The 420,253-nt window shown below is 71.7% G+C and carries 363 protein-coding genes, 2 tRNA genes and 2 pseudogenes (1 of these 367 cut by a window edge); 178 read left to right on the top strand and 189 right to left on the bottom strand.

Features of this window, described 5'->3' with window-relative positions:
- A partial coding sequence (locus ABGB14_RS09165; protein WP_347643095.1) for a cytochrome P450 occupies nucleotides 1–391 on the top strand: 391 nt, incomplete at its 5' end.
- Between the two features lie 357 nt (nucleotides 392–748).
- A complete protein-coding gene (locus ABGB14_RS09160; protein ID WP_347643094.1) occupies nucleotides 749–1,261 on the top strand; it encodes a hypothetical protein in 513 nt (170 codons plus the stop codon).
- Between the two features lie 119 nt (nucleotides 1,262–1,380).
- Here ABGB14_RS09160 and ABGB14_RS09155 read toward each other — a convergent pair whose 3' ends face one another.
- On the bottom strand, nucleotides 1,381–2,109 hold the full coding sequence (locus tag ABGB14_RS09155) for an SDR family NAD(P)-dependent oxidoreductase (protein ID WP_347643093.1): 729 nt from the start codon (nucleotides 2,107–2,109) through the stop codon (nucleotides 1,381–1,383).
- A gap of 181 nt (nucleotides 2,110–2,290) precedes the next feature.
- Nucleotides 2,291–3,232 (bottom strand): RNA polymerase sigma-70 factor, encoded by a 942-nt coding sequence (locus ABGB14_RS09150; RefSeq protein ID WP_347643092.1) that lies wholly within the window; start codon nucleotides 3,230–3,232, stop codon nucleotides 2,291–2,293.
- 523 nt (nucleotides 3,233–3,755) lie between these two features.
- On the opposite strand from ABGB14_RS09150, the gene ABGB14_RS09145 reads away from it, so the two are divergent.
- From ABGB14_RS09145 to ABGB14_RS09120, 6 genes are read left to right on the top strand one after another with little or no spacing between them, the layout of a single operon-like run.
- The gene (locus ABGB14_RS09145) at nucleotides 3,756–5,096 is read left to right on the top strand and encodes an extracellular solute-binding protein (protein WP_347643091.1); all 1,341 of its coding nucleotides are present in this window, start codon (nucleotides 3,756–3,758) and stop codon (nucleotides 5,094–5,096) included.
- Nucleotides 5,097–5,153: 57 nt separating this feature from the next.
- A complete protein-coding gene (locus ABGB14_RS09140) occupies nucleotides 5,154–6,110 on the top strand; it encodes a sugar ABC transporter permease (protein ID WP_347643090.1) in 957 nt (318 codons plus the stop codon).
- Complete coding sequence (locus ABGB14_RS09135) at nucleotides 6,107–6,937, top strand: carbohydrate ABC transporter permease (protein WP_347643089.1); 831 nt, start codon at nucleotides 6,107–6,109, stop codon at nucleotides 6,935–6,937. Before ABGB14_RS09140 ends, ABGB14_RS09135 begins: the two co-directional genes overlap by 4 nt.
- Nucleotides 6,934–8,343, top strand: a complete 1,410-nt coding sequence (locus ABGB14_RS09130; RefSeq protein ID WP_347643088.1) for a GH1 family beta-glucosidase — start codon at nucleotides 6,934–6,936, stop codon at nucleotides 8,341–8,343. The genes ABGB14_RS09135 and ABGB14_RS09130 overlap by 4 nt, the downstream gene beginning before the upstream one ends.
- Complete coding sequence (locus ABGB14_RS09125) at nucleotides 8,324–9,322, top strand: LacI family DNA-binding transcriptional regulator (RefSeq protein ID WP_347643087.1); 999 nt, start codon at nucleotides 8,324–8,326, stop codon at nucleotides 9,320–9,322. Before ABGB14_RS09130 ends, ABGB14_RS09125 begins: the two co-directional genes overlap by 20 nt.
- A gap of 15 nt (nucleotides 9,323–9,337) precedes the next feature.
- Nucleotides 9,338–10,315, top strand: coding sequence for an aminoglycoside phosphotransferase family protein (locus ABGB14_RS09120; protein WP_347643086.1), 978 nt, complete (start codon nucleotides 9,338–9,340; stop codon nucleotides 10,313–10,315).
- A gap of 61 nt (nucleotides 10,316–10,376) precedes the next feature.
- Here ABGB14_RS09120 and ABGB14_RS09115 read toward each other — a convergent pair whose 3' ends face one another.
- Nucleotides 10,377–11,171 carry an anti-sigma factor gene (locus ABGB14_RS09115; RefSeq protein WP_347643085.1) on the bottom strand — a complete coding sequence of 265 codons (795 nt, stop codon included), beginning with the start codon at nucleotides 11,169–11,171 and terminating at the stop codon, nucleotides 10,377–10,379.
- Nucleotides 11,172–11,342: 171 nt separating this feature from the next.
- Here ABGB14_RS09115 and ABGB14_RS09110 point away from each other — a divergent pair, with 171 nt between their 5' ends.
- From ABGB14_RS09110 to ABGB14_RS09100, 3 genes are all read left to right on the top strand, one after another.
- On the top strand, nucleotides 11,343–12,548 hold the full coding sequence (locus tag ABGB14_RS09110) for an FAD-dependent oxidoreductase (protein WP_347643084.1): 1,206 nt from the start codon (nucleotides 11,343–11,345) through the stop codon (nucleotides 12,546–12,548).
- Nucleotides 12,549–12,629: 81 nt separating this feature from the next.
- Nucleotides 12,630–13,967, top strand: coding sequence for a 3-deoxy-7-phosphoheptulonate synthase class II (locus ABGB14_RS09105; protein ID WP_347643083.1), 1,338 nt, complete (start codon nucleotides 12,630–12,632; stop codon nucleotides 13,965–13,967).
- A 183-nt stretch (nucleotides 13,968–14,150) separates the two neighbouring features.
- Nucleotides 14,151–14,957, top strand: coding sequence for an SAM-dependent methyltransferase (locus ABGB14_RS09100; protein ID WP_347643082.1), 807 nt, complete (start codon nucleotides 14,151–14,153; stop codon nucleotides 14,955–14,957).
- Between the two features lie 48 nt (nucleotides 14,958–15,005).
- Here the strand turns inward: ABGB14_RS09100 and ABGB14_RS09095 are convergent, their stop codons facing one another.
- Together ABGB14_RS09095 and ABGB14_RS09090 are read right to left on the bottom strand one after the other, a co-directional pair.
- Nucleotides 15,006–15,380 (bottom strand): thioredoxin family protein, encoded by a 375-nt coding sequence (locus ABGB14_RS09095; RefSeq protein WP_347618937.1) that lies wholly within the window; start codon nucleotides 15,378–15,380, stop codon nucleotides 15,006–15,008.
- Between the two features lie 69 nt (nucleotides 15,381–15,449).
- A complete protein-coding gene (locus ABGB14_RS09090) occupies nucleotides 15,450–16,151 on the bottom strand; it encodes an endonuclease/exonuclease/phosphatase family protein (protein ID WP_347643081.1) in 702 nt (233 codons plus the stop codon).
- Between the two features lie 198 nt (nucleotides 16,152–16,349).
- On the opposite strand from ABGB14_RS09090, the gene ABGB14_RS09085 reads away from it, so the two are divergent.
- On the top strand, nucleotides 16,350–17,618 hold the full coding sequence (locus ABGB14_RS09085; RefSeq protein ID WP_347643080.1) for a prenyltransferase/squalene oxidase repeat-containing protein: 1,269 nt from the start codon (nucleotides 16,350–16,352) through the stop codon (nucleotides 17,616–17,618).
- A 124-nt stretch (nucleotides 17,619–17,742) separates the two neighbouring features.
- Nucleotides 17,743–18,099 carry an AraC family ligand binding domain-containing protein gene (locus tag ABGB14_RS09080; RefSeq protein WP_347643079.1) on the top strand — a complete coding sequence of 119 codons (357 nt, stop codon included), beginning with the start codon at nucleotides 17,743–17,745 and terminating at the stop codon, nucleotides 18,097–18,099.
- Between the two features lie 3 nt (nucleotides 18,100–18,102).
- On the opposite strand, the gene ABGB14_RS09075 is transcribed toward ABGB14_RS09080, so the two are convergent.
- Both ABGB14_RS09075 and ABGB14_RS09070 read right to left on the bottom strand, forming a co-directional pair.
- Entirely contained in the window at nucleotides 18,103–18,573 is a 471-nt protein-coding gene (locus tag ABGB14_RS09075; RefSeq protein WP_347643078.1) for a hypothetical protein, read from the bottom strand.
- A gap of 343 nt (nucleotides 18,574–18,916) precedes the next feature.
- On the bottom strand, nucleotides 18,917–20,623 hold the full coding sequence (locus ABGB14_RS09070; protein ID WP_347643077.1) for an ExeM/NucH family extracellular endonuclease: 1,707 nt from the start codon (nucleotides 20,621–20,623) through the stop codon (nucleotides 18,917–18,919).
- 105 nt (nucleotides 20,624–20,728) lie between these two features.
- On the opposite strand from ABGB14_RS09070, the gene ABGB14_RS09065 reads away from it, so the two are divergent.
- Nucleotides 20,729–21,928 carry a pentapeptide repeat-containing protein gene (locus ABGB14_RS09065; protein WP_347643076.1) on the top strand — a complete coding sequence of 400 codons (1,200 nt, stop codon included), beginning with the start codon at nucleotides 20,729–20,731 and terminating at the stop codon, nucleotides 21,926–21,928.
- A gap of 12 nt (nucleotides 21,929–21,940) precedes the next feature.
- Here the strand turns inward: ABGB14_RS09065 and ABGB14_RS09060 are convergent, their stop codons facing one another.
- Nucleotides 21,941–22,390, bottom strand: coding sequence for an SRPBCC domain-containing protein (locus ABGB14_RS09060; protein ID WP_347643075.1), 450 nt, complete (start codon nucleotides 22,388–22,390; stop codon nucleotides 21,941–21,943).
- Nucleotides 22,368–22,709, bottom strand: a complete 342-nt coding sequence (locus tag ABGB14_RS09055; RefSeq protein WP_347643074.1) for a metalloregulator ArsR/SmtB family transcription factor — start codon at nucleotides 22,707–22,709, stop codon at nucleotides 22,368–22,370. The genes ABGB14_RS09060 and ABGB14_RS09055 overlap by 23 nt, the downstream gene beginning before the upstream one ends.
- Before the next feature lie 129 nt (nucleotides 22,710–22,838).
- On the opposite strand from ABGB14_RS09055, the gene ABGB14_RS09050 reads away from it, so the two are divergent.
- Nucleotides 22,839–23,510, top strand: a complete 672-nt coding sequence (locus ABGB14_RS09050; protein WP_347643073.1) for a permease prefix domain 1-containing protein — start codon at nucleotides 22,839–22,841, stop codon at nucleotides 23,508–23,510.
- 13 nt (nucleotides 23,511–23,523) lie between these two features.
- Here the strand turns inward: ABGB14_RS09050 and ABGB14_RS09045 are convergent, their stop codons facing one another.
- Entirely contained in the window at nucleotides 23,524–23,859 is a 336-nt protein-coding gene (locus ABGB14_RS09045) for a helix-turn-helix transcriptional regulator (RefSeq protein WP_347643072.1), read from the bottom strand.
- Nucleotides 23,860–23,959: 100 nt separating this feature from the next.
- Here ABGB14_RS09045 and ABGB14_RS09040 point away from each other — a divergent pair, with 100 nt between their 5' ends.
- From ABGB14_RS09040 to ABGB14_RS09005, 8 genes are all read left to right on the top strand, one after another.
- The gene (locus tag ABGB14_RS09040; protein WP_347643071.1) at nucleotides 23,960–25,129 is read left to right on the top strand and encodes a cytochrome ubiquinol oxidase subunit I; all 1,170 of its coding nucleotides are present in this window, start codon (nucleotides 23,960–23,962) and stop codon (nucleotides 25,127–25,129) included.
- Between the two features lie 14 nt (nucleotides 25,130–25,143).
- A complete protein-coding gene (locus tag ABGB14_RS09035) occupies nucleotides 25,144–25,908 on the top strand; it encodes a cytochrome d ubiquinol oxidase subunit II (protein ID WP_347643070.1) in 765 nt (254 codons plus the stop codon).
- Nucleotides 25,909–25,914: 6 nt separating this feature from the next.
- Nucleotides 25,915–27,801, top strand: coding sequence for a thiol reductant ABC exporter subunit CydD (gene cydD / locus ABGB14_RS09030; RefSeq protein ID WP_347643069.1), 1,887 nt, complete (start codon nucleotides 25,915–25,917; stop codon nucleotides 27,799–27,801).
- Nucleotides 27,798–29,582 carry a thiol reductant ABC exporter subunit CydC gene (gene cydC, locus ABGB14_RS09025; protein WP_347643068.1) on the top strand — a complete coding sequence of 595 codons (1,785 nt, stop codon included), beginning with the start codon at nucleotides 27,798–27,800 and terminating at the stop codon, nucleotides 29,580–29,582. The genes cydD and cydC overlap by 4 nt, the downstream gene beginning before the upstream one ends.
- A gap of 95 nt (nucleotides 29,583–29,677) precedes the next feature.
- The gene (locus ABGB14_RS09020; protein ID WP_347643067.1) at nucleotides 29,678–30,301 is read left to right on the top strand and encodes a hypothetical protein; all 624 of its coding nucleotides are present in this window, start codon (nucleotides 29,678–29,680) and stop codon (nucleotides 30,299–30,301) included.
- Nucleotides 30,298–30,621: a transcriptional regulator gene (locus tag ABGB14_RS09015; protein WP_347643066.1), complete on the top strand. Its 324-nt coding sequence runs from the start codon at nucleotides 30,298–30,300 to the stop codon at nucleotides 30,619–30,621. The genes ABGB14_RS09020 and ABGB14_RS09015 overlap by 4 nt, the downstream gene beginning before the upstream one ends.
- Nucleotides 30,618–31,508, top strand: coding sequence for an ABC transporter ATP-binding protein (locus tag ABGB14_RS09010; RefSeq protein WP_347643065.1), 891 nt, complete (start codon nucleotides 30,618–30,620; stop codon nucleotides 31,506–31,508). Before ABGB14_RS09015 ends, ABGB14_RS09010 begins: the two co-directional genes overlap by 4 nt.
- Nucleotides 31,501–32,241, top strand: coding sequence for an ABC transporter permease (locus ABGB14_RS09005; RefSeq protein ID WP_347643064.1), 741 nt, complete (start codon nucleotides 31,501–31,503; stop codon nucleotides 32,239–32,241). The genes ABGB14_RS09010 and ABGB14_RS09005 overlap by 8 nt, the downstream gene beginning before the upstream one ends.
- Nucleotides 32,242–32,307: 66 nt before the next feature.
- On the opposite strand, the gene ABGB14_RS09000 is transcribed toward ABGB14_RS09005, so the two are convergent.
- The 6 genes from ABGB14_RS09000 to ABGB14_RS08975 all read right to left on the bottom strand — a co-directional run bounded on the left by ABGB14_RS09000 (nucleotide 32,308) and on the right by ABGB14_RS08975 (nucleotide 38,579).
- Nucleotides 32,308–33,525, bottom strand: coding sequence for a trypsin-like peptidase domain-containing protein (locus ABGB14_RS09000; protein ID WP_347643063.1), 1,218 nt, complete (start codon nucleotides 33,523–33,525; stop codon nucleotides 32,308–32,310).
- A 222-nt stretch (nucleotides 33,526–33,747) separates the two neighbouring features.
- On the bottom strand, nucleotides 33,748–35,283 hold the full coding sequence (locus tag ABGB14_RS08995) for an AMP-binding protein (protein ID WP_347643062.1): 1,536 nt from the start codon (nucleotides 35,281–35,283) through the stop codon (nucleotides 33,748–33,750).
- A 114-nt stretch (nucleotides 35,284–35,397) separates the two neighbouring features.
- Nucleotides 35,398–35,982 (bottom strand): hypothetical protein, encoded by a 585-nt coding sequence (locus ABGB14_RS08990; protein ID WP_347643061.1) that lies wholly within the window; start codon nucleotides 35,980–35,982, stop codon nucleotides 35,398–35,400.
- Nucleotides 35,983–36,116: 134 nt separating this feature from the next.
- Nucleotides 36,117–36,938 (bottom strand): MetQ/NlpA family ABC transporter substrate-binding protein, encoded by an 822-nt coding sequence (locus ABGB14_RS08985; protein WP_347643060.1) that lies wholly within the window; start codon nucleotides 36,936–36,938, stop codon nucleotides 36,117–36,119.
- A gap of 10 nt (nucleotides 36,939–36,948) precedes the next feature.
- Complete coding sequence (locus ABGB14_RS08980; protein ID WP_347643059.1) at nucleotides 36,949–37,605, bottom strand: methionine ABC transporter permease; 657 nt, start codon at nucleotides 37,603–37,605, stop codon at nucleotides 36,949–36,951.
- Nucleotides 37,602–38,579 (bottom strand): ATP-binding cassette domain-containing protein, encoded by a 978-nt coding sequence (locus tag ABGB14_RS08975; RefSeq protein WP_347643058.1) that lies wholly within the window; start codon nucleotides 38,577–38,579, stop codon nucleotides 37,602–37,604. Before ABGB14_RS08975 ends, ABGB14_RS08980 begins: the two co-directional genes overlap by 4 nt.
- 377 nt (nucleotides 38,580–38,956) lie before the next feature.
- Here ABGB14_RS08975 and ABGB14_RS08970 point away from each other — a divergent pair, with 377 nt between their 5' ends.
- Entirely contained in the window at nucleotides 38,957–39,394 is a 438-nt protein-coding gene (locus ABGB14_RS08970; protein ID WP_347643057.1) for a helix-turn-helix domain-containing protein, read from the top strand.
- A gap of 101 nt (nucleotides 39,395–39,495) precedes the next feature.
- Here ABGB14_RS08970 and lon read toward each other — a convergent pair whose 3' ends face one another.
- Nucleotides 39,496–41,853: an endopeptidase La gene (gene lon, locus ABGB14_RS08965; protein WP_347643056.1), complete on the bottom strand. Its 2,358-nt coding sequence runs from the start codon at nucleotides 41,851–41,853 to the stop codon at nucleotides 39,496–39,498.
- A 433-nt stretch (nucleotides 41,854–42,286) separates the two neighbouring features.
- Between lon and ABGB14_RS08960 the strand changes: the two genes are divergently transcribed.
- The 3 genes from ABGB14_RS08960 (at nucleotide 42,287) to ABGB14_RS08950 (ending at nucleotide 45,880) form a co-directional block, all read left to right on the top strand.
- A complete protein-coding gene (locus tag ABGB14_RS08960; RefSeq protein WP_347643055.1) occupies nucleotides 42,287–43,783 on the top strand; it encodes a histidine kinase in 1,497 nt (498 codons plus the stop codon).
- Entirely contained in the window at nucleotides 43,780–44,439 is a 660-nt protein-coding gene (locus tag ABGB14_RS08955; RefSeq protein WP_347643054.1) for a response regulator transcription factor, read from the top strand. Before ABGB14_RS08960 ends, ABGB14_RS08955 begins: the two co-directional genes overlap by 4 nt.
- Before the next feature lie 79 nt (nucleotides 44,440–44,518).
- On the top strand, nucleotides 44,519–45,880 hold the full coding sequence (locus ABGB14_RS08950) for a phenylacetate--CoA ligase family protein (RefSeq protein ID WP_347643053.1): 1,362 nt from the start codon (nucleotides 44,519–44,521) through the stop codon (nucleotides 45,878–45,880).
- On the opposite strand, the gene ABGB14_RS08945 is transcribed toward ABGB14_RS08950, so the two are convergent.
- From ABGB14_RS08945 to ABGB14_RS08915, 7 genes are read right to left on the bottom strand one after another with little or no spacing between them, the layout of a single operon-like run.
- Nucleotides 45,877–46,869 (bottom strand): Lrp/AsnC family transcriptional regulator, encoded by a 993-nt coding sequence (locus ABGB14_RS08945; RefSeq protein ID WP_347643052.1) that lies wholly within the window; start codon nucleotides 46,867–46,869, stop codon nucleotides 45,877–45,879. The genes ABGB14_RS08950 and ABGB14_RS08945 overlap by 4 nt on opposite strands.
- Nucleotides 46,870–46,888: 19 nt before the next feature.
- Nucleotides 46,889–47,728, bottom strand: a complete 840-nt coding sequence (locus ABGB14_RS08940; protein WP_347643051.1) for an alpha/beta hydrolase — start codon at nucleotides 47,726–47,728, stop codon at nucleotides 46,889–46,891.
- Nucleotides 47,729–47,738: 10 nt separating this feature from the next.
- The gene (locus ABGB14_RS08935; RefSeq protein WP_347643050.1) at nucleotides 47,739–48,908 is read right to left on the bottom strand and encodes a Xaa-Pro peptidase family protein; all 1,170 of its coding nucleotides are present in this window, start codon (nucleotides 48,906–48,908) and stop codon (nucleotides 47,739–47,741) included.
- Complete coding sequence (locus ABGB14_RS08930; protein WP_347643049.1) at nucleotides 48,905–49,753, bottom strand: ABC transporter permease; 849 nt, start codon at nucleotides 49,751–49,753, stop codon at nucleotides 48,905–48,907. The genes ABGB14_RS08935 and ABGB14_RS08930 overlap by 4 nt, the downstream gene beginning before the upstream one ends.
- Entirely contained in the window at nucleotides 49,750–50,703 is a 954-nt protein-coding gene (locus tag ABGB14_RS08925) for an ABC transporter permease (protein WP_347643048.1), read from the bottom strand. Before ABGB14_RS08925 ends, ABGB14_RS08930 begins: the two co-directional genes overlap by 4 nt.
- A gap of 4 nt (nucleotides 50,704–50,707) precedes the next feature.
- Nucleotides 50,708–52,291, bottom strand: coding sequence for an ABC transporter substrate-binding protein (locus ABGB14_RS08920; protein ID WP_347643047.1), 1,584 nt, complete (start codon nucleotides 52,289–52,291; stop codon nucleotides 50,708–50,710).
- Entirely contained in the window at nucleotides 52,291–53,499 is a 1,209-nt protein-coding gene (locus tag ABGB14_RS08915; RefSeq protein WP_347643046.1) for a membrane dipeptidase, read from the bottom strand. The genes ABGB14_RS08920 and ABGB14_RS08915 overlap by 1 nt, the downstream gene beginning before the upstream one ends.
- A gap of 128 nt (nucleotides 53,500–53,627) precedes the next feature.
- Between ABGB14_RS08915 and ABGB14_RS08910 the strand changes: the two genes are divergently transcribed.
- Together ABGB14_RS08910 and ABGB14_RS08905 are read left to right on the top strand one after the other, a co-directional pair.
- The gene (locus ABGB14_RS08910; RefSeq protein WP_347643045.1) at nucleotides 53,628–54,629 is read left to right on the top strand and encodes an ABC transporter ATP-binding protein; all 1,002 of its coding nucleotides are present in this window, start codon (nucleotides 53,628–53,630) and stop codon (nucleotides 54,627–54,629) included.
- Entirely contained in the window at nucleotides 54,613–55,674 is a 1,062-nt protein-coding gene (locus ABGB14_RS08905) for an oligopeptide/dipeptide ABC transporter ATP-binding protein (protein WP_347643044.1), read from the top strand. Before ABGB14_RS08910 ends, ABGB14_RS08905 begins: the two co-directional genes overlap by 17 nt.
- A 28-nt stretch (nucleotides 55,675–55,702) precedes the next feature.
- On the opposite strand, the gene ABGB14_RS08900 is transcribed toward ABGB14_RS08905, so the two are convergent.
- Genes ABGB14_RS08900 through ABGB14_RS08875 form a run of 6 tightly spaced genes read right to left on the bottom strand, consistent with a single transcriptional unit; the run spans nucleotide 55,703 to nucleotide 61,581 of the window.
- Nucleotides 55,703–57,301: a fused response regulator/phosphatase gene (locus ABGB14_RS08900; RefSeq protein WP_347643043.1), complete on the bottom strand. Its 1,599-nt coding sequence runs from the start codon at nucleotides 57,299–57,301 to the stop codon at nucleotides 55,703–55,705.
- Entirely contained in the window at nucleotides 57,298–58,953 is a 1,656-nt protein-coding gene (locus tag ABGB14_RS08895; RefSeq protein WP_347643042.1) for an ATP-binding protein, read from the bottom strand. The genes ABGB14_RS08900 and ABGB14_RS08895 overlap by 4 nt, the downstream gene beginning before the upstream one ends.
- Entirely contained in the window at nucleotides 58,950–59,954 is a 1,005-nt protein-coding gene (locus tag ABGB14_RS08890; protein WP_347643041.1) for an ATP-binding protein, read from the bottom strand. The genes ABGB14_RS08895 and ABGB14_RS08890 overlap by 4 nt, the downstream gene beginning before the upstream one ends.
- Nucleotides 59,955–60,002: 48 nt before the next feature.
- Nucleotides 60,003–60,404, bottom strand: coding sequence for an ATP-binding protein (locus ABGB14_RS08885; RefSeq protein WP_347643040.1), 402 nt, complete (start codon nucleotides 60,402–60,404; stop codon nucleotides 60,003–60,005).
- Complete coding sequence (locus ABGB14_RS08880) at nucleotides 60,401–60,766, bottom strand: STAS domain-containing protein (RefSeq protein ID WP_347643146.1); 366 nt, start codon at nucleotides 60,764–60,766, stop codon at nucleotides 60,401–60,403. Before ABGB14_RS08880 ends, ABGB14_RS08885 begins: the two co-directional genes overlap by 4 nt.
- The gene (locus ABGB14_RS08875; protein WP_347643039.1) at nucleotides 60,766–61,581 is read right to left on the bottom strand and encodes an STAS domain-containing protein; all 816 of its coding nucleotides are present in this window, start codon (nucleotides 61,579–61,581) and stop codon (nucleotides 60,766–60,768) included. Before ABGB14_RS08875 ends, ABGB14_RS08880 begins: the two co-directional genes overlap by 1 nt.
- A 159-nt stretch (nucleotides 61,582–61,740) precedes the next feature.
- On the opposite strand from ABGB14_RS08875, the gene ABGB14_RS08870 reads away from it, so the two are divergent.
- A complete protein-coding gene (locus tag ABGB14_RS08870) occupies nucleotides 61,741–62,556 on the top strand; it encodes an alpha/beta hydrolase (protein WP_347643038.1) in 816 nt (271 codons plus the stop codon).
- Nucleotides 62,557–62,674: 118 nt separating this feature from the next.
- Nucleotides 62,675–63,319 carry a biliverdin-producing heme oxygenase gene (locus tag ABGB14_RS08865; RefSeq protein WP_347643037.1) on the top strand — a complete coding sequence of 215 codons (645 nt, stop codon included), beginning with the start codon at nucleotides 62,675–62,677 and terminating at the stop codon, nucleotides 63,317–63,319.
- A 9-nt stretch (nucleotides 63,320–63,328) separates the two neighbouring features.
- On the opposite strand, the gene ABGB14_RS08860 is transcribed toward ABGB14_RS08865, so the two are convergent.
- Nucleotides 63,329–64,468, bottom strand: a complete 1,140-nt coding sequence (locus ABGB14_RS08860; RefSeq protein WP_347643036.1) for a Fic family protein — start codon at nucleotides 64,466–64,468, stop codon at nucleotides 63,329–63,331.
- 110 nt (nucleotides 64,469–64,578) lie between these two features.
- Here ABGB14_RS08860 and ABGB14_RS08855 point away from each other — a divergent pair, with 110 nt between their 5' ends.
- Both ABGB14_RS08855 and ABGB14_RS08850 read left to right on the top strand, forming a co-directional pair.
- Nucleotides 64,579–65,187 (top strand): TetR/AcrR family transcriptional regulator, encoded by a 609-nt coding sequence (locus tag ABGB14_RS08855; protein ID WP_347643035.1) that lies wholly within the window; start codon nucleotides 64,579–64,581, stop codon nucleotides 65,185–65,187.
- 13 nt (nucleotides 65,188–65,200) lie between these two features.
- Complete coding sequence (locus ABGB14_RS08850) at nucleotides 65,201–66,613, top strand: MFS transporter (RefSeq protein ID WP_347643034.1); 1,413 nt, start codon at nucleotides 65,201–65,203, stop codon at nucleotides 66,611–66,613.
- A 6-nt stretch (nucleotides 66,614–66,619) separates the two neighbouring features.
- On the opposite strand, the gene ABGB14_RS08845 is transcribed toward ABGB14_RS08850, so the two are convergent.
- On the bottom strand, nucleotides 66,620–67,852 hold the full coding sequence (locus ABGB14_RS08845) for a cytochrome P450 (RefSeq protein WP_347643033.1): 1,233 nt from the start codon (nucleotides 67,850–67,852) through the stop codon (nucleotides 66,620–66,622).
- Between the two features lie 155 nt (nucleotides 67,853–68,007).
- On the opposite strand from ABGB14_RS08845, the pseudogene ABGB14_RS08840 reads away from it, so the two are divergent.
- Nucleotides 68,008–68,166 (top strand): annotated as a pseudogene (locus tag ABGB14_RS08840) (FG-GAP repeat protein); the annotation flags it as partial.
- Between the two features lie 18 nt (nucleotides 68,167–68,184).
- Here the strand turns inward: ABGB14_RS08840 and ABGB14_RS08835 are convergent.
- Both ABGB14_RS08835 and ABGB14_RS08830 read right to left on the bottom strand, forming a co-directional pair.
- Nucleotides 68,185–68,763 (bottom strand): HAD family phosphatase, encoded by a 579-nt coding sequence (locus tag ABGB14_RS08835; protein WP_347643032.1) that lies wholly within the window; start codon nucleotides 68,761–68,763, stop codon nucleotides 68,185–68,187.
- Nucleotides 68,760–69,590 (bottom strand): hypothetical protein, encoded by an 831-nt coding sequence (locus tag ABGB14_RS08830; RefSeq protein ID WP_347643031.1) that lies wholly within the window; start codon nucleotides 69,588–69,590, stop codon nucleotides 68,760–68,762. Before ABGB14_RS08830 ends, ABGB14_RS08835 begins: the two co-directional genes overlap by 4 nt.
- Before the next feature lie 170 nt (nucleotides 69,591–69,760).
- Between ABGB14_RS08830 and arfB the strand changes: the two genes are divergently transcribed.
- Nucleotides 69,761–70,168, top strand: coding sequence for an alternative ribosome rescue aminoacyl-tRNA hydrolase ArfB (arfB, locus tag ABGB14_RS08825; protein ID WP_347643030.1), 408 nt, complete (start codon nucleotides 69,761–69,763; stop codon nucleotides 70,166–70,168).
- 9 nt (nucleotides 70,169–70,177) lie between these two features.
- On the opposite strand, the gene ABGB14_RS08820 is transcribed toward arfB, so the two are convergent.
- The 3 genes from ABGB14_RS08820 to ABGB14_RS08810 all read right to left on the bottom strand — a co-directional run bounded on the left by ABGB14_RS08820 (nucleotide 70,178) and on the right by ABGB14_RS08810 (nucleotide 73,774).
- Nucleotides 70,178–70,717, bottom strand: coding sequence for an NAD(P)H-dependent oxidoreductase (locus tag ABGB14_RS08820; RefSeq protein WP_347643029.1), 540 nt, complete (start codon nucleotides 70,715–70,717; stop codon nucleotides 70,178–70,180).
- Nucleotides 70,718–70,822: 105 nt separating this feature from the next.
- The gene (locus tag ABGB14_RS08815) at nucleotides 70,823–72,787 is read right to left on the bottom strand and encodes an AarF/UbiB family protein (protein WP_347643028.1); all 1,965 of its coding nucleotides are present in this window, start codon (nucleotides 72,785–72,787) and stop codon (nucleotides 70,823–70,825) included.
- Nucleotides 72,788–72,844: 57 nt separating this feature from the next.
- The gene (locus tag ABGB14_RS08810; protein WP_347643027.1) at nucleotides 72,845–73,774 is read right to left on the bottom strand and encodes an acyl-ACP desaturase; all 930 of its coding nucleotides are present in this window, start codon (nucleotides 73,772–73,774) and stop codon (nucleotides 72,845–72,847) included.
- 77 nt (nucleotides 73,775–73,851) lie between these two features.
- Between ABGB14_RS08810 and ABGB14_RS08805 the strand changes: the two genes are divergently transcribed.
- Nucleotides 73,852–74,301: an NUDIX hydrolase gene (locus tag ABGB14_RS08805; RefSeq protein WP_347643026.1), complete on the top strand. Its 450-nt coding sequence runs from the start codon at nucleotides 73,852–73,854 to the stop codon at nucleotides 74,299–74,301.
- A gap of 3 nt (nucleotides 74,302–74,304) precedes the next feature.
- On the opposite strand, the gene ABGB14_RS08800 is transcribed toward ABGB14_RS08805, so the two are convergent.
- The 3 genes from ABGB14_RS08800 to ABGB14_RS08790 all read right to left on the bottom strand — a co-directional run bounded on the left by ABGB14_RS08800 (nucleotide 74,305) and on the right by ABGB14_RS08790 (nucleotide 76,299).
- Complete coding sequence (locus tag ABGB14_RS08800) at nucleotides 74,305–74,727, bottom strand: hypothetical protein (protein WP_347643025.1); 423 nt, start codon at nucleotides 74,725–74,727, stop codon at nucleotides 74,305–74,307.
- Between the two features lie 125 nt (nucleotides 74,728–74,852).
- On the bottom strand, nucleotides 74,853–75,476 hold the full coding sequence (locus ABGB14_RS08795) for a hypothetical protein (protein WP_347643024.1): 624 nt from the start codon (nucleotides 75,474–75,476) through the stop codon (nucleotides 74,853–74,855).
- Between the two features lie 43 nt (nucleotides 75,477–75,519).
- Nucleotides 75,520–76,299, bottom strand: a complete 780-nt coding sequence (locus ABGB14_RS08790) for an HAD-IIA family hydrolase (RefSeq protein ID WP_347643023.1) — start codon at nucleotides 76,297–76,299, stop codon at nucleotides 75,520–75,522.
- 109 nt (nucleotides 76,300–76,408) lie between these two features.
- Here ABGB14_RS08790 and ABGB14_RS08785 point away from each other — a divergent pair, with 109 nt between their 5' ends.
- The 8 genes from ABGB14_RS08785 (at nucleotide 76,409) to ABGB14_RS08750 (ending at nucleotide 85,389) form a co-directional block, all read left to right on the top strand.
- Nucleotides 76,409–77,605 carry a M20 family metallopeptidase gene (locus tag ABGB14_RS08785; RefSeq protein WP_347643022.1) on the top strand — a complete coding sequence of 399 codons (1,197 nt, stop codon included), beginning with the start codon at nucleotides 76,409–76,411 and terminating at the stop codon, nucleotides 77,603–77,605.
- Nucleotide 77,606: 1 nt separating this feature from the next.
- Nucleotides 77,607–78,575, top strand: a complete 969-nt coding sequence (locus ABGB14_RS08780; protein ID WP_347643021.1) for a zinc-dependent alcohol dehydrogenase family protein — start codon at nucleotides 77,607–77,609, stop codon at nucleotides 78,573–78,575.
- A 162-nt stretch (nucleotides 78,576–78,737) separates the two neighbouring features.
- The gene (locus ABGB14_RS08775; protein ID WP_347643020.1) at nucleotides 78,738–80,558 is read left to right on the top strand and encodes an ABC transporter substrate-binding protein; all 1,821 of its coding nucleotides are present in this window, start codon (nucleotides 78,738–78,740) and stop codon (nucleotides 80,556–80,558) included.
- Between the two features lie 11 nt (nucleotides 80,559–80,569).
- The gene (locus tag ABGB14_RS08770) at nucleotides 80,570–81,580 is read left to right on the top strand and encodes an ABC transporter permease (protein ID WP_347643019.1); all 1,011 of its coding nucleotides are present in this window, start codon (nucleotides 80,570–80,572) and stop codon (nucleotides 81,578–81,580) included.
- Nucleotides 81,577–82,476, top strand: a complete 900-nt coding sequence (locus ABGB14_RS08765) for an ABC transporter permease (protein ID WP_347643018.1) — start codon at nucleotides 81,577–81,579, stop codon at nucleotides 82,474–82,476. Before ABGB14_RS08770 ends, ABGB14_RS08765 begins: the two co-directional genes overlap by 4 nt.
- Nucleotides 82,477–82,478: 2 nt before the next feature.
- The gene (locus ABGB14_RS08760; protein WP_347643017.1) at nucleotides 82,479–83,477 is read left to right on the top strand and encodes an ABC transporter ATP-binding protein; all 999 of its coding nucleotides are present in this window, start codon (nucleotides 82,479–82,481) and stop codon (nucleotides 83,475–83,477) included.
- Nucleotides 83,474–84,484, top strand: a complete 1,011-nt coding sequence (locus ABGB14_RS08755; RefSeq protein WP_347643016.1) for an ABC transporter ATP-binding protein — start codon at nucleotides 83,474–83,476, stop codon at nucleotides 84,482–84,484. Before ABGB14_RS08760 ends, ABGB14_RS08755 begins: the two co-directional genes overlap by 4 nt.
- Entirely contained in the window at nucleotides 84,484–85,389 is a 906-nt protein-coding gene (locus tag ABGB14_RS08750; protein WP_347643015.1) for a GNAT family N-acetyltransferase, read from the top strand. Before ABGB14_RS08755 ends, ABGB14_RS08750 begins: the two co-directional genes overlap by 1 nt.
- A 68-nt stretch (nucleotides 85,390–85,457) precedes the next feature.
- Here the strand turns inward: ABGB14_RS08750 and ABGB14_RS08745 are convergent, their stop codons facing one another.
- Entirely contained in the window at nucleotides 85,458–86,585 is a 1,128-nt protein-coding gene (locus ABGB14_RS08745) for a DUF1343 domain-containing protein (RefSeq protein WP_347643014.1), read from the bottom strand.
- Between the two features lie 57 nt (nucleotides 86,586–86,642).
- Here ABGB14_RS08745 and murQ point away from each other — a divergent pair, with 57 nt between their 5' ends.
- The 12 genes from murQ (at nucleotide 86,643) to ABGB14_RS08685 (ending at nucleotide 110,404) form a co-directional block, all read left to right on the top strand.
- Nucleotides 86,643–87,542 carry an N-acetylmuramic acid 6-phosphate etherase gene (gene murQ / locus ABGB14_RS08740; RefSeq protein WP_347643013.1) on the top strand — a complete coding sequence of 300 codons (900 nt, stop codon included), beginning with the start codon at nucleotides 86,643–86,645 and terminating at the stop codon, nucleotides 87,540–87,542.
- A 109-nt stretch (nucleotides 87,543–87,651) separates the two neighbouring features.
- On the top strand, nucleotides 87,652–88,707 hold the full coding sequence (locus ABGB14_RS08735; RefSeq protein ID WP_347643012.1) for a serine hydrolase domain-containing protein: 1,056 nt from the start codon (nucleotides 87,652–87,654) through the stop codon (nucleotides 88,705–88,707).
- A 195-nt stretch (nucleotides 88,708–88,902) separates the two neighbouring features.
- A complete protein-coding gene (locus ABGB14_RS08730) occupies nucleotides 88,903–90,204 on the top strand; it encodes an MFS transporter (RefSeq protein ID WP_347643011.1) in 1,302 nt (433 codons plus the stop codon).
- 2 nt (nucleotides 90,205–90,206) lie between these two features.
- Nucleotides 90,207–90,410, top strand: coding sequence for an MbtH family protein (locus ABGB14_RS08725; protein WP_347643010.1), 204 nt, complete (start codon nucleotides 90,207–90,209; stop codon nucleotides 90,408–90,410).
- Between the two features lie 8 nt (nucleotides 90,411–90,418).
- Nucleotides 90,419–93,892 carry an AMP-binding protein gene (locus tag ABGB14_RS08720; RefSeq protein ID WP_347643009.1) on the top strand — a complete coding sequence of 1,158 codons (3,474 nt, stop codon included), beginning with the start codon at nucleotides 90,419–90,421 and terminating at the stop codon, nucleotides 93,890–93,892.
- A gap of 13 nt (nucleotides 93,893–93,905) precedes the next feature.
- On the top strand, nucleotides 93,906–94,952 hold the full coding sequence (locus ABGB14_RS08715) for a MupA/Atu3671 family FMN-dependent luciferase-like monooxygenase (protein WP_347643008.1): 1,047 nt from the start codon (nucleotides 93,906–93,908) through the stop codon (nucleotides 94,950–94,952).
- Entirely contained in the window at nucleotides 94,949–99,628 is a 4,680-nt protein-coding gene (locus tag ABGB14_RS08710; protein WP_347643007.1) for an amino acid adenylation domain-containing protein, read from the top strand. The genes ABGB14_RS08715 and ABGB14_RS08710 overlap by 4 nt, the downstream gene beginning before the upstream one ends.
- Nucleotides 99,625–103,515 (top strand): amino acid adenylation domain-containing protein, encoded by a 3,891-nt coding sequence (locus tag ABGB14_RS08705; protein ID WP_347643006.1) that lies wholly within the window; start codon nucleotides 99,625–99,627, stop codon nucleotides 103,513–103,515. Before ABGB14_RS08710 ends, ABGB14_RS08705 begins: the two co-directional genes overlap by 4 nt.
- The gene (locus ABGB14_RS08700; RefSeq protein ID WP_347643005.1) at nucleotides 103,515–106,730 is read left to right on the top strand and encodes an amino acid adenylation domain-containing protein; all 3,216 of its coding nucleotides are present in this window, start codon (nucleotides 103,515–103,517) and stop codon (nucleotides 106,728–106,730) included. The genes ABGB14_RS08705 and ABGB14_RS08700 overlap by 1 nt, the downstream gene beginning before the upstream one ends.
- 3 nt (nucleotides 106,731–106,733) lie before the next feature.
- Nucleotides 106,734–108,806, top strand: coding sequence for a beta-ketoacyl synthase N-terminal-like domain-containing protein (locus tag ABGB14_RS08695; RefSeq protein WP_347643004.1), 2,073 nt, complete (start codon nucleotides 106,734–106,736; stop codon nucleotides 108,804–108,806).
- On the top strand, nucleotides 108,803–110,011 hold the full coding sequence (locus tag ABGB14_RS08690) for a cytochrome P450 (protein ID WP_347643003.1): 1,209 nt from the start codon (nucleotides 108,803–108,805) through the stop codon (nucleotides 110,009–110,011). The genes ABGB14_RS08695 and ABGB14_RS08690 overlap by 4 nt, the downstream gene beginning before the upstream one ends.
- Before the next feature lie 9 nt (nucleotides 110,012–110,020).
- Nucleotides 110,021–110,404: a VOC family protein gene (locus ABGB14_RS08685; protein ID WP_347643002.1), complete on the top strand. Its 384-nt coding sequence runs from the start codon at nucleotides 110,021–110,023 to the stop codon at nucleotides 110,402–110,404.
- Here the strand turns inward: ABGB14_RS08685 and ABGB14_RS08680 are convergent.
- Nucleotides 110,401–111,288 (bottom strand): TIGR03619 family F420-dependent LLM class oxidoreductase, encoded by an 888-nt coding sequence (locus ABGB14_RS08680; protein WP_347643001.1) that lies wholly within the window; start codon nucleotides 111,286–111,288, stop codon nucleotides 110,401–110,403. The genes ABGB14_RS08685 and ABGB14_RS08680 overlap by 4 nt on opposite strands.
- Nucleotides 111,289–111,306: 18 nt before the next feature.
- Here ABGB14_RS08680 and ABGB14_RS08675 point away from each other — a divergent pair, with 18 nt between their 5' ends.
- Complete coding sequence (locus tag ABGB14_RS08675; RefSeq protein WP_347643000.1) at nucleotides 111,307–112,164, top strand: aminoglycoside phosphotransferase family protein; 858 nt, start codon at nucleotides 111,307–111,309, stop codon at nucleotides 112,162–112,164.
- 59 nt (nucleotides 112,165–112,223) lie between these two features.
- Entirely contained in the window at nucleotides 112,224–112,490 is a 267-nt protein-coding gene (locus ABGB14_RS08670; RefSeq protein WP_347621338.1) for a zf-TFIIB domain-containing protein, read from the top strand.
- 66 nt (nucleotides 112,491–112,556) lie between these two features.
- Here ABGB14_RS08670 and ABGB14_RS08665 read toward each other — a convergent pair whose 3' ends face one another.
- The 3 genes from ABGB14_RS08665 to ABGB14_RS08655 all read right to left on the bottom strand — a co-directional run bounded on the left by ABGB14_RS08665 (nucleotide 112,557) and on the right by ABGB14_RS08655 (nucleotide 116,056).
- A complete protein-coding gene (locus ABGB14_RS08665) occupies nucleotides 112,557–113,426 on the bottom strand; it encodes a hypothetical protein (protein WP_347642999.1) in 870 nt (289 codons plus the stop codon).
- A gap of 148 nt (nucleotides 113,427–113,574) precedes the next feature.
- Entirely contained in the window at nucleotides 113,575–115,293 is a 1,719-nt protein-coding gene (locus tag ABGB14_RS08660; RefSeq protein WP_347642998.1) for an ABC-F family ATP-binding cassette domain-containing protein, read from the bottom strand.
- 241 nt (nucleotides 115,294–115,534) lie between these two features.
- On the bottom strand, nucleotides 115,535–116,056 hold the full coding sequence (locus ABGB14_RS08655; RefSeq protein ID WP_347642997.1) for a CGNR zinc finger domain-containing protein: 522 nt from the start codon (nucleotides 116,054–116,056) through the stop codon (nucleotides 115,535–115,537).
- A gap of 25 nt (nucleotides 116,057–116,081) precedes the next feature.
- On the opposite strand from ABGB14_RS08655, the gene ABGB14_RS08650 reads away from it, so the two are divergent.
- The 3 genes from ABGB14_RS08650 to ABGB14_RS08640 are packed head-to-tail and all read left to right on the top strand — an operon-like array spanning nucleotide 116,082 to nucleotide 118,502.
- Nucleotides 116,082–116,255, top strand: coding sequence for a hypothetical protein (locus ABGB14_RS08650; protein ID WP_347642996.1), 174 nt, complete (start codon nucleotides 116,082–116,084; stop codon nucleotides 116,253–116,255).
- Between the two features lie 52 nt (nucleotides 116,256–116,307).
- Nucleotides 116,308–118,077 (top strand): long-chain fatty acid--CoA ligase, encoded by a 1,770-nt coding sequence (locus ABGB14_RS08645; protein ID WP_347642995.1) that lies wholly within the window; start codon nucleotides 116,308–116,310, stop codon nucleotides 118,075–118,077.
- On the top strand, nucleotides 118,074–118,502 hold the full coding sequence (locus ABGB14_RS08640) for a thioesterase family protein (protein WP_347642994.1): 429 nt from the start codon (nucleotides 118,074–118,076) through the stop codon (nucleotides 118,500–118,502). Before ABGB14_RS08645 ends, ABGB14_RS08640 begins: the two co-directional genes overlap by 4 nt.
- Here ABGB14_RS08640 and ABGB14_RS08635 read toward each other — a convergent pair.
- Nucleotides 118,429–119,517, bottom strand: coding sequence for an acyltransferase family protein (locus tag ABGB14_RS08635; RefSeq protein WP_347642993.1), 1,089 nt, complete (start codon nucleotides 119,515–119,517; stop codon nucleotides 118,429–118,431). The genes ABGB14_RS08640 and ABGB14_RS08635 overlap by 74 nt on opposite strands.
- Nucleotides 119,514–120,134, bottom strand: a complete 621-nt coding sequence (locus ABGB14_RS08630) for a TetR/AcrR family transcriptional regulator (RefSeq protein WP_347642992.1) — start codon at nucleotides 120,132–120,134, stop codon at nucleotides 119,514–119,516. Before ABGB14_RS08630 ends, ABGB14_RS08635 begins: the two co-directional genes overlap by 4 nt.
- Before the next feature lie 114 nt (nucleotides 120,135–120,248).
- Here ABGB14_RS08630 and ABGB14_RS08625 point away from each other — a divergent pair, with 114 nt between their 5' ends.
- Nucleotides 120,249–120,689 carry a YbaB/EbfC family nucleoid-associated protein gene (locus ABGB14_RS08625; RefSeq protein WP_347642991.1) on the top strand — a complete coding sequence of 147 codons (441 nt, stop codon included), beginning with the start codon at nucleotides 120,249–120,251 and terminating at the stop codon, nucleotides 120,687–120,689.
- Nucleotides 120,690–120,734: 45 nt separating this feature from the next.
- On the opposite strand, the gene ABGB14_RS08620 is transcribed toward ABGB14_RS08625, so the two are convergent.
- The 4 genes from ABGB14_RS08620 to meaB form a co-directional block, all read right to left on the bottom strand.
- Nucleotides 120,735–121,436, bottom strand: coding sequence for a hypothetical protein (locus ABGB14_RS08620; RefSeq protein WP_347642990.1), 702 nt, complete (start codon nucleotides 121,434–121,436; stop codon nucleotides 120,735–120,737).
- Nucleotides 121,420–121,629 (bottom strand): hypothetical protein, encoded by a 210-nt coding sequence (locus ABGB14_RS08615; RefSeq protein WP_347642989.1) that lies wholly within the window; start codon nucleotides 121,627–121,629, stop codon nucleotides 121,420–121,422. Before ABGB14_RS08615 ends, ABGB14_RS08620 begins: the two co-directional genes overlap by 17 nt.
- A gap of 279 nt (nucleotides 121,630–121,908) precedes the next feature.
- Nucleotides 121,909–122,850, bottom strand: coding sequence for an acyltransferase domain-containing protein (locus ABGB14_RS08610; protein WP_347642988.1), 942 nt, complete (start codon nucleotides 122,848–122,850; stop codon nucleotides 121,909–121,911).
- Between the two features lie 27 nt (nucleotides 122,851–122,877).
- Complete coding sequence (gene meaB / locus ABGB14_RS08605) at nucleotides 122,878–123,837, bottom strand: methylmalonyl Co-A mutase-associated GTPase MeaB (protein WP_347642987.1); 960 nt, start codon at nucleotides 123,835–123,837, stop codon at nucleotides 122,878–122,880.
- A gap of 111 nt (nucleotides 123,838–123,948) precedes the next feature.
- Here meaB and ABGB14_RS08600 point away from each other — a divergent pair, with 111 nt between their 5' ends.
- Nucleotides 123,949–126,567 carry a protein kinase gene (locus ABGB14_RS08600; protein WP_347642986.1) on the top strand — a complete coding sequence of 873 codons (2,619 nt, stop codon included), beginning with the start codon at nucleotides 123,949–123,951 and terminating at the stop codon, nucleotides 126,565–126,567.
- A gap of 2 nt (nucleotides 126,568–126,569) precedes the next feature.
- Here the strand turns inward: ABGB14_RS08600 and scpA are convergent, their stop codons facing one another.
- The 5 genes from scpA to ABGB14_RS08575 all read right to left on the bottom strand — a co-directional run bounded on the left by scpA (nucleotide 126,570) and on the right by ABGB14_RS08575 (nucleotide 135,381).
- Nucleotides 126,570–128,723, bottom strand: a complete 2,154-nt coding sequence (scpA, locus tag ABGB14_RS08595) for a methylmalonyl-CoA mutase (RefSeq protein WP_347642985.1) — start codon at nucleotides 128,721–128,723, stop codon at nucleotides 126,570–126,572.
- The gene (locus tag ABGB14_RS08590; RefSeq protein WP_347642984.1) at nucleotides 128,720–130,558 is read right to left on the bottom strand and encodes a methylmalonyl-CoA mutase family protein; all 1,839 of its coding nucleotides are present in this window, start codon (nucleotides 130,556–130,558) and stop codon (nucleotides 128,720–128,722) included. The genes scpA and ABGB14_RS08590 overlap by 4 nt, the downstream gene beginning before the upstream one ends.
- 60 nt (nucleotides 130,559–130,618) lie before the next feature.
- Entirely contained in the window at nucleotides 130,619–132,463 is a 1,845-nt protein-coding gene (locus tag ABGB14_RS08585) for a peptidoglycan-binding protein (protein WP_347642983.1), read from the bottom strand.
- 82 nt (nucleotides 132,464–132,545) lie between these two features.
- A complete protein-coding gene (gene mtnA, locus ABGB14_RS08580) occupies nucleotides 132,546–133,484 on the bottom strand; it encodes an S-methyl-5-thioribose-1-phosphate isomerase (RefSeq protein WP_347642982.1) in 939 nt (312 codons plus the stop codon).
- A gap of 31 nt (nucleotides 133,485–133,515) precedes the next feature.
- A complete protein-coding gene (locus tag ABGB14_RS08575) occupies nucleotides 133,516–135,381 on the bottom strand; it encodes a TrkA C-terminal domain-containing protein (protein WP_347642981.1) in 1,866 nt (621 codons plus the stop codon).
- A gap of 121 nt (nucleotides 135,382–135,502) precedes the next feature.
- Here ABGB14_RS08575 and ABGB14_RS08570 point away from each other — a divergent pair, with 121 nt between their 5' ends.
- The 6 genes from ABGB14_RS08570 to ABGB14_RS08545 all read left to right on the top strand — a co-directional run bounded on the left by ABGB14_RS08570 (nucleotide 135,503) and on the right by ABGB14_RS08545 (nucleotide 142,976).
- Entirely contained in the window at nucleotides 135,503–137,008 is a 1,506-nt protein-coding gene (locus ABGB14_RS08570; RefSeq protein WP_347642980.1) for a protein kinase, read from the top strand.
- A gap of 59 nt (nucleotides 137,009–137,067) precedes the next feature.
- On the top strand, nucleotides 137,068–138,177 hold the full coding sequence (locus ABGB14_RS08565) for a DUF5925 domain-containing protein (RefSeq protein WP_347642979.1): 1,110 nt from the start codon (nucleotides 137,068–137,070) through the stop codon (nucleotides 138,175–138,177).
- Between the two features lie 140 nt (nucleotides 138,178–138,317).
- Nucleotides 138,318–139,472: a C39 family peptidase gene (locus ABGB14_RS08560; RefSeq protein ID WP_347642978.1), complete on the top strand. Its 1,155-nt coding sequence runs from the start codon at nucleotides 138,318–138,320 to the stop codon at nucleotides 139,470–139,472.
- Between the two features lie 4 nt (nucleotides 139,473–139,476).
- Entirely contained in the window at nucleotides 139,477–141,333 is a 1,857-nt protein-coding gene (locus ABGB14_RS08555; protein ID WP_347642977.1) for a prolyl oligopeptidase family serine peptidase, read from the top strand.
- Nucleotides 141,330–142,592: a M20/M25/M40 family metallo-hydrolase gene (locus ABGB14_RS08550; protein WP_347642976.1), complete on the top strand. Its 1,263-nt coding sequence runs from the start codon at nucleotides 141,330–141,332 to the stop codon at nucleotides 142,590–142,592. The genes ABGB14_RS08555 and ABGB14_RS08550 overlap by 4 nt, the downstream gene beginning before the upstream one ends.
- Nucleotides 142,593–142,691: 99 nt before the next feature.
- Nucleotides 142,692–142,976: a maleylpyruvate isomerase N-terminal domain-containing protein gene (locus ABGB14_RS08545; RefSeq protein ID WP_347642975.1), complete on the top strand. Its 285-nt coding sequence runs from the start codon at nucleotides 142,692–142,694 to the stop codon at nucleotides 142,974–142,976.
- Nucleotides 142,977–142,978: 2 nt separating this feature from the next.
- On the opposite strand, the gene ABGB14_RS08540 is transcribed toward ABGB14_RS08545, so the two are convergent.
- The 6 genes from ABGB14_RS08540 to ABGB14_RS08515 form a co-directional block, all read right to left on the bottom strand.
- Complete coding sequence (locus ABGB14_RS08540; RefSeq protein ID WP_347642974.1) at nucleotides 142,979–143,944, bottom strand: hypothetical protein; 966 nt, start codon at nucleotides 143,942–143,944, stop codon at nucleotides 142,979–142,981.
- A complete protein-coding gene (locus tag ABGB14_RS08535) occupies nucleotides 143,941–144,807 on the bottom strand; it encodes an ABC transporter ATP-binding protein (protein WP_347642973.1) in 867 nt (288 codons plus the stop codon). The genes ABGB14_RS08540 and ABGB14_RS08535 overlap by 4 nt, the downstream gene beginning before the upstream one ends.
- Nucleotides 144,804–145,196 carry a GntR family transcriptional regulator gene (locus ABGB14_RS08530; protein WP_347642972.1) on the bottom strand — a complete coding sequence of 131 codons (393 nt, stop codon included), beginning with the start codon at nucleotides 145,194–145,196 and terminating at the stop codon, nucleotides 144,804–144,806. Before ABGB14_RS08530 ends, ABGB14_RS08535 begins: the two co-directional genes overlap by 4 nt.
- A 62-nt stretch (nucleotides 145,197–145,258) precedes the next feature.
- The gene (locus ABGB14_RS08525) at nucleotides 145,259–146,002 is read right to left on the bottom strand and encodes a DUF427 domain-containing protein (RefSeq protein WP_347642971.1); all 744 of its coding nucleotides are present in this window, start codon (nucleotides 146,000–146,002) and stop codon (nucleotides 145,259–145,261) included.
- Nucleotides 146,003–146,054: 52 nt separating this feature from the next.
- Nucleotides 146,055–146,642, bottom strand: coding sequence for a hypothetical protein (locus ABGB14_RS08520; protein ID WP_347642970.1), 588 nt, complete (start codon nucleotides 146,640–146,642; stop codon nucleotides 146,055–146,057).
- Between the two features lie 115 nt (nucleotides 146,643–146,757).
- Nucleotides 146,758–147,225 carry an adenylyltransferase/cytidyltransferase family protein gene (locus ABGB14_RS08515; RefSeq protein WP_347642969.1) on the bottom strand — a complete coding sequence of 156 codons (468 nt, stop codon included), beginning with the start codon at nucleotides 147,223–147,225 and terminating at the stop codon, nucleotides 146,758–146,760.
- A 180-nt stretch (nucleotides 147,226–147,405) separates the two neighbouring features.
- Between ABGB14_RS08515 and ABGB14_RS08510 the strand changes: the two genes are divergently transcribed.
- The gene (locus tag ABGB14_RS08510) at nucleotides 147,406–147,867 is read left to right on the top strand and encodes an ATP-binding protein (protein WP_347642968.1); all 462 of its coding nucleotides are present in this window, start codon (nucleotides 147,406–147,408) and stop codon (nucleotides 147,865–147,867) included.
- 17 nt (nucleotides 147,868–147,884) lie between these two features.
- Here ABGB14_RS08510 and ABGB14_RS08505 read toward each other — a convergent pair whose 3' ends face one another.
- Together ABGB14_RS08505 and ABGB14_RS08500 are read right to left on the bottom strand one after the other, a co-directional pair.
- The gene (locus tag ABGB14_RS08505; protein WP_347642967.1) at nucleotides 147,885–148,691 is read right to left on the bottom strand and encodes a class I SAM-dependent methyltransferase; all 807 of its coding nucleotides are present in this window, start codon (nucleotides 148,689–148,691) and stop codon (nucleotides 147,885–147,887) included.
- Between the two features lie 54 nt (nucleotides 148,692–148,745).
- Entirely contained in the window at nucleotides 148,746–149,735 is a 990-nt protein-coding gene (locus ABGB14_RS08500) for a LuxR C-terminal-related transcriptional regulator (RefSeq protein WP_347642966.1), read from the bottom strand.
- A gap of 77 nt (nucleotides 149,736–149,812) precedes the next feature.
- Between ABGB14_RS08500 and thrS the strand changes: the two genes are divergently transcribed.
- The 4 genes from thrS to ABGB14_RS08480 all read left to right on the top strand — a co-directional run bounded on the left by thrS (nucleotide 149,813) and on the right by ABGB14_RS08480 (nucleotide 154,635).
- On the top strand, nucleotides 149,813–151,123 hold the full coding sequence (gene thrS / locus ABGB14_RS08495; protein ID WP_347642965.1) for a threonine--tRNA ligase: 1,311 nt from the start codon (nucleotides 149,813–149,815) through the stop codon (nucleotides 151,121–151,123).
- Between the two features lie 85 nt (nucleotides 151,124–151,208).
- A complete protein-coding gene (locus ABGB14_RS08490; protein WP_347642964.1) occupies nucleotides 151,209–153,194 on the top strand; it encodes a TRAP transporter fused permease subunit in 1,986 nt (661 codons plus the stop codon).
- Entirely contained in the window at nucleotides 153,191–154,135 is a 945-nt protein-coding gene (locus tag ABGB14_RS08485; RefSeq protein ID WP_347642963.1) for a TAXI family TRAP transporter solute-binding subunit, read from the top strand. The genes ABGB14_RS08490 and ABGB14_RS08485 overlap by 4 nt, the downstream gene beginning before the upstream one ends.
- A 68-nt stretch (nucleotides 154,136–154,203) precedes the next feature.
- On the top strand, nucleotides 154,204–154,635 hold the full coding sequence (locus ABGB14_RS08480; protein WP_347642962.1) for a hypothetical protein: 432 nt from the start codon (nucleotides 154,204–154,206) through the stop codon (nucleotides 154,633–154,635).
- On the opposite strand, the gene ABGB14_RS08475 is transcribed toward ABGB14_RS08480, so the two are convergent.
- The gene (locus ABGB14_RS08475) at nucleotides 154,613–155,581 is read right to left on the bottom strand and encodes a magnesium transporter CorA family protein (protein WP_347642961.1); all 969 of its coding nucleotides are present in this window, start codon (nucleotides 155,579–155,581) and stop codon (nucleotides 154,613–154,615) included. The genes ABGB14_RS08480 and ABGB14_RS08475 overlap by 23 nt on opposite strands.
- Nucleotides 155,581–156,288: a DUF72 domain-containing protein gene (locus tag ABGB14_RS08470; RefSeq protein WP_347642960.1), complete on the bottom strand. Its 708-nt coding sequence runs from the start codon at nucleotides 156,286–156,288 to the stop codon at nucleotides 155,581–155,583. Before ABGB14_RS08470 ends, ABGB14_RS08475 begins: the two co-directional genes overlap by 1 nt.
- Before the next feature lie 87 nt (nucleotides 156,289–156,375).
- Between ABGB14_RS08470 and ABGB14_RS08465 the strand changes: the two genes are divergently transcribed.
- Entirely contained in the window at nucleotides 156,376–157,755 is a 1,380-nt protein-coding gene (locus tag ABGB14_RS08465; protein WP_347642959.1) for a YibE/F family protein, read from the top strand.
- A gap of 324 nt (nucleotides 157,756–158,079) precedes the next feature.
- Here ABGB14_RS08465 and ABGB14_RS08460 read toward each other — a convergent pair whose 3' ends face one another.
- The 4 genes from ABGB14_RS08460 to ABGB14_RS08445 all read right to left on the bottom strand — a co-directional run bounded on the left by ABGB14_RS08460 (nucleotide 158,080) and on the right by ABGB14_RS08445 (nucleotide 162,262).
- Nucleotides 158,080–158,937 (bottom strand): NAD(+)/NADH kinase, encoded by an 858-nt coding sequence (locus ABGB14_RS08460; RefSeq protein WP_347642958.1) that lies wholly within the window; start codon nucleotides 158,935–158,937, stop codon nucleotides 158,080–158,082.
- Between the two features lie 14 nt (nucleotides 158,938–158,951).
- Nucleotides 158,952–160,274: an enolase C-terminal domain-like protein gene (locus tag ABGB14_RS08455; RefSeq protein WP_347642957.1), complete on the bottom strand. Its 1,323-nt coding sequence runs from the start codon at nucleotides 160,272–160,274 to the stop codon at nucleotides 158,952–158,954.
- Between the two features lie 14 nt (nucleotides 160,275–160,288).
- Complete coding sequence (gene kdgD, locus ABGB14_RS08450; RefSeq protein WP_347642956.1) at nucleotides 160,289–161,203, bottom strand: 5-dehydro-4-deoxyglucarate dehydratase; 915 nt, start codon at nucleotides 161,201–161,203, stop codon at nucleotides 160,289–160,291.
- 123 nt (nucleotides 161,204–161,326) lie between these two features.
- Complete coding sequence (locus tag ABGB14_RS08445; RefSeq protein ID WP_347642955.1) at nucleotides 161,327–162,262, bottom strand: LysR family transcriptional regulator; 936 nt, start codon at nucleotides 162,260–162,262, stop codon at nucleotides 161,327–161,329.
- Nucleotides 162,263–162,453: 191 nt separating this feature from the next.
- Between ABGB14_RS08445 and ABGB14_RS08440 the strand changes: the two genes are divergently transcribed.
- The 4 genes from ABGB14_RS08440 to ABGB14_RS08425 all read left to right on the top strand — a co-directional run bounded on the left by ABGB14_RS08440 (nucleotide 162,454) and on the right by ABGB14_RS08425 (nucleotide 166,951).
- Nucleotides 162,454–163,461, top strand: coding sequence for a tripartite tricarboxylate transporter substrate binding protein (locus tag ABGB14_RS08440; RefSeq protein ID WP_347642954.1), 1,008 nt, complete (start codon nucleotides 162,454–162,456; stop codon nucleotides 163,459–163,461).
- A gap of 65 nt (nucleotides 163,462–163,526) precedes the next feature.
- The gene (locus ABGB14_RS08435) at nucleotides 163,527–164,063 is read left to right on the top strand and encodes a tripartite tricarboxylate transporter TctB family protein (protein ID WP_347642953.1); all 537 of its coding nucleotides are present in this window, start codon (nucleotides 163,527–163,529) and stop codon (nucleotides 164,061–164,063) included.
- A 9-nt stretch (nucleotides 164,064–164,072) separates the two neighbouring features.
- The gene (locus ABGB14_RS08430; protein WP_347642952.1) at nucleotides 164,073–165,644 is read left to right on the top strand and encodes a tripartite tricarboxylate transporter permease; all 1,572 of its coding nucleotides are present in this window, start codon (nucleotides 164,073–164,075) and stop codon (nucleotides 165,642–165,644) included.
- Nucleotides 165,641–166,951 carry an enolase C-terminal domain-like protein gene (locus ABGB14_RS08425; RefSeq protein WP_347642951.1) on the top strand — a complete coding sequence of 437 codons (1,311 nt, stop codon included), beginning with the start codon at nucleotides 165,641–165,643 and terminating at the stop codon, nucleotides 166,949–166,951. Before ABGB14_RS08430 ends, ABGB14_RS08425 begins: the two co-directional genes overlap by 4 nt.
- Here the strand turns inward: ABGB14_RS08425 and ABGB14_RS08420 are convergent, their stop codons facing one another.
- Genes ABGB14_RS08420 through ABGB14_RS08410 form a run of 3 tightly spaced genes read right to left on the bottom strand, consistent with a single transcriptional unit; the run spans nucleotide 166,952 to nucleotide 169,948 of the window.
- On the bottom strand, nucleotides 166,952–167,668 hold the full coding sequence (locus ABGB14_RS08420) for a FadR/GntR family transcriptional regulator (protein WP_132597708.1): 717 nt from the start codon (nucleotides 167,666–167,668) through the stop codon (nucleotides 166,952–166,954).
- A gap of 10 nt (nucleotides 167,669–167,678) precedes the next feature.
- Nucleotides 167,679–168,815 (bottom strand): mandelate racemase/muconate lactonizing enzyme family protein, encoded by a 1,137-nt coding sequence (locus ABGB14_RS08415; RefSeq protein WP_347643145.1) that lies wholly within the window; start codon nucleotides 168,813–168,815, stop codon nucleotides 167,679–167,681.
- 5 nt (nucleotides 168,816–168,820) lie between these two features.
- Nucleotides 168,821–169,948, bottom strand: coding sequence for a mandelate racemase/muconate lactonizing enzyme family protein (locus ABGB14_RS08410; RefSeq protein WP_347642950.1), 1,128 nt, complete (start codon nucleotides 169,946–169,948; stop codon nucleotides 168,821–168,823).
- A gap of 108 nt (nucleotides 169,949–170,056) precedes the next feature.
- Here ABGB14_RS08410 and ABGB14_RS08405 point away from each other — a divergent pair, with 108 nt between their 5' ends.
- On the top strand, nucleotides 170,057–170,908 hold the full coding sequence (locus ABGB14_RS08405; protein ID WP_347642949.1) for a DUF72 domain-containing protein: 852 nt from the start codon (nucleotides 170,057–170,059) through the stop codon (nucleotides 170,906–170,908).
- A gap of 90 nt (nucleotides 170,909–170,998) precedes the next feature.
- Here the strand turns inward: ABGB14_RS08405 and ABGB14_RS08400 are convergent, their stop codons facing one another.
- From ABGB14_RS08400 to ABGB14_RS08375, 6 genes are all read right to left on the bottom strand, one after another.
- Entirely contained in the window at nucleotides 170,999–171,706 is a 708-nt protein-coding gene (locus ABGB14_RS08400) for an alpha/beta fold hydrolase (protein WP_347642948.1), read from the bottom strand.
- A gap of 37 nt (nucleotides 171,707–171,743) precedes the next feature.
- Nucleotides 171,744–172,586: a class III extradiol dioxygenase family protein gene (locus ABGB14_RS08395; protein WP_347642947.1), complete on the bottom strand. Its 843-nt coding sequence runs from the start codon at nucleotides 172,584–172,586 to the stop codon at nucleotides 171,744–171,746.
- A 3-nt stretch (nucleotides 172,587–172,589) separates the two neighbouring features.
- Nucleotides 172,590–172,937, bottom strand: coding sequence for a hypothetical protein (locus ABGB14_RS08390; RefSeq protein WP_347642946.1), 348 nt, complete (start codon nucleotides 172,935–172,937; stop codon nucleotides 172,590–172,592).
- 49 nt (nucleotides 172,938–172,986) lie between these two features.
- The gene (locus ABGB14_RS08385) at nucleotides 172,987–174,387 is read right to left on the bottom strand and encodes a hypothetical protein (protein ID WP_347642945.1); all 1,401 of its coding nucleotides are present in this window, start codon (nucleotides 174,385–174,387) and stop codon (nucleotides 172,987–172,989) included.
- Between the two features lie 254 nt (nucleotides 174,388–174,641).
- Nucleotides 174,642–175,319, bottom strand: a complete 678-nt coding sequence (locus ABGB14_RS08380; protein WP_347642944.1) for a response regulator transcription factor — start codon at nucleotides 175,317–175,319, stop codon at nucleotides 174,642–174,644.
- Nucleotides 175,316–176,956: an ATP-binding protein gene (locus ABGB14_RS08375; RefSeq protein ID WP_347642943.1), complete on the bottom strand. Its 1,641-nt coding sequence runs from the start codon at nucleotides 176,954–176,956 to the stop codon at nucleotides 175,316–175,318. Before ABGB14_RS08375 ends, ABGB14_RS08380 begins: the two co-directional genes overlap by 4 nt.
- 411 nt (nucleotides 176,957–177,367) lie before the next feature.
- Between ABGB14_RS08375 and ABGB14_RS08370 the strand changes: the two genes are divergently transcribed.
- Nucleotides 177,368–178,267 (top strand): methylenetetrahydrofolate reductase, encoded by a 900-nt coding sequence (locus tag ABGB14_RS08370; protein WP_347642942.1) that lies wholly within the window; start codon nucleotides 177,368–177,370, stop codon nucleotides 178,265–178,267.
- Nucleotides 178,264–179,043, top strand: a pseudogene (gene purU / locus ABGB14_RS08365) (formyltetrahydrofolate deformylase); the annotation flags it as partial. The gene ABGB14_RS08370 and the pseudogene purU, both read left to right, overlap by 4 nt.
- Before the next feature lie 49 nt (nucleotides 179,044–179,092).
- Here the strand turns inward: purU and ABGB14_RS08360 are convergent.
- A complete protein-coding gene (locus ABGB14_RS08360; RefSeq protein ID WP_347642941.1) occupies nucleotides 179,093–180,037 on the bottom strand; it encodes an acyl-CoA desaturase in 945 nt (314 codons plus the stop codon).
- A 207-nt stretch (nucleotides 180,038–180,244) separates the two neighbouring features.
- On the opposite strand from ABGB14_RS08360, the gene ABGB14_RS08355 reads away from it, so the two are divergent.
- From ABGB14_RS08355 to ABGB14_RS08340, 4 genes are read left to right on the top strand one after another with little or no spacing between them, the layout of a single operon-like run.
- On the top strand, nucleotides 180,245–181,549 hold the full coding sequence (locus ABGB14_RS08355) for a cytochrome P450 (RefSeq protein WP_347642940.1): 1,305 nt from the start codon (nucleotides 180,245–180,247) through the stop codon (nucleotides 181,547–181,549).
- 2 nt (nucleotides 181,550–181,551) lie between these two features.
- The gene (locus tag ABGB14_RS08350; protein WP_347642939.1) at nucleotides 181,552–183,132 is read left to right on the top strand and encodes a peroxidase family protein; all 1,581 of its coding nucleotides are present in this window, start codon (nucleotides 181,552–181,554) and stop codon (nucleotides 183,130–183,132) included.
- Nucleotides 183,129–185,378, top strand: a complete 2,250-nt coding sequence (locus ABGB14_RS08345; RefSeq protein WP_347642938.1) for a hypothetical protein — start codon at nucleotides 183,129–183,131, stop codon at nucleotides 185,376–185,378. Before ABGB14_RS08350 ends, ABGB14_RS08345 begins: the two co-directional genes overlap by 4 nt.
- Before the next feature lie 15 nt (nucleotides 185,379–185,393).
- Nucleotides 185,394–185,636, top strand: a complete 243-nt coding sequence (locus ABGB14_RS08340; RefSeq protein WP_347642937.1) for a hypothetical protein — start codon at nucleotides 185,394–185,396, stop codon at nucleotides 185,634–185,636.
- Between the two features lie 40 nt (nucleotides 185,637–185,676).
- Here the strand turns inward: ABGB14_RS08340 and ABGB14_RS08335 are convergent, their stop codons facing one another.
- On the bottom strand, nucleotides 185,677–187,155 hold the full coding sequence (locus tag ABGB14_RS08335) for a flavin monoamine oxidase family protein (protein ID WP_347642936.1): 1,479 nt from the start codon (nucleotides 187,153–187,155) through the stop codon (nucleotides 185,677–185,679).
- Between the two features lie 169 nt (nucleotides 187,156–187,324).
- On the opposite strand from ABGB14_RS08335, the gene ABGB14_RS08330 reads away from it, so the two are divergent.
- Nucleotides 187,325–188,482: a hypothetical protein gene (locus ABGB14_RS08330; RefSeq protein WP_347642935.1), complete on the top strand. Its 1,158-nt coding sequence runs from the start codon at nucleotides 187,325–187,327 to the stop codon at nucleotides 188,480–188,482.
- A gap of 136 nt (nucleotides 188,483–188,618) precedes the next feature.
- Here ABGB14_RS08330 and ABGB14_RS08325 read toward each other — a convergent pair whose 3' ends face one another.
- Genes ABGB14_RS08325 through ABGB14_RS08300 form a run of 6 tightly spaced genes read right to left on the bottom strand, consistent with a single transcriptional unit; the run spans nucleotide 188,619 to nucleotide 199,160 of the window.
- Nucleotides 188,619–188,753, bottom strand: coding sequence for a hypothetical protein (locus ABGB14_RS08325; protein ID WP_347642934.1), 135 nt, complete (start codon nucleotides 188,751–188,753; stop codon nucleotides 188,619–188,621).
- A gap of 25 nt (nucleotides 188,754–188,778) precedes the next feature.
- Complete coding sequence (locus ABGB14_RS08320) at nucleotides 188,779–191,124, bottom strand: SDR family NAD(P)-dependent oxidoreductase (protein ID WP_347642933.1); 2,346 nt, start codon at nucleotides 191,122–191,124, stop codon at nucleotides 188,779–188,781.
- Entirely contained in the window at nucleotides 191,121–192,455 is a 1,335-nt protein-coding gene (locus tag ABGB14_RS08315; RefSeq protein ID WP_347642932.1) for a cytochrome P450, read from the bottom strand. Before ABGB14_RS08315 ends, ABGB14_RS08320 begins: the two co-directional genes overlap by 4 nt.
- Nucleotides 192,452–194,986: an SDR family NAD(P)-dependent oxidoreductase gene (locus ABGB14_RS08310; RefSeq protein WP_347642931.1), complete on the bottom strand. Its 2,535-nt coding sequence runs from the start codon at nucleotides 194,984–194,986 to the stop codon at nucleotides 192,452–192,454. Before ABGB14_RS08310 ends, ABGB14_RS08315 begins: the two co-directional genes overlap by 4 nt.
- Nucleotides 194,983–197,937, bottom strand: coding sequence for an SDR family oxidoreductase (locus ABGB14_RS08305; protein ID WP_347642930.1), 2,955 nt, complete (start codon nucleotides 197,935–197,937; stop codon nucleotides 194,983–194,985). Before ABGB14_RS08305 ends, ABGB14_RS08310 begins: the two co-directional genes overlap by 4 nt.
- The gene (locus ABGB14_RS08300) at nucleotides 197,934–199,160 is read right to left on the bottom strand and encodes an acyltransferase domain-containing protein (protein WP_347642929.1); all 1,227 of its coding nucleotides are present in this window, start codon (nucleotides 199,158–199,160) and stop codon (nucleotides 197,934–197,936) included. Before ABGB14_RS08300 ends, ABGB14_RS08305 begins: the two co-directional genes overlap by 4 nt.
- A 549-nt stretch (nucleotides 199,161–199,709) precedes the next feature.
- Here ABGB14_RS08300 and ABGB14_RS08295 point away from each other — a divergent pair.
- The gene (locus ABGB14_RS08295; RefSeq protein ID WP_347642928.1) at nucleotides 199,710–200,999 is read left to right on the top strand and encodes an erythromycin esterase family protein; all 1,290 of its coding nucleotides are present in this window, start codon (nucleotides 199,710–199,712) and stop codon (nucleotides 200,997–200,999) included.
- A 210-nt stretch (nucleotides 201,000–201,209) separates the two neighbouring features.
- Here ABGB14_RS08295 and ABGB14_RS08290 read toward each other — a convergent pair whose 3' ends face one another.
- Entirely contained in the window at nucleotides 201,210–201,968 is a 759-nt protein-coding gene (locus tag ABGB14_RS08290; RefSeq protein ID WP_347642927.1) for an SDR family oxidoreductase, read from the bottom strand.
- Between the two features lie 226 nt (nucleotides 201,969–202,194).
- On the opposite strand from ABGB14_RS08290, the gene ABGB14_RS08285 reads away from it, so the two are divergent.
- Nucleotides 202,195–203,100: an AraC family transcriptional regulator gene (locus tag ABGB14_RS08285; protein ID WP_347642926.1), complete on the top strand. Its 906-nt coding sequence runs from the start codon at nucleotides 202,195–202,197 to the stop codon at nucleotides 203,098–203,100.
- A gap of 58 nt (nucleotides 203,101–203,158) precedes the next feature.
- On the opposite strand, the gene ABGB14_RS08280 is transcribed toward ABGB14_RS08285, so the two are convergent.
- Nucleotides 203,159–204,277 carry a hypothetical protein gene (locus tag ABGB14_RS08280; protein ID WP_347642925.1) on the bottom strand — a complete coding sequence of 373 codons (1,119 nt, stop codon included), beginning with the start codon at nucleotides 204,275–204,277 and terminating at the stop codon, nucleotides 203,159–203,161.
- A complete protein-coding gene (locus ABGB14_RS08275; protein ID WP_347642924.1) occupies nucleotides 204,274–204,663 on the bottom strand; it encodes a GntR family transcriptional regulator in 390 nt (129 codons plus the stop codon). The genes ABGB14_RS08280 and ABGB14_RS08275 overlap by 4 nt, the downstream gene beginning before the upstream one ends.
- Before the next feature lie 188 nt (nucleotides 204,664–204,851).
- Between ABGB14_RS08275 and ABGB14_RS08270 the strand changes: the two genes are divergently transcribed.
- Nucleotides 204,852–206,000, top strand: coding sequence for an acyltransferase (locus ABGB14_RS08270; RefSeq protein WP_347642923.1), 1,149 nt, complete (start codon nucleotides 204,852–204,854; stop codon nucleotides 205,998–206,000).
- A gap of 63 nt (nucleotides 206,001–206,063) precedes the next feature.
- Here the strand turns inward: ABGB14_RS08270 and ABGB14_RS08265 are convergent, their stop codons facing one another.
- The gene (locus tag ABGB14_RS08265) at nucleotides 206,064–206,726 is read right to left on the bottom strand and encodes a hypothetical protein (RefSeq protein ID WP_347642922.1); all 663 of its coding nucleotides are present in this window, start codon (nucleotides 206,724–206,726) and stop codon (nucleotides 206,064–206,066) included.
- Between the two features lie 615 nt (nucleotides 206,727–207,341).
- On the opposite strand from ABGB14_RS08265, the gene ABGB14_RS08260 reads away from it, so the two are divergent.
- Together ABGB14_RS08260 and ABGB14_RS08255 are read left to right on the top strand one after the other, a co-directional pair.
- Complete coding sequence (locus ABGB14_RS08260; protein ID WP_347642921.1) at nucleotides 207,342–208,736, top strand: cytochrome b N-terminal domain-containing protein; 1,395 nt, start codon at nucleotides 207,342–207,344, stop codon at nucleotides 208,734–208,736.
- A gap of 199 nt (nucleotides 208,737–208,935) precedes the next feature.
- A complete protein-coding gene (locus ABGB14_RS08255) occupies nucleotides 208,936–210,225 on the top strand; it encodes an alpha/beta fold hydrolase (protein WP_347642920.1) in 1,290 nt (429 codons plus the stop codon).
- A 466-nt stretch (nucleotides 210,226–210,691) separates the two neighbouring features.
- Here ABGB14_RS08255 and ABGB14_RS08250 read toward each other — a convergent pair whose 3' ends face one another.
- Entirely contained in the window at nucleotides 210,692–211,441 is a 750-nt protein-coding gene (locus tag ABGB14_RS08250) for a hypothetical protein (RefSeq protein ID WP_347642919.1), read from the bottom strand.
- A gap of 139 nt (nucleotides 211,442–211,580) precedes the next feature.
- Here ABGB14_RS08250 and ABGB14_RS08245 point away from each other — a divergent pair, with 139 nt between their 5' ends.
- Together ABGB14_RS08245 and ABGB14_RS08240 are read left to right on the top strand one after the other, a co-directional pair.
- Nucleotides 211,581–211,796: a hypothetical protein gene (locus ABGB14_RS08245; protein WP_347642918.1), complete on the top strand. Its 216-nt coding sequence runs from the start codon at nucleotides 211,581–211,583 to the stop codon at nucleotides 211,794–211,796.
- A complete protein-coding gene (locus ABGB14_RS08240; protein ID WP_347642917.1) occupies nucleotides 211,793–212,284 on the top strand; it encodes a hypothetical protein in 492 nt (163 codons plus the stop codon). Before ABGB14_RS08245 ends, ABGB14_RS08240 begins: the two co-directional genes overlap by 4 nt.
- Before the next feature lie 320 nt (nucleotides 212,285–212,604).
- Here the strand turns inward: ABGB14_RS08240 and ABGB14_RS08235 are convergent.
- Nucleotides 212,605–212,681, bottom strand: a tRNA-Pro gene (locus tag ABGB14_RS08235).
- A gap of 95 nt (nucleotides 212,682–212,776) precedes the next feature.
- Between ABGB14_RS08235 and ABGB14_RS08230 the strand changes: the two genes are divergently transcribed.
- The 4 genes from ABGB14_RS08230 (at nucleotide 212,777) to ABGB14_RS08215 (ending at nucleotide 214,750) form a co-directional block, all read left to right on the top strand.
- Nucleotides 212,777–213,202, top strand: a complete 426-nt coding sequence (locus ABGB14_RS08230) for a hypothetical protein (RefSeq protein ID WP_347642916.1) — start codon at nucleotides 212,777–212,779, stop codon at nucleotides 213,200–213,202.
- A 70-nt stretch (nucleotides 213,203–213,272) separates the two neighbouring features.
- Nucleotides 213,273–213,818: a hypothetical protein gene (locus ABGB14_RS08225; protein WP_347642915.1), complete on the top strand. Its 546-nt coding sequence runs from the start codon at nucleotides 213,273–213,275 to the stop codon at nucleotides 213,816–213,818.
- 5 nt (nucleotides 213,819–213,823) lie between these two features.
- A complete protein-coding gene (locus ABGB14_RS08220) occupies nucleotides 213,824–214,549 on the top strand; it encodes a hypothetical protein (RefSeq protein ID WP_347642914.1) in 726 nt (241 codons plus the stop codon).
- 6 nt (nucleotides 214,550–214,555) lie between these two features.
- Complete coding sequence (locus tag ABGB14_RS08215) at nucleotides 214,556–214,750, top strand: hypothetical protein (protein WP_347642913.1); 195 nt, start codon at nucleotides 214,556–214,558, stop codon at nucleotides 214,748–214,750.
- Between the two features lie 150 nt (nucleotides 214,751–214,900).
- Here ABGB14_RS08215 and ABGB14_RS08210 read toward each other — a convergent pair whose 3' ends face one another.
- On the bottom strand, nucleotides 214,901–215,257 hold the full coding sequence (locus ABGB14_RS08210) for an ATP-binding protein (protein WP_347642912.1): 357 nt from the start codon (nucleotides 215,255–215,257) through the stop codon (nucleotides 214,901–214,903).
- Between the two features lie 74 nt (nucleotides 215,258–215,331).
- Nucleotides 215,332–216,102, bottom strand: coding sequence for a SigB/SigF/SigG family RNA polymerase sigma factor (locus tag ABGB14_RS08205; RefSeq protein ID WP_347642911.1), 771 nt, complete (start codon nucleotides 216,100–216,102; stop codon nucleotides 215,332–215,334).
- A 176-nt stretch (nucleotides 216,103–216,278) separates the two neighbouring features.
- Here ABGB14_RS08205 and ABGB14_RS08200 point away from each other — a divergent pair, with 176 nt between their 5' ends.
- Complete coding sequence (locus ABGB14_RS08200; RefSeq protein ID WP_347643144.1) at nucleotides 216,279–216,635, top strand: STAS domain-containing protein; 357 nt, start codon at nucleotides 216,279–216,281, stop codon at nucleotides 216,633–216,635.
- A 3-nt stretch (nucleotides 216,636–216,638) separates the two neighbouring features.
- On the opposite strand, the gene ABGB14_RS08195 is transcribed toward ABGB14_RS08200, so the two are convergent.
- On the bottom strand, nucleotides 216,639–217,355 hold the full coding sequence (locus ABGB14_RS08195; protein WP_347642910.1) for a GAF and ANTAR domain-containing protein: 717 nt from the start codon (nucleotides 217,353–217,355) through the stop codon (nucleotides 216,639–216,641).
- A gap of 58 nt (nucleotides 217,356–217,413) precedes the next feature.
- Between ABGB14_RS08195 and ABGB14_RS08190 the strand changes: the two genes are divergently transcribed.
- From ABGB14_RS08190 to ABGB14_RS08180, 3 genes are all read left to right on the top strand, one after another.
- Nucleotides 217,414–219,249: a SpoIIE family protein phosphatase gene (locus ABGB14_RS08190; protein WP_347642909.1), complete on the top strand. Its 1,836-nt coding sequence runs from the start codon at nucleotides 217,414–217,416 to the stop codon at nucleotides 219,247–219,249.
- Nucleotides 219,250–219,353: 104 nt separating this feature from the next.
- Nucleotides 219,354–220,457, top strand: a complete 1,104-nt coding sequence (locus tag ABGB14_RS08185) for a glycosyltransferase (protein ID WP_347642908.1) — start codon at nucleotides 219,354–219,356, stop codon at nucleotides 220,455–220,457.
- A 148-nt stretch (nucleotides 220,458–220,605) separates the two neighbouring features.
- Entirely contained in the window at nucleotides 220,606–221,325 is a 720-nt protein-coding gene (locus ABGB14_RS08180; RefSeq protein WP_347642907.1) for a glycoside hydrolase family 16 protein, read from the top strand.
- Here ABGB14_RS08180 and ABGB14_RS08175 read toward each other — a convergent pair.
- The gene (locus ABGB14_RS08175) at nucleotides 221,310–222,377 is read right to left on the bottom strand and encodes a helix-turn-helix domain-containing protein (RefSeq protein WP_347642906.1); all 1,068 of its coding nucleotides are present in this window, start codon (nucleotides 222,375–222,377) and stop codon (nucleotides 221,310–221,312) included. The two genes, ABGB14_RS08180 and ABGB14_RS08175, sit on opposite strands and share 16 nt — an antisense overlap.
- A 75-nt stretch (nucleotides 222,378–222,452) precedes the next feature.
- On the opposite strand from ABGB14_RS08175, the gene ABGB14_RS08170 reads away from it, so the two are divergent.
- The 5 genes from ABGB14_RS08170 to ABGB14_RS08150 all read left to right on the top strand — a co-directional run bounded on the left by ABGB14_RS08170 (nucleotide 222,453) and on the right by ABGB14_RS08150 (nucleotide 226,708).
- Nucleotides 222,453–223,370, top strand: coding sequence for a proline dehydrogenase family protein (locus ABGB14_RS08170; protein ID WP_347642905.1), 918 nt, complete (start codon nucleotides 222,453–222,455; stop codon nucleotides 223,368–223,370).
- Entirely contained in the window at nucleotides 223,370–224,995 is a 1,626-nt protein-coding gene (pruA, locus tag ABGB14_RS08165) for an L-glutamate gamma-semialdehyde dehydrogenase (RefSeq protein ID WP_347642904.1), read from the top strand. Before ABGB14_RS08170 ends, pruA begins: the two co-directional genes overlap by 1 nt.
- 128 nt (nucleotides 224,996–225,123) lie before the next feature.
- Entirely contained in the window at nucleotides 225,124–225,744 is a 621-nt protein-coding gene (locus ABGB14_RS08160; RefSeq protein WP_347642903.1) for an AraC family transcriptional regulator, read from the top strand.
- Nucleotides 225,741–226,082, top strand: coding sequence for a helix-turn-helix domain-containing protein (locus ABGB14_RS08155; protein WP_347642902.1), 342 nt, complete (start codon nucleotides 225,741–225,743; stop codon nucleotides 226,080–226,082). Before ABGB14_RS08160 ends, ABGB14_RS08155 begins: the two co-directional genes overlap by 4 nt.
- Nucleotides 226,083–226,084: 2 nt before the next feature.
- Nucleotides 226,085–226,708 carry a DJ-1/PfpI family protein gene (locus tag ABGB14_RS08150; protein WP_347642901.1) on the top strand — a complete coding sequence of 208 codons (624 nt, stop codon included), beginning with the start codon at nucleotides 226,085–226,087 and terminating at the stop codon, nucleotides 226,706–226,708.
- A gap of 46 nt (nucleotides 226,709–226,754) precedes the next feature.
- On the opposite strand, the gene ABGB14_RS08145 is transcribed toward ABGB14_RS08150, so the two are convergent.
- Nucleotides 226,755–227,366, bottom strand: a complete 612-nt coding sequence (locus tag ABGB14_RS08145) for a helix-turn-helix domain-containing protein (protein ID WP_347642900.1) — start codon at nucleotides 227,364–227,366, stop codon at nucleotides 226,755–226,757.
- Nucleotides 227,367–227,431: 65 nt separating this feature from the next.
- Here ABGB14_RS08145 and ABGB14_RS08140 point away from each other — a divergent pair, with 65 nt between their 5' ends.
- Complete coding sequence (locus ABGB14_RS08140) at nucleotides 227,432–228,679, top strand: MFS transporter (protein ID WP_347642899.1); 1,248 nt, start codon at nucleotides 227,432–227,434, stop codon at nucleotides 228,677–228,679.
- 56 nt (nucleotides 228,680–228,735) lie between these two features.
- A complete protein-coding gene (locus ABGB14_RS08135) occupies nucleotides 228,736–229,542 on the top strand; it encodes a serine/threonine-protein kinase (RefSeq protein WP_347642898.1) in 807 nt (268 codons plus the stop codon).
- A gap of 44 nt (nucleotides 229,543–229,586) precedes the next feature.
- On the opposite strand, the gene ABGB14_RS08130 is transcribed toward ABGB14_RS08135, so the two are convergent.
- Nucleotides 229,587–230,333 carry a lysophospholipid acyltransferase family protein gene (locus ABGB14_RS08130; RefSeq protein ID WP_347642897.1) on the bottom strand — a complete coding sequence of 249 codons (747 nt, stop codon included), beginning with the start codon at nucleotides 230,331–230,333 and terminating at the stop codon, nucleotides 229,587–229,589.
- Between the two features lie 159 nt (nucleotides 230,334–230,492).
- Here ABGB14_RS08130 and dhaK point away from each other — a divergent pair, with 159 nt between their 5' ends.
- From dhaK to ABGB14_RS08115, 3 genes are all read left to right on the top strand, one after another.
- On the top strand, nucleotides 230,493–231,467 hold the full coding sequence (gene dhaK / locus ABGB14_RS08125; RefSeq protein WP_347642896.1) for a dihydroxyacetone kinase subunit DhaK: 975 nt from the start codon (nucleotides 230,493–230,495) through the stop codon (nucleotides 231,465–231,467).
- A gap of 121 nt (nucleotides 231,468–231,588) precedes the next feature.
- Nucleotides 231,589–232,206, top strand: coding sequence for a dihydroxyacetone kinase subunit DhaL (gene dhaL / locus ABGB14_RS08120; RefSeq protein ID WP_347642895.1), 618 nt, complete (start codon nucleotides 231,589–231,591; stop codon nucleotides 232,204–232,206).
- Nucleotides 232,207–232,273: 67 nt separating this feature from the next.
- Nucleotides 232,274–232,702, top strand: coding sequence for a phosphoenolpyruvate--protein phosphotransferase (locus tag ABGB14_RS08115; protein ID WP_347642894.1), 429 nt, complete (start codon nucleotides 232,274–232,276; stop codon nucleotides 232,700–232,702).
- 55 nt (nucleotides 232,703–232,757) lie between these two features.
- Here the strand turns inward: ABGB14_RS08115 and ABGB14_RS08110 are convergent, their stop codons facing one another.
- The 10 genes from ABGB14_RS08110 to ABGB14_RS08065 form a co-directional block, all read right to left on the bottom strand.
- Nucleotides 232,758–234,401, bottom strand: a complete 1,644-nt coding sequence (locus ABGB14_RS08110; protein ID WP_347642893.1) for a thiamine pyrophosphate-binding protein — start codon at nucleotides 234,399–234,401, stop codon at nucleotides 232,758–232,760.
- Nucleotides 234,398–235,159, bottom strand: coding sequence for a cyclase family protein (locus tag ABGB14_RS08105; protein WP_347642892.1), 762 nt, complete (start codon nucleotides 235,157–235,159; stop codon nucleotides 234,398–234,400). The genes ABGB14_RS08110 and ABGB14_RS08105 overlap by 4 nt, the downstream gene beginning before the upstream one ends.
- Before the next feature lie 66 nt (nucleotides 235,160–235,225).
- The gene (locus ABGB14_RS08100) at nucleotides 235,226–236,038 is read right to left on the bottom strand and encodes a carbohydrate ABC transporter permease (RefSeq protein ID WP_347642891.1); all 813 of its coding nucleotides are present in this window, start codon (nucleotides 236,036–236,038) and stop codon (nucleotides 235,226–235,228) included.
- Entirely contained in the window at nucleotides 236,035–236,934 is a 900-nt protein-coding gene (locus tag ABGB14_RS08095; protein ID WP_347642890.1) for a sugar ABC transporter permease, read from the bottom strand. The genes ABGB14_RS08100 and ABGB14_RS08095 overlap by 4 nt, the downstream gene beginning before the upstream one ends.
- On the bottom strand, nucleotides 236,931–238,205 hold the full coding sequence (locus ABGB14_RS08090; protein ID WP_347642889.1) for an ABC transporter substrate-binding protein: 1,275 nt from the start codon (nucleotides 238,203–238,205) through the stop codon (nucleotides 236,931–236,933). The genes ABGB14_RS08095 and ABGB14_RS08090 overlap by 4 nt, the downstream gene beginning before the upstream one ends.
- Entirely contained in the window at nucleotides 238,202–239,491 is a 1,290-nt protein-coding gene (locus ABGB14_RS08085) for an alpha-glucosidase/alpha-galactosidase (RefSeq protein WP_347642888.1), read from the bottom strand. Before ABGB14_RS08085 ends, ABGB14_RS08090 begins: the two co-directional genes overlap by 4 nt.
- On the bottom strand, nucleotides 239,488–240,444 hold the full coding sequence (locus ABGB14_RS08080) for a carbohydrate kinase family protein (RefSeq protein WP_347642887.1): 957 nt from the start codon (nucleotides 240,442–240,444) through the stop codon (nucleotides 239,488–239,490). The genes ABGB14_RS08085 and ABGB14_RS08080 overlap by 4 nt, the downstream gene beginning before the upstream one ends.
- Entirely contained in the window at nucleotides 240,434–241,324 is an 891-nt protein-coding gene (locus tag ABGB14_RS08075; RefSeq protein WP_347642886.1) for an endo alpha-1,4 polygalactosaminidase, read from the bottom strand. Before ABGB14_RS08075 ends, ABGB14_RS08080 begins: the two co-directional genes overlap by 11 nt.
- A 209-nt stretch (nucleotides 241,325–241,533) precedes the next feature.
- Nucleotides 241,534–242,055: a hypothetical protein gene (locus ABGB14_RS08070; RefSeq protein WP_347642885.1), complete on the bottom strand. Its 522-nt coding sequence runs from the start codon at nucleotides 242,053–242,055 to the stop codon at nucleotides 241,534–241,536.
- A gap of 90 nt (nucleotides 242,056–242,145) precedes the next feature.
- On the bottom strand, nucleotides 242,146–242,574 hold the full coding sequence (locus ABGB14_RS08065; protein WP_347643143.1) for a CBS domain-containing protein: 429 nt from the start codon (nucleotides 242,572–242,574) through the stop codon (nucleotides 242,146–242,148).
- Between the two features lie 126 nt (nucleotides 242,575–242,700).
- Between ABGB14_RS08065 and ABGB14_RS08060 the strand changes: the two genes are divergently transcribed.
- From ABGB14_RS08060 to ABGB14_RS08005, 12 genes are all read left to right on the top strand, one after another.
- Nucleotides 242,701–244,131 (top strand): aminopeptidase P family protein, encoded by a 1,431-nt coding sequence (locus tag ABGB14_RS08060; protein WP_347642884.1) that lies wholly within the window; start codon nucleotides 242,701–242,703, stop codon nucleotides 244,129–244,131.
- Nucleotides 244,132–244,272: 141 nt separating this feature from the next.
- Nucleotides 244,273–245,064, top strand: a complete 792-nt coding sequence (locus tag ABGB14_RS08055) for an ABC transporter permease (protein ID WP_347642883.1) — start codon at nucleotides 244,273–244,275, stop codon at nucleotides 245,062–245,064.
- Nucleotides 245,064–245,921 (top strand): ABC transporter permease, encoded by an 858-nt coding sequence (locus ABGB14_RS08050; protein WP_347642882.1) that lies wholly within the window; start codon nucleotides 245,064–245,066, stop codon nucleotides 245,919–245,921. The genes ABGB14_RS08055 and ABGB14_RS08050 overlap by 1 nt, the downstream gene beginning before the upstream one ends.
- 4 nt (nucleotides 245,922–245,925) lie before the next feature.
- Complete coding sequence (locus ABGB14_RS08045; RefSeq protein WP_347642881.1) at nucleotides 245,926–246,945, top strand: MlaD family protein; 1,020 nt, start codon at nucleotides 245,926–245,928, stop codon at nucleotides 246,943–246,945.
- Nucleotides 246,945–247,988, top strand: a complete 1,044-nt coding sequence (locus ABGB14_RS08040; RefSeq protein ID WP_347642880.1) for an MlaD family protein — start codon at nucleotides 246,945–246,947, stop codon at nucleotides 247,986–247,988. Before ABGB14_RS08045 ends, ABGB14_RS08040 begins: the two co-directional genes overlap by 1 nt.
- Nucleotides 247,988–249,013 carry an MlaD family protein gene (locus ABGB14_RS08035; RefSeq protein WP_347642879.1) on the top strand — a complete coding sequence of 342 codons (1,026 nt, stop codon included), beginning with the start codon at nucleotides 247,988–247,990 and terminating at the stop codon, nucleotides 249,011–249,013. The genes ABGB14_RS08040 and ABGB14_RS08035 overlap by 1 nt, the downstream gene beginning before the upstream one ends.
- On the top strand, nucleotides 249,010–250,029 hold the full coding sequence (locus ABGB14_RS08030) for an MCE family protein (protein ID WP_347642878.1): 1,020 nt from the start codon (nucleotides 249,010–249,012) through the stop codon (nucleotides 250,027–250,029). Before ABGB14_RS08035 ends, ABGB14_RS08030 begins: the two co-directional genes overlap by 4 nt.
- Entirely contained in the window at nucleotides 250,026–251,039 is a 1,014-nt protein-coding gene (locus tag ABGB14_RS08025) for an MCE family protein (protein WP_347642877.1), read from the top strand. The genes ABGB14_RS08030 and ABGB14_RS08025 overlap by 4 nt, the downstream gene beginning before the upstream one ends.
- The gene (locus tag ABGB14_RS08020; protein WP_347642876.1) at nucleotides 251,036–252,481 is read left to right on the top strand and encodes an MCE family protein; all 1,446 of its coding nucleotides are present in this window, start codon (nucleotides 251,036–251,038) and stop codon (nucleotides 252,479–252,481) included. Before ABGB14_RS08025 ends, ABGB14_RS08020 begins: the two co-directional genes overlap by 4 nt.
- Nucleotides 252,478–253,251 carry a hypothetical protein gene (locus ABGB14_RS08015; RefSeq protein ID WP_347642875.1) on the top strand — a complete coding sequence of 258 codons (774 nt, stop codon included), beginning with the start codon at nucleotides 252,478–252,480 and terminating at the stop codon, nucleotides 253,249–253,251. Before ABGB14_RS08020 ends, ABGB14_RS08015 begins: the two co-directional genes overlap by 4 nt.
- 17 nt (nucleotides 253,252–253,268) lie before the next feature.
- Nucleotides 253,269–253,856 (top strand): 4'-phosphopantetheinyl transferase superfamily protein, encoded by a 588-nt coding sequence (locus ABGB14_RS08010; RefSeq protein ID WP_347643142.1) that lies wholly within the window; start codon nucleotides 253,269–253,271, stop codon nucleotides 253,854–253,856.
- Between the two features lie 9 nt (nucleotides 253,857–253,865).
- Nucleotides 253,866–254,042 carry a hypothetical protein gene (locus ABGB14_RS08005; RefSeq protein ID WP_347642874.1) on the top strand — a complete coding sequence of 59 codons (177 nt, stop codon included), beginning with the start codon at nucleotides 253,866–253,868 and terminating at the stop codon, nucleotides 254,040–254,042.
- A gap of 14 nt (nucleotides 254,043–254,056) precedes the next feature.
- Here the strand turns inward: ABGB14_RS08005 and ABGB14_RS08000 are convergent, their stop codons facing one another.
- A complete protein-coding gene (locus ABGB14_RS08000; protein WP_347642873.1) occupies nucleotides 254,057–254,971 on the bottom strand; it encodes a cation diffusion facilitator family transporter in 915 nt (304 codons plus the stop codon).
- A gap of 34 nt (nucleotides 254,972–255,005) precedes the next feature.
- Between ABGB14_RS08000 and ABGB14_RS07995 the strand changes: the two genes are divergently transcribed.
- From ABGB14_RS07995 to ABGB14_RS07985, 3 genes are read left to right on the top strand one after another with little or no spacing between them, the layout of a single operon-like run.
- The gene (locus ABGB14_RS07995) at nucleotides 255,006–255,464 is read left to right on the top strand and encodes a MarR family transcriptional regulator (RefSeq protein WP_347621430.1); all 459 of its coding nucleotides are present in this window, start codon (nucleotides 255,006–255,008) and stop codon (nucleotides 255,462–255,464) included.
- A 59-nt stretch (nucleotides 255,465–255,523) separates the two neighbouring features.
- Nucleotides 255,524–256,174 carry an LppX_LprAFG lipoprotein gene (locus tag ABGB14_RS07990; RefSeq protein ID WP_347642872.1) on the top strand — a complete coding sequence of 217 codons (651 nt, stop codon included), beginning with the start codon at nucleotides 255,524–255,526 and terminating at the stop codon, nucleotides 256,172–256,174.
- Entirely contained in the window at nucleotides 256,171–257,865 is a 1,695-nt protein-coding gene (locus tag ABGB14_RS07985; RefSeq protein WP_347642871.1) for an MFS transporter, read from the top strand. Before ABGB14_RS07990 ends, ABGB14_RS07985 begins: the two co-directional genes overlap by 4 nt.
- A gap of 27 nt (nucleotides 257,866–257,892) precedes the next feature.
- Here the strand turns inward: ABGB14_RS07985 and aspS are convergent, their stop codons facing one another.
- From aspS to ABGB14_RS07965, 4 genes are all read right to left on the bottom strand, one after another.
- Nucleotides 257,893–259,155, bottom strand: coding sequence for an aspartate--tRNA(Asn) ligase (gene aspS, locus ABGB14_RS07980; protein ID WP_347642870.1), 1,263 nt, complete (start codon nucleotides 259,153–259,155; stop codon nucleotides 257,893–257,895).
- A gap of 308 nt (nucleotides 259,156–259,463) precedes the next feature.
- Nucleotides 259,464–260,855, bottom strand: coding sequence for a ribosome biogenesis GTPase Der (der, locus tag ABGB14_RS07975; RefSeq protein WP_347642869.1), 1,392 nt, complete (start codon nucleotides 260,853–260,855; stop codon nucleotides 259,464–259,466).
- Nucleotides 260,856–260,890: 35 nt separating this feature from the next.
- On the bottom strand, nucleotides 260,891–261,589 hold the full coding sequence (gene cmk, locus ABGB14_RS07970; protein ID WP_347642868.1) for a (d)CMP kinase: 699 nt from the start codon (nucleotides 261,587–261,589) through the stop codon (nucleotides 260,891–260,893).
- A gap of 187 nt (nucleotides 261,590–261,776) precedes the next feature.
- On the bottom strand, nucleotides 261,777–262,424 hold the full coding sequence (locus ABGB14_RS07965; protein ID WP_347642867.1) for a dihydrofolate reductase family protein: 648 nt from the start codon (nucleotides 262,422–262,424) through the stop codon (nucleotides 261,777–261,779).
- 190 nt (nucleotides 262,425–262,614) lie between these two features.
- Here ABGB14_RS07965 and ABGB14_RS07960 point away from each other — a divergent pair, with 190 nt between their 5' ends.
- From ABGB14_RS07960 to ABGB14_RS07950, 3 genes are all read left to right on the top strand, one after another.
- Nucleotides 262,615–263,469: a glycosyltransferase gene (locus tag ABGB14_RS07960; protein WP_347642866.1), complete on the top strand. Its 855-nt coding sequence runs from the start codon at nucleotides 262,615–262,617 to the stop codon at nucleotides 263,467–263,469.
- 47 nt (nucleotides 263,470–263,516) lie between these two features.
- On the top strand, nucleotides 263,517–263,711 hold the full coding sequence (locus ABGB14_RS07955) for a DUF2795 domain-containing protein (protein WP_347621437.1): 195 nt from the start codon (nucleotides 263,517–263,519) through the stop codon (nucleotides 263,709–263,711).
- Between the two features lie 63 nt (nucleotides 263,712–263,774).
- The gene (locus ABGB14_RS07950; RefSeq protein WP_347642865.1) at nucleotides 263,775–264,617 is read left to right on the top strand and encodes a PhzF family phenazine biosynthesis isomerase; all 843 of its coding nucleotides are present in this window, start codon (nucleotides 263,775–263,777) and stop codon (nucleotides 264,615–264,617) included.
- A gap of 298 nt (nucleotides 264,618–264,915) precedes the next feature.
- On the opposite strand, the gene ABGB14_RS07945 is transcribed toward ABGB14_RS07950, so the two are convergent.
- From ABGB14_RS07945 to ABGB14_RS07905, 9 genes are all read right to left on the bottom strand, one after another.
- Nucleotides 264,916–266,061, bottom strand: coding sequence for a prephenate dehydrogenase (locus ABGB14_RS07945; protein WP_347642864.1), 1,146 nt, complete (start codon nucleotides 266,059–266,061; stop codon nucleotides 264,916–264,918).
- A gap of 63 nt (nucleotides 266,062–266,124) precedes the next feature.
- Nucleotides 266,125–266,484, bottom strand: a complete 360-nt coding sequence (aroH, locus tag ABGB14_RS07940) for a chorismate mutase (protein ID WP_132606764.1) — start codon at nucleotides 266,482–266,484, stop codon at nucleotides 266,125–266,127.
- A 69-nt stretch (nucleotides 266,485–266,553) separates the two neighbouring features.
- Nucleotides 266,554–268,443, bottom strand: coding sequence for a pseudouridine synthase (locus ABGB14_RS07935; protein WP_347642863.1), 1,890 nt, complete (start codon nucleotides 268,441–268,443; stop codon nucleotides 266,554–266,556).
- The gene (gene scpB, locus ABGB14_RS07930; RefSeq protein WP_347643141.1) at nucleotides 268,440–269,003 is read right to left on the bottom strand and encodes an SMC-Scp complex subunit ScpB; all 564 of its coding nucleotides are present in this window, start codon (nucleotides 269,001–269,003) and stop codon (nucleotides 268,440–268,442) included. The genes ABGB14_RS07935 and scpB overlap by 4 nt, the downstream gene beginning before the upstream one ends.
- A 661-nt stretch (nucleotides 269,004–269,664) precedes the next feature.
- A complete protein-coding gene (locus ABGB14_RS07925; protein WP_347642862.1) occupies nucleotides 269,665–270,483 on the bottom strand; it encodes a segregation/condensation protein A in 819 nt (272 codons plus the stop codon).
- Nucleotides 270,480–271,421, bottom strand: coding sequence for a ParA family protein (locus ABGB14_RS07920; RefSeq protein WP_212746156.1), 942 nt, complete (start codon nucleotides 271,419–271,421; stop codon nucleotides 270,480–270,482). Before ABGB14_RS07920 ends, ABGB14_RS07925 begins: the two co-directional genes overlap by 4 nt.
- A gap of 116 nt (nucleotides 271,422–271,537) precedes the next feature.
- Complete coding sequence (locus tag ABGB14_RS07915; RefSeq protein WP_347642861.1) at nucleotides 271,538–272,461, bottom strand: site-specific tyrosine recombinase XerD; 924 nt, start codon at nucleotides 272,459–272,461, stop codon at nucleotides 271,538–271,540.
- On the bottom strand, nucleotides 272,458–273,111 hold the full coding sequence (locus tag ABGB14_RS07910; RefSeq protein WP_347642860.1) for an NUDIX hydrolase: 654 nt from the start codon (nucleotides 273,109–273,111) through the stop codon (nucleotides 272,458–272,460). The genes ABGB14_RS07915 and ABGB14_RS07910 overlap by 4 nt, the downstream gene beginning before the upstream one ends.
- On the bottom strand, nucleotides 273,108–274,775 hold the full coding sequence (locus tag ABGB14_RS07905) for a CTP synthase (RefSeq protein ID WP_347642859.1): 1,668 nt from the start codon (nucleotides 274,773–274,775) through the stop codon (nucleotides 273,108–273,110). The genes ABGB14_RS07910 and ABGB14_RS07905 overlap by 4 nt, the downstream gene beginning before the upstream one ends.
- Before the next feature lie 110 nt (nucleotides 274,776–274,885).
- On the opposite strand from ABGB14_RS07905, the gene ABGB14_RS07900 reads away from it, so the two are divergent.
- From ABGB14_RS07900 to ABGB14_RS07885, 4 genes are all read left to right on the top strand, one after another.
- Entirely contained in the window at nucleotides 274,886–275,536 is a 651-nt protein-coding gene (locus ABGB14_RS07900; protein ID WP_347642858.1) for an acyltransferase, read from the top strand.
- Nucleotides 275,537–275,574: 38 nt separating this feature from the next.
- Nucleotides 275,575–276,699: a nitronate monooxygenase family protein gene (locus ABGB14_RS07895; RefSeq protein ID WP_347642857.1), complete on the top strand. Its 1,125-nt coding sequence runs from the start codon at nucleotides 275,575–275,577 to the stop codon at nucleotides 276,697–276,699.
- Between the two features lie 84 nt (nucleotides 276,700–276,783).
- A complete protein-coding gene (locus ABGB14_RS07890) occupies nucleotides 276,784–277,389 on the top strand; it encodes a pyridoxamine 5'-phosphate oxidase family protein (RefSeq protein ID WP_347642856.1) in 606 nt (201 codons plus the stop codon).
- Nucleotides 277,390–277,407: 18 nt separating this feature from the next.
- On the top strand, nucleotides 277,408–278,178 hold the full coding sequence (locus ABGB14_RS07885; RefSeq protein ID WP_347642855.1) for a GntR family transcriptional regulator: 771 nt from the start codon (nucleotides 277,408–277,410) through the stop codon (nucleotides 278,176–278,178).
- Here ABGB14_RS07885 and ABGB14_RS07880 read toward each other — a convergent pair.
- The gene (locus tag ABGB14_RS07880) at nucleotides 278,156–280,519 is read right to left on the bottom strand and encodes an FAD-dependent oxidoreductase (RefSeq protein WP_347642854.1); all 2,364 of its coding nucleotides are present in this window, start codon (nucleotides 280,517–280,519) and stop codon (nucleotides 278,156–278,158) included. The two genes, ABGB14_RS07885 and ABGB14_RS07880, sit on opposite strands and share 23 nt — an antisense overlap.
- Before the next feature lie 68 nt (nucleotides 280,520–280,587).
- Here ABGB14_RS07880 and ABGB14_RS07875 point away from each other — a divergent pair, with 68 nt between their 5' ends.
- Complete coding sequence (locus tag ABGB14_RS07875) at nucleotides 280,588–281,493, top strand: phosphotransferase (RefSeq protein WP_347642853.1); 906 nt, start codon at nucleotides 280,588–280,590, stop codon at nucleotides 281,491–281,493.
- A gap of 4 nt (nucleotides 281,494–281,497) precedes the next feature.
- Nucleotides 281,498–282,121, top strand: coding sequence for a DUF4126 domain-containing protein (locus ABGB14_RS07870; RefSeq protein ID WP_347642852.1), 624 nt, complete (start codon nucleotides 281,498–281,500; stop codon nucleotides 282,119–282,121).
- Nucleotides 282,122–282,214: 93 nt separating this feature from the next.
- On the opposite strand, the gene ABGB14_RS07865 is transcribed toward ABGB14_RS07870, so the two are convergent.
- A complete protein-coding gene (locus ABGB14_RS07865; protein ID WP_347642851.1) occupies nucleotides 282,215–283,015 on the bottom strand; it encodes an alpha/beta hydrolase in 801 nt (266 codons plus the stop codon).
- Between the two features lie 4 nt (nucleotides 283,016–283,019).
- Entirely contained in the window at nucleotides 283,020–283,856 is an 837-nt protein-coding gene (locus ABGB14_RS07860; RefSeq protein WP_347642850.1) for a glucose 1-dehydrogenase, read from the bottom strand.
- Between the two features lie 187 nt (nucleotides 283,857–284,043).
- On the opposite strand from ABGB14_RS07860, the gene ABGB14_RS07855 reads away from it, so the two are divergent.
- Entirely contained in the window at nucleotides 284,044–284,649 is a 606-nt protein-coding gene (locus tag ABGB14_RS07855) for a hypothetical protein (protein WP_347642849.1), read from the top strand.
- Between the two features lie 49 nt (nucleotides 284,650–284,698).
- Nucleotides 284,699–285,274 (top strand): Uma2 family endonuclease, encoded by a 576-nt coding sequence (locus tag ABGB14_RS07850; RefSeq protein ID WP_347642848.1) that lies wholly within the window; start codon nucleotides 284,699–284,701, stop codon nucleotides 285,272–285,274.
- On the opposite strand, the gene ABGB14_RS07845 is transcribed toward ABGB14_RS07850, so the two are convergent.
- Nucleotides 285,271–285,834 (bottom strand): hypothetical protein, encoded by a 564-nt coding sequence (locus ABGB14_RS07845; RefSeq protein WP_347642847.1) that lies wholly within the window; start codon nucleotides 285,832–285,834, stop codon nucleotides 285,271–285,273. The genes ABGB14_RS07850 and ABGB14_RS07845 overlap by 4 nt on opposite strands.
- A gap of 286 nt (nucleotides 285,835–286,120) precedes the next feature.
- Here ABGB14_RS07845 and ABGB14_RS07840 point away from each other — a divergent pair, with 286 nt between their 5' ends.
- On the top strand, nucleotides 286,121–287,017 hold the full coding sequence (locus tag ABGB14_RS07840; protein ID WP_347642846.1) for an RIO1 family regulatory kinase/ATPase: 897 nt from the start codon (nucleotides 286,121–286,123) through the stop codon (nucleotides 287,015–287,017).
- Between the two features lie 132 nt (nucleotides 287,018–287,149).
- On the opposite strand, the gene uvrB is transcribed toward ABGB14_RS07840, so the two are convergent.
- Nucleotides 287,150–289,258, bottom strand: coding sequence for an excinuclease ABC subunit UvrB (uvrB, locus tag ABGB14_RS07835; protein ID WP_347642845.1), 2,109 nt, complete (start codon nucleotides 289,256–289,258; stop codon nucleotides 287,150–287,152).
- A gap of 36 nt (nucleotides 289,259–289,294) precedes the next feature.
- A complete protein-coding gene (locus ABGB14_RS07830) occupies nucleotides 289,295–289,528 on the bottom strand; it encodes a helix-turn-helix transcriptional regulator (protein ID WP_347642844.1) in 234 nt (77 codons plus the stop codon).
- A 154-nt stretch (nucleotides 289,529–289,682) separates the two neighbouring features.
- Here ABGB14_RS07830 and ABGB14_RS07825 point away from each other — a divergent pair, with 154 nt between their 5' ends.
- The 3 genes from ABGB14_RS07825 to ABGB14_RS07815 all read left to right on the top strand — a co-directional run bounded on the left by ABGB14_RS07825 (nucleotide 289,683) and on the right by ABGB14_RS07815 (nucleotide 293,466).
- A complete protein-coding gene (locus ABGB14_RS07825; RefSeq protein ID WP_347642843.1) occupies nucleotides 289,683–291,308 on the top strand; it encodes an SPFH domain-containing protein in 1,626 nt (541 codons plus the stop codon).
- Between the two features lie 135 nt (nucleotides 291,309–291,443).
- Nucleotides 291,444–292,682, top strand: a complete 1,239-nt coding sequence (locus ABGB14_RS07820) for an SPFH domain-containing protein (RefSeq protein ID WP_347642842.1) — start codon at nucleotides 291,444–291,446, stop codon at nucleotides 292,680–292,682.
- 10 nt (nucleotides 292,683–292,692) lie between these two features.
- Nucleotides 292,693–293,466, top strand: a complete 774-nt coding sequence (locus ABGB14_RS07815) for a sporulation protein (RefSeq protein ID WP_347642841.1) — start codon at nucleotides 292,693–292,695, stop codon at nucleotides 293,464–293,466.
- Here ABGB14_RS07815 and ABGB14_RS07810 read toward each other — a convergent pair.
- Nucleotides 293,463–294,248 carry a methyltransferase domain-containing protein gene (locus ABGB14_RS07810; RefSeq protein WP_347642840.1) on the bottom strand — a complete coding sequence of 262 codons (786 nt, stop codon included), beginning with the start codon at nucleotides 294,246–294,248 and terminating at the stop codon, nucleotides 293,463–293,465. The two genes, ABGB14_RS07815 and ABGB14_RS07810, sit on opposite strands and share 4 nt — an antisense overlap.
- Before the next feature lie 183 nt (nucleotides 294,249–294,431).
- On the opposite strand from ABGB14_RS07810, the gene ABGB14_RS07805 reads away from it, so the two are divergent.
- Nucleotides 294,432–294,674: a hypothetical protein gene (locus tag ABGB14_RS07805; protein ID WP_347642839.1), complete on the top strand. Its 243-nt coding sequence runs from the start codon at nucleotides 294,432–294,434 to the stop codon at nucleotides 294,672–294,674.
- A 42-nt stretch (nucleotides 294,675–294,716) separates the two neighbouring features.
- Here the strand turns inward: ABGB14_RS07805 and ABGB14_RS07800 are convergent, their stop codons facing one another.
- Nucleotides 294,717–295,289 carry a TetR family transcriptional regulator gene (locus tag ABGB14_RS07800; RefSeq protein WP_347642838.1) on the bottom strand — a complete coding sequence of 191 codons (573 nt, stop codon included), beginning with the start codon at nucleotides 295,287–295,289 and terminating at the stop codon, nucleotides 294,717–294,719.
- Nucleotides 295,290–295,386: 97 nt separating this feature from the next.
- On the opposite strand from ABGB14_RS07800, the gene ABGB14_RS07795 reads away from it, so the two are divergent.
- Complete coding sequence (locus ABGB14_RS07795; protein WP_347642837.1) at nucleotides 295,387–296,211, top strand: SDR family NAD(P)-dependent oxidoreductase; 825 nt, start codon at nucleotides 295,387–295,389, stop codon at nucleotides 296,209–296,211.
- A gap of 3 nt (nucleotides 296,212–296,214) precedes the next feature.
- Here the strand turns inward: ABGB14_RS07795 and ABGB14_RS07790 are convergent, their stop codons facing one another.
- The 8 genes from ABGB14_RS07790 to polA form a co-directional block, all read right to left on the bottom strand.
- Complete coding sequence (locus ABGB14_RS07790; protein ID WP_347642836.1) at nucleotides 296,215–297,561, bottom strand: glycoside hydrolase family 43 protein; 1,347 nt, start codon at nucleotides 297,559–297,561, stop codon at nucleotides 296,215–296,217.
- 152 nt (nucleotides 297,562–297,713) lie between these two features.
- Entirely contained in the window at nucleotides 297,714–298,316 is a 603-nt protein-coding gene (gene coaE / locus ABGB14_RS07785) for a dephospho-CoA kinase (protein ID WP_347642835.1), read from the bottom strand.
- Between the two features lie 42 nt (nucleotides 298,317–298,358).
- Complete coding sequence (locus ABGB14_RS07780) at nucleotides 298,359–298,835, bottom strand: GNAT family N-acetyltransferase (RefSeq protein WP_347643140.1); 477 nt, start codon at nucleotides 298,833–298,835, stop codon at nucleotides 298,359–298,361.
- 13 nt (nucleotides 298,836–298,848) lie between these two features.
- Nucleotides 298,849–300,654, bottom strand: coding sequence for an alpha/beta fold hydrolase (locus tag ABGB14_RS07775; RefSeq protein ID WP_347643139.1), 1,806 nt, complete (start codon nucleotides 300,652–300,654; stop codon nucleotides 298,849–298,851).
- Between the two features lie 115 nt (nucleotides 300,655–300,769).
- Nucleotides 300,770–301,903: an epoxide hydrolase family protein gene (locus ABGB14_RS07770; RefSeq protein WP_347642834.1), complete on the bottom strand. Its 1,134-nt coding sequence runs from the start codon at nucleotides 301,901–301,903 to the stop codon at nucleotides 300,770–300,772.
- Between the two features lie 255 nt (nucleotides 301,904–302,158).
- Nucleotides 302,159–303,643 (bottom strand): 30S ribosomal protein S1, encoded by a 1,485-nt coding sequence (rpsA, locus tag ABGB14_RS07765; RefSeq protein ID WP_347642833.1) that lies wholly within the window; start codon nucleotides 303,641–303,643, stop codon nucleotides 302,159–302,161.
- A gap of 192 nt (nucleotides 303,644–303,835) precedes the next feature.
- Nucleotides 303,836–304,897, bottom strand: a complete 1,062-nt coding sequence (locus ABGB14_RS07760) for a polysaccharide deacetylase family protein (RefSeq protein WP_347642832.1) — start codon at nucleotides 304,895–304,897, stop codon at nucleotides 303,836–303,838.
- A 155-nt stretch (nucleotides 304,898–305,052) separates the two neighbouring features.
- Complete coding sequence (gene polA, locus ABGB14_RS07755) at nucleotides 305,053–307,743, bottom strand: DNA polymerase I (RefSeq protein ID WP_347642831.1); 2,691 nt, start codon at nucleotides 307,741–307,743, stop codon at nucleotides 305,053–305,055.
- 92 nt (nucleotides 307,744–307,835) lie between these two features.
- On the opposite strand from polA, the gene ABGB14_RS07750 reads away from it, so the two are divergent.
- From ABGB14_RS07750 to ABGB14_RS07725, 6 genes are all read left to right on the top strand, one after another.
- The gene (locus ABGB14_RS07750; protein WP_347643138.1) at nucleotides 307,836–308,219 is read left to right on the top strand and encodes a hotdog fold thioesterase; all 384 of its coding nucleotides are present in this window, start codon (nucleotides 307,836–307,838) and stop codon (nucleotides 308,217–308,219) included.
- 399 nt (nucleotides 308,220–308,618) lie between these two features.
- Nucleotides 308,619–309,908 carry a branched-chain amino acid ABC transporter permease gene (locus ABGB14_RS07745; RefSeq protein ID WP_347642830.1) on the top strand — a complete coding sequence of 430 codons (1,290 nt, stop codon included), beginning with the start codon at nucleotides 308,619–308,621 and terminating at the stop codon, nucleotides 309,906–309,908.
- 16 nt (nucleotides 309,909–309,924) lie between these two features.
- A complete protein-coding gene (locus tag ABGB14_RS07740; protein WP_347642829.1) occupies nucleotides 309,925–310,923 on the top strand; it encodes a branched-chain amino acid ABC transporter permease in 999 nt (332 codons plus the stop codon).
- A gap of 4 nt (nucleotides 310,924–310,927) precedes the next feature.
- Nucleotides 310,928–311,851, top strand: coding sequence for an ABC transporter ATP-binding protein (locus tag ABGB14_RS07735; protein WP_347642828.1), 924 nt, complete (start codon nucleotides 310,928–310,930; stop codon nucleotides 311,849–311,851).
- Nucleotides 311,852–311,898: 47 nt separating this feature from the next.
- Nucleotides 311,899–312,633, top strand: a complete 735-nt coding sequence (locus tag ABGB14_RS07730; RefSeq protein WP_347643137.1) for an ABC transporter ATP-binding protein — start codon at nucleotides 311,899–311,901, stop codon at nucleotides 312,631–312,633.
- A 71-nt stretch (nucleotides 312,634–312,704) separates the two neighbouring features.
- Nucleotides 312,705–313,106, top strand: a complete 402-nt coding sequence (locus ABGB14_RS07725; protein ID WP_347642827.1) for a hypothetical protein — start codon at nucleotides 312,705–312,707, stop codon at nucleotides 313,104–313,106.
- A gap of 56 nt (nucleotides 313,107–313,162) precedes the next feature.
- Here the strand turns inward: ABGB14_RS07725 and ABGB14_RS07720 are convergent, their stop codons facing one another.
- Nucleotides 313,163–314,464 (bottom strand): ABC transporter substrate-binding protein, encoded by a 1,302-nt coding sequence (locus tag ABGB14_RS07720; RefSeq protein WP_347642826.1) that lies wholly within the window; start codon nucleotides 314,462–314,464, stop codon nucleotides 313,163–313,165.
- Nucleotides 314,465–314,683: 219 nt separating this feature from the next.
- Between ABGB14_RS07720 and ABGB14_RS07715 the strand changes: the two genes are divergently transcribed.
- Nucleotides 314,684–315,496, top strand: a complete 813-nt coding sequence (locus ABGB14_RS07715) for a hypothetical protein (protein WP_347642825.1) — start codon at nucleotides 314,684–314,686, stop codon at nucleotides 315,494–315,496.
- Between the two features lie 45 nt (nucleotides 315,497–315,541).
- On the opposite strand, the gene ABGB14_RS07710 is transcribed toward ABGB14_RS07715, so the two are convergent.
- Both ABGB14_RS07710 and ABGB14_RS07705 read right to left on the bottom strand, forming a co-directional pair.
- Nucleotides 315,542–316,843, bottom strand: a complete 1,302-nt coding sequence (locus ABGB14_RS07710; protein WP_347642824.1) for an ABC transporter substrate-binding protein — start codon at nucleotides 316,841–316,843, stop codon at nucleotides 315,542–315,544.
- A 330-nt stretch (nucleotides 316,844–317,173) separates the two neighbouring features.
- Nucleotides 317,174–317,818: a response regulator gene (locus ABGB14_RS07705; protein WP_347643136.1), complete on the bottom strand. Its 645-nt coding sequence runs from the start codon at nucleotides 317,816–317,818 to the stop codon at nucleotides 317,174–317,176.
- 47 nt (nucleotides 317,819–317,865) lie between these two features.
- Between ABGB14_RS07705 and ABGB14_RS07700 the strand changes: the two genes are divergently transcribed.
- Nucleotides 317,866–317,948, top strand: a tRNA-Leu gene (locus tag ABGB14_RS07700).
- 269 nt (nucleotides 317,949–318,217) lie between these two features.
- On the top strand, nucleotides 318,218–318,970 hold the full coding sequence (locus ABGB14_RS07695) for a YbaB/EbfC family nucleoid-associated protein (protein WP_347642823.1): 753 nt from the start codon (nucleotides 318,218–318,220) through the stop codon (nucleotides 318,968–318,970).
- Between the two features lie 52 nt (nucleotides 318,971–319,022).
- On the opposite strand, the gene ABGB14_RS07690 is transcribed toward ABGB14_RS07695, so the two are convergent.
- Nucleotides 319,023–320,933 carry a LysM domain-containing protein gene (locus tag ABGB14_RS07690; protein ID WP_347642822.1) on the bottom strand — a complete coding sequence of 637 codons (1,911 nt, stop codon included), beginning with the start codon at nucleotides 320,931–320,933 and terminating at the stop codon, nucleotides 319,023–319,025.
- Between the two features lie 279 nt (nucleotides 320,934–321,212).
- Here ABGB14_RS07690 and ABGB14_RS07685 point away from each other — a divergent pair, with 279 nt between their 5' ends.
- Nucleotides 321,213–322,154, top strand: a complete 942-nt coding sequence (locus ABGB14_RS07685; protein ID WP_347642821.1) for a methionyl-tRNA formyltransferase — start codon at nucleotides 321,213–321,215, stop codon at nucleotides 322,152–322,154.
- Here the strand turns inward: ABGB14_RS07685 and panD are convergent.
- A complete protein-coding gene (gene panD, locus ABGB14_RS07680; RefSeq protein ID WP_347642820.1) occupies nucleotides 322,141–322,548 on the bottom strand; it encodes an aspartate 1-decarboxylase in 408 nt (135 codons plus the stop codon). The two genes, ABGB14_RS07685 and panD, sit on opposite strands and share 14 nt — an antisense overlap.
- Before the next feature lie 117 nt (nucleotides 322,549–322,665).
- On the opposite strand from panD, the gene ABGB14_RS07675 reads away from it, so the two are divergent.
- Nucleotides 322,666–323,634: an ABC transporter substrate-binding protein gene (locus tag ABGB14_RS07675; protein WP_347642819.1), complete on the top strand. Its 969-nt coding sequence runs from the start codon at nucleotides 322,666–322,668 to the stop codon at nucleotides 323,632–323,634.
- Here ABGB14_RS07675 and ABGB14_RS07670 read toward each other — a convergent pair.
- Genes ABGB14_RS07670 through ABGB14_RS07635 form a run of 8 tightly spaced genes read right to left on the bottom strand, consistent with a single transcriptional unit; the run spans nucleotide 323,627 to nucleotide 354,186 of the window.
- Nucleotides 323,627–346,258: a non-ribosomal peptide synthase/polyketide synthase gene (locus ABGB14_RS07670; RefSeq protein WP_347642818.1), complete on the bottom strand. Its 22,632-nt coding sequence runs from the start codon at nucleotides 346,256–346,258 to the stop codon at nucleotides 323,627–323,629. The two genes, ABGB14_RS07675 and ABGB14_RS07670, sit on opposite strands and share 8 nt — an antisense overlap.
- A 6-nt stretch (nucleotides 346,259–346,264) precedes the next feature.
- Entirely contained in the window at nucleotides 346,265–348,043 is a 1,779-nt protein-coding gene (locus ABGB14_RS07665) for an ABC transporter ATP-binding protein (RefSeq protein WP_347642817.1), read from the bottom strand.
- Nucleotides 348,040–349,722 (bottom strand): ABC transporter ATP-binding protein, encoded by a 1,683-nt coding sequence (locus ABGB14_RS07660; RefSeq protein ID WP_347642816.1) that lies wholly within the window; start codon nucleotides 349,720–349,722, stop codon nucleotides 348,040–348,042. Before ABGB14_RS07660 ends, ABGB14_RS07665 begins: the two co-directional genes overlap by 4 nt.
- Before the next feature lie 8 nt (nucleotides 349,723–349,730).
- Nucleotides 349,731–349,958, bottom strand: a complete 228-nt coding sequence (locus tag ABGB14_RS07655) for an MbtH family protein (protein ID WP_347642815.1) — start codon at nucleotides 349,956–349,958, stop codon at nucleotides 349,731–349,733.
- Complete coding sequence (locus ABGB14_RS07650) at nucleotides 349,933–350,751, bottom strand: ABC transporter ATP-binding protein (protein WP_347642814.1); 819 nt, start codon at nucleotides 350,749–350,751, stop codon at nucleotides 349,933–349,935. The genes ABGB14_RS07655 and ABGB14_RS07650 overlap by 26 nt, the downstream gene beginning before the upstream one ends.
- Nucleotides 350,748–351,800, bottom strand: a complete 1,053-nt coding sequence (locus ABGB14_RS07645) for an iron chelate uptake ABC transporter family permease subunit (protein WP_347642813.1) — start codon at nucleotides 351,798–351,800, stop codon at nucleotides 350,748–350,750. Before ABGB14_RS07645 ends, ABGB14_RS07650 begins: the two co-directional genes overlap by 4 nt.
- Nucleotides 351,797–352,852, bottom strand: coding sequence for an iron chelate uptake ABC transporter family permease subunit (locus ABGB14_RS07640; RefSeq protein ID WP_347642812.1), 1,056 nt, complete (start codon nucleotides 352,850–352,852; stop codon nucleotides 351,797–351,799). The genes ABGB14_RS07645 and ABGB14_RS07640 overlap by 4 nt, the downstream gene beginning before the upstream one ends.
- Nucleotides 352,852–354,186, bottom strand: a complete 1,335-nt coding sequence (locus tag ABGB14_RS07635; RefSeq protein WP_347642811.1) for a SidA/IucD/PvdA family monooxygenase — start codon at nucleotides 354,184–354,186, stop codon at nucleotides 352,852–352,854. The genes ABGB14_RS07640 and ABGB14_RS07635 overlap by 1 nt, the downstream gene beginning before the upstream one ends.
- A 213-nt stretch (nucleotides 354,187–354,399) precedes the next feature.
- On the opposite strand from ABGB14_RS07635, the gene ABGB14_RS07630 reads away from it, so the two are divergent.
- Both ABGB14_RS07630 and dapD read left to right on the top strand, forming a co-directional pair.
- Nucleotides 354,400–354,822, top strand: a complete 423-nt coding sequence (locus tag ABGB14_RS07630) for a pyridoxamine 5'-phosphate oxidase family protein (protein ID WP_347642810.1) — start codon at nucleotides 354,400–354,402, stop codon at nucleotides 354,820–354,822.
- 22 nt (nucleotides 354,823–354,844) lie between these two features.
- Nucleotides 354,845–355,807, top strand: a complete 963-nt coding sequence (gene dapD / locus ABGB14_RS07625) for a 2,3,4,5-tetrahydropyridine-2,6-dicarboxylate N-succinyltransferase (protein WP_347642809.1) — start codon at nucleotides 354,845–354,847, stop codon at nucleotides 355,805–355,807.
- 186 nt (nucleotides 355,808–355,993) lie between these two features.
- On the opposite strand, the gene pyk is transcribed toward dapD, so the two are convergent.
- The 4 genes from pyk to gltB form a co-directional block, all read right to left on the bottom strand.
- The gene (gene pyk / locus ABGB14_RS07620; RefSeq protein WP_132508412.1) at nucleotides 355,994–357,424 is read right to left on the bottom strand and encodes a pyruvate kinase; all 1,431 of its coding nucleotides are present in this window, start codon (nucleotides 357,422–357,424) and stop codon (nucleotides 355,994–355,996) included.
- Nucleotides 357,425–357,549: 125 nt separating this feature from the next.
- Nucleotides 357,550–359,193 (bottom strand): S8 family serine peptidase, encoded by a 1,644-nt coding sequence (locus tag ABGB14_RS07615; RefSeq protein ID WP_347642808.1) that lies wholly within the window; start codon nucleotides 359,191–359,193, stop codon nucleotides 357,550–357,552.
- Nucleotides 359,194–359,436: 243 nt separating this feature from the next.
- Nucleotides 359,437–360,915: a glutamate synthase subunit beta gene (locus ABGB14_RS07610; RefSeq protein ID WP_347642807.1), complete on the bottom strand. Its 1,479-nt coding sequence runs from the start codon at nucleotides 360,913–360,915 to the stop codon at nucleotides 359,437–359,439.
- Nucleotides 360,916–360,992: 77 nt separating this feature from the next.
- The gene (gene gltB / locus ABGB14_RS07605) at nucleotides 360,993–365,498 is read right to left on the bottom strand and encodes a glutamate synthase large subunit (RefSeq protein ID WP_347642806.1); all 4,506 of its coding nucleotides are present in this window, start codon (nucleotides 365,496–365,498) and stop codon (nucleotides 360,993–360,995) included.
- Between the two features lie 319 nt (nucleotides 365,499–365,817).
- Between gltB and ABGB14_RS07600 the strand changes: the two genes are divergently transcribed.
- Complete coding sequence (locus tag ABGB14_RS07600; protein ID WP_347642805.1) at nucleotides 365,818–367,392, top strand: bis-aminopropyl spermidine synthase family protein; 1,575 nt, start codon at nucleotides 365,818–365,820, stop codon at nucleotides 367,390–367,392.
- Nucleotides 367,393–367,892: 500 nt separating this feature from the next.
- Here the strand turns inward: ABGB14_RS07600 and ABGB14_RS07595 are convergent, their stop codons facing one another.
- The 6 genes from ABGB14_RS07595 to ABGB14_RS07570 all read right to left on the bottom strand — a co-directional run bounded on the left by ABGB14_RS07595 (nucleotide 367,893) and on the right by ABGB14_RS07570 (nucleotide 373,548).
- On the bottom strand, nucleotides 367,893–368,480 hold the full coding sequence (locus ABGB14_RS07595) for a hypothetical protein (RefSeq protein WP_347642804.1): 588 nt from the start codon (nucleotides 368,478–368,480) through the stop codon (nucleotides 367,893–367,895).
- On the bottom strand, nucleotides 368,480–369,301 hold the full coding sequence (locus ABGB14_RS07590) for a hypothetical protein (RefSeq protein WP_347642803.1): 822 nt from the start codon (nucleotides 369,299–369,301) through the stop codon (nucleotides 368,480–368,482). Before ABGB14_RS07590 ends, ABGB14_RS07595 begins: the two co-directional genes overlap by 1 nt.
- Before the next feature lie 1,094 nt (nucleotides 369,302–370,395).
- Entirely contained in the window at nucleotides 370,396–371,100 is a 705-nt protein-coding gene (locus ABGB14_RS07585; RefSeq protein ID WP_347642802.1) for a VIT1/CCC1 transporter family protein, read from the bottom strand.
- Nucleotides 371,097–372,287, bottom strand: a complete 1,191-nt coding sequence (gene lgt / locus ABGB14_RS07580; RefSeq protein WP_347642801.1) for a prolipoprotein diacylglyceryl transferase — start codon at nucleotides 372,285–372,287, stop codon at nucleotides 371,097–371,099. The genes ABGB14_RS07585 and lgt overlap by 4 nt, the downstream gene beginning before the upstream one ends.
- Nucleotides 372,288–372,313: 26 nt before the next feature.
- The gene (locus ABGB14_RS07575; protein ID WP_347642800.1) at nucleotides 372,314–373,078 is read right to left on the bottom strand and encodes a thioredoxin domain-containing protein; all 765 of its coding nucleotides are present in this window, start codon (nucleotides 373,076–373,078) and stop codon (nucleotides 372,314–372,316) included.
- A complete protein-coding gene (locus tag ABGB14_RS07570; RefSeq protein ID WP_132600894.1) occupies nucleotides 373,075–373,548 on the bottom strand; it encodes a MauE/DoxX family redox-associated membrane protein in 474 nt (157 codons plus the stop codon). The genes ABGB14_RS07575 and ABGB14_RS07570 overlap by 4 nt, the downstream gene beginning before the upstream one ends.
- Before the next feature lie 216 nt (nucleotides 373,549–373,764).
- Between ABGB14_RS07570 and ABGB14_RS07565 the strand changes: the two genes are divergently transcribed.
- Complete coding sequence (locus ABGB14_RS07565) at nucleotides 373,765–374,346, top strand: TetR/AcrR family transcriptional regulator (protein WP_347642799.1); 582 nt, start codon at nucleotides 373,765–373,767, stop codon at nucleotides 374,344–374,346.
- Between the two features lie 53 nt (nucleotides 374,347–374,399).
- Here ABGB14_RS07565 and trpA read toward each other — a convergent pair whose 3' ends face one another.
- The 9 genes from trpA to ABGB14_RS07520 form a co-directional block, all read right to left on the bottom strand.
- Nucleotides 374,400–375,194, bottom strand: coding sequence for a tryptophan synthase subunit alpha (gene trpA / locus ABGB14_RS07560; protein WP_347642798.1), 795 nt, complete (start codon nucleotides 375,192–375,194; stop codon nucleotides 374,400–374,402).
- Nucleotides 375,195–375,401: 207 nt separating this feature from the next.
- Nucleotides 375,402–376,607: a tryptophan synthase subunit beta gene (trpB, locus tag ABGB14_RS07555; protein ID WP_347643135.1), complete on the bottom strand. Its 1,206-nt coding sequence runs from the start codon at nucleotides 376,605–376,607 to the stop codon at nucleotides 375,402–375,404.
- A gap of 38 nt (nucleotides 376,608–376,645) precedes the next feature.
- Entirely contained in the window at nucleotides 376,646–377,485 is an 840-nt protein-coding gene (gene trpC / locus ABGB14_RS07550) for an indole-3-glycerol phosphate synthase TrpC (protein ID WP_347642797.1), read from the bottom strand.
- 118 nt (nucleotides 377,486–377,603) lie between these two features.
- Complete coding sequence (locus ABGB14_RS07545; RefSeq protein ID WP_347621498.1) at nucleotides 377,604–378,035, bottom strand: DUF2752 domain-containing protein; 432 nt, start codon at nucleotides 378,033–378,035, stop codon at nucleotides 377,604–377,606.
- A 46-nt stretch (nucleotides 378,036–378,081) separates the two neighbouring features.
- Entirely contained in the window at nucleotides 378,082–378,678 is a 597-nt protein-coding gene (locus ABGB14_RS07540; RefSeq protein ID WP_347642796.1) for a CD225/dispanin family protein, read from the bottom strand.
- A gap of 154 nt (nucleotides 378,679–378,832) precedes the next feature.
- Entirely contained in the window at nucleotides 378,833–379,429 is a 597-nt protein-coding gene (locus tag ABGB14_RS07535) for a DUF4190 domain-containing protein (protein ID WP_347642795.1), read from the bottom strand.
- Nucleotides 379,430–379,539: 110 nt separating this feature from the next.
- Nucleotides 379,540–380,109, bottom strand: a complete 570-nt coding sequence (locus ABGB14_RS07530) for a Trp biosynthesis-associated membrane protein (RefSeq protein WP_347642794.1) — start codon at nucleotides 380,107–380,109, stop codon at nucleotides 379,540–379,542.
- Between the two features lie 8 nt (nucleotides 380,110–380,117).
- The gene (gene hisI / locus ABGB14_RS07525) at nucleotides 380,118–380,465 is read right to left on the bottom strand and encodes a phosphoribosyl-AMP cyclohydrolase (protein ID WP_347642793.1); all 348 of its coding nucleotides are present in this window, start codon (nucleotides 380,463–380,465) and stop codon (nucleotides 380,118–380,120) included.
- A 50-nt stretch (nucleotides 380,466–380,515) separates the two neighbouring features.
- Nucleotides 380,516–380,836: an STAS domain-containing protein gene (locus tag ABGB14_RS07520; RefSeq protein WP_347642792.1), complete on the bottom strand. Its 321-nt coding sequence runs from the start codon at nucleotides 380,834–380,836 to the stop codon at nucleotides 380,516–380,518.
- A gap of 274 nt (nucleotides 380,837–381,110) precedes the next feature.
- Between ABGB14_RS07520 and ABGB14_RS07515 the strand changes: the two genes are divergently transcribed.
- Nucleotides 381,111–381,488 (top strand): ATP-binding protein, encoded by a 378-nt coding sequence (locus tag ABGB14_RS07515; protein WP_347642791.1) that lies wholly within the window; start codon nucleotides 381,111–381,113, stop codon nucleotides 381,486–381,488.
- Nucleotides 381,489–381,607: 119 nt separating this feature from the next.
- On the opposite strand, the gene ABGB14_RS07510 is transcribed toward ABGB14_RS07515, so the two are convergent.
- Nucleotides 381,608–383,389, bottom strand: a complete 1,782-nt coding sequence (locus ABGB14_RS07510) for an ABC transporter ATP-binding protein (RefSeq protein ID WP_347642790.1) — start codon at nucleotides 383,387–383,389, stop codon at nucleotides 381,608–381,610.
- Entirely contained in the window at nucleotides 383,386–385,173 is a 1,788-nt protein-coding gene (locus ABGB14_RS07505; RefSeq protein WP_347643134.1) for an ABC transporter ATP-binding protein, read from the bottom strand. Before ABGB14_RS07505 ends, ABGB14_RS07510 begins: the two co-directional genes overlap by 4 nt.
- Before the next feature lie 113 nt (nucleotides 385,174–385,286).
- Here ABGB14_RS07505 and ABGB14_RS07500 point away from each other — a divergent pair, with 113 nt between their 5' ends.
- The 3 genes from ABGB14_RS07500 (at nucleotide 385,287) to ABGB14_RS07490 (ending at nucleotide 387,680) form a co-directional block, all read left to right on the top strand.
- Nucleotides 385,287–385,916 (top strand): TIGR03085 family metal-binding protein, encoded by a 630-nt coding sequence (locus tag ABGB14_RS07500; RefSeq protein WP_347642789.1) that lies wholly within the window; start codon nucleotides 385,287–385,289, stop codon nucleotides 385,914–385,916.
- 176 nt (nucleotides 385,917–386,092) lie between these two features.
- A complete protein-coding gene (locus ABGB14_RS07495) occupies nucleotides 386,093–386,257 on the top strand; it encodes a hypothetical protein (RefSeq protein ID WP_165959967.1) in 165 nt (54 codons plus the stop codon).
- Between the two features lie 61 nt (nucleotides 386,258–386,318).
- Nucleotides 386,319–387,680, top strand: coding sequence for a glutamine synthetase family protein (locus ABGB14_RS07490; RefSeq protein ID WP_347642788.1), 1,362 nt, complete (start codon nucleotides 386,319–386,321; stop codon nucleotides 387,678–387,680).
- Nucleotides 387,681–387,684: 4 nt separating this feature from the next.
- Here the strand turns inward: ABGB14_RS07490 and hisF are convergent, their stop codons facing one another.
- Genes hisF through hisD form a run of 9 tightly spaced genes read right to left on the bottom strand, consistent with a single transcriptional unit; the run spans nucleotide 387,685 to nucleotide 393,705 of the window.
- Nucleotides 387,685–388,446 (bottom strand): imidazole glycerol phosphate synthase subunit HisF, encoded by a 762-nt coding sequence (gene hisF / locus ABGB14_RS07485; RefSeq protein ID WP_132600939.1) that lies wholly within the window; start codon nucleotides 388,444–388,446, stop codon nucleotides 387,685–387,687.
- A complete protein-coding gene (locus ABGB14_RS07480) occupies nucleotides 388,443–388,853 on the bottom strand; it encodes a Rid family hydrolase (protein WP_347642787.1) in 411 nt (136 codons plus the stop codon). The genes hisF and ABGB14_RS07480 overlap by 4 nt, the downstream gene beginning before the upstream one ends.
- A 20-nt stretch (nucleotides 388,854–388,873) precedes the next feature.
- Nucleotides 388,874–389,596, bottom strand: coding sequence for a bifunctional 1-(5-phosphoribosyl)-5-((5-phosphoribosylamino)methylideneamino)imidazole-4-carboxamide isomerase/phosphoribosylanthranilate isomerase PriA (priA, locus tag ABGB14_RS07475; RefSeq protein WP_347621512.1), 723 nt, complete (start codon nucleotides 389,594–389,596; stop codon nucleotides 388,874–388,876).
- Nucleotides 389,596–389,925, bottom strand: a complete 330-nt coding sequence (locus tag ABGB14_RS07470; protein WP_347642786.1) for a hypothetical protein — start codon at nucleotides 389,923–389,925, stop codon at nucleotides 389,596–389,598. Before ABGB14_RS07470 ends, priA begins: the two co-directional genes overlap by 1 nt.
- Before the next feature lie 25 nt (nucleotides 389,926–389,950).
- Entirely contained in the window at nucleotides 389,951–390,583 is a 633-nt protein-coding gene (gene hisH / locus ABGB14_RS07465) for an imidazole glycerol phosphate synthase subunit HisH (RefSeq protein ID WP_347642785.1), read from the bottom strand.
- Nucleotides 390,580–390,735 carry a hypothetical protein gene (locus tag ABGB14_RS07460; RefSeq protein ID WP_347621515.1) on the bottom strand — a complete coding sequence of 52 codons (156 nt, stop codon included), beginning with the start codon at nucleotides 390,733–390,735 and terminating at the stop codon, nucleotides 390,580–390,582. Before ABGB14_RS07460 ends, hisH begins: the two co-directional genes overlap by 4 nt.
- The gene (hisB, locus tag ABGB14_RS07455) at nucleotides 390,732–391,325 is read right to left on the bottom strand and encodes an imidazoleglycerol-phosphate dehydratase HisB (RefSeq protein ID WP_347621516.1); all 594 of its coding nucleotides are present in this window, start codon (nucleotides 391,323–391,325) and stop codon (nucleotides 390,732–390,734) included. The genes ABGB14_RS07460 and hisB overlap by 4 nt, the downstream gene beginning before the upstream one ends.
- The gene (locus ABGB14_RS07450) at nucleotides 391,322–392,392 is read right to left on the bottom strand and encodes a histidinol-phosphate transaminase (RefSeq protein WP_347642784.1); all 1,071 of its coding nucleotides are present in this window, start codon (nucleotides 392,390–392,392) and stop codon (nucleotides 391,322–391,324) included. Before ABGB14_RS07450 ends, hisB begins: the two co-directional genes overlap by 4 nt.
- Nucleotides 392,389–393,705, bottom strand: a complete 1,317-nt coding sequence (hisD, locus tag ABGB14_RS07445; RefSeq protein ID WP_347621518.1) for a histidinol dehydrogenase — start codon at nucleotides 393,703–393,705, stop codon at nucleotides 392,389–392,391. Before hisD ends, ABGB14_RS07450 begins: the two co-directional genes overlap by 4 nt.
- 420 nt (nucleotides 393,706–394,125) lie before the next feature.
- Between hisD and ABGB14_RS07440 the strand changes: the two genes are divergently transcribed.
- The 3 genes from ABGB14_RS07440 (at nucleotide 394,126) to ABGB14_RS07430 (ending at nucleotide 396,951) form a co-directional block, all read left to right on the top strand.
- A complete protein-coding gene (locus ABGB14_RS07440) occupies nucleotides 394,126–394,320 on the top strand; it encodes a hypothetical protein (RefSeq protein WP_347621519.1) in 195 nt (64 codons plus the stop codon).
- A 48-nt stretch (nucleotides 394,321–394,368) separates the two neighbouring features.
- Nucleotides 394,369–395,373, top strand: a complete 1,005-nt coding sequence (gene ligD, locus ABGB14_RS07435) for a non-homologous end-joining DNA ligase (RefSeq protein ID WP_347642783.1) — start codon at nucleotides 394,369–394,371, stop codon at nucleotides 395,371–395,373.
- A gap of 90 nt (nucleotides 395,374–395,463) precedes the next feature.
- On the top strand, nucleotides 395,464–396,951 hold the full coding sequence (locus ABGB14_RS07430) for a trypsin-like peptidase domain-containing protein (protein ID WP_347642782.1): 1,488 nt from the start codon (nucleotides 395,464–395,466) through the stop codon (nucleotides 396,949–396,951).
- Nucleotides 396,952–397,013: 62 nt separating this feature from the next.
- On the opposite strand, the gene ABGB14_RS07425 is transcribed toward ABGB14_RS07430, so the two are convergent.
- Entirely contained in the window at nucleotides 397,014–398,138 is a 1,125-nt protein-coding gene (locus ABGB14_RS07425; protein WP_347642781.1) for an MFS transporter, read from the bottom strand.
- 53 nt (nucleotides 398,139–398,191) lie between these two features.
- Here ABGB14_RS07425 and ABGB14_RS07420 point away from each other — a divergent pair, with 53 nt between their 5' ends.
- Together ABGB14_RS07420 and ybaK are read left to right on the top strand one after the other, a co-directional pair.
- The gene (locus ABGB14_RS07420; protein WP_347642780.1) at nucleotides 398,192–398,929 is read left to right on the top strand and encodes a helix-turn-helix transcriptional regulator; all 738 of its coding nucleotides are present in this window, start codon (nucleotides 398,192–398,194) and stop codon (nucleotides 398,927–398,929) included.
- A gap of 20 nt (nucleotides 398,930–398,949) precedes the next feature.
- A complete protein-coding gene (gene ybaK, locus ABGB14_RS07415; protein WP_347642779.1) occupies nucleotides 398,950–399,444 on the top strand; it encodes a Cys-tRNA(Pro) deacylase in 495 nt (164 codons plus the stop codon).
- A 2-nt stretch (nucleotides 399,445–399,446) separates the two neighbouring features.
- Here the strand turns inward: ybaK and ABGB14_RS07410 are convergent, their stop codons facing one another.
- Both ABGB14_RS07410 and murA read right to left on the bottom strand, forming a co-directional pair.
- Nucleotides 399,447–401,699, bottom strand: a complete 2,253-nt coding sequence (locus ABGB14_RS07410) for a transglycosylase domain-containing protein (protein WP_347642778.1) — start codon at nucleotides 401,697–401,699, stop codon at nucleotides 399,447–399,449.
- Nucleotides 401,700–401,750: 51 nt separating this feature from the next.
- Entirely contained in the window at nucleotides 401,751–403,061 is a 1,311-nt protein-coding gene (murA, locus tag ABGB14_RS07405) for a UDP-N-acetylglucosamine 1-carboxyvinyltransferase (RefSeq protein WP_347642777.1), read from the bottom strand.
- A gap of 192 nt (nucleotides 403,062–403,253) precedes the next feature.
- Between murA and ABGB14_RS07400 the strand changes: the two genes are divergently transcribed.
- Entirely contained in the window at nucleotides 403,254–403,640 is a 387-nt protein-coding gene (locus tag ABGB14_RS07400) for a hypothetical protein (RefSeq protein WP_347642776.1), read from the top strand.
- A gap of 95 nt (nucleotides 403,641–403,735) precedes the next feature.
- Here the strand turns inward: ABGB14_RS07400 and ABGB14_RS07395 are convergent, their stop codons facing one another.
- Both ABGB14_RS07395 and ABGB14_RS07390 read right to left on the bottom strand, forming a co-directional pair.
- On the bottom strand, nucleotides 403,736–405,106 hold the full coding sequence (locus ABGB14_RS07395; protein ID WP_347642775.1) for an amidase: 1,371 nt from the start codon (nucleotides 405,104–405,106) through the stop codon (nucleotides 403,736–403,738).
- A gap of 14 nt (nucleotides 405,107–405,120) precedes the next feature.
- Nucleotides 405,121–405,936 carry a type II CAAX endopeptidase family protein gene (locus ABGB14_RS07390; protein WP_347642774.1) on the bottom strand — a complete coding sequence of 272 codons (816 nt, stop codon included), beginning with the start codon at nucleotides 405,934–405,936 and terminating at the stop codon, nucleotides 405,121–405,123.
- A gap of 123 nt (nucleotides 405,937–406,059) precedes the next feature.
- Between ABGB14_RS07390 and ABGB14_RS07385 the strand changes: the two genes are divergently transcribed.
- Both ABGB14_RS07385 and ABGB14_RS07380 read left to right on the top strand, forming a co-directional pair.
- On the top strand, nucleotides 406,060–407,460 hold the full coding sequence (locus ABGB14_RS07385; protein WP_347642773.1) for a sensor histidine kinase: 1,401 nt from the start codon (nucleotides 406,060–406,062) through the stop codon (nucleotides 407,458–407,460).
- Nucleotides 407,457–408,110, top strand: a complete 654-nt coding sequence (locus ABGB14_RS07380) for a response regulator transcription factor (protein WP_347642772.1) — start codon at nucleotides 407,457–407,459, stop codon at nucleotides 408,108–408,110. Before ABGB14_RS07385 ends, ABGB14_RS07380 begins: the two co-directional genes overlap by 4 nt.
- A gap of 253 nt (nucleotides 408,111–408,363) precedes the next feature.
- Here ABGB14_RS07380 and dnaE read toward each other — a convergent pair whose 3' ends face one another.
- Nucleotides 408,364–411,891, bottom strand: coding sequence for a DNA polymerase III subunit alpha (gene dnaE, locus ABGB14_RS07375; RefSeq protein ID WP_347642771.1), 3,528 nt, complete (start codon nucleotides 411,889–411,891; stop codon nucleotides 408,364–408,366).
- A gap of 297 nt (nucleotides 411,892–412,188) precedes the next feature.
- On the opposite strand from dnaE, the gene ABGB14_RS07370 reads away from it, so the two are divergent.
- Complete coding sequence (locus tag ABGB14_RS07370) at nucleotides 412,189–413,118, top strand: SGNH/GDSL hydrolase family protein (protein ID WP_347642770.1); 930 nt, start codon at nucleotides 412,189–412,191, stop codon at nucleotides 413,116–413,118.
- Between the two features lie 25 nt (nucleotides 413,119–413,143).
- Here ABGB14_RS07370 and ABGB14_RS07365 read toward each other — a convergent pair whose 3' ends face one another.
- The gene (locus tag ABGB14_RS07365; protein ID WP_347642769.1) at nucleotides 413,144–414,205 is read right to left on the bottom strand and encodes a chorismate mutase; all 1,062 of its coding nucleotides are present in this window, start codon (nucleotides 414,203–414,205) and stop codon (nucleotides 413,144–413,146) included.
- Between the two features lie 287 nt (nucleotides 414,206–414,492).
- On the opposite strand from ABGB14_RS07365, the gene ABGB14_RS07360 reads away from it, so the two are divergent.
- The 6 genes in view from ABGB14_RS07360 to ABGB14_RS07335 are tightly spaced (at most 24 nt apart) and all read left to right on the top strand, a layout consistent with a single transcriptional unit that may run on beyond the window.
- Nucleotides 414,493–416,316, top strand: coding sequence for a protein kinase (locus tag ABGB14_RS07360; RefSeq protein WP_347642768.1), 1,824 nt, complete (start codon nucleotides 414,493–414,495; stop codon nucleotides 416,314–416,316).
- A gap of 10 nt (nucleotides 416,317–416,326) precedes the next feature.
- Nucleotides 416,327–417,982: a protein kinase gene (locus ABGB14_RS07355; RefSeq protein WP_347642767.1), complete on the top strand. Its 1,656-nt coding sequence runs from the start codon at nucleotides 416,327–416,329 to the stop codon at nucleotides 417,980–417,982.
- 24 nt (nucleotides 417,983–418,006) lie between these two features.
- A complete protein-coding gene (locus ABGB14_RS07350; protein ID WP_347642766.1) occupies nucleotides 418,007–418,843 on the top strand; it encodes an AraC family transcriptional regulator in 837 nt (278 codons plus the stop codon).
- 22 nt (nucleotides 418,844–418,865) lie between these two features.
- Nucleotides 418,866–419,528 (top strand): AzlC family ABC transporter permease, encoded by a 663-nt coding sequence (locus tag ABGB14_RS07345; protein ID WP_347642765.1) that lies wholly within the window; start codon nucleotides 418,866–418,868, stop codon nucleotides 419,526–419,528.
- Nucleotides 419,525–419,836, top strand: coding sequence for an AzlD domain-containing protein (locus ABGB14_RS07340; RefSeq protein WP_347642764.1), 312 nt, complete (start codon nucleotides 419,525–419,527; stop codon nucleotides 419,834–419,836). The genes ABGB14_RS07345 and ABGB14_RS07340 overlap by 4 nt, the downstream gene beginning before the upstream one ends.
- Nucleotides 419,837–419,846: 10 nt before the next feature.
- Nucleotides 419,847–420,253: the 5' end (the start) of a protein kinase gene (locus ABGB14_RS07335; RefSeq protein WP_347642763.1), read on the top strand. Its footprint extends 1,009 nt past the window's final position; the window shows 407 of its 1,416 coding nt (coding positions 1–407); it begins with the start codon at nucleotides 419,847–419,849; its stop codon lies beyond the right edge, outside the window.

The raw sequence follows: 420,253 nt of genomic DNA, 5'->3' as shown, positions 1-420,253 counted from the left end.
ACCCGCAGCCGTGGAGGAACTGCTGCGCTACTTCACCATCACCGACACGGTCACCGCCCGGGTGGCCACCGAAGACGTGGAGACCGGCGGGGTGAGCATCAAGGCCGGCGAAGGCGTCATCGTCTCGGCCCTGTCAGCCAACCGGGACCCGGCGGCATTCACGAACCCGGCCGAACTGGACATCGAGCGCGGAGCCCGCCACCACCTCGCCTTCGGATACGGCCCGCACCAGTGCCTCGGCCAGAACCTCGCCAGGATGGAACTGCAGATCGTCTTCGACACGCTGTTCCGCCGCATCCCTGCCCTCCGGCTCGCCGCACCGACGGAGGACGTTCCGTTCAAGAACGACGCCGTCGTCTACGGCGCCCACGAACTCCCGGTCACCTGGTGAACAGGACATGCGTCGGCTTCGGCGGATGCGTCCTGACCGAGCCAAGCCGTGTCGGGATGTACGTCACGATCACTGGTCCGTGACCGGCATGAACCCTGGACGCCGACAGCTTCAACGGCGACCAGCCAGCCAGAACCCGTCTCGAAGGAAGGTGTGGGCGATGCGACGCGACCCGGTCTGGACCTGATGAGGTGATCCCGCGGTGGAGTGGTGGCGTCTGCAACGAGGCGGGAGAACCATCACCCACCGCGGGGAGCCGGTGCCCGCCCGCGCGGGTTGCCGGAGCATGGCGGGACCTGCCGCAGTGCGGGTTCGTCGAGGGCGGCCAGGACAGTCGAGTCGGACCGGACGGAATCGATGTACGCCAAAGTGCTCGCGATCGGCGAGTTTCGCGGTTTGTGGCTGGGCGGGTTGTTGTCGCGAGCGGGCAGCCAGCTGGCGCGCGTCGCGCTGGCCGTGCTCGCCTACGAGCGCAGCGGCTCGGCCGCCGTCACCACGCTCGTCTACGCGATGACGTTCGTGCCCGCGCTGGTCGGAGGCCCCGCGCTGGGCTGGCTGGCCGACCGCTACCCGCGGCGGGAAGTCACGATCGCCTGCGATGTGGCCAGGACCGTCCTCATCGGACTCGTCGCGCTGCCGGGCCTTCCGCTGCCCGCGTTGTGCGCCCTAATCTTCGCCTCATCCGGCATGGTCGCCGCCCAGGGGCTGGGCATCCTGCTCGGCGGCCTCCTCGTCGAAGCGGCCGGACCGGAGCACGGCCTGGCGATCGCCGGCGCCGCCGGGCTGGTCGCGGGAGTGCCGGTGCTGCTGGCCTGGAACAGAGCCACCCACTCGGGTCCGCGCGACCAGCCCCAGAGTAGCTCTCTGTGATCACACCTCTGAAACACCGCCCCGGTCGGGCCGCGTCCAGGGCGAAGCTGTTTCATGAGTCGGTGCAAACGGATGGCTGTCAGAAACATCTCGGCTCGTGCCGGCGCTCGCCCAGATTTTCACCAGGCGATGGGGCCGAGGCGATCGATGAAGATCCCGGTCGGCCCGTCAGAGGCGAGCGTCGCGAGCTCGATGATCGGATCGCTGCCCTCGGCGACCGTCAGCTCGCCCGTGTGGATGTTCATGTCGGTGGCGGTGAACTTGCCGTTGGCCACCTCGCCGGGGGTCACGGCGTTGAACTTGATGGCCGGCAGCGCCTGGGCGTATCGGACGGTGATCATGTTCAACGCCGCCTTCGACGAGGTGTAGGCAAGTTCGTACATCTTCGAGACGGCTTGCGCGGGGTCGGTTACGACGGCGATAGACCCCCCGGCGCCGGTGACCATCACCACCCGCGGGTTGTCGGCCGCCTGCAACAGCGGCAGGAACCCGTGCGTGACCCGGACCGGCCCGTACACATTGGTGTCGTAGACGGCGTGGATGTCCTTGGCTGTCGCGTCCGCCGGGTTGACACCGCCGCCCGGCGTGCCGGCGTTGTTGATCAGCACGTCGATCCGGTCGGTGTGCTCCCGGACCAGCCGCACAGCCCCGGCCACCGACTCATCCGAGGTCACGTCCAACGGAACCATGATGACGTGTGCGCCGTCGGCGGCCAGCTTCTGCGCGGCGGCCCTTCCCCGACCCTCGTCACGTGAGCCGAGGAAGACCGTCCAGCCCAGCTCTCCGAGCCTACGCGCGGTCTCGTAGCCCAGCCCTTTGTTCGCTCCAGTGATCAATACTGAGGTCATGTTCTCTCCTGACGTCGTTGTACTTATGGCCATGTGACGGTGCCGACCCGATTCCTGTGACACTGCCGATTGACGTGGTCACAAGGCGGGCCGGTACGCACGTGTGCCGATGAACGGATGCCTTCGCTCGGGATGCTCCGCACTGCCGCGATGCCGTGATCAAGGCGCGGCGGCTGACGGACTACCTCAGCGTGAGTGGGGTCTCGGATGCGATGCGGGTCAGCTTGGCCGGGTTGCGGACGTAGTAGAGGCCGGTGATGCGGGCGTCCTCGACCCGGACCGCGATGACGCCGTCGATCTCGCCGTCCACGCGGAGCAGGAGCGCCGGGTTGCCGTTGACCACGGTGGGCTCGCTGGTGAGCGCGATCCGGGCTCTGCCGAGACCGTTGACGATCATGCGGGCCACCTTGCCGGCGCCGGTGATCGGCTGCGGCACGGCCTGCTTGACGCCGCCGCCGTCGCTCACCAGAACGACCTGCGGGGCGAGCACGTCCAGCAGCCCCTGCAGGTCCCTGGTCTCCAGCGCGCGCCGGAACGACTCCAGAGCCGCCCGGGCCTGGCCCGGCGAGACCGCCTCGCGCGGGCGGCGTGCCTCGACGTGCCGGCGGGCGCGGTGCGCGATCTGGCGGACGGCCGCGCAGCTCTTGCCGACGGCGGCCGCGATCTCCTCGTGACTGACACCGAAGACCTCACGCAGCACGAAAACGGCCCGCTCGGTCGGCGACAGCGTCTCCATGACCAGCATCAGCGCCATCGACACACTCTCGGCGAGCTCGACGTCCTCGGCCACGTCCGGCGCGGTGAGCAGCGGCTCGGGCAACCAGGAGCCGACGTAGTCCTCCTTGCGGCGCCGCATGGTGCGCAGCCGGTCCAGCGAGCGCCGGGTGACGATCCGTACCAGGTAGGCGCGCTGGTCGGACACCTGCTCCAGGTCGACCCTGACCCACCGTAGCCAGGCCTCCTGCAACGCGTCCTCGGCGTCGGCCGCCGAGCCGAGCATCTCGTAGGCGACGGTGAACAGCAGATTGCGGTGGGCGAGAAACGCCTCGGTCGCCGGGCCCATGCGGCCGCCACCGGCCACCGGCCCGGCGCTGCCCGTCGTTGCATCCCCGCGCTCGTCCATACCCGGCTCCCGCCTGTCCACCCGTAATCGCTGCTCTATGCACAAGGCGCCGACGCCCGCCACTGTGTGACACCCGAGACCGGTGACACACGTCATATGCCTGCAATGTCACAAAGTCCGGGCGCCGACGCCGCGGTCAGGACGCCGTGCGGACGATGCGCGCGGCACACCGCTGCCCGGTCCCTCTCTGTCAGAACCGTCTCCAGGCATGGCCCAAAGCCCTTAACTGACCGGCATTGCCGCCAGGCGCGGTGACGGCCGCGCTGGAGACATGCCCTTGATGCGACACAAAAGATGTCTCTTGTGGTGGGAGCGCTCCCAATCGGGTCTTTGCGAGGTTTGAGGCCATAAATCCGGTTACACAGTGATAAACCGCACCATTGGTAACGGTTGCGTTTCGCGGGATTGACGCACAGAGCGGGCAAGTGCACCCTTTGTGGGAGCGCTCCCAAACACTCCCACCGCGGCGGAACCCGAGGCCGCGGTGCTCTCCCCAACACATTCACCCGAGAAGGGGTCCACCATGATGATCAGCAAGCGTCGCGGCGGTCTCGCCGCGGCCTCGGCCCTGGCCGCGGTCGCGCTGACCGTGGCGTCGTGCGGTTCCGGCGGCACTTCCGAGTCAAGCGGCGCGCCGGCATCGTCCGCCCCTGCGGGACCGGTCACCATCCGCGTGCAGACGTTCGGCGGCGGCACCAACTTCGGCTACAAGAACGCCGTCGAGAAGTGGAACGCCGAGCACAAGGACATCCAGATCCAGCACGAGAACCTGACCGACCAGTTCGAGCAGCAGTACTGGCCGCAGATGATCCAGTGGCTGCAGGCCGGCAGCGGCGCGGGCGACGTGGTCGGCATCGACGAGGGCGGCATGGGCCTGGCCAAGGCGCGCACCGAGTGGTGGGCCGACCTGAAGGAGCACGGCCTCGAGTCGCGCAAGGCCGACTACCCCGCGTGGAAGTGGGAGAACGGTGTCGCCCCCGACGGCAAGCTGTTCGCCCTGGGCACCGACATCGGCGGCATGAGCCTGTGCTACCGCAAGGACCTGTTCGAGAAGGCCGGGCTGCCGACCGACCGTGACGAGGTCAGCGCGCTGTGGCCCACGTGGGACGAATATCTCGAGGTCGGCAAGCGGTTCCAGTCGAAGGTCAAGGACACCAAGTGGGCCGACGGCACCAACACGCTGTACCAGGTGGTGCTGTACCAGGAGGCGGCCAAGAACGGCAACGTCTCCTACTTCGACAAGGACAACAACCTCATCGTCGACAAGAACCCGGCGGTCAGGACGGCGTTCGACTTCGTGCAGAAGCTGAGCCAGGACGGCCTGACCGCCAAGCTGCGCAACTTCACCGACGAGTGGGCGACGGGCACCCAGAAGGGCGCGTTCGCCACGCTGGGCTGCCCGTCCTGGATGCTCGGCGCGGTCAGCGGCAACGCCGGTGACGACGGCAAGGGCAAGTGGGACGTGGCCGCGGTGCCCGGCGGCGGCGGCAACTGGGGCGGCTCCTGGCTGGCCGTGCCCAAGCAGTCGAAGCACCCGAAGGAAGCGGCCATGGTCGCCGACTACCTGACGCAGGCGCAGACCCAGGCGAGCGTCTTCACCGACTTCGGCAACATGCCGAGCAACACCAAGGCCCAGCAGGACCCGGCGGTGCAGGGCGCGAAGAACGAGTACTTCAACGACGCCCCCATCGGTGACATCTTCGCCAAGTCCGCCGCCAGCCTCCAGCCGGTCTTCCTCGGCGTGAAGCACGCCCAGGTCAAGAACGCCACCGAGGCGGTCATTCAGGGCATGGACGACGGCTCGGTCCCCTACGGCAAGGCCTGGCAGCAACTGGTCGACGACGCGGTCAAGGCCGCGGGCTGATCTCCCCGCCCGGCCCGCCCCGCGGCGGGCCGGGCACGTTGCCGTGAAAGGTCTGTTATGAGCATCGACACCCTTCCCCGGGCGACGCGGAGCGGTAATCGCCGCGCCCGTCCGCCCGGCCGCCGCTGGCGTTCCCGCCTGGACGTCAAGGCGATGCCGTACGCACTGGTGTCCCCGTATTTCCTGCTGTTCGCCGCCTTCGGGCTGTTCCCGCTGGCGTTCACGCTCTACTACTCGCTGTACGACTACGACCTGACCGGCACCACCGAGTGGGCCGGGCTGGGCAACTACACCGCGCTGCTGGGCGACGACGACTTCTGGCGCGCCACGGTGAACACGGTGGCCATGTTCGTCATGGCCACCGTCCCGCAGATGTTGCTGGCGCTGTTCCTGGCCAACGCGCTGAACAAGCGGTTGCGCTTCCGGCTGGCGATCCGCATGAGCGTGCTGCTGCCGCTCGTCACGTCGGTCGTCGCCGTCGCGGTGGTGTTCACCCAGCTGTTCGCCCGCGACTGGGGCCTGGTCAACTGGCTGCTCGGCATGTTCGGCGTCGAGAACACGAACTGGCGGGCCGAACGGGTGCCGTCATGGATCGCCATCGCCACCATGGTCGACTGGCGCTGGACCGGCTACAACGCGATCATCTTCCTGGCCGGCATGCAGACGATCCCGCGCGACCTGTACGAGGCCGCCTCCATCGACGGCGCCTCCCAGCGCAGGCAGTTCTGGCAGATCACGCTGCCGATGTTGCGCCCCACCATGATCTTCGTGGTGCTCAACTCCACGATCGGCGGCCTGACGTTGTTCTCGGAGCCGATGACGTTCTACAACGGCAATCCCGACGGCGGGTCGCAGGGCCAGTTCCAGACGGTGGCCATGTTCGTCTACAAGGAGGCCTTCCGCGAGTTCGACTACGGCTACGCCTCCGCGGCCGCCTGGCTGCTGTTCCTGCTGATCCTCGTCGGAGCGGCGATCAACTTCCTGTTCGTGCGCAGGATCGGGGGCACGCGATGACCATCTGGAAACCGTCCGTCCTCACGAGGGTCCTGCTCGGGCTGGCCATCTTCCTGTCGGCCTTCCCGCTGTACTGGATGCTGGTCATCGCCTCGCGTACGAACTCCGACGCGGTGGCCTCCCCGCCGAAGTTCCTGCCGGGCGGGAACCTGGGCCAGAACATCATCGCGGTGCTCAACCACCCCGAGGCCAAGTTCGTGGCCGGCCTGACCAACTCGTTCATCGTGGCGAGCGTCGTCACCCTCTCCGTCATCATCATCTCGACGCTGGCCGGCTTCGCGTTCGCCAACCTGAACTTCAAGGGACGCAACGCGCTGCTGCTGCTCGTGCTGCTGACGATGGCGGTGCCCCTGCAGCAGATGGGCGTGGTCCCGCTCTACCGGCTCATGGTGAGCCTGGAGTGGACGGGCACGCTCAAGGCGGTCATCCTGCCGTACCTGCTCAACGGGTTCGGTGTCTTCCTGATGACGCAGTACACGCGGCAGTCCGTGCCGATGGAGCTGGTCGAGGCCGCCCGGGTCGACGGCGCCGCCACGCTGCGCATCTGGTGGAACGTCGTGCTGCCCGCGGTCAGGCCCGGCATGGCCGTGCTCGGCATCAACACGTTCATGCTCATGTGGAACGACTACATGTGGCCTCTGATCGTTCTCAACCAGGACAACCCGACCGTGCAGATCGCGATCAACTCGCTCAACGCGAGGTTCTCCACGGAGTACTCGCTGATCTTCGCGGGAACGGCGCTGTCCATCATCCCGCTCATCGCAGTATTCGTCGCATTCGGCCGCCAAATCGTCGGCGGACTCATGGAAGGTGCGGTCAAGGCGTGACGACACAAGAGGAACAGACGCGTACCGGGCTGCGCTTCCCCGCGGGCTTCGCGTGGGGCGCGGCGACCTCGGCCTACCAGATCGAGGGGGCCGTCGAGGAGGACGGGCGAGGGCGGTCCATCTGGGACACCTTCACCAGGAAGCCGGGACGGGTGCTCAACGGGCACAACGCGGACGTGGCCATCGACCACTACCACCGGTACAAGGACGACGTCGCCGTCATGGCGCGGCTGGGCCTGTCGGCCTACCGCTTCTCGGTCTCCTGGCCCCGCATCCAGCCGGCCGGCACCGGCAGGATCAACCAGAAGGGCCTCGACTTCTACAAGCGGCTCACCGACGAGCTGCGCGAGCACGGCATCGACCCCTGGCTGACCCTCTACCACTGGGACCTGCCCCAGGAGCTGGAGGACAGGGGCGGCTGGCCCAACCGCGACGTCGCCTACTGCTTCGCCGACTACGCGGCGACGGTGCACGAGGCGCTGAAGGACCACGTGCACACGTTCAGCACCGTCAACGAGCCGTGGTGCGCCGCGTTCCTCGGTTACGCCTCCGGCGAGCACGCTCCTGGCAGGCGCGAACCGGAGAACGCGATCAGGGGCGCGCACCACCTCAACCTGGCGCACGGCCTGGCCGTGCAGGCGATGGGCGCCCGGCGCGTCGGCGGCAGCGTGAACCTGTACGCGGTCACGCCCGCCACCGACAGCGCGGAGGACCTCGACGCGGCCCGGCGCATCGACGGCCTGCAGAACCGGTTCTTCCTGGACGCCCTGCTGCTGGGCAGCTATCCGGAGGACGTGCTGGCCGACCTGCCCGTCGAGATGGACTTCGTCCAGCCCGGCGACATGAAGATCGTCAACGCGCCCATCGACGTGCTGCTCGTCAACTACTACAGCCGCTTCACGGTCTCGGGAGCACCAGGCGGCGCCCAGTCGGCCGCCGCGGCCCCCACGGACACGGGGTCGCCGTGGGTCGGCAGCGAGCACGTGTCGTTCGTCAACGGCGGCCGTCCGACGACGGCGATGGGCTGGGAGATCGACGAGTCCGGCCTGGTCGAGGTGCTCACCAGGGTGGCCCGCGACTACCCCGCGATCCCGATGGTGATCGCCGAGAACGGGGCCGCCTTCGACGACGTGCTCGACGACGGCCGCGTGCACGACCACGAGCGGCGGGCGTACGTCGAGGCGCACCTCGGCGCCTGCAAGCAGGCCATCGACGCGGGCGTGCCCCTGGAGGGCTATTTCGCCTGGTCGCTCATGGACAACTTCGAGTGGGCCTGGGGTTACGGCAAGCGGTTCGGCCTGGTTCGGGTGGACTACGAGACGCTGGAACGGCTGCCCAAGGACAGCGCGCTCTGGTACTCGGAGATCATCCGGCAGAATAGGCGACATGAACCGACCGACTCTTGAGGCAGTCGCGGCTCGGGCCGGGGTGGGCCGGGGCACGGTGTCGAGAGTCATCAACGGCTCGCCGAACGTCAGCGCCAGGGCCCGCGAGGCCGTTGAGCTGGCCATACGCGAGCTGGGCTACGTGCCCAACCGCGCGGCGCGGGCGCTGGTGACGCGCCGCACGGACACCGTGGCGCTGGTGGTGTCCGAGTCGCAGCTGCGCGTCTTCGACGAGCCGTACTTCGCGGGCACCATCCGCGGCATCGGCTCGGCGCTGGCCGAGACAGGCCTGCAGCTGATCCTGGCCATGGCCAGGTCGCCGGAGGAGCACGAGCGACTCGAGAACTACCTGACGGGGCAGCACGTCGACGGCGTGCTGCTCCTGTCGCTGCACGGCGCCGATCCGCTGCCGGGCCGGCTGGAGGCGATGGGCGTGCCCACCGTGCTCGGTGGCCGGCCCGTCGGCCTCGACCCCTACAGCTACGTGGACATGGACAACAGGGCCGGGGCCCGGCAGGCGGTCAAACACCTGCTGAGCCTCGGCCGCCGCGCGATCGCCGCGATCGCCGGCCCGCAGGACATGGGAGTGGGCGTCGACCGGCTCTCCGGCTACCGGGACGCGCTGCTGCCCTCGGGCCTGCCGGAGCTGGTGTCCTACGGCGACTTCTCCGAGCAGAGCGGGGCCGTCGCGATGGCCGAGCTGCTGCGGACGCATCCCGAGCTCGACGCGGTCTTCGCCGCGTCCGACCCGATGGCGCTGGGCGCGATGCGCGTGCTCAAGGCCGCGGGGCGGTCGATCCCCGGCGACGTGGCCGTGATCGGGTTCGACGACTCCAAGGCCGCGCTCAGCGCCGACCCGCCGCTGACCACCGTCCACCAGCCGACCGAGGCCATGGGCCGCCAGATGGCCCGGCTGCTCGTCGCCCGCATCAACGGCGAGGAGCTGCGCCAGCCCGTCGTCATTCTCGACACGCACCTGGTGCGCAGGGAGTCCGCCTGAGGGGAAGGGGTTCTCGTGGACAGCAGGACGAAGCGCCGGTTATCCGCGGCCGAGCTCGACGCGCTGGCCCGGCGCGCGCTGGGCGCGGGCGTCGCGTCCGCCACCGAGCTGACCGACGGCTTCGCCAACGCGGTCTGGCGGCTCGCGCTCGACGACGGCCGCGAGGTGGTGCTCAAGCTGTCGCCGCCGCCCGAGCTCGACCAGCTCAGCTACGAACGCAACCTGCTGCGCATGGAGGCCGCCGCCTACGAGCACGCCCTCAAGGCGGGCGTCCCGGTGCCGTCACTGCTGCGGGCCGGCTTCGACGACCCGGTGCTCGGCGGCGACTACCTGATGCTGAGCGCCCTCGACGGCGTGTCGTGGAACGACGTCAAGCCCGACGGCGAGGACGCGCTGCGCAGGGAGCTCGGCCGCCACCTGGCCAGGTTCAACACGGTGACGGGCGAGGTGTTCGGCTACCCGCACGCCGGCATCGTGGGCGCCACGTGGCGCGAGGCGTTCCTGTCGATGGTGGCCGCGCTGCTCGGCGACACCGAACGTTATCCCGCCCCGCTGCCGCGCCCGGCGGCCGAGCTCATGGCCGTGTTCGAGGCCGCCTCTCCGGTGCTCGGCGAGGTGACGACACCCCGGCTGGTGCACTTCGACGTGTGGGCGGGCAACGTCTTCCTCGACCTGAGCGGCCCGCCCAGGATCCAGGCCATCATCGACCACGAGCGAGCCTTCTGGGGCGACCCGATCGCCGAGTTCGTCACCCCGACGATCTTCGGTGAGCTGCGCGAGGACGATCCGCTGCTGGCCGGCTACCGCGAGGTGACGCCGCTGGAGCTCACCCCCTCGGCGCTGACCCGGCTCGACCTCTACCGCGCCTACCTCTACCTGATCCTGCTGGTCGAGAACGGGCCCCGGCAGTATCCGGAGGAGGAGTACGCCAGGGTCCGCGACCGCTCGCTGTCCGCGCTGGACGTCGTCCTGCGCCGCCTCTCCCACGGCTGACGGGAAAGCCCGGCCCGGCCGCGCGCGTGGCGCGCCGTCGGGGCGCGCGGGGTCCGCGCGTTCAGGCGGCGGGCAGGCGGGCCACCATGATGGGGCGCGTGGTGGGCCTCTCGGAGCCGCCCGCGGGCTCGACGGTGAGCGCCACCCGCCGCCCGCCCTCCAGCGGGGCCACCACGGGCACGGTCACCCCGCCGGCCGCCCGGTCGAGCAGCCCGGCGGGGCGTGCGCCTTCCGGCCCCGTCAGCCACAGCTCGTAGTCGTGGGAGTCGGGCAGGTCCCGCAGCCCCGACGAGGTGAACACCATCCGTCCCGCGGAGCGCGAGACCGCCACCGTGCCGGTGCCGCCGGTGAAGACCGGCAGGCGCACCGTCCGGACGTCGGGCGCGGCCAGCACGGCGGCGACCTCCCCCGTCCTGGCGGTCAGGTCGCCGAGGTCGCGGCGGGCGTCGACGGCCACCGCCCCGAACGCCGCCGCGGCCGCGGCGCACACCGCCGCCAGCCCTGCCGGCACCTTCGACCGCCGCCACCCGTCCGGCGGACCGGTACGGCGGCGTTCCCGCGCACCGGGACGGCGGCGCTCACGCGACCCGGCGCGGCGATCCTCCGGCGGACCGGCGCGAGGGCCCTCCTGCGGGCTGGTGCGGCGGTGTGCGGCGGCCAGCAGGCGGGCGCGCAGGGTGGCGGGTGGGGGTTCGGCCGCCGCCTCCGCCAGCCAGGCGGCCGTCTCACGCAGGTGCCGCACCTCGGCCGCGCAGCCGGGGCACGCGCGCAGGTGGTCCTCGAACAGAACCTCCTCGGCGTACGGCAGCGCGTGCACGGCGTAGGCGCCGGACAGGGCGTGGAGGTCGTCGTCCATCGGTTCCTCCTTCGCTGGAGATCCCGGTCCGGGGATGTCCCGCCTGCGGGCGTGGGAAGGAAGTCAATGTCCACTCCCCTGTGAGAGAGGCGGCTCACGCATGTACTTCGGTTGCCCGGGCATGTCGGATGCCCACGGCCCCGGCTCTTCTGGTTCACCGGGTGATGGCTCATGGGATGCGTGATAGCGGGCGGCGGGCCGGCGGGCGCGGTCCTCGCGCTGGTGCTGGCCAGGGCGGGCGTCGAGGTGACGTTGCTGGAGAAGCACGGCGACTTCCTGCGCGACTTCAGGGGCGACACCATCCACCCGTCGACCCTGCAGGTGCTCGACGAGCTGGGGCTGGCGCGGGAGTTCCTGCGCCTCCCGCACAGGAAGGCGTACGAGGTCGGCATCGTCACCGACACCGGCGAGATCAGGCTGGCGAACCTGCGCGGTCTGCCGGGCAAGTATGACTACATCGCGTTCGTCCCGCAGTGGGAGTTCCTCAACCTCGTCACGTCGGCGGCCGGCAGATATCCGAACTTCCGGCTGCTGATGAACGCCGAGGCGTACGACCTGGTCCGCGAGGGCGACGCCGTGCGGGGGCTCCGCTACCGGGACGCGTCCGGCGAGCACGAGATCAGGGCAGCCCTGACCGTGGCCGCCGACGGGCGTTCCTCGACGCTGCGCGAGCGGGCCGGGCTCGTGCCCGAGGATCTCAGGGCGCCCATGGACGTGGTGTGGTTCGCGCTGCCCAGGAACGACGGGGATCGTGACGACACGTTCCTGCGGATCTCGAGCGGCAACATGATGGTCGCGATCAACCGGGAGACCTACTGGCAGCTGGCGTACCTGATTCCCAAGGGCGGATACTCCGCGCTCGTGAGCGGTGGCATCGACGCGCTGCGCGAGCCGGTGGCCAGGCTGCTGCCGTGGCTGGCCGACCGGACCGGCGGGATCGGCGGCTACGACGACGTGAGCGTGCTCACGGTCAAGCTCAACCGGCTGCGCCGCTGGCACCGGCCCGGGCTGCTGTGCATCGGGGACGCCGCGCACGCCATGTCGCCGGTGTTCGGGGTGGGCATCAACCTGGCCGTCCAGGACGCGGTCGCCGCCGCCAACCTGCTGGCCGGCTCGCTCAGGTCCGGCGCGCCCGTCCCCGAGCCGACGCTGCGCCTGGTGCAGCGGAGGCGGATGGCGCCGACCAGGGTCACGCAGGCGGCCCAGCGGCTGGTCCAGAACCTGGTGATCCGCCCGGCCCTGTCGCGCCGGTTCGACCCGTCGGGGCTGCCCACGGACCTGACGAAGGTCCCGCTGGTCAACCGGGTGATCCCGCGGTTCGTCGGGCTCGGTGTGCGTCCCGAGCACGTGTACGTCAGGGAAAGCCCGCCGCTGTGAGCCCGTATCCGGACAACTGCCTTCTCACAACGTGGACAATGGGGTCGGTGGGGCCGACGCAGTGGAATACCCTCGTATCTCGTGAGCAGCAATCTCGTGGATCTCGATTCCTGGCGAGCCCTCCCCGCGGCGCAGCAGCCCGACTGGCCCGACCCCGGTGAGCTCGACAAGGTCGTCGCCGAGCTCGGCGGCCTGCCCCCACTCGTCTTCGCGGGCGAGTGCGACCAGCTGAAGGACCAGCTGGCCGCCGTGGCCCGCGGCGAGGCGTTCGTCCTGCAGGGCGGCGACTGCGCCGAGACCTTCGCCGGCGCCACCGCCGACAACGTGCGCAACAAACTCAAGACGCTGCTGCAGATGGCGATCGTGCTGACCTACGCGGGCAAGGTGCCGGTCGTGAAGATCGGCCGGGTCGCCGGGCAGTTCGCCAAGCCGCGCTCCAAGGGCACCGAGATCCGCGACGGCGTGGAGCTGCCCGCCTACCGCGGTGACATGGTCAACGGCGTCGAGTTCACGCCCGAGGCCCGCAGGCCCGACCCGTGGCGGCTGCTCAAGGCCTACCACTCCTCGGCCGTGACGCTCAATCTCGCGCGCGCGTTCACCAAGGGCGGCTACGCCGACCTGCGCCAGGTGCACGCCTGGAACCAGGACTTCGTCGCCGAGTCACCGGCCGGGCGCCGTTACGAGAAGCTGGCCAGGGAGATCGACCAGGCGCTGGCGTTCATGCGGGCCTGCGGGGCCGACCCCGAGGAGTTCCACACGGTGGAGTTCTACTCCTCGCACGAGGCGCTCATCCTCGACTACGACCGGGCGCTCACCCGCATCGACTCCCGCACCGGCCTGCCCTACGACGTGTCGGCGCACATGGTCTGGATCGGCGAGCGCACCCGCCAGCTCGACGGCGCGCACGTCGACTTCTTCTCGCGCATCCGCAACCCGATCGGCGTCAAGCTCGGCCCCACGACCACGCCGGAGGAGGCCGTCTCGCTCGTCGAGAAGCTCAATCCCGGCAACGAGGCGGGACGGCTCACGTTCATCACCCGGATGGGCGCCTCCAAGATCCGCGAGTCCCTTCCCGCGCTGGTCAAGGAGGTCAGCGCGACGGGGGCCCGGGTGGCCTGGATCTGCGACCCGATGCACGGCAACACCTTCGAGGCGCCGAGCGGCCACAAGACGCGGCGGGTCGACGACGTGCTCGACGAGGTGGCCGGCTTCTTCGAGGTGCACAGGTCGCTCGGCACGCATCCGGGCGGCATCCACATCGAGTTCACCGGCGACGACGTGACCGAGTGCGTGGGCGGAGGCCACGAGATCGGCGAGACCGACCTCGCCACGCGCTACGAGACGGCCTGCGACCCGCGGCTCAACCGCAGCCAGTCGCTCGACCTCGCCTTCGAGGTGGCCGAGCTCTACCGCGGCTGACCCCTGACCACGCGTCCGACCCCTTTACGGCACCGGACACGAGCGGCCCGGCCGTCCCGTCGCGGGACGGCCGGGCTTTCGCCTGCGCACCGCGCCGGGCATGCCTGTCACAGAACGTGACATGCGTCTCAATAGCGCTCTCGGTCATCCCGTTTTCCGGAGATTTCGGGCGTTTACCCCGCTATGATCGCCGCAAACAGGGCGAAAATTCGGGAGAAAAACGTGGATGATGCCCCCGAGGGGGTCGACCCCAACGTCCCTAACGTCGCGCGAATGTATGACTACTTTCTCGACGGCAAGGACAATTTCGCGGCCGACCGTGCAGCGGCGGAGCAGATCCTCAAGAACTTCCCCCATACCAAGGAGGCCGCCCGCTCGAACCGGGCGTTCCTGCGCCGCGCCGTACGCCATCTCGTGGACGAGGGCACGCGGCAGATCGTGGACCTCGGAGCCGGCCTGCCGACCCAGGGCAACACGCACGAGATCGCCCCGGAGGCGCGCGTCGTGTACGTCGACTACGACGCCGTGGTGTGCGTGCACGGCAGGGCGCTGCTGGCCCGCCGCGACGACGTGGACTTCCTCCAGGCAGACGTACGACGGCCGGAGACGCTGCTGGACAGGCTGGACGGCCTGGTCGACTTCGACCGGCCGGTGGCGTTCCTGATGCTGACCGTGCTGCACTTCGTCCCCGACGAGCTCGCCCACGAGGTGGTGGCGAAACTGCGGGACGCGAGCGCGCCCGGCAGCCACCTGGTCGTCAGCCACGCCGTGGACCCCACGCCCGACATCACCCCGCAGGCCCTGGAGGTCTACCGCACGGCCACGGCCGCGCTCAACCTGCGCACCCGCGAGGACATCCTGCGCTTCTTCGACGGTTATGAGCTGGCCGAGCCCGGGCTGGTGCACCCGTACGACTGGCGCACGGACGACCCGGGCGACCCGGGCAAGGGCATCACCTTCGGGTACGTCGGAGTCGGCCGCAAGCCCTAGCCCGCCGGCGCGCGAGAGCCCCGCCGGTACCGGCGGGGCTCGCCAGGGTCAGTTCTTCTGGGCGTTCTTCAGCTCTTCGTTGAGCTCCGCCCTGATGGCGTCCATGTCGAGCGCCCGAACCTGCCTGATCAGGTCTTCCAGCGCGGGAGCCGGGATGGCGCCCGCCTGGGCGAAGACCACGATGCCGTCGCGGATGGCCATCAGCGTGGGGATCGAGGTGATGTCGAACCCCTGCGCGAGCCCCTGCTCCGCGTCAGTGTCAATCTTTCCGAACGTGATGTCGTCGTGCTTCTCCGACGCCTGTTCGAAGATCGGTCCGAACTTCTTGCACGGAGGGCACCACTCGGCCCAGAAATCGAGCAGGACGATCCCCTTGTCGGCGATGTCGTTGAAGGTTTTCTCTGTCACTTCGATGGTCGCCACAAAAGGCTCCTCGTTCGTTGGTACGTCTGTGACGGATAGAACTCATTACCCTGCCCGGTGATTCCGGCTCTACGCCAGAGCGAACTCCACCACCTGGGCGGGGTGGTCGGAGAAGGTCTCGACGGTCTTCAGCGTCACCGCACGCGCCCCTTCGCTGTGCAGCACGGCGTCGCGCCCCGTCGAGTGAACCGGCTCGAGAGGCAGGTCGAGCAGGTCCCGCCTGGAGGTGTTGAAGTCGCCGCCCACGAACGTGAGGGGCAGCATGACCCGCTCGATCTCCTTGCCCGCCCGGTCCCAGATGTGGCTGAAGGCCGGGTCCTCGGCCCGGCGCCCGAACCGTCCGAAGGGCACCATGTGCAGGGCGGCGACCGCGATCATGCGGCCGTGCCAGGCCATCCGGGCGGTCATCAGGCCCTTGTCGAAGGAGCGCAGGCCGTTCGCGGCCAGCTCGGGGTTGGGCAGGATGACGCGGTTGACGCCGTCGAGGGGGAGCCTGGCCGCCAGCGCGATGCCGGCGGAGCCCGGCACGTGCATCGCCTGCGACAGCACGTGGCCGGCGACGTGCCGCAGCGGGGTCTGCCCGGCGATCGACTCCAGCATCGGGGAGCGACCGCCGCGGAAGGGCACCTCCTGGAGAGCGATCACGTCCAGGTCCAGCTCCTGGATCAGCCGCACCACGTCGTGCGTGCCCGTGTCGTCTCCGTCGCCCTTCCAGCCCTCCCGGACGTTCCATGTCCCGACGCGCAACCCGCGCGCCGGCGGTTGATTCACGTGCGCCATTGCACGCCGCCTTCTGTATGGGGGTCGTCCACCGGACGACTCCGTCGTCGTCCGGATGCGAGCAAGCCTACGATGCGACACGCCAGGAGGACACTCCAACCGATTGAGCATCCTTGTGACGCCAGCCCTCATTGCCGCGATAAAAGGATATGAGGTCCATCGTGTACCGCTTGGGGGAACATGCCTGGAGTGGTGGGTCAGGAGGAGCCTGACGTCCAGCGCGGCCTGCGCCGGGCGGAGCAGTGGCTGCGATCGTGTTACAAGTCCTCGCCGGCCTCGTCCGGGTGGGGTCACCACGTCGACGAGGATCCGACGGAGTGGGGCGGGACGCTCGACGGCATCCGCGGCATGCTGGCGATGAAGGCGGAGCCCACCTCGGAGATGCTGACCAGCGCGGCCGGCTGGCTACGCGGCCGGCAGAACCCCGACGGCGGCTTTCCCGCCAGGGAGATGAAGTACTCCCCCGCCGAGGCCACCGCGTGGGTCGTCATCGCGCTGCGCGACATGGGCTGGCACTGCGGCAACGACGAGCACGTCCGGCGGGCCGTGGACTACCTGCGCCAGTGCGTGGACGAGCAGGGCGCCGCGGCCACCACGAAGGACGACATCGGCAACCCGCGCACCCTGCCCACGGCGCTCACCCTCTGGGCGCTGTCCCTGCAGGACCGCCTGGACGACATCCGCGGGCAGATCACCACGCGGCTGCGGCACATGCAGGAGCCCGAGAGCAAGGGCTGGGGCATCACGGTCGGCGCCGCCCCCAACGCCGCCACGACGGCGCAGGTCCTGCACGCCGTACGGCTGGCCGGGGTGCCGGAGGACTTCGACTGGGTCAGGGAGGGCGTGACGTACCTCCTTGATCGGCAGAAGGCCGACGGGTCGTGGGAGAACAGCTACGACGAGTGGTTCACGGCCGCCCTGGACCGCACGCCGTGCCGGTGTGTGCACTTCGGCACCGGCTGGGCCCTGCTCGCCCTCACCGACTTTCCCTCCGATCCGCGCTGCCAGGAGGCGGCGGAGCGGGCGGTGCGCTATCTGATGGAGCGCCAGCGCCCCTCCGGCGCCTGGCTCTTCGAGGAGTACGACCCGACGGAGTTCGTCTGGTGTACCACGCAGGTCATGGTCGCGCTGACGAAATGGCTGGAGATCCGCCGCACGCGGCCGGTTGGAACGGTGGAAACCCGGCGGGCCGCCGAGCGGGCGAGCGCGGCACGCCGGCTGGCCGCATGGACACGCGAATCGTTTCTCTACCTGGCTTTCGGCGCTTTGTCCGTGGCCCAAACATGGGAATTCATCCAGCCGGTACTGTCGGCCGTCCTGACCGGATTCAAGATAGACGTCGAGGGCATCTGGACCAACCTCATCAGCTCCGTCCTGTGGGCGGGCCTCTGCCTCGCTCTGGCCTGGCTCGGCAAGCGGATCCACAAAGGAAAGGCCGGCGAACGCGAGGTTCATTGATAACCGCGTTCGAAGATGAAAGAATTTAGGTTTGTACGTTCGGCCACGCGCGGTCAGAGCACGGCCTAGGCTCCCAGTGGAGCACCGGCAGGTTCACAGCCCTCCACGGACCGGGAAGGTGAGGATGAGCACCCACGTGTTCTTCGAGCCGCACGAATGGAGCTTCCAGAAACTCGGGCATCGGGGCAAACTCTTCGAGTCGAGCAGCGCGGTGACGAGCAGCAACCACCTCATCATCGAGATCGACGGCCGCCTTCCCGCGTGGTTGTGCCAACTGGAGTGCGACTTCGTCTACTACGTCCTCGAGGGCCACGGGACGTTCCACATCGAAAACCGGCAGGAAAACTGCAAGCAGGGCAATCTCGTCACCATTCCGAGAGGCACGAAGTTCACCTACGAGGGCGACGCGCTGAAGATGTTGCTGACCTCGACGCCGCCGTGGGGGCCTGCGCAGGAGCGGGTCTTCGACGACGAGGACTGACGCTCACGCTCCGGTGAGCACGTCGAGCAGCGAGCCGAGCTTGTCCATGATCTCGCCCTCCGCGAGGTGCCGCATCGACCGCGACGGCGGCATCCGCGTCCCCGAGGGCACCAGCACGTGCGAGAAGCTCCGCCGCACCGGGCCCCTGACCACCATGGTGGCGGTCATCGGATCCCGCCCGGGCGCGGCCAGCACACGATGATAGGTGTCACGGTGCATCCGGTAGAACGACCCCGCCGTGACCTCCGCGTCGAGTGACACGCCGAGCGAGACGCGGCCGGTCCGCGCGAAACCGTAGTCGCCCAGCACGCCGCCGGGCGGCATCGTGGACTCGTAACAGTCGTAGGTCTCGCCTTCCCGCGCCCGGTGCAGCAACTGGAAGCGCAACGATCCGGACAGCACGAGCGAGCTGAAATCCCATGCGTGATTATGAATGGTCTCGTCCGAAACAACGCCGGCCCACCAGAGATGCACCCGGACTTCCAGCCCTTGGGGCTCGCGGTGCAACGAAATCCGGTCGAAGCCATTCGGATGCGCGTACGAACGCGCCGCCACCGTTTTCCGCTGCTCCGCGTCACCGGCGAGATTTCCGAGAGCCATCCGCAGCACGGCGTGGGCCCTCTCGGGCGACAGAGCCTCCGCGCTCACAGGGTAGGCGCCGGTGACCGGTGAACTCGTGAGGCGATTGAACGCGTGGCCGCCCATCAAACCCTCTTGACGTCAGTAAGATCCCCTTGCGTTGAGATTACGACTCCTCACACAGCTAGAAAAGGGGGACAGTTTGCCAAATATCATCTGCTGTCCCCCTTCTGCTGTTTTACCGTCCGCCGCCGGGCAAGGTCAGCCCGACGACCAGGGGGTCGTGGTCGGAGGAACGGTAGGCGTCCGGCCGGTAGAGATCGGGCGGGTTGAACTCGGTGTTGTAGTCGCGGATGCGGGGCTCGTCGGCGTTGATGTGCCAGATCGTCGCGCCCGTCACCCTCCTGCGCAGCTCCCCGCCGACGAGCACGTGGTCGAGCTCGCCCGCGAGCCCGTCGAACACGTAGCTGTAGCGCTGCCGCGCGGGCACGAACTTCTTGGTCACGCTGGTCAGGCCGCCCTTCTCGAGGGTCCTGATCGGGTCCTCCTCGCCGTAGGCGTTGAGGTCGCCGAGCACGATCGGGCCTGGCAGGTCCGCGACGACGCCGAGCAGCGCCCGGGCCTGGGCGACGCGGGTGGCGTTCCAGCAACCCTGGCCGTCGCCCTGGTCGGCGTCGGGACCGCTGGAGGGGCAGCTGCCCTTCGACTTGAGGTGGTTGACCACCATCGTGAACGGCCGCCCGCCGCTCTTCCCGCGGAACGTCTGGATCAGCGGCGGCCGGCTGAACACCGCGTCCCGCGACGCCCGGGGCTCCCCCACCGGGGCCAGTCTGGCGGGCTTGTAGATCAGGCCCACCTGGATGGCGTCGGTGCCCGGGTGGGGGTGGGCGAGCGCGGCGTACGTGCCCGCTCCGACCTCGGCGTTGACGGCGTCCACGAGCGCCTGGAGCGCGGTCTGGCCGTTGTTCTCGACCTCCATGAGAGCCACCGCGTCGGCGTCCAGGCCCTTGAGCGCGGCGACCAGTTTGGCCAGCTGGCGCCGCTGCTCCTCGACGTCGCCCGCCCCGCGCGAGCCGAGCGTGGTGAACCAGTTGAGGGTGTTGAACGAGGCCACCTTCACGTTCCCGGCCACCGGGGACGGCCTGCGCGGGCGCGGATTGGCGGGCCTGTACGCGATCGGCTTCGTGGGCTGCAGCCGGTACGCGCCGAACCCGTACCCGAGCACGCCCGTGAGCCCGGAGGCCACGTCGCCGGCGCGCACGACGGGCGGCAGCGTGGCCGGGTTCTCCCTGGTGGAGCCGTCGTCGACGAGCAGCGAGCGGCGGGCGTTCCGCGCCGGGTCCACGCCCGGCCGGTCGGTCGGCTGGTAGAGCCTGCCCTGGGCGGAGAGCGTGACCTCGCCGTAGTGGCCCAGGTTGTAGTGCTCGCTGACGGTCAGCGGCTGCGGGAACGTCAGCAGGGTGTTCTCGACGGCCTCCAGCTCACCGGAGGGCAGCCGGTACGGCCGCGCCGCCACGCGTCCCGTGCCGCACACGTCCACGGCGGTGACCGGCGACAGCTCCGTCCACCCGTTGAACTCGGTGGCCCGTCCGGTGACCAGCACCCGGTCGCCGGGCTTGACGTCCCTGACCGGCTCCCCCGCGTACGCGAAGAGCCCTTCGGAGGTCCGCGGGTCGGCGTCCGGCCGGGGATCCTGCAGGAAGAAGCCGCCGAGCTGGTCGGTCCGCTGGAAGTCGCCGGTGACGACGCCCTCGACCCGCACGGTCCGGCCGGCCAGCGGGGTGGCGTCGCCGTCGCCCTGGACCTGGGAGATCCGGTGCGTGGCGGGGGTGTCGCAGGGAGCGGCCGGCGCGGCGAGGGCCGGTGTGGCCGGCGCCGCGAGGAGGGCCGCGGGCATGGCCGCCACGATCAGGGCGGTCAGGGATGCTCGGGATAAAGCGCGCATGTCCGGCACAATAGAGGGTAATTGGCCCGCATTTTTCCACATAAAAGTGGATAGAACGTTAAATCATCGAACCTTGACATGCGCCGTCGCGGGTATGACGACCCCATGGACTGGGTCACCTGCGCGCATTCCGTCAGCTGCACCGGGGTCGCCGTCCCTCCGGCCGGCCACTGCCTCGCCCACCTCTCCCCTGACCGCCTGTCCGAAGCACTGGGCGAGCTGCGCCCCGGCCGCCTGCTCGACCTGCGCGGCACGACCGTCACCGGCGAACTGCTGGCCCAGGTCATGGAGGCCGCCGGCGGCAGGCCGGGCCGGGCGCGCTTCGACCGCGCCCGGTTCACCGGCGACGTCCGGCTGCCGGGCGTGACGTTCGCGGGCGACGTGTCGCTCGACGAGGCCAGGTTCGACCGGCTGGCCTCGTTCTTCGGCGCCCGGTTCGAGGGCAACGTGTCGCTGGCCGGCGCCAGGTTCGCCCGCGAGCTCTCCTTCCACGGCGTCACCGTGCGCGGGCACGTCTCGCTCGACCGGTCGCTGATGTCCCGCGACGCGCTGTTCAGCCAGGCCGTGTTCGGCCACGGGCTGTCGTGCGAGCGGGCCAGGTTCGACGGGTACGCCGCCTTCGACGGCGCCCGGCTCGGGGGAGCCGCCTTCAGGGGGACGCGCTTCGGCCGCACGCTCTCGTTCCGCAAGGTCATGGGGAACGCCGGGTTCGACGCCGCCCACTTCGCGGCGGACGCGTACCTGTCGGCCACCGGCCGGCTCTCGGCGGCGAGGGCCCGCGCGGACGGCCTGCTCGACGTGGTCGTCGCCCGCTGCGGCGTGGACCTGCGCGGAGTGTCGGTGTCGGGCCCGACGACGCTGCGGCTGACCGACTCGCAGGCCGACCTGGAGGGCGCGGTGCTGCGCGGCCCCGCCGTCGTGACGGGCACGGGCAGCTCCACGCTGACCTCGCTGCGCCGGGTGGACGCCGGCGACCTGGCGCTGTCGGGGCTGGACCTGTCGGCGTGCCGGTTCGCCGGGCTGGCCCATCCCTCGGGGGTGCGGGTCAAGGACTGCGTGTTCGCGCTCACCCCGCGCGGCGTACGGGTGAGCCTGCGCCGGCCGATGGTGCGCTGGTTCTCCCGCCGCCGCGCGCTGGCCGACGAGCGCACCATGCGCGCGGACCAGGGAGATCCCGCCGCGACGCCGGCCCACCTGGCCGCCCTCTACGCCGGGCTGTCCGAGGGCGACCACGCCACCTCCGCCGACTTCGCCTCCGCCGCCGTGGAGATGCGCCGCCTGGCCGGCCACCGCTGGTGGTCGTAGGCCGCAGGCCCCTCAGAGCCCGTCCACGACGGCGGTGATGGCCCGGAAGACGGCGTTGCGCCAGCCGCCGCCCATGATCCGGCGCGACAGCTGCTGCAGCTCGTCGTCCGGCTCGAAGCCCTCGTGGTCGAGGAACAGCCGCGTGCCCCTGCCCTCGGGCACGAGCCGCCAGGTGACCGTCCAGTCGGCGAGCTTGCCGTCGCTCCAGCTGATCTTCAGCAGCCGCTCCTGCCGGATCTCCAGCACCTCGCAGTGGACGACGCCGTCGAAGCCCACCTGCTTCTTGGGCTCCGTGGTGAACGTGAACCGGTGCCCGACCTCCGGCTTGAAATCGTTGGGCATCAGCCAGCGGGCGACCAGCTCGGGCTCGGTCAGCGCGCGCCACACCTTCGCGGGCGGGTGCGCGATGAACTGGTCGACCCTGATCGCGCGCAGGTCGTCAGCCGTCGTGTCGTGGGGCATCGTCGTCCTCCATCTCGTCGAGCACGGTCGTGAGGGTGGCGAGCCTCTCCCGCCAGAACCGTTCGTACGGGCTGAGCCAGTCGCGGATCTCCATGAGCGGCGCCGCCTCCAGCCGGTAGTGCCGTTCGCGCCCCTTGCGCGTCTCCGACACCAGCCCCGCGTCCCTGAGCACCCGCAGGTGCTCCGACACGCTGGGCCTGCTCATGTCGAACCGTTCGGCCAGCCGGCCCGCGGGCTGCGCGCCCTCGTCGCGCAGCAGGCGGAGCAGCTCGCGCCTGGCCGGGCTGGCCAGCGCGGTGAACACGTGGTCGGGCGTCATGTCTGTGCGGAAGAGATCAGCATGTCGGACACTATACGTAGGATTTTTCCTACATATCAAGCCCGCCCTGGGAAACATCGGGGAAATCCCGGATGGGCCCCCGGGTTCTCACTCCCTAGACTTGACCTCATGCGTATCGACGACTACGTGGCCGATCTCGACCGCGCCCTGGCCGGCCCGCACGGCCTGAAGCGTGACCTGGTCGTCGAAGCACGCGACAGCCTGACCGACACCGCCGACGCGCTGGAGTCGGAGGGCCTGGACCGGGCCGAGGCGGAGCGGGCCGCGGTGGCCGAGTTCGGGGAGGTCGCCAGGATCGCTCCCGGCTACCAGGCCGAGCTGACCGCATCCGCCGGCCGGCGGCTCGGCGTCCTGCTGTTCGCCGGCCTCCCGATCACGGTGCTCATGTGGTCTCTGCTGTGGCGCCTCTACCCGCCCAGCGACGACACCTGGACCTACCAGCCGGAGTGGTACCACACGCTCTCGCAGCTGCTCGACGGCGTCCAGCTGGCCACCGGCGCGTACGGCGGGATCGCGCTGTTCGCGCTGAGCCGGGGCGCCCGGTGGATCCAGCGGCCCCGGCTCGTGACGAGGTCGCTGGGGTGGATCGTGTGGGCGTCGCTGCCGATCTCCGGTGGCCTGGGGCTGGTGCTCTCCTACGGCACGAAAGACCCCAACAGCCTGGACGCCCTGCCCGCCATGCTCGCCAACCTGGTGACCTGGGCCGTTTGGGGGATGCAGATCTATTGTGCCGCCAGGTGCATGCGCATCACCCGCGCCTCGCGGCCGCCCGCCGCCTGACGCGCACCGCCTCTCACCCTGGCGCGACGGCGTTGGCGCGCAGGACGCCGCCGATCACCTGCGTGAACTCCCGCCAGGCCGAGCGCTCGCCCTCGAGCTGCTTCTTGCCCGCGCCGGTGAGCCGGTAGGTGCGGCGCCTGCGGCCGCCGACGGTCGCCCACTCGCTGGCGAGGTAGCCGATGCGCTCCAGCCTGCGCAGCGCGGGATAGACGGTGCCGGTCGGCACGTTGAGCGCGCCTCCGCTGCGTTCCTGCAGCGCCTCGATGATGGCGTAGCCGTGCAGCGGCTCCCGCTCCAGCACGGAGAGCAGCAGCGCGTCCATGTGTCCGCGTAGCGCGTCCGGGTTCATGGTTCCGATCCTAGACATCCGTCTCCCATATAGACAGCCTACATGTAGGCTGTCTATATGTAGGCTGTCTAGAGTAGACAGGCACAACAACGGAGTCGTGATGGATGTACTCGACCTGGCCCGCACGCAGTTCGCGATGACGGGCAGCCTGCACTTCCTGTTCGTCGTGCTCACGCTGGGACTGGCGCCACTGGTGGCGATCATGCACACGCGATGGGCGATCTCGGGCAGGCCGGTGCACGAGGGAATGACGCGCTTCTGGGGGCAGATCTACGTCGTCAACTACGCGCTGGGCATCGTGACCGGGCTGGTGATGGAGTTCCAGTTCGGGCTCGCGTGGAGCGGGCTGGCCCACTACGCGGGCGACGTGTTCGGCGCGCCGCTGGCCATGGAGACCCTCGTGGCGTTCTTCCTCGAATCCACCTTCCTGGGGCTGTGGATCTTCGGGTGGGGCCGGCTGCCCACGTGGGCGCACGTGGCGTGCATCTGGCTCGTCACGCTGACGGCGTACGCGAGCGCCTTCTTCATCATGGTGGCCAACTCCTTCCTGCAGAACCCGGCGGGCTCCGTGGTGAGCGGCGGCCGGATGGTGCTGACCGACTTCGGCGCCCTGCTCACCAACAAGGCGCTGATCTTCGCCTTCCCGCACGTGCTCGGGGCCGGGCTGTTCACCGGGGGCATGGTGCTGGTGGGCGCGAGCGCGTACCAGCTGCGGCGCCGTACCAAGGAGCTGGAGTTCTTCACCCGGTCGATGCGCATGGGCGTGTACACCGCGGCCATCGGGATCCTCGTGACGCTGGGCTTCGGCTACGCGCAGTTCGGCGGGGTCGCCGAGGGCAAGTTCGACGGCAACGTGGGCGCCGCGCTGCCGCTCGCTCTCATGATGGAGGCCGGGCATCTGCTCGCGCTGGTCGTGCTGCTCGGGATGTTGCCGATGGCCGGCGTGCTGCACAAGTGGCGCTGGACCCACCCGATCCTGATGCTGATGACGCCGCTGCCCTTCATCGTGTCGATCCTGGGCTGGGCGGCCAGGGAGGTCGGGCGTCAACCGTGGATGATCTGGGAACGGCTCACCGTGGCCGACGCCATGTCGCCCGGGCTGACCACGGGCATGGTCACGGCCTCGCTCGTCGCCTTCACCGCCGTGCTGGGGCTGCTGGCCGTCGTCGACTACGTCCTCATCGCCCGGATCGTCAGGCGGGGACCGCGCGAACCCGCCCTGGGCGCCGCCGCGGCGGACGAGCCGCGATCCCCCGCGCTGAGCTACTGAGGAGTGCGTGACCCATGGAAGTGATCTGGTTCGTCTTCTTCACGGTGCTGCTGGCCGGCTATTTCGCCCTCGAAGGCTTCGACCTGGGCGTGGGGCTGCTGCTGCCGGTCCTCGGCAGGACGCGGGAGACCCGCGACCGCATGGTGGCCGCCGTGGCCCCGTACGTGCTGGCCAACGAGGTGTGGCTGGTCGCCGTCGCCGGAACCCTGTTCGGGGTCTACCCGCTCCTGGAAGGCGAGGTGCTGTTCGGGCTGTACCCGCTGGTCGTGGCCATGCTGCTGAGCTGGGTCGTGCGCGACGCCGGGCTGTGGTTCCGGCGCAGGCTCGACGGCTCCGCGTGGCGGGGCTTCTGGGACGCGGCGATCGCGTTCGGGTCCTTGGGGCTCTCGTTCGGCTGGGGAATGGCCCTGTACGCGGCGGCCACCGGGTTCGCGTCACCGCCCATCCACCCCCTCGGGGTGCTGCTGGGCGTGGTGATGACGCTGCTGTTCGCCCTGCACGGATGGACGTTCCTCGCCTGGCGCACGCCGGGCGACTTCGGCGGCACGCGGTCGGGGCGGGCGCTGTTGGGAACGGGACTGGTCGCCGCGATCCCCGCGCTGGGGGTGCTGGCGGGCGCGATGCCGTACCTGCTGGGGCACAGCGCGCCCCCCGCCACGCTGAATGTGCTCAGTCTCATGGTGCTGCCGTTCGCACCCATCATGCTCGGCGCGCAAGTATGGGTATGGCGGACTTTCCGTCCAGGTAAGGACGCCTTCCGGTTCCCGTCGTTCTTCTGAGGGCACGTGCACAAGGATCTCCTGCGGCTCATGCGGGCCGAGCGCTCGGTCCGCCGCCATCTCGCCGTCACCATGGCCGCGGCGGTGCTGGCGGGGCTGCTCGTGCTGGTGCAGGCCGAACTGCTCGCCGGGGTGCTGTCCGGCAGGTTCACGGCCGCCGCGCTGGCCGTCCTCGCGGGAGTGGTGTGCGTACGCGCGCTCCTTGCCTGGTCGCAGGGTGTCTTCGCCGGGCGCACCGCGACCGGCGTGAAGTCGGCGCTGCGCCACCGGCTGCTCGCACGCCTGCGCGAGCTGGGACCGGGCAGGCTCGCCGCGCACCGCTCCGGCGAGCTGGTCACGCTCGCCGGGCGCGGCCTCGACGGGCTCGACGCCTACCTGACCGGCTACCTGCCCGCCGTCGCGGTCGCCGCGGTCGTGCCCGTGGCCGTGCTCGTCCGGTTGTTCGCCGCCGACCTCGCCAGCGCGGTCATCGTGCTGGTCACGCTGCCGCTGATCCCCGTCTTCGGGGCGCTGGTGGGCATGACGACCAAGGCGGTCACCGAGCGCCAGTACCTCGCGTTGTCGCGGCTCGGCGGCCACTTCCTCGACGTGGTGCGCGGGCTGCCCACCCTGCGGGCGTTCGGCCGGGCCCGCTACCAGGCGGGCGTCATCCGGCAGGTCGCCGACGCCCACCGGAGCGCCACCATGCGGACGTTGCGGGTGGCGTTCCTGTCGTCGCTGGTCCTGGAGCTGTGCGCGTCGCTGTCGCTGGCGCTTGTCGCGGTGCCCATCGGGCTGCGGCTGCTGGGCGGGTCGCTGGACCTGACGACGGCCCTGCTGGTCCTGCTGCTGGCGCCGGAGGCGTACCTGCCGCTGCGGGCGATGGGGACGCGGTTCCACGCGTCCATGGAAGGGGTGGCCGCCGCCGACGCGGCCTTCGCCGTGCTCGACCGTTCCGCCTCCGGCGACCCCGTACGCCGCCCGGCAACGTCCCCGGAGACGGGCACGCCCGGGTCCGGGGCTCCGTCGGCGGCCGACGCGCCGGAGATCCGGCTGGAGAACGTGACGGTCCGCTACCCGGGCCGGGACGGCGCCGCGCTCGACGACGTCTCCCTCACCATCGGCCCGTGCGAGCGGGTCGCCCTCGTCGGCGAGAGCGGCGGGGGCAAGAGCACGCTGCTCCACCTCATCCTCGGCTTCGTCCATCCGTCCGAGGGACGGGTGCTCATCGACGGCACGGACCTGCGCGAGCTCGACCTGGCGAGCTGGCGGGCGCGGCTGGCGTTCGTGGCGCAGCGGCCGCACCTGTTCGCCACCACCGTGGCCGGCAACATCCGGCTCGGCGCGCCGTCGGCCTCCCTCGATGAAGTGCGCAGGGCCGCCGCGGCCGCGCACGCCGGCTTCGTGGCCGACCTGCCGAGGGGGTTCGACACCGTGGTCGGCGAGCGCGGGGCCGACTTCTCGGCGGGCCAGCGGCAGCGGATCGCGCTGGCGCGGGCCTTCTGCCGTCCTGACGCCTCCGTGCTGCTGCTCGACGAGCCCACGGCCCGCCTGGACGGGCGGAGCGAGGCCGCCGTGGTGGCGGCCACCGCGGACCTGGCCCGGGACCGTACGGCCGTCATCGTGGCGCACCGCCCCGCGATGATCGACCTCGCCGACCGTGTCGTGCGCGTCCACGAGGGCCGCGTCGTCTCCGACACCACCCGCCCCGCCGCGACGGCGGACGCGGCCCGCATGCCCTCAGGAGGCGGGGCGGCGGACCTGGCCGGCGTCCCCTCAGCGGACGCGACCGGCGTCCCCTCAAGGGGCGGGATCGCGGACGCGACCGGCGTCCCCTCAGGACGCGGGGCGGACGAGGCGGCTCGGGGTGGCCGGCGGGTGGCGGATGTGCGGCGCGAGGAGGGCGGGCGATGAACCGGCGCATGGGGACGCGGCTCGCCTGGGCCGTACTGGCCGGGTCGGCGGCCGACCTGGCGGGGCTCGGGCTGATCGCCGCCGCCGCGTGGCTGATCACCAGGGCGGCCGAACAGCCGCCGCTGGCCGCGTTGAGCGTGGCGATCGTGGCGACCAGGGCGTTCGCCACCGGAAAGGGCGTCTTCCGCTACGCCGAACGGCTCACAGGTCACGACGTCGCGCTCCGCGCCCAGGCAGGCACCCGTGAGCGGCTCTACCGGGCCCTGATCCCGCCGCAGCGCCCCCGGCACGGCGGCGCCGACCTGCTCAGCCGCATGGTCGACGACACCGAGGCCGTGCAGGACCTGCTGGTCCGCTGCCTGCTGCCCGCCGCCGCGGCCGCGATGGCCGGGCTGGCCGCCGTCGTCATCGGGCTGACCATCCTGCCGGTGGCGGCGCTGGTGCTGGTGGCCGGCCTGGTGCTGGCCGGCGTGGTCCTGCCCGCGGGCACGGCCGCCGCCGCGCGCCGCTGGTCGGCCAGGATCGCCCCGGCGAGGGCGGCGCTGGCGGGGCGGGTGGCGGACCTCGTCCACGGCGCCGCCGACCTGGCCGCCTACGGCGCCGACGACGCGGCGCTGGCCAGGGCCCTGGCCGCGGACGAGTCCCTGGCCGCACTCGAACGCCGCCAGGCCCGCGTCCATGCCGCCGCCCTGGCCGGAGGCACCCTGGTGCAGGGGCTGACGGTGGCGGCCGTCGTCCTGCTCGCCCAGGGGGCGGGCGCCGGCTCCGTCGGGACGGCGGTGCTGGCGCTGACGTCCCTGGTGGCCTTCGAGCCGGTGCTGCCCCTGGCGGCCGCGGGCGAGCGCATGGCGGGCATCACGGCCGCGCTGCGGCGGCTGCGCGAGGTCCGCTCCGCCGAACCGGCGGTCGGCGAGCCCGCCGCACCCGCGCCGGTGCCCGGCGGACCCCTGACCGTCGAGATCGACGATCTGGTGGTGCGCCACGCCGCCAGGGAGGCGCCCCCGTCCGGCGTCCCGTCGTCCCCCGGCGCCGCTCCGGCAGCCGGTGAACACACCCCCCGGCCGCCCGGTTCCCGGGGCACGGCGGGCGGCGCCGGCGGCCGGCCGGCGCTGGACGGGGTGTCGTTGCGGCTCACGCCCGGCAAGCGGGTCGCGGTCGTCGGGCCGAGCGGGGCCGGGAAGAGCACGTTGCTGGCCGCCCTGATGCGCCTGGCGGAGCCGGAGTCGGGCACGATCACGGTGAACGGCACCGACCTGCGCGAATTCGCCGGTGACGACGTGCGGACGCTGATGACGGGGCTCACCCAGGACCCCTACATCTTCCGTGCAGGCCTGCGCGACAACCTGCGTCTCGCGGGCCCCGAGGCGGACGACGAGGACCTGCGGCGCGCCGTACGGGATGCCAGGCTCGAGGCGTGGGTCGAGCGCACCGGCTGGGACACGGAGCTGGGCGAGGACGGCACCACCGTGTCCGGCGGGCAGCTGCAGCGGCTGGCCCTGGCCAGGGCGTTGTTGTACGACCCTCCCGTGCTGCTGCTCGACGAGCCCGCTGAGGCGCTCGACGAGGAGACGGCCGACCGGCTCATGGCCGACCTGCTCGACGTGACCAGGGACCGCACCACGCTGCTCGTGACGCATCGGCTCAAGGGCCTGGAGGCGGTCGACGAGGTCGTCGTGCTCGACGAGGGCCGCGTCATCCAGCGAGGCCGCCATGACGAGCTCGTCTCCGTACCCGGCTACTACCGGGATCTGTGGGAGTCCGAGGTCCTGACCAGGCGTTAGGCCGGCACCGCTCCGAACGCCCGCTCCCCGGGGTGGAGTTGGCATGGCAATCTGGTTTAAGCTACAAACCAGTTTGCGACATCGAGGAGTTTGCATTGGTAGACGATGACCGGGCGCCGAGCCCCGAGGAGATGCTCCGCGTCATCGAGGAGCAGCGCACCGCCACCACGAAATGGCTCTCCGGCGACCCGCTGCTGCTCTACATGCCCTGGGGCGTGGCCTGGCTGATCGGCTTCACCGCGTTCTTCCTGCACTACGGGCTCGACGAGCGGGCGTACGCGCCGATCTCCCAGATGCAGGCGCTGGCGGTGCTGATGGCCGCGCAGATGGTGGCGGGCGCGATCGCGGCGTTCGGCATCGTGCGGATGAACAGCCTCGTCCGGGGCGAGAGCTCGGCCCGCGGCGCGATGTTCGGCTACGCGTGGATGGCGGGCATGCTGCTCATGGTCGTCATCTGTTCCAGGCTTGGCCCCCTGCTGCCGCCCGACGAGACCGGCCTGCTCTGGGCGGGCACGTCGCTGCTGGTGGTGGCGGTGCTGCACATGGCCGGCGGCGCGATCTGGCTCAACTGGCCGATGTTCTTCGTCGGGGCCTGGGTCGCCGCCGTCAACGCGCTGGGCGTGCTGCTCGGCGCGGGCTGGCACGCCCTGCTGACGGCCGTGCTGCTCGGGGGCGGATTCATCGTGGCGGGCGTCTGGCTGCGGCGGCGCGAGAGGTGAGCGGAGACAAGGCACTGCCCGATCTCGACCCGGTGATCCACGCGCAGGCCAGGCTGCGGGTGGTCGCCGCGCTCAACGTGCTCGCCGACGGCGACGAGATGGCCTTCGGCTCCATGAAGGAGCTGCTCGGCATGACCGCCGGCAACCTGTCGGTGCACCTGACGAAGCTGGAGGAGGCCGGATACGTGCGGATCACCAAGACGCACAAGGGCCGCACGCCCGTCACGTTCGTGGCGCTGACCAGACGCGGGCGGCTGGCCTTCGAGGAATACACCAAGGCGATTCGCGCCCTGCTCGACAACGCTGGAGGCGTTACATGACCGTCCTCGCCCAGGCGGCCGAGGTCACCCGCCGCTACGGAGACGTGCTCGCGCTCGACCGCGTCTCGCTCGACATCCGCGCGGGCGAGCTGGTCGGGCTGCTCGGCCCCAACGGCGCCGGCAAGTCCACCCTCATCAACCTGTTCGTGGGGCTGCGCCGCCCGTCCTCCGGCACGATCACGCTGTTCGGCGGCTCGCCGCAGGACCCGCCCGTGCGGCGCCGCATCGGCGTGACCCCGCAGGAGACGGGGCTGCCCGAGACGTCACGTGTCGGGGAGATCGTCGACTTCGTCTCGGCGCACTTCCCCGAGCCCTGCGACAAGGACGAGCTGCTGTCCCGCTTCGGCCTGAGCGACCTGGTCAAGCGGCAGGTCGGCGGCCTGTCCGGCGGCCAGAAGCGGCGCCTGGCCGTGGCGCTGGCCTTCACCGGCAACCCCGAGCTGGTCTTCCTCGACGAGCCGACGACCGGGCTCGACGTCGAGGCCAGGCGCTCCCTGTGGGACGGCATCGCCTCCTTCCACGACGAGGGCGGCACCGTGCTCGTCACCAGCCATTACATCGAGGAGATCGAGGCTCTGGCCAGGCGGGTCGTCGTGGTGGGCCACGGGCGCGTGCTGGCCGACGACACGATGGAGTCCGTACGCGACATCGTGGGGGTGCGGCGCGTCTCCTTCACCGCCGACCTGCCCTACGTGGCGCGGCTGCCGGGTGTGCTCGGCGCCGAGCGCGACGGCGACGGCCGGGTCAGCCTGGTGACCACCGACCCCGACCGGCTGGTCGTCGAGCTCGTGACGGGCGGCACGCCGTTCACCGGTCTCGAGATCAAGCCCACCACGCTCGAAGAGGCGTTCCTCGCCATCACCTCGAAGGAGGCCGCGCATGTCTAGCATGGTCGCCGCGCACACCCGCTATCTCATGACCGAGCAGATCAGGGTGCCCATCGGGCTCCTGGCCAGCGCGCTGTTCCCGGCCATCTCCATGGTGGCGTTCGTGGTGCCGATGGCGGGCGACCACGCCCAGGCGGCCACGATGGCATCAGCGTCGATGATGTTCTTCGGCGCGACGTCCGGCGCGCTGATCGGGCTGAGCATCGCCGTCGCCACGGACCGCGAGCAACCGTGGAACGCCTACCTGCGCACGCTTCCCGCGGGCCCGTTCCCGCGCTTCGCCGGGCGGATGGTGTCGACGCTGGCCGTCATGCTCGCCTCGGTGGTGCCCGTGCTGCTGGTGGCGGCGTTCCTGACGGAGGCGACGATCACGCCGCTCAGGCTGCTGGCCGGGCTGGGCGTGCTGGTCGCCTGCGGGATCCCGTTCATGCTGATGGGATTGTTCCTCGGCTACGTGCTGCCGTCGAAGGCCGTGATCGCGGTGTCGCAGCTGCTGTTCTTCCCGCTCGCGATCCTCGGCGGGCTGCTGGTGCCACCGGCCTACCTGCCCGACTTCATCGGGGTCGTCTCGCCGTACACGCCGATGAGGGGCGCGGCCGAGCTGCTGTGGGCGGTGACGGCGGGCTCCAGCCCTGACCTGGTCTCGGTGGTCATGCTGGCCGTGTGGACCGTGGCCGCGGCGGTGGCCGCCGGATGGGCCTACCGCCGCGACGAGGGCCGCCGATTCTCCTGATATGGGGGGTGTGCCGCCGAGTCCGCAGCGATCTCAACGGCACACCCGTCCATGAGGGGGTCCTTGTTATTTTTTCTCTTCGAGGGTGACGGTGACCTCGCCGGCCTTGCCGTCCCTCATATATGTGATCTTGACCTCTTGGCCGGGTTTGAAACCTCTGACCTGTCCCACCACAGTATCTCCGCCGTCAACCGCCTTGCCGGCGATCTTGGTGATGAGGTCGCCCTCCCGCAGACCGGCCTTCTCCGCCGGGCTGCCCGCCGTGACCTGCCGGACCAGGGCGCCCGGCACGTCGCCGGTGGCGTCGGTGACGCTCACGCCGAGGAAGGCGTGGGTGACCTTGCCACTGGTGATGAGCTGCTCGGACACCTGCTTGGCGGTGTTGACCGGGATGGCGAAGCCGACGCCGCCGCCGGCCGCCTCGGAGGCGATCGCGGTGTTGATGCCGACCAGCTCGCCCGCGGCGTTCACCAGCGCGCCGCCGGAGTTGCCCGGGTTGATCGAGGCGTCGGTCTGGATCGCCCCGCCGATCGTGGTGCCGCTGCTCTCCTGCTGCTGGGGCCAGCTCGGCGGGAGTTGCTGGCGCGGCTCGTCGCCGGTGGTCAGCGTACGGTCCAGCGCGCTGACGATGCCCGCCGTGACCGACCCGGCCAGGCCGAGAGGGCTGCCGATGGCGAGCACGGCGTCGCCCACCTTGAGCTTGTCGCTGTCGCCGAGCGTGGCCTTGGGCAGCCCCGAGACCCCTTCCGCGCGGATGACCGCGAGGTCGGTGGCGGGATCGGTGCCGACGGCGGTGGCCTTGGCCGTCTTTCCGTCGCTGAACTTGACGGTCATCTGCCCGCCGCCGGGCTCCACCACGTGGTTGTTGGTGAGGATGAGGCCGTCCTCCGACAGCACGACTCCCGAGCCCTCACGGGTCTGGCCCTTGATCATCACCACGGTCGGCTGCACCTTCGCCGCGACGTCGGCGACGGTCAGCTGGTCGGCGGCGGGCTTGAAGACGGGGCTCGGCGTTCCGGTGCTGGCGACCGGCTCGGGCTGGAACGAGGTGGCCACGGCGGCGCCCACGACGCCGCCGCCGACGGCCACCGCGGCCAGTGCCAGCCCGGCGATCGCCTTCCTGCCGGCGGAGAAACCCGGCTTCTTCGGCGGCGCGGGCGGCGGGGGCGGCGGCTGCTCCATCCTGATCGTGTCGCGCCGGGGAAAGCCCCCGGCGGACGGCGGGGTGGCCCCGAACTGGCTCCACCCGCCGGTGCTCTGCTCGCGAGGCTCGTTCGCGTCCATTCGTCCATCTCCCTCAAGTCCCGATGACTCAAGAGTGCCAAGTCACGCGTAAGAGCCGTTTAAGGTCGTGATCGGCCGCGTCGGGGCGCTTTGACATGTCGTTTATCACCGCTGGTCAAGGGCCGGTCGCAGGGAGCGAGATCGTGGTCAGAAATTTTTCGCGGACGGCGGCCCCGCCCTGCTCGCGGCCGCCGCCGGCGCTTTCCGACCGTGGCCGAACTTTTACGTTCGCGCCGGCCAGTACTCGTCCCGCAGCAGGCGCTTGTAGAGCTTGCCCGTCGGGTGGCGGGGCAGCTCCTCGCGGAAGTCGACCGATTTGGGACACTTGTAGTGCGCGAGGCGCTCGCGGCAGTACGCGATCAGCTCCGCCTCCAGCCCTGGGCCCGCCTCGGCCATGGACGCCGGCTCGACCACCGCCTTGACCTGCTCCCCCATCTCCTCGTCCGGCACGCCGAACACCGCCACGTCGGCGACCTTCGGATGCACCGACAGCACGTTCTCGGCCTCCTGCGGGTAGATGTTCACCCCGCCCGAGATGATCATGTACGAGCGGCGGTCGGTGAGGTACAGGAAGCCGTCGGCGTCCAGGTAGCCGATGTCCCCCAGGGTCGTCCAGCCCCTCCCCCGCGGGTCCTGCGCCGCGCGGGTCTTTCCGGGGTCGCCGTGATACTCGAAGCGGCCGCCGTTCTCGAAGTAGATCGTGCCGTGCTCGCCCGGCGGCAGGTCGTTGCCGTCCTCGTCGCAGATGTGCACGATGCCGAGCAGGGAGCGGCCGACGGTGCCCTTGCGCCGGAGCCAGTTCTCGGAGTCGACGTAGAGGAAGCCGTTGCCCTCGGTGCCCGCGTAGTACTCGTGGATGATCGGGCCCCACCAGTCGATCATCTGTTCCTTGATGGGGATGGGACAGGGGGCGGCGGCGTGGATCGCATACTTGAGCGAGGAAATATCGTATTCTGCGCGGGTTTCTGGCGGGAGCTTGAGCATCTTGATGAACATCGTCGGCACGAGCTGCGAGTGCGTCACCCCGTACTTCTCCACCAGCGCCAGGTACTGCTCGGGGTCGAAGCGCTCCATCACCACCACCGTCGCGCCGAGCCGCTGGAACGTCAGGGAGTAGCGCAGCGGCGCGGCGTGGTAGAGCGGCGCCGGCGAGAGGTAGACGCTGCCGGACGACGGCGCGAAGAGGGCCTCGATGAGCTTGAACAACATCCCGGGCTCGGTGAGCGGGCCGTGCGTGGAGGCCGTCTTGACACCCTTCGGCCGCCCCGTGGTGCCGGAGGAGTAGAGCATGTCCGCCCCGAGGCACTCGTCGGCGATCGGGGTGACCGGCTGCTTCGCGACCGCCTCCTCGTACGACGCGAAGCCGTCGGCCACGCCGTCGAGCATGAGCCGCAGCTCGACGCCCGGCGTGGCGTCGACGATCGAGGTGGCGACGCCGGCCAGGTCGGCGCTCGAGATGAAGACGCGGGCGCCGCAGTTGCCGACGATGTAGGCCAGCTCGTCGGCCTGCAGCCGCGAGCTGACGGGCGTGTAGGACAGGCCCGAGCGGTGTGCGGCCCAGGCGATGGCCAGGAAGAGCGGATGGTTGGCGAGCATGAAGGCGATGTGGTCGCCCGGCCGCAGTCCCGCCGCGCGGAACAGGTGGGCCAGCCGGTTCGACTCCTCGTCCAGCTCGCGGTAGGTGACGACCTTCCCGGAGCCCGCCATGATCACAGCGGGCTTGTCTGGGGTGGCTGCTGCGATGGCTCCCGGATACATGAACAGAACAGTATTCGGTCGCCTGCCCTCCCGCCATAACCCGATTCGCGGGCTTCCTCCGGCATGGTGAAGCCGCGGCCCCGTCGTCGAGGCCGCGGCTCCTACGCCGCCGTGTCAGGCGCCCGCGTGGAAGACGTCCTGCCAGCCGCTGTGGTGGCCGGCCGGGTGGTGACGGCCGCCCCTGCTCACGTCCACGTAGATGTGGTCGACGTCCGTGGCGTGGAAGGAGAAGCGCCTCGGGTGCCTGTCGCAGTTGCGGAACCGCTCGACATACGAGGAACCGTCCTCACGCACAACCTTGAACGTTTCCCACGCGCACTTGTTCTGGCCCCACCATTTGTGGTTGGAGAGGGTGCTGCGCACGGTGTAGGAGTGGTCGTACCGCCACTGCCACACGTGCTTCTTGATTTTCTTCACGACCCACTTGCAGTGCTTGTGGCCCTTACGGTCCTCCCAGCACACCCGCTTCTTCACCGGCACCCACTTCACGTACCAGTGCTTGACGCGCTTCTTGTCGACCGCCACGTGGCCGGATGCCTCGGCCTTGTGGTCGGTGGAGTCATAAGGTCCCCAGCTCACGTAGTAGGAGCGGGTTTCGGATGCCGTGCCGCCTGCCGTCGCGTTCGCGGCGGCAGGAGCGATGAGCGCCACCAGAAGGGCGGCGACGACGCCGAGCATGATTCGCGAGACGAATCGCACTTGGGCCTCCTCGGGAGAGGTTTTGCTGACCCTGTTTTAATACGCCCGGCGGATTGCGCGCCGCTTACAAATGACTTGCCACCGCAATGGCATTGATCACCCGTTATTCCCGGCCGTCACACGCGTTCTCGATATCATTCTGCGGGAATCACCGAGCCGGCGTACTTCTGCTGGATGAAATCCTTGACCCGCTGGTCCCGCAGCAGCTTGCCGAGGGTCACGATGCTCGCGTCCTTCTCGTGGCCCGCCCGCACGACCAGGCCGTTGACGTACGGGTTGCCCTCGCCCTTCTCCAGCACCAGCGCCTGCGACGCGGGCTTGAGCCCGGCCTCGATCGCGTAGTTGCCGTTGATCACCGCGGCGTCGACGTCCTCCAGCGAGCGCGGGAGCTGCGCCGCCTCCAGCGGCTGGAAGCGCAGGTTCTTCGGGTTCTCCGTCACGTCGCGCTCGGTGGCGGCGGTGCCCGCGCCGTCCCTCAGCTTGACCATGCCGTGGTCGGCCAGCAGCTTGAGCGCGCGGCCCAGGTTGGTGGCGTCGTTCGGGACGGCGACCGTGGCGCCCGCCGGCAGCGCCTGCGGCTCGGTGATCTTCTTCGAGTACAGGCCGAGCGGCTCCAGGTGGACCGGCGCGGCGAAGGCCAGCTCGGTGCCCTTGGAGGAGTTGAAGTCGTCGAGGTACGGCTTGTGCTGGAAGTAGTTCGCGGTCAGCAGGCCCTCGTCGAGCTGCGTGTTCGGCTGCACGTAGTCGGTGAACTCCACGACCTCCAGCTTGAGGCCGGCGGCCGGGGCCAGGTTCTCCTTGACGAAGCCGAGGATCTCGGCGTGCGGCACCGGGCTGGCGCCGATCTTGAGCACGCTGTCGGCCGACTCGGCTTCCTTCGTGGCGGACTGCGACGTACCGCATGCGGCGAGCGACAACGCCAGCGCAACCGCACCCACAATGCGACCAAATTTCATGATTCTTTCCTTACTTGTGCGATAGGCGCCTGGCGACCCAGTCGCCCAGGCTCTGCAGGAGTTGCACGATCACGATGAGCACCACGACGGTGACGATCATCACCAGCGTCTCGAACCGCTGGTAGCCGTACCGGATGGCCAGGTCGCCCAGCCCGCCGCCGCCGATCGTGCCGGCCATGGCGGAGTAGCCGATGAGCGCGACCACGGTCACGGTCAGGCCCGCCACGAGTCCGGGCAGCGCCTCGGGCAGCAGCACCTTGCGCACGATCGCCGCGCGGCCGGCGCCCATGGCCTGGGCGGCCTGGACGACGTCCGTACCGACTTCCCTGAGGGCCGTCTCGACCAGCCGCGCGAAGAACGGCACCGCACCGACCGTGAGCGGCACCACCACGGCGGCGGTGCCGATCGTGGTGCCGACGACGAGGCGGGTGAACGGGATGATCGCGATCATCAGCACGATGAACGGCAGCGAGCGCCCGATGTTGACCACGAACCCGAGCGCCTGCTTCAGCGCCGGCATCGGCCGGAGCCCGCCGCGGTCGAACACCACGAGCGCCACGCCGAGCGGCAGCCCGAACAGCACGGTGAACAACGTCGACCAGCCGACCATCTGCGCCGTCTCCACCGTCGCCGGCCACAGCAGGGGCAGCATCTCCTCCCAGGTCATGCGGCCCTGCCTTCCCGGGTCTCCCCCGCGACCTCGACGATCAGCCCGCAGTCACGCAGGTACGCCAGCGCCGCACCGGTCTCGGCTCCGTCGAGCGCGACGCGCAGCCGCCCGGCCGATCCGCTCGCCAGTTCCTCGATCGAGCCGCCCAGGATGCTGACGTCCACGTCGAACTTCCGCACGACCTCCGACACGACCGGCCGGCCCGGGTCACCGGTGAACGTCAGCGTCACCACGCCGGGCCGGGCGGGCTCGGGCAGCGGGAAGATCTCCCTGGTCAGGCGGGAACCCGGCGTCCTGATGAGGTCGGCGACGGCCCCCGACTCCTCGATGCGTCCCTCCGACATGATGGCGACGGAGTCGCAGACCGTCTTGACGACGTCCATCTCGTGAGTGATGAGCAGGATCGTCAGGCCCAGCTCGGTGTTGAGCCGCTTGAGCAGGGCGAGGATCGACTGGGTGGTGGCCGGGTCGAGGGCGGAGGTGGCCTCGTCCGACAGCAGCACCGACGGGTTTCCCGCCAGCGCCCTCGCGATGCCGACCCGCTGCTTCTGCCCCCCGGAGAGCTGGTGGGGGCGGTCCTTGCCGCGCCCGTCCAGCCCCACGAGGGCCAGCAGTTCGGCGACCCTGCGCCGGCGCTCGGCCCGCGGCACGCCCATGACCTCCAGCGGGAAGGCGACGTTGCCGGCGACCGTGCGCGAGGAGAGCAGCGCGAAGTGCTGGTGGATCATGCCGATGCGCTGCCTGGCCCGGTTCAGCTCGCCGTCGCCGAGCGCGGTCAGATCCTGGCCCGCGACCGTGACGGTGCCCGCGGTGGGGCGTTCGAGCAGGTTGACGCAGCGCAGCAGCGTGCTCTTGCCCGCGCCGCTCTGGCCGAGCACGCCGTGGATCTCGCCTTCGCGCACGTGCAGGTCGACACCGTCCAGGGCGACGGTCTCGCCATAGTGTTTGCGCAGGCCTGAAGCCTGGATCACGGATCATCCCCACCACTGAGGGCGGCCGTCGTCGGGGCCGCGGAAACGTACAGGATCGAACAGCAGGTGGCCGGCGTTCAGCGCATGCCCGGGTGGAAGGGCAGGTGGCTCAGCCTGCGCAGCACGAAACCTGGTGTGATCATGAGGACGTTCGAGGAGAACGGGCGGACGGGGTGCTCTAACGGGCCGGCATTCGCCCCATACGCATGCGACAACACGAGGCGCCCCGGCGGGCGCCCTGGTCGTTCGCGTATGCCTCGTTCACGCGGTTGCTAACGACGCGGCGAGATGCCCCCATTCCCCGGTCGGCGCGTGATTCGTGTCACTTCGCGATTTATATCGCTGGAGATGCATCGGTAGCGATGTAATGTCCTGCCATGGTCATGAACACCGCGAGACTGCGCAGGCTGGGGCGGCGGCTGGTGGAGCTGTCGATGTCGACGGGCGACGAGGGAGAGCCGATGTTCACCCCCGGGGAGGAGGCGGTCTTCGAGGACGTCCTGCGCCATCCGGGGAGCACGGTCGGCGAGATCCACGCCCGCACGGGATTCGCCCAGAGCCACGTGTCGGCCTCGGTCGCCCGGATGCGCGAGCGCGACCTGCTGGCCACCGAACCCGACCCGGACGACGGCCGGCGCACCCGGGTGCGCGTCCCCGACACCACCGTGCAGGCGTTGTTCCGCCGGGCCACCACACCCGTGGCGGAGGTGGTACGCCGGGCCGTACCGGACGGGGAGGACGCCGAACGCGCGGTCTCGCTCCTGACGCAGCTGGAGGCCCTGCTGGTGACGGACGGCTCACACGGCCGGGACTGACACTCCCCGGCCAGGGCCGGGTACGACATCCCGCCGCCGAACGGGCGCAGACACGCCGCCCGCCGTACCCGGACATGTTCGGATACGGCGGGCGGTGGGGGTCAGGCCGCCACGGAGGAGGCGACCTGAGCCGGGGTGAGCGCGAGATCCAGGACCTCGCGCACGTCGCTGACCGCGTGGATGGTCAGCTCGTCGCGGACCTCCTCGGGCACGTCGTCCAGGTCCGGCTCGTTACGGGCCGGGATGAGGACGGTGGTGATGCCCGCGCGGTGCGCGGCCAGCAGCTTCTGCTTGACGCCGCCGATCGGCAGCACCCGCCCCGTCAGCGAGATCTCGCCGGTCATGGCCACGTCACCGCGGACGAGCCGCCCCGACAGGAGCGAGGCCAGCGCGGTCGTCAGCGTCACACCGGCCGAGGGGCCGTCCTTGGGGACGGCACCCGCGGGGAAGTGCACGTGGACCGAACGGTCCTTCAGCGCGGTGACCGGCAGCTCCAGCTCCGCGCCGTGCGAGCGCAGGTAGGACAGCGCGATCCGGGCCGACTCCTTCATCACGTCGCCCAGCTGGCCGGTCAGCGTGAGGCCGGTCTCGCCGGTCTCCGGGTCGGCCATCGACGCCTCCACGTAGAGCACGTCGCCGCCGGCGCCGGTGACCGCCAGGCCGGTGGCCACACCCGGCACCGAGGTGCGCTGGCGGGACTCGGGCAGTGACGACTCCGGCACGAACCTCGGCCGCCCGATGTAGCCGACCAGGTCGTCCTCGCCGACCGTGACGGGCAGCTCGTCCTTGGCGGTCACCTTGCGCAGGATCCTCGCGACCGACCGCTCCAGGGAGCGCACGCCGGCCTCGCGGGTGTATTCGGCGGCCAGCCTGCGCAGCGCCGCCTCCTCGACCGTGACCTCCTCGGCGGTCAGCCCGGCCAGCTCCAGCTGCCTGGGCAGCAGGTGGTCGCGGGCGATCGCGACCTTCTCGTCCTCGGTGTAGCCGTCGAGCGTGACGACCTCCATCCGGTCCAGCAGCGGCCCGGGGATGGCCTCCAGGACGTTGGCCGTGGCCAGGAACAGCACGTCGGACAGGTCGAGCTCGACTTCGAGGTAGTGGTCGCGGAACGTGTGGTTCTGGGCCGGGTCGAGCACCTCGAGCAGGGCGGCCGTGGGGTCGCCGCGGTAGTCGGCGCCGACCTTGTCGACCTCGTCGAGCAGGACGACGGGGTTCATCGAGCCGGCCTCGCGGATCGCGCGGACGATGCGGCCGGGCAGCGCGCCGACGTAGGTGCGCCGGTGACCGCGGATCTCCGCCTCGTCACGCACGCCGCCGAGCGCGACGCGGACGAACTTGCGCCCCATCGCCCGGGCCACGGACTCGCCCAGCGAGGTCTTGCCGACTCCGGGAGGACCGGCCAGCGCGAGCACAGCGCCGCTGCGGCGGCCGCCCACCACGCCGAGACCCTTGTCCTGGCGGCGCTTGCGCACGGCCAGGTGCTCGATGATGCGGTCCTTCACGTCGGACAGGCCCGTGTGGTCGGTGTCGAGCACGGCCCGTGCGCCTGCGATGTCGTAGGTGTCCTCGGTGCGGTCGTTCCACGGGATGTCGAGGATCGTGTCGAGCCACGTGCGGATCCAGCCGGTCTCCGGGGACTGGTCGGGCGTCCGCTCCAGCTTGTCGACCTCCTTGACCGCGGCCTCGCGCACCTTCTCCGGCAGGTCGGCCGCCTCGACGCGGGCGCGGTAGTCCTCCTCCTCGGTCTCGGAGTCGCCGTTGAGCTCCTTCAGCTCCTTCCGCACCGCGTCGAGCTGCTGGCGCAGCAAAAACTCGCGCTGCTGCTTCTCCATGCCCTCCTGGACGTCCTTGCGGATCGTCTCGGCGACGTCGAGCTCGGCGAGGTGCTCGCGCGACCACTCGACCAGCTTGGCCAGCCGGTCGGCGGGATCGGCGGCCTCGAGCAGCTCGACCTTCTGCGCCCTGCTCAGCCAGGGGGTGTAGCCGGAGCTGTCGGCCAGCACCGAGGGGTCGTCGATCTGGTTGACCTGGTCGACCACCTGCCAGGCCCCGCGCTTCTGCAGGATCGTCGTGGCCAGCGCTTTGTACTCCCTGGCCAGCTCCTGGGCGCGCTCGCCGGCGGCGACGGCGTCGATCGTGTCGGCCTCGACCCACAACGCGGCGCCGGGGCCTGTCGTGCCGGTGCCCACGCGGACGCGGTCGACGCCGCGCACCACGGCTGCGGGCTCGCCGCCCGGAAGCCTCCCGACCTGCTCGACCACCGCGCGCACGCCGATGGCGCCGTAACGGCCGTCGATGCGGGGAACGAGGAGGACCCGCGGCTTGTTGCCACCGGATGCACGGGCCGCGTCTATGGCAGCGCGCACGTCGGAGTCGGACAGGTCCAGCGGAACCACCATGCCCGGCAGGACGACCTCGTCGTCGAGCGGCAGGACCGGAAGGATCAAGCTCTCACTCATGCGAACTCCAAAGGGTTGAGTACATCCGACTCAATTCATCGGAGCCTCGGATTGTTCCCTTCCTTGCCGATGTTCGCTCACGGCGATCGTAAGCATGTAATCGGATACCTGAGGGCGACAGCGGGATCAACCCCTGGTGTGACGCGGCCGACGACGACCCGACCGTAAGCTTGACCAGGTGATCTCCGTCCGACGCGCCCGCGACCTCGCCCGCCGGCGTCCCGGCCGTTCCCGCGCGGCCTCCGGCGAGGCAGCCGACCGCACGACCGGCGCCGGACCAGCGACGGAACCCGCGACGATGCCCGCGACGATGCCTTCGACGTTCGCGACGGAACCCACGACGGAACCCACGACAGAGCCCACGACAGAGCCCACGACAGAGCCCACGACGGAGCCCGTGGCAGGGCCCGGCGGAGCTCCTGGCGCCCCGTCCGTGACAGGTCCGCGCGCCGCGCCCGGCGACGAGCACGTCAAGGGTGACTCGCCACGGTGGAGCGACGGGCCGGCGAGCGATGTGGCGCTGAGGCTGGTGCGGCCCTTCGCGCGAGCCCTGTGGCAGGGTGACGCCGACCCGCCACCGTCCCCCCGCCGCCTGGTCTTCACCGTGCCGCGCTGGCTGGCGGTGCTCGTGCCGCTGAGGACGGTCAACCTCCTCCAGCTGGCCGAGCTGGCGCTGGCCTTCGCCCTGTTCGGGGTGACCCAGTCCATGGTGAACGACTGGAGTCTCCGGGCCCGGCTGCCGGTCGGCGAGCAGCTCACCTACCTCACCGCTGTGGCGGTCGCGTTGCCCGTGGTGCTGCGCGACCGGTGGCCGCTGGCCGCGTGGCGGGTCGCCTTCGTGTCGATGCCTCTCGTCCTCTGGGTGGCCAAGACGGCCGGGCCGCCAGGAGCCATCCCCTACGCGCCCCCCGTGATCGTGGCCTACCTGCTGGTCCTCTACTCCGTGGCCGTGCGCTGCGACCGGCAGATCACCTGGGTCGTCTGGATCCTCACGGTCCTCACCGCCTGGATCGCCGACCCCAACTCGATGCCGCTCGTATCGGTCGTCACGGCCGTCGCGGTGCTGTTCGGCTACAACGTACGAGTCAGGCGCTCGGCCACGGCCAAGCTCGTGGTCGAGGAGCTCCGCTCCCAGGTCGCCGAGAGCGCCAAGGCCGTGCTGGCCGAGCGCACCCGCATCGCCCGCGAGCTGCACGACGTGGTCGCGCACCACATGTCGGTGATCGCGATCCAGGCGGAGGCGGTGCCGCTCAAGGCGGCCGGCGACCCGGTGCAGCTGGAGGCGGGCCTGGCCGAGATCCGCGGGTTGTCGCTGGAGGCGATCGCGGAGCTGCGCCAGGTCCTCGGCGTGCTGCGCGACCAGGACGGCCGCACCGACACCGCGCCCCAGCCGGGGCTCGACCGGATCGACGAGCTGTTCTCCAACGCCCGCGCCGCCGGGCTGGCCGTGCTCGTCAAGCGGTCGGGCCCGATCGACGGGCTCCCGCCCGCCGTTGAGCTGTCGGCGTACCGGATCGTGCAGGAGTCGCTGAGCAACGTGATGCGGCACGCGCCGGGAGCGCCCGTCGCGGTGGACATCACCCGCGACGGGAACGAGTTGCGGTTGTGCGTGGCCAACGGTCCGGGCAGCGGCCCCGGCGGCGCCGCGGGCACCGGCGGCTCCGGCGCCCCTGCTGATGTCCCTGCTGATGTCCCTGCTGATGTCCCTGCCGACGTCCCGCACGAGGCTTCCCGCAACGGGGCACGTCGGGCGGGCGGCGGGGCCGCTCGCGGGCCAGGCCAGGACGCGGCGCGCGGTGCGGGGCAAGGGCTCGTGGGGATGCGGGAACGGGCGGCGTTGCTCGGGGGCTCGCTCGACGCCGGGCCCGTGTCCGGTGGAGGCTTCGAGGTACGCGCAGTGCTGCCGATCGTGACGAGGGAGAACGCTTGATCCGGGTTCTGATCGCCGACGACCAGGGGATGGTGCGCACGGGGTTCACCGTGTTCCTGAGCGGCCAGCCGGACATCGAGGTCGCCGGCGAGGCGGCCGACGGGCGGGAGGCCGTGGATCGGGCCGCCGAGCTCGATCCCGACGTGGTGCTCATGGACGTGCGCATGCCGGTCATGAACGGTCTCGAGGCCACCAGGGAGATCCTCGCCCGCCAGGAGTCGACGAAGGTGCTCATCCTGACGACGTTCGACCTCGACGACTACGTCTACGAAGCGTTGCGGGCGGGAGCCAGCGGGTTCCTGCTCAAGGACGCCTCGGCCGCGCAGCTCGCGGAGGCGGTGCGGGTGGTGGCGGGTGGGGAGGCGCTCATCGCCCCGTCGATCACCAAGCGGCTCATCCGCGAGTTCGCCCGGCTCGGCGGTCCACGGCCGGTGCCGGGCGGGCGGCGGCTCGACGAGCTGACCGAGCGGGAGACGGAGGTGCTCGCCCTGGTCGCCCAGGCACTGTCCAACCAGGAGATCGCCGCCAAGCTGTTCGTGGCCGAGCAGACGGTCAAGACGCATGTGGGGCGGGTGCTGATGAAGCTCGGGCTGCGCGACCGGGCCCAGGCGATCGTCTTCGCCTACGAGACGGGGCTGGTCCGCCCCGGCGAATGAGACGCTCACGGCGGCCACCACCGGGTAGGCACCGGGTGTGGGCGTTTCGTTGGGGGCGGGTTCGCCGTAGAGTCGGCTGATGGACCCGGTTGCGCTCTTCCAGCAGGTGGCGGCGAGCGTTCCCGCCTATCGCGCCTTTCTGGCGGAGAACTCCATCGATCCCGGGAAGATCCGTACGTCTCAGGACTTCGCGCGGCTGCCGATGACGACCAAGGAGACCTACACGCGTCGCCATCCCCTCCCTGACCTGTGCAGGGACGGCGTGATCGGGGACATCGTGGCGGTGTCGTCCGGTTCCACCGGCGAGCCGTCGTTCTGGCCGAGGTCGGCGGCCGACGAGCAGGTGATCGCCGCCCGCTTCGAGGAGGTCTTCAGAAACTCGTTCGCCGCCCATGAACGCCGCACGCTGGCCGTCGTCTGCTTCGCCCTCGGCACCTGGGTGGGCGGCCTGTTCACGGTCGACTGCTGCCGCCAGCTGGCCGCGCGCGGCTACCCGATCACCGTGGTCGCCCCAGGGACCGACCGGAGGGAGATCCTGCGCGTCCTGCCGGAGCTCGCCCCCCACTTCGACCAGGTCGTGCTGCTCGGCTACCCGCCGTTCCTCAAGAACGTCATCGACACCGAGGACCTTCCGTGGCACCGCTGGAACGTCAGGCTGGTCACGGCGGGCGAGGTGTTCAGCGAGGAGTGGCGCGCGCTGGTCGCCGGTCGGGCGGGGATCGAGGACCCGGTACGCGGCATCGCCTCCCTCTACGGCACCGCCGACGCGGGCGTGCTGGGCAACGAGACCCCGCTGTCGGTCGAGATCCGCCGGTTCCTGTCCGCCCGTCCCGACGCCGCCAGGGAGCTCTTCCGCGAGTCGCGGCTGCCGACCCTCGTCCAGTACGACCCCGAGGTCCGGTTCTTCGAGGAGCACCAGGGCACGCTGCTGTTCTCGGGCGACAACGGGGTCCCGCTGATCCGCTACCACATCGCCGACGAGGGCGGGCTGGTCGCGTACGACGAGATGCTGGCCTTCGTCCGCAGGCACGGCTTCGAGCCGGCCGCGCGCGGCCCCGAGCGCCCGTTCGTGTACGTGTTCGGCCGCAGCCACTTCACCGTCTCCTACTACGGCGCCAACGTCTTCCCTGAGAACATCGCGATCGGCCTGGAGCAGCCCGCGATCAGCGGCCGGGTGACGGGCAAGTTCGTGCTGGAGGCGAGCGAGGACGCCGACCGCGACCGGCATCTCACGGTGACGGTGGAGCTGATGCCGGGCGAGAAGCCATCGGAGGAGATCGCCCGGGCGGCGGGCGAGTCGATCCTGGCGCAGTTGCTCCGGCTGAACAGCGAGTTCGCCCACTACGTGCCCGCCGCGCGGCAGCCGCCGTTCATCCGCCTTCGCGAGTCGGGCGATCCGGAGTATTTCCCGCCGGGCGCCAAGCACCGCTACACCCGCTAGGCGGTCAGGGCGGCGGCGATGCGGTCTTCCGCCCACGGCACCATGAGGAAGCCGCGCTTGACGGTCAGCACCTGCACGCCGGCCGTCCAGGAGTGGATGCCGGGGATCGAGGCCAGCGTGCGGGAGGTGAAGCGGTGGATGTCGGCGGTGGTCGGGACGATCACCTCGCACACGAGCGAGGCCTGCCCCAGCATGGAGGCGATCATCCGCACGCCGCGCTCGCCGGACAGCCGTTCGGCCACGCTGTCCTGCAGGCTGGGCTCGACCGACAGCCAGAAGAGGATCTCGGCCTCGTAGCCGAGCGCGGCGGCCGGAATGAACGTGGTCACCATGGCGCAGCCGCATTCCAGCAGGCTCTCCAGCCGCCGCCTGGCGGTGCTCTCGCTGATGCCCAGGCGCCGCCCGACCGACTGGAAGCTGGCCCGCCCGTCCTCCCGCATCGCGGCCAGCACCTCGCGGTCGACGTCGTCGAGGTGGCAGCGCCCGCACGTCCGGGCGCGCGGCGGCACCGCGAACGACGCCGCCTGCTCCCCCAGCACGGGGACGCTCCAGTCGTAGCTGACCTTGTACGTGTGCAGCACCAGGTCGGCGCTGCTCTGCTGGGCGCCGGGGATGGCGTGCACGAATTCGACCAGCATCGAGTAGAGGTCGCGGTCCTTGGGCGCGACCAGCTCGAAGACGATGTCGTAGCCACCGGTGACGATGGTGACGTAGCGGACGTCGGGGTTGGCCGCGAGCAGCCCGGCGACCCGCAACTGGCTGCCGGGCGCGCAGGTGAGCCGGACGATGAAGGTGTTGACAGGACCGTCGCACTCCAGGTGCGGCAGCACGGCCACGCGGGCCAGCCCAGCCGCGAACAGCTGCTGGGCCCGCCGCGCCACCGTGGTGGTGGAGATGCCGAGCAGCTGGGCGATGTCGGTCCAGCTGGCCCTGCCGTTCACGTGCAGCGCGGCGAGGATCTTGCGGTCGAGGTCGTCGAGATCATCCATCGGGGGCATCATCGCGCGTTCAGGACCGTTCGCGCACCTTGCGGAGGAACCCGCGGACGGTCGCCTCCCACAGTTCGGCCTCCTCGACCTGCGGCGAGTGCCCCGATCGCTCGAAGACGCGCAGCTCGGCGTCGGGGATGAGGGCGGCGATGGTCTCGCTGCACTCGACCGGGGTGATCCAGTCGTGCCTGCCGACGGTGATCAGGGCAGGGGCGGTGATGCCGGGCAGGAGATGCTTGATGTCGTAGGCGGGCTGGTTCACGGCGAACGCGTAGTTGTGCGTCTGATAGTGGTACGGCGTGGCGGCCACCCGCTGCTCCACCTTGGCCGGATCGTAGTCGTGGTCGTAGAGCGGCAGGATCTCCCGCCAGCAGTCGCGCAGGTCGTCGTCGTCGCGCACGGTGCCGGACATGATCCGGTCGAGCTTGGCCTGGTCGATGCTCACCCGGGACGAGGCGGCGGCGTTGCGGGTGGCGAGCTCCTGGTTGGCGTTGTCGGCCGAGGTGTCGCGGAGCACGACGGCGCTCACCCGGTCGGGGTGGCGGGCGGCGTACTCCATGGCGATGAAGCCGCCGTACGAACCGCCGGCGACGATCACCTGCTCGGCGCCGAGCCAGCGGCGCAGGCCTTCGACGTCGGCGACCCACTGCTCGTGGGTGAACGGGCCGGCCTGGCCGCTCGTGCCCGAGCCCCTGGCGTCGAACACGACGACGCGGTACTCGTCGGCGAGCCGCCCGAAGCTGGCCCGGGGCTCGGCGAGCGAGCCGAGGCCCGGGGCGCCGTGGTGGGCGATGATCGTCTGCTCGCCGTCGCCGAGGATCTCGACGTTGAGCGGGTTGTCGTTGATGTCGACGAACACGGGGTCCCTTTCAGATGATGACGTCGGTGAGCTCGCGCGGGTACGCCGTGAGCCGGCGCGGGCCCGTCTCGGTGACCAGGACGGTGTCGGAGATGCGGTAGCCGGCGTGGCCCGGCACGTAGACGCCGGGCTCGCTGGACAGGATCATGCCGGGGGCCAGCTCGGTCGCGTCGCCGTCGGACAACCACGGCGGCTCGTGGAAGCCGAGCCCGATGCCGTGCCCCTGCCGGTGGCGGATGTGCTCGGCCAGCCCGGCCTCCTCGATGACCCGCAGGCAGCGGCGGTTGGCCTCCTCGCAGGAGACGCCCGGGACGAGTGCCTCGGTGCCGGTCTCCTGTGCCTCGCGGACGGTCTCGTAGTAGCGGGCCTGCTGCGTCGTCGGCTCGCCGATCACGAACGTGCGCTCGCTCTCCACGAACCGGCCGCCGACGGCGCAGCCGAGCGAGAGCATGAACGTCTCCCCCTGGCGCAGCCGGTCGCCGCCGGGCAGCCGGTGCGGCTGGGCCGAGTTGGGCCCGCCGTAGACGAGGCCGCCGGTGAGCATGGGCACGACGACGACGTCCGTGTGCCTGGCGTACATGAGGGCGCTGCCGTGGGCGATGACGTGGGAGGCCAGCTCCGTCTCCGCGGGCAGGTCGCCGCCGGCCTCGACGGCCGCCCTGACCAGCTCGACGCCGGCCTCGATCATCGCGTCGGCGATGCGGGCGGCCTCCTCGTGCAGGACGATCTCCTCCGGCAGCTTGCGCAGCCGTACGCGGCCGACCGCGTTCGAGGCCCTCCACCGGGTGGCGGGGAACGCCTCGGCCAGCGCCTGGGCCCTGGCGACGCTGGTGGATGGCGCGTACGCGGCCTGGTCGTGCGCCTTCACGTGCCCGGCCAGCACCGCGAACGGCGGCCTGACGCCGGGGAACTCCGGATAGGCGACGATCTCGGCCCGCGCCCCCTGGTCCTGGGCGTACTCCCGCTCCAGGTCGGGGACGAGCAGCACGGGGTCGCCGTCGAGCGGCAGCCAGCAGGCGACCGGGCGCTCGTTCGGGAAGTGGTGGAAGCCGGTCAGGTAGGCGACGTCGAGCGGGTCGTCGAGCAGCATCGCCCCCAGCCCCTCGGCGGACATCTCGGCTCGGACCCGGCCGAGCGCGCCGGCGTAGAAGGCGTCGGGCAACTTCTGGGAGAAGGTCATGCATCGCTCCTGTGGTTGCGAGCGTCGTTGTAGGCCACGGAGAGCAGGGTCGTGGACAGCACCAGCAGCAGGATCGCCACTGACGGGAACAGGGTGGTCCACCAGGCGGAGGCCAGGGAGCCCGACTGCTGCGCCTTGTGCAGGATCGTGCCCCACGACCAGCTGTTCGGGTCGCCCAGGCCGAGGAAGGAGAGCCCTGCCTCGGCGAGCACGGCGCGGGAGGTGGTCAGCACGACCGACACGCCGACGACCGGGATGACGCCGGGCAGCAGGTGCTTGCGGACGATCCACCACGACGAGCCGCCGACGACCTTGGCCGCCGACACGAACGGCATGGGCACGATCGCCAGCGCCTGCGAGCGCACCACGCGGGCCACCTCAGGCCAGCTGAACAGCGCGATGACCACGACCAGCGTGCGCACGCTCGGCCCGGCCAGCGCCGCCACCAGGATCATCAGCGGCAGCATGGGCAGCGACAGGGACAGGTCCACCAGCACGCCGAGCGGCGTGTCGAGCCGCCTGAAGTAGGCGGCGCTGACGCCGATCAGCAGCCCGATGACGATGGCCAGCACGGACGCGCTGAGGCCGACCGCCATGCTGACCCGGGTTCCCCACACCACCTGGGCGAACACGTCCTGCCCGATGTCGTCGGTGCCGAACCAGTGCGCGGCCGACGGCGGCTGCGAGGTGTCGGCGCCGTACCCCTCGGGGAAGGGCGCGAGCAGCGGCGCGAGGAGCGCGACCAGGGCCAGCAGGATGAGCAGGGCCCCGCTGCCCATGCCGAGCGGGTTGCGGCGGAAGGCGGACCAGGTCCGCTGGCGGGGGGTGAGCTCGACCGTCGTCATGAGGTACGCACCCTGGGGTCGAGGATTCCGTAGGCCACGTCCGTGATCAGGTTGGCCACCACGACGGCGGCGGCGAGCAGCACGAACGCGCCCTGAAGGACGGGGAAGTCGAGCTGGCCGACCGCCTCGTAGACGGCCCGGCCGATGCCCGGGTAGGCGTAGATCGTCTCGGTCAGCACCGCGCCGCCGACCAGGGTGCCGAGCTGGAGTCCGGCGATCGTGGTGGTCGGCAGCAGCGCGTTGCGCAGGGCGTGCTTCCACACGACCTTGCCCGGCCTGACCCCTTTCGCCTTGGCGAGCGACACGTAGTCCTCGCCGAGCGCGTCGATGAGCGTGGTGCGCATCGTCAGGACGTAGCCGCCGAGCTGGATGAGCACCAGCGACAGGCACGGCAGCACCAGGTGGTGCAGCATGCTGAGGGTGGCGGCGAAGCCGGTGGCGTCGAGGTCGACCGCCCCGCCGATGGGGAACCAGCCGAGCCAGACGCCCAGCACGTACATGAGGAGGATGCCCACGCTCGGCACGAACAGCGACTGCGCGGTGACGCCGGTGAGCTGGATCACGCGGTCCATCCAGCCCTTGGCCCGGGTGGCGGCGAGCACGCCGAGCGGGATGCCCAGCGCGATCGTCACCGCCATGGCCGAGATCGTCAGGATCAGCGTCCACGGCAGCCGTTCCATGAGCACGCTGGTCACCGGGACCGACTGGCGGAACGACATGCCCAGGTTGCCCTGGAGGAGCTGCCCCAGATAGTTGAGGTACTGAACGCCGAGCGGCTGGTCGAGGCCGAAGTCGGCGAGCAGCTTCCTGCGCAGTTCCTCGGTCATGTTCGGGTCGGCCACGGCAAGCACCGGGTCGCCGGGCAGCAGGCGCACCAGGAAGAACGTCACCGTGACCGCGAACCAGAGGGTGAGCAGGCCGCGGGCCAGCCGGATGCCGATGAACCGCATGGGATCAGCCCGCCGGCTTCGCCGCGGCGAGGGAGAGCGGGTTCAGGATGGACAGCAGCTCGCTCGGCATCGGCTTGAACCCGGTCCACTTCGTGGAGTGGGCGATGTTGAACGTCTCCACGTACAGGACGTTGTCGTAGACCTGGTCGTGGATGATCCTGGCGGCCTCCTGGATGGGCTGCTTGGCCTCCTCCTGGGTGAGCGCCCGCTGCGCCTGGTCGATGAGGTCGTCCAGCTTGGGGTCGCTGACCTGGGCGTAGTTGATGAACCCGCCCGTCTTGAAGGCCAGGCCCAGGTTGGCGGGCGGGTTGTCCATGACCGCCCACGAGCCGGCGTAGATGTCGAAGTCCCGCTTGGCGGTCTTGTCCAGGTACGTGTTGCGCTCGAGTCCCTGCAGCTTGATCGTGATCCCGGCCTTCTTCGCCGCGTCGCGGACCATGGGGGCCCAGCGGGCGATGTTCGGGTCGGCCTGGTCGTAGATCATGTTCAGGCTCAGGTTACTCAAGCCCGCCTCGGCCAGCAGTTTCTTGGACTGCTCGGGGTCGAAGACGTACTCCTTCGACGCCGGGTCGGCGTAGTCGGGCAGCGAGGGGGTCAGCACGCTGGAGTTGGAGGACTTGGCGAAGCCCTTCAGCGCGATGTTCCTGATCGCCTCGTAGTCGACGGCGTGCGCGAGCGCCCTGCGGACGCGGACGTCGTCCAGCGGCTTGCGCTTGGTGTTGTACTGCAGGTGCGCCCAGCCCAGCGACGGGATCTGCTGGAGCTTGACCTTGGGGTCGTTCTTCAGCTCGGCCGCGGTGGCGGGCGGCAGCACGTTGCCGATGAGGTCGATCTCGCCGTTGCGCAGGGCGAGCACCTCGGTGTTCACGTCGGGGAAGACCCGGAAGACGACCTCCTTGATCGCCGGCTTGCCGGGGCCGAAGTCGTCGACGCGCTCCATGACATAACGCTGGCCGCGCTCGGCCTTCGTCAGCTTGAACGGGCCCGCGCTCACCCAGTCGGAGTCGTTGGCGAACTTCTGCACGCTGGGCGCCTTCCCGAACACGTGCTTGGGCACGATCGGCAGCCAGAAGCCGACGTTGTCCAGGAACGTCCCGTCGGGACGGCTGAGGGCGAACTCGACCTCCGTCGGCGAGACGGCCTTCGCCTTGTCCAGCGCCGTGATGAGCCCGGCGACCACGCCGAACTTCTCCTTCTGCACCGCCGTCACCGAGAACACCACGTCGTCGGCGGTGACCGGCTTGCCGTCCGACCACGTCATGTCGTCGCGCAGCTTGACCGTGGCGGTCCTGCCGTCCTCGGAGTAGGACCACTCGGTCGCCAGGTACGGGACGCGCTTGCCGGCCTCGTCCATCTGGGTCAGGTGCGGGTACATCAGGCTGGTGACCCAGGAGTCCGTACGGCTGTTGCCGACCAGCGGGTTGTAGTTGACCACGTCGGCGGTGGTGCCGATGGTCAGCCGGCCGGCCTCGGCGGGCGCGCCGGACGAGCCGGTGGACTGCGACGAGCCGGGCACGCTCGGGGCGCAGGCGGCGGTCAGCGCGACGGACAGGGCGGCCAGCGCGCCCAGGACGGTGACACGTCTCATCAGATCCAGACCTCTTCCAGCACGCGCATGACGTTGCCCCCGACCACCTTGGTGATCTCCTCGTCGGAGTAACCGTGGGTGACCAGCCAGGCGATGATGTTCCAGAAGCACTCGGCGGGGTTCTCCAGGCCGTCGACGTACGGCACCTTGTCGTAGGCGATGCCGGCGTGCGCCTCGTTGAGCGACAGGTGCTCGGCGAACGTGTCGTGCAGCCCGACGTGGTCGCCGAACAGCGTGTCGGGGCCGAACGCCACGTGGTCGATGCCGACCAGGTCCACACAGTACGTGAAGTGGTCCATGACCGACTCCAGGCTGTGGCGGGGGTGATCGGGCGACAGCGTGGTGTGCGGGGCCGCCTCGAGGCCGATCACGCCGCCGCGCTCGGCCGCGGCCTTGATGACGGAGTCGGGCTTCATGCGGTTGGTCGGCCAGACCGCGCGGGCTCCGGCGTGGGTGATGAGGATCGGCTTGGTGGAGTGGCGGATCGTGTCGAGCGAGGTCTGGTCGCCGGAGTGGGAGACGTCGATGGCGATGCCCAGCTTGTTCATGCGGCGCACGGCCTTCTCGCCGAACAGGGTCAGGCCGCCGTCGCCGCGCTCCTTCAGGCCGCTGCCCAGGGTGTTGGCCTCGCTGTAGGCGATGCCCATCTGCCGTACTCCGAAGCCGTACAGCATGTCGATCCTGTCGACCTCGTTCTCGATCATGGTGGCGGCCTCGAGGGCGAGCACGAGGCCGATGCGGCCGCTCGCGTGCGCCTCGTGCACGTCGGCCAGGCGCTCGACCTTGATGACGTAGTCCTGGTGGGCGAGGTCCGACAGGCGCATGCCGATGTCGGCGACCACGTCGTTCCACTTCCAGCCGGCCTGGCTGGTGATACAGCAGGTGCCGTCCATGAGGTTGTCGAAGACGACGGTCATGCCGGAGCGGGCCAGGCCCGCGTACCCGGTGTGGTGGCGGGCGGTGCGGTTGTAGTCGACCGTCTGGCGGATGTCGTCGGGGAAGACCGAGGGGTGGTCGTGCAGGGAGACGACCAGGTTGTCGGTCAGCAGACGGCGGACGCGTTCCGACTGCTCGGTGGTGAGCTCGGGCCCTTCGTACGCGGGGACCCGGCCGAGTTCGGGCGCCAGGTCGAACACGCGGTAGTCGGTGCCCGCCTCCAGGTATTCGTAGGAACGGTAGCCCTTGTAGCTCTTCGCGGCTTCCAGCACTTGGTATCCCCTCTTGTCCGATTGCCGGAAGTTTGCCAGGATCAGGCGCATAAGACAACATCGATGGTGAATTTCGGCGTCAGAGAAGAGTCATACGCCATCATTCGTCACAGCGAGGAAGGGGTGCGGTGAGCGAGTCACCGGTACTGGAGATCCGCGACCTCCACGTCACGTTCACCGCGCGCGGGCGGGAGATCCACGCGGTGCGCGGAGTGGACCTGACCATCGAGCGCGGCCAGACGCTGGCCCTGCTCGGCGAGTCGGGCTCGGGAAAGTCCGTCACCGCCAAGGCCGTCATGGGGCTGCTCGACCAGCCCGGCGTCGAGGTGCGCTCGGCGGTCGCCCGCCTCGGCGGCCGTGACCTGCTCGCCATGTCCGCCGAGGAGCGCCGCGCCCTGCGCGGCAGCGCGATGACGCTGGTCTTCCAGGACGCCCTGTCGGCGCTCAACCCGGTGCTCAGCGTCGGCGACCAGATCGGGGAGCTCTTCCGCGTCCACCGGGGCCTGTCGCGCAAGGAGGCGAGGGCACGCTCGGTCGAGCTGCTCGACCTGGTGGGCATCCCGGCGGCGGCCACGCGGATCGGCGACTACCCCCACCAGTTCTCCGGGGGCATGCGGCAGCGCATCCTCGTGGCCATGGCCGTGGCGCTCGAACCCGACCTGATCATCGCGGACGAGCCGACCACCGCGCTCGACGTGACCGTACAGGCGCAGATCCTGGAGCTCATCGACCGGCTGCGGCGCGAGCTCGGCACCGCCGTCCTGCTGATCACCCACGACCTGGGGGTGGCGGCGGAGGTGAGCGACCGGGTCGCGGTGATGTACGCGGGCCGGCTCGTGGAGAGCGGCCAGGCCGAGGAGCTGTACGACCTGCCCGCCCACCCGTACACGGCCGCCCTGCTCGCGGCCGTGCCCGACCTGGACAGGCCGGCGTCGGAGCTGCGCGCCATCCCCGGCGCGCCGCCCAGCCCCGCGACCGCATCGCCCGGGTGCTCGTTCGCGCCCCGCTGCGACCGGGCGAGCGAGGTGTGCACGAGCACGCGTCCGGCGCTCGTGCCGCTGGAGACCGGCGCCGGCCGGTACGCCGCCTGCCACCACGCGAAGGAGACGCTCGATGACGCCCCCGCCTGAACCCGCCGCCACGGACGCCACGCAGACCACCGGGCCGACCGCCGCACCGGCCACGCCGGCGACCCGCGCGACCGGCGAGCCGGTGCTGCGCGCCACCGGACTGCACAAGACCTACCGCGGCGGGATCCTCTCGCGGGGCGGGGCCGTACGCGCGGTCGCGGGCGTGGACCTGGAACTGCGGGCCGGGGAGACGCTGGGCATCGTCGGCGAGTCCGGCTGCGGCAAGTCCACCCTGGCCCGCATGCTCGTCGGCCTCGAACGCCCCGACCAGGGCGAGGTGACCTTCCGGGACCGGCCGTTCTTCACCCGCGGCGGCGTGCCCCGCGACATCCGCCGCCGCGTCCAGATGGTCTTCCAGGACCCGCTCACCTCGCTCAACCCCCGCATGACCGTGCTCGACATCGTGGCCGAGCCGCTGCGCGTGCACCGGCTGTGCGCGGACGCCCGCGCCCTGCGGGACCGGGTGGGGGAGCTGCTCTCGCTGGTGGGCCTGCCGCCCGAGCGGATGAACCGCTACCCGCACGAGTTCTCCGGCGGCCAGCGCCAGCGCATCGGCATCGCCCGCGCGCTGGCCACCGAGCCGGACGTGATCGTGTGCGACGAGCCGGTGTCGGCGCTGGACATGTCGGTGCAGGCTCAGGTGGTCAACCTGTTCGCCGAGCTGCAGCGCACGCTCGGGGTGGCGCTGGTGTTCATCGCCCACGACCTGGCCGTGGTGCGGCACGTGTCGCACCGGGTGGCCGTGATGTACCTGGGACGGCTGGCGGAGACCGGACCGGCGGCCGAGGTGTACGGCAGCCCCGCGCATCCGTACACGATGGCGCTGCTGTCGGCGGCCCCCGCGGCCAAACCGCGGCTGCGGGGCCGCTCGCGCATCATGCTGGCCGGCGACCCGCCGAGCCCCGTGGCGCCGCCGCCCGGCTGCCGCTTCCACACCCGCTGCTGGAAGGCCACCGACCGGTGCGCCGAGCAGGAGCCCGCGCTCGAGCCCGTCCCCGGGGACGGCCACGACGCCGCCTGCCACTACGCCGAGCGGCCGTCCTGACTCCACGCCCGGGGTCAGGGCGCAGAAATCAGGGATCACGGCGCAGGACGACCAGCGCGACGTCGTCCTCGCGCACGCCGAACGCCCCCAGCATGCGCTCGGCGAACTGTTCCAGGTCGTCCTCGACGGTCTCCGCCAGCCGCCTGGCCACCTCCAGGCTGTCGTCGAGCGGGGTGTCCCGGTCCTCCACGAGCCCGTCGGTGAACAGCACCATCGTGCCGCCGGGCGGCAGTTTCAGCCGGTCGACCTCATAGCGTTCCGGCAGCACGCCCAGCAGGAGGTTGCCCAGGCCGTGGTAGGCGGCGCCGGGCCCGGCGAGCAGCGGCGGGAGGTGGCCCGCGTTGGCCACCTCGGCCTCGCCCGTCACCGGATCGATGAGCACCATGCAGACGGTGGCGGTCACGCGGGGGTGATAGCGCCGCATCATCCGGTTGAGCAGGTCGAGCGAGGCGCGCAGGTCGACCTGGGCGATGAGCGTGGCGCGCATGGCGTGGCGGATCTCCGCCATCACGGTCGCGGCGTGCAGCGAGTGCCCCTCCACGTCGCCGATCGCCACCAGCACCCGGTGGTCGATCGGCAGCACCTCGTAGAAGTCGCCGCCGACCTCGACGTTGTCGACGGCGGGCTGGTAGCGCACGGCCACCTGCAGACCGGGCACCCGGGGGATGCCGGCAGGCAGCAGGCTGCGCTGCAGGGTGAGCGCGATCGCGTGCTCCTCGGTGTAGGCGCGCAGCGCGTCGACGGCCAGCGCCAGCTGCTGGCCCACCTGGCGCAGCAGGTTGACCTCGTCCGCGTCGAGCGGCGGGCCGCTCGCCACGCCGAGGTAGATGGGCGACCTCGACTTCCTCGTCCGGCAGAGCACGCCGGTGCTGGGGCCCTCCGCGTTCACGCCGGGCAGGAGAGCGTGCCAGCCGGCGGCTTCGACCGTGAACACCTGGGCTTGCGCGGCCCCCTCCGGCGCCATCCGGGAGAGCCGGTCGAGCACGTCGGGACCGGCCGTGTGGGAGGTGGCCTGCTCGCCCGGCCGGGCGCAGAAGCGCCGTGTCCAGCCCTCCGGCAGCAGCGCCAGGGTGTCGCAGAACCGGCCGAGCAGGTCGGCCGTGCCCTCGGCGGCCACCGCGAGCACCTGGTCGAACGTCTCCGCCTCGTTCATCGACAGCGTCACGCCGGCCAGCCGGGCCAGCCGCCCGGCCATGAGCTCCGCCTGCCACCGCGCCCGGTAGTAGCGCAGCATGGCCCGCACGGTGGCGGCGAACTCGGCGGGCTCGATCGGCTCGATCAGGTACGCGTCGGCGCCGCGTTCCAGCCCTTCGGCGCGGTCGGCCACGGTGATGGCGTTGGCCGACACCTGGACGACGGGGATCGACGCGGTGGCCGGATCGGCCTTGATCCGCTCGCACACCTCGAACCCGGACATGTCGGGCAACCGTACGTCGAGGACGACCAGATCGATCTGCCGGCCGGCCAGCTTCCGCAGCGCCTCCTCGCCGCTGCTCGCTTCGACCACGCCGTGCCCGGCCCTGCGCAGCCATCTCGCGAGGATGTAGCGCTTGGTGGGCGTGTCGTCGACCACGAGGACGGTTCCCGGCTGGATGTCCGCCACGGGGACGGTTTCCTGTCGCGTCACGCTTCGCCCCCTCTGGCCTGGCGGATGGCCTGGATCAGCTGATCCCTGCGCAACCCGTGCTTGGACAGAACCGCCCGTCCCTCGGGCGCGTACCGCGGCTCCACGGTCACCACGACCACGGGGATCCGGCTCAGCCGATCGTCCTCGGCCATGCGGAGGAGCAGCGCGTGGCCGTCGACGCGCGGCATGAGCAGGTCGATGAGGATCACGTCGGGCGGCTCGGCGGCCATCGCCTCGAGGGCGGCGGCGCCGTCGGCGGCCTCGTCGACGTGGGTGGCGAAGCCGTGCAACATGCGGCGGGCGGCCGCGCGGAACACCTCGTCGTCGTCGGCGACGAGCACCCGCTCCAGCTCGGGCGGGCCGCCGTGGTGCGGCAGCCTGAGCGTGGCGGTGGTGCCCTCGCCCGACGTGCTGGACAGTTCCAGCGTCCCGCCGAGCGCCTCGGCCAGCCGGCGCGCGTACGGCAGGCCCAGGCCGGTGCCCCTCGCCCCGGCCTGGAAGGAGCCCGGCACCTGGTAGAAGTCCTCGAACACGCGCTTCAGGTGCTCGGTCGCGATGCCGATGCCGGTGTCGGCCACCGTGATGACGACCTCGTCCCTGTCGTCGTCCGCGCGGGCCTCCAGCCGCACCTCGCCGCTCTCGGTGAACTTCAGCGCGTTGGACAGCAGGTTGCGCAGGATCGTGACGAGCATGCCCTCGTCCACGTACAGCGTGGCGGCCTCGGGCGCCACGTGGTGGTGCAGCTCCACGCCGCCCCGCCCGCTCGTCGGGCGCATCGTCACGTGCAGGTGCTCCACCACGTCCGTCAGGCTGATCCTGGCAGGGTGCGGGTCGAGACGGCCCGACTCGGCCTTGGCCATGTCGAGCAGCTCGCTGACGAGCGCCAGCAGAGTCTCGGCCGACCTGCCGATGAGCTCGACCTGGTGGGTCTGCTCCTCGGTCAGCGGATCGCCCCCCGGGCCCGCCAGCAACCGCACCAGGCCGATGACCGAGTTGAGCGGGGTCCGCAGCTCGTGGCTGACGGTGGCCCAGAAACGGTTCCTGGCCTCGGTCGCCTCGCGGAGCTGGCTGGACTTCTCATCCAGCTCCGCGTAGAGGGCGACCACTCCCCTGTTGGTCTCCTCCAGCTCGGCCGAGAGCTGGTTGTACATCGCCAGCACGCCCGTGTTGGTCTCCTGCAGCTCGGCGTTGAGCCGCAGCACGTCATCCAGGGTCGCGGCCAGTTCCCTGTTCTGCTCCCGTAGCTCGTCGAGGACGGAGACGGGCGCCAGCCGGGCCAGCCCGTCGCGGATGTCGGCGACCTGACCGTGCCACGGCCGCTCCCGCAACCGCTTGGCGAGCGTGACGTGCCCGTCGTCCAGCTCGACCTGGTCGACCAGCCGGCCCGCCAGCCTGACCCCCTCGGACCCGGCCAGGCCGGATCGTTGCCCGTGGCTCAGGGTGATCCGCAGCTCGTCGTCGCCGAGCGCGATCACCGCCGCCGCGCCGGGGCCGTACACCTCCCTGCCGACCTCGCTGAGCGCCGTCGCCACCCGGACCTGGTCCTGCGGCTCGAGCCCGGCCAGCTCGGCGGCCGCGCGGCCGAGGCGGCGCAGCACGAACACGTCCTTCCCGGCGTCGAGCCGGACGCGAATGAGCTCGGCCGCCTTCACGGGCCCGGCCTCGCCGCCACCACGCACACGTCGTCGCGCCTGGTGCCGGCCTCGCGCAGCAGGCACGCGGCGATCACCGACGGGGTGCGGGCGAACAGGCCGGGTACGTGCGCCGGGTCCCAGCGTTCCGACAGCCCGTCCGAGTGCATGATCACGGTGGCGTGGCCGGGCAGCTCGTACGTGAGCTGCCGCAGCCGCGCCCCCTGGTGGCCGGCGATGCCCGGCACCGACACCATGCCCTGCCGCCCCTGGGCGTGCGCGACCCATCCGGACACGTTGCCGAGCCCCGCGTAGGTCACCGCGCCGCCGGCGAGGCGCGCGACCGCGACCGCACCTCCCCTCGTGACGCCCATCCTGCGGTGCAGGTGATCCACGATGGCCAGCGGCTCCCGCTCGCACACCTGCGAGAACAGCTCCACGGCCAGCTGGGAGGCCTGCGCCGCGATGTGGCCGTGGCCCAGCCCGTCGCAGACCATGACCGTGGTGGCCGGGCCTGTCGTGGAGATGGCGAAGGAGTCGCCGCACACCTCCTCGTCGCCGATGGGCCGGGTCAGGCCGCTGGCCGCCGCCGGCGGAGCGGGCCGGCGGCCGGCGGTGAAGTGCATGGCGAGCACGGTCCCCCTGCCGGGCAGGGAGTGCACGTCGTAGCCGGTGGCGATGCGGGCGATGGCGCCCATGCCGATGCCGAGCGTCCCGGATGAGGAGTAGCCGTCGCGCAGGGCTCGGGCGACGTCGGCCATGCCCGGCCCCTTGTCGAAGGCGATGAGCTCCACCGTGGCGGGAGCCTCGGGATGGAGGCGGACCATGACGCTGCCCTCGACGGCGTGCTTGACGAGGTTGGACACCGCCTCGCTGACGGCCACCGCCATCTGCCCGGCCAGCGTCGCGTCGAACCCGGCCCGCTCGGCCAGCTGCACGGCCCGACGGCGTACCGCGCCCACCACGCTGGGGTCTTCGGCGCGGACCCAGGCCTCCATCCGCCGGCTGGTCACGTAACTCATCTCCGGGCTCGTCTCCGACCCATTCACCGGGCCCATTCACCGGGCCATTCACCGGGCCCATTTCGTCACCGTCACCGTCGTGCCTCTTCCCGGTTCGGACAGCAGGTCGAACTCGTCGACCAGCCGGCGTGACCCGCCCAGCCCGAGCCCCAGGCCCGTGCCGGTGGTCCAGCCGTCGGTGAGCGCCCGCTCGACGTCCGCGATGCCCGGCCCGTCGTCGCTGACGACCAGCTTGAGCCCGCGTTTCGGCCCGTTCTCGACGACGTGGACGCGCACCTCTCCCCGCCCCGCGTAGACGAGGGCGTTGCGCGCCAGCTCGCTGGCGGCCGTGATGATCTTGGTCTGGTCGATGAGGGACAGCCCCGCCTCGATGGCGGCGCTTCTGACGAGCCGGCGAACCGCCACGACGTCGGCGCTGCCCGCGATGGCCGTCTCCCGCCCGGCACTCACGGCACCGCGCCCCTGACGTGGCTCAGCAGCGCAACCCCTTTCTCCAGGTTGAGCGCCGTACGGACGCCGCCGAGCGAGAGCCCGAGCTCCACGAGCGTGATCGCCACTGCCGGCCGCATGCCGACGACCACGGCGTGCGCGTCGAGCATGCGGCACATCTCGCCGATCGTGGCCAGGATCCGCCCGGTGAACGAGTCGACGATCTCGACGGCGGAGATGTCGATGATCACTCCTCTGGCCCCGCGCGAGACGACCATCTCGGCCAGGTCTTCCTTCAGCGCGAGCACGGTCTGGTCGTCCAGATCCACCTGGATGGAGACGATCAGCAGGTCGCCGAGCTTGAGAATGGGCACCCGCTCCATCACGCCTGCTCCGCCCGTACGCTGACGCGCGTGGCCGGCCCGCCGCTCACCTGCACGCCGCTGCGGCTGAAGGCGTGGGCGAGCGCGTCGGCCAGCGACGTCTTGGTCACGATGTCGCCGAACTCGATGCCGAGCGTGACGATGGTGTGCGCGATCTGCGGGCGGATGCCGGAGATGACGCATTCCGCGCCCATGAGCCGCGCCGCGAACACGGTCTTGAGCAGGTGCTGGGCGACCTGCGTGTCGACGGCGGGGACGCCGGTGATGTCGATGACCGCGTGCTCGGCGCCGGTCTCCACCAGCGTCTCCAGCAGCTTCTCCATGACGACCTGGGTGCGGGCGGAGTCGAGCGTGCCGATCAGCGGCACGGCCACGATGCCCTCCCAGAGCTTGACCACCGGGGTGGACAACTCGAGAAGCTGCTCCGCCTGATCCATGATGATCTTCTCGCGGGCCTGCGCGTACGCCTCGAACGTGAACAGGCCGAGGTCGTCGATGAGGCGGGCGACCCGGATGAATCCGCGCAGCACCTCGTCGTCGGCGTGGTCGACCACGACCTCGTACAGGGCGCCCTTCAGGCCGAAGACGGCCTTGGAGGTCTCGGCGGGCGAGTAGCCGGCGCGGGCTCGCGAGCGCGACAGCTCGGCGAGCAGGCCGCGCAGGTCGGCGAGGTCGCGCCCGCCCTCCTCGATGGCGCCGAGTATGGCGCCGTAGATCTCCGCCAGCTCGTCGCGCTGCGCGTTGGCCGCCTCCGCCCACCGGCGGATGGCCTGCTCCTCATGGGTGCGGAGCAGCTCCCCCAACCGCCGTTCCACGTCTGCATGATCGGACAAGATCTCTCCAGCGGGGACTCTCGATGCGCTCTTCCGGCATCCCGGTACACCTTCCCTGCCCAGAGTCACCCCCGAGTACTACGTGCAGGTTCGAACCGTGCGGGGACGCGGATTACCCCGCGGCCTCCATAACGTCGCGGCATGTTCAGAAACCTCGCCGTGGCCGGGCTTGTCGCGACCGGCGCGTTCCTGCTGTGGCCGGCTCCGCCGGGCGGGCGGCTGGTGAAGATCTACGGAGAGCTGAAGACAGCCGACCGGGTGGCGGTCATCGTGCCGGGCGCGGACACCACGGTGACGACCTTCGACGACGGCCCCGAGCGGCCCGGGGGCGCGGCGCGGGCCCTGCTGGCCGAGGCCGCCCGGCTGGCGCCGAACGAGCGGCTGGCGGTGGTGGCGTGGCTGGGCTACGACGCCCCGCCCACGCTGAGCCTGGGCGCGATCGCCGACGGCGCGGCCGGCGAAGGGGCCGGCGAGCTGCGCCGCACCGTCGCCAGGCTGCGCGGGCGCACGGACGCGCCGGTGACGCTCCTGTGCCACAGCTACGGCTCGGCGGTGTGCGCCAAGGCCATGCCCGGCCTGCCGGTCTCCGACCTGGCCGTCTTCGGCAGCCCCGGCGTCGGCGCGCCGTCGGCCGCGGCCCTGACCGCTCCGCCCCGCACGGGGTCCGTCCTGGCCTCGCACGGTGGGCCCGCGCAGCCGCGCATCGGGGCGTCGCCGGGTGTGCCCGCCCGGCCGCGGGTGTGGGCGGGGCTCGGAGCGAACGACTGGATCAGGTTCGTGCCCAAGACCAAGCTCGGCCCGTTCGGGTTCGGCACCGACCCCATGAGCGCCGCGTTCGGCGCCCGCGTCTTCGACGCCGGCTCTGGCGGGCACAGTGACTATTTCGCGCCCGGCAGCGCGTCGCTGCGCAACCTGACCCTGATCGTGCTGGGGCGATCCGAGCAGGTCACCGGTTGAGCGGGGCTGGGCGGGGGTAGGACGAACTTTGATGACATGGTGTCGTCATCAGCTTGACGCGGGCGAGCGCCGTTTGTGACACTTCGTCATGAAAACACCAGCGGAGTAGAGGTGAGCTGTGACGACGTCGTTCTCCGAGAGCCTGCGAAAGGCCACCTGGGCCGACCACGAGTCGGCCGAGTCCGAGGGCTATCTCACCGAACTCATGGCCGGCCGGTTGAGCGAGCACGAATACGGAGAGATGGTCGCCCAGCACTACTTCGCCTACACCGCGCTCGACGGGGTGTCACGGGAACTGGCCGAGCACCCGGTGGCCGGCCGCTTCGTCTTCCCCGAGCTCTACCGCGAGCCCGCTCTCGAACGCGACCTCGCCACCGTCTACGGGCCGGGCTGGCGCGACCGGATCGCGCCGTCGGCATCCACCGAAGCCCTCGTGGCGCGCATCCGCGAGACGGCCGGCTGGCCGGGCGGCTACATCGCCCACCACTACACCCGCTACCTGGGCGACCTGTCCGGCGGACAGTTCATCCGGATGGAACTGCAGAAGATCTACGGCTACGCCAGGGGCGGGGGCGTCGACTTCTACTTCTTCGACGAGCTGGGCAGCCTGCCCCGGTTCAAGACCGAATACCGGTCCCGGCTCGACGCGCTGGAGCTCGACGACAGCGAGCGGCAGCGCGTCATCAGCGAGGTCAAGCTCGCCTACCGGCTCAACACCGCGGTGCTCGCCGAGCTCTTCCACACCGTCAGGGCCGCCGCCTGACCGCCGGCCCTAGCCGGCGTCCTCGCGATAGGGGTCGCGCAGCGGGGCGGCGCGCCCGGCGAAGTCGGCCTTGATCTCGGCCATCCGAGGGCCGGCCTCGTAATAGCGGCCCTTCGTCTCTCCGTAGGGCCGCAGCCAGCCCTTGGCCGCCAGGTCGCGCAGGTCACGGGCGGCCTGGCCCTGGCTCAGGTCCTCGTCGGCCTGATAGCGGCTGCGGCGCAGGCGCCTGCTCACGAACGCTTCGTACAACGCCGAGACGCACCGCGTGTTGAGCCCGTCGGCGTCGACCCGCTCCTCCAGCAGGGTCCAGATCTCACCCGCCTCGGCGAGCCGGCGCCGGACGCGCTGCGCCTGCATGTGATGCGCCTTCAGGCAGAACCGCACCCAGGGAAGGGTGTCACCGTGCGGGCTCCATCGGCGCCCGCCGACGGCGCCGAGCACGTCGTAGTATTCGACCGTGGTGCGCTGCTCCCCCAGCCATTCCTCGATGGAGGCGAACTCGGTAGTGGTGATCCGGTCTCTGCCCAGCACCAGGGTCTGCAGGGCACGAGACATGCGGCCGTTGCCGTCGCGCCACGGATGAATGTTCACCAGGTTGAGGTGGGCCATCGCGGCCCGCACGTAGCTGGGGGCCGCGAGGTCGCCCTCGTTGAGCCACGTCACGAGCTCGCCGAGGAGCCCCGGCACGACTTCGACGTCCGGTCCCTCGTAGACGACCTCGCCGGATCGCCCATTGCGGATGAAGATGCTTCCCGGCCTGACGACGCCGGGGGTCTTGTGCCGGTGGTGGCCGATCATCATGAAGTTGAGCGCGTTGAGCACTCCCGCGTCGTAGCGGAACGCCGGCGCGCGCGACAGCAGCGTGATGTAGGTCAGCGCCTGCTGGTAGCCGGCGATCTCCTTGGCGACCGAGGCGGAGGTTTCCAGCGGCTCTTCCCCCGCCATGATCGACTGGATGTCCTCCACCCCCGCCCGGTAGCCCTCGATGGAGTTGGAGCCCTGGATCGCCCGTGCCTGGAGCTGCCTGCGGAGCTGGCCGTCCCATCGGTGGGTCTCGGCCAGGCGGAAGCGCAGATCCTGCCGCATGTCCTCGATCTCGGCGAGCACCGCCTTGTCGGCGGGGTCGAGGACCGGTGTGCCGTACAGCATGAGGCCATGGAAGCATAGCCGAATCTTCCAAGCAAATGAATGAATGATTCGATTAAATATGTCCGGTATGTTCCGCAGGCGAGATCGCCCGTACGCCGTACCATGGGCATATGCCCCGCATCTCCGCGGCCACCATCGGCGAGCACCGCGCCCAGACGCGCGACCGCATCCTCCAGGCGGTCTCGCGGCTGTCCAGGGAGCAGGGCATCGACGCCATCTCCATGACCGACGTGGCCGGCGAGGCCGGCATCACGCGCACCGTGCTCTACAACTACTTTCCCGACAAGACCGCGCTCCTGCTGGCGTTCACCGAGCGGGTGACCCGCTACTTCATCGACAGCTACGAGCGGGAGCTGCCCGCCGACGCCTCACCCGCCGACCGGTTGCGCGCGTTCGTCCGCCTCCAGCTGGCCGGGCTGCTCGCGCATCCGCATCCGGGGGCCGCCGACCTCAGCGCGGCCCTCGGCCCCGACGCCTACCAGCGGCTGGCCGAGCACGTCGCGCCCATGCAGCGCGTCCTCGTCGAGATCCTCGACAGCGGCCAGGCGTCCGGGGACTTCCAGGTGATCGACGTGCCCGCCACGGCGCGGATGGTGCTCGCGGTCATCGGCGCGGAACGGGTGCCGCTGATCAGCGGCGACGTGACGGTGGAGGCGGCCGCCGAGCTGGTTTCGGCGTTCGTCCTGCGAGCCCTCGGAAGCGAGACCGGGCGGCGGTGACAGGATTGGGCCCATGACCTCCGGGCCCAACGAGCTGCATGCCGGCGACCATGTCGAGCTCAGGTCGGCGCGCGGCCGCTGGATCCTGTTCGCGACGGTGCTGGGCTCGGGCCTGGCCCTGCTCGACAGCACGGTCGTGAACGTCGCGCTCCCCTACCTCGGCAGGGAGCTCGACGCGGGCATGGCGGGGCTGCAGTGGACGATCAACGCCTACACGCTCACCCTCGCCGGGCTGATCCTGCTCGGCGGCTCGCTCGGTGACCGCTACGGCCGGCGCACGATCTTCGTCATCGGCGTCGTGTGGTTCGCCGTGGCCTCCGCGCTGTGCGGGCTGTCGCCGAGCATCGAGTTCCTGATCGGGGCCAGGGCGCTGCAGGGCATCGGCGGCGCGCTGCTCACGCCCGGCTCGCTGGCGATCATCCAGGCGTCGTTCGTCCGGCACGACCGGCCACGCGCCGTGGGCACGTGGTCGGGGCTCGGCGGGGTGGCCAGCGCCATCGGGCCGCTGCTCGGCGGTTGGCTGGTGCAGACCGCCGGGTGGCGGTGGGCGTTCCTGATCAACCTGCCGTTCGCGGCGCTCATCGTCTTCGTCGCCCTGCGGCACGTGCCCGAGAGCAGGGACGAGCAGGCCGCGGGGCGCTTCGACGTGCTGGGCTCGGTCCTCGCGGCGCTGGCGCTGGCCGGGATCACCTACGGGCTGATCCAGGAGGGCGCGCCGGCGCCGCTGCTCGCCGGCCTGCTGCTGGGGGCCGCGTTCGTGGCGATCGAGGTGCGCAGGTCGCCGGACGCGCTGGTGCCCGTCGACATCTTCCGCGACCGCGTCTTCACGGCCGTCAACGTGGTCACCCTGATCATGTACGCGGCCATGGGCGTGGTGTTCTTCCTGCTCGTGGTGCAACTCCAGGTCGTCTCCGGCTTCTCCCCCATCGCCGCCGGGCTCGCGATGTTGCCCACGACGATCCTGATGATGCTGCTGTCGGGCCGGGCCGGTGAGCTGGCCAAACGCATCGGGCCGCGCTGGCCGATGACGGGCGGGATCCTGCTGGCGGGCGCCGGTTTCCTGTGGATGAGCACCATCGGCTTCGGTGCGTCCTACCCGCTCCAGGTGCTGCCCGCGGTGTTCGTCTTCGGGCTGGGGCTGTCGGGCGCGGTCGCGCCGCTCACCGCGACCGTGCTGGCCACGGTCGAGGACCGCCACGCGGGCACGGCCAGCGGCGTCAACAACGCGGTGGCCCGCACCGGCAGCCTGTTCGCGGTGGCCGCGGTGCCGCCGGTGGTCGGCCTGGTCGGCGACGCGTTCGAGAACCCGCCGGTGTTCGACGCGGGCTTCAGGATGGCGATGCTGATCAGCGCCGGCATGATGGTGGTGGCGGCGCTGATCACGTTCTTCACCATCAGGTCGAACGTCCTCGTGTCCGACGACTAGCGACGGCTAGAGGGCGAACGCCTGGCTGCGCACGCTGTTGTCGAAGTTCGACAGGAGCAGCTCGGGCTCGCCGACCGAGCGGATGCCGGGCAGCCTGGTCAGCAGCTCGCGGAACATCGTCCGCAGCTCCTGCCTGGCCAGGTTGGCGCCGAGGCAGAAGTGCGGCCCTGGCCCGCCGAAGCCGACATGCGGCTTGGTGTCGCGGGTGATGTCGAACGTGTCGGGGTCGGCGAAGACCGACTCGTCGCGGTTGGCCGAGCCGTAGAAGAGCACGACCTTGTCGCCCTTTTTCAGCTCCAGGCCGCGCAGCGTGCAGTCCTCGGTGACCGTGCGCCGGAACTGCATGATCGGCGACACGAAGCGGACCATCTCCTCGACGGCGCCGTTGATGTGCGTGTCGAAGTCGCTCATCAGCAGCTCGCGCTGCGCCGGGTTGTCGGTGAGCAGCTTGATGCCGTGGGCCATCGTGTTGCGGGCCGTCTCGTTGCCCGCGACCAGGAGCAGCGCGAAGAACGAGCCGAGCTCCTTGTCGGTCAGCTTCTCCCCGTCGGGGTTGGCGTTGACCAGGAGGGAGACCAGGTCGCCCTGGGGGTTGGCGACCCGCTCGTGGCCGAGCTTGATGACCATGCGCTGCAGGGCGAGCAGGGCCAGCATGTTCTGGCCGGCCATCTGGACGCTGCGGGCCAGGCTGGGCCGCACGCCGGTGTAGGCGGTGGAGATGTCGACGTGCTGGTGCACCTTGGCCCGCAACTCGTGCGGGATGTCGAGCATGTCGCAGATGACGTGGATGGGCAGCCGGGCGGCGACCTGCGAGACGAAGTCGCGCGGACCGTCCTTGACGACGTCGTCGACGATGCGGGCGCAGGCCGCCTCGATGTCGCTCTGCAGGCCGGCCAGCATCTTCGGGCTGAACGAGCGGGTGACGATCCTGCGCAGGCGGGCGTGGCGCGGATCGTCCATGTTGACCATCGACTCCCCGAACACCTGCTTCACCCAGCCGGGCGGCTCCGGATTGGTGACGGCGGGCTCGCTGGAGAACACCTTGGCGTTACGGCTCGCCTCGACCACGTCCGCGTGGCGTACGAGGGCGTAGAAGCCCTTGCCCGAGCGGAGGAGCGGGACCTTCTTCTCCGGGAAGAACACCGGGAGCTCCAGCTGGCGGAGCCGGGCGAACGCCTCATTGCGCTCTTTGGGCGGCTTGCGCCAGAAATCCAGATCAGCGAGGTCGATGTCGTCCACCCGACTATCCTGGCACGGTCCCGCGCCGGCCCCGACACGGGAAATTCCGCGTCCACAGGGCTCGTCGCGGTCGGCGGGCGATGTGCATCCTGCCCTCCTGACCCGTTCTCGTGGCGTTAAAGCGCGGTTCGACCTGTCTGGTCATTACTTCCGGTATGAACGCTGTGCTCGCCGCCTGCCTGGTTCTTCCTCTCGTCACGGGTACGGCCCACGCCACCGCCCGGTCGTGCGGCGGTCAGCCGCTCGACTTCGACGCCGACGGGCGGCCCGACCTCGCCGTGGCCGCACCCTACGACGCCTCCAGAGCCGGTTCCGTGACCGTGCTGTACGGCTCACCCCAGCGCCGCCCTCAGCGCGGCGGCGCCGGTGAAGTGCACGCCGGTCATGCCGGCCCGCTCGGCGCCCTGGACGTTCTCCGGCCGGTCGTCGATGAAGACGATCTCGGCGGGGTCGGCGCCGAGCTCGCGGGCCATCTCGTCGTAGATCTCCTTGTCGGGTTTGACCAGGCCCATCCTGCCGCTGTAGAAGCGCCGCCCGATCGCGGCGATCCAGGGCAGCTCGTCCAGGCCCTCGCTGACGCAGACGGGCGCGTTGGACAGCAGCGCCACGTCACGGCCCGCCTCGATCAGCTCGCCCAGGACGGCGACCGTGCCCTCGTCGGGATGGGCCCAGCTCGCGATGTCCATGGCGACCAGCCGGGCGGCCTCGGAGTGGGTGACGGGCCTGCCGAGCACCGCCGACCAGTAGGTGAACGGCGTCATGCTCCCCCGGTCGAACGCGAGGCGGTGCTCCCAGTAGCCGCGGCTGAACAGCTCGGGGTCGGCCCCGGCGGCCCGCGCCATGGCGTCCGCGTCGGACTCGGGCTGGGGCAGGGACAGGACACCGCCATAGTCGAACACGATCCACGTCATGCCAGGAATGGTCGCAGATGCGGGTCGAGCGCCGGGCAGCCAAGGTATTTCTCGGCCGTGTGGAAGTCGATCCAGTCGAGGTTGACCAGTTCTTCGGCGTCGACGCCGGTGAAGCTCTCCCGCAACGCGGGCGGGATGGCGGCGATGTCGTCCTTGTCGGCGATGTTCACCCAGCGGCCGACGTTCTCGGGCCGCTCGCCACGGCCGTTGATGGGGGCGGGCAGGAGGCGTTCGAAGACGACATGGCGCATGCCGAGCGGGCTGCCGAGGGTGACGAGCAGATCGATCTCGAGCTCGGGGTACGCCCAGAGCGTCTCGTACGCGACGACGCTGCCGAGCGAGTGCGCGATCACGACCCTGGGCCGGTTGCGCCGGATGACGTCGGCGACGACCTGCCGGCAGCTCTCCCGCCTGGCCTGGTCGGTGAGGTACGTCGCCACCTCGGGCACGAACAGCTTCGCGAACGCCGCCGACCTGCCGTCCAGCCTGTCGAGCAGCCAGCCGGTGACCGATTTGAGCGCTCCTGTGATGTGCTCGCCGAGGCCCATGTTCCTGGCCCAGCCGGCGAGCACCTCCTGGGCCTGGATCTCCATCGCGGCGGCGGATTCCGGTGCGTCGTCGCCCCGGTCATCGGGCCCGCCGTCGTGCAGGTGGTGGGCGAAGTAGGCGATCTCGGCGAAGTAGGCCGCGGACTCCGCGTCCAGCGTCGCGTGCAGGTAGCGGTCCCACTTGCGGCGCATGGCCTCCGCCGCCCCGGCCGCGGACCGCCCGGCGTCCACGTAGTAGTTGTACTTGCCGATTCCGTGCACGCCGACGATGGCCGCCACAGCGCCTCCCCGCCCTTGATCGTTGTTGCGCGATATTGGCATACGCCCCTTGCATCCCGCCGTCAAGCCGGTGCTCCGCGCCGCACGAAAAGGGAAATGCCGTTGCGACCGGCATGGGTCGCCCGGATACGGTGACACTTCACTGTGGACGTCGAACAGGAGTTTCACGCATGCCCGGCCCGCTGGTCGTCAACGACTCGGTCGTCATCCCCGACGCCGAGCTCGTCTGGCGTTTCTCGCGCTCGTCAGGCCCGGGCGGCCAGGGTGTCAACACCACGGACAGCCGCGTGGAGCTGACCTTCGACCTGGCCGCGAGCACCGCGCTGCCGCCGGCGCTCAAGGAGCGGGCCCGCGGCCGGCTGGGCGCCGACACGATCACGATCGCCGCCTCCGAATACCGCTCGCAGCTGCGCAACAGGGAGGCCGCGCGGCACCGCCTGGCCCAGCGCCTGCGCGAGGCCATCGCCCCGCCGCCCAAGCGCCGCCGCCCGACCAAGCCGAGCCGCGGCGCCGTCGAGCGGCGCATCACCGCCAAGAAGCACCGCTCCGACGTCAAACGCCTGCGCCGCGATCCTTAGGGGCGGCCCTCAGGGCGACAACGAGAGCACGGGTTCCAGGATCCCGGCGGGGCAGAGTTGCCGGATCACCGCGCGCACCTGGTCCCGCAGGGCGGCCGGCCTGAGGCGTCCGTACTCGTCGAAATGGGGGCAGGCGGGAGAGATCACCAGCTCGGCGCCCATGACGACCGCCCCGGCGCTCTGGAGCCGCTTGTAGAGCTCCGCCTGGGCCCACATGGCGCCGCAGGCGCGGGCGCTGGCGCTCATGACGGCGACGTGCTTGCCGGACAGGCCGTCGCGGGCCGCCATCCAGTCCAGCGCGTACGCCAGCTCGGGCGGCAGCAGGCTGTGCTCGGGCGCGGTGAGCAGCACGGCGTCACCGGAGGCCACCAGGCGGGCCAGCGCGGCGGCCGGCGCGGGAACCGGACCTCGGGTGTACGGCGGGATCTCGCCCAGCCCGCGCCACTCCTCGAAGGCGATGCCGCGGGGCAGCTCGGCGCCCGCGGCGACGAGCAGCCGGTTGATAAAGGACCCCTTGTTGAGGCTGGCCGCAATCCCGATGATTTTCACCCTCTGCTCCCAAGGGGTTCCGGTGTTACCGGGAAACTGCCCGATGCCTTGGATGTCCAAGACCATCCCTCGGTCAAGAGCCCCACAGGCTTTACCGGCGAGGGCTCACAGGCGCTCGTCCGAGGCGCGGGGACGGCGGAAGATCAGCGCGAGCACGCGCAGGACGAGGATGGCCGAGATCACCAGCAGGTTGTAGCCGATGAGCTGGAACAACGACGTCGTGCCCAGCGCGGCGGGTCCGCCGTCGATGCCGAGGAGGATGACCGCCATGATCCCGGCCGTCGCGCCGAGTACCGTGAGCAGCACCTGGTGCAGCAGGCCGGTGAGGTAGGCGCGGTCGCGGTCGTCGGCGAGCAGGCGCACGTTCAGGCTGAACCTGCCGTGCTCGGCCGCGCTGGCGATGCGCTCCACACGGCGCGGCAGGCGGCGCAACATCGGCACCAGCGCGGCCAGCTCCTGGGCGACGGACTCCTTGATCGTCTCGGGGCTCACCTGCTCGGCGAGGTAGCGGCCGGCGAACGCGCGGGCCTCGCCGATGAGGTTGAAGCCGGGCGAGAGGCGGATGAGCGTGCCCTCCAGGGTGGCCAGGGCGCGGAAGACGGCGGCGACCTCCGGCGGGATCGACAGCCCGTACGCGGAGACGATCCTGAACAGGTCGGTGAACATCTGCGCGCTGTCCATGGCGCCGGCCAGGTGCCTGGCCATGAACTGGCCGAGCGCGCGTTCGAGCGCGGCCTCGTCGATGTCCTCGGGCCTCGGCACGACCTCCAGCAGCGCGTCGGTCACGCCCAGGGGATCCTGCCGGTTCATGGCCAGCAGGAAACGTTGCAGGGCCGAGCGCACGCCGGCGTCGAGCCGGCCGACCGAGCCGAAGTCGAGCAGGCCCAGCGTGCCGTCGTCGAGCAGCATGAGGTTGCCGGGATGCGGGTCGGCGTGGAAGACGCCTTCGACGAGGATCTGCCTGAGCAGGCAGTCGAGCAGGTCGCGGGCGAGCGCGGGGCCCTGCTCGCGGGTGGCCGCGGTGACCGGCCTGCCGGACAGGCGCCGCATGACGAGCACGCGTTCGGTGCACAGGGCGCCGATCGGGGCCGGGTAGGTGACGCTGCCGCCGCCTGAGGCGGTGACGGCGGCCATGTTGGCGGCCTCGACCCGGAAGTCCAGCTCCTCGCGGATGGCGGTGGCGAACCCCTCGCCCAGGTCGCGCAGGCCGAGCGAGCGGCCCCAGCGGGTCCTGGACTCCAGCGTGACGGCCAGTCGCCGGACGATGTCGAGGTCCTTGGCGACGACCGCGCCGATGCCCGGCCGCTGCACCTTGACCACCACGCTCTGACCGTCGTGCAGCCGGGCGACGTGGACCTGCCCGATGGAGGCGGCGGCCAGCGGTGTCCGGTCGAACTCGGCGAACACCTCGTCGACCGGCCCGCCCAGCTCCGCGGCGAGCACCGGCTCGATCCGCTCCCACGGCGCGGGCGCCACCTGGTCCTGCAGCCGCCCCAGCTCCTCGACGAACTCCGCGGGCAGCAGGTCGCGCCGGGTCGACAGGACCTGGCCGAGCTTGACGAACGTGACCCCGCCGTCCTCGAGCGCCTCGCGCAGCGACCTGGCCAGCCGCATCTTGCCCGAGTGGTCCTCCAGGCGCTCGCCCCGGCCCCGCAGGTAGGGGCCGAGGCCGTGCCTGATGGCGATCCTGGTGATCTGCGAGTAGCGCCTGGCCCGGGAGACGCGGCCGCGCACGGAGCGGACGAGCTCCAGCGGGCCGGGCACCGAGCCGGGCGGCACCAGCGCCTCGGCCAGCACCAGGATCACCATCGGGATGAGCACCACGCACATGATGACGAGCAGCAGCAGCCCCAGCGCGCCCGGGCCGGGCACGGTCTCCGGGTCGGTCGGGCCGATGAGCCCGAGGATCGGCTCCATCACCGGCTGCGCCAGCCCGAAGGCGACCAGGGCCGCCAGGAACGTGCGGACCATGCCGAACCTGACGTTCAGCAGCCGTTGCGCCGCCACGGCCAGCGCGATGACCGTCAGGAACGTGAAGAACCAGATGAGCAGCTGGGCGGGGAGATCCATGGGGCGCCATCATGCCACCGACGGGCGGCGCCGCGCGCCGGGGTCAGGTGCGGGAGGTCATGTGCGGGCGGCGGCGCGGGCGCGGCGCTCCTCCCGGCGTTCGACGAACCTGGCGGCGGTGGCGTCGGTCCTGGCCAGGAACGCCGACAGCTCCTCGCGGGCCTGCTCGCCCTCGGCGTCCAGCCCGGTCTTGTCGAACACGGCCCACTGCTTCAGCACCGGCATGAGCACGTCGTCGAGGTGAAGGCGCAGGTCGTAGATGCCCTCGTGGGCGATGATCATGGCCTTGCGGGCGAAGCCGTCCATCCCGGTGCCCGGCATCTGGAACGTCGTGACGACGTCGGTGACCGCGCGCATGGTCTGGTTGGGGTCGAGCTCGAAGGCGGCCTTGAGCAGGTTGCGGTAGAAGAGCATGTGCAGGTTCTCGTCGGCGGCGATCCTGGCGAGCAGCCGCTCGCAGCCCTCGTCGCCGGAGGCCCTGCCGGTGTTGCGGTGCGAGATGCGGGTGGCCAGCTCCTGGAAGGAGACGTACGCGAGCTGCTGGAGCATGGTGCCGTACGCGGTGGCGAAGCCGTGCTCCATGTGGCGCATGCGGGCCCGCTCGAGGGCGACGGGGTCGACGGCGCGGGTCACGGTGAGGTAGTCGCGCAGCGCGGTGCCGTGGCGGTCCTCCTCGGCGGTCCACCGGTGCACCCAGGTGCCCCAGGCGCCGTCGCGGCCGAACGTGGTGGCGATCTCGTGGTGGTAGCTCGGCAGGTTGTCCTCGGTGAGGAGGTTGACGATGAGCGAGACGCGGGCCGCCTCGGGGATCTTGGAGTCGCCTTCCTGCCACGCCTCGCCCCCGTAGACGCCGTCGAAGTCGCGGCCTTCGCTCCACGGGATGTACTCGTGCGGGAACCACTCTTTGGCCATTTTCTCGTGGCGGTCGAGCTCCCCCGCCACCACGGGCTCGAGCTCGTGCAGCAGCTCCGTCTGCGTCATCGCCATAAAAGATCTTCTCCTTGGGGTTACGGTACCGTAGGTTAGGCTACCCGAAGGACATACCGGTCAAATAGGGTGGCCGTATGCGACCGAGTGTCCGGGGCGTCCTTCTCGACGGCGACGAGCGGCTGGTGCTCTTCAGGCGTACGGTGCCGGGCCGCGACGTCTACTGGTCGGTGCCGGGCGGCCACGTCGAGCCGGAGGACGGCTCGCTGGTCGACACGTTGCGCCGCGAACTGCTCGAGGAGCTCGGCGCCACGGTCTTCGGCGTGACGCCGCTGACCACCGTGTCGTACGCGTGGAAGGACGCGGTCAAGACACAGCACGTCTTCGGCTGCCGGCTGGCGTCGATGGACCCCGGGCTGCGGCACGGACCGGAGTTCGAGGATCCGTCGCGCGGAGTGTACGAGGTGGTGCGGGTGCCGCTGGACCGCGAGGAGATCACCACGCGTCACCTGGTGCCCGAGGCGGTGGCGGACTACCTGTCGTCCGCCATCACCCGGCTCCCCCGGCTCATCGGCCAGGACGCGTGACCGTCAGCCGTCCTCACGCCGCTTCAGCAGGCGGTCCAGCTTGATGCCGAGATCGGTCATCTCGGAGCGCAGGGAGTTGAACTCGTGCTCCAGCCCCGACCGGACGGCCGCGAACTCGTCGGCGACCATGCCCTCATCCGCCTCCGGGCCGGGCGGCCAGGAGTTCACCTCCCGCCGGATGGCCGCGATCTCGGTCTCGACGGCGGCGAACTGCTCGGCCATCTCGACCCGGCCGTCCGCGAGCGCGGACTTCACCGCCGCGACGTCGGCCCGCAGGCTCTTGGTCCGGTCGCCGATCTCGCGCAGGAACTCCTCCTGGCGGTCGGGCTCGCCGCGGCGCCCGATCGCCACGTCCCCGTGCCGGACGCCCGTCTCAAGCTCTTCGACACGGAGTTTCAGGTCGAGAATCTCCGCCCGCATGTCCACGCACGCCTACCTCTGCCATGACCGGATGGGACATCGGCCGCCGGCACCGGCGGGCGATTTCCGCCATCATATGGTCACGGCCTGTAGCCGTGTCCGGTGTTCGCCGTAACGGCTGCTCCCCCGCCTCACCGCCGGTCCTCGATCTCCCAGAGGTGGTCGATGACGTGCCAGGCGATGCGGCGCAGCGCGTAGCGAGGGGGCCAGCCCGTCGTCTGGGGCGGCTCCCACGGGCGGGCCAGGACCTCCGCCAGCTCCTCGCGCATCGCGTCGCGGTCACCGCGGGATCGGTAGGGCCGGTGCCGCACGCCGACCTTCCTGGCGAAGGCGCGCTCGGCGTTCTCCACGTGATCGACGATCTTCGTGAGGTCGCGCCCGCCGCCCCGCGGGCCCTTGCGCAGTTCCTCGGGCGAGGCGGCGGCGGTCTCGTCGAACAGGCCCCAGGCCGCCCGCAGCAGGGTGACGCCGCGCTCCGCCTCGGGAGCGGGCAGCGGCTCGAGGTCGAGATCGGGCACCGCGTACGGCACGCCGAAGTCGGTCATTTCGCTGCCCGGCACGCGCCCTGCCACCACCGGGTCGCCCGGCGCGAACTCCAGCCCGGCCCGCGCCGCCACCACGCGGTAGCGGGGCGCGTATTCCACCAGCCGGTCGAGCGCCGCCTCCTCGCCCTTCGCGATCCGGCACCAGCCGGGCCAGTCGAGCGAGCAGGCGAACATCTTCTTCGGGCCGGTCTCCAGGTAAACGCGGGTCATGACGGGTGAGCCTGCCAGGTGTTCCTGTCAGGGAACGTCAGGTTCAGATGAGATCGATGAGGTCGGCCACCGAGTCGACCACCAGGGACGGGCGGTAGGGGAACCGCTCGACCTGGTCGCGCGCGGTGACGCCGGTGAGGACGAGGATCGTGTAGAGCCCCGCTTCCATGCCGCACACGATGTCGGTGTCCATGCGGTCGCCGATCATCGCGGTGGTCTCGCTGTGGCCGCCGATGGCGTTGAGCGCGCTGCGCATCATGCGGGGATTGGGCTTGCCGACGAAGTAGGGGGCGACGCCCGTGGCCTTGGTGATCATGGCCGCCACGGCGCCGCAGGCCGGCAGGGAACCCTCGGTGGAGGGGCCGATCGCGTCGGGGTTGGTGGCGATGAAGCGCGCGCCGCCCTCGATGAGCCGGATGGCGCGGGTGATCTGGGTGAAGCTGTAGGTGCGGGTCTCGCCGAGCACCACGTAGTCGGGGTCGAGGTCGGTGAGCACATAGCCCACCTCGTGCAGCGCCGTCGTCAGGCCCGCCTCGCCGATCACGTACGCCGTGCCGCCCGCCCGCTGGTCGTCGAGGAACTCCGCGGTGGCCACGGCCGAGGTCCAGATGGACGCGGGGGGCACGTCGAGGCCCGCGGCGCTCAGCCGCACCGACAGGTCGCGCGCCGTGTAGATCGAGTTGTTGGTCAGCACCCGGAAGGGTGTGCCTGACTCGCTGAGCCGTTTGATGAATTCGTCCGCACCGGGGATCGGACGCCCCTCGTGGACGAGCACGCCGTCCATGTCGGACAACCAGAAGTCGATCCGCTTACGCTCGGTCACCGCCCCATCCTACCGATGGCGCCGCGCCGGCCTCCGGCCCGCTCGGTGTGCGAACCGCCACCAGCGTGGCATCACTGGACGCGGCGGCACGGACATGAACAATGGCCTCATGTCGTTCACTGAATCCGCGCAGGACATGCGGGATGAAATCGTTCAGCTCAGGCACTCGCTGCACACCACTCCGGAGATCGGTCTCCAGCTCCCCCGCACCCAGGAGAAGGTGCTGGCCGCCCTGGACGGGCTCCCGTTGGAGATCAAGACGGGCACGGCGCTGAGCTCCGTGACCGCGGTCCTGAGGGGCGGGCGGCCGGGCCCCGCCGTGCTGCTGCGCGGCGACATGGACGCGCTGCCGGTGACGGAGAAGAACGACCTGCCGTACGTCTCCCGGCTGGCGGGGCAGATGCACGCGTGCGGGCACGATCTGCACACCGCGATGCTGGTGGGAGCGGCGCGGCTGCTGAGCGCGCGGCGCGACGAGCTGGCCGGGGACGTCGTCTTCATGTTCCAGCCGGGAGAGGAGGGCCACGACGGCGCCAAGCACATGATCGCCGAGGGCGTGCTCGACGCGGCCGGCTCCCGCCCGGTGGCGGCCTACGGCATGCACGTGGTCTCCTCCATGTTGCCGCTGGGGCTGTTCGCCTCGCGGCCTGGGCCGATCATGGCGGCGGCGGACACGTTCTCCGTGACGGTCAGGGGGCGGGGCGGCCACGGCTCCAGCCCGCACCGGTCCCTCGACCCGATCCAGGCGGGCTGCGAGATGGTCGCGGCGCTGCAGTCGATGGTGACCAGGACGTTCGACGTGTTCGACCCCGTGGTCGTGACGGTGGGCAGCTTCCACGGCGGGTCGAAGGACAACATCATCCCCGACGACGCCCGGTTCGACGCGACGGTGCGGACCTTCAGCAAGGAGAACAGGACGCTGGTCAAGCGGCGGCTGGTCGAGGTCGTGGAGGGCGTCGCGGCGGCCCACGGGCTGCGGGCCGAGGCGTCGTTCGGGATGGGCTACCCGGTGACGGTGAACGACGAGAGCGAGGCGGACTTCCTGGGCAGGACGGCCGACGAGCTGTTCGGGCCCGGCCGCTACTTCGTCTCGCCGCAGCCGGTGATGGGCTCGGAGGACTTCTCGTACGTGCTGGACTCCGTGCCCGGGGCGTTCGTCTTCCTGGGGGCGTGCCCGCCCGGCCGTGACCCGGCCACGGCCCCCTACAACCACTCGCCCGAGGCGGTCTTCGACGACTCGGTCCTGCCGGACGGGGCCGCGCTCTACGCCACCCTCGCCCACGAGCGCCTCGCCGGGGTCGGCTGACGTGCGCGCCTGGGTGGTGAACCGGCCGGGGCCGATGGCGTCGGGGCCGCTGGAACTCGTCGAGCGGGAGGTGCCCGAGCCGGGGCCCGGAGAGGTGCTGGTGCGGGTGGAGGCGTGCGGCGTGTGCCGTACGGACCTGCATCTGGCGGAGGGCGACCTGGCGCCGCGGCGGCCCCGCACCACCCCGGGCCACCAGGCGGTCGGCCGGGTCGTCGGCACGGACCAGCGGGTCGGGGTGGCCTGGCTCCGCTCCACCTGCGGGAGGTGCCGTTACTGCGTCAGGGGGATGGAGAACCTCTGCCCCGACTCCGCCTACACCGGGTGGGACGCCGACGGCGGGTTCGCCGACTATCTCGTCGCGCCGTCCGCCTACGTCTATCCCCTGCCGGACGAGCCCCCCGCCGAGTGGCTGGCGCCGCTGCTGTGCGCGGGGATCATCGGCTACCGGGCGCTGGCCCGCGCCGACCTGCCGCAGGGCGGGCGGCTGGGCATCTACGGGTTCGGGGCCTCGGCCCACCTGACCGCGCAGGCCGCCATCGCGCAGGGGGCCACGGTGCACGCCGTCAGCAGGTCTCCCGCCTCCCGCGAGCTGGCGCTCGAGCTGGGAGCGGCCTCGGCGACGGGCGGTCCGCCGCCGGAGCCGCTGGACGCGGCCATCCTCTTCGCTCCGGTGGGCACGCTGGTGCCGCCGGCGCTGGAGGCGCTCGACCGGGGCGGGACGCTGGCGATCGCCGGGATCCACCTGACCGACGTGCCGCCGCTGAACTACGAGCGTCACCTCTTCCAGGAGCGGACCGTGCGCAGCGTGACGGCCAACACCAGGGCCGACGGGCGGGCCTATCTGGAGCTCGCGCTGGCCCACCGGCCGCGGGTGACGACGGCCCCCTACCCCCTGGAGGAGGCCGCCAGGGCGCTGACGGATCTGGCGAACGACCAGGTCAACGGGGCTGCCGTCTTGGTAATGAACTGACGTTTTACTTGACGGCGCTTAGCTCCACTTCGCACACTGATGAAGGAAAGTTACATTAGCCTCACAACATCTGGAGATTATTGACGCCGGTCTGACGCGATCGTAGTGTCCGGTCAACTCCTGCAGATCCCTCAACAGGCTCGACATCCTCCGGAGCGGCAAATGAAGCGACTGGCAGCGGTAGTGGCGTTGCTGGGCCTTGCCACCGCGACTGCGGCATGCAGTGGTGGCACCCCCGACAAGTCAGGCGGCTCGGGCGGTGGTGGCGGCCTGTTCACCACGATCGACGTCAACAGGCCGGGCCTCGACGCGAGCGCGCCCGCCAACCCCTGGCACCCGAAGGGTAACTCCTACCTGGGTTACAACGCGATGAAACTGGGCTGGGTCAAGAACCACGTGACCGACCCCAACCAGTTCTACCCCGGCATCGCGGAGAAGTGGGAGGTCGCGGAGGACAACTCCTCGATCACCCTGCACCTGCAGCCGAACGCCAAGTGGTCCGACGGCAAGCCGGTCACGGCCGAGGACGTCAAGCTCTCCATCGGCATCGCCTACACGCAGGGCAGCACCGCGTTCGCGATCACGCCCGGCGCGGCCGGCGCGGCGGCCGAGGTGGAGGTCGTCGACGACAAGACGATCAAGATCACCCAGGACATGTCCAACCCGAGCTCGAAGTTCGCCCGCGGCGTCCTCGACAGCCTCGTCGTGCCCGCCCACGTGTGGAACAGCGTGCTGCCCGCCGACTTCTGGGACACCCTGAAGACCTCCAGGGGCACCGGCGACGCCGCCGAGAAGGCGCGCGAGGACATCCTCGCCGTCGGCCAGAAGGTGCTCGCCTTCAAGCCGCCGCAGGACGTCTCCGCCGGGCCGTTCACGCTGGAGCGGGTCAACCCCGGCGAGGCGCTGCTGCTGAAGAACAAGAACTTCTTCAACGCCGCCAACGTCGCTCCCGACCAGGTCAAGTTCCTCAACTACAGCGGCAACGAGCAGATCTGGAACTACCTGACCGCCGGCAAGCTCGACCAGTCCGGCTTCGTCGCCGCCCCGACCGACGTGATGAACCGCATCAAGCAGGCGCCCGGCTCCCACCTGATCAAGGGCTTCTCCCCGGTGGCCGTCGGCATGGCGTTCAACCAGTCGAAGAAGCCGTACGACAACGTGCACGTGCGGCGCGGCCTGGCCTACCTGATCGACCGCCAGCAGGTCACCAAGGTCGCCTCGCCCGAGGGCGGCACGGCGGCCGTGACGACGACCGGCATCCACCAGAAGCCGGCCCAGGAGTGGATCGGCGACGAGCTGTCGAAGCTGGAGCCGTACGCGCACGACGTGGCCAAGGCCGAGACGGAGTTCAAGGAAGCCGGCCTGCAGAAGAAGAACGGCAAGTGGACGCTGGCCGACGGGTCGCCGTGGAAGGTGACCATGCACGCGCCCTCCGGCTTCTCCGACTGGATCTCCGCGCAGGAGAACATCAAGAGCCAGCTCATCGAGAACGGCGTGGACGCCGAGGTCGTCACCGTCGCCGACTACCCGATCTACCTCGAGGAGATCGCGGCCGGCAAGTACGACGTCGGCTTCTGGCTGATGGCGCTCGGCCCGGCGCCGTACGACATCTACCAGCGCCTCTACGGCGCCTCCAACGGCTGGACCAACGTCGCGGGCAAGGTCAAGCACAGCGCCCCCGGCAAGGGCGGCAACTGGATGGGCAGCGCCGAGGAGATCGACGTCGAAGGCGTCGGCACGATCAACCCGGGTGAGCTGACCGGCAAGCTCAACGCGGCCTCCGCGGAAGAGGCCAAGCCGATCATGACGCAGCTCGCCAAGGCCGCCAACCAGGACCTTCCCGCGATCCAGCTCTGGGACTACGTGAACACGCAGTTCACCAACACCAGCCGCTTCACCGGCTGGCCCGAGCAGGACAGCGACCTGCTGCGCCTGCCGGCCGGGGTCTGGATCCAGCTCGGCCTGGTCAAGAAGAAGCAGTAGAGAAAGAGCCTATGACGGTCATCGCACGCCGACTCGCGGGCCATCTGGCCCGCGGGATCGTCATGATCCTGGTCGTCGCCACGATCAGTTTCTTCATCGTCAGGAGCATTCCCGGTGACCCGGTCGCCGCGAACGTGCAGAAGCTGATCGAGCAGGGCATGGCGCCCGAGGCGGCCGAGCAGGCGACCCGCGTGTTGTACGGATTCCAGCCCACGGGCTCGCTCTGGGAGCAGTACACCGACTACATGGCGGGCCTGCTCACCTTCGACCTGGGCCAGTCCGTGACCCACGCGGGCGCCCCGGTCACCCAGGTGCTCGGCGAGGCGGCCAAGTGGACCGTGCTCCCGGTGCTGGCGGGCACGCTGCTGAGCTTCCTCGTCGGCATCATCCTGGGCGTCTACGCGGCCATCAAGCGCACGGGCAAGCTCGGCGACGTCCTGGCCGTCTCCGGGTCGCTGCTGCACGGGGTGCCGCAGTACGTGCTGGGCCTGCTGCTCAGCGCGATCTTCGCGACGCTCATCCCGATCCTGCCGGCCGACGGCCCGGTGGACATCCTCTTCGAGCCCGGGTTCAACGCCGGCTACATCGGCTCGCTGGTCGAGCACGCGGTGCTGCCGGTGGTCACGTACGCGCTGGCCGCGTACGGCGGGTGGATCCTGGCGATGAAGTCGAGCGTGGTGACCGTGCTGGGCGACGACTTCATCCTGGCCGCCGAGCTGCGCGGGATGAAGCGCTCGATCATCTTCAGGTACATCGCGCGCAACGCGATCCTGCCGCTGTTCACGATCCTCGCGCTGTCGCTGGGGCTGCTGCTCGGCGGCGCGGTGTTCATCGAGCGGATCTTCAACTATCCGGGGCTCGGCCTGCTGCTCCTCGACAGCATCACCATGCGCGACTACGCGCTGATGAGCGGGGCGTTCCTGCTGATCACGGCGGCCATCATCGTGGCCAACATCATCGCGGACCTGTTCTACAGCGTGATCGACCCGCGGGTCCGCAGCGGTGAGGAGGCCGGCGCATGAGTGTGCTGCTGGAGAGCACGTCGACGAGCGCCGCCATGCGGCGCAACTTCTGGACGGGCGTGTGGCGCGTCATGAAGCGCAAGCCCAGCCGCCTGGTGGGCGTCGTGCTGATGGCCGGGTTCGTGTTCATGGGCCTGTTCGGGCCGCTGTTCTACCCCGACCCGCTGCCCCGCGACCCCGCCATGCTCACCAGGCCGCCGAGCTGGGAGCACTGGCTCGGCACCGACGACCAGGGCAGGGACGTGATCGCCCTGGTGGTCACCGGCTCCCGGTACGTCCTGCTGGCCGCCCTCGTCACCGCCGTCATCACGGTCGTGCTGGGCACCGCCATCGGGCTGTTCTCCGGCTTCAAGCGGGGCCGCTGGGACACCGTGCTCATGCGGCTCACCGACATGAAGCTGACCATCCCCGGCCTGCCGCTGCTGCTGGTGCTGTCGACGGTGTGGAAGTTCAACAGCGCCGTGCAGATGGGCCTCGTGCTGGGGCTGCTCAGCTGGGGCGGCGTGGCGCGGGCCGTGCGGGCGCAGACCCTGTCGCTGCGCGAGCGCGGCTTCATCGAGGCGGCGCGCGGGCTCGGGCTGTCCACCACGCACATCGTGGGCAAGGAACTGCTGCCGAGCATGGCCCCGTACATCGCGATGAACATGCTCATCGCCATCACCGGCGGCGTCTACTCGCAGGTCGGGCTCTTCTTCCTGGGCGTGCTGCCGTACGAGTCGAACAACTGGGGCCAGATGCTCAACACGGCCGTGTTCCGCTCGGGGGCGCTGACCGTGCCGAGCGCGCTCGGCTTCCTGCTGGGGCCGCTGCTGGCGATCCTGCTGCTGACGCTGGCCATCGTGCTCGTGGTCGACGCCATGGACGAGATCTTCAACCCCCGGCTGCGCGAGGAGTGACCGTGACGAAGACTGCGCCGGGAGTGCGCATCGACGGCCTCACGGTCGTCTACAAGACGCCCGCGGGCGAGCTGCCCGCGGTCAGGAACGTGGACCTGACGCTGGAGCCCGGCACCATCACCGGCATCGTCGGCGAGTCCGGCTCGGGCAAGTCCACGCTCGCGCTGTCGCTGCTGAACGCGGTGCAGCCGCCGGGCCGGATCTCGGCGGGCAGCGTCGAGATCGACGGGCTCGGCGACGTGGTGGGCCTGCGGAACGAGCAGCTGCGCAAGGCGCGCGGCAAGCACATCGGCTACGTCTTCCAGGCCGCCCAGAACTCGCTCAACCCGCTCAAGACCGTCGGCAAGCAGCTGCTCGACCTGGGCCGCTCGCACGGCGTGGACGACCTGCGCGCTCTGGTGCGCGAGGCCAAGGAGCTGCTCGGCCGGATGGGCCTGGACGGCGCCAGGGTGCTCGACTCGCACCAGCACGAGCTGTCCGGCGGCATGCGCCAGCGGGTCGGCATCATGCTCGCGCTGGTGCTCAACGCGCACCTGGTCGTGCTCGACGAGCCGACGACCGCGCTCGACATGATCACCCAGGCGAACATCCTGAAGATCGTCCGTGAGGTGCACGCGGAGCGCGGCCTGACGACGCTCGTCATCACGCACGACATCGGCGTGGTGGCCGAGGTCGCCGACCGGCTGGCCGTCATGTACGGCGGCCGGCTCGTCGAGCAGGGCCCGACCAGGGAGGTGCTGGGCGCGCCGCGGCACCCCTACACAAGGGGCCTGATCAAGGCCATTCCCCGGCTCGTCGGCGACATCGACGAGGCCCAGGCGCTGCCGGGACGGCCGCCGACGCTGGCCACGGTGCCGGCCGAGGGCTGCGTGTTCAGGGAGCGCTGCCCGCTGCGCATGGACGTGTGCGACACCATGGACCCCGAGGCCCGTACCGGCGACGGGGCCGGCGGGCCGAGGACGGTGGCCTGCCACGCCGTGACCGTGAAGGAGCACGCATGATCACCGGGACCGGCATCGTCAAGACGTTCAAGCAGCGCGGCAAGGTGCTCGGCGCCCGCGAGGTGCAGGCGCTGCGCGGCGTCGACTTCGCGATCCCGAAGGGCGGCGCCGCCTCGTTCATCGGCGAGTCCGGGTGCGGCAAGACGACGCTGGGGCGCATCATCGCGGGGCTGGAGACGTACGACGCGGGTGACGTCGTGATCGGCGACGTGCCGATGTCGCCGCTCAAGCCCAAGCAGCGCCAGCCGCACTTCCGCAAGATCCAGATGATCCACCAGGACCCCTACTCCGCGCTCAACCCGACCAGGACGGTCCACCAGACGCTGCACGCGCCGCTCAGCCTGCGGGCCAGGCAGACCGGGCGGTCCAGGACGTGGATGGAGGAGCGGGCGGCCGAGGTGCTGTCGCTGGTGGGGCTCGATCCGGGCTCGGTGTTGTCGCGCTACCCCCACCAGCTGTCCGGCGGGATGCGGCAGCGCGTCGTCATCGCCCGGGCGCTGACCGTCGATCCCGAGATGCTCGTCGCGGACGAGGCCGTCTCGATGATCGACGTGTCGCTGCGGCTGGGCATTCTGGCGCTGCTGAAGGACCTGCGCGAGCGGCTGGGCGTGAGCGTGCTGTTCATCACGCACGACGTGGCCACCGCCCGCTACATCGGCGGCGACGGCGAGCTGTACGTCATCTACCGCGGCCAGGTCGTCGAGCGCGGCCCGGTGGACACGATCATCGCCGACCCGGTGCACCCGTACACGCAGTCGCTGCTGTCGGCCATCCCGGTGCTGCACGGCCTGGAGCGGCCGGGCGAGCAGCCGGTGGAGCCGCTGGAGTCGCTGGACGAGAGCCAGGCCGACGAGGGCTGCCTGTTCGCGCGCCGCTGTCCGTTCCGCGGCGAGCGGTGCGAGGACGAGCGGCCGCTGCTGCAGCTGACCGAGGGCGTCCCGCAGGAGCACGCGTGCTTCTTCCCCGAGCGCCGCAGCGTGATCGCCCGCCCGATGAGCGAGGTGTGATGGCCCACATCGTGCGGGCCGCCCCGTGGGCGACACCGGGGTCCACGGGATCGGCCGACGGGCTCGCCGAGGCGTCCGAGGTCGCCACCGCGGCGCTGAGGCTGGACATCGCGGAGGCCGCGGCCCTGATCGGCCATCTGTCGCGGCCCCCTGCCGGGCGGAAGTGGACGGCGCTGACCACGGACGGCGGGGTCGTGATGGCGTCGACGTCCACCAAGGACACCGACGACGCCGAGGGCCCGGCCGGGCACATCGACCTGCTGGCCGTGCACCCGTCGGCGCAGGGCCACGGGCGCGGGCGGGCGCTGGTGCGGGCGGCCGAGGAGTGGCTGGCCGGGCAGGGCGTCCGGCAGGTGCGCTTCGCCGGCAACACGCCGTGCTATGCCTGGCCGGGCATCGACGTGCGCTACACCGCCGCCGCCTGTCTCGCCGAGCGCCTCGGATACGAGCGCTACTCCGTCGTCTGGAACATGACGGCCGACCTGAGCGTGGACCTGTCCGTGGAGGACGACCTCGAACGGCTGGCCCGGCACGGCGTGACCGTGCACGCGGCCGGCGACGACCGCGGGCGGGTCACGGCGTTCGTCCGCGAGCACTTCAACGACTCCTGGGCCTGGGAGGCCGCGCAGGCGGCCGGGGTGCACTACGGCGAGCGTGACGGGCGCGTCCTGGGGTTCGCCGCCTGGGGCGCGCGGCCTGCCTGGTTCGGGCCCACGGGCACCGCGCCGGACGCGCGCGGCCTGGGCCTCGGCCGGGTGCTGCTGCGCAGGTGCCTGGCCGACCAGCGGGCCGCCGGGCAGGCCGACGCCCAGATCGGGTGGGTCGGGCCGTTGCGGTTCTACTCGCGTGCCGTCGGCGCGCGGGCGGAACGCGTCTTCTGGCTCTACCGGCGCGATCTGGCGTGATGGCCCGCGTCCCTGCACAACCTGACACCCGCCGGGGGCCGTTGGACACGGCCCCCGCAGGCGCGCGTTCAGCCCTCCGCGGAGCCGCCGTAGAGCAGCGGGCCGTCGGGGTGCGCCGGGGGCGGGCACAGCTCGCGGGGGTCCCCGCCGGCGTCCATGGTGCGGGTCAGCGCGTCGGAGCCCCACAGGTGGTCCATGAACAGGTCGGGGCCCCACCAGCGCAGGTCGTCGGGGTAGAGGGTGCGGGCCACGTGCAACATCGACAGGCCCGTCAGCACCGGCCGGAACGCGTGGCGGTCGTGCACGTGGAGCTGGACCCCGCGGACGGGCGTGCCGGCGTGCTTGTGGAACGTCGGCGTGAACCACGTCTCGCGGAAGCGCACGCCCGGCAGGCCGAGCCCGGCCAGCGCGGGGGCGAACCGCTCGTCGACGTACGGCGCCCCGACCAGCTCGAACGGCCTGGTGGTGCCGCGCCCCTCGGACAAGTCGGTGCCCTCGAACAGGCCGGTGCCCGGGTAGACGAGCGCGGTGTCCACGGTCGGCATGTTGACCGACGGCATCACCCAGGGCAGCCCGGTCTCGGCGTACGCCATGTCGCGCCGCCAGCCCTCCATCTCGATCACGTGCAGGTCCAGGTCGAACCCGAACAGCACGGCCAGCTCCCCCACGGTCCTGCCGTGCCGCACGGGCAGCGGGAACCGCCCCACGAAGCTGGCGAACGCCGGGTCGAGCAGCGGGCCCTCCTCCACGGTGCCGCCGAGCGGGTTGGGCCGGTCCAGCACCACGAACCGCAGGCCCAGCCGGGCGGCGGACTCCATGAGGTCGTACATGGTCCAGACGTAGGTGTAGAAGCGGGCGCCGACGTCGGCGATGTCGAAGACCAGGGTGTCCACTCCGGAGGCGGCGACGACGCGGTCCAGCGCCTCGCCCGAGAGCTTGTGGGTGTCGTACACCGGCAGCCCGGTCCTCTCGTCCACCGTGTCGCCCTCGCTGCCGGCCGCCTGAGCGGTGCCGCGCATGCCGTGCTCGGGTCCGAACATGGCGGTGAGGCGGGCGCCGGCGGCCATGAGCGCGTCGGGGGTGGGGGTCAGGTCGGGGAGGATTCCGGTGGGGTTCGTGATCAGGCCGAGGCGGGTTCCCCCTGCGAGCGAGGGGGTCGTGGCCAGCCGTTCTGCTCCGGTGCGTACGTGCGTCATGAACCCATTGTCTGAAAGATATTTACAAGAGAGAAGTAAAGGGTGGAAATTAGCGTCATGATTGATCCGCTACCCGAGCTGTCCACCGAGCAGAGCGACCCCCGCTACAGCCAGATCGACCGGCTGCCCACCGAGGAGATCGCCCGACTGATGAACCAGGCCGACACGGCCGTGCCCGCCGCCGTGGCGGCGGCCATCCCGGCCATCTCGGCCGCCATCGACGCCATCGCGGCGCGGATGGCCGAGGGCGGCCGGCTGCTGTACGTCGGCGCGGGAACGTCGGGACGGCTGGCGGTGCTCGACGCCAGCGAGTGCCCGCCCACGTTCGGCACCGACCCTTCGCTGGTGCAGGGGATCATCGCCGGTGGGCCCGAGGCGCTGACCCGGTCCGTCGAGGGTGCGGAGGACGACGCGGAGGCCGGGGCCGCCGCGATCAAGGCCCTGGAGGCGGGGCCGCTGGACTCGGTGCTGGGCGTCTCCGCCAGCGGCCGGGCCCCTTTCGTGCTGGGCGCGCTGGCGGAGGCGGCCGGCCGCGGCGCGCTCACCGCCGCCCTGTCGTGCAACGCGGACGCGCCGCTGTCGGCCGCCGCCGAACACGCGATCGAGGTGGTCGTGGGGCCTGAAGTGGTGACCGGCTCGACCCGCCTCAAGGCCGGGACGGCGCAGAAGCTCGTGCTGAACATGATCTCCACGATCTCCATGGTCAGGCTCGGCCGCACGTACGGCAACGAGATGATCGAGATGTCGGCGATGAACAACAAGCTCGCCGGGCGGGCGCTGCGCATGGTCAGGGACATCACCGGAGCCGACCAGGAGACGGCCGTGGCGGCGCTGGACGCGGCCGGCGGCCAGGCGAAGATCGCGGTGCTGATGATCCAGCACGGGCTCGACGCCGAGGCGGCCCGCGCGCTGCTGGAGTCGCACGGCGAGCGTCTCAGCGACGCGCTGAGCGGCTGAGCGGCTGAGCGGCTGAGCGGCTGAGCGGCTGAGCGGCTGAGGCCACCACACCACGACAGGGCCGCGACAGGACCGCGGGCAGGACCGCGACGGGGATGAGGGGACGGGGATGAACGACCGGCTGGACACGATCCTGGCGGACGGGGTGTCGCGCGTGTGCTCGGCGGCGGTCGCGCTGATCGCCGTGAACGGGTCCGTGGCCGCCGCCTCGGCGGCCGGCGAGCTCGTACGGTACGCGGACGCGGACGGGACGCCGGCCGGGGAACGCCCGCCGGCGCTCCGCGACTCGATCTTCGACCTGGCCTCGATCAGCAAGCTGTTCACCACGGTCGTGCTGCTCTCGCTGGCCGAGGATGGCCGGCTGGACCTGGACGAGCCCGTGGCGCGCCGGATCCCCGCGCGCGACGGGCGGATCACCCTGCGCCACCTGCTCACCCACACGGCGGGCCTGCCGCCGACCCGCCGCATCGACCTGGAACTGCCCGGCGCGGACGCCGCCGCGCGGATGGCCGCGATGCTGGAGACGCCGATCGTCCATCCGGTCGGCGGGCCCTACCTCTACAGCGACGTCGGCATGGTCGTGGCGGGCCGGATCGCGGAGCTGGCCGGCGGCGCGCCGCTGGACGCGCTGGTCCGCGCCCGCATCACCGAGGTGCTCGGCCTGGCCGGCACCGGCTACCGGCCCGCGTCGCCGGCGCGGGTGGCCGCGACCGAGTGGAAGGCGGAGCGCCCCGGGCCCGGTTGCGTGCGGGGCGAGGTGCACGACGAGACCGCCTACGCGCTGGGCGGTGTGGCGGGGCACGCGGGGCTGTTCGCGACGGCCGGGGACGTGCTCGCCTTCGGCGAGGCGCTGCGGCGCGGCGGCGGCCCGATGCTGAGCCGGGAGAGCGTGGCGGAGATGACACGCGACCAGGGTGCCGAGGGCGCCCCCTTCCGCCACGGGCTGGGGGTGCGGCTCGGCGATCCGGCCATCGTGGGACCGCTGGACGGCGCGTACGGGCATTCGGGCTTCACCGGGACCTCGCTCGTCGTCGATCCCGGTCGCCGGCTGACCGTGGTGCTGCTGACGAACTCCGTGCATCCGGTGCGGGGCCGCGACGGCATCCGCGAGATGCGCCATGCGGTCGCCGCCGAAGCGCTCCGCGCGGCTGACCTCGACCTTTGACAGGACGTAATTACAAAACCACAAAGAGCGTATTGCTCCGCCCAAAACGGTGTGTGAAGGTACACATGAGGCGGCTGTGAACGGTAGGCCACCTCAGGGTTCCTTTCATCAGAAGGGCCTCGGGCACACATGGGTGAACCTCCATCGTCCAAACAACCGTCGCAACAGAACCGATTTATCCAGCGATTCTCTGGAATGGGTAGATTCAGCCTGGTTTGGAGTGGCCAGGTCGTCACCCTCATCGGGAATTCCGTTCTCCGCTTCTCCCTGGTCATCCAGGCATGGACGGTCGACCACCAGGTCACCCAGGTGGTGGCGCTGTCGCTCTGCGCGCTGCTGCCCCAGATGTTGCTGAGCCCCACCGCGGGCGCCATCGTCGACCGCTTCCGCAAGCGCACCGCCCTGCAGCTGGCCGACCTCGGCGGGCTCGTCGCCGTCGCCGCCATGACGGCCGTCTATTTCCTCGGAGACCTGCACCTGTGGCAGGTCTACGTCACCGTCGCGCTGCTCGGCGCCGCCGCCGCCTTCCAGTTTCCCGCCCTGTCGTCGGCCGTGCCGCTGCTGGTCGGCAAGGAGCAGCTGCAGCGGGCCAACGGCCTGCTCGCCACCGCCAAGAGCGTCGCCGACGTGGGCGGGCCCGCGCTGGCCGGGCTGCTGGTGGTGACCGGCGGCCTCGGCGTGGTGCTCTGGATCGACCTGCTGAGCTTCGCCGTCGCGCTGCTCACCGTACGCCTGGTGCGCATGGACGGCGACCGGCCCGGCGAGGCCGGGACGCGCAAGCGCCTCGGCGCCGACTCGCTGGAAGGGCTGCGCTACCTGTTCGCCCAGCCCAGCCTGCGCGGGCTCATCCTGGTGTTCTTCACGGTCAACCTGGTGATGGTCTTCGGGTTCGCCGTGGTGCAGCCGATGATCCTGGCCAGGACCGGCAGCGACGTCTCCGCGCTGGCCAGCGTGAACGCCGGCATCGGCGCCGGCGGCATCGCGGGCGGCCTGCTGCTGGCCGCATGGGGCGGCCCGAAGAACCGGGCGCTCGGCATGATGCTCGGCGTCGTCGGCATGTGCGTGAGCGCGCAGATCGCGACGGCCGTGGTGCACGGCGTCGTCGCCTGGACCGCGACCATGCTCGTCGGCGCGATGATCATGCCGATCGTCAACGGCTCGATGCAGTCGATCATCCAGACCAAGGTGCCGAAGGACCGGCAGGGGCGGGTGTTCGGCGCCGTCATGTTCGTCTCGCAGATCTCCTCGCCGGTCGCGATGGCCTTCTCCGGCCCGCTCGCCGACCAGGTCTTCGAACCGCAGGCCGCGGCCGGGACCGGCCTGGCCGGGCTGCTGCGGCCCCTCGTCGGGACCGGGCCGGGCAGCGGCATGGCGGCGATGTTGTTCATCGCCGGCCTGCTCGGCGCCGGCGCCGCCCTGTGGGGGCTGGCCCGCCGCGCCGTACGCCACATCGACGTCCTGACCCCCGACCTCGAGCAGCAACCCGCGGGAGGCTGACCATGACCACCAACCCCTTCGAGGACGAGAACGGCTCCTACCTGGTGCTGGTGAACGACGAGAACCAGCACTCGCTCTGGCCGGCCGGCATCGGCGTGCCCGCGGGCTGGCGGGTGGCGCTGGAGGAGAGCCCGCGGGCCGCGTGCCTGTCCTACATCGAGACGCACTGGACGGACATGCGCCCGGCGAGCCTCACCCGGTCGTGACGATGGGCGTGCCGAACGGATCTCCCGGCGGTGTGCACGAGGTCTTCGCGCGGCAGGCGGCGCGGACCCCCGGCAGGACGGCGCTCATCGGCGCGGGCGAGCGGCTGACCTACGCCGAGCTGGACGCGCGCGCCTCGGAGCTCGCCGCGCGGCTCGGGGCCCGGGCTGCGGAAGGCCCTGGTGTGCGGCCCGGACGCCTGGTCGGGGTGCGCATGGAACGCGGCCCCGAGTTCGTCGTCGCGCTGCTGGCCGTGCTGAAGGCCGGCGCCGGATACCTGGTGCTCGACCCGGACTTCCCCGAGGAACGGCTGCGCGCCGTGGTGGCCGACGCGGGCGCCGCCGCCGTCCTCACCCCCTCCGGGCTCGAACCCCTGCCGTACGACGCCCGCCACGACGGCGTCGCCTGCGTCATGTACACCTCGGGCTCCACCGGCAGGCCCAAGGGCGTCGCCGCCCCGCACCGGGCGATCGTGGCCACGGTGACGGGCCAGGACTACGCGCCGTTCGACGCGGTGTGGCTGCAGTGCTCGCCGGTGTCGTGGGACGCGTTCGCCCTGGAGCTGTGGGGGCCGCTGCTGTCCGGCGGCACCTGCGTGCTGCACCCGGGGCAGCGGCCGGATCCGATGGTGATGGCCCGGCTGGCCGCCGAACACCAGGTCACCTGCATGTACCTGTCGAGCAGCCTGTTCAACGTGATCGTGGACGAGTACCCCGGCGCGCTCGCCGGCGTGCGGCACCTGGTCGTCGGCGGCGAGGCGCCGTCGCCCGCGCACGTCGGGCGCGCTCTCGAACGCCATCCCGGCCTGCGGGTGAGCAACGGCTACGGGCCGGTCGAAGGCATGATCTTCATGACCACGCACCCGATCACCCCCGGCGGCGGGCCCGTGCCCATCGGCACGCCGCTGCGGGGCAAGCGGGTGCACGTCCTGGACGCGCGGCTGCGGCCGGTGGCGGACGGGGAGGTCGGCGAGCTGTACGCGGCCGGTGAGGGGCTGGCCCTGGGCTACCTGGGACGGCCGTCGGCGAGCGCCGAGCGGTTCGTGGCCGACCCGTTCGGCGCGCCGGGCGAGCGCATGTACCGCACGGGCGACCTGGTACGGCGCCGCGCGGGAACGCTGGAGTATGTGGGGCGGGCCGACGAGCAGGTCAAGATCCGCGGGTTCCGCGTCGAGCCGGACGAGGTGGCCTCCGTGCTGGCCGCCCACCCCGCCGCCGCCCGGGTGAGCGTGGTGGCCAGGGAGGACACGCCCGGCGAGCGGCGGCTGGTCGCGTACGTGGTGCCGCGCCCCGGGGACGCGGTGGACGGCGAGGCGCTGCGGGCCCACGCTGCGGCGGCGCTGCCCGCCTTCATGGTGCCGTCGGCGTTCGTGGTGCTGGAGGCGTTGCCGCTGACCGCCACCGGCAAGCTGGACCGCGCCGCCCTGCCCGCGCCGTCGTACGAGCCGGCCATCGCCGAAGGGCCGCGCGACGAGGTGGAGCGGCGGTTGTGCGAGCTGTTCGCCGAGGTTCTCGGGGTGCCGGAGGTGGGGGTGACCGACGACTTCTTCAGGCTGGGCGGCGACTCGCTGACGGTGGCCAGGCTCCTCAGCAGGATCCACGCCGAGCTGGGCGTGGAGGTGGGTGTCAGAACCCTGTTCGAGGGGCCGACGGTGGCCGCGGTCGCCGCTCGCGTCCCGGACCTCCGCCACGACCCGGCGCCCGCCGGCGCTCTGCTGGGCGCCCCTGCGAGCAATACCGGGAACGGCGTGACGGACGGTTCCCCGCCGCCGGGGAGCGCGCTGCCGCTGTCGTTCGCGCAGCGCCGCCTGTGGTTCCTCGACCAGATCGACGCGGGCGTGGCCTACAACATGCCCATGCTGGTACGGCTCAGCGGCTCCGTGGACGTGGCGGCCCTGCGCGGCGCCCTGGAGGACGTGGTGGCACGGCACGAGCCGCTCCGCACGGTCTTCGCCGCGCACGACGGGGAGCCTGCCCAGAGGGTGCTGCCCGCGGAGCAGGCCAGACCCGGTTTCAGCGCCGTCGAGGTGGCGCCGGACGAGCTGGACGCGCGGGTGGCCGCGGCGGCGAGGCACCGCTTCGACCTGGGCGCCGAGCTGCCGATCCACTCCGTGTTGTTCACGACGGGACCGGACGAGCACGCGCTGCTGCTGGTCATGCACCACATCGCCACCGACGGGTGGTCGCTGCCGCCGTTCATGCGCGACCTGTCGCGGGCCTACCGGGAGCGGCTGGAGGGCCGGACCGCCGCGTTCCCTCCCCTGCCGGTCCGGTACGCCGACCACGCGGTGCGGCACCGTACGCGGGTGGACGCGCTGTCCGGCGCCGAGCTCGGCTACTGGCGGAAGACGCTGGCGGATCTGCCCGAGCCGCTCGCCCTTCCACGCAGGCCCCGGACGCGGGATGCGGAGACAGCGGGCACGGCGGGCGCGGCGGGCGCGGCGGGCACGGTGCGGACGAGGGTCGGCCCCGTCCTGCACCGGCGGCTGGTCGAGCTGGGCAGGGAACGCGGGGCGACGCTGTTCATGGTCCTGCAGGCGGGCCTGGCCGTGGTGCTCGAACGGGCGGGCGCGGGCACCGACCTGCCCATCGGCGCGCCGGTCGCGGGGCGGTCAGGCGACGAGGTGGGAGACCTGGTCGGCTTCTTCGTCAACCTGCTCGTCCTGCGTGCCGACCTGTCGGGCGATCCGTCCGCGGGCGAGCTGGTGTCGCGGGTGCGGGAGACGGACCTGGAGGCGTTCTCGCACCAGGAGGTGCCGTTCGAGCGGGTCGTGCAGGAGCTCGGCCCGGTACGGCGCCCCGGGCGGCATCCCCTCGTCGACGTGGTGCTGGCGTTGCAGAACAACGTGCGGGCCGAACTGTCGCTGCCCGGCGCCGAGACGCGGGTGGAGGTGGTCAGGACCGGGGCGGCCCGGTTCGAGCTGCTGGTCGACGTGACGGATGACTACGGGGACGACGGAGCGCCCGCCGGTATCGCCGTGACCGTCGAGTACCGCCTGGACGCCTTCGCCGAGCCGGTGATGGAGTGGCTGGCGGACGCGCTGGTGCGGGCGCTGGAGTCCATGGCCGCCGACCCCGGCGTACCGGTCTCTGCCATCGACCTGCCGCCCATACCCGACATGTCCCCTACCTCCCCAGCAGCACCCGACCCGTCCCCAGGAACCGACGGGGTTCCCGGAACCGCTCCCGGGCCGGACGGAGGGCGGGCGCGGATGCCGCGTACCGATGTGGAGCGGCGGATCGCGGCGGTCTGGGCAGACGTGCTCGGCGTCGCGCGGATCGGGCTCGACGACGGATTCTTCGCGCTCGGCGGCAACTCGCTGCAGGCCGTACGGGTCGCCGCGCGCCTCGCGGCGCAGGGTCTGCCCGCCACCGCCGGCCACCTCTTCAACGCTCCCACCATCGCCGAACTGGCCACCCGGCTGACCGCCGCCCAGGGGCCGGCCATCCCCCGCCTGCCCAGAATCCCGCGCACCCGCCACTGAGGAGAAGCGCACCATGGACCTCAGCGTGATGTTCTTCGGCGCGGACGACGCGAGCACCGTCGGCCACGCCACGAAATACGACGACATCCTGGCGATCACGAAGGCCGCCGACCGGCTCGGCTTCACCGCCGTCTGGACCCCCGAGCGGCACTTCCAGCAGGTCGGGCAGGTCTTCCCCAACCCGGCCCTGCTCAGCGCCGCCCTGGCCGTGGCCACGGAGCGCATCCACGTGCGGGCGGGCAGCCTCGTGCTCCCGCTGCACCACCCGCTGCGCGTCGCCGAGGACTGGGCCGTCGTCGACAACCTGTCGCGCGGCCGGACCGGCGTCTCGGTGGCGACCGGCTGGCACTCGAAGGACTTCGTGCTCGCCCCCGGCGCGTACGAGGACCGCAGGGAGCGCGCCTTCCGCGACCTCGCCCTGCTGCGGCGGTTGTGGGCGGGCGAGGCGGTGGAGTTCGCCGACGGCGCGGGCCAGCCGGTGACGGTGACGTCGCAGCCGCGCCCGTACTCCGATCACCTGCCGCTGTGGACCACGACCTCGGGCAGCCCCGCGACGTGGGAGGCGGCCGGGCGGACGCGGACGAACATCCTCGGCGCCACCATCGGCCAGACCCGCGAGGAACTGGCCGGGAAGATCCGCGCCTACCGGGACGCCTACGACCGGGCCCCCGAGCAGCCCGGCTCCCCGGCCAGGGGCACCGTCACGCTCATGGCCCACACCTACGTGGGCGAGACGGACGAGCACGCCAGGGAACGGGCGGGCGGCCCGCTCAAGGACTACCTCAGGTCGTACGTGGCGCAGACCGCGGCGAACAAGGGCGGCGGGGGCCGGGCGGCGGCGCTGAGCGACGAGCAGCTCGGCACGCTCGCCGAGTTCGCCTTCCAGCGCTATCTGACCTGGGGCAGCCTGCTCGGCTCCGCCGAGACGTGCCGCAAGAGCCTGGCCGACCTGGCCGACCTGGGCTGCGACGAGGTGGCCTGCTTCGTCGACTTCGGGCTCGGCGTGAACGAGGTGCTGGCCGGGCTGGAACGGCTCGCGGAGCTGCGGGAGGACATGTGACGTCGGCAGTGACATCGACGGGGGGACACGCGGGACCCGCGTCACGGGGCAGCAGCGCGGAGCGGTTCGCCGCGCTCGACGGGAAGCGCCGGGTGGAGCTGCTGCGGCGGCTCGTCGCGGCGGGCAGGCTGGAGGCGATCCCCGACGTCGTGCCGCCGCGCGACCCCTCCGTACCGGTGCGGCTCAGCCCGGCGCAGGAGGATCTGTGGGTGTTCGAGTCGCTCTATCCGGACACGGCGGCGCTCAACCTGTGCTGCTCGTACCACTTCGACACCCCCGTGGACCCCGCCGACCTGGAGGCGGCGCTGACCGTCGTGCAGGACCACCACGACAGCCTGCGCATGCGGATCAGGGGCGAGGTGGGCGACCTGCGGGTGGAGCTCCCGCCGGCGGAGCCGTTCGAGCTGGAGCGGCTTGACCTGCGCGGCACGGGCGTGGGCCTGCGGGAGGCGCTGCACGCCTTCAGCCGCCGTACGTTCGACCTCGACGGCGGGCGGCTGATCAGGGGCCAGTTCATCACCGTGGACGGCACGCGCTCCACGCTGGTGCTGGCGCTGCACCACATCGCGACCGACTGGTGGTCGTTCGACGTGCTGCACGGCGAGCTGACCGAGGCCTACCGCGCCGTGCGCGACCGCGCCTCGGACCGGTCCTGGCGGCGTCCGCGCCGCCCCGTGATCCAGTACGCCGACTTCGCCGGCTGGCAGCGCGAGCTGGAGGCGGCGGGGGTGTTCGACGCCCAGCTCGCCTGGTGGCGGCGCTACCTGGCGGACCCGCCGCGGCCGCTCACCGTCGGCTCGGCCGTCCCGGGCGGCGAGTTCGGCGTCGAGCAGATCGCCTTCCGCGTCGGACGGGACACCGAGGCCGCCGTGCGCGCGCTCGCGAAGGAGCGGGGCGCCACCGTGTACGGCGTGCTGATGACGGCGTTCGCGGTGTTCGCGCACCGGATGACCGGCGAGCGCGACCTGATCACGGGCACGCCCATGGCCAACAGGTCCGCCAAGGGCCTGGACCGCGTCATCGGCTACGTCATGAACTCCGTCCCGATCCGCTGGCGCTTCGGCGAGGACACCACGTTCGCGCAGTCGCTGTCGGATTTCACCGCCGGCTTCCCCGAGGTGACGGCGCACGCCGACGTCCCCGTGGGCAGGATCGTGCGGGCGGTCGACCCCGTGCGGGTGGCCGGGCGCTCGCCGCTGTTCCAGTGGGTGTTCATGCACCTGCCCCGCCAGGACAGCGTGGCCCGGCTGCGGGAGATCGCCGACCCCGAGCGGGTGCACACCGGCGGGGAGCACGACCTGATCGGCATCGTGCGCGACGCCGACGACGGGTTCGAGGCGAGCCTGGAGGTCCGCACCGACCTGTACGCGCCCGAGGTCGTCCGGGCCTGGGCGGAGGCGTTCACGACGTTGCTCGGCTCGCTGGTGGCCGACCCGGACGCGCCGGTGTCGGCGGCGGCCCTGGTCCCTCCCGGCGAGCTGCCGCCGGCCCCTGCGTGCCCCGCCGAGGACAGCGCGGGCGGCAGAGCGGGCGGCACGTCGGGCGGCCGCGGCTCGGAGCCGCCGTTCACGAGCCTGCCCGAACTGGTGGCCGGGCAGGCGGCGCGCAGGCCCGACGCGCTCGCCGTCGAGTCGGACGGCGAGCGGCTCACCTACCGGGAGCTGCTGGAGCGGGCAGACCGCCTGGCGGGCGCGCTGCGCGAGCGCGGGGCGGGGCCCGAGCGGGTGGTGGCGCTGGCGCTCGGCCGTTCGGTGGACCTGGTGGTGGCGATCCTGGCGGTGCAGCGGGCGGGGGCCGCGTACCTGCCGCTCGACCTCGACCATCCGCTCGGACGGCTCGCGTACCAGATCGAGGACGCGGGCGTGAGGCTGCTGGTCGCCGAACCGGGCACGCTGCCGGAACTGGCGATCGAGCGCCTGTCACCGGCGGCCGCGCCGGGCGGACCGCCGCCCCCGGCCCGACCGCGCGACGCGGGACCGCTGCCGGCGATCCGGGCGCACGACGCCGCCTGGGTGATGTACACCTCCGGCTCCACCGGCCGCCCCAAGGGGGTCGTGGTCGGCCACGCGGGCGTCGCGAGCCTGACCCGCACCCTGGTGAGCGCGTTCGGGCTCGACGCCTCCAGCCGCGTACCGCAGCTGGGCTCGCCGGCCTTCGACATCTCGGTGGCCGAGCTGTGCATGGCGTTCGGCTCGGGCGGCACGCTCGTCGTCCCGCCCGCGGGTCCGCTGATCGGTGCGGACCTGGGCCGCGTGTTGCGGGAGCGGCGGGTCACGTTCGCGCTGGTCCCGCCGGCGGTGCTGGCGACCGTGCCGCCCGGCGACTACCCCGACCTGCGAGGGCTGGCCTCGGGCGCCGACGTGTGCCCGGCGGAGCTGGTGTCGGCGTGGGCGGGCGTGCGGTTCTGGAACGCGTACGGGCCGACGGAGGCCACGGTCGCCGCCAGCGTCAGCGACCCGCTCACCCCCGGCGGCGGCCTCCCCCCGATCGGCCGTCCTCTCGCCGGCCACCGCCTGTACGTCCTGGACGCCCGGCTGCGGCCGGTGCCCGTGGGCGTCCCCGGCGAGCTGTACGTCGCGGGCCCCGGCGTGGCGAGAGGCTATCTCGGCCGGCCCGGGCTGACCGCCGAGCGGTTCGTCGCGGACCCGTACGGCCCGCCAGGTGAGCGCATGTACCGCACCGGAGACCTGGCCCACCGGCGTGCCGACGGCCAGGTGCAGTTCCTGGGCCGGGCGGACGACCAGGTGAAGGTGCGCGGCCACCGGATCGAGCCGGCCGAGATCGAGGCGGTGCTCGCCGGGCACGAGTGCGTCGCCGGGGCGGCGGTCGCGCCCCGCGACGGCCGCCTCGTCGGCTATCTGGTGCCGCGCGAGGGCCGCTCGTGCGACACCGCGGACGTCCTGGCCCGGGCCGTGGCGGCGCTGCCCGCGCCGATGGTGCCGAGCGACCTGGTGGTGCTGGACGCGCTGCCGCTCACGCCGCAGGGCAAGCTGGACCGGGCCGCGCTGCCCGCTCCGCCCGTGGCGGGGCGGGCCGGGCGTGCGTCGCGCGAACCGGCCACGGACCGTGAGGCGGCGCTCTGCGCCCTCTTCGCCGAGCTGCTCGGCGTGCCGGAGGTGGGGGCGGAGGACGACTTCTTCCGGATGGGCGGCGACAGCATCACGGCGATCCAGCTCGTCAGCCGGGCCAGGGCGGACGGGCTCGGGCTCACGCCGCGCGAGGTGTTCGTCGCCAGGACCCCGGCCGCGCTGGCAGCCGTCGCCCGGGCCGGCGCACGCACCGTCGCCGACTCCCCCTCCGGCCGGTTCCCGATCACGCCGATCATGCACTGGTGGCGCGAGCACGGAGGCCCGCTCGGCACGTTCACGCAGTCGCTGACCGTGCCCGTGCCCGCGGGGACGGACGAGGAGCGGATCAGGGCGGCGCTGCGCACGCTGACGGCCAGGCACGCGGCGCTGCGCACGCGCCTGCTGCGCCACGCGGACGCCGGCGCGGACGGGGGCGCGGACGCGGGCTGGGAGCTGGAGGTCCTGCCTCCGGAGGAGGCGCCGGAGGTCCCGTTCAGCCGCGTGGCCACCGGCCCGGGCCCGTCCGCGCCGGCCGGCGACGCGCCCGGCGCGGACCCGCCGCACGCCGCGTCCCGGCCGGACGCGGGTGCGGCGCTCGATCCCGGGAGCGGGCGGATGCTGGCCGCCGTCTGGCACGCGCCGGACCGGCTGGTCGTCACCGCGCACCACTTCGCCGTGGACGGCGTCTCCTGGCGCCTGATCGGCCCCGAACTGGAGGCGCTGCTGCGCTCGCCCCGCTCCGCCGGGCCTGCGCAGGGCACGTCGTTCGCCCGCTGGGCGCGCCTGCTGGCCGCCGAGGCGGAACGTCCCGAGCGGGTGGCGGAGCTGCCCTTCTGGGAGGAGACGGCGGCGGGCGGCGCGACCCTCCTGCCACCGGGGTGGAAGGGACGCGGCGGCCCGCGCACGACCCTCACCACCCGGCTCCCCGCCGACCTCACCGGTCAGGTCCTCACCCGCCTGCCCGCCGCCTTCCGCTGCGGGCCGGACGAGGTCCTGCTGACCGCCCTCGCCCTCGCCGTGGCGCGCTGGCGCGGCGGCACGGAGGTGCTCGTCGACGTCGAGGGGCACGGCAGGGACGCCTTCACCGACGACGCCGACGTCTCCACCACCGTCGGCTGGTTCACCACCCAGCACCCGGTGCGGCTGGACGCCCGGGGAGAGCCCGCCGCCGCGCTCAAGCGCGTCAAGGAACGGCTGCGCGCCGTCCCGTCGGGCGGGCTCGGCTACGGGCTGCTGCGCCACCTCAACCGGGGCACCGCGCCGAGGCTCGCCGCCCTGCCCGCCGCCGACCTGCGCTTCAACTACCTGGGCAGGTTCGACGGCGAGCTGGCCGGCATGCCGGAGGCGCCGATGGCGTACGCGGTGGAGCTGGACGCCGTCGCCCAACCGGGCCGGGACGGCGCCCGGCTGGTGGCGAGCTGGTCCTACGCGGCCGCCGCGATCAGCGCGGAACGCGCGGGGGAGCTGGCCGGGCTCTGGTCCGGCGCGCTCGCCGAGCTGGCCGGGCAGGCGGGCGAGGGCGGCGCGACGAGCTCGGACTTCCCGCTGGTCGAGCTGACGCAAGGCCAGGTCGAGGCGCTCGAAGCGGACCTGGACGGCGACTGGTGAGCCGCGCGCTGGCCGACGTGCTGCCGCTCTCCCCCGCGCAGGAGGGCCTGCTCTTCCACGCCCTGTACGGCGGCGACGACGCGTACGTCGTCCAGGCCAGGTTCGCCGTCGACGGGCCGGCGGACCCGCCCCGGCTGCGGGCGGCCGTGGAGACCCTGTTCGGCCGCCATCCCAACCTGCGCGCCTGCTTCCGCCACAAAGGGCTGGACCGGCCGGTGCAGGTCATCCCGCACCGGGTGCGCCTGCCGTGGACCGAGGTGGACCCGCCGTCGGACGCCGAGCTGGAGCGCATCCTGGAGGCCGACCTGCTGCGCCCGTTCGACGTGACCCGGCCGCCGCTGGTCCGCGCCACCCTGGTGCGCCGGCGGGAGCTGGTGCTGACCCTGCACCACCTTCTGGTGGACGGCTGGTCGATGCCGATCCTGGCGAGCGAGCTGGCCGGCCTTTACACGGGGGCGGGCACGCTGCCGCCCGCGCCGCCGTACCGGGACTATCTGGCCTGGCTGCGCGCCCAGGACGGCGAGCGCGCGGCACGGGCCTGGCGGGACGCGCTCGCGGGCCTGCCGGGGCCGACCCTGCTGCGGCCCGGCGCGAGCCCGGCCGACAGCGCGGCGAGCCTGCGGCAGGGGAGGGTGGAGACCGAGCTGACGGCGGAGCTGAGCCAGGCTCTGCGCCGGCGGGCTCGCCGGTCGGGTGTGACGGTCAACACGCTGGCGCAGGCGGCGTGGGGGCTGGTGCTGGCGCGGCTGACCGGGCGCTCGGACGTGGTGTTCGGCACGGTGGTGTCGGGCCGCCCGCCGGAGCTGGGGGGCGTGGAGTCGATGGTGGGGCTGTTCATCAACACGCTGCCGGTCCGGGTCAGGACGGGCGAGCCCCTCCTGCTGGAGCGCCTGCAGGAGGAGCAGGCCCGGCTCTCGGCCTACCACCACGTACGGCTCGCCGACGTGCGGCGCGGCGCCGGCGAGCTGTTCGACACGCTGCTGGCCTTCGAGAACTACCCCCGCGACGGCCTGGCCTCCTCCGGCGTCCGCCTGACCGAGGTGCGCGACGCCACCCACTACCCGCTCACCGTCACGGTCGTGGCCGGCGAGCGGCTGTGGCTGCGGCTCGGCCACCGCGCCGACCTGGTGGGCCGCGCCGAGGCCGAGGCCGTCATGGCCCGCCTGACCCGGGCGTTCGAGCGGGTGGCCGAGGGCTCGGAGAGCGGCGACGTGCTTCCCGAGGCGGAGACGCGGCGGCTTCTCGTGACCTGGAACGGCGCCACGCGGGCGCGGGCGGGCGGGTCGGTGCCCGAGCGGTTCGCGGCGCAGGCGGCCCGCACCCCGGACGCCGTGGCCGTCGAGCACGGCGGGCTCGCCCTCACCTACGCCGAGCTGGACGCCCGCTCCGGCCAGGTCGCGGCCGGGCTCGACGTGGCCCGGGAGGCGCCGGTCGCGCTGCTCATGGACCGCTCGCCTGACCTGGTGGTCGCCCAGCTGGCGGTGCTGAAGGCGGGCGGCTGCTACGTCCCGCTGGATCCCGGGCAGCCGCGCGACCGCCTCGACCGGATCATCGCCGACAGCGGCGCCCGCACCGTCCTGACCAGCCCGCTTGCCGTAGAGGGGGGCGGGGACGGTGTCGCGCCGGAACCCGCGCACCCCGGCTCGGCCGCCTACGTCATGTACACCTCCGGCTCCACCGGCGCGCCCAAGGGCGTCGTCGTCACCCACGAGAACGTCGCGGAACTGGCCGCCGACCGGCGCTTCGCCGGGCACCGGCGGGTGCTGCTGCACAGCCCGCACACGTTCGACGCGGCCACGTACGAGGTGTGGGCGCCGCTGCTGAACGGCGGCACCGTCGTCATCGCCCCGCCGGGCCCGCTCCATCCCGACACGATCCTGCACGGCCGGCTGGACGCGGTGTGGCTGACGGCCGAGCTGTTCCGCACCGTGGCCGACCTCGCGCCCGCGGCACTGGCCGCGGCGGGCGAGGTGTGGGCGGGGGGCGACGTGCTGCCGCCGGACGCGGTCCGCCGGGCGGCACGGCACGGCGCGCGGGTGGTCAACGGGTACGGCCCCACGGAGACGACGACGTTCGCCACCGCCCATCCCGTGGGGGACGGCCCAGGGAGCGGACCGGAAGGCGGACCGGTGCCGATCGGCCGGCCGCTGGACAACACGCGCGTGTACGTCCTGGACGCGCGCCTGCGCCCGGCCCCGGCCGGCGTCGTCGGTGAGCTGTACATCGCGGGGACGGGCCTGTCCCGCGGCTACCTCGGCCGGCCCGGGCTGACGGCGGAGCGCTTCGTGGCGGACCCGTTCGCGAGCGGCGAGCGGATGTACCGGACGGGAGACCTCGCGCGGTGGACGTTCGGCGGGGAGCTGGAGTTCGCCGGCCGCGCCGACGGCCAGCTCAAGATCCGCGGCCACCGGATCGAGCCCGGCGAGGTGGAGTCGGTGCTGGAGAGCTCGCCGGACGTGACCCGCGCGGTCGTCGCCGCCGCCGACGCGCCCGGAGGCGGCCGGCGGCTGGTCGCGTACGTGGTGCCCGGCGGATCGCTGGAGCGGGTGCGCGCGCACGCCGCCGCCCGGCTGCCCAGGTATCTGCTCCCCTCCCAGTACGTGCCGCTCGACCGCCTGCCGCTCACCCCCCACGGCAAGGTCGACCGCGCCGCCCTGCCCGCCGTCCCGCCTCCGAAGCCGCTCCCGGGGCCGCTCGACGGGCCGCTCGACGGGCCGCTCGACGGGCCGCTCGACGGGCCGCTCGACGGGCCGCTCGACGGGCCGCTCGACGGGCCGCTCGACGGGCCGCTCGCCGCCTCCCAGGACGCCGGTCCCCGGCCCGCCGCGAGCCCGCACGACCCCGCGGAGCCGCGCTCCGCGCGCGAGAAGCACCTGTGCGTCCTGTTCGCCGAGGTGCTCGGGCTGCCGGAGGCGGGCGCGGACACCGACTTCTTCGCCTCCGGCGGGGACTCGCTGCTGGCCATGCGGCTCACCGCCGCGATCGAGTCCGCGATCGGCGTCCGCACCTCCATCGCCGCCCTGTTCGAGGCCCCCACGCCCGCCGAACTCGCCATCCGGCTCGACGCGCGCTCCGATCGGGCTCCGGCCGAGCTGGACCTGTCGCCGCTGCTGACGCTGCGGGCCGAGGGCGGGCGGGCGCCGCTGTTCTGCGTGCACCCCGGCCGGGGCATCGGCTGGTCGTACACCGCGCTGCTCCCCCACCTTCCGAAGGACCGGCCGGTGCACGCCCTGCAGTCGCCGGTGCTCGGTGACGGCGCCTGGCGGCTGCCCGGCACCATGCGGGAGCTGGCCGACGACTACCTGGCGCGGCTGCTCGCGGTCCGGCCGGAGGGGCCGTACCTGCTGCTCGGGCACTCGTTCGGCGGGCTGCTCGCGTACGAGATGGCCGCCCGGCTGCGGGAGGAGGGCCGGCAGGTGGGGCTGGTCGCCTCGCTGGACGCGGTCCCCTGGCCGCCGGGCGTGGAGCCCGACCCCGACGAGGTCGAGCAGGAGGCGCTGACCATCCTGCTGCGCACCCGGACGCTGCACCCCTACGCGCAGCCGGGGCGGCTGGAGCGGGAGCGGGTGTTCGCCGCCGTGCGCGGAAGCGAGGGCCCGCTGTCGGGGCTGGCCGGCGAGCACCTGTCGGCGGTGGCCGGGACGGTGGCCGGGCATCTGCGGCTGGCCGTCACCTACCGGCCACCGCCCTACGACGGGACGGTGCTGCTGTTCTCGGCCACCGCCCAGCCCGGCGACGTCGGCTCGGCGGTCAAGGCGGAGCGCTGGAGCGGCTCCGCCCGCGACGTGCGGGTCCACGACCTGGACTGCGGGCACAGCGATCTGCTCAGGCCCGGGCCCGCCGCCGAGATCGCCGCAGTCATCGAGCCGATCCTCCGGGAGTCGTGATGGAGACGTACGAGTTCCCCGTGTCGCCGGCGCAGGCCAGAATGCTGGTGCTCGACCAGCTCAACCCGGGCACCGCCCAGTACAACGTGCCCGTGGCCTTCACCGTGCGCGGGCCCTTCGACGTCGCGGCGTTCCGCGCGGCCCTGGACGCGGTGGTCGCCGCGCACGAGTCGCTGCGCACGGTGTTCCAGCCGCACGACGGCGGCTACCTCCAGGTCGTCGCGGAGGAGGGGAAGGCCGCGCTGCGCGTCGAGCCGGACGTGCCCGCGGCGCGGGCGCACGCGCTCATGAAGGCCGAGGCGGCCGCGCCGTTCGACGTCGAGGCGGGGCCGCTGCTGCGGTGCGTGGTGTACGTCCTCGGCGGCGAGCACCACCTCGTGCTGCTGACCGTCCACCACCTGGTGTGCGACGGCTGGTCGCTGCGGCTGCTGCTGGAGGAGCTCTCCAACGCCTACCGGCGGCTCGCCTCCCCCGGCGAGTCACCGGCGGACGCCGCGCCGTCCGAGCCCGCGCCGCAGTACCCCGACTACGCCGTCTGGCAGCGGGAGCGGCTGCACGCCATGGACGACTCCGTCGCGTTCTGGACGGAGACGCTCGAGGACGCGCCCACGACGCTCGCCCTGCCCGCCGACAGGCCCCGCCCCGCCGTGCAGTCGGCGGCGGGCGGCGTCGTAGGCGTCCCGCTGCCCTCCGGCACGCGCCGGCGGCTGGCCGAGGTCGCCGCCGAGCGGAACGCGACGCCGTACATGGTGATGTTCGCGGCGTTCGCCGCGTTCCTGGCGAGGATCAGCGGCCAGCGGGACCTGGTCATCGCCGTCCCTGTGGCCGGCCGCGACCACCCGGACGTCCAGAACATGATCGGCCTGCTGGTCAACACCCTCGCCGTACGCGCCGACCTGTCGGACGACCCCGCGTTCCTCGACCTGATCGGCCAGGTGCGCGAGCGCCTCCTCGCGGCCCGGCCGCACCACGAGGCCCCGTTCGAGGCCGTGGTGCACGCCCTCGCCCCCGGCAGGCAGCTGAGCCACGACCCGCTCGTCCAGGTGATGCTGGCCTACGACGACGACACCCTGCTGGCCCTCGACCTGCCCGGCGCCACCGCGGAGCGCGTCGAGCTGCTGCTGGACGACGCCAAGTTCGACCTGCTCATGAACGTCGAGCGGCAGGCCGGCGAGCTGGCCGCCCACCTCGTCTACCGGGCCGACCTGTTCGACCGGGAGACCGTGCGCCACTGGGCACGCGCCTTCGCGACGCTGCTCGACGCCCTGCTCGGCGAACCCGGCCGGCCCGTGAGCGCCGCCGGCCTCCTCCCCGCGGCGGACCGCCGCCTGATCGTCGAGGGGTGGAACCGCACGGCCGCCCCCACCGGCACCCGCCTGGTCCCCGACCTGGTGGCCGAACGGGCCGCGGAACGTCCCGGCGCCACGGCGCTCGTCTGCGGCGCCACCGCGCTCACGTACCGGGAGGTGCTGGAGCGCGCCGACCGGCTGGCCGGCCGGCTGCGCGCGGCCGGCGTCGGGCCGGAGATCCCCGTGGGGCTCTGCCTGCCCAGAGGCGCGGACATGGTGGTGGCGGCGCTCGCCGTCCTGCGCGCGGGAGGCGCGTACGTGCCTCTCGATCCCGGGCATCCGGCGGCCCGGCTGGCGTTCATGATCGGCGACGCGGGGGTGCGGCTGCTGATCGCGACCGAGCCCGTGGACCTCGGCGTGCCCGTGGCCGCCCCCGACGGCGACGTCCCCATCCCCCCGGTCGGGCCGGTGCTCGCGGCGCGGCCCGAACCCGCGAACACGGCCTACATCCTCTACACCTCCGGCTCCACCGGCACCCCCAAGGGCGTCGCCGTCGAGCACCGGGCCCTGCTGAACCTGGCCACCGCCGTACGCCACCAGTTCCCCGTGACCGGCGACGACCGGGTGCTGCAGTACGTGTCGTTCGGGTTCGACGTGGCCGTGTCCGACGTGTTCTTCTCCCTCGTCGCGGGGGCGGAACTGCACGTCGCGGGCGAGTGCGAGCGGCTCGGCGAGGACCTGTACGCCCGCCTGCGCGACTCCCGCGTCACCTACGCCTTCCTGCCGCCGTCGGCCGCCATGTCGCTGCCCTGCCCGCCGGACGCCCGCGAGACGGCGCTGCCGGACCTGCGCACGCTGGCCGTCGGCGGCGAGGCGTGCCCGGCCGAACTGGTGGAGCGCTGGGCGACGCCGCGGCGGCGGATCGTGGACGCGTACGGGCCGAGCGAGACCACCGTCTACGCGACCACGGCCGACCTGTCGCCGGGGCGGCCCGTGGTGATCGGGCGCCCGGTGGCCAACGGCCGGGCGTACGTGCTGGACGAGCGGCTGAGTCCCGTGCCCGTGGGGGTGACCGGGGAGATCTACCTGGCGGGGTCGGGGATGGCCAGGGGTTACGCCAACCGGCCCGGGCTGACCGCGGAGCGCTTCGTCGCCGACCCGTACGGGCCGCCGGGCGAGCGCATGTACCGGACGGGCGACCTCGGCAGGTACGACGCCGACGGGGTGCTGTCCTACCTCGGCCGGGTCGACACTCAGGTCAAGCTGCGCGGCTTCCGCGTGGAGCTGGGCGAGATCGAGACCGTCCTCGCGGCGCACCCCGGGGTGTCGGTGGCGGCGGCGTCCGTGCGCGGTGACCGGCTGGCGGTGTACGTGGTGGCGGACGGCGAGCCGCCACCCGCCGCGCGGCTGCGGGCGTGGCTCGGCGACCGGCTGCCGGGCTACATGGTGCCCGACTCGGTCGTCCTCCTGCCGGAGTTGCCCGTCAACAGGTCCGGCAAGGTGGACAGGTCGCTGCTGCCCGAGCCGCCGCCGACCCGCCCCGACCTGGGCCGCCCCTACGTCGCCCCGGCCACGCAGACCGAGCGGCTGCTGGCGGAGGTGTGGGCGGAGGCGCTCGGCCTGGAGCGGGTCGGCACGCACGACAACTTCTTCGACCTGGGCGGCAACTCGATCAGGTTGCTGGCCGTCCTGGCGGCGCTGCGCGAGCGCGGCGGGGACGGCGGGCTCAAGCTGGTCGACCTCTTCCGGCATCCGACGGTCGCCGCCCTCGCCGACCGGCTGGACCGCCCCGCCGGTTCGCCCGCCGGTTCGCCCGCCGGGTCTCCGGCCGGCTCTCCGGCTGGGGCGGACGTCGGCGCGGCGAGACTGCGCGGCCAGAGCAGGCGCGAACGGCTCGCCGCGCGCAGGAAAGCACAGAGAGGGTAACGAATGACCGACGCACCTGCTGTGGCCATCGTGGGGATGAGCGGCCGCTTCCCCGGAGCCCGCGACGTGGCCGCCTTCTGGGCCAACCTGCGCGACGGCGTCTGCTCGATCGCCGACTTCGACGAGGAGGAGCTGCTGGCCGACGGCGTGCCCGCCGACGAGCTGCGCCATCCCGGCTACGTGCCGTCCAAGGGGTTCCTGGCGGACGCGGACCGGTTCGAGCACGAGCTGTTCGGGTTCGGCGCGGCGGAGGCGCGAGCCCTGGATCCGCAGCTGCGGCAGCTGCTGGAGACGGCCTGGTCGGCGCTGGAGGACGCGGGGCACGACCCGCGCGCGGCTCCCGACAGGACCGGCGTGTACGTGGGCGGCGAGCCCAGCGACCACGCGCTCGCCGCGCAGCTCGATCCGGGGCTGCGGGCCCGGCTCGGGCCCCTGCAGGTGCGGATGTTCACCGACAGGGAGTTCATGGCCGGGTGGCTGTCGTACCGGCTGAACCTGACCGGGCCCAGCATGACCGTGCAGACGGCCTGCTCGACGTCGCTGGCCACCGTGCACATGGCGGTCCAGGCGCTCCTGCTCAGCGAGTGCGACCTGGCGCTGGCCGGCGGCGTGTCGATCGACTCGCCGTACAGGCGGGGATACCTGTACGAGCCCGGCGGCATCTTCTCGCCCGACGGGCGGTGCCGGCCCTTCGACGAGAAGGCGGCGGGCACCGTCGGCGGCAACGGCGTCGGGCTGGTGGTGCTCAAACGCCTGGAGGACGCCCTGGCCGACGGCGACGCGATCCACGCGGTCGTCCGCGGCACGGCGCTCAGCAACGACGGCGCCGGGCGGGTGGGGTTCACCGCGCCCGGCGTGGACGGGCAGACGACCGCCATCGTCGAGGCGTGGGCGGCGGCCGGTCTCGAACCCGCGGACGCGCAGTTCCTCGAGGCGCACGGCACCGGGACGGACCTCGGCGACCGGATCGAGGTGGCGGCCGCCGCCGCGGCCTTCGACGGCGCGTCCGGGTGCGCGATCGGCTCCGTGAAGTCCAACGTCGGCCACCTGAACGCGGCCGCGGGCGTCACCGGGCTGATCAAGGCCGCGCTGATGCTCCGGCACCGCACGATGGTCCCCACGGTGAACGTCACCCGCCCCCACCCCGACCTCGACCTCGACTCCACCCCGTTCCACCTGCTCACCACCACCGCGGACTGGGTCGCTCCCGCGACCGGCCCGCGCCTGGCCGGAGTCTCGTCCCTCGGCATCGGGGGCACGAACGTCCACGTCGTCCTCTCAGAACCCCCCGTTCCCGCTTCGAGCACGGGGACGCGCGCGGCGGCCCCGTGGCGCGGGGACAGCGGTCCCGCCGTGGCGCGCGGGAAGGAGGGACCCGCCCCGGTTCTGGGGGACGGACCGCCGCTGGTGCTGCCGCTGTCGGCGCGAACCCCCGCCCAGCTCGCCACGGCGGCGGGACGGCTGGCGGAGGCGCTGCGCGCTCCCGGCGCGCCTTCGCTGGCCGATGTCGCCTGCACCCTGGCCACGGGCCGCGCCGCCCTGGACACCCGCGCCTACGTGGCCGCCACGACCCGCGCCGAGGCCGCCGCCGCCCTGGCCGCGCTCGCCGCGCACGGAGAAGGGGCGGCCGGAGAAGCGGCGGCCGGAGGCCGTTCCGCGCTGGGTGACGCGTGGGTGCGGGGCGAGGACGTCGCCTGGCCGCACACCGGCGGGCGGCGGGTCCACCTGCCCACGTACCCGTTCGCGGGCGAGCACCACGGCGCGCTCACCGTCGGAGCCCCGCCGCCTCCCGAACCCGAACAGCCGCTGGACACGAGGACCGCGGTGACCGAGCTGTTCCTGACCACCCTGGACCTGGCCGGCAGGCAGGACCTGACCAGGACGTACTTCGCCGCCGGCGGCGACTCCCTGACCGCCGTCTTCCTGGTCGGCGAGCTGCGCGACCGCTTCGGCCTGGAGGCGCCCATCGAGCTGTTCCTGGAGGAGCTGCCGCTGGAGGAGCTCATCTCCCGCGTCCTGAGCGACCCGGACGACGACCCGCTCGGCGACCTCCTGGACGAGCTGGAATCTTCATGAGGCCCGGCCCCGACCCGGCCGGGATCGACTCGCTCGACCTGCTCGATCCCGCGCTCCACGCCGCCCACGACCTCACCCCCGTGTGGCGCTGGCTGCGCGCCCACGACCCGGTGCGCAGGCACGAGCGGTTCTGGAGCGTGACCCGCCACGCCGACGTGCTGCGCGTCGTGCGCGACCCGGACACGTTCAGCTCGCTCCAGGGCAACATGTTGCGGACCCTCCTGCGCGGGCACGATCCCGGCGCGGGCAAGATGCTGGTCGTCACGGACGGGCCCGAGCACGCCCGCCTGCGCCGCCTGCTGACGCCCGGCTTCGGCCCGCGCGCGCTCGGCCCCATCACGCGCTCGATCGAGGAGGCCACCCGCGACCTGCTCGGTGCGTTCGTGCGGCGCGGCGGCGGCGACTTCGTGGCGGAGGTGGCCGCCCAGGTGCCGCTGCGTGCCATCTGCGAGCTGCTCGGCGTCCCCGAGGAGGACCGGCAGCGCGTGCTGGAGCTGACCGGCGAGGCCATGCTGGGCGAGACCCCGGCGGGACAGCAGGCCGGACCGCGGGCCGGGAGCACGCCGCCGGCGGCGATGATCGCCCAGAGCGAGATCCTGCTCTACTACACGCGCCTGGCCGCCCGGCGCAGGCGGGCGCCGGGCGACGACGTGATCAGCCTGCTCGTCGGCAGCGACCTGACCGAGGAGGAGGTGCTGCTCAACTGCTACAACCTCATCATCGGCGGCGACGAGACGGCCCGCCTGGCGATGGCCGGCGGGCTGCTGGCGCTGGCCACGTACGACAAGGAGTGGGCGCGCCTGCGCGACGACCCCGCGCTCGTCGACCCCGCCGTCGAGGAGATCCTGCGCTGGACCACCCCCGCCGCCCACGTCGGGAGGATCGCCACGCGGGACGCGGAGCTGGCCGGGCGGCAGGTCGCGGCCGGTGACGTGGTGGCGCTGTGGACGGTGTCCGCCAACCGTGACGAGGCCGTCTTCGACGATCCGGACCGGTTCGACGTCGGCAGGACGCCGAACCGGCACCTCACGTTCGGCCACGGCCCGCACTTCTGCCTGGGCGCCCAGCTCGCCCGGGCCGAGATCCGCGCGCTGCTGGCCGAGCTGCGGGCGAGCGTGTCGGCGATCACGGTGACGGGCCCGGTGACCTGGCTGCCGTCGAACTTCATCAACGGCGTCGGCACGCTCCCCGTGGCGCTGGCGTAGCCTGCGGGTATGGCTGTGCACCTGAACCACACCATCGTGGCGGCGAAGGACCGGGACGCGACCGCCGCGTTCCTGGCCGACGTCCTGGGGCTGGAGCCGCCACCGGTCTACGGCCCGTTCCGCGTCGTCTCGCTCGGCAACGACGTCTCGCTCGACGTCGTCCAGGCGGGCGGGCCCGTGCATCCGCAGCACTACGCGTTCCTGGTCGGCGAGGAGGAGTTCGACCTGATCAGGGGCCGCATCGAGGAGCGCGGGCTGACCTACTGGGCCGATCCGCACCACCGGCGGCCCGGGGTGATCAACACCAACGACGGCGGCCGCGGCCTCTACTGGGAAGACCCCAACGGCCACAACCTGGAGATCATCACGGTGCCGTACGGCGGCGGGGCCTAGGGCGCCAGCGCCTCCAGGGCCTCCTCGGCCCGGCGCATCGCCTCCTCGGGCGCCGCGGTGACGATCTCGCGGTCGAAGTTGAGGTCGTGGAAGACGTCCGTCACGCCGCGGGCCGCCAGGCCGGCCACATCGGCTCTGATCTTGTCGTACGTGCCCGTCAGCGGCCGGTCCTCGTCGCCGGGCCGGACCTGGGTGACGCCCCTGCACACGAACCGGAACCCGGTCGCGTCGCGTCCCGACGCCGCCAGCTCCGCCTTGATCAGCTCCACCCTGCCCGCGATGCCGGCCAGGTCCTCCCTGCTGGAACTGACCCATCCGTCGGCCAGCCGGGCGGCGCGCCGCAGCGCGACCTCGGCGGTGCCGCCGAGCAGCAGGCGTGGCGGCGCGGGCGCCGGCTTGGGGTCGATGTGGGCGGGCGGCACGCGGTAGAACTCGCCGTCGTGCTCGACCACGTCGTCGCGCCACGCCTTGCGCAGCACCTCGACGAACTCCTCGCCCCTGCGGCCGCGCCGCTCCATGCCGACGCCCGCCGCCGTGAACTCCTCGGGCAACCAGCCCAGCCCGATGCCGGCGCTCAGCCGCCCGCCCGCGACCGTCTGCAGCGTGGCCAGCTGCTTGGCCAGCAGCACCGGCGACACGTACGCGTTGACCACGGCGACGCCCAGGCCGATCCCGCGCGTCACGCCCGACAGGTGTGCCAGCGTGATCAGCGGGTCGTGCACGGCGCGGTAGGTCGGCCCCATCGGGTGCCCCACCGGATAGAGCAGCCGCTGGTACGTCCACAGCTCGTGGTAGCCGAGCTCCTCCGCCCGCGTGGCGACGCGGCGCATGTTGGCCGGGGTGGCCCATGGCCCTGACTGGGGCACTGCGAAACCCACTCTCATGCCCTCTAGTCTGTACTGGTGAGTCTGGAGGCGGAGCTGGCGGGCGTCGCCGCGGCGTACGGCGGCACGGGCGCGCCCGAGCTGCACCCGACCCGCACCGATGTCGTGGTGTTACGCAGGGGCGAGGTCGTGGTGAAGGCTCACTCGGCGCGCGACGACGCCGGGGCGTTGCGGCCGAGGTTACGGGCCGCCGCCTCGGCCGCGGTGAGCGGCGTGATGCTGGCCCCGCTGGAGCCCGAGGTGCTGACGGTGGCCGGGCGCGCGGTGACGGTGTGGCCCGCGGGGCGGCCTGTCGCGCGCGACGACGATCCGGGCTGCGCCCCGTGGGAGGAAGGGGCCAGGCTGCTGGCCAGGCTGCACGCGGTCCCCCTGACGCTGCTGCCGGTCCTGCCCGCGGCCGGTGGGCCCGCGAGGGCCGCCCGTGCGGTGGGGCGCATGTCCGGGGACGGCCCGGTCGCGCGGCTCGTCAGGAGGGCGTTCATGCGCCTGCCCGCGACCGACCCGCAGCCGGGGCTGCTCACGCACGGCGACTGGCATCTGGGCCAGCTGGTCGACCGCGACGGGTGGCTGCTCATCGACGTCGACGATCTCGGCGTCGGCGACCCGGCGTGGGATCTCGCCAGGCCGGCCGCCTGGTACGCCGCCGGCCTGCTCGACCCGGATGTCTGGGCCCGGTTCCTGGGGGCCTACCAGGCCTCCGGCGGACCTGCGCTGGGCCAGGGCGACGACCCGTGGCAGCGCCTCGACGTACCGGCCAGGGCGCTCACCGTCCAGCTGGCCGCCGTCGCGGTGGTCAACGCCGAACGCGAGAGCCGGGAACTGGACGACGTGGAGCATTCGTTGATCGAAGCGTGCAACAGAATCGTCCGGGCGTGACGGGGTTGCGCGCGGTAGGTTTCACCCTGGAGACCTCAGAGCCAAGGAGAGCGACTTAGATGCATTGCCCCAAGTGCCACGGAAACATGCGGACCTATGAGCGCAACGGCGTCCACATCGAGCAGTGCGACAACTGCCGGGGGATCTTCCTCGACTACGGCGAGCTCGAGACGCTGTCCCGGATGGAGTCGCAGTACCACTCGGCTCCCCCTCCCGCCCCCGGCCCCGGCCCCGCGTGGGGCGCGCCGCACGGCGGCCACGGCGGCCACTACGGGCACAAGGGTCACCGCAAGGGCAGCTGGGTGGGCATGCTGTTCTCGAGCTGAGCCGGCTCGCTTCTGCCGAGGGCCGCGCACCGGGCGGGTGCGCGGCCCTCGCGCCTTGCGCGGTTGTCAGCCGGGGAAGTCGTCCGGGTCCACCGGTGAGGTGCGGGCGTTGCCGCCGGAGATGGCGTGCAGGGTGACCCGCCAGTCGTGCCAGCGGATCTGGGTGGCGGTGTAGGTCGTCCTGAACTTCACCGTCTTCTGGAACCTCTCGAAGCTGCACTCGCGGCTGAACGCCTTGCGCTTGCCGTCCCAGTCGACGCCGTGCGTGAAATAGATCCGGTACGTGCCGTCGCGCACGCCCCGCACCTTGTACGTCGCGTTCTTGCGCACGTAGACGCTGAACGCCTTGCTGCCGCCCCGCACTGCGGTGATCACCGCGTCGCGGTTGCCGCCGTTGTCGATCTCCAGTGAGCTGCGGCCGTTGAGCGTGCTCTTGCGCACGTACGAGCCGTTGCGCAACCTCCTGGTCTGCTTCTTCCCCGCTTTCACGCCGACGACGTCGGCCTCGTAGTCTCCGGCGCTCTCCAGGGCCTCTCCGGCCTCGTCGAGCTGGTCCAGCGCGTCGTCGAGGTCGGTGAGCACGGCCGAGGAGGTGCACAGGTCCCTGTCGCCGACCTTGTCGCCGGTGGAGGCCAGCGCGGACGCGACGGCACGCAGGCCGGCGACGTAGGCGTCGTGCCGGGCGCGCACCGGCTCGGGCGGGGTGAGGCCGGCCAGTTCGTCGGCGCCCCCGCTCAGGGCCAGTTCCGCGCGGCCGAGCCGCTGGTCCAGCGCTTTGAGACCGCGCGCGCCCGCCAGCGCGTCGAGCGCGTCGCGGATCGGCTTGCGCTCGCTGCCGAGCTCGTCCTTGTACGCCTCGGGAGTGAGAGCGGTCGCGCTGGGGGCGGCGGGCGTGGCGCCGCTGACCGAGGGGGCGCCGTCCTGGCCGCCGGCCACGCCGGTGACCTTCGGCTCACCCCCTGTGGGCGACGGCGAACCGGCCGAGCACGCGCACAGTGTGAGGGTTGTCAGGGCGAGAACGCAGGGAATCAACCGCGGTGCTGCCACCTGCCACACTATCGCCCGGTTGATCCCCGGCCGTCAATCATGTTTCGGCCAGCCCCGCCTCCCTGTCCTGGCGCAGCCAGCGGGTGATGCCGAGCGTCTCCAGGAACGGCATGTCGTGGCTCGCCACGATGAGCGCGCCCCGGTAGGCCGACAGCGCCTGCGCGAGCTGACCGACGCTGGCCATGTCGAGGTTGTTGGTCGGCTCGTCGAGCAGGAGCAGCTGCGGCGGCGGCTCGGCCGACAGCAGCGCGGCCAGCGTCGCGCGGAAGCGCTCGCCGCCCGACAGCGTGCCGGCCGCCTGGTTGGCCCTGTCGCCCCTGAACAGGAAGCGCGCCAGGCGGGCGCGCACCTCGTTCACCGAGGCGGAGGGGGCCGCGGCGCGCACGTTGTCCACCACGCTGAGCGAGTCGTCCAGCAGGTCGAGCCGCTGCGGCAGGTAGCGGACGGGCACGTGGGCGCCGTGCTCCAGGATCCGCCTGAGCAGCGTGGTCTTGCCCGAGCCGTTCGGCCCGAGCAGCGCGATGCGCTCCGGCCCGCGCACGACCAGGGTCTCCAGCACGGCCGTGCGGACCTCCTCGGCACCATTCCCAGCGCCGTTCCCAGCGCCGTTCCCAGCGCCCTTCTCAGCGCCCTTCTCAGCGCCCTTCTCAGCGCCGCTTCCGGCGCCGGGGCCGTCTTCATGACCGTCCTCTCGCCTGGCGGGTTCGCCCCCGGCGGGCGGGTCCAGCGGGAGGGTCAGGACCGTACGGCCGGCCGGCACCTCCGTGCCCGGCAACTCGATGCGGATCTCCGCGTCGTCGCGCACCGACTGCTCGGCCGTGGTCAGCCGTTCGCGGGCCTCCTCCAGCTTCTCCATGTGCAGGGAGCGCTGCTTGCCCGCGCTCACCTGGGCCTTGCGTTTGAGCCCGTTCGCGACGATCTTCGGCACCTTCTTGTTCTCGAACGCCTTCCTGCCCGTGCGCAGGCCCCTGTCGATCCTGGTACGGGCCTCGATGAGCTCGCGCTGCTGCCGTCTCACCTCGCCTTCCGCGGTGCGTACCGTACGTTCGGCGGCCTCCTGCTCGGCCGCGACCTGCTCCTCGTAGGCGCTCAGGTTGCCGCCGTACATGCGCACGGCGCCGTCGCGCAGTTCGGCGACCTGGTCGACGAGGTCGAGCAGCGCCCGGTCGTGGCTGACGAGCAGCAGCACGCCCTGCCAGGCGGACACGGCGGCGTAGAGCCGTCGCCTGGCGTCGAGGTCGAGGTTGTTGGTGGGCTCGTCGAGCAGCAGCACGTCGGGCCGTTTCAGCAGCTGGGCGGCGAGCGCGACCATGACGGCCTCGCCGCCGGACAGCGTGCCGACCGTCCGGTCCAGGCCGATGTGGCCGAGGCCGAGGCGGTCGAGCTCGGCCCGCGCACGTTCCTCGACGTCCCAGTCGTCGCCGACCGCGGTGAAGTGCTCCTCGGCGACGTCGCCGCTCTCGATGGCGTGCAGCGCCGCCCGCGTCGCGCTGATCTCGAGCAGGTCGGACACGGTACGGCCGGCGGCGAGCGGCACGCTCTGCGGCAGGTATCCCACCTCGCCCGAGACGGAGACGGACCCGGACCGCGGGACCAGCTCGCCGGCGATGATCTTGATCAGGGTGGACTTGCCCGATCCGTTGAGCCCGATGAGCCCCGTACGCCCCGCGGGAAACGCGGCGTCGAGCCCGTCGAGCACCTTGCCGCCGTCCGGCCAGGCGAAGGAGACATGATCGAGGACAAGAGAGAAAGACATAAGGCGGCTCCCATCACAAACGTCGAAATGTCGTGACGTGGCGGGAAATCACCGCATAGACGCGCAACCCAGGGGAACTCGTACGGAGTCCGTGATCGAGGCGAGGATCGCCACCGAGGTCAGGTGCGCGCGCAGGCCCAGGACAGGGCGGAACGGCGCGGTGCCCGCGACCTCAGATCCTCACGTCGGCTGCCCCCACGGATCGGCGATAGGACGATCGAAAGTTTATGCGACGTGCAGATCACCTGGCAAGACCGCGTGCCCGGTGCGCCGCGACGTTCACCCTGTTGGCGCAGGCCGGCGAGCAGAACCGGCGGCGCCCGTTGCGCGAGGTGTCGATGTAGACGACACCGCAGCCATCCCTGTCGCACCGACCCAGCCGCCGACCGCCGGCGAACGACATGGCCATGGCCAGGCCGCCGGCCGTGGTGTCCTTCGCCCTGGCCACGATGTCGGCGTCCACCGAGAAGAAGTGCAGGTGGGGCTCGCGGCCGTCGTGAGCGCTCACGTACGGCTTGGACGCGGTCACGTCGAGCAGGTCGTTGACCAGCCTGATCTGGGTGTCCTGGTCGAGCTCCCCGAACACCGGGCGCAGCCGTCGTGACCACTCCCGCAGCTCCCCCGCCTGCGCCGGGGTGACGGCCGCGCGCAGCAGGCGGTGCTCGGTGAGGATCGCCTCGACCGCCGCCGGGCTGAAGTCGGTCGCGTTGACCAGCGCCGCCGCGAGCGCCGCCCCGTTGCCGCCGTAAGCGTTGAAATGCATAAGGTCATTACATCAGGTTGGAATCATGCACTCCGCAGATCAGCACGACCCTCTCGCCCTGACCGTCGTCTCCTCTCACCGCACGTCCGAGGGCATGGTCTCCTACCTGAGGTGCGCCTGCGGCGTCTGGGAGGTGCGGACCTCACGCATGGTCGCGACCGCCGCTCCCGGAGGACGGTCGATCAGGACCATCGACTGAGACGCCGCCGTGGTCCTAGAGTCGGCCCCACACACCCTCCAGGAGGTCAGGCATGTCCAGCATTCCGTCCTTGCTGCGCGACAGGATCGCGGCCACTCCAGACGCCGAGGCGTACCGGGTGCCCTCCGACGAAGGCTGGAGCTCGCTGTCATGGCGGGAGGTGGGCGAGCGGGTCCGCGGCCTGGCCCTGGGGCTGGCCCGGCTCGGCGCGGGGCCGGGCACGCGCGTGTCGATCCTCTGCTCCACCCGGCTCGAATGGATCCTGGCCGACCTGGCGGTGCTGTCCACGGGAGCGGCCACGACGACGATCTACCCGTCCAACACGGCCGCCGAGTCCGCCTTCGTCATCACCGACTCGGGCAGCACGATCGTCATCGCCGAGAACGACGACCAGGTCGCCAAGATCCGGTCCGTGCGGAAGGAGCTGCCCGACGTCACCCACGTCGTGGTGATCGACGGCTCGCCGGGCGACGACGGCTGGGTGATCACCCTCGGCTCGCTCGGCGAGGACCCCGCGGGCGGCGACTACGACGCCATGGTCGACGCCATCGCCCAGGACGACCTGGCCACGCTCATCTACACCTCGGGCACCACCGGCAGGCCCAAGGGCGTGGAGCTGACCCACGACAACTGGCTCTACGCGGCCGGGGCCGTACGCGAGATCGAGCTGATCTCCGAGGCCGACCTGCACTTCCTGTGGCTGCCGCTGTCGCACTCGTTCGGCAAGCTGCTGGAGGTCGTGATGATCGACGCCGGCGTGCCCACCGCGATCGACGGCCGCCTCGACAAGATCGCCGACAACCTGGGCGCGCTGCGGCCGACGGTCATGGCGGCCGCGCCGCGCATCTTCGAGAAGATCCACAACACGGTCGTGGCCAACGTGCGGCGCGAGGGCGGCGCGAAGCTGCCCATCTTCACCTGGGCCAAGCGGACGGGCATCAGGGTCGCGCGGGCCCGCCAGCGCGGGGTCTCCGTCCCGATCACCACGAGGATCGAGTACGCCCTGGCCGACCGCCTGGTCTTCGCCAAGCTCCGCGAACGGTTCGGCGGCCGGATCCGCTTCTTCATCTCGGGCGCCGCCCCGCTGTCGCAGGACATCGCCGAGTTCTTCGACGCGGCCGGCCTGACGATCCTCGAGGGGTACGGCCTGACCGAGTCGTCGGCCGGCAGCTTCCTCAACCGGCCCGAGTCGGTGCGGTTCGGGACGGTCGGGCAGCCGTTCCCCGGCACCGAGGTGCGCATCGCCGACGACGGCGAGATCCTGATCGGCGGGCGCGGGATCATGCGCGGCTACCACGGCCTGCCGGAGGAGACGGCGGCGGCCCTGCAGGACGGCTGGCTGCACACGGGCGACATCGGCGAGCTCGACGAGGCCGGGCGGCTGGTCATCACCGACCGCAAGAAGGAGCTGATCAAGACCTCGGGCGGGAAATACGTGGCGCCGACCTACCTGGAGGGCCGGATCAAGGCGGCCTGCCCGTACGCGTCCCACGTGTTCGTGCACGGCGACCGGCGCAACTACGTGACGGCGCTGGTCACCCTCGACATGGACGTCGTCAGGCCGTGGGCGCAGGCCGAGTCGCTGCCCTCGGACCCGCGCGAGCTGTGCGAGCACCCGCGCATGCGCGCGGAGGTCGGGAAGGCGATCGATCAGGTCAACGCCGGCGAGGCGAGCTACGCGACGGTCAAGAAGTTCGCGATCCTCGCTGACGACTTCACCGTCGAGTCGGGCGAGCTGACCCCCAGTCTCAAGATCAAGCGCAAGGTGGTGGAGGAGCTCCACGGCGACGTCCTCGACTCCTTCTACGCCTCGCCGGCATGATCTCCCACCTCCCGGTGCGCCCGCGGCACTGCGACGCCCAGGCCATGATGCACGCGGCCCGCTACTACGAGTTCTTCGAGGACGCGTTCCTCGACTGGCTGGGTGCCAGGGGTGGCTACGGGCGGCTCCGGGAGGGCGGGGCCGACCTGGTCGTCAAGGCGAGCGGCTGCGAGCACCACTCCCCCGCCCGCCTGGGCGACGTCCTGGCCGTGGAGAGCGCCCCGGCCAGGGTGGGCACCACGTCGATCACGATGACGTTCACGATGCGGCGGGAAGGCGACCTGGTCGCCGTCGGCACGGTCACCTACGTGTGCGTGGCCGGCGGCCGGGCCGCCCCGCTCCCGGAGACGCTCACAACACCCGCTTCGCTCCCGGCAGCGACCGCACCGCGTAGGCCAGCGCCCAGCAGGCCGGCAGCGCGATGACGAGCATGATGGCGAACTTCACGATCGCGATCGCCTGGATCGGGCTCAGCGCGTAGCCGAGGGCGACCAGCACGAGCGGGTGGATGATGTACACGGTGAAGGCGTGGTCGGACAGGAACTTGCCGCGCGGCCCCTGGTTGCCGAAGCGCTCCCGGAAGACCACGGTCAGCCCGATGATCATGCCGACGGCGAAGACCGACTCCCACAGGGCCGTCAGCGCCGACGACAGGGCGCCGGCCGTCATGAACTGCGCCGGCACCAGCACCGCGGTGGACACGCCCGCCGCGACGAGGCCGAGCGGCCCGGCCTTGGCCGGCAGCGTCTCGAACCAGCCGCGCCTGAAGGTGACGCACCCGAGCACGAACATGGCCGCGTACTGCGGCAGGCACTGCGGCGAGGGCAGCCCGAGCACCGGCACGTAGCTGCCGGTCGGCACCGGGATCCGCCACAGGAACGTCGCGACCGACAGCCCCAGGACGAACAGCGCGATCCAGCCGAACCTGAGAGGGACGGAACGCTGGTCGAGCGGCCGGCGCCGGCTCCGCCACAACACGTAGACCAGCGCGAAGACGATCAGCACCTCGGCGAACCACATGGGCCCCGGGTCCCAGGAGCCGATGTAGTAGTGCCAGTACGGCATGCCCGCGGGCGCGGCCCACTCGGTGTACCCGGAGAAGTTGACCAGCGGCCGCAGCAGGAAGAGGAAGACGAGCAGGGGGATGCCGAGCCGGATGAGCCGGTCGCGCATGAAGGCGCGGCCGCCCTTGCGGTCGTAGGAGCGGGGGGTGAAGAAGCCGGAGATGAGGAAGAAGAAGCCCATGAAGAACGCCTGGTTGAAGGAGACCAGGAGATCGAGCAGTCCACCTGAGGGGTCCTTGGCGGGCTCGGTGTAGAACCAGAGGGGGATGTTCCCGTAGGTGACCGCCACGTGGTGGGCGACGACCAGCACGGTCAGCACGATCCTCAGGTTGTCGACCGCGTGGAGGCGGGTCGTGGCCCTGGGCTCGGTCTTCATGATGTGCATGCCCTTTCGAAGATGTCGGCCAGTTCCCTGGCGTGCGCGTCGAGGTCGTGATCGGGGTAGGCGGCCCAGTAGGCGAACATGTTGTCGATGGCGGAGGACTGCGTGATGGCCATGACCCGGCGGTCGAAGGGCCGGAACTCCCCGCTCTCCTGGCCCAGCGCGTAGATCCCTTCCAGCCCTCGGAAGATCTCCTCGTTGGCCTTGATCCCGTAGCGGGGGCGCCCGTTGTCGCCCCGGAGGTTGGCGAAGATCTCTCCCAGCGCCGCCAGCTGGGCGCGGTGGCCGCGCATGTGCTCGGCGACGCCCAGAACGTACGCCCTGAGCAGGTCGCGGGCCGAGCTCAGGCCCTGCATCCTGGCCGCCACGGCCTCGCTGATGCGGCCGTAGGCCCGCTCGACCACCTCCACCATCAGCTCGTCCTTGCCGGCGAAGTGGTAGGAGATGACGCCCTTGCTGATGCCCGCGTGCTGGGCGATGCGCGCCAGAGAGGCCTGGGCGAACCCGCCCTCGGCGATCACCTCCACGGCGGACGCGACGATCTGGGCACGCCTGGCCTCCTCGATGAAGGAGCGACGCTTCTGGCCACTCGGCTCATTTTCTGACCGCATGGCCAAAATCTAGCACAGCCGGGCGAAGATTCTGCCGCCCTGCCTGGATGGTGTGACAGAAGTGACGTGTGCTATTAACCGTCTGTTGAATTTCACACACAACGGAGGAAACTGGTGGAGAGCCCGCTTGGCAGCTTCGCGAACATCGACGTCGAGGCGTTCCTGCGAGATACCCAGCAGCGCGCGGCCAGATTCGCGGCCGCGCAGAAGGAGGCCGCGGCGGCGGTCGGCCGGGCCACGGCGGCCAACAGTCACATCGTGGTCGAATGCACCGCGCAGGGCGGCGTGACCCGGCTCGACATCGATCCGCGAGCGAAGCGGATGAGCGTCAAGGAGATGTCCGAAGCGATTCTCGCCGCCATCCGTGACGCCGACGCCGACCTCCAGCGCCAGCTCTCCGCGATCATGGGCGAGTCGTCCGGCGGCCCGGATCCTGCCATGGCCGACCCGGACACGGCACTGGCGAAGATCGCCGAAGCGCAGCAGGCGTTCGACAGCATGATGAGCGACGCCATGGGCGAGCTGGACAAGATGCGGAGAAAGCTGGGCTACTGAACACGTCTTCGCGGGGCAGAGTCCATCCTGGCCCCGCGAAGCGGATCAGACGTTCGCGGTGGTGCCGCCCTCCTGGCCCTCCGCCCATGACGGCTCGAAGCCGTCGCCGAGGCCGAAATGCGCATAGCCGGCAGTGAAAGTCGCTATGCCGGCCCGCACCGCGCACTTGGCGAGAAAACTCTGCAGCTTGCTGGTCGAGTCCCGGAAGAGCCACCTTAGCCGTTCCGCCTGAAGGATCGCGTTGAGCCTCGTTGGCGGCCCTCCGACCAATGAGGCCCAAACCAGGTTCGACACCAACCAGGACGCAAGGAGGAATCTGAAGTAGATACCCGCCGTCGATACGTTGGCCACGCACCTGAGCAGGAACGCGAGGCCTTCGGCGGACTCGAAGTCGGAGTCGGACTCCATGACGAAGCCCGCCATCTGCTGCCCTGACTGGTCGCGCTCCGGCGCCTGCCAACTGGCCGGCGAGACGTCGTCGTGCAGCTGCTGCCCCGTCCGGCCCGCCCCGTAGACGCTGTAGCCGAAGGAGCTCCAGCCGTCCGCCACCCTGTGCAGCTCGTGCGGGTCGCTCGGCAACGTCAGCCCCGTCAGGACCACGGTCTCTTTGAGCTGAGGGAAGACGGCCGCGCCGTACGCCAGCATGGCGAGGGTGGCGTACTGCATGTCTCTGAGGTCGGCCTGGTCGAAGGGCATCCACGTGCTGGAGCTCGCGCCGGGGGCGGGGATCTTAAATGCGTCGGACATGCTCTTCGTTCCTTTTGTCCGCGATCTCGATGTTCCCGGCGACCTCGTGCAGCCTGTCCCGGTGCTCGTGCAGCCTGGCGATGGCGTAGGTGACAGCGTTCTCGGCATCGCCGACGATCTTGTCGTGGACGAGCGCGAGCGGGAGCCCCAGCAGACCCATGGAGAACGCTCCTATGCGCATGTTGGGGGGCATGCGACCGGCCTCGTTCAGATGTGACACCGGAGAGGTGCCGTCGCTGTCGTCAGTGAGAGCGTCGCCCAGCGCCCTGATCGCCGGTAACTGATGGATACGTGATACTTCGTCCCCTACCACACCTACTCCAAGTACAAGATGTATGACTGGGAGGCAATAGTAACGAAGTGTTGCGAAAGGTGCACACAGGGCAGCGGCGGCAGGGCTCATCGCTGATTGAGGCCGTCGCGATCCGCCACGTCGATGCCCCGGCCCGGGCAGCGTCCATGACGACAAGCGTCAGAAGCGCAGCCAGCCGATGCGGCCGTACCAGGTGCCCCCGGAGGCGAGGTGATCGGCGACGGCCCGCTCCAGGCGCGTGCGGCGCGGCAGGCGGGCCGGGTCGGCCGGGTTCACGCCGAACACGAACGGCACCGTCTCCGCGTTGTCGAACCTGTGGAGCGGGTGGAAGCGCCGCTGGAAGGCGAGGATGTTGGAATCGGCCGGCAGGTGGCGGGCGAGCTGCTCGTCCAGCAGCCACGACCCGCACGTCATGACCCGGTAGTCCTCCTGCGGGAAGTGCCGGGGGAAGAACCGCCTGGCCCGGTCGAACGACGCGTCGCACGCCTCGGGCGTGAGCGGGCCGTAGAGGTCGGGGACGTGCACGCCGAGCGCCAGCCGCCGCGGCCCCACCGCGATGCCCGCCTCCTCGATGGCCGCGGCGGTCCGCTGCCCCGTCGTGCCCCGGTTGAACTGGAGCCTGCCAAGGGCGTACAGGATGCCGCGGGCGTGCAGCATGAACCAGTGGGGCGCGTGCAGGCCGCCGGTGCCGTGGCGCTTGCGGTGCACGGCCATGTTGCGCCCCAGGTCGGCGAACGTCGCCCAGGACACCTCCTCCGGGATGCCCAGCTCGCGGTGGTAGCGGCGGGTGTGCGGGAGGGCGGCGAGGAAGACGTACACGTAGAAGTAGGGCCCGAGCTCGGGCAGGGGCTGGAACCGCGGCGGGTCGTCCAGGTCGCCCATCGCCGACACCAGCGAGTGCGCGCACCGCTCGGCCAGCCACCACTGCGGGCTGCCCGGCTCGGGCCGGGCGGCGAGCACGGCGTTGATGTCCTCGTGCGGCACGGCGAGGCGCAGCAGCTCGGACGGCAGGTCATCGGGGAGGGCGAGGTCGATGCCGCCCAGGGACTCGAGGTGAGCGAGCCAGTCGGGGTGGGCACTCAGCAGGGCCTTGACATCCACCCTGGCCAGCCTAACCACAACCGGAGATCACGGACGTTCGAACACCGACAGCAGGCGGTCGGCCGCGAGCGCGGGGGTGAGGTCGCCCGCGAGGACGTCGCGCTCCACCTCCTCGGTGATCGCCGCGACGCCCGGATCGTGGCGCAGCTCCGCCAGCAGCCGGTCCCGCACCAGGGTCCAGGTCCACCGCACCAGCTGCCGGCGGCGCTTGGCGGGCAGGTCGATCGCCTGCTCGTGGGCCAGGACCTGCCGCCAGAGCTTGTCCAGCCCGTCACCGGTCAGGCCGCTGCAGGTCAGCACGGGCGGCGGCGTGGAGTCGGAGCGGAGCATGCGCAGCGCTCCCGCCAGCTCGCGCGCGGCCTTCCTGGCCGGCAGCTCGTGATCGCCGTCGGCCTTGTTGACCGCGATCACGTCGGCCAGCTCGAGCACGCCCTTCTTGATGCCCTGGAGCTGGTCGCCGGTCCGCGCCAGCGTGAGCAGCAGGAACGTGTCGACCATGTCGGCCACGGCGGTCTCCGACTGGCCGACCCCGACCGTCTCGACCAGCACGACGTCGAACCCGGCCGCCTCCACGACCACCATGGCCTCCCTGGTCGCCTTGGCGACGCCGCCGAGGGTGCCCGACGTGGGCGAGGGGCGGATGAAGGCGGCGGGGTCGGCCGACAGGCGGGCCATGCGGGTCTTGTCGCCGAGAATGCTGCCGCCCGTCCTCGTGGAGGAGGGGTCCACGGCCAGCACCGCCACCTTGTGGCCCTCCCCGGTGAGCATGGTGCCGAAGGCGTCGATGAACGTCGACTTGCCCACGCCCGGCACGCCGGAGACGCCCACCCTGCGCGCGTGCCCGGACTGCGGGGTCAGCTCGACGAGCAGCTGCTGGGCCAGGGCCATGTGGTCGGCTCTGGTCGACTCGACGAGCGTGATCGCCCGGCCGATCCACGTACGCGAGCCGGCGCGTACGCCGCGGGCGTAGTCCTCCAGCGAGTGCACCCGACTTACCCCTTTCTTCCCAGTTGATCAGCCTAATCTCTTACAAGGCTTGACATTTGCCAGTAGGGTGCTGGAGTTCTGATCTCAGCCGTCACAGGAGTCACTCCCCTCATGCCCAACGTCGAACCCCTTCACGAGGGCGACCCGGCAGCGGTGGGGCCGTACCGGCTGGTCGGGCGGCTCGGCGCGGGCGGCCACGGCGTCGTCTACCTCGGCCAGGCCCGCAACGGAACCCCCGTCGCCGTCAAGGCGCTGCGCGAGGGGATCGTCATGGGCGGCCGGCTGGTCAAGGACATCGCCACCGCGCGCATGGTCGAGCCCTTCTGCATCGCGCGCGTGCTCGACGCGTCGACCAGCGGCAGGGCGTACATCGTGGCCGAGTACGTGGACGGGCCCTCGCTCCAGCAGGCCGGCCGGCACGCCGGCGTGGAGCTGCAGCGGCTCGCCGTGGCGACCGCGACCGCGCTGGACGCGATCCACCAGGCGGGCGTGCTCCACGGGGACTTCAAACCGGCCAACGTGCTGCTCGGGCCCGAGGGGCCGCAGGTGGTGGACTTCGGCATCGCGGCGGCGCTCGGGTCGGGCATGAAGGCGACCAGCACCATCGTGGGCACGCCCGCATATATGGCCCCCGAGCAGCTCGCGGGCAAGCCGGTGGGCGCGCCCGCGGACGTGTTCGCGTGGGCGTCGGTGATCGTGTTCGCGGCCACGGGGGTGCCGCCGTTCGGGGACGACTCGCTGCCCGTGGTGATCAACCGCATCGTGAACGAGGAGCCGCAGCTCGGCGAGCTGCCGCGGCCGCTGCGCGAGGTCGTGCCGGCGTGCCTGGCCAAGGATCCGGCAGCCCGTCCCGCGATGCGCGACGTCCTGCTCCACCTGACCGCGCCCCAGCGCAAGGGCACGCCCCCCGCACAGCGCGCCCCTTCCGCGGAAGCCACGCCCCCAGCGCCGGGCGCCGCCTCCCACCAGGGCGCCGCCTCCGCTCGCAGCGACGGCTCCACGTCCTCCGGCTCCTGGCAGGGCACGCGCTCTCCGGAGGCGGAGGGGTCGCAGCAGGCGCCCGCGTACGGCGAGCCGTACCGGACGCCTGAGCATCAGACCGCCGGCCGACCGGCCAGGAACGACACCCCCGACTGGCTCTGGGAGCAGACACCGGAGCCGGCTTCCACCGAGCTCGCGGCGGGGCCCGGTGGCGAACAGCCCGCGCACCACGCTCCCGGACAGGAGGCCCTGCCGGACGCGCCCGGCCAGGCCGCCTGGCCCGACCCGCCCGGCCGGTCCGAGTTCGAGACACCCGGCGGGTCCGGGCGCGACCTGCCCGGCCAGCTTGCGTTCGACACGCCCGATCGGTCCCGGCTGGAGGCAGACTCCGCGGCCTGGCAGCAGACCGCCGACCAGACTCTCGACCAGGAGGCGTCCCCGCCCCTCGGCGGCACCGCCGGTGAGCCGCCGCCCCTCGGCAGGGTCGTCGGCGAGCCCCTGCCCAGGCGCAGGACCAGGTCGCCGCAGCAGGGCACGGCTCCCGGCGATCCCGCTTCCCACCAGGACCCCGGGCAGGCCGCGTACCCGTCGCCTGATCACCAGCGGGGCGGCGTCCCGCACGGCTCGGGCCGCGAGGTCCAGGATCCGCTGGGAGACCCGGCGTTGGAAGGCCCTCCGCAGGGAGGCCCAGCGCAAGGAGGTCCCGCGCAGGGAGGTCCGGCGCAGGGAGGTCCGGCGCAGGATGGCTCGCCGCTCCAGGCGCTGTTCGATCTGTCGTCGCCGGTCGAGTCCACGTCCGGGCACGGCCCGCGGCAGGCGTTCGGGCAGGGCGCGCCGCACGGCTCCCCGGCCGGGTTCGGAGCACCGTCCGGGCACGGGACATACGAAGCACCGTCCGGGCACGAGACATACGAAGCACAGACCGGGCACGGGACATACGAGGCACAGACCGGGCACGGGACGCGGGACGAGGGGCAGGACCGGTACGGCGGGCAGGCGTCCGAGGTGCCGGCGTGGTCGGAACCGCCCGCGCCGTTCGCCGCGGCACAGGGGCTCGAGTCGGCGCCGTTCGAGTCTCAGCCGCATGCCTCCGCGCCTCCTCATGCGCCCGAGTCGACGCACTCGGTGCCGGCGCCGCAGTCCTCGGCGCTGGTCGACGCCCTGGTGGCCGGCGAGAGAAGGTCCGAGGCTCCCCCGCCGCGGAAACGACGCCGGGCGAAGAAAGTGATCGTCGCCTGTGTCTCCGGTGTGTGCGCGCTCGCCCTCGGCGGCGCCATCGTCTGGCTGACCCCCACCACGCCCACCCCCAAGACCACGAGACTCGCCGTCGTCAGCGACGCGCCGACGGCCGCTCCGTCCACGACCAGGGCCGAGCGGCCACGGCGCAGCCGTACCACCATCCCCCAGCCCGACGACTCGACCGGCACCGGCCGCGCCACGAAAGGCCGGCTGAGGCTGGTCCACGTACGGGCCGGCGGCACGAGGACCGGCGACTGCTGGGCCGGCGGCGAGGCGACGCTGCAGGCGCTGGTCGAGCGGACCGGCGAGGCGGTGAACTTCGCCTACACCTGGTATGTCGACGGGTCCGTCATCGGCCGCGCGACAGCGGGGATCTCGCGGAACGGCCGGCGCTATCTGGCCGCGCCGCGCAGCCTCACGAGTGCGGGGGGCGTCCACAAGGTCACGTTGCGGATCACCTCTCCCCTCACCACCCAGCGGACCGTCTCCGTCACCATGTGCCCGCAGTAGCCCTATGGACGCCTCCTCAGCTGGTCGATGAGGTCGAGCGCGGCGTCGGCTATCACGGTGCCCGGCGGGAAGATCGCGGCGGCGCCGGCGGCGCGCAGCGCGTCGTGGTCGTCCGGCGGGATGACGCCGCCGACCACGATCATGGTCTCGCCGGCTTCGTGGTCGGCCAGCGCCTTGCGCAGCGCGGGCACCAGCGTGAGGTGGCCGGCGGCCAGCGACGACACGCCCACGATGTGCACGTCGGCCTCGACCGCCTGCCTCGCGACCTCTTCCGGTGTCTGGAACAGCGGGCCGACGTCGACGTCGAAGCCCAGGTCGGCGAAGGCTGTGGCGATGACCTTCTGGCCGCGGTCGTGACCGTCCTGGCCCATCTTGGCGACCAGGATGCGCGGGCGGCGCCCTTCGGCGCGCTCGAAGTCGGCGCAGGCCTGGCGGACGCGTTCGATGGCGGCGGAGGGGCCTGACTCGTCGCGGTACACCCCTGAGATGGTACGGACCTGCTCGGCGTGCCTGCCGAAGACCCGCTCCAGCGCCTCGGAGATCTCGCCCACCGTGGCCTTGGCGCGGGCGGCGTCGACGGCCAGCTTCAGCAGGTTGTGCTCGAGGCCCGGGCCGTGTCCCGGGTTGTCGGCGGCCTTGGTGAGCGCGTCGAGCGCGTGCTGGACGTCGGGCTCGTGGCGCTCGGCACGGAGCCTGGCGAGCTTGTCGAGCTGCTGGGCGCGTACGGCGCTGTTGTCGACCTTGAGCACCTCGATGTCCTCGTCACCGGTCGCGCGGTACTTGTTCACGCCGATGACGGGCTGGCGGCCCGAGTCGATGCGGGCCTGGGTGCGGGCGGCCGCCTCCTCGATGCGCAGCTTGGGCAGGCCCGCCTCGATGGCCCTGGCCATGCCGCCGGCGGCCTCGACCTCCTGGATGTGCTCCCATGCGCGTTCCGCGAGGTCGTGGGTGAGGCGTTCGACGTAGTAGGAGCCGCCCCAGGGGTCGATCACCTGCGTGGTGCCCGACTCCTGCTGGAGGAGGAGCTGGGTGTTGCGGGCGATGCGGGCGGAGAAGTCGGTGGGCAGGGCGAGTGCCTCGTCCAGGGCGTTGGTGTGCAGCGACTGGGTGTGGCCCTGGGTGGCGGCCATGGCCTCGACGCAGGTGCGGGCGACGTTGTTGAACACGTCCTGGGCGGTCAGGGACCAGCCGGAGGTCTGGCTGTGCGTCCGGAGGCTCAGCGATTTCGGATTTTTCGCGTTGAATCCGGAAACGAGCTTGGCCCACAGCAGCCGGGCGGCCCTCAGCTTGGCGACCTCCATGAAGAAGTTCATGCCGATGCACCAGAAGAAGGACAACCGCGGCGCGAACCGGTCGATGTCCATGCCCGCGGCGACCCCGGCCCTCAGGTATTCGACGCCGTCGGCCAGCGTGTAGGCCAGCTCCAGGTCGCACGTGGCGCCGGCCTCCTGGATGTGGTAGCCGGAAATGCTGATCGAATTGAATTTCGGCATTTTCTCGCTCGTATACGCGAAAATATCCGAAATAATCCGCATCGACGGGGCCGGGGGATAAATGTAAGTGTTACGGACCATGAACTCTTTGAGGATGTCGTTCTGGATCGTCCCCGCGAGCTGCTCCGGCGCGACGCCCTGCTCCTCGGCGGCCACGATGTACAGCGCGAGAACGGGCAGCACGGCGCCGTTCATGGTCATGGACACGGACATGCGGTCGAGCGGGATCCCGTCGAACAGCTGCCGCATGTCGTAGATGGAGTCGATCGCCACGCCCGCCATGCCCACGTCCCCGGCGACGCGGGGGTGGTCGGAGTCGTAGCCGCGGTGCGTGGCCAGGTCGAACGCGACCGACAGGCCCTTCTGCCCGGCGGCGAGGTTGCGCCGGTAGAAGGCGTTGGAGTCCTCGGCCGTGGAGAAGCCCGCGTACTGGCGGATCGTCCACGGCTGGTTGACGTACATCGTGGGGTACGGCCCGCGCAGGTAGGGGGCCGCGCCGGGATAGGTGCGCAGGAAGTCGAGACCGTCGAGGTCGCCGGCGGTGTAGAGCGGCTTGACCTCGATGCCCTCGGGCGTCTCCCACACCTCGCCCGGCGGCTCGGGGGCGTTCGTCCCCGGCTTGGGCCCGCCGTCGAGAGGGATGCCGGAGAAGTCCGGGATCATCGGGTCACCTCCAGGTCGTCGAAGGTCGTGCGGAGCACGGCCAGCGCGTCGCAGCCCGCGTGCAGGGTGGCGTCCACGCCGTCGTAGTCCCCCTTCCCCGCCAGCCACACCTTCTTCGCCCCGGCCTTGCGCAGGGCGGCGGCGACGGCCGCGGCGTGCTGGGCGTACAGCTTGTCGCTCGAGCACACGCAGGCGACCGTCGTGCCGCTGACGGCGAAGGCGGTGGCGATCTGCTCGGGATCGGTGCCCGGGCCCGCGGTCTCGGTCTCCAGGCCGCCCGCCTGGAACAGGTTCGCCGCGAACGCGGCCCTGGCGGTGTGGGCGGCCACCGGGCCGATGGTGGCGAGGAACACCTTGGGGCGCTCGGCCTGCGCGTCGGCCAGATCGCGCAGCTCCTCGAACGGCTCGGCGTAGCGCACCCGCGGCAGCCCCGCGCTCCCGCCGGCCTCCACCGGCTCAGGAGAGCGGCCCGCCCGCGACGCGCCTGGAGGGCCCGCCTCTTCCGGCGGAGCCTCCCTCCGGACGTCGTCCGGTGCCGCCTGCGGGGGTGTGCCGGAGACCGGGGCCGGGCGGAGGGCTTTCTCGTGGAGGTCGGGGTATTCGCTCACGCCCGTGATCGGGTGGCGCCGGTGGGCGATGTCGTCGGCGCGGCGGGCACGGGTGGCGGCGATCCGGTCGGACACGAGCCGGGCCCCCGCCTCGATCCCGCCGGAGGCCTCGATCTCCTGGAACCACTCCCACGCCCGCCCGGCCAGGTCGGCGGTGCGTCGTTCGACGTACCAGGAACCGCCGGCGGGGTCGATCACCCGCCCCGCACCCGACTCCTCCAGCAGCAGCGCCTGCGTGTTGCGGGCGATGCGGCGGGAGAAGGCGTCCGGCAGACGGAGGCGGGCGTCGAACGGGCGCACCGTGACCGCCCCGGCTCCGCCCACGCCGGCGGCGAAGCAGGCGAGCGTGGTGCGCAGCATGTTGACCCAGGGGTCGCGGGCGGTCATCATGGCCGCGCTCGTCACGGCGTGCTGCGCCTGGCCCCCGTGCTCGGGGGCGCCGCAGACCTCGGCGACCCTGGCCCAGAGCCGGCGCGCCGCGCGCAGCTTGGCGATGGTGGCGAACTGGTCGGCGGTGGCGGCGTACCGGAACTCGATCTGCCCCAGCGCCTGCTCGACGGAGAGCCCGCCGCCGGTGAGCGCCCGCAGCTCCGCGACCCCTTGCGCCATCGAGCAGCCGAGCTCCTCGGCGTCGCTCGCGCCGGCGTCGTGGTAGGGGGTCGCGTCGACGACGACGGCCCGCAGCCCGGGGAAGCCGGCGACGCAGCGCCGCGCCAGCTCGGCCCCGAGCGCGCCGGAGGCCCCCAGGTTGCCGCTCAGCGTGGTGCCGCGGGCGGCGGCCAGGCCGAGCAGCGCCTCCGCGGCCTCCGCGGCGAGCTCGCCGGCCTCCAGGACGACGGGGGCCAGGTCGAGATAGACGTCCTTCAGCACCGTGCCGAGCTCGCCCACCGGAATGGCGCCCGGCCCGACGGCCAGCCACAACGAGGTGACACCGCTCTCCAGGTCGGCCAGCACGGCCTCGGGGTCGGCCACGGTGTGCCGCTGCCGCACGTCCCAGCCGGGCACGGCCCTGGCTCCGCGGACGTAAGGGGCCGCGCCGGGCAGCCCCGGATCCCCAGGCAGGTCGCCCGCGTCGTAGAGCGGCGCGACCGTCACCCCGTCGTAGGTCAGGGTGGACAGCGCCTCCTCGGGAGAGCCCGCCTCGATCCCGGATTTGCGCAGGACCGCCACCGCCAGCGCCCGCCAGTCGTCGCGCGACACGGGCGCGAACCCCGCTGCCAGTTCCATGTTCGGATAGTAGGCGGAAGGCCGCGAACCCAGTAACCCAGGGTCCACCCCTACGTGAGATCAGCTGGTCGGGGCCTCCCACGCCAGCCGCCAGGTGATCGGGCCCACGATCCCGTCGTCGTCGATCTCCTGCACGCGCTGGAACCTGCGGCACACGTCGCGCGACTCGGGACCGTACGCGCCGTCCACGTCGAGGTCCCAGCCGCGCCTGCGCATCCGCGCCTGCCACGTCCGGACGTCCTCGCCGCGCGTCACCGGAGGGTATCTCAGCGGCCGCCCGGGGAACGGCGGCGTCGAGGGCGCCGGCGGCGCGGGCGTGCCGGGACGCGGTGCGCCACGCCTGACCCAGGCGTACAGCGGGTCGCCGGGACAGTCGGTGGCGTAGCCGTCGCGGTGCCCCTTGATCTCCTTGCCCGCGCGCCCGCGTGCGCGCAGGTGCTCGATCGCGTCGACGATCGCGTGCAGGACGCCGTCGGGCGGCTGCACCAGGCCCGCGTTGCCCACCAGCCCGAGCACGGCGTAGTGGCCGGAGTTGAGCCCGGGGCCGTTGGCGGCGGGCAGATGATGCGGCCCGCGCCCCTCGAACACCATCCGGTGCGGGCATGCGATCATGGTGTTGCCGGTGAAGTAGACGGTCCCGTCCCTGCGCGCCAGCCAGCTCTGGTTCTCGGTCCTGGGACACCAGATGGGGCCGTGGTACGTCTCCTTCCTGATGGTGACGCCGCCGTCGCCGTGCTCTTCGGCCGGTCGCGGCACGACGTGCCGCCGTCCGTCGACGGAGACCATCCACGCGTCCGTCCCCGTGTCACCGACCGGCGGCACCCGGCGCAGCGACGCTCCCGCCCCGGACAGCAGCACGGCGACCATGAAGGCCTCGGCCGCCGCCCGATCCCTCCGCACGAGCCCTCCGGGCCCGGCCTCACCCGCCTCCAGGGAGGTCTCCACGAACAGGGCGAGCTGCGCCCTCGACAGGGAGAGCAGGAAGTCGAGCGCGGGCACCCCGCCGGGCGCCACCCCGAGCAGCCGCCGGCCCGCCCCGGCCGGGAGACGGAACGCGACGCGATCGCCGGTGACCGTCTCCCTCCATCGGGGACCGCCGCTGCCCCGCCGGCGGAGCCGACCGGCGGGAGGGCCGAAGACCCCGTGGAGCGCGGCGCGGACGCGTACGAGATGCGCTTCGTCCTCCGGCGACCGGTGGATCGCGACGCCGCCCTGAGCCCGGGCGCCCTCGACGACCCCCGCCGTCCAGAACCACGCGGCCAGCTCCACGAAGGCGTCCGACCATTTCGGCTCGGCCGGCAGGTCGGCGCAGGGAGCCGCGATCGCGATGCGGTCGTCGTGGCCGAAGGTCTCGGTGGTCGCCCACGTGCGCTCACGAAGCGTGACCGTCCGGCCGGCCCTCCCGGCGGGAAGCCACCTCGTGCCGGGCCCCCTCCACCGTACGGGGCCGGGGCCGCGGCGGCGGCGCTCCACCGGCCAGCGGTGATGGGGCGTGGTCAACGAGGAGTGGCCGGCGCCTTCCATCCGGATCATCTCCCGCTCGCGCGCGGGGAACACGCACACCTCCAGCACGGGCTGCCACTCCGACATGCCCGTGCCGTGGTCGAGCGTGAGCGCGATGTCGCCGGGACGCAGCTCGCGGTAGGACCTCCACCCCTGCCGCGTGAGGATCTCGGTCTTCTCGTCCACGCAGTAGCCGATGTCGATCCAGCCGTTGCCGTCCATGTGGTGCCTCTGGATGGAACGTACCAAGGCCGTGCAGGCGTCGTGGTCGGAGACGATGCCGGGGTCGACCCTGCCGCCCGTGTAGTGGACCTTCACGCCTTTGGCGGAGTCGAGCTGCGTGTAGTCGCCGCGTGGCGGGCGAGCGTTCCAGCCGCGCCTTGATACCAGGTCGATGGCCACAGGTGAGCTCCGGGGGTCGCTGTCGGTGACGACCGAGCGTAACGCGGGTGGCGCGGACCGGTCCCGGAGATGGGGGATTTGGTCAGGGGCGGATCACCCGCTGGTCCGTCACGATCGCGGTGATGAGGTCGTGCGGTGTCACGTCGAACGCCGGGTTGACCGCGCGCGTGCCCTCCGGAGCCACGCGCATCCCTCTGATGGCCAGGATCTCGTCCTCGTCCCGGTCCTCGATCGCGATCTGCTCGCCGGACGGGGTGTTCCGGTCGATCGTCGACTCGGGCGCGACCACCACGAACGGCACCCCGGCGCGTTCGGCTCCGAGCGCGAGCGCGTACGAGCCGATCTTGTTGGCGGTGTCGCCGTTGGCGGCGATGCGGTCGGCGCCGATGAGCACGGCGTCCACCTCGCCCCTGGCCAGCAGGTAGGGGCCCGCGGAGTCGGCGATGAGCCGGTGCGGCGCGCCCATCCTGGCCAGCTCCCACGTGGTGAGCCGGGCGCCCTGCAGCAGCGGGCGGGTCTCCAGCGCCAGCACCTCGGCCAGCCGCCCGCGCTCGTGCAGCGTCTGGACGACGCCGAGCGCGGTGCCGCGTTCGACGGCGGCGAGCCCGCCGGTGTTGCAGACGGTCATGATCCGCAGCCGGTCGCCGTCGAGGAGGTCGGCGCCGCGCTCCCCCATGGACCTGCAGGCGGCGATGTCGGCGTCGCGGACGCGCAGCGCGGCGGCGAGCACCGCGTCGCGGCCGTCCGGCAGGTGCGCGGCGACCTGGTCGACGCCCCAGGCGAGGTTGACCGCGGTCGGCCTGGCGGCGCGGAGCCTGGCGATCCGGCCCGGGTCGCCGCCGGCCAGCACGACGCCCAGCGCCCCGGCCACGCCGAGCGCGGGGGCGCCGCGCACGGCCAGCCGCCGGATGGCGTCGACGAGGTCGTCCACGGTGTGGATGCGTAACATCACGCACTTGTCGGGCAGCAGCGTCTGGTCCACGAGCTCCACCGCGCCGTCCACCCAGTCAATGGTCCTCACGGGGCACACGCTAACCCACCGCGGCGCGGGGTCAGCGTTCGGCGAGCACGATCACCGAGTCCGCCTCCTCCAGGACGATGGGCTCGGTCTTGTCCGGGTTGAGGACGATGCCGTAGTGCGGCGGATCGTTCCTCGCCGTGTTCTTGCGGTAGCCGATGGCCGTCTCGCCCTTGCGCCTGGCGGACTCCACGACCGTGGAGAACGACACCTTCACCCCCGTCTTCACGTAGGAGGCGGCGGGGCGCGGGTAGATCTCCGATCCGCGCGAGTCGAACAGGTAGCCGAACACGTCGGCCAGGTGCCGGTTCTCGGCGAGCTGGGCGAGGAGCAGGCCGATGACGGTGTCGCTGATGACGATGTCGTCGGCTTCGGTGACCTCGGCCAGGGAGCGGTTGTTCTCGTCGTGCATCTCGCTGACGATCGAGTAGTGCTCGCCGAGCGCGCTCTGCATGTCGCGGAGCTGGAGCAGCGTCATGAGCGTGCGCGTGTCGGAGTGGTGCGGGTCGAAACGGTCGTCGCTGAGCACGATGACGTGCTGGAAGAGGCCGACGCCGAGCGATTCGAGGGCGAAGCGGTCGGTGGTGTCGCAGTCCTTGACGTTGACGGTGAGGTGGGCCAGGCCGGCCAGGCCGGTGCCGGCCTTGGGGTGGTCGGCGGCGATCTCCAGGACGGCGCCGGGGGCGACGTAGCCGTCGAGGTAGCGGACGATCTGCTCGGCCCTGCCGTTCCAGTTGAGCAGCAGGGTGCGCTCCGGCTCGGCGGGCGTGCCCATCGTCTCGGCGATGGCGCCGTCCTCGATGGACGGCATGCCGGCCGCCAGGCGGACGTGGGAGTCGTCGTGGGCGATGACGATGACCTGGTCGTCGGCGTCGATGACGGTCTCGCCCGGCGGGTTCAGCACGACGCCGGACGGCCGGCGCAGGCCGATCACGGAGGCGGTCTGGTACGCGTGCAGCGCCTCGCCGTACGTGACGCCGACGAGCTTCTTCGGGGTGCGCAGGTAGATCTCGCCGCCGTCGAAGTTGAGCAGGTCCATGCACACCACGGACATCCCGGACTGGCGCGAGGACTGCACGATGAGCCGGGACGCGGTGTCGTCGGAGTCGACCAGGAGCACCTCCTGGCCGCCGGCCAGGAGGGCGGCGGCCAGGTTGCGGCTGGAGGTCAGCGCCGCGACGGCCGGCGGGTGCACGCCCTCGCGCTTGGCCAGCGCGAGCAGGATCTTGATGACGTGGGCGTCGGGATCCTCACGCTCGGGCGAGAGCACGACGACCGACCGGGCCTCCGTCAGGTTCATCAGGTCGAGGTCGTGCGGCTCGGTGGGCCGCCCGGTGCGGCAGACGATGCGCGTCTTGCCCAGGTCGCCGGCCTGCTCGCGGATCTGATCTTCCATCTCCAGCTTGTCACGTTCCGCCAGGATGGCGATCACCGAGCTGCGCTGGCTCGCCTGTGCCTTGGACAGCTCGGCCACGATCGTGAAGATCTGGTCGGACCAGCCGAGCACCACCGTGTGGCCGGACTCGACGATGCGCGAGCGGCCCTTGCGCAGGCGGTCGACCTTCTGCTTGAGGCCGTTGGAGAGCAGGCCGACGAGCATGCTGACGATGAAGATGCCGCCGAGCGAGCCGGCGAACATCACCGTCATGTAGGCCGTCGAGCCTTCATCGCTGGAGATCTTGCCAGGGCTGAGCGCGTGCATGAGCGCGAGCCAGAGCACGTGTCCGGGACCTGTCACGCCCTCCGGTTCGTTCGGCGCGAGCCAGAGCGTCAGCACCGTGACCACGACGAGGAGCGCGACCGACACCAGGGCCAGCCAGCCGATCAGCGAAGCCGTCCCCCTGGACATGGTGTTGTCGAACCAGTACCGCGCCCTTTCGCGGAACGTGATCTTCGACACTTCCCCTGATACCTCCGCCTAAGGAGTGAAATAACCGAACGATCCAAAGTACCGGTGGATCTTGGCATCCGCATGGCGATGGGATCTTTGCCGCGGGCGTGACGACGGTAACGTATCGCCCATGGTGACCCCCCTGACACCGGACGACCCTGCGTCACTGGGCGATTACCGCCTGGACGGCAGGCTCGGCGAGGGCGGGCAGGGAGTGGTCTACCTCGCCCGCTCCCCCTCCGGCGAGCAGGTCGCGGTCAAGCTGCTCGGCACCGGCGACACCGAGACCAGGGCCAGGCTCGCGCGGGAGCTCGACGCGCTGGCGGGCATCGCCTCCTTCTGCACGGCCCGGGTGCTCGACGTCTCCACCGGCGGGCCACGGCCCTACGTGGTGAGCGAGTACGTGGAGGGCCCCTCGCTGTCCGGCCGGGTGCGCGAGCGCGGCCCGCTGCGGGGCGGCGACCTGGAGCGCCTGATGGTGGGCACGGCCACGGCGCTGGCCGCCATCCACGCGGCCGGGATCGTGCACCGCGACTTCAAGCCGTCCAACGTGCTGCTCGGCCCCGACGGGCCCAGGGTGGTCGACTTCGGCATCGCCAGGGCGGAGGGAACGGCGACCATGACCTCCGGCCTGATCGGCACGCCCGCCTACCTGGCGCCCGAGCAGATCAACGGCACTCCCGCGGCTCCGGCCTCCGACGTCTTCGCGTGGGCCGCCTCCATGCTGTACGCGGCCACGAGCACGAGCCCGTTCGGGGCCGACACCGTCCCCGCCGTGCTGCACCGGGTGCTGCACGCCGAGCCGGACCTGTCGCCCCTGCCGCCGCGCCTGCGCGGGCTGATCGCGTCCTGCCTGTCCAAGGACCCCGCGCACCGTCCGTCGGCGCAGCAGCTCATGGTGTCCCTGGTCAACCCCGACCGCCCGGCCCGACCGCTCGCGCGGGGAGCGCCTTCCGCCGGCCCGCCACCGCGCACCGGCCACGACCACACCGGCCCCACGGGGCCGCCGCCCGGCAGCGGGGAGACCACGCGCGAGGGGCGGCGCCCCCGCACGCGTGCTCTGCTGATCGGCGCGACGGCGGTCGCGGTCGCCGCCGTCGCGGCCACCACCACGGCCCTGCTCGTACGCCCCCCGCTCGCGGAGGGCGACCGCTCGCCCACGGCCACCCCTCCCACGCGGTCGCCGGCCGCCGGATCGCCGTCGCAGAACCGGCCGCCGGACAGCCCGTCGCCCGCCGGATCCAGCACCGCGTCCGCCGGCGCGACACCCACCGGGTCCGAGCCCTCGCCCCGTGCGGGCCTGCGGATCCCGGCCCGCTTCGAGGGCGTCTGGACGGGCCGTACGACCAGCACCAACCCGATGGACCCCGACGACAACGAGAACACGGTGGAGTTGGAGGAGGGCGAGTCCACCGCCAGGTGGCGGGAACGCGACGGCGACGACGACTGCAGGGGCACCATCACCCTGACCAAGGTGGAGGAGACCCGGCTGACCTTCGCCCTGGGCCAGAACGAGGGCGGTTGCGTCCCCGGCACCATCGTGCTGGCGCTGGAGGGCGACTCGCTCGCCTATACCTGGCGCGACGTCCCCGGCCTCGATCTCATCTCGCAGACGGGTACCCTCAACAAGGAATGACCACTTCTCCTCCCGGAAACCCTTCGACATCCGACGACCCTGCGGAGATCATTACCGATATGTCAGTGATCAGGGAGGTGCCGTTCCCCAGCCCCGACGCCGCAGGGCTGCCGATGAACATCTGCATCGACGACGCCGACTCCGCCATCGACCTCATCGACGCCCTGGCGCTGTCGCCGTTCGCGACGGGCGCGCAGCCCTGGTCCCGGCTGGCCAACCTGGAGCGCGTACGCCCTGAGGCCACGCTCAGCCCCGCCGAAGGCCGCGTGCTGCGCACGGCGCGGGTCGAGGACGGCCCGGAGTCGCGGCTCATCGGCGGCGACGGCTGGACGCTGCGCGTCGTGCGCCACCGCGACCGCACGGCCATGGTCAGCGTGACGGCGGTGAGCGAGGAACTGGCCAAGTCGGTGCTCCACGAGGCCATCGACGGCGCCGAAGAGGCGATGCCGGACGTCGACCACGTCGAGATGGGCTTCTGGTGGCGCGGCACGCACGGCGGCACCCGCTCGGAGCGGCCGATCACGGCACAGCCGTGGGACGAGATCAGCGCCAACTACTCCGGAAAGGTGCGCGGGTCCCTCGACAAGCTGATGTCCGTCACGCCCTCCGACGTGAACGGCCGGCTCATCCTCCTGCACGGCCGGCCGGGCACCGGCAAGACCACGCTGCTGCGCACGCTGGCCAAGCAGTGGCACGACTGGTGCCAGGTCGACTGCGTGCTCGACCCCGAGCGGCTGTTCAACGAGCCGGGCTACCTGATGGAGGTGGCGGTCGGCTACGACACCGACGAGGACGCCCAGCGCTGGCGGCTGCTCGTCCTGGAGGACTGCGACGAGCTGATCAGCGCCGGCGCCAAGGCCCAGGCGGGTCAGGGTCTGTCGCGCCTGCTCAACCTGACGGACGGCCTGCTCGGCCAGGGCCGCGACGTTCTGGTGGCGATCACCACGAACGAAGACCTCGCCCGCCTCCACCCCGCCGTCGTACGCCCGGGCCGCTGCCTGGCGCAGCTCGAGGTGGGGCCGCTGAGCAGGGACGAAGCGATCGCGTGGCTCGGCACGCCGCAGGGCGTCGGCCCGTCGGGGGCGACGCTCGCGGAGCTGTACGCGCTCCGCGCGGGCCGGGAGCTCCCCCACTCCTCCGGCGACGACTCCACGGGCCTCTACCTCTGACCGCCGGGCCGCGCACCCGTTCAGGACAGGCAGGTGCGCGGTGTCCCCCGGTCCGGCGCGGTTCCGCCCGCCGAGGAGGGCCGGGCCGGTACGTAAACCATCCGATGTGCGACACGGGGTGCGAAACCACAATATGGGTGGTGCTCACCGTCGACCTGTCCCCCGTGGCCTTCACCCGCTTCAGATTGCCCGACACGGGACCCGACGCAGGGCCCGACGCCGACGCGGGGCCGCACATCTGGATCGGTGAGGAGCACCCGATCGGTTTCGCCGCCACGCAGCTCGTGCCCTCGTGGACCGCTCGCACCCCGCCGGGCACGTGGATCGAGATCGCGCTGCGCGCCACGACCGCGTCCGGCGCCCGCACCAAGTGGTACGTCATGGGCCGCTGGTCCGAGCACGGCGATCCGCGCACCTCGGTACCCGGCCAGGGCGACGGGGACGGCGACGTGGCGGTGGACACGTTCGTCGCCAGGCGTCCCGTCGTGGCCTGCCAGCTGCGCGTCACCCGGCACGGCGAGGGCGCCCGCGTCACCGGCCTGGGCGTGATGGCCTCGGCCCTGCCCCAGCACCCGCTCTCCCCGGCCGCCGCCGCGCCGGGCACCGGCGGCGGGGTGGGGACCGGCGGCGAGGCTGGGGCCGGCGGCGGGGTGAGGGCCTGCGGCGGGGCGGGGGCCGTCGAACTGGCGGTGCCCGGGCACTCGCAGTACGCGCACGCCGGGCACCATCCGCGCTGGGACGGCGGGGGCGCCAACTGGTGCAGCCCCGCCTCGGTGGCCATGGTGCTCGGCTTCTGGGGCCGCGGCCCCGGCCAGGAAGAGCTGGCCTGGGTCGGGACGGACGACCCCGCGCCGACGGTGGACCACGCGGCCGCGGGCGTGTACGACGAGAGCTACCAGGGCACCGGCAACTGGCCGTTCAACGTCGCGTACGCGGGCCGGTACGGGCTGGCCGGCTTCGTGACGCGGCTGCGGTCGGCGGCGGAGCTGGAGCGGTTCGTACGGGCCGGGATCCCCGTGATCACGTCCCAGTCGTTCAAGGCGCACGAGCTGCCCGGCTCCGGCTACTCCACGAACGGGCACATCATGGTCGTGACGGGTTTCACCGCCGGGGGCGACGTCGTCGTGAACGACCCTGCCGCGCCCGCCGAGGCCGAGGTCCGCCGGGTCTATCCGCGGGCCGCGTTCGAGCGCGTGTGGCTCAGGAGCCCCAGGAGCGGCGGCAGCGGCGGCATCGTGTACATCCTCCACCCACCCGATCATCCCCTTCCTCCCTGTATGAATGGTAATTGGTGAATATATGAGTATTCGTCCGATCGATGTGGCCCGTACCGACGGCGGCCCCCAGTGGGTGGAGGCGGTGGCCACGCCCTCAGGCACCGAGGTCTGGTGGGACGAGCCCCGCCCGCACGAGGGCGGCAGGCGCTGCGTGGTGCGCCGCCTGCCGGACGGCTCCCGCGTGGACGTCCTGCCGCCCGGCTGGAACGCGCGCAACCGGGTGGTCGAGTACGGAGGCCGCTCCTGGCGCCCGCTGCCCGGCGGCGGCCTCGTCTTCACCAACTGGGCCGACCAGCGCCTCTACCGCCTCGACCCGGGTGGGGACCCGGTGGCGATCACTCCCGTGGGTACGTACCGTTACGCGGACCTGTACCTGCCCCCGGGACGTGAGGAGGTGTGGGCGGTCAGGGAGACGGACGACGTGCGGGACCTGGTGGCGGTGCCGCTGGACGGCGGCCGGACCAGAGTCATCGTCAAAGCCCACCATTTCCTGATGAATCCTCGGATTTCACCCAACGGCCGGCAGGTCGCATGGATCGGCTGGGACCACCCCAACATGCCCTGGGACGGCACCGAGCTCTGCGTGGCCGAACTGCGCGCGGACGGCACGGCCGGCCCTCACAGGGTGGTGGCGGGGGGCCCGCGCGAGTCGGTCGCCCAGGCCGAGTGGCGCGACGACGCCGCCCTGTACGCGGTCACCGACCCCACCGGCTGGTGGAACGTGCACCTCGTACCCGCCGGCGGCGGGCCGGGCCGCAACCTCACGCCGCTGGAGCTGGAGTTCGGCGGCGCGGCGTGGAAGCCGGGCATGACCTACCTGGCGCTCGCGGAGGACGGTGACCTGGTCGTCGTGTACGGCACCGCCGACCGCCGCCGCCTGGGCGTGCTGGACTCAGAGACGGGCGACCTGCGCGAGATCGGCGGCGGGGCCACCCACTGGTCCTCGACCGTGTCGGTGGCGGGCGGCAAGGTCGCGGCGGTGCGCGCGACGCCGTACACGCCGCTGGAGGTGGCGCTGGTCGGCCTCGACGGCGCGTACGAGATCGTGTCGGCGCCCAAGCCGCTGCCGGACGGGGACCTGCTGCCCACGCCGGAGGCGATGACGATCGAGGGCGTGCACGCGCACCTCTACCCGCCGTCGGGGGCCACCGGCCCGAGCCCGTACGTGATCTTCGTGCACGGCGGGCCGACCGGGCACCTGCCGATCGTGCTCGACCTGGAGATCGCCTACTTCACCAGCAGGGGCATCGGCGTGGCCGTGGTGAACTACGGCGGCTCGACCGGCTACGGCCGGGCCTACCGGGAGCGGCTGCGCCACCAGTGGGGCGTGGTCGACGTGCAGGACTGCGCCAAGGTGGCCCGTGGCCTGGTGGAGCTGGGCCGGGCCGACGCGTCGCGGATCGCCGTCCGCGGCGGCAGCGCCGGGGGCTGGACCACGGTGGCGGCGCTCGTCCACAGCGACGTGTTCGCGGGCGGGGTCGCGCACTACGCGATCACCGACCCGGAGAGCTGGGCCGCGGAGACGCACGACTTCGAGTCGCGCTACCTGGACGGCCTGGTGGGGCCACTGCCCGAGACGCGGCAGCGCTACACCGAGCGTTCGCCGCTGCTGAACGCCGCCCGCGCGTCGGGCCCGTGCCTGATGTTGCACGGCCTGGAGGACGCGATCGTGGACGTCGGGCAGGCGGAGCGGTTCACCGCCGAGCTGGACCGGCACGGCAAGGCGTGGGCCCTGCTGACGTTCCCTGGCGAGCAGCACGGCTGGCGCAGGGAAGAGACCATCGTCGCGGTGCTGGAGGCCGAGCTGGCCTTCTACGGGCTGATCTTCGACCTGGAGACGCCCGAGGTGCCGCCGTTGACGCTTAAGGGGAGAGCATGAAGAGCGTTGCCGAGATCTGCTCGGATCTGATCAGGTTCGACACCACCAATCCGGGTTCGGGTGAGCGGCCCGCCGCCGAGTACGTCGCCACCCTGCTGGCCGACGCCGGGCTGGAGCCCGTGGTGTTCGAGTCGGCGCCGAAGCGGACCACCGTCGTGGCCAGGATCGACGGCGACTCCCCCGACGCGCTGCTCATCCACGGCCACCTCGACGTCGTGCCCGCCGACCCGGCCGAGTGGCGGATGCACCCGTTCTCCGGGGAGATCGTGGACGGCTGCGTGTACGGCCGGGGCGCGGTCGACATGAAGGGCTCGTGCGCGATGACCCTCGCGACCGTGCTCGACCTGGCGGCGCGGGGAGTGCGCCCGAAGCGTGACCTGGTGCTGGCCTTCCTCGCCGACGAGGAGGCGACGGGGGACTTCGGCTCGCGGCACGCCGTCACCGAGCACCGCGAGCTGTTCGACGGCGTCACGGAGGCGATCAGCGAGTCGGGCGGCTTCAGCGTGGCCTCCGGCCGGCACCGGGTCTACCCGATCGCGGTGGGCGAGCGCGGCACCGCCTGGATGCGGCTCACCGCGCACGGCGTGGCCGGCCACGGCTCCCGCCCCGCCGTGGACAACCCGGTCGCGACGATGGCGCACGCCCTGTCGCGGGTGGCCTCCCACCAGTGGCCGGTACGCCTGACGCCGCCGGTCGCGGCGCTCATCGAGCACCTGTCGGAGATCACCGGGCAGCGCATCGACCTCGACCGGCTGGACGAGGAGGCCGCGCGGCTGGGGCCGCTGGGCAGCCTGTTCAAGGGCCAGATCCGCAACTCCGCGAACCCGACCATGCTGGACGCCGGCTACAAGGTCAACGTGGTGCCCTCGACCGCCGGGGCGCACGTGGACGGGCGGTACCTGCCGGGGCTGCGCGAGGAGTTCCTGGAGACGGTCGACGCGCTGCTCGGGCCGAAGATCACCCGCGAGTTCGTCAACCTGGAGGACGCGCCCGCCGCGCCTTACCCGTCGGCGTTCTTCGACGAGCTGGCGGGCTCGCTCATGGCGGAGGACCCGCTCGCGCGGCCGGTGCCGTACGTGATGGCCGGCGGCACGGACGCGAAGTCGTTCGCGCGGATCGGCATCGAGGGGTACGGCTTCGCGCCGCTCATGCTCCGGCCCGACCTCGACTATTTCGGGATGTTCCACGGCAAGGACGAGCGGGTGCCGGTGGAGGGGCTGGAGTTCGGCACCCGGGTGCTCGCCCGCCTGATCGCCTGAGCCGCCCGGCGGCCGCCGCACGTTTCCGGATACCCATATAATGGAACAAAGCATTCCGTTCTGATATCATGGAGCGACCACGGCGAAGGGGGCTCACCGATGAGCGGCATCACGACCAGCGGCTGGGATGTTCTGGACGCTTCGCACGAGGCGCTGCGCGAGGTCGTCAGCGCCGCCCCCGAGGGCGGCTGGGATCTCCCGACGCCCTGCGCGGGCTGGAGCGTCACCCAGGTCTTCCGGCACGCGGCCGGTGACCAGATCGTCGAGCCGCTGCGCGCCTGGGGCGCGTACGCGGCGGCTCTGGAGACCGAGCCTGGCGACGACGAGGTCGCCGTCCTTCTCCGCTACCTCGGCCGCGACCCCCGCTGGGCGCCCTCCTCCTGAGTTCAGGCGGCGTGGCGGAGGGTGCGGCGGACGGTGAGGCCGGCGAGGGCCGCCGAGACGAGCACCAGGATGCCCGCCTCCGTCCACTGGAAACGCCAGAACCGGGACGGCGGATGGTAGTACACGGCGTACCTGTATCCCTTGCCGAACAGGCACGCCTGCCACGCCTCCGCGTTCCGGCTGCCGCGCCCCGCGTCCAGGCGGCGCGGGCAGCCGCTCGCGGCGCCCGGCTCGGCGACCTCCCGTCCCGACGGATCGACCCAGGACGCGCTGACCAGCCGGGCGTCGGTGTCGTCGAGGACCACCGTGCCGGTCAGCTCCACGCGCGCGGGCTCGGCGTAATGGTCGCTGACCCCGAACAGGGTGAACATCGTCGCCGCCACCACGGCCACGGCCAGCGCCATCGCCGGGAGCGTACGCCGGAAGAAGGCCCCCGCCGCGGTGCCGAGCACGAACGCGAACAACCACCACGCGGCCGGCGCCACCCCGACCATGTTGAAGACGCCGACGTTGCCGAAAGACGAGTCGATCCCCTCCCTGAACACCGGGCGCCACAGGCTCACCATGAGCGACAGCAGCAGACCGCCCACCACGACCGCGCCGCCCAGCACCGACAGCTTGACGGCCAGCCACCGCCACGCGGGCACGGACTGGGTCCAGGCGAGCCGGTGGGTGCCGCGCTCGTACTCGCGGCCGAGCAGGGGGGCGCCCCAGAACGCCCCGATCAGCGCGGGCAGCACCAGCGGCATCCAGCCGAACACGGAGTAGACCGCGTCGTACCGCCGCCCCAGCGCCACCTCCAGGTCCGCGCACGCCGCGCCGGGGCCGGGACAGCCGGGCGCGGCGTGGCCGGCGACGTACAGCCCGGCCTCCACGGCGGAGCCCAGCAGGAGCAGCCCCAGCAGCGCGAGGAAGCCGGCCGTCACGAGCAGTTGCGCCCGGTGCTGGCGCCAGGTCAGCCAGATCACGTGTCCACCCCCACGGGCCCCGGCAGGGCGGCCGACTCGGGGCTGCGCAGGTAGCCCATGACCAGTTCCTCCAGCCCCGCAGGCCGGGCCTGCCAGCGCGGGTCGAGCGCGGGCGCGCCGCGTACGAGCAGGGTGGCCTGCCGTCCCGCCAGGCCTCCGCCCACCACCTCCACGTCGCCGGCCGGCCGATCGGCCAGGGCCCCGGCCAGCTCGGCGGGACCCGTGAGCACGAGGTGATCGGCCAGCAGGTCGTCGATGTCGCCGCTGACCTGCAGCCGCCCGCCGTTCAGCACGATGAGCCAGTCGCAGGTCTCCTCCAGGTCGGAGACGACATGAGAGGACAGCAGCACGGTCAGCTCCCGCTCGGCCACCTCTCCCATGAGGGCGCGCATCACGTCGTGCCTGGCGAGGGGGTCGAGGTTGGCCAGCGGCTCGTCCAGCACGAGCAGGTCGGGCCGTCTGGCCAGCGCCAGCGTGAGCGCCACCTGCGCGCGCTGCCCGCCCGAAAGACGGCCCGCCTTCCTGTCGAGCGGGATGCCGAGCGCGCCGAGCCGGTCGCGGGCGCCCTGATCATCCCAGCGGGTGTTCATCCTGTGGCCGAAGGAGAGCATCCCGGCGACGGTGAAACCGTCGTACAGCGGCTTGTCCTGCGCCACGAACGCCACCTCGCCCGCCACGCCGACGCTCCCCCGCGCCGGCCGCAGCAGCCCGACGGCGGCGTGCATGAGCGTGGACTTGCCCGCACCGTTCGGCCCCACGAGCGCGGCCACGCGCCCGGCGGGGACCGCCAGCGAGCAGTCGCGCAACGCCCAAGTACGGCGGTAACGCACGCCGAGCCCGGTCGCCTCGAGCACAGGGCTCATGCCGCCCCCTCCTTCGCGGCATCGGCCAGGACCACGGTGAACAGCGCCCGCAGGTCGTCCTGGTCGAGCCCGGCCGCGCGCGCCTCGCGCACCCACTCCTCCAGGCCGCGCCGCAAGCGGGTGTGCTCGGCGAGCGTCGGGCCCGCGATCCCCCTGCGCACGAACGTCCCCATGCCGGGCCGGCCCTCGACCAGGCCCTCGCGCTCCAGCTCGCGGTAGGCCTTGAGCACGGTGTTGGGGTTGATCGCCAGGTGCTCGACCACCTCGCGCGCGGTCGGCAGCTGGTCACCCGGCCGCAGCGTGCCGAGCCTGAGCGCCTGCCTGACCTGGTGGACGAGCTGCAGGTAGGTCGACACCCCCGACCCTCGGTCCAGCTGAAACTCGATCACTACAACACCCTTTCACTATTCGAATAGTGAAAGGGTGTTGTACGAGATCGTGATCTGTCAACTCAGGCGAACTTGGTCTTGGGACGCTCCTGCAGCTCCCCGTCGAGGTAGATGTCGAGCTTCTCGTCGTAGAAGGCGATCAGCCCGGCGACCCGCTCGCTCTCGGGCAGCGGTGTCCGGTAGGACCAGGCGAGGTCCTCCTTGCCGTTGACCGACCAGTATTCGGCCGTGCCCTTGTACGGGCAGTGCGTGACCGTGCCGGTGGGCTCCAGCAGGTCGAGCCGGACGTCCGGCTTCGGCAGGTAGTAGCGGGCCGGCAGCCCCGTCTCGAAGAGGATGTGCGGGCTGCGGGAGTCGGCCACGGTCACCCCGTCCACCTCGACGCGCACGTGCCGCGAGCTCGGCAGGATGTCCACCCGGGTGTACGGGTCGCGCGGGTGGAAGAAGATCTCCTCGTCCTCCTCGAACCAGGCGTCCATGGCCTCCCACCGGAAGCGCACGTGGCCGCGGATCTCCTCCAGCGGGGAGTCCTGGTAGACCAGCGCCGCGCCGGGGACCTCCCTGGCGCCCGCGGTGACCGTGTGCACCAGGCCGTCGCCCCTGCTCGGCGAGTGCTCGGCCGTGCCGGCCGGCTTGAGCGCCGACTCGTCGACGTCGGCCAGCGGGAAATAGTAGGCCGGATAGTAGGGGACCTCCCACACCAGCAGGGCGGAGGCGGTGTCGGCCACCACCCGGCCGCCGAGGTAGGTCCGCACCCGTTTGGCCGTGCGCTCGACGCGTACCCGGCCGCGTTTCGTGGCATCCATGCTCGCGGCAACCGCGGCGGGCACCCCGCTATTCCGCGATCATCCCCGGTGATCAGCGCAGGCCGAACGCGGCCAGCGTGGCCCACGTGACCAGCGCCCCCACCGCCGTGCCCGCCACCACCTGCGGCCAGGTGTGGTGCGTCAGGCGCACCCTGGCCCAGCACACCAGCGCCACCACGGCGGCGCCGGCGACCGCGGCCGGCCAGGAGGGCAGCACGTGCGCGAGCACCACCACCGTGCCCGCGCAGACGGCGGCGTGGAAGGAGATCTTCCAGCGCAGCGTGATCGGCACGGTCACCGCCAGCGCGGCCAGCATCGCGGTGACGGTGGCGACGAGCAGCCTGGGCGCGCCCATGAGGACCAGCAGCGCCAGCGCCACCAGCACAGCCGCCACCGCGGCCAGCAGCGGGCGCGTGCGGCGGGCGCGGTCGACGATGTGGTGCGAGTCGAGCCGCCCCGAGCGCACGCCGACCGCGATCACCGCCGCCGGCACTCCCCCGCAGAACGCCGAGGCCACCAGGCCCCACGCCGCCCCGCTCCAGCCCTGCGCGAGCAGGCCCACGAGTGGCGGCATGACGATGACCAGCACCTGCGGTGCCAGCAGGTTGGTCACCTGTCTCGCCACGAGGTCACCCGTCATGACAGCCAAGATTACGCGATCATGGCGCGCGGCCCCGGCGACATGCCCGCCGGCCGGCCCGCACGCGCCGCCGGCTGCCCGCGCGCCACGCCCGCCCGGGCGGCAGGGCCCGCGATCAGCCCTTTCCCGCGGCGTTCACGATGCGGGTGGTCGAGCGGCCGGGGATGGCGTCCATCTCCCAGCACTCCGCGCCCAGGATCGCCGCGGCGGCGGCCCGCGCGCCCGCGTGCGGGTCGCCCGCCGTGTGCGCGAGCGCGCCCGGCCGCATCGGGACGAGCAGGTCGATGTAGTCCTCAGGCCCGTGCGCCTCGGGCGGCCCCGTCACGATGAACACCCCGGTCACGAAGCGGAGGGCGGCCAGCACCTCGGCGCGTTCGGCCGCCGGGTTGAGCGGCCTGCTGGGGCCCTTCCAGGCCCGCACCCGCGGATCGTCCTCGACGCCCACGACCAGCGGCAGCCCGCGCTCGGCCACCGCTCCCAGATAGCGCACATGGCCCACGTGCAGGATGTCGAAGACGCCGGTCACGACCGCCGCACCCGGCCGGTCGTACGGCCGCACCCAGACGGCATCCAGGCTGTTCACGCCACCTCCTCGCACGCTGCGCTCCCCCGGGGTCTGGACGACTCGTCGATCGCAGCGTACTCGGTCGCCGCCGGAGGTAGCGCAGGCGACCTTGGGAAAGCCCATTCCTACCTTTTCGCGATAATCTCCAGCACCCCCCTTGCGCGTCTCATAAGGTCACCGGATTTGGGGGAGGTCGCCGTGGCACCGCCGGACTCGCACCGCGTCGATGGGACCGAGGAGAGCGATCCGCCCGCCGGCCACGATCTCGTGGCCCGGCTGCCGGGAAGCCCCTCCCAGGTCTCCAGGGCCAGGAGCCTCGTGACGGACGCGCTCGGCCGCGACCATCCGCTCCACGACGACGTCGTGCTGCTGACCAGCGAGCTGGCCACGAACGCGGTGCTGCACAGCCGGTCCGGCGCCGGGGGGTCGTTCACGGTGACCGTGACGCGCTCGGACACGCTGGTGCGGGTGTTCGTGGCGGACGCCGGGTCGGAAGGGCCTCCCTGCGCATGCCGTACGAGTGCGCAGGCGACCAGCGGCCGGGGCCTGCCGCTGATCGAGGCGCTCAGCCACCGCTGGGGTTTCACCCGCGAGGCCGGTTCGACGACCGTCTGGTTCGAGCTGCTCCAGGCTCGCGTGGCCGCGGGGCTGGCCGTCTAGGCCGTGGGAACGATGTCTCAGCTTCCCGGGACGCCGGGTCGGTAGTGCCAGACGAATTCCAGCCAGGGCGGCGCCACCGCCATGAAGTGCTCCCAGCTTCCCGGCTCGGCGTCGTGGGCGCCACCGCGGACCTCGGAGAGCAGCCTCAGCACGAAGCCCTCCCCGGTCAGGCTGTTGACGATCCGGCCCAACGTCTGCGTGTATTCCCTGGGTTCGCGGACGATGCGGCCCGACGGCGTGCGGTCGTAGACCCAGTCCTGGTCGGGATAGGACGTCATGGCCTCGTCGGCGTAGGGCTGCCGGAGCGTGTAACCCTCCCCGTTCCACGACTCGTGCGTGAGCCCGGAGAAGAACGGGTTGGCGCACATCAGGTAGTAGTGGCCGCCCGCGGCCACGACTCTCGCGACCTCGCGGAAGACGATCCGGGAGTCGGGGACGAACGTCAGCGAGTACGGATGCCAGACCAGGTCGAACGTGGAGCCGGCGAAGGCCGACAGATCCCGCATGTCCCCTTGGACGGTGCGGACGCCGACGCCGTGGTGCTCGGCGGCCGAGCGATCACGCGCGAGCTGCCCCGGCGAGATGTCGAGCACCGTCACGTCGGCCCCGAGCAGGGCGAAGGCCGCGGACTGCTGCCCGCCTCCCCCGGCCAGGCAGAGCACCTTCCTGCCCGCCAGGTCGCCGGGAAGGCCCAGCCTCTCCAGGCCCAGGTAGTCGCGGGCCTTCTCCGCGTCCAGGTCGAGCATGGGGCGGGTGAACAGGGCGTCCGCCCGCACCAGGGCTTCCCAGCGTTCCCGGTTGTAGCGGTGGACGTCATCCTGCACGGCGATCACCCTTCCACAGCCCTCCGGGCGATCGCCACTCCTTAATCTCCCGGACTATTTCCCTGACGCATCCCGCACGTCGAGGCGGCACAGGCCCTCGGCGAGAGCCTTGGTGGTCAGGCGGGTGCGGCTGTCGCAGCCCAGCTTGGCGAAGATGTGCTCCAGGTGGGTGGTGACCGTGCGGACGCTGAGCACGAGCGCGGCGGCGATCTGCGGGTTGGAGTCGCCCGCGGCCACCCTGGTGAGCACGTCCACCTCCCGGCCCGTGAGGTCGTAGGGCAGCGGGCACGGGCGCTCGGCGGCGACGGCGCCCTGCAGCGCGCCCTGGAACCCGACGCCCGCCCTGAGCAGCCGCAGCTCGTGCCATCCGCCGGCGCCGTCGAGCCAGAGCCCGTGCCTGCTCAGCTCGCGCGAGTCGATGAACGCGCGGGCGAAGGCGGCCATGGCCGGGTCGTCCCGCAGCGCGGGCGAGATCTCGCGCCCAGGAACCTCGCGCCGGGCGCCGAGCCGGTCGAAGGCGACCGCGCGGAAGTCGGCCGGCAGCCCCACCGGGTCGATCACGCACCGGGTCAGGTCGGTGACGTGGGCCAGCATGGGGCACACGGCGGCCACGAGCGCTTTCGTACGGCCCGGGAAGTCGCGACGGGACACCAGGTGCAGCAGCCCCGTGTAGCGGTCGCCGCCGAGGAACAGCGGCGCGGTCAGGCCGGCCCGCCACCCGTAGGGGGCCAGATGGCGCCGGAAATAGCGCTCGGTGCCCGGCTCGGGCATGCCGACCGGCGCTCTGGTGGCCAGCGCCCTGCGGTAGGCCTCCAGCCCGGCGTACTCCTCCGCCGCGTCGCGGTGGATGCGCGGGTGCCCGTCGGACACGACGCTCTGGTGCCGCCCGGTGGCGGGGTCGAACGCGACGAACTCGTAGGCGTCGAGCGGGACCACGCGGCGCAGCGCGGCCATCGCGGCGCACGCGCCGCCGCCGCCCGCGACCTGGTAGCCGACCTCGGCGAACACCTGCAGCTGGCGAACGTCCAGGGTGATCTCGGCCACGGCCTCTTTATATCATTTGCCATTCCTTGGGATTCTCGTGAAGGTTTTCTTCACGAGAATGCCGGAGGCTGCGCCGGATGTTATGGTCGTCGCATGCAGCGCGCTCTCGTCACGACGACGCCGGACCCCGTCCCGGCGCGCTGATTCCATGCTTCCCGGGCGGACGCCCGGGAACGCGGTCGTTCGCCCTTTCCACGCAAAGGACGATCATGAACGACCACCGCAGGCTCGGCCGCGAGCTGGGCATCTTCGACACCGACCCGCTGATCGGCTCCGGCCTGCCCTGCTGGCTGCCGGCGGGCGCGGCCGTGCGCAAGGCCGTCGAGGACTACGTCCACGAGCTCGAACGCCGCAACGGCTACCAGCACGTCAACTCCCCCGTGCTCGGCAAGCGCGAGCTGTACGAACGGTCGGGACACTGGGCGCACTACGCCGACGACATGTTCCCGCCCATGAACGTGGGCGGCGAGGAGTTCGTGCTGCGGCCCAGCCTGTGCCCGCACCACGCGCTCATCTACCGCTCGCGCGGGCGCAGCCGCCGGGACCTGCCCCTGCGCCTGGCTGAGCTGGGCGGGATGTACCGCTCGGAGCTGTCCGGCGTGCTCGGCGGGCTGACCAGGGTGCGCGCCATCCAGCTCAACGACGGCCACGTCTTCTGCGCTCCCGAGCAGGCCGCCGCCGAGGTGTCGGCCTCGCTCGACCTGATCGAGGCCGCGCACGCCCAGCTCGGCGTCCGGGCCGCCCGCTACCGGCTGTCGCTGCGGGGCGAGGGCGACAAGTTCGTGGACGACCCCGCCATGTGGGCGCGGGCGGAGGCGGTGCTGCGCGAGGTGCTGAAGGAGCGCGGGCGCGACTACGACGAGGAACGGGGCGAGGGCGCCTTCTACGGGCCGAAGATCGACATCCAGATCGCCGACCCGGCCGGCCGCGAGACCACCCTGTCCACCGTCCAGGTCGACTATTTCCAGCCGCAGCGCTTCGACCTGAGCTACGCCGGCGGCGAGCGGCCCGTCATGGTGCACCGCAGCGTCGTGGGCGGCATCGAGCGCCTGGTCGCGCACCTCATCGAGATACACGGCGGGGCGTTCCCCGCCTGGCTGGCGCCCGTTCAGGCCGTGGTGCTGCCGCTGTCCGACGCGGAGTCGCCCGCCGCCGAGTCGGTGCTGCGGCGCTGCCTGGCCGCCGGGCTGCGGGCGGAGCTGGTGCCCGCCGGGCGGGGCAGTCTCGGGGCCAGGATCCGGGCGCACCGGCTGGTGCCGTACCAGCTGGTCGTGGGGCCGCGCGAGGCGGCGGACGGCGGGATCGCGGTGCGGCGGCGGGACGGCAGCCAGGCCGGTGACGTGCCCGTCGAGCGGCTGGCGGCCGATTCGCGCCCCTTGTACGGATAGCGGAAACCAAATAGGTAACGGCCCCTTCCCAGATCAAGTAAGCGACTCGTAAAGTCCCTGCAACGCGCCCTGTCGGGAGGACGACTTGACCGAGCTGAGCGACCGCGAGGCCGACCTGGTTTCCGCGCACGAACAGGAACGCCCGGCGCGGCAGCTCGGTGGGGCCCTGCGGCTCGGCGTGTGGATCCTCGGCGGGCTGCTGTCGGTCTACGCGCTGGTGGTGGTGTTCCGGCCGGTCGAGGCGTTGCAGCACCGGATGACGTTCCTGGCCGTGGCGCTGCCGCTGGTGTTCGTCTGCTACCGCTCGGGCATGCCGGAGTATCTGCGGCGGAAGGCGTGGCTGCTGCGGTTGCGCCCGTCCGAGGCCAGGGCCGGGGCGCTGCGGTCCGAGCGGCCGAGCGTCATGGACTGGCTGCTGGCCGCGGCCTCGCTGGCCGTGCTGGTCTATCCGCTGGCGGCCATCGACGACTTCCGCGACCGGGGCTCGGGCGCGGCGCTGACGGACCTCGACATCGTGGCCGGGCTGGCGCTGACGGTGCTGCTGCTGGAGGCGGTACGCCGGACCGTCGGCATGGCCCTGAGCATCATCTGCGTCATTTTCCTGTTTTATGCCTATTACGGGGCATACCTGCCGATCGATTGGACCATCGGGCACCGGGGCTTCGATCTCAGCCAGATCGTCTCCCAGCTCTACACCGGCACCGAAGGCTTCTTCGGCGTTCCGATGCAGGTGGCGGCGAGTTACATCATCCTGTTCACCATCTACGGCGCCGTGCTGGACTATTCGGGCGCGAGCCGGTTCTTCATCGACCTGAGCTTCGCCGCGTTCCGCAAGTCCCGCTCCGCCCCCGGCCGCACCGTCGCCACCGCGGGCTTCCTGCTCGGCACCGTGTCGGGCTCGGGCGTGGCGACCACGGTCAGCCTCGGCAGCGTCGCCTGGCCGGTGCTCAGGCGGGCCGGCTACCCGAGGGAACCTGCCGGCGGCATCCTGGCCGCGAGCGGCATCGGCGCCATCCTGTCGCCGCCCACGCTCGGCGCGGCGGCGTTCATCATCGCCGAATACCTCCGGGTCGGCTACCTCGAGGTGCTGCTGTACGCGACGATCCCGACCCTGCTCTACTACCTGGGCATCTTCCTGGCCATCGAGATCGACTCGCGCCGCTTCGGCACCCACGCCGTTCCGGTCGACGCGCCCAGGGCGGGCCGGCTGCTGCTGCGCTTCGGCTACCACTTCAGCTCGCTGATCCTCATCATCGTGCTGATGGCGCTCGACCGGTCGGCGTTCCAGGCGGTGGTGATCGCCACGGCGGTCGCGTTCGCGCTGTCGTTCCTCGACCCGCGCCACCGGATGGGCCCGAAACGCATCGGGCAGGCGCTGGCCAAGGGCGCGCTGGAGGTGCTGCCCGTGACGGCCGTGTGCGCGGCGGCGGGCATCATCGTCGGCGTCATCACCCAGACCGGCCTGGGCCTCAACCTCAGCGCGATCATCGTGGACTTCGCGGCGGGCCACCTGATCCTGACGACGCTCATGTCCGCCGTCGCCGTCATGCTGCTGGGCCTGGCCGTGCCGGTGACCGCGAGCTTCATCATCGCGGCGGTCATCATCGGCCCGGCGCTCACCGCGCTCGGGGTGTCGCAGGCCGAGGCGTACATGTTCGTCTTCTACTACGCGGTGTTGTCGGAGGTGAGCCCGCCCACCGCGCTGTCGGCGGTCGCGGCGGCCGCGATCACCGGCGGCAACACGTACCGCACGATGATGATGGCCTGGCGTTACACGCTGCCGGCCTTCCTGGTGCCGTTCGCCTTCGTGCTCACGCCCAACGGGCAGGCGCTGCTCGGGCAGGGGCCGATCGGCACCGTGCTGCTGATGGCCGCCGTGTCGGCCGTCGCCGTGGCCGCTCTGGCCATGGCGACGGGCGGCCTGTCCGGCTGGTCCGAGCGGGTGCTGGCGTCCGTGGCCGCGGTGCTGCTGCTGTTCCTCGAACCCGTCCCCATCGTCGCCGGTCTGGCCGTGCTGGCCGTGGCCGCCGCCGTGCATCTGGTCAGAAGAAGGAGAAGGGACCCAGCGTGAAGCGGATTCTTGCGATAGTCGCAGCGACCGTCCTGGCCGTGGCGGGCTGCGGCGGGGGTGCGGGCGGCTCGGGCAACCGGCTGTCGATCGCCACGGGCGGCACGACGGGCGTCTACTACGTCTACGGTGGTGGCCTGGCCAAGCAGTTGTCGTCCAACATCGCCGACACCCAGGCCACCGCGTCCGTCACCTCCGCGTCGGTCGAGAACATCAAGCTCCTCGCCAGCGGCAAGGCCGACATCGGGTTCTCCCAGGCCGACACCGCGGCCGACGCGGTCAACGCCAAGGACACCTTCACCGCGAAACAGCCCATCAAGGCCATCGCCCGCATCTACGACAACTACGCCCACGTCGTGGCCGCCCCCGGCGTCGAGGCGGCCAAGGTCGCCGACCTGAAGGGCAAGCGCGTCTCGCTCGGGCCCGCCAACTCCGGCACCCAGGTCGTGGCCAGGCGCATCCTGGAGGCGGCCGGCATCGACCCCGACAGCGACATCACCAAGCAGCAGCTGTCCATCAACGAGTCGGTGCAGGCCGCCAAGGACGGCACCATCGACGCGTTCTTCTGGGTCGGCGGCCTGCCCACCGCCGGCATCACCGACCTGGCGACGAGCAAGCCCGACATGAAGCTGCTCGACACCGGCGACGTCCTGGAGAAGATGCGCGCCACCTACGGGGAGCAGTACGTCCCGCTCGACGTGGACCTGTCCGTCTACAAGCTGTCCGGCGCCATCAAGACCGTCGGCATCGCAAACCTGCTGCTGGTGCCCGACTCGATGGACGAGCAGCTCGCGTACGACATCACCAAGACCCTGTTCGCCAAGAAGGCCGAGCTGACCGCCGTGCACCCCGAGGCCGAGAAGCTCGACGTCAAGCTGGGCCAGCAGGTGGCGCCGGTCGAGCTGCACCCGGGCGCCGCCCGCTACTACAAGGAACAGGCCTGACCCGGCTGCTCCTGGCGCTCGCCCTGGTGGCGGCCCTCGGCTCCGGCGGCGGCGCCAGGAGCCTCACCGTGAACGGCCTGCCCGTCGTCGCGGGTTCCTTCGCGATCGCCTACGTGCACTCGGTCTACAAGGCGCCCTCGGCGGAGGTGTTCACCGTCGAGGGGCGCCGGTTCACCATGCGGGCGGTCGTCTCGGCGAGCGACAGCGTGCTCGACTACTACGCCCTCGACGGCACGCGCTCCCGCACCCCCGAGGGCCTGTGGGTGCTGCGCCTGGCAACGCCCGCGACGTACGACGGCCTGTCGCTGCTCGCCACCCCGATCGGCCGCAGGACCCTGCTCGCGGGCCGCCGCTGCCTGCCCCTGTATCCCGCGTCCGGCGCCGCTCAGGTGCGAGTCGCGGTGCGCGTCACGCCCGTCGTGCGCGGCCGGGCCTGCCGGCCGCCGTACGACGGGCTGCGCGCGGCCGGGCCGGTGCTCACAACCAGTCGTTCTTCTTGAACACCGAGTACAGCACCACCGAGGTGATCGCCACGAGCACCGTGGACGCCCAGAGCCCCCAGCTCTGCCCGGTGCCGGGAACGGGCACGTTCTGCCCGTAGAAGCCGGTGATCAGGGTGGGCACCGCGATGATGGCGGCCCAGCTGGTGACCCGTTTCATGATCTCGTCCAGCCGGAAACCCTGCTGGGCGAGGCGGGTCTCGCGGACGTTCGCGAGCATCTCGCGGATCCCCTCGACCCACTCCGTCGCCCGCAGCACGTGGTCGTAGACGTCCGCGTAGTAGGGGGCCATCACGGAGTCGGCGACGATGTCCTGGTCGCGGTGGAGCAATGTGCCGATCACCTCGCGCATCGGCATCGTGATCCTGCGGACCCGCGTGGTGTTCTTGCGCAGGTCGAACATCGCGCGCTGCAGCCGCCGGCCGTCTCCCGGGTCCCCTTCGTACAGGGACTCCTCCAGGGCCTCCGCCTGCGCGTCGAGCTCTTCCACCAGGTCGAGCTGGCCGTCCACCACGTAGTCGAGCAGGCCGTACAGCAGGAACGGCACCCCGTGCCCGGCCAGGCGGGACAGCGTGTCCCAGCGCCTGACCACCTCGTCGATGTCGAAGGCGTCGCCGTCGCGCACGGTGACCAGGGCGTTCGCGGTGACGAAGACGTTCACCTCGACGGGACGCAGCCGCCCCTTGTCCATGTGCACCCCGTAGACCGTGATGAACAGATGGTTGTCGTAGACGTCGACCTTCGGCCGCTGCCGGTCGGTGAGCGCGTCCTCCATCGCCAGCTCGTGCAGCCCCAGCTCCGCGCCGACCGCGGTGAGCTCGGCGGCCGAGGGGCGGCACAGGTCGAGCCAGACGACGTTGCCCCGGTCCGGCACATGCCCGGAGAGCTCCTCGAGGGGGAAGCCCTCCTTCTCGAGGACGCCGTTCCGGTAGAGACGCGTACGCACTAGCAGAGTCTGGTGAAGCGTCTCGCGTCGCGCACCGCCGCTCCCCCCGGGTCGTTGTTGAAGTAGACGTAGGCGTCCTGCCAGCCCGCCTCGCGCACCCGCCCGGCCCACGTCCCCAGCGCGGCGTCGCCGTACGAGGTGCCGGCCCGCCCCTGGTGCAGGCGTACGTACCCCCAACCGGCGGTGCGCCAGAACGGGCTCTGCGGCCGGCCGCGGCGATCCGCCCAGCACAGCGCGGCGCCCCGGGCGCTCAGGATGTCGCGCACCTCGCCGGTCCACCACGAGTCGTGGCGCGGCTCCACGGCCACCCTGACGTGCGCGGGGAAGCAGGCCAGGCACCGGTCGAGGCGGCCGGGATCGACCTGGAGGGTGGGCGGGAGCTGCAGCAGGACCGGCCCGAGCTTGTCCTTCAGCTCCGACGCGGCGCCCATCAGCCGCCGCACCGGCTCCTCCGGCTCGGCCAGCCGCCTGATGTGGGTCAGGAACCTGCTGGCTTTGACGGCCATCACGAAACGCGCAGGCGTCCTGTCGCGCCAGGCGGCGAACGACTCGGGGCGGGGCAGGCGGTAGAAGGCGTTGTTGCTCTCGACCGTGGGGAACTCCGCCGCGTACGTCTCCAGCCAGAGCCGCTGCGGCACGCCCTGGGGATACAGCACGCCCCGCCAGTCCTTGTACTGCCACCCCGAGGTGCCCACCAGGCATGTCATGCCGTTGCAGCTACCCAGGCCCGCCGCGTGCAGTACTGTCCTTGTTCGTCAGCCGAGGAGGACCTTTCACCCGATGGGCGTTATCTGATGGGCGCCGGGCACGGGCACGGGCACGGGGCGTCCGCACCCCGCTCGCGGCGCACGATGATGGCGAGCCTGGCCGTCCTGGTGCCGGTGGCCGTCGTCACCCTGGCGGCCCTGCTGTGGCTCTGGCCGGACGGCCGGGCGGAGCAGCAGGGCGGCGGCGCGCAGCCGTCGGCCGTCGAGCGGCTGGCCGGCACCGTCACCGGCGTCACGCTCAAACGTTGCCCCGCCGCCCCCGAGGGCGCGCCACGGCCCGACCCCGCCACCTGCGGCACCGCCACGGTCAAGCTCGGTGAGGGGCGCGACGCCGGCCGTGACGTCACGCTCCGCCTGCCGGGCGGCCCGGGGGCGCAGCGCTTCGCGCCGGGCGACGGCGTGATCCTGCTGCGCGACGCCGAGGGGGCCTACCAGATCTCCGACCATGACCGGGCGATGCCGCTGTGGTTGTTCGGCGTGGCCTTCGCGGTCGCGGTGATCGCGTTCGGCCGCTGGCGCGGGGTGACGGCGCTGATCGGGCTGGCGGTCACGTTCGTGCTGCTGCTGACGTTCGTCATCCCCGGCATCCTGGAGGGCAGGTCCCCGATGCTGGTGGCCATCGTCGGGGCGGCGGCGATCATGCTGACGGTGCTCTACCTCACGCACGGCTTCTCGCTGCCCACGTCCATGGCCGTGCTCGGCACGCTGGCCAGCCTGGCGCTGACGGGCGCGCTGTCGTACGCGGCGCTCGGGCTCGCCCGGCTCAACGGGATCACCGACGACAGCGCGCTGACCCTGGGCATGAGCCTGTCGATCGACACGCAGGGGCTGCTGCTTGCCGGGATCATCATCGGCGCGCTGGGGGTGCTCGACGACGTCACGGTCACGCAGGCGGTGACGGTGGCCGAGCTGGCCCAGGCCAACCCGTCGTACGGCTTCGCCCGCCTCTACCAGGCGGCCGGCCGCATCGGGCGGGCCCACATCGCCTCGGTGATCAACACCATCATCCTGGCGTACGCGGGGGCGTCGCTGCCGCTGCTGCTGCTGTTCAGCATCGGGGAGCAGCCTCTGGGGCAGGTGCTGACGACGCCGGTCATCGCCCAGGAGATCGTCCGCAGCGTGGCCGGCACGCTCGGCCTCATCGCCGCCGTCCCCATCACCACGGCCCTGGCCGCCCTGGCGGCCACCCGCCACCGGGAGGAGCCGGCGAAGACCTCCTCCGGCCGGCGCGCGACCCCTGACAGGTCCGCCACACGCCGCCGTGCGGAGCCCCGCGCGGCGGACGCCCCGCGGGAGGACTTCTTCGCCCCGCACCCGTCCCACCACCACGACGTCTCCCCCGGCCAGGAGCCGGAGCCCCGCCGGGAACCGGGCCGCCAGGCCCGCCACCGCCGCGCGAGCACCTAGCCAGGGCCCTCGCCCGGCCGGCGGGCGGAAGGCATCACGGGGACGTCGGGGAGGTCCGGCATCGGGATCCCGGCCGCGTGCACGGCCGGTCCCCGTGGTGGTCCATGGCTCACTTGAACGCTTCGTCGACGAGGGCGCCGACCTGCGCCGCGGGAGAGATGGTCGGCGGCCTCTTCCACCACGATCACCCGGGCGGCAGCGGCCTGGCAGCGGGCACGGTGTCCGGCCGCGGGGCGGGAACGGAAGCGGCCCGTTCGGCCACCTGACGGTCACCGACGCTGACGGCGCACGTTCACATGCGCCCGTGCCGAAACCCGTGCCGGGTCAGTACGCCTCGGCGCTGCCGTCCACGCGCAGCTTGCGCCGGGCCCGGTCGTAGAAGGTGGTGCCCAGCCGCACCACCTGGGCCGCCCCCGGCCAGGCGGCGACCGTGACGCGGTCACCGGGGCACAGGTGCCCGACCACGGCCCCGTCGACCTCGACCGCGAGCCGCCCGCTGGTGGGCAGCACCTGGAGCGTCACCTCCTCGTCGGCGGGCAGCACCAAGGCCCGGTTGAAGGCCGAGTGGGCGGCGGAGGGCACGACGAGCACGGCCTCCACGCGGGGCGACACGATGGGCCCGCCGGCGGAGAAGCTGTAGGCGGTGGAGCCGGTGGAGGTCGCCACGATCACGGCGTCGGCGGCGAAACGCACGAAGTCGCTGCCGGCCGGGCTCACCGCGACGCCGGCCAGCCCCTCTCCGGGGATCCGTACGAGGGCGATGTCGTTGAACGCGGTCACTTCCGCGCCCCCGACCTCGCTCCTGATCGCCATGCGCGGCTCGATCGTGTAGCGGTGGTTGTCGATCGCCGACAGCGTCTCGGCCAGCTCGCTCACGTCGATCTCCGCGAGGAACCCGAGCCGCCCCACGTTGACCCCCAGGATGGGCGTGCGCCGCCCGGCGAGCAGCCGCATCGTGCGCAGCATCGTGCCGTCGCCGCCGAGCCCGACCAGCAGGTCGGCCCGCTCGACGAGCGTGTCGGCGTCGACCGGCACGGCGGTGCAGTCGATGCGGCCCACCTCCTCGGGCAGGCCGAGCACGGTGGCGTCGTTGCCGGCCGCCCAGCGCAGGATGGTGTCGATCGCCTTCCTTGAGTCGCGCTGAGGGTGCAGCACCAGCCCGACCGTCGTGACCATGCCCATGGGGCCACCCTAGGTCAGCGGTCGAGGCAGGGGCGTTTCGGGTCGAACACCCAGTCCTTCACGAGATACCGCATGGCCACGGCGTCGTCGCGGGCGCCGAGCCCGTGGCGGAGGTAGAGCTCGTGGGCCTCGGCGAGGGCCGCGCGGTCGAGCTCGACGCCGAGCCCGGGGGCGGTGGGCACGTCGACGGCGCCGTCCGCGATTCGCGGCGGCCTGGTGGTGAGGGCCTGGCCGTCCTGCCAGATCCAGTGGGTGTCCAGGGCGGTGATCTCGCCCGGGGCGGCGGCTCCGACGTGCGTGAACATCGCCAGCGAGATGTCGAAGTGGTTGTTGGAGTGCGAGCCCCAGGTCAGGCCGAAGTCGTGGCAGAGCTGGGCGACCCTGACGGAGCCGGACATGGTCCAGAAGTGCGGGTCGGCGAGCGGGATGTCGACGGCGTTCGCGCGTACGGCATGCGCCATCTCCCGCCAGTCGGTGGCGATCATGTTCGTGGCAGTGCGCAGGCCGGTGGCACGCCGGAACTCCGCCATCGTCTCCCGGCCGGAGAAGCGGCCTTCGGCCCCGCACGGGTCCTCGGCGTAGGCCAGCACGCCGCCGAGCCCCGCGCACAGGCGGACGGCGTCGGCCAGCAGCCAGCCGCCGTTGGGGTCGACGGTGATCCGCGCTCCGGGGAACCTGCCGGCCAGCGCCCTGACCGTCTCGATCTCCTCCTCGCCGGGCAGCACCCCGCCCTTGAGCTTGAAGTCGGCGAACCCGTAGCGCTCCTGGGCCGCCTCGGCCAGCGCGACCACCGCGTCCGGGGTCAGGGCCTCGCGGCGGCGCAGCCGCGACCAGGCGTCGTCGCCGCCGTCATCGACGCGGTAGGGCAGGTCGGTCCTGCCCGGGTCGCCGACGTAGAAGAGGTAACCCAGCATCGGCACCCGGTCGCGCTGCTGCCCGTCGCCGAGCAGCTCCGCCACCGGGACGCCGAGGTGCTGGCCGTGCAGGTCGAGCAGGCTGGACTCCAGCCCGGTGACCGCGTGCACCGTGGTGCGCAGGTCGAAGGTCTGCGCGCCCCGCCCTCCTGCGTCCCGGTCGGCGAACCGGGCGGCCACCGAGCGCAGCAGGCTGCGGTGGCGCGCCACGGGCTCGCCGGCCAGCAGCGCCGCCGCCTCCTCAACGGTGCGGCGGATCGCCTCGCCGCCCGGCACCTCGCCGAGGCCCGTGCGCCCGTCGGAATCAGTCATGATGACGACGTTGCGGGTGAAGAACGGTCCGTGGGCGCCGCTGAGGTTGAGCAGCATGCTGTCGTACCCGGCCACCGGGACGACCTCGACGCGTCGGATGGTGGGAGACACCGGCGGGAACCCTCTCAGCTGATCTTGTTGACGAGGGCGGTCAGCTCGGCGAGCTCGTCCTCCGTGAGGTTCTGCAACGGCGGACGCACGGGCCCGCCGTGCCGTCCCGCGGCGGTCAGCCCGGCCTTGATGATGGACACGGCGTACCCCTTCTGGCGGTCGCGGATGTCCAGGTAGGGGACCACGAACTCCCTGATGCGGCGGTAGACCGCCTCCCGGTCCTGGGCGCGCACGTCGGCGTAGAAGTCGAGCGCGTACTGCGGGATGAAGTTGAAGATGGCCGAGGAGTACGTGCTCATGCCGAGCTGGAGCAGCGGCAGCGCGAAGGTCTCCGCGGTCGGGAGGCCGCCGATGTAGGCCAGGCGGTCGCCGACGCCGGCGTAGATGCGGGCGAGGTTCTCGATGTTGCCGACGCCGTCCTTGAAGCCGACGAGGGTCTCGTTCCTGTCGGCCAGGATCTCGACGGAACGGTCGGTCAGGATGGCGTTGGCGCGGCTGTAGACGACCACGCCGAGCCCCGTGCTGCGGCAGACCGCGCTGACGTGCTCGATCAGGCCGGCCTGACCGGCCTCCGTGAGGTAGGGGGGCATGAGCAGCAGCCCGTCGGCGCCCGCGGCCTCGGCGGCCTGGGCCTGCGCGACGGCGTTGGCGGTGCCACCGGTGGCGGGGGCCACGACCGGCAGCCTGCCGCCGACCTCGTCGACCGCCGCGCGGACCACCTGGTCGATCTCGGCGGAGGTCAGCGAGAAGCCCTCGCCGGTGCCCCCGGCGGTGAACAAACCTGCCACGGGGAAGCTGCTCAGCCAGGCGAGGTGCTCGCGGTAGCGCGCCTCGTCGAACTGGAGGTCCTCGGTGAAGTGGGTGACGGGGAAGGACAGCAGGCCGCTTTTGAGCTGGGTCGCGAGCTCGTGCGGGGTGAAGCTGGGCATGGCGGTCCTTTGCTTTGCATGCGGCAGTGGGATTCCCGTGCGCCGCAGGTCAGGTCTGTTGCCGCCAGGCTAGAGAGCAGGAGCGATTCCTGTCCAAGTGCATTTTCGTATCCGGCGATGCCATCAGGGCATCGAAGGCCGGTCGGAGGGCGAGGCTCCGAGGTCGGGCAGCAGGTCGAGCACGCGCCAGAGCGCGGGGTTGGTCGAGTCGCGGTCCCAGATCACGTGCAGCTCGACCGGCTCGCCCGTGGCGTTCTCGTCGCTCTCCAGCGGATCGCGTACCAGCTCGCAGAAGGTGACGCCGTCCACGCCGAGCGAGCGCGCGCTGGCGGGCGCCAGCGCGACGCCGCGTCCGGCCGCCACGAGGAGCACCGCGGTGAGGATCTGGTGCACCTGCTGTTCGATCCTGGGGTGGGCGTTGGTGAGGAAGTGCACGGTGAGCTCGTGGAAGTAACGCGACTGCACCGGGTTGTAGCTGATCACCGGCAGGCCGTCGAAGTCGTCGGGGAGGAGCGGCCGGCCGAGGCCGGCGAGCGGGTGCCCGATGGGCACGACGGCGCACAGCGGCTCGCGGAAGACGACCCGGGAGTCGAGCGTGGCGATGTCGAACGGCGGGCGTGCGAGCCCCAGGTCCAGCTCGCCGCGGAGCAGGCCGTCGACCTGCCCGGCGGTGACCCGTTCGTGCAGGATGACGTCGATCTCGGGTAGCTGCTCGGACAACCGCCGCAGCAGCGCGCCCAGCATGCTGATCGCCGAGACGGCCGTGAAGCCGAGCCGCACGGTGCCGGCGGCGCCGCTGGCGATCCTGCGCGCACGGTCGCCCGCGGTGTCGACGAGCGTGAGCATGCGCCGCGCGTCGTCCAGGAAGGAGCGGCCGGCGTCGGTGAGGACCACGCGCCGGTTGTCGCGTTCCAGCAGGGTCACGCCGACCACCCGCTCCAGCTTCTGGATGTGGCGGCTGAGCGGGGGTTGGGTCATTCGCAGCCGATCAGCGGCCCGGCCGAAGTGGAGCTCCTCGGCGACTGCCACGAACGCCCGGATCTGATCAAGTGTTAGCATGATGCGGAAAGAGTATCACTTGATACCGAATTGAGCCTGGACAGGCATCGAAGCTGCTCCCTAGTCTCCGGAGACTACAGAGAACGGAACAAATCCGCACTTGACGTCCGTCCGAATCTCCGCTCCACCGCACCCCACGCGCACCCACCGCGCATCCACCGCGGGGCATCGCCCGCACGAAGGAGAAGTCCATGCCGGCATCCCGGACAGCCCTCCGCCGCGTTCTCGCGGGAGTCCTCGGCACCGTCGCCGCCATCGCGCTGACCGCGTGCGGTGGGGTCAAGACGACCTCCACCGGCGGTGACGGCGGCGAATACCCGTCGGGCAACATCGAGTTCAGCGTCGGCGCCTCGCCGGGCGGCTCGACCGACCTCATCACCCGGGCGCTGGCCCAGGGCATGGCCAAGGAGCTCGGCGTCTCCGCGCCGGTGCTCAACAAGCCGGGCGCCAACGGCGCGCTCAACGCCAAGGAACTGCAGTCGGCCGCCCCCGACGGCTACAAGATCGCCGTACAGAACGCCTCGCTCTTCACCATCACGCCGCTCACGGTGTCGCCCGCCGAGGCCACGAAGATCGACTCGTTCGACGTCATCACCGGCGTCTCGCGCGACGACTACGTCATGGCGACCAACCCCAAGTCCGGCTACACGTCGATCAAGGACATGAAGAAGGCCGGCAAGACCATCCGCTACGGCACGACCGGCGTGGGCACGGGCGCCCAGCTGGCCTCCGCGCTGACCTTCAAGTCGGCCGGCATCGAGGCCACGGCCGTGCCGTTCGACGGCGGCGCCCCCGCGCTGACCGCACTGCTCGGCAACCAGGTCGACGTCTCCACCATGCAGATCGGCGAGGCGATCGAGAACGTCAAGGCGGGCAAGCTCGTGCCGCTCGCGGTCTTCTCGAAGGAACGCATCCCCTACATGCCCGACGTGCCGACGGCCACGGAGCAGGGCTTCGACGTGCAGGTGACGCAGTACCGCTTCCTCACCGCGCCCAAGGGCACGCCGCAGGACGTCAAGACGAAGCTGCTCGACGCGGCCAAGAAGACGTTCGCCACGCCGGAGTACAAGAAGTTCAACGAGCAGAACTCGCTCACTCCGATGGAGGTCACCCCCGACGAGGTCCTCAGCTCCCTGCAGAGCGACACCGCCACCTACAAGAAGCAGCTGGACGAGTTCGGGATCAGCCTGGCCGGCTGACCGAGGTCCCGGCAGGCCGCCCCCACCCGCCCGTCCGCCCGCCCGCCCGCCACCAAGGAGTGAGCATGTCCATGCCCGACCCCGCCAGGGCACCCGGCCCGCTCGACGACGTCGCCGTCGAGACCGGGCGGATCCAGGCCGAGCTGGACGAGTCACGGCCGCCGCACGCAGGGCCTGTCTCGCAGATCGCGGCGGCCCTGGCAGGACTCTGCGCCGGGATCTTCGGCGCGGCCGGGTCGTACGCGCTCGGGCTCGGCAGCCTCACCCAGCCGGGGCCCGGCCTGTGGCCGTTCGCCATCAGCGTCGTCATCGTCGTGCTGTCCGCGGCGCTCGTCGCCGCGGGCCGCCGCCTCGAGGACGCCGAGCGGTTCTCGAAGGCGAGCCTGCTCACCCTGGTCGCGCTGGTGACGCTCGTGCTGCTCGCCGCGCTCCTCCCCGTGATCGGCTTCGAGATCCCGTCGCTGCTGCTGATGTTCGTCTGGCTGCGGTCGCTGGGCAAGGAGTCGTGGTTGTCGTCCATCGTGATCAGCGTCTGCACCGTGGCCGCGTTCTACGTGCTCTTCGTCCTGCTGCTGCAGGTCCCGCTCCCGCGCCTCATCTGAGAAAGTCACATGGACCTCACCCCGATTCTCAACGGCTTCGGCGTCGTCCTGGAGCCGGCCAACCTGCTCTACTGCTTCGTCGGCGTCATCATCGGCATGCTCATCGGCGTGCTGCCCGGGCTCGGCCCAGGCGCGACGATCGCCATCCTGCTGCCCCTCACGTACGGCATCGGGCCCGTTCCGGCGATCATCATGCTGGCGGGCATCTTCTACGGCGCCCAGTACGGCGGGACCATCACCTCCGTGCTGCTGCGCCTGCCCGGCGAGGCGTCCTCGGTGGTGACCGTCTTCGACGGCTTCGCGCTGGCCAAACAGGGGAGGGCCGGCACCGCGCTCGGCATCGCGGCTATCGGCTCCTTCATCGGGGGCACCGTCTCGATCCTCGGCCTGACGCTGCTGGCCCCGATCGTCGCCGGCTTCGCGCTCGACTTCGGGCCCCCCGAGTACGCGGCGCTTGGCGTGCTCGGCGTCCTGCTGATCTCGTCGGTGGGCAACGGCCACAAGCTCAAGGCCATCATCGCCGCCTGCGTCGGGCTGCTGCTCGCGACCGTGGGCCGCGACACCTTCACGGGCGCGGAGCGCTTCACCTTCGACAGCCTCAACCTGGCCGAGGGCATCGACTTCGTGCCGCTCGCCATGGGCCTGTTCGGGCTCAGCGAGATCCTCTACAACATCGAGGAACGCCACAACCAGGTCCACTCCCCCGCCAAGGTCGGCAACGTCTGGCCGTCCCGCAAGGACCTCGGCCAGTCCAAGGGCGCGATCGGGCGGGGCTCGCTCATCGGCTTCTTCCTCGGCGTGCTGCCCGGCGGCGGCGCGACGCTGTCCTCCCTGGCCGCGTACGCGTTCGAGAAGCGGCGCGCGAAGCGGCCCGAGCGCTTCGGCAGGGGCGCCGTCGAGGGCGTGGCCGCGCCGGAGACCGCCAACAACGCCGCCGCCACCTCGTCGTTCATCCCGCTGCTGACCCTCGGCATCCCGGCCAACGCCACGATGGCCCTCATCTTCGGCGCGCTGCTCATCCAGGGCATCCAGCCGGGCCCGCAGCTCGTCGCCCAGCACCCCGACGTCTTCTGGGGCGTCATCAACTCGATGTACATCGGCAACATCCTGCTGCTCATCATGAGCATCCCCATGGTCGGCGTCTTCGTGCGGATCCTGCGGGTGCGGCCCGCGATCCTGGCGCCGATCACGGTGCTCATCACGCTGCTCGGCGCCTACACGGTGAACAACCAGGTCTACGACATCTTCCTGGTGATCGTCTTCGGCCTGCTCGGCTACCTGATGAAGAAGCTCGGCTTCGAGCCGGGGCCGCTCGTGCTGGCGTTCGTGCTCGGTTCGATGATCGAGAACTCCTCGCGGCAGTCGCTGCTCATCTTCGGCGGCGACCCGACCGGCTTCTTCACCCGCCCGATCTCGGGCACGGTGCTCGCGCTGGTCCTGCTGGTCGCCGTCCTGCCCCTGATCCGCCCCCTGATCAGCCCTTTGATCAGCCCTTTGATCAGCAAGGCCGTGCGCCGCCGCGGACCCGCCGGGGAACCGGCCGGGCACGCGGACGACCCCGTGGAGGAGAACACGCGATGACCACCAGCGCCGGACACCGGCCCACGCCCGGCGGAGACGCTGCCACGGGCGGCCGGGTCAGCCGGGTCTCCGTCACCCCCGTCGCCTTCCGCGACCCGCCGCTGCTCAACGTCGTCGGCGTGCACCAGCCGTTCGTGTTGCGCGCCATCGTCCAGGTGCACACGGACGCCGGGCTGGTCGGGCTCGGGGAGACGTACGCCGACCGGGCCCATCTCCAGCGCCTCGAAGCCGTCGCCGCCGCCCTTCCCGGCCTCGACGCGTTCGACCTCAACGGGCTGCGCCGCGTGGTCGTGACGGCGCTGGGCGCGTCCACCGGCGGCGCGGGAGCCAGCTTCGGCGGCATGCTCGACCTGTCGAGCGCGGTCGACACCGTGGCGGCGCCGTTCGAGGTGGCCCTGCTCGACGTGCAGGGCAGGGCGCTCGGCCGCCCGGTCAGCGACCTGCTCGGCGGCGCCGTACGCGAGCGCGTGCCGTACTCGGCGTACCTGTTCTACAAGTGGGCCGGACATCCGGGCCAGGACGACGACCTGTGGGGCGAGGGCCGCACGCCCGAGCAGATGGTCGCCCAGGCGCGGCGCATGGTCGACGACTACGGCTTCGGCGCGATCAAGCTCAAGGGCGGCGTGTACGAGCCCCGCCACGAGATCGAGACCGTCGAGGCGCTGGCCGCGGCGTTCCCCGGGCATGCCCTGCGCATCGACCCCAACGGCGCCTGGACCGTCGAGACCTCGGTCGAGGTGGCGGGCCGGCTCGCCGGCGTGCTCGAATATCTGGAGGACCCCACGCCGGGCATCGACGGCATGGCGGCCGTCGCCCGGCGCAGCGACCTGCCGCTCGCGACCAACATGTGCGTCATCGCCTTCGAGCATCTCCGGCCCGCCGTCGCCGCCGGCGCCGTGCAGGTCGTGTTGTCGGACCACCACCTGTGGGGCGGCCTGCGGCGCTCGGCGCTGCTGGGCGGCATCTGCGAGACGTTCGGCATGGGCCTGTCGATGCACTCCAACTCGCATCTCGGCGTGAGCCTGGCGGCGATGACGCACCTGGCCGCCGCGACGCCCAACCTCACCTACGCCTGCGACACGCACTACCCGTGGAAGGCCGAGGAGGTCATCAGGCCGGGCGTGCTGGAGTTCCGCGACGGGAGCGTGGCCGTGCCGACCGGGCCGGGCCTCGGCGTGGAGCTGGACGAGGACGCGCTCGCGGCCCTGCACGAGCAGTACGTCACGTGCGGGCAGCGCGGCCGGGAGGACACCGCCTACATGCGGACGGTCGTGCCGGACTTCACGCCCAACACGGCCCGCTGGTAGCTAGGGCGCCTGGAGCCGGGCGCGCGAGTTGGACAGGTGCAGCCGCATCGCGGCCCGCGCCGCCGCCGCGTCCTGGTCGGCGACGGCGCGGTAGACGTTCTCGTGTTCGAGCGTCACCCGGGTGAGGTGGGTGGCGTCGGAGACCGTGTAGCCGTGCGCCAGCCGCGTGCGCGGCAACATGATCATCATGGGGCCGAGCGAGGCGAGCAGGTCGGAGTAGAACCGGTTGCCGGAGGCCAGCGCGACCTTGAGGTGGAACCGGAAGTCGGCCTCGACGGCGTGGCCGGGGTGCCGGTCGGAGCTCCCGAGATCGACGAGGGCGCGTTCGATGGCCTTGAGCTGCAGGTCGGTGCGGCGCTCCGCGGCCAGCCCCGCCGACTCGGACTCGACCCCGATGCGGAAGTCGATCATGTCGAGGACGTCGCGGTGCGTGCGGACCCGCGAGGCCTCCACCGAGAACGGCGCGGGCGCGGGCAGGTCGAGCACGAACGAGCCGCGGCCCTGGAAGGTCTCGACGAGCCCTGCCGCCTGCAGCCGCGAGATGGCCTCGCGGACCACCGTGCGGCTCACGCCGAACTCCTCGACCAGGGAGGACTCGGTCGGCAACTTCTGGCCGGGCGCGATCTCGCCGGCCAGGATGCGGGCCTTCAGCCGTTCGACGAGCTCGTGGGCGAGGCCGCGCCCGGTGTCGCGATCGAGCTTTCTGTCCGGCGGCACGGGTGACAATCTACCCGCCCGCCGCGCGGAACTCGACGGCGTCGAGGCGCCAGGCCGCGGCCTCGTCCGCGACGCTGAGCCCGAGGCCGGGCCGGTCGGGGACCCGCATGCGGCCGCCCTCGATCGCGAGCCGCTCGTTGAACAGCGGCGACAGCCACTCGATGTGCTCGACCCAGGAGTCGCGCGGGTGCGCGGCGGCCAGGTGCACGTGGATCTCCATCACGAAGTGCGGCGCGACCTGGAGGCCGGCGTGGTCGGCCAGCGCGGCGACCTTGAGGTAGGGGGTGATGCCGCCCGCGCGGGGCACGTCGGGCTGGAGCACGTCGCAGGCGCGCAGGTCGACGAGGCGCACCAGGTCGGGGACGCTGGAGAGCATCTCACCGGTGGCGATGGGGGTGTCGAGGGCGTCGGCGAGCCGGGCGTGCCCCTCGGCGTCGTACGCGTCGAGCGGCTCCTCGATCCAGACCAGGCCCAGCTCCTCCACCGCCCGCCCGAACCGCAGCGCCGAGTGGCGATCCCACTGCTGGTTGGCGTCCACCATGAGCGGCACGTCCTCGCCCAGGTGCTCACGCACCGCCGCCAGCCTGCGCAGGTCCTCCCGCATGTCCGGCTGACCGACCTTGATCTTGATCCCGCCGATGCCGTCCTCGATCGACTGCGAGGCCCGCGCCTTGACCTCCTCGATCGGGGCGTGCAGGAACCCGCCGGAGGTGTTGTACGTCCTGACGGAGTCGCGATACGAGCCCAGCAGCTTCGCCAGCGGCAGCCCCGCCCGCCTCGCCTTCAGGTCCCAGAGCGCGACGTCGATCGCGGCCAGGGCCTGCGTGGCCACGCCGGAACGCCCGACGGACGCCCCCGCCCACACCAGCATGTCGTAGATCCGGCCGACGTCGGACGGGTCCTGGCCCAGCAGGTTCTCCGCGACCTCCTTGGCGTGGGCGTACTGCGCGGCGGTGCCGGCGCGGGTGGTGTAGGAGAAGCCCAGCCCGTCCAGGCCGTCGGCCGTGGTGACCTCGCAGGTCAGCACGTCGATCTGGGACAGCGGGCGCTGGCGTCCGGTGGCGACCTTGGCGTCGCTCACGGGGGACGGCAGGGGCACGGCGTAGCGGCGGAACCGTACGGACTCGACGCGGTCGCCCGGCGGCATCACGGTCACGCCCGCCCGAACTCGACGCTGTCGACCACCCATGCGCGGCACTGGTCGCTCAGCGTGAAGCCGAGGCCGGGCCGGTCGGGGACGATCATGCGGCCCTCACGGGTCTCCAGACGCTCGTTGAACAGGGGGTCGAGCCATTCGAAGTGCTCGACCCACGGCTCGCGCGGGTAGGCGGCGGCCAGGTGGAGGTGGATCTCCATGGCGAAGTGCGGCGCGAGGTGCAGGCCCGCGTGGTCGGCGAGGGTGGCCAGGCGCAGGAAAGGGGTGATGCCGCCGACGCGCGGCGCGTCGGGCTGGATGATGTCGGCGGCGCGGGCCTCGATGAGCCGGACGTGCTCGGCGACGCTGGAGAGCATCTCGCCGGTGGCGATGGGGGTGTCGAGGGCCTCGGCGAGCCGGGCGTGCCCCTCGGCGTCGTACGCGTCGAGCGGCTCCTCGATCCAGACCAGGCCCAGCTCCTCCACCGCCCGCCCGAACCGCAGCGCCGAGTGGCGATCCCACTGCTGGTTGGCGTCCACCATGAGCGGCACGTCCTCGCCCAGGTGCTCACGCACCGCCGCCAGCCTGCGCAGGTCCTCCCGCATGTCCGGCTGACCGACCTTGATCTTGATCCCGCCGATGCCGTCCTCGATCGACTGCGAGGCCCGCGCCTTGACCTCCTCGATCGGGGCGTGCAGGAACCCGCCGGAGGTGTTGTACGTCCTGACGGAGTCGCGATACGAGCCCAGCAGCTTCGCCAGCGGCAGCCCCGCCCGCCTCGCCTTCAGGTCCCACAGCGCGACGTCGATCGCGGCCAGGGCCTGCGTGGCCACGCCGGAACGCCCGACGGACGCCCCCGCCCACACCAGCATGTCGTAGATCCGGCCGACGTCGGACGGGTCCTGGCCCAGCAGGTTCTCCGCGACCTCCTTGGCGTGGGCGTACTGCGCGGGGCCGCCCGCCCGCTTGGAGTAGCTGAAACCGGTGCCGCTGTGGCCCTCCTCCGTCGTGATCTCGGCGAACAGGAAGACGACCTCGGTCATCGGCTTCTGCCGGCCGGTGAGGACCTTGGCGTCGCTGACGGGGACGGCCAGCGGGAGCGTGACGGAGGAGAGCGAGACGTGGCGGATCTGGTCGGCGGCCATGGCGGTCCCAAGGGGTCGGCTTGCTGGAGTCGCTCGTCATCATACGAATCTGAAAGTCGTATGACAACATGGCCGCGGTGCGCGCCGGTCTCCGATAGCGTCGCGTTCATGCGGCTTCATGTGGGATGCGCGATGTGGACCCACGCGCGCTGGCAGGGACGGCTCCTGCCCGCCGGGCTTCCCCCCGGCGAGCGGCTGCGCGCCTACGCGACCTGGTGCGACGCGGTGGAGGGCAACACGACCTTCTACGCCACCCCGTCGAGGAGCACGGTGGAGTCGTGGGCCGCGCAGACCGGGCCCGGCTTCCGCTTCGTCGTCAAGCTGCCCAAGGCGATCACCCACGAGCGCCGCCTCACCGGCGCCGAGGAGGACCTGCACACGTTCCTGGAGGCGATGGAGCCGCTCGGGTCGCGGATCCACGCGCTCTGGCTGCAGATGCCCGGCTCGTTCTCGCCGGCCGACCTCGGCGCCCTCGCCGCCTTCCTGCACCGGCTGCCCCGCTCGCACCGCTACGCCGTCGAGGTGCGGCACCGCGCGTTCTTCGCGGACGAGCGGTCGCAACGCCTGCTCGAACGGCTGCTGGCCGGCTTCGACGCCGAATGGGTGCCCTTCGACACCACCGTGCTCTTCCGGAGCCCGCCCACCAGCGACGCCGAGCGCGACGCGTGGACGAAGAAACCGCGCGTGCCGCGCCGCACGCGCGCCCTCACCGCCCACCCGATCGTGCGCTACCTCGGCAGGGACGACGAGGCGCGCACGATCGACGGCTGGGGCCCGTGGGCCGGCACGGTGGCGGACTGGCTGCGCGAGGGGCGCTCGCCGACCGTGTTCATCCACACGCCGGACAACGCGGACGCCCCGGCGCTCGCCCGCCGCTTCCACGACGACGTATGCGCCCGCGTGCCCGAGCTGGAGCCCCTGCCGGAGCCGATGCCCAGCGAGCCGCTGACCCTCTTCTGACCCGGTCGTGGCCGGTCAGCGTCCCGTTCAGCGCGTAGCCGCCGGACGCCATCAGGCCGCGACCGTCACGGACCGCGTCAGAGGGCCGCGTCACGCGGCGGCGACCGCCAGCAGCAGCTCCGCCAGCTCGCCCGGCGCGGTGACCATCGCCTCGTGGCCGGTGGCGAGCTCGTGGACCGGCCAGCCGCGGGCGGCCGCCCGCTCGGCCTGCGGGGTGAACACCCGCATCCAGTCGGTGCACTCGATGAACGCCGCAGGCGCCTGCTCCCCCTTGCCGGTGAGCCGCAGCGGCTCGGTGTAGGTCAGCCACGGGTGCGGGGTGAGACGCGGGGTCAGCCAGTCGAGGTCGGCCTGCTCGGTGACGCCCAGGACGCCCAGCGAGCGCACGGGGATCAGCCAGCCGAACCCCGGCCCCGCCACCGACTCCCGGTAGTGCCCGGCCACGGTGGCGGGCAGCAGGTCGATCGCGGCCTCGCCGTCCTCGCCGACGAAGGCGTCGAGGTGCACGCGCATGGCCAGCCGCTCGCCGATCCGGTCGGCCACGCCCGTGACGACCTGCCCCGCGTAGCTGTGCCCGACGAGCACCACGTCCCGGGCGTCGTAAGCCTCGATGAGGGCGACGACGTCCTGGACGTGGGTGCCGAGCCCGACCTGCGGGTGCAGCACGTGCGCGCGGTCGCTGAGGCCGGTCAGGGTCGGGGTGTGGACCTCGTGGCCGGCCGCGCGCAGCAGCGGCGCCACCCGCCGCCACGCCCAGCCGCCGTGCCAGGCCCCGTGGACCAGCACGAAGGTACTCATGCGCGGACCTCCTCGTACGGGCGGGCGGCGAACCGGGTCATGCGTTCTCCATGACGATCATCCCGGCTCCCGTCATCGAGGCGGGTACGAAGTAGTGCCGGTGCCTGACCACGACCTCGGGGTCGAGCGCGCCGCGCATGACCAGCCACATGATCAGCTCGGCTCCCTCCCCGCCGAACGTCTCGACGTACTGTTCCCTGCTCCAGCCGGCGAGCGTGCCGGGATCGTGGGCGATGTCCTGGAGGAAGCGCCGGTCGGCCTCCGGGTTGACGAACCCGGCGCGGGCCCCCTGGAGCTGGTGGGACAGGCCGCCGGTGCCGAGCACGACGAACCTCTCGTCGCTGTCGTAGCTCTCGATCGCCCTGCCCAGCACCTTGCCGAGCGCGTAGAGGCGGTCGGGCAGCGGGATCGGGTACTGCAGCACGTTGACGAAGATCGGCACGACCTTCACCGGCCACGCCTTCACCGGCCTGCCCCAGAAGAGCTCCATGGGCACCTGCAACCCGTGGTCGACCTTGATCTCCTGGATGATCTCCGGGTCGAAGTGGTTGTCCACCAGGGTGTCGACCAGATGCCAGGCGAAGTCGGCCGCCCCCTCGAACGGGGGGATGGGCCGCGGCCCCCACCCCTCGTCGACGGGGTGGTACTCGGGGGCGCAGCCGACCGCGAAGGTCGGCACCCGATCGAGGAACAGCGCGTTGAAGTGGTCGTTGAAGACGACGACCGCGACGTCCGGCCGCTGCTCGCGCACCCACTCCTGGGCGGGCGCGTACCCGTCGAAGAAGGGTTTCCACTCAGGCGTGTCGCGCAGGCCTTTGTCGAGCGCCGCCCCGATCGAGGGCACGTGCGACGTTCCCAGCCCTCCGACGATTCTCGCCACGTCTCACACCTTCTTCCCGAGCCTGTCCCGCAGGAACGACTCGTGGTCCATGCCGGCCTGGTGGGCGCCGATCTCGGTGATGCGCACGGGATCGACCGCGGAGATCTTCAGGATGAAGAACAGGTTGCCGCCGAGGCGCACCATCTCCGTCCAGTCGCGCGACAACACCGCGGCCTTCTCCTCGTCGTTCAGGCCGAACCGGTCCAGGTAGGCCGGCTCGTCGGACCGGAACGCCGCGCGGTTGGCCGGGTCGCCCAGCCCCATGGCCATCTTGTTGATCCGGTAGCCGAGAAACCGGCGCTTCTTGTCGAGGAGGGGGGTGTCGGGTATCCGGTCCGGTTCCCCGCCCATGGGTTTCTCCCTTGTCTCGGCAGTGCTCGACACGTCCGCGGCTGCCGGTTCAGGCCGAGGCCGCCCGCCAGCCGCCGTCCGCGTACACCTTGCGGGCCACCTCGGAGTACGGGACGGGACTCACGGTGGCGCCGATCTCGACCTGGCCGTGGCCCTCGACGGTGAGCTTGTTCGAGCCGCCGTCGGGCTCGCCCCACACCAGCGACACCTGGGCGCCGGGCTCGGCGTGCTCCTCGTCGAGCATCGCCAGGGTCAGCATCTTGCGCTCGCTGGCGCTGTAGCCGATCCACGTCGAGATCCCGCCCGGCTCGCCGTGCGCCTTCACCAGGTCGTACGGGTGCATCGCGTAGACCGCGGACGGGAACTCGAACCACTTCGCCGGGAGCCCGCGCTCGAGCTGGCTGTTGACGGCCTTGAGGAAGTCGGCGTTGTCCAGCGCCAGGGTGACCTTCTTGCGGTGCGGGCCGGCCGCCCTGGCCTCCAGCGCCTCGCGACCGACGAAGTCGTGGTCGAACTTCACGAACGAGCCGTAGCCGAGGTCCCACGGCGTCAGGTAGTAGTCCTCGATGTCGTCGGAGACGAAGCTGCCGCCGATGGACGCGGCGGCCTCGTAACAGGTGTCCGGCAGCCACTGGCGGTAGGCCTTGAGCGACTCACCGGTGTAGATCGCCGGCAGGGGCGAGGGGATCCAGCCGGACTCCAGCGTGTTGGTGGAGTAGGCGCGCCCGCCGACCAGCCGCATCCCGAACGCCTCGCCGGCCGCGACCAGCGCCTGGTGCACCTCCTCGCCCTCCGCCCAGGGCCCGAACAGCTCGTACCCCGGCTGTCCCGCCATGCCGTGACGCAGCGCGCGGACCTGCCTGCCCGCGATCGTCATCGTCGTCATGTGGAAGAACCTCAGCTCGGGCGCGGGCTTGCCGATCGCCTTCTCGATCACCTTGACCGCGTTCGGCCCCTGGATCTGGTACCGGTAGTGGGTGCGGTTGAACGGGTCGGGGCGGGCCGCCGAGCGCTCGTCGAGCGTGACCGTGACGTCATAGCCGCCGGTCTCGGCGTGGTAGCGCACCCAGTTGAGCGCGGGGATGCGTCCGACCAGGTTGAAGGTGCTCTCCGCCAGGTGGAAGAGGATGCCGTCGCCGATGACGTAGCCGTCAGGGGTGCACGGCACGAACTGCTTGGCGGTGTCGACGGGGAACCTCGCGAAGCTGTTGACGCCCAGGTAGGACAGCAGCTTCAGCGCGTCGGGCCCGTCGACCAGCAGCTCGGCCATGTGGAAGGACTGGTTGAACAGCACGCAGGTCTGCTGCCAGGCCAGCTGCTCGTCGCGCCAGTTCGTGTACTCGGGCGGAACCCCGGGATAGACGTTCGGCCCGGCCTGGAAGTTGCGCAGATGATCCGCCACGTTGGTCGGAACGCCGTTGAGAACGTCTTGGAGGCTCTTGCCGGACATGGGGTGTCTCCTTAACTGAGGGCTGCTCGCAGGGCGTCGCCGCGCGCGGGACGAGGGGCGCTTGGCGACGCGCGTGCGCCGAGCTCCGTGCACGTGGGCGTTCGCGGACGGCCTGGTCATCGCGGCCTGACCTGGATGTTACGCAGCCCCCGCCGGGCCGTGGATTGCGCAATTGACGGCACTTGAGGGGGTGCCGGTCCTAGGCCGTCTACGACAAGTGACGTAGGCCGCGGCCGGCCGTGACCCGCCGGCGCTCAGCGCGGGGGGTCGACCAGCCCTTCGCGCATGGCGACGAGCACCGCCTGGGTGCGCGAGTGCAGCCCGAGCTTGCCCAGCAGGTTGCTGACGTGGGTGCGCGCCGTCCGCTCGCTGATCACCAGCTTGGCGGCGATCTCGCGGTTGGAGCGGCCCTCGGCGATGAGGACGAGCACGTCGCGCTCCCGGCTGGTCAGGCCGGCCACGCCGCTGTGCGGGGAGCGCATCTTCTGGGCCAGCCGCCGCGCCACGGCGGCGTCCAGGTAGACGTCGCCGTTGGCGGCGGCGTGGATCGCGGCGGCGACCTCGGACGGCCCTGCGTCCTTGAGCAGGTAGCCGGCGGCGCCGTTGGCCAGCGCGGCGTGGATGCGCTCGACCTCGCCGAAACTGGTCAGGATGACCACGCGGACGGCCGGGAACCGTTTGACGATCTCGGCGGTCGCCTCGACGCCGTCCATCTTCGGCATCATGAGATCCATCAGCGCAACCCGGGGCAGCGGCTGCCGCCTGACCTTGAGCGACTCGAGGAGATCGACCGCCTCGCGGCCGTTGGCCGCCTCACCGGCGACCTCGACGTCCCGCAGGGCGTCGAGATAGGCGACGACGCCGCGCCTGACCACGGCGTGGTCGTCCACGACCAGGACTCCGATGGTGCTGTTGTCCGAGGGGAGGGTCATGGCTCCTCAGCGTTCTCGCGGGCGCTGGCGGCGGTGCCGGCGGTGTCGTGTGTACGGGCGAGCACCTCCCGGTGCAGCCCTGTCGGCAGCGAGGGCGGCAGCGGGAGCACGAAGCGCACGGTGGTTCCCTCGCCGGGGCTGGAGAAGACGGCGAAGTGGCCGGCCCACCGGCCGGCGCGTTCCTTCATCGCCGTCATGCCGAAGCCGCCCTCCTCCCCCGGCAGGTCCGCGTCCTGCGCCGGCAGGCCGCATCCGTCGTCGGAGACCTCGCCCGTCAGCCACCGCTGCGAGCGGCGTCCGGTCAGCCCCAGGTCGATGGTGACGCGGGAGCCCTGCGCGTGCTTGACGCTGTTGTGCAGCGCCTCGGCGATCATGCGGTAGACGTCCTCGCGGAGCTCGGACTCCAGGTCGTCGAGCTCGTGGTGCTGGTCGGTGATCGAGACGTGCACGTCGAGGCCGGTCCTGCCCGTGGTCGACTCGGCGAGGGCGTCGAGGGCCGCCGACAGCCCCTGGTCGTCGAGCGGGATGGGGTGCAGGTCGGTCACCATGGCCCGCAGGTCGCCGAGCACCGCCTTGGACACGTGCCCGAGCTCCCCGGCCACGCGCATCACGTACGCCGAGTCCACGACGGTGTCGCGCCCGGACAACATGCTGAGCGACTCCGCCTGCATGCCCATCGAGAAGACCTGCTGCACCACGGAGTCGTGCAGGTCGCGGGCCAGCCGCTGGCGTTCCTCGCGCCGCGCGACCTCCCGCTCGCGCTCCAGCAGCGCGGCGTAGTCGACGGCCTGTGCCGCCTGCTCGGCCATGGCCAGCAGGAAGTCGAGGGCGGTCCTGCCGATCTCCTGGCCTGGGGCGAAGAAGGCGTTGAGGATGCCCACGGGCTCGCCGCGCACCATCAGCGGCACGCTGGCGAACCAGTCCCACTCCGGCGAGCGCATGTAGTCCTTCAGCGCCCGCCACGCGGGGTTCGACATGATCGACGCGTAGCGGTTGGGCACGACGACCGGCTGCCGCGAGGTGAACGCGTCGATCATGCGCAGGTCCGCGCCGGCCTCCCGGCACTCGAGGAGCATGTCGAAGAAGTTGTCCGCCTGGCTGAACCCGGCGGTGCCCATGACCTGGAAACGTTCGCTGGTGGCGTTGACCGTCAGGATCTGCACTCCGGCCAGGGCGTCGGCCTCCAGCACCTCTTTCGCCAGCGCCTCCAGCGTGCTGCCCAGCGAGCGTTTGGCGGCCACCCGGCTGGCCGCGCTGGCGATCGCGGCGAGCCTGCGCTGGTGCCGCCGGCTCTCCGTGACGTCGCGGAACGCGACGATGCGCTCGTCGCGGCCGGGCAGCCGGCTGACGCGGAACGCGAACTCGCGGCGCGGCCCCGGCTCGGCCTCCCACACGGTGACCGTCTCGGCCCTGGGGTCCTCGCCGTCCTCGTCCGCGTCACGTGGCGGGAACGGGGACGCGGCGCCGGCGACGTGCGCCGCGTCGAGTCCGCAGAGCGACAGCGCCGCCGGGTTGGCCTGGACGAAACGCCCGTCGGCATCGATCACCGCGAGCCCGTCGGGCGTCTGCTCCAGCAGCGCTCCCGCGTCGAGCGGCCGGCGCCCGGCGGCCCGCCCGGACCTGACGTCGTCCACCATCGCCGGCGCCCTCCTCGCTGGTACGCCACGTCACCGATCACCATGATGCCCTCGTTCCAGGGCCACAGCACCATTTCCACCGGGACGGCCTGCGGGGATACGCCATTTGACGTAGGCGGCGGCTCCGCGGGAGACGCGGGGACAGGGCGGCGGGGGCCCGGTCACGCGCACTACGTCACTTGTCGCGTCCCGGCCAGGACGAGCGCAGGCCCAAGTGCCGTCATCCGCGTCATCCCCCGGGCCGGGCCGGAACCTACCGTCTGTTGCGGATGCCGGTGCCCGGCGTCCGCGTACGCGCACGAGCGCGCCTCCCGCTCGGCCGCCTGTCCCGACGAAAGGTCCCCTCACCATGCCTCCTGCGGTTCCCGTCCCCACCGCCGACCGGGCCTCGTCCGAGAAGAGACCGGCACGATGAGCAGCCTGCGGGTCGGCGGCCCCGGCCCGGCGCCCGCGCACCGGCGGGCGCTCGCCCGGGCGCTGAACGCCGTCAGCTACGAGATCATGCCGTTCCGCGGCACCGAGGACGCGGTGCTCGCCCACGTGCCGCGCACCATCCCGCTGACCGTCACCACGACCGAGGCCAGGGGCCTGGCGGCCACCGTCGGCCTGGCCCTGCGGCTGGCCGGCCACGGATACTCCGTCGCCCCTCACCTGGCCGCCCGCCAGGTCAGGGACGGGCGGCAGCTGACCGACCTCGTCGCCCAGCTGCGGGAGGCGGGGATCGACGGCATCTTCGTGATCGGCGGTGACGCCGCCCAGCCCGCCGGCGGCTTCCCCGACGCCCTCTCCCTCCTGGAGGTGCTCGACGCGAACGGGCACCACTTCCGCCGGATCGGGATCGGCGGCTATCCCGAGGGGCACGGCAGCATCAGCCAGGACCTGATCGACCGCGCCACCGAACGCAAGGCCCGGTACGCCACCCACGTCGTCACCCAGCTGTGCTTCGACGCGCAGACCACGGCCGCCTGGGCCCGGCGGGTCAAGGGGCGCGGCGTGGACCTGCCGATCCACGTCGGCCTGCCCGGAGCCGTCAGCCGGCAGAAGCTCATCCGCGTCTCCGCCGGTCTCGGGCTCGGCCAGTCGGCCCGCTTCCTGACGAAGCAGCAGAGCCTGCTGTGGCGGTTCTTCCTGCCCGGCGGGTACAGCCCCGACCGGCTGGTCGAGGGGCTCGCCCCGCGTGTCGGCGCGCCGGACGGCAACCTGCGGGGGTTCCACCTCTTCACGTTCAACGAGCTCGAGCAGACCGAGTCCTGGCGGCGCAGGATGCTGGCCAGAGCCGGGCAACCCTCCGGCAGCCCGGAGCTCCCATGACCGCCGCGGCCATGGGACGGTCCGCCGGGCAGTGCGTCCTCATGCTGTCCTGCCCGGACACTCCGGGCATCGTGTACGCCGTCGCCGGGTTCCTCTTCGACAGCCGGTGCACCATCGTGCAGAGCCGGCAGTTCCACGACCCGGACAGCCACACGTTCTTCATGCGCGTGCAGTTCGCCCACGCCGGCGGTCTCGCGTTACCCGTGCCCGACCTGCAACGCGACTTCGTGGACGTCGCGTCCCGTTTCGGGATGACCTGGCGCCTGGGGGACGCCGACGAGAAGCAGCGCGTGCTGATCATGGTGAGCAGGTTCGGTCACTGCCTCGACGACCTGCTCTACCGCGACTCCGTCGGGGAGCTCAACCTCGACGTCGCCGCCGTCGTCTCGAACCATCCCGACCTCGGGCTGCTGGCCGGCAACTACGGTGTGCCGTTCCACCACATCCCGGTCACGCCCGGCGCCAAGCCCGAGGCCGAGGCTAGGCTGCTGGAGATCGTGCAGGACGCGCGCGTCGACCTGGTGGTGCTGGCCCGCTACATGCAGATCCTCTCCCCCGGGCTGTGCGAGCACCTCGAGGGCAGGGCCATCAACATCCACCACTCGATGTTGCCCAGCTTCAAGGGCGCGCGGCCCTACCAGCAGGCGTACGAGCGCGGCGTCAAGCTGGTCGGCGCCACCGCGCACTACGTCACGGCCGACCTCGACGAGGGGCCGATCATCGACCAGCAGATCACCCGCGTGGACCACTCGCTCAGCGCGGACGAGTTCGTCGCGCTGGGGCGGGAGGACCGCCCGCCGTTCCGCTCCCGGGCCGACCCCGTGCTCACCGGCGGGCTGCACGGCGGGCGACCACGCGGGCGGGATCCGGCCAGCGTACGGAGTGCGCCCAGCCCGCGCGCTCGAACCAGCGGATCAGCCGCGCGCTCGGGTCGAGCTGCCCCTTGAGCACCCCGTGCCGGGCGCAGGCCGGCTCCACGTGGTGCCAGTTGTGCCAGCCCTCGCCCAGCGTCAGCATCGCCACCCACCGCACGTTCGACGAGCGGTCCCTGGCAGGGAACGGCCGCTCGCCGAACGTGTGCGCGACGGAGTTCACCGACCACGTGACGTGGTGCACCACCGCGTAGCGGACCAGGCCGCCCCAGAAGAAGGCGGACCAGGCGCCCTCCCACGACATCGACCACAACCCGCCCGCCGCGGCGGGCAGCGCGAACGACAGCACCACGACGGCCGGGTAGGCGGCGTCGAAGCGCCGGACGTCCGGATCGGCCAGCAGGTCCGGCACCCAGTGGCGCCTGCTGGAGCGCCGGCGGGCGGTGAAGAACCAGCCGACGTGAGCGTGCGCCATGCCGCGCAGCAGGGCCAGGCCGTCGTCGCCGTAACGCCACGGCGAGTGCGGGTCGCCCTCGCGGTCGGCGTACTTGTGGTGGCGCCGGTGCTCGGCCGCCCACAGGGAGACGGGACCCTCGACGGCCATGCCGCCGGCGAACATGAGCGCGACCCGCAGCGGCCTGCGGCACTTGAAGGCGCGGTGGGTGAACAGCCGGTGATAGCCGATGGCGATCCCGAAGATGCTCACGAGGTACATCACGACGGCGATGACCAGGTCACGCGGGCCGATGCCCCACCCCCACACGGCGGGAACGGCGACGGCCAGGAGCAGCACGGGAAGCACCACGAGGACGACCAGGTAGACCGCTCGGCGGCCGGTGGTGAGCGTCACCGTCTCCGAAGTGCCCGAGCCCGCCGGCGGGGTGGGTGACGCGTTCACAGTGCCTCCGTGATCGGTGCGGACGACAGGGCCTCCCCATTGATGACCGGGCCGCGGGGGCTCGGGCAATGGCCTGGAAGTGACGAGCCCGTCACCGGCAGGAGTCAAAACACTCCGCACGGTAGCAGCAACATTCTGTCTAGATTGTGGCTACACAACGTGATGATCTCTGTTCGCTCCGGCCTCAGCGGAAGGTGGGCAAACGGCATGGGTGCTACCGATCAGGCGACCACGAGCGGCCATCTGGAGAGATACGACGAGGCGCTGGCCCGCGATCCGATGACGGCGCTGGGGCTCGTCCAGCAGTGGATGCGCACCGAGTGGCGCAGCCTGTTCGCCGAGTTGCGCGAGCGGCGGCCCGTCTTCGTCACGCCCGCCTTCACGGTCGTGACGCGCTACGCCGACGTGATCGAGGTGCTCTCCCGGGAGTCGGTCTTCTCCGTCCGCGCCTTCGGGCCGCGCCTGGACGCCGCGCTGGGCGGCCCGTACATGCTGGGCCGGGACGCCACCCCGATGAACTGGCGGGACAAGGGCCTGATGCGGGTCATGCTCGACCCGGGCGACACCGCCCGCGTGCGGGCGCTCGCGGGGCGCCTGGCCGACGAGGCCCTCGACGCCGCGCTGCCGGGTGGCCGCGTCGAAGCGGTCCACGCGCTGTTCCGGCACGTCGCCCTGGGTGTGTGCGCCGAATACTTCGGGCTTCCCGGGCCCGATCCCGGCACCCTGTCGCGGTGGACGCGGGCCATCGTCACCGACGGCTTCGCCAACTACGGGGGCGACCCGGCGATCCAGGAGGAGTCGGTACGCGCGGGCGCCGAGATGACGGCCTACCTGCGCGACCGGCTCGCCGGACTCCGGGCGGCGCCGCGCGCCGGGCGTGACCTGCCGGACGACGTCTTCACCCGGCTGGTCCGCACGAACCTGCCTCCCGGCCTCGGCCTGGAGGACGACGAGCGCATCGTCATCAACATGGCCGGCCTGCCGCTCGGCTTCGTCGAGAGCGGGCCGGGAGCCATGGCCGAGGCGGTCGAGCAACTGCTCCTGCGCCCGCAGGTGCTGGCGAAGGCCGCCGAGGCCGCCGCCGACCCCGCCGGCTTCGACCCCTACGTGTGGGAGGCGCTGCGCTTCAACCCGTTCTTCAAGCTGCTGCCCCGCATGTGCGAGCGCGACCACGTCCTGGCCGCCGGCACCCCGCGCGGCACGGTGATCCCCGCGGGCACGCTCGTGCTCGCCGCGCCCGCCTCGGCCATGTTCGACGCGGACGTGGTGCCGGAGCCCGGGGAGTTCCGCCTCGACCGGCCGCGCCACCACCATCTGTTCTTCGGCCACGGTCACCACTCCTGCCTGGGCGTGCACCCCGCCGCCGCGGTGGTCTGCGAGGTCGTCCGCCGCCTGCTGCTGCGCCCCGGTCTACGCCGTGTCCCGCCGCCGGAGGGGGTCCTCGTCAGATCGGGCGGCATCTTCCCCGACCGGTTCGTTCTCGCGTTCGGCCCCGCGGGCCAGGAAGGGTGACGATGGCGACGAGCAGTGCGCGCAGCGCCGCCACAGACGGGGTCGTCAACCGGCTCAGGTTCCTGGCGCTGACCGGCGGCAGGCCTGTCTGGGACGCCGTACAGGCCGTCCCGGCGCTGCGGCGGCGGGTCAACGCCGCGCTGATCGACAGCGCGATCCGGGAGATGCCGCCCCGGCCCGAGCCGCTCAGCACGATGGCCGGCTACACGTCGTGGCCCTCACTGACCGACCGCACCTACAGCGGCAGGCACCTGCCCCCGCTCCCCCTGCCCGAGGCGAACCGGCCGGCTCCCGAGCGCGCCGCCGACCTGTTCGCCCGTGGCGACACCATGATCCCCTGTCCGCGCTCGTCGGTGCTGTTCGCCTACTTCGCCCAGTGGTTCACCGACGGCTTCCTGCGCGGCGACACCAACGTCCCGCGCGACCCCCGTAAGAACACCTCCAACCACCACATCGACCTGAACCAGCTGTACGGCCTGGACGAGACGGCCACGGCGGCGCTGCGCACGTTCGACGGGGGCCTGCTCAAGAGCCAGACCATCGACGGCGGGGAGTTCCCGCCCCACCTGTGCGAGAACGGCAAGATCAAGCCGGAGTTCGCCCCGCTGAGCGTGATCCGCTTCGACGAGCTCACCGACGCGCAGCGCGACGCCCTGTTCGCGACGGGGAGCGACCGGGGCAACATCCAGATCGGGTTCACCATGCTCACGGTGCTGTTCCTGCGCGAGCACAACAGGGTGGCGCGGCTGCTCGCCGGACGCCATCCGCGCTGGGACGACGAGCGCGTCTTCCAGACGGCGCGCAACATCCTCATCGTGTTGCTGATCAAGCTGGTGGTCGAGGAGTACATCAACCACATCACCCCTTACCACTTCCGCTTCACCCTCGATCCGCGGCTGACGGCGATGCTGGCCCACGCGCCCTGGCACCGCGAGAACTGGGCCTCGGTGGAGTTCAACCTCGTCTACCGCTGGCACAGCCTGATCCCGTCCCGCCTGTCGGTGGGCGGTCGTGACCTGCCGATGGCGCAGACCATGGCCGGCGGCGCGCTGATCCCCGAACCCGGCCTCGGCCGGCTCTTCGAGGACGCCTCCCTCCAGCGCGCCGGGCGCATCGGCCTGTTCAACACCGACCCCCTCCTGAGGCAGGTCGACGTGGCCAGCATCGCCGACTCGCGGGTGCTCGGCCTGGCGCCGTACAACAGCTACCGGCAACACTGCCGCTTTCCGCGGGTGCGCCGGTTCGAGCAGGTCTCCGGCGACGCGCGGGTCAGCGGCGCGCTGCGCGACCTCTACCGCGGCGTCGACGATCTCGACCTGTACGTCGGCCTGTTCGCCGAGGAGCCCGGCTCCCCCGACGCCATCCTGCCGCCGCTGCTCACGAAGATCATCGCCATCGACGCGTTCTCGCAGGCGCTGACCAATCCCCTGCTGGCCCCGAGGGTGTTCAACGCCGCGACCTTCTCCCCGGAGGGCATGCGGATCATCGCGACCACGCGCACGTTGTCGGACGTGCTGCACCGCAACGTCCCCGAGGACCCGCGTCCCCGTTTCGTCAGCATGACCCGGCGGCCGCCCCGGTGACCGCCCCAGAGCACGAGCCCGAGCCCGAGCACGAGCCCGAGCACGGGCCGTCCAGCGGAACGGCGGACGCGCCTGAAGGCGGACCGGGCGGCGGGGCGGGAGCCGCGGGCGGGCCGCTGCGGGAGGCGGCCCGCGAGCTCGTCGACATCGCGATCACCATCAGGCAGGCCGGCGTGCACGCCACGGCCGCGCTGACCGACGGCGCCCTGCTCACGGCCCTGCCCCACGCCCCCGCGGCGGGTCTCCTGGCCCACCGCACGCTCCTGCACGCCCTCATCGACGGCGAGGGGCTCGGGTACGCGCCCGCCGGCGGCCGGCTGGGCACCCTGGCGGCGCGGCTGGGCGGGCTGGCGGGCCAGGAGAGCCTGGCCGTCCGCGTGCTGGCCACCTCGCTGCGGCTGCGCATCGCCGCCGTCGCCACCGAGCACCCCGAGCTGGCGCGCGACCCGCTCATCGTCCGGCTCGTCGAGGCGGCCGCCGCCGACCGCGATCTGGAGGCCGTACGCGCGCTGCGCGCCCTGCTCAAGGACCGCGGCGTGGTACGCGCGCTCAGCCAGATCGCCCCGGTCCTCGGCGAGGTGCTCGCCCTGCGGGCACTCCTGGACGAGAACCCGCTGAACGACCGCACCGCCTGGCTGATCGCGACCGGCACCGGCCGCGCCACCGCAGACCCGATCACCGGCATCAGCAACCGGGCCGTCGCCGCCCTCGACCGGGGGGCTGGCGCCGCGCGCAGGACGGGCCTGACCGCGGCCGAGGCCGCCCGGCTCGGCTCGGAGACGTCGCTGCTCGGCTTCCTGTGCAACATCAGCGTGCTCGGCACGACGGGCCGGGTGCTCATCCAGAGCGTCGAAGGCCCCGACGGGGTCGTGCGCCACGTCGTCCAGGCGCCCGGCATGCGCGCCGGGCGCCCCGACCACGACTCGCCCCAGGACCTGCTCGGAGCCTTCAGCAGCACCGTGCTCGACAGCAACCCGTACAGCCGCGCGCTGGCCGCGGCGGTACGCGACTACGGCCTGCCGCAGGGCGCCGAGGTGGCCCTCATCGGTCACAGCGCGGGCGGCGCGGCCATCATGAACCTGGCCCAGGACGCCGGGTTCTGCGCCCGCCACACCGTCACCCACGCCGTCGCCGTGGGCGCGCCCGTCGACTTCAAACGGCCCGCCGACCCCCGCACCTGGGTCGCCAGCGTCACCAACCAGCACGACATCGTCCCCACCCTCGACGGGCAGGGCGCGGGAGCCTGCTTCGACCTGCACCCCGACTGGTACGTGGTGGACTACTCCGACGCCACGCATTTGTTCCCGCTCTGTCACGGCATCGACCGCTACATCGCCAACCTCGCCGAGGACCTGCCCGAGGCCCGCGACCTGATGGACGCTCGGCTCGCGCCGTACCGGGGGCCGGTCGTGCGCTCGCAGGCGTACCGGCTGTTCGACCACGCGCCGCGCCCCGGCGGCTTCCCCTTCCTCACCGTGCCCACCCACGCGGTGGACGGCCCTGACGGGCCGGTCGAGCTGCCGATCAGGTGCGCGGACGGCAGCTCGCTGACGGCGTACTTCGCCGCCGACGCCGCCGCGGTCGCACGCCTGCTGCACGGGACGGGTCTCGACCGGGCGGTCGGGGTCGCGGGCCGCGCGCTCGTCACCGTGCACGCCTCCTGGAACCGGCGCACCAGCGTGGGCGGCTACCGCGAGCTCCACCTCGGGCTGGTCGTGGCGGATCCGTGGCGCCCCCGGCCACCCGGCCTCGGCCTGCTCGGGGGTGCGGACCTGCTGCGCAGGGCCGACCGGCGGTGCTCGGGCGGTTTCATGGCGGGCTCCGTGGTCGACACCGCCGCCGTCCACGCCGTGGCGCCGAGGTTGTGGGGCGCCGGGCCGTACCTGGCGCCGCTGGAGTTCGGGCTCACCGCCAGGAGCGTCCGCGTCGCCGTCGGCGCCCCCGGTGACCGGCTGCTCACCCTGCACGGCCTGCTCGGGCCCGGGCTGCCCGTGAACGCCCCCGACCTGGTCGGCTACGCGCGGGGGGCGGCGGGCGAGACGCTGCGCTCCTGCGCCCGCGCCCGCGGGCGCGGGCGCCTGCACCCCCTCCCCCGGCTGCGGCTGACCGTCCAGCCGGGGTCGGCGCACCCGCTGGCCCACCGGCTTCGCGAGCTGGGCCTCGACGGTGCCCGTCCGCTGCTGTGCCTGTCGGCCGGCACCCGCCGGCTGCTTCAGGACGCCGCCGTACCGTTGCCCGCCCCCTGACCGTCCGGAGGAGCCATGCCGGCCGATCCCGCCGTGATCGCCGCCCACGCCAAGGTCCTGCAGTCCGACGCCCGCGCGCTCGCCGACTGCGCCGAACGCCTGCAGGGGATCGGGGCGAGGTTGGAGGCGGACGGCATCGCGCCTCCTTGGTTGCGCCAGGCGGTCAACGCCCACCTCGCCGCCTGCGCCGCCGCCGCCGCGGACCTGAGCGCGGCGGCGGCCCGCCTCAGCGGCTACGCCGGGCGGGCGGGCCGCTGACGCGTCGCGCTCAGCTCGCCCTCCGGACAGCGGCCCGCGCTCAGCGCGCCTCGTGGACGGCGCGGGCGGCGCTCAGCCCCGACTCCAGGGCGCCCTCGATCCATGCGTGCCACAACGAGCAGTGCTCGCCGGCGAAGTGCACGCGGCCCTCCGGCGCGATGATCGCGTCATGCAGGCTGCTCTGCTGGTGCGGCTCGAACAGGGCGAAGGCGCCGGCCGCGTAGGGGTCGTTGTACCAGGCGTGCGTGACCCCGAACTCGAAGTGGTCGTGGATCTCCGGGTGGATCTTGGCGACGTCTTCCAGGGCCTGGTCGATCCGCTTCTGCGGCGGCATCGCGCCCCACCGCAGCGCGTCCTGGCCCCAGGTGTAGCTCGCCAGCAGGACCGAGCGGTCCTCGCCGGGAACCGGGTGCGAGGGATAGCAGATGCGCCGGATCGGCAGGTCGGTGACCGTGGTGCCGCCGACGATCCCGTCGGTCTGCTCCCAGAACGCCCGGCGCACCTGGAAGAGGATCTTGGTGGAGGCGTTGTAGTTGAGCTCGCGGATCGCCCGCTGCTTGCGGCGGGAGAAGGCGGGCCTGGTCTCGATGTCGCGCAACACCGAGAACGGGATCGTGCAGATGGCGTGGTCACCGGTGAGCGCCGTCCGGCCGGAACCCGTCCTGACGTGCAGGGTGACCGCGCGGTCGTCCTGCTCGATGGCGGTGACCTCGTGGCCGAACCTGATGTGGGCCTTGAGCTCCTGGTAGAAGGCGGCCGGCAGCCGGTCGGCGCCGCCCTCGATCTCCTGCATGTCCTCGAACGCCCGCCCGATGATCTCGCGGAACTGCTCGATGATCGCCGCGTTGAGGTTGGACTCCCTGAAGCTCATCACGCCGTAGAGCTCGATGGCCCCCTCGGAGAACCCGCGCTCGCGCAGGAAGCTGCGGATGGAGTAGCGGTCGTACTCGGCGCAGATGCGGTCGAGCGCGTCCTCACCCTCCCGCGCGTACAGGTCGTGGATCTCCTGCGTGGCCGTGCGCCACAGATCCTCGTAGGTGCGGCCGCGTTCGTGCTCGGCCAGGTCGAAGTCGACGAGGCCGGGGTCGGCGTTCAGCTTGCCCATCGTGGTCCTGACGCCCTGGAGGTAGGCGAGGGCGCTGGGGTTGCCCATGACGAACGGGCGCAGGGTCAGGCCGAACTTCGCGCAGTAGGCGAGGGTGAGGTCGTGCACGCGGGGGATCCGCATCGCGCCCGCCTCGGCGTACAGGCCGGGGGCGAAGCCGCGCAGGGTGAGCACGCGCCCGCCCACCCGCTGCTGCGCCTCCAGGACGACGGGCTCGTGCCCCTGGCGCATCAGCTCGTAGGCGGCCACCAGCCCGGCCATCCCCGCTCCGATGATGAGCACGCGCTTGCCGGGGCGTCCTCCGCCGGCGAGCCCCTGCTCCGCCGTGGCGACCACCTTCGCCGGCACCCTGAGATCGTGAGTCGGTCTCGGCGCTCCCGCGTCGGCCGCCGCCGGCATGGCCGCTGACTCCATCCACACTCCTTCATGGTCACGCGAAGCACATCCATGTTCACGCAAAGCGATGATACTCGCCGAGGAGCGGCCTCTTGGGTGCGCGGTCGCGGGCGCGGTGGGACCCCACCAACTAGGCCAATATGGGTGATTGCAGCATGTGAGGCCGGATGTGCCCCACAATGGTGTGATGGCACACCCGCAGCAACCCCCGCCCCATGGGCCCTGGGGGCAACAGGGGCAGCAGGGGTACGGGCCGCCATCAGGCCAGGGCACCCCGGCGCCCGGATACGGTCCCCCTGGCCACCAGCAACACGGCCAGCCCGGTCACCCCGGGCAAGGCGCCCCACCGCCCGGCTACGGGCAACCGCCCGCCCAGGGGCCCACGCCGTACGGCCAGAACCCCGGCCAGTACGGCCAGGGCGGGGGCCCCTACGGCCAGGACGCGGGCCAGTACGGCCAGGGCGCGGGCCAGTACGGCCAGGGCGCGGGTCACGGTCAGAGCCAGCCGCCTTACGGCCAGAACCCGGGACAGTACGGCCAGGGGCCTGGACAGTACGGCTACGGCAACCAGGCGGGTGCGCCGCCCTACGGCTCCCAGCCGCCGGGCGGCCGGAACAACAACGCCGTGCTCATCGGCGTGATCGTCGTCCTTTCGGTGCTCCTCCTCGGCGGCGGCGCGTTCGGCGCGTACAGCTATCTCAACGCTCCCGGCCCCGCACCCACCACCATCGCGCAGCCGAGCACCTCGCCGTCCGCGCCGCCCACCTCCGCGCCGCCCACCTCCGCGCCACCGACGTCGGCACCGCCGACGGCCACGCCGACCGACACCCCTGAGCCTTCCAGCACGTCCAGCGGCAGCCAGGACACGCCGCTCGACCACACCGAGTTCGACGACTGGAACTTCTCCCTGAAGGGCGAGAAGTACGCGGCGCGCAAGGTCGGCGGCTGGACGTACGACTCGTGCGACCCGGTGGACGCCGAAGGCGTGATGGCCGACAACCACTGCGAGAGCGCCGTCCAGCTCGCCTACACCGCGTACGGCGGGAACCTCAAGGCGGTGCAGATCATCTTGGCGTTCCCCTCCAGCACCGACGCCAGGAACACCGCGAAGCGGCTGAAGAACACCGCCGACAAGAACGTGGCCTGGCGCAGGAGCAGCGCCCACAGGAGCTACGCGTACGGCAAGATCTACACGGGCGCCTACGTCAAGCACCTGGTCATCACGATCGTCACCGCCAACTCCTCGGCCAAGTCCAAGGCCCAGAAGTTCCACACCGCCATGCAGACCGACCGCGGCGTCTACTTCTTCATGGGCCGCCAGAGCGAACGTGCCGTCACCAGCTGACCCGGGGACCCCGGCGTCAGACGAAATCGGCCGCCGTCATGCCCGCCGGAGGTCCGGGCGGCCACTGCACGAGCTCGATCCTGTGGCCGTCAGGATCGGTCAGCCATGACGTCCGTATCCCCGGCCCCGGCCCAGATCACGGCGCCGCCGGCGGCTCGGCCGTGACGCCCCTGGCCGCGAGCTCGGCGATCGTGGCGTCGAGGTCGTCCACCCGGACGACGAGGTGGTTGACGGCGCTGACGTCCTTGGCCGGGCGCGCGGGGTCGTGCACGAGCTCGAGGCCACGGCAGCGCCCGTCAGGGAGTGGACGGTGCGTCCGGGGTCGTCGCCCGCTGCCCGGCGGAGGACGAGGCTGCGGGCACGGCGGCCACCCCCTCGACGGACAGGACCTGGCGGCCTGATCGCAGCCCGGCCCAGCCGCCGGCGACCGGACGAAGCTCGTCGACCTGCTGCGCCCCTGGATACGGCACGATGCGGGCGATCTCCACGACGTCGCCCGTCACCCGCCCTGCCCGGCGCACCACGGCGTCGAGCGCGGCAGGGGCGATCCCGTGCTCCGGCGGGAACGGCGACGTCCACAGATCGGCTGCGGTCACCGTGGGCAGCGGGTCTCCCGCGCCGAGGATCAGCCCTGACCAGTCCAGCCGGCCGCCGGAAGCGGCCACGCCGTGCGTGACCGGTGGCGGCACGGGCCGCGCAGGCTCCGGCGGCGACGACCCGTAGAGCAGCCGCAGCGACGCGGCCGTCTCCCCGGTCTCGCTCGTGATCGTGACCTGGACGCTCCAGCCCTGCGCCGTGGTCTCGCCCAGCGCCCGGGTGGTGAACCGGCTCCCGCCCGGGGCCAGAACCAGCGCGGGCAGCCGGACCTTCACGTCACGCGCCTCGGCCAGATGCTGGGGCGGCCGGTCCGGCGGCACGACCCAGTCGGCGACCGAGCAGGCCTGCTCGATCAGCACCGAGATCGGCAGCGCGGCACGCCCGTCAACGGTGAACTCGGCCAGGCACGGATGAGCGCCCGGTGTATGGACCACGCTGCTGCGCAGCTCGCGGGACGGCTCGAACAGCTCGACCGTGCCCAGGAAGTGCGCGAGCCCATGCAACCGGGGCAGGTCCGGATGCCCGGTGAAGAGCCTGAAGCCACGTAGCTGGGTGGGCACCAGCGCGCTGCCGACCTGGCCGATGAACATGACCTCCCCGGTGCCGCCTGAGCGCAGTTCGCGGATCCACCGCTCGACTCCGTCGGCCGGGTCGATCGTGGACACGTAGCGGACCGCCGCGTCATAGTTGGCGATCACCCCGAGCCGCTCCCAGGTCGGCCAGCACAACGTCTGCACGGGCAGCCCGTGGGTGTTGCGCGCCCAGAACCCGAGCCTGGTCAGAGCCTCGTTGCCCGCCGCGTAGTCGATCTGCCCGATCATGCCGCCCATCCGGCCGGCCAGCGAGCCGACGTTGCAGAACACCTTGACCGGGTCCCGCCCCGCGCTGAGCACCGCGCGGGTGAGGTTGGCGAAGCCCGTCACCTTCACGTCGACCGTTCGGACCACCTCTTCCGGGCTCTTGTTGTCGAGCCTGGTCGGCAGGTCGATGCCCGCGTTGTGGACGATCACGCTGGGGTCGGGGATGCGGGCGAACAGCGCGTCGACCTGTTCCGGCCGCACGCAGTCGCACGGCTCGTACGTGATGCGCAGGCCGTCCCGGCGGGCCGCCGCCAGGTTCGCGCCGACCTGCCGGAGCTCGGCCTCGCGTTTGAGCAGGGCGCGTACGTCCCGCAGTTCCCTGGCGGTGCGGGCGGAGCTCACTCTGGCCCGGCAGTACTCGGAGTAGGCGGCGTCGTCCATGGTCAGCCAGCGGGCGTCGACCGGAAGCTCACCGCGGCCGGTCACCACGACCTGGCAGCCGAACTCCTCCGCGACCCCGCGGGCCAGGGCGAAGCCGACGCCACGGGCGCCTCCCGAGATCAGCACCACGTCATCGGACCCCAGCTCGACGCGGGGCGGCGGTTCCGGGCCGGGCCGCGCGGTCAGGGCATGGCGGACCCCCTGCCGGTAGCCGATCTCGAACAGGTCCCAGGCCGCCAGCTCAGCAGTCAGCAGCTCCGCCAGGTGGGCCGGCCCGAGGGCGTCGACGTCCAGGACTTTCACCGCGAGGTTGGGCAGCTCGCGGGGCAGGCACTTGGCGAAACCGGCCCAGATCCCGCCCAGCGGGGAGTCGATCGGCCCATCGTCGTAGCCCATCAGCCCGCCCATGGCGGTGACGGCGACGTAGCAGGACCGGTCGGCGCGCGGGTCGGCTCCCCAGGCACCGTATCTGCGCTGCACCATCCGGGTCGTCCTGGCCAGCGCGTCCCGCCATTCCCCGCCGTCGAGCCGGTAGGGGACGCCCACGACGTTCAGGTCGACGATCCCGTCCCAGTCGTCCCGCTCGGGTTCGCGGCCGGGCACGCAGAGGTCCGCGCCGAGCGCGCTCGCCACCTCTGCGGCCAGCTCCGCGTCGGAGCCGATGACCAGCAGCCGCCGGGCCACGGGGGTGGAGGGCGGAAGCGGGAGCGGCACGGGCTCCCAGACCATGCGATGCACGGGCCGGACGAAGGAGGCGGTGTCGAAGGACACCAGGTGCGGGCGGACGGGCGCGGCGGTCGTCACATCCGCTCCTGCACGACCGCGGGGAGCCCCCCGCTGGGGAACAGCGTGACGTAGTGTCCGCTGCGGACGGTGTGCGCGCCGGAAAGCCGCAGCCGGTAGCGCTGCGACAGCATGGCGACCGCGGTCACCAGCGTGGCCATCGCCAGCCCCTTGCCGATGCACATGCGCCGCCCGCCGCCGAACGGCAGGAAGGCGTGCTTGTGCCGCTTGTTCCGGGTGTCGTCGAGGAAACGCCGGGGATCGTAGGCCTCCGGGTCGGTCCAGTGCTCGGGTGAGCGGTGCGTGCCGTACACGCTGAGCAGAACCGTCGTCCCCGCGGGCACCTCGCGACCGGCCAGGCAGTCCGGCTCTACGGCGTCGCGGGGGAACTGCCAGACCGGCGGGTGCAGGCGCAGCGCCTCGTTGATCGCGGCCGTGGTCTCCACCAGTTCGCCCAGCTGGTCGGGGGCGGGCGTCTGTCCCGCGAGCACCTCGTCGACCTCGCGCTCGACGGCGCGGCGGGCCTGGGGGTGCCTGGCCAGCTCGTACATGGTCCAGGCGAGCGCCTGGCCGGTCGTGTCGGAGCCGGCCAGCAGCAGGGTGCGGAGGTTGTCCGACACCTCAGCCTCGGACAGGCCGCCGCCGAGCAGTCGCCCGGCGGCGTCGGAGCCGTACTCGCCGCTGGCGCGGCGAGAGCTGATCACCCCGTGGATGATGCCGTCGAGCACCCGGTTCGCCCACTTCCGTTCGCGGTGGTACCGGGTGGGCACGAAGGCAGGGATCATGGCGGGCAACGCCATGACCGTGCGGTTGTAGATGACCTTGCTGGCGATCGCGGCGGCCCGCGCGTAGCCGGTGCCCGACAGGTCTCGGCTGATCAGCGCCATGCCCACGACCCTGGAGGCGACGTCCATCAGGTCGGGCGCCACGTCCACGACGACGCCGGAGTCCGCGTGCGCCGCCCAGCGGCGGATGACCTCCTCGACGGCGCCGACGGCTTCGCGCGCGTTGCCGCGCACGCGTTCCGGGCTGAACGCGGGCTGGACCGCCCTGCGCGGCCCGCGCCACTGATCGGTGTCGAGCGTCAGCAGGCCGGAGCCCATGACGCCGGAGAATCCGCGGTAGAGCTTGCCCCGCACATAGTTGTCCGGGTTGGTACGCAACACCCGCTCGATCGCCTCTGGCTCGGTGACCTGCACGAACGGGATGGGCAGCTTGACCGACACGAGCGAGTCGCGTTCCTGCATGCGCAGGGTGTAGGCCAGCGGGTCCTTGAAGTAGGGGATGGCGTCACCGATCACCGGCAGCCCGGCAGGGCCGTGGGCGACAGGGCAGGTTCCCGGGCGTGTCATGAGCGCTCCTCGCGGTCGAATCGTTCCCTGTCGAGGTATTCGCCCGTCTCCTGGTCCACGTAGCCGACGATGGCGCCCGAGATGTCCTTGACCTGGAGCAGCACCTCGCCGTCGGCCGCCACCGCGATCGCCCGGTTCTCGGGCTCGGGATCCTCCAGATCGAGGTCGACAGGGGTGACGTACAGTTCGACCGGGTCGGCCAGCGCGGCGAGCGTCAGGTCGGTGTGGCCGCCGTACAGGTCGATGCGCCGGACCGTGCGCGGGATCGCGACGGGCGTCCAGCGGTCCGCGACGGTGTGCAGAACGGCCACGCGCACCAGGCCGTCCAGCGCGACGGAGGGGACGAGCAGGCCGGGGAACCAGCGTCGCAACGCGGGCACGTCGAGCGCGAGCCGGCCTCGCCGACCCAGCGGGTGTGTCCGGGTGTCGGTGGTCGACCGGAACACCTCGCGCAGCAGCACGTCCGACCCTGGCGCGTGGTAGGGGTCGCGGAGGGGCTTGCTGCCGTGCTCGTCCCAGTGGGTCCACCTCGGGCCGGGCACGGGAGCGTCGCGCAGCCGTACGGTCACCGAGAAGTGCAGCCTGTCGCGGGCGACGGTGACGCCGTTGGGCGCCACCACGTCGCCCCGCACGCGGACGGCGACCACCGACTCGCGCTCGTCGGTGCGCACCAGCGTGGCGGTGAGCCGTTTGACCTCGGGCCGGTCCTTCCGGTAGATCCGCAGGAACGACTCCAGCCGCAGGTCTTCGAAGACGACCGGGACCCGGTCGGGCACCAGCGACACCGCGGCTTGCGCGGCCAACTCGGGCACGAAGGTGCCGGGCAGGGTCGGATAGCCGCTCACCTGGTGAAACTCCAGATAGCCGTCCCTGTCGAGGGTGAACGTACGCTCCGCGACCAGCTCCGTGGCGTCGCGACGCAGCACCGTGTCGATGTACGGCAGCGCCCGCGCCTCGCCCGTGCAGAAGGTCAGGAACTCCGGACGGATGCCTCTGACGAGCTCGCGTTCCTTGTCGCCCAGGAACACCGTGGCCGGCGCGTCCCGCACGGCGGTCAGCTCGGTGAGGAAGTGGTCGACGCCCTCCTCGGTCGGCATCGGGGTGTACGCGTCGATCTCGGCGAGGAAGGCCCGCATCAGCGGGGTGGCACCGAGCCCGACGTCCCGCCAGAGGGTCCAGCCGATGGTGAACTCGTTCTCGGCGCTCATCGCGGCCATGTTGAGGAAGTCGTTGGCCGCGGCGTAGTCGGTCTCGCCGCGCTGGCCGGTCAGCCCGATGAACGAGCCGAAGTTGCACCAGCGGCGCGGTTCCCGCCCGCGCAGCGCCTGCTTGAGGTTCAGGTAGGTGTGCACCTTGAGGTCACGCACCGCGCGGAAGTCGGCGAGCGACTTCGCGGTGACATCGGAGGCCCGGTTGGTGCCGGCGATGTTGAGCAGGAGGTCGACGGGGCCGCTCACAGCGTCGACGGCCCGCTGCACCGCGGCCGGGTCCCGGAGGTCGCAGCGCAGGTAGCGGACCCGCCCGGGACCGGACAGCCGTTCCAGCTCGGTGAGCGTGTCGCGGACCTGCCGCTGCTCGAGCAGCCGGTCGAACCTGGCGTTCGCCTCGGCCACGCTGACCCGGTTCGGCCCGTTGAGCCGGGCCCTGATGAACGTGCTGCGGTCCGGCAGCCGCTGGGAGTCGCCGGGCGGCTCGGAGCTGCCCAGGATCACGATGCGCGGGCGGTACCGCCCGGCCAGCGCCGTGAGGATCGGTGCGCCGATGCCGCGCGCGCCGCCCGCGGCCACCACCAAGGAGTCCTGGCTCAGCGCCGGCATTCCGTCCGGCGTCGCGTCGGCGGGCACCGCTCGCGGGGTGAGCCGGCGCCCGCCGGCGTGATAGGTCACCGGGAGGAGCTGGGCGGCGCCCAGCTCGGCGCTCACCGTGGCCAGCACCTCCTCCAGCGGCACCGCCTCGTGCACGGTGGCGAGCACGCCGGTGTCCGGCAGCTCCAGCGCCAGGCTCTTGACCAGGCCCGTGAACAACCCGGTGAGGGGCAGCGGCACCCCCTCCGCGGTGACGCCGCCCACCACGCTCACGACGAACGAGCCGCCCGCCAGGCGTGGCGCGCGCTCCTTGGCCGTCATGAACGTGCGCTCGTGCAGCTCGAGCAGTTCGCGGACCCGGTCGGACCAGCGGGCGTCGCGCAGGCTGGGATCGGTGGCGTCCACCAGCACCCGTACGTGCCGGGATGCCTGACCGTCCTGGTGGGCCAGCGCGGCGCGGAATGCGGCGGAGTTGGTGAGCACCACCGCGTCCACCGGGATCGCGGGAGGGGCGGAGCGGACGGGCCTGCGCGGGGCGGGCGCCAGCTCGATCACGTGGCGATCCAACAGCGGAGGAGCCGCCTTCTGCTGCCTGCTGAGCCGGATCACCCGAGGGCTCGACAGCCGGTCGGCCCTGAGCTCGATCGCCGTCCGGCTCTGCTCGCCGCTCAGGAAGGCGACCAGTTCGCGCCCGCCCTGCGCGCCCAGGAAGTTCGCGCGGGTCATGCGATCGCCTCCAGCATCTCCTCCACGGCGGACTCCACGGACACCTCGGCGAGCACCGGCAGGCCCTCCGCCAGCGCCAGCGACTTCCTGGTGACCGCGAACAGGAACGTCCCCTCGCCGATCTCCTCGCCACCCAGCAGGCGGCCCCATGACGTGAGGCTGTTGCCGTTGCTTCCTGCTATCAGGGCCACGTCCACGTCGCCGAAGTCCAGGTAGCACCCGGCGACCTCGAAGGCGTCGGCGAGCGACGCTGCGCCGCCGTCCACGGCGATGTTGAGCCCACGCAGGTCGAAGTAGCTGCACAGCCGCGCCGGGATGACGTTGGGCATCTCACCGGGGAAGGAGTCCTCGTCGGGCTCGCCGATCAGCCCATTCACGCGTTCGCGCAGCTCCCGCGCGTTGGGGACGGCTTGGCGGTCGAGCTCGTCCAGGTGGGCGCGGATCGCGTACAGGACCGCGTTCCTGGTGGGCCCGGTGTGGCCCACCACGACCCCGGTGGTACGGCTGTGCCGCCGGCAGAATTCGCGTACCCGGGGGTCCATCCGGTGCATGCACTCGATGATCATGAGCTGGGTGCGATCGGTCGCCCGGATCGTGGAGGCCGGCATGCGCAGCCGGGCGAACGGCGGGCTCGGGTAGCCGTCGCCGAACGAGTTCGGCAGGATGGTCCTGCCGTGCGCCCACTCCGCGACCTGCGCGTTGCCCTCGGCGCCGGGCACGTGCGCCGACCAGTCGACGATCACCATGGGCTCGCCGGTTCTGGCCCCGTAGCCGGTCCTGCCTCGACGGCCCGGCCGGAACTCCTGGATGAGCATGTGCGCGTTCGTGCCGCCGAAGCCGAAGCCGGACACGGCGACGGTGCGCGGCCGGTCGGGCCGCGCCGGCCAGGGCACAGGTCGCGCGGGGATCTCCAGGTTGCACGACTCCAGGCCGAAGCTGTCCGGGGCCGCCGAGAAGCGGTGCTGGGCGGGGATGACCTCGTGCCGCAGCCCCAGAAGGGCGTGGATGACCGACACCACCCCGGCCGCCCAGCCCGTGTGGCCGATCAGGGACTTGTTCGAGGTCACCTGGACCGGATGCGTCCCGGCGTAGGCAGCGCGCAGGCTCAGGAACTCGGCCTCGTCGCCCGCAGGGGTTCCGGTGGCGTGCGCGATCACCCAGTCGACCTCCGCGGCTTCGACGCGCGACCTGGCCAGCGCGCGGGCGACGGCCAGTTCCTGGCCCGCGCTGGACGGCGCGTAGATGGCCTTGCCCTTGCCGTCCGCGGACAGCCCGACCCCGGCGATCAGGCCGTACACGGTGTCGCCGTCGGCAAGGGCCCTGGACAGCCGCTTCAGCACCACGGCGCCCGCTCCGTCGGAGAACAGCACGCCGTCGGCGGTCCTGTCGAGCGCGCGCACCTCTCCGCTCCTGGACAGCCCGTACAACTTGGAGAACAGCACCGACCCGCTGGGGACCAGCGCGAACGCTCCGCCGCACACGGCGACGTCGGCGCGGCCGGACAGCAGGTCACGCATGCCCAGGTCGATCGCGTACAACGAGGACGAGCACGCCGTGTCCACCATGAGGAGCCGGGTCCCCGCCGGCAGCAGGCCCTCGATGGCGCCGGCGCCGATCCGGTGCGGGAACGGCTGCGATCGGATGGCGTCACCGTGCCACAGCACGGAGTCGGGAACCTCGCCCAGTTCCTCGCGGATGATCGCTTCCTGCAGGTGCTGGCTGCCGTCCGGGGTGAAGCCGAAACAGGCGGTGTACGTGTCGCCGTCCCGCCTGGCCACGCCCTCCAGCGCCTGGTGCAGGCTGTGCCTCAGCCACACCGTGGTGAAGTCGAGCCCGTCGTCCGGCCGCTCGGCGGCCAGCTCGGGGTGCGGTGTGAATCCGGTGATGAAGCCCGAGCGACGCTGGTAGGTCTTGTCGGCGGCGCTCGGGTCGTCGTCGTGGAAGCCCGCCATCGACCAGCGATCGGCCGGGACGTCGACGAACAGCTCCGCGCCCTCCATGAGCAGCGACCAGAACGCGTCCGGGTCACTGGCCCCCGGCACGGCCAGCCCCATGCCGACCACCGCGATCGGATCGGCGTCCTGATCGGGGTACGCCTCCGCTTTCGGTGCCGGCACCGGTTCCGGTCGCGGTCGCGGCTCCGGGTCCGGCTCCGGGTCCGGGTCCGGGTCCGGGGACGGGTCCGGGGACGGGGACGTGGCGCGGCGCTGCAACGACATGCCGCCGTCTGCCACCACGGTCTGCCCAGTGATCCATCCCGCACCGGGAGAGGCCAGCAGCAGAACCAGGTCGGCCAGATCCTCCGGAGTGGCCAGCCGCCCCAGAGGGGTGGCCGCCACCAGGTTTGCGCTCACCGACTCGAATCCCGGGAACATACGGCCGACCGGATTGTCCATGAGCGCGACGGAGGCGGTGTTCACCCGGATGCCGTCCGGGGCGAACTCCGCCGCCAAATAGCGGGTCAGCGCCTCCAAAGCCGCCTTGGACAGTCCGATCGGCAGGTAGTTGGCCGGGGCGTACGCCGCGCCGAGCGAGGAGACGTTGACGATGCGGCCCGCGCAGGATCGGGCCAGCAGCGAGCGGGCCGCCCTCGCGCACCAGAGCGCGCCCTTGACGTTGACGTCGAACGCCTGGTCCAGGTGCTCCTCCGTCAGCTCATCCCAGGCGGCGAACGTCCCGCCTGCGGCGTTGTTCACCAGCAGGTCCAGCCGTCCGTGGGTGGCGTTGACCTGGTCGAACATCCTCCGAACCTGATCCGGCTTGGCCACGGAGGCCCTGATCACCTCAACGCCGTCGCCCAGTTCGGCCGCGAGGGTCCTGGCCTCGTCGTACGAGTGGAAGCAGTTGACGATCACCTTGGCGCCGGCCTCGGCGAGCGAGCGCACGATGCGCGCGCCCACGCTGCCCGCGCCGCCGGTGACGAGAGCGACGCGGCCGTGGAAGTCCGTCATGTCGTGCCCGCCCTGGCAAGCGAGCCGATGACGAAGTCCACCACGTCGCCGAACGTCCGGTAGTCGGCCATCCGCATGTCGTCGGGCGGCGGGCCCAGCTGGAACAGCACGCCGAGCCTCCCCATCAGCTCCACCCGCTTGACCGAGTCGACGCCGAGGTCGGCCTCCAGCTCGGCGCTGTCCTCGAAGACCTCCTGGGGGTACTCCAGCGTCGTGGCGTAGAGGTCACGTACCCGGGCGGCGACCGCCTCCCTCGACGGTGGCCCCGCGGGCGTCTCCACCGGCGGCGTCGGCGCGGGAGGCACGGGCATGCGCTGCGTCGGAACAGACGCGAAGGGCGTGCTCGTCTGTTGCGGCGGGGTGGCGGCGGCGGACGTGCCCGTCTCCGGTGTCACGGCCGCGGGCGGGCTCGCGACGGTCGTGCCGGTGTGCCGCGCCGTCCGTGGCTCGGCGGCGGGGGCCAGGTACTGTCCGGTCTCGCGGAGCGTGTCCAGGTCCGGCAGCAGCGGCGTGTGCACGGAGGCGGCCGGCTCGATCGAGCGGACCCGGGAGGTCAGCGCGTGCCCCGCCCCCACTTCCACCCACACGCCGGCGCCCGAGCGGTGCAGCCGCTCCACGGTGGGCCCGAACCGCACCGGTGTGACGAGGTGAGAGGCGAGCAGCTCGCCGAGGTCGTCGGAGTCACGGTAGTAGCGGCCGAGCACAGGTGAGAAGACCGGAACGCGCAGGGGCCTCGGGCTGTATCCGCTGAGCCGGCGGGCCAGCTCCTGCCGCGCCTGGGCGAGCAGCGGACTGTGGAACGGGTGCGGCGCGTGCAGCGCGGTCGACGGCAGCCCGATCGCGGCGGCGATCGTCGCCGTGCGGCGCAGCGCGTCAGCCGTCCCCGCGACCACCGTCTGTCCCGGCCCGTTGTCCACCGCAACGACTGCGCCGGAGGTCGGGAGCAGATCGAGGATGCGCTGGGCCCGGTCGGGCGCGCAGCCCAGCGCCAGCAGTCCGCCGCCGCTGGTGTCATGCTCACGCAGCACGGTGATCCGGTGGCAGAGGATCTCCGCACCCTCGGCGACGTCCAGCGCGCCGCCGGCGACCAGGGCCGCGATTTCGCCGAGGCTGTGCCCGACGAGCACGCTGAACCTCGCCCCCTGCCCGGACAGCGCACGAAAGGCCGCGACCGAGGTGGCGAAAACAGCGAGTTGCAGCACGTCCGGCGCCGCATCAAGCAATTGGTCGGCGGTATTATCGGAGAAGGCTCGGCCCAGACCTTTTCCGATAAGGCCGTCGGCCACCGCGTCAATAATCTCGATCGCCTGAGCGGCCTCGGAATCATGCGCGCGCAACCGCGCCAAAGCATCCGGAAGATATGCCCCTTGACCTGGAACAAGACCCACAACAATCTCAACGGAGCTCAGCATTCTGGTCCCCCTCAGAGCACGGTGTCGACGAGATTCCCAATCTTTTGATCGGCGTTTCATATTCCGCGTGCGAGCTCGATGACGCCAAGATTAACCGCGCTCACACAGCGTGGACACCCCTAACCCAGGCTCCGGATCAAGGGTGATCGCGAAGCCACCGCCTGGCCATCTTGATAGGGTCACGGCATGCCCACTGGCAGCTTGTTTCTCTGACCGCGCCCGCGAGAGGCGGCAGCGCTGGAGCCCGCGCCGCTCCGGCGGTGACCGGACGCACGCCGGCTGAGGCGGCGTTCCGGCGATCTGCCGCGCGCTCCTGACCGAGGTCAACCATCACTCGACGGAGAAACGAGCACCATCACCATGACGTTCCCCACCGCTTCGGGACATTCGGCCCACCCGTTGGCCGAGCACATCACCGTACTGACCACCCTCGACCCCGACGAGCCGCTCCTGGACGATCTCCACCCGCTGCGCGCCATCGTGGAGGACGCCCGGGTCGTGGCCATCGGGGAGGGCGCGCACTTCGTGCACGAGTTCACGCTCGCCCGCGCGCGGTTGCTCCGCTACCTGCTGGAACACTGCGGATTCACCGTCGTGGCGTTCGAGATGGGCTCCGGTGACGCCGCGGCCGTCAATCCCTGGCTCGCCGGCGACGGAGACGAGGACGACCTGCTCCAGGTGGCCGGCCGGCACACCGTCAACCTGTTCGGGGAGCTGCTGCGCCGGCTGCGCCGCTACAACCGCGGCAGGTCCCGTCCCGTCCGGATCGTCGGGATCGATCTGCCCAACAGCCTGACCCTTCTGCCCGATCTCGACCCGGTCGCCGGCTACCTGCGCATGGTCGACGAGGGGATCACCGACATGGTGGCCGGCCTCCTGCGGACGGCCGGCGCGATCACCGGCGGTTCGGCCGCCGCGTCGGCCCCGCGATGGGCGAGCCTCGACCAGGCCGACCAGGAGTCCCTGACGGCCGGACTGGCCCGGCTGTCGTTGCGGATGCGGGCGCTCGAACCGCTCTACGTGGCCCGCAGCGACCAGCACGGCTACGACGTCGCACGCCGCCACCTGGAGGCGGCCTGCCACACCGACTACATGCTGCGGGCCATGAGCGCCCTGTTCTCCGGGACGGGCCTGCCCGACGACACCTCCATCCGCGACCACTACATGGCCACCTGCCTGCGGTGGCACCTCGACCGCCTCGACCCCGGCGCCCGCGTCGTCGTGGTCGCGCACAACAACCACATCCAGAAGACCCTGGTCACCTATGACGGCCACCCCACCGCCCTGCCGATGGGCCACCACCTGGCCCGCGGCCTCGGCGGGCACTACCGCGCCGTGGGCCTGACCCACACTGCGGACCACGTGCCTGACATGGTCTGGCCCGCCGAGGACTCCCCGGTCGGATTCACCATCGAATCCGACCGCCTCGCGGCCCCGCCTCCGGGCAGCTTGGAGAAGGCCCTGGTGGACGCCGGACTCGCCGCGGACGTCACCCTGACCGATCTGCGCTCCCCCGACCCCGAGGTGACGGCCCTCGACGCCATCCGGTCGCAGAGCGCCACCATGGACACGCCCGTCGCCCAGACGTTCGACGCGGTCCTGTGCACGCCCACCGCGACCGCCGACCCCACCGCCACTTTCACGTCCTAGATCCCTCAGGAGACGGACGCGGCGTGCGGGACCCGGCCTGGGCCCGCACGCCGCGACGTCCCCAGCGCCTCAGGTCCCTGCCCGCGGTGGAGTACCCGTCACCGTGCGGAACGCTCCAGGTGACGGGGCTCGCCCGGCCACCGGATCGACAGGATGTGAACCTGTGTCCCCTTGGCTCCAGGCGCGTCGAGGACCGCCCGGCCGAGGCGTCTAGAGGTGGAAGCCGCCCGAGATCGTGATGTTCTGGGCGGTGACCCAGCGGCTCTCGTCGGAGACGAGTGTGGCGATCATGGCGCCGATGTCGTCGGGTTCGCCGGTCCGGCCGAACGCGGTTTTCGCGGCGAGGGCAGCGACGACCTCGGGGAACCGGGTGAAGGCGTCGCCGCCGAGCCCGGTGCGGGTCGGACCGGGTGAGACGGCGTTGACGCGGATGCCTCTCGTGGCGAATTCCTTGGCCATGTACCGGGTCAGCACGTCAAGCCCGCCCTTCATCGACGCGTAGGCCGAGTAGCCGGGCTCCAATCCCGCCGTACCCGTCGAGCTGCTGCTCGTGTTGACGATGGCCCCGCCGTCCGCCAGCAGGGGCAGCAGCCGCTGCGTGAGGAAGTACGGCCCCTTGAGCAGGACCCGCATGAGCCTGTCGAACGTCTCCTCGGTCGTGTCCTCGATCAACGACGTCTCGGCGTGACCGGCGTTGTTCACCAGGTGGTCGAAGGTGTCGCGCTGCCAGGTGTCGCGCAGCACGCCGGCCACCGTATCGCGGAAGGCCGCGAAGGTTCCGGCATCGCCGAGGTCCAGCGGCAGCGCGACGGCCTTGCCGCCCTCCTTCTCGATGACGGCGGCCGTTTCCAGCCCCGCTCGCGCGTTGGCGCCGTAGGTCAAGATCACTCCGGTTCCGCGCCTGGCGATCTCGATGGCGGCGCTCTGTCCGATGCCGGAGCTGGCGCCCGTGATGACGGCGACCTTCATGGTGTGTTCCTCCTGCGTACGTGTCCGTGCCCGAACAAGGCGGCGCCATGCGGCGGGGGGCAGGTCCCGGACGAGCCGATCGGTGCCCCGGCCGTGGCGGCGTTGGAATGCGGTGATCTCATTCAACCGGCTTGACCTGCGGGAACGTTAGAACGATCCTCGCCCGTACGTGCACGATCCTCTCGCGTACGGGAACCAGGCCCCGGAATCGTGCTGCAATGGCCACATGCGGCTCGAAGAACTCCGCGACCAGCTGGCCCGGCACGCCCGGCCCGACTGGACCACCGCCATCGACGATGTCCTCGTCTCGAAGATCGACCGTTCGGAACCGCCGGCGCTCACGATGTCCGGCACGGTGCTGGCGGTCATCGCCCAGGGCGCCAAGCGCCTCGCGCTGGGCGACCGGATCTTCGAGTACGGCGCCGGACAGTACCTGGTCGCGTCGGTCGACCTGCCGATCACCGGCCAGTTCCTTCAGGCGAACCCCGAGCAGCCGGCGTTGGGCTTCGGGCTCACCCTGGAACCGTCCGCCGTCGCCGAGTTGCTGCTGGCGGCAGGGCCCGGCGACCTTCCTCCCATCGGTGGCGGCGCGTCGCCGGGGATCGCCGTCAGCGACGCTCCGGCCGAGTTGCTCGACGCGGTGGTCCGGCTGCTGCGCCTGCTCGACGAGCCTCGCGACCGGGCCGTGCTGGCCCCGCTGATCAAGCGCGAGATCCTGTGGCGCGTGATCACCGGTGAGCAGGGTGCCACGGTTCGCCAGCTCGGACTCGCCGACAGCGGTCTCAGCCACGTTTCCCGCGCCGTGCGCTGGATCCGCGAGCACTACGCGCAGCGCTTCCGGGTCGAGGACGTGGCGAGGCTGTCCGGCATGAGCGTGTCGGCCTTCTACCGCAACTTCCATGCGGTGACCGCGATGAGCCCCATCCAGTTCCAGAAGCAGATCCGGCTGCAGGAGGCCCGGCTGCTGCTCGCCGTCCACCCGAACGACGTCACGGGAGTCTGCCACCGGGTCGGCTATGACAACCCGTCACAGTTCAGCCGGGAATACCGCCGCCAGTTCGGCATGCCCCCCAGCCAGGACGCCGCCCGCCTGCATCACGCCGCGCGTACCCCTGCGAGTGTCCTCCCCTGAGCCGTCCCGGACGGGTGCTCCTCGCGTCAACGGCGTCTGTTCCCTCGGGAGGGGCGGATCACACGGCACCCGCCAGCAGCAGCCCCGCCACCACGACCAGGGCGACGGCGAGGCTGCCGAGCAGGAGCCAGGCGATCGGATGGCCGAGGTTGAGGGTCCACGACGAGGAGCCGAGACGGTCGTGCACGAGCAGGGCGGGGTCGCGGCGGTTGACGTAGACCGAGCCGGCCAGGTGCCAGTGCTGATCGTCGTCGCGCTGCCCGAGCCCGGAGTCCTCCAGTTCCTCACCCGGCAGAAGGGGCAGCCGGTGCCCGGCCTGGCCCACCTTGACCTCCCACATCAGCCAGCCGCCCGCCAGCACGGCGAGCGGGGCATAGATGGTCACCTGCCAGACGATCGAGGGGGTGACGATCTCCCACAGGTGCAGGGCCGCGAACAGCAGGCTCAGGTTGAGGCAGGCCGCGCTCAGCAGCGACATCACCGCCATCCCGCGCAGGTAGGTGCGGTAGCGGCGGGCCGAGCCCCTGGGCCTGGCGGCGTCGAGGTCGGGGCGGGCGCGCAGCACGACCAGGACCATGGCGACGGCGATCACGGTGAGGACGAGCTGGAAGATCACCGGCTGGAACGCGCTGAGCACGGTCGTGGGCTCGCGCCGCGCGGCTTCGGTGGCGTACCCGAGAAGCGACGGCAGCGTGGCCGGCAGCGTGCCGTGACGCGCCCAGCCGATGCCCGCGGTGAGGAGGACGGCGGCCAGGGCGGGAAGGGCCCACGGCCACGGCACACGGACCGGGTCGGTACGGAAGGTGGTGTCCACGGCGACGCCCTGGCGCCGCTCGGCGGTCCACCCCCCGGTGAGCTTGGCGGTGCGGATCATGCGATGGGCGCGGTGGAACAGCAGCACGTCCAGGACCGCCAGCACCGACGTGGTGACGCCGATCGCGGCGGCGGACCGCGTGATCAGCAGCACCGGGATCGAGGCCACCGCGACGAGCGCGCCCGCCGCCACGGTCAGGCGTGCGTAGGAGCGACGCGCGGCGATGACGGCCGGGTCGTCCACCCGCTGGACGCCGACGCGCACTCCGAACGGAAGGGTGGGCCTGGCCAGCGCGGGAAGCGCCAGCACCAGGGCCGTGACCAGCGCGGTGGCGATCAGGCCGGTGCACAGGATCATGATCACGTGTGCTCCTCGAAACCCGTCAGCAGCGCCTCGGTCCGGCGCAGCACCTCCTGCCGGTCCATGCCCTGGACGGTGGCCTCCGCCAGCAGCACGCGCACGCGTTCCTCCCAGTCGTCGATGAAAGCCGCCTCTGGTGGCCCGGTCGTGGCGTCACGCCGTACGACCGCGCCGCTCTTGCGGTTGATCCGGATGACGCCCTGCTGTCGCAGCAGGTCGTACGCCTTGTTCACGGTGTGGAAGTTGATGCCGAAATCGGCGGCCAGTTGCCGCGTGGAAGGCAACGGATCGCCTTCGTGCGCCTGCCGTCTGGCGATCCCCTCCACGATCCTGTCCCGGATCTGCTGGTAGATCGGGATCTCGCTGTCAAGGTCAAGGGTCAGCCGCACGTCGCTACTCTATCTGCTATACAACAAGTAACACAAACTTTTTCAGGGGGACACCTCATGCCGCGAGCAGAGATCCACCAGACACCACCGGCCCTCCCCGTCACGTCGTGGACCGGGTTATCCACGAGGGAGACCGGCCCGCCCGAGCACGCCGCTCGCGCCACACGGCCCGGAGGGACGGCGAACCGATGACGCAGCCCGTCAACCAGCAGGCCGCGCCGCCCACCACCGCCCCGCGGCTTCTCCATGTCGACAACCTACGCACCGCCCTGATGGCGCTCGTGGTGATCCACCATTCCGTGATCGCTTACAGCAACGTCCAGGGCTGGTACTACACGGAGCCGGCCGACTCCTCAGGAGGGCTGCTGGACCTGCTGCTCGTGGTCAACCAGGCGTTCTTCATGGGGGCCTTCTTCCTCGTCTCAGGGCTGTTCGTGCCGCGCTCCTACGACCGCAAGGGGGCCGGGCAGTTCCTGAGGGAGCGGCTGCTGCGCCTGGGAGTCCCGCTGCTGCTGTGGCTGCTGCTGATCCGTCCCCTCGTGACCATCGGCAGGTACACCGCCGCCGCTGAGGCCGCCGCCCGGCAGGGAACCGACCTGCCCTACTGGAAGTTCTACCTGCTCCACTACACACCGGGTCCGTTGTGGTTCGTCGAGGTGCTGCTCGTGTTCAGCGCGCTCTACGTCCTGTGGCGGCGCCTGGCCGGCCAGGGCCGGCGCACGCCTGAGACGGCCACCGGCCGGGCGCCCGGCGCCGCCGCGATCGCCGGGTTCGTCATCGGGCTGTCCCTGGTGACGTACGTGTGGCGCATGGTGGCGCCGATGGGCGTCACCGTGCTGGGGCTGCCGTCGTTCGGCTACCTGCCGCAGTACGCGGCGCTGTTCGTCGTCGGGCTGATCGCCGCCCGGCGCGGCTGGCTGGAGAGCCTGCCCGGAGCGGCCGGCCGGGCCGGGTTCGCCACCGCGGCCGGCGCCGCGGCCGCGGTCGTCCTCGTCGTGGGCGCCTTCGGAGAGACGAGCCTGGGCCACGGAACCCTGCCGTCCCTGCTGATGGCCGTCTCGGAGTCGGCTTTCGCCGTCGGCATCATCCTCGGCCTCGTGGTGCTGTTCAGGGAACGCCTCGGCCGCCAGGGCCGGCTGCGCCGGTTCCTGTCGGCGCACGCCTTCACCGTCTACGTCACCCACCCGGCCGTGATCGTCGCCCTCAACCACGCCCTGAGCGGCGTGGAGGCGCCCTCGATCGCGAAGGCCGCGCTGCTCACCGCCATCGCGCTGCCGCTGTGCTGGGCGGCGGCGTACGTGGTCCGCGCCCTGCCGGGCGCCCGGAAGGTCCTGTAGATCCGTAGCGAGGGAGCGACGACCAGGACGGCCGGCGACAGGCCACCGCCCCCGCCCCATCCGTCACCCCGCCACGTCGCCGGCCCGCAGCGGCGCCGGACCCGTCACGGCCGGTTCCGGTTCGCCTCCGGTCACCGGCTCCGGCCCGCTGCGGAACCGGTAGCCGACGGACCGGAGGTGTCGATATTCCAGGGCGGCCAGCATCAGGGACGTGACCGTCCCGCAGAGGTTCAGCGTCAGCCAGAGCCCGTGAGGCACGCCTTTGGTGTCGCCCTCGAAGAGCTCCAGGCCGTTGATCAGCAACATGAGAGCCGTTGTGCCGACCGGCGCGAGCAGCGGGTGGATCTCGCCGGTCCACAAGCCGGTACGCGCGGCCCAGTAGACCGTGCAGCACCAGAAACACACGAACCAGAGAATCAGCAGGGGCACGACGAGGATGAAGAACAGTGCCGCCCTCGGGTCGGGGTTGGTGATGTCGACGTGGCCGTCGCCGAGACTCAGCAGCAGGAACGGCAGAAAGAAGATGGCCAGTGCGAGCGCCCCGCGTCCGAGGAGACGCCTCGCGCCACGCATGAGTTGCAGGCGGCGGCCGGGGCGGGTCACGACGAGCATCACGAGAAACGCCAGCGGCGGCAGCAGCAGGGCGTACGCCCCGGTCTGGAGCGCCTTCAGGAACATGTTTCCCGAAACGAAAAGAACGTCCTGGTATCCGTAGGTCGCAATCATGACCGCGACCATGCCGGCCACCGACCGCCAGAATGCGAGCCGATCCAGCATCCGGTCATTTCTGAGCGGGCCGACCCTCGGTTTGAACACGAGTTTGGCGGTGAGCCATGGCAGAAGCACAGAAGCGACGGTCCGCCAGCGAGACAGCTCCACCCATTCCCCCAGATCCGGTTCCGCGATTTCGTCCGCACGAGATGAACGTTCGAACGCGACAGTTCCGGCTACAAGATTATCGAAAGGGCTTGCACGCCACTTGCAGATTTCTGACCCGGGCTACCTAGAAAGACATGCTGGAGTGACCGGTCAGGACGGCGCAAATGAATGTACGACCTGCGGCTGCCGCGCCTGCAATCATCGTATTTCTCGAACAATGAGGGAGAGGAGACAGCAGCCCCGTCATGGTCTCGTCTTCGCCTCCATCGACGCCCCGACGTACGCAGAGCGTTCCGGAAGGTCGGAAGGGCGCGCCGGGCAGTGGCCGGCGCCCGTCACGCGCGACCGGCCCTGGTTCCGGCCCTCCGCAGTGACGGAACTCACGGTCACAAAGGCCCTTCCCGACGTCACACCGGCCGGCCCGATCGCGTCTTGTGTGCAGGCAAGCTTAGGGGGCCCAAGATGCGTTCGTTGCCGGCCATACGCCGCTCGTTCCAGTTCTCCCACTGGTCGTTCATGTTCGCGGAGATCGCCGTCTGGTCATTCGTCGTTCTGCTGGTGACCGGGGCGATGCTCATGCTGTTCTACGACCCCGGCATGTCCCAGGTGACCTATGACGGTTCCTACGGCCCGCTGCGCGGGCTCCTCGTCAGCAGCGCGTTCGACTCGACCATGCATCTGAGCCTGGAGGTGCGCGGCGGGCTGCTCATCCGCCAGATGCACCACTGGTCGGCGCTCGTCTTCGTGGCGGCCGTCGTGTTGCAGGTGCTGCGCATGTTCCTCACCGGCGCGTTCCGCCGCCCGCGCAGCCGGCAGTGGCTGATCTGGGTGGCGCTGCTGGCGTTGGGCATGTTCGCAGGCGAGACCGGCAACGCCCTGCCCGACGACATGCTGTCGAGCGGGAGCCTGTGGTTGATCATGTCGGTCATGCAGTCCATCCCGGTGGTGGGGACCTGGGTGACGTCGCTGCTGTTCGGCTCGGACTTTCCCGGCGACAGGGTCATTCCGGTCATGTACGTCGTGCACCTGCTGCTCGCGGCCGTCATGGCCGGGCTGCTGGTCGTCCGTGAACTGCTGGTGCGGCGGCACGGCCACTCGCGGTTCGTCACCTCGCTGCCGGTGCGGCGAAGCGCCCGCCCGCTGATGGCGGTCGCGACGTTCGGCATGCTGATCATCCTCGGGTTCGGGTTCCAGATCGCCCCGATCTGGCTGTACGGTCCGGCCAGGCCGACGCAGATCTCGGCGGGCTCGGTGCCCGATTGGTACATGGGGTTCCTCGACGGCGCCCTGCGGATCATGCCCGCGTGGGAGCTCACCCTCGGGGAGTACACGCTCAGCCTCGCGGTCCTCGTCCCCACGGTGGTGGTCCCCGGGGTCTTCTTCACCGCGCTGGCCACGTATCCGCTTGCCGAGCGTTTCCTCCTCGCGCGACGCGGCCGCCGCGACGCGCTGGGTCGGCCTGAGAGCGCGCGCCGCACGGTCCGTGAGACACCCGCGCGAAACCTGCTCGACCGGTCGCGCGACACGCCCGTGAAGACGGCCATCGCCGCCGCCGGGATCACGTTCTACGGCCTGCTGTGGGCAGCCGCGGCCAACGACCAGCTCGCCCACCAGTTCCAGCTCACTCTCAACGCCGTGACGATCTTCTTCCGATACGCCGTGGTCATCGGGCCGGTCGTCGCCTTCGTCGTCACCCGGTGGATCTGCCTCGCACTCCAGCAGTCGGACCGCGACGTGGCCGAGCACGGCATGGAGACAGGGATCATCGTCCGATCCCCCGACGGCGGATTCCACGAGCGGATGGCGCCGGTGCGGCAAGAGCGCGATCGTCACCGGGAGTTGAGCCGGTCAGCATAGGTAGAGGTCGATTTCCTGCGCTGCCGGGTGTGATCGGGCTGGCCGGTGAGGTGGGGCAGGTTCGGGCCTCGCGCCCCTTGCCGCCCGTCTTCATGAAGGCTTCACACAGGCAACCGCACGAGCCACACGTGACCGCGCTTGAGTGCAGCACAAGCACACAGGAGTGGAACGTCAGGTCCGGCGGCTGCGAGGAGAAGACATGCGACATCAGGTACGGCTGTCGACGATGGCGGCCTCGGTGGCTGTGGTGACGTTGGCCGTCGCGGGGTGCGGAGCGGCCGGGACGCCCGCCGGAGAAGGCAGGGCGGAGTCCTCGACCGGCTCCTCCAGGTCGGCCGCCCCCGTCGAAGCGGTCGAGATCGACGAGGAGAAGTGGTTCCGCGAGATCCGCCTGGAGGACTGGGCGGCGAATGGCGGCGACCCCGCCGTGATGCAGGCGGTCCTGCGGCGCATCCAGGAGTCGACGGACGAGCGGGAGAACGCGCAGTGGTTCGACACCGTGATCGAGCCCGGTCCCGGCAACTGGATCACGGAGTGGACCACGGTGGGGAGGGAGGCGCTGGGCAAGGCCGACGCCGCCCGAGCCGGCGGCGATTCCCGTGCCGCGCGGGACTGGTATCGCGCGGCATCGATCTACTTCACGGTGGCCGCCTACCCCCAGCACCGGGAGTCGGCGCACGAGGAGGACGCGTACAGGAGGGCGAAGGACGCCTATGAGAAGGCCGCCCGTCTCGGGGACTCGGGCTTCGAGCGACTGCGGGTGCCCTTGGAAGGCGGAACGTTCGAGGCGTTCCTCCACCTCCCCAAGGGCGACGGCCCGTTTCCCGTCGTGCTCTCCACGGGCGGCATCGACGTCGCCAAGACCCAGAACCGGCCGTTGTTCGACAGGCACCTCGCTCCCGCCGGGATCGCCATGGTCTCGTTCGACAACGCGGGATTCGGCGACAGCAAGGACTGGCCCGCCGACCACCCCGCCATGGACCGCCTGCACAGCGCCGTTGTGGACAGGCTGCGCGAGCACGACCTCATCGACGCCGAGCGCATAGGAGCCGTGGGTGTGTCCTACGGAGGAAACACGGTGGGACGTCTCGCCTTCACCGACGAGCGGGTCAAGGCCGTGGTTTCCGTCTGCGGCCCGGTGCATCAGGCGCTCGACGCCGGCCTCGAGTTCATCGACAACCTCCCGCCGCAGCCGCGGGCGGCGCTGGCCGCCCGCCTCGACGTCCCGGTCGGGGACACCGAACGGCTGGCGCAGCTCGTCAAAAGGACGTCGCTGGTCAACCAGGGCTACGTGGGCAAACAGCGAACTGACACCCCGATCCTGGTGGTGGCCACGGCGGATGACCCCTTCGCGCCGGTCGGCGACATCAAGCGGCTCGCCGCCTCATCCGCCGACGGCGAGGTCAAGATCACCGGCGGCCATGGACACTGCCCGCCGGTCAAGGAGCGCGACCAGGTGACCTGGGACTGGTTGAAACGGCACCTGTGACACGAGACCCGTGACACCGGCAGCTAGGTGAGGCCGGTCCCCGCGGGCGCGGATCTCGCGGGAGGCCGGGATGCCCAGGTCACGACGCGTCAGCTTGCCGCAGGACCGTGCGGCTCCACCGGCTCCACGGCCGGTGCGATTCGCGGCGGGCATCGCGGGCCCCGCCGCCGAGCTCGCGCCCTGAATCCCTGGAACGCCCGCAAGCAGATCCGCCCCGTACGTGCGGCGCTGGGCACACTCGCCGCTTCGTGGTCACTCACCCATGCGCAAGGGTGCCACCCTTACGAGTGACACCCTGCTCGACCAGCGTCGATCTGGTCGGGACGACAGGATGCGACCCTGCGACCCCTTGCCCCCAGGCACATCACGAAGGGGCGGGATCACGATCGATACCCGCCCCCACCTGGTGATACCGTCCCGTGCGGTCCCCTCGGATCCAGGGCCGTCCGGGCCGGTTGTCACTCTGTCAGTCACCCAGAATCTGGCCCGTGGGCTGGTGCTGCTGCCACACGTCTCGGCCGTTGCTCCACAGCTCAGAGGCATGGTAGGCGAAGCGGTCGAACAGGCCGTCATCCTGATACCGCCGCAGGTGCAGCATAGGCGAGTCGTGCCCGACCAGCTTGGCCAGATGAGGCGTGACGAGCATTTCCGAGTCGAACCGGAACACGCTCATGGCGATGTGCTCATCACCGAACCGGGCTTCGACGCCGGGAACGTCTCGTAGCTGCTCGGCTTCCGACAACGTGATCCGGATGCGCGTGGAGACGGTCAGCGGAACGTTCTCCACCTCCTCACGTCGCCGAGTGACCTCGTTCTCCGGATCGCCGACGAGGAACCGGATCTTGCAGCCCTGCTGGGCCTTCCGTTTGAGCACCTTCGCGAGGTTAGGGTGTTCCAGCCACAGGAAGTAGTTCGTGTAACCGGCGAACACGATTTCGTTGCGCGCCGAATTGATGAGATTGCGCCAGATTGATTTCGGACATGCAGAGCGATAGGGATAAACGGTCAAGACTTCCTTGTCCGGCCCGGTTTTCACCGTATTGCGAATTGCATCTGGCCATAGCACGGCGATCTCAACTCCTAGTGCCTCTGCGGCGGCCCATTGGTGTCGCATGTGCGGAACGCGCGTTTCGTCCTGCAGCCACCGTTCCACCGTCTTGACGTCCACGCCGCATCGGTCGGCCAAGTTCTGGTTTGTGACCTGGGCGTTCAGCATGGCTCTGCGTAGGGGGACGTTGGCCACGGTACACCTCGCGCTGGAGGACGTCAGGGACGTCTGGAGCGTAATGCCATAACGTCCTGGACGTCTTGGTAACGCGGTGGGTTTGTCACGCGCAGGTAAGCAGGCTGATCCCATGTCAACCCCGGTGATTCTCGAAGACCTCCAAGCGGCATTTCCCGGTTGGTGCATTTGGCGTAGCTCTGCCGGTCGCATCTGGGCCACCCGGAACGATCGTCGTCTATCCCAGCGCGAGATAGATCACGGCCTGTCCCAGACGACCGACGCGGACGACATCGCCCAGCTCGCCGAGCAGTTGAAGGAGCAGGAAGCAGCGGAGCAGGCACTGTGAGCACCCCGTCCACCAGAGTCGGCTGTCGCGCCGAGATCATGGGGATGCTCCACAGCCCGACATCAACACGAGCGTGGGCTTCCTTCCTCCTCGGACGCCACGGGACCGTTGAAGCGGAGCTGCGTAACGGCACTCTGGCCGTGCTCGCGCTGGACGGAGATGCGCACGAGATGCCCGGAGAGGTGAAGCGCTGGGCAATTCACTGGGATGACCTGCTGATCCACAATGACGAGGTACGACCCATCACGCGATTCGACGGCTACCGCCTCGGCCTGTCCGATCAGCGAGAAGTGGCTGTACAGCATGCGGTACAGGCAAACCAGAAGGTGAGCCTGTGCGGGGAGACGGTGCGCCCGTTGCCGACCCTGGGGTGCTGCCTGCCTTTTCTGCCCACAGCCGCGTGGGCCTGCCCGGCCTGCGTCCGCCTGGTCGATCCTGGAGCAGCGGAAGGCATCGCCCCTGCCATGCCTCTTCTCCCGCCACGCTGACCATCTTGCGGCCTATCCCCCGCCTGCCACCTCGTACGCCGTCGACTCACCGCGTAGCGGCAGCGGGCCGGGGACCGTTACATGAGCGAGTTGTAGGGCCGCGCCTATCCATCGCCGCAGTTCCTTTCAGGAGTACGGGGCGGATCTGCTTTCGGTAGACAGCTTCGGTGACCGCCGTCCCGCGGTGGTCGATGGCGCCGGAGGCTTCGGCACGCTTGATGGCGTACTTGGCGATATATGATCTCTTCGCGCGTTAGTCACTCACCCATGCGAAAGGGTGCCATCCTGATGGATGACACCCTCTTCGACCAGCGTCGATCTGGTCGGGACGACAGGATTTGAACCTGCGACCCCTTGACCCCCAGTCAAGTGCGCTACCAAGCTGCGCTACGTCCCGGTTGTGTCGGCCGCCCCCTGCGGGGCGGGACGTCATAACCTTAGCGCACATCGAAGGTGCACGCGTACACGGAAAGCGGGAGCGGAGGGGGCCGGGTGGGGCGTAAGCCGACCATTGATCGGGATGAGCTGGCCAGGCTGGTCGCCGAGGGGAGGAGCGTGCAGGAGCTGGCCGCTCACTTCGGTGTCAGCACGTCCGGGGTGTTGCAGGCCAAGCGGGCCGCCGGGCTGGCCAAGCCGATGCTCGACCATCGCGCCGCCGTCCCGTGGAAGCTGGCCCGCGCGCACGTCCAGTCAGGGCCCGCCACCAATCTGCGCAATCTGTCGGCGGCGGCGCAGGGGAAGCCGCCGGCGTCCGACCGGCTGAACACGGCGCTGCGCTGGGCGCAGCGGCTGGTGGACGAGGGGCTGGACGTGCGGTACGACCCCGATGCGGGATTCAGCGAGGTCCCCGCGTCACCAGCGGGCTCACATGTCGCGTCGGTGCTGGCCGCGGCGCGGAAGGCGCTCGAAGCAAGCTGAGGGCAAAAGTTTCGGCACGGCTCTCCCGGGAAGTCGGCCGGTCTCGACAAAGAGACCGGAGGCGAACATCATGACCACCTACATCTGGGTGGCCGTCGTCGTCATCGCGGTGGTGGCGCTCGCCGCAGTTGCCTACGTCGTGCAGCAGCAGAAGCGCCGTAACCACCTCCGTGAGCGTTTCGGCCCCGAGTACGAGCGCATAGTCGCAGACCACGACAACCGCCGCGACGCCGAGCAGGAGCTGCTCGACCGCGAGCAGCGGCATTCCGAGCTCGACATCCGTCCCCTGCCGGAGGAGTCGCGGGAGACGTACGCCAACCGGTGGACCGAGGTGCAGGAGCGCTTCGTGGACGCGCCGGGTTTCGCGGTGACCGAGGCGGACCAGCTGGTCACCGCGGTCATGGCGGAGCGGGGTTACCCGACGGATGACTTCGAGCAGCGGTTGTCCGACCTGTCCGTGGGGCACGCGGAGACCCTCGACCACTACCGGACGGCTCACGAGATCAGCGGGCGGGCGGCCAAGAAGCAGGCGTCCACGGAGGAGCTCCGGCAGGCCATGGTCCACTACCGGGCCCTGTTCGAGGAGCTGCTGCACGAGACCACGCGAGGACGGTGAGAGCTATGAAGAACAGCCACGACGAGCTGAAGGTGCCGTCGCAGCGCGCTGACGAGGTACGCGGCGACGACCGTGACGACGGCCGGGCGGCCGCGGACCGCAGGCCCGGGGAGGAGGCCGGAGGGCCGATCGCCGGCCGTCCCGAGAGCACGGGGCGCGCCGACGGCCGCCATGAAGGGCTGGAGCGCTCCGCCGACGAGTACGACCCCGCCGTTCCCGGCGCGGACCCATCGGCCGAGCCGGATGAGGACGCCGCCTACCGGGACCCGTACGCGAGGACCGGTGGCGACCTGCGGGCCGAGCCGGAGCCCGGCCCGGTCGACGTCCAGGCCGCACCCGAGGAGGTCCCGGCGCACGCGGCTCCCCAGGACGTCGTCCTGTTCGACCAGGACCCCACTCAGGTGCAGGCGCGCTGGCGCGACCTGCAGGCGTCGTTCGTGGACGACCCCGGCGAAGCCCTACGGCGCGCCGACGGTCTGCTCGGCGAGGTGGTGGAGTCGTTCACCAGCAGCCTCACGAGCCGCACGGGCGCCCTGCGGGACGGCTGGAAGGGCACCGGTGCGCAGGACACCGAGCAGCTGCGGCTGGCGCTGCGCGACTACCGGAACGTCCTGGAACACCTGCTCGCCCTGTCGGGATCCCCCGGCCAGGCGCCGGTGGGCTCCGGTCAGGCGCCAGTCCAGGCGCCAGTCCAGGCGCCCGGCCAGAGCCACAGCCACGGGATGAGGTGACCTGGCATGCTCGCGATAGTCGCGGCGATCGTCTTTGGGCTGGGCTTACTGCTCGACCTGCTGGGCGTGAACATCCCCGGAGGGGTCTCCGGTATGACGTTCGTCCTGCTGGGACTGACCCTGCTGGCTCTGCACCAGGCAGGCATCGGCACAGCGAGCGTGCGCGGCTACGGCGGCTGGCGTGGCCGCGCCAGGCGCTGACGACGCGCGGTCCGCGCGCCGCCCGGGTGATGTGGCGGCGCGCGGTGTCGCGCCGCGCGGGGTGCGCCGCGCCGGAGCCCCTTCTCCTGATCACGCATTGCCCGGAGTTCCGTCTCCTGGTCACGTGTTCCGGGGAGCCCCTCCCCCGGGTCACGCCTTGCCGGGGAAGCGCATGACGACGGTGCTGCCGGCCTCTCCGGTGTGCACGGTCAGCTCCGAGGCGAGCAGGCGGGCCACCCAGAGCCCCATGCCGCCCACGGCCCCCGGCAGGGGCCCCGGTTTCCACGGGCCCTTGTCGTGAACCTCGACGACCAGGTCACCGCCGGCCGCCCAGGTGCGCAGGACAGCCTGGTCGCCGCCGTGGGTGACGGCGTTGGTGGCGATCTCGTTGATCGCGATGACGAAGTCGGCGACGGCGTCCTCCGCCATGCCCGCCTCGCGGGCCTCCTCTTCGGCGAACTGCCGGACCTGCGGCAGGTCCGGCAGCCGGAAGCGTAGTCGTTTCACGGGCGCGCCAGGGGGCGGGCCCGTGTGGCCCGGCTGGGGCTCCACGTCCTCGTTCACCCGGCGACCGCCCCTGTTCAGCCGACGAGTTCGGCGCGTAGTTGATCGAGCACCTTGCGCAGGATGCGTGACACGTGCATCTGCGAGATCCCGAACTCGGCGGCGATCTCGGCCTGCGTCATGTTGCCGAAGAAGCGCAGCAGCAGGATGTGCTTCTCCCGGGAGGGCAGGGCGTCGATGAGCGGCTTGACGGCCTCCCTGTCGACCATGGTGCTCAGCGTGTCGTCGTCCTCGGGGATGACGTCGCCGAGCGAGGCCGCGTCGTCGTCGGAGCCGAGCGGGGCGTCGAGCGACAGGGTGCTGTAGGCGGCGGAGGCGTCGAGGGTGAGCAGGACGTCCTCTTCGGTGATGTTCATCTTCGCCGCCAGTTCGGCGACGGTGGGCGACCTGCCGAGGTCCTGGCTGAGATCGGCGACGAGCCTGTTGAGCTCGGAGCGGCGTTCCTGGTAGAGGCGCGGCACCCGGATGGCCCATGTGCGGTCGCGGAAGTGCCGTTTGACCTCACCGGTCATGGTCACGACCGCGTAGCCCCTGAACGCGTGCCCGAGGCTGGGGTCGAAGCCGTTGACGGCTTTCATCAGGCCAACATATGCGGCTTGGAGAAGGTCCTCCAGTGGTTCGCCCCGGTAGCGGTATCGTCTGGCGATCTCCATGGCGAGCGGACGGTGCATTTCGACGATGCGTTCGCGCAGCCGCTCGCGGTGGCTGCTGGAGGTGCTTTCCCTGACCATCTCGGCCAGGAGCTCTTCCGCGCTCATCTCCTCGAGGATGTACTCCTGCACAGCCATGGCTGCTCCTCGTACGGCTCGCAGGCGGTCTCCCCCCAAGCAAAGAAGCCCAGGCAGAGGCACGCCTCGCTCAACTATCGAGACGGAAGCCCTCTGCTGGACCTCGCGAGAAGTGTCCCCCGTGCCGCCGGAAGTATTCCTCCCTGGCGTGGTGACAGTAGGGTTGCTCCGTGACAATGCCGGAAAACGGCGACGGGCCCGCGGCGGCTCTGAGCCTGACGTCATCGACCGTCGACTCGGTCACCGTGGTGCGGGTCGACGGCGTGCTCGACGCCACGACGCGCGAGCAGTTCGCCGACTACCTGTCGCTGGCGGGCACCGGCCTGATCCTCGATCTGGCCGGAGTGACGTTCATGGACTCGCGCGCGCTCGGCCTGATCGTGCACCACTGGCAGACGAGTCTCACCTCGGGCGCGAAGTTCGCGCTGATCGGGGTCGAATACTCCAAGTCGAAGGTGATGTGGATCACAGGGCTGGCCCAGCGCCTGCCGATCTACGACACGCTCGACGACGCCCTGGCCGCCATCGGGTGAGGCTCAGCCCTTCGACTTGCGCTGGTGCTCCTCGACCAGGAGCCTGGCCAGGTCGGCCACCTTGACCTGGTGGTGCTGCGAGATCCTGCGCAGTTCCTCGAAGGCGGCCTCGGCCGTGCATCCGCTGGTCTGCATGATGATGCCCTTGGCCTGGTCGATCACCGACCGGCCGGCGAGGGCCTCCTGCAGCTGGGCGGCGTCCGTACGCACCTCGTCGAATTCCGACAGGTTCGCCATGGCCACCCCGACCTGCTCGGTGAGCATGTCGGAGAGCGAGTGGGCGCCCTGCGGCGAGAACGCGCCGGGGCGCACCGAGTAGAGGCCGACGACCAGCACGGCGGGCGCCACGTCGATGGGGACGGCGAGCACCGAGCGCACGCCCCAGCGGGTGGCCAGCGCGTCGTAGCGCGGCCAGCGGGTCTCGGTGAGCACGTCGGAGACGGTGGCCCGTCCGCCGCTCTGCCTGGCCTCGGTGGACGGCCCCTCCCCCAGCTCGTGCTCGCCTTCGACGAGCATGATGAGCTCGCTGTGCGAGCCGGAGACCAGGACCCGGTGATCGCGCCAGTGCTCGGCGGAGGCTCCGGAGCAGCCGGGGACTCCCGCGGTCAGCGCGGTCGTCAGGCCGCGCAGCACGCTCTCTGTCGAGGTGTCCTCCCCGAGGCGGCCCAATGCCGCCAGGTCACGGGCGAGTCCGGGGGTGAGCATCGCGGTGGATTCCATAGCAACAAGCCTCTACCCCTTATGGCTAGCATTATCCCGCGTGGCGTAGCGTCAGACCATGACCACGCCGGACTTCGAACACGCGCTGGACGCGCTGGCCGGGCGCGTCTCATCGCTGCGTGCGGCGAGGGCCGCCTATCCTTCGGACCTCGCGCCCACGCTGGACGCGGCGCTCGCGGAGCTCGACACCGCCGCCGAGCTGCTGGCCGAGGCCAGGGAGCAGTTGCGCAAGTCCCCGAAGCGGGGAGGGGCGAAGAAGGACGGCGGCGCGCAGCGCGAGCTGAAGTTGCTGCGCCAGGTGTTCAGGGCCTTCCCCGTGCCCGTCATCGTGCTCGACGGCGGCGGCGTGGTGCGGCGGATCAACCCGGAGACCTCACGGATGCTGGGCAGCCCCGACGGCTACCTCGTGGGCCGGTCGTTCCCGCTGCTGGTGGACGTGTCGCGGCGGGCGGCGTTCCGGTCGCACCTGACGTCGGTGCTGCAGACCGGGCAGCCGTCGGCGTTCGAGACCCGGCTGGCGCACCAGGGGCGCACGCACACCGTGCAGCTGGCGATGATCAGGCTGACCATGCCGGGCGAGCCGCAGCAGATGGTGGCGGCGATCGCGCTGCCGATCGAGGTGCAGGTGCCCGAGCCGGGCGCGCGCAGGCCCGAGCAGTCCGACGGGGCGCTGCTGCTGGCGGCGGCCAGGCGGCAGGACCTGCTGGTCAAGATGGCCACGTTGCTGCTGGACGAGGAGGCGCTGCGGCGTCCGGTCGCGCTCCCGCGGGCGACGCGGCTGCTGGCGGCCGAGTGGGCCGACTGGGTGATCGCCGACGTGGTGCGCGACGGGGTGCCGCGCCGTTCGGCCGTGATGGCGCCGAAGGACCAGCCTCTGGGTGAGCTGGCCCGCCAGGTGGAGTCCGCCGACCCGGCGACCAGCCAGGTGGTGCTGCAGGTTCTCGACCGGGGCTCCGGCGTGGTGCACGAGATGGTGGAGGACGAGACGCTGCTCGGTTTCTGCGCCGACGGGCCGGTGCTGACGGCGATGGGCGCGAGCTCGCTGCTGAGCGTCCCGATCGGCGGCCGGGACGGCGTGCTGACGCTCGTACGCACGCACGACAGGCAGCCGTTCGCGCTGGCCGACCTGGCCGTCATGCAGGAGGTGGGGCTGCAGCTGGGCCTGGCGGTGCGCGCGCAGAGCAGTTTCCAGAGCCGCGCGCGGGCGGCCGACGCGCTGTCGGCGAGCGTCGCGCCGCGCAACCTGCCCGACATCCCCGGCTACGAGGCGGCGGCCGTCTACCACCCGGGGGCGTCGGTGGGCGCGGAGTTCTACGACGTGTTCCCGGTCGCCGGCGGGTGGGGGTTCGCGTTCGGCGGCGCGGCGGGCAAGGGCGAGGAGGCCGCGTCGGTCACCGCCATGGTCCGGGGCGGCCTGCGGGTGCTGAGCGTCTGGGAGTCCGACCCCGACCTGGTGATGCGGAAGGTCAACGAGGCGCTGGTCGCCCAGGGCTCCGGGCTGTTCGTGATGGCCGTGGCGGGGTTCGTGCAGGGCCGTACGATCCGGCTGTCGTCGGCGGGGCACCATCCGGCGGCGCGGGTGCGCAACGACGGCACGGTGCGCTTCGTCGCGGGCGGCGGCGTGCCGCTGGGCATCGCGGCAGAGGCGGAGACGCAGGTCGAGACGTTGACGGTCCCCCCTGGCGAGACGCTGGTGCTCTATTCGGAGGGCCTGGTCTCCTCCAGGAACGCCGAGGGCGAGCCGTACGGCGACGAGCGGCTGGCCGACGTGCTCGGCCGGTGCGCGGGCCAGTCGCCGTCCACCGTGGTCAAGGCGGTGGAGGCGGACCGGCACGCGTTCTCGGAGGGCCAGGTGTGGGATGAAATCGTGGTGTTCGCGCTCCGAGGTGTCTGATCTGTAGGGGTTTGCGTTTCCGCCAAAGCTGGGTATGGTCGGTGCAGAACGACGTGCCTAAGACGCAGGCACACCTTTGAAGCTTTTCCACGCTGGGGTGTGCCATGAATATCGCGATCGTCGCTTCGTCCAACGGAAACCAGCAGCACCGCATCCTGTCGGTGGCACGTGAGCTGGGGCGCGAACACCACGTCACGATCTACGCCCGCCGTGACGACGCCGAGGGCAAGCCCAGGACGCGGGTGGCCCCGGGAGTCACGCTGGAGCACATCGACGTGGGACCGGCCCGTGATCTTTCCGCGGACGACGTCGTTCCCTACCTCAACGACGTCGGGGCCCACCTGATGAAGCGCTGGCGCCAGGACAGGCCCGACATCATCCATGCCCACTCGTGGACCAGCGGCCTGGCCGCCGTGGCGGGCGCCAAGGGGCTTGACGTGCCGGTCACGCAGACGTTCCACACGGTCGACGCCGCCCACCAGAAGCTGGAGCGGGCGCTGGGCCGCCGGGCCAAGGCGGTCATCGCCGGCTCGGGCGACGAGGAGTCGGCGCTGATCCGGCTCGGGGTCCCCCGCCACAACATCGCCATCGTCCCCTACGGCATCGACACCGAACGTTTCCAGCGTCGCGGCGCGGTCGCCACGAAGGGCTCGCGCAAGCGGCTCCTGCACGTCGGCCCCCTCTCGACCGAACGCGGCGCGCACACCATCGTGCGGGCGCTGCAGGGTCTCGGCGACGTGGAGCTGGTCATCGCCGGCGGCCCCGAACCCGAGGAGCTGGAGACCGACCAGGACGCGCAGCGCCTGCGGGACCTGGCCGAGCAGCTCGGCGTGGCCGACCGGGTCACGCTCCTCGGCCAGGTGAAGCGGACCTCCGTACCGAAGCTGATGCGCAGCGCGGACGCCGTGGTGTCGGTGCCGCGGGAGGCCGTCACGGGGATCGTCGCCCTGGAGGCGATGGCCTGCGGCGTGCCGGTGATCGCCTCGGCCGTCGGCGCACACCTGGACTCCATCGTCGACGGCGTCACCGGCCTGCTGGTCCCGCCCGACCAGCCGGCACGCACCGCGCGCCTGGCCCGCGAGCTGCTGTGGGACCCGACGTTGCGGACCGCGCTCGGCTACGCGGGGGCCGACCGGGCGCGCTCGCGCTACTCCTGGGAGCGGGTCAGCCAGGAGCTGGTACGCGTCTACGAGGCGGCCTGCGCCTGACGCCCCCCATCACTCCGGCAGGCGGCGCAAGCCGCCTGCCGGCACCATGTCCGGAGCTCTGTGACCGGTCTGCTGGTCCTTGTGACGAAACTGGCTGATGTGACGGATGGGGTGTTATCAGAGTGAAATCTTTGCTTCGATGGAGCGCATGTCCCAACGCAGTCCGATCTTGGCGGCCGCGGCGCTCGCATGCGTCGCCGCCCTCCCCCAGACCGCGCAGGCACAGACGACGGGCTGGGGCGACCCGGTCCTCGTGGAGAACTTCGACGGCTCGTCGATCAACACCAAGAAGTGGATGATCTACCACTCCCCCGGGGCCGAGCGGAACCCCCGCACCGGCAAGGCCGCGTCCGTCTCGAACGGCGTGCTGCGCCTCAAGGGCGGCATGTACGGCGGCAAGGACCTGTCGGGCGGCGTGGCCACCCGGCTCGCGCAGGAGTACGGCCGGTGGGAGGTCAGGTTCAAGGCCGAGGCGGGCGCCGGGTACACGCCGGTGGCGCTGCTGTGGCCGACACGGCAGGGTGAGGGCGGCGGCTACGCCGAGGTCGACTTCGCCGAGATCGTCGACCCGAAGCGGCAGGGCGGCGGCATCTTCGTGCACGAGGGGCACAGCCGGGCGCGCAAGACGCTGAAGGCCGACTTCATCAAGTGGCACACGGTGGCGGTCGACTGGCTGCCCGGCCGGCTGACGGTCTGGCTGGACGGCGAGAAGTACTGGGACTACCGCGGCGCGCACGTGCCCAGCGGCCGCCGCATGGGCCTGGCGCTGCAGAACGACGTGGTGTGCGAGCCCCGCTGCCGCGACTCCTCCACGCCCCGCACCGTGTCGATGTACGTCGACTGGGTGAAGGTCTACCGGGCGTCCTGACCGCTCAGCCTGGCGGCCTTGAGACCGAGGTGCACGGCCAGGCGGTCGTCGCCGTCCGACAGATCCTTGTGAGTGAGGCGCTCGGCCTTGCCCAGCCGGTAGTAGAGCGTCTGGCGGTGGATGCCGAGCTCGGCGGCGGTCTTCTGGGCGTGGCCGCCGTGGTCGAGATAGGCCTCCACGGTGTGGGCCAGCTCCCCGTCGAGTGCCGCGGTCTCGGCCGCCAGCTCGCGCAGGTCCGACGGGCCGAGCCGGGCCAGCAGGCGGTGCACGCCGAGGTCCTCCCACCGGGCGACGGGCGCGTGGCGGGGGAAGTGCTCGGCGATGCGCAGGGCATGGCGGGCCTCGCGCCAGCTCAGCCAGGCCTCGCCCGGGTCGTTCCGTGGCCCCCCGATGCCCGCCGCGGTGCCGTACGCGCTCTGGAGGGTCTGCGCGACCTCGCCCGCGAGGTGCGCGGGGGCGAGCAGGGCGACGGGTGAGCCGGCGCGGGCGAGCACGCCGCGCGGCAACGTCCAGAGGGCGGCCACGCGCTCGTCCGACTCGCGTACGGCGACGGCCGCGACCGGCCCTGGAACCTCGATGGCGGCCTCGGCACGCTCCTCGGGATCGGGCGAGAACAGGCCGAGCAGCCCGCGCCCGATGTCCTGCCGGCTCCTGGCCTCCTGGGCGAGCACGGCGGCCGCCCTGGCGACGAGCGGCGCGACGGCGTGCAGGGGCGCGTCGCCCAGCTCGCCCGAGTCGAGCAGCCACAGGTAGCCGTAGGTGACGCCGCGGTGGCGCAGCGGCCAGCAGACCCTCGCCAGGACCTGCAGCTCGGCGTCCGCGGGGATCCTGACCGGGCCGTCGGCCCCGGCGATGCCGTAGCGCTCGAAGTAGTCGCGCACCTCGCCCGTCGCGCGCCTGCGCAGGATCGACTCCTGGCGGACCGTGTCGATGGCGCCGTGCTGCGCGCCGTAGGCCAGCAGCCGGAACGAGCGGTCCTCCAGCGTCGCCGACGCCCCCAGCCTGGCGGCGATCTCGTCGACGATCTCTTGCAGGTCTGCCGATTTGTGCATGTGTATGACAGCCTGCCACATCCGGCGTTACGCGCGTCGATGGCCCCCGCTGAGCTGGGTTTTTAGACTGGACGCATGCTCCGTCAACTGCTGCTCACCGCCTCCAGGAGCGGTGCCGTCCGCCGCGGCGTGTCGGGCTTCCCGCTCACCAGGAGAGTGGTCGGGAGGTTCGTCGCCGGGGAGGGTGTCGAGGAGGCTCGCGACACGGTCGAACGGCTGCGCGACACCGGGCTCGCCGTGACCGTCGACCATCTCGGCGAGGAGACGCGCGACGCGCGGGCCGCGGCCGCCACCACGGACGCCTATCTCACCCTGCTCCGCGCGATCAGGCCGCTGGAACTCGGCGCGAGGGGCGAGGTGTCGGTGAAGTTGTCGGCGCTCGGGCAGCGGCTCGACGAGACCATGGCGCTGGAGCACGCTCGCGAGATCTGCGCCGCCGCCGCGGTCACCGGCTCGGCCGTCACGCTCGACATGGAGGACCACACCACCGTCGACTCCACCCTGACCGTCCTGCGCAAGCTGCGCGAGGACCATCCTTCGACGGGCGTGGCGATCCAGGCCTACCTGTTCCGCAGCGAGCAGGACTGCCGCGACCTCTCCTCGGAGGGTTCCCGGGTACGCCTGGTCAAGGGCGCCTACCGCGAGCCCGCCTCTGTCGCCCACCAGGGCAGGACCACCGTGGACAAAGCGTACGTACGATGCCTGCGCATCCTCATGGCGGGGAAGGGTTACCCCATGGTGGCGACGCACGACGATCGCATGATCGCGATCACGGAGCTGCTCGCCGACCGGTTCGGGCGGACGATCGGCGACCACGAGTTCCAGATGCTCTACGGAATCAGGACCGACCTGCAGGAGGCCCTGGCGGGGGCCGGCCACACGGTCCGCGTGTACGTGCCCTACGGCGACGACTGGTACGGCTATTTCATGCGCCGTCTCGCGGAGCGCCCGGCCAACGTCGCCTTCTTCCTTCGCGCCCTTGGGGGTAAGTAATGGATGCCATCAGCAACGTCCCCGTCCCCGCCAACGAGCGGGTGTACGGCTACGCGCCCGGCAGCGCCGAGCGGACCACGCTGGAGGACCGCATCAAGGAGCTGGCCGGGTCGCAGATCGACCTGACCATGACCATCGGAGGCGAGCAGCGCCTCGGCGGCGGCGCCCCCATCGACGTGGTGCAGCCGCACAACCACGCCCACGTCCTGGGCCGTACCAACGACGCTACGGCTCAGGACGTGCAGGACGCCGTCGACAGCGCGTTGCGGGCGGCGCCCGCCTGGCAGGCGCTGCCGTTCGACGAGCGGGCCGCGATCTTCCTGAAGGCCGCCGACCTGCTGGCGGGGCCGTGGCGGGCCACGATCAACGGGGCGACCATCCTGGGCCAGTCGAAGTCGGTGCAGCAGGCGGAGATCGACGCCGCCTGCGAGCTGATCGACTTCCTGCGGTTCAACGTGTCCTACGCGCGGCAGCTCTACGCCCAGCAGCCGAACTCCTCGCCCGGCGTGTGGAACCGGATGGAGTACCGCCCGCTCGAAGGCTTCGTGCTGGCGATCACGCCGTTCAACTTCACCGCCATCGCGGGAAACCTGCCGACGTCGGCCGCCCTGATGGGCAATGTCGTCGTCTGGAAGCCGTCGCCCACCCAGCAGCTCGCGGCCCACTACACGATGCGGCTGCTGGAGGCCGCGGGGCTCCCGCCGGGCGTGATCAACCTCGTCACCGGCAACGGCCAGGCGGTCTCCGAGGTGGCGCTCGCCCACCCCGCGCTGGCGGGCATCCACTTCACCGGCTCGACCGGCACGTTCCAGCACCTGTGGCGCACGATCGGGGCCAACATCGCCTCCTACCACGGCTATCCGCGCATCGTCGGCGAGACCGGCGGCAAGGACTTCGTGCTCGCCCACCCGTCGGCCGACCCTGAGGTGGTCTCGACGGCGCTGATCAGGGGCGCCTTCGAATACCAGGGGCAGAAGTGCTCGGCCGCCTCGCGGGCGTACGTGCCGCGCTCGGTCTGGAACCGCATGCGCGACGACTTCGTCTCCGTGGCCGAGTCGCTGAGCGTGGGCGACGTGGCGAGCGACCTGTCGACGTTCATGGGCGCGGTCATCGACGGGCGGGCCTTCGCCAAGCACAAGGAGGCCATCGACCGGGCCAGGGCGTCGTCGACCATCGACGTGCTGACCGGCTCGTACGACGACTCCGTCGGCTATTTCGTGAAGCCGACCATCATGGAGTGCGCCGACCCGGCGGACGAGATCTTCGTCAAGGAGTACTTCGGGCCGATCCTCGGCGTGCACGTCTACGACGACGGCGACTTCGACGCGGTGCTCGACCAGATGGAGGGCATCGCCCCGTACGCGCTGACCGGGGCGGTCATCGCCCAGGACCGCTACGCCATCAAGGCGGCCGGCGACCGGCTGCGCTTCGCGGCGGGCAACTTCTACGTCAACGACAAGCCGACGGGCTCCATCGTCGGCCAGCAGCCGTTCGGCGGCGCGCGCGCCTCGGGCACCAACGACAAGGCGGGCTCGATCTTCAACCTGATCCGCTGGGCGAACGTCCGCACGATCAAGGAGACGTTCGTCCCGCCGACCGACCACCGCTATCCGCACATGGGCTGATCGTCCCCAGAACGCCCCCGGCCACCGCGTGTGCCGGGGGCGTTCGTCGTGCGGGAGCCGGACGGATGGCGTGATCTGCAATGGATGTGTCGTTGACGCCACCGTGCCCGCGCGACCAGCATGAAGGCATGCAGCGACGCATCCTGGTGGTGGTCTTTCCCGGCTTCCAGCTGCTCGACATGGCCGGGCCCGCCGACGTGTTCGCGACCGCGGCCCTGATCGCGCGCGGCGCCTACCGGGTCGAGGTGGTGGCCGTGGGCGGCGGCTCCGTGCCGGCGGGAAACGGCGTCACCGTCGTGGCCGCGCCGCTCGGCGAGGTCGAGGGGCCGGTCGACACGCTGCTGGTGGCGGGCGGGTGGTCGGTGCCCGAGCAGATCGCGGACGGCGAGCTGGTCGCGCAGGTCGCGCGGCTGGCCGGCTCCGCCCGGCGGGTCGCCTCCGTCTGCAACGGCGCGTTCGTGCTGGCCGAGGCCGGGCTGCTGGACCACCGGCGGGCCACCACGCACTGGCTGGCCGCGGACGAGCTCGCGGCCCGCTACGCGTGCGTCGAGGTGGACCCCGATCCGCTCTACATCGAGGACGGCCACGTCTGGACGTCCGCGGGCGTCCTGTCCGGCGTGGACCTCGCGCTGGCGCTGGTGGCCAGGGACCACGGCCACGAGCTGGCCCGCGACGTCGCCCGCGGGCTCGTGGTGTACCTGCACCGGCCGGGGGGCAGAGCCAGTTCAGCACGCCGATGCGGGCCATGACGCCGCGCAGCGAGCCGATCAGGGAACTGCAGGCCCACATCGACGCCAACCCCGCGGCCGACCTCAGCGTGGCCGCGCTCGCCGCACTCGCCGGCATGTCCGAGCGCCACTTCTCCCGCGTCTTCACCGAGCAGACGGGCCTTTCACCCGGCCGGTACGTCGAGCGCAGCCGGGCCGACGCCGCCAGGCGGCTCCTGGAGGTGACCGGTCACCCGCTGGCCACGGTGGCCAGGGAGTCGGGGCTCGGGACGCCGGAGACGCTCTACCGCGTCTTCCGCCGCCACTGGCGGATCTCACCCGGCGACCACCGTCGCCGGTTCCAGTCGAAGGAGAGTTGACCATGCAGGTGGCCATCCCGCTCTATCCCCGTTTCACCGCGCTGGACGCGGTCGGACCGTACACCGTGATGGCCTTCGCGCCGGGCTGGACGGTCACGTTCGTCGCGGAGGAGCCCGGCCCCGTCACCGACGACCAGGGCACGCTCACGCTGGCCGCCACGGCCTCCTACGCCGACATGCCCCGGCCCGACGTGATCGTCGTCCCCGGCGGCCTCGGCACCCTGGACGTGATGGGCGACACCGCGCTGACCGGCTGGATCCGGCAGGCGCACGAGCACACCATGTGGACGACCTCGGTGTGCAGCGGCTCGCTCCTCCTGGGCGCGGCGGGGCTGCTGGAGGGGCTGAAGGCGACCACGCACTGGGCCCTGCTCGACTACCTCAAGCAGGTCGGCGCCCAGCCGGTCAGCGAGCGTGTGGTCACGGAAGGCAAGATCGTGACCGCGGCCGGGGTGTCCGCGGGGATCGACATGGCGCTGACGCTGCTGGCGCAGGCCACGGATGAGCAGACCGCGCAGAGCGTGCAGCTGGTGATCGAGTACGATCCGCAGCCGCCCTTCACGAGCGGCTCGCCGAAGACGGCGCCGGAGGGGCTGGCCGAGCGCGCGCTCCGCCTCCTCGCCTGATCTGCGCGCGGGCGCCGTCGTCCCCATGGGGAGGACGGCGCCCGCGTCATGCGCCCTCCTCGCCCGCCCCCAGCGGGAGCACGTCGAAGTGCACGACCACGCGGCCCGACGCCGACTCCGACGAGGTGTCCGGTGACGCGTCGGCCTTACCGTCGGACAGCGCCCGATAGCGCTCCAGGACGGCGTACACCTCGTCCTTCAGCCTCATGGTCTCCTCCGGCGTGAGCCGGAGCGACCGCCGCCCGAAGGCGCTCGCCCGCACCCACTCCTCGGGCGCCGCCGCCTCCTGCTGCCGCCACCGGGCCAGCTCCGCACCGCGCTGGCGGACGAGGTCGTCGAGCAGGAACTCCATCGCGCTCGCCGCCTCGGGATCGGCGGGCGGGTCGCCGAAGGAGAAGCCGCCGGGCGTGATGCGCCAGTATTTCTCCTTGCCGCGCCCCATCTCGGGCGCCACTTCGATCATGCCGTGCCTGGCCAGCTCTCTCAGGTGGTAGCTCGTCGCGCCGGTGTTGTGCCCGATCAGGGCGGAGAGCTTGGTGGCCGTCGACGGCCCGTGCTCGTCGAGCAGCTCGTAGATCCGCAGGCGCAGCGGGTGAGCGAACGACTTCAGCGCGTTCGCGTCGAGCGTGCGGGCGGAATAGCTCTTGCCTCTCGTCACCATGCAAGCCTATCTTTGCAAAGATTTCCATGCACACTTTTCCTTACACCCTACCGGAGTGAACCATGGCGGGTCTTGGGCGTTCGTTCGGATATCTGTGGTCGTCCACCGCGCTGTCCAACCTGGCCGACGGCCTGATGAAGGTCGGCGCCCCGCTGCTGGCCGTGTCGATGACCCGCTCCCCCGTGCTGGTGTCGCTGGTCGGGGCCGCGGCAACGGCGCCGTGGCTGCTGCTGGCGCTGCACGCCGGCGCGATCGCCGACCGCTTCGACCGCCGCCGCATCATGGTCGTCGCCAACGCCGCCCGCGCCGCCATCCTCGCCGCCGTGACCGTTGCGGCGGTGCTCGGCCGGCTGAGCCTGCCGGTCATGCTGGCCGCGCTGCTGCTGGCCGGCGTCACCGAGGTGTTCGCCGACACCTCGGCGCAGTCGATCCTGCCCAAGACCGTGCCGAGCCACCACCTGACCAGGGCGAACGGCCGGGTGTCCAGCGCCCAGATGATCGGCAACGAATTCGCGGGCGCCCCGCTGGCGGGGCTGCTCGTCACGGTGGCGCCCGCCGCCCTCTTCGGCGCCCCCGCCCTGCTCTACGCCGCCGCGGGCCTGCTCCTGCTCGGCATGCGGGGGGCCTACCTGGCGCTCCCCACGCCCGCGAAGCGGCCGCTGCGGCATGACATCGGCGAGGCGCTGCGCTATCTGTGGGCCCACAAGATCCTGCGGAGCCTGGCGATCTCGGCGGGCCTGCTCAACCTCGCCAACGCCGGCTACTTCGGGGTGTTCGTCCTGTGGGCGGTCGGCGACGGCTCGATGATGGGGCTGGAGCCGGGCGAATACGGCCTGATGACGACGGCGTTCGCCGTGGGCGCGATCTTCGGAGGGCTGCTGTCGGGTCGCGCGGCGGGGCTTTTCGGGGAGGTCGGGACACTCGTGGGCGCGTGGCTCATCAGCAGCCTGATGCTCCTGGTGCCCGTGCTCGTCCCCTCCCCCTGGGCGCTCTACCCGACCGCCGTCCTGTGGGGCCTGGTGGGCGCGGCGGGCAACGTCCTGGTGATCTCGACCCGGCAGCGGCTGATCCCTGCGGAGCTGCTCGGACGGGTCAATTCGGCCTACCGGCTCGTCGGCATGGGCGGGATGCCCCTCGGAGCGGCGCTGGGCGGCGTCGTGGCCGAGCTCGCGGGCGTCGGGGCTGTCCTGGTGGGCGCCGCCTGCGTGTGTCTGGCAGCGGTCGGGCTGGTGTGGCGCGCTGTGTCGGATCGAATTTCCAGGCCGTTGACCAGCACACCCGCACATTCCGACATATCCAGATCCCGTTAGGCACCCAAAGGCCTGTGTTGAGGTGACATGATTGTCCCCGAGCTTGAGGGGATGGTATGCGGGAGATCGGCGGACGGTACCTCCTGAACGAGGAGGCCGGTCGTGGGGGTATGGGCGTCGTCTGGCGCGCGTTCGATCAGCTCCTCCACCGTACGGTGGCGCTTAAGGAGCTGACCTTGGCCGGCGAGGCCGAGATGGTGCGCCGCCGGGTGCTGCGTGAGGCCAGGATGGCTGCCGGGCTGACGCACCCCAACATCGTCACGGTGCACGACCTGATCGAGGAGGGCGGCAAGCTCTGGATCGTGATGGAATATCTCGACGGGCTCTCGTTGCACCAGTTGCTCTCCCAGGTGGGCACGCTGCCCGCACAGTCGGTGGCGGCCATCGGCCAGCACCTGCTCGCCGCGCTGCGCACCGCCCACCAGGCCGGCGTGCTGCACCGCGACGTGAAGCCGGCCAACGTCATGCTGACCGGTGACCGGGTGGTGCTGACCGACTTCGGCATAGCGACCGCCGAGGGCGACATCCGCATGACGACGTCGCGGCGCCTGCGCGGCACGCCCGCGTTCATGGCGCCCGAGCGGCTGCACGGCGGCCCGGCCAGCAAGGAGGCCGACATGTGGTCCTTCGGCGCCACCCTCTACAGCGCCGTCGAGGGCCAGCCTCCCTATCCGGGGCAGGACGCGGCGACCGTGCTCGGCATGGCCCGCAGCGGCCCCTATCCGCCGCCGCGACGGGCGGGCGTGATGCGCCCGCTGATCGAAGGGCTGCTCCACCACGACCCCGTGCGCCGCTACACCCTGGAGCAGACGGCGGGTTTATTGGCGGGCATGCGCGCCAGCGCCTACCAAGCAGCCATCTGACGCCCCCGCTCCGATCACCGGGCGGGGGTCTCGCGCGTCGGCGGTCAGTCCTTCTTGACCCGGGCCTCCGCCTCGGCCGCGTCCATGGCCGCCGCCTCCTCGGGGGTCGGCGCGGTGCCGCCGAGATGGGCGGGCTGCCACCACACGCCCTGCGGCACCTCCGGATAGGTGCGCTGCGCGCGGTCGACCAGCTCCGACAACCGCGTGTGCAGGTCCGTCACGTGATCGTTGACGTTCTCGCCGCGTTTGGGGTGCATCGGCTCGCCCACCAGGATGGTGAGCGGCACATGCCGCTGCAGGAGCTTCTTCGGCCGCCCCTTGGTCCACAACCGCTGGCTGCCCCACAGCGCCACGGGGATCACCGGCACGTTGGTCGCCTGGGCCATCCGGATCGCGCCGTTCTTGATCTCTTTGACGGTGAACGACCGGCTGATCGTGGCCTCCGCGAAGACGCCCACGATCTCACCGGCCTTGAGCATGCGCAGCGCCGTCGCGTACGAGCCCGCACCCGCCCCCCGGTCGACGGGGATGTGGTGCATGCCCCGCATCAGCGGGCCGGAGATCCGGTGCTCGAACACGTCCTGCTTGGCCATGAAGCGCACCAGCCGCTTCGACGGCAGCGCGGCGAACCCGGCGAAGATGAAGTCGAGGTAGCTGATGTGGTTGCTCACCAGCACAGCTCCCCCCGTCTGCGGCACGTGTTCGGTCCCCTCCATGTGGAAGCGGATGTCGAGCACACGAAAGAGGGTCCGCGCGGCGGCGATCACCGGCGGGTACACGATCTCAGCCATGACCAGAAGGTAGCTGTTCGGGCGGGTCTCACGGTAGTCGGGACCCGGGGCGCGGGTGGCGCCCCTCCTGGCCGCGGCCCGGGCGCCCGTGCTCGCGTGGGCGGCCTCCGTCCGGCTCCGACGCTTGCGTGGTGGTCAAAACGGGCAGATGTACACACCATGAAGAAGCTCATCAACGCGGCGGACTCCGTCGTCGAGGACGCGCTGAAGGGCATGGCCGCGGCCCATCCCACGCTGCGGATCCGCGACCAGGTGGTCTACCGGGCCGATGGCCCGCGCCCGGGGAAGGTCGGCCTGGTGTCGGGCGGCGGGTCGGGGCATGAGCCGCTGCACGCCGGTTTCGTCGGGTACGGCATGCTCGACGCGGCCTGCCCCGGCGAGATCTTCACCTCACCGGTGCCCGACCAGATCATCGAGGCGACCAGGGCCGTGGACGGCGGCGCCGGCGTGCTGCACATCGTCAAGAACTACACCGGCGACGTGCTCAACTTCGAGATGGCCGCCGAGCTGGCCGAGGACGTCGAGGTGGCCAGCGTGCTGGTCGACGACGACGTGGCAGTCCAGGACTCCCTCTACACGGCGGGCCGCCGCGGCACCGGCGCGACCCTGTTCGTCGAGAAGATCGCGGGGGCGCTGGCCGAGGAGGGCGCGCCGCTGAACGACGTGGCCGCCGTGGCCGGCGCGGTCGACGAACGCAGCAGGTCCTTCGGCATCGCGCTGACCTCGTGCACGACGCCGCACGCGGGCAAGCCGACGTTCGACCTGCCGGAGACGGACGTGGAGCTGGGCATCGGCATCCACGGCGAGCCCGGCAGGGCCAGGGTGCCGATGGCGCCGGCCCGCGAGCTGGCGGCCACCGCCATGGACGCGATCCACGGCGACCTGCCGTTGCAGGGCGACCTGCTCGTCATGGTCAACGGCATGGGCGGCACGCCCCTCATGGAGCTGTACGTGGTCTTCGCGGAGGTGGCGGCGTACGTCCAGGGCAAGGGAGCGCGGATCTCACGGTCGCTGGTCGGCAACTATGTGACGAGCCTCGACATGCAGGGCTTCTCCGTCACCGTCTGCCGGCTCGACGACACGCTGACCCGCCTGTGGGACGCCCCGGTCGACACGCCTGGCCTGCGATGGTGACGTCTCCGGTCCGCGCCGGAGCGCAGCGCGCGACGACCCGATCCGCCAGGACACCTCTTGAAGGGAGGGAGCGCGGGCTCCCCCGCCGGCTGAGGCGGGCGGGGCACCCCGCGCGCATCCGATGGACACCGACCTGTTCGTGGCCTGGTTCGAGGAGACGGCCCGGCTCGTACGCCGCGACCGCGACCGCCTGACCCGGCTCGACGCGGCGATCGGCGACGCCGACCACGGCACCAACCTCGACCGCGGGCTCACCGAGGTCTGCAAGGCACTCACCGAATGGCCGCCCGAGTCGCCGGTGCAGGTGCTGACCTCGGCGGGCACGGCGCTGATCCGCCGCGTCGGCGGCGCTTCCGGGCCGCTGTACGGCTCGGTGTTCCGGCAGATGGGCAAGGTGCTGGAGTCGCCGGTGACGCTGGCCGGCTTCTCGGCGGCGTTCGAGGCGGGCGTCGTGGCGGTCGAGCGGCTGGGCAAGGCCGCGCCGGGCGACAAGACCATGGTGGACGCGCTGGCGCCGGCCTCGCGGGCCCTGGCGCTGGCCGTACGCGATGGGGTGGGGGTCCGCGAGGCGTTCGAGCAGGCGGCACGGGCGGCCGCGGAGGGGGCCGAGGCCACGATCCCGATGCAGGCGCGCAAGGGCCGTGCCAGCTACCTGGGCGAGCGCAGCATCGGACACGAGGATCCGGGGGCGGCGTCGTCGGCGCTGTTCATGGCGGCCCTGGCGAGCGTGGCGTCATGACGGGCCGCACGGAAGACGCCGGGACCGGCCCTGCGATCATGAACGCGGGAGGTGCCGCGGCCGGGCGATGTGGAGGCGTGACGCGGCGGGCACGGGCGTGCGCCGCCGGTGGGGTGGCGTGATGGTGGGGCTGGTGCTGGTCTCGCACAGTGCCGGGCTGGCCGCGGAGGCCGTGGCGCTGGCCAAGGGGATCGCGGGTGCCGGGGTGCCCGTGGCGGCGGCCGGGGGCACGGAGGACGGCGGTCTCGGCACGAGCGTGGACCTCGTCGAGGAGGCGGTGCGCGGCGTCGACCAGGGGGACGGGGTGGTGCTCATCCCCGACCTGGGCAGCTCGGTGCTGACCGCCCGCCTGCTGGAGGAGGACGGGCACATCGTCGTGGCGGACGTCCCGTTCGTGGAGGGCGCGATCGCGGCGGCGGTGGCGGCCGGCGCGGACGCACCACTCGCCGACGTCCTCGCCTCGGCCGAGGAGTCCCGCACCTTCCGCAAGCTCTGACCCGCCCGCGCAGCCGTGGGAGGGTCCCCCTGACCGCCCACGGGAGGCATGAAGGTCAGTGGGACGTGAAGGCGTTCTCCAGCCACCAGGAGGCGTGGTCGCGGGTGATCCTGGCGTGGACCAGCAGCGGACGTTCCCGGGGGCCGTCGAGCCAGGCGGCCACGCCCGCCAGGTCGGCCTGCCCGGTGACCGTGACCGCGTCGAGCCCGTGCCCCCTGGCGATGGCGGCGAAGTCGGCGGGCGGGAAGGTGACCGTGCCGAGCGGGTGCCCGTGGGGGCCGAAGTGGTGGACCTCGGCGCCGTACGCCTCGTCGTCGTAGACCACGATCACCATGGGCAGGCCCAGCCGGACGACGGTCTCGAGGTCGGCGAGGCCCATGAGGGCGCCGCCGTCGCCGAGCGCCGCCACCGGCAGCCGGTCGGGGCGGGCCACCGCCGCGCCGATCGCCGTCGCGAGGCCCAGCCCGATCGACTGGAACGCCTGGGTGAAGCAGAACCCGAACTCGTCAGGGACATCGATCAACATTGAGGGGTATCCCATGAAATTTCCGGAATCGGGAGAGACGATCCGCTCCTGCGGCAGCAGGTCGTCCAGCCCGATGGTGAGCGTCCTCGGGTCGATCCGGCCGCCCGCGCTCTCGTCGTCGTACGGGACGTCCCGCCAGCGCCCCTCGGCCCGGATGCGCCGCCCGATCTCGGGCGAGCGGTAACCGCCGGCTCCGGCGACGCGGGCGGTCACGGCTCGCGCCACGGCGGCCACGTCGCCGACCACGCCGAGGTCGGGAGACGTGTACGCCGTGAAGACGCCCGGGTCGAGATCGACCTTCACCACCTTCGTCCCCGGCGAGATGAGGCCGCCGTGGCCGGTGGTCCACGTGTTGAGCGCGCATCCCCATCCGACGACGAGGTCGGCGCCCCTGATCAGCTCGGTGGCGAGCGGGGTGGCGAAGCCGCCGCTCACGTCGAGGTCCCAGGGGCTGCCGCGGAACAGGCCCTTGGCCACCGCGGAGGTCGCCAGCAGCGCGCCCACCCGGCCGGCCAGCCCTTCCAGCTCGCCACGCGCGTGCCGGGCTCCGCGCCCGGCGATGAACACCGGCCGCCGGGCCGCGCCCAGCAGCCGCGCCAGGTCGTCGAGCGCCTCGCCGTCCCCGGGCCGGCCCGCCGATGTGGACGCGGTGACAGGCCGTACGGCGTCATCCCAGGTCGAAGGAGGGTCGAAGGGGGCGGCCTGGACGGGGAGCGGCAGGTTCAGCAGGACCGTACGCCGCTCCTCCACGGCCACCCGGAAGGCCTCGGCGACCTGGGCCACCGCGGTGCCCGCCGAGGTGACCCGCATCGGCGCCGCCCCCACCGCCGTGGCCAGCGCGTCCTGGTCGACGTGGAAGTTGGAGTGCACGTCGGTGGCCTCCCCGGCGAGCACGATCAGCGGCGTGCGGCTCTTGGCCGCCTCGGTGATGCCGGTCATCGCGTTCGTCAGTCCCGGCCCTTGGTGCACCGACACCACCGGGACGCGCCCGCTCATGCGGGCGTACGCGTCGGCCATGGTGGCGGCCCCGCCCTCGTGGCGGGCGGCGATGTAACGCACGCCGTGGGCCACGAGGGCGTTGGTGACGTGGAAGTTGCCGCTGCCGACCACCCCGAAGGCGGTCTCGACCCCGCAGGCGGCCAGGGCCCGGCCCACGGCCTCCGCGACGATCAACGTTCGACCAGGGCGAGCACGCGCACCGGGCTGCCGGAGCCGCCCACGATGGGCAGCGGCGGCGCGAGCACCACGGCGCCGGTCACGGGCAGGCGGTCGAGGTTGCGCAGCTGGGTGAGCCCGTATTTGCCGGCGCCGAGCAGGAAGGAGTGGCAGGGGAAGGGCGGGGTGAAGGAGTGGGCGGCGCCCGCGTCGGTGCCGACGGTCTCGACGCCGAGCCCGGCGATCGGCGTCTCGGCGGCCAGCCACTCGGCGCACTCGACGGAGATGCCGGGCGTGTGGGAGCCGTTCAGGAAGTCGTCCTGGTCGCCCGAGCGGGTGTCCCAGCCGGTGCGGTAGAGCAGCCAGCCGCCGTCGGGGAGCGGGCCGTTGGCGCGCTCCCACTCCTTGACGTGGTCGATCCGCAGCAGGAAGTCGGGATCCTTCGCCGCCTCGTCGGCGAAGTCGAGCACGACGGCGGGCGCGATCAGGCTGCGTGGCGGCACCTGGGAGACGTCCTCGCCGTCGCGACCGGTGATCCAGTGCACGGGCGCGTCGAAGTGCGTGCCGGTGTGCTCGCCCGTGTGGATGTCGTTCCAGTACCACGCGGGGCCGCGGTCGTCGTAGTGGCTGATCTCCTCGAGGGAGAACCGGATCGTGTTGCTGAACGGCTCGGGCAGCTGGAGGATCGGCGTTCGCGACGACAGGGGCGCGGTGAGGTCGACCACCTCGATCGCACCGCCGCGCACGCTGTCGACCAGGCTCTTCAACACCGACATGACTTCCTCCTTCGTGGGCTGTGCGCATCCTCCTACGCACGCCCTACCCGTGCCAACCTCTCACGTTCAGCCCTTGAGGCCGCTGAAGCTCATGGTCGCCACGAAGTGGCGCTGCGCCAGCACGAAGGCGGCGACCAGCGGCAGCACGGCCACGACGTTGCCGGCCATGAGGGCCGACCACTCGGTGTGCCGGGCCCCGGAGAAGGTGGCCAGGCCGAGCTGCAGCGTGTAGCTGTCCTCGGAGGAGATGGCGATGAGGGGCCACAGGAGGTCGTTCCAGGAGCCGAGCAGCGTGAACACGACGAGCGTGGCCAGCGCGGGGCGGGCCAGCGGCAGCACCACCCGGAAGAACACGCCGAGCCGGGAGCACCCGTCGATGGTCGCGGTCTCCTCCAGTTCCTTGGGCAGCGACAGGAAGAACTGCCGCATGAGGAACACGCCGAACGCCGACGCCAGCCACGGGACGATGGCCGCGCCGAGGGTGTCGATCAGGCCCAGGTTCTTGAACAGCAGGAACGTGGGGATCATCAGCACCTGGGTGGGCACCATGATGGTCGCCATGAGAGCGCCGAAGGTGAGCCCGCGGCCGCGGAAGCCGATCCGGGCGAAGCCGTAGCCGGCCAGCGAGCAGAGCACCACGTGCCCGGCGACGGCCGCCACGGCCACGATCACCGTGTTGGCCAGCCAGAGCGGATAGTCGTCCTCGGTGAAGATGCGGGCGAACCCGGCCGTGGTGAAGTGCTCGGGCCAGAGCTTGGGCGGGTAGGTGTTGATGTCGCTGTCCGGCATGAACGCGGTCAGCACCATCCAGACCAGCGGCGCCACGAACAGCAGCGCGGCCGGCATCAGGAACAGGTGGGCGAGGTGGCGCCGTCTCATCGCGCGCTCCTCCAGAGGACGGCGCCCGAGATCGCGAGCGTCACGAGGAACAGGACGTAGGCGATGGCCGTGCCGTAGCCGGAGTGGAACAGCTGGAAGGCCTGCCGGTAGAGGTAGAACACGATCGTGGTCGTGGAGTCGAGCGGCTGGCCCTTCGTCGTGGTGTAGACGAGGTCGAACAGCTGCAGCGCGGTGATCGTCTGCCAGATCAGCAGGAAGACGGTCGCCGGGCGCAGCTGCGGCAGCACCACGTGGCGCAGCACGTGCCGGCCCACGCCGCCGTCGACCCTGGCCGCCTCGACCAGCTCGCGCGGGATGTCCTGGAGCGCGGCGAGGTAGACCACGGCGGGCATGCCGACGCCGCCCCAGATCGAGATCAGGACGAGCGTGAGCATGGCCTGGTCCGGGTCCTGCAGGAACCCCATGGCGGGCAGGCCGACGGCCTTCAGCCCGGCGTTGACGATGCCGAAGTCGGGGTCGAACACGAAGTTCGCGAGGATGCCCGTGGCGGCGGCCGAGACGACGTAGGGGACGAAGAAGCAGGTGCGGTAGAAGCCGATGAGCCGGATCTTCAGGTTCAGCGCCAGTGCCAGGGCCAGCCCGAGCACCACCGATCCGGGCACGAACAGCACCGTGTAGACCGCCGTGTGCCCGGCCGCCGCGGCCAGCTCGGTGTCGCCGAGCATGTCGCCGTAGTTCCGCAGCCCGACGTAGTCGCCGCCGGTGAGCAGGTCGCCGTCCCGCAAGGAGAGCAGCAGCGCCCACACCGCGGGGAACAGGCTCAGTCCGACGATCACCAGCGTGGCGGGCAGGACGAAGCCCCACCCGGTCAGGTCGGGCAGCAGGCGGCGGGCCCGGTGCCGCCGCCCGCCCGCCCGCGCGGCGAGCACCGTCATCGGGCCCGCCCGAGCACCGTGCCGGCCTCGGTGGCGGCCGTGGCCAGCGCCTCCTGCGGGGGCGTGCCGCCGACCAGGGCCTCGCTGATCGCGTCGCCGACCTTCTCGGAGAACTCCGGGTACGCGGGCAGGTGCGGCCTGGCCTGCTTGGCGTTGTCGAGGTTCGCGGTGAACACGTCCATGTCGGGGATGTCCTTGACGAACTTCTCGTACGCCGGCAGCTCGGTCGTGGCCTTGCGGATCGGCAGGTTCCCGAGGCCGAGCGTCCACCGGGCGTCCTGCTCGGGCCGGGTGAGCCAGGTGAGGAAGTCGGCGGCGGCCTTGGCACGGCGCGAGCCGTTGTCGAACACGACCCAGTTGTCCGGCCCGGCGATGGTCTCGTGGTTGCCGTTGTAGCCGGGCAGCACCTGGACGCCGTACTCGATCTTGTGGTCGATGATGTCGAGCAGCGCCCACGGACCGGCGATGATCATGCCGACCTTGCCGCTCTGGAACAGCGGCAGGAACTTCTCGCCGTTCTGATCGAGATAGACGGACTTATCCTGGCGAGCCATGGCGCTCCACAAGCCGAGCGCCTGCGCCGCCTGCGGGGTGTTGAACGCCGGCTTCCTGCCGTCGGACGTCACGATGGCGCCGCCCTGCTGCCAGATCATCGGCCAGAACCGCCACACGGTGTCCTCGGTCCCGGTGACGGGGTACGCGGTGCCGTACACGCCGTCCCTGGTCAGCTTCCTGGCGGCGGCGCGGAAGTCGTCCCAGGTCCAGTCCTCGTCCGGGTACTCCAGACCGGCCGCGTCGAAGAGCTTCTTGTTGTAGATGACGCCCAGGTTGTCGACCACCGCGGGCACGCCGACGACCTTGCCGTCCACCTCCGATACAGCCCGCTCCGACGGCCAGAAGTCGTCCCAGCCGAACTCCGGCGCCTTCACGGTGGCGGTCAGGTCGTACACCTTGGGGTTCTTGGCCAGGTGCGGCATCCAGGTGCCGTACATGTAGGCGATGTCGGGCGCCTTGCCGCCGGCCAGCACCGCCTGGACCTTCTGCAGCATGTCGTCCACGTTCGTGGTGCCCACCGCGGGAGTGATCTTCACGTCCGGGTGGGCCTCGTTGTAGTCGGCCGCCAGCTCCTCGATGACCTTCGCCTGGGTCTCGACCTGGCCGTGCCACCAGGTGATCTCGACCGGCCCGCCGGCCTCGTCCGGGGAGGACGAGCCGCAGCCGGCCAGCAGACCCGCGACGAGGAGCAGCGCCGCCGCGCCGTGAACCTTCATGACCGCCTCCTGAGCGATGCGGGGAGCAGGTCGCCGTGGGCCTCGAAGAGCGCCTCGCACAGGGCGTCGATCCGTTCGACGGTGAGCGAGGCGGCCGTGTTGGGATCGGCCATCATGGCGTGCCGCACGTGGTCGCGGCGGCCCTCGGTGACGGCGCGCACGGTGAGCTCGTTGACGTTGACGTAGGCGCGGTTGAGCGCCGCGCACTGGGCGGGCAGGTCGCCGACCGCGAGCGGCCGCACGCCGAGCGCGTCGGCGACGCACGGCACCTCGACCACGCAGTCCGCCGGCAGGTTGCCGACCAGGCCCCTGTTCTGGACGTTGCCGTAGACGGTCCGGGTGGTTCCGGTGGCGATGCTGTGGATGATCTGCGGGGCGTATTCCATGGTCCCCTCCACGGTGATCGGCCGGCCCGCTCTGAGCGCGTCGCGGGTGGCCTCGTACTGGCGCACGTTCTCCTCGCTGATGCCGACGTAGGCGCCGACGGGGATGCGCAGGCGCTCGATCTCGGCCTCGTCGTGCAGGTACCAGGGCACGTACTCGGCCGAGTGCTCGCTGGTCTCGGTCGGGTAGTAGCCGAGCCTGCGGTACATGTCCACGCGCACCCGGCGCAGCAGCCCGGGGTCGCGGGCGATGGCCTCGTCCAGCCGCGGGTAGAGGTCCTCGCCGCCGGACTCGAAGCGCAACATCCACGACTGGTGGTTGACGCCCGCCGCGAGGTACGACACGTCGTCGTACGGCACCCCGACGAGCTCGGCCAGGTCGTGGGCCGTCCAGTAGATGGAGTGGCACAACCCGACCACGTTGCGCACGGGGGTGGCGGCGGCCAGATACCACACGTTCATGGCCATCGGGTTGGTGTAGTTGAGCAGCCACGCGTCCGGGCAGATCTCGGCCATGGCCTGCCCGATCCGCTCCAGCGCGGGGAACGTGCGCAGGGCGCGGAAGATGCCGCCCACGCCGATGGTGTCGGCGATGGTCTGGCGCAGGCCGTGTCGGGCGGGCACCTCGAAGTCGACGCGGGTGGCGTCGATCATGCCGACCTGGATCATGTTGATCGCGAAGTCGGCGCCTTCGAGCGCCCGCCGCAGGTCGCGGTCGGCGGTGATCGTGACGGGGCGGCCGGCGGCGATGACGCGGGCGGCGGCCTCGGCGGTGTCGAGCCGCTCGGCGTGGATGTCGTGCAGCGCCACCTCGAACTCCCCCAGGTCGGGGAAGGCGACCAGGTCCGCCAGCAGGCCCTGGGTGAACTCGACGCTGCCTGCGCCGAGAAAGACGATCTTCATAGTTCTTCCCACGTGGGTTGGGCGGCGGTGCCCCCGGCCGCCTGGGTCGAAAGGGAGCCGCAGGTCACGGCCACGCGCAGGCATTCGGGCAGGCTCATCCCGCGCAGCCGGGCAGCGACGAACCCGGCGTCGAAGCTGTCGCCGGCGCCGACGGTGTCGACCGGCTCCACGCGCACGGCGGGCGCGCGGGTCAACCGCCCCCGCTCCCATGCCAGCGCGCCGTCGCCGCCGTTCTTGACGACCACGGCGGGCCCGAGCGCGCCCAGCCGCGCCGCGGCGGCCTCCACGCTCTCCGGACCCGTACCGGACGGTCCTGCGCCGGAGGACGAGCGCGCGGCGAGGTTCCGGGCGAGGTTCCGGGCGATGCTCACGGCCTCGGCGGCGTTGGGCAGGAACACGTCCACCTCGCCCAGCACCTCGCCGACGCCGTCCCATGCGCCCGCCGGGTCGTCGTTGGTGTCCAGGGAGGTGGTGGCGCCGCCCCGCCGCTCCCCCGCCAGGAAGCCGGGCAGGCCGGCCGCCAGCGCGGGTTGCAGGAAATAGGACGACACGTGCACGTGCCTGGCCAGGCCGCTCGGCACGTCGTCCACGGTCAGGTCGGGCAGGCAGCCTGGCGAGGTGAGGATGGCCCGGTCCGTGCCGTCGGCCAGCACGACGGTCATGGCGGTCGGCCGGGGACCGATCACGCAGTGGGAGACGTCCACCCCGCGCTCGGCCATGACGTTCAGGGCGAAGCGCCCGGCCGCGTCGTCGCCCACGCGACCGGCGAACGCGGTGCGCAGGCCCAGCCTGGCCGCCCCGCACGCGGTGATCGCGCCGGACCCGCCGAGGACCAGGTCGCCGCCGGAGACGAGTTGCTCGCGCTGGCCGTACGCCAGCCCGCGCGGCGCCCCTGAGAGCACCACGTCGGGGTTGGCGTCGCCCACGACCAGCAGGTCGAAGTCACGCGCCACGGCAGGGTACGCGGTAGGCGCCGAGCTCGTACTTCTTCTTGAGCGAGTTGAAGTTCTGAGCGTTGGACCGGGAGCAGAAGGCGGCGGGCGCGAGGTTGTACTCGACCTGGAACACCGCCTTGCCCGCCTTGACGAACTGGTCGTAGCCGTGGTCGCCGCCGTTCTGGGCGGTGGTGCACTCGGTGTACTGCCAGCACTCCTCGTTCACCGCGAAGTCGAAGTACGGCAGGAGCCGCGGGATCTGCGCCACGTCGTTCTTCAGCGCGACGGACAGCCCTCTCTTGTGGGCCTCGTTGGCGAACCAGGCGTTGTAGGCCAGCTGGTCGGCCGCCCTGAGCGGGAAGCCGCTGTCGTTGCTGTACGCGTCGACGTTGTCGGGCTCCACCGCGTCGAATCCGGCGGCCTTGCACATGTCGAGTCTGGTCTTCATGATCTCGCCGAGGGGGCCGGTGTACGCGCGGATGTCCAGCCACCGCTCGCCCTCCCACTCCTCGAGGGGCGAGCCGAGCACCTCCTCGGGGAAGCGCCCCGCGTCGGGGCGCCAGTCCTCGAACGTGCCGGCGCTGATGTAGCAGACGAGGCCGCGGTCCGGCCTGCCGGCCTTGAGCGACGCGACGATCGTGCCGTCCTCGGCGGCGTCGAAGCCGTCGATGTCGAACATCTGCACGTTCGGATGGGGCTTGGCGGGAAGTGAGGAGAGCTGCCACTGCCAGCTCGTCCTCGGTGCGGGCTGCCAGCAGCCGTCGCACGGGACCGGCGCGGGAAGGCCGCCGGCGGGTGTCGCCGCCGGGTTCACAGCCGGGGTCGACGCGGTGGCGGGTAGGGGGAGGGACAGTGCGGCCACCAGGGTGGCGGTGGAGATCAGGGCGGGAAGACGCATGGACACTCCTCGCGAACGACACGGTTCGGGACAAGTGGCGATGCGCGCTGTTCCGCACTCTCCGCTGCGTGTCCGGGCCAGGGACACCGGAGTGGCGTGGCCCATACCGTAGGACGTCACGCCAGCACGCTCAGGCATGCCTCCCTTCTCTTGCCCGCCAAGAATTGCGCGTTTCTGCTCTGTTGTCCAGACTTTGACGCATAAAGGCGTCATGCAGGAGTCCACTCCGCGCATCCGCCGGTCTGGAACGCCTTGTCCGTGGCCTCGATGGTGACCGTGGCGGCGCCCGTCGGCATGCCGGTCGCGATCACGTCGCCGTCCGCGCTCCTCATGCGGGCCCAGTAACACATGGTGAACCCGGCCGCCGGCCCGGACGTTCCGTAGGTGCCCGGCTGGACGTCCCTGCCCACGACGAGGGTCCGCAGGGACGCGGGATTGCCGGCCGGCGCGGTGCTCGCGCCGCCCGTCTGCACGGGCCCTGTCTGCGCGGGCCCGGTTGGCGCGGGCTCTGTCTGAGAGGGAACGGGCTGCGAGGGCGCCGTCTCGGAAGGCACCGGCTGCGACGGGGCCGTCTGGGTGGGCCCCGTCTGGGTGGGCGCCGTGGGCTCGGGCGCACCCGTCACCTCGGTCGTCACCGTGATCCTGGACGGGGGCGCCTCCGCCGGCGTGCTCGCGCCGAACCCCACGAACACCCCCAGCAGGAACCCGAGAAGGGCGGCGAGCCCCGACACGAGCAAGATGATCGTCGGACTGCTCGTCGCCCGGGGATACTCAGGTGGAGGAGGAGGCCCGTACATCACGGACCAAGCGTCCCATCATTGTCAACGATGCAGATAGTCGACGAGCGACGCCTTCTCCGTCTCCAGCTCCTCGATCGCGCTCTTGACCACGTCGCCGATGCTGACGATGCCCACGAGCCGGCCGCCGTCGACCACGGGCATGTGCCGGACCCGCTCGGTGGTCATGGTGCGCCGCAGCGACTCGACGTTCTCGCCGGGGCCGACCGTGTGGACCTCGGTTGTCATGATCGCGGACACGGGGAGGTCCAGCACCATGGCGCCACGGTCGTGGAGGCGGCGTACGACGTCGCGCTCGGAGACGATGCCCTCGATGACGGCCCCGTCGCCGGAGACCACGACGGCTCCGATGTTGTGCTCGGCGAGCTTGGCGAGCAGCTCCCGCACGGTCGCCGCCGGGGCCACGGTCGTGACCTCACTGCCCTTGTCGCGAAGGATCGTCCCGATGAGCATCTGCATCACCTCTGCACCTCAGTGTTCCAACCCCTGCGTCAAGGCAAACTGCCCCCTGAGGAAGGAGTCAAGCGCTCACGTAGGCTGCCTGCCATAGAGCACGTCCGGCACGAAGGGGACCGCCGCATGAACGAGCCGCTCAACATCGGAAGCCATGACCTGCCCGTCACCGACGAGCTGGCCGCGTTCATGCGGACCGGCTGGGGGCCGGCCAGGCGGGACGACGTGCGCGCGCGGCCGATCGCGCCGTGGGCGGCCAAGCGCCGCGCCGCGCTGGCCGCGCGCTTCCCCGGCGAGCGGCTCGTGATCCCGTCGGGCACGCTCAAGGTGCGCAGCAACGACAGCGACTACCGGTTCAGGCCGCACAGCGCGTACTCCTACCTGACGGGCGCGGGAGAGTCCGACGACGTGCTGGTGATCGAGCCGTCCGGCGAGGCGGTGTTGTACGTCAGGCCGCGCGCGCCGCGCGAGGAGGGCCAGGAGTTCTACCGCGACCGCCGCTACGGCGAGTTCTGGGCCGGTCCCAGGCCGGACCTGGCGGAGGCCGAGGAGCTCTACCAGCTGCGCTGCGCGCACATCCGCGATCTGGAGCTGGAGGGCCGCCCGGCCAGGGTGCTGCGCGGCGTGGACCCCTCAGTGGATGCCTCAGTGGATGCCTCAGTGCGTGCCTCAGTAAACGTGCGGGGGGCGGCTGGTGACGGCGACGCCGAGCTGGCGTCCTTCCTGTCGGAGATGCGGCTGGTCAAGGACGAGTGGGAGCTGGGCGAGCTGCGGCACGCCGTGGACGCGACGGCACGCGGATTCGAGGACGTGGTCCGCGCGCTGCCGCAGGCGCTCGGGCACCCGCGCGGCGAGCGTTACCTGGAGGGCGTGTTCGGGCTGCGGGCACGGCTGGAGGGCAACGCGACCGGCTACGACAGCATCGTGGCCGCCGGGTCGCACGCCTGCGTGCTGCACTGGATCCGCAACGACGGCCGGCTGTCGCCCGGCGACCTGCTGCTGATGGACGCGGGCGTCGAGGCCGACACGCTCTACACCGCCGACGTCACCCGGACGATCCCGCTGTCGGGGCGCTTCAGCCCGATCCAGCGGCAGGCGTACGAGCTGGTGTACGAAGCGCAGACGGCGGCCATCGCCACGCTCAGGCCGGGCGCCCGCTTCCGCGACTTCCACCTGGCGGCCATGCGCGTCATCTGTGACGGCCTGCGCGACTGGGGCCTGCTGAAGGGTTCCACCGACTCGCTCATGGACAGCGGCCTCTACCGGCGTTACACGCTGTGCAGCAGCGGCCACATGCTCGGTCTCGACGTGCACGACTGCGCGCGGGCGCGGGCGGAGGTCTATCTGGACGGCGTGCTGGAGGAGGGCCACGTGCTCACCGTGGAGCCCGGCCTTTACTTCCAGCCCGACGACCTGACGCTGCCCGAGGAGCTGCGCGGCATCGGCATCCGCATCGAGGACGACCTGGTCGTCACCGCCGGCGGCGCCACCCTGCTGTCCGGCGGGCTCCCCCGCCACCCGGACGAGATCGAGTCCTGGATGGCCACCCTGGCGTAACGGGCCGGTCACGTTTCGTGCGGAGCTGACAAGGTGTGAGCTGCGTCTCATACCTTTTCCTCAAATTACCGGCAGAGCATCGACTGCTGGACAGCCCGTCAGTAGGGTGACTGATCCGTAGGCGGCGGAGGTGGTCAGCTGATGGCCTTGTCCGGGTTCGTCGGACGTAGGGCCGGGTCGGTGCTCGGCCAGGTCGGTGACCTGTTCGTCATCGTCCTGGAGGGGCTGCGCCGCAGCTGGGACGTGCGCCGCTGGTGGTGGGAGTTCGTCGACCAGTGCTGGTTCCTGGCCCGCGTCACCAGCGTGCCCGTGCTGCTCGTCTCCCTGCCGCTCGGCGCGACCGTGGCGCTTCAGGTGGGCGAGCTGGCCTGGCAGCTGGGCGCGGGCTCGGCCACCGGCAGCGCCGTCTTCGTCGGCCTCATCCGCGAGGTGGCGCCGCTGGCCAGCGCGCTGCTGATCGCCGGCGCCGGGGGCAGCGCGATGACGTCCGACATCGGCGCGCGCAACATCCGCGACGAGCTGAGCGCGATGGAGGTCATGTCGGTCAACCCGATCCACCGGCTGGTCACTCCGCGCATGTGGGCGGCCAGCACGATCGCGGTGTGCCTGTGCCCGCTGGTCATCCTGGCGGGCGCGAGCGGCGGCTACTTCTTCAACGTCATCGTGCAGGGCGTCACGCCGGGCGCGTACTTCGACGGCGCGCTGTCGCTGGTCGTCGCCTCCGACCTGTACGTCACCCTGTTCAAGGCGTGGATCTTCGGGTTCGTCGCGGCGGCCGTCGCCTGCTACAAGGGCATGACCTGCGCGACCAGCCCGGTCGGCGTGGGCCGGGCGGTCAACCAGTCGACCGTGGTGACCTTCATGCTGGTGTTCACGTTCAACTACGTGATCTCGGCCGTCTATTTCCTGGCCTACCCCCCGAGGTCGCTCTGATGGCCATGACGCGCACGGCAGGTCTCAGGCTCGCCTTACGTGGCCGGGACGTCGCCGAGCGGTTCGCGACGCTGGCCGACTGGCCGCTGTTCGTGTGGAAGGTGCTCTTCTACTCCGTACGCGACGTGGTGTTGCGGCTGAAGTACGCCAAGGTCGTCGTCAGGCAGGTCAGCGACGTCGTCGTCGGCGTCGGGGCGACGGTCATCGGCGGCGGCATGATCTTCGTGGTGTTCACGATGGCGTTCGTCGTGGGCGCGACCGTCGGCCTGCAGGGCTACCAGGGGCTGCAGGCGATCGGCGCCGAGTCGTTCATGGGCCTGGTGGGCTCGTTCGCCAACGTCCGCGAGATCACCCCGATCATCGCCGCCACGGCGCTGGCGGCGCAGGTGGGCTCGTCGTTCACGGCGGAGCTGGGCGCGATGCGCATCTCGGAGGAGATCGACGCGCTGGAGGTGATGGGCATCAACGCCTTCACCTACCTCGTCTGCACCCGCGTGGTGGCGGCGCTGCTGGCGCTGATGCCGATCTACCTCATCGCGTTGTTCGCCAGCTTCTTCGCCACCCGGCTGATGTGCACGGTGTTGTTCGGGCTGGCGCCCGGGGTCTACGACTACTACTTCTACCTGTACCTGCCGGTCAGCGACATCGTGTTCAGCGTCGCCAAGGTGGGCGTGTTCGCCTTCGCCGTCATCGTGATCCACTGCTTCTACGGCTTCCACGCCACCGGGGGGCCGGTGGGCGTGGGCGTGGCGGCGGGGCGCGCCATCCGCCAGTCGATCGTCACGATCGTGCTGCTCAACCTGCTGCTGTCGTACCTGTTCTGGGGCGGCGGGGGCAACATCCCGCTGACGGGGTGAGCCGGTGAGCCGATCCGAACTCTCCCTCCCCGCCCGGGCCGGCGTCGCGCTCGCCGTCCTCGTGGTGCTCGCCGGGGCCACGCTGTACGTCGTACGCACCGCCGCCGAGATCAGCGGCACCAGGATCGACGCCGTGTTCGCCCGGGCCGGGCAGGGCCTGGACACCAACTCCCCCGTCAAGATCCGCGGCATCACGGTCGGCGACGTGACGGGCGTGGCGCTCGACGCCAAGGGTGACGCCGTGGTGACCATGCACGTGGAGCCCGGCGTCAAGGTGCCCGCGTCCACGGTCGCCTCCGTCGAGCCGACGTCGGTGTTCGGCCCCAAGTACGTCAACCTCAAGCCCGGATCCGGCGAGACCACCGGCCCCTACCTGAGCAGCGGCGCGGTCATCACCGACACCGAGGGCCCGCTCGACCTGTCGGACACGCTCGGCGCCGCCTACCGCGGCCTGGACGCCGTCGACCCTCGCGAGGTCACGGTCATCGTGCACACCCTGGCCAAGGGACTCGACGGGAAGGGCGAGCACCTGCGCGAGCTGATCGGCGACGCCGGCGACCTCGTCGGCGTCGCGCACCGGCACCGGGACCGGGCCAGGCGGTTCCTGCGCGACGGCGCCCTGCTCGGCACCACGCTGTCGGACAGGGGCGACGAGATCGTCGCGATCGCGTCCGACGTCAACGTGATCACCCCCGATCTGCTGGAGCGGGCCGGCAAGGCGCGCGCGCTGCTGCAGGAGGTCACCTCGGTCAGCGGCCAGACCGCGCACGGGCTGGCCAAGCACCGGCGCAACCTGCGGGCCGGGGTGCATTCCGGCGAGCGGGTCGCCGCGCTCATCTACGCCCAGCTCGGGCTGGCCGGCGACGGCGTGCGTGGCCTGAACCGGCTGGTCGACCTGCTCAACGAGCTGATCGAGGCGCCGGGCCCGGGCGGCACCCGCCAGCTCCAGGTGGAGGCGTTCGTCGCGACCGACGTCTGCGAGCTGATCGTCGGCGTCTGCGGCCCCACCGACGGGAGGCGCTGATGGAGCGCACCCGCCGCTGGTTGACGTTCGCCAAGTTCGTGCTCTTCGTCGGCCTGACCGTGACGCTGATCGTGGTGATCAGCGTGCAGATCGCACGGGTCGGCACGGGCGGCGGCTACCGGCTCGTCGCCACCTTCGACGACGTGTCAGGGCTGGTCGAAGGCGACCAGGTCAAGATCGCCGGCGCGCCCGTCGGCCAGGTGGACACCATCAGGGTGGTCGACGGCCGGGCCGAGGTGACCATGGAGGTACAGGACGCGGTCAGGGTGCCCGCCGACACCGAGGCCGCCGTCCGCTGGCGCAACGCCATCGGCCAGCGGGTGATCTACCTGCTGCCCGGCAGCGCGCCCGGCATGTTGCCGCCCGGGTCGCGCATCGCCCGCACCTCCTCCCTCGTGGACATCGGCGAGCTGGTCAGCGATCTCGGCCCGCTCACCCGGAGCCTCGACCCCGACCAGATCAACCAGCTGCTCACCGCCGCCGCCAGGTCGCTGAAGGGCAACGACAGGAACATCCCGAGACTGCTCGACAACGTCAACGCCATCACCACCACGGTCAACGCGCGCAAGAAGACCATCGAGCAGCTCCTGCGGGACTACGCCACCGTCACCGGCGTGGTCGCCAGGCGCGACAAGCAGCTCGAGCAGCTCGTCGACAACCTCGTCACGCTGACGGAGGCGTTCGCCGACAACCGCGAGCTCATCGACGACGCGCTGGTGGAGCTGTCGGCGACCGTGCACACCTCCAACGAGGTGCTCGGCAGGAACGCCGACGAGCTCGGCGCCCTGGTCGACAACCTGTCCGGCCTGACCGGAGGCATCAGGAGGAACGTGGACGACCTCGGCAGGACGGTCCGCACCTTCCCGCCGCTGTTCACCCGCGCCCGTTCCACCGTCGAGCGCGGCCACTACTTCATCACCGCGGTCCCGTGCGTGGCGCTGGGGCCCGCGCCCTGCCCGTACCCGATGAAGAAGCCGCCGCCGCTGCGCAACACCCGGGTGCAGAGCACCAAGGACCTCCGGAAACTGCTGGTGGGCGACTGATGGCGCTCAAGTCCTTCCGCGACCGCAACAAGATCGCTGTCGGCCTGGTGTCGGTGGCCACGCTCGCCGCGCTGCTCGTCGCGACGTTCCTGGTCGGCAACCTGGGGCTGCTGGAGAGCGGCTACCACATGTCCGGCATCTTCGTGGACTCCGGCGGCGTGCGCACCGGCAACGACGTACGGGTGGCGGGCGTGCGCGTCGGCAAGGTCACGGAGGTGCGCCCCGACTACACGCGCGGTCACGTGGTCGTCACCTGGAAGGTCGACAGCGACGTCCGCCTCGGCCGCGGCACCCGCGCCGACATCGCGCTGTCCAACCTGCTCGGCGGCCGCTACGTCAAGCTGACAGGCCCTGTCTCGCCTCCCTACCTCGACCAGCTGCCCGAGGCCCAGCGGCGCGTCCCCGTGACGCGGACCGGCGTGCCCACCCTGATCAACGACGCCATCAACGACGCCACCCGGCTCGTCGAACGGCTCGACACCGACGCCGTGGACGACCTGCTCACCGAGCTCGGCAAGATCGACGCCATCAAGCGCGGCCGCGTCACCCGCCTGCTCGAGAACGTCGGCGACCTGTCGGAGACCATCAGCAAGAGCCAGCCGCAACTGCGGCGGCTGCTCGACAACGGCACCAAGATCATGAAGGTGGTCGAGAGGAAGGACGAGCAGCTCGCCCGGCTCGTCGACGCCATCGAGGTCATGCTGGCCGAGCTGCGCCACCGCCGCGCCGAGCTGCGGACGCTGCTCGGCGACGGCAGCGACCTGGTACGCAGCACGACCCGCCTGATCGAGCGGCACGAGAAGAGCCTCGTGCGGGTCCTCGACGACAACGCCGCCATCACCACCAAGCTCGGCGACGACAACAAGCAGCTCAACTCCCTGCTGGCGTGGGCGGGCCCGACGTTCTCCGGCCTGTCCACGATGGGCGGCCAGGGCCCGTGGCTCGAAGCCATCGCCACGGGCCTCGGCCCCATCGACCCGGAGGTGCTCGCCGCCATCGCCAAGGACAGGAGGGCCGCCCGATGACCCGGCTGGTCACGGCGCTGCTGGCCTGGGCGCTGCTGGCGTCCGGCTGTTCCGTGCTGGGCGCGGAGCCGTACCGGCTGGTGGCGATCTTCAGCAAGGCGCCCTCCCTCTACGAGGAGGCGCGGGTGAAGGTGATGGGGCTCGACGCCGGGTACGTCGACGACATCAGCATCGAGGGCGACCGCGTACGCGTCACGCTCCGCGTCGACCGCCACGTACCGCTCCCCGCGGACGTCAGGGCCGTGGTCGCGCCGCAGAACACGCTCGGCGAGCGCAACGTCGTGCTCTATCCCCCCTGGAAGCCCGGCGACCGGCGCATCCAGCCGGGGACGACGATCCCGCTGAAGCGCACCGAACTGCCGGTGGAGATCGACGACGCGCTCGACGCGTTCACCAAGCTGACCGACGCGCTCGACGACGAGAAACTCGGCGACGTGGCCGGCGACCTGGCCGACGGGGTGAGGGGGCGCGGCAGGACCATCGGCGACGCCGTCTCCGACACCTCCAAGCTCACCGGCGTCCTGGCCGAGCAGGACCAGCAGCTCGTCGCGCTGGCCGAAGGGTTGAACCGGCTGGCCGCCGGCCTCAACAAGCGGGAACGCCAGGTGACGGGCGCGATCGACTCCTTCGCCGAGGCGAGCTCGATCCTGGCGGAGGAGCGGCGCCGGCTGCGCGGATTCGTCGCCGGCATGGCCGGCTTCGTGCGCCGCGGCGACGTGATCATCGAGCAGTACGCGCAACGGCTCCCGCAGGCCGCGAGCACCCTGGCCGAGCTGGTCCTGACGGTCAGGGCCAACAGCGCGTCCGCGGCGCAGGCGGTCAAGGGCGCGGCCGACTTCGCCGACGTGATCATCGACTCGTGGGACAGGAAACAGCACGTGCTGAAGATCCGCGTCGTGCTCAACGCGCTGACCAGGGCCTGGCTGACGCCCCTGTTCGACTCGCTGAACCTGGGCGACGTGCCGTGCCTGCCCGCCGGGCTGAGCAACTGCCCCTACCAGAGGAGGCCGCGATGAGGGCCGCCGCGCCGGCCGGGCTGCTCGTGCTGGCGCTCACGACGTCGTCGTGCTCGCTGCAGACGCTCGGCGCGACCACCGGCGACCTGACCCTGCACGCGGTCTTCGACGACGTGCAGAGCCTGGTGGCGGGGCACAGCGTGCAGATCTCCGACGTACGGGTGGGCACCGTCACCGGCATCCGGCTGCAGGGCTACCGGGCCAGGGTCACCATGTCGATCACGTCGGAGCACCGGCTGCCGGAGGGCAGCACGGCCACCGTGGCCAAGACGTCCGTGCTGGGCGAGAACTACGTGCTGCTCGCCCCGCCCAAGGGCAAGGACCTCTCCACGGGGCCGTACCTGAAGAACGGCGCCACCATCGCCGACACCTCGGTCGAGCCGGACATCGAGCAGGTCACCGCCAAGGCCGGGCCGCTCATCGAGGCGCTCGGCGCGCAGGACGTGAACGCCGTCCTGGACGCGGCCTCGACCGCGTTCGCCGGGCAGGGCGACGACGTCAACAAGCTGATCAAGCAGACGGCCGAGGTCACCGACGCCTACGCCGCCGCCCGCCGCGACCTGGGCACCAGCATCGACGCCCTGGCCCGGCTGGGCGACGACCTCGCCAAGGGCAGCACCGAGCTGGACCGGCTGCCTGGCACCCTCGCCTCGGCCACGGCGCGCATCGCGCACGGGCGCAAGCACGTGAAGAAGACCATCGTCGCGCTGACCAAACTCGCCAAGGAGGCCAACCTCACCGTCTACCCGCGGCACGCCGCGCGGTTGCGCACGCTGCTGCGGGAGCTGGCGGCCATCTCCTCGGCGATGCAGCGCGGCGGGGAGGACCTGAAGGCGCTGGTGGCCGAGCTGCAGAAGTTCATCGACGCCCCGCCGATCACGGTGAACGGGCAGGTGCTGATCTACCTGTGGCTCAAGGGCGTGCTGCTGCCCCAGCGGCGCGACGCCGACCGGCCGGCGCTGCCGAACAGGATCGAGGACTTCCGCCTGCTCCTGGAGCCGCCGCGATGAGCAGGCGGATCTACCTGAACCTCGGGTTCTTCGTCGTTCTGGGCGTCGTCATGACGGTGTGGGCGTTCAGCACGATCATCCGGCTCGACGCCATCGAGCGGCCGTACCGGGTGTCGGCCGAGTTCGTCTCGTCGCCCGGTCTCGTCCGCGGCTTCGACGTGGCCTACCTGGGCGTCCGGGTCGGCAAGATCGGCGACGTGCGGCTGGCGCCTGGCAAGATCGTCGTCGGTCTCGACATCGACCGGGAGGTCCGGCTGCCGAAGGGCGTCTCGGCCGAGGTGCGGCGCAGGTCCGCCATCGGGGAGCCGTACGTGGAGCTCTCGCCGCCCGCCACAGGGGCGGGCGGCCCGCGGCTCGCGGCCGGTGACACGATCACGCTGGCCAGGACGTCGGTGCCGCTCGACTACAAGAAGTTGTTCGAAGGCGTCGGCAAGCTGCTCAACGCGGTGCCGCCCGAGGACGCCGAGGCGATCACCCACGAGCTGGCCGTCGCCCTCGACGGCCGGGCGCCGGCCATCAGGCGCATCATCGACGACGCCCACACCCTGACCGGCACCCTCGCCGACAACACCGAGGTGCTCGACGAGCTGGCGGTGCAGCTCACCCGGCTCACCCACACGCTGGCCGGCAAGCGGGGCGAGCTGGCCTCCGGCATCACCGACCTCAGCACCGTGACGGCCACCCTGCGCGCCTCCCGCGCCGACCTGAACACCTTCCTCGACCGGGGGCCGGGCGTGTTCGGGCAGCTCGACGAGGCCGTCCGGCGGTCGAGGCCGGGGTTCTCGTGCCTGCTGACCGCGGCGGGGCTGCCGCACGAGCCGGTCTTCTCCCCCGAGACCGAACGCAACGTGCACCACCTGCTGAGCATCATGCCGACCGCGTTGAGCCTGGCCGACGACATCAGCGACCGGCGCGGCGACACCGTGTACGGCAGGGCGTCGTTCATCTTCAGCGTCCCCGGCGGGCCGCAGCCCGCCGAGGAGTACGCGCGGGCGGCCGGGCCGCCCACCGTGCCGGAGCTGCGTGCCTGCCCGGATCGCGCGCCCGTCTCCGACACCTCCGGGGACGGCGCCCGCTCCGGCCGTGACCGGTCCGAGCGAGATCGCCTGGACGCCGCCGCACGGCCGGACGGCTCGGCTCGGCCGGACAACCCCGGCCGGCCGGACCCTTCCGCACGACCGGGCGCCGCCGAACGGCCGGACAGCACCGTACGACCTGGCGCCTCCGGACGGCCGGGCGCCGGGGACACCGTCAGGCCGGGCGGGAGCCCGCGGCCCGCCCCATCGTCCAGTGACGTGGCCGCCACCGGCGCCACGTCCCCTGACCCGCCGAACACCGCCCCCCTGATCGCCGCGATCTTCCTCGCCGTTGTGGCCTCCGGCGGCATGGTGGGCTGGATCGCGGCAGGTCGGGCCGCCCGCCGCCGTGAGGAGTCACGATGACCACCGAGCAGGACCTCTCCGCAGCCCTCCGCACCGACGAGGCCCGCACGGAGACCGAACCCGCAGCATCCGGGACCGCGCCGTCCGAGGCCGTGACCGCGGTGGATGGCGAGCCCGCCCGGCGGGGCGCCGCGGAAGCCGCGGACGGCGAGCCCGATGCTCAGGAGCAGGTGGAGACGGGAGACGGCGGGCGGCGGGACGCCGCCGTGGCCGGGCGCCTCTCCAGGGCCCGCGTGTGGTGGACGCTGGCGGCCATGGTGGTGGCCGCGATCGCCGCCACGGCCGTCCTGCAGGGCATCTCCGCCGCCCAGGCCCGCGACGCCCGCGCCGCGCTCGAAGCCGAGCGGGCGCTGCGCCTTGAGGTGTCGGGAGCCGCGGGCGCGTTCGGCAAGGCCCTGCTCAGCTACGACTACCAGGACCTGCAGACCACCCGCTCAGCCCTGGCCGCCCAGGCCACGGGCGACTTCCTGAGCACCTACGACGCGGCGTTCGGCGGCGCGATGGCGCAGGTCATCGTCAAGCTCAAGGCGACCTCGCAGGCCACGGTGCGGGAGGTCTACCTCGCCGACGTGGACGAGGCCACCGCGCACGCCATCGTGGTCGTCGATCAGCAGGTGAACACCTCGGAAGCGATCCGCTCGGTCAAGGACTCGCACCTTAAGATCTCTCTTGTGAAGGAGAAGGGCACCTGGAAGATCCACGACGTGACCGTGCTCGGCGCGTCCTCGGAGGACCAGTACACCCTCGACGGCGACGAGAAGAAGGACTGACGATCGGCCCTTTGGCGATGGGCGGGCGCCCCGACGAGGTGCGAGCCCCTGATGACTGGCTGACCGAGGTGGAACGCGAGCGGGCGGCGCGGTTCAGGTTCGAGGCTGACCGTGACTGCTTCGTCGCCGCGCACCTCCTCGTACGCGTCTGCGCCGCCGCCGTGCTCGGCGTCGAGCCGCGCGAGCTGACGCTGCTGCAACACTGCCATCTGCACGGCCCAGGGCACGGCAGGCCCTCCATCGAGCAGGCCCCGGAGCTGGGGGTCAGCTTCAGCCACACCCGCGGTTACGTGTGCGCGGCCGCCGGGCCGGGCAAGGTCGGCGTGGACGCCGAGCACGTGCCGCCGGGGCCGCTGGACACGTTGCTGGCCGACCGGGTGCTCAACCCGCGCGAGCGCTCGCTGGTCACCGGCAACGACGAGCTGATCAGGCACTGGACGCGGAAAGAGGCCCTGATCAAGCGCGGCGAGCTGACCATGGACAAGCTGCGGGCCTGCGAGGACGACCTGTCGGGCCGGCATCTGCTGGAGTGGAGCGTCGGGCCGGACATCAGGGTGGCGGTCATCACAGACGCCCCAGCGAGGAGGGCGCCCCTCCCCCAATAGACTGGACGCATGTTCTACCGTAAGCCCCTTGAGGAGCGCATCGCCGACCGCATGGCGCAGCGTAAGCCGCTCGAAGAGGGCAAGACCTTCGAGCACGGGCCCGCCAAGTTCGTGTTCGTGTCGCTGCTCGTCGCGGTCGTGCTGATGCACGTCGTCGGCGTCGCGATCGTCATGGCGTTCAGCTGAGCGGCGGGGCGACCTCAGCGGCGGGTCGGGGTCGGGTCGAGGAAGACGTGCTTGACCCCGGAGATCTGGTCTCGCAGCCGGCGGTCCACCTCCTCGCAGGCCCGCTCCACGCCCGCCGCGCTCGACTCGTCCCTGAAATCGATCTTCGCGGCGACCAGGATCTCCCCCGGGCCGATCATCATCGTCAGCAACTCGACCACGTCATCCACCTCCGGCTGCGCCAGCAGCACCGCCCGGATGCCCGTCTCGGTCCGCTGGGTCGCGGCCTGGCCGATGAGCAGCGACATGTTCGCCCGGATCAGGGTGAGCGCCACGACCAGCAGGAGCAGGCCGATCACGACCGAGGCCGCGCCGTCCCACAGCGCCGAGCCGGTGAGCTGCGAGGCGACCAGCCCGGTGGCCGCGACCAGCAGCCCGCACAGCGCTGCCGCGTCCTCGAACAGCACGGCCTTCAACGCGGTGTCGGACGTCATGCGCGCCAGGCGTACCACGCCGACCCGGCGCCGGGCGGCCTCGGCGCGCAACTGCGCGAGCCCCCGCGCGAACGAGATGCCCTCGAACACGAACGAGGCCGCCAGCACGATGTACGCCGGTGTGAGGTTCGACAGGTCCTCGCCGTGACCGATCTCGTGCAGGCCGTTCGTGATGGAGAACCCGGCCCCGCCCACCAGGGTCGTGACCGCCGCCATCAGCGCCCAGACGAAGCCCGCCTTGCCGTGCCCGAACGGATGCCGCCGGTCGGCGGGCCTGCCCGAACGGCGCACCGCCACCAGCAACAGCAGCTCGGTCACCGTGTCGGCGGCCGAGTGCGCCGCCTCCGACAACATGGCCGCCGAGCCGCCCACCAGGCCCGCGACGAGTTTCGCCAGAGCGATGGCGAGGTTGGCCGCGGCCGCCACGAGCACGGTGCGCAGGCTCTCCCCCTTCATGAAGTACGACTTTACGTGCGCTAGATTGGAGATCATGAGCGCGCCTCGCTGGCTTTCTCCCGCCGAACAGCGTGCCTGGCGCACGCACCTGGCGCTGCACAGGTTGCTCATGCACCGGCTCGACCGCGAGCTCCAGGAGTTCTCGCTCACGGTCAACGACTACGAGATCCTGGTCAACCTCTCCGAGAGCCCCGGGCGGCGCATGCGCATGAGCGACCTGGCCGACGCGACGATCCAGTCACGCAGCCGGCTGTCGCACCAGATCTCCCGCATGGAGGCCAAGGGCCTGGTCACCAGGGAAGACTGTCACGACGATCGGCGGGGCACGTTCGCGGTGCTGACCGACGAGGGGTGGGAGACGATCCAGCGGGTGGCGCCGTTCCACGTGGCCAGCGTGCGCGAGCACTTCGTCGACCGGCTCACCGACGATCAGCTCGAAACGATCGAGGCGGCCTACGCGCCCATCGTGGAGCAGCTGAAGAAGCTGCGCTGACACCCAACCGATATCGGCGAGGGTGCGCGGACCTCCGTACCGCTCGCTACGATCCGCTCATGCTCAGAAAGCTACTGATCGTGGCCGTGCTGGCGCTGGCGGCGGCGTGCTCGTCCGGCGGGGACGCCGGCGAGTTGCCCGCGGGGCCCGAGCTGATGAAGAAGGCCTCCGAGGCCATGAAGGCCGTCAAGTCGGCCACCTTCTCGATCGCGACCGAGGGCGAGCCGAAGGTGCCGGTCAAGCAGGCCGACGGCCGGCTCACCGCCGCCGGCGACGCCGACGGCACGATCACGCTTGACGTGCTGGGCACCCTGCAGGAGGTCAGCTTCGCCCTGGTCGGGGAGACCGTGCACTTCAAGGGCCCGACGGGTGGCTTCCAGAAGATGACCCGGCAGCAGCTGGCGCAGTTCTACGACCCCTCGGTGATCCTCGAGCCGACCAAGGGCATCGCCCAGTTGCTCGCCTCGGCCACGGATCCGAAGGTCGAAGGCGTGGAGGACGGCGCCTACCGCGTCGCCACGACGTTCCCCGGGCAGGTCGTCGGCCAGATCGTCCCCGGCGTCACGCAGGGCGTCAACGGCAAGGTCTGGGTCGACCAGGGTTCCAGCCGGCTCACCCGGGCCAACCTGCCGTTGCAGGGCGGCACGGTGACGGTGTCGTTCAGCGACTACGACGCACCGGTCACGATCACCCCGCCCGCCGCGAAATGAGGCGCGCCCGCCGGGTCGTGCTCGGCGCGGGCGGCGCGGTGGTGCTGCTGGCCGCGCTCGACGCGTACGTCGTGGTGACGGTCCTGATCGACATCGCCGAGGACGTCGGCATCCCGCTGAACCACCTGGAGCGGGCCACGCCGGTCGTGACGGGCTTCCTGCTGGGGTACGTCGCCGCGATGCCGCTGCTCGGCCAGCTCTCCGACCGCTACGGCCGGCGGCCGCTGATCCACGCGTGCCTGGCGGCGTTCGCCCTCGGCTCGGTGCTGACGGCGCTGGCGGCCGGGGAGGTCATGGTGGTGGCCGGGCGCGCCGTCCAGGGGGTGGCGGGCGGGGCGCTGCTGCCGATCACGATGGCGCTCATCGGTGACCTGTGGGACGAGCACGAGCGGCCCCTGGCCCTGGGGGCGGTGGGTGCGGCCCAGGAACTGGGCAGCGCGCTCGGGCCGCTGTACGGCGGGGTGCTGGCGCTGGTCCCCAGCACCGTGGTGGCAGGGGTGGAGCTGGGCGGCTGGCACGCCATCTTCTGGATCAACCTGCCCCTCGCCGCCCTCGCCGCCGTCGCCGTGCACCTCACGGTCCCTGGCCGCCCCGTACGCTCTGCCCGGACGTCCAGCACCGCCTCGGCGGACGCCACAGAATCGGGACGGCTCCGCGCGGGCACGGCCGCAGGACGGTCGCTCCCCCCGCACACGACCGAAGCGGGCGACGACCCCGCGGACACCACCGCAGGGCGATCGACCCCCGCGCGAGCCGACGCCCTCACCGGCACCCCCCGAGGGCGGCTCGTCGCCGCGGGCGCCGGCCGGGTGGACGTGGTCGGTGGCGGGCTGCTGGCGCTGGCGCTCGGGCTGCTGGTGGTCGGCCTGTACAACCCCGACCCCGCCAGGGCCGTGCTCCCCCCGTGGGGGCTGCCCGTGATCGCCGCCGGCGCGCTGGCGGCCGTGATCTTCGTCTGGTGGGAGATCCGCTCCCCCGTCCGCCTGCTCGACCTGTCCGGCGCCCGCAAGGGCCCGCTGCTCGCCACCCTCGCGGTGAGTTTCCTGGCCGGGGCCGCGCTGCTCGTGACCATGGTGTTCGTCCAGTTCACCGCCCAGACGCTGCTCGGCGCCGACGCGTTGGGGGCGTCACTGATCCTGGCCAGGTTCCTGGCCGCGCTGACGGTGGGCGCGCTGCTCGGGGGGCTCCTGGCGCGCAGGACGGGTGACCGCGCCGTGGCGGTGGCGGGCATGGCGCTGGCGGCGGCCGGCTACTGGCTGATGAGCCGCTGGCCGCTCGACCTGGAGAGCGCGGGCCCGCTGATGGACCTCCACCTCGTCGTCGCCGGCCTGGGCCTGGGGCTGGTGATCGCGCCGGTGTCGTCGGCGGTGTTGCGGGTGAGCCCGGCGGCCCAGCACGGCGTCGCCTCGGCGGCGGTCGTGGTGGCCAGGATGATGGGCATGCTGATCGGCATCGCGGCCGTGTCGGCGTGGGGCTTCTACCGGTTCCAGTCGCTGACCGCCCACCTGGACACGCCGCTCCCGTTCGGCGTGGACGCCGCGACCTACCAGCGGCGGCTGGCCGACTACACCGCGAAGGTGCAGGCGGCGCTGCACGTCGAGTACACCGAGATGTTCCTGGTCACGGCGTTCATCTGCGTGCTCGGCGCGGGCGTCGCGCTGCTCATGCCGTCCGTCGCCCGGGCCCGCTGAGGGGCCCGGGCGACGGCGGCGGGCGCGTTACGGGGAGAGGCGGTGCAGGTCGCGGGGGAAGGCGGTGGTCTGGCGGATGTTGGCGGCGCCGGTCAGCCGCGCCGTCCACCGTTCAAGCCCCAGCGCGAACCCACCGTGCGGCGGCATCCCGTGCTTGAAGGCCTGCAAATACCCTTCGTACGCCTCCGTCCCCTCACCCCGGGCGGCCAGCGCGGCGACGTAGTCCGCGTACGCGTGCAGCCGCTGCCCGCCCGTGACCAGTTCCAGCCCTCGGAACAACAGGTCGAAGCCGTTGGAGTAGCCCGGCCTGGCGGGGTCGGGATGGGTGTAGAAGGGCCGCTTGGCCATCGGGTAGCCGGTGACGAAGAGGAACTCCGACCCGTGTTCCCGCAGCGCCCACTCCGACAGCCGGCGTTCCTGCGCGGGTGACAGGTCGGGCTCCTCGGAGGACGTCATCCGCTGCGCCTCGGTGAAGTGGATGGCCGGGATCTCGGCGGGCACCTCGGGCAGCGTGACGCCGAGCAGGGCGGCCGCGGAGCCGGCGCGGCGGCGTACCGACCCCAGCATGCCCGCCACCGCCTCGCGCAGCACCGCCATCACGTCACGGTGGTCGCGGACGAAGCCGAGCTCCGCGTCGAGGCTGGTGTACTGGGCCAGGTGGCGTACGGTGTCGTGCGGCTCGGCGCGGAAGACGGGCCCGACCTCGTAGACCCGCTCGAACACCCCGACCATCGCCTGCTTGTAGAACTGCGGCGACTGCGCCAGGTAGGCGGGCCGGCCGAAGTAGTCGATGCCGAAGACGTTCGCGCCGGACTCGGTGGCCGAGCCGACGATCTTCGGGGTGTGGATCTCGGTGAAGCCGAGCCCGTCGAGCGTCTCGCGGAACCCGGCCACGCTCGCGGCCGCGATCTCCAGCGGCGCCCTGAGGCGGGGGTGCCGCAGCGCGACGGGCGCGTGGTCGAGGATCGTCGGGAGCGTCGCGCCCGGCTCCGGCCGGTAGAGGTCGAACGGCGGCGCCGCGCACGGCTCCGCCAGCACCTCGATCTCCGGCGCGACCAGCTCGAACCCTCCGGGGGCCTGCGGGCTGGCCGTCACGGTGCCGGTGACCTCGACGACGCTCTCCTCGCCCGGCAGGTCGTGCGCGGTCACCGCCTGGGCGAGGCCGGTGCGGTCTCTGACGACGAGGAAGGACACGGACTTCAGTTGCCGGCGGCGATGGACCCAGCCGGCGATCGTCACTCGTTGCCCGGCGTGCTCAGCGAGCTCCGCCGACATGACACGAGAGATCATCACAGCTCCTCACGAGGAAATGCATGATCCCTTGGGAGTGCGGGGGAGAAGGGAGCTCCCGGTGCCACCGCACTTTCGCCGCCCCTGGTCGAGGCGGCCTCGAGGACCCGGTGACGCTGGTCAGGCGGCGGGGCATTTCCTCCCCGCACTCGGGAGTGTCTTCACCAGAGGTGCACGGGACCGCCTTCACAGCTGCCGGCGGCTCTCTCGGCCCGTGCGGGCCCTCGGCTACTCGTCTCCGTCGACGTTTGCGGTCGATCCTACGAGCCCGCGGAGGGAACGGCAAAACCTTTGCCGCCCCCGGTCCGCTACCGGTCCTTCTTCGAGCGCTTCTCCCGGATCTTCATCGTGACCTCGATCGGCGACCCGGCGAAGCCGAACTCCTCGCGGATGCGGCGCTCGACGAAGCGGCGGTAGGTGTCTTCGAGCCAGCCCGAGGTGAACAGCACGAACTTGGGCGGCTCCACCGACGCCTGCGTGGCGAAGAGGATCTTCGGCTGCTTGCCGCCCCGAACCGGCGGCGGCGTCTGCTGCACCAGCTCGGTCAGGAACGCGTTGAGCCGGGCCGTCGGCACCCGCGTGGACCACGAGTCGAGGGCCTTCTCCAGCGCGGGGACCAGCCGGTCGACGTGCCGCCCCGTCTTGGCGGAGATGTTGACGCGCAGCGCCCACGGAGTGCGTACGAGCTGGCGGTCGATCTCCTTCTCCAGGTAGTAGCGGCGGTCCTCGTCGACCAGGTCCCACTTGTTGAAGGCGACCACCATCGCCCGCCCCGACTCGATGACCAGGCCGATGATGCGGAGGTCTTGCTCGGTGAGCGGCTGGCTGGCGTCGATCAGCACGATCGCCACCTCGGTGCGCTCCAGCGCCGCGCGCGTGCGCATGGCGGCGTAGAAGTCGGCGCCCTGCAGCTCGCGGTCGCGCCGCCGGATGCCGGCCGTGTCGACGAAACGCCAGGTGCGGCCGCCCAGCTCGACCAGCTCGTCGACCGGATCGCGGGTGGTGCCGGCCATCGGGTCGACCAGGACGCGCTCCTCCCCCGCCAGCTTGTTGAGCAGCGAGGACTTGCCGACGTTGGGCTTGCCGAGCAGCGCGACGCGGGCGGGCCCGCGCTCGGCCCCGAACGTCACCTCGGGCGTCTCCGGGAGCGCGTCGAGCACCACGTCGAGCAGGTCGCCGCTGGAGCGGCCGTGCAGTGCGGAGACGGGATAGGGCTCGCCGAGCCCGAGCGACCACAGCGCGGCGGCCTCCAGCTCCAGCTGCTGGTTGTCGACCTTGTTGGCGGCCAGGATGACCGGCTTGCCCGACTGCCGCAGCACCGAGCCCACGGTCTCGTCGGCGTCGGTCGCGCCGACGGTGGTGTCGACCACGAACACGATCACGTCGGCCAGTTCGGCCGCGATCTGGGCCTGCTCGGCGATGCGCAGGTTCATCCCGGTCGCGTCGGGGTCCCACCCTCCGGTGTCGACCACGGTGAAGCGGCGGCCGCGCCAGTTGGCTTCGTAGGTGACGCGGTCGCGGGTGACCCCCGGCACATCCTCGACGACCGCCTCGCGGCGGCCGATGATGCGGTTGACCAGCGTGGACTTGCCGACGTTCGGCCGCCCCACGATGGCGACGACCGGCAGCGGCGCGGCGTCGCCGTGCTCGGTTATCTCAAGATCGTCGAGGTCGGCCTCGACCCAATCCCCCGTTGACACGATGTTTCGTCCTTAGTGAGTACCGCACCTGCTCGTCAGGTGCGCTCGCGAATGCGGTCGCCGCCGGGCCCGCCCGGGCCCGCCTGCTCGGCGACCAGTCTCAGCACCTCCGCGATGACCTCGTCGAGGCTCATCGCGGTGGTGTCGAGCTCGACGGCGCCATCCGCCATCGAGAGTGGGTCGGCCTGACGTGTCGAGTCGAGAGTGTCACGCCTGGCCATGGCCTCCTGCTGCGCCCGGACGGTCGAGCCGGCCAGCTCCGCGCTGCGCCGCAGGGCACGCGCCTCGGCGCTGGCCGTCAGGTAGATCTTGACGGCGGCGCCGGGGCAGACGACCGTGCCGATGTCGCGTCCCTCGACCACGAAGCCGCCGTCGCCGATGATCTCCCGCTGCCGCGCGACCAGGCGGGCGCGCACCTCGGGGACGGCGGCGACGGCGGAGACGGCTCCGGTGACGTCGGCCTCCCTGATCGGCCCCGCGACGTCGACCTCGTCGACATGGATCGCCGGGCTGTCAGGGTCGGTGCCGGAGACGATCAGCGGCTCGCCGCAGCGGGCCGCGATCGCGCCGGGGTCGGCCAGATCGACACCCTGCCGGAGCATCCACCAGGTCATCGCGCGGTACATCGCCCCGGTGTCGAGGTAACGCAGGCCCAGCGCGCGGGCCACTCCGCGCGAGACGCTCGACTTGCCCGACCCCGAAGGGCCGTCCATGGCGACGACCAGACCGGTCACGGTCTCTCCCTCTTCACGTTGTTCCACCCGACTTGAAGAGGCTACAGCCTCCGGCTCGGTCGGCGATCCAGCTTTCGAGCGGGCCGAGCGGCACCCTGACCGGCACGTGGGGCGGCGGCGACGACCGGGAGGGCTGGCTTGGCCCTCATTCGCCTGCCAGGGGCCTACGGCCCGGCCGTGCCGGCGGTCACCGGCTCTTCGCGGTGAACGTCAGGTGCGTGACGCCGGACGGCGTGGAGACCGCTTCGATGTCGTACGCCTCCTCCAGCGACTCCAGGCCGTCCCAGAGCCGGACGCCACGGCCGAGCAGGATCGGTATCTGGACGACGTGCAGGTGATCGACCAGCCCTTCTCTGAGGAAGTCGCGTATGACGGACGGCCCGCCGCCGAGGCGCACGTCCTGGCCTCCGGCCGCCTCGCGGGCCTTGTCGAGTGCCTGCGCGGGCGAGGCGTCGAGGAAGTGGAACGTGGTGCCGCCCTCCATCTCGATCGACGGCCGCGGCCGGTGGGTGATCACGAAGACCGGCGTGCGGAACGGCGGGTCGGCACCCCACGCGCCCTTGTAGCCGGGGTCGTCCTGCCAGCCGGGCGGGCCGAACTTGCCCGCGCCCATGATCTCGGCGCCGATGCCGTGACCGTGCATCGTCGCGAAGGCGTTGTCGGCGCCGGCGCTCCCGCCGCCGCCCCCGCCCATCTCGTGCCAGTACCGGGTGGCGAACATCCAGTCGTGCAGGCGCTCACCGGCGTGACCGAACGGGGCGCCAGGAGCCTGACCCTCGCCGGTGCCGAAGCCGTCCAGCGAGATCGTGAAGTTGTGAACGCGCAACCTACTCATGATCGCTTCCTCCAGGACTGACGGTGCCTGAGACACTGTGTACGTTAGAGACAGCTCTGGCTCTTCGGCCACCGCGACCAGAGTTTGCGCCCGCACCATCATCCGGCGCACCCGGCGCACCCGCCCCGCCCGGCCGCCGGGTGCGGCCCTGATCAGGACTAACGCCCACCGCTCCGGTAAGTGACCGGGTGTGACAGGGACGGACAACGCACGGGTCACCGTCGTCGTGGCCAGCAAGGATCGGCTGCGGGCGCTGGTCCGTTCGCTCCCGAAGCATCCGCGCCCGGTGATCCTGGTGGACAACGGCTCGACCGACGGGACGGCGGGGTTCGTCAGCCGGCACTTCCCCGACGTCCGGCTCGTGGAGCAGGACACGAACCTGGGCGCGCCCGCCCGCAACATCGGCGTGCGGATGGCCGAGACGCCGTACGTGGCCTTCGCCGACGACGACTCCTGGTGGGCGCCCGGCGCGCTGGAGTTGGCCGCCGACGTGCTGGACGCCCATCCCCGGCTGGCCGTGCTCGGCGCGCGCGTGCTGGTGGGCCCCGAGGAGCGGCTGGATCCGGTGTCGGAGCTGATGCGTCACTCGCCGCTCGGCATCGAGCCGGATCTGCCGGGGCCGAGCGTCCTCGGGTTCCTGGCGTGCGGGGCGGTGGTGCGCAGGGAGGCGTTCCTGGAGGCGGGCGGCTTCGACGACGTGATCTTCTTCTTCGGCGAGGAGGAGCGCCTGGCGGTCGACCTGGCCGCGAAGGGGTGGGGGCTGGCGTACGTGGACGACGTCGTGGCCCACCACCACCCGTCGCCGGCCAAGGACCCGCGTGGCAGGCGGGCGCTGGCTCTGCGCAACGCCGTACTCACCGCGGTGTTGCGCCGCCCGTGGCCGGTGGTGGCGCGGCGGGCGCTCGACGCCCTGCGTGCGGGACCCGCCGGGTGGGAGGGGCTGCGTGCGGCCGTACCGCGCCTTCCAGGGGCGCTGGCGGAGCGGCGGGGGTTGCCGCGCGCCGTGGAGCGGGCACGGCGGCGGCTGGAGCGGGCCGGCGGCTGAGCGCGGGCGTGCGGTTACGTCTCACGGAACGGGGGCAGCAGGCGGGCATGAGTACCGCACCTAACCCGATCGACCTGCAGAAACACCTGGGTGGTGTCGACTACCCGGCAGGCAAGGCCGATCTGATCAAGGCCGCGCGCGACCACAACGCGAGCAAGGACATCGTCGAAGCCCTGGAGGCCATGCCCGACCGCGAGTACGACGGCCCGAACGCCGTCAGCGAGGCCGTCACCAAACGCTGAGCCGCGGCGGCGGCCGGGATCGGTCGCCGAAACGGGTCGGCCCGCATACGTCATGATGACCACATGACTGAAATATTGAGGTACGCCGCTTTCACCACCACTCCCACCGGCGGCAACCCCGCCGGAGTGGTCTTGGACGCCCGGGAGTTGTCGGACGCGGACATGCTCGCCATCGCCGCCGAACTCGGCTACTCCGAGACGGCCTTCTTGCACCCCACCACGGATGAGCGCCAGTACCGGATCCAGTACTTCAGCCCGCTGAGCGAGGTCGCCTTCTGCGGCCATGCGACGATCGCTGCCTCGATCGCGCTCGGCGAGCGGATCGGCCCCGGAGCCGTGAACCTCGCTACCCAGGCGGGCCCGGTCCCGGTGGAGATCGCCGCGGATCCGGCCGGAGGGCTCATCGCCACCTTGACCAGTCCGCCGACCTCCACCCGCCAAGCCTCCGAAGAGGAGACACGGCCCGTGCTGGCCGCACTGGGCTGGTCGGCCGACGATCTGGACCCCGACTACCCGGTGCACGTCGCCTCCGCCGGCAACGACCATCTCGTCCTGGCCGCGTCCAGCCGGGGCCGTCTGGCCGATCTCGACTACGACTTCGATGCCCTCAGCAAGATCATGTCTGACTCGGGATGGATTACCATCCACCTTTTCTGGCACGCATCCCCCGCCGTCTTCCACGTCCGCAACCCGTTTCCGCCCGGCGGCGTGGTCGAGGACCCCGCCACCGGTGCCGCGGCCGCCGCCTTCACCGGCTACCTGCGTACGCTGGGACGTCTCGAAGATGGCGCCGTTCTCACCCTTCACCAGGGCGTCGACATGGGGCGGCCCAGCCTCTTGACGTGTACCACCGTTCCCGGCGACTCCCGTGTCAAGGTCTCGGGCACCGCGGTGCCCATTCGGTAGCGGCAGTTCGGGGTTCGCCGTCCAAGGTCGTCTCAGCGAGGCCGTGCCACGCTGCTCGCCGCCGGCCACGACATGTGGCTCGCGCTGGAAGAGCGCTGGTACGAGCGCGCCGTCGACGCCGTGGGCGTGCGCCGGTTCGCGGTGCGGGACCCGGACGGCTATCTCCTGCGCATCTCTCAGCGCCTGGGGACCCGCCCCCGATAGCCGCCCGCGTCACCGAACGCCGGCCTCCGACCTTCGGCGAAGCGATCCCGGAATCCCTCGCTGGACATCGCCGACGGATCCCGGGCGGATGACGCTAGGGAACCTGCCAGCCGCGTTCGCGCAGGGCCTCGGAGAGCCTGGCGGCCGCGTCGGGCTCCACCGACAGCTCGGCGATGCCCAGCGGCAGCCCAGGGGCGTGCTCGAGGCGCACGTCCTCGACGTTGACGCCGACCTCGTCGCACACCTGGAACAGCCGGGCCAGCTGGCCGGGGCGGTCGCCGATGACGACCTGGACGACGGCGTAGGAGGAGGCGGGGCCGCCGTGCTTGCCGGGGATACGATCGTGGCCGACGACACCCCGCTTGAGCAGCTGGGTGATCTCGCCGGTCGCGGTGCCGTCGCCCTCGGCCAGGGCCCGCAGCGCGCTCGCCGCGTCGGCCAGGTCGTGCGCGACGGCTTCGAGCACCTCGGCGACCGGGGAGGCGTTGCCCGACAGGATGCCGAGCCAGAGCCCGGGGTCGCTGCCCGCGATCCGGGTGACGTCGCGCACGCCCTGCCCGGCCAGGCCGAGAGCGACGTCGGTGGCGTCGGCCAGGCGCGCGGCCACGGCGGAGGCCGCGACGTGGGGGGCGTGGGAGACGACGGCGACGGCGCGGTCGTGGTCGGTGGCGCTGACCTCGACCGCGTTGGCGCCGCACAACTCGATCAGGCGCAGCACGGCCGCCTTCGCCTCGGGGTCGGCCTCCTCCGTGGGGCACAGCGCCCACGGCCGGCCCAGGAAAAGGTCGTCCCTGGCCGCCCCCGGGCCGGACTTCTCGCGGCCGGCGAGCGGATGGGAGGCGACGTAGGCGGACAGGTCGCAGCCGAGCTGCGCGGCCCGGTGGATGGGCTCCGCCTTGACGCTGGCGACGTCGGTGTAGAACCTGGCCGCCTGGAGCCGCTGCAGCTCGAGCAGCTCGGTCGCCACGTGGGCGGGAGGCACCGCGATGATCGCCAGGTCGGCCTGCTCAGTGGCCCGGCCCTCCTGCGGGACTGCTTCCTCGAGGGCCTGGCCGCCGGGCGGGGCGAGGTGCGGGCCGCCGGGCCGCCACTCCTCGCCCGCCCCGAGCTCCCGTGCCAGCCGTACGGCTCCCTGATCGCGGTCGGCGAGCAGCACGCGCACACCGCGCTTGCGCAGCGCCAGCGCCGCGGAGGTGCCGATGAGACCGGTGCCGACGACGAGCACGGTGCGAAGATCCATCTGGTGTCCTGATTTATCGGGCCATTGGGATAGCCAGTATCTCGTTATGTGATGCCCGGTCGCTCACTGCGCGATGTCCTGCCGCAGCGCCACCGCGCCACGCAGGTAAACATGCTGGATCTCGGCTCTCGGCCGGTCGGTCTCCACGTGGGCCATGAGCCGCACCACGCGGGGCAGCGCACCCGGCACGGCGATCTCGGTGCAGCAGATCAGCGGCACCTCGTGGAAACCCAGCTTCCGCGCCGCGAGCGCGGGAAACTCGGCCGTCAGATCGGGCGTGGCCGTGAACAGCACGCTGATCACGTCATCCGGGGTCAGCTCGTTACGCTCCATGATCGCGCTGACCAGCTCGGTCGTCCCTTCGATGATCGAGCCACGGTCGTCGGCGTCCACCTGGATCGCCCCACGAATCGCGCGCACCATGTGGTCAGTCCCCTTCCCTAACCGGGAGAGCCCGCGCGAGGATCGCACGGGCTCCTTCTTCCGGCCAGGTTACAGCTTCACGGCGGCGTAGAGCTCGCCGACTTCCTTCAGGCTGAGCGCCCGGATGGTGCCCGGCTTCGTACGGCCCAGCTTCACCGGACCGAACTCGATTCTGGCCAGGTCGATCACCCGGTGGCCCGCCACCTCCAGCATGCGCCGCACGACGTGCCTGCGTCCCTCGTGCAGCACGACCTCGACCAGCGCCTGCTGCCCGTGCTCCTGCACGACGGTGAAGCTGTCGGCCTTGACCATGCCGTCCTCCAGCTCGATGCCCTGCTTGAGCCTGCGGCCCAGATCACGCGGGATCGGCCCGGGCACCTTGGCCCAGTATTTCTTCTGCACCCCATAGCTCGGATGCGTCAGCCTGTTGGCCAGCTCGCCGTCGTTGGTGAGCAGCAGCAGGCCCTCGGTCTCGGTGTCGAGCCTGCCCACGTGGAACAGCCTCGGCGCCAGCTCCTCGACGTAGTCGGCCAGGCACGGGCGGCCCTGCGGGTCGTCCATCGTGGAGACGACGCCGATGGGCTTGTTGAGGGCGTAGTAGACCAGGTCGGGGGCGGTGGGGATGCGCTTCCCGTCGACGTGGATGACCTGCGTCGCGGGATCGACCTTGGCGCCGAACCTCCGTACGACCTGGCCGTTCACCGTGACCCGGCCCTCGCCGATCATCTCCTCGCACGCCCTGCGGCTGGCGACGCCCGCCTGGGCGAGCACCTTCTGCAGCCGCACGCCGTCAGGGACCTCGGTGGTGTCGCGCTCGTCGGAGTAGCCCTCGGGGTAGAAGTCACGGTCGCGCAGGGGCTGGCGGGCCGCCTTCACCCGGTCGTGCTGAGGGCTGCCGTAGCCGTTCCCGCCGCCGCGCCTGCCCCCGATCGTCTGGACGTCGTCCCGCCGGGGACGACCGGTGCGCCCGGTGTCACGCCCGGTGCGGCCGGTGTCGCGCCCGGTGCGGGCATCGCCGTCGCGCCTGCCGTAACGGGACCTGGTGGACTCGGCGCTCCGGGAACCGGCCTCACGGCGCCCGCTCCTGTCGGCCCGGAACCCGCCGCGCTCATCACGACGCTCGCCTCCGTAGCCACCCCGGTCGGACCTGCCGCCCGGTTCGGAACGGTAACCGGTGCCGCGCTCGTCACGCCGCTCGGACCCGTAACCACGCTCGAACCTGCCGCCGCGCTCGGAACGGAAACCGCCACCGCGCTCGTCCCGACGCTCGGAACGGTAACCGCCGCCACGCTCATCACGCCGCTCGGACCTGTCGCCGCGCTCGGAGCGGTAACCGCCACCGCGCTCGTCACGACGCTCGGACCGGAAACCGCCGCCACGCTCATCACGTCGCTCGAACCTGTCGCCGCGCTCGGACCGGTAACCGCCGCCACGCTCGTCACGACGCTCGGACCGGAAACCGCCGCCACGCTCGTCACGACGCTCGGAACGGTAGCCTCCCCGGTCGCCACGAGGACGCTCACCACGTCCGTGGCGATCCTCGCGGCCCTCGCTCTGGTAACGGTCGTCGCGATCGTAACGGTCGTCGCGGTCGCCGCCCGTGAAGCGGTCGTCGCGGCCGGCTCCGCGCGCGTAGCGGCCGCCGCCGGCGTCGTCGCGCCCGGCGGGCCCGCCGTACCGGGCGCGGGTGCCGCCCCGGTCGGCGCGGAGGGAGTCGGGGGAGGGCCGGGAGTCGCGTGCGGAGTCGCGACCGCGGCCACGGTCGTCGCCCCGGAAGTCGTCACGGCGAGACCCGCCTCTGGAGTCTCTTCGGCCGGTCCCACCGCGGAAGTCGTCGTCACGCCGGGAGTCGCCACGGGCGTCGTCGGAGCGGAAGGCGGGACGCCCACCACGGCCGGAGCCGCCTGTGCGTCCACGACCGCGTCCATCACCGGACGGGGTGCTGCGCCTGTTGATCACTTTGTTGTCTCCTCGAGGTTTTCCACGTCGTCGGGGAGGAAGGGCGCGAGTTCGGGGAGCTCGCTCAGATCCCGTAGTCCCAGACGTTCAAGGAAGTATGAGCTTGTCCGGTAGAGCACCGCTTGGCTCTCCGGGTCGGTGCCGGCCTCTTCGACCAGCCCCCTGGCGACGAGTGTGCGCATGACACCGTCGCTGTTGACGCCGCGTACGGCGGCGACGCGGGAACGGCTCACCGGTTGCCGGTAGGCCACGACCGCGAGTGTTTCGAGCGCGGCCTGGGTCAGCCGCGTCTGCTGGCCGTCGCGTACGAACCTTTCGACCAGCGGCGCGCAGTCGGCACGCGTGTAGAAACGCCAACCACCCGCCACTTCTCTCAAGTCGAAACCCCGTCCGGCGACGGTGTATTCCGCCGCCAGCCCACGCAGCGCCGCGGCGACCTCGTGGGTGGGCCGTTCGAGCACCTGAGCCAGGGTCACCTCGGCGACCGGCTCGTCAACGACAAGCAGGATAGCCTCCAGCGCCGCCTCGAGCCTCGGCCCCTCCCCCGGCTCGGCTCCCACCGCGCGTCCGGCAGCGGCGTCCACGTCTGGCCCGTCGCCGGGTGTCAGGGCGCCGTTTCCCGTGGCCGGGGTGGTGTTCGTGCCGTCCGCCGCCTCGTCACGGCGGGGGGCGCCGGTCACCGGCCCGTCGCCCTCAGCCGTCCTGTCAGCGGCGAAGGCCGGCCCGTCAGCACCAGCCACCGGCTCATCTTGCGGCACCCGCTCCCTGTCCTGCGCCACGTCTTCGTCCGGGCCCAGGTCCTCGTCACGTCCCAGGTCCTCGTCCGGCCGCGTCCCAGCCCTGGACGTCGTGTCGTCCTGGGACGACGTCCCCCCACGGACGGACCTGCCCCTGTGGGCCTCCGGCTCGCCCGGGCCGGGGGTGTCGTCCGCGGCCCGCGCCTCCGCAGGCAGCGTGTCGTCCGCAGCGGACGTCTCCGCACGAGACAGCGTGCCTCCCTCGACGCGCGTGTCGTCCGCGACGGACGTCTCCGCGCGGGACGGCGGGTCGTCCTGGGGCGGGTCCTCGTGGGGCGGGTCCTCGTGGGGCGGGGGCGGGTCGTCGGGCGGGGAGGTCTCCGCCTCCGGGGCGCCGGGCTGGACGAGGGAGCCGGGGAGGGTCATCCAGGCGGGCAGCGGCGGCTCCGAGTCGGGAGACTTGCGGGGGTTAGGCAGTGGGTTGTCAGTCATGGGATGGTTTCTCCGCGGATTCCTCGTAGTCGTCCCCCACCGCGACGTCGCCGTCGTCGGCGCCCGTCCAGGTGACGTGCAGGTCGCCCAGCGGCTCGACCTGCTCGAACGTGACCGCCGACTCCCGGAACAGCTCCAGCACGGCCAGGAAGCGGGCGATGACCTCGAAGGTGCCCTCGCAGTCGGCCACCAGCGCCCTGAAGGTGGCCCGCCGGAGGCGCCGCAGGTGCATGACCAGGATGGCCGCCTGCTCCTTGACGCTCGCCAGCGGCTGGTAGATGTGCCCCACGCTGACCGTGGGCGGCAGCTTGGGCGTGAAGGCCCTGGCGGCGATCTTGGCGAGCTCTTCGGGCCCGATGCCCAGGATGAGCTCGGGCAGCAGGTCGGCGAACTGCGGCTCGAGCGGCACCGTACGGGGAAAGCGCAGGGACTCCTCGGCCATCCGCCCGGCGAAGATCTTGGCGACCTCTTTGTACGCTTTGTACTGCAGCAGCCGCGCGAACAGCAGGTCTCTGGCCTCCAGCAGGGCCAGGTCTTCCTCGTCCTCCACCTCGCCCGACGGCAGCAGCCGGGCCGCCTTGAGGTCGAGCAGCGTGGCCGCGACCAGCAGGAAGTGACTGGTCTGGTCGAGGTCCCACTCGGGGCCGCGGGAGCGGATGTAGGCGATGAACTCGTCGGTGACCTTGGAGAGCGAGACCTCGGTGATGTCGAGCTTGTGCTTGGCGATGAGGCCGAGAAGCAGATCGAAGGGACCCTCGAAGACGTCCAGGTGAACCTGGAACCCTTGGGGCTCGGTCTGCTCTGCGGTCACCTGGCCATTGTGGCAGGCGCGGGCCAGCGCGAGAGCACTTCGCGCGCCAGCTCACGGTAGGCGTTGGCGCCGAGGGACGAGGGGTCGAAGGTGGTGATCGGCTCGCCGGCGACGGTCGCGTCGGGGAAACGCACCGTGCGGTTGATGACGGTGTGGAACACCTTGTCGCCGAACGCGTCGACCACGCGGGCCAGCACCTCGCGGCCGTGCAGGGTGCGGGCGTCGTACATGGTGGCGAGCAGGCCCTCGATCTCGAGGTCTTCGTTGAGCCGCTCCTGGACCTTGGAGATGGTGTCCATCAGCAGGGCCACGCCGCGCAGCGCGAAGAACTCGCACTCCAGCGGCACCATGACGCCATGGGCGCACGTGAGCGCGTTGATGGTGAGCAGGCCGAGCGACGGCTGGCAGTCGATGAGGCACACGTCGTAGTGCGGCAGCAGCGGCTTGATCACGCGGCCGAGCACCTGCTCGCGGGCGACCTCGGTGACGAGCTGCACTTCGGCGGCCGACAGGTCGATGTTGCTCGGCAGCAGGTCGAGCCCCTCGACGCCGGTCTCGAGCAGGACGTCCTCGGCGGTGACGCCACGCTCCATCAGCAGGTTGTAGACGGTCAGGTCGAGCTGGAGCGGGTTGATGCCCAGGCCGACGGAGAGCGCGCCCTGCGGGTCGAAGTCGACCAGCAGCACCTTGAGCCCGTATTCGACGAGGGCCGCGCCCAGGTTGATGGTGGTCGTGGTCTTGCCGACCCCGCCCTTCTGGTTGACCATCGCGACCACGCGCGCCGGGCCGTGCACGTCGGGCACCACCGGCTCGGGGAACACGGGTCTGGGCCGCTGCGTGGGCCCGAGGTTGACGCCGTTGGAAGGCGCGTTGGTCTTCGTGTCGCCCCAGGGGTTGTCGGGGGTCCCCGGGGTCGAACCCTTGGTCGTCACAGTCACCAGCTCGAACCTCCCTGACGATCCCGAACCGGACCGTCCGGACGGACACTATGGCGTCACCACTTAACGCGGCAAGGCGGCACGCCGAGGGTGCCGCACACCGCAAAGACTATAGATCACTGCCGGGCCCGTGGATGCGCCGCGGCGTAGACCTCGCGGAGCTTGTCGACCGTGACCAGGGTGTAGACCTGGGTGGTCGTCACCGAGGCGTGGCCGAGCAATTCCTGGACCACCCTAACGTCCGCGCCGCCGTCCAAGAGATGAGTTGCGAAGGAATGTCGGAGAACATGGGGAGATATCTGTTTTAGCCCGGCTCGTTCGGCGGCCGCGTGCAGCACCTCCCACGCTCCCTGCCTGGTCAGACGGCCTCCCCTGGCGTTCAGGAAGACGGCCGGCGTGCCGCGCCCGTGGGCCAGCAGGCCGGGCCGGGCGCGGACGAGGTAGGCGTCGAGGGCGGAGCGAGCATAGCGCCCCAGCGGCACGACGCGGGTGCGGCCGCCCTTCCCGCGCAGGCGCACCTGCTCGTCCTCGAGGTCGTCCACGGCCAGCCCGACGGCCTCCGAGATGCGGGCGCCCGTGCCGTACAGGACCTCCAGCAGGGCGCGGTTGCGCAGCGTGAGAGGCGCTCCGTCCGGGCCCGAGGCGGCGATCAGCCGCTCGACCTCGTCGACGGCGATGGCCTTCGGGAGCCTGCGCATCGGGCGCGGCGGGCGTACCTCGTGGGCGGGGTTGTGGGCCGTGACGCCTTCGCGCAGAGCGAAACGGTGCAGCCCGCGCACGGCCGACAGGGCGCGGGCGGCGGAGCTGGCGACGAGCGCCGGGTGTTCCCCGTCGCCCTCGCGCAACGCGGCGAGGAAGGCCAGGACGTCCGCCTCGCCCACCTCGTGGAGCTCCAGGCGCCCGCGCGCCCGCAGGTGCTCGTAGTAGCGCCGCAGGTCACGACGGTAGGACGCGAGCGTGTTGGCAGCCACGCCCTGCTCCACCGCCAGATGGGCGAGGTAGCTGGAGAGCACGGCCTCCACGATCGGTCCTTCCGTCACGCCTCCGGGGCGTCGGCGGGGCGCAACAGGGCGAGTCCCTCAACCGAAGCCGCGTACGCGGCGAGGATACCGGCCACGGCCGGGGAATTGTGGATCATTCCCATGAGCGCCTTTTCTACCGCGTCGGGCAGAGGGACCCATTCGACCGGCATGTCGATTTCTTCGTGCCGGTGCACGAAGCCGTTCTCCTCGTCGGGGATCTTGGTCAGGTCGCGGGCCAGGAACACCCTGATGCGCTCGTCGCTCATGCCGGGAGAGGTGCGCAGGTCGACGAGCGTGTGCCAGGTGGCGGCGCGGTAGCCGGCCTCCTCGGCGAGCTCGCGCGCGGCCGCGTCGACCAGCGGCTCGCCCGGCACGTCGCGGATGCCGGCGGGCAGTTCCCACATCAGGCGGCGGGTGGGGTGACGGTATTGCCTGATGAGCAGGACGCGGTCCTGGTCGTCGAGCGCGAGCACGGCGACGGCCCCGGGATGGATCACGTAGTCACGCTCGGCCGCCTCGTCGCGCGGCATCCTGACGGTGTCGGTGACCACCTTGATGACGTGGCCCTCGAACCGCTGCTTCGTCTCGAGCACGTCCCACGACTCGGGCGTGTCCCTGATCACGCCCGGCACGAGCCGGTCGGGCGAACCGTCGCCGCCGGCGGTCACTGGCCCACCGTCGTCGCGCCCACGCGGCCGTCGGCGTAGGCCAGGGCCGCGCCGATGAGACCCTTGAACATCGGGTTGGCCCGGGTGGGCCGGGAGCGGAACTCCGGATGCGCCTGGGTGCCGATGAAGAACGGGTGGATGTCGGGGGGCAGCTCGGTGTACTCGACCAGGCGGCCGTCGGGCGACACGCCGGAGAAGACGAGGCCGACCTTCTCCAGCTGCTCGCGGTAGGCGTTGTTGACTTCGTAGCGGTGGCGGTGGCGCTCGTCGGCCTTGGCCACGCCGCCGTAGAGCTGCCGGGCGAGGGTGCCCTCGGCGAGCTTGGCGGTGTAGCTGCCCAGCCGCATCGTGCCGCCCATGTCACGCTCGCCGGCGACGACGTCCTCCTGGTCGGCCATGGTGGAGATGACCGGGTGCTTGGTGTCGGGGTCGAACTCCGTGGAGTTGGCGTCCTCGACGCCCGCCATGTTGCGGGCGGCCTCGATGACCATGCCCTGCATGCCGAGGCAGATGCCGAGCAGCGGGATCTTGCCCTCGCGGGCGTGGCGGATGGCGCCGATCTTCCCCTCGATGCCGCGCACGCCGAACCCGCCGGGGATCAGCACGCCGTCGACGCCGTCGAGCTCGCGCGCGGCGCCCTCGGGGGTCTCGCAGTCGTCGCTCTTGACCCACCGGATGTTGACCCGCGCGTCGTTGGCGAACCCGCCGGCCCGCAGGGCCTCGGTCACCGAGAGGTACGCGTCCGGCAAATCAATATATTTCCCCACAAGGGCGACAGTGGCTTCCCTCGCCGGGCGGTGCACGCGGCGCAGGAGCTGCTCCCACTCCTTCCAGTCGACGTCACGGAAGGGCAGGCCGAGCCGGCGCACCACGTACGCGTCGAGGCCCTCGGAGTGGAGCACCTTGGGGATGTCGTAGATCGAGGCCGCGTCCACGCAGGAGACGACGGCGTCCTCGTCGACGTCGCACATCAGGCTGATCTTGCGCTTGATCGACGTCTGCACGGGCCGGTCGGAGCGCAGCACGATCGCGTCCGGCTGGATGCCGATGCTGCGCAGCGCGGCCACGCTGTGCTGCGTCGGCTTGGTCTTGAGCTCTCCCGAGGGCCCGATGTACGGCAGCAGCGAGACGTGCAGGAAGAAGACGTTGTCGCGCCCCACCTCGTGCCTGATCTGCCGCACGGCCTCCAGGAAGGGCAGCGACTCGATGTCGCCCACCGTGCCGCCGACCTCGGTGATGACGACGTCCACCTCGGGACCGGCCATGCCCCTGATCCGGTCCTTGATCTCGTTGGTGATGTGCGGGATGACCTGGACGGTGTCGCCCAGGTATTCGCCCCGCCGCTCCTTGGCGATGACGTTGGAGTAGACCTGCCCGGTGGTGACGTTGGCCGAACCGTGCAGGTCGGTGTCGAGGAACCGCTCGTAGTGGCCGACGTCGAGGTCGGTCTCCGCGCCGTCGTCGGTGACGAAGACCTCGCCGTGCTGGAACGGGTTCATCGTGCCGGGGTCGACGTTGAGATAGGGGTCGAGCTTCTGCATGGTGACCCTGAGACCGCGCCCTTTGAGCAGGCGACCGAGGCTGGATGCCGTGAGGCCCTTGCCGAGACTGGAGGCGACACCGCCGGTGACGAACAGATGCTTGGTTTGCGATGCGCTGCGCAAAGGGGCTCCCGTGGCTCGAGGTGTGGTCGAAGTGTCCACGGGCTCTCAGGATATCAAACAACGCCCCTCACATGGGCGAACGGCATGACCTGAGGGTAACTTTGGACTCTATGTCACTCGTACGGCGGGCAACGGGCGCGCTGATTCACCGTGTCTACCGGGCGATCCGCCGCGCGGGCGCGATCACTCCGGCCAGTCCGGCGGGCCACCGGTTCCGCCGGCTCGGCGACGGGGTCAGCATCGCGTTCCCCCCTGGCGCGATCTTCGGCGAGCAGTGGATCGAGATCGGCGACCACACCCTGATCGGCGAACGGGTGTCGCTCTCGTGCGGCATGGGCCCGGGCGTGGACCTCGGCCCGGGATCGATCCTGCGCATCGGCGGCGGCTGCTCGATCGGCCGGGGCACGCACATCGTGGCCCACCAGTCGATCGACGTGGGCGACGACGTCTTCACCGGCCCGTACGTCTACATCACCGACCAGAACCACGTCTACGACGACCCCGACGTGCCGATCGGCAGGCAGTGGCCGCGCAACAGCCCGGTCTCGATCGGCTCGGGCTCGTGGCTGGGCGCCGGCGCGATCGTCCTGCCCGGCACGACACTCGGCCGCCAGTGCGTGGTGGCCGCCGGGGCGGTGGTGCGCGGCGAGTTCCCCGACCACAGCGTGGTGGCCGGGGTGCCGGCCAGGCGGGTACGCGGTTACACGGCCGAGTTAGGCTGGCACGCCCCCGACGTCGTCCTGGCCGACAGCGGATCCTGATCTGGACCGAACATCGTTCTGACGGTTAGCGTCACATCATGCGAACCGCCATCTGCGAACGCCTGGGCATCGAGTTCCCCCTGTTCGCGTTCAGCCACTGCCGCGACGTGGTGGCCGCGGTGACGAACGCGGGCGGCTTCGGGGTGCTGGGCGCGATCGCGTACTCGCCCGACCGGCTCGACACCGAGCTCACCTGGATCGACGAGCGGGTGGGCGGCCGGCCGTACGGCGTCGACGTGCTCGTGCCGGGCAAGGTCGACGCCTCCGCGCTCGACCGGCGCGCGCACCTCATGGACTTCATCCCCGAGCGGCACCGCGACTTCGTCACCCACCTGCTGTCCAAATACGGCGTGGGCGCGGCACCGCAGCCGATGACGGCGGTGGCCGACGAGTTCGGCCGGCGGGTGACGGCGTCGGGGGCGACAGGGCTGATCGACGTCGCGCTCGAACACCGGATCGGGCTGATCGCCAGCGCTCTGGGCCCGCCGCCGCCCGAGATGGTGGCCAGGGCCAGGGAGGCGGGCGTGCCGGTGGCCGCGCTGGTCGGCACGGTCGAGCACGCGCGCAGGCAGGTCGCGGCGGGCGCGGACCTCATCGTGGCACAGGGCACCGAGGCGGGCGGGCACACCGGCGAGATCTCCACCATGGTGCTGGTGCCACAGGTCGTGGACGCGGTGGGGCCGGTGCCCGTGCTGGCGGCGGGCGGCATCGCGTCGGGGCGGCAGATGGCCGCGGCCATGGCGCTCGGCGCGGACGGCGTGTGGTGCGGCTCGGTCTGGCTCACGACGGAGGAGGCGGAGACGCCGCCCGCGGTCAAGCGCAAGTTCCTGGAGGCCTCGTCGCTGGACACGGTCAGGTCCAGGTCCCGTACGGGCAAGCCGGCCAGGCAGCTCCGGTCGGCCTGGACCGACGAGTGGGACTCCAGCCAGGAGAGCCCCGGCCCGCTGGGGATGCCGCTGCAGCTGCTGGTGGCCGAGGGGGCCATGGCGCGCATCGCGGCGGCGGCGGAGAAGGGCGAGCCGGGGGCGGTGGAACTGGTCAACTACTACGTAGGGCAGGTCGTGGGCCAGCTCGACCAGGTCAAACCGGCCAGGCAGGTGGTCTACGACCTGGTCAGCGAGTTCGGTGAGGCCGTGGAGCGGCTCAGGCGCCTGTCCGGGTGACGCCCCTGACGGCCGGTCGGCGAGAATGGCGCTTCGGCGGCTCGTGGTCGCGCGCCGCGCTCCTACACCAAGGACGGGGACACCGTGGGCAAGACGTACGACAGCATCACCGACCGTTTGCGGACGTTCATCGAGGCGCAGCCCGTGTTCTTCACGGCGACCGCGCCGCTCGCCGGCGACGGCACGGTCAACCTCTCCCCCAAGGGAGTGAGCGGTTCGCTGGCGGTGCTCGACGAGCTGACGGTGGCCTACCTCGACTTCGCCGGCAGCAACGCGGAGACCGTCGCCCACCTGCGCGAGAACGGCCGGATCACCTTGATGTGGTGCGCCTTCCAGGGTCCTCCGACCATCGTGCGGGTGCACGGGCGCGGTGAGCCCGTCTTCAGGGACGACCCCCGGTGGGCCGAGCTGGCCGCCCGCTTCCCGACGGTCGACGCCGGCGTGCACGGGCTGCGCGCGATCGTGGTCGTCCACGCCGAGCTGATCCGCGACACCTGCGGCTTCGCGGTTCCCCTCATGTCCTACGAGCAGGACCGCGACCTGCACGCGAAGCGGTTCGCCCGGGAGGACGACGAGTCGCTCAACGCCTACTTCTCGCGCAAGGAGCACGTCGCCACCAGCATCGACGGCTTGCCGGGCCTGCCGCTGCCCCTGCCCTCTCCCAGGCCGCGGGAGACCGTCGAGGGCTGACCGGGCTACGATGCGCGTGTGGTCGGGACACCGCCTCAGCTGGAGCGCGGCACCGGCGTCCCCGCGCACGTGCAGATCGAGCGGTGGCTGCTCGAGTCGATCTCCAGCGGCGAGCTGGCGCCGGGCGACCGGCTGCCCGGCGAGCGCGAGCTGGCCAGGCGGCTCGGCGTGAGCCGGATGACGCTCAGGCAGGCGCTGGCCACGCTCGAACGCGACGGCGTGCTCATCAGGACGCCCGGCAGGACGGGCGGCGCGTTCGTGGCCGAGCCGCGCATCGAGTGCGACCTGACCGGGCTGACGGGGTTCACCGAGCAGATGCGGCGGGCGCACCTCCGGGCCGAGGCGCGCATCCTGGTGGCGGCGACGGTGCCCGCGCCCGCCGCGGTGGCCACGGCGCTGCGGGTCGCTCCCGGCTCGCCGGTGCACGAGGTGGCCAGGGTGCGCTCGGCGCGGTCGGCCAGGGGCCGGTCGCCGGTGGCGCTCGAACGCTCCTACTTCCCCGACCTGCCCGGCCTGCTCGACGAGGACCTGACCGGCTCCCTCTACGCGCTGCTCGCCGGCCGCTACGACCTGGCGCCGCGCACGGCCGTCGAGCGGCTCGACCCGGTGATCGCCCGTCCGGCCGAGGCCGCGGAACTGGGCACGACGCCGGGCGCGCCGCTCATGCTGATCGAGCGCACGGCGTACGCGGAGGGCGGCATGCCCGTGGAGTTCGCCCGCGACCTGTTCCGCCCCGACCGGGTGCGGATCTCGGTGCGCAGCGGCGTCACGGAACCAGCGGGGTCCTGACCACGGTGCCCGGCACCCAGGCGCCCTCGACCTCGATCTCCACCCCGGCCCCCGGCTCGACCGGCAGGTACGCGAACGCGATCGACTGCCTGGCGGTGTAGCCGTACCCGCCGGAGGTGACGCGGGCCAGCACCTGGCCGTCCACCCGGACCGGCTCGTTGCCGAGCGCGACCGCCCCCGGGTCGCTCAGCGTCACACAGCGCAGCCGCCTCCCGGGGGCGGGGTCGAGGGCGTCCCTGCCGAGGAAGTCCTTGTCCGGCTTGACGCAGAACCCCAGCCCCGCCTCGTACGGCGTGGTCTCCGGCCCGATGTCGGCACCCCACACCCGGTAGCCCTTCTCGAGCCGGAGGCTGTCGATGGCGCGGTAGCCGCAGGCCGCCATCCCGTGCGGTTCGCCCGCCTCCCACAGCGCCTGCCACAGGGCGAGCCCGTACTCGCTGGAGCAGTAGAGCTCCCAGCCGTGCTCCCCCACGAACGTCACCCGCAGCGCCAGCACCGGCACGTCGCCCACGGTGAGCTCCCGTGACGACATGAACGGGAAGTCGAGCGGGTCGGGGGTGAGGCCGGACAGGATGTCGCGGGCGCGCGGCCCCCACAGGGCGAGGCAGGCGTACTGGCCGGTGACGTCGGCGATCCTGGCGGCCGAGCCCGTGAGCGCGGCCTGCTTGCGCAGCCAGCCGAGGTCGTGGGTGCCGCACGCGGTGCCGGTGACGATGAGGAACTCCTCCTCGCCACGCCGGGTGACGGTGAAGTCGCACTCGATGCCGCCGCGCCGGTTGAGCGCCTGGGTGTAGGTGACGGCGCCGACCTCGCGGGCGACCCGGTTGTCGCACACCCACTCCAGCAGGGTGGCCGCGCCGGGACCGGTGACCTCGATCTTGGCGAACGAGCTCTCGTCGAACAGCCCCGCGGCCGTGCGCGTGGCCCGGTGCTCGGCCCCGGTCGCCGGCGACCACTCGCGGCCCGCCCAGCCCGCGGGGCGCTCGCCGCCGTCCCCGCCGGCTTCGTTGGCCGCGTAGTGGTTGACCCGCTCCCAGCCCGCCTTCTCGCCGAAGACGGCCCCGTGGCGCTGGTGCCACGCGTACGCGGGCGAGACCCGCAGCGGCCGTCCGGCCGACCGCTCGTGGCCGGGGTAGCGGATGTCGTAGTACGTCTCGTAGTTCTCGACCGCGCGCTTGATCGTGTACGACGGCGAGCGGTAGTGGCGGCCGAAACGGCGGATGTCCATGTGCCGGACGTCCATGGCAGGCTCGCCCTCGACGATCCACTCCGCCATCACCTTGCCGATGCCGCCGGCGCCGGCGATGCCGTGGGCGCAGAACCCGGCCGCGACGAAGAACCCGCCCACCTCCGTCTCCCCCAGGCAGAACTCGTTGTCCGGGGTGAAGGCCTCGGGCCCGTTGATCAGCTTGCGGATGCCGACGTCGGCCATCGCCGGCACGCGGATCCTGGAGTTGTCGGAGATCTCCTCGAATCTCGCCCAGTCCTCGGGCAGGAGGCGGCCGTTGAAGTCGGGCGGCATCGCGTCGAAGGTGTCGTGACCGGCCGTCCAGGGCGCGCACGTGCGCTCGTAGCCGCCCATGACCAGGCCCTGCACCTCCTGCCGGTAGTAGACGAGCAGGTCGGGGTCGCGCAGCGTGGGCAGGCCCTGGTGGTCGTGGAAGGCGTCGGTCACCACGTACTGGTGGGACATCGGCACGATCGGGACGCGCACGCCGGCCATGCGCCCGATCTCGGCGGCGAACATGCCGCCGCAGTTGACCACGATCTCGCAGTCGATGTCGCCCTGGTCGGTGCGCACGCCGGTGACCCGGCCCCGTGCGGTGGTGATGCCGAGGGCGCGTGTCTTGGTGCGCAGCCTCGCCCCGCCCTCGCGGGCGCGCGCGGCCAGCGCGTAGCAGAGCTGGGAGGGGTCCACCTGCCCGTCCGTGGGCAGGTACGCGGCCCCCACGACCCCTTCAGGGTCCATGAGGGGGAACAGCTCGACGGCCTCCGCCACCGAGATCTCCCGCAGCGGCAGCCCGAACGTGCGCGCCCAGCCGATCTGGCGGCGGATCTCCGCCATGCGCTCGGGCGTGGAGGCCAGCTTGATGCCGCCGCACTCCGTCCAGCCGGCGTCGAGGGTGCGGTAGAGCTCGACGGAGTACTGGTTCATCCGGGTCAGCGTCGGGTCGGCGCGCAGCTGGCCGACCAGGCCCGCGGAGTGGAAGGTGGAGCCGCTGGTGAGCTCGTCCCGATCCAGCAGGACGACGTCGCGTTCGCCTAGTTGGGTGAGGTGGTAGGCGACGGACGTGCCGCCCACCCCACCACCGATGATCACGATGCGGGCCGAGTCGCTCATGGTCGCGAGGCTAACCGCCGTACCATAAAAGGTCTAGACCGTTTAGGCCGGTGGAGCTAGCATCGACCATGGCCGTTGCCCAGGTCCTCGATCGCATCCCCCTGCTGTCCGGCGTGCCACGAGCCGTGGAGGAGCTGCCAGGGGGGTTGACCAATCGCAACTATAAGGTGACCACGCCCGGCGGCACGTATGTCGTGCGCGTGTCGGCCAGCGACGGCGCGCTGCTGGCCATCGACAGGGACGCCGAGCACGCCAACTCGCTGGCCGCGGCGCGCGCCGGGGTCGGCGCGCCGGTGCACGCGTACCTGCCCGGCCAGGGGGTGCTGGTCGTGGGCTACCTCGAGGCGCGCACGTTCACCGAGGCGGATCTGCACGATCCGGCCAACCTGCCGAGGGTGGCGGAGGTGTGCCGGCGGCTGCACGCCGGGCCGCGGTTCGTGAGCGACTTCGACATGTTCGACGTGCAGCGGCGCTATCTGGAGATCGTTCAGGAACGCGGCTTCCGGCTTCCGGCCAGATACCTCGAGTTCATGCCCATCGTTGCCGAGATCCGGAAATGTCTGGCTATACGGGATGAAGGCACGGTTCCGTGTAACAACGACCTCCTGCCCGGCAACATCCTCGACGACGGCCGGCGCCTCTGGCTGATCGACTACGAGTACGCCGGCAACAACGACCCCTGTTTCGAGCTCGGCAACGTCTGGAGCGAGTCCGACCTGCCGTCCGGCCACCTGGAGGCGCTCGTCACCGCGTACTACGGCCGCCCGCTCCGCCACAAGATCGCCCGCGCCCGCCTGCTCGGCCTCATGTCCAAGTACGGCTGGACACTCTGGGCCTCCATCCAGGACAGCGCGAACGCGAGCATCGACTTCGACTTCTGGTCCTGGGGGATGGAGAAGTACGAGCGGGCGGTGGCCGAGTTCACCGGTCCCGCCCTGGCGGACCTCATGGACGACGCGGCCCGGGCAGACTAGGGGCATGCTCGCCGCTCTGACCGGTCTGGGCCTGTCCACGGCCGCCGGGCTCAACGCCTACATCCCGCTCCTCGTCGTGGGCGTGCTCGCCAACGTCACCGACGCCGTGAAGCTCCCCGACGGCTACGCCTGGCTGTCCAACTGGGGCGTGCTCGCCGTGATCGCGGTGCTGCTGATCGCGGAGACGGTCCTCGACAAGGTCCCCGCCGTCGACAGCGTCAACGACGCCATCCAGACCGTGGTCCGCCCGGCGTCGGGCGGCGTGGTGTTCTCCGCCACCAGCGCCGCCGCCGAACTCGACCGGTCGACCTGGATGGCCGAGCACCCGTGGGCCGGATGGCTGCTGGGCATCGTGATGGCGCTGGCCGTCCACGTGGTCAAGACCACCGCCCGGCCGGTGATCAACGTCGGCACGGCCGGGACCGGCGCGCCGGTCGTGAGCACGGCGGAGGACGCGGGCGCGCTCGGCATGAGCCTCGTCGCGATCTTCCTGCCCGTCCTCGTGATCGTCGCGCTGCTGCTGCTCGCCGTCCTGAGCTGGTGGCTGATCAGGAAAGTACGCCGCCGCCGCGCCCGCGGACGGGCGGCCGGAGGAGCGCCCCCGGCCCGAAGCCGCCCCCCGGCGTAAGGCCGCCCCCGGCCTGAGCACGCCACCCGACCTGGCCCCGGGCCGCTCACCAGGCCGCTCACCAGGCCGCTCACCGGGCCGGCCACCGGCCGGTCATGTGCGCAGGCGGGCCACCCACCCCTCCACCAGGCGGACGAACTCGGCGGCCCGTTCCTCGTGCAGCCGGTGGCTCGAACCCTCCCAGCACACCACCTTCGAGGCCGGATCGCTCAGCAGCCCGGCCTCCCAGCGCGCCCGGCCCGGATCCGACCAGATCGACAACACCGGGCACCGCCTGCGCGCCAGGTAGTCGTCGGAGGCCGGCCGCACCCCGATCGCGCCCGGACCGGTGAACATCGCCTCGAACGCCTCCGCCAGCACGTGCGGCGGCATGGCGTGCAACCGGCGCTTGTGCCAGCGCCTGATGACGGCGGGGGTGGCGGCGTTCGTGCACCACTCGTCGATCTGCTCGGCGACCGCGTGCGCGTGCTCGCCACGCAGGCCCGCGATCATCTGGGGGAAGCCGGCGGCGACGTCCTCCGTCATGCCGTAGCCGGGGTCGACGGCGACGATCCCGCGTACCCGCCCGGGATGTTCGACGGCGAGGATGGACACCACCTGGGCCCCCATCGAGTGCCCGGCCACGGTCGCCTGCGGGATGCCGAGGTGGTCGCCGAGCAGGGCGTGCAGGTCCCCGGCCATCGCGCGGGGGGTGTTGCCGGTCTCAGGAACCGACGAGTAACCGTGGCCGCGCAGATCGACGGCGATCACGCGGTGCCGGTCGGCCAGCGCGTCGATGTGCCACGACCACTGGTGCGAGTCGGCGCCCCACCCGTGTACGAGCAGCAGCGGCGGCCCGTCACCGTCATCGGTGTAGAAGAGCCGGACATCCTCCCCGACGTCGGCGTACGGCATCGGCCTACCGCTTCCCTTCCGGCTGTTCCTCGTCCGGCCCGGTCCCGTCCCGCGGGCCCTCGTCCTGCCGGTTCCCCTCCATGCGGCTTCTGTCAGGGCGGAGCAGCAGCGCGGCCTCCCCCGCCGTCAGCCCTCCGTCGACGGCCAGCTCGGCCCCCGTCACGTACGAGGCCGCGTCGGACAGCAGGAAGGCGATCGTCTCCGCGACCTCCTCCGGCTCCCCCCAGCGCCCGGCCGGGGCCAGCGGGAAGGTGCCGTCGCCGGACACCGCGCCGAGCGGCTCGGTCATCGTTGTGACGATCATCCCGGGATGCACGGAGTTGACCCGGATGCGGTGCCGCCCGAACTCCAACGCCGCGATCTTGGTCAGCCCGCGCACCCCCCATTTCGAGGCGCCGTAGCCGCCCGTGCCGGGCAGGGCGCTGAGGCCGGCGACCGACGACAGGTTCACGATCGCACCGCCGCCCGACTCCCGCATGGGCCCCACCACCGCCTTGAGACCAAGGAAGACGCCGAGCAGGTTGACCCGCAGCACGTTCTCGAACTCCTCGGCCGACTGCTGCTCGATCATCAGCATGGTGGCGATGCCGGCGTTGTTCACAAGCCCGTCGAGCCGCCCGTGCTCGTCGACCGTCCGGGCGACCACCGCCGCCCACTGATCCTGGTCCCGCACATCGTGGGCGACGAACCGGGCGTCTAATTCCTTGGCCGTCGCCGTACCCTCCTCGACCAGCACATCCGTGAGGACCACCCGCGCACCCGCCGCGGCACACCGCCGAGCTGTCGCCGCCCCCATCCCCCTCGCACCACCAGTGACGATCACAACCTTGTCCTCAAGCACCGCCCTGTTCCCTTCTGCCGCACAACGCCTCTGGTCGCGTCGCCGGCAGGCGTGACCCGCCGCCCGGCGACCGATGCCGATGGTGAACTGAAACACAGGCCAAACTGATCGATCAAGAGCCGCTCCGGCCAGGCACCCCAGACCCGCCCGGCCGGACTATCCTTCACATCAACAACCCCGACAGGAGGTGGCGGAGATCAGCGAAATCCTTCTCATCGCCCTGGTGATCCTGGCGTTCCTCCTGTTGCTGGGCGGCGTCGGCATCTACGTGCTGGTCAAGCTGGGCAAGAAGGCCGCCGTCAAGGCCAGGGAGGCCACGACCCGGATCACCACGCACGTCAACGCGATGGGCACGGGCCAGGCCGCCGAGACCGAGCGCCTCCGGCTCGACCTGCGCCGCGAGATGACCCTCACCCGCCAGGCCGTCGACCAGGCCCAGCGCCAGGGGTGGGGCCTGGGCGACCTGCCGAGGATCATGGCCGACCTGACGAAGCACGTCGACACGCACGACGAGCAGCTGGCGATGTTCGCCCAGCAGCAGCGCGTGTCCCCCTACGTCGACCACGTCACCCTCGACCGGCTCAGACAGCACCAGGCCACGCTGACGGCCACGTGCGCCCGCATCCGCACCGGCCTGCTCAATGACCAGGTCCACCACACCGCGTCCGGCATCGCCGATCTGACCTCCCGCACCGACCTGGAGATCGAGGCCCGGCGCCGCGACCCCGACCCGCTGGACGAGATCGACGACCTCTACCGCCGCACGATGGAGGAGCGCAGGAACGAGCCCTGACCATCGCTCGTCGTGACACGTGTACGCGCCGCGCGAGGAGGGACTTCCGATGACCACGGCCCTCCCGGAGTGGTTCTACCCAGGCCCTCCCGGTGGCTGGACCGCCGACATGCTCGATCGCCTTCCCCCTGACGCGCCCCGGCACGTCGAGCTGATCGACGGGTCACTCGTCATGAGGCCACCGCAGACGGCCCTCCACATGCTCACACTCCGGCTGTTCGAGACGGAGCTCAGGCCGCCGGCGCATCTGGCGGTCGTTCGCGAGATGACGGTCACGCTGGGCATGCGTCAGCGTCCTGAACCAGACATCCTCCTGGTCAAGAAGCCCGCGATCAGCGCGTCGACCACATCCTTCCGACCGGACGATGTGCACCTCGTGGCTGAAGTGGTGTCGGAGGAATCCGTGGAGAGGGATCGGACCACCAAACCGATCAAATACTCCAACGCCGGCATCAAGCACTTCTGGCGCGTCGAACAGGAAGACGGCGCGCCCGTCGTCTACACCTTCGAGCTTGAGCCTGCGGTCAAGGTGTATGTCCCCACAGGCATCCATCGCAAGCGCCTGCAGCTCAACGTGGGATTCGAGGTGGATCTCGATCTCACCTTGCCATGGCCGCCCGCCTAGGGGTCCGTTCCCCAGTCACCGAAGATGACCGCGGCCAGCTCCGCCTCGGAAGCGCCCCTGCCCACCATGGCCTTGGTGGCCTGAGCCTGCTCGACGGTGGGCAGCCGGCCGTCCAGGAGCACGGGCAGCGAAAGGCGCCGCAGCAGCACCTCCGACGCCGAGATCCCGTACGGGCGGCGCGTCACGGCCACGTTGACCCGCAGCGCGTGCTCGTTGCCCGGCGGCACGTCCGGGCGGTCGATCTCGACGGCCGCGTAGCGGAAACCGTTGGCCAGGTCGCAGGGGGCGCATCCGGCCGGGCCCCTGCTGAGCCGGCCGCCGCACTCCGGGCAGGTCAGGCGGTCGTACGCGGCGTCCACCACGCGCCACGCATGCCGGTCCGGTTCGTCCACGACCATCTCGGCGATGAGCCGCTCGCCGGGCGGCTCCGGAGTGCCGAACTCGCGCTCCAGAAAGGCCCGCCAGCCCTCCTCCACGATCTCGTCGACCAGCCTCGCGCACCGGGAACAACCATGGGCGCCGGCCGGCTCCCACTGCGCGCACTCACCGCACCGTCGCATGCCCGCAAGGTACACGTCCGTCCGGCCGTACCGCACCGCGATATCGGGCCCCGCCCGCACATGCCGGCGGCATCCGCCCGCATCGCGACAGGCCGTTTATTCGGTTGCGGCGCTCGGGGTGGACCGGAATACTCGGGCGGAGTCGATCGCTGCGATGCGAAGGGAGGGTGAGACCGTGATGACGATTGTTCGCGTGCCGTTTTCCGCGTCCTCACACCTTCCCACCGGGCGTTCGCTGACCTGACCGCGACGAGCCGGTGGGCCTCACTTCTGGAGCAATCCCACCGTGCCCAAGCACTCGCAACACCGCCGCCGCGGCAAGTACGCCCTCGACGCCGACGACATCGCCTGGCTGGAGAGCACCTCTTCGAGCATCTCACCGGGCACCTCCTCCGGTCTCGATGACGGCCCTCCCGAAGGTGATCGCTGGTCCACCTGGGACCAGAGCACGCCGACCGAGAAGGGCCCCAGGCCCTACCCTGACTGGCTGGTCACCGATCTGGCCGCCGTCGACACCGAGCACGGCGTGCTCAAGACCGGCAAGGAAGCCGACGTCCACCTGATCTCGCGTGGCGTGCCCGGCACCGACCGCGAGTGCCTGCTGGCCGCCAAGCGCTATCGATCCGCCGACCACCGTCTCTTCCACCGCGACGCCGGCTATCTGGAGGGACGCAGCACCCGCGAGAGCCGGATGAACCGGGCCATGGCCAACCGCACCGCCTTCGGCAAGCAGGTGATCGCCGCCCAGTGGGCGGTGGCGGAGTTCGCGGCCCTGTGCCGGTTGTGGCAGCTCGGGGTGCCGGTGCCGTATCCGGTGCAGATCGTCGGGACGGAGATCCTGGAGGAGTTCGTCGGCACGCGGGACGGCTTCGCGGCGCCGCGGCTGGCCCAGGTGACCGACGACCTGGGCGACCTGTGGGAGCAGCTGGTCGCGGCCATGGTCACCCTGGCCAGGGAAGGGCTGGCCCACGGGGACCTGTCGCCGTACAACCTCCTGGTGCACGAGGGCAGGCTGGTCATCATCGACCTTCCGCAGATCGTGGACGTGATCGCGCATCCGGCGGGCCCGTCGTTCCTCGACCGCGACGCGCGCAACGTCGCCACCTGGTTCGCCGCCAAGGGCGTCACGGCCGCCGACCCCGGCACCCTCGCCGCCCTTCTGCGGGAGGAAGCCCGGATGTGACCGCCCCCGTCGTCGCGGCCGGGGCCTGCCCCGGCCGCGACGGCCCTCATCCCGCTGCTCCCTCTGGTCACCGAGCGTCGGGAGGGAGCGGGCCGGGCCGTCGACGCGTGGCGCCAACCGCCAGGGAATCGGTTATTCGACGCCTGCCTCGCGCATGTCGCGCAGCTCGCGCTTGAGCTCCTTGATCTCGTCGCGCAGCCGGGCGGCCACCTCGAACTGCAGGTCGGCCGCGGACTGGTGCATCTGCTCGGTCAACGAGTCGATCAGGGACTCCATCTGCGCCCTGGGCATGTCGCCGGCGATGGCCTTGGCGTGCTGACCGGCCTGCCGGGCGGCGAAGCCCGGCACCGGCGCCTTGCCGCGCGACTGCTGGCGCCCCCCGCCGAGCAACCGGTCGGTGTCGGCGTCCTCGCGCTGCAGCGAGTCGAGGATGTCGGCGATCTTCTTCCGCAGGGGCTGCGGGTCGATGCCGTTGGCTTCGTTGTAGGCGATCTGCTTGGCCCGGCGCCGGTTGGTCTCGTCGATCGCCCGCTCCATCGACGGAGTGATCTTGTCGGCGTACATGTGGACCTGGCCGGAGACGTTGCGGGCGGCACGGCCGATGGTCTGGATCAGGGACGTCTCCGAGCGGAGGAAACCCTCCTTGTCGGCGTCGAGGATCGACACCAGCGAGACCTCGGGCAGGTCGAGGCCCTCGCGCAGGAGGTTGATGCCGACGAGCACGTCGAACTCGCCGATGCGCAGCTCGCGCAGCAACTCGATGCGGCGCAGCGTGTCGACCTCGCTGTGGAGATAGCGGACCCGGATGCCGAGCTCCAGGAGGTAGTCGGTCAGGTCTTCCGACATCTTCTTGGTCAGCGTGGTGACCAGGACGCGCTCGTCGCGCTCGGCGCGCTCGCGGATCTCGTGGACCAGGTCGTCGATCTGGCCCTTGGTCGGCTTGACCACGATCTCGGGGTCGACCAGGCCGGTCGGGCGGATGACCTGCTCGACGACCTCGCCCTTGACCCGGCCCAGCTCGTAGGGCCCCGGAGTGGCCGACAGGTAGACCGTCTGCCCGATGCGCTCCAGGAACTCCTCCCACTTGAGCGGCCGGTTGTCGAGCGCCGACGGCAGCCGGAACCCGTGCTCGACCAGCGTGCGCTTGCGCGAGGCGTCGCCTTCGTACATGGCGCCGATCTGCGGCACGGTCTGGTGGGACTCGTCGAGCACCAGGACGAAGTCTTCGGGGAAGTAGTCGAGCAGCGTGTTGGGGGCGCTGCCGGCCTCGCGGCCGTCCATGTGGCGCGAGTAGTTCTCGATGCCGGAGCAGGTGCCGATCTGGCGCATCATCTCGATGTCGTACGTCGTGCGCATGCGCAGCCGCTGCGCCTCCAGCAGCTTGCCCTGGCGCTCCAGCTCCGACAGGCGTTCGGCCAGCTCCGCCTCGATGCCCGCCACGGCGGCGGCCATGCGCTGCTCGCCCGCGACGTAGTGGGAGGCGGGGAAGATGTAGAGCTCTTCGTCTTCGGTGATGACCTCGCCGGTCAGCGGGTGCATGGTCGAGAGCTTCTCGATCTCGTCGCCGAACATCTCGATGCGCACGGCCAGCTCTTCGTATTTCGGGATGATCTCGATCGTGTCGCCGCGCACCCGGAACGTGCCCCGCGTGAAGGCGAGGTCGTTGCGGGTGTACTGCATGTCGACCAGGCGGCGCAGCAGCTGGTCGCGGTCGACGTCCATGCCGACGCGGAGCCTGGCCATGCGGTCGACGTATTCCTGCGGCGTGCCCAGGCCGTAGATGCACGACACGGAGGCGACCACGATGGTGTCGCGCCGGGTGAGCAGCGAGTTGGTCGCCGAGTGGCGCAGGCGCTCGACCTCGTCGTTGATCGAGGAGTCTTTCTCGATGTAGGTGTCGCTCTGCGGGACGTAAGCCTCAGGCTGGTAATAGTCGTAGTAGGAGACGAAATATTCGACCGCGTTGTTCGGCAACATCTCGCGGAGCTCGTTGGCGAACTGCGCGGCCAGGGTCTTGTTGGGCTGCATCACCAGCGCGGGCCGCTGCAGCCGCTCGATCAGCCAGGCGATCGTGGCCGTCTTGCCCGTGCCGGTGGCGCCCAGCAGGACGCTGTCCTTCTCCCCGGCCTTGACGCGGCGCTCCAGCTCGGCGATGGCCGTGGGCTGGTCGCCGGAGGGAGTCATCTCGGTGACGACCTCGAAGGGCGCCACCTTCCGCTGCAAATCTGTGACCGGTCGCATGGTGCCCACTGTAGGCGGCCGGACTGACAGAAAACGTCAAGCGGACCGCTCGCCGATCCTGGGGAAGGGGCTGGTGGAGAAGACCACTTCGACGGGCACCTCGAAATAGCCGGCGATGCGCAGCGCCAGGTGGAGGCTGGGGCTGTACTCGCCGCGTTCGAGATAGCCGACGGTCTGGTAGTGGACTCCGAGGGCCTCGGCGAGCTGCCTGCGGGTCACGTTCCGCTCCGCGCGCAGCAGCGCGATGCGGTTGTGGACGGTCTCGCTCATGGAACTCCTTGCGCGCATCCCCGACGTAGCACATCCACTACATACGCAGCACACCTGCTACCAACAGCACTACATATGTGACGCCGCATTGCAAGCGAACAGTAAGTCATTCCCGATACGGTCGGAATCGCCTGTAGCGGAAAAGGAAGGTCCAATGTCACGTCCCAGAGAGGCACTACGCCAAGCAGGTCAGGGCATCGCCCAAGCGATGGCGCAAGGGGGTGACGTACGCCAGGCGATGGGTCAGGCCGCGGAGCAGTTCGCCGGCCAGATGGGGCCCCAGGGCGGTGGGGGCCAGGCCCCGGGCTTCGCGCTGAACCCGCACGACTTCGCGGCGGCCCGCGACGGCGGCGCCTCCATCGGCACCCTCATCGAGGCCAGGACGGCGTCGCTGAACGAGGCCGGCGAGATCGTCAACCGCAGCTTCGCCGACAACGGCATGCACGTCATCTCGCCCGTGGTGATCCCCAAGGGCAGCACCGCGAAAGTGCTCGTGCCCCTTGTCATCCTCGTGGTGCTCGGCCTCATCGGCGCCCTCGGCAACGTCATCCCCAACACCGACCTGATCTTCGGCCCGCACTACTGGTTCGTGCTGGTCCTGGCCGCCGTGTTCCTGTGGTGGCGGCGGAGCGTGGTGATGGTGCCCGAGGGATGCAAGGCGCTGATCACCAAGTTCGGCAAGCTGGTGCACATCGCGGACCCCGGGCGGGTGACGCTGTTCAACCCGTGGAAGCGGGTCAGCTACATCGTCAACACCACGCGCGAATACCCGTTCAACGCGCCGATCAGCGAAGCGCCGACCCAGCAGGGCGTCAAGGCGAGCGTGGACCTGTTCCTGCAGTTCAGGATCGAGAACCCGGCCGAGTTCATCTTCGTGCTCGGCTCGGTCAGCGGCTTCCAGTCGAAGCTCCAGAACGCCATCAGCGAGGTCACCCGCTCCCTCATCTACGCCCAGCGGGCCGAGGAGATCTACGACCTGGTGGGCGAGAGCACGCTCGGCATGCTGGAGAGCCTCAACCAGCAGTTCCTGCCCGCCGTGCGACTCACCGACGTGAACATCACGCACGCCGAGCCCTCCAGCCAGGAATACCGCATGGACCTGGCGGCCCCCGAGATGGTGCGCGTCGCCAAGGAGGCCTACACCTACGAGTACGAGCTGAACCTGCGCAAGGAGCAGAACGAGGGCGACCTGATCAAGGAGCTGGCCGGGCTGCAGGAGACGCTGAGCGCCATCCAGGCCGAGATCGCCGGCTACCAGGCCCGCATGGACACCGCGCTCGAACGCGCCACCCACCAGGCCACGGCGCAGGCCAGGCAGCGGCTGGTCGAGGCCGAGTCCACGGCCAACGCCAACGCCGCGCTCCTGGAGGCCCAGGCCCTGGACATCAGGGCGCTGTCGGCCGCGGAGGCGCCCGAGATCCTCGACTACCGCTTCCAGCAGGACCTGCTGACCAGGCTGGAGTCCGTCTCGGCCCGGCTGCCGCAGGTGGTGCAGGTGGGCGAGCAGACCGACATCGACTTCCTGGCCCTGGCGCAGCAGTTGGTGGGCGGGAAGGGCGCGGTGCTGTTCTCCCCCGAGGACATGGCCGCCATCCGCTCCAGGCTCGACGAGATCGGCGCGCGCGTGGCGGGCCGGGAGGACGAGATCGTCGCCCTGCTCAAGAAGGCTGCCGCCGACGTGGGCGAGGCCGTGGAGACCCCGGAGCCGGACCCGGAGCTCGATCGGACCGTCGAACGCCTCCTGCCGGGCGGCCGGGCCCAGGGAAGTGAGCTCCTGTGAACAGAGAGCAGAACCGACGCGTGTTTGAGGAGCTGAGCGACCGATGAGCAGGGAGCGAACCCGACGCAGTGAGCGGAGTGGAGGGCCGAGGAACGAGGCACTCCGCGGAGCGAATGAGGAGCTGGTGAGCGACCGATGAGCAGGGAATTCTCGAAGATCAAGGAGTCGCTGGCCTCCTGGAGCGAGATTCGCCAGCTGCTGCGCGGAGGCGAGCAGGGCCAGCTCGTCCCCGTCGTGATCCCCAAGGACCGCCGCGGCTTCGCCTGGATGGCGCTGGTGTTCCTGGCGCTCTACTGCGCCGGCATGGCCGCGCTGACCGACCTCACCATCATCGCCGCGCTGGCGGCGCTGGTCTTCCTGGCCCTGGCGCTGGTCACGATGTGGCGCAAGGCGATCATCGAGATCGAGGAGGGCACCACCGGCGTGCGCAGCCGTTGGGGCGCCATCACCAGCACGCTGCCCCCTGGCCGCCACTACCTCTGGCTGCCGTGGGACCGGGTGGACGCGGTCGTCGACACCTCGACCGAGATCCCGTACTCGGCGCCGATCGTGGCCTGCCCCACGGCCGAGAACGTGCCGCTGAAGTCGATCGAGTTCTTCCTGAAGTTCCGCATCGTGGACCCGGTCGCGTTCGTCCGCACGATCGGCGCGGGCAACTTCGACCTGGTGCTCTCCAGCGCGGTGCAGGACGCGATCAGGCAGCGCAGCCGCAGGGTCCACACCGAGCGCGCGTACGACCTGCGCGGCTCCGACGTCGGCGACATGCAGGACGCGCTCAACCGCCAGCTCGGCAGGTACGGCGTGCGCATCACGGGCGCCAACATCCCCGACGTCCAGCTGCCCGACCAGTACCAGCAGCACCTGTCCACCCGGGAGAAGGTGGCCAAGGAGATGTCGGCCTACGAGCGCGAGTGGGAGCTGACCCGCAAGCGCCGCATCGACACCCTGCTGATGGAGATCGAGCGCTCCAAGAAGACCCGTGACGCCCGCGTGGTCGAGGTCAAGGCCGCCCACAACACCGCGCGCAAGGACGTGGCGCGCATGCTGGAGGAGCAGGAGACCGAGGCGCAGCGGGTGACGTGGGAGATCGAGGCGCGCGGCAGGGCCGAGCTGACCGCCGCCGAGAACGAGGCCAAGGCGCTGCGCCGGCTGGCCGAGTCGTACCGGGACAACCGGGCCGTGCTGCAGTACGAGCTGGCCCGCAAGCGCCTCGACGTGGGCGCCAAACTGGCGGAGAACGCGCCCCAGCCGCTGGTCGTACGCACCCAGCAGGGGCAGTCGGACTCCGCGCTCTCCACCCTCCTCCTGGCCCAGCTGCTTCCCCGCATCTCGGGCACGGGCTCCGGCCAGAACGGCCACACACCTTCCGCATAGGAGAACCCCCATGGTGTTCCGCAAGTTGATGGCCGCGTTCGGCGCGGGCGTCGAGGTTGACACGGTGCTGACCAACACGGGAGTGCGCCCTGGCGAGCTGCTGCGCGGGGTCGTCCACTTCCGCGGCGGCAAGGCGGACTACAAGGTCGAGGGCATCCACATCGACCTGACGGCCGTCGTGGAGGTCGAGTCGGGCGACAGCGAGTACAAGTCGACCTACAGCTTCCTGCGCCAGCAGGTCTCGGGGCCGTTCCAGCTCGCCGCGGGCGCGCAGCACCAGCATCCGTTCGAGGTGGCGATCCCGTGGGAGACGCCGATCAGCGCGATCGCGGGGCAGCCGCTGCGCGGGATGAGGCTGGGCGTGCAGACGGAGCTGGCGCTGGCGGGCGCGCTCGACAAGGGCGACCTCGACCCGCTGTTCGTCAGCCCGCTGCCCATCCAGGAGCACGTGATCGCCGCGCTCGACCGGTTGGGCTTCCGGTTCAAGAAGGCCGACCTGGAGCGCGGCACGCTCTACGGCTCGACGATGCCGTTCTTCCAGGAGATCGAGTACTACGCCGGCGGTAAGTGGCGGCGCTACTTCAACGAGCTGGAGCTGACGTTCATCGCCGGGCCCGGGAAGATGGACGTCATCCTGGAGGCCGACAAGCGGGGCGGCTTCCTGACCTCCAGCCATGACGCCTACAACCGGTTCACCATCCGCTACGACGATCCGCCGGGCGCGGCGGAACAGGCCCTGGAGCGCGGGCTGGAGAAGATGGCCCGCCACCGCGGGTGGTTCTAGACCCGTGTCACGGCCAGCAGGTGACCGCTGGCCCCCAGGAGCGACGGCTCGCACTCGACCTTGCGGGCGGCGTCGAGCAGCAGCTCGCGCCGCCCGTCGTCGTCCAGCCAGGCGTTCACGTCCCCGTAGAGCCAGAACACGCCCTCCAGGCCGTAGCGGCGCGGCTCGGGCAGCCCGGCGTCGGTGAACTCGCCGGGGATCTCCTCAGGGGTGTGCAGGTAACCCCGGAATCCCGTGTCCACGGTCGAGATGATCGTGCCGGTCTCGACGGAACGGTAGTCGGCGGCCCGCGCGGCCTGCTGCGTGAAGGTCCCGTGGTAGACGCTGTCGTGCAGGGCCGCGTACCTGCTGATGAAGGCTGCGGCGATCGTGCCGCCGGGCCGTGCGGCCCGCCGCGCCTCGGCCAGCGCCCGGACGCGGTCGGCCCGCTCGGGCAGGTGGTAGAGCGGCCCCAGCAGCAGCACCGCGTCGGCCTGCCCGCCGGGGACCGGCAGGTCGCGGGCGTCGCCGAGCCGCGCGCTCACCCCCGGCAGCGCCGCCGCCTCCTCGACGTGCAGGGGCACCGGGTCGATCACCTCCACGGCGTACCCGTCGGCCGCCAGCCACTCGGCGTGCACGCCGGCGCCGCCACCCACGTCGAGCACCCGAGCGGGCGGCGGGGGCAACGTGCGGCGCAGCACGTCACGGGTGCGGTGGAACTCCAGCCTGCCGCGCCCCTGGCGCAGCCTGGTCAGCTCTCCGCCGCGCTCGTAGTAGGCGCGGACTTCCGGATCCATGATCATGCCGTTGGATCCTACGTCGGGCCGCGATCCGGGTTCGACCTGTTATCCGGCCGGCCCTTGCTCTCGCACGGGTGTCTGAGGAAAAGTCCGCACCTGTTGTGTGCCGTATGCCGATGAGTTCCGCCGCCGTTCGCGGTCTATTCAGAGGGTGCCGGCGAACGGCACGTATGAGAGGAGCCCGACATGTTCACCACGACCGAGCTGGCCCAGGTGCTCTTCGCGACCGCTCTGCAGCCGTCGGACCGGCTGACGCCCGTCCAGATCCGCGAGGCCGTGAACGAGCGGCTGTGCGCGTGCGGCGGCGACCCGGCCTGGTGCGCGGCGTACGTGGCGCAGGAGGCCGGCGACCACCCCGAGACGTACGTGAGGCGGATGCGCTGGGCGCTGGGCGCGGTCGCCGGCGCCTACACGCTGGCCGCCGCCTGACACGCAGGGCGCTCGGCGGGCGAGCGGCGCCCGGCGGCGCCGTCACGCGTCCGAGGTGCCCGACATGGGACGGCCCAGCAGGTCTCCGGCCACGGCCGCCACGTGCGGGGCGAGGTCGTCGAGGCCGGCCTCGGCCAGCGCAGGGGTGGCCACGACCGAACGCAGGATGCCGATGCCGACCAGCCAGGCGCTGAGCAGCTCCGCCCGCAGCTCGGCGTCGTCGCCCTCGGCGAGGTCCTCAAGGGCCCTGACGTAGGTGGTGCAGACCTCCTCGCGGATGCGCTGCCTGGTGTCCTCGTGGGCCGAGGAGCGCAGCATGGCGAGCAGCGGGTGCTCGCCGCCGTAGCGGGTCCAGTCGGCGAAGACCACGGAACGCACCATGCGGGCGACCAGCTCCTCCTCGGGGCCGTCGAGCAGGTCGGCGGGAATGTCGGCGGTGACCTCGTCGAAGAGCCGCTTCTTGTTGCCGAAGTAGCGGAAGATCAGGCCGGCGTCGACGCCGGCGTCTCCGGCGATGTCGCGCACGCTCGTGGCGTCGTAGCCCTCGCGGGCGAAGCGCAGCCTCGCGGCCTCCAGCAGGCGCGCCCTGGTGGCCTCCCGGTCTCTCTTCCGCACGTGGCACTCCCCTCATAGTCATCGATCGTTGACATTGTACGGCCACGGTGTGCTACGTTCCCCGTTAGTCAGCGTTCGATGACTTGGAGGATGGAATATGCGGACATATGTCGTGTCGGGCGGCACAACCGGTATGGGGAGAGGGTTGGCCCGCCACTTCCTGCGGCGCGGCGACCAGGTGACGATCATCGGCAGCGATCCCGCGAAAGGGCGGCGCTTCCTCGACGAGGCGGCCCGCGCCGGGGCCGGCGACCGGGCCGCGTTCGTCCAGGCCGACCTGACCTCGGTCGCGGAGAACGTACGCGTGGTCAAGGAGATCACGGCGCGGCACGACGCGCTGGACGGGCTCGTCCTCACCGCGATGCGGCACTTCCCCGGCCGGGTGGTGACGCCCGACGGCTTCGAGGCCACCTTCGCCCTCTACTACGTCAGCCGGATGCTGCTCAGCTACGGCCTGACCGGCCTGCTGGACAAGGGCGCGAACCCGATGATCGTCAACGTGTGCGGCGTCGGCGCCACCAAGGGCCGCATCCACTGGGACGACCTGTCTCTGGAGAAGGGATTCAACCGCATCAAGGCCGTGCTCCAGGCAGGTCGCGCCACCGACCTCCTCGGCGTCGCCTACGCCGCCGACCATCCGGACGGGCGTACGCGTTTCCTCCTGCACCACCCGGGCTTCACCGACAGCGGCACCGACAGCCTCCGCGGGCCGGCCAAGGCCGTCATCAAGGTGCTGGCCAGGTTCTTCGCCCAGCCCGTCGAGAAGAGCATCGAGCCGATCATCGAACTCATGGACGACCCGCCGGGCGGCGGCCTGCTCGCCTACGACCGTCGCGCCCCGGTCGACCCGTCGCTGCCGACCCTCGACCCGGGTGACGCGCGCCGCCTGCACGAGCAGACCGCCCACCTGCTGCGGCCGTGAGGCTCAGTACACCTCGATCCGGTCCATGCTGATCACGGTGCTGCCCGAGGCGGGGTTCTTCTCGCCCGTGACGCGGACCCGCAGGGTGTGCGTGCCACGCGGCAGGACCGGGCTCAGGTAGTTGAGCTGCTCACCGACCCGGATGCCGCTGTAGTAGTCGACGCGCTGCTCGGGGCCCCCGTCGATGGAGATCGCGGCGATGCCGTTGCCGCGGTCGCGCACGCTCAGCAGGGCCACCCTGGTACCGGTGAAGGTGACGGTGGCGGTCGCGCCGGCCTCGCCGCTCCAGTGGTCGTTGCTCCAGAAACACTGGTTGCCGCAGCCGGAGCCCGACTGCCACGTGCCGGCGTACGACACCTGCGGGTCGAAGTCGTTGATCACCGAGGTGGCCGCGCCCGGGTCGCCGGACGGAAGATCCTGGGTGGCGCCGGCGGCCAGCGGGCGGCCGAAACCGGGCGTGCCGTCGGCGTTCCAGGTGAACTTCTGCACGCGGGTGGTGCGGAAGTCGTAGGTGTAGGTGCTGGTGTTCTTGCCGTGGTAGGCGATCCAGTCCTCGGTGCCGTCGGGCGAGCGGAAGAACGAGTGGTGACCCGGGCCCCACACGCCGGTGGAGTCGTTGCGCGAGAACACCGGCCCGGGATGCTGCCTCCAGTTGGCCGCCACCATCGGGTCGGCGCCGTCCGCGATGCTCTTCATCCACAGCTGGTAGTCCGGCTTGCCGGTGTCGCAGGTGGAGTAGGTCAGGAACGTCCTGCCGTTGCGGTAGAGCGGGGTCGGCCCCTCCCGCACCTCCGTGCAACCCCCGTCGGCGGGGATGGCCACCCGGCCGCCGGTCACCGTCCACGGGTTGCTCATGCGGGCGATGTAGAGCTGCGCCGGGCCGCCCATGCCGCGGCCCGGGCCGGCCCAGACGAAGTACTGCCGGCCGTTGTGGGTGATCGGCTCGCCGTCGATGGCGTACTCGCCGAAGTCGGCGATCCTGGCCTTGAAGGTGTACGGGCCCATCGGGTCGTCCCCCGCGGACTCCAGGACGTACATGCGGTGGTTGGCGTCGACGCCGTCGGAGGCGGTGTAGTAGACGTACCAGCGGGATCCGACGTGGCGGAAGGCGGGCGCCCACATCTGGGTGTTGCGGCTCGGGTCACTGTCGCGCCACACCACCTGCTCGGGCGCCGACAGCAAGGTGGCCAGGCTGGGCGACCTCCAGATGCCGATCCGGTCGCCGCGCGTGGTGGCCACGTAGTAGTTGCCGTCGTGGTACATCAGGCTGGGATCGGCGCTCGGGTTGACCGGGTTGCGGAACGTCTGCGTCGCGGCGCTCCCTGCGGCGGCGCCGGGGAAAACCCCCATGAATGCGATGAGGACTGCGGCTAAGACGGCGGACAAGCGCGGCATCGGGATCCTTCCACGAAACCTGTCGGGTGATCTTTCCGATGGTCATGGATCGGGGTCAGCCCGTCAACGCCCGGGGCGCGGCTCCCGCGGGCCTGGCCCGCCCGCGCTCAGTCGCGGCCAGCGCGTCTCGCCAGCTCGTCCCAGACCTCGGCCACGCGGGTCTCCAGCTCCTCCAGGGAACCCTCGTTCGGCACCACGATGTCGGCCGCCGCCAGCCGCTCCTCCCGGCTCGCCTGGGCGGCGATGCGGGCCCTGGCGTCGGCCTCCGGCATGCCCCGGTGCTCGGCGAGCCGCCTGACGCGCACCTCGTCGGCCGCGTCGACGACGATGACGACGTCGTACATCGAGGCCAGGTCGTTCTCCACCAGCAGCGGCACGTCGTAGACCACGATCGCGTCGTCGGGCGCCTGGCCGCGCAGCTCCTCCACCCGCTCCCCCACCAGCGGATGGACGATCGCGTTGAGCTCGGCCAGCCGCTCGGCGTCGTTGAACACGATGGACCCGAGCCGCTCCCTGTCGAGCGAGCCGTCCGGGTGGAGCACCCCCTCGCCGAACGCGGCGACCACCTTGGCCAGGCCGGACGTGCCCGGCTCGACCACCTCGCGCGCGATCTTGTCGGCGTCGATCACCATGGCGCCCCTGGCCGCGAGCCGCCTGGACACCTCGCTCTTGCCGGAACCGATCCCGCCGGTGAGCCCTGTCGTCAGCACGCACCCGAGCCTATCGGCCGCAGCGCGGGCACGGAGCGGTGGTCACGGCGGGGGTGAGAGCCCCGCGGGCCTGCGCAGGTGCACCAGGGTCAGGTGATCGTCCATCCGCTCCCGGTGCGTCTCCCGGTAGCCGAGGCGGCGGTAGAGCCGTACGTTGCCCTCCGACAGATGGCCCGTGAACAGGTCGAACGCGGACGCCTGCGGCACGGCCTCGTGCAGGGCGCGCAGCAGGGCCGTGCCCAGCCCCTGCCCCTGGCGGTCGGGCGCGACCACCAGCCGGCCGACCACGCACGTGGCGCCCGACAACTGCCCGCGCACCGCGCCGACGATCCTCCCCGGCCTTCCCGCGTCGAGCGCCTTGAGCACGACGGCGCCCTCGATGGCCTTGCGCATCTGCTCCAGCGACTCGACGAGCGGCGGGATGTACGGGTCGCCGTAGAGCTGGGCCTCGCTCACGTAGGCCGCCCGCTGCAGGGTGAGGATCTCGCCCGCGTCCGCGGCAACCGCCCGTTCGATCAGCACGCGCAGCACCCTACCCGGCGCTCGCGCCTCTCGGGTTCATACCGTCCACCAGCGCTCCCCTGCAGGCTGTGCCGCGAGCGGGGAGCGTGCCCTTGACGAAGTAGTCGTGCACGCGGGTGCGCAGGCAGCTGGCGCGGAGCTTGCGTACGCCCTGCAGCAGATAGGCGTCATGCCCGTCGCCGTGCCACAACACCACCGCGCCGGGGATCCGCCTGGCCGCCCGTGCCGAGCCGGAGGCGGGCGCCTCGATGTCCAGCCGCCCGATGCCCACCAGCACCCGCGTCCCCGCGGACGGCGAGGACGGCCGGGACGGTCGGGGCGGCTGGGACACTGCGGAGGAGGGCCCCGTGCCCGCCAGGCCCAGGCACCGGCCGGCCTCGTGCCTCCCGCTCATCCACCCCACGCGGGGCGCGACCGCGCGCAGCCTCTCCTCCATGGCGAGAAAATCCCGGTATCGAGGCATGGCGGGCACGTCCTGGCACCTCATCATCCGCAGCGTCGTACCGTTCGCCCCGCCGCCCGGGGCGAGCCCGCTCAGCGGCAGCCGAGGCGCGTCGTCCGCGCCCGCCGACGCCGGGAACGGAGACGCCAGGGAGGCCAGCTGGCGGGCATCGCCGGACCTGGCCGCCGACAGAGCCCTGGCCAGTTCGGGCCAGCGTGCCGGGGTGAGGCCGGCGTACACGGCGGCGACCAGCCGCCGGGCGTTCACCTCGCTTCGCGGCCCGTCGGGCAGCGGCACGCGTGCGGCCAGGTCGTCGAAGACCGACACGGCGTCGTCCTCGCCCAGCGGGCAGCCCAGCCGGCCACGGCACCAGTCGCGGAAGGCGTACAGCTGTCGCTCAACCGCGCGGGCCCTCGTGGTCATCCGCCGCTCCAGCCCGGATCCGGTGAGGTCGGGTACGCCTTCCAGGTACATCCGCCCCACGCGGCCCGGGAACGACTCCGCGTACGCCTGCCCGTAGACGGCGCCGTAGGAGTTGCCGAAGTAGCGCAGCCGTGCCTCGCCGAGGGCGGCCCGCAGGGCGTCGAGGTCGTGGGCGACCTGCCAGGACGTGAGCCGGGTGGCTCCCGCGGCGGCGCGGCAGCTCCTGCCGTGGGCGGCGTTGGCGCGGGCGTGGGCGCGCCAGCCGGCCGGGCCCCGGGACAGCTGGAGGCGCAGCACGTCGGGGGGCGGCACCGCGCATCGTACGGCCGCCGCGCTGTCGTGGTCGCCGGACCCGCGCGCCTCCATGATCACGACGTCGAACCACCGCGCCAGCTCGCTCACGGTGTCGGGCCGCGCCCGCACGTCCTGGATGGAGGACCCCGCACCGGTGTTCACGACCAGGTGGCCGCGACTGCGCCGCGGGTCCCGCGCGGGCATCCGGGCCACGTCGATCTCGGTACGGGCTCCGCCCGGCCTGGCCCAGTCGGCGGGCACGGACAGCTTGGCGCACCGCAACCCGTCCCCGCAGTCCCACCAGGCAAGCCCTCGCCGCGCCCCGCCCGCCCGCCGCAGCGCCGCGCCGCCACCGCCCACCTGCCGCGCCGCCGCGCCGCCACCGCCCACCTGCCGACCCGCCGCGCGGCCACCGTCCACCTGCCGCGCCGCCGCGCCGCCACCGCCCGTCTCCCCCACCATGCGAGCGTCGCCGGCCTGCACCGCAGGAGTGCCGCCGGCCTCCGGAGCGCCGGTCACCACCGGCACGGCACCCGTCCCATGGGCCTCCGGCGGGACCGGCGCGGGGCCCGCGCCGGCCGCTCCCGGTGCGGCGAGTACGCCACCCCCGCCGGCGACCGTCAGAGCGGTCGTCATCCGCAACATCCGCTGACCCATGCCCACCGCGTCGCTCCTGCAGAGTAGTGCCGACAGCGCAGGTCAGCAGTCTGTCAGCGCCCTGCGGGCCGGTGGACGGCTTCGCCGAAGGCCGTAGGGGAAATCTCCGGCAGCCTCAGCGGATCGTCCGGAAAGCGGCGCGTATGCCCGCCACCAGGGAGTCCGGCGTCGCCATGGCGACCATGTGGCTGGGGCTGTGCGCCTCTCCCCAGTAGACGATGTCGTTGCCGCGTTCGGCGATCCGCCGCATCACCGCCGGCCCGCCGTGTGTCACCCCGGTCGGCACGGCCCGCTGGTCGACGGGCAGCCCCGCGGCGCCTTCGTAGTAGGGCCACGACGACGACCCACCGGTGCCGGTCAGCCAGTAGAGGCTCGCGTTGGCCAGCACCAGGTCGCGCTCGACGGGCTCGGACCCCGCCCCCCACCCGTCGAACTCCTTGAACCTCTCCACGAGGTAGGCGAGCTGCGCCACCGGCGAGTCGGTGAAGCCGTACGCGAGCGTCTGCGGCCTGCTCGCGAGGTAGGGGCCGTACCCGCTGCCCTCGGTCATCCAGGCGGCCATCTCCGCCAGCTCGGCCCGCTCGGCCTCGCTGAACCCCTCCAGCTGCGCCGGGTCACCCGTGTGGAGGCCGAGCCCGGCCGTGATGACGGAGCCGATCACGTGCTCGCTGTCGAGCGCGGCCAGTTGCGGGGTCACCAGCGCTCCGGCGTCGTTGCCGTGGGCGCCGTACCGCTCGTAGCCGAGCCGGCGCATCAGCTCGGCCCACGCGCGCGCCACCCGCTCGATGTTCCACGGCCGCTCGTCGGCGGGCTCGGGGAACGGCGAGAAGGCGAACCCGGGCAGCGATGGCGCCACGACGTGGAAGGCGATGTCCGGGTCGAGCCCGTGCCGGCGCGGGTCGGTGAGGGGCCCGATGACGCTCAGGAACTCGGCGACGGAGTTCGGCCAGCTGTGCGTCATGATCAGCGGTATGGCGCCGGGCTCCGGGGAGCGGGCGTGCACGAAATGGATCGTCTGCCCGTCGATGCCGGTGGTGAACTGCGGGAAGGCGTTGAGCCTGGCCTCCCACGCCCGCCAGTCGAAGCCGTCGGCCCAGTGTTCGGCGAGCTCGCGCAGGTATGGTGCGGGCACGCCCCGGCTCCACCCGCCGGGCAGCGCCCTCGCCCATCTGGTACGCCGCAGCCGGTCGCGCAGGTCGTCGAGGTCGATCTGCGGAATGTCCAGGTGAAAGCGCTTGATGACGTTCATGCCCGGCACCCTAGGAACCCTTGCGGCAAGAAGGCTTCCGCATCGACCCGCTCGGCCGGACCGTCCGGAGGATGGCGTACGCGTGGGGTGCCGCCCGAGCGTCACCGGCGCGGCCCGGGCGCGAGCCGGAGGGCCGCGTACCGTAAATGCTCAGGGGCGCCCGCGACGACACCCGCATACGAAGAACCCCGCACGGGTCGTCCGTGCGGGGTTCTCGTTCAGGCCAGGGATCGAGCCGCAGCCTTCAGTGAAGCGTCAGCTCTGGCCGCCGGCGAGCTTCTCGCGCAGGGCCGCGAGCGCCTCGTCAGAGGCGAGCGCGCCGCTGGCGGGAGCCGACGACGAGCCGCCGCCCGACTGGGCCGGCGAGTCGCCGGTGTAGGACGAGGGAGCGGCCTCGCCGGCCTCCGCCTCGGCCTTGCGGGCCTCCTCGATCTGCTTCCTGTGGGCCTCGAAGCGCTGCTGGGCCTCGGCGTACTGCCGCTCCCACTCCTCACGCTGCTTGTCGAAGCCCTCGAGCCACTCGCCGGTCTCCGGGTCGAAGCCCTCGGGGTAGATGTAGTTGCCCTGGTCGTCGTAGGTGGCCGCCATGCCGTAGAGGGTCGGGTCGAACTCGACCTCGGTGCCGACACCCTCGTTGGCCTGCTTCAGCGACAGGCTGATGCGACGGCGGTCGAGGTCGATGTCGATGATCTTGACGAAGATCTCGTCGCCGACCTGGACGACCTGCTCCGGGATCTCCACGTGGCGCTCGGCCAGCTCGGAGATGTGGACCAGGCCCTCGATGCCCTCCTCGACCCGGACGAACGCGCCGAACGGCACCAGCTTGGTGACGCGGCCCGGCACGACCTGGCCGATCTGGTGGGTGCGGGCGAACTGCTGCCACGGGTCTTCCTGGGTGGCCTTGAGCGACAGGGAGACGCGCTCGCGCTCCATGTCGACGTCGAGGACCTCGACCGTGACCTCCTGGCCCACCTCGACGACCTCGGACGGGTGGTCGATGTGCTTCCAGGACAGCTCGGACACGTGGACCAGACCGTCGACGCCGCCGAGATCGACGAAGGCGCCGAAGTTGACGATCGAAGAGACGACGCCCTTGCGGACCTGGCCCTTCTGGAGGGTGTTGAGGAACGTCTGGCGAACCTCGGACTGCGTCTGCTCGAGCCAGGCACGGCGCGACAGGACCACGTTGTTGCGGTTCTTGTCGAGCTCGATGATCTTGGCTTCGAGCTCGCGGCCGACGTACGGCTGCAGGTCGCGGACACGCCGCATCTCGACCAGGGACGCCGGGAGGAAGCCACGGAGGCCGATGTCGAGGATGAGACCACCCTTGACGACCTCGATGACGGTGCCGGTGACGATGCCGTCCTCGTCCTTGATCTTCTCGATCGTGCCCCAGGCGCGCTCGTACTGGGCGCGCTTCTTGGACAGGATCAGGCGGCCCTCCTTGTCCTCCTTCTGGAGAACCAGGGCCTCGACGTGTTCGCCGACCTCCACGACGTCAGCAGGGTCGACATCGTGCTTGATCGAAAGCTCGCGCGAGGGGATGACACCCTCGGTCTTGTAGCCGATATCGAGAAGGACCTCGTCTCGATCGACCTTGACGACGGTGCCCTCGACAATGTCGCCGTCGTTGAAGTACTTGATGGTCTCGTCGATCGCTGCGAGGAAGGCTTCCTCGGACCCGATGTCGTTGACCGCTACCTGCGGGGTGCTCGAGGTGGCCTCAGTGCTGGACGTCATGTGTGGAATTGCTCCGAACGCGGACAGGATGTCGATGTGGCGGATGCGCGGCAGGCCCTCTTCCGCATCAAGCCGAGGAATGACGACATCGACGTGACCGAGCGCGAGCCCGCTCCGTCTGAGGCGCGCGCGAGCCCACAGCGCAGCGATCAGCATATGAGACCTTGGCCACGGGGTCAATCCAGGGAGGCGTCAGTACGCGATGACCTGGAGCCCTCGCTTGGCCCTGATATTACCGCGTAGTTTCTTCGGTATGGAGATCCGGTCGGGATCGCCGTCGGAGACGTAGCGCTCACCAGGGTGCTTACGCAGCCAGTCGAGCCAGTGTTGCGAACACCACTTGCGGCACTCGCCCTTCTTGGCGTTGCTCTGGATGCGCTGGATCGCCCCCCGGTCGAATTTTTTCGCGTAGGGCGAAAGTGACGGCTCGGCCCCGGCGAGGAACACGCCTGCGAAATCATAACGCGTGCCGTCCCACTTCCCGACCCGAGCGGGCTTCTTCCCGCGGGGCAACGAGCCGTACGGCAGCGCCATGGTCCTGGAGGACGGCACGCCGAGCTTCTTGAGCAGGCGTTCGAGCCGGACGATCTGCTCGTGCACCTTCTTCCGCTTGATCGTCCGCAGGTCGGGGTGGCTCCAGGTGTGGTTGGCGACCTCGTAGCCGCGGTCGACCAGCCACCGCACGGCCGCCGTCTGCGACGGCCTGTCGCGCAGCCCGAAGGGTTCCTTGTTGATCCAGAACGTGGCGACGGGCCGGAAGGACGGGTGTTTCCTGGCCACCTCCTGGATCACGGCCACGGCCGTGCCCGCCGCCGGGTTGCCCGCGGCGTCGAGGGCGAAGTGGCTGGGGTGACCGTCGTCGAACGTGAGCACCACCGGGAACCTCCCCGCGGGGACCGGGATCTCGCCGGTGACGAACTCCCTGGCGGTGATCGGCACGTAGCCCTCCTTCGCCAGCCGCTCCAGCTCCTTCCTGAGCTGGGCGGGGGTCCTGTCGATGGAGGCCCGCCGTTCGGCGACGATCCGGTGGTACATCAGGACCGGCACCAGGCCGGCCTCGTTGGCGCGCACCTGACGGGCGAACTCCGGCGTGGACACGACGCCGGGCGGCTGGCCCACCGGCGACGGGCTGGGCGGCGAGCTGGGCGGCGGAGAGCTGTCGCCGACCTCGGCCGCGTCGTCCGGCCGCGCGTGCGGCCGCGGCTCGTCCGGTAACAGGCTGAGCCCGACGATGGCCACCGTTATCACCACCACGTTCGCTATGCCGATGATCCGCGTGAGGGACGCTGGTAACCGCACAGAACTCCCGGGCCGCTCGGGTGAGAAACACGATCAGGCTAGTGCAGATCCCCCACGACGGGCGGCCCTCGCCGTCAGTGGCAGGGCCAGTGACAGCGTCAGTGGCAGGGTCAGTGGCCGGCGTCCTCCCAGGTGCGCCCGACGCCCACGGAGACCTCCAGCGGCACGCGCAGGTGGTAGGCGGCGTTCATCTGGTCGCACACGAGCTGCGTGAGCGGCTCCAGCTCGCCGGGCGCCACCTCGAACACCAGCTCGTCGTGGACCTGCAGCAACATCCGGGAGGCCAGCCCTTCCTCGCCGAGCGCCTGGCGCACGTGCAGCATGGCGACCTTGATGATGTCGGCCGCCGAGCCCTGGATGGGGGCGTTGAGCGCCATGCGCTCGGCCATCTCGCGGCGCTGGCGGTTGTCGCTGGTGAGGTCGGGGAGGTAGCGGCGGCGGCCCATGATGGTCTCGGTGTAGCCGTCGGCGCGGGCCTGCTGGACGATGGCGTGCAGGAAGTCTCGCACGCCGCCGAACTCGGTGAAGTATTCCTCCTTCAGCGCCCGCGCCTCGGCCACCGGGATGTTGAGCTGCTGGGCCAGCCCGAAGTCGGACAGGCCGTAGGCCAGGCCGTAGTTCATCGCCTTGATGCGGGCGCGCAGCTCGCCGTCGATCTGCTCGGGCGGCAGGTCGAACACGCGGGCGGCGGTGGCCTGGTGGAAGTCGTGGCCCGACTCGAACGCCTCGATCAGCGACTCGTCGCCCGACAGGTGGGCCATGATGCGCAGCTCGATCTGGCTGTAGTCGGCCGTCAGCAGCGTCTCGTAGCCCTCGCCGACCACGAAGCCCTGCCGGATGCGGCGGCCCTCGGCGGTGCGGATCGGGATGTTCTGCAGGTTGGGCTTCTCCGACGACAGCCGGCCCGTGGCGGCCATGGTCTGGTTGAACGTGGTGTGGATGCGCCCGTCGTCGGCGATCTCCTTGATCAGGCCCTCGACGGTGATGCGGAGCTTGGCCTGGTCGCGGTGGCGCAGCATGATCGTGGGGAGCTCGTGCTCGGTCTGGGTGGCCAGCCAGGCGAGCTGGTCGGCGTCGGTGCTCCAGCCGGTCTTGATCTTCTTCGTCTTGGGCAGGTTGAGCCGGACGAAGAGGATCTCCTGCAGCTGTTTGGGCGAGCCGAGGTTGAACTGCTCGCCGACCGAGCGGTGCGCCTCCTCCACGGCGTGCTTGACGGCGGCGCCGAACTCGGCCTCAAGGCCCGCGAAGTATTCGCTGTCGACGGCGATGCCGGCGCGCTCCATCTCGGCCAGCACCGACAGCAGCGGCAGCTCCACGTCGGTCATGAGCTGGGTGCCGCCCCTCCCGGCCAGGAAGCTCTCCAGGGAGTCGGCCAGTTCGCGTACGGCGTGGGCGCGCAGCGCGAGATCCTTGGCCGGCGCGTCCTCGTCGTCGCCGAACAGCGCGGCCTGCCCGTCGGGCTCCTCCTCGGCGCGCAGGTCGCGGTTGAGGTAGCGCCTGGCCAGGTCTTCCAGGGCGAACGTGCGCTGCCCCGGCATGGCGAGGTAGGCGGCCAGCGCGGTGTCGCAGCTCAGGCCGCGCAGCTCCATGCCCTGCGCCCAGAGGGCCAGGATGGGACCCTTGGCGTCGTGGACGGCCTTGGGGCGGGCGTCGTCGCCGAGCCAGGCGCGCAGGGCCGTCTCGTCGGCCTCGGTGAGCTTGACGAGGTCGATGTGGGCGGCCGTGCCGTCGGGCGAGGCGATGGCGACGGCGTCGACGCGCCCGCCGCCGCTGCCGTAGGAGCCCTTGAACGCCAGGCCCGCGCGGCCGGCGGGCAGCGCCGACAGCCAGCCCGCGACGCGGTCGGGGCCGAGCAGCACGGTCTCCACCTCGAAGCCCTGCTCGGGCTCCTGCTCGCCGGTGCCGAGCACCTTGAACACCCGCTCGCGCAGCTCGCCGCGGATCTGCAGGGTGTCGAACAGTTTGTTGATCTCCTCGCGCTCCCACGTGCCCTGGCTGAGCGCGCCGGGCTCGACCTCCAGCGGGACGTCGCGCAGCAGCTCGGTGAGCCGGCGGTTCATCAGCACCTGGGCGACGTGCTCGCGCAGCTTGTCGCCGACCTTGCCCTTGACCTCGTCGACCCGGTCGACCAGCGCGGTCAGCGAGCCGAACTCGCGCACCCACTTGGCCGCGGTCTTCTCCCCCACGCTCGGGATGCTCAGCAGGTTGTCGCTGGGGTCGCCGCGCAGTGCCGCGAAATCAGGGTATTGAGCGGGCGTCAGGCCGTATTTCTCCTGGACCGCCTCGGGCGTGAACCTGGTCATGTCGCTGATGCCGCGCCGGGTCATCAGAACGGTGACGTTCGCGTCGACCAGCTGGAGCGCGTCGCGGTCGCCGGTGACGATCAGGACGTTCATCCCCTCCGCCGAGGCGCGGGTGGCCAGCGTGGCGATGAGGTCGTCGGCCTCGAAGCCCGCCTTGGACAGCCGCGGGATGCGCAGCGTGTCGAGCAGCTCGAAGATCAGCTGCATCTGCCCGCGGAAGTCTTCCGGCGTCTCGCTCCTGTTGGCCTTGTAGTCGGAGTATTCCTCATGGCGGAACGTCGGCTCCGACCTGTCGAAGGCCACCGCCACGTGGGTCGGCTGCTCGTCGCGCAGGATGTTGGTCAACATCGAGGTGAACCCGTAGACCGCCTCGGTGTGCTGACCGTCGGTGGTCATCAGGTTGGCGTCCTTGAGCGCGTAGAACGCGCGATAGGCCAGGGAATGCCCGTCAAGCAGCAACAGGCACGGGCGGCTGGGGGTCACTTCACTCTTCGGCACACCCGCAGCCTAGTCTGCGTCTGCGACAGAAAACCTGAGCTCGGAAGAGTGGAGGCGTCCCTTTGACACAGACCAACCCCATGGATGCGGCGATGGTCGGCGACATGCACGCGGGCACGCTTCCCGAGCGGATGGGCGTCGAGTTCCTCGAGGCCACGCCGGAGCGGGTGACGGGCCGGATGCCGGTCGAGGGCAACACGCAGCCGTACGGGCTGCTGCACGGCGGGGCGTCTGTGGTGCTGGCCGAGACCCTGGGCTCGGTGGCGGCGGCGATCCACGCGGGGCCCGACCGCATCGCCGTGGGCATCGAGATCAGCGCCACCCACCACCGCCCCGCGACCTCCGGCCATGTGACCGGCGTCGCGACCAGGTTGCACGCGGGCCGGACGCTGGCGACGTACGACATCGTGATCAGTGACGAGCAGGGGCGTCGCGTGTGCACCTCGCGCCTCACCTGCATGCTGCGCGACCGCTGACACACCGGCCACTTGCGCGCAGCCTTTGCGCGCGCCCCCCGCGGGTCGCTACGGTTGACCGGACAGAGCCCCGCGGGGAGGCTCAGTAGAAAACGTGTACGGCCGGGGAAGCCTTACACGGCCCCAAAGGCCACCCCGCGGGCTCGTCAACATCCACAGACGATCGTTATTCCATCGTTTTCCCCACGTGCCAGGCGTCTCCCCTGATTTAGCCCCTGACCTGCCTCGTTGGTTCCTCACATCAGTGACACACACATGTCACTAATTGGTGACGAACGATACTGAAACGGGCGCACCCAGAATAAGCTCCCGCCATTGCATTCCAGTTGTGCCTGCGATGCGCGCGTGTCGAGATGGAGGGGCACAACCCCGCCTTGACCTATTTTCGAGGGAGCACCATTGCGCAGAGCCGTGATCGCGTTCACGGCCTTCCTGGGTGGACTCATCTTCCTGCTCGCCGGTCCGGCCCACGCGGGGCCGGCCGACTGCCAGGGCTTGAGGGGAACACTCAACTTCCAAGGCCAGCCAGTGAACGGCGCCAGAATCTCCGTGACCACCGAGGACGGCAAACCCGTCTCGGAGGCCACCACCGACGCTCAGGGCAAGTGGGATGTCCAGGTCGAGGATCCAGGCAGATACAAGGTCACCCTGGATCCCGGCAGCCTGCCGCAGAACGCCGAGCCGCGGGGCGGCACGAACGTCCGCACGCTGAGCGTCCATGAGGGCAACTGCTCCACCGCCCTCTTCCCCCTCCAGCCGAAGGGCGGCGGCCAGGACCAGGGGCAGCAGAGCGACGACGACAGCGCGTTCTGGACCCGCGCCGCGCAGCTCACCTTCGAGGGCTTCAACCTCGGCCTGATCATCGCCCTGGCCGCGCTCGGCCTCTCGCTCATCTACGGCACGACCGGCCTGACCAACTTCGCCCACGGCGAGCTGGTCACCCTCGGCGCGATCCTCGCCTACGGGTTCAACGCGGGAATGGGCCTCGGCCTCATCCCCGCCGCCGCCATCGCCGTCATCGTCGCCGGCCTGCTCGGCTATCTGCAGGACCGCTTCTTCTGGGGGCAACTGCGCAGGCGCGGCACCGGCATCATCGCCATGATGATCATCTCGATCGGCGTCGCGCTCTTCCTGCGCTACCTGTTCCTCATCGTCTTCGGCGGCCAGACCGAGGCGTACACCGAGTACAACGCCCAGCCCGGCGTGCAGGTGGGACCGATCTCGGCCGCGCCGAAGAACTTCGTCGCCATGGGCATCGAACTGGTCGTGCTGATCATCGTCGGCATCGCCCTGCTGCGCACCCGCACCGGCAAGGCGGCGCGCGCGGTCGCCGACAACCCGGCGCTCGCGGCGTCGTCCGGCATCAACGTCGACCGGGTCGTCCGGATCATCTGGACCTCGGGCGGCGCCATCGCCGCACTCGCGGGCATCATGCTCGGCCTCTCCCAGAACCTGAAATACACGATGGGGCAGGAGATGCTCCTGCTCATCTTCGCCGGCGTGACGCTCGGCGGGCTCGGCACCGCGTTCGGCGCGCTGATCGGGTCGCTGGTGGTCGGCCTGTTCATCCAGGTCTCGACACTGTGGGTGCCGCCGGAGCTCAAGAGCGTCGGGGCGCTGGCCGTTCTCATCATCGTGCTCCTCGTCCGGCCGCAGGGCATCCTCGGCCGCCGCGAGCGGATCGGCTGATCGGGGGAGGATCAGAATGGACTGGATCACGATCTTCAGCACCACCATCAAGTCCGCGGTCGGCGTGGAGACAGTGCTGTACGGCATCGCCGCCATCGGTCTCAACATCCACTTCGGCTACACCGGGCTGCTCAACTTCGGCCAGGCCGCGTTCATGGGCGTGGCCGGTTACGGTCTGGCGGTCACCGTCGTCGTCCTCGGCATGCCGTTCTGGGTCGGCATCATCTTCGGCCTGATCGCGGCGGTGATCCTGGCGTTCCTGCTGGGCATACCGACGCTGCAGCTGCGCGCCGACTATCTGGCCATCGTCACCATCGCGGCGGCCGAGATCGTCCGGCTCGTCTTCCGCTCGGTGCAGTTCAAGGACGTCTTCGGCGGCTCCGACGGCCACCGCGGCTTCACCGAGGGCTTCTACGCTCTCAACCCCTACCCCGCGGGAAACTACGGCTTCAACCTCGGCCCCATCCCGCTGTTCTTCAACCACCGCACGATGTGGGTGATCACCGTCGGCTGGGTGCTGATCGCCCTGGCCTGCCTCATGGTCCACCTGCTGATGAAGAGTCCGTGGGGCCGCGTGCTCAAGGCCATCCGCGAGGACGAGGACGCCGTGCGCAGCCTGGGCAAGAGCGTCTTCTCCTACAAGATGCAGGCGCTGGTGCTGGGCGGCGTCATCGGCTGCATGGGCGGCTTCATCTACGGTCTGGGCTATGCCTCGGTGCAGCCTGACGTGTTCGGCACCGAGACGACGTTCTACATGTACACGATGGTCATCCTCGGCGGCGCGGCCCGCGTGCTCGGCCCGGTCATCGGCTCGATGCTCTTCTGGGTCCTGCTCGTGCTCATCTACGGCGTGCTCTCCGAGGCCGTCCGCGTGGGGTACATCACCTTCATGGACACCAACCAGGTCGGCGCCCTGCGCTGGATCCTGGTCGGCGCCGGTCTGATCCTGTTGCTTGTCTACCGGCCACAGGGCATCTTCGGTGACAAGAGGGAGATCGCAATCGATGCACGCTGAGACCATGAGCACTGACCGCAAGGCCGCCGCCCTGGCCGCCTTCAAGGACCTGGCGCGCGATCCGGGCGTGCCCAAGCCCGACCCCATCCTCGTGGTGGACCGCGTCGTCCGCCGCTTCGGCGGCCTGACCGCCGTCGACGTCGGCCACGTGGAGATCCAGCGGGGCTCCATCACGGCGCTGATCGGCCCCAACGGCGCCGGCAAGACCACGTTCTTCAACCAGCTCACCGGGTTCGACAAGGCCGACGCCGGCTCGTGGACGTTCAACGGGCGGTCCATGAACGGCGTTCCCGCCCACAAGGTGGCCAGAAGCGGCATGGTCCGCACCTTCCAGCTCACCAAGGCGCTGTCGCGCCTGACGGTGCTGGAGAACATGCGCCTCGGCGCCCAGAGGCAGAAGGGCGAGAACTTCTGGCAGGCGCTCGTGCCGCGCCTGTGGCGTGCCCAGGAGGACGAGATCACCGAGCGGGCCGAGGAGTTGCTGGCCCGCTTCAAGCTCGACGCCAAACGCGACGACTTCGCCGGATCGTTGTCCGGCGGCCAGCGCAAGCTGCTGGAGATGGCCCGCGCGCTCATGGTCAACCCCGAGCTGGTCATGCTCGACGAGCCCATGGCGGGCGTCAACCCGGCGCTGACCCAGTCGCTGCTCGGCCACGTCAAGGACCTGCGCGAGCAGGGCATGACGGTGCTGTTCGTGGAGCACGACATGGACATGGTCCGCGACATCAGCGACTGGGTGATCGTCATGGCCCAGGGCGCGGTCATCGCCGAGGGCCCGCCCTCGACGATCATGTCCGACGAGCGGGTGATCGACGCCTACTTGGGCGCCCACCACGACGCGCCCCTGTCCGAGGGCGAGCTGGAGGCCCAGCTGCACGAGGCTGAGGCGGCGCTGGAGGCCGAGATCGAAGAGGAGACGCAGAAGTGAACGCCGGCGCAGAGTCGAAGGCGGCCGTCACCGACCGCAGCGCGCATCTGGAAGGCGCCGAGGACGCCGTGCTCCGGTGCGACGAGCTGATCGCCGGCTACCTGCCGGGCGTCAACATCCTCAACGGCTCCGACCTCTACGTCAAGGACGGCGAGCTGATCGGCATCATCGGCCCCAACGGCGCCGGGAAGTCGACGCTGCTCAAGGCCATGTTCGGGCTGGTCAACATCCGCAGCGGAACGGTGCTGCTCAAAGGTGAGAACATCACGAACATGAAGGCGCACACGCTGGTCGCCCGCGGGGTGGGCTACGTCCCGCAGACCAACAACGTCTTCCCCAGCCTCACCATCGAGGAGAACCTCGAGATGGGCGCCTTCCAGACCCCGGGGAAGTTCAAGGAGCGCTTCGCGTTCGTCGCCGAGTTGTTCCCCGCGCTCAAGGAACGGCGCAAGCAGCGCGCCGGATCCCTGTCCGGCGGCGAGCGGCAGATGGTGGCGATGGCCAGGGCCCTGATGACCGAGCCCTCGGTGCTGCTGCTCGACGAGCCGTCCGCCGGCCTGTCGCCCAAGCTGCAGGACCTGGTCTTCATCCAGGCCCAGCAGATCAACAAGGCGGGCGTGACGGTCATCATGGTGGAGCAGAACGCGCGCCGCTGCCTGCAGATCTGCCACCGCGGCTATGTCCTCGACCAGGGCCGCAACGCCTACACCGGCACCGGGCGGCAGCTCGCCAACGACCCCAAGGTCATCGAGCTCTACCTCGGCACGCTGGCCAAGGCGTAGATCCGGCGATCGTTCGCGAGAACGGCGAAAGGGCTCCCCGTGAGCCCCTTCGCCGTTCTTTAATGATCGGTGTGAAACGCTTGGCGACAGTCGCGCTCATGCTCCCCGTCCTGCTCGTCGGCTGCCAGGACGCCGCCTCGTCGGCGGGGAAGTACAGCACCGGAGGCGATCCCACCGACAGCCCCTGCGCCCGCGTGGTGTCCGCCATCGGGTACGCGGGCCTCATGCTGGGTCCGAAGGGCCAGGAGGACCGCCAGCACTTCGAGGACGCCCTGACCGGCCGCCTGGCGGAGGTGCACGGCATCACGCGGGAGTTCGGCGGCCGGCTGCCCGGCTCGCTGAGCGGGGCCGTGGAGACCGTCGAGACGACGACCGCGGGGCTGTCCAGGAACGACGTGCCGCGCGAGCGGCGGGTGGCGCTGCTGAAGCGCTACCGCGCGGCCGCCGACCGCATCGTGGCCGGCTGCGCATGAAAAGGAGAAGGGCCCGGTCCTGACGACCGGGCCCTTCTCCGTCACGCGGGTGCCGGTCAGCCCTCGATGTTGCCGGTGCGGTATTCAAGCGCCTTGACCGGGTACTTGTTGTCGTCGGCGTACTGGTAGATGCCGATGGTGGCGACCGCCGGGTCACCGGCGTCGTTGAACTCGACCGGGCCGCTGACGCCGTCGTAGTCGATGTCCTTGCCGGCCTTCAGCAGGTCGACGCACTCCTTGAAGTTCTTGCACTTCTCGCCGCCCTTGCTGACCTCGGCCAGCTTGGCCGCGATGTCGGCGCCCGCGTCGCTCTTGGCGGCCTCGGCGGCCAGCGCGATCAGGTTGGCCGCGTCGTACGACTCGGGAGCGTAGGTGTAGTCCTCGAGCTTGGGGTCGACCTCGAGGAGGTTCTTCCTGAACGTGTCGGGAGCCGAGGCGCCGGGGTAGGTGCCCTTGACGCCCGTGAGCGTGCCCTTGGGCATCTTCACGTAGTTGGTGTTCGACATGTTGCCGTCGACCATGTACCACTTGTGCTTGCTGGCCGGCATGCCCTGCTTGACGAGCTCGCCGATGACCTTCGCGGTCTCCTCGAAGCCGATGAGGACGATGCCCTTCGGGTTCTTCGCCTTGATCTTGGCGACGTCGGCGGAGAAGTCGGGCGCCTTCGGGTCGTAGTCGACCCGCTCGACCACCTGGGCGCCGGCGTCGGTGACGGTCTTCTCCACCTGGTCGGCCAGGCCGGTGCCGTACGAGTCCTGCATCGCCATGATGGCGACCGTGTCGTTGCCGTCGGACACCACGAGGTCGCCCAGCACGCGGCCCTGCAGCTTGTCCGGCGGCGCGGTGCGGAAGTAGAGGCCGTTGTCCTTGATCGTGGTGAACTTGTCGGAGGTGTTGGCGGGCGAGAAGTGCACCACGCCGGCACCCGTGATCTTGTCGATCACCGACTCCGACACCGACGACGACGCGGCGCCGATGATGGCGTCGGCCTTCTGCGCCAGCAGCTTGTCCACCGACTGGGAGGCGATGTTGGTCGTCGTGTCACCCGAGTCGGTGTCGAACTTCTCGACAGGCTTGCCAAGCACTCCGCCGGCCTCGTTGATCTCCTTGAGCGCGAGATCGACCCCGGCGAACTCGGGCGGGCCGAGGAAGGCCAGCGAGCCGGTCTGGGGCAGCAGCGTGCCGAGGGTGAGCGTGCCGTCACCCTTCGCCGCGGCCGGGGCCGACGAGGATGAGGCGGGCGCGGCACTTTCGGAGGTTTGCGTGGCCGTGTCGCCGCCACCACCGCAGGCTGTCAGGGCCAGGCTGGTGGCAGCCGCGACAGCCAGCGCCCGTCCCACGGGAGCAATGCGGATCATGAAGTGTCTCCTTCATTTCAGGCCGGGGATCCGTCAGCACCGCCGAACGTTCCCGATCGAATGACGGAAACGTACAAAACTGTCGCATGCTCCAACCAGATGCCGCGAGGAACTGTCGGCACTTGGATGCGGAGTCGTAATCAGTCCTCAACTTACGGGACCTGCGGAAGCAGGCTTAATGTGCGTCAGGTGAGGCGTAACACCACATTCTTGGCCGCGGTGGCCCTTCTCGCCGGGTGCGGTTCCAGCGGGCCGTCTCCCGCGGCTGTCTCGGGCCCGCCCGCCGGCGTCTCCGTCACGCTCGGGCAATGGCGTTCCGACGAACCGGCACACCGGCTTCAGGTGGCCGTGCGCAACACCCGCGACACCCCCGTCTATTTCGCCGACGTCCAGCTGGTGACGCCATCTTTCCGTACGGTGCCCGCGAGCCAGGCCCGCGCCGCCATCGGCAGGACCGAGCGCACCGACCTGCCCATCCCGTACGGCGCCGCCAACTGCTCGCCCGGCGGCCTGCCCCAGGTGCGGCCCGCCACCGTCGTGGCCCATCTCCGCACCGGCGCGGAGCCGCTGCGCAAGGTCGCCTTCGAGCTGCCCCATCCCGACCCGCTGCTGGCCAGGCTGCTGCGCGACGAGTGCTCGGAGTTCCTCATCAAGCAGGCGGTGAACATCACGTTCGGCCCGGAATGGACGGAGTCCGGCAAGGTCATGCGCGGCGACCTGGTCGTCACCCGGCGCGGCGCGGGAGCGGTGACGCTGGCCGCCATGGGCGGCACGACGCACTACAACGTCGCCTACGACGGCCGGCGCCTGGGCCTGCTGCGGGCCACGGAGCAGCGCCTTGAGGTGCCGATCGAGCTCACCCCCGCACGCTGCGACGGCCACGCGTTCGGCGAGGCCAAGAAGGCCTTCCAGTTCCCCGTGCGGGCCGGCATCGACGGGGGCGAGGAGCGGGTGGTCGTCGTGGCCCCGCCCAAGCCGCTGCAGGACCGCCTGATCGGCTACGCGTTCAGGGCGTGCGGCTTCGGCCGCTGAGCGACCCGCCGCACGCGGGGTCGCTCAGCGGCCGGATCCGCAGGGTCAGCCCTCGATGTTGCCGGTGCGGTACTCCAGCGCCTTGGTGTCGTAGGTGTTGTTCTCGCCGTACTGGTAGATGCCGATGGTGGCGACCGCCGGGTCACCGGCGTCGTTGAACTCGACCGGGCCGCTGACGCCCTCGTAGTCGATGTCCTTGCCCTCCTTCAGCAGGGCGGCGCACTCCTCGAAGTTCTTGCACTTCTCGCCGCCCTTGCTGACCTCGGCCAGCTTGGCCGCGATCGACGCGCCGGAGTCGTCCTTCGCCGCCTCGGCGGCCAGGGCGATCAGGTTCGCCGCGTCGTACGACTCCGCCGCGTACGTGAAGTCGTCGAGCTCGGCGTTGAGCTTCTTGAGCTTCTTCCTGAAGTCGTCAGGGGCCTCGGCGCCCGGGATGGTGCCCTTGACGCCCGTGAGCGTGCCCTTGGGCATCTTCACGTAGTTGGTGTTCGACATGTTGCCGTCCACCATGTACCACTTGACCTTGTCGGCCGACAGGCCCTGCTTGACCAGCTCCGCGATGACCTTGGCGCCCTCCTCGAAGCCGATCAGCACGACCGCCTTCGGGTTCTTCGCCTTGATCCGCGCCACGTCGGCGGAGAACTCCGGCGCCTTCGGGTCGTAGTCGACCCGCTCCACGACGCTCGCCCCCGCCTCCTCGGCGGTCTTGGTGACCTGGTCGGCCAGGCCGGAGCCGTAGGAGTCCTGCATGGCCAGGATGCCGATGGTGTCGTTGCCGTCGGCGGCGATCAGGTCGCCCAGCACGCGGCCCTGCAGCTTGTCCGGCGGCGCGGTGCGGAAGTAGAGGCCGTTGTCCTTGATCGTGGTGAACGCGTCGGAGGTGTTGGCCGGCGAGAACTGCACCACGCCGGCGCCCGTCACCTTGTCGATGATCGACTCCGACACGGACGACGACGCCGCGCCCACGATCGCGTCCACCTTCTGCGCCAGCAGCTTGTCCACCGACTGCGACGCGATGTTGGTCGTCGTGTCACCCGAGTCGGTGTGGACCGTCTTGACCGGCTTGCCGAGCACGCCCCCGGCGTCGTTGATCTCCTTGACGGCCTGGTCGACGCCGGCGAACTCGGGCGGGCCGAGGAAGGCCAGCGAGCCGGTCTGCGGCAGCACCGTGCCGAGGGTCAGCGTGCCGTCGCCCTTCGCCGCGGGTGCCGAGGACGCGGCGGACGACGCCGGCGCGGACTGCTGCGCCGACGTGTCGTCGCCACCGCCGCCGCCACAGGCCGTCAGAGCCAGGCTCGCCGCAGCCGCGACGGCCAGCAGGCGTCCCGCTGGAGCAATGCGGATCATAAAGAAGACTCCCCCAATCTCAGCGAAGGAACGTCCCCTTCGCCGGGTTCTCCGAGCTCAGCATGCCGCTCGAATGGGACACCAGGGAGTTGTTACGCGACTTTTATACTGATTCGTAATGTCCCAAATACCCATAGTAATGGGATGTTCCACCACAGTTACGGACACTTCACACAAAGAACGGCCCTGACCCGAAATTTCGGGTCAGGGCCGGAATGATGGGGAAGGTGGGACGTGAGGGAATGCGGAGGCCGCGCCATGACAGCGCCCTGACCGCGGCCCGCCCCGACGGCTAGGACGCGACCGGGCACACCGCGTGGTGCGGGCGCCTCAGCCCCGCTCGGCCGCGTCGTCCATAACGATCTGAGCAACCTCGCGCATGCTCAGCCGCCGGTCCATCGACGCCTTCTGGATCCACCGGAAGGCCTGGGGCTCGCTCCAGCCGTGCTGCGTCATCAACCGCCCCTTGGCGCGCTCGACCAGCTTCCGTGTCTCCAGCCGCTCCGACAGGTTGGACACCTCGGCGGCCAGCGCCACCATCTCCTCGTGCCTGCTGACCGCCATCTCGATGGCCGGCACCAGGTCCGCCTTCGTGAACGGCTTGACCAGATAGGCCATCGCCCCCGCGTCCCTGGCGCGTTCGACCAGGTCACGCTGGGAGAAGGCGGTCAGGATGAGGCACGGCGCGATGCGCTCGCCCACGATGCGCTCGGCCGCGGATATGCCGTCGAGCACGGGCATCTTGACGTCGAGAATGACGAGGTCGGGTTTCAGCTCGGCAGCCAGCCGGATCGCCTGCTCGCCGTCACCGGCCTCGCCCACGACGACGTAGCCGTCCTCCTGGAGCATCTCCTTGAGGTCAAGGCGGATCAGGGCCTCGTCTTCCGCGATCACTACTCGCCGCTGCGTACTCACGAGCGCAAGAGTACAGACGTCCGGTAGATTAGATCCACGCTGGCACCCGTTGCTGATCATCTTCAGCGGTGGAGCGCGGCGTTGATCCGGACAAGTCCGGAAAATCAGCCGGAATGATGGAATGGCAGACATGGACGCCTCAAAAGCGTCTGCTCGAAAGGGCGTGCGGGTTCGAATCCCGCTTCCGGCACTCCATCCACGCGCGACGGCTCCATCCGCTGGAGTCGGCTCCCCTCCGTGCAGGCCCGGCCCCTGCACATCTCCTGCGCCGCCGGCGGGCCCGTCCTCGTGCAGGAACGTGCCGGCGCCCGCGAGCCGTCCACCCGATCAGCACGGGCCGCGTGATACGGAGGCCGGGGTGCGGGCACCGTCCGGCCGTCATCCGGGCTGCTGGGGATGGGCATATCGGGTGCCCTAAACTGGCGCGCTGACAGGGACGCATGATCATTGGAGTGCCGCATGGCTACGCTCTCCGGGCAGGATGACGATCGCGAGATCATGGCCGCGATCGACGGCAAGGTCGACCAGATGGTGCGGGAGTCCTTGGCGGCGCGGGATCGCGATCGGGTGATCGCCGGGGTCGGTGAGAGCGACGACGGGATGATCAGGGCGAGGGCCGACGCCGACGGCGCGATCGTTTCGCTCGCTCTCGATCCCCGCGTGATGCGGCGCGAGGCGGACCGTCTCGCCGAGGATGTGGCCGCGGTGCTCAGCGCGGCGCAACGGGACGCGCGGGAGCAGGCGCGCGAGATCCTGGACGGCGCCGCCCTTTCCTCGATCACGTCCGACCGGCTCGGCGAGAGCCTGGCTACCGACCGCGACGGGCGGGCGGTGAGCGACGTTCTCCGGCGCCTCCTGGAGATGTCCGGCTCCGGCGCCGAGGCGGACGAGGACGAGCGCCGGGTGCCCGATGTCCTGGAGAAGCGGTACGACGAGCTGGAGAGCGTGGTCGGCACGGGCGCGAATGCGTCCGGGCACGTCACGGCGACCGCGGACGCGCACGGACGCGTCCGCGAGATCAGCATCGGGGCCCGTGCCATGCGGCTGGACAGTCACGTGCTGGCGGAGGAGGTCCTGGCAGCCGTCCGCGACGCCCGGCGCGAGGTCGTCGCGAAGGCGGAGGAGAAGGTGGTCGACGCCCTCCCGGATCTCGATCCCGAGGCCGGCATCGACGTCGTGACCCAGGATGGCCCCTCGCGCCCGCGCCGGTGACCCGGGACGGCGCCTCGTGTCACGCCGGTGAGGCGCCGTCCCGGTTTCCTCCCTAGGAGACCTTCTCCTTCTCGAGTTCCGGGATCACCAGTTGCTGGCCTGGGGACAGGTGGCCCTGGTCGATGCCGTCGAGATGCCAGTTGGCCTGCTGGAGGAGCGACACGTAGCGCTCGCTGCCGTATTCGCGCTGAGCGATCGCCGACAGCGTGTCGCCGCCCTGCACCGTGTGCGTGGTGGCGCCGACCGGTTGCCTGGAGCCGGATCGCGGCGGTTCGCCGTTGGAGCCGTGATCCCAGTTCCGGTAGTCGGGGATGTTCAGGTCGACGGGCTCGCTCTGGCCGCGGGGGACCAGGGTGTAGTTGATGGTTCCCGGGAGGAGGCCGAGGATGCGGCCCTTCCAGAAGGGGTTCAGGTTGAGGAAGGCGTTGACCGGCCCGATCTGCCTGGCCCGGTAGGTGAGGCTGTTCTTCGGGAGCCAGATCTTGGTGCCGTCCTTGAGCTTCATCTGGGCGAGATGGTTCCCGGGCAGAACCCGTCCGTAGCGGACGTTGGTGGCCGACATCGCACGGCTCGGGTCGACGGGCCAGAGCTTTTTGAGTCCCCACTTGTCCGCATGGCGCCAGGCGAGGTGCTTCAGGCCGGTCGCGTCACGGAGCAGTCCGTAGTATCCGGCGCCGAAGACCGCGCTGACGCCGCCGACGATGACGCCGTCCTTGAGCGCGGCGCCGAAGCTCTTGTTCTCGAACATCATGCTCAGCGCAGTGGCGGCGCCGGCATTGACGCCGAGTTCGAGCGCCATGTTGAACGCGAGAGGGTGGGTCTGCGCGAACCTGGTCACCGAGCCGAGCCTGTTCACGAGGGAGAAGGCGCCGCCGAGGCCGAGGAGGAAGGACAGGGTGCCCAGCATGCCCGGGGAGACCGAGAAGGCCGAGGCGAGCGCGGAGGGCGAGAAGAGCGAGGGGAGAAGATTCCGGAGCTCCGCGCCCCTGCCCCAGTTCGCCAGCGAGGAATTGACATAGTTCGCACCGACGACCATGAGCCCGTTCTTCATGAATTCGCGCAGCACCGGGCGACGTCCGGCCGCGCTCGTTCTGAACCTCTTGCCGAGCTGCTTGAGCCTGCCGCGCAGGAGTTTGATCAACAGCATGGCACGCTGCTTGAGAGCCTTGGCCATCCGCACGAGGAAGGCGCGTACCGCCGGGTTGAGGATCGCCGCTCCGGCCATGATGACGCCGACCGCCGCGAGCGTCTGCAGGGTGCGCTTGACGAGGTGCTTGGACCTCTGGGTCTCCTCGACGGCGGTGCCGAGGATCTCGGCAGAGTGTTCGGAGCGCGCCGCCCACTGTTCCAGGGTCTGGGCCTGGTCTGTCCCGCCGCCGGAAGGGTTGACGTATCTCGTCCAGGCCGCGTGGTAGGTCTGGGCGGCGTCTCCGCCCCATCGCGCCTTCTCGACCTCGTCCTCGACCGCGTCGATGTCGGGCTGCAGCGCACGGAGCCGACGGGCCGTGTCCTCGCACGCCTGCTGCATCTCGAGGAGCTTGCGCTCGTAGTCGTCGCCGAGGCCCAGCAGGTCGAGTGTCGCGTTGAACGTCACGGACATGGTGCCGGGATCGGGGAGCTCGACGCTCTCGCGGATGGGGGGCGGGTCGTCGGGCGGGAGGAGCCGCTCGCTCCAGCCGTAGTTGGCCGCGGAGTACTTCAGGTTGCTGCCGCAGTTGCTCAGAGCGCTGGCACGCCGGTACATGGAGTCGGACAGGTCGCCGAAGAACTGGTTGTAGCCGCTGGCGAGTTCCGCCGCGCCGTCCTGAATCAGAGCGTACGTGTTGACGTCGCCCTTCGCGTGTGTGACGAACGACCTGCGGATCCCTACGAGGCTCTCGCCGGCGTCCTGGCTTCTCAGGCCGGCCCGCTTGAGATGCTCAAGACCCTCCGGACCGGCGTAGCTGAAACCACTACTGGCCATGCACTTCCTTATTGACTTTGACGACGTGTCCGCTCGACGGGGTCACCGCCGCGGTCTCATGCCGGCACTGCGCCGCTGAGGAGGAGCGGCTTGTTGGGCCATAATCCGCTAGACATTAGTTGATCAGCAATCTTTCGGTCAACTGATCTTTTACCACCTGACGCCGGTCGTTTCACGACATTTCCTACATGTCGCAGCCCATCCAGTGACGAACATGATCGTCGCACGCTTATCTTTTAGGTTAGGCTTACCTAATTAGGCTCACCACAGGAGGCGCACATGCGGGTTGCGATGTTCGGCTACCAGACCTGGGGACACCGTACGTTGCAGGCACTGCTGGAATCCGGCCACGACGTGGTGCTCGCCGTGACGCACCCGAGGAGCGAGCACGCCTACGAGAAGATCTGGGACGACTCCGTGGCTGCCCTGGCGGCCGGGCACGGCGTTCCCGTCCTGCTGCGCGCCAGGCCGGACGACGAGCTCGTCACCACGCTCAAGGAGGCGGCGCCGGACATCATCGTCGCCAACAACTGGCGCACCTGGATCCCGCCGGAGATCTTCGGGCTGCCCCGCCACGGCACGCTGAACGTGCACGACTCGCTGCTGCCCGCCTACGCCGGCTTCTCGCCGCTGATCTGGGCGCTGATCAACGGGGAGGAGGAGGTGGGCGTCACCGCTCACCTCATGGACGGGGAACTGGACGCCGGCGACATCGTGCTGCAGCGCGCCGTGCGCGTCGGGCCTTCGGACACGGCCACGGACCTGTTCCACAGGACCGTCGCGCTGATCGGCCCGATCGTGCGGGACGCGCTCGCGCTGATCGAGAGCGGCCGGGCGGCCCCGGTCGCCCAGGACCGGTCGAAGGCGAGCTTCTTCCACAAACGGTCCGTCGAGGACAGCCGCATCGTCTGGACCTGGCCGGCCGAGGACATCGAGCGGCTGGTGCGCGCGCAGTCCGACCCGTACCCGAACGCCTTCACGTTCTACAGGGGTGAGCGCATCCGCGTGCTGAGGGCGTCCGTGTCGAAGGGTCTGTACGGAGGCACCCCCGGCCGCGTGTTCATCCGGGAAGGCGACGGAGTGGTCATCGTCGCCGGCCCTGAGGCCCGGAGAGGGCGCGGCCACGGACTCGTGATCGAGCAGGTCCGCACGGAGTCGGGCGCGGACCTGCCCGCCGCGGAGGTCTTCCGCACGATGGGCGGCTATCTCACCGACCGGTGACCTGGGTGGCCGAGCCGGGGACGGGGGCGGCCGGGTCGGCTCCGAGGCCGACGATCCGGTTGCGCTCGTCGACGTGCACCACGAAGGGTACGTGCGATCCCGCCTGGTCGTCGGCGACATGCCGGAAGGACATGATGATCACCAGGTCTCCGGGGGACACGAGGTGTGCGGCGGCCCCGTTGATGCCGATGACGCCCGAACGCGCCTGGCCTTCGATGGCGTAGGTGACGAGCCGTGACCCGTTGGCGATGTTCACGACATGGACCTGCTCCCCCTCGATGAGCCCGGCCGCGTCCATGAGGACCTTGTCGATGGTGATGGATCCGACGTAGTGGAGGTCGGCCTGGGTCACGGTGGCCCGATGGATCTTCCCGCCGAGCAGGATGCGCTGCATCTTCAGCTCCCATGATCAATGTTAGGTAATGCTATCCTAAGTTCCATCCCATCACCTGGCCAAGAAGGACCACAGATGATCAGTTTCCGCGCGCTCCGGCGAGCCTTGATCAGCACCATGTCAGGCCTTCTCCTGGCGGCTTCGCTGATCTCCTGCTCGGCGGGAACGCAGGCCGGGGCGCCGCGGGCCGCCGCGCCCGCCGATCCCGCCTTCCCGGTCACCATCGACCACAAGTTCGGCAGCACCACGATCGAGGCCAGGCCGTCCCGGGTCGTCACCGTCGGTTGGAACGATCAGGACTTCGCGCTCGCGCTGGGCGTGGTGCCGGTCAGCACGCGCGCGTGGTTCGACGAGTACACGAGCTTCCCGTGGGTCAAGGCGGCGCTGGGCGGCAGGCAGCTGTCCACGTTCTCGGCGGAGCTGAACTTCGAGGCCATCATCAAGCAGCGGCCCGACCTCATCATCGCCATCTACGAGACCGTCAACAAGGAGACGTACGACAAGCTCTCCCAGATCGCGCCCACGGTGATCCAGTCGGGCGACCACGCCGACGAGCAGACGCCGTGGGACGTCCAGACGCTCACCACGGGCAAGGCGCTGGGCAGGTCCGCCGAGGCGCAGGCGCTCGTCGACAAGGTCAACGCGAAGATCGCCGAGGCGAAGCAGGCGCATCCCGAGTTCGCCGGGAAGGTCCTCGTGGTGGACTTCGGGCCGGAGAACGGGCAGCACTGGCTGATCCCGGCCCGCGACCCCCGCCGCGCGCTGTTCGACGCGCTCGGCTTCGCCGCCCAGAGCGAGTCGGAGGAGATCAGCGAGGAGCGGCTCGACCTGCTCGACAGGGACGTGCTGTTCGTCAACGGCGCGACCAAGGCCACGATGCTGGAGTCGCCGGTCTTCTCCCGCCTGAAGGTGGTCAAGACCGACCGCACGATCTACACGGACTTCTCCACCCCGCTCGGCGGCGCGCTGTCCTACAGCGGGCCGGACGCGCTGCTCTACGCGCTCGACGTGCTCGTGCCGCAGCTCGCGAACGCCGTCGACATGGACCCCTCGACCCCGGTCAAGGACCTGTCCGCCGTCACATGAGGCGGGCCAGCAGCGGCCCGAGGATCTCCAGGGTGCCGGCGTCCAGCAGCTCGGAATGCCGGCACCCCACCGCGACCACGCGCAGCTCCCCCGCCACGTACGGCCTCCACCGCTCCGAGGCCGCGCCGGCGAACCCCTGCTCGGGCACGGTCGCGTCGACGAAGAGCACGTCGCCGGGGTAGACGTCGTACGTGGCCCGCTCCATCATGCGGTCCCCGGCCAGATAGCTCTCCACGACCCGCTCGATCTGCTCGTCCTCCAGCACCGCGACGCCGTCGCCCATGCCGCGCAGGAAGGCGACGGCGTCCGCGGCGGACATGCGCTCGTCCGGCACCCGGTACCCCATCTCGGCCAGCAGCGCGGCGACGTCCCCCGCGACCCCCGGCACCTCCACCGGCGTGTCGAGCATGCCGAGGAGGTGGATGTCGCGGCCCTCGGCCGCCAGCCGCACCGCCACCTTGTGCGCGACCGCGCCGCCGAACGACCACCCCAGCAGGGCGACCGGCCCGTCCGTGGCCACCCCGGCGATGAGGCCGGCGTACTCCGCTGCGAGCTCGTCCATGGTCGCGGGCAGGCCGCTCTCGCGGCTCAGGCGGGGCGACTGCAGGCCGTACAGGGGGACGCCCTCCGGCAGGTGGCGCTTGAGCGGGGCGAACGGCCAGCTCAGCCCACTGGCGGGCGGGAAGCAGAACAGCGGCGGCCGGGTGCCGTCGCCCGGCCGCAGGGTCAGCAGTTCCGCCATGGCGTCGGACGTGGCAACGCCGCCGCTGATCCGCCTGGCCAGGGCGGCCGCGGTGGGAGCGGCGAACAGCTCCGCGACCGGGATGTCCGCGCCCAGCCGGGCGCGCAGGGCGGCCGCCAGGCGCACGAGCAGGAGTGAGTGGCCGCCGAGGGCGAAGAAGTCGTCGTCGACGCCGACTGAGCCGGCCGGGCCGACGCCCAGCACCTCCGCCAGGACGGCGCAGACGGCCTCCTCGGTACGCGTGCGCGGCTCGGCCCGGGTGGCCGCCGGCGCGACGTCCACCTCGGGCAGGGCCGCGCGGTCCACCTTGCCGTTCGGGGTGAGCGGCAACGCGTCGAGGACGACGACCGCGGCGGGCACCATCCAGGAGGGCAGCCGCCGCGCGAGATGGTCGCGCAGCGCGGGAGCGGGGGCGGTGACGTACGCGACGAGCCGGTCCCGCCGGGCGGCGACCGCGACCCGCGACACGCCCGGGCAGGTCGCCGCGACCGCCTCGACCTCGCCCGGCTCGATGCGGAAACCGCGCACCTTGACCTGCTGGTCGGCCCGGCCGAGGAACTCCAGCTCGCCGTCGCCGTTCCAGCGGGCGAGGTCGCCGGTACGGTACATCCGCCCGCCGGTGAAGGGGTCGGCGACGAACCTGGACGCGGTGAGACCGGGGCGGCGCAGGTAACCGCGGGTGACCTGGGCCCCGCCGAGGTACAGCTCACCGGCGACGCCGGGAGGTGCCGGGCGCAGCGCCGGATCCAGGACGTACGCGGTCGTTCCCGGCAGCGGCCGGCCGAGCGTGGGAGGCTCGTCCCGGCGGACGGTCGCGGCGGTGGCCCACACGGTCACCTCGGTCGGGCCGTACACGTTGGTCACGGAGGCGGCGCGCGCGGTCAGCTCGCGGGCCAGGACGGGCGGCAGCGCCTCGCCGCCGACCAGGACGCGCACCCCGCCCAGATCGACGCCGCGCACGTCGACACCGCGGAGATCGACGCCGGGCACATCGACACCGGGCACGTCGACGCCGCCCAGATCGACGGCGGGCTGATCGACGCGGGCCGGATGGACGTCGGGCGACAACGTGGACCACAACGACGGCGTGGCCTGCATGACGGTGATCCGCTCCGCACGGAGCAGCCCGGCCAGCAGGTTCGGGTCGCGTACCTGCGCGCCGGAGGCCAGCACCACGCAGCCCCCCGCCTGCAGCGGCCCCATCAGCTCCAGGACGGAGATGTCGAAGGAGAGCGTCGTCACGGCGAGCAGCCGCTCGCCCGGCCCGGCCACCGGGAGGGCGCCGAGGAAACACTCCAGGTCGTGCTGGGTCACGACCACGCCCTTCGGGCGGCCGGTGGAGCCGGAGGTGTAGATGACGTACGCGGCCGAGCGGGGGTCGCGCGGCAGCGGAACGAAGGACGCGGGCCCGCCGCCGAGCGTGATGCCCTCGGGGAAGAGGTCGCGGGTCCGGTCGTCCACCACGATCGCCGCCGGTCGCGCGTCGGCCACCATGAAACGCAGCCGTTCGGCGGGGAACGCGGGGTCGAGGGGGAGGTAGGCGGCCCCCGCCTTGGCCACGCCCAGCACGGCCACCAGCAGCCCGGCCGAGCGCGGCAGGGCGATCCCGACGAGGTCCTCGGGGCCGAGGCCGCCGAGCCGGGCGGCGAAGGCGTCGGAGGCGGCGTCGAGCTCGGCGTAGCTCATCGTCTCGCCCTCGAAGACGCAGGCGTCCGCGTCGGGGGTGCGCCGCGCCTGCGCCGAGAAGCGTTCGTACCACAGGGACCCGTCGGCCCGCGGCGGCCCGCCGTCCTGCCACCGGGCCAGGTCGGCCCGGTCTCGCTCCGCGAGCACGCCGGCGGTCTCGACCGGCTCGTCCGGCCGGGCGGCGACCTCGCCGAGCAGGACGAGGAGGCGCTCGACGAGCCGCCGCGCCGTCTCGGGCCGGAACCGGCCGGCGTCGTACTCGAGGATCACCTCGAACGGCTCTCCGTCGACGAAGGTGACGTTCAGGTCCACCTTGGGATCGGCGGCGACCGCGGGCGCCTCCCCCACCGGCAGGCCGAGCAGGGTGTCGCGGCCGGCCGGCCGGTGCAGGTAGCCGAGCATCACCTGGAACAGCGGGTTGCGGCCCTGCGCCCGGGCCGGGTTGACCGCTTCCACCACCTGCTGGAAGGGCAGGTGCGCGTGCTCGAACGCGGCCAGGTCGCTCTCGCGCACCCGGCGGATCAGCTCGGTGAACGTGGGCGAGCCGGACAGGTCCGTACGCAGCACGACGGTGTTGACGAAGAAGCCGACGAGGTCGCCCAGCGCGGGGTCGGCACGGCCCGAGGTGGGGGTGCCGATCGGGATGTCGGTGCCGGCGCCGAGGCGGGACAGCAGGGTGGCGAGCGCCGCGTGCAGCACCATGAACATGCTGGCCGACCCGGCCCGTCCCAGCCCGCGCAGCGCGTTGACCAGCTCGGGCGGCAGCTCGGCGGTCACCTGCCCGGCAGGCCGGGAGCCGCGGGCCGGCGAGGCCCCGTGACCGGGCAGGCCGGCAGGCAGGGTGGCGGGCAGGCCGGCAGGCAGGGCGGCGGGCGTGTCGACGGGTGTGTCGGCGGGCAGGGTGATGCGGGTGGGCAGGCCGCGCAGCCGCCGTTCCCAGTAGGCGCGGTCGTCGTCGTGCCGGTGGTCGAGCCGCGACCAGAGCGCGTAGTCGGCGTACTGCACGGGCAGCGGCTCCCAGCCGGGGGCGTGCCCGGCCAGCCGGGCGGCGTAGGCGGCGCCGAGGTCCCGCAGCAGCGGGCCGTCGGACCACTCGTCCATCGCGATGTGGTGCATCACCAGGGCCAGCACCGTGTCGCCGGTGTCCTGCTCCTCGATCAGGGTGGCCCGCAGCGGCGGTTCTGCGGCCAGGTCGAAGGGGCGGGCGAGCGCTTCGGCGAGCGCCGGAGCGGCCGTGGCGCGGCGGACGACGGCCAGGTCGATGCGGGGCTCGGCCAGCACCCGCTGGGCGGGCCCCTCGTCGATGACCGTGCGCAGGACCTCGTGTCTGCCCGCCACGTCACGGAGCGCCGCCCGCAGCGCGGCGGCGTCGACGCCGCCGCGCAGGCGGACGAGCAGCGGGTAGGTGTAGGCGGTCGAGGCGGGGTCCAGCTGCTGGAGCAGCCAGAGCCGCTCCTGCGCGGGCGACAGCGGCACGCGGTCGGGGCGCGGCCGGCGGACGAGCGCGGGCCTCGCGTTCCCCGCCGCCGGACCCGCCGATGCACCCGTTGAGAGGCCCGCCGCTGCACCCGCTGAGAGGCCCGCCGCTGAACCTCCTGAAGGGCTCGCCGGCAGGCCGGCAGGCAGAGCCGCCACCTCCGCCAGGCGGTCCGCGAGGCGGTCGGCGAGCCGGGCGGGGGTACGCGCGTCGAACAGGTCGCGCAGCGACAGGTCGGCGTCCGTCGCGGCCCGGACGAGGCCGAGCAGCCGGATGGCCAGCAGCGAATGGCCGCCCCTGTCGAAGAAGTCGTCCTCGGGCCGCACCTCCTCGCCGTCGCCGAGGGCCTGGCGGAACAGCGCGCACAGCAGCCGTTCCCGCTCGTCCGCGGGCGGCCGGGAGCTGGAGGCGAGCGCGCGGGGCGGGGGCAGCGCGGCGGTGTCCAGCTTGCCGTTGACGGTGAGCGGCAGCGCGTCCACGACCGCGTACGCCGCCGGCACCATGTGGCCGGGAAGCGCGGCCCTCAGCTCGCGATGCACCTCGGCGGCCAGCGCGTCGGGGTCGACCGGGCGGTCGGGGACGAGGTAGGCCACCAGCCGGCCGCCCCCCGCCTGGTCGGGCACGGCGAGCACGGCGCTCTGGTGGACGCCCGGCCGGGCGGTGACGGCCGCCTCCACCTCGCCCGGTTCCACCCGGTGGCCGCGGATCTTGACCTGGTCGTCGGTGCGGCCGAGGAAGTCGAGGTTGCCGTCGCCGCGGACGCGGACCAGGTCGCCGGTCCGGTACATGCGCCCGCCGGGCACGAACGGGTCGGCCACGAACCTCCCGGCGCTCATCCCGGGGCGGCCGAGGTAGCCGCGGGCCAGCCCGGCGCCGGCGATGTAGAGCTCCCCGACGGGAGCCGGGCGGAGGAAGGCGTCGAGTACGTGGCAGCGGGTGTTGCGGATCGGCCGCCCGACCGTGGTGGTGGCGCTGTCGGCGGTGCCCGCGCCGAGCGTGTTGATGGTGTACTCGGTCGGTCCGTAGAGGTTGTAGCCGTGCACGCCTTCGGCCTCGCGCAGCTCCGACCACAACGACTGGGGCACCGCCTCGCCGCCCAGGAGCACCAGGGGCGGCCGGTGGGGCCCGTCGAGGAGTCCCTCGTCGAGCAGGTGCCGGGCGTAGGTGGGCGTCACGTTCACCACGTCGACGCGGTGGCGGTGGCAGTAGGCGACGAGCGCCGTGGCGTCCCTGCGCAGCTCCTCGTCGCAGATGTGCACGTGGTGGCCCTCGACCAGCCACAGCAGCTCCTCCCACGACATGTCGAAGGAGAACGAGACGGTGTGGGCGATGGTGAGGACCCGGCCGCCGGCCGCCGCGACCGTCGGCGTGAAGATCGCCTCGCGGTGGTTGAGCTGCATGTTGGTCAGGCCGCGGTACGGCGTGACCACTCCCTTGGGACGGCCGGTGGAGCCTGAGGTGTAGATGACGTACGCGGGATGGTCGAGCCGTCCCGCCGTGCGGGGGACGTCGACCGGGCCGGTGGGCCCCGACACGTCGTCCAGGAGCAGCCCGGCCACGGGGTGGGAGGCGAACCTGGGCGCCACCCCCCGCGTGGTGACCAGCAGGACCGGCCCGGCGTCGGCCAGCATCGCGAGCAGCCGCTCGTCGGGGTGGTCGAGTTCGAGCGGCAGGTACGCCGCCCCGGTGCGGAGCACGGCGAACAGCGCGGCGACCATGTCGACGGAGCGGGGCACCGCGAGCGCGACGATCTTCTCCGGCGCCGCGCCCCCGGCCAGCAGCGACCGCGCGATCTGGTTCACCCGCGCGTCGAGCTCGGCGTAGGTCAGGGTCCGGTCCTCGAAGGTGAGCGCGGGCCGGTGCGGGGTCCTGCCGGCCTGGGCCGCCAGGAGGTCGGCGATCGTGTCCTCGCCGACGGGCCCGGTGACCCCGTCCATGGAGGTGCTCTCCCCCGCCGGGAAGAGCGACACGTCGGCCACGGTCGCCCGGGGGTCGGCGGTGAGGCGGAGCAGGACGTGCTCCAGCCGGGCCAGCAGGGCCTGCGCCTGCTCCCGCGCCACGACGTCTCCCCGGTACTCCAGCCGCAGGGTGAGCCGCGCGCCGGGGGTGACCACCCACGTGAGCGGGTAGTGCGTGGCGTCCACGCTGGACACGCCGACGACGCCGTGCGCCTCCTCCAGGTCGGTGAAGGTGTCGTCGTCGAGGAAGTTCTGCAGCACGTAGAGGCTGTCGAACAGGGCGTCGCGGCCCGCCGCCCGCTGGATGTCCCCGAGTCCCAGATGTTCGTACGGCATCAGCTCCACGCGCTCGGCCTGGACCCGCTTCATGACGTCCAGCGCGCGATCGCCGGGGGCGAGCCGGACCACGGCCGGCACGGTGTTGAGGAACACCCCGATCACCGACTCGATGCCGTCCAGCTCGGTCGGCCGCCCGGCGACCGTCGTGCCGAACACGGCGTCGCGGCGGCCCGACGCGTGGGCCAGCACCATGCCGAGGGCGGTGGTGAGCATCGCGTTGAGCGTCACGCCGCAGCGGCGGGCCCGGTCGGTGACCTGCCGGGTCTGCTCCTCCGTCAGCCGCGCCGACAGGCTGGTCGCCGGCACGGGGGCGGTACCCGCCGCCGCCGGGAACAGGACGGTGGGCTCCACGCCGGCCAGGGCCCGCGCCCACGCGCTGCCCGCGGCCCCGGCGTCCTGGCGGTCCAGCCAGGCGAGGTAGTCGGTGAACGTCGCCCCGCCCGTGGGGAGGGCGCCGCGCTCGCCGCGGGAGTCGTACAGGGCGAACAGCTCGCGCAGCACCAGCTCGCGCGACCAGCCGTCCCACAGCAGCAGGTGGTACGTGAGGACCAGGCGGTCGCGCCCGCCCGGCAGGTGGACCACGGTCAGGCGGCACAGCGGCGGGCAGGCCGGGTCGAAGGGCCGCCTGCGGTCCTCCGCCATCACCTCGGGCAGCCCGGAGCCGTCCGCGGACAGGTCGACCACGCCGACGGCGGCGTCGAGGCCGGTGCCGACCACCGCCACGGGACGGTGCCCCTCGCCGGCGGTGAAGCCGAGACGCAGCGTGGGATGGCGGTCGAGGAGGGCCGCGTACGCCAGGCGGAGGGCCGGCAGGTCGAGGCGGGTGGCGAAGTCGAAGGCGTTCTGCGCCACGTACACGTCGGCGTCGCCGGCGTAGCGCGCCTGGAAGAACAGCCCCTCCTGCAGCGGCGACAGCGCCCACTGCTCCGGCCCGGCCTGACGGCCCGCGGCCAGGTCGCGCAGCGCGGCGCCCCAGCCGTCGGCGAGCAGGCGGGCGTCGTCCGCGCCCAGCCCGCCCTCCGCGTACGTGAACACCGCGTGCAGCTCGGGACCGTCCGGGGTGTCGTGGCAGGCGACGTTGATCTCCAGCAGGTACGGGGTCCCCAGGTCAGGGTCGGGGGCCACGCGCAGCGCCGCGGCCTCCGGCGCGGTGTCCCAGTCGCGCGTCCCCCCGGCGGGGAACCTGCCGAGGTAGTTGAACAGCAGCTGGGGCGTGCCGAGCCGGGCGAGCGCGGCGGCGGTCCGCGGGTTGCAGTACCGCAGCAGCCCGAACCCGAGCCCTCCGTCGGGCGCCGCCCGCACCGCCTCGCGCACCTCGCCGGGCGTGGCCTGGCCGCCGGGCAGGCGTACGGGGGCGATGGCGGTGAACCAGCCGACCGTCCTGGACAGGCCCGCGTCGCCGGCGCGGCCGTGCCGTTCCAGGTCGAGCACCAGCGGCGCGTCCGTGTCCAGGCCGCGCGCGGAGCGCCAGCGGGCGACCGCGGCGTGCAGCGCCGCGACGAGCGTCCCGGTGACGTCCCCTTCTTGCGCGGCCGGGACGGTGGTGAGCAGCGGCTCCGTCACGTCGGGCGGCAGGCGGAGCACGTGGTCGCGGGTGGCCCCGACGGTCAGCCCGACGGTGAGCCCGACGGCCGGGGCGGCCGGGTCGAGCTCGCCGCCCGGGCGCAGCGTGTCCGCCCAGTGCTCGAACTCCGCCAGCCTGGCCGCCTGGGCGGCGTTCTCGGTCAGCGCCCGCGCGTGGGCGCGCAGGGAGGTGCCGGCCGGGTCGAGCGCGGGCCGCTCCCCCACGGCGACGGCGTCCCACCCCTGCCGCAGGTCGTCGACGAGGATGCGCCAGGACACCCCGTCCACGGCGAGGTGGTGGGCGACGATCAGGAGCCTGCCCTGCCGGTGCGGCCCCCGGTCGAACCACACCGCCTGGAGCATCCGGCCGGCGTCCGGGTCGAGCCGGCCGGCGGCGGCGTCGGACTCGGCGGCGATGAGCGCGCGCAGGCCGTCGTCGTCGTGCCCGGTCGCGTCGACCGCCAGCACGCCGGGCTCCGGCGGGTCGCCGGCCGGACGGGCCTCCAGCGACCACAGCAGCGGCGAGGGCCTGCTGAGCTTCAGGCGGAGCGCGTCGTGCCGGTCGGCGAGCGCGCGGATCAGCCGGGCGACCTGCTCGCGTGTCATGCCCGGCGGGGTGCGGAGCAGCTCGGCCTGGTTGAGCCGGGAGATCGTGCCGCCCAGCTCGGCCAGCCGGTGCACGACCGGCATGAGCATGATCTCGCCGACGCCGTCGGACGCGGCGTTCTCCGGCGCGGCGGGCCCGGCCTCGGAGCCCAGGGCGCGGGCGAGGGCGGCCGGGGTCCTGCGGACGAACACGTCCTGCGGTGACAGGTGCAGCGCCCGGCGCCTGGCGAGGTTCACCAGCTGGATGGCGATGATGCTGTCACCGCCGAGGTGGAAGAAGTCGTCGTCGGGGCCGGCCGCGTCCACCTGCAGCACCTCGTCGAACAGCGCGCACAGCGCCGCCACCGCGTCCCCGCCGGCCGGCGCCGACGCGGAGGCCGCGGTGCGGGCGGCGGGTGCCGGGGCAGGCGTACGGGCGGCGGTCGCCGTGAGCGGGACGGCGGCCAGCGCGTCCCTGTCCAGCTTGCCGTTGACCGTGAGCGGCAGCGCCTCCAGCGGGACGACGGCCGCCGGGACCGCGTACGAGGGCAGCGACCGCGACAGGTGCGACCGCGCCGCGTCCACGTCGATCCGCGTGCCCGGCCGGGCGACCACGTAGGCCACCAGCCGCCGCCGGCCTTGCCGGTCCTCGCGCACGGCCGCCGCGGCGCCGGCGACGCCGTCCAGCGACAGCAGCGCGGCCTCGATCTCGCCGAGCTCGATGCGGTAGCCGCGTACCTTCACCTGCTGGTCGGCCCGCCCCATGTAGACGAGGTCGCCGCCGGGAGTCCGGCGTGCGAGGTCGCCGCTGCGGTAGAGGCGGCCGCCGGGGGTGGACGGGTCGGCCACGAAGCGGGCGGCGGTCAGCGACGGGCGGCCGAGGTAGCCGCGGGCCAGCTGGTCGCCGGCCACGTACACCTCGCCCGTCACCCCCGGCGAAACCGGCTGCAGGTAGCGGTCGAGCAGGTGGACGCCGAGGCCGGGCAGCGGCCCGCCGATGGTGCCGGCCGGCTCGCCCCGGGTGTCGTCCTGGGTCAGCTCCCTGAAGGTGACGTGCACGCAGGTCTCGGTGATGCCGTACATGTTGACCAGCCGGGCGGCCGGGTGGCGGCGCTGCCACGACGCCAGGCGGGAGGGGTCCAGCGCCTCCCCGCCGAAGACGACGTACCGGAGGGCGAGCTCGCCCTGCGCCGCCTCCGCCAGCGGGTGGAACGCCGACGGGGTCTGGTTGAGCACGGTCACCCGCTCGCGCTCCAGCAGGCCGAGGAACCGCCGCGGGTCGCGGGCCACCTCCCGGTCGACGACGACCAGCCGCCCGCCGTGCAGCAGCGCGCCCCACAGCTCCCACACCGAGAAGTCGAACGCGGCGGAGTGGAACATCGTCCACACGTCGGCGTCCCCGAAGTCGAACAGCTCGCCGGCCGCGGCGAACAACGACAGCACGTTACGGTGCGTCACCTCGACGCCCTTGGGCGTCCCCGTCGAGCCGGAGGTGTAGATGACGTACGCCGTGTTGTCCGTCCCTGCCGGGATGAGAGGGGCGGCGTCACGGTCGTCCGGCTGGTCGTCCAGCAGCACGATCGGCACGCCGGTCCCGGGCAGCTCCGCCAGCGTGGCGGGCTCGGTCAGCAGGCACGCCGGCGCGGCGTCGTCCAGGATGAAGGCCAGCCGGGCGGCCGGGGCGTCCAGGTCCAGCGGCACGTAGCAGCCGCCCGCCTTGACGACGGCCAGCAACGCGACGACGAGGCCGGCCGAACGCGGCAGCGCCACGGCGACCCGCGTCTCGGGCCCCACTCCCCTGGCGGCCAGGACCCGGGCCAGCCTCGTGGCGGCGGCGTCCAGCTCGGCGTGGGTGAGCGAGGTGTCGCGCCAGGTCACGGCGGTCGCGGCGGGCTCGGGCCTGGCGGCGGCGTACGCGCCGGCCAGCGTCCCCGCGGGCGCCCCGGCGGCCGAGGAGGCGGCCGAGGAGGCGGCCGGCGCAGCGGAGGGCCGGGACGGGGCGGCCTCGTGTTCGGCGCCGGTGAGCAGGGCCAGCCGCGAGACAGGCGTGTCCGGGGCCGTGACGAGCTGGTCGAGCACCCGGGTGACGAGGTCGAGCAGGGTCCTGGCGCGTTCCTCCCCGACCAGCTCCACGTCGTACTTGATCTCCAGGGCGAGCCGCTCGCCGGGGAAGGCGACCAGCGAGACCGGGTAGTGCGGCGAGTCCGTGCCGGTGAAGCCGCGCAGCGCCAGGCCGGACCGCTCGCCCGCGCGCGCGGCGGGGAAGTTCTCCACCACGACCATGGTGTCGAAGAGCTCGCGGACGCCCGCGAGCCGGGCCAGCTCGGCGAGGCCGACGTGCTGGGCGTCGAGCAGGTCGCCCTGCTGCCCGTGCAGGCGGTGGACGATCTCCCCCAGGGTCTCGTCAGGCCGCCAGGACATCGGCACGGGGATGGTGTTGATCAGCAGGCCGACGATGGTCTCGACGCCGGGCAGCCGCCCGCCGCGGCCGGACACCGTGGAGCCGAAGACCACGTCGTCCCGCCCGAGCAGCCGGCCCAGCAGCAGGCCCCACGCCGCGTGCACGAGGGTGCTCACCGTCACGCCCCGCTCGCGGGCCGCGGCGGCGACCGGGCCGGCGGGCAGCTCGCGGTGGACGCTCGCGTGCCTGGACACCGCGTACGTGGCCGGGAACAGGCGCGTCCCGGAGCCGACCCCGGCCAGCGCGGCGGCCCACGCCTCGCGGGCGGCGGCCCGGTCCAGCCCGGCCACCGCCTCCACGTGATCGCGGAACGTCACCACGGGCGCGGGCAGCGCGGCGCCGCGCTCGTAGGCCTCGACGACGTCGCCGAAGACCAGCGGGTACGACCAGCCGTCGGCGATGATGTGGTGCATGGTCTCCACGAGCCGGTGGTCGGTGTCGCCGAGCGAGACCAGCGCGTAGCGCAGCAGCGGCGCGGCCGCCAGGTCGAACGGCTCGGCCAGCTCGGCGGCGGCCAGCTCGGCCAGCCGTTCGCGCGCCTCGTCCGCGTCCAGCCCTCTCAGGTCGGCCGTGCGCCACGGCACCTCGACCGTGCCGGCGACCACCTGGACCACCCGGCCGTCGGCCAGCTCCTGGAAGCTCGCCCGCAGGGCGTCGTGGCGGTGCACCGTCGCGGTCACCGCCCGGCGCAGCGCCGCCGGGTCGACCGGGCCGGACAGCTCGGCCACCTGCTGCACCACGTAGGTGTCGGTGTGGCCGGCGCCGAAGGACGCGTGGAAGTACATGCCCTCCTGGAGCGGCAGCAGCGGCAGGACGTCGCGGGCGCCGGCGAACCGGTCGACGTCCTCCTGCGTGAGCGCGACCAGAGGGAAGTCCGACGGGGTGTGCCCGGCCAGGTCGCCGCAGCGGGTCAGGGCGGTCAGCGCGGCCAGCCACAACCCGGCCAGGTCGGCGACCTCGCCGTCCGCCATGAGGCCGGACGGCCAGGACAGCGTGGCCGAGAACGAGGGCCCGTCCGGTCCGTCCTGGGCCAGGGCGTTGACCTCCAGCCCCATCGCGGGGTTGTCCGGGTGGACGCCCTCGCGCAGGGTCTCGCCGCCGCCGGCGAAACGGCCCAGGTAGTTGAAGAGGATCTGCGGCGGCTGCGGGAGATCGAGCCCGTCGAGGTGGCGCAGGACACCGTGGCCGAACCCCTTGCGCGGCACCGCGCGCAGCTGCTCCTTGACGGCCCTGGCGGCCCTGGCCAGCGCCGGGCCGGCCGCGGTGACCTCGTCCCAGCTCAGCGGCCCGGGATCGAGGCGTACGGGGTGGATGGCGGTGAACCAGCCCACGGTTCGCGACAGGTCGGCGCCGCCGGCGAGGTCGCCGTCGCGGCCGTGGCCTTCGAGGCTGAGGAGCACGGCGGAGCCGTCGCCGCGCCCGTGCACGCGCCGCCACCGGGCGAGCGCGACGGCGAAGCCCGTCAGCAGCACGTCGTCGACGCCGCCGTGCATCGCGGCGGGCACGGCTCCCAGCAGGGCCGCGCTCGTCTCCACGGGCAGGGACACGGTCAGCGACCGGACGGTGGCGGCCGTGTCGACCGCGGGGTCCAGCGGGCGGGCGCCCAGCGGCGGATCGTCGGTGGCCAGGACGTCGCGCCAGTATCCGGCCTCGTCCCGGAAGGAGGGACGCGCGTCCTGGATCGCCGACGCCCAGGCGCGGAAGGACGTCGGCACCGGGTCCGGCGCGGGGTGGCGGCCGGCCGCCAGGTCGGCCCAGGCGCGGGCGAGGTCGTCGGCGATCACGCGCCAGGAGACGCCGTCGATGACCAGGTGGTGGACGACCAGCAGCAGGTGACCGGGGTTGGGGCCGGCGTCGGACCAGACCGCCTGCAGCATGATCCCGCGCTCCGGGTCCAGCCGCCCGGCCACCTCCTCGGCGTCCTCCCCTGCGTCCTCTCCGGCGTCCTCCCCGGTGCGGGGTGCTTCCTGCCGCGTGCAGAGCGCGGACGCGTCGAACCCCTCCGGCGGCGGCACCGACAACGTCCACGTGTCGCCGTCGCGGTCCAGCCTGGCCCGCAGCAGGTCGTGGCGGACGCAGAGCGCCCGTACCGCCCGTTCCACCTGCCGTGCGCCGAGGCCGGCGGGGACCGGCAGGACCATCGACTGGTAGAAGCGCTCCAACGGCGTGCGGGCCAGCATCGTCTCGGCGAGCATCGGGGTGAGCGGCACGACCCCGGTCGCGGGCACGCCGGGATCGCGCGCCTCCCCCGGCGGCGGGTGCGGGAGGGCGGCGGCCAGCGCCCGCACGGTGCGGCGGCGGAAGACGTCGCGCGGGGTGAGGTTCATGCCCGCCCTGCGCGCCCGGCCCGTCACCGCGATCGAGGAGATGCTGTCACCGCCGATGGCGAAGAAGTCGTCGTCGGCGCCGACCTCGGCCAGGCCGAGGACCTCGGCGTAGATGGCCGCCAGGATCTGTTCCCGCTCGCCGCGCGGCGCCTGCCGCGCGCCGCCGCCGGGCGCGACGGGCTCGGGGAGCGCCGCCACGTCGAGCTTGCCGTTGACGGTGAGCGGCAGCTCGTCCACCACCCCGTACAGGGCGGGGACCATGTAGCCGGGCAGCCGCTCGGCCAGCGCCGCGCGCAGGGCGGCGGCGAGCTCGTCGCGGGCGCCCCCGGGCGCCGGGATCACGTACGCGACCAGCTTCCTCAGCCCCGGCACCGCGGGATCGGGGCGGGCGACCACGGCGGCCTGGCGCACCCGCGGGTGGGCCGACAGCGCCGATTCGACCTCGCCCAGCTCGACCCGGTACCCGCGGATCTTCACCTGGTCGTCGACGCGGCCGAGGAAGTCGAGGTTGCCGTCCTCGCGCCGGCGTACGAGGTCGCCGGTGCGGTACATGCGCCCGCCGGGCACGAACGGGTCGGCGACGAAGCGGGCGGCCGTCTGCCCGGGGGCGTGCAGGTATCCGTGCGCCAGGCCGGCGCCCGCCACGTGGAGCTCGCCGATCACGCCCGCGGGCACGGGGCGGAGCCACCCGTCCAGCACGTACGCGCGGGTGTTCCAGATGGGACGGCCCACGGTCGGGGTGGCGCTGTCGCGGGTGCCCGCGCCGAGCGTGTTGATCGTGTACTCGGTGGGCCCGTACAGGTTGTATCCCTCGGGGCCGTCCGGCTCGCTCAGCCGCTCCCAGACGCTCTCGCTGACGGCCTCGCCGCCGAGCAGCACCAGGCACGGGGCGTGCCCGCCGTCGAGCAGGCCCTCCTCGAACAGCAGGTGGGCGTACGTCGGGGTAACGTTGACGACGTCGATCCCGTTGGCCTGGCAGTACGCGACGAGCGCGGTGGCGTCCCTGCGCAGCTCCTCGTCGCAGATGTGCACCTCGTGGCCCTCGACCAGCCACAGCAGCTCCTCCCACGACATGTCGAACGAGAACGACACGGTGTGCGCGATGCGCAGCCGCTGCCGCCCGGTCCGGCGCGCGACCGGGCCGAAGATCTCGGCCCGGTGGTTGAGCTGCATGTTGGTCAGCCCGCGATAGGGCGTCACCACTCCCTTGGGCCGGCCGGTGGATCCGGAGGTGTAGATGACGTAGGCGGGCAGGTCGCCCGGCACGTCCACGGTGAGCGGGCCGGCCGCGAAGCCGTCCAGGTCCGGGAGCACGCACCGCCCGCCGAGCCGCCGCTGGTGCTCGGCCAGCGCCGAGCCCGGGTCGGCGCAGACCAGGAGGACGGGCCGGGCGTCGTCGAGCATGGCGGCCAGCCGGTCGAGCGGATGGTCGAGCTCCAGCGGCAGGTAGGCGGCGCCGGCGCGCAGGACGCCGAAGAGCGAGACGACCATATCGACGCCGCGGGGCAGCCCGAGCGCGACGATCCCGCCGGGGCCCGCGCCCTGCGAGCGCAGCAGCCGGGCGCACTGGTTGATCCGGCCGTCCAGCTCGGCGTAGGTCAGTCGCCGCTCCCCGAAGACGAGGGCCACGTCGTCGGGGCACGCGCGGGCCCGCTCGGCCAGCAGGTCGGCGATCGTCGCCGTGCCGATCGGATGCTCGGCCGCCGCCCACTGCCGGGCCAGCTCGTCGCGCTCCTCGTCGAGCATCAGGTCGAGCGCGCCGACCGGCACGGCGAGGCCGTCGGCCAGGGTCGCCAGCAGCCGGGTGAACCGGCGCACCATCCGCCGGGCGTCGCGCTCGGGCACGTCGGGCCGGTACTCCAGCTTGATCCGCAGGTTGGCGCCGGGGGTGAGCACCCAGGTGAACGGGTAGTGGGTGCTGTCGGTGTAGTCCACGCCGACGATGCCGTGCTCGCGTTCCAGGTCGGTGAACGTGGTGTCGGTCAGGAAGTTCTGCAGCACGTACAGCGTGTCGAACAGCTGCTCCTGGCCGCACGCGCGGTGGATGTCGCCGAGGCCGAGGTATTCGTGCGGCGCCAGGTCGACGCGGTCGTCCTGGGCGCGGCGGGCCAGGTCGAGCACGGTGGCGCCGGGCGAGGGCGCGACCCTGGCGGGGACCGTGTTGAGGAACAGGCCGATCACGTTCTCGATGCCGGGCAGCTCGGCCGGGCGGCCGGCCACGGTCGTGCCGAACACCACGTCCTGGCGGCCGGACTCGTAGCCGAGCAGGATGCCGAGCGCGGCGGTCAGCAGCGCGTTGAGCGTGACGCCGCCGCGGGCCGCCTGCTCGCCCAGCCGCGTGGTGACCTCGGCGGGCAGCGCGGCGAGGACGCGTTCGGACGGCACCGGTTCCCGGCCGGCGGCCTCCGGCGCCAGGACGGTCGGCCCGTCGACTCCCGACAGGGCCGCCCGCCAGGCGGCCGCGGAGGCGTCGCGGTCGCGCGTGCCGATCCAGGCGAGGTAGTCGGCGAACGTGCTCTCCGCCGGAGGGAGCGCGGCGCGCGTGCCGCCCGAGCCGTAGAGCGCGAACAACTCGCGCAGGACCAGCTCGCGCGACCAGCCGTCCCACAACAGGAAGTGCGAGGTCAGCAGGAGCCGGTCGCGCCCGTCCCGCAGGCGTACGACGGTCAGCCTCACCAGGGGCGGCCGGGCCAGGTCGAACGGCTCCTCCCGGTCGGCCCGCGTCACCGCGTCGAGCCGGCCGTCCTGCTCCGTCAGGTCGACGACCCGTACCTCGGCGGGCACGTCCGCGGCGACGAGCTGCGCGCCACCGTCGGCGGCGAACCCCGCGCGCAGGGTGGGGTGGCGGCGCAGCAGCGCCGCGAAGGCCTCCGTCATGGCGCGGACGTCGACGCGCCGGTCGAAGTCGAAGACGTTCTGCGCGATGTAGGTGCTGGTGCTGTCGGCGAAGGTCGCCTGGTAGTAGACGCCCTGCTGGAGCGGCGACAGCGGCCAGAGCTCGCCCTCCGCGCCCTCCTCGGCCGGCGGCTCCGCCTCCCGCAGGGACGCGGCGAGGGCGGCGGGCGTGCGCAGGCGGAACACGTCCCCGGTGGTGAGCTCGACGCCGTCCCTGGCGAGCAGGCTGACGAGGCGGATGGCGAGGATGCTGTCGCCGCCGACGGTGAAGAAGTCGTCGTGCACGCCGAGACCGTCGACGCCGAGCAGGGCGCCGGCGCGGGCGCAGATCATCGCCTCGTCGGCGGTCCGCGGCGGCCCGCCCCTGACGCCGGGTTCCGGGTCGGGCAGCGCGCGGCGGTCGCGCTTGCCGTTGGGCAGCACGGGCAGCCGGTCCAGCACCGTCACCGTCGCGGGCAGCAGGTAGTGCGGCAGGTCGGCGCGGAGCAGGGCGCGCAGCCCTTGGGGGTCCAGCTCCTCGCCCGGCGCGGCCACCACGTACGCGTGCAGCGCGCCTCCCCGGACCGCGACCGCCGCGTCGCAGACCCCGGCGCGGCGCATCAGCGCGGCTTCGAGCTCGCCCGGCTCGACCCGGTAACCGTTGATCTTCACCTGGTCGTCCGCCCGGCCGAGGAACTCGACCCGCCCGTCAGGCGTCCAGCGGCCGAGGTCTCCCGTCCGGTAGAGGCGGGCGCCGTCGCCGAACGGGTCCGCCACGAACCGGTCCGCGGTCGTCCCCGACCGGCCCAGGTAGCCGCGGGCGAGCTGCGCGCCGCCGACGTAGATCTCGCCGGGCGCGCCGGGCGGCACGAGCTGGAGCGCGGAGTCGAGCAGGTAGAGCCGCGTGCCCGGCACCGGCCTGCCCAGCGTCACCGGCTCTCCCGGGTCCACCTCGCCCTGGAGCACGTCCCCCGCGACCTCGGACGAGCCGTAGGAGTTGACGATCCTGGCCTCGGGCGACGCCCGGCGCAGGGAGCGTACGCAGGCCCGGCCGAGCGGTTCGCCGCTGCAGATCCAGCGGTTGAGCGCGGCGAGCCGCTCGGGCGCCGTGTCGGCGAGCGCCGCGGCCAGGCTCGGTACGGCGAGCAGCTGGGTCGCCCCCGACCGCTCCACGAGCCGGGCCAGCGCCGCCCCGTCGGTGGCCTCACCGTCGCCGGCGATGACCGTCGTCGCCCCGGCGACCAGCCCGCCGAGCAGCTCGGTCGTACCGTCGATGAAGCTCAGCGAGCTCTTGGCCAGCCGCACACGCGCATCCCAGGCGGCCGCCGCCCAGGCGAGCCGGTTGGCGAGCGCTCCGTGGGTGCCCACCACCGCCTTCGGCCGGCCGGTCGAGCCGGAGGTGTAGACGACGGAGACCGCGTCCGGCGGCGTCACGGGCGTGCCCGCCGCGGCCTGGCCCGCGGCGGCGGCCCGGACGGTGAAGGAGGGCAGGTCGTGCGGGGGCAGCGTCCTGGCGTTCGCCTCGTCGGTGAGCAGGCAGGCCGGACGCGCGTCGCCGAGCATGAACTCGATCCTGGCCGCCGGGTAGCCGGGGTCGACGGGCAGGTAGGCGGCCCCGGCCCGCATGACGCCGAGCAGGGCCGCCGCCATGTCCGCCGAACGGCTCGTCGCCACCGCGACGATGTCGCCGCGCCGTACGCCGGCCGCGGCCAGCGTGCCGCACACCCGCCGGGCCCGGTCGTCCAGCTCGGCGTAGGTGAGCGTGACCCCTGCGGACATGACGGCGGCGCGCGCGGGATGCTGCGCGACCTGGCGGGCGAACAGGTCCAGCACGGAGGCGCCACCGCCCGCAGCCCCGGCGCCGGTCCCGGCGTCGGCATCGGCATCGGCTGCGGTCAGGACTGCCGCGGTGGTTCCGGTTGCGGCGGCCAGCAGGTGCCGGCGCTGCTCGCCGGACACCAGCTCCACCTGGCCGCACGTCAGCGTGGCGTCGTCGGCGAGGGCGGCAAGCAGCCTCTCGTACTGCCCGATCAGCAGGTCGGCCGAGGTCGCGGAGACCAGCCGCCGGTCGTGGGTCAGCGTGAGCACGATCCGGTCGCCGGGCTTGGCCATCAGCGTCACCGGATAGTGGGGCGCCTCGATCGTGTCGATCCCGGCGATCGCGAGGTCGCCCTGCTCTGCGGAGGGCTCCGGGTGGTTCTCGACGACCACCAGGGTGTCGAACAACTCGGTCACGCCCAGCCGGCGGTGCAGCGCGGCCAGCGGGACGTGCTCGTGCTCCATCACCTCGCGTTGCGTACGCGCGAAGCGGCGCAGCACCTCGGCCAGCGGGTCGGCCGGCTGCCAGCGTACCCTCGCCGGCACGGTGTTGATCAGCAGCCCGACCATCGCGTCGATGCCCGCCGGTTCGGAAGACGCGCGGCCCGACACGGCCGAGCCGAACGTCACGTCGTCGCGCCCGGTCAGCCGCCCGACGAGGATCCCCCAGGTCGCGGCGAGCACCGAGCCGGCGGTGAGCCCGTTTCCCTGCGCCCATGCCCGCAGGCGGTCGCCGAGATCGCCCGGCAGCTCCCGCCGGACCCGGCCGAACCCGCCACCCCCGGACCCGCCACCGGTCCGGCCACCGGTCTGGCCACTGGTCCGGCCACTGGGCCCGCCGAACGCCTCAGCCGCCATGCCGGCCTGCGGGACGGCCTGCGCGTCGGTCTGCGCGCCGGCCAGCGCGCGGGCCAGCATGGTCGGTTCCCGAACGCCGGACAGGGCCTCGGCCCACGCCTCGATCGCGGTGTCGGTGTCCTGCGCCGCGAGCATCCTCAGGAACTCCCGGTAGGGCGGCGGCTCGGGCAGCGGCCTGTCCTCGTAGAGGGCCAGCAGGTCGCGCAGGAGCAGCGGCACCGACCAGCCGTCGGCCAGGATGTGGTGCACGGTGTGGACGAGGGCGTGCCGCCGCGGCCCGAGCTTCACCAGCGCGAATCGCATGGCCGGCGGCCGGGCGAGGTCGAACGGCGCCGACCGCTCGGCCGCGGCGATCTCCTCCAGGAGGGGCTGGGCGAGGTCGACGTCGCTGAGGTCCTCGCTGCGCCACGGCACCTGTGCACGGCCCGCGATCACCGACACCACCTGCCCGTCGCCGGTGGTGCGGAAGGCCGCGCGCAGGTTGGGGTGGCGGCCGAGCAGGCGTTCGGCCGCGGTGCGCAGGCGCTCGCCGTCCATCGGCCCGGTGAGCTCGATGACCTGCTGGACGACGTACGGATCGCTGCCGGGGTCGAGGGTGGCGTGGAAGTACAGGCCGGTCTGCAGCGGCGAGAGCGGCAGCACGTCCTGCAGCCCTGGCGTGTCCGCCTCGATGGTGGTCACGTCGGCCTGTTCCAGCTGGACGAGCGGGAAGTCGGACGGGGTGTGCCCGGTGACCGTGTCGCTGGTGGCGATGTCGGTGAGGGTCTGCGTCCACAGGGCGGCCAGCTCCCGTACGCGGCCGGCGTCGAGCACGCCCGCCGGCCAGCTGAACGTGGTCGCCAGGACCGGCCCGCCGGCCGTGTCGACGGCGACGGAGTTGATCTCGAGTACGCGCGGCAGCGGCATGCGCGGATCGCGCCGCTCGACCACGATCTCGCCGCCACCAGCAGGCGCCCAGTCACCGGTCCGATCGCCGGCGCTCTCCTCGGCCCGAGCGGAGGCAGGATCACCGGACCAGTCGCCGGCGCGACCGGAAGGCCGCTCGGAGGACCGGTCGCCGGCGCGATCAGAGGCCCGGTCGAGGGAACGGTCGAAGGGCGGGTCGCCGGCGCGGCCGGGGGGCCGGTCGCCGGCTGGGGTGCCGAAGCGGCCGAGATAGTGGACGAGCACCTGCGGCGCCACGGCCAGGTCAGGGCGCGGCCCGTCCCCGAGGTAGCGCAGCGCCCCGTAGCCGAGCCCGCGTTGCGGTACCTGGCGGAGCTGTTCCTTGACCGCCTTGACCGCCTCGCCCGGCGTCCCGGAGCCGGGGTCGATCACGGCGGGGAACAGGGTGGTGAACCAGCCGAAGGTACGCGACAGGTCGGCGTCGCCGGCGGCCTCCTCCTCCCGCCCGTGCCCCTCCAGTTCCAGCAGCACGGCCGGGCCGGAGCCGCGCCAGCGGACCAGGGCGCGCGCCGCGGCGGCGACCAGCACGTCGTTCACCCCGCCGTGGACGGCGGCGGGGACCGGGCCGAGCAGGCGGCCGGCGATCGCGGCGGGGATCTCGACCGTGAGCGACCGCTCCGTGGCGACCACGTCGCGCCGCGGATCGAGCGGCCGCTCGCCGATCATCGGGTCGGGCGCCGCCGCGGTACGCCGCCAGTGGTCCTCGCCGGCGCTGAAGTCGCACTCCCGCAGCCGGGTCGCCCACTGCCGGAACGAGGTGGGCGCCTGGGGCAGTTCGACGGGACGGCCCGCCCGCGCCGCCTGCCAGGCCTGGGCGAGGTCCTCCAGGAGGATGCGCAGCGACACGCCGTCCACGACCACGTGGTGGACCACGATCGCGAGCCGCCCCTGGGCGCGCGCTCCGGCGTCGAGCCACACGAGGTCGAGCATGCGCCCGCCGGCCGGGTCGAGCCGTCCGGGGGCGGCGGCGACCTGCCGTTCCAGGTCGGCCGCGGTCTCGACGCGGGTGATCACCTCGGCGGCCCTGGGCTGCCCCGGTGGCCGCACCGTGAGCGTCCAGCGGCCGGCGCCGGTCGTCCGCGCCCGCAGCAGGTCGTGGGCGGCGAGCACCGCGTCGATCATGCTCTCCAGCTGGTCGCCGGTCAGCCCGGCGGGCGTGCGTACGGTCATCGACTGGAAGAAGCCGTCCATCGACGGCCCGAGGTCCTGGAGCCACTCGGTGATCGGCGTCGGCGGCACCTCGCCGACCCCGCTCACCGGGGGCGGCGAGGCGGTGCCGACGCCGGTGAGCGTGGCCGCCAGAGCGGCCGGGGTGGGGTGGGCGAACAGGTCGCGCGGGCGTACCGCGAGCCCGGCACGCCGCGCCTGCCTGACCACGCCGATCGCGACGATGCTGTCGCCGCCCAGGGCGAAGAAGTCGTCCTCGGCCCCCACCTCGGCCACACCCAGGACCTGCGCGAAGACCTCACACAGGACGCGCTCGCGCTCGGTGCGGGGCGCGCGCGTGCCGGCCGCGGGTTCGGCCGGCCGGGGCAGTGCCTGCCGGTCCACCTTCCCGTTGGCGGTGACGGGGAAGCGGTCGAGGACGACGTACGCGTCCGGCACCATGTACGCCGGCAGCCGGCCGGCACACCAGTCACGCAGCTCGGCGGCCGGGACGGCGTCGTTCGACCTCGCGTACCCGACGAGCCGCCGCCCGTTCTCGCTCACCACGACGGCGGCCTGCCGCACGTCCGGGTGGGTGGCGAGCGCGGCCTCGACCTCCTCCAGCTCCAGCCGCATGCCGCGGATCTTCACCTGGTGGTCGGCGCGGCCGACGAACTCCAGCGAGCCGTCGGGGGCCTGCCTGGCGAGGTCGCCGGTCCGGTACATCCGGGAGCCGTCCGCGGCGAACGGGTCGGCGACGAACCGGCCGCTGGTGAGCGCGGGCGCGTTGATGTAGCCGCGGCCGAGCAGGAACCCGGCGGCGTACAGCTCGCCGGCCGTGCCCGGGGGCACCTGTTCCAGGCGTTCGTCGAGCACGTACAGCCGCGTGTGCGGATTCGGGCGGCCGATGGAGGTCGCGATGCGCTCGGCGGTGTCGCGGTAGATGACGTGTGAGACGCCGATGGTGGCCTCGGCCGGGCCGTACCCGTGGTAAAGGGTCGTCGAGAGCTGGCCGCGGAAGCGGTCGAACAGCTCCGGGGTGAGCACCTCGCCACCGCACCAGACGTGCTTCAGCCCGGACAGCAGCGAGGTCCCGCGGGCCATCTCGAGCAGGACGTCGAGCATCGACGACACGAGGTAGACGAACGTCACGCCCTCGCGGGCGATCAGGTCCAGCAGGTACTGGGGGTCGCGTTCGCCGCCGGGCTCCGCGATCACCACGTAGCCGCCGGACACGAGCGGCAGCAGGATCTCGTTGACGGAGATGTCGAACGACAGCGGCGCCTTGAACAGGGACGCGTCGCCAGGACCGAAGCCGAGGATCTCCTCCACCTGCCAGAACAGGCGGTGGCTGATCGCCTCGTGGCGGATCATGGCGCCCTTGGGGGTGCCGGTCGAGCCGGAGGTGAACATCACGTACGCCAGCCGGCCGCCCTGGACGGACACGGGCGGCGGCTCGGCGGGCTCGTGGGCGTACCCCCAGGAGCCCAGATCCACCTCCCGCACGCCCAGCGTGCGGGCCGCCCCCGCCTCGGCGCTGACCTGGCGGCGGCGCGCCGGCGGCCAGGCCGGGTCGACGGGCACGAACGCGCCGCCCGCCACCATGATCGCCAGGACGGAGACGACCATCTCGGCGGAGCGCGGTGTCGAGACGGCGACGACCTCCTCCGGGCGCAGCCCCTGCCTGTGCAGGTGCTGCGCCAGCTGGAAGACGCGGGCGCCGAGTTCCGCGTACGTCAGCCGCACGCCGGGCGCGACGACGGCCGGCGCCTGCGGGGTCCGGCGCACCTGGTCGATGAACAGGTCCGCGATCGTGGTGATCCTGGCGGGAGAGTTCGCTTCCATGGCTGCCTAACGTGATGACGACGTGGGGGTGCGCGCCTCCCAGGCACGCCAGAGCTGCGCGTACCGGCCGCCCGCGGCGACCAGTTCCTCGTGCCGGCCCTGCTCCGCGATCCGGCCGTGCTCCAGGACGACGACCCGGTCGGCGGCGGCGGCCTGGGTCAGCCGGTGGGCGACGATCAGGGTGGTGCGTCCCCGGGTGGCCGCGGCGGCGGACTCCTCCAAGGTGCGCGCGCCGAGGCTGCCCGCCTCCGCGGTGGCCTCGTCGAGGATGGCGATCGCCGGGTCGACGAGGATCAGGCGGGCGAGGGCGAGTTGCTGGGCCTGGGCGGTGGTCAGCTCGTGGCCGCCCTCGCCGACCACCGTGTCGAGACCGTCGGGCAGGGCCGTCGCCCAGTCCAGCGCGCCGACGGCGGACAGCGCGGAGGCGATCTCGCCCGGCGACGCCTCCTGCCTGGCCAGGCGCAGGTCCTCGATGAGAGGGCCGGCGAAGACGTGCACCTCCTGGGTGATGATCGCGACGTGCGCGCGCAGCCGGTCGGGCGGCAGCGCCACGCCGCCGACGGACACGGTGCCGCTGCCGGGGCGCAGGATGCCCGCGGCGATCGCCGCGAGCGTGGACTTGCCCGCACCCGTGGATCCGACCAGCGCGACGCGGGCGCCGGCGGGCAGGCTGATGGAGACGCCGTGCAGCACCTCCGGCCCGCCGTCGTAACCGAAGCGCACGCCTGACAGCTCCAGCCCGGCGCCGGCCGGCCCGCCCGCGCCCCCGCCGGGGCGGTCAGGGTCGTCGCCGGGGTCCGGCGCGAGGTCCACCACGCCGACCAGCCGGGCGAGGCTCGCCGCCGCCGCCTGCAACTCGTCGAACGTGAACAGCAGCATGCCGATGGGGTTGAACAGGCGGTGGAACAGCACGGCCGCCGCGGCGCTCTGGCCGACGGTGACGGCTCCCGATCTGACGAGGAGGAAACCGACCACGAGGATCGCGGCCAGGCCGAAGAACTCCGCCCGGTTGACCCGGCCGACAAAACGGGTGAACAGCGTGAAAACCGACAGGGAGATGTCGTGCACCTGGTGCGAGGCGTCGCCGATGTCGCGCAGCCGGCGCTGCTCCAGCCGGTAGGCGTGCACCGTGCGCGCACCTTGCATGTTCTCCACCAGCAGTTGCGAGTTGCCGGCCACGGCGTGCCGCTCGGCGGCGTACTTCGGCGCCGCCCGCGGCAGGTACCACCGCAGCGCCGCCACGTAGAGCGGGACGGCGACCGCGCCGGCGAGCCCGAGCCGCCAGTCCATCCCGGCCATCGCCGCGATGCTCAGCACGCCCAGCAGGAAGGCGGAGATCATCGTGGGGACCACGCTGGTGGCGGCCTTGCCGATCGAGGCGGCGTCGGTGCTGACCCGTGACAGCAGATCTCCCTTGCCGACCCGTTCCAGGGTGGTGACGGGCAGGCTGAGCGCCCTGGCCACCGTACGTTCCCGCAGGTCCGCGAGCATGTGCCCGCACACCCGGCCGATCAGGTACGTGGCCGTGCCGGTGGCCGCGCCGCCGGCGACGGCCGCGGCCACGATGACGACCGCGATGGGCACGATCGCCGAGACCGGCGCGTGCTCCCTGACGCGGTCCACGAGGGTGCCCAGGGCGTACGCGGGCACCACCGACGCGGCGGCGCCCACGACGCCCACCAGCGCGGCGAGCGTGCCGCCGATCCATCGCGCACGGAGTTCGAGCCGCAGCCACGCCCAGGTCCTGCGGGCGTCGGCGACGGGCAGCCTGTCTGGTCCGGTCATCGCAGCACCGCCCGGTTGTAGTCGTCGTCGGTGACGGCCAGTTCGGCGTGGGTGCCCTCCGCGGCGACCCGGCCGCCGTCGAGGACCACGACCCGATCCGTCATGGCGAGCAGGGCCGGGCTGCTCGTCACGACCAGGGTGGTGAGCCCCCCGGAGCCGGGGTGGCGCAGGGCGCGCAGGCCGCGGGCGATCTCGTGCTCGGTCACCGCGTCCACGGCGGTGGTGGGGTCGTGCATGACGAGGATCGCGGGGCGTGCCGTGAGCGCGCGGGCCAGCGCCAGCCGTTGCCGCTGCCCGCCCGAGAGGCTGGCGCCCCGCTCCGCGACGACGTGCGTGAGGCCGTCGGGGTGGGCGGAGACGACCTGGTCGGCGGCGGAGGCGGCCAGCGTGGTCTCGTCCAGCGGGCCGCCCGCGGTGACGTTCTCCTCGATGGTCCCGGTGAACAGGTCCGTGAGGTGGGGTTCCACCAGCATCGCCCGGCGGGCGTGCTCCGGGTCGAGGCGCGCCAGGTGCGTGCCGCCGACGAGGACGCCGCCTTCGTACTCTCCGGGCGCCACCCGGCCGGACAGGATCCTGACCAGCGCCTCCCCGTCGGCGGAGCGGTGGGGCACCACGCCGACGAATTCGCCGGAGCGCACGTGCAGGTCGACCCCGTCGAGCGGGCCGTACCTGAGCGCCCGCAGCTCGAGGTCGGGTGAGCCGGCGTCGAGCGTCTCCGTGCCCTCCGGCAGCAGCGCGGGCGCGTCGAGCACGGTGGCGACACGGTCGGCGGACGCCCTGGCCTCCGCGACCCAGCCGGGCACGACGGCGAGCGTGCCGATGGGCTCCATCAGGAACTGCGCGAGGCCGATGACGGTGATGAGCTCGCCGACGGTGATCCTCCCGTTGAGCGCGAACCACCCGGCCAGGATCGCGATGCCGCCGGCCAGGAGCGCGCCGCCGGCCGTGGAGGCGGACAGGTACGCGCCCTGGGTGCGCGCCGCGCGTAGCGCGGCCCGCAGGGACCGCCTGCTGACCTCGTCGTAGCGGCCGGCCGCCGCGCGCTCCGCGCCGATGCCGCGCAGCGGGCGTACGCCGCTGACCAGGTCGCCCGCCAGCGAGGTGGCCTCCCCCGCGAGGTCCTGCTGCTCGGTGACCCGCTTGGTGATGAGCGGGGTGGCGGCCTGGAGCCCGAGGAGCACCACGGGGGTTCCGGCCAGCACGGCCAGCCCGAGTTGCACGTCGATCACCAGCAGCGCGACGGCGCTCACCACGGTCGCCGTCACCGCCCCCGCGACGCGCGGCACGTAGTCCAGCAGGTAGGAGGTGTTGTCGGTGTCGGTCGTGGCCACGGTGAGCAGGTCACCGGCACGGCGGTCGGTCCTGATCCCGCGCGGGTGCATGATCTTGGCGGCCACTTCGACGCGCAGCAGGTGCGCCTCGTCCGCGATGGCGAGCATCAGCCGGCGGGCGCCGAAGCGGTAGGCCATGCTCAGCACGGTGAACAGGCCGGCCAGAGCGGCCACCCAGAGCACCAGCGCGCCGCCGTCCCCCGGGCCGATGGCCCGGTCGACGATCACCCCGATGAGGATCGGCACCAGCGACTCGCAGACCTGGTGCAGGCTGATCAGGCCGGTCCCCGTGCCGAGCTGCCACCGGTTGCGCGTCACCGCGCGCCACAACACCCGCCGGCCGGTCATGGGCCGCGTCACTGGTCGGCGGCCATGCTCTCGCGCAGGCTCCTGGGCCGCAGGTCCGTCCAGTGCTCCTCGACGTAGTCCACGCACTCCTGGCGCTTGCTCTGGCCGCCTTCACCGAAGACGACCCGCCAGCCCTGTGGCACCTCCTTGAACGTCGGCCACAGGGAGTGCTGCTCCTCGTCGTTCACCAGCACGTAGAAGGTGCCGTTCTCATCGTCGAAGGGATTGTTGGACATCGTGACTCCTGACTGCGTGGTGGGATCGGGGGATGACCAGCGGGGTGTGGGTCTCCGGGTCGTCGATGATGCGACAGGGCAGGCCGAACACGTCCTCGATCAGTTCGGCGGTGACGATCTTCCGGGGGTCGCCCTGCGCCACGACGGCGCCCGCCTTCATCGCGATGATGTGGTCGGCGTACCGGCAGGCCTGGTTGAGGTCGTGCAGGACGGCCACCATGGTGTTGCGCTGCTCCCGGTTCAGGCGGAGGCAGAGTTCGAGCAGTTCGATCTGGTGGGCGATGTCGAGGAACGTGGTCGGCTCGTCGAGCAGCACGATCGAGGTCTCCTGGGCGAGCACCATCGCCACCCAGACCCGCTGGCGCTGGCCGCCGGAGAGCGTGTCGACGAGCCGCCCGGACAGGTCGGTGACGCCGGTGGCCGCCATCGCGCTCACCACGGCCGCCTCGTCCCTGGCCGACCACTGTCTGATCAGGTTCTGGTGCGGGTGGCGCCCTCGTGCCACCAGGTCGGCCACGGTGATGCCGTCGGGCGCGATCGACGACTGCGGCAGCAGGCCGAGCCGCCTGGCGACCTCCTTGGCCGGGTAGGAGTGGATGTCCCTGCCGTCCAGCACGACCTGTCCCGCGGACGGCTTGAGCAGCCGCGACAGCGCTCTGAGCAGGGTGGACTTGCCACAGGCGTTCGGGCCGACGATCACGGTGAGCGCGCCGTCCGGGATGTCGACGCTGAGGTGCTCGCTGATCGGCCGGTGGTCGTAGCCGAGAGTGAGGTCCCTGGCGCTCAGTCTCATGACCTCGCCTTCCGCATCGGCCTGGCCAGCAACCAGGCGAAGTAGAGGCCGCCGAGCGACACCGTCACCACGCCCACGGGAAGCTGGGTGGGGGCGAACGCGCGCTGGCCGAGCCAGTCGCTCGCGGTCAGCAGCAGCGCGCCCATGGCGGCCGAGGGCGCCAGCGCTATGCCGGCCGTACGCGTGAGCAGGCGGGCCAGCTGGGGGGCGGCGAGCGCGACGAACGAGACCGGTCCCGCTGCGGCGGTGGCCACGGCGGTCAGCGCCACGCCGACGACGAGATAGAGCAGCCGGGCCCGTTCGGTGCGCACGCCGAGCGCGGCGGCGGGCTCCTCGCCCATCGCCAGCAGGGACAGGCGCGGCCCGAGAGCCAGCAGGCATCCGGCGAGCAGCACGACCGCGGCGGCCACGGGCGGGACGTGCTCCCACTTCGCCGTGTTCAGGCTGCCCTGTCCCCAGATCGCCGCGGCGACCGCCAGGCGCAGGTCGGCCCTGATGACGAACCACTGGTTCACGGAGGCGAGGACCGCGCTGATCGCGATGCCCACGATGATGAGCCGGAATCCCTGCACGCCCTGCTTGTACGCCAGCAGGTACACCACCAGGGCGGCCGCGAGCCCGCCGATCAGGGCGCCCGCCGCGGTCTCGTAGTAGCCGCGGCCGGCCAGCACCATCGTGACCAGCACCCCGGTGTAGGCGCCGGTGTTGAACCCGATCACGTCGGGGCTGCCGAGCGGGTTGCGCAACAACGACTGGAAGACGGCTCCGCTCAGTCCGAGCGCCGCGCCGATGAGCAGGGCCAGCAGCACGCGCGGCAGCCGCCACTCCACGACCACGAGGCGCGTCGCGCCCGGTCCCTGCCCGGCCAGCGCCTGGATCACCTCGCCCGGCGGCACCTCGAACTCCCCGGTGCCCAGCCCGAGCACGGCGACCGCCGCGGCCGCGAGGCCGAGCGCGGCGCAGACGAGCGCCGTGCGCACGCCGAACCGGACGGACGCGCGGGGCCGGCGCACGATGACGACCCGGTGACCGAAGTCCACGCCGCTCACGGGCTCGTCACCGCCCGGCGGCGGATCAGCCAGATCAGCACCGGCGCGCCCAGGAACGCGGTGACGATGCCCGCCTGCAGTTCGGCGGGGCGGATCAGCACCCGTCCCGCGATGTCCGCGCCGAGCAGCAGGATCGGGGCGCAGATCACCGTGTACGCGAGGATCCACCGCTGGTCGGGCCCGACGATCCGGCGGACGGCGTGCGGCACCATCAGGCCGATGAACCCGATCGGGCCCACCGCCGCGGTCGCCGCGCCCGTCAGGAGCGCCACCGAGACCACGGACAGCACGCGTGTCCGGGTGACGCCGGCGCCCAGCGAGCGGGCGAGGTCGTCGCCCAGCGCGACGGCGTTGAGCGAGCGGGCGGCGGCGAACGCCAGCACCAGTCCGGCCAGGATGAACGGCGCGACCGCTTCGGCGATGGGCAGCGGCCGGCCGCCGAGCGTGCCGACGTCCCAGAAGCGCAGGTAGTCGAAGGCTCGCGGCTTCAGCAGCCGGATCGCGGCCGAGACGCCCTCCATGACGGCGCCGAGCGCCACGCCCGCGAGCGTCAGCCGGAGCGGCGTCGCCTCCCCGCGCCCGATGGAGCCGAGCGTGTAGACGAGCACGGTGGCGAAGGCCACCCCGGCGAACGCGAACCACACGTACGACCAGATGGAGGTCAGGCCCAGGACCCCGATCGCGAACACGACGAAGAGCGCCGCTCCCGCGTTCATCCCGAGGATCTGCGTGTCCGCCAGCGGGTTGCGCGTCACCGCCTGGATGACCGCTCCCGAGACGCCGAGCGCGGCTCCCGCCAGCAGCCCCAGCACGGTCCTCGGGACCCGCAACTCGCGCACGATCGCCTGGTCGTCGGTGTCCGCGGCGTGGGCGAACGCGTCCCAGACCGTGTCGAGGCCGATGTTCCTGGTGCCGACGGCGATGCTCAGGACGCACGTGGCGACCAGCGCCGCCACGAGCACGAGCAGCCAGCCGCTCCGGCCGGCGTTGCCCGCGGCGACGCCCGCCGGCCGGTCCGCCGGGGCGGCCGGCCGGCGATCGGAGAGGACCACTATGTCGCCGCCCTGGCCCGCGGCGTGTGACCGGCCAGCAGCGAGTCGCGGATCTCGCCGGCGCGGACGGCGGTGGCGGACAGGAGCGTCGAGGTGAGGCCGTGGGTGTGTTCACCCGCCCCTTGCAGGTAGATGCCCGCCGACACGTGCGCGGGCGTCTCGACGCGGTAGTCGCGGCCTATCCTGAGCCGGTCCTCGTCGTCGCGCAGGCATAACTTGGCGGCCTGGCCGAGGACGGTGCCGATGTCCTGGGGCCGGTAGCCCGTGGCGTGGACGAGGAGGTCCGCCTCGAGCACCTCGTGCTCGCCGGTGGGCAGATATTCGACCGTGACGTCGAGCCGGTCGTCCCGTTCGCCGACCTCGCGGATGCGTGAGGCGCGCAGGACGCGCAGCCGCTCGCCGCCCTGGACCTTCTCCCGGTACATGGTCCGGTAGAGGGACTCGATGAGGTCCATGTCCACCACGGAGTAGTTGGTGCCGCGGTGGTAGTCGAGCAGGGACTGCTTGACCGCTGAGGGAGCGCCGAAGAACGTGTCCACGGCCTCGGGGTCGAAGATCTGGTTGGCGAAAGGGCTGTCATCGGCGGGGGTGTAGCCGTATTTGGCGATGACGGCGCAGACTTCCGCGCCGGCGAAGGTGCGGTGCAGGTAGTCGGCGGTCTCGGCCGCGCTCTGGCCGGCCCCGAGCACCACGGCCCGCCGCACCGGGACCCCGGCCTCCTTGAGGGCGGCCACCCGGGGCAGCAGCTCGCTGTTGTGCCACACCCGGTCGGAGACGACCGTTCCCGGCGGCAGGTGCGGCTCCAGCCCGGTGGCGACGCACAGGTTACGGGCCCGCCGCACGGTGGTGTGCCCGGGACGCTCCGGGTCCGTGCTGATCACGTCGAACGCGGGGACGCCACCGCCCTCCGCGGTCACCGGCTCGACGGACACGACCTCCTCGGCGTACGCGACCAGGTCCCGCACCCGCTCGGCCGCCCACTCGAAATAGGCGTGGAACTCGATCCGCAGCGGGAAGAGCGTCTTGTGGTTGAGGAAGTCCACCAGCCTGCCGCTGTCCTTCAGGAAGCACAGAAAGCTGAAATCGCTGGCGGGATCGCGCAGGGTGACCAGGTCTTTCAGGAATGACACCTGCATGGTCGCGTCGTCGAGAAGCATCCCCTTGTGCCAGCCGAAGCCGGGTTGCTTCTCCAGGAACCGCATGTGGACCCGTTCGGGTGCCGGGACCCGGGCGTTGTGCTCCCGCAAGGCGATCGCCAGCGCGAGATTCGATGGGCCGAAGCCGATTCCCAGGATGTCGTAGGTGCCGTTGAGTCTGCTCAGCAGTGTCTCCACCGAGGCATCGCCTCCCTCTGCGGCAGATGCTAGATTAGGTTAGCCTTACCTTGCAAGGAGGGCCGTCCGCTCCGAGACGGGGACCGCGGGACCGGGGTCCGGCGAGCCAGGACCGGCGGACGACCGGCGTGGAAAGGGACAGCAAGTGGCTTTTCGGGACCGCTCCCACCGGGAATGACCGTCATCAAGATCGATGAAGACGGGGGTGGGCGCATGCCGTTGGACGTGGCGGCACGGGAGGCGTTCCTGGCGGAGCCGCACATCGCGAGCCTCGCCGTGGAGGGCGGCGAGGGACGGGGGCCGCTGAACGTACCCGTCTGGTACGACTACCACCCCGGCGGCGAGATCCGGTTCCTGACCGACGGCGACTCGGTCAAGGCCCGGCTGATCGCGAAGGCGGGCCGGTTCTCGATGCTGGTGCAGCGGGTCAGCCCCACCTACCGGTACGTGTCGGTGGAGGGGCCGCTGGTGCGCTCCGATCCCACGACGCTGGAGGATCTGAGGCGCATCGCGGCGCGTTACCTGCCGCCCGACGCCGTGTCGGGTTACGTGCAGGGCTCCGACCTGCACGCGCTCGTCACGTTCAGGATGCGGCCCGAACACTGGCTCTCCGCCGACCTCGGCGCCCTGAGCTGAGCGGAAACGGTATTTTTGGCCCGTGACTGCTATCGATCCCACCTCGACCGGCGCGTTCGGCGTCGGCCTCGCGACCATCGCCTCCGACGGCACCGTGCTCGACACCTGGTTCCCCGCACCCGAGCTGGGCGACGCGCCCGTTTCGGGCACCGAGCGGCTTCCCGCCGGCGAGGCCGGCGACCTGGCGGGGCTGACCGGGCCCGACGAGGCGCGGGGCGTGGAGGTGGTCGCGGTGCGCACCGGCATCGCCAAGCTCTCCGAGGCCCCCGTCGACGCGCACGACGTCTACCTGCGACTGCACCTGATCTCCGCGCGCCTCGTCAGGCCGCACGGCGTCAACCTCGACGGCATCTTCGGCCTGCTGGCCAACGTGGTGTGGACCGACGCGGGCCCGTGCCCGGTGCCGGACTTCGAGCGGACCCGCCTGCGGCTACGGGCCAGGGGCGCGGTGACGGTGTACGGCGTCGACAAGTTCCCGCGGATGGTCGACTACGTGATGCCGTCCGGCGTGCGGATCGCCGACGCCGACCGGGTGCGCCTGGGCGCGCACCTGGCGAGCGGCACCACCGTCATGCACGAGGGCTTCGTCAACTTCAACTCCGGCACGCTGGGCGCCTCGATGATCGAGGGCCGGGTCTCGGCCGGCGTGGTGGTCGGCGACGGCTCCGACGTGGGCGGCGGCGCGTCGATCATGGGGACGCTGTCGGGCGGCGGCAAGCAGGTCATCTCGATCGGCGAGCGCTGCCTGCTGGGCGCGAACGCCGGCATCGGCATCTCGCTGGGCGACGACTGCGTGGTGGAGGCCGGACTCTACGTGACGGCGGGCACGAAGGTCGCCCTGCCCGGCGGCCGGATCGTCAAGGCCGCCGAGCTGTCGGGTTCGAACGGCATCCTGCTGCGCCGCAACTCGCAGTCGGGCGCGGTGGAGGCGGTGCCGCGCGAGGGCGGCACCATCGAACTCAACGCCGCCCTCCACGCCAACTGACGCGTTGGTTCGCTCTTCTTCCCTTACGGCTGCGCCCGGTCCAATCACCCGCCGCAGGTGGCTGGACCGGGCGAAGCCGTGAAAGAGGAAACCACGTAACGGGCAGCCGGCCACGTTCTGCCGCGGAAGGCCCTCAGACACCCGAGGCGGGTGGCTGAGGGCCGAAGCCGTGGGAGAGGGAAGAAGTCAGTGCGCGTGGGACACGGCGGATCCGATGGTGTGCACGCGCAGGGCGTTGGTGGAGCCCGGGGTGCCGGGAGGTGAGCCGGCCACGATGACGACCTTGTCGCCCTTCTCCAGCCGCCCCGACGACAGCAGCGAGGCCTCGACCTGCCGCACCATGTCGTCGGTGTGGTGGACGAACGGCACGTGGAACGTCTCCACCCCCCACGTCAGCGAGAGCTGCCCCCGCACGTGGGGCGCCGACGTGAAGGCCAGCAGCGGGATCGGCGAGCGGTAGCGGGCCAGCCGCCGGGCCGTCTCGCCCGACATCGTGAACGCCACGAGCGCCTTGGCCCCGACGATCGCGCCGACCTCGGCCGCGGCCCTGGCGATGGCGCCGCCGGTCGTCTCCGGCATGCGCTCCAGCGTGTGGGTGGCGTGCAGGGAGTGCTTCTCCGCGGCGCAGGCGATGCGGTCCATCGTGGAGACGGCCTCGATCGGGTAGTTGCCGACGGAGGTCTCGCCGGACAGCATGACCGCGTCGGCGCCGTCCATGACCGCGTAGGCCACGTCGGAGGCCTCGGCGCGGGTGGGGCGCGGGGAGCTCATCATGGAGTCGAGCATCTGGGTGGCGACGATGACCGGGCGGGCCTTCTCGCGGCACAGCTCGATGATGCGCCGCTGCACGATCGGCACCTGCTCGAGCGGCAGCTCGACGCCGAGGTCGCCGCGGGCCACCATGATGCCGTCGAAGGCCTCGACGATGTCGGGGAGGCGGTCGACGGCCTGCGGCTTCTCGATCTTGGCGAGCAGCGGGAGACGCACGGCCTCCTGCTCCATGATGTTGCGCACGACGTCGGCGTCGGACGGGCGGCGGACGAACGACAGGGCGATCATGTCGCATCCGGTGCGCAGCGCCCAGCGCAGGTCGGCTTCGTCCTTGTCGGTCAGCGCGGGCGCGCTGACGTTGACGCCGGGCAGGTTGAGGCCCTTGTTGTCGGAGATCATGCCGCCGATGACGACGCGGGTGGCGATGCGGTCGCCGTCGACACGGGTGGCCTCGAGCACGAGGCGGCCGTCGTCGACGAGGATCGTGTCGCCGGGGCGGACGTCGTTGGGCAGCCCCTTGTAGGTGGTGGAGACCTGCTCGCGGTCACCTGGCACGTCTTCGGTGGTGATGGTGAAGACGTCGCCGAAGCCCAGCCTGACGGGGCCTTCCTCGAACGTGCCGACACGGATCTTGGGGCCCTGCAGGTCGGCGAGCACGCCTACACCGCGGCCGAGGTCGGCCGCCACCTCCCTGACCCGGTCGTAGACCTCTCTGTGCAGGTCATGGTTGCCATGACTGAGGTTGAACCGTGCCACGTCCATGCCGGCGGCGATCAGCTCGTGCAGGCGTTCCTTGGACGATGTGGCGGGGCCGAGAGTGCAGACGATTTTCGCGCGACGAGTCACGAGTCCTACCTTAATTGGTACAGACCACTTAACAGTCACTGACGACGGAGAACGTACCCGCGGAAGGGGAACAGAACGAGAACGGCACCCCCTGGACGGGCCAAGTTCGTGTGCTGCTCACGCCGTCACGGTTCGGTGGTGGCGGCCTTCCAGGCGTCCACGATGCCGTGGCCGTAGAAGCCGTTGTCCGCCTTGTCGCCCTCGCACTCGTGCGTCTCGGTCTTGTTGTAGATCGTGTAGACGTGGCGGCGGGGCGTCGGGCACGCCTTCTGGGTCGCGGTCTTGTAGAGCAGTCGCTCGGTGGTGGCGGGATCGAGGTGGAGCCCGCCCCTGCCGGGCTTGCCGAAACGGCTGATCAGGATCGCCGCGACCCCGGTGGCGTGCGGCGAGGCCATGGAGGTGCCCTCCAGATACTGGTAGTACGAGCAGCGGCCGTCCTTGCAGTCCTTGACCACGTCCGCGCCCCTGGGGTTGCCCTTGGCGTCGATGCGCCCGGACGCGCGCAGCACGTGCTCGGGTGCGGCGGCCAGGATCCCCCGGTCGGCTCTGGCGCCCTGACCGTCGAGGATGTCACCTCCGGGCGCGGCCAGGTCGGTCTGCTCGACGCCGTAGTCGCTGTAGATCGCCTTGCGTCCGGAGGGGCCGACGGCGGAGACGGAGATGACGCCGGCGGACTCCGCGGGCACGTTGACGCAGGAGTTGTCGATCTCGCGTTTCTTCTCGTCGCCCTTCGGGTAGCCGGGGCTCTGGTCGTCGACCTTGGGATGGCCGAGGTCGGTGCCGCCGTTGCCGAGGGCGGAGATGAGCGTCACGCCCTTCTTCCTGGCGTAGTCCAGGGCCCGCTGCATGCCGGTGATGACAGCCTGCTGCTCCAGCTGCTGCTTCCTGGTGTCGGCCGGGTTGGACGTGCAGTTGAACAGCCAGGGGTCGACGTAGTAGCTCATGTTCACGACGTCCACGCCGATGTCGGCGGCGTAGGCGAGCGCGTCGAGGCTGGGCTTGAGGAAGAAGAACCCCGAGTCCTGGCCGGCCCTGAGGTTCACGATCTGCACGCCCGGCGCCACCCCCGCGATGCCGATGCCGTTGATCGGGGAGGCGATCGTGCTGGCCACGTGGGTGCCGTGGCCGTCGTCGTCCACGTCGGCGGGGTCCTTGCAGCCCTCGGCCTCGCAGGGGCCGTCGAGCGTCTCGCCGTGCTCGTCCTTGGGCCTGTCGGTGACGAAGTTGCGGCTCAGCTCGCGGTTGAAGTTGGGGGCGATGTCGGGGTGCTTGCCGTCGACGCCGGTGTCGATGACGCCGACCAGGACCTTCTTCGTGCCGGGGGCCTTGGCGTTCGCGCGGTCCGCGCCGATCATGCGCATGTCCCACTGGCGGCCGGCGAGCGGCTCCGCCGCGCTCTTGGTGAACGACGACGCGTCGGGGAAGGCCGCGGGCCGGGCCGCCTGATGAGTGCCCCGGCCGGCCGTGGCGTAACCGATGCGCCGGTCGGCGGACACCCCCACGATGGCCTGGTCGGCGCCCACGCCCTCGGCGAAGCCGCCGCCCGCGCCCCTGGCCAGGAGGTAGCCGAGCCTGGCGTCCTCTCCGACCGTGGTGCCGCCGGCCCGCTCGACGGCGGTCACGGCCTGGGCGTGCCGTCCCGCCGCGTAGAAGACGAGATAGTCCTTCTGGGGCGCGGCCGGTCTCTGGGGTGCCGCGGCCGGCGGTGCGCAGGCCGTGAGGGCGGCTGCGGCGGCGAGCGCCATCGTTGCTGAGGCGACTCGCCGCATGGTTCCCCCGTTCGCTGACTGGCCGTGAATCCGCATGTTCCCGACAGTCAACCAGCGATGCGCCTTAGTAGTGAAATTTCGGTCGATGGGTGGCGAAGCTAGGTCAATCCCCACCAACCCTCCCGCGCGGCCCGCGCGGCCCGCGCCGTGAACGCACGGATCCGGCGCAGGTACGAACGCATCGTGGCCGGCCGCGCAGCACCGCCCGGAGGCCGCCACGCGGGCGGCCGCCGGACCGTACCGTCAGACCAGCGGCCGCGCGGTGGGCAGGATCGGGTACGGCAGGGCCGTCTCCCCCGTCAGGAACCGGTCCACGCCCGACGCCGCGGCGCGGCCCTCGGCGATGGCCCAGACGATGAGCGACTGCCCGCGCCCCATGTCGCCCGCCACGAAGACGCCGTCCACCTTGGACATGTACGTCTTGTCACGCGAGACGTTGCCCCGGGCGTCGTAGAAGCCGTCACCGGCGACGGCGGCGAGGTCCTGCAGCAGGGCGCCCTTCTCCGGGCCGAGGAAGCCCATGGACAGGGTGACCAGCTCGGCCGGGATCTCCCGCTCGGTGCCGGGGATGGGCTTGAACCCGTTCTGCGGCCCCTCGACCTCGACCAGCCGCAGCGCCCGCACGTTGCCGTCGGCGTCGCCGGCGAACTCGGTGGTGGAGACGGCGTAGACCCGATCTCCCCCGCCGTCGGCGAGCTCCTCGTGGGCGCTCTCCATCTTGAACAGCATGGGGTACGTCGGCCACGGCTGGTTGCCCGGCCTGGTCGCCGGCGGCTGAGGCATGATCTCGAGCTGGGTGACGGACTTCGCGCCCTGCCTGATCGCCGTGCCGATGCAGTCGGCGCCGGTGTCGCCGCCGCCGATCACCACCACGTGCTTGCCCTCGGCCGAGACCGGCGACCGGTCGAGGTCGCCCTCCTGGACCTTGTTGGACAGCGGCAGGTATTCCATGGCCTGGTAGACGCCCTTGAGCTCGCGCCCGGGCACCGGCAGGTCACGCCACTGGGTGGCGCCGCCCGACAGCACCACGGCGTCGAACTGCTCGCGCAGCTCGGCGGCGGTGATGTCGACGCCGACGTTGACGCCGGTGCGGAACTCGGTGCCCTCGGCCCGCATCTGGTCGAGGCGGCGGTTGATGTGCCGCTTCTCCATCTTGAACTCGGGGATGCCGTAGCGCAGCAGGCCGCCGATCCTGTCGGCCCGTTCGAACACCACCACGTCGTGCCCGGCCCTGGTGAGCTGCTGGGCGGCGGCCAGGCCGGCGGGCCCCGAGCCGACGACGGCGACCTTCCTGCCGGTCCTGACGGCCGGGGGCTGCGGGGTCACCCAGCCCTCGGCGAACGCCCGGTCGATGATCTCGACCTCGACCCGCTTGATCGCCACCGGGTCGGAGTTGATGCCGAGCACGCACGCCGCCTCGCACGGAGCCGGGCAGAGCCTGCCCGTGAACTCCGGGAAGTTGTTCGTGGCGTGCAGCCGCTCGATCGCCTCGCGCCAGTCGGTGCGGAAGACGAGGTCGTTCCACTCGGGGATGAGGTTGCCGAGCGGGCAGCCGTTGTGGCAGAACGGGATGCCGCAGTCCATGCAGCGGGCCGCCTGCCTGGTCAGCCTGTCCTGCGGGAAGTCCTGGTAGACCTCGCGCCAGTCGCTGATGCGGACGTCCACGGGGCGGCGCGCCGGCAGCTCCCGGTCGTGCGTGAGGAAACCCTTCGGGTCAGCCATTCGGTTACGCCTCCCTTAACCCTGAACAGTGGTTGACAAGCACAGCCCGCCATGGCGGCACGGCTCATTACGGCGGGTCATGACTGCACCGCGGCCGCCATGACGGCCTCGTCGACGTCCCTGCCTTCGATGCGGGCGGCCTCGGCGGCCTCCAGCACCCTCTTGTAGTCGGTCGGCATGACCTTGCCGAACCTGCCGAGCGCGGCGTCCCAGTCGGCGAGCAGCTGCTTGGCGATCGGCGAGCCGGTCTCCGCGAAGTGCTTCTCGACGGTCTCCTTGAGGAACTCGGCGTCCCGCTCGGAGAGCGCCTCGATGGCGACCATCTCGCGGTTGACCCGCTCGGGCTTGAGATCCAGCAGGTACGCGACGCCGCCCGACATGCCGGCCGCGAAGTTGCGCCCGGTCTGGCCGAGCACCACGGCCCTGCCCCCGGTCATGTACTCGCAGCCGTGGTCGCCCACGCCCTCGACGACCGCCGTGGCGCCGGAGTTGCGCACGCAGAAGCGCTCGCCGACGACGCCGCGGACGAACACCTCGCCGGACGTGGCGCCGTACAGGGCGACGTTGCCGGCGATGATGTGGCCGTCGAGCGGGGCCGCCTCGTGCGGCCGGACGGTGATCCGCCCGCCGGACAGGCCCTTGCCGAGATAGTCGTTCGCGTCGCCGGTCAGCCGCAGCGTGATCCCGCGCGGCACGAACGCGCCGAACGAGTTGCCCGCCGAACCGGTGAACGAGATGTCGATGGTGTTGTCGGGCAGGCCCTTGCCGCCGTGGCGCTTGGTCACCTGGTAGCCGAGCATGGTGCCGACCGTGCGGTTGACGTTGCGGATGGGCAGGTCCAGCGTCACGGGGGTGCCGTTCGCGAGGGCGCCCTCGGCGAGCTGGATCAGCGTGTTGTCGAGGGCGTGCTGGAGCCCGTGGTCCTGCTCGACGACGCGCCGCAGCGAGGTGCCCGCGGGCAGCTCCGGCCGGTGCAGGATCGGCGACAGGTCGAGCCCGCCGGCCTTCCAGTGGTCCTCGGCCGCCGTCGTGTCGAGCAGCTCGACGTGCCCGATGGCCTCGTCGAGGGAGCGGAAGCCCAGCTCGGCCAGATATTCGCGGATCTCCTCGGCGATGAACTCGAAGAAGTTGACCACGAACTCGGGCTTGCCGGTGAAGCGCTTGCGCAGCTCGGGGTTCTGCGTGGCGACGCCCACGGGGCAGGTGTCGAGGTGGCAGACCCGCATCATCACGCAGCCGGAGACGACGAGGGGCGCGGTGGCGAAGCCGTACTCCTCGGCGCCGAGCAGGGCGGCGATGATGACGTCGCGGCCGGTCTTGAGCTGGCCGTCGACCTGGACGACGATGCGGTCGCGCAGGTCGTTGAGGAGCAGCGTCTGCTGGGTCTCGGCCAGGCCGAGCTCCCACGGGGCGCCCGCGTGCTTGAGCGAGGTCAGCGGCGAGGCGCCGGTGCCGCCGTCGTGCCCGGAGATGAGCACCACGTCGGCGTGCGCCTTCGACACGCCCGCGGCGACCGTGCCGACGCCTACCTCGGCGACCAGCTTCACGTGGACCCTGGACTCCGGGTTGGAGTTCTTCAGGTCGTGGATGAGCTGGGCGAGGTCCTCGATCGAGTAGATGTCGTGGTGCGGCGGCGGCGAGATGAGGCCGACGCCGGGCGTCGAGTGCCGGGTCTTGGCGATCCACGGATAAACCTTGTGGCCGGGCAGCTGGCCGCCCTCGCCGGGCTTGGCGCCCTGGGCCATCTTGATCTGCAGGTCGGCCGCGTTGACCAGATATTCGCTGGTGACGCCGAAGCGCCCGGAGGCCACCTGCTTGATGGCGCTGCGGCGCGCTGGGTCGTAGAGCCGCTCGGGGTCCTCACCGCCCTCACCGGTGTTGGACTTGCCGCCGAGCCGGTTCATCGCGATGGCGAGCGTCTCGTGCGCCTCCATCGAGATCGAGCCGTACGACATCGCGCCCGTGGAGAAGCGCTTGACGATCTCCGAGGCGGGCTCGACCTCCTCGATGGGGATCGGCGTGCCCTTGCGCAGCTTGAACAGGCCGCGCAGGGTCATGAGCCGCTCCGCCTGGGAGTCGACGAGGTTCGTGTACTCCTTGAAGATCTCGTAGCGGCGGGTCCTGGTGGCGTGCTGCAGCTTGAAGACGGTCTCGGGGTTGAACAGGTGGGGCTCGCCCTCGCGCCGCCACTGGTATTCGCCGCCGACCTGAAGGTTGCGGTGGGCGTTCGGCACGCGCGGGTAGGCGTGGCGGTGCCGGAGCTCGATCTCCTTGGCCAGGACGTCGAAGCCGACGCCTCCCAGGCGCGAGGTGGTGCCGGTGAAGCAGGAGTCGATGACCTCCTGGCTCAGGCCGAGCGCCTCGAAGATCTGGGCGCCGGTGTAGGAGGCCACCGTGGACACGCCCATCTTGGACATGACCTTGATGACGCCCTTGCCGTAGGCCTTGATCAGGTTGCGTACGGCCTTGTGCTTGTCGAGCTGGAGCGCGCCCGAGTCGACGAGGTCCTCGACGGTCTCGACGGCGAGGTAGGGGTTGACCGCGCCGGCGCCGTAGCCGATGAGCAGCGCCATGTGGTGGCACTCGCGGGCCTCGCCGGTCTCGATGACCAGCCCGATCTTGGTGCGGGTCTTCTCCTGGATCAGGTGGTGGTGCACCGCGCCGGTCAGCAGGAGCGCCGGGATCGGCGCCAGCGTCTCGGACGAGCCCCGGTCGGACAGCACGATGACGCGCGCGCCGGCGGCGATCGCCTGGGACGCCTCCGTCCTGATCTCCTCCAGGCGCCGCAGCAGCGCCTGGCCGCCGCCCGCCACGTCGTAGAGCCCGCTGATGACGTACGGGTGGAAGCCGGGCAGGTCACCCTCGTCGTTGATGTGGATGATCTTGGCGAGCTCTTCGTTGTCGAGCACCGGGTACGGCAGCACGAGCTGGCGGCACGACGTGGGGCCGGGGTCGAGCAGGTTGCCCTCGGGCCCGAGCGTGCTGGCCAGCGAGGTGACCAGCTCTTCACGGATGGCGTCCAGCGGCGGGTTCGTGACCTGCGCGAACAGTTGCGTGAAGTAGTCGTACAGCAGGCGCGGCTTCTCGCTCAGCACGGCCACGGGCGTGTCGGTGCCCATGGAGCCGATCGGCTCGGCACCGGCCCTGGCCATCGGCGACAGGATGACGCGCAGCTCTTCCTCGGTGTAGCCGAAGGTCTGCTGCCGCCTGATGAGCGCCTCGTGCGTCGGGATCTCGCGCTGTCGCGCGGGCAGCTCCTCGAAGCGGACCAGGCCCGCGTGGAGCCAGTCGGCGTACGGCAGCTCGGCCGCGAGCTCGGCCTTGATCTCGTCGTCCTCGATGATCTTGCCGCGGGCGGTGTCGATGAGGAACATGCGGCCCGGCTGCAGGCGGCCCTTCCTGACGATGTCGTCGGGCCTGAAGTCGAGCACGCCGGCCTCGGAGGCCAGCACGACCAGGCCGTCGGCGGTCACCCAGAAGCGGCCGGGGCGCAGGCCGTTGCGGTCGAGCACCGCGCCGGCCATGGTGCCGTCGGTGAACGTGATCGAGGCGGGGCCGTCCCAGGCCTCCATCAACGTGGAGTGGAACTCGTAGAAGGCCCGCCGCGCGGGGTCCATCTCGGTGTGGTTCTCCCACGCCTCGGGGATCATCATGAGCACGGCGTGGGGCAGGCTCCGGCCGCCGATGTGCAACAGCTCAAGGGCCTCGTCGAAGCTGGCGGTGTCGCTGCCATCCGGGTCACAGATGGGGAAAAGTCGTGAAATATCGCCAGGAATGTCGGCGGACTTCAGCATCGCCTCGCGCGCCCGCATCCAGTTGCGGTTGCCCTTGACCGTGTTGATCTCGCCGTTGTGGGCGACGTAACGGTAGGGGTGGGCCAGCGGCCAGCTGGGGAACGTGTTGGTGGAGAACCGCGAGTGCACCAGCGCGATCGCGGTCGCGTAACGCTCGTCGCTCAGGTCGGGGAAGAACGGCTCGACCTGGTCGGGCGTGAGCATGCCCTTGTAGACGATCGTCCTGGCCGACAGCGAAGGGAAGTACACGTCGGCCTCGTGCTCGGCCCGCTTGCGCAGGCAGAACGCGAGCCGGTCGAGCTCCAGCCCCTCCAGCCCGCCGGGTCCCGACACGAACAGCTGGGCGAAGTGCGGCATGACGGCCCGGGCGCTGGGCCCGGGAAGAGCGCGGTCGACGGGCAGTTCCCGCCAGCCGAGCACGGTGAGGCCCTCCTCGGCCGCGATCTCCTCGATCAGGCCGACGGCGACGCGCCTGGCCTCCTCGTCGATCGGCAGGAAGGCGATGCCGGACGCGTAGGCGCCGGCGCCGGGCAGCGCGAACGGCACGGTCGCGCGGTAGAACTCGTCGGGAATCTGCGTCAGGATCCCGGCTCCGTCGCCGGTGTCCGGCTCGCTACCCTTGGCCCCCCGGTGATCGAGGTTGCACAACGCCGTCAGCGCCTTGACCACGATGCCGTGACCACGGCGTCCCGCGACGTCGGCGACCATGGCGACACCGCAGGCGTCGTGCTCGCTGGCGGGGTGGTAGAGGCCCTGAGGCTCGGGAAACCCGAGGTGGGCAGCAGGCATGTAGTCCCTCCCGTCGTCATCGTCTGTCTCGAACTGCTCTACAGGCGGGGACGACGTTGGCCCTGCTGCGTATCGTGGGTAGAGGTTACAACACCATGCCGGAATGGTGCCCGCCACGTCCGCATTGCGAACATTCGGGCAGGTCCAGCATCCGAACTCTCTATCCCAAACTCTGCGCGAGGCCCGTGTCATTCCCGCTTGGGCGCACCTGTATGCGGCAGAGATGACGATTTTTCGCCGGCCCCGCCCGGCGGGCGGCTCGCCGGCCGCGCTGCGCGAGCGTTCCGGCGCAACCCTGGCACCTCGATAGGGTTTGCCCATGGACCGTGACGGGGTCGAGCGCCTGCTCCGAGAGGCCGGGGCCGACAGCAGGCGGCTGAGGCACGCGCTGACGCTGGTGTGCGACGGCCAGTGGTGGAGGCTCGCCGGCCTGGTCCGCGAGACCGCCACGTCGAGGCGCGCCATCGAGGCGCTGCTCCGCGAGCTGCCCCTGGAGCGATCCGGCGACGCCTTCCGCGTGCCGCTCACCAGGACCCCCGCCTACCAGGACCTCTTCGCCGTCGCACCGCCACCGGAGGACCCGGTCGCCCACCTGCTCCCCCACTACTCCGACGCGCTCGACCGCCTGAGCGACCTCATCGCCGGCGCCCCGCGCGCCCGCCACGTCCTCGACCACGTCGCCGCCACGCCCGAGACCGTGCTGCGGCGGGCACTGCTGCTCGGCGCCCGCTTCTGGCTGCCGGGCACGCGCCTGCTGTGCGTGGGCGACCACGACCTGACCTCGCTGGCCGTCAAGCTCGTCCACCCGGAGACCGAGGTCACGGTGGCCGACATCGACGAGCGCATCCTGGCCTACATCGACGCCCAGGAGCTCGGCGTCCGCACCCGCTGGGCCGACCTGCGGCTCGGCCTGCCCGCCTCGGCCAGGGGCCACGACCTGGCGCTCACCGACCCGCCGTACACACCGGAGGGCGTCGGCCTGTTCGTGGCTCGCGCCGTGGAGGGGCTGAAGGACGACGGGCGGGTGCTGCTGGCCTACGGCGCCGGCGAGCGCATGCCCATGCTGGCGTTCAAGGTCCAGCAGGCGCTGGCCGACCTCAACCTCGCCTACGAAGCCATCTACCCCGACTTCAACCGCTATTTCGGCGCGGAGGCCATCGGCTCGGCGGCCGACCTGTACATCCTCCGGCCCACCAGCAAGACCCGCCCGGCCGTGACGTCCCGCCTGAGCCGCCAGTCCACCGCCATCTACACCCAAGGCCCACAAGCCGTAGAAAACGCCCACAAGGGCATCTCAGCCCCAGAGAGGGGCATTTCGGGCTTCGAGCCCGACCTGCTGGTGGGCGAATGGCCCAAGGAGCTCACCCAACCACGGGTCAAGGTGTCGACCTGGCTCGCCAAGCCGTACGCGGCCGCCTCCGACCGCGTGGCCGTCGCCCTGCCGCCCGGCCTGGAGGCAGCGCTCCCCCGCCTGCTCCTGGCGACGCGCGCCTCTCACGTTCGCGTCCTGGGCGCCGGTCTGCCGCCCCTGCCCGGCGTGCTGTCCGCCGTCTACACGTCGAGCACCGGCGAGGACATGCTCGACGCCGTGCGCCTCCCGCAGCCCGGCGACCCGGCGGCCCGCGTGCTGCGCAGGATCCTGGACAACGGTCACGCCAAGCTGGCCAACACGTGGCGCGAGGCCCTCATCGCGGCGGCCCGGGAGCAGGGCGCCACGCTCACCAAGAACGACGCCAGGGCCCTCATCCGCGAGGCGGCCCTCTGGGCGGAAGACCTGACCCCGCTGGAGGCGCCGCTGCACCGCCTGTCCGGCCTCCCCGAGGCGGTGTCCGCAACCGTCACGTCCCTGACCTCGACCTCCCCCGCCCCGACGTCCCCCGGCGCCGCCTCCTGACCGGCTTTCCCAGCGCTCAGCCTCCCCCGGCGCCACTTCCCGCAGACCAGTACACGTCCCTGGCGCCGCTCGCCGCGCTGACCGGGTCCGGGCGGAGCCGCTCCCGGCCCCGCCTTCCCTGGCCCCGCTTTCCCTGGCCGCCTCCCCGACACCACGTCGTCCAGGCCCGTCACCCCGGCCGTCTCTCCCACCTCACCCCCAGCGCCTCCCCCGGCACCACCTTCTTCGGACCCCGCCGATCGCCCACGCGCAGGTCCGTACCGGCCAGAGGGCCGGCACCCGCCACCCGGACACGCGCGGCATCCCTGACCGGCGCCCGCCGGACACCATCGGGCTCGCACCCACCGGCTGAGCCCGCGGCTTCCAGGGTCGCCAGGCGACAGCACGGCGTCCTGCCGGAGGCGGAGCACCGAACCACCCTGAACCGAGGCCCGCCCCTTCCGCAGTCCGGCTGCACACCCGAATTCCGGCACCGGACCGGGTCCGGCGCCGTTTCGAGGTCAGGTGGCGTCGACGACGCGGTCCTGGACGACACGGCCCAGGCCGTCGAGTGCCACCAGCGCCGCGAGGAGTTCCTGCGCGGGCGCGGTGCCGCCGACCCAGCTCACCGTCACGTAGTGGCCCATGGCACGCACCTGCGCGCGACTGCCGGCGGCCTCGAAGGCGATGCCCTGGCGTACGAACCCGTCCTTGCCCAGGGCCGACACCAGCGCGTCGGAGGCTCGCCCGTCACCCATGTTGAAGATGACGAACTGGCCCGCGGTCAGGTTGCCCCTGTAGACGCCCTGGAGCGCCTGCGTGCAACCGGAGGCCGACGCCCCCCACAGGACCTCGTCGCAGTCGCTGAACTGCTGGGTGCTCTCCAGCCGCATGGCCCCCAGGGTCTTGACCGCGGAGGTGAAGACCTCCTGCCGGGTGAGCGGGGCGGCGTCGTTCTTGCGGTCGTCGATGGCCGCGTAGAAGGCGGAAGTGGGCTCGGCGTGGAGGGCCGACGGGCGGGGTTCGTCGCGGCGCGACCACCACCAGCCGCCCGCGGCGACGGCCACCAGGGCGGCGATCACCACGGGGATGAGGAGACGACGTGACATCAGGCCGACGGCCCCGTGAGCGAGACGACCCTGCGGTAGACGGGCTTCTCCGCGCCGCGCAACGCCAAGGTCAGGGAGACGAAGTCGTCCTTGGCGGTCGGTTCTGCGCCGTCGGTTCTGCCGAGCCAGACAAGGCCGACATAGTGCCCCAGCGCGTAGCCGCCCGCCTCGGAGTAGCCCCCCGAGGGGAAGGACGCCTTGGAGGAGGGCAGGGGGATCGTCCACCCGCCCCGGTAGTCGGTCTTCAACGACTCCACCAGGGCGGCGGCCGACTTGCCGTCCTTCAGGTTGAGCAGCGTGTACTGGCCGACATAGCGGCCGTCGGAGCTGACGTACAGGCCACGGGCGGCCTGGCTGCATCCGGCGTCGGAGACCTGTTCCACCACGGTCTCCCCCCACAGAGCCGCCGCACAGTCGGCGTCGAGTTGCTTGGCGACCAGCTTGAGCTTGAGCTTCTTGGTGACGGAGAGCTGTTTGTGGCCGAACATTTCCTTCTTCGTCAGCGCGCGCTTGTCCTTGGTCCTGTCGGTCAGCGGGGCGAACAGTTTGGGCGAGCTCCAGCCGTGGAAGATCCGCGGCAACGTCGAGCCGGGCGCGACCACGGCGGCACTCGTTCGCTGCTGAGGCGTGTACTCGCCGATGGAGCCCACGGCGAACACCAGCCCCGTGCCACCGGCCAGCACGCCCACGACCACGGCGATGATCACGAGCAACCGCTGCTGATCAGGACGCAGGCCCCAGGCGGTGAGCAGCGGGAACTGCCAGTCGGACGGAGGGGTACGCCGCCGCTTGCGCGAGGGCGTGCCCGCCCTCCGCCCCACCGCCGCGGCCTCGCCCGTGCCACCGTCCTCCTGCAGCGGCCACCCGGCGCTGCCCCGGAGCTTGACCCTGCCCCCGGAGCGCTCGGCACGGCCACTTGCCCGCCTGCCGCCTTCCGACGTACCGGCCTCGCGCTGCCCGGTGCCGCCTCCGTCTTCCGGCCAGGCCGCACCGCCCTGACCATCGGATCGCCCGGCACCGCCCCTGCCATCGGACCATCCGGTCTCCCCGCCTACAGGCCGCCCAGCGCCCCGCCGATCCTCCGGCCGGCCACCCTCCCCAGCGCCGCCGGACCGCCCCAGACCCCTACGGCCGGTCCGACCCGCATCCTCAGGCCCGCCGGACCGGCCCGCACCCCTACGGCCTTCCGGCCAGCCGACATCCTCAGCGCCGCCGGACCGCCCGCCATCCCTACGGCCCCCGGTGCGGCCGGCACCCTCGCCACCGGGCCGGCCGGGACCGCGACCGCCTTCGCGGAACCAGCCGGCACCGCCGCCTTCTGGTCCGGGCTGCCCGGTGCCGCCGTGGAAGCTCCCGCCCGCCGGCTCTGCGCCGAACGGCCCGGTGATGGTGCCGGATCCGAAGGGACCGGTGCTGGTGCCGGGTCCGAAGGGACCGGTGCCCGGATCGCCTGAGGGTGGGTCGGCGGCGGCCCGGCGGGCCGACCTGCGCCCTCCACGCGTACGGGCCGACCACCTGCCGTCGCCCTCCCCGCTCGCCGTAGCGGGCCAACCGCTGCCGGATCGGCCCCCGGTCCGGTCATCACCGTCCGCTGACAGGCCACGGGAGCTCGTGCCATCGACGTCGGGGGGCACCTGCTGCCTGCGGCCACGTACGCGCGCCCTCCGGCCGCCACGGGAGCCCGCGGACCGGTCCGCGCCGTCCGCGTGCGCGCCCTCGACCCCCGAGAACGGCCCCTGGCCCTGCGCACCCGCCGCAGACCAGCCATCACCACGACCCTCCGCCGCAGGCCACTCACCACTACGCCCACCCGCGGCGTGCTGGCCGCCGCCCTGGGGGTCGGATGCGGGGCGGGCACCGTCGTGAGGGCTTCGTGAGGGGTTGCCGGAACCGGGCGCGGCTCTTCTGCGGGCCATCACAGCACCGCCGCCCCGATCAGGTTGCCCAGCGCGAACGTGACCGCGGCGGCCACCCCGCCCACCACGAGCTGCCGCACCCCGGAATACCACCAGTTACGGGCGGTCACCGTCGAGACGAGCGCGCCCGCCGCGAACAGGGCCACGCAGGAGATCACCGCCGACACCGTCAGGCTCCGCATCCCGACGAGGTACGGCAGCAGCGGCAGCACCGCCCCCAGGCTGAACGACAGGAACGACGACACCGCGGCCAGCGACGGCGACGGCAGGTCGCCGGGGGCCACGCCGAGCTCGTTACGGGTGTGAACCTCCAGCGCCTGCTCGGGGTTCTGCGAGATCTGCCGGGCGACCTCGGCCGCCAGTTCCGGGGACACGCCCTTCTCGACGAACGTCTGCGCCAGCTCGACGCGTTCGTCGTCGGGGTGACGGGCGAGCTCGCGGCGTTCGACGGCGATCTCAGCCTGGGCCAGCTCGCGCTGGCTCGCCACCGAGACGTATTCGCCACCCGCCATGGACAGCGCGCCCGCGGCGAGCCCGGCGACGCCGGCGAGGGAGATGACCTTGGTGTCGGCGGTGCCGCCCGCGACACCCGCGATCAGCGCGAAGTTCGACACCAGACCGTCCATCGCCCCGAACACCGATGGCCGCAACCAGCCTCCGGTGACGTCGCGGTGCTGGTGGTGCGCCTCCGCGCGACCGCTCATCGCGAGTTCTTCCCCTTCGTCGCGGCCTCACCCTCGGGGATCTCCGCCGGCTCGCCGGGCGCCGGATCATCGCCCTTCGGCCCGCGATCGGCCTCGCCGCCGTCGGCCGCGTCGGCCCCCGCCGCATCAGCCCCGGCCGCGTCGCTCCGGGCCGCGTCCGCCCCGGGCGCGTCGTCCCCCGCCAGGGAGGTTTCGTCGGAGGGCGTCGCCGCTTCCGCGCCGGGCTCACCCGGCGTGCCGCCGCCGGACCCATCCGCCGGCGGGTCAGCAGCGTCGCCCGACGACGCCGGGGAAGGGGCGTCGGGCGAGCCTGGGTCGGCCTGGCCGGACACGTGCGCCGGGTCCGGAAGCTCGGACAGGGGCACGACGATCTCTTCGCTGTCCTTCTTCCTCATCGCCCAGAGGTAGACCAGCGCGCCCGCGAACAGCACGATCGACGTCCACTGGTTGATCCGGAGCCCGAGGAAGGTCACCGCGTGGTCGACCCCGCCGACCGGGTCGATGCGCAGGCCCTCGATCCAGAACCTGCCGAGGGTGTAGCCGGCGACGTAGAGGGCGAACAGCCGGCCATGGTGCAACATGAACCGCCGCCCGGCGAACAGCAGCGCGAAGCCGAGCGCGATGTCCCAGACCGACTCGTACAGGAACGTCGGGTGGTAGAGGACCCCGGGCTCTCCCCCGTGGGCGGCGTCGATCTCCAGGCCCCACGGCAGCGTGGTCGGCGAGCCGTACAGCTCCTGGTTGAACCAGTTGCCCCAGCGGCCGATGCCCTGGGCGAAGGCGATGCCGGGGGCGACCGTGTCGGCGACGGCGCCCATGGAGATGCCGCGCTTGCGCACGGACCACCAGACGCCGACGCCGCCGAGCGCGACCGCGCCCCAGATGCCGAGACCGCCCTCCCAGATGAACAGCGCCTGGATGGGCTCCTTGATCGCGCGGCTGCCGAAATAGGTCTGCCAGTCGGTGATGACGTGGTAGAGGCGGCCGCCGATCAGACCGAAGATGACCGCGGGAACCGCGATATCGATGATCGTCCCCTGCTGGCCTCCACGAGCGCGCCAACGCCGCTCGCTCAGCCAGACGGCGACGATGACGCCGAGCACGATGCAGAGCGCATAAGCCCGGATCGGGATGATTCCGAGATACCAGACCCCTTGGGAAGGGCTGGGAATCGAGGCAAGGGGCATGTCACGTGAGGGTAGCGGAAGCGCGGCTACTTGGCCGCCTTCGTAATCTCTTCGCGCAACTCTCGTGGGCTGAAGAGTACCCCGTTGTCTATTTCTATGCCGTTCAGTTTCACGGTCGGCGTATGGTCGAGCTTCTGCTCATCGCTGACCTTCTTGCTGTACGACAGCTGCGCCTGAGCGTGCTTGCCCGAGGTGACGCACTGCTCGAACCCCGGCGAGGTGACCCCGGCGTCCTTGCCCCACTGCACGAGCTGCTCGGGCTTGAAACCGGGCTCGGTCTCCGGCGGCTGGTTCTCGAAGAGCAGGTCGTGGAAGGCCATCCACTGCTTGCCGTCGGCCACGCAGCGGGAGGCACTGCCCGCGCGTACGGAATTGGACTTGGTCGGCTCCTGCGAGAAGATCGTGATGGGGTGGTAGACCACCTTCGCCAGACCCTCGGCGGCGAGGTTCTTGAACGTCTGCCCGCTGACCCGCTCGAGCTCCTTGCAGGCGGGGCACTGGAAGTCCTCATAGATGTCGACCACGGGCGCGGTGACACCCTGCTTGGCCATCACCGCGGCGCCGTCGGGCTGCACCGTGATGGGTGCGAGCGCGCCGGAGGCCTCCTCCGACTGAGAGGTGCTGGCCGCATACCACCAGCCGGCTCCGACCGCGGCCACCGCCACCACTCCGGCGGTCACGTAGGTCACGATCTTCCTGCGCCGCTCCTGGGCCCGAGCGGCGGCCTGCTGTTCCTTGATCTTGTCACGCGCTGACTTCGACATGGTCTTCGTCCGCTGCCCCTTGCTCATCCTTCGTCCTCCACATCACGAGTATCGCCCCCCAGGCCGAGTGCTCCGTCGAGAGCGAAACGGCCCGGCGGGAAACGCGTGATCCAGGCGCCGAGAAGCACGAGGCCGAAGTCACGCAGGATGTCGAGCAGGTAGGTGGGCTCCTGCCCCTTTCCCAACTGGCCGCCGCCGCCGAAGCAGCCGCAGTCGATCCGCAGGCCGTTCGCCCAGGCCCAGGCGATGCCGAAGACGAACGCGAACATGAGCAGCCCCGCGACCACCGCGGCCACCCTGGTCAGCAGACCGACGACCAGCAGCACGCCGACCACGATCTCCAGCATCGGCAGGGCGTAGCCCACCGGGACGGCGATCGACTCGGGCAGCAACTGGTAAGCCTTGACCGCCACCACGGAGTCCGTCGGGTTGCCGATCTTGAGCGCACCCGCCGCGATCAGCACTCCGCCCAGGACCAGCCGGGCGACGACCGTCACCCAGGGTATCGCTGACGTAGCTCGATGTGACGGTTGTGACGCGACCACGGGCCATCTCCTCTTTCCCTGTGCCGAGATGGGCACAGTACCGGGTTCCCATCCGATCACGTTCACGATAAGCGTCGACTAAGCCGCTTCCTCGTTCAGGCTCTCCGAGTTGCGCGTTTTACTTGGATGAGTTAAAAATTACTCATGCAAGTAAGGCGGGAGGATTCGGTGACGAGCTCCGCGCGGCGCGCACAGATCGTCGCCGCGACCATCGCCACGATCGCCGAGCTCGGCTATCGGCAGGCGTCCTTCTCCAGGATCGCCGAGCGGGCCGGGCTCAGCAGCACCCGGCTGATCTCCTACCACTTCGACAGCAAGGACGAGCTGATCGGCAAGGCGATCGGCACGATCTACAGCGAGCTGGGGGCGTTCATGACCGCACGGGTGAGCACCGCGACCACGCCGGGCGCCGCGCTCGAGACCTACATCCGGTCGCTGGTGGAGTACATCGCCGGCCACCGCGCCGAGATGCGCGCCGCCACGGAGATCTTCCTCAACTTCAGGCCGGAAGGCGGTTCTGCGGCACAGGACGCGGCCACCGACCTGTCGGTGCTGGCCCACGTCGAGCGCATCCTCGTCCGGGGCCAGGAGAGCGGCGAGTTCGGCGCGTTCAACACCCGCGTGATGGCGATGGCGATCCAGCGGGCGCTCGACGGGCTGCCGTTCCTGCTGGAGGCCGACCCGGACGCCGATCTGGCGGAATATGCCGACGAGCTGGCCGGGCTGTTCGCCAGGGCCGTGCGGCCGTGAGCGCCGGAGCAGGGGCTGCTCACCCTGGCGGTGGACGTGCCTGCCGGCCGGGGTCAGCGGCGCACGCCCTTGGCCATGTCTTTCGCGAGGACGGCGATCGACTCCCGGCCCGCTGCCTCGTCGGGGGCGTCGAGCATGCGGCGGATGAACGCCGACCCGACGATGACGCCGTCGGCGTAGGCCGCCACCTCGGCCGCCTGATCGCCGGTGCCGACCCCCAGGCCCACGCACACCGGCAGGTCGGTGTGGGCGCGGGTGCGCTGCACGAGGCCCTCGGCGGCGACGTTGACGCTCTCTCTGGCGCCCGTGACGCCCATGAGCGAGGCCGCGTAGACGAAACCCGTGCAGCAGTCGACGACGGCCTTGATGCGCTGCTCCGTCGAGCTGGGCGCCACCAGGAACACGGTGTCGATGCCGGCGCCCGCCGAGGCGGCCCGCCACGGCTCCGACTCCTCGGGCGTCAGGTCGGGCGTGATCGTGCCCGCGCCGCCCGCGTTGGCCAGGTCGCGGGCGAAGCGCTCGGCGCCGTACTTGTCGATGGGGTTCCAGTAGGTCATGACGAGCGTGGCGGCACCGGTCGCGGCGACCCCCTCGACCGTGCGCATCACGTCGGCGATGCGCGTGCCGTTGACCAGTGACCTGTGCACGGCGTCCTGGATGGTGGGCCCGTCCATGAGCGGGTCGGAGTAGGGGAGGCCGATCTCGATGACGTCGCAGCCGGCCTCCACCAGGGTCGTGGCGGCGGCGATGGCGCCGTCCTTGGACGGGAAGCCCGCCGGCAGGTAGCCGACGAGCGCGGCCCGGTTGTCCGCCTTCGCCTTGGCGAAAACCGTCTGAAGAGTCGTCATGTCTGTCCGTTTCGAAGGTCGAGTCTCACCATGATGCCCTGCCGCGCGCCCCGCCCAGAATCCTCCGCGCCGACGAAGGCCCTGGGTGTCGCGGGAGGCCGCGCGGCGAGCGGCCCGGCGCGGGCCGTCAGCGGCCCGCGTGGTCCCGGCCTCTCAGCGGTCTCGAAGGTCTCCGAGGGCTCGGAGGTCCTGAGGCCTCGGCGGGTCTCAGAGGTTGAAGTATTTCATCGCCGTGCCCATGTCCTTGTCTCCGCGGCCGGAGAGGTTGACCAGGATGGTGACCTCCGGGCCGAGCTCGCGGCCGAGCTCCAGCGCGCCCGCCAGGGCGTGGGAGGACTCGATGGCGGGGATGATGCCCTCGGTCCTGGCCAGCAGGGAGAACGCGGCCATCGCCTGGTCGTCGGTGACGCCGTGGTAGGTGGCGCGGCCGGAGTCTCTCAGCCAGGCGTGCTCGGGACCGACGCCCGGATAGTCGAGCCCGGCGGAGATCGAGTGGGACTCGATGGTCTGGCCCTCGTCGTCCTGCAGGACGTAGGTGCGCGCACCGTGCAGCACTCCGACCGAGCCCGCGGTGAGGGTGAGCGCGTGCTCGCCGCTCTCCAGGCCGCGACCGGCGGCTTCGTAGCCGTGCAGTTGCACGCCCTCGTCGCCGATGAACGCGTGGAAGGCGCCGATCGCGTTGCTGCCGCCGCCGACCGCGGCGCACACCGCGTCGGGCAGCCGGCCGGTCAGCTCGAGGATCTGGCGGCGGGCCTCCACGCCGATGATGCGGGCGAAGTCGCGCACGATCTCGGGGAACGGGTGCGGGCCCGCGACCGTGCCGAAGAGGTAGTGGGTGGTGTCGACGTTGGTCACCCAGTCGCGGAACGCCTCGTTGATGGCGTCCTTCAGCGTCTGCGAGCCGTTGGTCACCGGCACCACGGTCGCGCCGAGCAGCTTCATCCTGGCGACGTTGAGTGCCTGGCGCTCGCAGTCGACCGCGCCCATGTAGATGACGCACTCCAGGCCGAGCAGGGCCGCGGCGGTCGCCGTGGCCACGCCGTGCTGGCCCGCGCCGGTCTCGGCGATCACCCGCTTCTTGCCCAGCCGCTTGGTCAGCAGCGCCTGGCCCAGCACATTGTTGATCTTGTGGGCGCCGGTGTGGGTGAGGTCCTCCCGCTTGAGCACGACCCGGGCGCCACCGGCCTGCTCGCTGAAGCGCGGCACGTCGGTCAGCGTGGTCGGCCGGCCGGCGTAGGTGCGCAGCAGGTGGTCGAACTCGCGCAGGAACTGCGCGTCGTTCTTGGCCTTCTCGTAGACCGCGGCCACCTCGTCGAGCGCCGGGATGAGGGCCTCCGGCACATATCTGCCGCCGAAGATGCCGAACTTGCCGTGCACGTCGGGATCGTCGCCGTGCGCGCCGTTGCCCGCCAGGTCGGCGGCGGTCAGGATGGAACCTTCGTGTGCCACTGCTATCCCTCTGCTGAGTGGTCGGGGCGCGTCGACGGATGAGCGCCGGCCGTCACCAGCGCCTCCACGGCCTTGCGCGGGTCCTTGCCGGTGACCAGGCTCTCCCCCACCAGGACGGCGTCGGCGCCACCTCTAGCGTAAGCGAGCAGGTCATGCGGGCCACGCACACCCGACTCGGCGATTTTGATCACATTATCGGGGATCTTCGGCGCCAGCTTCGCGAACACGTCGCGATCGACCTCGAGTGTCTTCAGATTGCGGGCGTTGACCCCGATGACCCGGGCCCCAGCGGCGACCGCCCGCTCGAGCTCGTCCTCGGTGTGCACCTCGACCAGCGGGGTGAGCCCGATCGACTCGGCCCGCTCGATCAGCGACACCAGCGCCTCCTGCTCCAGGCAGACGACCATCAGCAGCGCCAGGTCGGCGCCATAGGCCCTGGCCTCCCACAACTGGTAGGAGGTGAGGATGAAGTCCTTGCGCAGGATCGGGATGTCGACCCTGGTGCGGACCGCGGCCAGGTCGTCGAGGCTGCCCCCGAACTTGCGGCGCTCGGTCAGCACGCTGATGACGTGGGCGCCGCCCGCTTCGTAGTCGGCGGCCAGCGCCGCCGGGTCGGCGATCGCGGCGAGCGCGCCCTTGGACGGGCTGGACCGCTTGACCTCGGCGATCACCGAGATCCTGTCACCCCCGAGCGCGGCCATCGCGTCTCTGGCCGGCCGGGCCCGCTCGGCTCGTTGCTTGAGCTCGTCCATGGACACGGCCTGCTGGCGTGCGGCGAGGTCGGCGCGCACCCCGTCGAGGATGCCGTCGAGGACACTCGGCCCTTCCGTCCGCTCACTCACGCGCTTGGGGTCCCTCCGGTCGACAGTGGGGGTGGCGGAGAGTTCGCCTCGCGTACGCTCTCCGCCTTGTCCTGCGATGGTATCGGCCCCAGCGGGGGCACCTCACCACCGGCCCTGCCTAGGGGGCGAGGAACGCGCCGACAGGCAGATTACGGACGACCCAGTAGACCATGACGACCCCGATGAAGGCCCACAGCCACGCCGGATGCGCCAGCGTCGTGCGTCTGGGCCGGCCCTGCCAGGCACGCAGCACCCATCGCCCCCACCAGAACAGCAGGAACGGGATCATGGCCACGGCGAGCGGGTTGAGCCCCAGCGCGGCGACCGGGTCTAGATGCGCGAGGGCGTGCATGGTGCGCATGGTGCCGCAGCCTGGGCAGTAGAGGCCGGTGAGCCACAGGAACGGGCACGTCGGATAGTGGCCGGGTTCGTTGGGGTCGACCACGCCGACGAAGGCGAACGCGGCGCCCACGCCCGCCGCAACACCGAGCGGCGCGAGCAGGCGCCTCGCGCGACCCGTGTCACGCCGCCCGGCTGTTGCGATGCTCATGCTTTCAGTATCCGCCTTCCAGCGCGCTGCCCGCCGTCACGCCGGCTCAGTACGTCGAGTACGAGTACGTGGACACGCTCGCGGCCAGGATGAAGAAGATCACGATGTACGCGATGATGCCGAGGACGATGCCGATGGCACCGAAGATCAGGCTGCGCTTCCACCACGTCTTGGCCTCTTCCGCGGCCTGCATCGCACCCTGGTAGTCGCCGACCTGCCACTTCGAGTTGACCTGCGACGACTTGACGAGCGCCACGATGCCGAGCGGCAGGCAGCAGAACAGGGTGGTGAGGATGGCCGGGACGAGCTGGTTGTCGGGCGGGTTGCCACCGCCGCCGTAGCCACCGCCGGGGGGCTGGCCGTAACCGCCGTCGCCGTAACCGCCGCCGCTCGGCGGCTGCTGCCCGTAGCCACCCCCGTAACCTCCGCCGCTGGGCGGCTGCTGGCCGTAGCCACCCCCGCTCGGCGGCTGCTGGCCATAGCCACCGCCATAGCCTCCGCCGCTGGGCGGCTGCTGGCCGTAACCACCACCGCTCGGGGGCTGCTGGCCATAGCCACCGCCGCCGCTGGGAGGCTGCTGGCCGTAGCCGCCGCCGGGCGGTTGGGCGCCGTAGCCACCGTCGCCCTGGTTTCCGTAACTCATGCTAATGACCCCTCATGTCGTCATCTCGAGTCCAGTTCGCGCGGCAGCCTAGCGAGAAACCATCTTCTACGTGGATCAACGTCGATTTTGCGGACAATTCGTAATCGGACCGCAAGCACGTCGTCACGGTCCGGCTACACGTGCAGCGGGCGACCTACTGGTACTCCACCGTGCTGCCGGCGGTGCTGGCGAACCCGATGAGGGAAAGGAGCATACCGCCGAAGATCAGCCAGCACAGGAGCCAGATCACCACCGTGATGTACGACGTGACGAGGCCGCCGATGGCCATGCCCGAGCCCTCCTCTCCTGTGCGCTTGATCCGGCTGAGCGCGACATGCCCGAGGATGACGCCGGGGATGCTGGTGAGGCCGCAGAAGACCAGGCCGATGATGCCGAGGACGAGCGAGGCCACCGCCATCCCGTTGGTGGACCTGGGCTGCTGGTAGCCGTAGCCCTGCTGCGGGTGGCCCCCGTAGCTCGGAGGTTGCTGGGCGTATCCGCCGCCGTAGCTCGGCGGCTGCTGGCCGTAGCCGTAGGGCTGGTCCCCGTAGCTCGGCGGCTGCTGGCCGTAACCACCGCCGCTCGGCGGCTGCTGGCCGTAACCACCCCCGCTCGGCGGCTGCTGGCCGTAACCACCCCCGCTCGGCGGCTGCTGGCCGTAACCACCCCCGCTCGGCGGCTGCTGGCCGTAGCCTCCCCCGGGAGGCTGTGCGCCATAACCTCCGCTACCGCCCTGATCCCCGTAGCTCATGAGCCGGCTCCCTCAACGTCCGTGGCGAGTTGCAACGGCAGCTTATTGAGGAAACGTTTGCCGGGCGCACACAGGTTCAGAACAGTGGAGGTTTCGTAACCGTCACCGGCTCAGCGGTCGTCGGTCGGGTCGTCTCCGCGGTCGAGCGCGTCCCACAGCGTCCTGTCGTGGGCCCGCGCCGAGGGGGCGCCCGCCGTGCGGTCGTAGCGGGCGGACATGCCCGCCCACCGGCCGCCGCGCACGACCGCCAGCACGCCCCCGGCCATCACCAGGACCGCTCCGACGACCGTCACGGCGGGCCAGAGCGGCGCGATCTCCCAGGAGAGCCCGGTGGCGCCGGACAACACGTTCTCCTCGCGCAGGCGCGCGGTCACGGTGCCGCCCGACAGCGCCGCCCACGTCGCCGCAGCGGCTCCGGCCCCGCACAGGGCGAGCAGCACCCCGACGACCCGGCGGCCCGCGCCCTTGGTGGCCAGCACCGCCACCACGCCGGCCAGCCCGGCCAGCGCCACGGGGGTCAGCACGGGGCTCAGCCCGCCGCCGCTCGGCGCCTCGCCGTCTCCCAGGACCGTCACCCATGCCTGGCCCGCGCCCCACAACACGAGCACGCAGCCCAGGGCCGTCATGACCACCCAGCCCCACAACTCCCCGCGCCGGGAAGTCCGCGCTTCGGGCTCCATCCGCTCTCCTAGCTCGGCGCGAGCTCTAGCGGGTCGGCGTCGAAGCAGGTGCGATCACCCGTGTGGCACGCCCCGTCGACCTGGTCGACCTTGACCAGGATGGTGTCGCCGTCACAGTCGAGCGCCACGGACTTGACCTGCTGGACATGGCCGGAGGTGGCGCCCTTGACCCAGAGCTCCGCCCGGCTGCGGGACCAGTAGGTGGCCCTGCCGGTGGTGAGCGTCCGATGCAGCGCCTCGTCGTTCATCCAGGCCAGCATGAGCACCTCGCCGGTGTCGTACTGCTGCGCGATCGCGGGGACCAGGCCGTCGGGATTGCGCTTCAACCGTGCGGCGATCTTGGCGTCGAGGGACATGCAGCCCATTCAACCAGCTCGTGCCCCCGCCCCCGCCACCGGCGCGAGCCTCAGGCCAGGGCTTGGGGAAGGGTGTCGTAGATGGGGAAGAGCGGGGCCAGGTTGGTCCTGCGCAGCCGCCGGAGCACCTGCCCGGGGGGTGCGACCAGAGCCATCGTGCCGTCCCTGTCGCGCAGCGTGGCGAGCGCGCGCACCAGGACGCCCAGCCCTGTCGTGTCGATGAAGCCCAGGCCGGTCAGATCGACGACCAGTCGGGGGACGTGCTCCGCCACGGCTTCATCGAGACATTTCCTGACTTCGGAAACGTTGTCGACGTCGACCTCCCCCGCCAGGCTCACCACCACAAGATCTCCGTGTCGGCGTCGCGTCATCTCCAGCACATCCGCGCCCATGCTCCTCATGACCCCTCCCGTGGGCGGCCCCGCCGAAAAGGTACACCTGCCCGCGACGCGTCACGGTGGGTTTTACCGAGAATGCGGTACGTGATGGCGCGGAGCGGAGTAATTTCGGTTTCCCGAGCCTGCCGTGGGAGGGCCGTCGTGGTGCACGTCGTAGGCTCCGCTCCCCGTTCCCGCCGGGTCTTCCCCGGGCCGGCCTGGGCGGTCAGGTCCGCCGTCGTCCTGCGGGTGCGCGGTGGATAGGCAGGTGCTCCACGTCAGCTTCGCGCGGGGGCAGATCACGGGGCTGCGCAGGACCGTGACCGAGCACGCCGCCGGCGAGGGGCTGGCAGGCGGGCGGCTCGAGGACTTCGTGCTGGCGGTCAACGAGGTCGCCACCAACGCGGTGGTGCACGGCGGAGGCCACGGGCGGTTGCGGCTGTGGACGCGGGACGGGCGCCTGTGGTGCGAGGTCGCCGACGACGGCCCCGGGCTGCCACCCGGGTGGATGGGCGACACGCGGCCGCCCAGGGGGTACGGCTTCCGGGGTCGGGGCCTGTGGCTGACGCGCATGGTGTGCGAGCACCTCATGATCGTGTCAGGGCCACGTGGCACGACCGTGACGTTCGCCTCGGCGAAACCGTGACAGGAGCGCCTCCCGGGGCCCGGTGGACGGCCCGGTGGACGGCACGGTGGACGGCCCGGTGGACGGCACGGCGGACGGCCCGGCGGGAGCCCGGAAGGACGAGCCGGCGCGGCCGCGGGTCACGAGTGGGCGGCCGAGATCCACGAGGCGTGCAGGTCGGCGTACACGCCCGGCCGGCCCGCCAGCTCCGTGTGGTGGCCGCGCTGCACCAGCCGGCCGCCGTCGAAGACCAGCACCTCGTCGGCGTTCTCGGCCGTGGACAGGCGGTGCGCGATCGAGATGGCGGTGCGGCCGCGGGTGACGCCCTCCAGCGCCCGCGCCAGCCGTACCTCGGTGGCCGGGTCGACCGCCGAGGTGGCCTCGTCGAGCAGGAGCAGGTCGGGGTCGGCGAGGTAGGCGCGGGCCAGGGCGACGAGCTGGCGCTCGCCCGCCGACAGTGACTCGCCGCGCTGGCCGACGGCCGTGTCCAGGCCCGCGGGCAGGCCTTCGAGCCAGTCGGTCAGGCCCAGCTCGGTCATCGCGAGACGGATCTCGTCGGTGGTGGCGGACGGCTTGCCGTAGCGGATGTTCGCCTCCAGCGTCCCGTCGAACAGGAAGCCGTCCTGGGGGACCATGACGATGCGCTCGCGCAGCGAGGAGAAGCGGATGTGGCGCAGGTCGTGGCCGTCCACGGTGACGCGGCCCGCGCCCGGGTCCATGAGACGCGTCAGGAGCTTGGCGAACGTGGTCTTGCCCGACCCCGTCTCCCCCACGACCGCGACACGCGAGCGCGGCGGGATCTCGACGGTGACCTCGCGCAGCACGGGCACGCCGCCCGGGTAGGAGAAGTGCACGTCCTCGAAGGCGACCGAGATGGGGCCGCGGGGCAGTTCCACGCCCTGGTCGCCGGGGTCGGCCACGTCCGGCGGGGTGTCGATGACGCCGAGGACGCGCCGCCAGCCCGCGACGGCGTTCTGGGCCTCGTTCAGCACCTCGGTGGCGGTCTGGAGCGGCGAGACGAACAGGGTGATCAGGAACAGGAACGCCACCAGCTCGCCCTGCGTGATCTCGCCCGACATCCCGAGCCGCACGCCCAGCAGCACGATGCCGGCGATGGCGACGGCCGCCACGATCTCGGTGAGCGGGAAGACGAAGCCGACGATGGTCTGCGCCCTGGTCTGGGCGCGCCTGTTGGCGTCGACCGCCTGGTCGATGCGCTCGGCCGTACGGCGCTCCGAGGCGTAGGCCCTGATGACGGCGGCGCCGACGACGGACTCGCTGACCGCGGCCAGCATGTCGCCGGTGCGCTCGCGCACGGTCGTGTACGCCCGCGACAGCAGCCTCTGGAAGCGCGGCAGGGCGATCATCAGGGGGATGAAGCACAACCAGACGAGCAGGGTGAGCTGCCAGGAGTAGACGAACATCAGCACCGTGGCCACGAACAGCTGGCCGAACGCCACGATGATCATCAGCCCGCCCCACTGCATGAACGTGCTGATCTGGTCGATGTCGTTGGTGACGCGCGAGACCAGGGAGCCGCGGCGCTCGGTGTTCTGGGTGAGCACGGACAGGTCGTGCACGTGCCGGAACCCGCGCACGCGCAGCGTGGCGAGGGACGACTCCGTCGCCTTGTAGAGGCGGACGTTCATGACGTAGCCGGCGGCGGCTGTGAGCAGCACCGCGCCCGCGCAGACCAGGATGGCCCGGGTGATGTACGCGGTGTCCGGAGTGCCGGTCTTGAGTCCCGTGTCGATCGTCTGCTGGACGGCGACCGGCACGATGATCTTGCCGATGGTCGCGACGACCGCCAGCAGCAGCGTGACCACCAGCCCCTTGCGGAACTCCGGCGTGAGCGAGAGCCCATGCCGGATGGTGGCCAGCGCCGAACGTTCGGAGTTGCCTCGGATGACCTCGGCCGTCATGCGCTGACTTCCTCTTCTTCTCCGGCCGGCACGTCGATGGCGGCGCGCTCGGCCTCCTCACGCTCGTAGGCGGTCACCAGGTTGCGGTAGCCTGCGCAGCGGCTGATCAGCTCGTCGTGCGGGCCGCGGTCGACGACCCGGCCGTGGTCGAGGTAGACGACCTCGTCGGCGAGGGCGATGGTCGCCATCCGGTAGGCGACGACCACGACGGTGGACGCCTCGGCGGCGTCCCGCAGCCCGTACAGGATCTTGGCCTCGACCTGGGGGTCCACGCTGGAGGTGGCGTCGTCGAGGATGAGCAGGCGCGGCCGGCGCACGACCGCGCGGGCCAGCGCGAGGCGCTGGCGCTGGCCGCCGGACAGCGAGGTGCCGCGCTCACCGACGCGCGTGTCGAGCCCGTCGGCCAGCCGGTCGACGAACCCGTCGGCCTGCGCCAGCCGCAGGGCCGCCCGCACGTCCTCGTCGCCGGTGTCGAGGCCGAGCGTGATGTTGCCGCGCACGGTGTCGTCGAACAGGAACGTCTGCTGCGGCACCAGGGCGACCGATGCGGCGATGCCGCCGTGGGCCAGCTCCCGGACGTCCACGCCGTCGAGCAGGACCTGTCCCTTGCCGGGGTCGACGAGCCGGACGAGCAGCTGCACGAGCGTGGACTTGCCCGACCCCGTGGGGCCGACCAGCGCGACGGTACGGCCGGCGGGCACGTCGAAGGTCACCTCGTGCAGCACCTCGGCCTCGCCGTAGGAGTAGGAGACGTCGCGGACCTCGAGCGCGGCGGGCGCGGTCGAGGTCGCGGCGGCCTGCCCGTACTCCATGGAGCCGCTCGCGTCCAGCACGGCCTGGACCCGCTGCCAGCCGACGACGCTGCGCGGCAGCTCGGCCAGCACCCAGCCGAGCGCCCTGATCGGGAAGGCCAGCAGCGTGAACAGGTAGGCGACCTGCACCAGGTCGCCGGAGTCGATCAAGCCGCCGGACAGCCGGGCCGAGCCGACGCCCAGCACCGCGAGCACGCCGATCGTGGGCAGGGCCTCCAGCATCGGGTCGAACAGCCCGCGCACGCGCCCGACCGCGATGTTGGCGTCGCGCAGCTCGTGGGCGCGCCGCTGGAACCGCTCGGTCTCCAGGTCCTCCCTGCCGAGGGTCTTGATGACGAGCGCGCCGTCGAAGCTCTCGTGCGCGATCTCGCTGACCTCGGCGCGCAGTTGCTGGGCGCGGGTGGCGAGCGGGCTGAGCTTGCGCTGATAGACAAGGTTGAGTACGGCGATCGCCGGAAATATCAGGAAGCCGACCAGCGCCAGCACGAGATCCGTGAACACCATCGCGACCGCCGCGGTGACCAGCATGACGATCACGCCCACGGCCATCGGCAGCGGCGCCAGCGGCGCCCAGGCGGCCTCGGCGTCGGCGCTGGCGTTCGACAGCAGCTGCCCCGTCGGGTGCCGGTGGTGCCACGACAGCGGCAGCCGCAGGTACTGCTTGGTCACGTCCCTGCGCGACCTGGCCTGCATGCGGTACTGCAGGATGCCGGCCAGGATCCGCCGGCCCGCCACGCCCAGCGCCTTGAGCAGCGCCGTGCCCAGGATCAGGAACGTTCCCGTCCACAACGCGCCCGCGACGGCGCGGCCCTCGCCGAAGGCCGGCAGCACGACGTTCTGGGTGGCCCACCCGAGGGCCCATGCGGAGGCGACGGTCATGCCCCCGTAGACGGCGCTGGCCAGCACCGCCAGCGTGAACACCGCCTTCTCCGTGCGAATGGCCACCCCAAGGACCCGCAGTCCTTGGCGCATCACGGCCGAGGTGACCTTGCTCGCCACTCGGTGGGTCCTCTCATCGCGGCATTTCTACGTATGTCACTATCACCCCTGATCATCTCGTTATTCCCGCGGGTAGGGTTGCCCGTGTGACTCACGCTCGTGGCGAACGCACCGCGCTCTGCGACCTGCTCGACCGGATCGGCCCCGACGCCCCGACGTTGTGCGCGGGCTGGAGCACCTACGACCTGGCCGCGCACCTCGTGCTGCGCGAGCGCAGGCCCGACGCGATGGGCGGCATCGCGCTCAGGCCGCTCGCCGGCTACACCGCCTCGGTCCAGAACGCGCTCAAGGCCAGGCATCCCTATCCCGAGCTGGTCGCCAAGGTGCGCGAGCCCGGCGGCGTGTTCCGGCTCGTGAAGGCCCTCGACCAGGCCGTCAACACCATCGAGCTCTTCGTGCACCACGAGGACGTCCGCCGCGCGCAGCCGTCGTGGGAGCCGCGCGAGCTGCCCGCGGAGCTGGAGGAGGTCTTCTGGAAGCGGCTGTCGTCCGGCGCCAGGCTGATGTTGCGCAGGGCCCCGGTGGGCGTGGTGCTGCACCGGCTGGGTGGCGGAGTGCTGCTGGCCGGCCCGCGCGGAGGCCCCAAGGTCGAGGTCACCGGCAGGGCCGGCGAGTTGCTGATGTTCTGCTTCGGACGGCAGGCGCACGCGAAGGTGGAGCTCACCGGCACGCCCGAGAACGCCGAACGGCTGCGCGAGGCGCCCCTCGGCATGTAGCCGCGCGCCGATGGCGCAATTCCCGGCACCACAGGCGCTCGCAGTCCGTCTCTAGCCCTTACCATGGCAGAGGAAAGAAGCCCCCCGGTTAGGATCATGAACATCTTCATAGAAGATGCCAGTGATCGCCCAGATCCGGGTATATACGGCTGGGAATGGACTGCAGGAGGCCCCCCATGCAGGTCAAGAAGGTGATCACCTACGTCGCTGTCGCGTTCGTGGTCTTCTACCTGTTCACCCGGCCGGCCGAAGCCGCCGCCGCGGTCAACGGTGTGTTCGACGGAATTCTTCAGGGAGCCAATCAGTTGGCCACGTTCTTCTCAAGTGTTCTGACCCCCTGACCAACGGTTCTGTCTGCGTCAGGTGCTTCCAAGCGCTGCCGGATCGTGTTACGCAGGCAGGATGAGAGATCGCCCGAGCGGCACCACGATCCATCAGCTCGGCGCCACCGCGCGGCGCGTCCTCGAGCGAGCAGAGCTCGAGGGCATCGAGCTGATCCGTTTCCTGTACGCCGACCACGGAGGCGTGATCCGTGGCAAAGCGGCGTCCCGGTCACGGCTGGCCGAACGGCTCAACACCGGCATCGGGCACACCGTCGCCATGATGGCGATGAACATGCTCGACCAGCTCCAGGACGTCGAGCACATGGGTCCGGTGGGCGAGGTGCGCATCGTTCCCGACCCCGCGACCTACGTCACGTTGCCGCACGCGCCGGGTGCGGCGACGATGCTGTCCGACCTGCGCCTGCCCGACGGCTCCCCATGGGGCGCGTGCCCCCGGACCTTCCTCAAAGACGCCATCGCCGAGCTGGCCGCCGAGGGTTACACGCTGGTCGCCGCGTTCGAGCCCGAGTTCACGCTCGGCCGCCGCCTGCCCGACCCGTACGGCGGCCCCGACCGGCTGGTGCCCATCGACGACTCGCTCTGCTACGCGGGCACCGGCTTCGACACGGCCCACGACTACACGATCACGCTCATCCGCGCCCTGGAGACGCAGGGCCTGCGCGTCGAGCACTGCCATCCCGAGCTGGGCCCCGGCCAGCAGGAGCTGTCGGTCCACCACGCGCCCGCGCTGCGGGCCGCCGACAACCACGTCCTCTACCGCGAGACCGTGCGCGGCGTCGCCATGCGCATGCAGCTGTGGGCCTCGCTGGCGCCCAAACCGCTGGCCGACCAGGCCGGCAACGGCGCCCACCTGCACCTTTCGCTGTGGCGCGACGGCCGCAACGTCTTCGCCGGCGACGGCGAGACGCGCGACGGCTTCATCGGCGGCCTGCTCGCCCACCTGCCCGCGCTCACCGCGCTGACCTGCGGCAGTGTCAACAGCTTCCGCCGCCTCGCACCCCGCATGTGGTCGAGCGCGTACGCCGTCTACGGCCCCGACAACCGGGAGGCCGCGGTCCGCGTCTGCTCGCCCCTCGGGGAGACCGGGGAGCCCAACCTGGAGCTGAAGCCGTCCGACTCCTCCGCCAACCCCTACCTGTCGCTGGGCGCCGTCATCCACGCGGGTCTCGACGGCATGCGGCGCAAGCTCGATCCGGGCGAGGCCGTGGACGTCGACCCCGACACGCGGCCCGGCCGGTATCCGCGGCTGCCGTCGTCACTGGACGAGGCGCTCGACGCGCTGGAGGGCGACGAGATGCTCATGGAGGCGCTCGGGCCGCTGCGGCGCGACGCGTACCTCGCCGTCAAGCGGTCGGAGGCGGCCGCGTTCGCCGCCGAGGACGCCTCCTACGAGCTGTTCCACCACCTCCGGGCGTTCTGACGCGCTAGCGGACCGGGTGGCCCGCCATCCGGAGCGTCTCCTTGACCTCGGAGATCTTCAACGTGCCGAAGTGGAACACGCTGGCCGCCAGCACCGCGTCGGCGCCCGCCGCCACCGCCGGAGGAAAGTCCTCCAGGCGTCCGGCGCCGCCGCTGGCGATCACCGGCACGCGCACGACGGCCCGGACCGCGCGCAACATCTCCAGGTCGTAGCCGTCGAGCGTGCCGTCGCCGTCCATCGAGTTGAGCAGGATCTCGCCCACGCCTAGCTCCTCGCCGCGCGCGGCCCACTCCACCGCGTCGATGCCGGTGCCGCGGCGGCCGCCGTGCGTCGTCACCTCGAAGCCGCTCGGGGTGCCGGGCGCGCGGCGGGCGTCCACGGACAGCACGACGCACTGGGCGCCGAACCGCCGGGACGCCTCGGTGAGCAGCTCGGGCCGGGCGATGGCCGCGGTGTTGAGCGACACCTTGTCGGCGCCGGCGCGCAGCAGCCGGTTGACGTCGTCGACCGCGCGCACGCCGCCGCCCACGGTGAGCGGGATGAACACCTGCTCGGCGGTCCTGCGCACCACGTCCAGCATGGTCTCGCGCTCGCCGGACGACGCGGTGATGTCGAGGAAGGTCAGCTCGTCGGCGCCCTCCTCGTCGTAGCGCCTGGCCAGCTCGACCGGGTCGCCCGCGTCGCGCAGGTTCTCGAAGTTGACGCCCTTGACGACGCGTCCGGCGTCCACGTCGAGACAGGGAATGACTCTTACCGCCACGGTCATGCTCGCAGTGCCTCGATTTCGATCTCGACCAGCATCCTCGGGTCGACCAGTCCGGCCACCCGCACCCCGGTGCAGGCGGGGCGCACCTCGCGGAAGACGTCGTGGATGGCCCGGCCCACGGGGTCGAAGTGGCGCTGCTCCACGACGTAATAGCGGACCATGACGACGTCCTCGCGGGTCAGGCCGCCGGTCGCGACCGCCGCCAGGGCGATGTCGATCGCGGTCAGGGCCTGCTCGTAGGCGTCGCCGATGTGGCGCACCTCTCCTTCGACGGTGGCCGTGCAACCGGACACGATCACCCGGTCACCCGCGATGACCGCGCGGGCGTAGCCGTACCTCTCCTCCCAGACGCCACCCGAGAACACCCTCCGCCCGGTGTTTTCCATGCCGATGCTGCTGACGCTCATCCCGCCCCCTCCCGGCGAAGCTACACGCGTACCGCGGCAAGCGCTTCTTCCAGCGTGAACGCGTGAGCGTACAGGGCCCTGCCCACGATGGCACCCTCCACTCCGTCGGGAACGAGAGAGGAGAGCGCGATCAGGTCGTCGAGGCTCGACACGCCGCCGCTGGCCACGACCGGCCGGTCGGTGCGGGCGCAGATCCGGCGGTAGAGCTCGAGGTTGGGGCCCTGCAGCATGCCGTCCTTGGTCACGTCGGTGACGACGTAGCGAGGGCAGCCGTCGGCCTCGAGCCGGTCGAGCGCCTCCCACAGGTCGCCGGCGTCCTTGGTCCAGCCGCGGGCGGCCAGCGTGGTGCCGCGCACGTCGAGGCCCACCGCGATCCGGTCGCCGTGCTCGGCGATGATCTTCCGGCACCAGCCGGGGTTCTCCAGCGCGGCGGTCCCGATGTTGACCCGGCGGCAGCCGGTGGCCAGCGCGGCGGCCAGCGAGTCGTCGTCGCGGATGCCGCCGGACAGCTCGACGTTCACGTCCAGCTTGCCGATCACCTCAGCGATCAGCTCGCGGTTGCCGCCCCGGCCGAACGCGGCGTCGAGGTCGACCATGTGGATCCACTCGGCGCCGGCGTCCTGCCAGGCGAGCGCGGCGGCCAGCGGCTCGCCGTGGCGGGTCTCGGTGCCGGCCTCGCCCTGCGTCAGGCGTACGGCCTGGCCACCGGCCACGTCGACGGCGGGCAACAACTGCAACGACATCAGATCCTCCGGTCGAAGGCGAGGGTCACGACAACGGGTGTGAGCAGCAGGGACAGGACGAGGACGCCGAAGCTGAGCGGCGGCGAGCCCCAGACCAGCCAGACGATCAGCTGCACGAGCAGGAGCCCGAGCGCCACCACGGCGTTCTGGGCGCGGCGGCGGCGGGCGAGCAGGCCGCCCTGGCGGGCGATGCGCGCCGGGCGCGGGACCACCCGGCCCAGGAGCGCGCGGCGGCGGGCCCGGCGTGCCTGCCGCAGCTCGTTGGCCCGGATGGCGCGGGCCCGCTCCGCCTCGCGCTCGGCCCGCCGCCGGGCGCGTTCCTTGCTCACCGGACCTCCAGGCCCGCTCGCCCGCTCACAGCGTGCCGAGCCAGTTGCGGAGCAGGGCGGCGCCGGCGTCGCCGGACTTCTCGGGGTGGAACTGGGTGGCCATGAGCGGGCCGTTCTCCACGGCGGCCACGAACGGCACGCCGTGCTCGGCCCACGTGACGAGCGGATCGGAGAAACCGTCGCCCGCCTGCAGCTCCCACTCGCGCACGCCGTAGGAGTGGACGAAGTAGAAGCGGGTGGCGGGGTCGAGCCCGGCGAACAGCACGCTGCCGGCCGGCGCCTTGACGGTGTTCCAGCCCATGTGGGGCAGCACGGGAGCGTCGAGCCGGCCCACCGTGCCCGGCCACTCGCCGCAGCCCTCGGTCTCCACGCCGTGCTCGACCCCCCGGGCGAACAGGATCTGCATGCCGACGCAGATGCCCAGCACCGGGCGCCCTCCGGACAGGCGGCGGCCGATGATCTGCTCGCCGCGCACGCCCTTGAGACCCGACATGCACGCCTCGAACGCGCCGACGCCCGGCACCACCAGCCCGTCGCAGGAGAGCGCGGCCTCGAAGTCGGACGTCACGGTCACGTCGGCGCCGGCCCTGGCCAGCGCGCGCTCGGCCGAGCGCAGGTTGCCCGACCCGTAGTCGAGCACCACCACGTTCTTGCTCACCACCACAGCACCCCCGCCGTGATCGCCATCGCCGCGCCGAACGCGCACACCGCCGCACCGAGCTTAAGCCCCTGCTTGGCGAGGGAGAACACCCCGCCGATGAGGAAAAGCCCGAGGAAGACCAGCACGCCGGCGATGAGGTTCTCGGTCATAGGACGCCCTTGGTGCTGGGCACCCCCGTGGCGCGGGGGTCGGGCTCGGACGCCTCGCGCAGGGCCCTGGCCAGGGCCTTGAACTGGGACTCCACGATGTGGTGGGCGTTGCGGCCGTAGGGGACGTGGACGTGCAGGCAGATGGCGGCCTGCGCGACGAACGACTCCAGGATGTGGCGCGTCATCGTCGTGTCGTATTCGGGGCCGATCATCGGCGCCATGCCCTCGGGCTCGGAGTGCACGAGGTAGGGGCGGCCGGACAGGTCGACGGTGACCTGGGCCAGCGACTCGTCCAGCGGGCACGACGCGCTGCCGAACCGCCTGATGCCCGACTTGTCGCCCAACGCCTCGCGGAACGCCGCGCCCAGGGCGAGCGCGGTGTCCTCGATCGTGTGGTGCGAGTCGATGTGCAGGTCGCCCTCGGTCTTGACCGTCAGGTCGAACAGGCCGTGCTTGCCCAGCTGGGCCAGCATGTGGTCGTAGAAGCCGACCCCGGTCGACACCTCGACCCGGCCGGTGCCGTCGAGGCCGACCTCCACCAGGACCGAGGTCTCCTTCGTAACACGCTCGACGCGGCCGACGCGACTCACAGCACTCCTTCCAGGGCGGCGCGGAACGCCGCCATCTCCTCGCCGGTGCCGATCGACACCCGCAGCCATTCTGGGGGGCCCACCTCGCGGATGAGCACCCCGCGCTCCAGCAGCCCCTCCCACACCGCGCGCCGGTCGGGGAAGCGCCCGAACAGCACGAAGTTCGCGTCGGAGTCGGCCACCCGCAGGCCCTTGGACCGCAGCCACGCCACCGTGTCGTCGCGTTCGCGCCGCAGCGCGTCGACCGTGCCCAGCAGTTCGGCGCGGTGCCGCAGCGCCACGCGCGCCGCCGTCTGGGTGAGCGTGGACAGGTGGTACGGCAGGCGCACCAGCAGCAGCGCCTGCACCACGGCGGGGTGCGCGGCGAGATAGCCGAGCCGGGTGCCGGCCATGGCGAACGCCTTGGACATCGTCCTGGTGACGATCAGCCGCGGGTGGGCCGGCAGCAGGGTGAGCGCCGACGGGGTGCCCTCGCGGGCGAACTCCGCGTAGGCCTCGTCGACCACGACCACGCCGTGCGCGGCGGCGAGGACCGCCTCGATCGTGGCCAGCGGCTGGGCCGTGCCGGTCGGGTTGTTGGGCGAGGCCAGGAACACGATGTCGGGCCGGTGCTCCTCGATCGCCGCCACGGCCTTGCCGGGGTCGATCGAGAAGTCGGACTCGCGGCTGGCCTGGATCCACTCGGTGCTGGTGCCGCTGGTGATGATCGGGTGCATCGAGTAGGAGGGCTCGAACCCGATGGCGGTGCGGCCGTGGCCGCCGAACGCCTGCAGGATCTGCTGGAGCACCTCGTTGGAGCCGTTGGCGGCCCACACCTGCTCGGCCGTCAGGCCGTGGCCGAGGTAGGCGGCCAGGTCGGCGCGCAGGGCGGTGGCGTCCCTGTCGGGGTAGCGGTTGAGCTCGCCCGCCTGGGCCCGCACCGCCTCGGCCAGGTCGTCGACCAGCCGGGGCGAGGGCGGGTAGGGGTTCTCGTTGGTGTTGAGCCGGACCGGGACGTCGATCTGGGGCGCGCCGTACGGCGTCTTGCCCCTCAGGTCGTCGCGGATGGGCAGGTCGTCGAGGTTCACTCGGTCTCCGTGGGCACTCGCCAGTCGAAACGGGCGCGGATCGCGGCACCGTGCGCGGGCAGGTCTTCGGCGTCGGCCAGCACCGACACATGGGCCGCCGCTCCCGCGAGCGCCTCGCGGGAGTAGTCGACGACGTGAACGCCGCGCAGGAAGGACTGCACCGACAGGCCGCTGGAGTGGCAGGCGCAGCCGCCCGTGGGCAGCACGTGGTTGGACCCGGCGAGGTAGTCGCCGAGCGAGACGGGCGCGTAGGGGCCGACGAAGATCGCGCCGGCGTTCCTGACGCGGGCGGCGACGGCCGCGGCGTCCGCGGTGTGGATCTCCAGGTGCTCGGCGGCGTAGGCGTCGACGACCTTGAGGCCGTCGTCGAGAGAGCTCACCAGCACGATGCCCGACTGCCTGCCGCTCAGCGCCTCGGTGATGCGCTCGGAGTGCCTGGTCGCGGAGACCTGTCCCGGCAGCTCCTTCTCGACCGCGTCGGCCAGCTCGGCGCTGGTGGTGACCAGCACGGCGGCCGCGATCACGTCGTGCTCGGCCTGGCTGATCAGGTCGGCGGCGACGTGGACGGGGTCGGCCGTCTCGTCGGCGAGGATGGCGATCTCGGTGGGGCCGGCCTCGGAGTCGATGCCGATGCGGCCCTTGAGCAGCCGCTTGGCCGCCGCCACATAGATGTTGCCCGGGCCGGTGACCATCGTGGCCGCCGGGCACTCCTCGGTGCCGTAGGCGAACATGGCCACCGCCTGCGCCCCGCCGGCCGCGTGGACCTCGTCGACGCCGAGCAGCGCGCACGCGGCCAGGATCGTGGGGTGCGGGAGCCCGCCGTGCTCCTTCTGGGCCGGGCTGGTCACGGCCAGCGAGCCGACGCCGGCCTCCTGGGCGGGCACGACGTTCATCACCACACTGGACGGATAGACCGCCCGGCCGCCGGGGACGTAGAGGCCCACGCGCTCGACGGGCAGCCACCGCTCGGTCACCGTGCCCCCGGGCACGACCTGGGTGGTGACGTCGGCGCGCCGCTGGTCGCGGTGGACGAGCCTGGCCCGCCTGATCGACTCTTCCAGCGCCGCCCTGACCCTGGGGTCGAGCTCGCGGAGCGCCCTGTCGAGGGCCTCGGCGGGGACGCGGGTGGCGGCGATCTCGACTCCGTCGAACCTGGCGGTCAGCTCCCGTACGGCTGCCGCCCCACGATGGCGCACGTCCTCGCAGATGGGCCGCACCTTCTCCAGGGCGGCCTCGACGTCGAGCTCGGCGCGGGGCAGCACGTCGCGCAGGTCCGCGGGAAGCGAACCGCGCATGTCGATACGGGAAATCACCATCACAGTTTACGGAGTCCGGGCGGCGAGTCCCCATCGGTCCACCATGCGGACCTCCTCGGGTGGACTTTCCTGGCGTAACGTGTGACGGCCGCGGGGCGGCGCTCGCCGAAGCCGCGCCCGCGGCCGCCGTCACCCCGGACCGGGCCTGCCGGGGCGGGGGCCATGGCCGTCACGGGGGCACGGCCATGGCCGGGGAAAGCCAGAGCTCTCCCTAGCTGCCCCAGTCGGGCCATCATTAACGCGCCATGCCCGGAAATCTCATGACAGGGGAAACTTAACGTTACGGACCTTTACGCCGTCCGCGTGTCACGGACCCCGCACGGAACGGCAGGGCCACCCGCCACCTTCCCACCACGAACAGAGCGAGATGTTTCATATCGCTTGTCCTGTATGTCCGGTTCATTTACTCTCTCCGGCATGGGACAGTGGCACGGCCCCGGCGGCATCCTGGTCGAGGCGATCATCCTCGATGATCGCCCGCTGTTGCGCGTCTCCCACCAGGTCAACGGCAGAAGCTACCTGCGCGGCTACTGCGCCACCGTCGCCGAGCTCGGCGAGCACGGCGTCGACCTGGCCGACCTGGTGGAGAACGCGCCTCTTGACCATCTGTAGACCCCCGTCGGCCACTGCCGGCCCGCCGGAGGGGGTACGGCCTGCACCATGGTCCGGCTGCCTGCCTACAGGCCCATGCTGGCCCAGCTCGGCACCCTGAACGCCGTCCAGGGCGCGGGCTGGGCCGTGGAGATGAAGTGGGACGGCGTACGCGCGCTCGCCTACATCGAGGACGGCCACGTACGCCTGATGTCGCGCAACGCCAAGGACATCACCCCCGCCTACCCCGAACTGCAGCTCATGGGAGGCGCCACCGGCCGGCGCGCGGCCGTCGTCGACGGCGAGATCGTCGCGTTCGACGAGGCGGGACGGCCCAGCTTCGAGGCGCTGCAACCCCGGATGCACCAGCGCAATCCGCGGATCGTGGCCGAGCTGGCCAGGACGGCGCCGGTGACGTTCATGGCGTTCGACATCCTGCACCTCGGCGACGACACCGTCATCGCGCGCCCGTACACCGAACGCAGGGACCTGCTGGAGAGCACGCTCACGCCCGGCTACCGGTGGCAGGTGCCCGTCTGGTTCGCCGGCGAGGCCGGGCAGGCGGTCGACTCCTCCCGCCGGCTCGGGCTCGAAGGGGTCGTGTGCAAGCGGATGAGCTCGCCGTACCGGCCGGGCCGGCGCAGCGCCGAATGGACGAAGGTCAAGAACGTCAGCACCGCCGAGGTCGTGATCTGCGGGTGGAAGCCGGGCGGCGGGCGGCGTTCCGGCACGATCGGCTCGCTGCTGCTCGGCGCGTACGACCCGCGCGGGCGGCTGCGGTTCGTGGGGCACGTCGGCACCGGGTTCACCGAGGCCATGCTCCGCGACCTGCGCGATCGCCTGACGCCGCTGGAGCGGCGTGATCCGCCGTTCGACGAGCCGCTGCCGCGCGAGGACGCCCGGGACGCGCGCTGGGTGGATCCACGGGTGGTCGGCGAGGTGCAGTACGCCGAGGTCACCGGCGACGGCAGGCTGCGCCACCCGTCCTGGCGCGGCCTGCGCCCCGACCGCGAGCCGTCCGAGGCCCGTACGGCCGGAATGGCCCCGCCGGGGACGGACGCGGCCGCGGGCTGACAGGGTGACAGGCAAACCCGCAAACTACACTTTGTTTACAAATAGTGACTTAGAGTGATCCGAGGTATCGACGTGTCCGGGAGGGGCGCTGTGCCGAAGACACTGGTCATCGTGGTGGCCACGCTGGTGTGGCTGTCCCTCACGCCGGCCCCGCCCGCCGTCCGCACGGTCACCCCCATCCGCCCGCCCGCCCAGGCGCAGGCCCGTTCCGGCGCCGTGTCGTCACCGCCGATGCGCCCGGAACACGCCGTGCGCTACTGGACCGCCGAACGGCAGGCCGCCGCCGGCCCGCCGGACGGCTCCGCAGGAAGGCGCGGCGCACCACCGGCGGCGACGGCGAACCTCGCGGGGGCGCGGCGGCACAGCGTGCCCGCGTCCAAGCGCCTCACCCCGGGCAGCGACGCCAACGGGTACGCCCGCGTACGGCGCCCGTACACGCGCGCGGCCACCAGCCGGATCACCGGCAGGCTCTTCTTCGTCAACTCCGGCGGGCACGGCGACTCCTGCAGCGCCTCCGTCGTCCGCTCGGCCGCGCAGCAGCTCGTGGTCACCGCCGCCCACTGCGTCTACAGCGTTCCCGCGGGCGCCACGACCGGCCGCTGGCACCGGCGCTTCGCGTTCGTCCCCGCCTACGACGGGCGGGCGGCCACGGTGAAGAAGCGCGAGCCGTACGGGCGGTGGGGCGGCCGGCGGGCGTGGAAACCCGACGGCTACACCGGCCTGACCGGCGGCGACTGGAACTCCGTCCACGACATCGCCCTCATCGAGGTCGGCACCCGCAAGCGCACCCTCCAGAAGGCCGTCGGCGCCTTCACCCCGATGCGCAGCCAGGGCGGCAGGCACACCATCGCCACCATGGGCTACCCCGGCGTGCTCGGCAGGCGGCCGTACGACGGCCGCGACCAGCTCTGGTGCCTCGGCCGCACCCGCCAGGCCACCGGCATGGTCCTCGGCGCCACCCTGCCCGCTTCCCTGCCGGCCGCTCTGCCCGCCGCCACGACCTCGCGGCCGGGCCGGCTGGAGACGCACAACTGCCACCTGCACAAGGGCCACAGCGGCGGGCCGTGGCTCGTCCAGGGCACCAGAGACCTGGTCGGGGTGCTGTCGGCGGGCAAGGAGGACGGCTACGCGGCAGGGAACGCCGTCGCCAACGCGCTCAACGCCGAAGGCTACGGCGCCATCGTGCGCCAGGCCGACCCGCGTGGAGTGTACGACGCCCTGTCGGTCAAGCTCAGCGGGCCCGACCGGCCGGTCAGGCGCGGCTCCGACGTCACCGTCACGGCCACCGTCGAACTGCGCGGCCTGATGGCCGCCGCCCGGGTCCCCGTCACGCTCACCCTGCCGGCCGGTGCGACCCTCACGGCGACCCGCGGGGCCACCTGCGTACGCGAGCCCGCCAAGGCCTCCTGCACGATCGCCGAGATCCACCCGCGCCGGCCGGTGCGCATCACGGCCACGATCGCCGTCGCCCGGGTCGCCCGCGCACCCCTGCGCGTCGTCGGGCACGTCACGTCGACCGCCCTCGACCCCTCGCAGAAGGACAACACCGGCACCGTACGGCTCAAGACCCGCCCCTGAGGCGAACGCGCCGAGCGGCACGCCGCCCGGCGGGCTCAGGTGGGGGGAGTGACGGGTAGGGGTCAGGTGGCCGGGTCGAGGGCGGGTTCCTTGAGCGTGCGCGCCAGCAGCCAGGCCAGCACGGGGAACACGATCAGGCACGCCAGCGCCACCCGCAGCGTCGCCGCCTCCGCCACCGCGCCCACCAGCGGGCTGGCCAGGCCGCCCACGCTCACCGCCAGCCCCAGGGTCACGCCGCTGGCCGTGCCGACCCGGCTCGGCAGGAAATCCTGACCCAGCGTCACGTGCAGCGAGAACGGGGCGTACAGGGCGATCGACGAGGCGGCGACGAAGGCGTACGCGACCGGCCCTGGAACCAGCACCACGCCGGCGACGGCGGGGACCGCCAGCAGGTAGGCCAGGGCCATCGTGCGCACCCGTCCCCAGCGGGCCGCCAGCCGGCCGCCGAGCACCGTGCCCACCGCGCCGCCGGCGAACAACACGAACAACGCCACCGCCCCGGCCGCCCCTCCCCCCATGTGGAGGGCCACGAAGGCGCTCAGCCCGACGTACACGACCGAGCGGAACACGATCACCAGCGTCAGCCGGGCGAACGACGGCCAGTCGTCCCGGCGGGAGACCGGCACGGCCGTCCGCGCCACGGGACCGGCCCCTGACAGCGCCCGGATCGCCGGGAGCGTCACCACCGCCCCCAGCACCGCCGGCGCCGCGAGGAACGGTGACGCGCCGAGCCCCCACACCGCCAGCAGCGGCGTCACCAGCACGGGAGCGCAGGCGAAGCCCAGCGTCCCGCCCAGCGAGAACCAGCTCATCCGGACGTGGCTGCCCTCGCTGGCGACCCTGGCCAGCCGTGCCGACTCCGGGTGGTAGGCCGCCACGCCCAGCCCGGACAGCGCCACCGCCAGCCAGGTCAGCACATAGGAGTCCGTCACACCGCCGAACGCCACCCCGGCGCCCGCGACCACCATGCTCACCGGGATCAGCCAGGGCATCCGCCACCGGTCGGTCAGGACGCCGAAGAGCGGCTGCACGATCGACGACGACAACGTCGCGGCCAGCACGATGCCGGAGACGGCGACATAGCCGTACCCGCGCTCGGCCACCAGGAAGGGCACGAGGGCGGGCACCGCGCCCTGGTAGAAGTCGACGGCCGCGTGGCCGGCGGCGAGCGAGGGGATCCTGTTCACGCTCCGATCCTGCACATGGCGTGACTGGCGCGCTTCCGATAAATTGCCAATCCATGTCGGAGATCCGCCACACGCCCCAGGCGCCCACCGGCCGGCGGCCCCTGGCCCCGGGCGCGGGCATCGACGCGCACAGGCACGACACCCACCAGATCGTGTACGCCTGCCGCGGCGTGCTCTCCGTCACCACCGGCTCGGGCATCTGGGTGGCGCCCGCCAGCCGCGCCATCTGGATCCCGGCCGGCACCGTCCACGAGCACCGCGCCCGCGGCGACACGGACCTGCGCCTGGTGGGGCTCTCCGACAACCCGCTCGGCCTCGACCGCCCCGCGGTGCTCGCGGTCGGCCCCCTGCTCCGCGAGCTGATCATCGCCTGCACCGGCGACGACGGCCCGGTCGGCGGCGAGCGGGAACGGCTGCGCGCCGTGCTGCTCGACCAGCTCAGGCGCGCCCCCGAGCAGCCGCTGCACCTGCCCGCCGCCCGCGACCCCCGGCTGGCCGCCGTCTGCGCGGCCCTGCACCGCGACCCCGCCGACGGCAGCCCCCTGGCCCGGCTCGCCGTCCAGGCCGGCACCAGCGAGCGCACGCTGGCCCGGCTGTGCCGACGCGAGCTCGGCATGAGCTTCCCCCAGTGGCGCACCCAGCTCCGGTTGCACCACGCGCTGCTGCTGCTGGCCGACGGCGTCTCCGTGACCGCCGTGGCCCACCGGTGCGGATGGGCTTCGGCGAGTGCCTTCATCGACGTGTTCCGGCGGGCGTTCGGGTACACCCCCGGCCGCGCCTTTACATTGTAGATTCGCTACAATCGGGTGTCGTGAGTAGTTCGAAAGGCAAGGGCGGCACCCCGGCCACCGTGGCGCTGACCAAGGCCAAGGCCGCGTTCACGCTCCATCCCTACGCGCACGACGCCTCCGCGCAGGCCTACGGAGAGGAGGCCGCCGACGCGCTCGGCGTGCCGTACGAACGCATCTTCAAGACCCTGGTGGCGGAGGTCGAGAGCGGGCTCGCCGTGGCGGTCGTGCCGGTGTCGGGCAAGCTCGATCTCAAGGCGCTGGCCAGCGCCCTCGACAGCAAGCGGGCGGCGATGGCCGACGCCGCCAAGGTGGAGCGGGTGACCGGCTACGTCGTGGGCGGCATCAGCCCGCTGGGCCAGCGCAAGCAGCTCCCGACGGTGGTCGACTCCTCGGCTCTCGACTTCGAGACGATCTTCTTCTCGGCGGGCAGGCGCGGCCTGCAGATCGAGACCGCGCCCGACAACCTCGTCACGCTCACCCGTGCCGTCACCGCCCCGATCGGCAGGACCGGCTGAGACTAGTTCCGGCGACGGGGCCGGTCCCGGTGGCGGCCGTCGTGCCGGTCCCGGCCCGGCAGCGTGATCTCCACCCGTCGCGGCCTGCGCCCGAGCAGCCACTCGAAGAGATGGCGGGGCCCGCGGGCGTGGCGGTCGCCGCGCCGGCCCTCACGACGCTCCTCCTCGGCCAGCGCCTCCTCCAGACCTGGCGTGTGGCCGCCGCCGAAGCGGGACATGTCCGGCCCCGGGAATCCGCGCGGCTCGACCTCGCGCAGCGCGGGCCGCATCGACTCCACCCAGATCGGCCCCGGCAGCGACGCCCCCTGCACCGAGCCGTAATAGCGGTCACCGATCTTCACCCCCGTCAGCGGGAACCGGTACGACCCCCGGATGTCCCCGACGCTGACCGCCGCGGCCAGCGCCGGCGTGTACCCGGCGAACCACGCCGAGGTGTATCCGTTGTTGGTGCCCGTCTTGCCCGCCGCCGGGCGGCCGATGCCCTGGCCCCTCATCGTGCCCTCGGTGAACACGCCCTCCAGCACGTAGTTGACGGCGTCGGCGACCGGCCGTTCGATGACCTGCTCGCACGAGGGCGGCACGTGGGTGCGCCGGCCGTCCCTGCCGACGATCTCCACGATCGCCAGCGGCCGGCAGTAGCGGCCCCTCGCGGCGAACGTCGCGAACGACGCCGCCACCGTCACCGGGTCCATCTCGTTCACGCCCAGGGTGAACGTCGGCACCTCCTTCAGCGGCTCCCCGTCGGCCCTGACGACGCCGAGCGACCTGGCCGTCTTCACCACGTTGCAGAGGCCGACCTTGCGCTCCAGCATCATGAAGAAGATGTTCACCGACTTCCAGGTGCCCGTCTCGATGCTGTGCGGGCCGCCCTCCCCCTCGCCGCTGGCGTTGAGGATGCGCGTGTTCGGGTCGTTCACGGGCCGGCCGGCGCAGTCGCGGTAACCCTGCCCGGGCACCAGGGCCCCCGGCGTCTTGAAGCCGTCGCCGAACCGCCACCCCTGCTTGAGCGCCGTGGCCAGCGTGTAGGCCTTGAACGTGGAACCGGCCTGGAACCCCTGGCCGCCGCCGTGCGCCGTGTCGGCGGGCAGGTTGAAGGTGGTCTTGGGGCCGTTCTTGCGGTTGCCGGGGTTGCGGCCGAACCCCTTGCTGGCGGCCATCGCCCTGATCCGCCCCGTACGCGGCTCCACCATCGCCTCGGCGGCAACCTCGGTGTCCTCCGGCGACACGTACCGGCGGATGGCCTGCTCGGCGGCGTGCTGCGCGATCGGGTCGAGACTCGTCCTGATCACCAGCCCTCCCCTGGCCATGCGCCTGCGCCGCTCGGTGGCGGTGTTGCCGAAGACGGGGTTCGACAGCAGCTCGCGCTGCACGTACAGGCAGAAGAACGGATACGCGCTCTGCGCGCAGCCGCCGGGCTCCGGGCGGAGCCGCAGACCCAGCGGCGCGTTCTTGGCGTCGGTCGCCTGCCGCTGCGTGATCAGCTTCAGCCCGGCCATCCGGTCGAGCACGAGGTCGCGCCGCGCCTTCAACCGCGCCCGGTGCTCCCCTCCGAGCGAAGGATCGGTCGAGTACGGCATCCGCACCGCGCCCGCCAGCGTGGCCGCCTCGGTCAGGGTCAGCCTGGATGCCGAGGTGGAGAAGAAGCGCCTGGCCGCCGCCTCCACGCCGTGCGCGCCGGCGCCGAAGTAGGCGATGTTCAGGTAGCGCTCGAGGATCTCGTCCTTGCGGTACTTCTCCTCCAGCGCCAGCGCCAGCCGCAGCTCGGTGATCTTGCGCGCCAGGTTGGGGGCGCGCGCCTTGTCGCGTTCGGCCTCCGTCCGCGCGCCCTCGACCAGGATGTTCTTGACCAGCTGCTGGGTCAGCGACGAGCCGCCCTGCCGGATGCCGCCGGCCTGCGTGTTGGTGAGCAGCGCCCGGAACGTGCCTCTGACGTCGAGCCCGCCGTGCTCGTAGAAGCGGGCGTCCTCGATGGCCACGATCGCCTGGCGCATCACCGGGGCGACCGCGCCGAGCCGGACGTTCGTCCTGTTGGCCTCGTAGAACTGGGCGAACTGGCGGCCGTCCTTGTCCAGCAGCCTGGTCACCTGCGCGAGCGGCTCCTCACGCGGAGCGGGCGGCAGGTCGAGGAACGTGTTCGCGACGTTCTTGGCGGCCATGCCACTCCCGCTGACGGCGGGCACGGCCAGTGCCGCCGTCAGCACTCCACCGAGCGCTCCCGCCAGTCCGAGCGCACCGACGGATCTGAGTACGGTCACTTAGACGATCTGCAACGCCCGGATCGACGGCAAACGCCTGCCCGTGATCCTTTACCCTTTCCTGCGGATGTCCAGACCCAGGGACGCGAACTGCTCGAACGGCCGGTGATAGCCCCGCTCGATGTGGTGCACGCCGCGCAGCGTGGAGGGACCGTCGGCCACCGCGGCCGCCAGCACCGCCGAGAAGCCCGCCCTGATGTCGGGCAGCGTCACATCCGCGCCCTTGAGCTGGGACACGCCGCGCACGACGGCCGAGTGGCGGGCGTTGGTGTCGTGGTAGCGGCAGGCGGGCCCGCCCAGGCACTGGTCGAACACCTCGATCTCGCAGCCCATCCGCTGCAGCGCGGGCACGTACACCAGGCGGTTCTCGAAGACCGTCTCGTGCAGCACCGACATGCCCTGGCTCTGCGTGAACAGCACCATCAGCGGCGTCTGCCAGTCGGTCATGAAGCCGGGATGGGTGTCGGTCTGCACGGCGGCCGCGCGCAGGCCCTCGGGCGGCGCGGTCGCGCACAGGTACTCGTCGTTGATGTCGAACTGCGCGCCCATCCTGGCCAGCGTGGTGATCGCGGTGACCAGGCGGTCCTGCGGGCAGCCGTGCACCCGCACCTCACCCTGCGTGATCAGGCCCGCCGCCAGGTACGAGAACGCCTCGATGCGGTCGCCGTTCAGCCACGTGGACGCGCCGCGCAGCCGTTCGACGCCCTCGATGACGATCCTGCGGTCGGGCGAGAGCTCGATCCTCGCCCCCATCCGCTGCAGGAACAGCGCCAGCTCCACCACCTCGGGCTCCATCGCGGCGTTCTTCAGCACCGTCTTGCCCTCGGCCAGCACCGCGGACATCAGCACCGTCTCCGTGGCGCCCACGCTCGGGTAGGGCAGCTCGATCCGGGTGCCGTTGAGCCGCTTGGCCTTGGCGAAGATGCCGGCGTCGCCCACCTCCACCTCGGCGCCCATCGCGCGCAGGGCCTCCACGTGGAAGTTCACCGGCCGCCGCCCGATCGGATCGCCGCCGACCAGCGGCACGAACGCCTCCCCCGCCAGGTGCAGCAGCGGGCCCAGCATGAGGATGGGGATGCGGTTCAGGCCGGTGAACGCGTCGGGCACCCGCGGCTCGATCTCCGGGCCCTGCGCGATCCTGATCTCCGTGCGAGAGATCTCCACGTTGATGCCGAGCGCCCGCAGCATGGCCGCCGTGATCTCGACCTCGCCCACGTCGGGCGCGTTGTGGATGCTGCTCTCGCCGCTGCCCAGCATGGCGGCGACCATGTGCTTGGACACGCCGTTCTTGGAACCGCGCACCTCGACGTCTCCCCGGAGCGGACCCGAGGGTTCTATCAGCCAGACCTCTTCTGCAATCACGAAGTGAGCCTAACCGGGGGATACCATCGAGCTGATTCGGACGCACATGTGAAGGGGAGTGGCGTGACGAGGGAAGTACGCGCTTTTGCGGTAACTGTCCTCACACTCGCTGCTCTCGGGGTGGCCGCAGGGCTGCTCTGGTCAGGCGTTTCCCCGCGGGCCCCGTACACCGTCACGGAGGGTGGCGAATCCGTGCTGGCCGATCCGTCCACGCAGGCCCTGATCGCGGCGGACGGCTGGTTCGCGGTCATCACGGGCGGGCTGGGGCTGCTCTGCGGCGGTGTGGCATGGTTCGCGGCCCGCAGATTCATGCTGCCGGTGCTGCTCGGGCTCGGCGCGGGTGGGGTGCTGGGAGCGCTGCTGACGTTGTGGGCAGGGTCGACGTTCACCATCGGAGCCGTCATGGTCGAGGCCGCCGTGCTGCCCGATGCCAAAGTCGTCCCTGGGGCGCTGGAGCTGACCGCCCCTGGAGTGCTCGTGTCCTGGCCGCTGCTCGCGGTGGGGCTGTTCGGGCTGCTGGAGGGCATGCACGGATACCAGGAGTCGCCGCTGCGGCACCCGTACGGCGACCTGCCCTGAGACCGGCGGGCACCGGTCACCCCCGCAACGGCGGCCAGGCCGTCGCGGGAACCCGTCACCACGGCGGACAGCACCGGCCGATGCCAAGCCCGCCCTCAGAGCGGGGGGCGGCGCCGGCCGTGGCCGGTGGCCCGCTCGAACGCGCGGGCGACGCGCAGGACCCGGGCGTCCTCGAACGGCCGTGCCACGATCTGCACCCCCACCGGCAGGCCGTCCGCCGTGAACCCGGCCGGCACGGACGCCGCCGGCGCATGAAGGACGCTGATCCAGTAGGCGGAGCGCATCCACGCGAGATAGTCGGGAAGCCGCTCGCCGTTGATCTCGCTGACATGGGGCTGCTCGACGGGGAACGGCGGCACCTGGCTGACCGGCGCGATCAGCACGTCGTAGGTGTCGAAGAAGGCGGCCATGCGCTGGTAGAGGCGGCTGCGGGCACGCTCGGCCGTCGCCAGGGCGGCCCCGGTGACCTCACGGCCCCGCTCGACGTTCCAGGCGGTGTTGGGCCCGAGGCCGCTGAGGTCGCCGAAGGACAGCGCGTAGTTCCACGCCCGGTAGGTTCTGAACGCCTCCTCCGCGCCGGAGAGGTCGAGCTCCACCTCCTCGACCCTGGCTCCCAGCCGCTCGAACACGGCCGGGGCCGTCGCGGTCACCGCCGCCGTGCGCGGGTCGACCGGCAATCCACCCAGGTCGGGGCTCCACGCCACCCGCAGGCCCGCCACGCCCTCCTCCGGCTCCGGAGCGAAGACCTCCCTGATCGAGTAGGGGGAACGGCGGTCGAACCCGGCGATGGCCGAGAACATCAGCGTGAGGTCGTCGACCGTCCTGGCCATGGGCCCCTGGACGGACAGCGTGTACCAGGCGGCGGTGTCGGACACGGCGGGCACCCGGCCGGGGGTGGGACGCAGGCCGACGACGTTGCAGAACGAGGCGGGGTTGCGCAGCGAGCCGCCCATGTCGGACCCGTCGGCCAGCGGAACCATGCCGGTGGCCAGGGCGGCGGCGGCCCCACCGCTGCTGCCTCCGGCGGACTTGGACAGGTCGTAGGGGTTCCTGGTGGCGCCGAACACCTCGTTGACGGTGTGAGAGCCGGTGCCGAACTCGGGGGTGTTGGTCTTGCCGACGGTGATGGCGCCGGCGGCGCGCAGCCGCTCGACGACCAGGTCGTCCGCGGCCGGCACGTGGTCGGCGAACAACGGCGAGCCGTAGGTGGTGCGGATGCCCGCGGTGTCGACGAGGTCCTTGTGCGCGACGGGCAACCCGTGCAGCGGGCCCTTCGGCTCGGCCGCGTCGGCCGCCTTGGCCGCCCCGATCGCCTGCTCCGCGACCAGGGTGACGATGGCGTTGACGTGCGGGTTGACCTGCTCGATGCGGTCGAGGCAGGCCTGGAGGACCTCCACGGCGCTCACCTGCCTGGTCCTGATCAGGTGTGCCAGCTCGGTCGCGGTCAGGTAGTGCAGTTCGCTCACCCTGCGATCCTGCCTCACCGGCCGTGCGAGGGCGACGGCAAGGTCTGCCCACTGCCCGCACCGGTGGTTGTCGGCCGCCGCCCAGCCATGATGAGCAGCGCGGTGACGGTGAGCGTGCAGGCCAGGATGACGACGTGCACACCGAAGTGCACGGGCAGGACGGGAACCAGGAGGTGGCCGACGTGAAGTCCGGTGTGCACGCCGACCGCCATCCACACCGCTCCGGTGCGCCACCGTGCCGCCGCGCAGGCGAAGCCGAGACCGACTGCCTGGAGCACGTAGAGCAGGCGCTCGGCGACCGTGTCGGCCGCGCTCTGCGAGACGATGTGCAGTAAACCGAAGCCCACCGACACCACGATCAGCACGGCTCTCGGGGACATCCGCGCGGACAACGTGTCGTAGAGGTGGCCGCGCCACAACAACTCCTCGGGAAACGCCTGGCTGAGCAGGGCGAAGGCGATGGAGAGCGGCAGGAGGGACAGGTCGGCACCGGCCCTTTCCGAGGAAACCCAGGTGGCCGCGCCGACCGTCACCGCCAGCACGCCGGCCGCGGCCACCGCGGCCCCGCCGGCGAGGACCCCCAGCAGCAGGTGCGGCACGGCCCTCCAGGATCTCGTGAGCCCCACGCCATGCCAGGTCTGGCGGCCGAGCCGGCGGATCACATGGACGAGCCCGAGCGAGGCCAGTGTGATGCCGATCATGCCGAGCGGGCGGTAGAGGGCATCGCCGGAGTCGAGCAGCAGCATGGCGGGCCCGGCGCCGAGGAGGATCTGCGTGAACATGGCGACACAGGTGATCAGCACGGCCCAGACGGGGTGGGTGACTTTCATAGGCCGCAACGTTAAGTAACCGGGCGGTGCCGGCACATCGGGCCGTGGGTTGATTCCACCATGACCATCGGCATGGCCCTCAGGGAGGATCACAGGGCCGCCGCGGAAAACTAGGGTGTCGGCATGCTGCGTCCCCTGGTCTGGCTGCGTGACCCCGACCGGCCGATCCTGTTCAACGTCGTGTTCTGGGTGGTGCTCGCGGCCACCGGGATCGCCCACGTGGTCTACAACGGGGAGTCCTGGTCCGTGGTGTTCGTGCTCAACCTGGCACTCGTCGCCGTGCTGTGGCCGCTCCTCCCCTGGCGACGCGACGGCGGGCCGAGCTGCAGCGCGGCATCCCGGCCCGGCGGCAGACCACGTTCCGGCACAACCTCGCCGCCCGGCAGCAGGCCACGTACCGACGCAACCTCGCCGCCCGGCGGCAGACCACGTTCTGGCACAACCTTCCGGCCAGGCAGCAGACCAAACCCTGACGCACCATCCCGGCCCGACATCACCCCGAACCCCGGCGCAACGATCCGGCGCGACGGGAGACGGCGGTTCGGCGGGCAGGCGTGGCGTACCGGCCGGTGGGGGCGGGTCGCGGCGGTGGTGTTCCTGCCGGCGACCTTCACGCTCGGCCCGGCAGGCTCGGCCGAAGTGCATCAGTTGCTGACGCTCATAGCCGTCGCCAACGTGGCGTTCGTCTTCGGCATGCGGACAGCGGCCGTCATCGTCGGCTGCCTCTGCTTGGCCCTGTTCGCCTCCGTCGTGACGGTGTTCGAGCGTGGCGTGTTCGACGCCGCCGTGCAGACCGTCACTATTGTCGTGTTCGCCTCCTTCGTTCTCGGCATGGCGTCGGCCGTGCTGGAGGCGCGGCGCAGGCGGACGGAAGCGCAGCGGCTGGCGGCCAGGGTCAGGGAGCTGACCGTGGCCCAGGAACGCGCGCGGATGGGCGCGGAGATGCACGACTCCATCGGCCACCATCTGACGGTGATCAAGATGGGTCTGGAGAACGCCGAGCGATTCCGCATCCACCGTCCCGAGGAGGCCTGGCACGAGGTGAGCCAGGCGAAGGCGCTGACCGTGACGGCGCTGGCCGACGCCCGCCGCTGGGTTCGCGCGCTGCGGCCACTGGCGCTCGACGGTCACGTCAGCAGCACGGCCCTCGAACGGCTGGCGGCCTCGTTCGACGGCACCGGCCTCGCAGTGTCCTTCGAGGTCGTCGGGGACGAGCCGGCCCTCGAACCCGACGTGGAGCTGGTGCTCTACCGCGTGCTGCAGGAAGGGCTGACCAACGCAGTCCGGCACGCGGGTGCCCGCCATGTGCGCGGCACTCTCGCCTGCGACGGCGACCGCGTCGTGCTGACGGTGGCCGACGACGGCGCAGGCCGCGGACGGGAGGCGCGCGACGCTTTCGGCCTGCTCTCCCTCACCGGACGTGCCCACGCCGTGGGCGGCACCCTGACCGCGGGCGACCGGCCGGGCGGGGGCTTCGAGGTGCGCGCGGAGCTGCCCGCCCGGGTCACGGCGGCCGTGCCATGAACGTGATCAGGGTGCTGCTGGCCGACGACCAGGAGCTGATCCGGCAGGGGCTGCGGAAGATGCTGGAGATCGAGAACGGCATCGAGGTCGTCGGGGAGGCCGCCGACGGAGAGGACGCCCTGCGGGTCGCCGGGACGTGCCGCCCTGACGTGGCCCTGGTCGACGCCAGGATGCCCAGGATGGACGGCGTCGAGCTCATCACCCGGCTGGCGACCCGGCACCCCCGTGTGGCCTCGATCGTGCTGAGCACGTTCGACGAGGACGACTACATCTTCGGCGCGCTGCGCGGCGGGGCCGTCGGCTACCTCCTGAAGGACTGCACGCCCGAGGACCTCGTCGACGCCATACGCCGGGCCGGCCGCGGCGAGACGGTGCTCGCGTCGACGGTGGCCGCGCGACTGGTGGCCGAGATCCGCCGCACGTCGGCGCCGCCGGCCGTGCTCCGCGGTGCGGAGCGCTTGTCGTCCAGAGAGGCGCAGGTGGCCAGGCTGCTCGCCGCGGGGGCCTCGAACCGGGAGATCGCGGCCTGCCTGCTGGTCGCGGAAGGCACGGTGAAGAATCATGTCTCGAGCCTGCTCCGGAAGTTCGGCCTTCCCGACCGGACCCGCCTCGCCCTCCACCTCAAGGACGCGGGCCCACCCCGCTGCTGACGTGCCGGTTCCGTCACCACCCCGTCCGGAGGCCGCCACCGTCCCGCCTGATCCCCGTAAGGACGCCCTGTGCGCCGCCCGACCGGCCATGCGGGCCGGGCCGACCCGTGGCGCACACGGACGGCCCGCGGGGCGCGCGTCACGGCGGCCCGCCACGCACACCCGGTGAGCGTCACCCTGGACGGGGCCCGGCCGCGTGCGCCGGGTGGGCCCTCCCGCGCGAAGCCGTAGAAGCCGTGAAGAGAAAGATCTGTCAGGCGCCCAGGCAGGCCGGGCCGAGCAGCTCCTTCAGGTCGCCCATCAGGGCGGGGGACGGCGTCACGCGGAGGCGGTCGTCGACGCGCATCACCGTCGTCCTGGGCCCGTTGTGCACCTGCAGGTGCACAACGGACGTGCCCGGATGCGTCGTCAGGATCTCCTTCAGCCTCCCCACCACCGGGGGTGTGCAGCGGGTCAGGGGCAGGCTCACCAGCAGCGGCCCGCCCGCCTCCTGGCTCAGGTCGGGGGCCGTCACCTCCATGGCGATGATCTTCGCGACGTCCTCGCGCTTGTCGATGCGCCCCTTGACGAACACGATGGCGTCCTCGGCCAGGATCGTCGAGCAGAGCTGGTAGGCCGACGGGAAGATCATCACCTCGATCGAGCCCGCGAGGTCCTCCAGCTGGGTCAGCACCCAGGTGTCGCCCTTCTTGGTGACCTTGCGCTGCACCCCGCTCAGGATGCCGCCCACGGTCACCACCTGCCCGTCGGAGCGGCTTTCGTCCTGGACGGCGGCGATCGAGCAGTCGGCTCCCGCCGCGAGGATGTGCTCGACGCCGAACAGCGGGTGGTCGGACACGTAGAGGCCGAGCATCTCGCGTTCGAACTGCAGGAGCGTGGTCTTGTCCCACTCCCCCAGCGGGATCTGCACGTCGAAGGTCTGGTCCTCGCCGCCCTCGATCGCCCCGAACAGGGAGTCCTGGCCGATGGCTTCGTTCTTCTTGATGTCGATGATCGCGTCGACGGATTGTTCGTGCACCATGACCAGGCCCTTGCGCACGTGGCCGAGCGAGTCGAACGCTCCCGCCTTGATCAGCGATTCGATGACCCGCTTGTTGCAGACGATGGCCGGCACCTTGCGCAGGAAGTCTTTGAAGTCCGCGAAGCGGCCCTTCTCCCTGCGGGCGATGATGATGCCGTCGACGACGTTGGCGCCGACGTTGCGGATGGCCGACAGACCGAAACGGATGTCGGTGCCGCGCGGGGTGAAGTCGAAGTCGGAGTCGTTGACGTCCGGCGGGAACACCTTGATGCCCATGCGACGGCACTCGTTGAGGTAGAGGGCCGACTTGTCCTTGTCGTCCTTCACCGAGGACAGCAGCGCGGCCATGTAGGCGGCGGGGTAGTTGGCCTTGAGGTAGGCGGTCCAGTAGGCGACGAGGCCGTAGCCGGCGGTGTGGGCCTTGTTGAAGGCGTAGTCGGAGAACGGCAGCAGGATGTCCCAGAGCGCCTTGATGGCCGCGGCGGAGAAACCGTTGTCCTGCATGCCCTTCTCGAAGGTCACGAACTGCTTGTCCAGCTCGGCCTTCTTCTTCTTGCCCATCGCCCGCCGCAGCAGGTCGGCGCCGCCCAGCGAGTAGTTGGCGACCTTCTGGGCGATGGCCATGACCTGCTCCTGATAGACGATCAGGCCGTAGGTCGTGTCGAGGATCTCCTTCAGCGGCTCTTCGAGCTCGGGATGGATCGGGGTGATCTCCTGCTGGCCGTTCTTGCGCAGCGCGTAGTTGGTGTGGGAGTTGGCGCCCATCGGGCCGGGCCGGTAGAGCGCGAGGGCGGCGGAGATGTCCTCGAAGTTGTCGGGGCGCATGAGCCGCATCAGCGAGCGCATGCCGCCGCCGTCGAGCTGGAAGATGCCCAGCGTGTCGCCCCGCGCAAGGAGTTCGTAGGCCTTGCGGTCGTCGAGGGGCAGCTCGAGCAGGTCGATCTTCTCGCCGCTGGTCGACTCGATCATCTTCAGGCAGTCGTCGATGATCGTCAGGTTGCGCAGGCCAAGGAAGTCCATCTTCAGCAGGCCGAGCGTCTCGCAGGTCGGATAGTCGAACTGCGTGATGATCGCGCCGTCGGAGTCACGGCGCATGATCGGGATGTAGTCGGTCAGCACCTCGGCCGACATGATCACGCCGGCGGCGTGCACGCCGGTCTGCCGGATCAGGCCCTCCAGGCCCTTGCCGAGGTCCATCGTCGCCTTGACGTCGACGTCTTCCTCGTAGAGCTTGCGCAACTCGCCGGCCTCGGCGTAGCGCGGGTGGTCCTTGTCGAAGATGCCCGACAGCGGGATGTCCTTGCCCATGACGGCCGGCGGGAACGCCTTGGAGACGCGGTCGCCGAGCGCGTAGGGGTAGCCCAGGACGCGGCCGGCGTCCTTGATGGCGGCCTTCGCCTTGATGGTGCCGAAAGTGGCGATCATGGCGACCTTGTCGGCGCCCCACTTCTCGGTCACGTAGCGGATCACGTCACCGCGTCTGCGCTCGTCGAAGTCGATGTCGACGTCGGGCATGGACACGCGCTCGGGGTTGAGGAACCGCTCGAAGATCAGGCCGTGCGGGATGGGGTCGAGGTCGGTGATGCCCAGCGCGTACGCCACCAGCGAGCCGGCCGCGGACCCACGGCCGGGACCGACGCGGATGCCGTTGTTCTTCGCCCACATGATGAAGTCGGCGACCACGAGGAAGTAGCTCGGGAACCCCATCTGGATGATGACGCCCAGCTCTTTCTCGGCCCAGGCGCGGTGCTCCTCGTCGACGCCCCCGGGGAAACGCCGCTCCAGGCCCTTCCACACCTCCTGGCGGAAGTACTGTTCCTCGGTCATCCCCTCAGGGACGGGGTAGGTCGGCATGAGGTTCTTGAACTCGAAGAACCCGGTCGGGTCGACCTTCTCGGCGACCAGCAGCGTGTTGCGGCAACCCTCGGCCCACAGATCGGAGGAGTCGACCGCGCGCATCTCGTCGGCGGTCTTGATGTAGTAGCCGCTGCCGTCGAAGCGGAACCGGTCGGGGTCGGACAGCTGCTTGCCGGTCTGGATGCACAGCAGGGCGTCGTGGGAGGCGGAGTCGGACTCGTAGGTGTAGTGGGAGTCGTTGGTGACCAGAGGCGGGATGCCGAGCTCTTTGCTGATCCGGGTCAGGCCGTCACGGACCCGGCGCTCGATGTCGAGGCCGTGGTCCATGATCTCCAGGTAGAAGTTGTCCTTGCCGAAGATCTCCTGGAACTTCGCGGCCGCCTTGAGCGCCTCGTCGTACTGGCCGAGCCGCAGCCGCGTCTGCACCTCGCCCGACGGGCAGCCCGTGGTGGCCATCAGGCCGTCGGCGTGCTCGGCGAGGATCTCGGCGTCCATCCGCGCCCACTTGCGGACGAACCCCTCGGTGTAGGCGCGCGACGACAACCGCATCAGGTTGTGCAGACCCGCCTTGTCGCGCGCCCAGATCGTCATGTGGGTGTAGTAGCCGCCCGCCGAGACGTCGTCCCTCTTCTGGTGCGGCTCGCCCCACAGCACGGGCTTCTTGTTGTGGCGCAGCTCGGGCGCGACGTAGGCCTCGATGCCGATGACCGGCTTGATGCCGGCGGCGGTGGCCTGCTTGTAGAAGTCGTAGGCGCCGTGCATGTTGCCGTGGTCGGTGATCGCGATCGCCGGCATGCCCAGCTCGCCGACCTGTTTGAACATCTGCTTGAGGCGGGCGGCCCCGTCCAGCATCGAATATTCGGTGTGTACGTGCAGATGGACGAACGAGTCGCTGGACGACATGGAGCGGCGCCTCCTGGCCTCGACGGGTTGTGCGATCCGACTTTAGTCGGCCCGGCCGACACTCCGGGGTCATCGCCCGCCACCGCGTCGCCCGGCCAGGATATCGGCCGCGCGGGCCGCCCGGATGGATCACCGGCTGGGTAGGCTCGATGGCGCATGCTGGAGTGATCGTTCGGGGAGGACACGCTGGACGAGGCGAAACGGAGGATCGCCCGGACCGTCGCCGCGGCCGCACTCGGCGTCGCGCTGGCCCTGGCCTGCCTGCCGCTGGGCGTCTTCGAGAAGCTGGCCTGCGCCATGCTGGACGCGGGTTGCCCCACCACCCAGGAGCCGACCGGCCGGCTGCCGCAGGTGACGCGGCTGACGCCCGTGGAGGTGGCGCAGAGCGGCGCGTACGTCGCGCTCGGCGACTCCTACTCCTCCGGAGAGGGCGTCTACGACCTGGACGAGCGGCCGGTCAACGACGGCGCCGACCGCTGCCACCGCGCGACGGGCTCGTACGTGCCGCTCGTGGCCAGGGCCTACCGGTTCGGCGGCGGCACCGCCTTCTTCGCCTGCAGCGGCGCCACCACGACCGACCTCTTGTCGGGCCAGCACGGCCGGCAACCCCAGGTCAGCCGGGTCAGCCCGGAGACCAGCCTGGTGACGCTCAGCATCGGCGGCAACGACGCCGGTTTCACCAAGGTGCTCACGGGCTGCATCGTCAAGCTGCCCGGCTCGTCGGCCTGCGTCGAGCAGGAGGCAGCCGTCGGACGCCGCATCGACGAACTGCGCTCCAGCGTCCTCACGGTCCTCAGGGAGCTGCGCGTACGCGCGCCGGGAGCCCGCGTCATCGTCCTCGGCTACCCGCGGCCGTTCCCGGCGAACCCGGTGCGCACCGTCGACAACCTCAGCCCGCAGGACCAGCGGTGGCTCAACAGCATGACGCGCCGCCTCAACGACACGGTGGGCACGGTGGCCGCCGGCTTCGACCGCATGCTCGCCGCTTTCGAGGCGCCGGGCAGCGTGGAGTACGTGGACGCCTACGACGCCTTCTCCGGACACGAGGTGGGGCGGCCCGAGCCGTATCTCAACGGGTTGCACGTGGACATGGGCGACCTCGCGGTCAACGCCCGCAGCTACCACCCGACGGGCGCCGGCTACCGCCGCTTCGCCGACCTCATCACCCGCCAGATCGCCAAGGGGCCCGGCCGGCCCATGCACAACGTCCGCGTCACGACCCCCTGACCCCGTCACTCCGGCGCCCGCGCGCTCAGCGGCGGGCGCGTTCCTCGGCCAGGTGGAGGCCCGCCTCGATGACGGCGTTCATGATGGGAGCGAGCCGCGGCTCCCCCAGCGACGGCGCGCGCGACGCCATTCGTCTCACGAGGGCGCGCTCCCGGTCGAGGTCGCGCCCGGCGAAGCCGCCGACGGGCTTGATCCGCTGGACGGTGCCCGCCAGCGCGGCTCTGCGCTCCAGCAGCGTCGCCAGCGCGGCGTCCACCCGGTCGATCGCGTCCCTGCACTCCGGCAGCGTGGCCGGCTCCTCAGGGCGGAGCAGGGCGCCCACGACGGTCACGGCCTCTTCGGCCACCCGCAGCGCCGCCTCCTCGGCTTCGGGGATCGCCCCGGGGTCCGTCATGACTTCCGGCAGCCCGTCTCCGCCCGCCGCCGCGAACTCGCGAGCCAGGACGCCCGCGGAGTCCGTCCCGCCGTTCCGGTAACCGGCGCTCCCTGCGCCGCCGGGCCGCGTGGAAGCGTCGGCGCGGTTGCCGGAGGAGGATGCCGGGTTGCCCGCGCGCTGAGAGGGCGCGGGGAGGAGGAGGCCGTCGGCGCCGGCGGCGACCGCTGCGGCAGATAGCCCGACATTTCGGGAAATGTCGGCGAGCACCGGCCTCCCGGACGCCACCCGCGCGGCCCGCATCAACCCCAGATCCAGCGAAGGCCCCTCGCAGAGGATCACCTGCCCGCCCCCCTCGGCCGCGCAGTAGTCGGCCAGCCCCAGCCACTCCTCCAGAGTTCCCGCGGCCCGTCGCTCCACCACGACCGGCAGGCCCAGCCCGGCCGCCGCCCGCACCAGCGGGATGTCGCGCGTCCACGACGATCCCACCACGACCGCGCCGGCGAGCGCGGCGATGGCCGGCAGGTCGGCCGCCGAGAGCGGCTCCACCAGCAGCGGGGCCGACCGCGCGGCCCTATCGCGCAGCATCTCGTACGCGTCCGCCCGCCCGTGGCGCTCCCGCAGGCTCACCCGGCCGTCGATCACCACGGCGGGCCCCTCGCCCACGAGCAGCTCGCCCACCGCCACCGCGTGCCGTTCCAAGGTCGATGACATCTCGATCCCTCGCTCGGGCCGGCTCTCCGGAACCGGCGTGGAAAACCAAAAAGGCAGAGACGGGGCGTCTCTGCCTCTGCCGACTCCAGGTGGTCGCTATCCGCCGACCGGCCCTCCTGGAGCCGGCTCGATAAACGCGTGGCGACAAGTCATGTCTGAAACCTTACACCCGTGTCTCCACCTGCTGGACAATGCTTCTCACATGGCGGACTGGCCCTCCGGCGAGTCGCCGTTGATCCCTGCCTATGGGAGTATTTCTTGGCCTAGAGGAGGGTTTGAGGCCGTTGATGTCGGATCGCAAGCAGGACGGACGCCGCATCGCCGGCCGCTACCAGCTGCAGGAACCCATCGGCAGGGGCGGAATGGGCATCGTCTGGCGTGCCTACGACGAGCTCCTCGACCGCACGGTCGCGGTCAAGGAGGTCAGGTACGCCGCCGCCCTGGGCGATGAGGTGCAGTTGCTGAACCGGCGCACCATGCGCGAGGCGAGAGCGGCCGCGAGATTCGAGCATCCCAACGTGATCGTCGTGCACGACGTGATCGAGGAGGATGACAGGCCCTGGATCGTCATGCAGCTCGTCCAGTCACGTTCGCTGGGCACGGTGATCAAGCAGGACGGGCCGCTGCCGCCCAAGCGGGTGGCCGAGATCGGCCTGGCCGTGCTCGACGCGCTGCACCGCGCCCACGAGGCGGGCGTGCTGCACCGCGACGTCAAGCCGGAGAACGTGCTGCTCGCCGACGACGGCAGGGTCGTGCTGACCGACTTCGGCATCGCCACGCTGGAGACGGAGACGCAGCTGACCGTGACGGGGCTGGCCGGCACCCCGGCGTTCATCGCGCCCGAGCGGCTCAAGGGGCTGCCCGCGCGGCGCGAGTCGGATCTGTGGTCCCTGGGCGCCACGCTGTACACGGCCGTGGAGGGCCGCTCCCCGCACGAGCGGGGGATGGCCCTGGCCACGATGCACGCCGTGCTCACCGACGAGCCCGATCCCATGCCGCACGCCGGCCCGCTCGCCGAAGTGATCAGCGGGCTGCTGGTGAAGGAGCCGGTGCAGCGGCTCACGTACGAGGAGACGCAGCGGCTGCTGCGCGCCGCCATCGCGCAGGCGAGTCCGCCGCCGACGGCGCAGTTCCCCGCCGCCCAGCCGCTCGAGGTGCCCCCTCCGGCCGGCACACCGGCCAAGGCGCGCAAGGTCCCGTTCCCGCCCGTGTCGGCGAGCAGGCCGCGGCGGGCGCCCGCTCCGGCCGTGGACGAAACCCCGACCGACCCGGCTCTGGCGGCCGCCGCGGCGGCCAAGGCCGTCCCTGAGACCGGCGCCCGGATCTCCCCGCTGACGGAGGAGCCCCGGCCGGCGTCGGAGCCGACGGTGGACGCGGCCAGGCCGGGCCAGGTGCGGGCCGGGATCGTCGTCGCGGCCGCCGCGGCGGTCGTTCTCGTCGCCGGCGTGGGCGGCTACCTCGGCCTGAACTCGGTCCCCGACGACCAGGCGGCGGGCGGGCCGGTCTCCTCCGCGCCGGCGACGCTCACGCAGGCGTCGCCGAGCGCCTCCCCGTCGGAGAGCGCGTCGGAGAGCCCGTCGGGTGATCCCTCGCCGAGTCCCAGCGACAGCCCGACCCCCGAGCCGGAGCCCACCGAGACGGCGAACGCGCTGCCGGACGGGTGGAAGATGTACAAGGACAAGAAACTGGGCTTCTCCATCGGGTTACCCAAGGGCTGGGACGTGTGGGACCGCGGCGGCAGGCAGGTCAAGTTCAAGGGGCCGGGCGCGGCGTCCAACGCCTACCTGATGATCGAAGAGGCGGCCGAGCCGGGGAGTGACCCGTACAAGGATTGGAAGAAGCAGGAGCCGCAGCTCAAGCACAACTTCGGTGGCTACAAGAAGCTCGACATCAAGAAGGTCGACGCCGCGAAGTTCGGCTACATGAAGGCCGCGGCCGACTGGGACTTCACCTGGAACACCAACACGGGCAAGACGCGTGTGCGCAACCGGGGCTTCGTCACCACCAACGGACGGGCGTACGCGATCTACTGGCACACCCTGAACAGCCACTGGAAGTCCGACTACGACTTCTTCGAAGGGTTCTGCGCGACGTTCAAACCGGCGAAGTAGGCTTCCCCGCGTGGAAAGGCGGGTCAGCAACCGGTACCACCTCCTCGCGCCTCTCGGCGAGGGCGGGATGGGCGTGGTCTGGCGGGCCTACGACCAGCTGCTCGACCGCACGGTCGCGATCAAGGAGGTCCGCTACTCCGGCGTCGGCGACGCCCGTCGGGCCGAGCTCACCCGCAGGACCATCAGGGAGGCCAGAGCGGCGGGCCGCCTCGACCACCCGTCGGTGATCGTCATCCACGACGTCGTCGAGGAGGACGGCCGCCCGTGGATCGTCATGCAGCTGGTCCCCTCCCGCTCGCTGGCCGAGGTGGTCCGCGAGAGCGGTCCGCTGCGCGTGGGGCAGGCCGCGGTGATCGGCGGCCGGGTGCTCGGCGCCCTGCGGGCCGCGCACGCGACGGGGGTCCTGCACCGCGACGTGAAGCCGGAGAACGTGCTGCTGGCCGACGACGGCAGGGTCGTGCTCACCGACTTCGGCATCGCCTCGATGGAGGCGGAGGCGGGGCTGACGGCGACCGGCAACGTGGTGGGCACGCCCGCCTACATGCCTCCCGAGCGGCTGAACGGCGATCCGGCCGGGCCCGAGTCCGACCTGTGGTCGCTGGGGGCGACACTCTACGCGGCCGTCGAGGGCGAGCCGCCGTTCAAGCGCGACTCGTGGGCCGCGACCGTGGCGGCGGTCCTGCGTGACGAGCCCGAGCCGCCGACGCGGGCCGGCGCGCTGGAGCCGGTCATCATGGGCCTGCTGCGCAGGAACCCTGCCGCCAGGATGCCCGCGGAAGAGGCCGCCAGGCTCCTGTACGACGCCGCCGGCGCACCCGGCCGGCCGGCGACGGCCACCGGCCCCGCGACGCCAGGCCTGGCGGGCGGCACCGCCGAAGCCCCCGGCCCGCCGGACGGCGTCCGCGCGGCGACCGGCGACAGGCGGTCCACGGAAACCGGCCGGCGTGAGCGTGCCAGGACCTGGTGGATCGCGGTGCCCGCGGCGGTGATCGGGGTGGCGGTGCTGGGCACGGCAGGCGTGCTGCTCTCCGACGGATGGACGGCGACCTCCACGACCGGCCCCCAGACCGACCCCACGACCGGCGGCGAGCCCACCGCGACGCCCACGCCCGCTGAACCCACCACTGCTCCCACCACTGGACCGACCGCTGGGCCGACCGCTGGGCCCACCGCTGGGCCCACCGCTGGGCCGGACCCCACGAATGCGCCGGTGCCCGAGGGCTGGCGGAGGTACACGAGCGCCGCGGGCCGCTTCTCGATCGCCCTGCCCCGGCAGTGGAGGGCGGAGAAGCACGCCACCAGGGACAGCGTCTCCTTCTCCCGCCCCGGCGCCCCCGGCACGATGATCGTCGAGTGGACCGTCCCCGACATTCCGTGGGACGACCCGCGCGGGCACTGGATCGGCCTGGAGAAGGAGATCCTGGCGAAGAAGCTGTTCAAGGGCTACGAGCGCATCCGCATCACGCCCACGAGGTTCCTCGGCCGCGAGGCCGCCGACTGGGAATTCACCCGGGAGCGCGACGGTTCCATCATTCACGTGCTCAACCGCGGTTTCCACACCGCGGACGGCCGCCCGTACGCTCTCTACTGGGAGACCACCCAGGCGCGCTGGCAGCGCGACCGGCACTACTTCGCGGCGTTCGCGAAGACGTTCAGACCCGGATGACCATGCCCTGATGACCATGCCCGTATGACCATGAAGGAACAGGCACACTTCTGGCGGCACCCGGCGGTGCCGGAGACCGACCTGCTCAAAGCCCGCTACGTCACCCACCGTTTCTCCCGCCACGTGCACGACGGCTACGCCATCGGGGTCATCGTGGGCGGCGTCGAGGAGTTCCACTACCGCGGCACCCTGCACCGGGCGGGCACGGGCGAGCTGGTGCTGGTCAACCCCGACTCGGTGCACACCGGTCAGGCCGGCGTGCCCGGCGGGTGGGCGTACCGCATGCTCTATCCGTCGTTGGACGCGCTGGCCGCGATCGCCGCCGAGCTGGGCACCCCCTACGCGACGCCGCACTTCCCCGAGCAGGTGGTGCGCGACGACGACGTGGCCGCCCTGCTCGGGCGGGCGCACCAGGCGGCCGAGCGCGGCGACGCGCTGGCCGCCTCGACGTTGAGCCGCACCCTGTTCGCCCGGCTGCTGACGCGCCACGCCACGCCCAGGCCGGCCGCGGCCCTGCCCGCCGAGGGCAGGCGGGCCGTGCGGGAGGCGCTCGACCTGCTCCACGGCAGCCTCGTCGACCCGCCGACGCTGGACGATCTCGCCGGCGCCGTGGGGGCGCGGCCGTTCGCGCTGCTGCGGGCGTTCAAGGCCGCGACGGGCATGCCGCCGCACGCCTACCTCACCTCGCTCCGGGTACGCCAGGCGCGCCGCCTGCTGCTGTCGGGGGTACGCCCCGCGCAGGTGGCGGTCGAGGTGGGCTTCACCGACCAGGCCCACCTCAACCGGCATTTCAAGCGTGTCGTGGGCGTTCCTCCCGCCGCCTACCAGCGCGCCGCAGGAACGTACAAGACCGGCGCTTGACCCCACGCCTAGCCTCGGCGGCATGGAACAGACAACACACCGTTCCGCCGCCGTGCGGGACGGCTTCGGCGTGGGCCTGGCCGTGGGGCTGTCCGGGCTCGCCTTCGGCGCCGCGGCGGTCACCGCGGGCCTGAGCGTGCCGCAGGCGTGCGTGCTGAGCCTGCTGACGTTCACCGGCGCCTCGCAGTTCGCGCTGACGGGCGCGGTGGGCGCGGGCGGCGACCTGGTGGCCGCCACCCTCGGCGCGCTGCTGCTCGGCGGCCGCAACACCCTGTACGGCCTGCGCCTGGCCGACCTGCTGCGGGTACGCGGGCCGCGCCGGCTGGTCGCCGCGCACGGCGTGATCGACGAGACCGCGGCCGTCTCCCTGGCCCAGCCGACCCCGGAGGCGGCGCGCACCGGCTTCGCGACCACGTTCGCCAGCCTCTACGTCACCTGGAACCTCACCACCCTGGCGGGCGCGTACGGCACGTCGTTCCTCGGCGACCCCGACGTGGTGGGCCTGGACGTGGTGGGCCCGGCCGCGTTCCTCGCCATCCTGTGGCCCCGTCTGGCGAAGAGCGCCGAGCTGCGGCTGCTGGCCGGGGCCGGCGCGGCGATCGCCCTGTGCGCGACCCCGTTCCTGCCGCCGGGCGTCCCCGTGCTGCTGTCGGCCGCGGCGGTTCTGGTGGTGATGGCCCGATGACGTTGTGGTGGGCCATCGCCGCGCTCTGCGCGGGCTGCTACGCGCTCAAGCTGGCCGGGCTGGCCGCGCCGCAGCGGGTGCTGGAGCATCCGGTGGTGAGCAGGTTCGCCGAGCTGGTGCCGGTGGCGCTGCTGGCGGCGCTGATCGCGGTGCAGATGTTCACCGAGGAGGGCGGGCTGCGGTTCGACCCGGCCCGTACGGCGGGTCTCGGCGCGGCGGTGATCGCCCTGCTGCTGCGTGCCCCGTTTCTGGTGGTTCTGGCATCCGCGGCGGCCATTACCGCGCTTGTCCGGATTTTTACTGGGTAGTCGCTCGTGCATGACCGATGCAACGGGGATGGTCGGTGGACGGTACCGGCTGGTCAGGACGATCGGCCAGGGCGGCATGGGCACGGTGTGGCAGGCGCACGACGAGGTGCTCGGCAGGGACGTGGCCGTCAAGGAGGTGCTGCCGCCTCCCGACCTGACGGGCTCGGAGCGCGAGGTGTTCGCCGTACGCACCTTCCGCGAGGCCAGGGCCGCCGGCCGGGTGGCGCACCCGAGCGTCGCCGCCGTGTACGACGTCCTGGAGGAGCGCGGGCACCCGTGGATCGTCATGCAGCTGGTCCGCTCCCGCACGCTCGGCGAGGCGATCCGCGAGGACGGCCCGATGCCCGCGACGCAGGCCGCCCGCATCGGGCTGCAACTGCTGGAGGCGCTGCGCGCGGCCCACGCGGCGGGTGTGCT

This window comes from Nonomuraea sp. B10E15, from assembly GCF_039871615.1.
In the GTDB taxonomy this organism is placed as follows: domain Bacteria; phylum Actinomycetota; class Actinomycetes; order Streptosporangiales; family Streptosporangiaceae; genus Nonomuraea.
The sequence above is the reverse complement of the archived record's forward strand: the minus strand, read 5'-3'. Positions and strand labels throughout refer to the sequence as shown.

Coding starts and splice junctions, on each gene's coding strand:
- ABGB14_RS09160 (WP_347643094.1), top strand. CDS start 749: ATGTACGCCAAAGTGCTCGCGATCGGCGAGTTTCGCGGTTTGTGGCTG.
- ABGB14_RS09155 (WP_347643093.1), bottom strand. CDS start 2,109: ATGACCTCAGTATTGATCACTGGAGCGAACAAAGGGCTGGGCTACGAG.
- ABGB14_RS09150 (WP_347643092.1), bottom strand. CDS start 3,232: ATGGACGAGCGCGGGGATGCAACGACGGGCAGCGCCGGGCCGGTGGCC.
- ABGB14_RS09145 (WP_347643091.1), top strand. CDS start 3,756: ATGATGATCAGCAAGCGTCGCGGCGGTCTCGCCGCGGCCTCGGCCCTG.
- ABGB14_RS09140 (WP_347643090.1), top strand. CDS start 5,154: ATGAGCATCGACACCCTTCCCCGGGCGACGCGGAGCGGTAATCGCCGC.
- ABGB14_RS09135 (WP_347643089.1), top strand. CDS start 6,107: ATGACCATCTGGAAACCGTCCGTCCTCACGAGGGTCCTGCTCGGGCTG.
- ABGB14_RS09125 (WP_347643087.1), top strand. CDS start 8,324: ATGAACCGACCGACTCTTGAGGCAGTCGCGGCTCGGGCCGGGGTGGGC.
- ABGB14_RS09115 (WP_347643085.1), bottom strand. CDS start 11,171: ATGGACGACGACCTCCACGCCCTGTCCGGCGCCTACGCCGTGCACGCG.
- ABGB14_RS09110 (WP_347643084.1), top strand. CDS start 11,343: ATGGGATGCGTGATAGCGGGCGGCGGGCCGGCGGGCGCGGTCCTCGCG.
- ABGB14_RS09100 (WP_347643082.1), top strand. CDS start 14,151: ATGATCGCCGCAAACAGGGCGAAAATTCGGGAGAAAAACGTGGATGAT.
- ABGB14_RS09080 (WP_347643079.1), top strand. CDS start 17,743: ATGAGCACCCACGTGTTCTTCGAGCCGCACGAATGGAGCTTCCAGAAA.
- ABGB14_RS09070 (WP_347643077.1), bottom strand. CDS start 20,623: ATGCGCGCTTTATCCCGAGCATCCCTGACCGCCCTGATCGTGGCGGCC.
- ABGB14_RS09065 (WP_347643076.1), top strand. CDS start 20,729: ATGGACTGGGTCACCTGCGCGCATTCCGTCAGCTGCACCGGGGTCGCC.
- ABGB14_RS09060 (WP_347643075.1), bottom strand. CDS start 22,390: ATGCCCCACGACACGACGGCTGACGACCTGCGCGCGATCAGGGTCGAC.
- ABGB14_RS09055 (WP_347643074.1), bottom strand. CDS start 22,709: ATGACGCCCGACCACGTGTTCACCGCGCTGGCCAGCCCGGCCAGGCGC.
- ABGB14_RS09050 (WP_347643073.1), top strand. CDS start 22,839: ATGCGTATCGACGACTACGTGGCCGATCTCGACCGCGCCCTGGCCGGC.
- ABGB14_RS09045 (WP_347643072.1), bottom strand. CDS start 23,859: ATGAACCCGGACGCGCTACGCGGACACATGGACGCGCTGCTGCTCTCC.
- ABGB14_RS09040 (WP_347643071.1), top strand. CDS start 23,960: ATGGATGTACTCGACCTGGCCCGCACGCAGTTCGCGATGACGGGCAGC.
- ABGB14_RS09035 (WP_347643070.1), top strand. CDS start 25,144: ATGGAAGTGATCTGGTTCGTCTTCTTCACGGTGCTGCTGGCCGGCTAT.
- cydC (WP_347643068.1), top strand. CDS start 27,798: ATGAACCGGCGCATGGGGACGCGGCTCGCCTGGGCCGTACTGGCCGGG.
- ABGB14_RS09010 (WP_347643065.1), top strand. CDS start 30,618: ATGACCGTCCTCGCCCAGGCGGCCGAGGTCACCCGCCGCTACGGAGAC.
- ABGB14_RS09005 (WP_347643064.1), top strand. CDS start 31,501: ATGTCTAGCATGGTCGCCGCGCACACCCGCTATCTCATGACCGAGCAG.
- ABGB14_RS09000 (WP_347643063.1), bottom strand. CDS start 33,525: ATGGACGCGAACGAGCCTCGCGAGCAGAGCACCGGCGGGTGGAGCCAG.
- ABGB14_RS08995 (WP_347643062.1), bottom strand. CDS start 35,283: ATGTATCCGGGAGCCATCGCAGCAGCCACCCCAGACAAGCCCGCTGTG.
- ABGB14_RS08985 (WP_347643060.1), bottom strand. CDS start 36,938: ATGAAATTTGGTCGCATTGTGGGTGCGGTTGCGCTGGCGTTGTCGCTC.
- ABGB14_RS08980 (WP_347643059.1), bottom strand. CDS start 37,605: ATGACCTGGGAGGAGATGCTGCCCCTGCTGTGGCCGGCGACGGTGGAG.
- ABGB14_RS08970 (WP_347643057.1), top strand. CDS start 38,957: ATGGTCATGAACACCGCGAGACTGCGCAGGCTGGGGCGGCGGCTGGTG.
- lon (WP_347643056.1), bottom strand. CDS start 41,853: ATGAGTGAGAGCTTGATCCTTCCGGTCCTGCCGCTCGACGACGAGGTC.
- ABGB14_RS08950 (WP_347643053.1), top strand. CDS start 44,519: ATGGACCCGGTTGCGCTCTTCCAGCAGGTGGCGGCGAGCGTTCCCGCC.
- ABGB14_RS08945 (WP_347643052.1), bottom strand. CDS start 46,869: ATGGATGATCTCGACGACCTCGACCGCAAGATCCTCGCCGCGCTGCAC.
- ABGB14_RS08935 (WP_347643050.1), bottom strand. CDS start 48,908: ATGACCTTCTCCCAGAAGTTGCCCGACGCCTTCTACGCCGGCGCGCTC.
- ABGB14_RS08930 (WP_347643049.1), bottom strand. CDS start 49,753: ATGACGACGGTCGAGCTCACCCCCCGCCAGCGGACCTGGTCCGCCTTC.
- ABGB14_RS08925 (WP_347643048.1), bottom strand. CDS start 50,703: ATGCGGTTCATCGGCATCCGGCTGGCCCGCGGCCTGCTCACCCTCTGG.
- ABGB14_RS08920 (WP_347643047.1), bottom strand. CDS start 52,291: ATGAGACGTGTCACCGTCCTGGGCGCGCTGGCCGCCCTGTCCGTCGCG.
- ABGB14_RS08905 (WP_347643044.1), top strand. CDS start 54,613: ATGACGCCCCCGCCTGAACCCGCCGCCACGGACGCCACGCAGACCACC.
- ABGB14_RS08890 (WP_347643041.1), bottom strand. CDS start 59,954: ATGAGTTACGTGACCAGCCGGCGGATGGAGGCCTGGGTCCGCGCCGAA.
- ABGB14_RS08880 (WP_347643146.1), bottom strand. CDS start 60,766: ATGGAGCGGGTGCCCATTCTCAAGCTCGGCGACCTGCTGATCGTCTCC.
- ABGB14_RS08870 (WP_347643038.1), top strand. CDS start 61,741: ATGTTCAGAAACCTCGCCGTGGCCGGGCTTGTCGCGACCGGCGCGTTC.
- ABGB14_RS08860 (WP_347643036.1), bottom strand. CDS start 64,468: ATGCTGTACGGCACACCGGTCCTCGACCCCGCCGACAAGGCGGTGCTC.
- ABGB14_RS08855 (WP_347643035.1), top strand. CDS start 64,579: ATGCCCCGCATCTCCGCGGCCACCATCGGCGAGCACCGCGCCCAGACG.
- ABGB14_RS08850 (WP_347643034.1), top strand. CDS start 65,201: ATGACCTCCGGGCCCAACGAGCTGCATGCCGGCGACCATGTCGAGCTC.
- ABGB14_RS08835 (WP_347643032.1), bottom strand. CDS start 68,763: ATGACGTGGATCGTGTTCGACTATGGCGGTGTCCTGTCCCTGCCCCAG.
- arfB (WP_347643030.1), top strand. CDS start 69,761: ATGCCCGGCCCGCTGGTCGTCAACGACTCGGTCGTCATCCCCGACGCC.
- ABGB14_RS08815 (WP_347643028.1), bottom strand. CDS start 72,787: ATGGATCTCCCCGCCCAGCTGCTCATCTGGTTCTTCACGTTCCTGACG.
- ABGB14_RS08810 (WP_347643027.1), bottom strand. CDS start 73,774: ATGGCGATGACGCAGACGGAGCTGCTGCACGAGCTCGAGCCCGTGGTG.
- ABGB14_RS08805 (WP_347643026.1), top strand. CDS start 73,852: ATGCGACCGAGTGTCCGGGGCGTCCTTCTCGACGGCGACGAGCGGCTG.
- ABGB14_RS08795 (WP_347643024.1), bottom strand. CDS start 75,476: ATGACCCGCGTTTACCTGGAGACCGGCCCGAAGAAGATGTTCGCCTGC.
- ABGB14_RS08785 (WP_347643022.1), top strand. CDS start 76,409: ATGTCGTTCACTGAATCCGCGCAGGACATGCGGGATGAAATCGTTCAG.
- ABGB14_RS08775 (WP_347643020.1), top strand. CDS start 78,738: ATGAAGCGACTGGCAGCGGTAGTGGCGTTGCTGGGCCTTGCCACCGCG.
- ABGB14_RS08770 (WP_347643019.1), top strand. CDS start 80,570: ATGACGGTCATCGCACGCCGACTCGCGGGCCATCTGGCCCGCGGGATC.
- ABGB14_RS08765 (WP_347643018.1), top strand. CDS start 81,577: ATGAGTGTGCTGCTGGAGAGCACGTCGACGAGCGCCGCCATGCGGCGC.
- ABGB14_RS08755 (WP_347643016.1), top strand. CDS start 83,474: ATGATCACCGGGACCGGCATCGTCAAGACGTTCAAGCAGCGCGGCAAG.
- ABGB14_RS08750 (WP_347643015.1), top strand. CDS start 84,484: ATGGCCCACATCGTGCGGGCCGCCCCGTGGGCGACACCGGGGTCCACG.
- ABGB14_RS08745 (WP_347643014.1), bottom strand. CDS start 86,585: ATGACGCACGTACGCACCGGAGCAGAACGGCTGGCCACGACCCCCTCG.
- murQ (WP_347643013.1), top strand. CDS start 86,643: ATGATTGATCCGCTACCCGAGCTGTCCACCGAGCAGAGCGACCCCCGC.
- ABGB14_RS08735 (WP_347643012.1), top strand. CDS start 87,652: ATGAACGACCGGCTGGACACGATCCTGGCGGACGGGGTGTCGCGCGTG.
- ABGB14_RS08730 (WP_347643011.1), top strand. CDS start 88,903: ATGGGTAGATTCAGCCTGGTTTGGAGTGGCCAGGTCGTCACCCTCATC.
- ABGB14_RS08725 (WP_347643010.1), top strand. CDS start 90,207: ATGACCACCAACCCCTTCGAGGACGAGAACGGCTCCTACCTGGTGCTG.
- ABGB14_RS08715 (WP_347643008.1), top strand. CDS start 93,906: ATGGACCTCAGCGTGATGTTCTTCGGCGCGGACGACGCGAGCACCGTC.
- ABGB14_RS08700 (WP_347643005.1), top strand. CDS start 103,515: ATGGAGACGTACGAGTTCCCCGTGTCGCCGGCGCAGGCCAGAATGCTG.
- ABGB14_RS08695 (WP_347643004.1), top strand. CDS start 106,734: ATGACCGACGCACCTGCTGTGGCCATCGTGGGGATGAGCGGCCGCTTC.
- ABGB14_RS08690 (WP_347643003.1), top strand. CDS start 108,803: ATGAGGCCCGGCCCCGACCCGGCCGGGATCGACTCGCTCGACCTGCTC.
- ABGB14_RS08685 (WP_347643002.1), top strand. CDS start 110,021: ATGGCTGTGCACCTGAACCACACCATCGTGGCGGCGAAGGACCGGGAC.
- ABGB14_RS08680 (WP_347643001.1), bottom strand. CDS start 111,288: ATGAGAGTGGGTTTCGCAGTGCCCCAGTCAGGGCCATGGGCCACCCCG.
- ABGB14_RS08670 (WP_347621338.1), top strand. CDS start 112,224: ATGCATTGCCCCAAGTGCCACGGAAACATGCGGACCTATGAGCGCAAC.
- ABGB14_RS08660 (WP_347642998.1), bottom strand. CDS start 115,293: ATGTCTTTCTCTCTTGTCCTCGATCATGTCTCCTTCGCCTGGCCGGAC.
- ABGB14_RS08655 (WP_347642997.1), bottom strand. CDS start 116,056: ATGCATTTCAACGCTTACGGCGGCAACGGGGCGGCGCTCGCGGCGGCG.
- ABGB14_RS08650 (WP_347642996.1), top strand. CDS start 116,082: ATGCACTCCGCAGATCAGCACGACCCTCTCGCCCTGACCGTCGTCTCC.
- ABGB14_RS08645 (WP_347642995.1), top strand. CDS start 116,308: ATGTCCAGCATTCCGTCCTTGCTGCGCGACAGGATCGCGGCCACTCCA.
- ABGB14_RS08640 (WP_347642994.1), top strand. CDS start 118,074: ATGATCTCCCACCTCCCGGTGCGCCCGCGGCACTGCGACGCCCAGGCC.
- ABGB14_RS08635 (WP_347642993.1), bottom strand. CDS start 119,517: ATGAAGACCGAGCCCAGGGCCACGACCCGCCTCCACGCGGTCGACAAC.
- ABGB14_RS08630 (WP_347642992.1), bottom strand. CDS start 120,134: ATGCGGTCAGAAAATGAGCCGAGTGGCCAGAAGCGTCGCTCCTTCATC.
- ABGB14_RS08620 (WP_347642990.1), bottom strand. CDS start 121,436: ATGTCCGACGCATTTAAGATCCCCGCCCCCGGCGCGAGCTCCAGCACG.
- ABGB14_RS08615 (WP_347642989.1), bottom strand. CDS start 121,629: ATGCCCCCCAACATGCGCATAGGAGCGTTCTCCATGGGTCTGCTGGGG.
- ABGB14_RS08600 (WP_347642986.1), top strand. CDS start 123,949: ATGCCCAACGTCGAACCCCTTCACGAGGGCGACCCGGCAGCGGTGGGG.
- scpA (WP_347642985.1), bottom strand. CDS start 128,723: ATGATCCCGGACTTCTCCGGCATCCCTCTCGACGGCGGGCCCAAGCCG.
- ABGB14_RS08590 (WP_347642984.1), bottom strand. CDS start 130,558: ATGGAACTGGCAGCGGGGTTCGCGCCCGTGTCGCGCGACGACTGGCGG.
- ABGB14_RS08570 (WP_347642980.1), top strand. CDS start 135,503: ATGGTGACCCCCCTGACACCGGACGACCCTGCGTCACTGGGCGATTAC.
- ABGB14_RS08565 (WP_347642979.1), top strand. CDS start 137,068: ATGTCAGTGATCAGGGAGGTGCCGTTCCCCAGCCCCGACGCCGCAGGG.
- ABGB14_RS08555 (WP_347642977.1), top strand. CDS start 139,477: ATGAGTATTCGTCCGATCGATGTGGCCCGTACCGACGGCGGCCCCCAG.
- ABGB14_RS08550 (WP_347642976.1), top strand. CDS start 141,330: ATGAAGAGCGTTGCCGAGATCTGCTCGGATCTGATCAGGTTCGACACC.
- ABGB14_RS08545 (WP_347642975.1), top strand. CDS start 142,692: ATGAGCGGCATCACGACCAGCGGCTGGGATGTTCTGGACGCTTCGCAC.
- ABGB14_RS08535 (WP_347642973.1), bottom strand. CDS start 144,807: ATGAGCCCTGTGCTCGAGGCGACCGGGCTCGGCGTGCGTTACCGCCGT.
- ABGB14_RS08525 (WP_347642971.1), bottom strand. CDS start 146,002: ATGGATGCCACGAAACGCGGCCGGGTACGCGTCGAGCGCACGGCCAAA.
- ABGB14_RS08520 (WP_347642970.1), bottom strand. CDS start 146,642: ATGACGGGTGACCTCGTGGCGAGACAGGTGACCAACCTGCTGGCACCG.
- thrS (WP_347642965.1), top strand. CDS start 149,813: ATGTTATGGTCGTCGCATGCAGCGCGCTCTCGTCACGACGACGCCGGA.
- ABGB14_RS08470 (WP_347642960.1), bottom strand. CDS start 156,288: ATGACATGCCTGGTGGGCACCTCGGGGTGGCAGTACAAGGACTGGCGG.
- ABGB14_RS08465 (WP_347642959.1), top strand. CDS start 156,376: ATGGGCGCCGGGCACGGGCACGGGCACGGGGCGTCCGCACCCCGCTCG.
- ABGB14_RS08460 (WP_347642958.1), bottom strand. CDS start 158,937: ATGGGCATGGTCACGACGGTCGGGCTGGTGCTGCACCCTCAGCGCGAC.
- kdgD (WP_347642956.1), bottom strand. CDS start 161,203: ATGCCCAGCTTCACCCCGCACGAGCTCGCGACCCAGCTCAAAAGCGGC.
- ABGB14_RS08445 (WP_347642955.1), bottom strand. CDS start 162,262: ATGCTAACACTTGATCAGATCCGGGCGTTCGTGGCAGTCGCCGAGGAG.
- ABGB14_RS08440 (WP_347642954.1), top strand. CDS start 162,454: ATGCCGGCATCCCGGACAGCCCTCCGCCGCGTTCTCGCGGGAGTCCTC.
- ABGB14_RS08435 (WP_347642953.1), top strand. CDS start 163,527: ATGTCCATGCCCGACCCCGCCAGGGCACCCGGCCCGCTCGACGACGTC.
- ABGB14_RS08430 (WP_347642952.1), top strand. CDS start 164,073: ATGGACCTCACCCCGATTCTCAACGGCTTCGGCGTCGTCCTGGAGCCG.
- ABGB14_RS08425 (WP_347642951.1), top strand. CDS start 165,641: ATGACCACCAGCGCCGGACACCGGCCCACGCCCGGCGGAGACGCTGCC.
- ABGB14_RS08415 (WP_347643145.1), bottom strand. CDS start 168,815: ATGCCGCCGGGCGACCGCGTCGAGTCCGTACGGTTCCGCCGCTACGCC.
- ABGB14_RS08410 (WP_347642950.1), bottom strand. CDS start 169,948: ATGGCCGCCGACCAGATCCGCCACGTCTCGCTCTCCTCCGTCACGCTC.
- ABGB14_RS08405 (WP_347642949.1), top strand. CDS start 170,057: ATGCGGCTTCATGTGGGATGCGCGATGTGGACCCACGCGCGCTGGCAG.
- ABGB14_RS08400 (WP_347642948.1), bottom strand. CDS start 171,706: ATGAGTACCTTCGTGCTGGTCCACGGGGCCTGGCACGGCGGCTGGGCG.
- ABGB14_RS08390 (WP_347642946.1), bottom strand. CDS start 172,937: ATGGGCGGGGAACCGGACCGGATACCCGACACCCCCCTCCTCGACAAG.
- ABGB14_RS08385 (WP_347642945.1), bottom strand. CDS start 174,387: ATGTCCGGCAAGAGCCTCCAAGACGTTCTCAACGGCGTTCCGACCAAC.
- ABGB14_RS08380 (WP_347642944.1), bottom strand. CDS start 175,319: ATGACCCTCCCCTCGGACAACAGCACCATCGGAGTCCTGGTCGTGGAC.
- ABGB14_RS08375 (WP_347642943.1), bottom strand. CDS start 176,956: ATGGTGGACGACGTCAGGTCCGGGCGGGCCGCCGGGCGCCGGCCGCTC.
- ABGB14_RS08370 (WP_347642942.1), top strand. CDS start 177,368: ATGAGCAGCCTGCGGGTCGGCGGCCCCGGCCCGGCGCCCGCGCACCGG.
- ABGB14_RS08355 (WP_347642940.1), top strand. CDS start 180,245: ATGGGTGCTACCGATCAGGCGACCACGAGCGGCCATCTGGAGAGATAC.
- ABGB14_RS08350 (WP_347642939.1), top strand. CDS start 181,552: ATGGCGACGAGCAGTGCGCGCAGCGCCGCCACAGACGGGGTCGTCAAC.
- ABGB14_RS08340 (WP_347642937.1), top strand. CDS start 185,394: ATGCCGGCCGATCCCGCCGTGATCGCCGCCCACGCCAAGGTCCTGCAG.
- ABGB14_RS08335 (WP_347642936.1), bottom strand. CDS start 187,155: ATGGAGTCAGCGGCCATGCCGGCGGCGGCCGACGCGGGAGCGCCGAGA.
- ABGB14_RS08330 (WP_347642935.1), top strand. CDS start 187,325: ATGGCACACCCGCAGCAACCCCCGCCCCATGGGCCCTGGGGGCAACAG.
- ABGB14_RS08315 (WP_347642932.1), bottom strand. CDS start 192,455: ATGACACGCCCGGGAACCTGCCCTGTCGCCCACGGCCCTGCCGGGCTG.
- ABGB14_RS08310 (WP_347642931.1), bottom strand. CDS start 194,986: ATGACCCGCGCGAACTTCCTGGGCGCGCAGGGCGGGCGCGAACTGGTC.
- ABGB14_RS08305 (WP_347642930.1), bottom strand. CDS start 197,937: ATGACGGACTTCCACGGCCGCGTCGCTCTCGTCACCGGCGGCGCGGGC.
- ABGB14_RS08295 (WP_347642928.1), top strand. CDS start 199,710: ATGACGTTCCCCACCGCTTCGGGACATTCGGCCCACCCGTTGGCCGAG.
- ABGB14_RS08290 (WP_347642927.1), bottom strand. CDS start 201,968: ATGAAGGTCGCCGTCATCACGGGCGCCAGCTCCGGCATCGGACAGAGC.
- ABGB14_RS08285 (WP_347642926.1), top strand. CDS start 202,195: ATGCGGCTCGAAGAACTCCGCGACCAGCTGGCCCGGCACGCCCGGCCC.
- ABGB14_RS08270 (WP_347642923.1), top strand. CDS start 204,852: ATGACGCAGCCCGTCAACCAGCAGGCCGCGCCGCCCACCACCGCCCCG.
- ABGB14_RS08265 (WP_347642922.1), bottom strand. CDS start 206,726: ATGATTGCGACCTACGGATACCAGGACGTTCTTTTCGTTTCGGGAAAC.
- ABGB14_RS08260 (WP_347642921.1), top strand. CDS start 207,342: ATGCGTTCGTTGCCGGCCATACGCCGCTCGTTCCAGTTCTCCCACTGG.
- ABGB14_RS08255 (WP_347642920.1), top strand. CDS start 208,936: ATGCGACATCAGGTACGGCTGTCGACGATGGCGGCCTCGGTGGCTGTG.
- ABGB14_RS08250 (WP_347642919.1), bottom strand. CDS start 211,441: ATGCTGAACGCCCAGGTCACAAACCAGAACTTGGCCGACCGATGCGGC.
- ABGB14_RS08245 (WP_347642918.1), top strand. CDS start 211,581: ATGTCAACCCCGGTGATTCTCGAAGACCTCCAAGCGGCATTTCCCGGT.
- ABGB14_RS08225 (WP_347642915.1), top strand. CDS start 213,273: ATGACCACCTACATCTGGGTGGCCGTCGTCGTCATCGCGGTGGTGGCG.
- ABGB14_RS08220 (WP_347642914.1), top strand. CDS start 213,824: ATGAAGAACAGCCACGACGAGCTGAAGGTGCCGTCGCAGCGCGCTGAC.
- ABGB14_RS08215 (WP_347642913.1), top strand. CDS start 214,556: ATGCTCGCGATAGTCGCGGCGATCGTCTTTGGGCTGGGCTTACTGCTC.
- ABGB14_RS08205 (WP_347642911.1), bottom strand. CDS start 216,102: ATGGCTGTGCAGGAGTACATCCTCGAGGAGATGAGCGCGGAAGAGCTC.
- ABGB14_RS08200 (WP_347643144.1), top strand. CDS start 216,279: ATGCCGGAAAACGGCGACGGGCCCGCGGCGGCTCTGAGCCTGACGTCA.
- ABGB14_RS08195 (WP_347642910.1), bottom strand. CDS start 217,355: ATGGAATCCACCGCGATGCTCACCCCCGGACTCGCCCGTGACCTGGCG.
- ABGB14_RS08190 (WP_347642909.1), top strand. CDS start 217,414: ATGACCACGCCGGACTTCGAACACGCGCTGGACGCGCTGGCCGGGCGC.
- ABGB14_RS08185 (WP_347642908.1), top strand. CDS start 219,354: ATGAATATCGCGATCGTCGCTTCGTCCAACGGAAACCAGCAGCACCGC.
- ABGB14_RS08180 (WP_347642907.1), top strand. CDS start 220,606: ATGTCCCAACGCAGTCCGATCTTGGCGGCCGCGGCGCTCGCATGCGTC.
- ABGB14_RS08175 (WP_347642906.1), bottom strand. CDS start 222,377: ATGCACAAATCGGCAGACCTGCAAGAGATCGTCGACGAGATCGCCGCC.
- ABGB14_RS08170 (WP_347642905.1), top strand. CDS start 222,453: ATGCTCCGTCAACTGCTGCTCACCGCCTCCAGGAGCGGTGCCGTCCGC.
- pruA (WP_347642904.1), top strand. CDS start 223,370: ATGGATGCCATCAGCAACGTCCCCGTCCCCGCCAACGAGCGGGTGTAC.
- ABGB14_RS08160 (WP_347642903.1), top strand. CDS start 225,124: ATGCAGCGACGCATCCTGGTGGTGGTCTTTCCCGGCTTCCAGCTGCTC.
- ABGB14_RS08155 (WP_347642902.1), top strand. CDS start 225,741: ATGACGCCGCGCAGCGAGCCGATCAGGGAACTGCAGGCCCACATCGAC.
- ABGB14_RS08150 (WP_347642901.1), top strand. CDS start 226,085: ATGCAGGTGGCCATCCCGCTCTATCCCCGTTTCACCGCGCTGGACGCG.
- ABGB14_RS08140 (WP_347642899.1), top strand. CDS start 227,432: ATGGCGGGTCTTGGGCGTTCGTTCGGATATCTGTGGTCGTCCACCGCG.
- ABGB14_RS08135 (WP_347642898.1), top strand. CDS start 228,736: ATGCGGGAGATCGGCGGACGGTACCTCCTGAACGAGGAGGCCGGTCGT.
- ABGB14_RS08130 (WP_347642897.1), bottom strand. CDS start 230,333: ATGGCTGAGATCGTGTACCCGCCGGTGATCGCCGCCGCGCGGACCCTC.
- dhaK (WP_347642896.1), top strand. CDS start 230,493: ATGAAGAAGCTCATCAACGCGGCGGACTCCGTCGTCGAGGACGCGCTG.
- dhaL (WP_347642895.1), top strand. CDS start 231,589: ATGGACACCGACCTGTTCGTGGCCTGGTTCGAGGAGACGGCCCGGCTC.
- ABGB14_RS08115 (WP_347642894.1), top strand. CDS start 232,274: ATGTGGAGGCGTGACGCGGCGGGCACGGGCGTGCGCCGCCGGTGGGGT.
- ABGB14_RS08105 (WP_347642892.1), bottom strand. CDS start 235,159: ATGTCGGTGTTGAAGAGCCTGGTCGACAGCGTGCGCGGCGGTGCGATC.
- ABGB14_RS08100 (WP_347642891.1), bottom strand. CDS start 236,038: ATGAGACGGCGCCACCTCGCCCACCTGTTCCTGATGCCGGCCGCGCTG.
- ABGB14_RS08095 (WP_347642890.1), bottom strand. CDS start 236,934: ATGACGGTGCTCGCCGCGCGGGCGGGCGGGCGGCGGCACCGGGCCCGC.
- ABGB14_RS08090 (WP_347642889.1), bottom strand. CDS start 238,205: ATGAAGGTTCACGGCGCGGCGGCGCTGCTCCTCGTCGCGGGTCTGCTG.
- ABGB14_RS08085 (WP_347642888.1), bottom strand. CDS start 239,491: ATGAAGATCGTCTTTCTCGGCGCAGGCAGCGTCGAGTTCACCCAGGGC.
- ABGB14_RS08075 (WP_347642886.1), bottom strand. CDS start 241,324: ATGCGTCTTCCCGCCCTGATCTCCACCGCCACCCTGGTGGCCGCACTG.
- ABGB14_RS08065 (WP_347643143.1), bottom strand. CDS start 242,574: ATGCTCATCGGGACGATCCTTCGCGACAAGGGCAGTGAGGTCACGACC.
- ABGB14_RS08060 (WP_347642884.1), top strand. CDS start 242,701: ATGAACGAGCCGCTCAACATCGGAAGCCATGACCTGCCCGTCACCGAC.
- ABGB14_RS08055 (WP_347642883.1), top strand. CDS start 244,273: ATGGCCTTGTCCGGGTTCGTCGGACGTAGGGCCGGGTCGGTGCTCGGC.
- ABGB14_RS08050 (WP_347642882.1), top strand. CDS start 245,064: ATGGCCATGACGCGCACGGCAGGTCTCAGGCTCGCCTTACGTGGCCGG.
- ABGB14_RS08040 (WP_347642880.1), top strand. CDS start 246,945: ATGGAGCGCACCCGCCGCTGGTTGACGTTCGCCAAGTTCGTGCTCTTC.
- ABGB14_RS08035 (WP_347642879.1), top strand. CDS start 247,988: ATGGCGCTCAAGTCCTTCCGCGACCGCAACAAGATCGCTGTCGGCCTG.
- ABGB14_RS08030 (WP_347642878.1), top strand. CDS start 249,010: ATGACCCGGCTGGTCACGGCGCTGCTGGCCTGGGCGCTGCTGGCGTCC.
- ABGB14_RS08025 (WP_347642877.1), top strand. CDS start 250,026: ATGAGGGCCGCCGCGCCGGCCGGGCTGCTCGTGCTGGCGCTCACGACG.
- ABGB14_RS08020 (WP_347642876.1), top strand. CDS start 251,036: ATGAGCAGGCGGATCTACCTGAACCTCGGGTTCTTCGTCGTTCTGGGC.
- ABGB14_RS08015 (WP_347642875.1), top strand. CDS start 252,478: ATGACCACCGAGCAGGACCTCTCCGCAGCCCTCCGCACCGACGAGGCC.
- ABGB14_RS08010 (WP_347643142.1), top strand. CDS start 253,269: ATGGGCGGGCGCCCCGACGAGGTGCGAGCCCCTGATGACTGGCTGACC.
- ABGB14_RS08005 (WP_347642874.1), top strand. CDS start 253,866: ATGTTCTACCGTAAGCCCCTTGAGGAGCGCATCGCCGACCGCATGGCG.
- ABGB14_RS08000 (WP_347642873.1), bottom strand. CDS start 254,971: ATGAAGGGGGAGAGCCTGCGCACCGTGCTCGTGGCGGCCGCGGCCAAC.
- ABGB14_RS07995 (WP_347621430.1), top strand. CDS start 255,006: ATGAGCGCGCCTCGCTGGCTTTCTCCCGCCGAACAGCGTGCCTGGCGC.
- ABGB14_RS07990 (WP_347642872.1), top strand. CDS start 255,524: ATGCTCAGAAAGCTACTGATCGTGGCCGTGCTGGCGCTGGCGGCGGCG.
- ABGB14_RS07985 (WP_347642871.1), top strand. CDS start 256,171: ATGAGGCGCGCCCGCCGGGTCGTGCTCGGCGCGGGCGGCGCGGTGGTG.
- aspS (WP_347642870.1), bottom strand. CDS start 259,155: ATGATCTCTCGTGTCATGTCGGCGGAGCTCGCTGAGCACGCCGGGCAA.
- ABGB14_RS07965 (WP_347642867.1), bottom strand. CDS start 262,424: ATGAGTAGGTTGCGCGTTCACAACTTCACGATCTCGCTGGACGGCTTC.
- ABGB14_RS07955 (WP_347621437.1), top strand. CDS start 263,517: ATGAGTACCGCACCTAACCCGATCGACCTGCAGAAACACCTGGGTGGT.
- ABGB14_RS07950 (WP_347642865.1), top strand. CDS start 263,775: ATGACTGAAATATTGAGGTACGCCGCTTTCACCACCACTCCCACCGGC.
- ABGB14_RS07945 (WP_347642864.1), bottom strand. CDS start 266,061: ATGGATCTTCGCACCGTGCTCGTCGTCGGCACCGGTCTCATCGGCACC.
- aroH (WP_132606764.1), bottom strand. CDS start 266,484: ATGGTGCGCGCGATTCGTGGGGCGATCCAGGTGGACGCCGACGACCGT.
- ABGB14_RS07900 (WP_347642858.1), top strand. CDS start 274,886: ATGTCACTCGTACGGCGGGCAACGGGCGCGCTGATTCACCGTGTCTAC.
- ABGB14_RS07895 (WP_347642857.1), top strand. CDS start 275,575: ATGCGAACCGCCATCTGCGAACGCCTGGGCATCGAGTTCCCCCTGTTC.
- ABGB14_RS07880 (WP_347642854.1), bottom strand. CDS start 280,519: ATGAGCGACTCGGCCCGCATCGTGATCATCGGTGGTGGGGTGGGCGGC.
- ABGB14_RS07875 (WP_347642853.1), top strand. CDS start 280,588: ATGGCCGTTGCCCAGGTCCTCGATCGCATCCCCCTGCTGTCCGGCGTG.
- ABGB14_RS07870 (WP_347642852.1), top strand. CDS start 281,498: ATGCTCGCCGCTCTGACCGGTCTGGGCCTGTCCACGGCCGCCGGGCTC.
- ABGB14_RS07865 (WP_347642851.1), bottom strand. CDS start 283,015: ATGCCGTACGCCGACGTCGGGGAGGATGTCCGGCTCTTCTACACCGAT.
- ABGB14_RS07850 (WP_347642848.1), top strand. CDS start 284,699: ATGACCACGGCCCTCCCGGAGTGGTTCTACCCAGGCCCTCCCGGTGGC.
- ABGB14_RS07845 (WP_347642847.1), bottom strand. CDS start 285,834: ATGCGACGGTGCGGTGAGTGCGCGCAGTGGGAGCCGGCCGGCGCCCAT.
- uvrB (WP_347642845.1), bottom strand. CDS start 289,258: ATGCGACCGGTCACAGATTTGCAGCGGAAGGTGGCGCCCTTCGAGGTC.
- ABGB14_RS07830 (WP_347642844.1), bottom strand. CDS start 289,528: ATGAGCGAGACCGTCCACAACCGCATCGCGCTGCTGCGCGCGGAGCGG.
- ABGB14_RS07825 (WP_347642843.1), top strand. CDS start 289,683: ATGTCACGTCCCAGAGAGGCACTACGCCAAGCAGGTCAGGGCATCGCC.
- ABGB14_RS07820 (WP_347642842.1), top strand. CDS start 291,444: ATGAGCAGGGAATTCTCGAAGATCAAGGAGTCGCTGGCCTCCTGGAGC.
- ABGB14_RS07815 (WP_347642841.1), top strand. CDS start 292,693: ATGGTGTTCCGCAAGTTGATGGCCGCGTTCGGCGCGGGCGTCGAGGTT.
- ABGB14_RS07810 (WP_347642840.1), bottom strand. CDS start 294,248: ATGATCATGGATCCGGAAGTCCGCGCCTACTACGAGCGCGGCGGAGAG.
- ABGB14_RS07805 (WP_347642839.1), top strand. CDS start 294,432: ATGTTCACCACGACCGAGCTGGCCCAGGTGCTCTTCGCGACCGCTCTG.
- ABGB14_RS07795 (WP_347642837.1), top strand. CDS start 295,387: ATGCGGACATATGTCGTGTCGGGCGGCACAACCGGTATGGGGAGAGGG.
- ABGB14_RS07790 (WP_347642836.1), bottom strand. CDS start 297,561: ATGGGGGTTTTCCCCGGCGCCGCCGCAGGGAGCGCCGCGACGCAGACG.
- ABGB14_RS07775 (WP_347643139.1), bottom strand. CDS start 300,654: ATGGGTCAGCGGATGTTGCGGATGACGACCGCTCTGACGGTCGCCGGC.
- ABGB14_RS07770 (WP_347642834.1), bottom strand. CDS start 301,903: ATGAACGTCATCAAGCGCTTTCACCTGGACATTCCGCAGATCGACCTC.
- rpsA (WP_347642833.1), bottom strand. CDS start 303,643: ATGACGTCCAGCACTGAGGCCACCTCGAGCACCCCGCAGGTAGCGGTC.
- ABGB14_RS07750 (WP_347643138.1), top strand. CDS start 307,836: ATGGTCGGCGACATGCACGCGGGCACGCTTCCCGAGCGGATGGGCGTC.
- ABGB14_RS07740 (WP_347642829.1), top strand. CDS start 309,925: ATGGACTGGATCACGATCTTCAGCACCACCATCAAGTCCGCGGTCGGC.
- ABGB14_RS07735 (WP_347642828.1), top strand. CDS start 310,928: ATGAGCACTGACCGCAAGGCCGCCGCCCTGGCCGCCTTCAAGGACCTG.
- ABGB14_RS07720 (WP_347642826.1), bottom strand. CDS start 314,464: ATGATCCGCATTGCTCCCGTGGGACGGGCGCTGGCTGTCGCGGCTGCC.
- ABGB14_RS07710 (WP_347642824.1), bottom strand. CDS start 316,843: ATGATCCGCATTGCTCCAGCGGGACGCCTGCTGGCCGTCGCGGCTGCG.
- ABGB14_RS07705 (WP_347643136.1), bottom strand. CDS start 317,818: ATGATCAGCAACGGGTGCCAGCGTGGATCTAATCTACCGGACGTCTGT.
- ABGB14_RS07695 (WP_347642823.1), top strand. CDS start 318,218: ATGGCTACGCTCTCCGGGCAGGATGACGATCGCGAGATCATGGCCGCG.
- ABGB14_RS07690 (WP_347642822.1), bottom strand. CDS start 320,933: ATGGCCAGTAGTGGTTTCAGCTACGCCGGTCCGGAGGGTCTTGAGCAT.
- ABGB14_RS07685 (WP_347642821.1), top strand. CDS start 321,213: ATGCGGGTTGCGATGTTCGGCTACCAGACCTGGGGACACCGTACGTTG.
- panD (WP_347642820.1), bottom strand. CDS start 322,548: ATGCAGCGCATCCTGCTCGGCGGGAAGATCCATCGGGCCACCGTGACC.
- ABGB14_RS07675 (WP_347642819.1), top strand. CDS start 322,666: ATGTCAGGCCTTCTCCTGGCGGCTTCGCTGATCTCCTGCTCGGCGGGA.
- ABGB14_RS07670 (WP_347642818.1), bottom strand. CDS start 346,258: ATGGAAGCGAACTCTCCCGCCAGGATCACCACGATCGCGGACCTGTTC.
- ABGB14_RS07665 (WP_347642817.1), bottom strand. CDS start 348,043: ATGACCGGACCAGACAGGCTGCCCGTCGCCGACGCCCGCAGGACCTGG.
- ABGB14_RS07660 (WP_347642816.1), bottom strand. CDS start 349,722: ATGACCGGCCGGCGGGTGTTGTGGCGCGCGGTGACGCGCAACCGGTGG.
- ABGB14_RS07655 (WP_347642815.1), bottom strand. CDS start 349,958: ATGTCCAACAATCCCTTCGACGATGAGAACGGCACCTTCTACGTGCTG.
- ABGB14_RS07650 (WP_347642814.1), bottom strand. CDS start 350,751: ATGAGACTGAGCGCCAGGGACCTCACTCTCGGCTACGACCACCGGCCG.
- ABGB14_RS07630 (WP_347642810.1), top strand. CDS start 354,400: ATGCCGTTGGACGTGGCGGCACGGGAGGCGTTCCTGGCGGAGCCGCAC.
- ABGB14_RS07615 (WP_347642808.1), bottom strand. CDS start 359,193: ATGCGGCGAGTCGCCTCAGCAACGATGGCGCTCGCCGCCGCAGCCGCC.
- ABGB14_RS07610 (WP_347642807.1), bottom strand. CDS start 360,915: ATGGCTGACCCGAAGGGTTTCCTCACGCACGACCGGGAGCTGCCGGCG.
- gltB (WP_347642806.1), bottom strand. CDS start 365,498: ATGCCTGCTGCCCACCTCGGGTTTCCCGAGCCTCAGGGCCTCTACCAC.
- ABGB14_RS07600 (WP_347642805.1), top strand. CDS start 365,818: ATGGACCGTGACGGGGTCGAGCGCCTGCTCCGAGAGGCCGGGGCCGAC.
- ABGB14_RS07595 (WP_347642804.1), bottom strand. CDS start 368,480: ATGTCACGTCGTCTCCTCATCCCCGTGGTGATCGCCGCCCTGGTGGCC.
- ABGB14_RS07585 (WP_347642802.1), bottom strand. CDS start 371,100: ATGAGCGGTCGCGCGGAGGCGCACCACCAGCACCGCGACGTCACCGGA.
- lgt (WP_347642801.1), bottom strand. CDS start 372,287: ATGCCCCTTGCCTCGATTCCCAGCCCTTCCCAAGGGGTCTGGTATCTC.
- ABGB14_RS07575 (WP_347642800.1), bottom strand. CDS start 373,078: ATGAGCAAGGGGCAGCGGACGAAGACCATGTCGAAGTCAGCGCGTGAC.
- trpA (WP_347642798.1), bottom strand. CDS start 375,194: ATGACGACTCTTCAGACGGTTTTCGCCAAGGCGAAGGCGGACAACCGG.
- ABGB14_RS07545 (WP_347621498.1), bottom strand. CDS start 378,035: ATGAGCATCGCAACAGCCGGGCGGCGTGACACGGGTCGCGCGAGGCGC.
- ABGB14_RS07540 (WP_347642796.1), bottom strand. CDS start 378,678: ATGAGTTACGGAAACCAGGGCGACGGTGGCTACGGCGCCCAACCGCCC.
- ABGB14_RS07535 (WP_347642795.1), bottom strand. CDS start 379,429: ATGAGCTACGGGGATCAGGGCGGTAGCGGAGGTTATGGCGCACAGCCT.
- ABGB14_RS07530 (WP_347642794.1), bottom strand. CDS start 380,109: ATGGAGCCCGAAGCGCGGACTTCCCGGCGCGGGGAGTTGTGGGGCTGG.
- hisI (WP_347642793.1), bottom strand. CDS start 380,465: ATGTCCCTCGACGCCAAGATCGCCGCACGGTTGAAGCGCAATCCCGAC.
- ABGB14_RS07520 (WP_347642792.1), bottom strand. CDS start 380,836: ATGACGCGACGCCGACACGGAGATCTTGTGGTGGTGAGCCTGGCGGGG.
- ABGB14_RS07510 (WP_347642790.1), bottom strand. CDS start 383,389: ATGACGGCCGAGGTCATCCGAGGCAACTCCGAACGTTCGGCGCTGGCC.
- ABGB14_RS07505 (WP_347643134.1), bottom strand. CDS start 385,173: ATGCGCCAAGGACTGCGGGTCCTTGGGGTGGCCATTCGCACGGAGAAG.
- ABGB14_RS07495 (WP_165959967.1), top strand. CDS start 386,093: ATGCAGGTCAAGAAGGTGATCACCTACGTCGCTGTCGCGTTCGTGGTC.
- ABGB14_RS07490 (WP_347642788.1), top strand. CDS start 386,319: ATGAGAGATCGCCCGAGCGGCACCACGATCCATCAGCTCGGCGCCACC.
- hisF (WP_132600939.1), bottom strand. CDS start 388,446: ATGACCGTGGCGGTAAGAGTCATTCCCTGTCTCGACGTGGACGCCGGA.
- ABGB14_RS07480 (WP_347642787.1), bottom strand. CDS start 388,853: ATGAGCGTCAGCAGCATCGGCATGGAAAACACCGGGCGGAGGGTGTTC.
- priA (WP_347621512.1), bottom strand. CDS start 389,596: ATGTCGTTGCAGTTGTTGCCCGCCGTCGACGTGGCCGGTGGCCAGGCC.
- ABGB14_RS07460 (WP_347621515.1), bottom strand. CDS start 390,735: ATGACCGAGAACCTCATCGCCGGCGTGCTGGTCTTCCTCGGGCTTTTC.
- ABGB14_RS07440 (WP_347621519.1), top strand. CDS start 394,126: ATGGGACAGTGGCACGGCCCCGGCGGCATCCTGGTCGAGGCGATCATC.
- ligD (WP_347642783.1), top strand. CDS start 394,369: ATGGTCCGGCTGCCTGCCTACAGGCCCATGCTGGCCCAGCTCGGCACC.
- ABGB14_RS07420 (WP_347642780.1), top strand. CDS start 398,192: ATGTCGGAGATCCGCCACACGCCCCAGGCGCCCACCGGCCGGCGGCCC.
- ABGB14_RS07390 (WP_347642774.1), bottom strand. CDS start 405,936: ATGAAAGTCACCCACCCCGTCTGGGCCGTGCTGATCACCTGTGTCGCC.
- ABGB14_RS07385 (WP_347642773.1), top strand. CDS start 406,060: ATGCTGCGTCCCCTGGTCTGGCTGCGTGACCCCGACCGGCCGATCCTG.
- ABGB14_RS07380 (WP_347642772.1), top strand. CDS start 407,457: ATGAACGTGATCAGGGTGCTGCTGGCCGACGACCAGGAGCTGATCCGG.
- dnaE (WP_347642771.1), bottom strand. CDS start 411,891: ATGTCGTCCAGCGACTCGTTCGTCCATCTGCACGTACACACCGAATAT.
- ABGB14_RS07370 (WP_347642770.1), top strand. CDS start 412,189: ATGCTGGACGCGGGTTGCCCCACCACCCAGGAGCCGACCGGCCGGCTG.
- ABGB14_RS07365 (WP_347642769.1), bottom strand. CDS start 414,205: ATGTCATCGACCTTGGAACGGCACGCGGTGGCGGTGGGCGAGCTGCTC.
- ABGB14_RS07360 (WP_347642768.1), top strand. CDS start 414,493: ATGTCGGATCGCAAGCAGGACGGACGCCGCATCGCCGGCCGCTACCAG.
- ABGB14_RS07350 (WP_347642766.1), top strand. CDS start 418,007: ATGACCATGAAGGAACAGGCACACTTCTGGCGGCACCCGGCGGTGCCG.
- ABGB14_RS07345 (WP_347642765.1), top strand. CDS start 418,866: ATGGAACAGACAACACACCGTTCCGCCGCCGTGCGGGACGGCTTCGGC.
- ABGB14_RS07340 (WP_347642764.1), top strand. CDS start 419,525: ATGACGTTGTGGTGGGCCATCGCCGCGCTCTGCGCGGGCTGCTACGCG.